The 461,373-nt window shown below is 70.8% G+C and carries 372 protein-coding genes, 4 tRNA genes, 3 rRNA genes, 2 pseudogenes and 1 riboswitch (2 of these 382 only partly in view); of the genes and pseudogenes, 127 read left to right on the forward strand and 254 right to left on the reverse strand.

What is annotated here, in order from left to right:
* Both IAG44_RS15450 and IAG44_RS15455 read left to right on the forward strand, forming a co-directional pair.
* On the forward strand, nt 1–107 hold the 3' portion of the coding sequence (locus tag IAG44_RS15450; protein ID WP_187747697.1) for a PspC domain-containing protein. It extends 1,276 nt beyond the left edge of the window; only the last 107 of its 1,383 coding nucleotides appear in the window; its start codon lies off the left edge, out of view; it ends in the stop codon at nt 105–107.
* The gene (locus IAG44_RS15455; RefSeq protein ID WP_187747698.1) at nt 94–354 is read left to right on the forward strand and encodes a hypothetical protein; all 261 of its coding nucleotides are present in this window, start codon (nt 94–96) and stop codon (nt 352–354) included. Before IAG44_RS15450 ends, IAG44_RS15455 begins: the two co-directional genes overlap by 14 nt.
* Before the next feature lie 101 nt (nt 355–455).
* On the opposite strand, the gene IAG44_RS15460 is transcribed toward IAG44_RS15455, so the two are convergent.
* Both IAG44_RS15460 and IAG44_RS15465 read right to left on the reverse strand, forming a co-directional pair.
* Nucleotides 456–983, reverse strand: a complete 528-nt coding sequence (locus IAG44_RS15460) for a DoxX family protein (RefSeq protein ID WP_187747699.1) — start codon at nt 981–983, stop codon at nt 456–458.
* Nucleotides 984–1,152: 169 nt separating this feature from the next.
* A complete protein-coding gene (locus IAG44_RS15465; RefSeq protein ID WP_187747700.1) occupies nt 1,153–2,427 on the reverse strand; it encodes a hypothetical protein in 1,275 nt (424 codons plus the stop codon).
* Nucleotides 2,428–2,730: 303 nt separating this feature from the next.
* Between IAG44_RS15465 and IAG44_RS15470 the strand changes: the two genes are divergently transcribed.
* Entirely contained in the window at nt 2,731–3,600 is an 870-nt protein-coding gene (locus IAG44_RS15470; RefSeq protein ID WP_187747701.1) for a DUF4429 domain-containing protein, read from the forward strand.
* Nucleotides 3,601–3,642: 42 nt separating this feature from the next.
* On the opposite strand, the gene IAG44_RS15475 is transcribed toward IAG44_RS15470, so the two are convergent.
* On the reverse strand, nt 3,643–4,437 hold the full coding sequence (locus IAG44_RS15475; protein ID WP_187747702.1) for a class II aldolase/adducin family protein: 795 nt from the start codon (nt 4,435–4,437) through the stop codon (nt 3,643–3,645).
* A gap of 92 nt (nt 4,438–4,529) precedes the next feature.
* Between IAG44_RS15475 and IAG44_RS15480 the strand changes: the two genes are divergently transcribed.
* Nucleotides 4,530–5,003 (forward strand): pyridoxamine 5'-phosphate oxidase family protein, encoded by a 474-nt coding sequence (locus tag IAG44_RS15480; RefSeq protein ID WP_187747703.1) that lies wholly within the window; start codon nt 4,530–4,532, stop codon nt 5,001–5,003.
* A gap of 18 nt (nt 5,004–5,021) precedes the next feature.
* Here IAG44_RS15480 and guaA read toward each other — a convergent pair whose 3' ends face one another.
* Nucleotides 5,022–6,596 (reverse strand): glutamine-hydrolyzing GMP synthase, encoded by a 1,575-nt coding sequence (gene guaA, locus IAG44_RS15485; protein ID WP_187747704.1) that lies wholly within the window; start codon nt 6,594–6,596, stop codon nt 5,022–5,024.
* 279 nt (nt 6,597–6,875) lie between these two features.
* Between guaA and IAG44_RS15490 the strand changes: the two genes are divergently transcribed.
* Nucleotides 6,876–7,157: a chorismate mutase gene (locus IAG44_RS15490; RefSeq protein ID WP_187747705.1), complete on the forward strand. Its 282-nt coding sequence runs from the start codon at nt 6,876–6,878 to the stop codon at nt 7,155–7,157.
* Nucleotides 7,158–7,807: 650 nt separating this feature from the next.
* On the opposite strand, the gene IAG44_RS15495 is transcribed toward IAG44_RS15490, so the two are convergent.
* Entirely contained in the window at nt 7,808–8,935 is a 1,128-nt protein-coding gene (locus IAG44_RS15495) for a hypothetical protein (protein WP_187747706.1), read from the reverse strand.
* A 250-nt stretch (nt 8,936–9,185) separates the two neighbouring features.
* Between IAG44_RS15495 and IAG44_RS15500 the strand changes: the two genes are divergently transcribed.
* Nucleotides 9,186–10,193: an LPXTG cell wall anchor domain-containing protein gene (locus IAG44_RS15500; protein ID WP_187747707.1), complete on the forward strand. Its 1,008-nt coding sequence runs from the start codon at nt 9,186–9,188 to the stop codon at nt 10,191–10,193.
* Between the two features lie 62 nt (nt 10,194–10,255).
* Here the strand turns inward: IAG44_RS15500 and IAG44_RS15505 are convergent, their stop codons facing one another.
* From IAG44_RS15505 to IAG44_RS15530, 6 genes are all read right to left on the reverse strand, one after another.
* Nucleotides 10,256–12,058, reverse strand: a complete 1,803-nt coding sequence (locus IAG44_RS15505; protein WP_187747708.1) for a GMC family oxidoreductase — start codon at nt 12,056–12,058, stop codon at nt 10,256–10,258.
* 9 nt (nt 12,059–12,067) lie between these two features.
* Complete coding sequence (locus tag IAG44_RS15510; protein ID WP_187747709.1) at nt 12,068–13,705, reverse strand: succinic semialdehyde dehydrogenase; 1,638 nt, start codon at nt 13,703–13,705, stop codon at nt 12,068–12,070.
* Nucleotides 13,706–14,565: 860 nt separating this feature from the next.
* Complete coding sequence (locus tag IAG44_RS15515) at nt 14,566–15,522, reverse strand: serine/threonine-protein kinase (RefSeq protein WP_187747710.1); 957 nt, start codon at nt 15,520–15,522, stop codon at nt 14,566–14,568.
* 234 nt (nt 15,523–15,756) lie between these two features.
* Nucleotides 15,757–17,718, reverse strand: coding sequence for a serine/threonine-protein kinase (locus IAG44_RS15520; protein ID WP_187747711.1), 1,962 nt, complete (start codon nt 17,716–17,718; stop codon nt 15,757–15,759).
* A gap of 153 nt (nt 17,719–17,871) precedes the next feature.
* Nucleotides 17,872–20,406, reverse strand: coding sequence for a protein kinase (locus tag IAG44_RS15525; RefSeq protein WP_187747712.1), 2,535 nt, complete (start codon nt 20,404–20,406; stop codon nt 17,872–17,874).
* A 178-nt stretch (nt 20,407–20,584) separates the two neighbouring features.
* Nucleotides 20,585–22,423, reverse strand: a complete 1,839-nt coding sequence (locus IAG44_RS15530; RefSeq protein ID WP_187752708.1) for a serine/threonine-protein kinase — start codon at nt 22,421–22,423, stop codon at nt 20,585–20,587.
* Nucleotides 22,424–22,814: 391 nt separating this feature from the next.
* Between IAG44_RS15530 and IAG44_RS15535 the strand changes: the two genes are divergently transcribed.
* Nucleotides 22,815–23,858, forward strand: coding sequence for a serine hydrolase domain-containing protein (locus IAG44_RS15535; RefSeq protein ID WP_187747713.1), 1,044 nt, complete (start codon nt 22,815–22,817; stop codon nt 23,856–23,858).
* A 101-nt stretch (nt 23,859–23,959) separates the two neighbouring features.
* Here the strand turns inward: IAG44_RS15535 and IAG44_RS15540 are convergent, their stop codons facing one another.
* Nucleotides 23,960–25,666 carry a glycerol-3-phosphate dehydrogenase/oxidase gene (locus IAG44_RS15540; protein WP_187747714.1) on the reverse strand — a complete coding sequence of 569 codons (1,707 nt, stop codon included), beginning with the start codon at nt 25,664–25,666 and terminating at the stop codon, nt 23,960–23,962.
* Nucleotides 25,667–25,908: 242 nt separating this feature from the next.
* Here IAG44_RS15540 and IAG44_RS15545 point away from each other — a divergent pair, with 242 nt between their 5' ends.
* Complete coding sequence (locus IAG44_RS15545) at nt 25,909–27,108, forward strand: nucleotide sugar dehydrogenase (protein WP_187747715.1); 1,200 nt, start codon at nt 25,909–25,911, stop codon at nt 27,106–27,108.
* 665 nt (nt 27,109–27,773) lie between these two features.
* On the opposite strand, the gene IAG44_RS15550 is transcribed toward IAG44_RS15545, so the two are convergent.
* The 4 genes from IAG44_RS15550 to IAG44_RS15565 all read right to left on the reverse strand — a co-directional run bounded on the left by IAG44_RS15550 (nt 27,774) and on the right by IAG44_RS15565 (nt 32,201).
* Nucleotides 27,774–28,898: a GuaB3 family IMP dehydrogenase-related protein gene (locus tag IAG44_RS15550; RefSeq protein WP_010351759.1), complete on the reverse strand. Its 1,125-nt coding sequence runs from the start codon at nt 28,896–28,898 to the stop codon at nt 27,774–27,776.
* Nucleotides 28,899–29,015: 117 nt separating this feature from the next.
* Nucleotides 29,016–30,518: an IMP dehydrogenase gene (gene guaB, locus IAG44_RS15555; protein WP_187747716.1), complete on the reverse strand. Its 1,503-nt coding sequence runs from the start codon at nt 30,516–30,518 to the stop codon at nt 29,016–29,018.
* 148 nt (nt 30,519–30,666) lie between these two features.
* On the reverse strand, nt 30,667–31,254 hold the full coding sequence (locus IAG44_RS15560; protein ID WP_187747717.1) for a sigma-70 family RNA polymerase sigma factor: 588 nt from the start codon (nt 31,252–31,254) through the stop codon (nt 30,667–30,669).
* Between the two features lie 335 nt (nt 31,255–31,589).
* Nucleotides 31,590–32,201: a response regulator transcription factor gene (locus IAG44_RS15565; RefSeq protein WP_003948568.1), complete on the reverse strand. Its 612-nt coding sequence runs from the start codon at nt 32,199–32,201 to the stop codon at nt 31,590–31,592.
* Nucleotides 32,202–32,578: 377 nt separating this feature from the next.
* Here IAG44_RS15565 and IAG44_RS15570 point away from each other — a divergent pair, with 377 nt between their 5' ends.
* Nucleotides 32,579–32,905: a WhiB family transcriptional regulator gene (locus IAG44_RS15570; protein WP_187747718.1), complete on the forward strand. Its 327-nt coding sequence runs from the start codon at nt 32,579–32,581 to the stop codon at nt 32,903–32,905.
* 59 nt (nt 32,906–32,964) lie between these two features.
* Here the strand turns inward: IAG44_RS15570 and IAG44_RS15575 are convergent, their stop codons facing one another.
* Complete coding sequence (locus IAG44_RS15575) at nt 32,965–33,867, reverse strand: LysR family transcriptional regulator (RefSeq protein ID WP_187747719.1); 903 nt, start codon at nt 33,865–33,867, stop codon at nt 32,965–32,967.
* Nucleotides 33,868–33,959: 92 nt separating this feature from the next.
* Here IAG44_RS15575 and IAG44_RS15580 point away from each other — a divergent pair, with 92 nt between their 5' ends.
* Together IAG44_RS15580 and IAG44_RS15585 are read left to right on the forward strand one after the other, a co-directional pair.
* Nucleotides 33,960–34,628 (forward strand): MOSC domain-containing protein, encoded by a 669-nt coding sequence (locus IAG44_RS15580; RefSeq protein WP_187747720.1) that lies wholly within the window; start codon nt 33,960–33,962, stop codon nt 34,626–34,628.
* A 131-nt stretch (nt 34,629–34,759) separates the two neighbouring features.
* Nucleotides 34,760–35,533, forward strand: coding sequence for an SDR family NAD(P)-dependent oxidoreductase (locus IAG44_RS15585; protein ID WP_187747721.1), 774 nt, complete (start codon nt 34,760–34,762; stop codon nt 35,531–35,533).
* A 784-nt stretch (nt 35,534–36,317) separates the two neighbouring features.
* Here the strand turns inward: IAG44_RS15585 and groL are convergent.
* The 4 genes from groL to IAG44_RS15605 form a co-directional block, all read right to left on the reverse strand.
* The gene (gene groL / locus IAG44_RS15590) at nt 36,318–37,943 is read right to left on the reverse strand and encodes a chaperonin GroEL (RefSeq protein ID WP_187747722.1); all 1,626 of its coding nucleotides are present in this window, start codon (nt 37,941–37,943) and stop codon (nt 36,318–36,320) included.
* A 112-nt stretch (nt 37,944–38,055) separates the two neighbouring features.
* Nucleotides 38,056–38,364, reverse strand: a complete 309-nt coding sequence (gene groES / locus IAG44_RS15595) for a co-chaperone GroES (protein WP_004955293.1) — start codon at nt 38,362–38,364, stop codon at nt 38,056–38,058.
* Nucleotides 38,365–38,579: 215 nt separating this feature from the next.
* Entirely contained in the window at nt 38,580–39,380 is an 801-nt protein-coding gene (locus IAG44_RS15600; RefSeq protein ID WP_187747723.1) for a polysaccharide deacetylase family protein, read from the reverse strand.
* The gene (locus IAG44_RS15605) at nt 39,377–40,336 is read right to left on the reverse strand and encodes a polysaccharide deacetylase family protein (protein ID WP_187747724.1); all 960 of its coding nucleotides are present in this window, start codon (nt 40,334–40,336) and stop codon (nt 39,377–39,379) included. Before IAG44_RS15605 ends, IAG44_RS15600 begins: the two co-directional genes overlap by 4 nt.
* A 114-nt stretch (nt 40,337–40,450) precedes the next feature.
* On the opposite strand from IAG44_RS15605, the gene IAG44_RS15610 reads away from it, so the two are divergent.
* The gene (locus IAG44_RS15610; protein WP_187747725.1) at nt 40,451–41,611 is read left to right on the forward strand and encodes a THUMP-like domain-containing protein; all 1,161 of its coding nucleotides are present in this window, start codon (nt 40,451–40,453) and stop codon (nt 41,609–41,611) included.
* Here IAG44_RS15610 and IAG44_RS15615 read toward each other — a convergent pair.
* From IAG44_RS15615 to IAG44_RS15640, 6 genes are all read right to left on the reverse strand, one after another.
* The gene (locus IAG44_RS15615) at nt 41,562–44,936 is read right to left on the reverse strand and encodes an NACHT domain-containing protein (RefSeq protein WP_187747726.1); all 3,375 of its coding nucleotides are present in this window, start codon (nt 44,934–44,936) and stop codon (nt 41,562–41,564) included. The two genes, IAG44_RS15610 and IAG44_RS15615, sit on opposite strands and share 50 nt — an antisense overlap.
* Before the next feature lie 100 nt (nt 44,937–45,036).
* Nucleotides 45,037–46,278, reverse strand: a complete 1,242-nt coding sequence (locus tag IAG44_RS15620; RefSeq protein WP_187752709.1) for an RNA polymerase sigma factor — start codon at nt 46,276–46,278, stop codon at nt 45,037–45,039.
* 67 nt (nt 46,279–46,345) lie between these two features.
* Nucleotides 46,346–46,702, reverse strand: a complete 357-nt coding sequence (locus tag IAG44_RS15625) for a YciI family protein (RefSeq protein ID WP_187747727.1) — start codon at nt 46,700–46,702, stop codon at nt 46,346–46,348.
* Between the two features lie 119 nt (nt 46,703–46,821).
* On the reverse strand, nt 46,822–47,865 hold the full coding sequence (locus IAG44_RS15630) for an LCP family protein (RefSeq protein ID WP_187747728.1): 1,044 nt from the start codon (nt 47,863–47,865) through the stop codon (nt 46,822–46,824).
* 112 nt (nt 47,866–47,977) lie between these two features.
* Entirely contained in the window at nt 47,978–49,330 is a 1,353-nt protein-coding gene (locus tag IAG44_RS15635) for a glycoside hydrolase family 10 protein (RefSeq protein ID WP_187747729.1), read from the reverse strand.
* 82 nt (nt 49,331–49,412) lie between these two features.
* Nucleotides 49,413–50,468: a LacI family DNA-binding transcriptional regulator gene (locus tag IAG44_RS15640; RefSeq protein ID WP_187747730.1), complete on the reverse strand. Its 1,056-nt coding sequence runs from the start codon at nt 50,466–50,468 to the stop codon at nt 49,413–49,415.
* 150 nt (nt 50,469–50,618) lie between these two features.
* Between IAG44_RS15640 and IAG44_RS15645 the strand changes: the two genes are divergently transcribed.
* A complete protein-coding gene (locus IAG44_RS15645; protein ID WP_187747731.1) occupies nt 50,619–52,949 on the forward strand; it encodes a beta-xylosidase/alpha-l-arabinosidase in 2,331 nt (776 codons plus the stop codon).
* 21 nt (nt 52,950–52,970) lie between these two features.
* Here the strand turns inward: IAG44_RS15645 and IAG44_RS15650 are convergent, their stop codons facing one another.
* Genes IAG44_RS15650 through tsaB form a run of 4 tightly spaced genes read right to left on the reverse strand, consistent with a single transcriptional unit; the run spans nt 52,971 to nt 55,462 of the window.
* On the reverse strand, nt 52,971–53,225 hold the full coding sequence (locus IAG44_RS15650) for a hypothetical protein (RefSeq protein ID WP_187747732.1): 255 nt from the start codon (nt 53,223–53,225) through the stop codon (nt 52,971–52,973).
* Complete coding sequence (gene tsaD / locus IAG44_RS15655; protein WP_187747733.1) at nt 53,222–54,307, reverse strand: tRNA (adenosine(37)-N6)-threonylcarbamoyltransferase complex transferase subunit TsaD; 1,086 nt, start codon at nt 54,305–54,307, stop codon at nt 53,222–53,224. The genes IAG44_RS15650 and tsaD overlap by 4 nt, the downstream gene beginning before the upstream one ends.
* Nucleotides 54,300–54,779: a ribosomal protein S18-alanine N-acetyltransferase gene (rimI, locus tag IAG44_RS15660; protein WP_187752710.1), complete on the reverse strand. Its 480-nt coding sequence runs from the start codon at nt 54,777–54,779 to the stop codon at nt 54,300–54,302. The genes tsaD and rimI overlap by 8 nt, the downstream gene beginning before the upstream one ends.
* A 38-nt stretch (nt 54,780–54,817) precedes the next feature.
* Nucleotides 54,818–55,462 carry a tRNA (adenosine(37)-N6)-threonylcarbamoyltransferase complex dimerization subunit type 1 TsaB gene (gene tsaB, locus IAG44_RS15665; RefSeq protein ID WP_187747734.1) on the reverse strand — a complete coding sequence of 215 codons (645 nt, stop codon included), beginning with the start codon at nt 55,460–55,462 and terminating at the stop codon, nt 54,818–54,820.
* Between the two features lie 92 nt (nt 55,463–55,554).
* Here tsaB and IAG44_RS15670 point away from each other — a divergent pair, with 92 nt between their 5' ends.
* Nucleotides 55,555–56,097: a hypothetical protein gene (locus IAG44_RS15670; RefSeq protein ID WP_187747735.1), complete on the forward strand. Its 543-nt coding sequence runs from the start codon at nt 55,555–55,557 to the stop codon at nt 56,095–56,097.
* Between the two features lie 114 nt (nt 56,098–56,211).
* On the opposite strand, the gene IAG44_RS44275 is transcribed toward IAG44_RS15670, so the two are convergent.
* The 6 genes from IAG44_RS44275 to IAG44_RS15695 all read right to left on the reverse strand — a co-directional run bounded on the left by IAG44_RS44275 (nt 56,212) and on the right by IAG44_RS15695 (nt 60,741).
* The gene (locus IAG44_RS44275; RefSeq protein ID WP_281404289.1) at nt 56,212–56,346 is read right to left on the reverse strand and encodes a hypothetical protein; all 135 of its coding nucleotides are present in this window, start codon (nt 56,344–56,346) and stop codon (nt 56,212–56,214) included.
* Nucleotides 56,347–56,472: 126 nt separating this feature from the next.
* Nucleotides 56,473–56,979: a tRNA (adenosine(37)-N6)-threonylcarbamoyltransferase complex ATPase subunit type 1 TsaE gene (tsaE, locus tag IAG44_RS15675; protein WP_187747736.1), complete on the reverse strand. Its 507-nt coding sequence runs from the start codon at nt 56,977–56,979 to the stop codon at nt 56,473–56,475.
* On the reverse strand, nt 56,948–58,186 hold the full coding sequence (locus IAG44_RS15680; RefSeq protein ID WP_187747737.1) for an alpha/beta fold hydrolase: 1,239 nt from the start codon (nt 58,184–58,186) through the stop codon (nt 56,948–56,950). The genes tsaE and IAG44_RS15680 overlap by 32 nt, the downstream gene beginning before the upstream one ends.
* Nucleotides 58,187–58,210: 24 nt before the next feature.
* Complete coding sequence (gene alr / locus IAG44_RS15685) at nt 58,211–59,425, reverse strand: alanine racemase (protein WP_187747738.1); 1,215 nt, start codon at nt 59,423–59,425, stop codon at nt 58,211–58,213.
* Nucleotides 59,426–59,438: 13 nt separating this feature from the next.
* Nucleotides 59,439–60,281, reverse strand: coding sequence for a L,D-transpeptidase family protein (locus IAG44_RS15690; RefSeq protein WP_246561751.1), 843 nt, complete (start codon nt 60,279–60,281; stop codon nt 59,439–59,441).
* An 88-nt stretch (nt 60,282–60,369) separates the two neighbouring features.
* Nucleotides 60,370–60,741 (reverse strand): holo-ACP synthase, encoded by a 372-nt coding sequence (locus tag IAG44_RS15695; RefSeq protein ID WP_187747739.1) that lies wholly within the window; start codon nt 60,739–60,741, stop codon nt 60,370–60,372.
* Between the two features lie 106 nt (nt 60,742–60,847).
* Here IAG44_RS15695 and IAG44_RS15700 point away from each other — a divergent pair, with 106 nt between their 5' ends.
* Together IAG44_RS15700 and IAG44_RS15705 are read left to right on the forward strand one after the other, a co-directional pair.
* Entirely contained in the window at nt 60,848–61,777 is a 930-nt protein-coding gene (locus IAG44_RS15700; protein WP_246561753.1) for a hypothetical protein, read from the forward strand.
* Nucleotides 61,774–63,447, forward strand: coding sequence for a M16 family metallopeptidase (locus IAG44_RS15705; RefSeq protein WP_187747741.1), 1,674 nt, complete (start codon nt 61,774–61,776; stop codon nt 63,445–63,447). Before IAG44_RS15700 ends, IAG44_RS15705 begins: the two co-directional genes overlap by 4 nt.
* 9 nt (nt 63,448–63,456) lie before the next feature.
* Here IAG44_RS15705 and IAG44_RS15710 read toward each other — a convergent pair whose 3' ends face one another.
* From IAG44_RS15710 to IAG44_RS15720, 3 genes are all read right to left on the reverse strand, one after another.
* Nucleotides 63,457–64,725 (reverse strand): vWA domain-containing protein, encoded by a 1,269-nt coding sequence (locus tag IAG44_RS15710; RefSeq protein WP_246561756.1) that lies wholly within the window; start codon nt 64,723–64,725, stop codon nt 63,457–63,459.
* Nucleotides 64,726–64,802: 77 nt separating this feature from the next.
* The gene (locus IAG44_RS15715; protein WP_187747743.1) at nt 64,803–66,014 is read right to left on the reverse strand and encodes an AAA family ATPase; all 1,212 of its coding nucleotides are present in this window, start codon (nt 66,012–66,014) and stop codon (nt 64,803–64,805) included.
* 66 nt (nt 66,015–66,080) lie between these two features.
* On the reverse strand, nt 66,081–67,430 hold the full coding sequence (locus IAG44_RS15720) for a hypothetical protein (RefSeq protein ID WP_246561758.1): 1,350 nt from the start codon (nt 67,428–67,430) through the stop codon (nt 66,081–66,083).
* Nucleotides 67,431–67,700: 270 nt separating this feature from the next.
* Here IAG44_RS15720 and IAG44_RS15725 point away from each other — a divergent pair, with 270 nt between their 5' ends.
* Nucleotides 67,701–69,128: an NAD(P)H-hydrate dehydratase gene (locus tag IAG44_RS15725; protein WP_187747745.1), complete on the forward strand. Its 1,428-nt coding sequence runs from the start codon at nt 67,701–67,703 to the stop codon at nt 69,126–69,128.
* Nucleotides 69,129–69,154: 26 nt separating this feature from the next.
* On the opposite strand, the gene glmS is transcribed toward IAG44_RS15725, so the two are convergent.
* The 4 genes from glmS to IAG44_RS15745 form a co-directional block, all read right to left on the reverse strand.
* Complete coding sequence (gene glmS, locus IAG44_RS15730; RefSeq protein ID WP_187747746.1) at nt 69,155–71,002, reverse strand: glutamine--fructose-6-phosphate transaminase (isomerizing); 1,848 nt, start codon at nt 71,000–71,002, stop codon at nt 69,155–69,157.
* A gap of 133 nt (nt 71,003–71,135) precedes the next feature.
* Complete coding sequence (locus IAG44_RS15735; protein ID WP_187747747.1) at nt 71,136–72,488, reverse strand: hypothetical protein; 1,353 nt, start codon at nt 72,486–72,488, stop codon at nt 71,136–71,138.
* Between the two features lie 16 nt (nt 72,489–72,504).
* Complete coding sequence (locus IAG44_RS15740) at nt 72,505–73,713, reverse strand: hypothetical protein (protein WP_187747748.1); 1,209 nt, start codon at nt 73,711–73,713, stop codon at nt 72,505–72,507.
* Nucleotides 73,710–74,873, reverse strand: a complete 1,164-nt coding sequence (locus IAG44_RS15745) for a hypothetical protein (RefSeq protein WP_187747749.1) — start codon at nt 74,871–74,873, stop codon at nt 73,710–73,712. Before IAG44_RS15745 ends, IAG44_RS15740 begins: the two co-directional genes overlap by 4 nt.
* A gap of 137 nt (nt 74,874–75,010) precedes the next feature.
* Here IAG44_RS15745 and coaA point away from each other — a divergent pair, with 137 nt between their 5' ends.
* Together coaA and IAG44_RS15755 are read left to right on the forward strand one after the other, a co-directional pair.
* Entirely contained in the window at nt 75,011–76,000 is a 990-nt protein-coding gene (gene coaA, locus IAG44_RS15750) for a type I pantothenate kinase (RefSeq protein ID WP_187747750.1), read from the forward strand.
* 9 nt (nt 76,001–76,009) lie between these two features.
* Nucleotides 76,010–76,930, forward strand: coding sequence for a DUF389 domain-containing protein (locus IAG44_RS15755; RefSeq protein ID WP_187747751.1), 921 nt, complete (start codon nt 76,010–76,012; stop codon nt 76,928–76,930).
* Between the two features lie 313 nt (nt 76,931–77,243).
* On the opposite strand, the gene glmM is transcribed toward IAG44_RS15755, so the two are convergent.
* From glmM to rplM, 3 genes are all read right to left on the reverse strand, one after another.
* Nucleotides 77,244–78,602 carry a phosphoglucosamine mutase gene (glmM, locus tag IAG44_RS15760; RefSeq protein WP_187747752.1) on the reverse strand — a complete coding sequence of 453 codons (1,359 nt, stop codon included), beginning with the start codon at nt 78,600–78,602 and terminating at the stop codon, nt 77,244–77,246.
* Between the two features lie 180 nt (nt 78,603–78,782).
* Nucleotides 78,783–79,310 carry a 30S ribosomal protein S9 gene (gene rpsI / locus IAG44_RS15765; RefSeq protein ID WP_187747753.1) on the reverse strand — a complete coding sequence of 176 codons (528 nt, stop codon included), beginning with the start codon at nt 79,308–79,310 and terminating at the stop codon, nt 78,783–78,785.
* Nucleotides 79,311–79,357: 47 nt separating this feature from the next.
* On the reverse strand, nt 79,358–79,801 hold the full coding sequence (gene rplM, locus IAG44_RS15770; RefSeq protein WP_187747754.1) for a 50S ribosomal protein L13: 444 nt from the start codon (nt 79,799–79,801) through the stop codon (nt 79,358–79,360).
* Between the two features lie 356 nt (nt 79,802–80,157).
* Between rplM and IAG44_RS15775 the strand changes: the two genes are divergently transcribed.
* On the forward strand, nt 80,158–81,042 hold the full coding sequence (locus IAG44_RS15775) for a hypothetical protein (RefSeq protein WP_187747755.1): 885 nt from the start codon (nt 80,158–80,160) through the stop codon (nt 81,040–81,042).
* Here the strand turns inward: IAG44_RS15775 and truA are convergent.
* The 32 genes from truA to rpsJ form a co-directional block, all read right to left on the reverse strand.
* Nucleotides 80,993–81,889 carry a tRNA pseudouridine(38-40) synthase TruA gene (gene truA / locus IAG44_RS15780; RefSeq protein ID WP_187747756.1) on the reverse strand — a complete coding sequence of 299 codons (897 nt, stop codon included), beginning with the start codon at nt 81,887–81,889 and terminating at the stop codon, nt 80,993–80,995. The two genes, IAG44_RS15775 and truA, sit on opposite strands and share 50 nt — an antisense overlap.
* Before the next feature lie 72 nt (nt 81,890–81,961).
* Complete coding sequence (gene rplQ, locus IAG44_RS15785) at nt 81,962–82,474, reverse strand: 50S ribosomal protein L17 (RefSeq protein WP_187747757.1); 513 nt, start codon at nt 82,472–82,474, stop codon at nt 81,962–81,964.
* 112 nt (nt 82,475–82,586) lie between these two features.
* Nucleotides 82,587–83,609: a DNA-directed RNA polymerase subunit alpha gene (locus tag IAG44_RS15790; protein WP_003966937.1), complete on the reverse strand. Its 1,023-nt coding sequence runs from the start codon at nt 83,607–83,609 to the stop codon at nt 82,587–82,589.
* A 132-nt stretch (nt 83,610–83,741) separates the two neighbouring features.
* Nucleotides 83,742–84,146, reverse strand: coding sequence for a 30S ribosomal protein S11 (rpsK, locus tag IAG44_RS15795; protein WP_055718826.1), 405 nt, complete (start codon nt 84,144–84,146; stop codon nt 83,742–83,744).
* A 70-nt stretch (nt 84,147–84,216) separates the two neighbouring features.
* Nucleotides 84,217–84,597: a 30S ribosomal protein S13 gene (rpsM, locus tag IAG44_RS15800; RefSeq protein ID WP_055718827.1), complete on the reverse strand. Its 381-nt coding sequence runs from the start codon at nt 84,595–84,597 to the stop codon at nt 84,217–84,219.
* A 197-nt stretch (nt 84,598–84,794) separates the two neighbouring features.
* Nucleotides 84,795–84,908 (reverse strand): 50S ribosomal protein L36, encoded by a 114-nt coding sequence (rpmJ, locus tag IAG44_RS15805; RefSeq protein WP_004984509.1) that lies wholly within the window; start codon nt 84,906–84,908, stop codon nt 84,795–84,797.
* Nucleotides 84,909–84,967: 59 nt separating this feature from the next.
* Nucleotides 84,968–85,189, reverse strand: coding sequence for a translation initiation factor IF-1 (infA, locus tag IAG44_RS15810; protein ID WP_003948620.1), 222 nt, complete (start codon nt 85,187–85,189; stop codon nt 84,968–84,970).
* Nucleotides 85,190–85,364: 175 nt separating this feature from the next.
* Nucleotides 85,365–86,201, reverse strand: coding sequence for a type I methionyl aminopeptidase (gene map / locus IAG44_RS15815; protein WP_187747758.1), 837 nt, complete (start codon nt 86,199–86,201; stop codon nt 85,365–85,367).
* 40 nt (nt 86,202–86,241) lie between these two features.
* Nucleotides 86,242–86,493 (reverse strand): hypothetical protein, encoded by a 252-nt coding sequence (locus tag IAG44_RS15820; RefSeq protein ID WP_187747759.1) that lies wholly within the window; start codon nt 86,491–86,493, stop codon nt 86,242–86,244.
* A 139-nt stretch (nt 86,494–86,632) separates the two neighbouring features.
* A complete protein-coding gene (locus IAG44_RS15825; RefSeq protein WP_187747760.1) occupies nt 86,633–87,295 on the reverse strand; it encodes an adenylate kinase in 663 nt (220 codons plus the stop codon).
* Nucleotides 87,295–88,608 (reverse strand): preprotein translocase subunit SecY, encoded by a 1,314-nt coding sequence (gene secY, locus IAG44_RS15830; protein ID WP_055718832.1) that lies wholly within the window; start codon nt 88,606–88,608, stop codon nt 87,295–87,297. The genes IAG44_RS15825 and secY overlap by 1 nt, the downstream gene beginning before the upstream one ends.
* Nucleotides 88,609–88,807: 199 nt before the next feature.
* Complete coding sequence (gene rplO, locus IAG44_RS15835) at nt 88,808–89,263, reverse strand: 50S ribosomal protein L15 (RefSeq protein ID WP_055718833.1); 456 nt, start codon at nt 89,261–89,263, stop codon at nt 88,808–88,810.
* A gap of 2 nt (nt 89,264–89,265) precedes the next feature.
* Nucleotides 89,266–89,448: a 50S ribosomal protein L30 gene (rpmD, locus tag IAG44_RS15840; RefSeq protein ID WP_005313525.1), complete on the reverse strand. Its 183-nt coding sequence runs from the start codon at nt 89,446–89,448 to the stop codon at nt 89,266–89,268.
* On the reverse strand, nt 89,448–90,053 hold the full coding sequence (gene rpsE / locus IAG44_RS15845) for a 30S ribosomal protein S5 (protein WP_004984517.1): 606 nt from the start codon (nt 90,051–90,053) through the stop codon (nt 89,448–89,450). Before rpsE ends, rpmD begins: the two co-directional genes overlap by 1 nt.
* Before the next feature lie 36 nt (nt 90,054–90,089).
* Nucleotides 90,090–90,473, reverse strand: coding sequence for a 50S ribosomal protein L18 (rplR, locus tag IAG44_RS15850; RefSeq protein ID WP_010354226.1), 384 nt, complete (start codon nt 90,471–90,473; stop codon nt 90,090–90,092).
* A gap of 3 nt (nt 90,474–90,476) precedes the next feature.
* A complete protein-coding gene (gene rplF, locus IAG44_RS15855; RefSeq protein WP_187747761.1) occupies nt 90,477–91,016 on the reverse strand; it encodes a 50S ribosomal protein L6 in 540 nt (179 codons plus the stop codon).
* A 24-nt stretch (nt 91,017–91,040) separates the two neighbouring features.
* Nucleotides 91,041–91,439, reverse strand: a complete 399-nt coding sequence (rpsH, locus tag IAG44_RS15860) for a 30S ribosomal protein S8 (RefSeq protein WP_030788259.1) — start codon at nt 91,437–91,439, stop codon at nt 91,041–91,043.
* Nucleotides 91,440–91,653: 214 nt separating this feature from the next.
* The gene (locus IAG44_RS15865) at nt 91,654–91,839 is read right to left on the reverse strand and encodes a type Z 30S ribosomal protein S14 (RefSeq protein WP_003956452.1); all 186 of its coding nucleotides are present in this window, start codon (nt 91,837–91,839) and stop codon (nt 91,654–91,656) included.
* A gap of 5 nt (nt 91,840–91,844) precedes the next feature.
* A complete protein-coding gene (rplE, locus tag IAG44_RS15870; RefSeq protein ID WP_055718835.1) occupies nt 91,845–92,402 on the reverse strand; it encodes a 50S ribosomal protein L5 in 558 nt (185 codons plus the stop codon).
* Nucleotides 92,402–92,725, reverse strand: a complete 324-nt coding sequence (rplX, locus tag IAG44_RS15875) for a 50S ribosomal protein L24 (RefSeq protein ID WP_093546083.1) — start codon at nt 92,723–92,725, stop codon at nt 92,402–92,404. The genes rplE and rplX overlap by 1 nt, the downstream gene beginning before the upstream one ends.
* A gap of 2 nt (nt 92,726–92,727) precedes the next feature.
* A complete protein-coding gene (gene rplN, locus IAG44_RS15880; RefSeq protein WP_055718836.1) occupies nt 92,728–93,096 on the reverse strand; it encodes a 50S ribosomal protein L14 in 369 nt (122 codons plus the stop codon).
* Between the two features lie 105 nt (nt 93,097–93,201).
* Nucleotides 93,202–93,489, reverse strand: coding sequence for a 30S ribosomal protein S17 (rpsQ, locus tag IAG44_RS15885; protein ID WP_003992363.1), 288 nt, complete (start codon nt 93,487–93,489; stop codon nt 93,202–93,204).
* On the reverse strand, nt 93,489–93,713 hold the full coding sequence (rpmC, locus tag IAG44_RS15890) for a 50S ribosomal protein L29 (RefSeq protein ID WP_003974259.1): 225 nt from the start codon (nt 93,711–93,713) through the stop codon (nt 93,489–93,491). Before rpmC ends, rpsQ begins: the two co-directional genes overlap by 1 nt.
* Nucleotides 93,713–94,132 carry a 50S ribosomal protein L16 gene (rplP, locus tag IAG44_RS15895; protein ID WP_010354233.1) on the reverse strand — a complete coding sequence of 140 codons (420 nt, stop codon included), beginning with the start codon at nt 94,130–94,132 and terminating at the stop codon, nt 93,713–93,715. The genes rpmC and rplP overlap by 1 nt, the downstream gene beginning before the upstream one ends.
* A 5-nt stretch (nt 94,133–94,137) precedes the next feature.
* Entirely contained in the window at nt 94,138–94,962 is an 825-nt protein-coding gene (gene rpsC / locus IAG44_RS15900; RefSeq protein ID WP_187747762.1) for a 30S ribosomal protein S3, read from the reverse strand.
* Nucleotides 94,962–95,309: a 50S ribosomal protein L22 gene (gene rplV / locus IAG44_RS15905; protein WP_187747763.1), complete on the reverse strand. Its 348-nt coding sequence runs from the start codon at nt 95,307–95,309 to the stop codon at nt 94,962–94,964. Before rplV ends, rpsC begins: the two co-directional genes overlap by 1 nt.
* Nucleotides 95,310–95,352: 43 nt before the next feature.
* Nucleotides 95,353–95,634, reverse strand: coding sequence for a 30S ribosomal protein S19 (gene rpsS / locus IAG44_RS15910; protein WP_187747764.1), 282 nt, complete (start codon nt 95,632–95,634; stop codon nt 95,353–95,355).
* 12 nt (nt 95,635–95,646) lie between these two features.
* Nucleotides 95,647–96,483, reverse strand: coding sequence for a 50S ribosomal protein L2 (gene rplB, locus IAG44_RS15915; protein ID WP_030788280.1), 837 nt, complete (start codon nt 96,481–96,483; stop codon nt 95,647–95,649).
* 40 nt (nt 96,484–96,523) lie between these two features.
* Nucleotides 96,524–96,943 (reverse strand): 50S ribosomal protein L23, encoded by a 420-nt coding sequence (gene rplW, locus IAG44_RS15920; RefSeq protein ID WP_187747765.1) that lies wholly within the window; start codon nt 96,941–96,943, stop codon nt 96,524–96,526.
* Nucleotides 96,943–97,599, reverse strand: a complete 657-nt coding sequence (rplD, locus tag IAG44_RS15925; protein WP_187747766.1) for a 50S ribosomal protein L4 — start codon at nt 97,597–97,599, stop codon at nt 96,943–96,945. Before rplD ends, rplW begins: the two co-directional genes overlap by 1 nt.
* A 7-nt stretch (nt 97,600–97,606) precedes the next feature.
* Nucleotides 97,607–98,251 (reverse strand): 50S ribosomal protein L3, encoded by a 645-nt coding sequence (gene rplC, locus IAG44_RS15930; protein ID WP_187747767.1) that lies wholly within the window; start codon nt 98,249–98,251, stop codon nt 97,607–97,609.
* A 17-nt stretch (nt 98,252–98,268) separates the two neighbouring features.
* A complete protein-coding gene (gene rpsJ, locus IAG44_RS15935) occupies nt 98,269–98,577 on the reverse strand; it encodes a 30S ribosomal protein S10 (protein ID WP_003948644.1) in 309 nt (102 codons plus the stop codon).
* Between the two features lie 453 nt (nt 98,578–99,030).
* Between rpsJ and IAG44_RS15940 the strand changes: the two genes are divergently transcribed.
* Nucleotides 99,031–99,918, forward strand: coding sequence for an aldo/keto reductase (locus IAG44_RS15940; RefSeq protein ID WP_187747768.1), 888 nt, complete (start codon nt 99,031–99,033; stop codon nt 99,916–99,918).
* A 60-nt stretch (nt 99,919–99,978) separates the two neighbouring features.
* On the opposite strand, the gene IAG44_RS15945 is transcribed toward IAG44_RS15940, so the two are convergent.
* The 20 genes from IAG44_RS15945 to IAG44_RS16040 form a co-directional block, all read right to left on the reverse strand.
* Nucleotides 99,979–102,435 carry a beta-glucosidase family protein gene (locus IAG44_RS15945; protein WP_246561761.1) on the reverse strand — a complete coding sequence of 819 codons (2,457 nt, stop codon included), beginning with the start codon at nt 102,433–102,435 and terminating at the stop codon, nt 99,979–99,981.
* A 62-nt stretch (nt 102,436–102,497) separates the two neighbouring features.
* Nucleotides 102,498–103,718 (reverse strand): cytochrome P450, encoded by a 1,221-nt coding sequence (locus tag IAG44_RS15950; RefSeq protein WP_246561763.1) that lies wholly within the window; start codon nt 103,716–103,718, stop codon nt 102,498–102,500.
* A 41-nt stretch (nt 103,719–103,759) separates the two neighbouring features.
* Nucleotides 103,760–104,974 carry a cytochrome P450 gene (locus tag IAG44_RS15955; protein WP_246561766.1) on the reverse strand — a complete coding sequence of 405 codons (1,215 nt, stop codon included), beginning with the start codon at nt 104,972–104,974 and terminating at the stop codon, nt 103,760–103,762.
* Between the two features lie 75 nt (nt 104,975–105,049).
* The gene (gene desII / locus IAG44_RS15960) at nt 105,050–106,513 is read right to left on the reverse strand and encodes a dTDP-4-amino-4,6-dideoxy-D-glucose ammonia-lyase (RefSeq protein WP_187747770.1); all 1,464 of its coding nucleotides are present in this window, start codon (nt 106,511–106,513) and stop codon (nt 105,050–105,052) included.
* A 39-nt stretch (nt 106,514–106,552) separates the two neighbouring features.
* A complete protein-coding gene (locus IAG44_RS15965) occupies nt 106,553–107,827 on the reverse strand; it encodes an activator-dependent family glycosyltransferase (RefSeq protein ID WP_187747771.1) in 1,275 nt (424 codons plus the stop codon).
* Between the two features lie 74 nt (nt 107,828–107,901).
* Nucleotides 107,902–109,050 (reverse strand): cytochrome P450 family protein, encoded by a 1,149-nt coding sequence (locus IAG44_RS15970; RefSeq protein ID WP_187747772.1) that lies wholly within the window; start codon nt 109,048–109,050, stop codon nt 107,902–107,904.
* Nucleotides 109,050–109,826, reverse strand: coding sequence for a thioesterase II family protein (locus tag IAG44_RS15975; RefSeq protein ID WP_187747773.1), 777 nt, complete (start codon nt 109,824–109,826; stop codon nt 109,050–109,052). Before IAG44_RS15975 ends, IAG44_RS15970 begins: the two co-directional genes overlap by 1 nt.
* Before the next feature lie 142 nt (nt 109,827–109,968).
* Nucleotides 109,969–119,928, reverse strand: coding sequence for a type I polyketide synthase (locus tag IAG44_RS15980; RefSeq protein ID WP_187747774.1), 9,960 nt, complete (start codon nt 119,926–119,928; stop codon nt 109,969–109,971).
* Nucleotides 119,929–119,969: 41 nt separating this feature from the next.
* On the reverse strand, nt 119,970–130,037 hold the full coding sequence (locus IAG44_RS15985; RefSeq protein WP_425508524.1) for a type I polyketide synthase: 10,068 nt from the start codon (nt 130,035–130,037) through the stop codon (nt 119,970–119,972).
* Nucleotides 130,038–130,060: 23 nt separating this feature from the next.
* Nucleotides 130,061–135,529 (reverse strand): type I polyketide synthase, encoded by a 5,469-nt coding sequence (locus IAG44_RS15990; protein WP_246561769.1) that lies wholly within the window; start codon nt 135,527–135,529, stop codon nt 130,061–130,063.
* A complete protein-coding gene (locus IAG44_RS15995) occupies nt 135,529–140,388 on the reverse strand; it encodes a type I polyketide synthase (protein ID WP_425508525.1) in 4,860 nt (1,619 codons plus the stop codon). The genes IAG44_RS15990 and IAG44_RS15995 overlap by 1 nt, the downstream gene beginning before the upstream one ends.
* On the reverse strand, nt 140,385–151,430 hold the full coding sequence (locus tag IAG44_RS16000) for a type I polyketide synthase (protein ID WP_187747778.1): 11,046 nt from the start codon (nt 151,428–151,430) through the stop codon (nt 140,385–140,387). Before IAG44_RS16000 ends, IAG44_RS15995 begins: the two co-directional genes overlap by 4 nt.
* A 46-nt stretch (nt 151,431–151,476) precedes the next feature.
* Entirely contained in the window at nt 151,477–156,891 is a 5,415-nt protein-coding gene (locus IAG44_RS16005; protein WP_187747779.1) for a type I polyketide synthase, read from the reverse strand.
* A 38-nt stretch (nt 156,892–156,929) separates the two neighbouring features.
* The gene (locus tag IAG44_RS16010) at nt 156,930–166,061 is read right to left on the reverse strand and encodes a type I polyketide synthase (protein WP_187747780.1); all 9,132 of its coding nucleotides are present in this window, start codon (nt 166,059–166,061) and stop codon (nt 156,930–156,932) included.
* A gap of 44 nt (nt 166,062–166,105) precedes the next feature.
* The gene (locus tag IAG44_RS16015; RefSeq protein ID WP_187747781.1) at nt 166,106–175,468 is read right to left on the reverse strand and encodes a type I polyketide synthase; all 9,363 of its coding nucleotides are present in this window, start codon (nt 175,466–175,468) and stop codon (nt 166,106–166,108) included.
* Nucleotides 175,469–176,695, reverse strand: a complete 1,227-nt coding sequence (locus IAG44_RS16020; RefSeq protein WP_187747782.1) for a dTDP-4-dehydro-6-deoxyglucose aminotransferase — start codon at nt 176,693–176,695, stop codon at nt 175,469–175,471.
* A 354-nt stretch (nt 176,696–177,049) separates the two neighbouring features.
* A complete protein-coding gene (locus tag IAG44_RS16025; RefSeq protein ID WP_343075737.1) occupies nt 177,050–177,910 on the reverse strand; it encodes a TylF/MycF family methyltransferase in 861 nt (286 codons plus the stop codon).
* A 521-nt stretch (nt 177,911–178,431) separates the two neighbouring features.
* Nucleotides 178,432–179,760 carry an extracellular solute-binding protein gene (locus IAG44_RS16030; RefSeq protein ID WP_246561773.1) on the reverse strand — a complete coding sequence of 443 codons (1,329 nt, stop codon included), beginning with the start codon at nt 179,758–179,760 and terminating at the stop codon, nt 178,432–178,434.
* A 47-nt stretch (nt 179,761–179,807) separates the two neighbouring features.
* Entirely contained in the window at nt 179,808–182,312 is a 2,505-nt protein-coding gene (locus IAG44_RS16035) for a caspase family protein (protein ID WP_187747784.1), read from the reverse strand.
* Nucleotides 182,313–182,315: 3 nt separating this feature from the next.
* Entirely contained in the window at nt 182,316–182,669 is a 354-nt protein-coding gene (locus IAG44_RS16040) for a hypothetical protein (RefSeq protein ID WP_187747785.1), read from the reverse strand.
* An 89-nt stretch (nt 182,670–182,758) separates the two neighbouring features.
* Here IAG44_RS16040 and IAG44_RS16045 point away from each other — a divergent pair, with 89 nt between their 5' ends.
* From IAG44_RS16045 to IAG44_RS16060, 4 genes are all read left to right on the forward strand, one after another.
* Entirely contained in the window at nt 182,759–182,953 is a 195-nt protein-coding gene (locus IAG44_RS16045; protein WP_187747786.1) for a hypothetical protein, read from the forward strand.
* Between the two features lie 212 nt (nt 182,954–183,165).
* Nucleotides 183,166–184,038, forward strand: coding sequence for a helix-turn-helix domain-containing protein (locus tag IAG44_RS16050; protein ID WP_246561775.1), 873 nt, complete (start codon nt 183,166–183,168; stop codon nt 184,036–184,038).
* 49 nt (nt 184,039–184,087) lie between these two features.
* Nucleotides 184,088–184,684, forward strand: a complete 597-nt coding sequence (locus tag IAG44_RS16055; protein ID WP_187747788.1) for a Uma2 family endonuclease — start codon at nt 184,088–184,090, stop codon at nt 184,682–184,684.
* Nucleotides 184,685–184,713: 29 nt separating this feature from the next.
* On the forward strand, nt 184,714–185,070 hold the full coding sequence (locus IAG44_RS16060; protein ID WP_187747789.1) for a hypothetical protein: 357 nt from the start codon (nt 184,714–184,716) through the stop codon (nt 185,068–185,070).
* A 51-nt stretch (nt 185,071–185,121) separates the two neighbouring features.
* Here the strand turns inward: IAG44_RS16060 and IAG44_RS16065 are convergent, their stop codons facing one another.
* The 6 genes from IAG44_RS16065 to IAG44_RS16090 all read right to left on the reverse strand — a co-directional run bounded on the left by IAG44_RS16065 (nt 185,122) and on the right by IAG44_RS16090 (nt 191,990).
* Nucleotides 185,122–186,246 (reverse strand): acyltransferase family protein, encoded by a 1,125-nt coding sequence (locus IAG44_RS16065; RefSeq protein ID WP_187747790.1) that lies wholly within the window; start codon nt 186,244–186,246, stop codon nt 185,122–185,124.
* A gap of 148 nt (nt 186,247–186,394) precedes the next feature.
* Nucleotides 186,395–187,588 carry an elongation factor Tu gene (gene tuf, locus IAG44_RS16070; protein ID WP_187747791.1) on the reverse strand — a complete coding sequence of 398 codons (1,194 nt, stop codon included), beginning with the start codon at nt 187,586–187,588 and terminating at the stop codon, nt 186,395–186,397.
* 155 nt (nt 187,589–187,743) lie between these two features.
* Nucleotides 187,744–189,870: an elongation factor G gene (fusA, locus tag IAG44_RS16075; RefSeq protein ID WP_187747792.1), complete on the reverse strand. Its 2,127-nt coding sequence runs from the start codon at nt 189,868–189,870 to the stop codon at nt 187,744–187,746.
* A 39-nt stretch (nt 189,871–189,909) separates the two neighbouring features.
* Entirely contained in the window at nt 189,910–190,380 is a 471-nt protein-coding gene (gene rpsG, locus IAG44_RS16080; RefSeq protein ID WP_003992340.1) for a 30S ribosomal protein S7, read from the reverse strand.
* A gap of 2 nt (nt 190,381–190,382) precedes the next feature.
* Entirely contained in the window at nt 190,383–190,754 is a 372-nt protein-coding gene (rpsL, locus tag IAG44_RS16085; protein ID WP_003948652.1) for a 30S ribosomal protein S12, read from the reverse strand.
* A gap of 255 nt (nt 190,755–191,009) precedes the next feature.
* A complete protein-coding gene (locus IAG44_RS16090; RefSeq protein WP_281404290.1) occupies nt 191,010–191,990 on the reverse strand; it encodes a glycosyltransferase family 2 protein in 981 nt (326 codons plus the stop codon).
* 84 nt (nt 191,991–192,074) lie between these two features.
* Between IAG44_RS16090 and IAG44_RS16095 the strand changes: the two genes are divergently transcribed.
* On the forward strand, nt 192,075–193,325 hold the full coding sequence (locus tag IAG44_RS16095) for a glycosyltransferase family 39 protein (RefSeq protein WP_187747793.1): 1,251 nt from the start codon (nt 192,075–192,077) through the stop codon (nt 193,323–193,325).
* A gap of 320 nt (nt 193,326–193,645) precedes the next feature.
* Here IAG44_RS16095 and IAG44_RS16100 read toward each other — a convergent pair whose 3' ends face one another.
* From IAG44_RS16100 to IAG44_RS16155, 12 genes are all read right to left on the reverse strand, one after another.
* Complete coding sequence (locus IAG44_RS16100) at nt 193,646–194,113, reverse strand: DUF1707 and DUF4190 domain-containing protein (protein WP_187747794.1); 468 nt, start codon at nt 194,111–194,113, stop codon at nt 193,646–193,648.
* A 246-nt stretch (nt 194,114–194,359) separates the two neighbouring features.
* The gene (locus IAG44_RS16105; RefSeq protein WP_187747795.1) at nt 194,360–198,259 is read right to left on the reverse strand and encodes a DNA-directed RNA polymerase subunit beta'; all 3,900 of its coding nucleotides are present in this window, start codon (nt 198,257–198,259) and stop codon (nt 194,360–194,362) included.
* A gap of 94 nt (nt 198,260–198,353) precedes the next feature.
* Nucleotides 198,354–201,839: a DNA-directed RNA polymerase subunit beta gene (gene rpoB / locus IAG44_RS16110; RefSeq protein ID WP_187747796.1), complete on the reverse strand. Its 3,486-nt coding sequence runs from the start codon at nt 201,837–201,839 to the stop codon at nt 198,354–198,356.
* Nucleotides 201,840–202,404: 565 nt separating this feature from the next.
* Nucleotides 202,405–202,788 (reverse strand): 50S ribosomal protein L7/L12, encoded by a 384-nt coding sequence (gene rplL / locus IAG44_RS16115; RefSeq protein ID WP_187747797.1) that lies wholly within the window; start codon nt 202,786–202,788, stop codon nt 202,405–202,407.
* Between the two features lie 124 nt (nt 202,789–202,912).
* A complete protein-coding gene (rplJ, locus tag IAG44_RS16120) occupies nt 202,913–203,443 on the reverse strand; it encodes a 50S ribosomal protein L10 (RefSeq protein ID WP_187747798.1) in 531 nt (176 codons plus the stop codon).
* Nucleotides 203,444–203,737: 294 nt separating this feature from the next.
* Nucleotides 203,738–204,733 (reverse strand): SCO4651 family lipoprotein, encoded by a 996-nt coding sequence (locus tag IAG44_RS16125; protein WP_484602833.1) that lies wholly within the window; start codon nt 204,731–204,733, stop codon nt 203,738–203,740.
* Between the two features lie 56 nt (nt 204,734–204,789).
* Nucleotides 204,790–205,572, reverse strand: coding sequence for an SCO4651 family lipoprotein (locus tag IAG44_RS16130; RefSeq protein WP_187747799.1), 783 nt, complete (start codon nt 205,570–205,572; stop codon nt 204,790–204,792).
* 141 nt (nt 205,573–205,713) lie between these two features.
* Entirely contained in the window at nt 205,714–206,439 is a 726-nt protein-coding gene (gene rplA, locus IAG44_RS16135; RefSeq protein ID WP_187747800.1) for a 50S ribosomal protein L1, read from the reverse strand.
* Between the two features lie 82 nt (nt 206,440–206,521).
* Nucleotides 206,522–206,956, reverse strand: a complete 435-nt coding sequence (gene rplK, locus IAG44_RS16140) for a 50S ribosomal protein L11 (protein WP_010354293.1) — start codon at nt 206,954–206,956, stop codon at nt 206,522–206,524.
* 168 nt (nt 206,957–207,124) lie between these two features.
* The gene (gene nusG / locus IAG44_RS16145) at nt 207,125–207,988 is read right to left on the reverse strand and encodes a transcription termination/antitermination protein NusG (protein ID WP_187747801.1); all 864 of its coding nucleotides are present in this window, start codon (nt 207,986–207,988) and stop codon (nt 207,125–207,127) included.
* A gap of 81 nt (nt 207,989–208,069) precedes the next feature.
* Complete coding sequence (secE, locus tag IAG44_RS16150; RefSeq protein ID WP_187747802.1) at nt 208,070–208,357, reverse strand: preprotein translocase subunit SecE; 288 nt, start codon at nt 208,355–208,357, stop codon at nt 208,070–208,072.
* A gap of 110 nt (nt 208,358–208,467) precedes the next feature.
* Nucleotides 208,468–208,540, reverse strand: a tRNA-Trp gene (locus tag IAG44_RS16155).
* Between the two features lie 227 nt (nt 208,541–208,767).
* Between IAG44_RS16155 and IAG44_RS16160 the strand changes: the two genes are divergently transcribed.
* The gene (locus IAG44_RS16160; RefSeq protein ID WP_187747803.1) at nt 208,768–209,991 is read left to right on the forward strand and encodes a pyridoxal phosphate-dependent aminotransferase; all 1,224 of its coding nucleotides are present in this window, start codon (nt 208,768–208,770) and stop codon (nt 209,989–209,991) included.
* Between the two features lie 122 nt (nt 209,992–210,113).
* Entirely contained in the window at nt 210,114–211,154 is a 1,041-nt protein-coding gene (locus tag IAG44_RS16165) for an adenosine deaminase (protein WP_187747804.1), read from the forward strand.
* 26 nt (nt 211,155–211,180) lie between these two features.
* Here IAG44_RS16165 and IAG44_RS16170 read toward each other — a convergent pair whose 3' ends face one another.
* Together IAG44_RS16170 and IAG44_RS16175 are read right to left on the reverse strand one after the other, a co-directional pair.
* Nucleotides 211,181–211,705, reverse strand: coding sequence for a hypothetical protein (locus IAG44_RS16170; protein ID WP_343075738.1), 525 nt, complete (start codon nt 211,703–211,705; stop codon nt 211,181–211,183).
* A gap of 82 nt (nt 211,706–211,787) precedes the next feature.
* Nucleotides 211,788–212,453 (reverse strand): TetR/AcrR family transcriptional regulator, encoded by a 666-nt coding sequence (locus tag IAG44_RS16175; protein WP_187747805.1) that lies wholly within the window; start codon nt 212,451–212,453, stop codon nt 211,788–211,790.
* A 114-nt stretch (nt 212,454–212,567) separates the two neighbouring features.
* Between IAG44_RS16175 and IAG44_RS16180 the strand changes: the two genes are divergently transcribed.
* Nucleotides 212,568–213,200 carry an NAD(P)-dependent oxidoreductase gene (locus IAG44_RS16180; RefSeq protein ID WP_187747806.1) on the forward strand — a complete coding sequence of 211 codons (633 nt, stop codon included), beginning with the start codon at nt 212,568–212,570 and terminating at the stop codon, nt 213,198–213,200.
* Between the two features lie 5 nt (nt 213,201–213,205).
* Here IAG44_RS16180 and IAG44_RS16185 read toward each other — a convergent pair whose 3' ends face one another.
* The 6 genes from IAG44_RS16185 to IAG44_RS16210 all read right to left on the reverse strand — a co-directional run bounded on the left by IAG44_RS16185 (nt 213,206) and on the right by IAG44_RS16210 (nt 215,801).
* Nucleotides 213,206–214,261, reverse strand: a complete 1,056-nt coding sequence (locus tag IAG44_RS16185) for a UDP-N-acetylmuramate dehydrogenase (protein ID WP_187747807.1) — start codon at nt 214,259–214,261, stop codon at nt 213,206–213,208.
* Nucleotides 214,262–214,361: 100 nt separating this feature from the next.
* Nucleotides 214,362–214,790: a MaoC family dehydratase gene (locus IAG44_RS16190; RefSeq protein WP_187747808.1), complete on the reverse strand. Its 429-nt coding sequence runs from the start codon at nt 214,788–214,790 to the stop codon at nt 214,362–214,364.
* A gap of 8 nt (nt 214,791–214,798) precedes the next feature.
* Nucleotides 214,799–215,254, reverse strand: coding sequence for a MaoC family dehydratase N-terminal domain-containing protein (locus IAG44_RS16195; protein ID WP_187747809.1), 456 nt, complete (start codon nt 215,252–215,254; stop codon nt 214,799–214,801).
* A 101-nt stretch (nt 215,255–215,355) separates the two neighbouring features.
* The gene (gene rpmG, locus IAG44_RS16200) at nt 215,356–215,520 is read right to left on the reverse strand and encodes a 50S ribosomal protein L33 (RefSeq protein WP_003948671.1); all 165 of its coding nucleotides are present in this window, start codon (nt 215,518–215,520) and stop codon (nt 215,356–215,358) included.
* Between the two features lie 89 nt (nt 215,521–215,609).
* Nucleotides 215,610–215,682, reverse strand: a tRNA-Met gene (locus IAG44_RS16205).
* 46 nt (nt 215,683–215,728) lie between these two features.
* Nucleotides 215,729–215,801 (reverse strand) — tRNA-Thr (locus tag IAG44_RS16210).
* A 226-nt stretch (nt 215,802–216,027) separates the two neighbouring features.
* On the opposite strand from IAG44_RS16210, the gene IAG44_RS16215 reads away from it, so the two are divergent.
* Nucleotides 216,028–217,269 carry an amidohydrolase family protein gene (locus IAG44_RS16215; protein ID WP_187747810.1) on the forward strand — a complete coding sequence of 414 codons (1,242 nt, stop codon included), beginning with the start codon at nt 216,028–216,030 and terminating at the stop codon, nt 217,267–217,269.
* Between the two features lie 119 nt (nt 217,270–217,388).
* Complete coding sequence (locus tag IAG44_RS16220; RefSeq protein ID WP_187747811.1) at nt 217,389–218,045, forward strand: NAD(P)H-binding protein; 657 nt, start codon at nt 217,389–217,391, stop codon at nt 218,043–218,045.
* A 78-nt stretch (nt 218,046–218,123) separates the two neighbouring features.
* Here the strand turns inward: IAG44_RS16220 and IAG44_RS16225 are convergent, their stop codons facing one another.
* Together IAG44_RS16225 and IAG44_RS16230 are read right to left on the reverse strand one after the other, a co-directional pair.
* The gene (locus IAG44_RS16225) at nt 218,124–218,336 is read right to left on the reverse strand and encodes a hypothetical protein (RefSeq protein ID WP_187747812.1); all 213 of its coding nucleotides are present in this window, start codon (nt 218,334–218,336) and stop codon (nt 218,124–218,126) included.
* A gap of 663 nt (nt 218,337–218,999) precedes the next feature.
* Nucleotides 219,000–219,179 (reverse strand): hypothetical protein, encoded by a 180-nt coding sequence (locus IAG44_RS16230; RefSeq protein WP_187747813.1) that lies wholly within the window; start codon nt 219,177–219,179, stop codon nt 219,000–219,002.
* A gap of 187 nt (nt 219,180–219,366) precedes the next feature.
* Here IAG44_RS16230 and IAG44_RS16235 point away from each other — a divergent pair, with 187 nt between their 5' ends.
* Nucleotides 219,367–220,155, forward strand: a complete 789-nt coding sequence (locus IAG44_RS16235; protein WP_187747814.1) for an NUDIX domain-containing protein — start codon at nt 219,367–219,369, stop codon at nt 220,153–220,155.
* Here the strand turns inward: IAG44_RS16235 and IAG44_RS16240 are convergent.
* Complete coding sequence (locus IAG44_RS16240; RefSeq protein WP_484604778.1) at nt 220,139–221,269, reverse strand: helix-turn-helix domain-containing protein; 1,131 nt, start codon at nt 221,267–221,269, stop codon at nt 220,139–220,141. The genes IAG44_RS16235 and IAG44_RS16240 overlap by 17 nt on opposite strands.
* Nucleotides 221,270–222,003: 734 nt before the next feature.
* Here IAG44_RS16240 and IAG44_RS16245 point away from each other — a divergent pair.
* The 15 genes from IAG44_RS16245 (at nt 222,004) to IAG44_RS16315 (ending at nt 234,667) form a co-directional block, all read left to right on the forward strand.
* The gene (locus IAG44_RS16245) at nt 222,004–222,288 is read left to right on the forward strand and encodes a hypothetical protein (RefSeq protein ID WP_187747815.1); all 285 of its coding nucleotides are present in this window, start codon (nt 222,004–222,006) and stop codon (nt 222,286–222,288) included.
* Nucleotides 222,285–222,608 (forward strand): hypothetical protein, encoded by a 324-nt coding sequence (locus IAG44_RS16250; protein WP_187747816.1) that lies wholly within the window; start codon nt 222,285–222,287, stop codon nt 222,606–222,608. Before IAG44_RS16245 ends, IAG44_RS16250 begins: the two co-directional genes overlap by 4 nt.
* Nucleotides 222,608–222,988 (forward strand): RRQRL motif-containing zinc-binding protein, encoded by a 381-nt coding sequence (locus IAG44_RS16255; protein ID WP_187747817.1) that lies wholly within the window; start codon nt 222,608–222,610, stop codon nt 222,986–222,988. Before IAG44_RS16250 ends, IAG44_RS16255 begins: the two co-directional genes overlap by 1 nt.
* Before the next feature lie 4 nt (nt 222,989–222,992).
* On the forward strand, nt 222,993–224,060 hold the full coding sequence (locus tag IAG44_RS16260) for a hypothetical protein (RefSeq protein ID WP_187747818.1): 1,068 nt from the start codon (nt 222,993–222,995) through the stop codon (nt 224,058–224,060).
* A gap of 300 nt (nt 224,061–224,360) precedes the next feature.
* Nucleotides 224,361–224,879, forward strand: a complete 519-nt coding sequence (locus IAG44_RS16265; protein WP_187747819.1) for a hypothetical protein — start codon at nt 224,361–224,363, stop codon at nt 224,877–224,879.
* The gene (traA, locus tag IAG44_RS16270) at nt 224,879–225,472 is read left to right on the forward strand and encodes a plasmid transfer protein TraA (RefSeq protein WP_187747820.1); all 594 of its coding nucleotides are present in this window, start codon (nt 224,879–224,881) and stop codon (nt 225,470–225,472) included. The genes IAG44_RS16265 and traA overlap by 1 nt, the downstream gene beginning before the upstream one ends.
* Before the next feature lie 12 nt (nt 225,473–225,484).
* Nucleotides 225,485–227,539: a plasmid transfer protein TraB gene (traB, locus tag IAG44_RS16275; protein ID WP_187747821.1), complete on the forward strand. Its 2,055-nt coding sequence runs from the start codon at nt 225,485–225,487 to the stop codon at nt 227,537–227,539.
* Between the two features lie 167 nt (nt 227,540–227,706).
* Nucleotides 227,707–228,171, forward strand: a complete 465-nt coding sequence (locus IAG44_RS16280; protein WP_187747822.1) for a hypothetical protein — start codon at nt 227,707–227,709, stop codon at nt 228,169–228,171.
* A 13-nt stretch (nt 228,172–228,184) separates the two neighbouring features.
* Nucleotides 228,185–228,442 (forward strand): hypothetical protein, encoded by a 258-nt coding sequence (locus tag IAG44_RS16285; RefSeq protein WP_187747823.1) that lies wholly within the window; start codon nt 228,185–228,187, stop codon nt 228,440–228,442.
* 22 nt (nt 228,443–228,464) lie between these two features.
* Complete coding sequence (ssb, locus tag IAG44_RS16290; RefSeq protein ID WP_187747824.1) at nt 228,465–228,923, forward strand: single-stranded DNA-binding protein; 459 nt, start codon at nt 228,465–228,467, stop codon at nt 228,921–228,923.
* Nucleotides 228,924–229,012: 89 nt separating this feature from the next.
* On the forward strand, nt 229,013–230,293 hold the full coding sequence (locus IAG44_RS16295) for a DNA cytosine methyltransferase (RefSeq protein ID WP_187747825.1): 1,281 nt from the start codon (nt 229,013–229,015) through the stop codon (nt 230,291–230,293).
* Between the two features lie 89 nt (nt 230,294–230,382).
* Entirely contained in the window at nt 230,383–231,300 is a 918-nt protein-coding gene (locus IAG44_RS16300; RefSeq protein WP_187747826.1) for a bifunctional DNA primase/polymerase, read from the forward strand.
* Nucleotides 231,301–231,383: 83 nt separating this feature from the next.
* A complete protein-coding gene (locus tag IAG44_RS16305; protein ID WP_246561779.1) occupies nt 231,384–231,653 on the forward strand; it encodes a hypothetical protein in 270 nt (89 codons plus the stop codon).
* Nucleotides 231,650–232,903: a DUF3631 domain-containing protein gene (locus IAG44_RS16310; protein WP_187747827.1), complete on the forward strand. Its 1,254-nt coding sequence runs from the start codon at nt 231,650–231,652 to the stop codon at nt 232,901–232,903. Before IAG44_RS16305 ends, IAG44_RS16310 begins: the two co-directional genes overlap by 4 nt.
* Nucleotides 232,904–233,302: 399 nt before the next feature.
* Nucleotides 233,303–234,667 (forward strand): tyrosine-type recombinase/integrase, encoded by a 1,365-nt coding sequence (locus IAG44_RS16315; RefSeq protein ID WP_187747828.1) that lies wholly within the window; start codon nt 233,303–233,305, stop codon nt 234,665–234,667.
* A gap of 155 nt (nt 234,668–234,822) precedes the next feature.
* On the opposite strand, the gene IAG44_RS16320 is transcribed toward IAG44_RS16315, so the two are convergent.
* A tRNA-Tyr gene (locus IAG44_RS16320) sits at nt 234,823–234,904 on the reverse strand.
* Nucleotides 234,905–235,130: 226 nt separating this feature from the next.
* Here IAG44_RS16320 and IAG44_RS16325 point away from each other — a divergent pair.
* Nucleotides 235,131–235,619 (forward strand): YajQ family cyclic di-GMP-binding protein, encoded by a 489-nt coding sequence (locus tag IAG44_RS16325; RefSeq protein ID WP_187747829.1) that lies wholly within the window; start codon nt 235,131–235,133, stop codon nt 235,617–235,619.
* Nucleotides 235,620–235,718: 99 nt separating this feature from the next.
* On the opposite strand, the gene IAG44_RS16330 is transcribed toward IAG44_RS16325, so the two are convergent.
* Nucleotides 235,719–235,985 carry a GlsB/YeaQ/YmgE family stress response membrane protein gene (locus tag IAG44_RS16330; protein ID WP_187747830.1) on the reverse strand — a complete coding sequence of 89 codons (267 nt, stop codon included), beginning with the start codon at nt 235,983–235,985 and terminating at the stop codon, nt 235,719–235,721.
* 332 nt (nt 235,986–236,317) lie between these two features.
* On the opposite strand from IAG44_RS16330, the gene IAG44_RS16335 reads away from it, so the two are divergent.
* Nucleotides 236,318–237,577 carry an APC family permease gene (locus IAG44_RS16335; RefSeq protein WP_187747831.1) on the forward strand — a complete coding sequence of 420 codons (1,260 nt, stop codon included), beginning with the start codon at nt 236,318–236,320 and terminating at the stop codon, nt 237,575–237,577.
* Between the two features lie 180 nt (nt 237,578–237,757).
* Here IAG44_RS16335 and IAG44_RS16340 read toward each other — a convergent pair whose 3' ends face one another.
* The 12 genes from IAG44_RS16340 to IAG44_RS16395 form a co-directional block, all read right to left on the reverse strand.
* Nucleotides 237,758–238,150, reverse strand: coding sequence for a YccF domain-containing protein (locus IAG44_RS16340; protein WP_187747832.1), 393 nt, complete (start codon nt 238,148–238,150; stop codon nt 237,758–237,760).
* A complete protein-coding gene (gene htpX / locus IAG44_RS16345; RefSeq protein ID WP_187747833.1) occupies nt 238,147–239,010 on the reverse strand; it encodes a zinc metalloprotease HtpX in 864 nt (287 codons plus the stop codon). The genes IAG44_RS16340 and htpX overlap by 4 nt, the downstream gene beginning before the upstream one ends.
* Before the next feature lie 173 nt (nt 239,011–239,183).
* On the reverse strand, nt 239,184–240,695 hold the full coding sequence (locus IAG44_RS16350; protein ID WP_187747834.1) for an NADH-quinone oxidoreductase subunit N: 1,512 nt from the start codon (nt 240,693–240,695) through the stop codon (nt 239,184–239,186).
* Nucleotides 240,692–242,266: an NADH-quinone oxidoreductase subunit M gene (locus IAG44_RS16355; RefSeq protein ID WP_187747835.1), complete on the reverse strand. Its 1,575-nt coding sequence runs from the start codon at nt 242,264–242,266 to the stop codon at nt 240,692–240,694. The genes IAG44_RS16350 and IAG44_RS16355 overlap by 4 nt, the downstream gene beginning before the upstream one ends.
* A 6-nt stretch (nt 242,267–242,272) precedes the next feature.
* Nucleotides 242,273–244,267: an NADH-quinone oxidoreductase subunit 5 family protein gene (locus IAG44_RS16360; protein ID WP_187747836.1), complete on the reverse strand. Its 1,995-nt coding sequence runs from the start codon at nt 244,265–244,267 to the stop codon at nt 242,273–242,275.
* Nucleotides 244,264–244,653 carry an NADH-quinone oxidoreductase subunit NuoK gene (nuoK, locus tag IAG44_RS16365; RefSeq protein WP_187747837.1) on the reverse strand — a complete coding sequence of 130 codons (390 nt, stop codon included), beginning with the start codon at nt 244,651–244,653 and terminating at the stop codon, nt 244,264–244,266. Before nuoK (IAG44_RS16365) ends, IAG44_RS16360 begins: the two co-directional genes overlap by 4 nt.
* Nucleotides 244,653–245,309, reverse strand: coding sequence for an NADH-quinone oxidoreductase subunit J family protein (locus IAG44_RS16370; RefSeq protein ID WP_187747838.1), 657 nt, complete (start codon nt 245,307–245,309; stop codon nt 244,653–244,655). The genes nuoK (IAG44_RS16365) and IAG44_RS16370 overlap by 1 nt, the downstream gene beginning before the upstream one ends.
* Entirely contained in the window at nt 245,306–245,935 is a 630-nt protein-coding gene (locus IAG44_RS16375; protein WP_187747839.1) for a NuoI/complex I 23 kDa subunit family protein, read from the reverse strand. The genes IAG44_RS16370 and IAG44_RS16375 overlap by 4 nt, the downstream gene beginning before the upstream one ends.
* Nucleotides 245,935–246,903 (reverse strand): complex I subunit 1/NuoH family protein, encoded by a 969-nt coding sequence (locus IAG44_RS16380; protein ID WP_187747840.1) that lies wholly within the window; start codon nt 246,901–246,903, stop codon nt 245,935–245,937. Before IAG44_RS16380 ends, IAG44_RS16375 begins: the two co-directional genes overlap by 1 nt.
* On the reverse strand, nt 246,900–248,291 hold the full coding sequence (locus IAG44_RS16385) for an NADH-quinone oxidoreductase subunit C (protein WP_187747841.1): 1,392 nt from the start codon (nt 248,289–248,291) through the stop codon (nt 246,900–246,902). Before IAG44_RS16385 ends, IAG44_RS16380 begins: the two co-directional genes overlap by 4 nt.
* Nucleotides 248,288–248,920: an NADH-quinone oxidoreductase subunit B gene (locus IAG44_RS16390; protein WP_246564058.1), complete on the reverse strand. Its 633-nt coding sequence runs from the start codon at nt 248,918–248,920 to the stop codon at nt 248,288–248,290. The genes IAG44_RS16385 and IAG44_RS16390 overlap by 4 nt, the downstream gene beginning before the upstream one ends.
* Nucleotides 248,921–249,057: 137 nt before the next feature.
* Nucleotides 249,058–249,465, reverse strand: coding sequence for an NADH-quinone oxidoreductase subunit A (locus IAG44_RS16395; protein ID WP_187747842.1), 408 nt, complete (start codon nt 249,463–249,465; stop codon nt 249,058–249,060).
* A gap of 209 nt (nt 249,466–249,674) precedes the next feature.
* On the opposite strand from IAG44_RS16395, the gene IAG44_RS16400 reads away from it, so the two are divergent.
* The 5 genes from IAG44_RS16400 to IAG44_RS16420 all read left to right on the forward strand — a co-directional run bounded on the left by IAG44_RS16400 (nt 249,675) and on the right by IAG44_RS16420 (nt 256,579).
* On the forward strand, nt 249,675–250,838 hold the full coding sequence (locus tag IAG44_RS16400) for a sensor histidine kinase (protein ID WP_187747843.1): 1,164 nt from the start codon (nt 249,675–249,677) through the stop codon (nt 250,836–250,838).
* 222 nt (nt 250,839–251,060) lie between these two features.
* The gene (locus tag IAG44_RS16405; RefSeq protein WP_187752720.1) at nt 251,061–252,413 is read left to right on the forward strand and encodes a sensor histidine kinase; all 1,353 of its coding nucleotides are present in this window, start codon (nt 251,061–251,063) and stop codon (nt 252,411–252,413) included.
* Between the two features lie 267 nt (nt 252,414–252,680).
* The gene (locus IAG44_RS16410; RefSeq protein WP_281404291.1) at nt 252,681–253,340 is read left to right on the forward strand and encodes a LuxR C-terminal-related transcriptional regulator; all 660 of its coding nucleotides are present in this window, start codon (nt 252,681–252,683) and stop codon (nt 253,338–253,340) included.
* Nucleotides 253,341–253,578: 238 nt separating this feature from the next.
* Complete coding sequence (locus tag IAG44_RS16415) at nt 253,579–255,510, forward strand: 2-oxoacid:acceptor oxidoreductase subunit alpha (protein ID WP_187747845.1); 1,932 nt, start codon at nt 253,579–253,581, stop codon at nt 255,508–255,510.
* Nucleotides 255,503–256,579: a 2-oxoacid:ferredoxin oxidoreductase subunit beta gene (locus IAG44_RS16420; RefSeq protein WP_246561782.1), complete on the forward strand. Its 1,077-nt coding sequence runs from the start codon at nt 255,503–255,505 to the stop codon at nt 256,577–256,579. Before IAG44_RS16415 ends, IAG44_RS16420 begins: the two co-directional genes overlap by 8 nt.
* Before the next feature lie 167 nt (nt 256,580–256,746).
* Here IAG44_RS16420 and IAG44_RS16425 read toward each other — a convergent pair whose 3' ends face one another.
* Nucleotides 256,747–257,097, reverse strand: a complete 351-nt coding sequence (locus IAG44_RS16425; RefSeq protein ID WP_425508526.1) for a winged helix-turn-helix transcriptional regulator — start codon at nt 257,095–257,097, stop codon at nt 256,747–256,749.
* A 163-nt stretch (nt 257,098–257,260) separates the two neighbouring features.
* Here IAG44_RS16425 and IAG44_RS16430 point away from each other — a divergent pair, with 163 nt between their 5' ends.
* The 3 genes from IAG44_RS16430 (at nt 257,261) to IAG44_RS16440 (ending at nt 260,561) form a co-directional block, all read left to right on the forward strand.
* The gene (locus IAG44_RS16430; protein WP_187747847.1) at nt 257,261–258,115 is read left to right on the forward strand and encodes an NAD(P)H-binding protein; all 855 of its coding nucleotides are present in this window, start codon (nt 257,261–257,263) and stop codon (nt 258,113–258,115) included.
* 223 nt (nt 258,116–258,338) lie between these two features.
* The gene (gene rarD / locus IAG44_RS16435; protein ID WP_187747848.1) at nt 258,339–259,373 is read left to right on the forward strand and encodes an EamA family transporter RarD; all 1,035 of its coding nucleotides are present in this window, start codon (nt 258,339–258,341) and stop codon (nt 259,371–259,373) included.
* Nucleotides 259,374–259,610: 237 nt separating this feature from the next.
* A complete protein-coding gene (locus tag IAG44_RS16440; RefSeq protein WP_187747849.1) occupies nt 259,611–260,561 on the forward strand; it encodes a M28 family metallopeptidase in 951 nt (316 codons plus the stop codon).
* Nucleotides 260,562–260,802: 241 nt separating this feature from the next.
* Here IAG44_RS16440 and IAG44_RS16445 read toward each other — a convergent pair whose 3' ends face one another.
* Entirely contained in the window at nt 260,803–262,362 is a 1,560-nt protein-coding gene (locus IAG44_RS16445; RefSeq protein ID WP_187747850.1) for a tetratricopeptide repeat protein, read from the reverse strand.
* Between the two features lie 223 nt (nt 262,363–262,585).
* Here IAG44_RS16445 and IAG44_RS16450 point away from each other — a divergent pair, with 223 nt between their 5' ends.
* The 3 genes from IAG44_RS16450 to IAG44_RS16460 are packed head-to-tail and all read left to right on the forward strand — an operon-like array spanning nt 262,586 to nt 264,902.
* Nucleotides 262,586–263,119, forward strand: coding sequence for an NUDIX hydrolase (locus tag IAG44_RS16450; protein ID WP_187747851.1), 534 nt, complete (start codon nt 262,586–262,588; stop codon nt 263,117–263,119).
* A 54-nt stretch (nt 263,120–263,173) separates the two neighbouring features.
* Nucleotides 263,174–264,289: an amidase family protein gene (locus IAG44_RS16455; RefSeq protein ID WP_187752722.1), complete on the forward strand. Its 1,116-nt coding sequence runs from the start codon at nt 263,174–263,176 to the stop codon at nt 264,287–264,289.
* 28 nt (nt 264,290–264,317) lie between these two features.
* Nucleotides 264,318–264,902 (forward strand): flavodoxin family protein, encoded by a 585-nt coding sequence (locus IAG44_RS16460; RefSeq protein WP_187747852.1) that lies wholly within the window; start codon nt 264,318–264,320, stop codon nt 264,900–264,902.
* A gap of 11 nt (nt 264,903–264,913) precedes the next feature.
* On the opposite strand, the gene IAG44_RS16465 is transcribed toward IAG44_RS16460, so the two are convergent.
* From IAG44_RS16465 to IAG44_RS16480, 4 genes are all read right to left on the reverse strand, one after another.
* Nucleotides 264,914–265,816, reverse strand: a complete 903-nt coding sequence (locus IAG44_RS16465; protein ID WP_187747853.1) for an ABC transporter permease — start codon at nt 265,814–265,816, stop codon at nt 264,914–264,916.
* Nucleotides 265,803–266,819: an ABC transporter ATP-binding protein gene (locus IAG44_RS16470; protein ID WP_187747854.1), complete on the reverse strand. Its 1,017-nt coding sequence runs from the start codon at nt 266,817–266,819 to the stop codon at nt 265,803–265,805. Before IAG44_RS16470 ends, IAG44_RS16465 begins: the two co-directional genes overlap by 14 nt.
* 48 nt (nt 266,820–266,867) lie before the next feature.
* Nucleotides 266,868–268,079, reverse strand: coding sequence for a LolA family protein (locus IAG44_RS16475; protein WP_187747855.1), 1,212 nt, complete (start codon nt 268,077–268,079; stop codon nt 266,868–266,870).
* A 255-nt stretch (nt 268,080–268,334) separates the two neighbouring features.
* On the reverse strand, nt 268,335–269,345 hold the full coding sequence (locus IAG44_RS16480; RefSeq protein ID WP_187747856.1) for a polyprenyl synthetase family protein: 1,011 nt from the start codon (nt 269,343–269,345) through the stop codon (nt 268,335–268,337).
* Between the two features lie 462 nt (nt 269,346–269,807).
* Nucleotides 269,808–269,985, forward strand: a riboswitch (cyclic di-AMP (ydaO/yuaA leader).
* Between the two features lie 3 nt (nt 269,986–269,988).
* On the opposite strand from IAG44_RS16480, the gene IAG44_RS16485 reads away from it, so the two are divergent.
* Nucleotides 269,989–270,453: a transglycosylase SLT domain-containing protein gene (locus tag IAG44_RS16485; protein ID WP_187747857.1), complete on the forward strand. Its 465-nt coding sequence runs from the start codon at nt 269,989–269,991 to the stop codon at nt 270,451–270,453.
* 100 nt (nt 270,454–270,553) lie between these two features.
* Here IAG44_RS16485 and IAG44_RS16490 read toward each other — a convergent pair whose 3' ends face one another.
* On the reverse strand, nt 270,554–271,381 hold the full coding sequence (locus IAG44_RS16490; RefSeq protein ID WP_187747858.1) for an HAD family hydrolase: 828 nt from the start codon (nt 271,379–271,381) through the stop codon (nt 270,554–270,556).
* A gap of 440 nt (nt 271,382–271,821) precedes the next feature.
* On the opposite strand from IAG44_RS16490, the gene IAG44_RS16495 reads away from it, so the two are divergent.
* The 3 genes from IAG44_RS16495 to IAG44_RS16510 all read left to right on the forward strand — a co-directional run bounded on the left by IAG44_RS16495 (nt 271,822) and on the right by IAG44_RS16510 (nt 275,650).
* Nucleotides 271,822–272,916, forward strand: coding sequence for a GNAT family N-acetyltransferase (locus IAG44_RS16495; RefSeq protein WP_187747859.1), 1,095 nt, complete (start codon nt 271,822–271,824; stop codon nt 272,914–272,916).
* A 288-nt stretch (nt 272,917–273,204) separates the two neighbouring features.
* Nucleotides 273,205–274,782 (forward strand): glycosyltransferase family 2 protein, encoded by a 1,578-nt coding sequence (locus tag IAG44_RS16500; RefSeq protein WP_246561785.1) that lies wholly within the window; start codon nt 273,205–273,207, stop codon nt 274,780–274,782.
* Between the two features lie 91 nt (nt 274,783–274,873).
* Complete coding sequence (locus IAG44_RS16510) at nt 274,874–275,650, forward strand: polysaccharide deacetylase family protein (RefSeq protein ID WP_187747860.1); 777 nt, start codon at nt 274,874–274,876, stop codon at nt 275,648–275,650.
* A gap of 182 nt (nt 275,651–275,832) precedes the next feature.
* Here the strand turns inward: IAG44_RS16510 and IAG44_RS16515 are convergent, their stop codons facing one another.
* The 5 genes from IAG44_RS16515 to IAG44_RS16535 all read right to left on the reverse strand — a co-directional run bounded on the left by IAG44_RS16515 (nt 275,833) and on the right by IAG44_RS16535 (nt 283,760).
* Nucleotides 275,833–276,993 carry a glycoside hydrolase family 26 protein gene (locus IAG44_RS16515; RefSeq protein ID WP_187747861.1) on the reverse strand — a complete coding sequence of 387 codons (1,161 nt, stop codon included), beginning with the start codon at nt 276,991–276,993 and terminating at the stop codon, nt 275,833–275,835.
* A gap of 137 nt (nt 276,994–277,130) precedes the next feature.
* A complete protein-coding gene (locus tag IAG44_RS16520; RefSeq protein ID WP_187747862.1) occupies nt 277,131–277,556 on the reverse strand; it encodes a hypothetical protein in 426 nt (141 codons plus the stop codon).
* On the reverse strand, nt 277,553–279,802 hold the full coding sequence (locus IAG44_RS16525) for a glycosyltransferase (RefSeq protein WP_246561787.1): 2,250 nt from the start codon (nt 279,800–279,802) through the stop codon (nt 277,553–277,555). The genes IAG44_RS16520 and IAG44_RS16525 overlap by 4 nt, the downstream gene beginning before the upstream one ends.
* A gap of 314 nt (nt 279,803–280,116) precedes the next feature.
* A complete protein-coding gene (locus tag IAG44_RS16530; protein WP_187747863.1) occupies nt 280,117–282,621 on the reverse strand; it encodes a lipopolysaccharide biosynthesis protein in 2,505 nt (834 codons plus the stop codon).
* A complete protein-coding gene (locus IAG44_RS16535; protein ID WP_187747864.1) occupies nt 282,618–283,760 on the reverse strand; it encodes a DegT/DnrJ/EryC1/StrS family aminotransferase in 1,143 nt (380 codons plus the stop codon). The genes IAG44_RS16530 and IAG44_RS16535 overlap by 4 nt, the downstream gene beginning before the upstream one ends.
* An 892-nt stretch (nt 283,761–284,652) precedes the next feature.
* On the opposite strand from IAG44_RS16535, the gene IAG44_RS16540 reads away from it, so the two are divergent.
* Nucleotides 284,653–285,591, forward strand: a complete 939-nt coding sequence (locus IAG44_RS16540; RefSeq protein ID WP_187747865.1) for a M56 family metallopeptidase — start codon at nt 284,653–284,655, stop codon at nt 285,589–285,591.
* Between the two features lie 468 nt (nt 285,592–286,059).
* Here the strand turns inward: IAG44_RS16540 and recQ are convergent, their stop codons facing one another.
* The 15 genes from recQ to IAG44_RS16615 all read right to left on the reverse strand — a co-directional run bounded on the left by recQ (nt 286,060) and on the right by IAG44_RS16615 (nt 304,441).
* Entirely contained in the window at nt 286,060–288,123 is a 2,064-nt protein-coding gene (gene recQ, locus IAG44_RS16545) for a DNA helicase RecQ (RefSeq protein ID WP_187747866.1), read from the reverse strand.
* A gap of 452 nt (nt 288,124–288,575) precedes the next feature.
* Nucleotides 288,576–290,225 (reverse strand): NADH-quinone oxidoreductase subunit NuoN, encoded by a 1,650-nt coding sequence (nuoN, locus tag IAG44_RS16550; RefSeq protein ID WP_187747867.1) that lies wholly within the window; start codon nt 290,223–290,225, stop codon nt 288,576–288,578.
* Nucleotides 290,222–291,793, reverse strand: a complete 1,572-nt coding sequence (locus IAG44_RS16555; RefSeq protein WP_187747868.1) for an NADH-quinone oxidoreductase subunit M — start codon at nt 291,791–291,793, stop codon at nt 290,222–290,224. Before IAG44_RS16555 ends, nuoN begins: the two co-directional genes overlap by 4 nt.
* A gap of 5 nt (nt 291,794–291,798) precedes the next feature.
* Nucleotides 291,799–293,712: an NADH-quinone oxidoreductase subunit L gene (gene nuoL, locus IAG44_RS16560; RefSeq protein ID WP_187747869.1), complete on the reverse strand. Its 1,914-nt coding sequence runs from the start codon at nt 293,710–293,712 to the stop codon at nt 291,799–291,801.
* A 15-nt stretch (nt 293,713–293,727) separates the two neighbouring features.
* A complete protein-coding gene (nuoK, locus tag IAG44_RS16565; RefSeq protein ID WP_037929353.1) occupies nt 293,728–294,027 on the reverse strand; it encodes an NADH-quinone oxidoreductase subunit NuoK in 300 nt (99 codons plus the stop codon).
* Nucleotides 294,024–294,866 (reverse strand): NADH-quinone oxidoreductase subunit J, encoded by an 843-nt coding sequence (locus IAG44_RS16570; RefSeq protein WP_187747870.1) that lies wholly within the window; start codon nt 294,864–294,866, stop codon nt 294,024–294,026. The genes nuoK (IAG44_RS16565) and IAG44_RS16570 overlap by 4 nt, the downstream gene beginning before the upstream one ends.
* Nucleotides 294,863–295,465 (reverse strand): NADH-quinone oxidoreductase subunit NuoI, encoded by a 603-nt coding sequence (gene nuoI / locus IAG44_RS16575; RefSeq protein ID WP_187747871.1) that lies wholly within the window; start codon nt 295,463–295,465, stop codon nt 294,863–294,865. Before nuoI ends, IAG44_RS16570 begins: the two co-directional genes overlap by 4 nt.
* On the reverse strand, nt 295,458–296,819 hold the full coding sequence (gene nuoH / locus IAG44_RS16580; protein WP_187747872.1) for an NADH-quinone oxidoreductase subunit NuoH: 1,362 nt from the start codon (nt 296,817–296,819) through the stop codon (nt 295,458–295,460). Before nuoH ends, nuoI begins: the two co-directional genes overlap by 8 nt.
* Complete coding sequence (locus tag IAG44_RS16585) at nt 296,816–299,317, reverse strand: NADH-quinone oxidoreductase subunit G (protein WP_187747873.1); 2,502 nt, start codon at nt 299,315–299,317, stop codon at nt 296,816–296,818. The genes nuoH and IAG44_RS16585 overlap by 4 nt, the downstream gene beginning before the upstream one ends.
* The gene (nuoF, locus tag IAG44_RS16590; RefSeq protein ID WP_187747874.1) at nt 299,314–300,663 is read right to left on the reverse strand and encodes an NADH-quinone oxidoreductase subunit NuoF; all 1,350 of its coding nucleotides are present in this window, start codon (nt 300,661–300,663) and stop codon (nt 299,314–299,316) included. The genes IAG44_RS16585 and nuoF overlap by 4 nt, the downstream gene beginning before the upstream one ends.
* Complete coding sequence (nuoE, locus tag IAG44_RS16595) at nt 300,660–301,430, reverse strand: NADH-quinone oxidoreductase subunit NuoE (RefSeq protein WP_187747875.1); 771 nt, start codon at nt 301,428–301,430, stop codon at nt 300,660–300,662. The genes nuoF and nuoE overlap by 4 nt, the downstream gene beginning before the upstream one ends.
* On the reverse strand, nt 301,427–302,749 hold the full coding sequence (locus tag IAG44_RS16600; protein WP_187747876.1) for an NADH-quinone oxidoreductase subunit D: 1,323 nt from the start codon (nt 302,747–302,749) through the stop codon (nt 301,427–301,429). Before IAG44_RS16600 ends, nuoE begins: the two co-directional genes overlap by 4 nt.
* Nucleotides 302,746–303,516 (reverse strand): NADH-quinone oxidoreductase subunit C, encoded by a 771-nt coding sequence (locus IAG44_RS16605; RefSeq protein ID WP_187747877.1) that lies wholly within the window; start codon nt 303,514–303,516, stop codon nt 302,746–302,748. Before IAG44_RS16605 ends, IAG44_RS16600 begins: the two co-directional genes overlap by 4 nt.
* On the reverse strand, nt 303,513–304,067 hold the full coding sequence (locus IAG44_RS16610) for a NuoB/complex I 20 kDa subunit family protein (protein WP_187747878.1): 555 nt from the start codon (nt 304,065–304,067) through the stop codon (nt 303,513–303,515). The genes IAG44_RS16605 and IAG44_RS16610 overlap by 4 nt, the downstream gene beginning before the upstream one ends.
* Nucleotides 304,068–304,081: 14 nt before the next feature.
* On the reverse strand, nt 304,082–304,441 hold the full coding sequence (locus IAG44_RS16615; protein WP_007383963.1) for an NADH-quinone oxidoreductase subunit A: 360 nt from the start codon (nt 304,439–304,441) through the stop codon (nt 304,082–304,084).
* A gap of 670 nt (nt 304,442–305,111) precedes the next feature.
* On the opposite strand from IAG44_RS16615, the gene IAG44_RS16620 reads away from it, so the two are divergent.
* Both IAG44_RS16620 and def read left to right on the forward strand, forming a co-directional pair.
* Nucleotides 305,112–305,948: a C40 family peptidase gene (locus IAG44_RS16620; protein ID WP_187747879.1), complete on the forward strand. Its 837-nt coding sequence runs from the start codon at nt 305,112–305,114 to the stop codon at nt 305,946–305,948.
* Between the two features lie 174 nt (nt 305,949–306,122).
* Nucleotides 306,123–306,764: pseudogene (def, locus tag IAG44_RS16625) on the forward strand (peptide deformylase).
* A 15-nt stretch (nt 306,765–306,779) separates the two neighbouring features.
* On the opposite strand, the gene IAG44_RS16630 reads toward def, so the two are convergent.
* Nucleotides 306,780–308,093 carry a geranylgeranyl reductase family protein gene (locus IAG44_RS16630; protein ID WP_187747880.1) on the reverse strand — a complete coding sequence of 438 codons (1,314 nt, stop codon included), beginning with the start codon at nt 308,091–308,093 and terminating at the stop codon, nt 306,780–306,782.
* 97 nt (nt 308,094–308,190) lie between these two features.
* Here IAG44_RS16630 and IAG44_RS16635 point away from each other — a divergent pair, with 97 nt between their 5' ends.
* Together IAG44_RS16635 and IAG44_RS16640 are read left to right on the forward strand one after the other, a co-directional pair.
* A complete protein-coding gene (locus IAG44_RS16635) occupies nt 308,191–308,715 on the forward strand; it encodes a GNAT family N-acetyltransferase (protein WP_187747881.1) in 525 nt (174 codons plus the stop codon).
* 84 nt (nt 308,716–308,799) lie between these two features.
* Entirely contained in the window at nt 308,800–309,171 is a 372-nt protein-coding gene (locus IAG44_RS16640; protein ID WP_187747882.1) for a PASTA domain-containing protein, read from the forward strand.
* Nucleotides 309,172–309,186: 15 nt separating this feature from the next.
* Here IAG44_RS16640 and IAG44_RS16645 read toward each other — a convergent pair whose 3' ends face one another.
* The 4 genes from IAG44_RS16645 to IAG44_RS16660 form a co-directional block, all read right to left on the reverse strand.
* The gene (locus IAG44_RS16645; RefSeq protein WP_187747883.1) at nt 309,187–309,879 is read right to left on the reverse strand and encodes a demethylmenaquinone methyltransferase; all 693 of its coding nucleotides are present in this window, start codon (nt 309,877–309,879) and stop codon (nt 309,187–309,189) included.
* Nucleotides 309,880–309,982: 103 nt separating this feature from the next.
* Nucleotides 309,983–310,639: an imidazolonepropionase-like domain-containing protein gene (locus IAG44_RS16650; protein WP_187747884.1), complete on the reverse strand. Its 657-nt coding sequence runs from the start codon at nt 310,637–310,639 to the stop codon at nt 309,983–309,985.
* A gap of 19 nt (nt 310,640–310,658) precedes the next feature.
* Nucleotides 310,659–311,858, reverse strand: a complete 1,200-nt coding sequence (mqnC, locus tag IAG44_RS16655; protein WP_187747885.1) for a cyclic dehypoxanthinyl futalosine synthase — start codon at nt 311,856–311,858, stop codon at nt 310,659–310,661.
* A 70-nt stretch (nt 311,859–311,928) separates the two neighbouring features.
* A complete protein-coding gene (locus tag IAG44_RS16660; protein ID WP_187747886.1) occupies nt 311,929–312,807 on the reverse strand; it encodes a prepilin peptidase in 879 nt (292 codons plus the stop codon).
* An 83-nt stretch (nt 312,808–312,890) separates the two neighbouring features.
* On the opposite strand from IAG44_RS16660, the gene IAG44_RS16665 reads away from it, so the two are divergent.
* Nucleotides 312,891–313,802, forward strand: coding sequence for a hypothetical protein (locus IAG44_RS16665; RefSeq protein ID WP_187747887.1), 912 nt, complete (start codon nt 312,891–312,893; stop codon nt 313,800–313,802).
* Nucleotides 313,803–313,804: 2 nt separating this feature from the next.
* Here IAG44_RS16665 and IAG44_RS16670 read toward each other — a convergent pair whose 3' ends face one another.
* A complete protein-coding gene (locus IAG44_RS16670; RefSeq protein WP_187747888.1) occupies nt 313,805–314,665 on the reverse strand; it encodes a menaquinone biosynthetic enzyme MqnA/MqnD family protein in 861 nt (286 codons plus the stop codon).
* A 348-nt stretch (nt 314,666–315,013) separates the two neighbouring features.
* Here IAG44_RS16670 and IAG44_RS16675 point away from each other — a divergent pair, with 348 nt between their 5' ends.
* Nucleotides 315,014–315,217 carry a cold-shock protein gene (locus tag IAG44_RS16675; protein WP_004984723.1) on the forward strand — a complete coding sequence of 68 codons (204 nt, stop codon included), beginning with the start codon at nt 315,014–315,016 and terminating at the stop codon, nt 315,215–315,217.
* 154 nt (nt 315,218–315,371) lie between these two features.
* On the opposite strand, the gene IAG44_RS16680 is transcribed toward IAG44_RS16675, so the two are convergent.
* Nucleotides 315,372–315,920, reverse strand: coding sequence for a helix-turn-helix domain-containing protein (locus IAG44_RS16680; RefSeq protein WP_187747889.1), 549 nt, complete (start codon nt 315,918–315,920; stop codon nt 315,372–315,374).
* 76 nt (nt 315,921–315,996) lie between these two features.
* Between IAG44_RS16680 and IAG44_RS16685 the strand changes: the two genes are divergently transcribed.
* The 5 genes from IAG44_RS16685 to IAG44_RS16705 all read left to right on the forward strand — a co-directional run bounded on the left by IAG44_RS16685 (nt 315,997) and on the right by IAG44_RS16705 (nt 319,887).
* Nucleotides 315,997–316,803, forward strand: coding sequence for an AzlC family ABC transporter permease (locus IAG44_RS16685; protein ID WP_187747890.1), 807 nt, complete (start codon nt 315,997–315,999; stop codon nt 316,801–316,803).
* Nucleotides 316,800–317,114 (forward strand): AzlD domain-containing protein, encoded by a 315-nt coding sequence (locus IAG44_RS16690; RefSeq protein ID WP_187747891.1) that lies wholly within the window; start codon nt 316,800–316,802, stop codon nt 317,112–317,114. Before IAG44_RS16685 ends, IAG44_RS16690 begins: the two co-directional genes overlap by 4 nt.
* Nucleotides 317,115–317,192: 78 nt before the next feature.
* Nucleotides 317,193–317,828, forward strand: coding sequence for a class I SAM-dependent DNA methyltransferase (locus IAG44_RS16695; RefSeq protein ID WP_187747892.1), 636 nt, complete (start codon nt 317,193–317,195; stop codon nt 317,826–317,828).
* Nucleotides 317,829–317,978: 150 nt separating this feature from the next.
* The gene (locus IAG44_RS16700; RefSeq protein ID WP_187747893.1) at nt 317,979–318,887 is read left to right on the forward strand and encodes a LysR family transcriptional regulator; all 909 of its coding nucleotides are present in this window, start codon (nt 317,979–317,981) and stop codon (nt 318,885–318,887) included.
* Between the two features lie 46 nt (nt 318,888–318,933).
* Nucleotides 318,934–319,887: an aminoglycoside phosphotransferase family protein gene (locus IAG44_RS16705; RefSeq protein WP_187747894.1), complete on the forward strand. Its 954-nt coding sequence runs from the start codon at nt 318,934–318,936 to the stop codon at nt 319,885–319,887.
* Nucleotides 319,888–319,912: 25 nt separating this feature from the next.
* Here IAG44_RS16705 and IAG44_RS16710 read toward each other — a convergent pair whose 3' ends face one another.
* Nucleotides 319,913–321,832: an AMP-dependent synthetase/ligase gene (locus IAG44_RS16710; RefSeq protein WP_187747895.1), complete on the reverse strand. Its 1,920-nt coding sequence runs from the start codon at nt 321,830–321,832 to the stop codon at nt 319,913–319,915.
* A 207-nt stretch (nt 321,833–322,039) separates the two neighbouring features.
* Nucleotides 322,040–323,362, reverse strand: a complete 1,323-nt coding sequence (locus IAG44_RS16715) for an acetyl-CoA C-acetyltransferase (protein ID WP_187747896.1) — start codon at nt 323,360–323,362, stop codon at nt 322,040–322,042.
* A gap of 98 nt (nt 323,363–323,460) precedes the next feature.
* Between IAG44_RS16715 and IAG44_RS16720 the strand changes: the two genes are divergently transcribed.
* Entirely contained in the window at nt 323,461–324,759 is a 1,299-nt protein-coding gene (locus IAG44_RS16720; RefSeq protein WP_187747897.1) for a 3-oxoacyl-ACP reductase, read from the forward strand.
* Nucleotides 324,759–325,670 (forward strand): MaoC/PaaZ C-terminal domain-containing protein, encoded by a 912-nt coding sequence (locus tag IAG44_RS16725; RefSeq protein ID WP_187747898.1) that lies wholly within the window; start codon nt 324,759–324,761, stop codon nt 325,668–325,670. Before IAG44_RS16720 ends, IAG44_RS16725 begins: the two co-directional genes overlap by 1 nt.
* Before the next feature lie 34 nt (nt 325,671–325,704).
* Here IAG44_RS16725 and IAG44_RS16730 read toward each other — a convergent pair whose 3' ends face one another.
* The 9 genes from IAG44_RS16730 to IAG44_RS16770 all read right to left on the reverse strand — a co-directional run bounded on the left by IAG44_RS16730 (nt 325,705) and on the right by IAG44_RS16770 (nt 333,042).
* Nucleotides 325,705–326,349, reverse strand: coding sequence for a TetR/AcrR family transcriptional regulator (locus IAG44_RS16730; RefSeq protein ID WP_187747899.1), 645 nt, complete (start codon nt 326,347–326,349; stop codon nt 325,705–325,707).
* A 61-nt stretch (nt 326,350–326,410) separates the two neighbouring features.
* The gene (locus IAG44_RS16735; protein ID WP_187747900.1) at nt 326,411–326,725 is read right to left on the reverse strand and encodes a DUF4229 domain-containing protein; all 315 of its coding nucleotides are present in this window, start codon (nt 326,723–326,725) and stop codon (nt 326,411–326,413) included.
* 111 nt (nt 326,726–326,836) lie between these two features.
* Nucleotides 326,837–327,361 carry a GNAT family N-acetyltransferase gene (locus IAG44_RS16740; RefSeq protein WP_187747901.1) on the reverse strand — a complete coding sequence of 175 codons (525 nt, stop codon included), beginning with the start codon at nt 327,359–327,361 and terminating at the stop codon, nt 326,837–326,839.
* 60 nt (nt 327,362–327,421) lie between these two features.
* The gene (mqnE, locus tag IAG44_RS16745) at nt 327,422–328,585 is read right to left on the reverse strand and encodes an aminofutalosine synthase MqnE (protein ID WP_187747902.1); all 1,164 of its coding nucleotides are present in this window, start codon (nt 328,583–328,585) and stop codon (nt 327,422–327,424) included.
* A 111-nt stretch (nt 328,586–328,696) separates the two neighbouring features.
* A complete protein-coding gene (locus IAG44_RS16750) occupies nt 328,697–329,152 on the reverse strand; it encodes an Lrp/AsnC family transcriptional regulator (protein WP_187747903.1) in 456 nt (151 codons plus the stop codon).
* A 191-nt stretch (nt 329,153–329,343) separates the two neighbouring features.
* Nucleotides 329,344–330,000, reverse strand: coding sequence for a UbiX family flavin prenyltransferase (locus tag IAG44_RS16755; protein WP_187752724.1), 657 nt, complete (start codon nt 329,998–330,000; stop codon nt 329,344–329,346).
* Between the two features lie 55 nt (nt 330,001–330,055).
* A complete protein-coding gene (locus IAG44_RS16760) occupies nt 330,056–330,613 on the reverse strand; it encodes a Uma2 family endonuclease (RefSeq protein ID WP_187747904.1) in 558 nt (185 codons plus the stop codon).
* Between the two features lie 16 nt (nt 330,614–330,629).
* Nucleotides 330,630–331,532 carry a menaquinone biosynthesis prenyltransferase MqnP gene (mqnP, locus tag IAG44_RS16765; protein WP_187747905.1) on the reverse strand — a complete coding sequence of 301 codons (903 nt, stop codon included), beginning with the start codon at nt 331,530–331,532 and terminating at the stop codon, nt 330,630–330,632.
* A gap of 58 nt (nt 331,533–331,590) precedes the next feature.
* Nucleotides 331,591–333,042: a menaquinone biosynthesis decarboxylase gene (locus IAG44_RS16770; protein WP_187747906.1), complete on the reverse strand. Its 1,452-nt coding sequence runs from the start codon at nt 333,040–333,042 to the stop codon at nt 331,591–331,593.
* A gap of 247 nt (nt 333,043–333,289) precedes the next feature.
* On the opposite strand from IAG44_RS16770, the gene IAG44_RS16775 reads away from it, so the two are divergent.
* The 3 genes from IAG44_RS16775 (at nt 333,290) to IAG44_RS16785 (ending at nt 336,893) form a co-directional block, all read left to right on the forward strand.
* Nucleotides 333,290–333,703, forward strand: a complete 414-nt coding sequence (locus IAG44_RS16775) for a PLD nuclease N-terminal domain-containing protein (RefSeq protein ID WP_187747907.1) — start codon at nt 333,290–333,292, stop codon at nt 333,701–333,703.
* Between the two features lie 77 nt (nt 333,704–333,780).
* Nucleotides 333,781–334,389, forward strand: coding sequence for a DinB family protein (locus IAG44_RS16780; protein WP_187747908.1), 609 nt, complete (start codon nt 333,781–333,783; stop codon nt 334,387–334,389).
* Between the two features lie 140 nt (nt 334,390–334,529).
* Nucleotides 334,530–336,893: a protein kinase domain-containing protein gene (locus tag IAG44_RS16785; RefSeq protein ID WP_187747909.1), complete on the forward strand. Its 2,364-nt coding sequence runs from the start codon at nt 334,530–334,532 to the stop codon at nt 336,891–336,893.
* A gap of 139 nt (nt 336,894–337,032) precedes the next feature.
* On the opposite strand, the gene IAG44_RS16790 is transcribed toward IAG44_RS16785, so the two are convergent.
* Nucleotides 337,033–337,947 (reverse strand): transglutaminase-like domain-containing protein, encoded by a 915-nt coding sequence (locus IAG44_RS16790; RefSeq protein ID WP_187747910.1) that lies wholly within the window; start codon nt 337,945–337,947, stop codon nt 337,033–337,035.
* A 224-nt stretch (nt 337,948–338,171) separates the two neighbouring features.
* Between IAG44_RS16790 and IAG44_RS16795 the strand changes: the two genes are divergently transcribed.
* From IAG44_RS16795 to IAG44_RS16815, 5 genes are all read left to right on the forward strand, one after another.
* Nucleotides 338,172–338,537: a hypothetical protein gene (locus IAG44_RS16795; RefSeq protein ID WP_187747911.1), complete on the forward strand. Its 366-nt coding sequence runs from the start codon at nt 338,172–338,174 to the stop codon at nt 338,535–338,537.
* 812 nt (nt 338,538–339,349) lie between these two features.
* The gene (locus IAG44_RS16800) at nt 339,350–339,787 is read left to right on the forward strand and encodes a Fur family transcriptional regulator (RefSeq protein ID WP_187747912.1); all 438 of its coding nucleotides are present in this window, start codon (nt 339,350–339,352) and stop codon (nt 339,785–339,787) included.
* Between the two features lie 36 nt (nt 339,788–339,823).
* Nucleotides 339,824–342,016, forward strand: coding sequence for a catalase/peroxidase HPI (gene katG, locus IAG44_RS16805; RefSeq protein ID WP_187747913.1), 2,193 nt, complete (start codon nt 339,824–339,826; stop codon nt 342,014–342,016).
* 152 nt (nt 342,017–342,168) lie between these two features.
* Nucleotides 342,169–344,205 (forward strand): ATP-binding protein, encoded by a 2,037-nt coding sequence (locus tag IAG44_RS16810; RefSeq protein WP_187747914.1) that lies wholly within the window; start codon nt 342,169–342,171, stop codon nt 344,203–344,205.
* Complete coding sequence (locus IAG44_RS16815) at nt 344,205–345,737, forward strand: ABC transporter substrate-binding protein (RefSeq protein WP_187747915.1); 1,533 nt, start codon at nt 344,205–344,207, stop codon at nt 345,735–345,737. Before IAG44_RS16810 ends, IAG44_RS16815 begins: the two co-directional genes overlap by 1 nt.
* A gap of 68 nt (nt 345,738–345,805) precedes the next feature.
* On the opposite strand, the gene ccsB is transcribed toward IAG44_RS16815, so the two are convergent.
* The 5 genes from ccsB to IAG44_RS16840 form a co-directional block, all read right to left on the reverse strand.
* Nucleotides 345,806–346,912: a c-type cytochrome biogenesis protein CcsB gene (gene ccsB, locus IAG44_RS16820; RefSeq protein ID WP_187747916.1), complete on the reverse strand. Its 1,107-nt coding sequence runs from the start codon at nt 346,910–346,912 to the stop codon at nt 345,806–345,808.
* A complete protein-coding gene (gene resB / locus IAG44_RS16825; protein WP_187747917.1) occupies nt 346,909–348,780 on the reverse strand; it encodes a cytochrome c biogenesis protein ResB in 1,872 nt (623 codons plus the stop codon). Before resB ends, ccsB begins: the two co-directional genes overlap by 4 nt.
* A 3-nt stretch (nt 348,781–348,783) precedes the next feature.
* Nucleotides 348,784–349,545, reverse strand: a complete 762-nt coding sequence (locus IAG44_RS16830) for a cytochrome c biogenesis CcdA family protein (protein WP_187747918.1) — start codon at nt 349,543–349,545, stop codon at nt 348,784–348,786.
* Nucleotides 349,542–350,189: a TlpA family protein disulfide reductase gene (locus tag IAG44_RS16835; RefSeq protein ID WP_187747919.1), complete on the reverse strand. Its 648-nt coding sequence runs from the start codon at nt 350,187–350,189 to the stop codon at nt 349,542–349,544. Before IAG44_RS16835 ends, IAG44_RS16830 begins: the two co-directional genes overlap by 4 nt.
* A 145-nt stretch (nt 350,190–350,334) precedes the next feature.
* On the reverse strand, nt 350,335–350,772 hold the full coding sequence (locus IAG44_RS16840) for a hypothetical protein (RefSeq protein ID WP_010353923.1): 438 nt from the start codon (nt 350,770–350,772) through the stop codon (nt 350,335–350,337).
* 559 nt (nt 350,773–351,331) lie between these two features.
* Here IAG44_RS16840 and hemL point away from each other — a divergent pair.
* The 3 genes from hemL (at nt 351,332) to IAG44_RS16855 (ending at nt 354,847) form a co-directional block, all read left to right on the forward strand.
* Nucleotides 351,332–352,651, forward strand: coding sequence for a glutamate-1-semialdehyde 2,1-aminomutase (hemL, locus tag IAG44_RS16845; protein WP_187747920.1), 1,320 nt, complete (start codon nt 351,332–351,334; stop codon nt 352,649–352,651).
* Nucleotides 352,648–353,331: a histidine phosphatase family protein gene (locus IAG44_RS16850; RefSeq protein ID WP_187747921.1), complete on the forward strand. Its 684-nt coding sequence runs from the start codon at nt 352,648–352,650 to the stop codon at nt 353,329–353,331. Before hemL ends, IAG44_RS16850 begins: the two co-directional genes overlap by 4 nt.
* Before the next feature lie 151 nt (nt 353,332–353,482).
* Nucleotides 353,483–354,847 carry a polysaccharide deacetylase family protein gene (locus IAG44_RS16855; RefSeq protein ID WP_187747922.1) on the forward strand — a complete coding sequence of 455 codons (1,365 nt, stop codon included), beginning with the start codon at nt 353,483–353,485 and terminating at the stop codon, nt 354,845–354,847.
* A 3-nt stretch (nt 354,848–354,850) separates the two neighbouring features.
* Here the strand turns inward: IAG44_RS16855 and IAG44_RS16860 are convergent.
* From IAG44_RS16860 to IAG44_RS16885, 6 genes and pseudogenes are all read right to left on the reverse strand, one after another.
* Nucleotides 354,851–355,249, reverse strand: a pseudogene (locus IAG44_RS16860) (peptidase M20); the annotation flags it as partial.
* Between the two features lie 213 nt (nt 355,250–355,462).
* Nucleotides 355,463–355,624, reverse strand: coding sequence for a hypothetical protein (locus IAG44_RS16865; protein WP_187747923.1), 162 nt, complete (start codon nt 355,622–355,624; stop codon nt 355,463–355,465).
* A gap of 222 nt (nt 355,625–355,846) precedes the next feature.
* A complete protein-coding gene (locus tag IAG44_RS16870; RefSeq protein WP_187747924.1) occupies nt 355,847–357,259 on the reverse strand; it encodes a sensor histidine kinase in 1,413 nt (470 codons plus the stop codon).
* Nucleotides 357,260–357,991: a response regulator transcription factor gene (locus IAG44_RS16875; protein WP_187747925.1), complete on the reverse strand. Its 732-nt coding sequence runs from the start codon at nt 357,989–357,991 to the stop codon at nt 357,260–357,262.
* Between the two features lie 170 nt (nt 357,992–358,161).
* On the reverse strand, nt 358,162–358,782 hold the full coding sequence (locus tag IAG44_RS16880; RefSeq protein WP_187747926.1) for an FMN reductase: 621 nt from the start codon (nt 358,780–358,782) through the stop codon (nt 358,162–358,164).
* Entirely contained in the window at nt 358,779–359,897 is a 1,119-nt protein-coding gene (locus tag IAG44_RS16885; RefSeq protein ID WP_187747927.1) for an LLM class flavin-dependent oxidoreductase, read from the reverse strand. Before IAG44_RS16885 ends, IAG44_RS16880 begins: the two co-directional genes overlap by 4 nt.
* Nucleotides 359,898–359,986: 89 nt before the next feature.
* Here IAG44_RS16885 and IAG44_RS16890 point away from each other — a divergent pair, with 89 nt between their 5' ends.
* Nucleotides 359,987–360,904 (forward strand): helix-turn-helix domain-containing protein, encoded by a 918-nt coding sequence (locus IAG44_RS16890; protein WP_187747928.1) that lies wholly within the window; start codon nt 359,987–359,989, stop codon nt 360,902–360,904.
* A gap of 9 nt (nt 360,905–360,913) precedes the next feature.
* Here the strand turns inward: IAG44_RS16890 and IAG44_RS16895 are convergent, their stop codons facing one another.
* Nucleotides 360,914–361,801, reverse strand: a complete 888-nt coding sequence (locus IAG44_RS16895; RefSeq protein ID WP_187747929.1) for an alcohol dehydrogenase catalytic domain-containing protein — start codon at nt 361,799–361,801, stop codon at nt 360,914–360,916.
* A 130-nt stretch (nt 361,802–361,931) separates the two neighbouring features.
* On the opposite strand from IAG44_RS16895, the gene IAG44_RS16900 reads away from it, so the two are divergent.
* Nucleotides 361,932–362,348 carry a winged helix-turn-helix transcriptional regulator gene (locus tag IAG44_RS16900; RefSeq protein ID WP_187747930.1) on the forward strand — a complete coding sequence of 139 codons (417 nt, stop codon included), beginning with the start codon at nt 361,932–361,934 and terminating at the stop codon, nt 362,346–362,348.
* Here IAG44_RS16900 and IAG44_RS16905 read toward each other — a convergent pair.
* Entirely contained in the window at nt 362,339–362,848 is a 510-nt protein-coding gene (locus IAG44_RS16905) for a hypothetical protein (protein WP_246561791.1), read from the reverse strand. The two genes, IAG44_RS16900 and IAG44_RS16905, sit on opposite strands and share 10 nt — an antisense overlap.
* 245 nt (nt 362,849–363,093) lie before the next feature.
* On the opposite strand from IAG44_RS16905, the gene IAG44_RS16910 reads away from it, so the two are divergent.
* Genes IAG44_RS16910 through IAG44_RS16920 form a run of 3 tightly spaced genes read left to right on the forward strand, consistent with a single transcriptional unit; the run spans nt 363,094 to nt 365,420 of the window.
* Nucleotides 363,094–363,858, forward strand: coding sequence for an SDR family NAD(P)-dependent oxidoreductase (locus IAG44_RS16910; RefSeq protein WP_187747931.1), 765 nt, complete (start codon nt 363,094–363,096; stop codon nt 363,856–363,858).
* Nucleotides 363,858–364,091 carry a hypothetical protein gene (locus tag IAG44_RS16915; RefSeq protein ID WP_187753145.1) on the forward strand — a complete coding sequence of 78 codons (234 nt, stop codon included), beginning with the start codon at nt 363,858–363,860 and terminating at the stop codon, nt 364,089–364,091. The genes IAG44_RS16910 and IAG44_RS16915 overlap by 1 nt, the downstream gene beginning before the upstream one ends.
* Nucleotides 364,092–364,130: 39 nt before the next feature.
* Nucleotides 364,131–365,420, forward strand: a complete 1,290-nt coding sequence (locus IAG44_RS16920; RefSeq protein WP_187752726.1) for a GNAT family N-acetyltransferase — start codon at nt 364,131–364,133, stop codon at nt 365,418–365,420.
* 85 nt (nt 365,421–365,505) lie between these two features.
* Here the strand turns inward: IAG44_RS16920 and IAG44_RS16925 are convergent, their stop codons facing one another.
* Nucleotides 365,506–366,699, reverse strand: a complete 1,194-nt coding sequence (locus IAG44_RS16925) for an RtcB family protein (protein WP_187752727.1) — start codon at nt 366,697–366,699, stop codon at nt 365,506–365,508.
* A 227-nt stretch (nt 366,700–366,926) separates the two neighbouring features.
* Here IAG44_RS16925 and IAG44_RS16930 point away from each other — a divergent pair, with 227 nt between their 5' ends.
* The 3 genes from IAG44_RS16930 to IAG44_RS16940 all read left to right on the forward strand — a co-directional run bounded on the left by IAG44_RS16930 (nt 366,927) and on the right by IAG44_RS16940 (nt 370,174).
* A complete protein-coding gene (locus IAG44_RS16930; protein WP_187747932.1) occupies nt 366,927–367,763 on the forward strand; it encodes a DUF3558 domain-containing protein in 837 nt (278 codons plus the stop codon).
* Nucleotides 367,764–367,917: 154 nt separating this feature from the next.
* On the forward strand, nt 367,918–368,781 hold the full coding sequence (locus IAG44_RS16935; RefSeq protein ID WP_187752728.1) for a DUF3558 domain-containing protein: 864 nt from the start codon (nt 367,918–367,920) through the stop codon (nt 368,779–368,781).
* A gap of 76 nt (nt 368,782–368,857) precedes the next feature.
* Nucleotides 368,858–370,174 (forward strand): DUF2637 domain-containing protein, encoded by a 1,317-nt coding sequence (locus IAG44_RS16940; protein ID WP_187747933.1) that lies wholly within the window; start codon nt 368,858–368,860, stop codon nt 370,172–370,174.
* Between the two features lie 70 nt (nt 370,175–370,244).
* On the opposite strand, the gene lysS is transcribed toward IAG44_RS16940, so the two are convergent.
* Together lysS and IAG44_RS16950 are read right to left on the reverse strand one after the other, a co-directional pair.
* Nucleotides 370,245–371,984, reverse strand: a complete 1,740-nt coding sequence (gene lysS / locus IAG44_RS16945; RefSeq protein ID WP_187747934.1) for a lysine--tRNA ligase — start codon at nt 371,982–371,984, stop codon at nt 370,245–370,247.
* A gap of 152 nt (nt 371,985–372,136) precedes the next feature.
* Nucleotides 372,137–372,721 carry a hypothetical protein gene (locus IAG44_RS16950; RefSeq protein ID WP_246561792.1) on the reverse strand — a complete coding sequence of 195 codons (585 nt, stop codon included), beginning with the start codon at nt 372,719–372,721 and terminating at the stop codon, nt 372,137–372,139.
* A gap of 191 nt (nt 372,722–372,912) precedes the next feature.
* Between IAG44_RS16950 and argS the strand changes: the two genes are divergently transcribed.
* Complete coding sequence (gene argS / locus IAG44_RS16955) at nt 372,913–374,694, forward strand: arginine--tRNA ligase (protein ID WP_187747936.1); 1,782 nt, start codon at nt 372,913–372,915, stop codon at nt 374,692–374,694.
* An 11-nt stretch (nt 374,695–374,705) separates the two neighbouring features.
* Entirely contained in the window at nt 374,706–375,143 is a 438-nt protein-coding gene (locus IAG44_RS16960) for a glutaredoxin domain-containing protein (protein WP_187747937.1), read from the forward strand.
* Here the strand turns inward: IAG44_RS16960 and IAG44_RS16965 are convergent.
* A complete protein-coding gene (locus IAG44_RS16965; RefSeq protein WP_187747938.1) occupies nt 375,088–375,537 on the reverse strand; it encodes an ATP-binding protein in 450 nt (149 codons plus the stop codon). The genes IAG44_RS16960 and IAG44_RS16965 overlap by 56 nt on opposite strands.
* 113 nt (nt 375,538–375,650) lie before the next feature.
* Here IAG44_RS16965 and IAG44_RS16970 point away from each other — a divergent pair, with 113 nt between their 5' ends.
* The 3 genes from IAG44_RS16970 to IAG44_RS16980 all read left to right on the forward strand — a co-directional run bounded on the left by IAG44_RS16970 (nt 375,651) and on the right by IAG44_RS16980 (nt 377,836).
* Nucleotides 375,651–376,478, forward strand: a complete 828-nt coding sequence (locus IAG44_RS16970; RefSeq protein ID WP_187747939.1) for a helix-turn-helix domain-containing protein — start codon at nt 375,651–375,653, stop codon at nt 376,476–376,478.
* Nucleotides 376,475–376,714 (forward strand): DUF397 domain-containing protein, encoded by a 240-nt coding sequence (locus IAG44_RS16975; RefSeq protein WP_187747940.1) that lies wholly within the window; start codon nt 376,475–376,477, stop codon nt 376,712–376,714. Before IAG44_RS16970 ends, IAG44_RS16975 begins: the two co-directional genes overlap by 4 nt.
* A gap of 309 nt (nt 376,715–377,023) precedes the next feature.
* Nucleotides 377,024–377,836, forward strand: coding sequence for a DUF4253 domain-containing protein (locus IAG44_RS16980; protein ID WP_187747941.1), 813 nt, complete (start codon nt 377,024–377,026; stop codon nt 377,834–377,836).
* 15 nt (nt 377,837–377,851) lie between these two features.
* On the opposite strand, the gene IAG44_RS16985 is transcribed toward IAG44_RS16980, so the two are convergent.
* Nucleotides 377,852–378,430, reverse strand: a complete 579-nt coding sequence (locus tag IAG44_RS16985; RefSeq protein WP_246561793.1) for a helix-turn-helix domain-containing protein — start codon at nt 378,428–378,430, stop codon at nt 377,852–377,854.
* Between the two features lie 115 nt (nt 378,431–378,545).
* Between IAG44_RS16985 and IAG44_RS16990 the strand changes: the two genes are divergently transcribed.
* On the forward strand, nt 378,546–379,085 hold the full coding sequence (locus IAG44_RS16990) for a type II toxin-antitoxin system RelE/ParE family toxin (RefSeq protein WP_187747943.1): 540 nt from the start codon (nt 378,546–378,548) through the stop codon (nt 379,083–379,085).
* 8 nt (nt 379,086–379,093) lie between these two features.
* Here IAG44_RS16990 and IAG44_RS16995 read toward each other — a convergent pair whose 3' ends face one another.
* The 7 genes from IAG44_RS16995 to IAG44_RS17025 all read right to left on the reverse strand — a co-directional run bounded on the left by IAG44_RS16995 (nt 379,094) and on the right by IAG44_RS17025 (nt 386,249).
* Nucleotides 379,094–379,405, reverse strand: coding sequence for a type II toxin-antitoxin system prevent-host-death family antitoxin (locus IAG44_RS16995; RefSeq protein WP_187747944.1), 312 nt, complete (start codon nt 379,403–379,405; stop codon nt 379,094–379,096).
* A 61-nt stretch (nt 379,406–379,466) separates the two neighbouring features.
* Entirely contained in the window at nt 379,467–380,468 is a 1,002-nt protein-coding gene (hemB, locus tag IAG44_RS17000) for a porphobilinogen synthase (protein ID WP_187747945.1), read from the reverse strand.
* 245 nt (nt 380,469–380,713) lie between these two features.
* The gene (locus IAG44_RS17005) at nt 380,714–382,399 is read right to left on the reverse strand and encodes a bifunctional uroporphyrinogen-III C-methyltransferase/uroporphyrinogen-III synthase (protein WP_187747946.1); all 1,686 of its coding nucleotides are present in this window, start codon (nt 382,397–382,399) and stop codon (nt 380,714–380,716) included.
* Nucleotides 382,396–383,355, reverse strand: a complete 960-nt coding sequence (gene hemC / locus IAG44_RS17010) for a hydroxymethylbilane synthase (protein ID WP_187747947.1) — start codon at nt 383,353–383,355, stop codon at nt 382,396–382,398. Before hemC ends, IAG44_RS17005 begins: the two co-directional genes overlap by 4 nt.
* Nucleotides 383,352–384,998 (reverse strand): glutamyl-tRNA reductase, encoded by a 1,647-nt coding sequence (locus tag IAG44_RS17015; RefSeq protein ID WP_187747948.1) that lies wholly within the window; start codon nt 384,996–384,998, stop codon nt 383,352–383,354. The genes hemC and IAG44_RS17015 overlap by 4 nt, the downstream gene beginning before the upstream one ends.
* A complete protein-coding gene (locus IAG44_RS17020; protein ID WP_187747949.1) occupies nt 384,995–385,744 on the reverse strand; it encodes a redox-sensing transcriptional repressor Rex in 750 nt (249 codons plus the stop codon). The genes IAG44_RS17015 and IAG44_RS17020 overlap by 4 nt, the downstream gene beginning before the upstream one ends.
* 235 nt (nt 385,745–385,979) lie before the next feature.
* Nucleotides 385,980–386,249 carry a glutaredoxin family protein gene (locus tag IAG44_RS17025; protein WP_187747950.1) on the reverse strand — a complete coding sequence of 90 codons (270 nt, stop codon included), beginning with the start codon at nt 386,247–386,249 and terminating at the stop codon, nt 385,980–385,982.
* Nucleotides 386,250–386,352: 103 nt separating this feature from the next.
* On the opposite strand from IAG44_RS17025, the gene IAG44_RS17030 reads away from it, so the two are divergent.
* The 3 genes from IAG44_RS17030 to IAG44_RS17040 all read left to right on the forward strand — a co-directional run bounded on the left by IAG44_RS17030 (nt 386,353) and on the right by IAG44_RS17040 (nt 389,825).
* Nucleotides 386,353–387,282: an HAD family hydrolase gene (locus IAG44_RS17030; RefSeq protein WP_187747951.1), complete on the forward strand. Its 930-nt coding sequence runs from the start codon at nt 386,353–386,355 to the stop codon at nt 387,280–387,282.
* 346 nt (nt 387,283–387,628) lie between these two features.
* Nucleotides 387,629–388,405 (forward strand): ECF subfamily RNA polymerase sigma factor, BldN family, encoded by a 777-nt coding sequence (locus IAG44_RS17035; protein WP_187747952.1) that lies wholly within the window; start codon nt 387,629–387,631, stop codon nt 388,403–388,405.
* A gap of 226 nt (nt 388,406–388,631) precedes the next feature.
* Nucleotides 388,632–389,825, forward strand: a complete 1,194-nt coding sequence (locus tag IAG44_RS17040) for a DUF5667 domain-containing protein (RefSeq protein WP_187747953.1) — start codon at nt 388,632–388,634, stop codon at nt 389,823–389,825.
* Nucleotides 389,826–389,884: 59 nt separating this feature from the next.
* On the opposite strand, the gene IAG44_RS17045 is transcribed toward IAG44_RS17040, so the two are convergent.
* From IAG44_RS17045 to IAG44_RS17095, 11 genes are all read right to left on the reverse strand, one after another.
* Nucleotides 389,885–390,895, reverse strand: a complete 1,011-nt coding sequence (locus IAG44_RS17045) for a lysophospholipid acyltransferase family protein (RefSeq protein WP_187747954.1) — start codon at nt 390,893–390,895, stop codon at nt 389,885–389,887.
* Between the two features lie 14 nt (nt 390,896–390,909).
* Nucleotides 390,910–391,962 carry an NAD-dependent epimerase/dehydratase family protein gene (locus IAG44_RS17050; protein ID WP_187747955.1) on the reverse strand — a complete coding sequence of 351 codons (1,053 nt, stop codon included), beginning with the start codon at nt 391,960–391,962 and terminating at the stop codon, nt 390,910–390,912.
* Between the two features lie 227 nt (nt 391,963–392,189).
* Complete coding sequence (locus IAG44_RS17055; RefSeq protein ID WP_003948845.1) at nt 392,190–392,288, reverse strand: 30S ribosomal protein bS22; 99 nt, start codon at nt 392,286–392,288, stop codon at nt 392,190–392,192.
* A 155-nt stretch (nt 392,289–392,443) separates the two neighbouring features.
* On the reverse strand, nt 392,444–392,650 hold the full coding sequence (locus tag IAG44_RS17060; protein ID WP_010351066.1) for a helix-turn-helix domain-containing protein: 207 nt from the start codon (nt 392,648–392,650) through the stop codon (nt 392,444–392,446).
* Nucleotides 392,651–392,780: 130 nt separating this feature from the next.
* Nucleotides 392,781–393,596: a phosphatase gene (locus tag IAG44_RS17065; protein ID WP_187747956.1), complete on the reverse strand. Its 816-nt coding sequence runs from the start codon at nt 393,594–393,596 to the stop codon at nt 392,781–392,783.
* A 412-nt stretch (nt 393,597–394,008) separates the two neighbouring features.
* Nucleotides 394,009–395,181, reverse strand: a complete 1,173-nt coding sequence (locus tag IAG44_RS17070; protein ID WP_187747957.1) for an acetoin utilization protein AcuC — start codon at nt 395,179–395,181, stop codon at nt 394,009–394,011.
* Nucleotides 395,132–396,370 (reverse strand): MFS transporter, encoded by a 1,239-nt coding sequence (locus IAG44_RS17075; protein ID WP_187747958.1) that lies wholly within the window; start codon nt 396,368–396,370, stop codon nt 395,132–395,134. Before IAG44_RS17075 ends, IAG44_RS17070 begins: the two co-directional genes overlap by 50 nt.
* Before the next feature lie 103 nt (nt 396,371–396,473).
* Nucleotides 396,474–397,121, reverse strand: coding sequence for an HAD family hydrolase (locus tag IAG44_RS17080; RefSeq protein ID WP_187747959.1), 648 nt, complete (start codon nt 397,119–397,121; stop codon nt 396,474–396,476).
* A 64-nt stretch (nt 397,122–397,185) separates the two neighbouring features.
* Nucleotides 397,186–397,302, reverse strand: a 5S ribosomal RNA gene (gene rrf, locus IAG44_RS17085).
* 85 nt (nt 397,303–397,387) lie between these two features.
* Nucleotides 397,388–400,509 (reverse strand): 23S ribosomal RNA (locus IAG44_RS17090).
* A 279-nt stretch (nt 400,510–400,788) separates the two neighbouring features.
* Nucleotides 400,789–402,314: ribosomal RNA gene (locus IAG44_RS17095) — 16S ribosomal RNA — on the reverse strand.
* Together the 16S, 23S and 5S rRNA genes form the textbook arrangement of a ribosomal RNA operon.
* A 17-nt stretch (nt 402,315–402,331) precedes the next feature.
* Here IAG44_RS17095 and IAG44_RS17100 point away from each other — a divergent pair.
* Both IAG44_RS17100 and trpS read left to right on the forward strand, forming a co-directional pair.
* A complete protein-coding gene (locus tag IAG44_RS17100) occupies nt 402,332–402,691 on the forward strand; it encodes a hypothetical protein (RefSeq protein WP_187747960.1) in 360 nt (119 codons plus the stop codon).
* Nucleotides 402,692–403,155: 464 nt separating this feature from the next.
* Entirely contained in the window at nt 403,156–404,181 is a 1,026-nt protein-coding gene (gene trpS, locus IAG44_RS17105; protein ID WP_187747961.1) for a tryptophan--tRNA ligase, read from the forward strand.
* 50 nt (nt 404,182–404,231) lie between these two features.
* On the opposite strand, the gene proC is transcribed toward trpS, so the two are convergent.
* The 3 genes from proC to IAG44_RS17120 form a co-directional block, all read right to left on the reverse strand.
* Nucleotides 404,232–405,044, reverse strand: a complete 813-nt coding sequence (gene proC / locus IAG44_RS17110; protein WP_187747962.1) for a pyrroline-5-carboxylate reductase — start codon at nt 405,042–405,044, stop codon at nt 404,232–404,234.
* 68 nt (nt 405,045–405,112) lie between these two features.
* Nucleotides 405,113–405,916, reverse strand: a complete 804-nt coding sequence (locus IAG44_RS17115; RefSeq protein WP_187747963.1) for an ABC transporter permease — start codon at nt 405,914–405,916, stop codon at nt 405,113–405,115.
* Nucleotides 405,913–406,755, reverse strand: coding sequence for an ABC transporter ATP-binding protein (locus IAG44_RS17120; protein WP_187747964.1), 843 nt, complete (start codon nt 406,753–406,755; stop codon nt 405,913–405,915). Before IAG44_RS17120 ends, IAG44_RS17115 begins: the two co-directional genes overlap by 4 nt.
* A gap of 305 nt (nt 406,756–407,060) precedes the next feature.
* On the opposite strand from IAG44_RS17120, the gene IAG44_RS17125 reads away from it, so the two are divergent.
* Entirely contained in the window at nt 407,061–408,491 is a 1,431-nt protein-coding gene (locus tag IAG44_RS17125; protein WP_187747965.1) for a SulP family inorganic anion transporter, read from the forward strand.
* Between the two features lie 43 nt (nt 408,492–408,534).
* Here the strand turns inward: IAG44_RS17125 and IAG44_RS17130 are convergent, their stop codons facing one another.
* From IAG44_RS17130 to IAG44_RS17140, 3 genes are all read right to left on the reverse strand, one after another.
* Nucleotides 408,535–409,305 (reverse strand): class I SAM-dependent methyltransferase, encoded by a 771-nt coding sequence (locus IAG44_RS17130; RefSeq protein WP_187747966.1) that lies wholly within the window; start codon nt 409,303–409,305, stop codon nt 408,535–408,537.
* Nucleotides 409,306–409,957: 652 nt separating this feature from the next.
* Entirely contained in the window at nt 409,958–410,470 is a 513-nt protein-coding gene (locus IAG44_RS17135; protein ID WP_187747967.1) for an EamA/RhaT family transporter, read from the reverse strand.
* Between the two features lie 84 nt (nt 410,471–410,554).
* Nucleotides 410,555–410,866, reverse strand: coding sequence for a peptidase (locus IAG44_RS17140; RefSeq protein ID WP_187747968.1), 312 nt, complete (start codon nt 410,864–410,866; stop codon nt 410,555–410,557).
* A 172-nt stretch (nt 410,867–411,038) separates the two neighbouring features.
* Between IAG44_RS17140 and IAG44_RS17145 the strand changes: the two genes are divergently transcribed.
* Entirely contained in the window at nt 411,039–413,144 is a 2,106-nt protein-coding gene (locus tag IAG44_RS17145; RefSeq protein WP_187747969.1) for a serine/threonine-protein kinase, read from the forward strand.
* Nucleotides 413,145–413,222: 78 nt separating this feature from the next.
* On the opposite strand, the gene ilvD is transcribed toward IAG44_RS17145, so the two are convergent.
* The 4 genes from ilvD to IAG44_RS17165 all read right to left on the reverse strand — a co-directional run bounded on the left by ilvD (nt 413,223) and on the right by IAG44_RS17165 (nt 418,021).
* Nucleotides 413,223–415,076 carry a dihydroxy-acid dehydratase gene (gene ilvD / locus IAG44_RS17150; RefSeq protein WP_187747970.1) on the reverse strand — a complete coding sequence of 618 codons (1,854 nt, stop codon included), beginning with the start codon at nt 415,074–415,076 and terminating at the stop codon, nt 413,223–413,225.
* Between the two features lie 150 nt (nt 415,077–415,226).
* Complete coding sequence (locus tag IAG44_RS17155; protein WP_246564078.1) at nt 415,227–415,763, reverse strand: TetR/AcrR family transcriptional regulator; 537 nt, start codon at nt 415,761–415,763, stop codon at nt 415,227–415,229.
* Nucleotides 415,764–415,981: 218 nt separating this feature from the next.
* Nucleotides 415,982–416,806, reverse strand: a complete 825-nt coding sequence (locus IAG44_RS17160; protein ID WP_187747972.1) for a sugar phosphate isomerase/epimerase family protein — start codon at nt 416,804–416,806, stop codon at nt 415,982–415,984.
* Nucleotides 416,807–417,088: 282 nt separating this feature from the next.
* The gene (locus IAG44_RS17165; protein ID WP_187747973.1) at nt 417,089–418,021 is read right to left on the reverse strand and encodes a Ppx/GppA family phosphatase; all 933 of its coding nucleotides are present in this window, start codon (nt 418,019–418,021) and stop codon (nt 417,089–417,091) included.
* Nucleotides 418,022–418,104: 83 nt separating this feature from the next.
* On the opposite strand from IAG44_RS17165, the gene IAG44_RS17170 reads away from it, so the two are divergent.
* Nucleotides 418,105–418,980, forward strand: a complete 876-nt coding sequence (locus IAG44_RS17170) for a DUF3109 family protein (protein ID WP_187747974.1) — start codon at nt 418,105–418,107, stop codon at nt 418,978–418,980.
* 801 nt (nt 418,981–419,781) lie between these two features.
* On the opposite strand, the gene IAG44_RS17175 is transcribed toward IAG44_RS17170, so the two are convergent.
* Complete coding sequence (locus IAG44_RS17175; protein WP_223006793.1) at nt 419,782–421,464, reverse strand: BACON domain-containing protein; 1,683 nt, start codon at nt 421,462–421,464, stop codon at nt 419,782–419,784.
* A 220-nt stretch (nt 421,465–421,684) separates the two neighbouring features.
* Here IAG44_RS17175 and radA point away from each other — a divergent pair, with 220 nt between their 5' ends.
* Nucleotides 421,685–423,097, forward strand: a complete 1,413-nt coding sequence (gene radA / locus IAG44_RS17180) for a DNA repair protein RadA (protein ID WP_187747976.1) — start codon at nt 421,685–421,687, stop codon at nt 423,095–423,097.
* An 80-nt stretch (nt 423,098–423,177) separates the two neighbouring features.
* On the forward strand, nt 423,178–424,302 hold the full coding sequence (gene disA / locus IAG44_RS17185; protein WP_187747977.1) for a DNA integrity scanning diadenylate cyclase DisA: 1,125 nt from the start codon (nt 423,178–423,180) through the stop codon (nt 424,300–424,302).
* A gap of 183 nt (nt 424,303–424,485) precedes the next feature.
* Here the strand turns inward: disA and IAG44_RS17190 are convergent, their stop codons facing one another.
* Complete coding sequence (locus IAG44_RS17190; protein WP_187747978.1) at nt 424,486–425,313, reverse strand: hypothetical protein; 828 nt, start codon at nt 425,311–425,313, stop codon at nt 424,486–424,488.
* Between the two features lie 248 nt (nt 425,314–425,561).
* Here IAG44_RS17190 and IAG44_RS17195 point away from each other — a divergent pair, with 248 nt between their 5' ends.
* The 5 genes from IAG44_RS17195 (at nt 425,562) to cseC (ending at nt 430,378) form a co-directional block, all read left to right on the forward strand.
* Entirely contained in the window at nt 425,562–426,536 is a 975-nt protein-coding gene (locus IAG44_RS17195) for an A/G-specific adenine glycosylase (protein ID WP_187747979.1), read from the forward strand.
* Between the two features lie 312 nt (nt 426,537–426,848).
* On the forward strand, nt 426,849–427,391 hold the full coding sequence (locus IAG44_RS17200; protein WP_187747980.1) for a SigE family RNA polymerase sigma factor: 543 nt from the start codon (nt 426,849–426,851) through the stop codon (nt 427,389–427,391).
* On the forward strand, nt 427,376–428,035 hold the full coding sequence (locus tag IAG44_RS17205; protein WP_187747981.1) for a hypothetical protein: 660 nt from the start codon (nt 427,376–427,378) through the stop codon (nt 428,033–428,035). The genes IAG44_RS17200 and IAG44_RS17205 overlap by 16 nt, the downstream gene beginning before the upstream one ends.
* A gap of 271 nt (nt 428,036–428,306) precedes the next feature.
* Nucleotides 428,307–429,008, forward strand: coding sequence for a two-component system response regulator CseB (gene cseB, locus IAG44_RS17210; RefSeq protein WP_187747982.1), 702 nt, complete (start codon nt 428,307–428,309; stop codon nt 429,006–429,008).
* 35 nt (nt 429,009–429,043) lie between these two features.
* Entirely contained in the window at nt 429,044–430,378 is a 1,335-nt protein-coding gene (gene cseC, locus IAG44_RS17215) for a two-component system sensor histidine kinase CseC (RefSeq protein WP_187747983.1), read from the forward strand.
* 68 nt (nt 430,379–430,446) lie between these two features.
* On the opposite strand, the gene IAG44_RS17220 is transcribed toward cseC, so the two are convergent.
* The gene (locus IAG44_RS17220) at nt 430,447–432,096 is read right to left on the reverse strand and encodes an MDR family MFS transporter (protein ID WP_246561795.1); all 1,650 of its coding nucleotides are present in this window, start codon (nt 432,094–432,096) and stop codon (nt 430,447–430,449) included.
* Between the two features lie 155 nt (nt 432,097–432,251).
* Between IAG44_RS17220 and IAG44_RS17225 the strand changes: the two genes are divergently transcribed.
* Entirely contained in the window at nt 432,252–432,845 is a 594-nt protein-coding gene (locus tag IAG44_RS17225; protein WP_187747984.1) for a TetR/AcrR family transcriptional regulator, read from the forward strand.
* 62 nt (nt 432,846–432,907) lie between these two features.
* Here the strand turns inward: IAG44_RS17225 and IAG44_RS17230 are convergent, their stop codons facing one another.
* A complete protein-coding gene (locus IAG44_RS17230; protein WP_187747985.1) occupies nt 432,908–433,453 on the reverse strand; it encodes a M23 family metallopeptidase in 546 nt (181 codons plus the stop codon).
* A gap of 406 nt (nt 433,454–433,859) precedes the next feature.
* Between IAG44_RS17230 and IAG44_RS17235 the strand changes: the two genes are divergently transcribed.
* A complete protein-coding gene (locus tag IAG44_RS17235) occupies nt 433,860–434,489 on the forward strand; it encodes an HAD family acid phosphatase (RefSeq protein ID WP_187747986.1) in 630 nt (209 codons plus the stop codon).
* A gap of 442 nt (nt 434,490–434,931) precedes the next feature.
* Here IAG44_RS17235 and IAG44_RS17240 read toward each other — a convergent pair whose 3' ends face one another.
* Nucleotides 434,932–437,460 carry an ATP-dependent Clp protease ATP-binding subunit gene (locus tag IAG44_RS17240; protein WP_187747987.1) on the reverse strand — a complete coding sequence of 843 codons (2,529 nt, stop codon included), beginning with the start codon at nt 437,458–437,460 and terminating at the stop codon, nt 434,932–434,934.
* 459 nt (nt 437,461–437,919) lie between these two features.
* Here IAG44_RS17240 and IAG44_RS17245 point away from each other — a divergent pair, with 459 nt between their 5' ends.
* Entirely contained in the window at nt 437,920–438,558 is a 639-nt protein-coding gene (locus IAG44_RS17245; protein ID WP_223006794.1) for an SCO3374 family protein, read from the forward strand.
* Here IAG44_RS17245 and IAG44_RS17250 read toward each other — a convergent pair.
* The 10 genes from IAG44_RS17250 to IAG44_RS17295 all read right to left on the reverse strand — a co-directional run bounded on the left by IAG44_RS17250 (nt 438,537) and on the right by IAG44_RS17295 (nt 448,103).
* A complete protein-coding gene (locus tag IAG44_RS17250; protein WP_187747988.1) occupies nt 438,537–438,872 on the reverse strand; it encodes a histone-like nucleoid-structuring protein Lsr2 in 336 nt (111 codons plus the stop codon). The genes IAG44_RS17245 and IAG44_RS17250 overlap by 22 nt on opposite strands.
* A gap of 200 nt (nt 438,873–439,072) precedes the next feature.
* Nucleotides 439,073–439,624: an amino-acid N-acetyltransferase gene (locus IAG44_RS17255; protein WP_187747989.1), complete on the reverse strand. Its 552-nt coding sequence runs from the start codon at nt 439,622–439,624 to the stop codon at nt 439,073–439,075.
* A 9-nt stretch (nt 439,625–439,633) separates the two neighbouring features.
* Nucleotides 439,634–440,020, reverse strand: coding sequence for a BlaI/MecI/CopY family transcriptional regulator (locus IAG44_RS17260; RefSeq protein WP_246561797.1), 387 nt, complete (start codon nt 440,018–440,020; stop codon nt 439,634–439,636).
* Nucleotides 440,021–440,187: 167 nt separating this feature from the next.
* A complete protein-coding gene (locus tag IAG44_RS17265) occupies nt 440,188–440,370 on the reverse strand; it encodes a hypothetical protein (protein WP_187747991.1) in 183 nt (60 codons plus the stop codon).
* A gap of 1,488 nt (nt 440,371–441,858) precedes the next feature.
* Complete coding sequence (locus IAG44_RS17270) at nt 441,859–442,524, reverse strand: hypothetical protein (protein ID WP_187752731.1); 666 nt, start codon at nt 442,522–442,524, stop codon at nt 441,859–441,861.
* Between the two features lie 118 nt (nt 442,525–442,642).
* A complete protein-coding gene (locus IAG44_RS17275; RefSeq protein ID WP_187747992.1) occupies nt 442,643–443,440 on the reverse strand; it encodes a type III pantothenate kinase in 798 nt (265 codons plus the stop codon).
* Between the two features lie 4 nt (nt 443,441–443,444).
* Nucleotides 443,445–444,437: a carboxylating nicotinate-nucleotide diphosphorylase gene (gene nadC / locus IAG44_RS17280; protein WP_187747993.1), complete on the reverse strand. Its 993-nt coding sequence runs from the start codon at nt 444,435–444,437 to the stop codon at nt 443,445–443,447.
* Complete coding sequence (locus IAG44_RS17285; RefSeq protein ID WP_187747994.1) at nt 444,434–446,146, reverse strand: L-aspartate oxidase; 1,713 nt, start codon at nt 446,144–446,146, stop codon at nt 444,434–444,436. Before IAG44_RS17285 ends, nadC begins: the two co-directional genes overlap by 4 nt.
* Nucleotides 446,143–447,150: a pantoate--beta-alanine ligase gene (gene panC, locus IAG44_RS17290; RefSeq protein WP_187747995.1), complete on the reverse strand. Its 1,008-nt coding sequence runs from the start codon at nt 447,148–447,150 to the stop codon at nt 446,143–446,145. Before panC ends, IAG44_RS17285 begins: the two co-directional genes overlap by 4 nt.
* Nucleotides 447,147–448,103 (reverse strand): Rossmann-like and DUF2520 domain-containing protein, encoded by a 957-nt coding sequence (locus IAG44_RS17295; RefSeq protein WP_187747996.1) that lies wholly within the window; start codon nt 448,101–448,103, stop codon nt 447,147–447,149. The genes panC and IAG44_RS17295 overlap by 4 nt, the downstream gene beginning before the upstream one ends.
* A 173-nt stretch (nt 448,104–448,276) precedes the next feature.
* On the opposite strand from IAG44_RS17295, the gene IAG44_RS17300 reads away from it, so the two are divergent.
* Nucleotides 448,277–449,452, forward strand: a complete 1,176-nt coding sequence (locus IAG44_RS17300) for a threonine aldolase family protein (protein ID WP_187747997.1) — start codon at nt 448,277–448,279, stop codon at nt 449,450–449,452.
* A 54-nt stretch (nt 449,453–449,506) separates the two neighbouring features.
* Nucleotides 449,507–450,604: a DUF5937 family protein gene (locus IAG44_RS17305; protein WP_187747998.1), complete on the forward strand. Its 1,098-nt coding sequence runs from the start codon at nt 449,507–449,509 to the stop codon at nt 450,602–450,604.
* Between the two features lie 16 nt (nt 450,605–450,620).
* Here the strand turns inward: IAG44_RS17305 and IAG44_RS17310 are convergent, their stop codons facing one another.
* Complete coding sequence (locus tag IAG44_RS17310; protein ID WP_187747999.1) at nt 450,621–451,307, reverse strand: response regulator; 687 nt, start codon at nt 451,305–451,307, stop codon at nt 450,621–450,623.
* 65 nt (nt 451,308–451,372) lie between these two features.
* The gene (locus IAG44_RS17315; protein WP_187748000.1) at nt 451,373–452,575 is read right to left on the reverse strand and encodes a sensor histidine kinase; all 1,203 of its coding nucleotides are present in this window, start codon (nt 452,573–452,575) and stop codon (nt 451,373–451,375) included.
* A gap of 149 nt (nt 452,576–452,724) precedes the next feature.
* Here IAG44_RS17315 and IAG44_RS17320 point away from each other — a divergent pair, with 149 nt between their 5' ends.
* Nucleotides 452,725–453,738 (forward strand): SAM-dependent methyltransferase, encoded by a 1,014-nt coding sequence (locus tag IAG44_RS17320; protein ID WP_246561799.1) that lies wholly within the window; start codon nt 452,725–452,727, stop codon nt 453,736–453,738.
* A 30-nt stretch (nt 453,739–453,768) separates the two neighbouring features.
* On the opposite strand, the gene IAG44_RS17325 is transcribed toward IAG44_RS17320, so the two are convergent.
* Nucleotides 453,769–454,920, reverse strand: coding sequence for an NADH-quinone oxidoreductase subunit D (locus tag IAG44_RS17325; RefSeq protein WP_187748001.1), 1,152 nt, complete (start codon nt 454,918–454,920; stop codon nt 453,769–453,771).
* A gap of 31 nt (nt 454,921–454,951) precedes the next feature.
* Here IAG44_RS17325 and IAG44_RS17330 point away from each other — a divergent pair, with 31 nt between their 5' ends.
* Both IAG44_RS17330 and IAG44_RS17335 read left to right on the forward strand, forming a co-directional pair.
* Entirely contained in the window at nt 454,952–455,455 is a 504-nt protein-coding gene (locus IAG44_RS17330) for a PH domain-containing protein (RefSeq protein ID WP_187748002.1), read from the forward strand.
* The gene (locus IAG44_RS17335) at nt 455,452–456,855 is read left to right on the forward strand and encodes a PH domain-containing protein (RefSeq protein ID WP_425508454.1); all 1,404 of its coding nucleotides are present in this window, start codon (nt 455,452–455,454) and stop codon (nt 456,853–456,855) included. Before IAG44_RS17330 ends, IAG44_RS17335 begins: the two co-directional genes overlap by 4 nt.
* Nucleotides 456,856–456,941: 86 nt before the next feature.
* Here the strand turns inward: IAG44_RS17335 and IAG44_RS17340 are convergent, their stop codons facing one another.
* Together IAG44_RS17340 and IAG44_RS17345 are read right to left on the reverse strand one after the other, a co-directional pair.
* Nucleotides 456,942–458,333 carry a hypothetical protein gene (locus IAG44_RS17340; RefSeq protein WP_246561800.1) on the reverse strand — a complete coding sequence of 464 codons (1,392 nt, stop codon included), beginning with the start codon at nt 458,331–458,333 and terminating at the stop codon, nt 456,942–456,944.
* A 242-nt stretch (nt 458,334–458,575) separates the two neighbouring features.
* The gene (locus IAG44_RS17345; RefSeq protein WP_187748004.1) at nt 458,576–459,691 is read right to left on the reverse strand and encodes an alpha/beta hydrolase; all 1,116 of its coding nucleotides are present in this window, start codon (nt 459,689–459,691) and stop codon (nt 458,576–458,578) included.
* Between the two features lie 239 nt (nt 459,692–459,930).
* On the opposite strand from IAG44_RS17345, the gene IAG44_RS17350 reads away from it, so the two are divergent.
* Nucleotides 459,931–461,373 carry the 5' portion of a phosphatidylglycerol lysyltransferase domain-containing protein gene (locus IAG44_RS17350; protein WP_187748005.1) on the forward strand. Its footprint extends 369 nt past the window's final position, so 1,443 of the gene's 1,812 nt are visible here — the first part of the coding sequence; the start codon lies at nt 459,931–459,933; the stop codon falls past the right edge of the window.

Consider the following 461,373-nt stretch of genomic DNA (forward strand, 5'->3'; position numbering starts at 1 on the left):
AGGAACTCACCCTCGCGCCGCCTGCCGGCGCCACCCCGGCCGGCACCCTCGTCCTCAGTCTCGACGTCGGCCTCGGCCAGGCGGAGGTGACCCGTGCCGCGTCATGAGTTCCGCCCCGGCCGCCTCCTGGCCGGCCTGTTCTTCGCCCTCACCGGCACGATCTACGCCGGCGACGCGGGCGGCCTCTGGGAGACACCCTGGTTCGCCGTCATCCCCCTCGTCCTGTTCGGCCTCGTCCTCGCCGGCGTGGCGGGCGCGACTGCCCGCACGGTACGCAGACGCCGGGCGGCATCACCCCACCCGGCCGCGGCGCCGGCCCCCGAGAACCCGGTCCGGGACAGAAAGTCCCCCTGACCGAGCCTCTTAGAAGCACCGGAACGCCCTGGACCCCAACGGCCCAGGGCGCCCCGCGCAACCTGATCTCAGCTCACCCCAGTCTCAACCGGGCCCCACCACTACCCCAACCCGCCCTGCCCCCGCCGTCCCCTCAGCACCGCGTCCACCGACCACACCGAGGCCCCCGCCAGCACCAGCGGCGACCAGGCCATCATGTAGGGCAGGTCGTTGCCGTAGTAGTACGGATCCGAGGCCCAGCTCACCGTCAGCCACAGGCTCAGGGAGATCAGCAGCCCGCCCAGCGCGGCGATCCGCGTGAACAGCCCCACCAACACCCCGATCCCCACGGCCAGTTCACCCAGCGCGATCGCGTACCCGAACCCCACGGGGCTCTTCAGCGCGAGGTCCACCAGCGCCGGGATCGCCGAGGAGTCGCGGACGGCCCGCATGGTGTCCCCCAGGGACCCGGCCCCGGAGTCCTTCATGAACGCGCTGTCCGTGAGCTTGTCCAGCCCGGCGTAGATGAACGTCACGCCGAGGAACACCCTGAGCGGCACGAGCGCGTACCGCGTGGCCGTCGCACGCCAGTCCCGCGCTCCTCCTCCGACGGAGGAAAGGTACGTATCCGTACGCGTCCCGTGAGTCATAGCCGACCGCCGCCTCTCGCCCACCGCACTGTGAACCCCTCACCAGACGATACGGATCCGCCCGGTATCCCGCTCACCCCGCGACCTCACTGACAGCAAAGCGACAGCCACCACCCCGGACCACCCGACCGAACCCCGCCCACTCCCCCGCGCGGCCCTGCCTCCCCCTCTACTCCCCCACCTCGATCACATACCGATTGCTCTCCGCCCCCGCAGCCGTCACCACCTGCACCCCCACCTCCCCCGGCTCCACCTCCGCCGGCACCGGCACCCTCAGCACCGCGTCCGTCGGATTGCTGAACCCCCCGACGACCGGCACCAACGGCACGTGCACATGCACGGCCCCCACCCGGACGACCATCCGCGCGAGCCGGTCGGCCCCCTCCGCGCCGCACGGCACGAACCCGCTCCCCCGGATCTCGATGTCGTCCCCGGCCCGGATCGGCCCGTCGAGATCACCGGCCTCACGGGCGCGCACGACGGAGAGGATCACCACCCGCCCGCCCTCGGCGTACTTCGCGGCGAGATAGGTCCCGGCGGAGACGAGCACCGCGACGGCCAACCCCCAGGGCAGATCGGGCAGTTGCTCGGGCCGCCGGGCCAGCCGCACGACGGCGAAGACGAGCGCGACCGAGCAGATGACGACGTACTGGATATCGGCGAAGGACCCGCGCCCGGAGTCGTCGGTCAGCAGATCGGCGGCGCGCGGCCGCCGCGCCCGCACCTTCTGCAGCCGCTGCGCCAGCACCCGCACGCCCACAACTCGCCGCACCAGCACGGCGATTCCGCAGACGACGGCGAGCACGGTCACCACCCCGGCCGCACGGCCGAGTTCGAGCCCGTCGAGCAGGGCGTCACGCTCGGCGTGCGAGGAGGCGGCGGCGAGCTGACCGACGAGGACGAGCACGGAGTACGCGACGAGCAGCACCCAACTCCCCGCGACGACACGGGAGGTGGAGAGCCGGTTGTCCTCCCCGACGACCGGCGCGAGCGCGCCCCCACGGGCCCGGTGCAGCCAGGACGCGGCACTCAGCGCGCCCGCCACGACCAGCGCGGCGAGCAGCCCGGCCGTCCGGGCGGTGCTCCACCCGGCGCCGACGGCGGTCAGCGCCTGCCCGAGCAGCAGCGCGACGACGGCCGCCCAGACGGCGACGAGGGTCCACCGCCACAGCCCGGCGAGCCAGGCGTCCCCCTCGGCGCGCCCCCGCTCCGCGATGTCCCCGGCGGACTGGGTCAGCTCCTCGGAGACCCACTGCCGGGAGGCGAAGGCGGAGTGCGCGACGGCGGCCGGCACGCCCTCCCCGGCGGCGAAGGCGTCCCGTCTGGCGAGGAACGCGGAGACGGCCCGCCGGTGTCCCTCGCGGGCGCCGTGCGGACAGTCCCCGCACGTGCATCCGCCCGTGTGCGCGCTCCCGGCACCCTGCTCAGCCTCCCGCACCGCCACGCCCGACGACCGCCTTCCCGCGACCAAGAAGCGGGGCCGGACAAACGCTCCGAACCCCGCCGACTCCCGTAACAACTCCCGTGCGACGAGAGCGAATTGTGCCCTACGCGAGCCCTTGCGCGCAGACCGTCCCGATGACCGGAACACCCCGGTCACACCGACTCGCCGCCCTCACCGAGAACCCCGCCCACCGAACACCCGCCCGCCGATTCCCCGCTCACCGAACACCCCGCCCACCAAAACCCCGTCCGCCTCAACCCGCTTCCCCCGCCCACCTGTTGACCCCCCTGCGACAATTCCCCTATGGCCGAGATCATCCAGCGCGACGGGACCTGGGCCTTCGACGGTACGACGGTCAGGATCACCCCGGGCCTGCACCGCAGCGTCCCCCTGTTCCGGCAGACGTACGGGGAGGTCGCGGTCCCCCTGGAGGCCGTCGCCGGCGTCGTGTACGAACCGGAGCGCAGGCGGGGCCGGTTGCGTCTGAGGCTGCGCGAGGGCGCGGACCCCCTGCTCCAGGCGACCGGCGGCCGGCTGCCCGAACCGGCCGACCCCTACCGCCTGTTGGTGGAACCGGACCGCGCGGGGACGGCGGAGTTCATCGCGGAGGAGATCCGCAACGCGCTTCTCCTCGACCAGGTCCCCAAGAGCCCGACGGGCACCTACCTCCTGCCCGGCCCACCGGTCCCCGTCTCGGTCCGCTCCTCGGACGGCACGATCTCCTTCGACGGCGGCCGGGTCCGGATCGACTGGGCGGACACCTCGGACCGGGTGAAGCGGGCGACGGGACCGCGTGTCATCGGCGTCGGGGACGTCGTCCGGGTCGAGTGGATGCCCAACTCCGGTTACGACGACGGGTTCTTACGGTTCGTCACCCGAGACACGGTGTTCTCGAAGCTGCCGCCGGAGAAGGACCCCTACGCGCTCGACCTGTGGGGCAACACCCGCCGGGACCTGCTCACCGCCCTCGTCGCGACGGCCGTCACCGCGCGCCTCCCGCACCCCTCGACCCGCCCCGAACGCGAACAACTCCCCGCGCCGCCCCCGCTGTCGGCCGACCATCACGACGTACTCCTGCGCCGTCTACGGGAGTTGGGGGAGCTGCACCGCACGGGGGTGCTCACGGACGAGGAGTTCGCACGGACGAAGGCGGTGATCCTGCGAGGCTTCTGAACCACGCCCCTTGGAACCCCCATCACCCTCGCCCCCCAACTCTCAGTCCAGCAAGTCCGGTTGACTCCTGCTGATCTCCTGCCACAACGGCTGATAGTTGATCCACGCCACCAGATCCCCACCCAACTGCTCCCGCGTGGCCACCGCCTGCCGCCGCTCGATCAGCACCGGCCGCCCGGCCGCCCGCGCCGTCAACTGCACCTGGCTCGACCGCTCCATGGACACGAACCACCACGCGGCGGCGTCGACCGAGTCCCCCACGGTCAACAGCCCGTGGTTACGCAGCACAAGGGCCTTCCGCGACCCCAACGCCGAAGCGATCCGCCGCCCTTCCTCCGCGTCGACGGTCACCCCGGTATACGTGTCGTACAGCGCGTGATCCTCGAAGAACGCACAGCTCTCCTGAGTGATCGGATCGAGCAGTTCCCCCAACGCGGCGAGCGCCCGCCCGTGCACGGAGTGGCAGTGCGCGACGGCGACGACGTCCGGCCGCGCCGCGTGCACCTGCGCGTGCACGGTGAACGCGGCCTGGTTGACGTGGTACTCCCCCTCCACCACCTGCCCCTCGGAGTTCGCCAGCACCAGATCGCTCACCGTCACGTGCCGGAACGGCATCCCGAACGGGTTCACCCAGAAACAGTCGCTGAACTCCGGGTCGCGCGCGGTGATGTGCCCCGACACCCCGTCCTCGAACCCCATCCGCCCGAAGATCCGGACGGCGCCGGCGAGCCGTTCCTTGCGGTGGCGCCGTTCGTCCTCCAGGGACTCGTGCATCGGCGGCATGGCGAACCGGAGCCGGTCGGTGGGCAGCGGTGCAGGCGGCGTGGGCCCGGACATCGGTCCTCCAGCGATGGTGTCCTCTACAGAGCCGGAAGCTACCGCCGACCAGTACAGAAAGGCAGACCCGTTGTCCAAAGATAATCGACCTCATGCCGACGAACTGGGCCGCATTCCACACGGCCGAACCAGCCCTCGCGACAACCGTCGAGGAACGCTTCTCCCAGCACACCCACCATGTCCTCGCCACCCTCCGCCGCGACGGCTCCCCACGCACCAGCGGCATCGAAGTCCGCTTCCACGACGGCGAGTTGTGGCTCGGCATGATGCCGCACTCGGTCAAGGCCCTCGACCTGAAACGGGATCCGCGTTTCGCTCTCCAGGCCAACCCCGGTGAGGGCACCGGCATGGGTGGCGGCGACGTCCGAATCTCCGGCAGGGCCACGGAGGTTCACGACGGCCCCCTGAAGGCGGCGTACATGAAAGAGGTGGAACCGCCGGAGCAGTTCCACCTCTTCCGCGCCGAACTGACCGACGTCACAAGGACGTTCGTCGAGGACGAGACCTATCTCGTCGTCGAGGTCTGGCAGCCCGGCAAACCGGTGCGCGTGATCAAGCGCACCTGAGCCCCGTCAAAAGGAGCCCTACTCCCACTCGATCGTGCCCGGGGGCTTCGACGTCACGTCCAGCACAACCCTGTTGACGTCCCGCACCTCGTTCGTGATCCGCGTCGAGATGCGCGCGAGCACGTCGTAGGGGAGCCGCGACCAGTCGGCCGTCATGGCGTCCTCGGAGGACACGGGCCGCAGGACGATGGGGTGGCCGTAGGTGCGGCCGTCGCCCTGGACGCCGACGGAGCGGACGTCCGCGAGGAGGACCACGGGGCACTGCCAGATGTCGCGGTCGAGGCCGGCGGCGGTCAGCTCCTCGCGGGCGATCGCGTCGGCTTCGCGCAGGAGGTCGAGACGTTCCTTGGTGACCTCGCCGACGATGCGGATGCCGAGGCCGGGCCCGGGGAACGGCTGGCGCTGGACGATCTCCTCGGGCAGCCCCAACTCCTGGCCGACCATGCGGACTTCGTCCTTGAACAGCTTGCGCAGCGGTTCGATCAGCTGGAACTCCAGGTCCTCCGGGAGCCCGCCGACGTTGTGGTGGGACTTGATGTTCGCGGTCCCGGTGCCGCCGCCGGACTCGACGACGTCCGGGTAGAGCGTCCCCTGCACCAGGAACTCCACCGCCGGGCCCTCGTCCGCGATGATCTCGGCCTGCGCCTGCTCGAAGACGCGGATGAACTCCCGTCCGATGATCTTCCGCTTCTCCTCGGGGTCGGAGACCCCGGCAAGGGCGGACAGGAACCGCTCCTCCGCGTCGACGACGACCAGCTTGACCCCGGTCGCGGCCACGAAGTCCTTCTCGACCTGCTCGGTCTCACCCTTGCGCATGAGCCCGTGGTCGACGTACACGCAGGTCAGCTGGGACCCGATGGCCCGCGCGACGAGCGCCGCGGCGACCGCCGAGTCGACCCCGCCGGAGAGCCCGCAGATCGCCCGCTTGTCCCCGACGAGCGCGCGGATCGCCTCGACCTGCTCCTCGATGACGTTGCCAGTGGTCCAGTCCGGCTTGAGCCCCGCGCCCCGGTACAGGAAGTGCTCCAGCACCTGCTGCCCGTGCGTGGAGTGCATGACCTCGGGGTGGTACTGGACGCCGTAGAGTTTCTTCTCGTCGTTCTCGAAGGCCGCGACCGGCACGACGTCGGTGGAGGCGGTGACCGCGAACCCCTCCGGCGCCGCCGAGCACGCGTCGCCGTGCGACATCCACACGGCCTGCTCGGCCGGCGTGCCCTCGAAGAGCGTGGACGACGACTTGGAGACGTGCAGGTCGGTGCGGCCGTACTCGCGCGCGCCCGTGTTGTCGACCGTGCCGCCGAGGGCCTGGGCCATCAGCTGGAAGCCGTAGCACATGCCGAAGACGGGGACGCCGGCCTCGAAGAGCGCGGCGTCGATGCGCGGCGCGCCCTCCTCGTACACGGACGAGGGGCCGCCGGAGAGGATGATCGCCGCCGGGTTCTTCGCGAGGATCTCGGCGGCCGGCATGGTGCTCGGCACGATCTCGCTGTAGACCCTGGCCTCGCGGACCCTACGGGCGATGAGCTGGGCGTACTGCGCGCCGAAGTCGACGACCAGAACGGTGTCGGGGGCGGCTGGGGTCGCTGATGACACGGGGGCCTTCCGGCGGTGGGGCAGGGGCTGTGTGCGGCCGATTCTACCGGGGCGCCCGGAGGGGGCCGGGGGCAGCGGGGGCCGTGGCATACTGGCCGCATGCTCACGCCCACGACCTTCCTCTTTACCTATGGCATCCGGCCCGCCGGCTGCCATGGTCGTGCTCGCGCGTAGAGCCGAGCGACTTCCCAGGCGCCCCGGGCCGACAAGGCCCGGGGCGCCTGTCGTTTCTCCGGGGCTTGCCGTTCCAGGGCGCACGACATCTCAAGGAGCCCCACCATGACCGCCCTCGACATCACCGGCGCGAAGACCGCCGAGGCCGCCGACGTCATCACCGGCGCGCGCGAGCGCATCGACGCCCTCGACGACCGCATCATCGGCCTGATCCAGGAACGCGTCGCCGTCTCCGCCGTCGTCCAGGACGCCCGTATCGCCTCCGGCGGCCGGCGCGTGAACCTCTCCCGCGAGATGGAGATCCTGGCCCACTACAGCGAGGCGCTGGGCAAGCCGGGGACGGCGCTGGCGATGACGTTGCTCGAACTGTGCCGGGGCCGGATCTGAGGGCGCCATCTCCCGTCCCTCGCAGATGAGTTCGGGCCCTCCCTCACCCGTACGGCGCGTGACCGGCCCCCGGCGCCGTCGTTGGTACCGGTGTCCGTGCCAGCCAGGCGCGGGCCCGGAAGAACCACGCGTGGCTCGTTGGAGCGATGAGACGTACGGATCGTGCCGTGCGTCGTGGGACCTCGCTCCAGGGTGATGACCGGACGGCAGGGGACAGCAGCCCGGTCATCCAAGAGAAGCGGTCGGCCTCGGGGACGCCCGGGGCCGGCCGGCGGAAAGTGCAAAAATCTACAAGGGCTGGGCCAAACGGTTGCGGCGGCAGCGTTCATCCAGCACGATGCGTACAAGCTTCACGTCCCCCCACGAAACCCCGCATCGCTGTGCACGGCGACGCGGACAGACCGGAACGTCCACTGCCACAGGTCCAGACCAGTGCGGTGCGGCGGCGGACGGGCCGGCCCACGCACCACCCATAGCGGCGCACCCCCCGGCGCCGCTCCCCGGGAAGCACCGGCGCTGCCCTGACGCCGGTGCTGACGAAAGAAGGGCCCCGCGGCTCCGTCCCGCGGGGCCCTTCGCTCTTGCCCGGCGCACGGGCCGAACTCGCAGCCCCGTCCGCGCGGGCCACATCGCACCCCCGTCCGCGCGGATCAGACCCGCGACACCGTCCCGCACGGCTCCTCGCCAGTCCCCCCGAGCTCCCTGCTCCGGTCGTACGGGTCCTCCTCGGGCCCCGAGGGCGTCGGCCCCGTCGGCTCGTCGGACCGGAACGAGGGGTGGAACCAGCCGTCGTACCGGTCGCACTCGGAGTTGCCGCTCGTCATGTCGTTGCGCGCGATGAACACCGTCCCCGGGGTCACCCGGTAACGCGCCGGGTCCGACAGCTCGACGTCCAGGACGCGGCGGACGATGGTCCGGGTGGCCTCGGCGTCCCCGTCGGCGGTGGGCGTGGAGGCGCGGACGACGGGATAGACGAAGGTGTAGTCGGCGTGGACGACGGCCGAGCCGTCCTTCCCGGCGCCGACGGTCATCCGGCCGCGCGTCTTGACGACCGTCCCGGCGATCCGGATCTCGGCGGGGTCGAACCGGCTGACCAGCATCAGCGGGTCGTCCTTCTTGTCGGCCTTGCGCAGCGCCGGGCCCAGGAGCTTGTGCACGTCCTTCTGGAGCGGGTCGATCACCTTCGCCGCGGTCTCCGGACGCTCGCCGCGCAGGGTCGCCGGATCGAGGTTGGTGTCGATCAGCAGGGTCCGTGTCTTCGTCAGCAGGTCCTGTACCTGCGCCTTCGTGAACCCCTTCACCGCCGTCGCCGGCGGCGTCACGATCCCGGCCGCCCCGTCGGCCCACCGGAGCGCGGGCGATCCGGCGAAGGGCCGGGCCTGCGTCGGCGCCTCGGGGTCGACCGCGCCGGGCGCGCCGCTGGGGGCGGCGGTCTCCAACGGGAGCGGAGCGGCGTCCCCCGTAGTACCCGTACTACCCGTCCCGAACGGGTCCCCCGGGATCACGGACGGCTTCATCGCGACGAAGGCGAGCGCGGCGGCGACGGGTATCCCGACGAACGTCCACAGCCGGCGCCGTCTGCGCGCCCGCGCCTCTGTGTCGCGCCAGGACGGACCGGTGCGCCAGCCCTCGGGCAGCTCGCCGCGCGCCTCCTGCTCGCGCAGCCGCGCGGTGACCATCCGGGCCCGCGCGGACGGCTCCTTCGGCGCCGAGGCGGCCGTTCCCGCCTCGCTCTCGCGCAGGAACTTCTCCCAGTCGTCGTCGGAAATCTCAGGCACGGCGGCCCTCCCCCTCGTTTCTCACGCCGTCGGTCTGCGCGGCAGCAGAGCCTAAAACGTGATCCGCCACACACGGAAAACACGTGATGCGGAACACATAAAAACTGTGTGAGGAGGCGTGCAACCTTTCCCGTCCTTCACGGATCAAACATGCGAATCACGGGCCACACCCGCGCCCCCAACGCGGAAGGTCTCCGCCGACACGTCACGCCAACCGGGCGCGACGTGCCTGACATCCCGAGGTCTTCTCATGAAGCTCCGCCGCGCCATAGCCGTGGCCGCCGCGACGGCCGCCCTGTCCCCGCTCGCCCTCCTGTCGGCGCCCGCCGCGTTCGCCGAGGACAGCGCGTCCCCGTCGGCTTCGCCGAGCGAGTCGGCGTCCGAGGCCGCGCCGTCGTCGCCGGCCGCGTCCCCGTCGGACACCCCGAGCGGCACGCCGTCGAGCGCGGCCCCCTCGAACACGCCGTCCGGCACCCCGAGCGGCACGCCCAGCGGCACCCCGTCCGGCACGCCGTCGACCGCCCCCTCGGGCACCCCGAGCGCGTCGCCGTCCGCCCCCGCCGACGTCGACTACTGCGCGACGGACGACGACGAGGACGCCCCCGGTGGCATCGACGAGAACCTGACCAGCGGTCTGAGCGGCGTGCCCTCGAAGGTCGTCGCGGGCAGCGGCTGGAAGAACATCACGTTCAAGGTCTCCAACATCGGCGACAAGACGATCAAGAACGTCAAGCCGATCCTCGGCATCGCCGCGTTCGACGACGAGGCGGACTACTCCAGCAAGGTCACCCTCCAGGTCCTCCAGAAGTCCACGGGCACCTGGAAGACCCTGGCGGACGCCTCCGGCGACGGCGCGACACTCTCCGCGATCAACCTCGACGGCGGCCAGTCGGTCTCCTACAAGCTGCGCTTCAGCGTCAGCGGCAGCGTGCCCGCGGCCCTCGGCATCACCGGCGGCATCGCGATGTACTCGGACTCCGAGGGCTGCTGGGCGTCGGACGACCCGAACCTCTGGGTCTACGAGTTCGAGGTCCTGGCCGCCGGCTCCGACGCCGGTAAGCCCAGCGAGGCCAAGCCCCAGACCGGCGGCGCCAAGCCCGTCAAGCTCAGCGACGTCGAGGCCACCGGCACGCTCGCCGAGACCGGCGCCGGCTCCGCGCTCCCGCTGATCGGCCTGGTCGGCGGCGCGGCCGTCGTCGCCGGCGCGGGCGCGATCTTCGTCGTCCGCCGCCGCAGGACGGCCGGCAGCCACGCGTAACGCGTACGGAAACCAGCGGAGGGACCTGCGCTCGGAGGGGGGCGCAGGTCCTTCCGTGCTGTTCAGCCCTGTTCGGCCGTGCGTTTGGGCGGCACCGTCGGCATTCCGAGGAACGGCAGTCGCAGTGCCCCGAACGCCTCCTCCGGCACGGCCGGTGACTTGGGCTCGACGGCCGCGATCCGCTCGTACGCCGTCCCCTGCGCCGGCCGCGCGTCGGGCTCGCCCTTGTTCGGCCAGAAGGCCATCGCCCGCTCGGCCTGCGCGGTGATCGTCAGCGAGGGGTTGACCCCGAGGTTCGCGGAGACGGCGGCCCCGTCGACGACGGAGATCCCGGGGTACCCGTACAACCGGTGGTAGGGGTCGATGACGCCGGTCTCCCGCGAGTCCCCGATCGGGCACCCGCCGAGGAAGTGCGCGGTGAGCGGAGTCCCCATCAACTCCCCGACGTTGGACCCGGCGAACCCGTTGATGTCGGCGGCGAGCGCGGACGCGGCCTGTGAAGCGGCCTTGATCTGCTGGGGGTTGGGCGCCCCGTGCCCCTGACGGGCCGTCAACAGGCCCCGCCCGACGCCCGACGGCTTCAGGTACGTCGTCAGCGAGTTGTCCAGCGACTGCATGACGAGCCCGATGATGGTCCGCTCCGACCACTTCCGGTTGGACAGCGACCGCAGCAGCAGCAACGGGTGCCTGGCGACGTGCGCGAGCCAGCCCGCGACCCTCGACGACCCTTCCGCGTACGGGACTTGGACGATGGACAGGCCGCCCATCGCGTTGGATCCCCGGCCGTAGCGCACCGGCTCGATGTGCGTGTTCGCGTCCGGGTGCACGGACGACGTGATGGCCACCCCGCGCGTGAAGTCGGGGGTGCGTCCGGTCGCCTTCCGGTAGCGCCGGTCGTCGGTCTGCGCCCCGACCAGCGCCTCGGAGTTGGTCCGGGTCAGCTCGCCCAACCGCTCGGAGAGGCGCGGGAGTTGGCCGCCCGCCTTCATCCGGTGCAGGAGGGTCTGCGTGCCGTACGTGCCGGCCGCGAGGACGACCTCGCGGGCGGTGAGGATCCGTCCCCGGCCCTTGCGCCGGTTGTCGGTGGGCAGCGTCGCGACCGCGTAGCCGCCGCGCGAGTCCTCGGTGACGGAGACGACGGTGGTCATCGCGTGCACCGTCGCCCCGGCCTTCTCGGCGAGGTACAGGTAGTTCTCGTTGAGGGTGTTCTTCGCGCCGTGCCGGCAGCCGGTCATGCACTCCCCGCACTCGGTGCAGGCCCGCCGCTTGGGGCCGGCCCCGCCGAAGTAGGGGTCGTCGACCTCGGCTCCGGGCTCGGCCTTCGGCGCGGCGCCGTCGGCGTCGTCGCCGTCCCCGAAGAAGACGCCGACCGGCGCCATGTGGAAGGTGTCGCCGACGCCCATGCTCTGCGCGGCGGCCTTGAGGTGGACGTCCGAGGGGGTGACGGTCGGGTTGAGCCGCACGCCCAGCATGCGCCGGGCCTGGTCGTAGTAGGGGCTCAACTCCTGTTCCCAGTCGGTGATCTCCTTCCACTGGGGGTCCTCGAAGAACGCCTTGGGCGGTACGTAGAGGGTGTTGGCGTAGTTGAGGGAGCCGCCGCCGACGCCCGCGCCGGCCAACACCATGACGTTGCCCAGGAGATGGATGCGCTGGATGCCGTACAGGCCGAGGCGCGGCGCCCAGAGGTAGTTCCTGAGGTCCCAGGAGTTCTTGGGCAGCAGCTCGCGGCCGAACCGGCGCCCGGCCTCCAACACGCCTACGCGGTACCCCTTTTCGGTGAGGCGCAGCGCGGTGACGGAACCGCCGAAGCCGGAGCCGACGACCAACACGTCGTAGTCGTACGGGTCTTGGGGGTTGTCTGACACGCTGGCCTCCTAGCGGAACCGGAACGCTTTCATCACCCGCAGGCTCCGGCTCATGAAGCGCGCGTACTTCTCGTCGTCCATGCCGAGCGAGGGCGCCATCGGCAACAGCCGCTGCTGGGCGACGGTTTGGGCCTCGGTGTACTTGAGGATGCCCTCGGAGCCGTGCCGCCGGCCGAGCCCGGAGTCCTTCATGCCGCCCATCGGGGACTGGACGCTGCCGTAGGCGGGCGCGTATCCCTCGTTGACGTTGACCGTGCCGGTCCGCAGCCGCGCGGCGACGGCCCTGCCGCGCCGGCCGTCCTTGGTCCAGACGGACGAATTCAGGCCGTACGCCGTGGAGTTGGCGAGGTCGATCGCCTCGTCCTCGTCCGTGAACCGGTAGACGGAGACGACCGGGCCGAAGGTCTCCTCGCCGCACACGGCCATCGGCGCCTCGACGCCGTCGAGGATGGTCGGCTCGTAGAAGTACGGGCCGATGTCGGGCCGGGCGACGCCGCCCGCGACGACCCTGGCGCCCTTCGCGACGGCCTCCTCGACGTGCCGCGTCACGGTGTCGAGCTGCCGCTCGCCGACGAGCGAGCCCATGTCGGCGCCGTACGCGAGGGAGTTGCCGAGCCGCATCGCCCGGGTACGGGCCGCGAACCGGTCGAGGAAGACGTCCGCGATCGACTCGTGGACGTACAACCGCTCGATGGAGATGCAGAGTTGACCGGCGGAGGAGAAACAGGCGCGGACGGCGCCGGCGGCGGCCTTCTCGACGTCCGCGTCTTCGAGCACCAACATCGCGTTCTTGCCGCCGAGTTCGAGGGAGACGCCGACCAGGCGGGCGGCGGCGCCCTGCGCGACCTCGCGGCCGGTGCGGGTGGAGCCGGTGAAGGAGACGTAGTCGGCGTGCCGGACGACCTCGGGGCCGACGACCGGGCCGTCGCCGAGGACGACCTGGAACACCTCGGCGGGCAGGCCGGCCTCGATCAGCAGGTCGCGCGCCCACAGCGCGGTGAGGCACGTCTCGGTGTCCGGTTTCATCACGACCGCGTTGCCCGCGACGAACGCGGGGAGCGCGTCGCCGACGGACAGCTCCAGGGGGTAGTTCCAGGGAGCTATCTGCCCGACCACCCCTCGGGGGTGACGCAGCTCGGTGACCTTGGTCAAGGTGGGGATGGCCCCCGTATGCCCCTTGGCCCTCAGGTACGACGGACCCTTACGACCGTAGTGCCGGGCGGCGACGGCGACGGCCTGCACCTCCTCGTGCGCGTGCAGGCGAGCCTTGCCGGTCTCCAGCTGGATCAGGTCCAGGACCTCGGCCTGCCGCTCCAGGATCAGGTCGTGGAACCGCAGCAGCACCGCCGCCCGCTCCCTGACCGGCGTCCGCTCCCACACGCCCTGCGCGGCGCGGGCCCGCTCGAAGGCGAGCGCCACGTCCTGCGGCGTCGACTCCGGCAGCTCCGCCAGCTTCTCCCCGGTGAACGGCGTGTGATTCGCCGTCCGCCCGGACCCCACGACCCCCTTCGTCAGCTGCGCCACCAGCTCGGGAGTCACCACATCCACCGCGGTCCGCACCCCGACCGGCGCCGGGGCGACCGGGTTCGTACCACTCGTACCACTCCGGGCACCGCTCACAGCCTGCGAGTCCGTCAAGTCCGTCATGACGCGCAGAGTATTCCGCCGCCCCACCTCCTGGGTACCCGTCGGTAACGCCCATTCACCGCACCCCCACACCCCGCCAGCACCCACTGGCAACAAAGCCACTGATCAGGGCGGGGAGGGGTGGGGGGGTGGGGGGGCTGAGAGCCGAGGCCGGGTCGAGGTCGAGACTGCGGCTGGGGCTGAGAGCCGAGGCTACGGCTGAGAGCCGGGGGTCGAGGCCGAGGCCGAGGCCGGGGCTGAGGCCAGGGCCGGGGCCGGGGCCGGGGCCGAGGCTGAGGCTGAGGCCAGGGCCGGGACCGGGGCTGAGGCCAGGGCCGGGACCGGGACCGGGGCCGAGGCCAAGGCCGGGACCGGGACCGGGGCCGAGGCTGAGGCCAGGGCCGGGACCGGGGCTGAGGCCGGGACCGGGGCTGAGGCCAAGGCCGGGACCGGGGCTGAGGCCAAGGCCGGGACCGGGGCCGGGGCTGAGGCCAAGGCCGGGACCGGGGCTGAGGCCAAGGCCGGGACCGGGGCCGGGGCTGAGGCCAAGGCCGGGACCGGGGCTGAGGCCAAGGCCGGGACCGGGGCTGAGGCCAGGGCCGGGACCGGGGCTGAGGCCGGGACCGGGACCGGGACCGGGACCGGGGCCGGGGCCGGGGCTGAGGCCCGGGCCGGGACCGGGGCTGAGGCCAGGGCCGGGGCCGGGGCCGGAGCTGAGACCGAGGCCAGGGCTGGGTTGAGGGTCGAGGCGGGGCATCGACGGTGACCGGCTCGCACGCCCTCGCGTCCCAACCGCCACCGCCACCGCCCCCACCCCCGACTCCGGTCCCTGGCCCCCGGCCCGCCTCACGCCCCCTCGCCTCTCCCCACCCCCCGTCACCTCACCCGAAGAACAAGCTCAACGGAAACGGCCGGCGCCGGGCCGGCGTCTCCATCTCCACCCTGGTCTCCTGCGTCTCCTCCCGCGCCACGACCCTCCGCGCCCCCGTCCGCTCGGCCGTCCCCTCGGGCCGGCTCCCGGACAGCGCGTGCAGCACCTTCTCGACCTCGTCCGCGTCCAGCCGCGCGCCGGGGTCGGTCACCAGCAACCCCTGGAGGAGCGGGGCCAGTTCGCCCGCGTGGCGCGGCTCGGCCGTCTCCCCCGCGAGGACGGCCGCGCGCGTCTCCTCGGCGGTGGGCCGCAGGAACGGGGACGCCCCCTCGACGGCCGCATACAGCAGCACACCGAGCGACCACAGGTCGGACTCCGGCCCGGCGTGCTCGCCCGCCAGCCACTCCGGCGCGGCGAACTCCAGCTCGCCGGCGGGGGTTTCGTCGCCGTACCCGTGGGCGATGCCGAAGTCGGTGAGCACGACCCGTCCGTCCGCGCCGAGCAGCACGTTGGCCGGCCGGACGTCCCGGTGCACGATCCCGACCGCGTGCGCGGCCCGCAGCGCCCCGAGCAGGACACCCCCGACCCGCGCGGCCTCGGCGACTCCCAGCGCCCCGCGGCCGATCACCTCCGCCAGGGACTCCCCCTCCACCAACTCCATGACGATCCAGGGAAGTTCGTCCTCCCCCTCGGCGACGACGTCATGGATGACCACCGCCCCCGGATGCTCGACCCGGGCCGCCGCACGCGCCTCGCGGTAGAGCCGGTGCGCCGCCCGCCGGTACACCTCGTCCCCCGGCTCCCCCGGCAACCGGGGCTCCTTGACGGCGACTTCCCGCTCCGCGACCTCGTCCCACCCCCGCCAGACCCTCCCGGCGTCGCCGCCCCCGATCCGCCCGAGAAGGCGGTAGCGCCCTCCCACTATCGAGCCGCCGTCGTCGTCCCCGGCACCCAGGTCGTTGCTCATGCCCCATGAGTACCGTGCGAGACGGGTGGTTGTCGACGCGGGAGTGCCGAACGTGAAGCCGTGTGACGCGGACGGCACGGCGAGCGCGCCCCGGCCGCCGCCACAGCGCCCCGAAGCACCCCGCCACACGCCCCGCCGCGCCCCCACCACAACGCCCCCGCCGCATCCGCCACACGCCCTGCCCTACCCCGCCGCCCCCCGTGACGCCGCTCCAGCCCCCGTCCCGCCACCCGCTCAGGACGACGTCCCCGCCTCCCGCCAGCTCCGCAGCACCGACGTGAACTTCTTCGCCGTGGTGGCCCAGTCGTCGGCCGGGGCCGACATGTAGATCGCGTACTCCGTCCCGTCGTGCGCGACGTACGTCTCCTCGATCGCGCGCCGCGCCCCCGGGTGGGGCGTGTCCTTGGCGAGCGCGGTCCAGGTGTACTCCCACTCGGACCCCTTGCGGTCCCGGTACAGGTTCTCCTCCAGCCTGACACGCCGGTAGTCGACGAGCCGCCGGAGCTGCTTCTCCAGGTCGAGCTGATGGGCGTGCGGATCGGCGTAGTCAGGCGAGGTGTCCATGGCGATCCGGACGAAGTGCCTGCCCTTGTCCGGCGTGTAGTCGATCTGCTTCAGGTCCCCGTCGTCCTGGAAGACCTCCCGCTTCCAGCCCTTGGGCAGCGAGAGCCCGAACCCGAGCGGGTCGTCGATCTCGACCCAGTCATCGGGCACGCTCCCCTCGACCGCCGACGGGCTCGGCGAGGGCCCCGGGGACGCCTGCTCGGTCTGCCGCCCCTCATCCCACTTCTGGTACGCGACGGCCGTCCCGCCACCGACCAGCGCCGCCAGCACGACGACCAGCGCCAGCGTCCGCAGCCGCCTGCGCTTAGGCGCCGGACCGGCACCGCCGCCGACGGCGGTGGACCCGGTGCCACCGGCCCCGTACGCCGGCCCCCCCGTCGCACTTTCCAACGCCCCGCCCCCGTACGGAGTTCCCGCCCCCGTCACGAAATGCGAACCACTCCCCGAACCCCCCGCACCGGGGAACCCGTCCCTGGGCAGCACCCCACTCCCGGACCCGAACCCACCCTGCGCAGCGCCCCCGGTCCCATACCCGGCCCCAGGAGCCACACCCCCGGGCCCACCCGAGGTCCCGTACGCAACGCCCCCGTTCCCGCCGGAAGTCCCGTACGCACCACCCCCAGCCCCGCCCGAAGTCCCGTACCCGGCCACCCCCTCCGGCCCACCTGCGGTCCCGAACCCACCCCCGTTCGTCGCCCCGCCCGAAACCCCGCCCGTCGTCCCCCCGAGCCCGGCCCGCGACCCGGAGTCGAACCCCTGCGCCCCCGGATACCCGCCCCCGTACTGCGTCGCCACATACGCCTGCGCCCCGTTCGGCCGCCGCCCCTCCGCCGCCTCCGCGAGAAGCTGCTCGGCCTCGGCCGTGTCGGGCCGGGTCGCGGGGTCCTTGCGCAGGAGCGCCGAGATGACGGGCCCGAGGACGCCCGCGTGCCGGGGCTCGACGGCCTCCTCCTGGACGACCGCCTGCATGGTGGTCAACGGCGAGGTCCGCCGGAAGGGCGAGCGCCCCTCGACGGCGGTGTAGAGCGTCGCGCCGAGCGCCCAGAGGTCGGAGGAGGGCCCGGGGTCGTTGCCCCGTACCCGCTCGGGCGCGAGGTAGTCCACCGATCCGACGACCTCGCCCGTACGGGTGATCGTCGTGTCCCCCTCGATCTGCGCGATCCCGAAGTCGGTGAGGAGAACCCGCCCGTCACCGGAGAGGAGAACGTTGCCGGGCTTGACGTCCCGGTGCAGCACCCCCGCGGAGTGCGCCGCGCGCAGCGCCCGCAGCACCCACAGCCCGATCCGCGCGGCCTCGGCGGGCTCGACCCGCCCGTCCTCCTTGACCGCGTCCGCGAGCGACCGCCCCTCGACCAGCTCCATCACGATCCAGGGCCGGCCGTCGTGTTCGAGGACGTCGTGGACGGTGACGACGGCGGAGTGGTTGATCCGCGCCGCCGCCCGCGCCTCCGCGCGCGTACGGGCCAGCAGGACGGCCTGATCGGCCTCGGCGACGTAGAGGGCGGCGGTCAGCTCCTTGATGGCGACGGCCCGGTGCAGCAGCTCATCGTGCGCACGCCACACACGGCCCATGCCGCCGCTCCCGATGGAGTCGACGAGCCGGTAGCGGCCCGCGAGGAGCAGGCCCTGCATCTGATTCACGTTGCCCCGCAATGCTCTTGACAGGCTCAGCGTAAAGACCGGCCGACGTCCGGGGAACCAAAGGGGGCCCATGGAGACACCACTGTGACGGTTGTCGCTTCGCGCACGGAAAGGGAACCGGCCCGCACCTCCGCCGTCCCGCGCTCAGCCGGTGTACCGGTAGCTCTCCGCCGCCTGCTCGTACAGCCGCGTCACCTCGTCACGCTCCGCCTCGGGCCCGCGCACCTGGACGACGTGGTAGCGCCCGGCGATGAGGATCGCCCGGTTGCGGACGAACAGTTCCCGCCCGTCGTCGCTCGTCCAGGTGAACTGCCCCTCGGCCATCCGCTGCTGCCCGACCTGGATGTTCCTGAGCCCGGACGCGGTGGCCCAACTGGAATCCCGGTACGGCTGCAGCTCGCTCTCCCGGTCCCGCTGGTAGGCCATCGGGTCACTCCCGTTGGCCGCCGCGCTGTCGCGGCCCGGCACCACGATCAGCTCGAAGTTCCCGTGCGCGTAGACGATCTGCCCGCGCCCGTTCTTCGGCGAGCGCTCCCACCCGTTCGCGACGGCGATCCGGAACCCGGCGTCGTCCGCGCGCAGCGTGAACCCGTCGGCGACGTCGGGCCCCGATCCGGCCTGCGTGGACGTGCCGGCCGTCGTCTCGTCCGTCCCCGGCGTGGACTGGTCGGGTCGGGGTTCGCTGCTGGCGGGCGGCGGCGAGACACCGGTGCCCGCGGGCTCGCCGGCGCCGGTGGAGCTGCCGGTGCGCTGCGTGGCCCCGTCCTCGCCGGCCTTGGGCATGAAGAGCACCGCGTACGCGATCGCCCCGGCCAGCAGGAGCAGGACGAGCACGAGCAGCGTCCGCCCGAGGCTGCGCGGCGACCGCTCCACCTCGGTACGCCCCCGCCGCTCCGGCTCGACGCGCCCCCGCTTGTGCCGGCCGTGCGCCCCGCCCGCCGCGGCCCGTGCCCGGCGTCTGCGCACCAGTTCGCCCTTGCGGCGGATGATCGGCAGCCGGCGCGGGTCGGCGGGCGGCGCGGTGACGACGTACGCGCCCGCCTCCGCCTCCGGTGCCGAGCGCACCAGGGACCGCAGCCAGCCGCGCAGTTCCTCGAAGTCCGGCCGCTCGGTCGGGTCCTGGCGCAGCAGCGACTCCACAACCGGCCTGAGCGGTCCGCACTCCTCGGCGAACGCGGGCGGCTCGCCGCACACCATCTGCACCAGCTCGGCCGTCGAGTCCTCCGGGTAGGGCGCGTGCCCCTGGACGGCCCGGAAGAGCAGCGCGCCGAGGGCCCAGAGGTCGGTGGCGGGGCCGATGGGCGCGGCCAGTTGCCAGTTCTCGTGGACCGGGCCGGCCTGTTCGGGGGCCCAGCGCTCGGTCACGGGCCCCACGACCGCCATCCGTGCCTGGCGGGCACGCTCGGCGGCGAGGGCGGTGGTCGGGGCCGGCCTGCCGGTGACGTTCTGCGCGGGACGAGCGGTGTCTGCCTGCTCAACGGCCGGTGCCCCGGCCGGGGTTCCCGCCGCGAGGTCACTCCATCGGGTGGGAGTGACGGAGTCCGGGGACGCCCCGGCCTCGGGCAGGGCACGCGCCTCACGTGCGCCGTACGGGCCGACGCCGCCCGTCTCCCGCACACCGTAGGGGTCCGCGATCTGACCGGGCGGCGTCTCCGCGCGGGCCCCGGGCAGCGCGGCGCGCCCGTTCTGCTGGGCCTCCTGGACCCTGGCCGCAGCGCGCGCGCCCGCGCGGTAGGCGGCGATCGCCCCGGCGCGCGCCGCGCGGATGTCCTCGCCGGTGCTCTCCGCCGGGGCGGGGCTCCCGGAGGGCACACCCGCGGGGAACCCGCCACCGGGGGTGCCGCCTCGCGAGAACGTGCCCGTCGGGGAGGGCACCCCGGTCGGCGGTGCCACCGTCGGGGACGTGCCCGCGAAGGGCCCGCCGTTGCCCGTGGCGCCCCCGGGCAGCCTCCCGGCGGCCCGCGCCTCTATGGCGGCCCTGCGCGCGGCCTCGGGGTCAGTGGCCGCCGCGCCGCCCCCGGGGAACGCTCCGGCGCCGGGGATCGTCCCGCTCGCGCCCCTGGGCAGCGGCCCGTCCTCGGCGGGCACCGGGTCGTTGCCGCACAGCGCTTCCTCGGCCGCCCCGACCGCGAGGCCGGTGAGCACGATCCGCCCGTCGTCGCAGACGAGGACGGTCCGCGCGGTGATGTTGCGGTGCACCCAGCCGTGCGCGTGCAGCACCCGCAGCGCCATCAGCACGTCGGAGGCGACCTCGGCCGCCCGGTACGGCGTCAGCGGCTTCTCGGCGAGCAGGTCGGCCAGCGTGCGCGCGCCCACCAGTTCGCTCACTATCCACAGCGAGCCGCCCTCGGCGAACACGTCGAAGACCTGGTCGAGCCGGGGATGGTCGGGGATCCGCGCGGCGGCCTGCGCGGCCTCCAGGGCGCGCCGTACGACGGGGTCGGCGGGCCTCCTGGTGCTCGCGCCGTACGCGCGCTCACGCGCGGTGAACCCCTCGGGCAGCCCCTCCGCGTCCAGCACCTCCGCCTCGACGACCTCGGGCAGGGGCACCTGCCTGACGAGGACTTCCTGACCGCTGTAGGTGTCGAAGGCCCGCGTCTCGCTGAGTTCGTACGCCTCGGAGGGCGGCAGGGGCAGCCGGTAGCGGTCGGCGAGCACCCGGCCCGCGTAGTCGTCCATCGTGCCTCCCCCGGCCGTCCGGTCTGTCAATTCCGTTCGCGTCGCGCTCCGTTGTGCACCTCTACCCGGATGCGTACGGTCCGCAAGCACTCACGATACGTGCCGGAGGCAACCCGCAAAGAGCGGTTGCCATATATCCCGGTCCATCCCCCGTCCGAGCGGCCCGGAAGCCTCCGTCTCACTTCTTGGGCCGGAAGCTCTCCGTGAGCGCCGTCCACGTGGCCCCGCGCAGCTCACCGGACCAGTCGGCGGCCTTCGCCGTGTACATGAGCGCGTACCCCTGGGTGTCGCTGACGACGAAGCCCCGGTCGATCGTCCGGTACGAGGTCCCGCTCTCGCTGTAGGTGAACTCCCAGTCGGCGGTGTTCCAGCCGCGGTAGTCCACCGCCTCTATTCGGATCTTCTGGTACTGCGCGCGCCGCATGGACTTCTCCTGGCTGCGCCAGTCCGCCACCGGGTCGTCCTTGGGCGTGCTGGTCCAGGCGACGAGCAGCTTCTGCCCGTCCGGCCCGGTGAACCGGTCACCCGCCGAGCTGGCGGTCTGGAACTTCCATCCGGCGGGCAGCCCGATCGTGTACCCCTGGCCGCCCTGGTACGACGAGACGGCCGCGCCCGCCGACGGCGTCACCTGCGCCCCGGTGCCCCCGGTCGGCGCCGCCGCGCTCGCGCCGGACGCGTCGGGCTGCGCGGACCGGCCGACGGACCCGTCCGTGCGGGTGCCGTCCGCCTCGTCCTCCTTGGTGCCGACGCTCTCGCTCGCGACGGTCCGCCCGGCGCCCTCGCCGCGCGAGCTGTCACTGCCGCTGTCCCCGCTGAGGCTGACCGCGATGACCGTGCCGATCACGGCGAGCACCACGACCACCGCGATGATCACCAGCGTCCGCTTCGGCACGACGTCCGTCAGCGGCGCCCGCTGCACCGGCCGCGCGGGCAGGTCCGGGGGCTCCATGACGGGCCAGCCGGAACTGCGCCCGGCCGTGGGGGCGTTCACGGGCGCGGGGACGCCTGCGGGGGCCTGCGCGGTACGGCCGACGGCCGGGGCGCCGGCCGTCACGGTCGCCTTCGCCGCGGGCCGCGTCTTGCGTTCCGGCTTCGCGGGCGCGTCGGGCCGCGCCATCATCGGCACGACCTGCGTCGCGTCCATCGGCTGGGTCGTCTCGGGCTCGGGCGCGTAGACGATCTTCTCCAGCAGCGCCCGAGCGCCCGCGTCGTCGAGCCGCCGCACCGGGTCCTTGGTGAGCAGCCCGTAGATGACGTCCCTGAGGGGGCCCGCGTTCTTCGGCTCCTCCAGGGGTTCGGTCATCACCGCCGTGAGCGTCGCGATCGCCGAGCCCTTGTCGTAGGGCGGGGCTCCCTCGACCGCCGCGTACAGCAGGCCGCCGAGCGACCAGAGGTCCGCCGCCGGTCCCGGCTTGTGGCCGCGGGCGCGCTCGGGGGCGATGTAGGAGGGCGCGCCGACGAGCATGCCGGTCGAGGTGATCGACGGGTCGCCCTCGACCTGCGCGATCCCGAAGTCCGTGAGGACGACCCGGCCGTCCTCGGCGATCAGCACGTTCGACGGCTTCACGTCCCGGTGCAGGATGCCCGCGCGGTGCGCCGCCCGCAGCACGTCGAGGATCGCGAGCCCGACCTCGGCCGCGCGCCGGGGCTTCAGCAGGCCGTCCTCACGGATGACCTCGGCGAGCGAGCGGCCCTCGACCAGCTCCATGACGATCCAGGGCCGGTCGTCCTCGTCGACCACGTCGAAGACGGTCACCGCGCTGTTGTTGCGGATCTTCGCGATGGCCTTCGCCTCGCGCAGCGTCCGCGTGATCAGCCGGCGCTTCTCCTCCTCGTCGATGCTCGACGGGAACCGCAGCTCCTTGACGGCGACGGTCCGCCCAAGGGTCTCGTCCTCCGCGCGCCACACCGTCCCCATGCCGCCGCGGCCGAGTACGCCTCCCAGCCGGTACCGCCCGGCGAGGAGACGTGCGCTCTTGTCCTGACGGGATGTCCCCGCCCGCTCCGCCTCCGACATGCGTCCCCTCATGCAACCCGCCCTGACAGAGCCTCCATTGTCCCCTACCCGCCAAGTGCCCGACGCCCAGACCCCCCTCTCCTCGCACCCCCTGTCTTCACATTCCGGCCAATAGGTACACCCTGGTTGAGCCATCCTCACCTCCTGTCCCTGACACCGCCTCACGTCACCCCGCCACGCCCGCCCGGACATTCGCCGCACCGGCTCCCACGACGGCCGAACCGCCCGCCCCCGCACGCCGGTTGCCGCCGACCGTCACGTCAACCCCACGCCTCCCCCATCTCCGCCTCACCTCACCCCCATCCACGGCCTGCATCATGACCCCCACCACCCATCTCCCCCACCGCTCAAGGCCGCCGTCCGAGGCCCCGTCCCCCGAGGGAGGACCGCGATGCCACCGCTGCGCAGCGTGCTGGTCGTCGCCGTCGCGCTGGTGCTGCTGGAGCTGGCGGCGGTCGTCTCCCAGGCGACGGCGGACCCGACCGCCCAGGCGCTGCTGCCCCAACTGGTCTCCCGGGGAAAGGCACCGGCCGCCGCCCTGCTGGTACGGGACGAGGACGGCAGCCGGTACGCGTCCGCGGGGACCGGCATCTCCAGGGACGACCACTTCCGGGCCGGCAGCGTCACGAAGACCTTCGTGGCCACCGTGGTGCTCCAACTGGCGGCGGAACACCGGCTGTCACTGTCCGACACGGTGGAGCGGCACCTGCCCGGCCTGGTGCGGGGAGCCGGCAACGACGGCCGCGCGCTGACCCTGCGCTCCCTGCTCACCCACACCAGCGGCCTGTACGACTTCACCCGGGACACCCATGGGACCGTCCCCGTCACCGCTGTCCAAGCCGTTCGTCTCGCGCTCACCCACCCTCCGGCCGACCGAGGCCGCTACTCCTACTCCAACACCAACTACGTCCTGCTCGGCCTGGTCGTCGCACAGGTCACCGGCCGCTCCTACGCCGCCGAGGCCGAACGCCGCGTCATCGCTCCTCTCCGCCTGACAGGCACCTCCTTCCCTGGTTCCCGGACCTCTCTTCCCGCACCGCACGGCCGCGCCTACGCGAGCGACGGTTCCGACGTCACCGATCTCGACCCCCGCGTCGCCGGCGCCGCCGGCGAGCTGGTGACCACGCTCGCCGATCTCGACCGCTTCTACGCGGCGCTGCTCGGCGGTGAACTCCTGTCCCCGCACTGGCTGCGCGAGATGCTGGACACCCGTACCGCACACGGCTCGTACGGCATGGGCCTGTTCCCTGCGAAGCTGCCCTGCGGTGTCACGGTGTGGGGACACAACGGCCGGATCTCCGGCAGCTACGTGCGCACCGCGGCCACCGTCGACGGCCGCCATGTCCTCACCTTCCGCGTGAACACCACCTCGCCGGCCGACCCCGACCTCGAACCGGACTTGCTCTCCGCCGAGTTCTGCCCGCGATACCAGTAGAACGGCGGGGTTCCGGGCAAAGATCCCGACGACGGGTCACTCGTCCGGGTGATCTCACGAGAAGCGTCCCGAGCAGCCCGACTCAGCCCCGGAAAGCCCCGTCACAGAGGCACGATGTCCGGCGCCCCCAACCGCGCCGCGTCCGCCGTCAGATCGTCCGGCTGCCGCTGGGACTCCCGCTCCGCCTCCACCCGCTTCTCGTAGTGCTGGACCTCACGCTCGACCTGTCCCTCGTCCCACCCCAGCACCGGCGCCATCAGCTCGGCGGCCTCGCGGGCGCAGCGGGTCCCCCGGTCGAAGGTCTCGATGGAGATCCGGGTCCGCCGGGTCAGCACGTCGTCGAGGTGCCGGGCCCCTTCGTGCGAGGCGGCGTAGACGACCTCGGCCCGCAGATAGTCGTCCGCGCCCTGCAACGGCACCCCCAGCGAGGGGTCTTCGGCGATCAGCTCAAGCACCTCCTCCGCCAGCGCGCCGAACCGATTCAGCAGGTGCTCGATCCGCACGGCGTGCAGCCCGGCCCGCGCGGCGATCCGCGCCCGCGCGTTCCACAGCGCCCGGTACCCCTCGGCCCCCAGCAGCGGCACGTCCTCGGTGACACAGGCGGCGACCCGCTGGTCGAGCCCGTGGACGGCCTCGTCGACCGCGTCCTTGGCCATCACCCGGTACGTCGTGTACTTGCCGCCCGCGACGACGACCAGCCCCGGCACCGGATGCGCGACGGTGTGCTCGCGCGACAGCTTGCTGGTCGCGTCCGACTCGCCCGCGAGCAGGGGCCGCAGCCCGGCGTACACCCCCTCGACGTCGTCGCGCGTGAGCGGCGTCGCGAGCACCGAGTTGACGTGCTCCAGGAGGTAGTCGATGTCGGCGCTGGACGCGGCCGGGTGCGCCTTGTCGAGGTCCCAGTCGGTGTCGGTCGTCCCGACGATCCAGTGCCGCCCCCAGGGGATGACGAACAGGACGGACTTCTCGGTGCGCAGGATCAGCCCCGTCGAGGAGTTGATCCGGTCGCGCGGGACGACGAGGTGGATCCCCTTGGACGCCCGGACGTGGAACTGCCCGCGCGAGCCGACCATCGCCTGCGTGTCGTCGGTCCACACCCCGGTCGCGTTGACGATCTGCCGGGCCCGGATCTCGTACTCCCCGCCCGCCTCGACGTCCTGCACGCGCGCGCCGACGACCCGCTCCCCCTCGCGCAGGAACCCGGTCACCCGCGCGCGGTTGGCGGCCTTCGCCCCGTACGAGGCCGCCGTGCGCACCAGGGTCGCGACGAAGCGGGCGTCGTCCATCTGGGCGTCGTAGTACTGGAGCGCCCCGACGAGCGCGTCCCCGCGCAGCGCCGGGGCGACGCGCAGGGCGTGACGGCGGCTCAGGTGGCGGTGCAGGGGCAGGCCCCGGCCGTGCCCGCGCGCCATGGACATCGCGTCGTAGAGGGCGACGCCCGAGCCCGCGTACAGCCGCTCCCAGCCCTTGTGCCGCAGCGGGTAGAGGAACGGCACCGGCTTGACCAGGTGCGGCGCGAGGCGTTCCAGCAGCAGCCCGCGCTCCTTCAGCGCCTCGCGGACGAGGGCGAAGTCCAGCATCTCCAGGTAGCGCAGGCCGCCGTGGACGAGCTTGCTGGACCTGCTGGAGGTGCCCGACGCCCAGTCACGGGCCTCGACCAGGCCGGTCGACAGGCCCCGGGTGACGGCGTCGAGGGCCGTGCCCGCGCCGACCACTCCGGCGCCGATGACCAGGACGTCGAGTTCGTGTTCGGCCATGCCCGCCAGTGACTCGGCGCGCTGCGCCGGACCGAGTGCCGCTGTCCTCACCGTCGTCTCCCGCCGTCGCCCGCCCTGCCCTGCCCTGTCCTGGCTCAATCCTGACCGTCTTGCCCGGGTTCGGCCACCACCCGTCCTCAGCCTGTGGACAACACGCCCGACCAATCCAACATAACGGTCATATTTACTCCTAGTCTGACATTGCGCTCGCCCGTCCAGTCCACAGGGCTTGCGTACCCGCCACGCTTCGGTTAACCCACCGTTCTCGGTGACTGGGAAGGACGGTCCACGCCATGCCCGCAGATCTCGCCGTCATCGGACTCGGCCCGCTCGGCCTGCCCCTGGCCCAGGCCGCGGTCGCGGCCGGCATCCCCACCATCGGCTACCGCACCGGCCCGGAGCCCGGCTCCCTCACCCCCGCCGAACTGCGCCGGATGCTCGCCGGAGGCTTCCGGATCGTCACGAACCCCGCCGAACTCGGCCGCGTCCGCACGGCGGTGATCTGCGCGCCCACCCCGCGCGACGCGGACGGCGGACTCGACCTCGGCCAGGTGGAGGCCGCCGCGCGCACCCTCGCCGGGCACCTGCGCCCGCACACCACCGTCATCCTCGAATCGCCCGTCCACCCCGGGACGACCGAGGACTTCCTGCGGCCCCTCCTGGAGGAGACCTCGGGCCTGCGCGCGGGACGCGACTTCCACCTCGCGCACTCCCCCAGCCGCGTCGACCCCGGCAACCGCGCCTTCACGCCGGCCAACACCCCGAAGGTCATCGGCGGTCTCACGCCCGCGTGCACGGAGTCCGCCGCCGCGTTCTACGGACGGCTCACCGACAAGGTCGTCCGCGCGCGGGGGCTGCGGGAAGCGGAGACCGTGCAGCTGCTGGAGACCAACTTCCGGCACGTCAACATCGCGCTCGTCAACGAGATGGCGATCCTCTGCCACCGTCTGGGTGTCGACCTCTGGGACGTCATCCGGTGCGCCGAGACCAAGCCGTTCGGCTTCCAGGCGTTCCGCCCGGGCCCCGGCGTCGGCGGCCACTCCGTCCCCCTCGACCACCCCGGCGGCCCTCTGCGCATGGTCGAACTCGCCCAGCAGGTCAACACCCGCATGCCCCGGTACGTCGTCCAGCGCGCCGCCGCCCTCCTCAACGAGCACGGCAAGTCGGCGCGCGGCGCCCGCGTCCTCCTCCTGGGCGTCACCTACAAACAGGACCTCGCCGACCAGCAGAACACCCCCGCGCGCGAGATCGCTGTCCGCCTCATGGAACTCGGCGCCTCGGTCAGCTACCACGACCCCCACGTCCCCTCCTGGAACGTCCTCGACCGCCCCGTCCCCCGCGCCGACTCCCTCTACGAGGCCGCCGCCGACGCCGACCTCACGATCCTCCTCCAGCAGCACCGGACGTACGACCTTCAGGGGTTGTCGGTGAAGGCGCAGCTTCTGCTGGACACGCGGGGGGCGACGCCTACGGGGGCGGCGCATCGGTTGTGAAAGGGGGCGCGTGGGAGGAGCGCACTTCTGGGGTTGGTGGCGCGGGGCGGGTGGGGGCCAGTACCTTGGAGACAGGTGGAGTCAGCCAGCAGGCCACTGTGCTGGCTCGTGGATGGACCGAGGAGTGTCCGCCCCTGGTTCCTACAGGGACGGCCATTCACCATCACGCCTAAAGGGTGGGAGCCCACCGCAGTGGGCACTGCGGCAGGCTCCCGGATGGTTCATGGGTGTTCCGCCCCTAGGTGACTTGGGGGCGGCCACTCACCATCCAAACAGCCGCAAGATCCACCTCCTCTTGAACTGAACCATCCGAAGACGGATCCGGTCCCAGCGGGTGGGCTTGCGATGGCGTCCCATGGGCGCCCCCTTCCACGGCACCGCCCAGTAGCCCGGTGGACGGCTTCGTCGGGAGTCGGGCCGGGCCCCGAGGGGACGGGGTCCGGATCAAATCCCTGGAAGGGGGCGCTGCCAGAAACCTGGAGCGCCACAAGAAGGACGCTATCGCCCGACGATCAGCAGAAACCTTCCCTCAAACCCCGTTCACCACCGCACGCCCCCCACTTCACCTCGCGCGCCCCCATCAGAAGCCTCAAGAAAAACGAAAAGGGGCCGATCACCGCACCCGCGGCGACCGGCCCCTCCAGACGTCGTACGACCCGGCCCGACTACCGCCGGTCCTGCGAATCCGCGACAGCGACCTCGACCCGCTGGAACTCCTTGAGCTCGCTGTACCCGGTCGTCGCCATGGCCCGCCGCAGCGCGCCGAAGAAGTTCATGGACCCGTCGGGCGTGTGGGACGGCCCGGTGAGGACCTCCTCGACGGTGCCGACGGTCCCGAGGTCGACCTTCTTGCCGCGCGGCAGCTCCTCGTTGACGGCCTCCATGCCCCAGTGGTGCCCCTTGCCGGGCGCGTCGGTGGCACGGGCCAGCGGGGAGCCCATCATGACCGCGTCGGCGCCGCAGGCGATCGCCTTGGGCAGGTCGCCGGACGAGCCGACACCGCCGTCGGCGATGACGTGGACGTACCGCCCGCCGGACTCGTCCATGTAGTCGCGGCGCGCGGCGGCGACGTCCGCGACGGCCGTCGCCATCGGGACGCGGATGCCCAGGACGTTGCGCGTGGTGTGCGCGGCGCCGCCGCCGAAGCCGACGAGGACGCCCGCCGCGCCCGTGCGCATGAGGTGCAGGGCGGCCGTGTAGGTGGCGCAGCCGCCGACGATCACCGGGACGTCGAGTTCGTAGATGAACTGCTTGAGGTTGAGCGGTTCGTGCGACCCGGAGACGTGCTCCGCGGAGACCGTCGTCCCCCGGATGACGAAGATGTCCACGCCCGCGTCGACGACGGCCTTGGAGAACTGGGCCGTGCGCTGTGGGGAGAGCGCGGCGGCGGTGACCACGCCCGCGTCGCGCACCTCCTTGATGCGGCGGCCGATCAGCTCTTCCTTGATCGGGGCGGCGTAGATCTCCTGGAGGCGGCGCGTCGCCTGCTCGGAGGGCAGCTCGGCGATCTCGTCGAGCAGCGGCTGCGGGTCGTCGTAGCGCGTCCAGAGCCCTTCGAGGTTGAGGACGCCGAGGCCGCCCAGCTCGCCGATGCGGATGGCGGTGGCCGGGGAGACGACCGAGTCCATGGGGGCGGCCAGGAAGGGCAGCTCGAAGCGGTAGGCGTCGATCTGCCAGGCGATCGAGACCTCCTTCGGGTCCCGCGTACGGCGGCTGGGGACGACGGCGATGTCGTCGAAGGCGTACGCCCTACGGCCGCGCTTGCCGCGCCCGATCTCGATCTCAGTCACGTCTGTGGCCTTTCCCTGTTGCGTTGCAGCGCCTTCCAGTATCGCCGACGGGTATGACAAAGGCGGCCCCGGATGCCTCCGGGGCCGCCTCGGTCGGGCCTCACGCGCGCGTGGAGATCACTTGCGGCTGTAGTTCGGCGCCTCGACGGTCATCTGGATGTCGTGCGGGTGCGACTCCTTCAGACCGGCGGAGGTGATGCGCACGAAGCGGCCCTTGGACTCCATCTCCTCGATGGTCGCGGCGCCCACGTAGCCCATGGTCTGGCGCAGGCCGCCGACGAGCTGGTGCAGCACGTTGGACAGCGGGCCCCGGTAGGGCACCTGGCCCTCGACGCCCTCGGGGACGAGCTTGTCGTCCGAGGAGACCTCGGCCTGGAAGTAGCGGTCCTTGGAGTACGACTTGCCCTGCCCGCGCGACTGCATGGCGCCCAGGGAGCCCATGCCGCGGTACGACTTGAACTGCTTGCCGTTGATGAACATCAGCTCGCCCGGGGACTCCTCGCAGCCCGCGAGGAGCGAGCCCAGCATGACGGTGTCGGCGCCCGCGGCGAGCGCCTTGCCGATGTCGCCGGAGTACTGCAGGCCGCCGTCGCCGATGAGCGGGATGCCCGCCGCGCGGGCGGCGAGGGACGCCTCGTAGATGGCGGTGACCTGGGGGACGCCGATTCCGGCGACCACGCGCGTGGTGCAGATCGAGCCGGGGCCGACGCCGACCTTGATGCCGTCGACACCGGCGTCGATGAGCGCCTGGGCGCCGTCGCGGGTGGCGACGTTGCCACCGATGACGTCGACGTTCACGCTGGACTTGATCTTCGCCATCCAGCTGAGGGCGTTGCTGTTGTGGCCGTGGGAGGTGTCGACGACCAGGAAGTCGACGCCGGCCTCGGCGAGCGCCTGGGCGCGCTCCAGGGCCTCGGGGGAGGCGCCCACGGCGGCACCGACGATGAGGCGGCCGTCGGCGTCCTTGGCGGCGTTGGGGTACTTCTCCGCCTTGACGAAGTCCTTGACGGTGATGAGGCCCTTGAGGATGCCCGCGTCGTCGACGAGGGGCAGCTTCTCGATCTTGTGGCGGCGCAGGAGTTCCATCGCGTCGGAGCCGGAGATGCCGACGTGGCCGGTGACCAGCGGCATCGGGGTCATGACCTCGCGGACCTGGCGGGCGCGGTCGCTCTCGAAGGCCATGTCGCGGTTGGTGACGATGCCCAGGAGCTTGCCGGAGGGGTCGGTGACCGGGACGCCGCTGATGCGGAACTTCGCGCACAGGGCGTCGGCCTCGGCGAGCGTCGCCTCGGGGTGGACGGTGATCGGGTCGGTGACCATGCCGGACTCGGAACGCTTCACGAGGTCGACCTGGTTGACCTGGTCCTCGACGGACAGGTTGCGGTGCAGGACGCCGGCGCCGCCGAGGCGGGCCATGGCGATCGCCATGCGGGACTCGGTGACCTTGTCCATGGCCGCCGACAGCAGCGGGATGTTCACCCGGACGTTACGGGAGACGCGGGACGAGGTGTCGACCGCGTTCGGAAGCACCTCGGAGGCTCCCGGCAGCAGCAGCACGTCGTCGTAGGTCAGCCCGAGTGTCGCGAATTTGTCGGGTACTCCGTCGACGTTGGCAGTCATGACACCTTCCCCAAATGGCCTTGATCGGTGCGGATGTCCATGCTAACGGGAAGCGGGACGCCCAAATTCCACGGTACGGGGTGACCTCGGGCTTCGTATGTTCGTACGGAACACAGGGGCGCCCTGTTCAACCAAGGCGCCTTCCGTGTCACTGCTCGGCCAGCGCCCGCAGTCGGCTCAGCGCGCGGTGCTGGGCGACGCGGACCGCGCCGGGCGACATGCCCAGCATCTGTCCGGTCTCCTCGGCCGTCAGCCCCACGGCGATCCGCAGCAGCAGCAGCTCCCGCTGGTTCTCCGGGAGGTTGGCGAGCAGCTTCTTGGCCCAGGCGGCGTCGCTGCTGAGCAGGGCGCGCTCCTCGGGGCCGAGGGAGTCGTCGGGCCGCTCCGGCATCTCGTCGGAGGGGACGGCCGTCGAGCCCGGGTGGCGCATGGCGGCGCGCTGGAGGTCGGCGACCTTGTGGGCGGCGATGGCGAACACGAACGCCTCGAAGGGGCGCCCGGTGTCCCGGTAGCGCGGCAGGGCGAGGAGGACGGCCACACAGACCTCCTGCGCCAGGTCCTCCACGAAGTGGCGCGCGTCCCCGGGGAGGCGCGACAGGCGCGTACGGCAGTAGCGCAGGGCCAGCGGGTGGACGTGGGCGAGCAGGTCGTGGGTCGCCTGCTCGTCGCCGTCCACCGCGCGATGGACGAGGGCGCCGATCGTCCCCTGGGCTCGGACCGCCTCGTCATCGCGCATCGGTCCATGGTGCACTCCGGCCGTCCCGTCCGTGGCGCCGTGTCCTTCGTTGTGCACCGAAGCGTTATGAGCAGGTGCGCCGGAACTCATCCCCTGCGCCCTCCCCTCCCGCTCGGCCGACTCGTCCCCGAGGAACTCCACACCTCAAGCATGCGGCATCCCCGCCGAAACGAGCAGCGCGCCTACGCGGGAGCCGTGCGCGCGGCCGGCGTCCACCGGCTCCCACCACCCCACCCACCAGCGGAGAGTGAGGAGGCGACAGCCATCGGAAGCGCTTGCGGAATGTGTCCAAGATGACTCTCGGAACGCGTCCGTCCCGCGAGCGCCGGGCCCTGTCAGCGAACGAGTCCCCACCGGAACCCGAGGGCCACCGCGTGTGCCCGGTCCGACGCGCCCAGCTTCTTGAACAGCCGGCGCGCGTGCGTCTTGACGGTGTCCTCGGAGAGGAACAGTTCGCGCCCGATCTCCGCGTTGGACCGCCCGTGGCTCATCCCTTCGAGCACCTGGATCTCGCGCGCGGTGAGCGTGGGCGCGGCGCCCATCTCGGCCGAACGGAGCCTGCGGGGGGCGAGGCGCCACGTCGGGTCGGCGAGCGCCTGGGTGACGGTCGCGCGCAGTTCCGCGCGGGAGGCGTCCTTGTGCAGGTAGCCGCGGGCGCCTGCGGCTACCGCGAGGGCCACGCCGTCCAGGTCCTCGGCGACGGTGAGCATGATGATGCGCGCACCGGGGTCGGCGGACAGCAGCCGCCGTACGGTCTCGACGCCGCCCAGGCCGGGCATGCGTACGTCCATCAGGATCAGGTCCGAGCGGTCCGCGCCCCAGCGGCGGAGGACTTCCTCGCCGTTGGCCGCGGTCGTCACGCGCTCGACGCCGGGCACGGTCGCGACCGCGCGGCGCAGCGCCTCTCGGGCAAGCGGGGAGTCGTCGCAGACGAGGACGGATGTCATGGCCGCCCTCCGCAGCTGATGCGCGTCACCTTGTGCCTCCAGGCTGGTACGTATTCACCTGTGCGGTCGACCGGCTCGGACATCCGCCCGAGCTTTTGTGTTTTCAACCGCCTCCGCACTCTCAACGACGGTCACTCGAAAGAGTTACGGGGCTGCGTAGCCTCTTCGGCACTCTACGTGAGGGCGCCCGGACGGTGGAGACGGCGCAACGGACCCTCGCCGTTTCATCACAACCGGTGCCCCATTTAGACCCATTTCTTCCCTTGAGGTGGTGTCTAGAGCTAGATTCCCAATGAGTCATATTTTCATCTCCTTAGATCGTAGTTGTACGGTCGTGGGCACCGTATCCGCTCAGCACGGCTACAAGGGGTCACGCAATGGCAGATTTCTCCCGCCTTCCCGGACCGAACGCGGACTTGTGGGACTGGCAGCTTCTGGCTGCCTGCCGCGGGGTCGACAGCTCGCTCTTCTTCCACCCGGAGGGCGAGCGCGGGGCAGCCAGGAGCGCTCGTGAGAACTCGGCCAAGGAGGTCTGCATGAGGTGTCCGGTCCGCGCGCAGTGCGCGGCGCACGCACTGGCGGTGCGTGAGCCCTACGGCGTGTGGGGCGGACTGACCGAGGACGAGCGCGAGGAACTGATGGGGCGGGCACGCGGCCGTCTCGTCACGGCGTCGGCCGAGACGGCCGTCGTTTCGAACACATGAAGGAACGTTTCTCCTGAGAGACGGCGAGGGGCCGGGGTACGCGCGCGTACCCCGGCCCCTCACTGCCGCACGGCAGCCCGCTCCAACTCGCCGAGCGTCGCCGCCACCGCGGGCACCCGCGCCAGGTCGGGCAGCGTGAGGGCGACGACCTCGCGCCGGACGGCCGGCTCCAGCGCGAGCATGCGCACCCCGCGCGGGCGCACGGACGCGAGCGCCAGCTGCGGCAGGACGGCGACACCGAGCCCGGCGGCGACCAGGCCGACGACGGCGGGGTGGTCGTCGGTCGCGAAGTCGATCCTCGGGGTGAACCCGGCGCTCTCGCACACCTGGACCAGCTGGCGGCTGCAGCGCGGACAGCCCGCGATCCACGGCTCGCGCGCGAGGTCGGCGATGTCGACGGCGGCCACGCGCGCGAGGGGGTGGCGTTCGGGGACGAGCGCGACGAGGCGGTCGCTCAGCAGGGGCCGTACGACGAGGTCGGCCCACTCCTCGGCGTCGGCCGGGGCGTTCTCGTACCGGAAGGCGAGGGCGACGTCGCAGTCGCCGTCGCGCAGGAGGGCGACCGAGCGCGGGGGTTCGGCCTCCTCCAGGAAGACCCGGGTGCCGGGGTGGGCGGCGCGCAGGGCGGCCAGGGCGGTGGGGACGAGGGTGGAGCTGGCGCTGGGGAACGAGACCAGGCGGACCCTTCCCGCGCGCAGGCCCGCGATCGCGGCGATCTCCTCCTCGGCGGCCGTCAGCCCGGCGAGGATGCCGGAGGCGTGCCGCACCAGGGCCTCGCCCGCCTCGGTGAGGCGCATCCCGCGTCCGCCGCGCACCAGCAGCGGGGTGCCGACGGAGGTCTCCAGCGCCTTCATCTGCTGGCTGACGGCCGGCTGGGTGCAGCCGAGTTCGCGGCCGGCGGCGGAGAAGGAACCGGTGGTGGCGACGGCGCGCAGAACGCGCAGATGGCGGGCCTCGATCACGTGGTGAGCATAGCTCTGGCCATAAGTGGCTCTTGGGTATGACAGCCAAAAGTATGTCGACTCTTTGAGGCCGGCTCGCTTACGGTGCGTACATGAAGATTCTGTCCGTGAACCTGGGGCGGCTGACGGCCGTGCCCTACACCGAACAGCCGCAGGGGCTGACCGGCATCGACAAGCGTCCGGTGGCGGGGCCGGTGCGGGTGTCGGCGCCGGGTCCGAAGGGGACCGGCGGGAGCGGGCTCGCCGGGGACGAGATCGCCCACCTGCGGCATCACGGCGGGGACGACCAGGCGGTGTACGCGGTCGCGCGCGAAGATCTCGACACCTGGGAGCGCGAGCTGGGCCGTCCGCTGAACGCCGGGGCGTTCGGGGAGAACCTGACGACCGAGGGGCTGGAGGTGTCCGGGGCGCTGATCGGGGAGCGGTGGCGGATCGGGGCGGAGGTGGTCCTTGAGGTGACGAGCGGGCGGGTCCCGTGTCTCACCTTCCAGGGCCATCTGGGCGAGCAGCAGTGGGTCAAGCGGTTCACGCGTGCGGCGGCGCCGGGGGCGTATCTGCGGGTGATCGAGCCGGGTGAAATCCGCGCGGGCGACGCGGTGGAGATCGTGCACCGGCCGGACCACGAGGTGACGGTCGCGATGGCGTTCCGCGCGGTCACCACCGAGCGGGAACTGCTGCCGCGCCTGCTCACGGTGGGCGAGGCGCTGCATCCGGAGTGGAGGGAGAGGACCCTGGAGTACGTGGAGAAGTACGGCGGCTGACATCGCGTCAGGGGCGCTTTGTCCAGGGCGGACCGAGGAGTGTCACCAAGCCGTTGCGGGCGGCCTCCCCAGCGCAGGGAGAGGCCATGGGGCATACGGACGCGCGTTCCCCGGCCGCCTACTCTTCAGCCATGACAACGGCTCTGATTACGGGATCGACCGCGGGAATCGGCGCCGCGTTCGCGCGGCGGCTGGCGGCTGACGGGCACGACCTGGTGCTGGTCGCACGCGACACGAAGCGGCTGCGCGAGCAGGCGACGGAGGTGCACGACCGGCACGGCGTCGAGGCGGAAGTCCTCGCCGCCGACCTCTCCACGGACGAGGGCATCGAGTCGGTCGCCGCGCGGCTCGGTGACCGCAAAAACCCCGTCGACCTGCTGGTCAACAACGCCGGTTTCGGCAACAAGGGCCGTTATCTCGACGTCTCCATGGCGGACGAGCTGAAGATGCTCAAGGTGCACTGCGAGGCCGTGCTGCGGCTGACGTCCGCCGCCACCGAGGCGATGCGCGAGCGCAGACGCGGGGGCGTGGTGAACGTCGCCTCGGTCGCCGCGTTCCTGCCGCGCGGCACCTACGGCGCGTCCAAGGCGTGGGTCGTCCAGTTCACCCAGGGCGCCGCCAAGGACCTCGACGGCAGCGGCGTCCGCCTCATGGCGCTGTGCCCCGGCTTCGTGCGCACGGAGTTCCACGAGCGCGCCGGTATGGGCACCGACAACATCCCCGGCTGGATGTGGCTCGACGCCGACAAACTGGTCGCCGAGGCGTTGCAGGACCTCGCCCGCGGCAAGACCGTCTCCATCCCGGATCCCCGCTACAAGGCCCTCATGGGCGTCGTCAAAGTCACCCCCCGCGGCCTCCTCAGCGGCCTCTCCTCGAAGACGGGCCGCAAGTACGGGCCGCAGTGAGGCACTGGCGCAGGTGCCGGAGGGGCGAGCCGGCGTCCGGGCCATCCTCCGTGTGGCCGTGGTGCGCGACTAACCCGCCGGGCTCCGCCCAGGCCGGTATTGGTCTCGCCGGGGATGCGGAGCGCTGGTTCCGGGCCTTGCTCGGCGGACACGCCCTCGGATCGTCGGGGCCGAATCAGGGCTGACGCGCTCTCGGCGGGGCCGCCCCGGGTGAAGGCGGACGTCGCCGGCCCGGCCGGGGCGGGGCGTGTTCTGGGGGCGAGACGCCAGCCGGCCCGCGCGCTCGCGCCCGCCGGTGCGGGGTGCCCGCGGGCACGGGCCGCCCTGCCGATGCGCACGCCCGTCGCCGTGAACACCGGTGCCGGGTGCCCGCGGGCACGGGGCTTGCTCCGGTGCGATGCAGCGCGCCGTCCGCCTCTGGCTGCGGGTACCGGGCGCGGTCCGGTGAGGTGGGCTCGCGCCCTCACCTGGCAGCAGACCCCACTCGGCGGTGGACCTCATCTCGCGGCGGCCCTCACCCAGCACCGGCCCCCACCCGGCAGCGGCCCTTCACTCGGCGTCGGCCCTCACCCAGCGCCAGCCCCACCCAGCGTCGGCCCCCACCCGGCGGTGGCCCCACCCGGCCTCGGCCCCCACCCAGCGCCAGCCCCACCCAGCCTCGGCCCCCACCCAGCGGTGGCCCCACTCGGCCTCGGTCCTCACCCAGCGGCGGCATCGCCGGGCAGAAAGAAACCCGGCACCCCCGAAAAGGGTGCCGGGTCTCAGGCGCGGGGCGCGTCAGCGGTCAGTGCGCGTGGCCGTGGGAGTGGCCCGCGGCGGCCGGCTCTTCCTCTTCCTTCTTCTCGACGACCAGGGTCTCGGTCGTGAGGAGGAGGGAGGCGATGGAGGCGGCGTTCTCCAGGGCGGAGCGGGTGACCTTGACCGGGTCGATGACGCCGGCCTTGACCAGGTCGCCGTACTCGCCGGTCGCGGCGTTGAAGCCCTGGCCCTTGTCGAGCTCGGCAACCTTGGAGGTGATGACGTAGCCCTCCAGGCCCGCGTTCTCGGCGATCCAGCGCAGCGGCTCGACGACGGCCTTGCGGACGACGGCGACACCGGTCGCCTCGTCGCCGGTCTTGCCGAGGCCGCCTTCGAGGACCTTCGCGGCGTGGACGAGGGCGGAGCCACCGCCGGAGACGATGCCCTCCTCGACCGCGGCGCGGGTCGCGGAGATGGCGTCCTCAAGGCGGTGCTTCTTCTCCTTGAGCTCCACCTCGGTGGCGGCGCCGACCTTGATCACGCACACGCCGCCGGCCAGCTTCGCAAGGCGCTCCTGGAGCTTCTCGCGGTCCCAGTCGGAGTCCGTGTTCTCGATCTCGGCCTTGATCTGGGCGACGCGGCCCGTGACGTCGGCGGAGTCGCCGGCGCCGTCGACGACCGTGGTGTCGTCCTTGGTGACGGTGACGCGGCGGGCGGTGCCGAGCACGTCGAGGTCGGCCTGCTCCAGCTTGAGCCCGACCTCCTCGGAGATGACGGTCGCGCCGGTCAGGATCGCGAGGTCCTGCAGCATCGCCTTGCGGCGGTCACCGAAGCCGGGCGCCTTGACGGCGACGGCGTTGAACGTGCCGCGGATCTTGTTGACAACCAGGGTCGACAGGGCCTCGCCCTCGACGTCCTCGGCGATGATCAGCAGCGGCTTGGAGCCACCGGACTGGATGACCTTCTCCAGCAGCGGCAGCAGCTCCTGGATGGAGGAGATCTTGCCCTGGTTGATGAGGATGTAGGGGTCCTCCAGGACGGCCTCCATGCGCTCCTGGTCCGTCACGAAGTACGGCGACAGGTAGCCCTTGTCGAAGGCCATGCCCTCGGTGAAGTCCAGCTCCAGACCGAAGGTGTTGGACTCCTCGACGGTGATGACACCGTCCTTGCCGACCTTGTCCATCGCCTCGGCGATCAGCTCGCCGACCTGCGTGTCCTGCGCGGACAGCGCGGCGACGGCGGCGATGTCCGCCTTGTCCTCGATCGGGCGGGCGGTGGCGAGAAGGTCCTCGGAGACGGCGGCGACGGCCGCGTCGATGCCCTTCTTCAGCAGCGCCGGGGAGGCACCCGCGGCGACGTTCTTCAGGCCCTCGCGCACCAGCGCCTGGGCGAGCACGGTGGCGGTGGTGGTGCCGTCACCCGCGATGTCGTTGGTCTTGGTCGCCACCTCCTTCACGAGCTGGGCGCCAAGGTTCTCGTACGGGTCGTCGATCTCGACCTCACGGGCGATGGTCACGCCGTCGTTGGTGATGGTCGGGGCGCCGAACTTCTTGTCGATGACGACGTTGCGGCCCTTGGGGCCGATCGTCACCTTGACCGTGTCGGCCAGCTTGTTGACGCCGCGCTCAAGGGCGCGACGGGCGTCCTCGTCGAACTTCAGGATCTTCGCCATGACAGCGGGTGCCCTCTCGGAAAATCTGTGGATAAAAAGACTGCGCCCCGGGCTCCCGGCTCCTTCAGAAGGTCGCGGGGCCAGGGGCGCAGCTCAAAAACCTGAGGTGGTACTACTTCTCGATGATCGCGAGCACGTCGCGAGCCGAGAGGACGAGGTACTCGTCGCCGTTGTACTTGACCTCGGTGCCGCCGTACTTGCTGTACAGGACAACGTCGCCGACCTTGACGTCGAGCGGCAGGCGCTCGCCGTTCTCGAACCGGCCCGGGCCCACGGCGAGGACGGCGCCCTCCTGGGGCTTCTCCTTCGCGGTGTCCGGGATGACCAGGCCGGAGGCCGTGGTCTGCTCGGCGTCGAGCGGCTGGACCACGATGCGGTCCTCAAGCGGCTTGATGGCAACCTTGGAGCTGGCGGTCGTCACGATCCGACCTCCCCCTTCGGAGATCTCACGGGGTTAACTGTCTGAGGTGGCGACCAGGTGGATCCGTCGTCGCGGGTGCCGGACCTGCCCGTCGCTTCGTTGGCACTCTCCAGTGGGGAGTGCCAGAGCCGAGACTATGACCGCGATTAGCACTCGGTCAAGCGGACTGCTAATTCTGGCGGCGACGGGCGGAGATTTCCCCTACGGGCGACCCCTTACGGGCGGCCTCTGGAGGTAGCCCTCTGGAGGTAGTCCTCGAGTCTCCCCACCGTGAGGCCCCTCTCCTGCGCTTCCCGTAGTACCCGCACGGTCCGCTCACGCAGGGCCGGTCCGGCCGTCTCGTCGGAGTCCATCGCAACGATGTCGCCGGGCAGGAGGCGGTGCGAGCCGTGGGTGTAGGCGAGACCGGCGGGGGTCATGACGGCACGCCACAGGACGACGGCGGCGACACCGCAATCCGCCGCCGCGCGCAGGGTCGTGCGGTCGTACGTCCCGTAGGGCGGGCGGAACAGGCGCGGGCGGTGGCCGAAGCGGGCCTTGAGCTTGTCCTGCTGGCCGCAGATCTCCGCGCGCTGGCCCGCGTAGGGCAGGCCGCGCAGGGCCGCGTGGTGGAGGGTGTGGTTCTGGATGTCGGCGCCGACGGAACGCAGGCGCGCGAAGTGGCCGTAGCCGGGGCCGACGACGCTGTCCGTGAGGAACATGCTGACCGGGAGCCGGAGTTCGCGGACCATGTCGATGAAACGGGGGTCGCGTTCGGCACCGTCGTCGTAGGTGAGGAAGACGACGGGGTCGGTGGTGGGGACGCGGTCGAGGACAGGGGGGAGGGGGATACCCGTAGTACCCCCGGGGGACCCCGCACGTCCCGTAGTACCCCCGGGGGACCCCGGATAGGACCCGTGGACCCGTTCCGCCGCCTTCTTGCCGAGCCGTTCGATCGGGTCGACGGACTGCGCGCAGCCACTGACGAGCGTCAGGGTTGCGAGCAGGACGCCCGCCACCAGCCCCCGCTTTCTCACAGGTAGTCCTCCAGGCGTCCCACGGCGTACCCCTTCTCGGTGACCATGTTCAGGAACCGGCGGACCATGTCGGGCATCGTGCCCTTCCAGTCGTCCCGCCCCCGGAAGTGGCTCAGGACGATGTCGCCGGGGTGGAGGTCGCGGTCCCACTCGCGGTACTCCCAGTGGTCGACGAAGACCTCCTCGTCCCAGAGTGGGGCGTACTTCACCCCGCACGCCTTCGCGGCACGCAGGGTGTCGCGGTTGTAGTTGCCGAACGGCGGGCGGAAGAGGAGGGGCCGCTTGCCGTACCGCTTCTCGATGACGTCCTGCATGCCGCAGATCTCGCGCTTCTGCCGCTGGTACGACAGACCCGGGAGGTAGGGGTGGTGGAGGGTGTGGTTGTTCAGGACGACCCCAGCGTCCTGCATCCGCTTGAAGTACCCGTAGTCCTCCTTGACCAGGTAGTCCGAGAGGAACGCGGTGTACGGGACCTTCAGCTCGGTCATCATCCGCAGGAACGCGGGGTCCTTCTCGGCGCCGTCGTCGATGGTGAGGAAGACGACCTTCTGTTTGGTCGGGATGGTCGTGAACACCGGCGGCAGGCCCAGCTCCTCGTGGTCGTCGACCTCGAAGCCGTCCCGGGTCGTGATCACCGGCTTCTTCGCGGGGGCCGGCGGCGCGGCCAGCGGCACCCTCCTCAGCCCCCACTTCCGTGCCGCCGCGACCCGCGCGGACTGCTCGGCGCGGAGGCGTTCGGCGGACGAGAGGGGCGGGCGGGCCTGCGCGGAGCGCCCGGCGGCGCCTTCCTGACCAGCGGCGCCTTCCTGACCTGCGGCGGGCCGCGCCCGCTCCGGCCCCCGGTCGCCCTGGGCGCATCCCGAGGCGATCGCGGCGGCGGCGAGTACGGCGACTCCGGCGCGGAGGCGAGTCAGCCGAAGCGCCCCGTTCTTGTAATTTTGTCGGACTAGTCCCATGCTGAGGGATCCTCGCAACCGACACGGACGAGCGAGGTCCGACACCTCGGCCAGACCCCGGCGATCCTCCGGCTGGCGTACACCCCGAGAGCCACCCCCAGACACAATGACCCCGTGAACGACCTCGCCCCCCTCCTCACCCCCCAAGGCCGCGCCCTCCTCGAAGAGGTGCGCGGGACGCAGCCAGGCGACGAGCTGGCCGTCGCCACCAGGCTCCGCAGGACGCACCCCGCGGAGCTGGTCTCGGCGGCGCTGGGGCAGGCGCGCCTGCGGGCGAGGGCGGTGGCCAAGTTCGGCGCCGAGGACGCCGGGCGGATGTTCTTCACCCCGAACGGCGTCGAGCAGTCGACACGGGCGAGCGTCGCGACGTACCGCGCCCGGCGCTTCAGGGAGCTGGGCATCACCAGCCTCGCCGACCTGTGCTGCGGCATCGGCGGCGACGCCATCGCGCTGGCGCGCGCCGGGATCAGGGTGCTGGCGGTGGACCGGGACCCGGCGACCGTCGCCGTCGCGCGGGCCAACGCCGAGGCGCTGGGCCTCGCCGACCTCATCGACGTCCAAGAGGCGGACGTCGCGGACGTCGACACGGCCTCGTACGACGCGGTGTTCGTGGACCCCGCCCGGCGTGGCGGGCGCGGGCGGATCTTCGATCCCGAGGCGTACTCGCCGCCGCTGTCCTGGGCGATCGGCGCCGCGCGCAAGGCCCCCTTGGCCGCCCTGAAGATCGCCCCCGGCGTCCCGCACGAGGCGATCCCCGAGGACGCCGAGGCGGAGTGGATCTCCGACGGCGGGGACGTCAAGGAGGCGGTCGTCTGGTTCGGGACGACGCCGGGGGCCGTGCGGGCGACGCTGCTGCCGGGCGGGCACACCCTGCTGGGCACGGGGCTCCCGAACCCTCAAGTCCGGCCGCTGGGACGGTACTTGTACGAGCCCGACGGCGCCGTCATCCGCTCCCACCTCGTCGCCGAGGTCGCCCGGCACGTACAGGGCGGGCTCATCGACGAGACCATCGCGTACGTCACCGCCGACGCACTCCACCCCACCCCCTACGCCACCGCCTACGAGATCACCGACCAACTCCCCTTCAACGTCAAGAAGTTGCGGGCCCTGCTGCGGGAGCGCGAGGTCGGGATCCTCACCGTGAAGAAGCGCGGCTCGGCGGTCGAGCCGGAGGAGTTGCGCAAGAAGGTGAAGCTCCAGGGGCCCAACTCGGCGACGGTCTTCCTCACCCGGGCGGCGGGGGCGCCGGTGATGCTGGTGGGGCGGCCCGCGTGAGGGTGAGCGGCCGCGTCGTACGGTCGCGCAGCACCCGGACGCGGGCCCGGCGGGCGGCCTCGTAGGCGTAGTGGTGGGCCTGCGGGAAGTGGTCGCCCGCGAGGTCGCCGCCGGGGAGGAAACGGACGAGCCAGGCGACGGCGGCCGCGCCCTCGGCGGCGATGGCGGCGCGAGTGAGCAGGAACTCGTAGTCGCGGCGGTGGCCGGTGATCGCGGCGCTCGGGGTGTCCTCGAAGTACCGGAAGACGGCCTCGGCCCGCGAGGGCGGGACCTGGTCAGGAATCCGCACCAGCCGCTGGGACCGTCCCCGGCGCAACTGGTGCAGGTAGTCGTCCACTTCGGCCTCCGGGGACAGCGCGTACAGCCAGGCGCGCGAGGCGTCCGCCGCGTAACCGGGTGCCCCGGGATCGACACGGGCGCGCAGTTCGGTGACGACGGCGTCGAGGCCGTACGGCGTCAGCGCGGCGACGACGCGGTCCGTGTCCCACATGAAGCCGTCGCCCGTCTCGCCGGGCACGATCCGGCTGCCGAGGATCGCCGTCCGGATGATGTCGAGGCCCACCGGCGCGCCCCACGCGGCGAGCGTCGCGGCGGCGGCCACCTGGATGCGCGCGTCCAAGTGGCCCAGGAGCGCGTGGAGTTCGCCGGGGTCACCGGGGCAGTGGTCAAGGCTCTCCAGAGCCAGGACGCGGGCCTGGGTGCTGACGGTGTCGTCGTGGGCGAGGGCGAGCAGCGCGTCCCGGTGGATGTGGCCGTGGCCCTCGGCGACGTGGTCGCGCACCGCCCGCATGTACGGGCCCCGGCCTCGCATGCCCGCCGCACGGGACCGCTCGATCAGGTCCAGCACCCCGGCGTCACCGGCCGCGTCCAGGTACACCTCGGCGAGATCGCCCCCGTGGGGCCCGTCAAGGTGGTCCCGTAGCCGCTCGGCCAGCCGGGGCTCCGCCCTGTTCTTGAGGATCTCGCGCACCACGGGCGCCACGGGGTTCCCGTACTCGCCCTGGCACCGGACCAGCGCGTCCAGCAGAAGGTCGGCCGAGACGTCCTCCGGACCGAGCGCCTTGAGGATCAAAGGGACCCGCGCGCCGTGCGAGTAGTCGTACTCCGTGTCGCCGATGTCGTCCAACTCCCGTTCCAGCTCCGCCCGTAGCACCGGCACCGCCCCCTCCACCCGCAGTGTCCCCAGCGCCGAGACCAGCGCGTCCCGCAGCGCGCCCCGGCACAACGCGTAGGCGCCCAGCAGCCGTTCACCCACCCGGCGGCCACCGTGCGCCTCCAGCGCCTCGATCAGCGCGAGGCGCGCGGCCTCGGGCCGCCGGACGTCGCAGATGTAGGCGATGACGTCGTCGAGCTGTTCGTCGGAGCGCAGGACGCCGACCAGCGCCTCGGCGGCCCGGCGTTTCTCGTCCGGGTGCGGGGAGCGGTCCAGCAACTCCCGGACGGCGGCGACGATGTGGCGCCGGAGGGCGACGTCGGCCACGCGCGGGCTGCCGGTCAGGCAGCGGGCCGCGAGGAGGAGGTCGGTGTGGAAGAAGTCGTCGCCCGGCAGGTCGAGGAGGTCGACGGCGTGGTCGTCCCCGAGTCGCAGGACGCCCGTCAGGAGCGGGGTCGCGTCCGGGAGGGCGCCCGCGAGCAGGAGGATCACCTCCTCCCACCACGGGTCGTAGCGGGCGTCGACGGCCTGGCGGACGCCCTCGGCGCCGCGTTCCAGGAGGGCGGCGGCGGTGAAGTGCTCCTGGAGGGTGAGGTGGAGGAAGCCGTACCAGCCGTGCGCCTGCGGCTTCAACAGGCCGTACTGGGTGCTGATCTCGTCGAGGATCGTGCGGCTGTCGGCGGGGTCGAGGTCGATGGTGGGCAGGAAGCGGGCGATCTGTTCGAGGAGGTCGTCCTCGGGGAAGTAGCGCAGGCCGCGCTGGTGGTAGTGGCGGGCGAGTTCCTTCAGGAGGTCCTGTTTGCGGTCGGTGGTGAAGCGGCTGTAGCGGGTGATCTCGCGGTGCGCGTCCCATTCGCGCAGCAGGACTTCGACGCACCGCTGGTACAACGCGGCCCGCCGCTCGGGGAGTTCGAGGTCGCGCTCGTAGACGATCGCGATGAGGCTGAGCAACAGCGGGTTGGCGGCGAGGGTTTGGAGCCGCCCGTTCGCCGAGAGGGCGCGGACGAGCCCGGCGCGGCGGCGGTCGGCCGCGCCGAACCAGTTCGCGACGAACGTCTCGATCTGCGGCCACTCGAAGTCCAGCGCCTCCAGGACCTGGAACTGCTGGAGGCCGCCGCGCCAGCCCTGACGGCGGCAGGTCGCGGCGATGGGGGCGCGCGGGAACCTCGTCGCCAGGCGGGTGATCTCGGCGGTGACCTTGCGGTAGGCGCTCTCCGCCTCCTGCGCGTTCTCGCCGCCGAGGACTTCGTCGAGGCCGTCGAGGAGGAGGACCGCGCTGCCGTCGGCGAGGCGTTCCACGAGGTAGTCGCGGGCGTCGTCGAACCCGTAGTGGTCGGCCCAGTGCTCCGCGAGGTGGTCCAGCAGGGAGGTGTGGCCGCTCTCGACGAACCTGAACAGTTCGACGTAGGCCGGGAGTAGGGGTGGCTCCTGAGTCGTACGGGTCGCCAGGCGCAGGGCCAGGTGGCGGAGCATGGTCGTCTTGCCGGCGCCGGGGTCGCCGACGACGACGATGCGGCGGTAGCGCTGGAGGGCGTCGGCGGGGGTGTGGGTCTGGACGGCGGTGGCGCGGGCCTCGGCGGCGGCTGCTCTGGCGCGGGCGCGTTCGGTCTGGGCGCGTTCGGCCTGGGCGCGTTCGCGCTCCTGTGCGTCCCCGGGCCGGCCGCCCGCGAGGCGGTAGGGGTCGTCAGGGTCGGCGGCCGGGTCCGTGAACAGGCGGGGCTCGTCGCCGTCCAGCTCCTCGGCGGACAGGAACCGCAACGGCTGCTGCTCCTGCACGCCGACCTGCACGTACAGCCGCTCCAGCCGCAGCGGGCGGGACATGTCGAGGATCTTGAGGGTCGACAGCTCCTGCACCAGGCGGGCGCAGTACGCCGCCGCGCCGTCCTCCAGCGTCGAGCGGTGCTCGGCGACACGCTGCGCGGCGCGCTCGGTCTCCTGGCGCTCCTCGCGCTCGGCCCGGCGCCGCTCGCGTTCCGTCAACTGGCGTTCGTGGTCCCACTCCTGTTCCTTCAGACGGAGCTGGGAGGCGAGTTCGAGCTGGATCTTCTCCCGCTCCAGGCTCTGCGCGCGCTGTACCTGCCACAGGGCGACGCCCGCCGCGATCAGGGCGACCAGCAGACCGCCCAGGGCGGTGACGACGGACGCGCTGTCCAGCGCGAGATTCCCCCTCATTCCGCCGATTGTGACAGCGGGGGTGGGCGATGAAACCCCTTTTGCGCAGGGTCGGTTGGGGGGCGTACGCAGAGGTCCGCCGAAGGCCCGGCACCGAGGACTACACCCCCTCCGCCCGCCTCCTCAGCAGCTCCCTCTCCCGCCCGTTCCCCGCCAACCCCGCTGCTCTCACGAACTCCGCGCGCGCCTCCTCCGTCCGGCCGAGGCGTTCCAGCAGGTCGCCCCGGACGCTGGGCAGCAAGTGGTAAGCCTCCAGGGCGGGTTCGGCGGCGAGGGCGTCGACCAGGGTCAGCGCAGCCGCCGGCCCCTGCGTCATCGAGACGGCCACCGCGCGGTTCAACTCGACGACGGGGGACGGGAATCGGGTGGCGAGGAGGCCGTACAGGACGGCGATCGAGGGCCAGTCGGTGTCCTCGTACCGGTGGGCGTGGGCGTGGCAGGCGGCGATCGTGGCCTGGAGGGTGTAGCGGCCGGGGGCGCCGGAGGTGGTGGCCTCGGCGCGGGCGAGGGCGTGGATGCCCCGGGCGATGAGGGGGCGGTTCCAGCGGCGGCGGTCCTGGTCGCGCAGGAGGACGGGGCCGCCGTCGGGGTCCGTGCGGGCGGGGGTGCGGGACGCCTGGAACTCCAACAGGGCGGCCAGGGCGTGGACTTCGGGCTCCTGCGGCATGAGGGCGGCGAGTTGGCGGGCCAGCCGCAGGGCGTCCTCGCAGAGGGCGGGGCGCAGCCAGTCGTCGCCGGCCGTCGCGGCGTAACCCTCGTTGAAGATCAGGTAGATGACGTCCAGGACGGAGCCGAGGCGGGCCTCGCGGTCGGGGCCGTGGGGGACTTCGAAGGCGACGTTCTTCTCGGCGAGGGTGCGTTTGGCTCGGACGATCCTCTGCGCGACCGTCGCTTCGGGGGCGAGGTAGGCCCGCGCGATCTCGGCCGTCGTGAGGCCGCCCAGCAGGCGCAGGATGAGCGCTGTGCGGGCGGCCGGGGTCAGTACCGGATGGCACGCCATGAAGACGAGCCTGAGGACGTCGTCACCAAAGTCGTCGGCGTCGGTGTCGCCCTCGGGCGGTGGCGTCGTTTCCGTCAAGTCCCGGCCGATCTCGGCGAGTTTGCGGGCGTAGGTCTCGCGGCGGCGGATCAGGTCGACGGCGCGGCGCCTGGCCGTGGCGGTCAGCCAGGCGCCGGGGTTGTCGGGGACGCCGTCCCTCGGCCACTGCTCCAAGGCCGCGACGAGGGCGTCCTGGGCCAGTTCCTCGGCGATTCCCACGTCCCGGACGAGGCGGGTGACGGTCGCGATGATCCGTGGGGACTCGATCCGGAAGACGGTCTCGACGGCCTCGCGGGGGTCCATGGTGCGCTGTCGTTCCACAACTCACCATGGAACACCCCGGCACTGACATCAGCCCGGCGACAAAGGCTCAGCCTTCCGCGATCTCCCGCACCTCGCAGGTCAGCGTCCAGAACTCCTCGTGGACGCGCAGGAACCGCTCGGCCCAGTACAGCGCCTCCGCGCGGTCCTTGCACTGGGTGATCGCGTATCCGCCCACGACCTCCTTGGACTCGGTGAACGGCCCGTCCGTGACGGTGATCCTGCCGCCCTCCCAGCGCACGCTCATCCCCTCGGCGCTCGGCAGCAGTCCGGCCGTGTCGAGCATGACGCCCGCCTTGGTGATCTCCTCGATCAACTCCCCCATCCGGCGGCCCAGTTCCTCGCTGTGGCCCTCGGCCGGGACACGTGCCTCGTCGATCTTCACGAGCGACAGGTAGCGGGGCATGGTGACTCCTCGGTGTTCATGGGCCGTCGGGGCCCGGTGAGCGGGGCCGTTCCCCGCCTCTCACCCGTACGTCGAACGAGACCGCGCCACATCGACAGACTCACCGGAAAAATCCCGGGCTATCTCAACGACTCCCACAGCTCCCGCGCCTCAGGCTCCTTCGCGATCACCCGGTTCGAGTCCGACGGCGCCGGCACGACCGGCATCATCACGGTCGTGAGGTTGGCGACCGACAACCCCCGTACGCTCTGCCCGAGTTGCATCAGGTCGGAGAGGGAGCTGAGCCCGGTGTCGGTGGTCAGGCTGCCGGTGACGGCGTCGGCGACCTGGTAGAGCTTGGTGGGGCTGCTGAGCAGGTCGAGCCGGGAGATCTGGGTCAACAGGGCTTTCACCAGCGTCTGTTGGAGCCCTATGCGGCCGAGGTCGCTGCCGTCGCCGATGCCGTGGCGGGTGCGCGCGAGGGCGAGGGCGGTCTTGCCGTCCAAGTGGTGGGTGCCCGCGTCGAGTCGGAGGTGGCTGTCGACGTCGTCGATGTCCTGGGTGGTCGTGACGGTGACGCCGCCGAGCGCGTCGACGAGCTTCGCGAAGCCCGCGAAGTCGACCTCGATGTAGTGGTCCATGCGGACGCCGGTCATCGTCTCGACGGTCTTGACGGCGCAGGCGGGCCCGCCGCGTTCGTAAGCGGTGTTGAACATGACGCCGTGGGCGACCCGGCTGGTGCCGCCCGAGGGGAGCGGGCAGGAGGGGCGGGTGACGAGGGTGTCGCGGGGGATGCTGACGACCGTCGCGGCGGTACGGCCGGCGTCGAGGTGGACGACCATGGCCGTGTCGGAGCGCGCACCGCCCTCGGGGCCGCCGCCGAGTTCCTTGTTCTCCTTGCCTGTTCGGGAGTCGGAGCCGAGGACGAGGATGTTGAGGGAGCCGGTGGGGAGCGGGGAGGCCGAGGGGGACGGGGTGATCATCGGACGGGTGGGGCGGTCGTCGCCGAGCGCCTGGTCGATGTCGACGCTCTTGATGTTGGCGTTGAGGTGCCAGTAGACCCAGCCGCCGGCGGCGACCCCCAGCACGAGTACGCCCGCGAGGGTGAGGCCGACGATCTTCAGGACCCTCGACCGCCGGCTCACCTGTCTGCCTTCGTCGCCTTGCTCCTCGTTTCGCGTCACACGACGAACATAAGTCCGGAATGTCAACGCACTGTAAGGAGAGGGGCCTCAGGGCTGATTTCTTCGGAAAATCTCACATCCGGAGGCAAGCCCCGCGCCCGGCACCGAGCCCCTACGTCACCGTCACCACCGGCACCGGATTGCCCCCGCTCCAGGACCCGTTGAACCCGAACGACACCGAACCCCCGTCCGGCACGGTCCCGTTGTACGACGCGTTCGCGCACGACACCGCCGCCCCCGACTGCGTACACACCGCGTTCCACGCCTGCGTCACAGCCTGCCCGGCGCCGAAGGTCCAGGTCGCCCGCCAGGACGACAGCGCGGCCCCGGAGCAGGAGATCACCACGTTCCCGGTGAACCCGGTGTTCCACTGACTGGTGACGGTGTACGTCGCCCGGCACGCCCCGGTCGGCGGGTTCGACGTCCCGCCGAGCGCTTCGGAGATGCCGTAATAGGCCGGTTTCGGCTGGAAGTTGGCGTCGTACGGCGTCGCCGCCCCCTCCCCGGGGAACGTCGACTCGACCCAGGAGTCGGAGTCGGTGAACCCCCACACCGTGAGGTTCACGCACCGCGCGACGGCGACACAAGCGGCCGTCACCGCCTTGTAGTCGGCCTTCTGTTGGGCCAACTTGCCCGCGTCGGAAGGGAGGTTCATGCGAATGTCCAGCTCGGTGATCGCGACGTCGAGCCCGAGGTCGGCGAACCGCTGGATGTTCTGCTGGAACGAGGACGGGACCTGACCGAGGATCAGATGTGCCTGGAGGCCGACGCCGTCGATCGGCACGCCCCGCTGCTTGAGCGAACTGACCAGGTTGTAGAGGGCGTTGGACTTCGCGTTGACGCCCTCGACGTTGTAGTCGTTGATGTAGAGCTTGGCGTCGGGGTCGGCGGCCCGCGCCCACCGCAGCGCGTTCGCGATGTAGTCGACACCGAGGCCGTTGTACCAGAGGGTCGGGCGGTAGGTGCCGTCCTCGTTGAAGGGCTCGTTGACGACGTCCCAGGCGGCGATGCGGCCCTTGTAGCGGCCGACCTCGGTGTCGATGTGGTTCTGCAGCAGGGTGCTCAACTGGGCGGGCGTCCAGGTGCCGTTGGTGAGCCAGTTCGGGTTCTGGTTGTGCCAGACGAGGGTGTGGCCGCGCACCTGCTGGTTGTGGGCCTCGGCGAAGTCGACGATCTGGTCGGCCTCGGTCCAGTTGAAGGTGCCCCGCGTCGGTTCGACCGAGCCCCACTTCATGGCGTTGCCGGGGGTCAGGGAGGAGAACTGGGTGCCGGCGAGGTCGCCGTAGGTGCCGGTGAGCTTGGAGCCGGTCACCGCCGTGCCGATGACCTTGCCCTTGGCCGTGCCGAGGTCGCGCAGGGGGGTGTCGGCGGCCTGGGCGGGGGTGGCCGTCGCGGTGAGCAGGGCGCCTACGGTCACCGCCCCGGCGAGCAGAGCGGACAGGCGTGATCGGGGGGAGGATCTCATTGCGGGTGCCTCCGAAAGTTTCGGTTGTGCAACCGATTGACTTCGGAGGAGTGTGGGGGCGCCCGCCACACCCGTCAATACATCAGCTTCCGGCCAACGGCGGCACCCCCGTGCTGGAGCGCACCACGAGGCTCGTCGCCAGCTCCACCCGGGTCGCCGCCGGGCCCTCCGCGCTCCCGTTGTCGGACCGCCCGAGTTCGAGGACGAGCCGCGCCGCCGCCTCGGCCATCTCGGTCAGCGGCTGGCGGACGGTCGTCAGCGGCGGCCCGACCCAGCGGGCGACCGGCAGGTCGTCGAAGCCGACGACGCTGAGGTCTTCGGGGATGCGCAGCCCCAGCTCGCGCGCCGCCTCGTACAGGCCGAGCGCCTGGAGGTCGTTGCCGGCGAAGACGGCGGTGGGCCGGTCGGGGCGGGCCAGCAGTTCACGGCCGACGCGGTAGCCGGTGTCGTGGTGGAAGTCGCCCGTACGGATGAGGTCGGACTCGACCGGCAGCCCGGCGGTCTCCAGCGCCGCGCGGTAGCCGTCGACGCGGGCGCGGCTGCACATCATCTGCGGCGGGCCGCTGATCGCGCCGATCCTGCGGTGGCCGAGTTCGACCAGGTGCCGGGTGGCGGCGAGGCCGCCCTGCCAGTTGGTGGCGCCGATCGAGGGGACGTCCGCACCGGGGTCGCCCGCCGGGTCCATGACGACGAACGGCACGGAACGGCTGGTCAGCAGGGCGCGCTGGGACTCGTCGAGGCCGGACAGGACGAGGATGACGCCGTGCGGGCGGCGGGCGGCGACCTGGTCGGCCCAGGTCCGGCCGGGGGTGAGCCGGCCCGCGCTCTCGCTGAGCACGACGCTGAGGCCGGCGTCGCGCGCGACGTTCTCGACGCCCCGGATGACTTCGAGGGCCCAGGCGCTCTCCAGCTCGTGGAAGACCAGGTCGATGAGGGGTGAACGGGTCGCCTCGGCCCGTCGGCGCCGGTAGCCGTGGGCGCGCAGCAGGTTCTCGACACGGGTCCGGGTGCCGGGCGCGACGTCGGCCCGTCCGTTGAGGACCTTCGAAACAGTCGGCGCGGAGACGCCGGCCTCGCGGGCGATCTCCGCGAGCGTCGCGGTCTGTGGCCGCGTTTCAGCGGGGTCCGAGGGTGTCATGGCGGCGATCGTATCGCCGCATGCCCTCTTGACGAACCCCGTGAGACGCCATAGGTTCCCGGAACATTCGAAGTATCGTCCGAAACATTCGAAAACGGTACGAGGATTCACGGTCCTTCTGGTGGCTCACCGACCTCTGACAGGAGCTTCATGACCACCACCCCCGAGCGCGACGTCGCTCCCGAACGCGCCCCCTGGCGCGATCCCGCACTGCCCGCCGCCGCCCGCGTCGACGACCTGATCTCCCGGATGACGCTCCAGGAGAAGACCGCCCAGCTGTACGGCGTCTGGGTGGGCGCCGACACCGAGGACGGCGGAGTCGCCCCGCACCAGAGCGACATGAGCACGGACTACGACTGGGACGAGCTGGTCTCCCACGGACTCGGCCAGCTCACCCGCCCCTTCGGTACCGCCCCCGTCGACCCGACGGCCGGCGCCCGTGCCCTCGCCGAGGCCCAGCGCCGCCTGGTCGCCGCGAACCGCTTCGGCATCCCCGCGCTCGCCCACGAGGAGTGTCTGGCCGGGTTCACCGCCTGGCAGGCCACCGCCTACCCCGTCCCGCTCTCCTGGGGCGCCTCCTTCGACCCTGACCTCGTCGAGAAGATGGCCGCCCGTATCGGCCACGACCTGCGCTCGGTCGGCGTCCACCAGGGCCTCGCGCCCGTCCTGGACGTCGTGCGCGACGCCCGCTGGGGGCGGGTCGAGGAGACGATCGGCGAGGACCCGTACCTCGTCGGCACGGTCGCCACCGCCTATGTGCGCGGCCTCCAGTCGGCCGGTGTGGTCGCCACGCTCAAGCACTTCGCCGGGTACGCCTCCTCGGCGGGCGCCCGCAACCTGGCGCCCGTGCGCGCGGGCACCCGCGAGTTCGCGGACGTCACCCTGCCCCCGTTCGAGATGGCGATCCGCGAGGGCGGCGCCCGCTCGGTCATGCCGTCCTACACCGAGCGCGACGGCGTGCCGGCCTCCGCCGACCCCGAACTGCTCACCCAACTCCTGCGCGACACCTGGGGGTTCACCGGCACGGTCGTCTCCGACTACTTCGCCGTCGGCTTCCTGGAGACCCTGCACCGGGTCGCCGGCACGCCCGCCCAGGCGGCCCACGCGGCGCTCGCCGCCGGCATCGACGTCGAGCTGCCGACCCTCAAGTGCTACGGCAAGCCTCTCCTGACGGCCGTTCAGGAAGGCGCCGTGCCCGAGGAGTTGGTGGACACCGCCGTCCGCCGCGTCCTGCTCCAGAAGTGCGAACTCGGGCTGCTTGACGAGGACTGGACGCCGGTCCACGCCGACCCCGTCGACCTGGACTCGGCGGCGAACCGGGCCGTGGCGCGTGAACTCGCCGAGGAATCCGTCGTGTTGCTCGACAACCCGGACGGCATCCTGCCGCTCGCGCCCGACACGAGGATCGCGGTCGTCGGCCCGCGCGCGGCGGACGCGCTGGCGATGCTCGGCTGCTACTCCTTCCCCTCGCACGTCCTGCCCCACCACCCCGGCGTCGCCGACGGCGTCGAGATCCCGACGGTCCTGGACGCCCTGCGCGCCGAACTCCCGGACGCCAAGGTCACGTTCGCCGAGGGCTGCGGCGTCGACACCCCCGACACCGGCGGCTTCGACGAGGCCGTGGCACGCACCGCCGAGGCGGACGTCTGCGTCGCCGTGCTCGGCGACCGCGCCGGGCTCTTCGGGCGCGGCACCTCCGGCGAGGGCTGCGACGCCGAGGACCTTCGACTGCCCGGCGTCCAGGCCGAGTTGCTGGACGCGCTGGTCGCGACCGGCGTCCCCGTCGTGCTCGTCATGCTCACCGGGCGCCCCTACGCGCTCGGGCGCTGGCACGGGCGGCTCGGGGCGGTCGTCCAGGCGTTCTTCCCCGGCGAGGAGGGCGGACCGGCGGTCGCGGGGGTCTTGTCGGGCCGCGTCAACCCGTCGGGACGGCTCCCGGTGAGCGTGCCGCGCGTCACGGGGGGCCAGCCCTGGACGTACCTCCAGCCGCCGCTGGGGCTCAAGGGCGAGGTCAGCAACCTCGACCCGACGCCGCTGTACCCGTTCGGGCACGGGCGGTCGTACACCGAGTTCGTGTGGGAGAGCGGCGCGGCGGAAGCGGCCGCGTCGATCTCCACCGACGGCGCGTACGACGTGAGCGTGACCGTCCGCAACGCCGGGGAGCGGCCCGGGGCCGAGGTCGTGCAGTTGTACCTGCACGACCCGGTGGCCTCGGTGACGCGGCCCGACGTCCGGCTGATCGGTTACCAGCGGCTGGAGTTGGCGCCGGGACAGGAGCGCCGGGTCACGTTCACCTTCCACGCCGACCTGTCCGCGTTCACGGACCGCGCCGGGCGCCGGATCGTCGAACCGGGCGCGCTGGAGCTGCGGCTGGGGGCGTCCAGCACGGACACCCGGTTCACGACGAGTCTCGAACTCACCGGGGAGGTGCGGGAGTTGGGGGTCGACCGGCGGTTGTTCTGCGAGACCGAGGTCGGCTAGCCGACGCGAGACCGGAGTCGGTCAGCCGACGCTCTCGAACCGCCAGCGGTGCACCGCTCGCGTGACCAACTCTCCCTCCGGCTCAGGGAGTTCGGGCAGCGGTGCGTCCAGCTCCGCCTCCCACCAGGTGATGACCAGCACCCGGTCCCCGGCCGCGCGGAACGTCTCCCGACGGAGGGGAGGCGTCGCGAGGGTCTGGCGGCGGGCCCAGGCGAGCAGTTCCTCGCCCCGGCCCGCCGCCGCCTTGGCCTCCCACATCAACGCGACGGTCGTCATGAGTACAGGTTGTCCTTGCTGACCTCGTGCACGTGATCGTGACCGGGCACGTGCGGGTCGGTCACCGGCAACGACGAGTCCGCCGACAGGTCCCAGTCCGACGGCGTCCGGTTGCGCGCCACCATCTCCGCGCCCAGCGCCGCGACCATCGCCCCGTTGTCCGTGCACAACTTCGGCCGGGGCACCCGCAGCCGGATCCCGGCGGCCTCGCACCGCTCCTGGGCGAGCGCCCGCAGCCGGGAGTTGGCGGCGACCCCGCCGCCGATCATCAGGTGGTCGACGCCCTCGTCCTTGCACGCCCGCACGGCCTTGCGCGTCAGCACGTCGACGACCGCCTCCTGGAAGGACGCGGCCACGTCACGCACCGGCACCTCCTCCCCCGCCGCCCGCTTCGCCTCGATCCAGCGGGCCACGGCCGTCTTCAGCCCGGAGAAGGAGAAGTCGTAGGCGGGGTCACGCGAACCGGTCAACCCCCGTGGAAAAGCGATGGCGTTGGGGTCACCTTCGCGGGCGTACCGGTCGATGACAGGCCCGCCGGGGAAGCCCAGGTTCAGCACGCGCGCGATCTTGTCGAACGCCTCGCCGGCCGCGTCGTCGATCGTCGCGCCCATCGGCCGGACGTCCGAGGTGATGTCGCTGGACAGCAGCAGCGAGGAGTGCCCGCCGGAGACCAGCAGGGCCATCGTCGGCTCGGGCAGCGGGCCGTGCTCCAGCTGGTCGACGCAGATGTGCGAGGCGAGGTGGTTGACGCCGTACAGCGGCTTGCCCAGCGCGTACGCGTACGCCTTGGCGGCCGAGACGCCGACCAGCAGCGCGCCCGCGAGCCCCGGACCCGCGGTGACGGCGATGCCGTCCAGGTCCCTCGCCGAGATCCCGGCGTCCTTCAGGGCCCGCTCGATCGTCGGGACCATCGCCTCCAGGTGGGCGCGCGAGGCGACCTCCGGGACGACGCCGCCGAACCGGGCGTGCTCGTCGACGGACGACGCGACCGCGTCCGCGAGCAGGGTGGTACCCCGGACGATCCCGACACCGGTCTCGTCGCAGGAGGTCTCGATCCCCAGGACCAGGGGTTCGTCAGTCATTCTCGGTTCCTCGTACGGGAGTCGCTGCGGGGTCGGTGCGGCGCATCACCAGCGCGTCCACGTTGCCCGGCTGGTAGTAGCCGCGCCGGAAGCCGATCGGCTCGAAGCCGTAACGCTCGTACAGCTTCTGGGCGCGGATGTTGTCGACGCGGCACTCCAGCATGACCTCGGGACACTCGAACTCGGTCGCCGCGCGCAGGAGTTCGGTCAGGAGCCGGCCGCCGAGGCCGGTGCCCCAGTGGTCGCGGGCCACCGCGATGGTCTGGACGTCGGCGAGGTCGCCGGAGGCGGCGAGTCCGGCGTAGCCGACGATCCGGCCGTCCCCCTCACTCACCGCCACCACGTACCGCCGGTTGGCCTCGGGCCCCCGCGCGTGCGCCAGCTCCGACCAGAACATCCCCCGCGACCACGCGTCCTCGGGAAACAGCCCGCGCTCCAGCTCCAGCACGGGATCGATGTCCCACCAGCGCATCTCACGCAGCACGGGCAGCGCGCTCACCACGGTTCCGGTCACTTCGGCGTGACCACCTTGTAGTTCTTCGGCACCTGCGCGTCCGGCCGTCGCAGGTACAGCGGCCGGGGCTCGTCCAGCTCGACGCCCGCGGCCAGCCGCTCGGCCGCCAGCGCGGCGAGCGAGGCCGCCGAGACGTGTTCGGGGCCCGGGACGACGTCGAAGGCGTCCGGGTACAGCAGCGCGCCGGCGCCGAACGTGGGGACGTCCTGCGCGACCTCGGCGGGGCGGTCCACCGCGGGCCCGCTCACCCTCGTCAGCCGGTCGTCGTAGCGCGCCCAGTAGACCTCCTTGCGCCGGGCGTCCGTGGCGACCACGAACGGGCCCTCCACCTCCGCCGCGTACGCGAGCCCGTCCAGCGTGCAGACGCCGTACACCGGGACGCCCAGCGCGAGGCCGAACGTGTCCGCCGTCATCAGCCCGACCCGAAGGCCCGTGTACGGCCCCGGTCCGGTGCCGACGACGATCCCCGTCACGGCGTCCAGTCTCACCCCCGCCTCGGCGAGCACACGGTCGACGGCCGGCAGCAGCAGTTCGCCGTGCCGGCGGGCGTCCACCTGACTCGACGCGGCGACGGTTCGGGCGCCGTCGTGCAGGGCGACCGTGACGGCGGGGGTGGCGGTATCCAGAGCGAGCAAGAGCACGCGAACAGCCTACGGCGCGCGGGAGTGAACCACGTCCCGTACTGCTACCGTCCACGGCGAAACCGGACGTTACGACACAGAGGTGGGCGCAGGTGGCAAGTGGGAACGCGGGGGTCGTGACGGGGCTCACGGCGGCGGCGCTCGTCACGGTGGGGGTGCTGGGGTGGCAGGCGTCCGCGACCGCCGATCTCGGGCGCGGGGAGCGGACGGTGGCGGTCTCCTCCAAGGTGCCGCGCGATGTGAAGCACCCCGAGGCGCTGCCGGTGAACTCCGGGGGCGGGCAGCGGGTCGTCTACTCGGTCGACGACGACCGGGTGTGGCTCGTCGGTGAGGACGGGCGGGTGGTGCGGACGTTCCGGGTCTACCCCGGGGGGATCGATCCCGCGCCGGGCTCGTACGTCGTGTCGTCCCGCGCGAACGCGGTCACCGCGACGGACGGGACTCAGGTCGAGCATGTCGTCCGCTTCGCGGCGACGCCGGACGGGATGGCGATCGGGTTCAGTGCGGCGGTGAACGGGGCACTGCCGGACGCGGACACGATGGTGCGGACCGGGGGGATCAGGGAGACGCGGGCGGACGGGGACGCGATGTGGGACTTCGCGACGGTGGGGCGACGGGTGGTGGTGATTCGGTGAGGGCCTAAGGGGGTGCCGCTCCATGTGGTCTGGCGGCTGCGGGTTGTCTGTGGTTGTTCGCGCCCACGCGGCGGTAGCCGCATATCGACACAGCCCCGCGCCCCTAAAAGGCGGCTACGCCGCCTTCCGCCGGTCCTCCGCCGCGTTCTCGTCCTCCGTCGGCTCTGGTGCCCTCGGCGGCAAGGACACCGCCTTCGCCGCCGCGCACGACGCCAACAGGTCGCTCATCGAAACTACCGGCATGGACATGGGCGCCTCCAGCGGGTCGGGGGCGGTCGTGGGGGCTACTTAGGTAGACCTAACCACGGGCTGGATACCATATGACCACGCCCGATCCCGTGGACGCAACATTTTGCCGACGTCGTGTCGGAACGTTCACACGCGCAGCAGGCCCGGTAGATCGACCCCGTCCCACCGCGCCCCGAGCCCGCGTACGGACACGTGCCGCACCTCGTCGGTCGTGTCGCCGACGGCCCGCTCGATGCCGATCCAGAGCCGGTCCTCGGTCAGCTCCTCGACCTTGCCCTCGCCCCACTCCACGACGACGACGGACTCGGGCAGGGAGACGTCGAGGTCGAGGTCTTCCATCTCGTCCAGCCCGCCGCCCAGGCGGTACGCGTCGACGTGGACCAGCGGGGGCCCGTCGACGAGGGACGGGTGGACGCGGGCGATGACGAACGTCGGCGAGGTGACGGCCCCCCGGACGCCGAGCCCTTCGCCGAGCCCCCGGGTCAGCGTGGTCTTCCCGGCGCCCAGCTCGCCGTTGAGCATGACGAGGTCCCCGGCGCGCAGGAGCGAGGCGAGTCTCAGGCCCAGCTCACGCATCTGCTCGGGGGAGGTGACGGTCAACTCAGCCAGGCTGTGCGGTGCTGCTGCTTCCATAACCGCCAACGGTAGCCCCCGCCGGGAACGCCCCCACCCGCGTGAGCAGGTCGGCGAGCCGGTCCGTCACCACCTCGGGGTGCTCCAGCATCACCAGGTGCCCGGCGTCCGGCACGAGCACCAGCTCGGCCCCCGGCAGCAGATCGGCGATGGCCTCGCTGTGCTCGCTGGGCGTCACCAGGTCCCCCACGCCCGCGAGCACCAGCACCGGCATCTCGCTGAACCGGGCCAGCGCCTCGGTCTTGTCGTGCTCGGTGAACGCCGGGTAGAACTCGGCGACGACGTCGATGGTCGTCCCCTCGATCATCCGCTCGGCGAACCGCGCGACCGCCGGATCGACGTCCCGCGAGGAGAACGAGTACCGCTTGATGACGCCGGCGAACAGGTCGGCCGTCGCCCGCCGCCCCCTCTCCACCAGCGCCGCCTGCTGCCCGAGCACCTTGAGGACCCCGGGCAGCACCCGCCGCACGGCGTTGACCCCGGCCGCGGGCAGCCCGTAGTTGACCTCCCCGAGCCGCCCGGACGACGTCCCGACGAACGCGGTCGCCACGACCCGCTCGGCGACGAACTCGGGGTACTGCGCGGCGAGCGCCATCACCGTCATCCCGCCCATGGAGTGTCCCACGAGTACTACGGGTCCCTCGGGGGCGGCCGCGTCGACGACGGCCTTCAGGTCCCGGCCGAGCTGGTCGATGGTGACCGGCACGCCGTCCTGGAGCTGCGCGACCCCGTGCTCCGACCGGCCGTGGCCGCGCTGGTCCCAGTGCACGGTCCGCACGACGCCCCGCAGCGCCGCCCGCTGGAAGTGCCAGGAGTCCTGGGTGAGGCAGTAGCCGTGGCTGAAGACGACGGTGACGGGGGCCGGCGCCTTGCGGCCGAACAGCCGCCGGCGCCGGGGCGCGGTCCCGCCCTCGGGCTCGACGTCGTCCACCTCGTAGTACAGCTCGGTGCCGTCGTCCGCGTACGCCTTGCCGGGGGTGCCGCGCAGGGCGCCGTAGGGGCCGGCCGAGTCCAGGGCGAGGCGGGCCTTCTTGCGCATGCCCCGGCCGACGGTCATCCGCTCCAGGGCGACGCCGGCGGCGGCCCCGGCGGCGATCACCCCTATCGCGGCGCCGGCGATGCCGGTCACCCGGCGCCAGTTGCCCGCAGCGTCCCCCGTGGCGGAGGCGACGGCGTCAGCCACCGCCTCCACACCGCTCTCGCTCACGTACCGCTCCTCTCCACCCTGGACCTACCCACCGACGTAGACGCGGGGAACGCGCGCGGAGATGCGGGTGACGATCTCGTACCCGATGGTCCCGGCGGCCTGCGCCCAGTCCTCGGCGGTCGGTTCCCCCCGGTCGCCGGGGCCGAACAGGACGGCCTCGGCGCCGGCCTCGACGTCGTCGCCGCCGAGGTCCACGACGAACTGGTCCATCGCGATCCGGCCGGCCGTCGTCCGCCACTTCCCGCCGATCAGCACGGGTCCGGCGCCGGAGGCGTGCCTCGGGACGCCGTCGCCGTAACCGAGGGGGACGAGCGCGAGGGTCGTCTCGCCGGGGGTGACGTAGTGGTGGCCGTAGCTGACGCCGTGTCCGCCGGGGACGTGCTTGACGAGGGCGACCGGGGCCGTGAGCGTCATCACCGGGCGCAGGCCCAGGTCGGCGGGGGCGCCGAGGTCGGGGCTCGGCGAGAGGCCGTACATCGCGACGCCGGGGCGGACGAGGTCGTAGTGCGCCTCGGGCAACGTCAGCGTCGCGGGCGAGTTGGCGATGTGCCGGACCTCGGGGCGGACGCCCTGGGCCTCGGCGTACGTCACCATCTCCCGGAACCTGTCCAGCTGTTGCCTCGTCGAGGGGTGCCCCGGTTCGTCGGCGCACGCGAGGTGCGACCAGAGGCCGGTGATCCGTACGTGCCCGGCGCGCTCGGCTTCCAGGGCGCGGCGTACGAGGCCGGCCCAGTCGGCGGGCTGACTGCCGCCGCGGCCGAGTCCGGTGTCGGCCTTGAGTTGGACGCGGGCCACGGTCTGGACGGGGGCTGCTGTTTGGACGGCCTCGGCGGCCTCTTTCTGGACGGCCTCGGCGGCCTCTTTCTGGACGGCCTCGGCGGCCCCGACGACCTCCTCCAGCGCCCACTCGGCGCTCACGGACACGTCGATCCCGGCCTCGACGGCCTCCCGCCAGGGCCCGCCCGGCGTCCACAGCCAGCACATCACGCGGACGTCGTCCGGCAGCCCGGCGTGCGCCTTCAGCGCCAGCGCCTCCTGCGGCGTCGCCGTCCCCACCCACGTCGCGCCGGCCTCGACCGCCGCGCGGGCACACGGAATCGCGCCGTGGCCGTACCCGTCGGCCTTGACCACGGCCATGAAGGCCGCGCCGGGTGCCTTCCCCCGCAGCGCGCGCACGTTCGCCTTCAGCGCCGCCAGGTCGATCACCGCCCTGGCCCGCGCTCGTTCCGTCTCTCTCATCTCCCCCAGTCTCTCAGAGCCGCCTCTTCCCCCAGACGTACACCCGGTCGCCCTTCTTCAGCACACCCCACAGCTTCCGCGCGTCCGGCACGGTCAGATTCACGCAGCCCATCGATCCGACCCTCGTGTGAATACTCCCGTACACCGCGTGAAAAGCCTGCCCGCCGCTGAAGAACTGCGAATACGGCATCGGCGTCCGATACAACGTCGAGAAATGGTTCTTGTGCCGCCAATAAACCTTGAACCACCCCGTCCGCGTAGGATGCGCCGCCCTCCCGCTCCGCATGGAAACCGGCCCGAACACCACCTTCTTCCCCTTCTGCACCCACGTGATCTGCCGTGTGAGATCCACACACGCGACCCGATAACTCCGCACAGGACACTTCTTCCCGGCATTAGGCTTCTTCTTAGCGGCCAAAAACTGCATCCGCTTCCAAGTAACCGGCCCCGCGAACCCAATAGCCGGCTTGATCCTCTGCTTCCGCTGAAACGCCCTGATCGCCTTGCAGTCCTTCGCCGACTGCTTCCCGTCCACCCTCACCTTCAGCCACCGCTCCACCTGCCTCTGATAAGGCCCCGTCTTCTTCGTACACCCCACCCTCGCGACGGCTTCCCCGAGCGGCACATACTCAACAAGCTCGTAGCTACCCGGCACCGCGTCCTTCGGCTCGACGGCATCCTCTTCAGCACTCGGCGTATACGTCTTCGGCGCCAACACCTGATCCGGCGTATCAACCACCCCGACCTGCTTCACCCCGGGCACCAACTCCTCCCCAGGCACCGCAACCGCCGCCGCCCCCGGCACCATCACAGCCACCGCCAGAGCCAGCGCGACCCCGTTACGTCTGATCGTCATGCGATCAGACGTAACGCCTACGGATCCCCGGACCCCGGAGGGCACGCGACGAGGTCACCCGGAACGCGCAGTGGCTGGAGTCCACCCCCTACCCCTCCGCGATCACCACCGCCGAAGCCACCCCCGCGTCATGGCTCAGGGACACATGCCACCCCGTCACCCCCAGCGCCTCCGCCCGCGCGGCAACGCTCCCCCGGACCCGCAGCCGGGGCTGCCCGCTGGGCTCGACGTAGACCTCCGCGTCGGTCCAGAGGAGCCCTCCGGGGGCGCCGAGGGCCTTCGCCAGGGCCTCCTTCGCGGCGAAGCGGGCCGCGAGGGAGGCGGGACCGCGGCGTCGGCCGTCGGGGAGGAGGAGTTCGCTGTCGAGGAACAGGCGGGCGGCGAGTCCGGGGGTCCGTTCCAGGGACGCCGCGAACCGCTCGATCTCGGCCACGTCGATGCCGACGCCGATGATGCTCATGCCGAGCACCTTAGGGGGCGGCAGATGGTAGCCCCCTGTTACCCTGCGGCGTCTTGAAACAAACGTACGAATCCAGCCAGGGGTGGGGACAGAAGTGAGCGGCGGGTTGCCGAGTTTCGACACGTACGACAACACACCGGAGCTGATCCCGCTGAGGGACGCGACACGGGCCGGGGACTGGGCGGCCGTCCGGGGGTTCCTGGGGCGGCTGGGGTCCGTGGACGATCTGATCGCCGGGATGAACGCGGTCGCGGAGACGGAGGGGGCCGAGGGGTTCCTGGAGCGCGCGGTGGCCGATTTCCCCGCGGACCCGCTGCCGAGGACGATCCTCGCGAAGCGGTACGTGATCATCGGCTGGGACATCCGCGGCGCCGCGTTCGCGAAGGACGTCTCACGGGAGCAGTTCGACCGGTTCCACGCCTGGCTGCGCCGGGCGGAGCAACTGCTCATCCAGGTCTGCGCCGAGCAGCCCGCGTACGCCCCCGCGTGGTACGTCCGCATCACCCTGGCCCGGGGCCTGGAACTCGGCCAGGCGGAGGCCCGCCGCCGCTACGACCGCCTGCGCGCGCACCAGCCGCACGTGTACGGCGCCCAGGCGGCGCTCCTCCAGCAGCTGTGCCCGAAGTGGGGCGGAAGCTGGGAGGCCGCGCACGGCTTCGCCGCGGAGGCGACCCGCGAGGCACCGGACGGCGCACCGACCGGCGTCCTCGTCGCGGACGCGCACATCGAGCACTGGCTGGCGCTGGACGACGGACAGGGCATCGCCTACCTGCGGGGCACCGGCGTCCTCCAGGACCTGCGCAACGCCGCCGCCATCTCGGTCCTGCACCCGGCGTACCGCCCCGACCTGTCGGCGGTCGCCGCGCACAGCACCTTCGCGATGGCCTTCTCCCTCGGCGGCCACCACGCCGACGCCGCCCCCCACTTCGCCGCGCTCGGCGACCGCGCCTCCGAGTACCCGTGGTCGTACGTCGCCGACCCGAAGGCGTTCTTCCTCCGGCACCGCAAGTCCGCGCGAGAGGCGGTCACCCGATGAACACCACCGTCGTCCAGGGGATACCCACGCTGTACGCCCCGAGTACTACGGGCCCGAGTACTACGGGTGAGCTGACCGCCGGTCTGATGTTCCGCGTCGGCCGCGCCGACGAGACGCTGGCCACCGCGGGCATCACGCACCTCGTCGAACACCTCGCGCTGCACCGCCTGGGCCTGTCCGACCTGCACTACAACGGCGCGACGGCCACCACGTACACCCTTTTCCACGTCACCGGCACCGAAGCCGAGGTCGTCACCTACCTCAACAGCGTCTGCGCGGCCCTGCGCGAACTCCCGCTGGAGCGGCTGGAGACGGAGAAGGAGATCCTGCGGACCGAGGCGGCGGGGCGAGGGGGATCCTCGCAGCTCCCCCTGTGGAGGTACGGGGCGCAGGGGTACGGCCTCACGAGTTACTCCGAACTGGGGACGTGGAGCCTCACGCCTGACGCCGTCCGCTACTGGGCCCAGACCCGGTTCACCCGCGACAACGCGGCCCTGTGGATCACCGGCGACCACGTCCCCGCCGGCCTCGACCTCACCCTCCCGCCGGGCACCCGCATCCCGGCCCCGGCCGCGACCAGCGCGCTCCCGGTGACCCCGGCGTACGTCTGCGGCGACGACGGGCAGGTGGTCCTCTCGTCCGTCGTGCGCCGGTCGGCCGCCGCCATGCTCTTCGCCGACCTCTTCGGCCGCGCCCTCTTCCACGACCTGCGCCAGGAGGGCGGCTACTCCTACCAGGCCGACGCCGACTACTCCCCGCGCGACGCCGAGTACGCGACGATCACCGCGTACGCCGACGCGCTGCCCCAGAAGCAGGACGCCGTGATCGGCGGCTTCGTCGACACGCTGGCCCGCCTGCGCGCGGGCACGTTCACCCAGCAGGAGCTGGACTCCTCCCGCGCCCGTCTCCTCAAGCAGTACGACGACCCCGGCGCCGGCCTCCTGCCCGGCAACGCCCTCAGCCTCCTTCTCGGACGCCCGGTGCGGTCGGCGGAGGAACGCCGCGCCGAACTCACCGCCGTCACCCTCGCGGACGTCCACGAAGTCGCCCAGGAGACATGGGCGGGCGCCCTGCTCCAGGTACCCGGGCGCGGCGTCGACTGGGCCGGTTTCACCCTGGCTCCCCAGTATTCGACGACGTCCCTCTCAGGTACGAGCCACCGCCATCTCTCCGAGGACGGCGTCACCCTGACGATCGCCCCGGACGGCGTCACTCTCACGACCCCCGGCGGCCCGGTCACCGTCCCCTACGGGTCCTGCGCCGCCATGACCGCCCGCCCCGACGGCTCCCGCACCCTCACGGGTCACGACGGCTTCTCGGTCACGGTCGAACCGACCCTCTACAAGGGCGTCACCCCCGACCGCATCGCCGCCATCGACGCGGCCGTCCCACCCCACTCGGTCGTCCACCTCCCACCCCGCGACCCCTCCCGCATCCCCACCCCCGAACGCCGCCCCTCCACCTCCCCGGCCCCCGCCCGCTCCACCCCCGCCTGGACCCTCGGCCTCTGGACCCTCGGCCTCCTCACCGCCTTCTGGGCCCTCCTCTCCACCCTCATCACCACCGACAGCACCTCCACCGCCGACGTCATCGTCACCGTCTGGATCATGTGGCTGCCACTGGTCGCGGGAACGGTGGCCCTGTACCGGGCGAGGAGACGCCGCCGCTGAGACACGGGCTCACCCGATCTCCACCACCTTCGCCCACCCCGGCGGCGCCTCCGGCACGTACGTCGGGTCGGTCTCGCGCCAACGCCCCCGCCCGGTGCGGGGGAAGAGGCCGACGACCGTGCGGCAGGGCGGCTGTGGGGGCCAGGGGGTCTGGCCGTCGGTGAGGGCGACGACGACGTCGGGGCGGGTGCGGAGGGCGGTGGTGAAGCCGGCGCGGAGGTCGGTGCCGCCGCCCCCGATGAGCGGGATGTCCTCGGCGCGGCAGAGGGGGTGGGCGACCCGGGCCGCCGCGTCGCAGGAGACGACGGTGACGAGGTCACGGCGTCCGCCGACCGCGCGGGTGATCGCGGCGACTTCGAGGAGCGCGCTGCCGAGTTCCGCGTCGCTGACCGAGCCGGACGTGTCGATGACGACGGCGACCCGGGGCGGACGCCGGCGCAGGCTCGGCAGGACGACGCCCGGCAGCGAGGACGCGCGGCGCGCGGGACGGCCGTAGCTGTAGTCCTGGCCCGCGCCCGCGCCGGACACCGCCGACCGCAGCGCCGCGCCGAGGAGTTCGAGCCACGGCTGCGGCGGATGGAACGCCGTCTCCGCCCACCGCTTCCACCCCTCCGGCGCGTCCCCCGGCGCCCCCTTGACCGCCTCGGCGACCCTGAACCGCACGGCGTCCCGCTGCTGCTCGGTGAGCCCGTCGGCGCCGTCGGGACCGAGGTCCCAGCCCCGGGCCCGCCCGTCGGCCCCGCTCCCGCAGTCCAGCCAGACGAACTCCGCTGTGCTCGGGCCCAGTTGGAACTCCCTCAGGTACTCCTCCATGAGCAGCCCCTCACGCAGCCGCAACCCCGCCGGCGTCACCGCGCCCGACGGCCGCACGAGGCCGTCCCCGTAGATGTCGTCGTTGATCTCCAGGTCCGCCGCGATGTTCATCCGCAGCCGCTCCCCCGCGCCCTCCAACCCCCGCGCCCTCGCCACCCGGTCCCCGCGCCCGTGATGGTCCCTGAGCAGGTGCGACACCTCGTGCACCCACACCCCGGCCAGCTCCTCCACCGGCGTCCGCTCCACGAACCCCGGCGACACGTAACACCGCCAGTACCCGTCCACGGCCATCGTCGGCACGCTCTCCGACTCGACGACGTGCAGCGCGAAGAGCGCGGAGGCGAGGTAGGGGCGAGCGCGGACGGCCTGGAGGCGGGCGGTGTAGAGCTTGTCGGTGTCGAGGGGACGGGAGGAGAGGGGTGGACGAGAGGGGGTTGGCCGGGGTCGAGAGGAAGGGGTTCGCAAGGAGGGGGTTCGCAAGGAGGGGGTTCGCGAAGAAGAGGTTTGCGAAGAAGGGGTTCGCGGGGAACCCTCCGCGCCCCTCAACTCCCCGCCCCCGCCCGCACCTTCGCCGCCGCCCGATCCGCCCCCCGCGACAACGCCACCACCCCCGCCAGCCGCTCGATCTCCACCGGCACGTCCCACTCCTCCCGCCGCAGCGACGCCAGCGTCGAGGCCGGGACGACGACGAGGTCCGGCGCGCCGGTCTCCAACGCGTGGACGAGAACCGCCCAGGCGGAGTCCCAGCGCGCCCGGGTCGGCCGGGAACGGACGGCCTCGACGACACCGTCCAGCACCGCCTGCCGGAGATCACCGCGCGTGGGCAGCTCGGCGTTCGCCGGGTCCGCGAGGACGCTCTCGGGGTCGGGAAGGTCCAACCGGTCGACGCAGGCGAGGAGTTCGAGACCGGGCCCGTCCCCGACGGTCCCCCGCACCAGCATCGACAGCACCTCCCGGGACGCCCCCGCCGCCGTCGCGAACGCGACCAGCCGCAACGCCATGTCCCAACTCCTCGGCGACGCCCACGCCCCACCCCGCCGCGTCTCCGCGCTCGGCATCTGATGCACCAGCTTCGGACGGACGGCGAGCAGCCCGCACACCGCCCGCCGCGCATACTCCACCGACCCCGCCAGCTTCCCGGGATCCAGCACCGGCAGACTCGCCCGGGGCCACGTCCCGCCCAGTCCCCGGACGACGACGTCGTGGTCGTGCACCCACTGGAGGTGGACGAAACGGTTGGCGAGCGGCGCGCTCAACTCCCAGCCGTCCGCCGCCGAGGAACGCGGGTTCGCGGCGGCCACGATCCGCACGCCCGGCGGCAGCCGCAGCGCCCCGATCCGCCGCTCCAGCACCAGCCGCAGCAACGCGGCCTGCACAGCGGGCGGCGCCGTCGACAGCTCGTCCAGGAACAGCAGCCCCCGCCCGGCGCGCACCAGCCGCACGGCCCAGTCGGGCGGGGCCATCGGCACGCCCTGCACGGCGGGGTCGTCGCCCACGACAGGCAACCCCGCGAAGTCGGACGGCTCGTGGACACTCGCGATGACCGTCGTCAACGGCAGCTCCAACGACTCCGCGAGCTGATTCAACGCCGCCGTCTTCCCGATCCCCGGCTCACCCCACAACAACACGGGCAGATCAGCGGCGACCGCCAGCGTCAACGCCTCCAGCTGCTGATCGGGGCGGGGTTCGGTGGTGGTGTCGGAGAGGAGGGCCAAGAGATCGTCGGCGAGGGAGAGTTGGGTGTTTTCAGGCATGGGTGATCACCAATCGGGGTGCGAGGGGAAAAGGAGTGCTAAAACTCGAGAACTAATTCCTGGGCCTTACAACTTGGGTACCGGTCGCCGCGCATACCGCCGCGCCCGTTTCCGCCGCCCCGTCCAGTCACCGAGGCTCCGTTCGGGCGCGCCCGCGCTCAACCCCGCCCGGTACACCCCGTACGCGACCTTCCGCTCGGCCGCCTCCGCCAGCGCGTCCCGCAACGGCCCGTCCCGCAACACCGCCTCGGGCCCGAGCAGTTCCTCGACGACGGCGAGCGCGCCGGCCATGTCTCCGTGCTCCAGCCGCTCCCGCACACCGGACAGACACTCCGGCCGCCGGTGCGCCTCGTCGATCACCCGCAGACACGGCAACGGCGTCCCGGTCAACGCCATCAGCAGCTCTTCCCTGCGCAGCTCCTCCGGCGCGTGATCGAGCGGCGAGAGCACCCCGCCGACGAGCCCGATCCGATGCCGGGACCCCCGGCAGTCGACGTACCGATGCCCGTCATCACCGGCCACGGCAGCCGCCCGCACATACCCCGGCACCAACGCCCCGGCGACCAGCGGATGCAGACCGTCGGCTTCGATGGCGCCGGCCCGAAGCAACACGAGGTCGGGAAGGGGCCAGGTAGCGGCGTCGGGGAGGAGAGGGAGCGCGGCGGGACGGGTGAACTCCCGCACGGGGAGCGGAAGTTCGGGACAGCGAGCGAACTCGCGCGCAGGGAAGCCCAGTTCGCCGCCCGCCGGATCCCCCCGCGTATCCACCACCACCCGACGCCCCCCACCCACCCGAACCTCGACCTCCCCCGCCGGCCACCCCTCCGCCGCGAGGAGAAGCGCAGCCTCGACAGGCCAACGCCGCGTCGCGTGCTGGTCGTCCCCGGCGGCCCGTTCCGCCAACTCACCGACCCTGCGGGCGTCCCACAGATGCCGGTGCAGGTCGAGCCGGAACCGTCGGCTGGGGTGAGGATGTGGATGCAGGCGCGCGACAGGATCCCCGGCGAGATCACCGTCCCACAGCGCGAGACTGACCCGCTGACCGGCGTCCGCCCAGGCAGGCGGCGTCCGCACGACCAGATGCACGAAGCGCCCGTCACCGACGTCATACCGGCTCAACGGAATCGTCAGCCCCGGCCTCAACAGACCGTCCGGCGCGACCCGGGGAAGATGCCAGCGCAGCAGATCAGGCGCGAGATGCCGAAGATCGTCCCGAACCAGACCCACCAGCCCCGCCCCGTACGCCCGTTTCGCGGCCCCGACATCGAGGTCCACATCCACACGCGCCGCGGCACAGGCCCCGGCCCAGTCACCGACCACCCGGCGAGCCGTAGCGATTTCGACCATCAAAGGCGGCACGGCATAACGCCGCACACGCGACCAGAAGGGGATGCCGTCCAAAAGATGAGCTGCCATCAGCACTCACCAAAAGCGGACGGGGCCCCCAATCTCACAAGAGAAGGAGTAGTCATCGCCCCGATGGTAACGGCAAGTTGGGGAGGAGGCGCAAGGGATTTCCGCAACAACCCGCACCCAAAAACCGATCCGCACCCAGTCTTTCAGGGGCGCGGGGCTGTATCAATGTGCGGCTACCGCCGCGTGGGCGCGAACAACCACAACGCACCCGCACCCGCCGAAGCACCCCAGCCTCCCTCCCCGAACCGCGCCCCGATGCAAACTGGACCCATGCGCACAGCCCACCGCGTGGAAACCGTCCGCCAAGCCGAGCAAACCCTCATCTCCCGCCTCCCCGACGGCACCCTCATGCACCGCGCAGCCGCCGGCCTGGCCACCGCCTGCGCAAACCTGCTGGGCAAGGTCTACGCCCGCAAAGTGGTCCTCCTCGTAGGCAGCGGAGACAACGGCGGCGACACCCTGTACGCAGGCGCCCGCCTGTCCCGAAGGGGCGCGGCGGTGACGGCGATCCTCCTCACCCCGGACCGCACCCACCAGCAGGCCCTGACCGCGTTCACAAGAGCAGGCGGCCGGACAACAACCCCCGACAACGCACAACACACCCTGAAACAGGCCGACTTGCTGATCGACGGAGTCGTGGGCATCGGCGGCAGAGGCGGCCTACGACCCCCCGCCACAGACCTGATCCGCGCGGCCGAACACCACCACGTCCCCATCGTCGCCGTGGACCTCCCGAGCGGCGTGGACGCGGACACCGGCGAGGTCCACGGCGAGGCCGTCCACGCCACCCTGACGGTCACCTTCGGCACCCACAAACCGGCCCTCCTGATCGACCCCGCGAGGGAGCACGCCGGCGTGGTGCACCTGGTCGACATCGGCCTGACCCTCCCGCCCCCCGAGGCGGAAGCCCTCCAGCACCCCGACGTGTCCGCCCTCCTCCCCCACCCCGGCGCTACAAGCGACAAGTACAGAAGGGGAGTTGTAGGCATCGCGGCAGGCTCGAACCGCTACCCCGGCGCAGCCGTCCTCGCCGTGGCCGGCGCGCTACGGGGCGGCGCGGGCGCAGTCCGCTACACGGGCCCCGCCACAGCCGAAGTGCTCGCCCGCTTCCCGGAGACCCTGATCTCGGACAAGGGCCCGAAACACGCGGGCCGCGTCCAGGCATGGGTGGTGGGACCGGGCGCCGGCGACGAGCAGGCCCCGGTGTCGGAAGTCCTCGCCCTGGACGACGTCCCCGTCCTGATCGACGCCGACGGCCTGCGCCTGGCCGACCCCGGCGCCGTCCGCCGCCGCACCGCCCCCACCCTCCTCACCCCGCACGCGGGCGAGGCCGCCGCGCTCCTGGGTGTCACCCGCGAGGAGGTGGAGTCCCAACGCCTGTGGGCGGTACGCGAGTTGGCGTCCCGCTACCGGGCGACCGTCCTCCTGAAGGGCGCGACGACCTTGATCGCCGACGCCGAGGGCCCCGTCCGCGTCAACCCGACCGGCACCCCCTGGCTGGCGACGGCCGGCAGCGGCGACGTCCTCTCGGGCCTGACCGGCTCCCTCCTGGCCGCCGGCCTCCCGGCGAGGGACGCCGGCAGCGTGGGCGCCTACCTCCACGGCCTGGCGGGCCGCTACGCGGCGGACGGCGCCCCGACGACGGCGTACGAGGTCGCGGAAGCCCTCCCGACGGCGTGGCGGGACGTCACCGGGTAGGCGGCCCGCCCCCGTCGACGCACCCCCTACTCCACCGTCACCGACTTCGCCAGGTTCCGAGGCTGGTCCACCTCGTTCCCCCGAGCCGTCGCCAGCTCACACGCGAACACCTGCAACGGCACGGTGGCGACGAGGGGTTGGAGGAGCGTCGGCGTGGCCGGGATCCGGATCAGATGGTCGGCGTAGGGGACGACCGCCTCGTCCCCCTCCTCCGCGATGACGATCGTCCGCGCCCCCCGCGCCCGGATCTCCTGGATGTTGGAGACGATCTTGTCGTGGAGGACGGACCGCCCCCGGGGCGAGGGCACCACGACGACGACCGGCAGATCGGCCTCGATGAGCGCGATGGGCCCGTGCTTCAACTCCCCCGCCGCGAACCCCTCGGCGTGCATGTACGCCAACTCCTTGAGTTTCAGGGCCCCTTCCAGCGCGACCGGATACCCGACGTGCCGCCCGAGGAACAGCACCGTGTTCTTCCCGGCCAGCGACCGCGCCAACTCCCGTACGGGCTCCATGGTTTCGAGCACCCGCTCGACCTCCCCGGAGATCTCCGCGAGATCCCGGACGACGGCCTGGATCTCGTCCCCCCACTTCGTCCCCCGCACCTGCCCGAGGTACAGCGCGACGAGGTAGCAGGCGACGAGCTGCGTGAGGAACGCCTTGGTGGAGGCGACGGCGACCTCGGGCCCGGCGTGCGTGTAGAGCACGGCGTCGGACTCGCGCGGGATCGTCGACCCGTTGGTGTTGCAGATGGCCAGCACCTTCGACCCCTGCTCGCGCGCGTGCCGCAGCGCCATCAGCGTGTCCATGGTCTCCCCGGACTGCGAGATCGCGATCACCAGCGACCGCCCGTCGAGGATCGGATCCCGGTACCGGAACTCGCTCGCCAGCTCCACCTCGCACGGGATCCGCGTCCAGTGCTCGATCGCGTACTTCGCGATGAGCCCGGCGTGGAAGGCGGTCCCGCAGGCGACGATGACGACCTTGTCGACCTCCCTCAACTCCGAGGCGGAGATGCGCACTTCGTCGAGCGTGAGCGACCCGGACGCGTCGATCCGCCCGAGCAGCGTGTCCGCGACGGCCTTCGGCTGCTCGGCGATCTCCTTGAGCATGAAGTAGTCGTAGCCGCCCTTCTCGGCGGCGGACGCGTCCCAGTCGACGTGGTACGAGCGGACGTCGGCCGGCGCCCCGTCGAACCCGGTGACGCGCACCCCGTCCCGGCGCAGCTCGACGACCTGGTCCTGCCCGAGTTCGATCGCGGACCGGGTGTGCGCGATGAACGCGGCGACGTCCGACGCGAGGAACGCCTCGCCCTCGCCGACCCCGACGACCAGCGGCGAGTTGCGCCGGGCCCCGACGACGACGTCCGGCTCGTCCGCGTGCACCGCGACCAGCGTGAACGCGCCCTCCAGACGCCGGCACACCAGCCGCATCGCCTCCGCGAGGTCCGCGCAGGCCGAGAACTCCTCGGCGAGCAGGTGCGCGACCACCTCGGTATCGGTCTCCGACCCCAACTCGTGCCCGCGCCCGGCGAGTTCGGCGCGCAGCAGGGCGAAGTTCTCGATGATGCCGTTGTGGACGACGGCGACGCGGCCCGCGTTGTCGAGGTGCGGGTGGGCGTTCGCGTCGGTGGGCCCGCCGTGTGTCGCCCACCGCGTGTGCCCGATCCCCGTCCCGCCGGCCGGCAGCGGCCGGTGCACGAGTTCCTTCTCCAGGTTGACGAGCTTCCCGGCCCGCTTGGCGGCGGCGAGCCCCCCGTCCGCCAGCACGGCGACCCCGGCCGAGTCGTATCCCCGGTACTCCAGCCGCTTCAGCCCGGCCATCACGACGTCGAGCGCCGACTGAGACCCCACGTATCCCACGATTCCGCACATGCGCGGCAGCCTAAGCCTGTTCGGGCGTCGAAACAGGGTTCAGCGTGCCCGAATTCGGAAATTCCCGCCGGGATTCGACACGCGAAGCGCACCCCGACGGGAACTCCGTTCAGCTCAGAAAGACCCGCTCACCTCACGACGAGCGCCGCCGTCGCGCCACCACCAGCGCGCCGCCGGTCAGGACGAGCGCCCCGGCCCCGGCCGTCAGCCCGGCCACCGGCATCCCGGCCCCGGTCGCCGCGAGCTGCCCACTGCCGCCGGCCGGTGAGGGCGCGGACGAAGGGGAGGGAGTCGGCGTCGGCGTGGGGCTGCCGCTGGGCTTCGGGCTGGGGCTCGGCTTCGGCGTCCCCGCCTTCACGATCTTGAAGACCAGCTCGTCCTTGTCGTTCGCCCGGTTCGGGTCCAGCGGGTTGGCCGAGTAGAGGCTGGCCGGCACCCGGTACTCCGTGCCCGCGGCCGTCTTCGGGAACTTCCAGGTGAAGGCGTACTTCAGCGTCTCGCCGGGGGCCAGCTCGCGGAAGACGTCGCAGATCATGGTGCCCGGGTCGGCCCAGCACGGCGGGTATCCGGGCGACTTGACGGGCCAGTGGTCGAAGCCCATCCAGAAGCTGACCGCGTCCAGCGGCGCCGCGCCGGGGCCGTGGTTGGTGACGGTCACCTCGGTCAGCACCTCCTGACCAACCTTCACCGGCCCCTTGGGCTTCGTCGTCCACTTGACGCCCAGGTCGGCGGGCGTCCGGACGGTGACCTTCTCGGTCCTGACGTTGTTCTCCGGCTTGCTGTCGACGGCGTCCCCGATGTCGACGGTGTTGGTGAACGTCAGCACGGTGCCGGGCGCCACGTCCGCGCCGACCTTCAGCTCGACGTACGCGGACACCTCCCCGACCCCGCCGTTCGGCGTGCAGCTGAGGCTCCGGCCGTCGGCCGACGGCTTGCAGGATCCGCTGGTCGCGTCGTCGATGTCCTTGACGTACGTGACACCGGGCGGCAGCGACAGCGTGAGGCCGGCCCTCTGCACGGTCCCCGTGTTGACGCCGGCGATCGCCCGGACGCCCAGCGAACGGCCGGGCGCGACGAAGTCCGAGTCGGGGTACAGCCGCGCCTCGACGTCCAGCGGCTCGGGCGCGGGCTTGGTACCCGGGTCGGGCGCGGGCTTGGTGCCGGGCTCGGGCGCGGGCTTCGTCCCCGGTTCCGGCGCGGGCTTGGTCCCCGGCTCAGGTGCGGGCTTGGTACCCGGACCGGGCTCGGTCCCCGGCGCCGGCGCAGAACCGGCGTCCGGCGCGGGCGCGGGCACAGGCGCGGGCGCGGACCCGGCGTCCGGCGCGGGCACCGTCCCCGAAACCTCCCCCGCCCCGGACCCAGCCCCGGCCTCCGTCCCGGCCCCCGCCCCCAACTCCCCCTGCGCCGCCCAAGCCCCCGGCCCCGCGAGCAGCGTCAACGCCGCCGCCCCGGCCGCGACAGCGACGCGTCCCCCACGTGCGTACATCAGATGTCTCCCCTGACTATCTCTCGTCCAGAGCACGTCGTCGCGCCCTGGTCCATCCCGCTCCGAAGAGCGCACCGCCGACCCCCACGAGCCCCACCGCTCCCCAGCCGACCGCCCCCAGGCCCCCGCTCCCGGTGACCGCGAGACTCCCGCCGCCCCCGGCGACCGAAGGCGCGGGCGCGGGCGGCGCGGAGGAGGAACCCGATGGCGTGGGCCCGCTGGACGGCGTCGGCTTCGGTGTCGGCTTCGGCTTCACGATCCGGAACACCGCCTCGGCCTGGTCATTGGCCGAGACCGGGTCGTGCCGGCTGGCCGAGTACAGCTCCCCCCGCACCCGGTACGTCGTCCCCGCGGCCTTCTTCGGGAACTTCCACGTGAACGAGTAGGAGAAGGTCTCCCCCGGCGCCAGATCGCCCATGCGGTCACAGATGATCACACCGGGGTCCACCCAGCAAGGGGGATACGACGGCATCGAGGTCGGCCAGTGGTCGAACCCGGGATAGAACTTCACGGTCCCGCTGCCCGACACCCCGGGCCCGTGGTTGGTGACGGTGAACACGGTCCGCACCTCCGTGCCGGCCGCGACCGGCCCCGCCGGCGACATGCTCCACGTGACGCCCACGTCGGCCGGTTCCATCACCCTGATCGTCCAGTCGTCCACGTCGTTCGCCGGGTTGCCGTCCACGGCGTCCCCGATGTCCGCGGCGGCCCGGAAGTCCAGCTTCGTCATCGGCGGCAGCCCGTCCGCGACCTTCACCCGCACCTTCGCCATGACCTGCTTCGTGTTCCCGTCGTCCGCGACACACGTCAGCGTCCGGCCCCCCGACGGCGCACACGTCCCGTTCGTCTGCCCCGCCATGTTCCCCAGATACGTCACCCCCTCGGGCAACGTCAGCCGCAACACCAGCGACGGCGTCGTCTCGAACAGGTTCTCCGCGATCGCCCAGATCCCGAACGTCTCCCCGGCCCACACGGACCCGAGATCCGGCCACATCCGCGCGGTCGCGTCGATACCGGCCTTGCCCTTGGGCGCGGGAGACGAGGAGTCAGCGGACGGCGACGGCGATCCCGACACGGACGGCGACGGCACCCCGGACACCGACGGCGACACCGACGGGGACGGCGACGGCGACGGCACCCCGGACTCCTCGGCCCAAGCCCCCGGCCCCGAACCCAACGCCAGCACCGCCGCCCCCGCCACAAGCCCGGCCCACCGACGCCTCACCGCCCCCACCCCCGCCTCCACCCGAGCACGAGCCCGAACAGCCCACCCCCGACGACAACCAGCCCGACGGCCCACCCCAGCATCCCCGGCCCGACCCCGGCCCCGGTCTCCGCGAGGTTCCCCCCGCCCCCGGCGACGGAAGGCGCGGACGCGGACGCGGAGGCGGAGGCGGACGAAGAGACCTCCGGCGACGGAGTCGGAGTCGGAGTCGGCGAAGGCGACGGCTTGGCCCCACCGGGCAGCTTGGCGACCTTGAAGACCAACTCGTCCTCGTCATTGCCGGGAACCGGATCCTCGGGGTCGTCGAACAGCGTCTCGGCCGACGCCCGCACGGTTCTCCCCGCGCTCTCCTTCGGGAACCGCCACTTCATGACGTACGTGCGGCTCTCCCCCGGCGCGAACGCCTTCTCCCACTCGCAGATCAGGTGGTAGCTGTCGGCCCAGCACGGCGGCGGGGGCTGCTCGTAGGGCCAGAGCCGGTAGTCGTTGGCGAGCGTCGACATCTCCACGCCGCCGGGCCCCCAGGTCGTCCGGTCGGAGTGGTTGGTGACGACCAGCTTCGTCGTGACCGACTCCCCCGGCTTCACGGACGTCTTCGGCGAGACCCACTCGACCCCGAAGTCGGCGCCCCTGCGCACCTGGAGCGTCGTCGAGGCCGTGTTGTCGGCGGGGTGGGTGTCGGGCTCGTCCCCGGTCGCGGCGGTGACGGTGACCGGCAGATCGGTGCCCGGCTTGAGGTGACTCCCGACGATCACCTGCAACCGGTACGCCAGCGGCCGGGCCGGCGAGGACTGCGACGTACAGGTCACACTCCGCTTGTCCGGCGCGTTCACGCACTCCTTGGTCTCGGCCGGATCCTCCAGGCTGGACACGTACTCCAGCCCGGCCGGCAACCGGACCACCAGCGACAGCTTCTCCGGCGCCCCGCTGACGACGTCCGCCCCGACCGCCAGGAAAACCCGCTGCGCCGGCGCGACGTCCCCCGGCGGCGCACTCAACGACGCCCGCACATCGACGGGCCCGACGACCCGCCCCTCAGGAGACGCGGACGGCGACGGCGAAGCCGTCTCGGCACCCGCCCCCGTCACCCCCACACCCCCCACCAGCACCGCCACAACCCCCACCGCCAGCCCCCGCACCACTCCCAGCCCACGACGCATGACGCGCCCCCTCTTCTCCCATGTGGCCCGAAGTGACCTGTTGGACAGCCGACACACAGGAACGGTTGTACGCGATACGGACCCCGGAGTGACGGACCCCACCAACCGACGCGTTCAAACTCCGTTAACAATGGACTGTGATCTCTCCGGTCTCCTCGATCCCCCGGAGCGCCCACCGGCACAGGCCGGAGGCGACTCCCTACGTCGACCTCACCCGCACCGAGTGGAGTGCCCTGCGGGACAAGACGCCGTTGCCGCTGACGGCCGAGGAGGTCGAGAAGCTGCGCGGCCTGGGCGACGTCATCGACCTGGACGAGGTGCGGGACATCTACCTCCCGCTCTCCCGCCTGCTCAACCTCTACGTCGGCGCGACGGACGGCCTGCGCGGCGCCCTCAACACCTTCCTCGGCGAACAGGGCTCCCAGTCGGGGACGCCGTTCGTCATAGGGGTCGCCGGTTCGGTGGCCGTCGGCAAGTCGACGGTCGCCCGCCTCCTCCAGGCCCTCCTGTCCCGCTGGCCGGAACACCCCCGCGTCGAGTTGGTGACGACGGACGGCTTCCTCCTGCCCACCCGCGACCTCGAGGCCCGCGGCCTCATGTCCCGCAAGGGCTTCCCCGAGTCCTACGACCGCCGCGCGCTGACCCGTTTCGTCGCCGACATCAAGGCGGGCAAGGACGAGGTGACGGCCCCCGTCTACTCCCACCTCATCTACGACATCGTCCCCGGCGAGAAGCTGACCGTCCGCCGCCCCGACATCCTCATCGTCGAAGGGCTCAACGTCCTCCAGCCCGCCCTGCCGGGCACGGACGGCCGCACCCGCGTCGGTCTCGCCGACTACTTCGACTTCAGCGTGTACGTCGACGCCGCGGCGGACGACATCGAGCGCTGGTACCTCAACCGGTTCCGTAAACTCCGGGCGACGGCCTTCCAGGACCCGGACTCCTACTTCCGCAAGTACACGCAGGTCTCCGAGGACGAGGCCATCGACTACGCGCGCGGCCTCTGGCGCACCATCAACAAACCCAACCTGCTGGAAAACATCGCCCCCACCCGCGGCCGTGCGACCCTGATCATCCGCAAGGGCCCCGACCACAAGGTCCAACGCCTGCACCTGCGCAAACTCTGAAAGCCGGCCATGCTGCACCTGCGCCTGATCACCCCGCCCGAGACGACGAACGACGCGGTCCGCCTGATCGAGAAGACCGTGGGCACCACCCACCTCGTCGTCCTGCCCGGCGCCGCCCGCAACCCCTCGGGCGACGTGGTCATGTGCGACGTCGCCCGCGAGGCCGGCGACCAGCTCCTCGCGTCCCTCCGGTCCCTGGGCCTGGACCGCACGGGCTCGATCGCCGTGGAGAACATCGACCTCTCCCTGTCCCTGCGCGCGGACAAGGCCGAGGCGGAGGCGCCCGGCGAAGGCGCGGACGCGGTGCTGTGGGAGCACCTCACCGACGCCACCCACGAGGAGTCGACCCTCTCCCTGACCTACGTCGCCTTCCTCACCCTCGCCACGATGATCGCCGCGTGCGGTGTGGTCCTCGACAACGCGATCCTGATCGTCGGCGCGATGGCGGTGGGCCCGGAGTTCGGCCCCCTGGCGGCCCTGTCGACGTCCATCGTCCGCAAGGCCCCCAAACTGGCGGCCCGAGCCCTCACGGCCCTCCTGGTCGGCTTCGCCGTGGCCATGGTCCTCACCGTCGGTTTCAGCTGGCTCATGAACGCGGCCAACCTCTTCCACGAGTCCGACCTGGAGGGCGCCCGCCCCAACACCGACTTCGTCTACGCCCCCGACGCCTTCAGCTTCGTCGTAGCCCTCCTCGCCGGCGCCGCCGGCACCCTCTCCCTCACCTCCGCCAAATCCGGCGCCCTCGTAGGCGTGGCCATCTCCGTCACCACAGTCCCCGCAGCCGCCAACGCCGCAGTAGCCCTCACCTACGGCGACCCCCGCCAGACCTGGGGCTCAACAATCCAGCTCCTGCTGAACTTGCTGGGCATTGTCCTGGCAGGAGTAGCAACACTGCTGGCGCAAAAATGGCTCTGGAAAAAACAACGCTGAGCGCGAAAACGACCAGCAACCACGCAGTTCAGAAGCGCCGGCCTGCACCAATCTGCGGCCACCACCACACGGACGCGACAAGCCACAACACACCCGCACCCCCAAACCCGGCGAGCAACCACGTCCTTCAGGGGCGCGGGGCTGTATCAATCTGCGGCTACCGCCGCGCGGGCGCGACAAGCCACAACACACCCGCGCCTTCAAAACCGGCGAGCAACCACGTCCTTTAGGGGCGCGGGGAACTGCGCGACAAGCCACGACGAACCCGCGGCCCGACCACCACAGAACCCCCCACCCCGAACCGCCCCGGCCCTTACCCCAGCGCCGACTTCACCGCATCGGCCAACCGAGACGCCACAGACTGCGCCTGCCCCTGATCAGCCGCCTCCACCATCACCCGAACCAACGGCTCGGTCCCGGACGGCCGCAGCAGAACCCGCCCGGTGGCCCCCAACTCCCGCTCGGCCTCGGCAACAGCGGCCGCCAGCTCCGCGGACGTGGACACCCGAGCCCGATCGACATCAGGCACATTGATCAGCACCTGCGGCAACCGGGACATCACCCCGGCCAGCTCCCGCAGAGACTTCCCGGTCTCGGCAACCCGCGCCGCCAGCATCAGCCCCGTGAGCGTCCCGTCCCCCGTGGTCGCGTGATCGAGGATGATGACGTGCCCGGACTGCTCCCCCCCGAGCGCGTACCCGTGCTCCTTCATCGCCTCCAGCACATACCGGTCCCCCACCCCCGTCTGCACGAGCGACAGCCCCTCCCGCTCAAGCGCGAGCTTGAACCCGAGGTTGGACATGACGGTCGCGACAACGGTGTCGCTGCGCAGCACCCCCCGCTCCCGCATGGCCAGCGCGAGCACCGCGAGAATCTGGTCCCCGTCGATCTCCTCACCGGTGTGGTCGACGGCAAGACACCGGTCCGCGTCCCCGTCGTGCGCGATCCCGAAGTCGGCCCCGTGCGCCAGCACCGCCGCCTTGATCTTGTCGAGGTGGGTAGACCCGTACCCGTCGTTGATGTTGAGCCCGTCCGGCTCGGCCCCGATGGTGACGACGGACGCCCCGGCCCGCGAGAACGCCTCCGGCGAGACCCGAGCGGCAGCCCCGTGCGCCTCGTCGAGGACGATCTTCAGCCCGTCGAGCCGGTTGGGCAGGACGCCGATGAGGTGGGCGACGTACCGGTCGAACCCCTCGTCGTAGGACCGCACGCGCCCGACCCCGTCCCCGGTCGGCCGCTCCCACGGCTCCCCGTGCCGGTGCGCCTCGTACACCGCCTCGATCCGGTCCTCCAGCTCGTCCGCGAGCTTGTGCCCGCCCCGCGCGAAGAACTTGACCCCGTTGTCGGGCATCGCGTTGTGGCTCGCGGAGAGCATGACCCCGAGGTCGGCCCCGAGTACGCCCGTGAGATAGGCCACGGCCGGCGTCGGCAGCACGCCCACCTTCAGGACGTCGACCCCGGCACTCGCGAGCCCCGCGACGACGGCCGCCTCAAGGAACTCCCCGGACGCCCGCGGATCCCGTCCGACGACAGCCGTGGCCCGGTGTCCCTCGAACGTTCCCGCCTCGGCGAGCACATGCGCCGCCGCGACGGACAGCCCGAGCGCCATCTCGGCCGTCAGATCCGCGTTGGCCACCCCGCGCACGCCGTCGGTACCGAAGAGTCGTCCCACTTGTCCTCCTGAGGAAGCGTCACTTGCCGGAGATCATCCGATCGGATAAGCCTTTGAGCGTCTTGTGCCGTTATACGCCCAAGGCCGCGATAAACGAATGCCCCGACGGCACAGGCGTGCCGCCGGGGCATTCGGAGTACGTCTCGCTGACGCAGTACGTACGTGCAGGGCAGCGAGCGATTAACGCTTGCTGTACTGCGGGGCCTTGCGGGCCTTCTTCAGACCGGCCTTCTTACGCTCGACGGCGCGGTCGTCACGGCGGAGGAAGCCCGCCTTCTTGAGGGCGCCGCGGTTGTTGTCGACGTCGGCCTCGTTCAGCGCACGGGCGACACCGAGGCGCAGCGCACCGGCCTGGCCGGAGACGCCGCCACCGGCGATACGCGCGATGACGTCGTAACGGCCTTCGAGCTCGAGCACCTTGAAGGGCTCGTTGACTTCCTGCTGGTGCACCTTGTTGGGGAAGTAGTCCTCAAGGGTGCGCCCGTTGATCTTCCACTTGCCGGTGCCCGGAACGATCCGGACACGGGCGATGGCGTTCTTGCGACGGCCCAGGCCGGCGGCCGGCTGGGGGTCGCCGAAGCGGGAGGCGAGGGACTCGGAGGTGTACTCACCCTCCAGCGGAACCTCGGACTCGGTGGTGTAGCTGTCGATGTCGAGCTCGGCGAGCTCGGTCTCCTCGATCGGCTGTTCGGCAGTGGTCTCGGCCACGGTGATTCCTCAGACTCTCTTTGGCTTGATGTGGGTCTAGGCCGGTGTTACTGCGCGACCTGGGTGATCTCGAACGGCTGCGGCTGCTGCGCGCCGTGCGGGTGCTGGTCACCCTTGTAGACCTTCAGCTTCGAGAGCATCTGACGGCCCAGCGTGTTCTTCGGGAGCATGCCCTTGACGGCCTTCTCGATGGCCTTCTCCGGGTTCTTGTCCAGCAGCTCGTCGTAACGGACGGAGCGCAGACCACCCGGGTACCCGGAGTGGCGGTAGGCCATCTTCTGGGTCCGCTTGTTGCCGGAGAGGTGCACCTTGTCGGCGTTGATGATGATGACGAAGTCACCGGTGTCGACGTGGGGCGCGTAGATCGCCTTGTGCTTGCCGCGCAGGAGGGAAGCGGCGGTGCTGGCGAGACGGCCCAGGACGATGTCCTGAGCGTCGATGACGTGCCACTGGCGAGTCACATCGCCGGGCTTGGGGCTGTACGTACGCACTTCGCAGCCTTCTTCTTCAGGGATGGGTGCTGACACATGGCATCACTGAAGCGATCGTGCAGCTGGGGACGACAAATATGCCGGGACACCGCCCGTATGCCGCCCACTGGTAACTGCTCCAGGGAACCTAGGTAAGGGCGTCCCGTATGAGAACGAGCATGCCGATACACAACGACTAGGCAGAATACCCGGCGTCCCACGGACGGGTCAAAACGAGCCCCCAGGAGCCCGCCCGGAGCCCGCCCGGACCCCGCTGGGAACTGCCTCACACCCAAACGCGACATCTTCGGGTGAGTGGGTTTCAAAGCTTCCCGAGGCCGCCCCACCGGTGTGTCGCCCCGTCTAGGATGCGGCGCATGAGCTATGGGCAGGGGGGACCTCAGTCCCAGTGGGATCCGTGGAAACCGAACTCCCAGCAGCCGTGGAACAGCGAGAGCGGCGGCGGCACGGCGAGCCCCGACTGGGCCGCCCTGGCGGAGGCGTCGGAGTCCCGGAACAAGCGCAAGCGGATCTTCCTGATCGGCGGCGGCGCGGTCGCGACGCTGGCCATCGGCACGGCCGTCGCGATGGCCGTCGTCTCCGCGAACGACACCGGCACGGCCAACAACCCGACGTCGTCCCTGCCGGCCGCCGGTGACCTGCCGAGCGCGTCGAGCACCCCGTCCTTCGCGCCGACGACGGCCCCGCCGCCCCTGAACCCCAAGGAGTTCATCTCCGACAAGGCGAAGGACACCGCCCCCAACGGCCCCCACCTGCTCTTCCCCGGCACCCAGGTCACCCTCGGCTCCGGCCTCTACCGCAAGGGCCCGTCCTCGGACACCACGAACTGCGCCTCCGTCGCCCAGGGCTCCCTCCCGAAGGTCCTCACGGCCGACGGCTGCACCCGCCTGATCCGCGTCACCTACGTCAAGGACAAGATCGCCACGACCGTCGGCGTCGCCGTCTTCGACACCGAGGCCAAGGCCCTCAAGGCGAAGCAGGACGCCGACGACAAGAGCTTCGTGAAGCCCCTCAGCGGCAACGGCATAGGCGCCTTCTGCAACGGCGCCGTCTGCCGCTCCACCACCAACTCCTACGGCCGCTACGCCTACTTCACGGTCTCCGGCTTCACCGACGGCAAGAACGTCACCAAGACCGACACGGCCGTCTTCAAGGCCGGCGACGACCTCGCCGAACTCGCCTTCCAGCAGATCAACCGCCGGGGCGAGACCCAGGCGTCAGCGGCTGCCGAGGCGCCCTGACCCCGTGCACGACCCCCCGCACCCGGCGGGCCTGCGACTGCCGCTCGGCCAGCAGCCCGTCCGCCGGGTAGGCGACCTCCTCCAAGGTCAGCCCCAGCGCCCGCACGACATGGACGGCGCTGTCGCGCACCCCGGCGTCCAGCACCTTCCGCGGCCACTCCACGCCCCGGTGCCCGTCCCCCACGAACAGCAGCGCCCCCACCATCGACCGCACCTGGTTGTGGCAGAACGCGTCGGCCCGCACCTCGACCTCCACGACCCCGTCCGCCCGCCGCCGCGCCCCGAAGTCGAAGATCTCCCGCACGGTCGAGGCGCCCTCCCGCTTCTTCGCGTACGCGGCGAAGTCGTGCTCCCCGACGAGAGTCTTCGCGGCGGCGTCCATCGCGGCCACGTCGAGCGGCCAGTCGTGCCACAGCACGTGGTTGCGCAGCAGCGGATCCACCCCGCCCGCCTGGTCCCCCACCCGGTACACGTACCGCCGCCACAGCGCCGCGAACCGCGCGTTGAACCCTGGCGCCGCCTCGGTGAGCGCCCACACCCGCACGTCCTTCGGCAGCCGCCCGGCGAGCCGCTTCAGCAGCTTCTCCCGGTGCTCCCCCCACACCTCTTCCGGCAGGTCCACGTGCGCCACCTGCCCCCGCGCGTGCACCCCGGCGTCCGTCCGCCCCGCCACGGTCAGCTCGTGGACGGCGTCCCCGGACCGCGTGACCGTCCGCAGCGCGTCCTCGATCTCCCCCTGGACCGTCCGCTTCCCCCCGGCCTGCTTGGCCCACCCGTGGAAGCCGGTCCCGTCGTAGGACAGGTCGAGCCGCACCCGGACGAACCCGGGCCGCACCTCGTCACTCACGCAAAGCTCCTCTCAGCAACGGAAAAGCGGGCCCGCTCCCGAAGGAACAGGCCCGCTCCACACCGCGAACGCTTACGCGTCCTTGGCGTCGTCCTTGGCCTCGGCGGGAGCCTCGGCGGCCTCGGTCTCCTCGACCTTGGTCTCCTCGGCGGCCTTCGCCTCCTCGGCCTCCTTGACCGCGCGCTTCGTCGCGGCCTCGGCCTCGCCAGTCGCCTGCTGCGCGACCGTCAGCGCCTCGACCAGCTCGATGACGGCCATGGGCGCGTTGTCGCCACGGCGGTTACCGATCTTGGTGATGCGGGTGTAGCCACCGGGACGGTTCTCGTACCGCGGGCCGATCTCGGTGAAGAGCGTGTGGACGACGCTCTTGTCCGTGATGACCTGCAGCACCTGACGACGGTTGTGAAGGTCACCCTTCTTCGCCTTCGTCACCAGCCGCTCGGCGTACGGCCGCAGCCGACGCGCCTTGGCCTCCGTGGTCGTGATCCGACCGTGCTCGAAAAGGCTCTTCGCGAGGTTCGCGAGCAGCAGCTTCTCGTGCGCGGCGCTACCACCGAGACGAGCACCCTTGGCGGGCTTGGGCATGTTTCTCTCCTGTGTTCTGCCCCGGCCGTATCAGGTACCGGGGTCAGTATCCGAGCGGGCGGTCGCCCGTCGGAGATCCGAGCGAAGCTCGGAGTCAGTACTGGTACCAGTACTAGTACTGCTCGGTCTCGACGAAGCCCGCGTCCGCGTCGTCGTCGGCGCCGAAGGCGTCAGCGGCGGCGGTCGGGTCGAATCCGGGCGGCGAGTCCTTGAGCGCGAGGCCCATACCCGCCAGCTTCGCCTTGACCTCGTCGATCGACTTCGCACCGAAGTTGCGGATGTCGAGCAGGTCGGCCTCGGAACGAGCGACGAGCTCACCCACGGAGTGGATGCCCTCACGCTTGAGGCAGTTGTACGACCGAACGGTGAGCTCAAGCTCCTCGATCGGCAGCGCCAGGTCAGCGGCGAGGGCGGCGTCCGTCGGGGACGGACCCATGTCGATGCCCTCGGCGTCGATGTTCAGCTCACGGGCGAGCCCGAACAGCTCGACCAGCGTCTTACCGGCGGAGGCCATGGCGTCACGGGGACGCATCGCCTGCTTGGTCTCGACGTCGACGATCAGCTTGTCGAAGTCGGTGCGCTGCTCGACACGGGTCGCCTCGACCTTGTACGTGACCTTCAGCACCGGCGAGTAGATCGAGTCGACCGGGATGCGCCCGATCTCCTGACCCACCTGCTTGTTCTGGACGGCGGAGACGTAACCACGGCCGCGCTCGACCGTCAGCTCCATCTCCAGCTTGCCCTTGCCGTTGAGCGTGGCGAGGACGAGGTCGGGGTTGTGCACCTCGACACCGGCCGGCGGCGCGATGTCGGCGGCGGTGACCAGACCCGGGCCCTGCTTGCGCAGGTACATCACGACCGGCTCGTCGTGCTCCGAGGAGACGACCAGCTGCTTGATGTTGAGGATCAGGTCGGTGACGTCCTCCTTGACACCCGGCACGGTGGTGAACTCGTGCAGGACGCCGTCGATCCGGATGGACGTCACAGCGGCGCCCGGGATCGAGGAGAGGAGCGTACGGCGCAGGGAGTTGCCGAGGGTGTAGCCGAAGCCCGGCTCCAGCGGCTCGATGACGAACCGGGAGCGGAACTCGTCGACGACCTCTTCGGTCAACGAGGGACGCTGAGCGATCAGCATGTGGTGATTCCTTCAGTCATGGGCGCCCGCTATTTGACGCCCGACTCAGTACTACAAGGGTACGGGCGATACGACTGAAAAGCCGTACCGCCCGAAAACCTCAGACCAAGCAGCCTGCGTCGGATCAGAAGATCAGACGCGGCGACGCTTGGGCGGACGGCAGCCGTTGTGCGGGGTGGGCGTGACGTCCTGGATGGAGCCGACCTCGAGACCCGTGGCCTGGAGGGAACGGATCGCGGTCTCACGACCGGCGCCGGGGCCCTTGACGAAGACGTCGACCTTGCGCATGCCGTGCTCCTGCGCGCGACGGGCGGCCGACTCGGCGGCCATCTGCGCGGCGAACGGCGTGGACTTGCGGGAGCCCTTGAAGCCGACGTGGCCGGCGGAGGCCCAGGAGATCACGTTGCCGCTCGGGTCCGTGATGGACACGATCGTGTTGTTGAACGTGCTCTTGATGTGCGCCTGGCCGTGCGCGACGTTCTTCTTTTCCTTGCGGCGCACCTTCTTGGCAGCGCCCTGACGACCCTTGGGGGGCATCTAGTTACTCCTACGGGGAGGTGGTCGGTCCTACAGCGAAGACCGCTGATGAAGCGAAGTCCGCTGTGGACTACTTCTTGCCCGGCTTCTTCTTGCCGGCGATGGCGCGACGCGGGCCCTTGCGGGTGCGGGCGTTGGTGCTGGTGCGCTGGCCGCGGACGGGCAGGCCACGGCGGTGACGCAGACCCTGGTAGCAGCCGATCTCGACCTTGCGGCGGATGTCGGCCTGGATCTCGCGACGGAGGTCACCCTCGGTCTTGATGTTCGCGTCCACGTACTCACGGATCGCGACGAGCTGCTCTTCGCTCAGGTCGCGGACGCGGGTGTCGGGGTTGATGCCGGTCGCAGCGAGAGTCTCCTGCGACAGGGTCCGGCCGATGCCGAACACGTAGGTGAGGGCGACCTCCACGCGCTTGTCGCGCGGGATGTCAACACCGGAAACGCGTGCCATTAAATGGCTCCTGGTGATCATCGGAGGTCTTCCGCAGGACCGGATCCCCGCTCGCCGTATGAGGTACGAACCGGGTCCCCGGCCTCCGAACCGGGGGTGTCAGACACACACATGTGTCTGGGTCCTGCGTATGAACAAATTCAGCTCGCGTCGCGCGAAGATTTCTGCGGATGCAGAGGGTGTGGATCGGGTTGCGATCAGCCCTGGCGCTGCTTGTGGCGCGGGTTCTCGCAAATGATCATGACCCGACCGTGACGGCGGATCACCCTGCACTTGTCGCAGATCTTCTTGACGCTCGGCTTGACCTTCATGGGATTGAGGTTCTCCGGGTCAGTGCCACCACCCCGCCGAAGCGGGATGCGGGCAAGATCTACTTGTATCGGTAGACGATCCGGCCACGCGTCAGGTCGTACGGAGACAGCTCCACCACGACCCGGTCGTCAGGGAGGATACGGATGTAGTGCATCCGCATCTTTCCGCTGATGTGTGCCAGGACCTGGTGGCCGTTCTGGAGCTCGACCTTGAACATCGCGTTCGGCAGAGACTCGACGACAGTGCCCTCGATCTCGATGGCACCTTGCTTCTTGGCCACGCTTCGCCCTTCGAATCGACTACCTTGATCGACTCCCGCTGGCGCATCCAGACACACGAATGCACGAAAGCCGACGCGTCAGTCTACGTCACCCCACCCAGAAAGACGAATCGAGGAGGATGCCCCACCGCTGAGATCCTTAACCCCTCCGCCGTCAAAGACCCCCCGCACGCCCCTACGCCAACGGGTCGGGCGCCGCGGTCACCCCGTACTCGGCCAGCTTCGCCCTACCCCCGTCGGGGGCCGTCAGGACGAGGGGCCCGGCTTCCGTGAGGGCGACGGAGTGCTCCCAGTGGGAGGACCAGGTGCCGTCGGTGGTGATGACGGTCCAGTCGTCGGCCAGGACCTCGGTCTTGGGGGTGCCGAGGGACACCATCGGCTCGATGGCGAGGCAGAAGCCGGGGACGAGCTTGGGCCCCTTGCCGCGCTTGCGGTCGACGTAGTTCAGGAGGTGCGGGTCCATGTGCATCTCCGTGCCGATGCCGTGGCCGCCGTAGTCCTCGATGATCCCGTACCGTCCGCCCCCGGCCTTGGGCTGCCGGCGGATGTACGTCTCGATGGCCCGGGACACGTCCACCAGCCGGTTGCCGAGCCGCATCGCGGCGATCCCGGCCCACATCGACTCCTCGGTCACCCGGGACAGCTCGACCAGCTCGGGCGCGTGCCCCGACCCCACGAACGCCGTGTACGCCGCGTCCCCGTGCCACCCGTCGACGATGGCCCCGCAGTCGATGGAGATGATGTCCCCGGACTTGAGGACGACCTCGTCGGACGGGATCCCGTGCACGACGACCTCGTTCACGGACGTGCAGATGGTCGCCGGAAACCCGCCGTACCCGAGGAAGTTGGACTTGGCCCCGTGCTCCGCGAGCACCTTGCGGGCGACCTCGTCGAGGTCCCGCGTGGAGGCTCCTGGCACCGCCGCTTCCCGCGTGGCCGCATGGATCGCCGCGACGACCAGCCCCGCAGCCCGCATCTTGGCAATCTGCTCGGGACTCTTGATCTGCACCATGCTGGGTTGCGCCTCCTGGGCCACGGTCGTTTTCGGCACCTCAGAATACGCCCACGCACGCACGTACGCCGAAGCGAGCGGAGTAGACGGCGCCCCCACCGTTCCAGCACAGCTTCATCTCGTGCGGCTTGTTGAGGTAGATGTCGTACTCCTTGGTGTCACACCCCTCGCCGCCGCCGTCGTCGATGAACTTCATCGTGCCACGGCCGTTCGGCAGGCTGAGGTTGACGTCGGTGGCGAACGCGGGCGCGGACGCGGCGACGATGCCGCCGCGCTTGGGCAGAGTCTTCATGTGTTCTCCCCGTTAGGGGCCCCGAGAACGGCCCAACTCCACGGGGGCATACGGACCAAGAGCCCACACGCAGCTCGCGCACGCGGAAGCCCCCGTCGTCCCTGAGGGACGACGGGGGCTTCCGAAGGAGCAGTGGGGCCTACTGAGCGGCCTCGTCACGCTGCAGGGCCTCCATCGCGCGCGCGGTGACCTCGTCCACCTTGCCGAGGGCGGAGATCGTGACGACCAGGCCCTGGGTCTTGTAGTAGTCGATGATCGGCTCGGTCTGCGTGTGGTAGACCTCGAGGCGCTTGCGGACGGTCTCCTCGGAGTCGTCGTCGCGCTGGTACAGCTCACCGCCGCAGACGTCGCAGACGCCGTCCTGCTTCGGCGGGCTGTACGTCACGTGGAAGACGTGACTGGAGTCCTCGCGGCAGATCCGCCGCCCGGCGATCCGCTTGACGACCTCTTCCTCGGGGACCTCCAGGTCCAGCACCGCGTCCAGCTTCATGGACTCGGTGCGGAGCATCTCGTCCAGCGCCTCGGCCTGCGAGACGTTGCGCGGGAAGCCGTCCAGCAGGAAGCCGTTCTCGGCGTCCGGCTGTTCCATGCGGTCCTTGGCCATTCCGATGGTGACCTCGTCCGGCACCAGGTTGCCCGCGTCCATGTAGGACTTCGCGAGTTTCCCGAGGTCGGTCCGCTGGCTGATGTTGGCGCGGAACAGGTCGCCCGTGGAGATGTGCGGGATCGACAGATTCCTGGCCAGGAACGCGGCCTGCGTTCCCTTCCCGGCGCCCGGCGGCCCGACGAGGACGATTCGCATCAGCGGAGGAACCCTTCGTAATTGCGCTGCTGGAGCTGGCTCTCGATCTGCTTCACGGTCTCCAGACCGACACCCACGATGATCAGGATGCTGGTACCGCCGAACGGGAAGTTCTGGTCTGCCCCGAAACCAGCCAACGCCATCGTCGGGACGAGAGCAATCAGACCCAAGTACAGCGAGCCCGGCCAGGTGATCCGGTTGAGCACGTAGGAAAGGTACTCAGCGGTCGGTCGGCCAGCCCGGATGCCCGGGATGAAGCCACCATACTTCTTCATGTTGTCGGCAACTTCCTCGGGGTTGAAGGAAATCGCCACGTAGAAGAAGGCGAAGAACACGATCAACAGGAAGTACAGCGCGATGTGCACCCCGGCCCGGGTGTTGGCCAGGTTCTGGGTCACCCAGGTCGCCCACCCGGCCTGCGAGTTGGAGAACTGGACGATCAGCGCCGGGATGTAGAGCAGCGACGAGGCGAAGATGACGGGGATGACGCCCGCCTGGTTCACCTTGAGCGGGATGTACGTCGAGGTGCCGCCGTAGGACCGGCGCCCGATCATGCGCTTCGCGTACTGGACCGGGATACGGCGCTGGGCCTGCTCGACCAGGACGACGAGGCCGACCATGACGAGGCCGACGGCGATGACGGTGCCGAACTCGATCCAGCCGCCGGCCAGGGTGCCCTGCTTCTTGATGGCCCACAGCGCGGACGGGAAGGTCGCGGCGATCGAGATGAACATGAGGATGGACATGCCGTTGCCGATACCGCGGTCGGTGATCAGCTCACCGAGCCACATGACGAGGGCGGTACCGGCGGTCATGCAGATGACCATCACGATGGTGGTGAAGATGTCGCGGTCCGGCACGATGCTGCTGGCGACGCTGCAGCCGGAGAAGAGCGAGCCGCTGCGGGCGGTGGCGACGAGGCCGGTGCCCTGGAGGATGGCGAGCGCCACGGTCAGGTAGCGGGTGTACTGCGTGATCTTCGCGGTACCCGCCTGCCCCTCCTTCTTGAGGGCTTCCAGGCGCGGGATCACGACGGTCAGCAGCTGGAGGATGATGCTCGCCGTGATGTACGGCATGATCCCCAGCGCGAAGATCGTGATCTGCAGCAGCGCGCCGCCGCTGAACATGTTGATCAGCCCGAAGAGGCTCTGGTTGCCGGACGCCTCGTCCACGCACTGCTGGACGGACTTGTAGTCGACGCCCGGGATCGGAACGTGGGTACCGACCCGGTAGACCACGACGATACCGAGCGTGAAGAGCAGCTTCTTGCGCAGGTCGGGCGTTTTGAACGCTCGGGCGAACGCGGTGAGCACGGTGCCTCCTGCGACCCCCGCGCATCTGCGTCAAGGGTGACGGTCTGAGGTTCGACGATTGGGAAGGACGGTGGTGAAAACAACAGCGCAGGCCACCTTACCGGCGACACTGCCCCCTCTGGAACGACCGACCGGGGATACCCCTTTTGTGGGGTATCCCCGGTCGGGATCGCTCATGTCATCGAGACGCCTGACGTACTCAGACGAGCTCGGTGACCGTGCCGCCGGCGGCGGTGATCTTCTCCTTGGCGGAGCCGGAGACGGCGTCGACCGTCACCTGCAGCGCCACGGAGATCTCACCCTGGCCGAGGACCTTGACGAGGCTGTTCTTACGAACGGCACCCTTGGCCACCAGACCCTCGACGGTGACCTCGCCACCCTCGGGGTAGAGCGCGGCCAGCTTGTCGAGGTTCACGACCTGGAACTCGGTCTTGAACGGGTTCTTGAAGCCCTTGAGCTTCGGGAGACGCATGTGGAGGGGCATCTGGCCACCCTCGAAGCGCTCCGGAACCTGGTAACGGGCCTTGGTGCCCTTGGTGCCACGACCGGCCGTCTTACCCTTCGACGCCTCACCACGACCGACACGGGTCTTCGCGGTCTTGGCGCCGGGGGCCGGACGGAGGTTGTGGATCTTGAGCGGGCTGTTCTCCGCCATGATCAGTCGACCTCCTCGACCGTCACGAGGTGGCGGACGGTGTGCACCATTCCGCGGAACTCGGGGCGGTCCTCCTTGACGACCACGTCGTTCAGGCGCTTGAGCCCGAGCGAACGCAGGGTGTCACGGTGGTTCTGCTTGCTGCCGATGTAGGACTTCGTCTGCGTGATCTTGAGGCGGGCCATCAGACACCCGCTCCCGCACGCGCCCGCAGCAGAGCCGCGGGGGCGACGTCCTCCAGGGGGAGGCCACGGCGAGCCGCGATCTCCTCCGGGCGCTGGAGACCCTTCAGGGCCTCCACCGTCGCGTGGACGATGTTGATCGCGTTGTCGGAGCCGAGCGACTTCGACAGCACGTCGTGGATACCGGCGCACTCCAGGACGGCGCGCACCGGGCCACCGGCGATAACACCGGTACCGGGGGAAGCCGGCTTCAGGAGAACGACGCCGGCCGCCTTCTCACCCTGGATCGGGTGCGGGATGGTGCCCTGGATACGGGGGACCTTGAAGAAGTGCTTCTTGGCCTCCTCAACACCCTTGGCGATGGCGGCCGGCACCTCCTTGGCCTTGCCGTAACCGACACCCACGGTGCCGTCACCGTCGCCCACCACGACCAGCGCGGTGAAGCTGAAGCGACGACCACCCTTGACAACCTTGGCGACACGGTTGATCGCGACGACGCGCTCTACGTACGCGGTCTTCTCGGCGGCAGCAGCGCCGCCGTCACGGCCCTTCCGGTCCCGCCGCTCGCCGCCACCGGCACCGCCACCGCGGCGCTGGGGTCCAGCCATTGGATTACCTCTCTCTTTCCGCTAGCTACGAGCGGCTCAGAACTTGAGCCCGGCTTCGCGGGCGGCGTCCGCCAGGGCGGCGATGCGCCCGGCGTACTGGTTGCCACCACGGTCGAACACCACGGCCTCGACACCGGCGGCCTTGGCACGCTCGGCGACCAGGGCCCCGACCTGCTTGGCCTGCGCGGACTTGTCGCCCTCGCCACCGCGGATCGAGGTGTCCAGGGTGGACGCCGACGCAAGGGTGTGACCCTTGAGGTCGTCGATCACCTGGGCCACGATGTGGCGGTTGGAGCGGGTAACGACCAGACGGGGACGCTCTTCCGTACCGTTGATCCGCTTGCGGATGCGCAGGTGACGGCGCTTGATCGCGGCGCGCTTGTAGGCGTCGCCCTTCAGGATCTTCTGTCCGTATGCCATGGCTTACTTACCCGCCTTTCCGACCTTGCGGCGGATGACTTCGCCCTCGTACTTGACGCCCTTGGCCTTGTACGGGTCGGGCTTGCGCAGCTTGCGGATGTTGGCCGCAACCTCGCCGACCTTCTGCTTGTCGATGCCCTCGACCTGGAACCGGGTCGGGTTCTCCACCTTGAAGGTGATGCCCTCGGGGGCCTCGACCACGATCGGGTGGCTGTAACCGAGAGCGAACTCCAGGTTGGCGCCCTTGGCGGCGACACGGTAACCGACACCGCTGATTTCGAGCTTCTTCACGTAACCCTGGGTCACGCCGGTGATCATGTTCGCCACCAGCGTGCGGGACAGGCCGTGCAGGGCCTTGCTCTGACGCTCGTCGTTGGGGCGGGTGACGTTGAGAACGCCGTCCTCACCCTTGGCGATGTCGATCGGAGCAGCGACGGTGTGGGTCAGCTCGCCCTTGGGGCCCTTGACCTTCACCGTGCGGCCGTCGATGGTGACGTCCACGCCGGCGGGAACCGCGATGGGGAGCTTGCCGATTCGCGACATAGCTGTTTCCTCCGTTCCCTTCTGCTACCAGACGTAGGCGAGGACTTCCCCACCCACGCCCTTCTTGCCGGCCTGCTTGTCGGTGAGGAGCCCGTGCGACGTGGAGATGATCGCCACGCCGAGGCCGCCCAGCACCTTCGGCAGGGAGGTGGACTTCGCGTACACCCGGAGACCGGGCTTGGAGATCCGCTTGATGCCCGCGATGGAGCGCTCACGGTTCGGGCCGAACTTCAGCTCGAGGGTGAGGTTCTTGCCGACCTCGGCGTCCTCGACCTTCCAGCCCGTGATGAAGCCCTCCTGCTGGAGGATCTCCGCGATGTGCGACTTGATCTTGGACGCCGGCATCGTCACGGAATCGTGGTACGCCGAGTTCGCGTTCCGCAGACGCGTCAGCATGTCTGCGATCGGATCAGTCATGGTCATGAATTGGCCTTCGGCCTCTCTCGCCGTGGTTTCCGGTTGCGCCATCCCTCTCCCCGATCCGAGACGGGGCGGGTGCGGCGCGGTGGACCTACGGCGTAGTAAGTCGTACGGGCGACCGTCAGGCGCCCAACCCTCCCAGCCTACGCCATGAAGGGGAGGGCGCCTGACACGCCCAGTGCTTACCGAGAGCTTCGGGAATCCCTAAAAGGCGGGATTACCAGGAGCTCTTGGTCACGCCCGGCAGCTCGCCACGGTGAGCCATCTCACGAAGGCACACGCGGCACAGGCCGAACTTGCGGTAGACGGAGTGCGGACGGCCGCAGCGCTGGCAGCGGGTGTACGCGCGCACACCGAACTTGGGCTTGCGAGCAGCCTTAGCGATCAGAGCCTTCTTCGCCATCTCGCTCACGCCTCCTTGAACGGGAAGCCGAGGTGACGAAGGAGCGCGCGGCCCTCAGCGTCGTTGGTCGCCGTGGTGACCACGGTGATGTCCATACCCCGGACGCGGTCGATCTTGTCCTGGTCGATCTCGTGGAACATGACCTGCTCCGTGAGACCGAAGGTGTAGTTGCCACGGCCGTCGAACTGCTTGGGGGACAGACCACGGAAGTCGCGGATGCGCGGGAGCGCGAGCGACAGGGTGCGGTCCAGGAACTCCCACATGCGGTCGCCACGGAGCGTGACGTGGGCACCGATCGGCTGGCCCTCACGCAGCTTGAACTGCGCGATGGACTTACGGGCCTTGGTGACCTGCGGCTTCTGGCCGGTGATCGTGGAGAGGTCGCGGATGGCGCCCTCGATCAGCTTGGAGTCGCGGGCGGCGTCGCCCACACCCATGTTGACCACGATCTTGACGAGGCCGGGGATCTGCATGACGTTCTCGTACTTGAACTCGTCCTGCAGCTTGCCCGCGATCTCCTCGCGGTACTTCGTCTTGAGACGCGGAGTCGTGGTGGTAGCCATCAGATGTCCTCACCCGTCCGCTTGGCAACGCGGATCTTGTTGCCCTCGTCGTCGAAGCGGTAACCGACACGCGTGACGACCTTCTTGCCGTCCTTCTCCACGACCAGCTGGACGTTGGAGACGTGGATCGGGGCCTCGGTCGTGACGATGCCGCCGGCCTGGGAACCGCTGGCGGTCGGGCCGGCCTTGGTGTGCTTCTTGACCCGGTTGACACCCTCGACCAGGACACGGTCCTCGCGGGGGAAGGCCGCGATGACCTTGCCCTGCTTGCCCTTGTCCTTACCGGTGATGACCTGGACCAGGTCGCCCTTCTTGATCTTCATGCTTACAGCACCTCCGGCGCGAGCGAGATGATCTTCATGAACTTCTTCTCGCGCAGCTCACGGCCGACGGGGCCGAAGATACGGGTGCCGCGAGGGTCGCCGTCGTTCTTCAGAATGACGGCGGCGTTCTCGTCGAAGCGGATGTACGAGCCGTCCGGACGACGACGCTCCTTGACGGTGCGCACGACGACCGCCTTGACGACGTCGCCCTTCTTCACGTTGCCGCCCGGGATCGCGTCCTTGACGGTGGCAACGATGACGTCACCGATGCCCGCGTAGCGGCGACCGGAGCCACCGAGCACACGGATGCAAAGAATTTCCTTCGCACCCGTGTTGTCGGCGACGCGCAGTCGCGACTCCTGCTGGATCACGTCTATCTCCTGTGTGTCTGCCGGTTCCCGGCAGGGGTCCCAGGAAGGGAACCCCTGCCGAGCCTGGCGGAACTGTCCTGCGAGGGATGCCCCGCAGGAGGGTGCTTACTTGGCCTTTTCGAGGATCTCGACGACGCGCCAGCGCTTCGTCGCGGACAGCGGCCGGGTCTCCATGAGGAGGACACGGTCGCCGACGCCAGCGGCGTTCTGCTCGTCGTGGGCCTTGAGCTTGTTGGTACGGCGGATGACCTTGCCGTACAGCGCGTGCTTGACGCGGTCCTCGACGGCGACGACGACGGTCTTGTCCATCTTGTCGCTGACGACGAGACCCTCACGGGTCTTGCGGAAGCCGCGGGCCTCTGCAGTCTGCTCAGTCACGTTGCTCTCACTCATCAGGCGCTCTCCACCGTCTCGATGCCCAGCTCGCGCTCACGCATCAGGGTGTAGATCCGCGCGATGTCCTTACGGACGGCCTTGAGCCGACCGTGGTTTTCGAGCTGACCCGTGGCCGCCTGGAAGCGGAGGTTGAACAGCTCTTCCTTGGCCTCGCGGAGCTTCGCGAGAAGCTCCTCGTTGCCCAGCTCGCGCAGCTCGGACGCCTTGGTACCGGCCGACATCACGCTTCACCTGCCTCGCGCTTGACGATCCGGCACTTCATCGGCAGCTTGTGGGCTGCGCGAGTCAGGGCCTCACGGGCGATCTTCTCGTTGGGGTACGACAGCTCGAACATCACGCGTCCGGGCTTGACGTTGGCGATCCACCACTCCGGGGAACCCTTACCGGAACCCATGCGGGTCTCGGCGGGCTTCTTGGTGAGGGGACGGTCCGGGTAGATGTTGATCCAGACCTTGCCGCCACGCTTGATGTGACGCGTCATGGCGATACGAGCGGCCTCGATCTGACGGTTCGTCACGTACGCCGGGGTGAGGGCCTGGATGCCGTACTCGCCGAACGACACCTGCGTGCCGCCCTTGGCAGCGCCGTCCCGCTTGGGGTGGTGCTGCTTGCGGTGCTTGACCCTACGGGGGATCAGCATGTCGGTCAGGCCTCCGTTCCGGTGCTCTCGGCCGGAGCGGCGGCGGGCGCCTCGGCCACGGGGGCCTCGGAACCGGCAGCCTGCTGCGGCTTGCGACCGCGCCGCTCGCCACCGCGGCCACCACGGGCCGGGCGGTCGTTCGCGCCACCGCGAGCCGGGCGGTTGCCCGCGCGGGCGGCGGCGTTCTCGGCACGGACCTCGGCGATGTTCTTGACGTCGCCCTTGTAGATCCAGACCTTCACGCCGATGCGGCCGAAGGTCGTCTTGGCCTCGAAGAAGCCGTAGTCCACGTTCGCGCGGAGCGTGTGCAGGGGCACACGGCCCTCGCGGTAGAACTCCGAGCGGGACATCTCGGCGCCGCCGAGACGGCCGCCGCACTGGATCTTGATGCCCTTGGCGCCGGCCTTCATCGCGGACTGCATGCTCTTGCGCATGGCGCGACGGAAGGAGACGCGGGAGGACAGCTGCTCGGCGACGGCCTGGGCCACCAGCTGAGCGTCCGTCTCCGGGTTCTTGACCTCGAGGATGTTCAGCTGGACCTGCTTGCCGGTCAGCTTCTCCAGGTCACCGCGGATACGGTCGGCCTCGGCGCCGCGGCGGCCGATGACGATACCGGGACGGGCGGTGTGGATGTCCACGCGGACGCGGTCACGGGTGCGCTCGATCTCGACCTTGGAGATGCCGGCGCGCTCCATGCCGGACGTCATCATCCGACGGATGGCGACGTCTTCCTTGACGTAGTCCTTGTAGAGCTTGTCGGCGTACCAGCGGGACTTGAAGTCCGTGGTGACACCGAGCCGGAACCCGTGCGGGTTAACCTTCTGGCCCATTACCGGGTTCCTTCCTTGCTGCTGACGACCACGGTGATGTGGCTGGTCCGCTTGCGGATCCGGTGGGCACGACCCTGACCGCACGGCCTGAACCGCTTCAGCGTCGGGCCCTCGTCGACGTACGCCTCGCTGATGAACAGCAGGGAGGCGTCCGTGTGGTCGTAGTTGTGAGCGGCGTTGGCGATGGCGCTGTCCAGCACCTTGCCGACGGGCTCGGAAGCGGCCTGCGGGGCGAATCGCAGGACCGCCTGAGCCTCCGTGGCGTCCATGCCACGGATAAGGTCCACCACGCGGCGGGCCTTCATGGGCGTGACGCGGATGTACCGCGCCTGGGCCCTGGCTTCCATGGTTGTCCCTCTCAGTTACTTACGTGTCTGATGCGATCCGCGCTTAGCGGCGCTTCGACTTCCGGTCGTCCTTGACGTGACCCCGGAAGGTGCGCGTCGGCGAGAACTCGCCGAGCTTGTGGCCGACCATCGACTCGGTGACGAACACCGGGATGTGGGTCTTGCCGTTGTGCACCGCGATCGTGTGGCCCAGCATGCTGGGGACGATCATCGAGCGACGGGACCAGGTCTTGATGACGTTCTTGGAACCGGCTTCGTTCTGGGCGTCCACCTTCTTGATCAGGTGGTCGTCGACGAAGGGCCCCTTCTTGAGACTGCGCGGCATCTAAACCCGCTCCTAGCGCTTCTTGTTCGTCTTGCGGCGGCGGACGATGTACTTGTTCGACGCCTTCTTGGGCGAACGAGTACGACCTTCCTTCTGACCCCACGGGCTGACCGGGTGGCGACCACCGGAGGTCTTGCCCTCACCACCACCGTGCGGGTGGTCGACCGGGTTCATCGCCACACCACGCACGGTCGGGCGGACGCCCAACCAGCGCTTACGGCCGGCCTTGCCCCAGTTGATGTTCGACTGCTCGGCGTTGCCGACCTCGCCGACCGTGGCGCGGCAGCGCTGGTCGACCAGGCGGATCTCCCCGGACGGCATGCGCAGGTGGGCCATCGAGCCCTCCTTCGCGAGCAGCTGCACGGAGGCACCGGCGGAGCGGGCGAACTTGGCGCCGCCACCGGGACGGAGCTCGATCGCGTGGATCGTGGTACCGACCGGGATGTTGCGCAGCGCCAGGTTGTTGCCCGGCTTGATGTCGGCCCCGGGACCGTTCTCGACGCGGTCACCCTGCTGCAGGTTGCGCGGGGCGAGGATGTAGCGCTTCTCGCCGTCCGCGTAGTGCAGCAGCGCGATGCGCGCGGTGCGGTTGGGGTCGTACTCGATGTGCGCGACCTTCGCCGGCACGCCGTCCTTGTCGTGGCGACGGAAGTCGATCACGCGGTAGGCGCGCTTGTGGCCGCCACCCTGGTGACGGACGGTCACACGCCCGGAGTTGTTACGACCGCCCTTGCTGTGCAGGGGGCGGACCAGCGACTTCTCCGGCGTGGACCGCGTGACCTCGACGAAGTCGGCGACGCTCGAGCCACGACGGCCCGGCGTAGTCGGCTTGTACTTGCGGATTCCCATTTCTCAGTCCTCGTCCGATATCGGACGATCCGGACCGCCGTCAGGCGGTCGGACCGCCGAAGATGTCGATACGGTCGCCCTCGGCAAGAGTCACGATCGCGCGCTTGCTGTCGGCACGCTTGCCGAAGCCCGTGCGGGTCCGCTTGCGCTTGCCCTGACGGTTGATCGTGTTGACGCCGGTGACCTTGACCGAGAAGACCGCCTGGACGGCCTGCTTGATCTGGGTCTTGTTGGCGCCCGGGTCCACGACGAACGTGTACTTGTTCTCGTCGAGGAGCGCGTAGCTCTTCTCCGACACGACCGGCTTCAGCAGGATGTCACGGGGGTCCGTGTACGACTTGCTGAGCGGGGTGACGACGGTGTTCTTGCCCTCGGTGGCGTGGCGCTTCGCCTTGGCGACGCGCGCGGCCTTGGCGGCCTTGGCAGCCTTCGCGGCGATGGAGGGGTGACGGATGGCCATCAGACCTCAGTCCCTTCGATGTCGTTGGCCTTCGGGCCGGCGACGAAGGACTCCAGCGCGGCCTGGGTGAAGACCACGTCGTCAGAGACGATCACGTCGTACGTGTTCAGCTGGCCCGGCTCCAGGATGTGGACCTGGGGCAGGTTGCGGGCGGACAGCCACGCGGCCTCGTCGGCGCGCTCGACGACCAGGAGCAGGTTCTTGCGCTCCGAGATCTTGCCGAACAGGCTCTTGGCGGCCTTCGTGGACGGGGTCTCGCCCGCGATCACGCCGGTGACGACGTGGATGCGGTTGTGGCGGGCCCGGTCGGTGAGGGCGTGGCGCAGGGCCGCGGCCTTCATCTTCTTGGGCGTGCGCTGCGAGTAGTCGCGCGGCTGGGGGCCGTGCACGACGCCACCGCCGGCGAACTGGGGCGCGCGGGTCGAGCCCTGACGGGCGCGGCCGGTGCCCTTCTGGCGGTAGGGCTTCTTGCCACCACCGCGGACTTCGCCACGGGTCTTGGTCTTGTGCGTGCCCTGGCGGGCAGCGGCGTTCTGCGCGACGACGACCTGGTGGATCAGCGGGATGCTGACCTTCTCCACGCCGAAGATCTCCGCGGGGAGCTCGACGCTACCGGTCTTCTCGCCGGCAGGCGAAAGGATGTCAACAGTGCTCATCGGTACCTCAGGCCCCCTTGGCCGCGGTGCGGACCAGGACGAGGCCGCCGTTCGGACCGGGGACAGCGCCCTTGATGAGCAGCAGACCCTTCTCCGCGTCAACGGCGTGGACGGTCAGGTTCTGGGTGGTGACACGCTCGTTGCCCATGCGACCCGCCATGCGGAGGCCCTTGAACACACGGCCCGGGGTGGCGCAGCCACCGATGGAACCGGGCGAGCGGTGCTTACGGTTCGTACCGTGCGAGCTGCCGAGGCCCTTGAAGTTGTGACGCTTCATGACACCGGCGAAGCCCTTGCCCTTGCTCTTGCCGGTGACGTCGACCTTCACGCCCGCCTCGAAGACCTCAGCGGAGATCTCCTGGCCCAGCGTGTACTCGGAGGCGTCCGCGGTGCGGATCTCGACGAGGTGGCGTCGGGGCGTGACGTCGGCCTTGGCGAAGTGGCCCTTGAGGGGCTTGTTCACCTTGCGCGGGTCGATCTCGCCGAAGGCGATCTGGACCGACTCGTAGCCGTCGACGTCGTTGGTGCGGACCTGGGTGACGACGTTGGGGCCGGCCTTGACGACGGTGACCGGAACAACACGGTTGTTCTCGTCCCACACCTGCGTCATGCCGAGCTTCTCGCCCAGGATGCCCTTGATCTGCTTAGCCATTCTCAGATCACCGTTCCCTAGAGCTTGATCTCGATGTCGACACCGGCCGGGAGGTCGAGTCGCATCAGAGAGTCAACGGTCTTGGGCGTGGGGTCGAGGATGTCGATCAGGCGCTTGTGCGTGCGCATCTCGAAGTGCTCGCGCGAGTCCTTGTACTTGTGCGGCGACTTGATGACGCAGTACACGTTCTTCTCAGTGGGCAGCGGCACCGGGCCCGCGACCGACGCACCAGTGCGGGTCACCGTCTCGACGATCTTCTTCGCCGAGGAGTCGATGACCTCGTGGTCGTAGGCCTTGAGCCGGATGCGGATCTTCTGTCCCGCCATGGCTACTCAGTAGTCCTGTTCTCTGCTTACGCTCCGGGCCCGACGTCTTTCCTGTGCCCCACTCTCCGACCCACGCGGTCGGGCGTGTCACACCCTCGCCGACAAAAAGGTTCCCTAGAGGAACCATCCTGTTCACGAGGATTTCCGCCGAGCCCTGGCCGGTACCGCGCCGCGCTTCCCGAAAGATTCCCGTACGTCCGCCCCAGCGCTGCCCCCAGGGGCAGTTAAGGCGACGAGTACTGTGGGACTCGCTTCCGGTCCTCCCGGCGGGAGGCGCACAGCATCAACACTCGACCGAGCAACCCCGCTAGTCTGCCATACGAGGTAGGCGCTCCGCCAATCGAGCCGGAGAGGATACCCCGAGGGTGACGCAGGTCAAACGCGACCGTAAGCACACACGACGAGACCCGTGATCGTTGGACTGCCGTAACCTCCGGCTCCGATAATTCCCGGATGGGAATCACGCGGGACGACCGAACGACGCACCGGAATCGGACCACCTTCGCGCTCGGTGGCGACCTTCCCGTCCACCGGCTGGGGTTCGGCGCCCTGCGGCTGACCGGCCCGGACTACTGGGGCCCGCCGCACGACCGGGACAAGGCCCTCGAGATAGCCAGGCTGGCCGTGGACCTCGGGGTGTCCTTCATCGACACGGCCGACTCCTACGGCCTGGGAAGCAGCGAGGAAGTGCTCGCCGAGGCGCTGCGCCCCTACCCGGACGACCTGGTGATCGCGACCAAGGCGGGCCAGTGCCGGCCGCGCCCCGACCAGTGGGTGCCGCTGGGCCGTCCCGAGTACCTGCGCCAGCAGGCCGAGCTGAGCCTGCGCCGGCTCGGGCTCGACCGGATCGACCTCTTCCAGTTGCACCGGATCGACCCGAAGGTGCCGGCGGCCGAGCAGTTCGGCGCGCTCGCCGAGTTGCAGAGCGAGGGCAAGATCCGGCACATCGGGCTGTCCAAGGTGACCGTCGAGGAGCTGGAGGAGGCCCGCGAGCAGATCACCGTGGCCAGCGTGCAGAACCTCTACAACCTGACCGACCGGCACACCGACGACGTCCTGGACCACTGCACGGAGCACGGGATCGCGTTCGTCGCGTGGCTGCCGATCGCCCGCGGTGAGCTGTCGGCCGAGGGGAGTCCGGTGGCCGCCATCGCCACCGAGCTGGGCGCCACCCCGTCCCAGGTGGCGCTGGCGTGGCTGCTGCACCGTTCCCCGGTGGTGATCCCCATTCCGGGCACCAGCTCGGCGACGCACCTGAAGGAGAACATGGCGGCGTCGGAGATCGTGTTCAGCGAGGACCAGTTGGCGCGGCTCGACGCGCTCGGACGGCCGCTCGGATGACGAAGAGCCCCGGGGAGGCGCCGTCGCGCTTCCCCGGGGCTCCCAGGTTCGGGCCGCCGGTCAGGAGGCGGGCACCACGACCCGCGTCTCCAGCGGGAGGTTCACCGACGACGAGCCGATGTGGACCGACCTGGCGCCGGAGCCGGTGGACCAGCCGTGGGTGGTGCTGTTCCAGTACTTCAGCTGCTGTCCGTCGATGTGGACCGTCACCCGGCGGCTCTGGCCCGGGGCCAGTTCGACCTTGGTGTACCCGGCGAGCGCCTTGTCCGCCTGCGGGGCCCGCACGTCGGGGCTGGCGCCCAGGTACACCTGCGCGACCTCCTTGCCGGCGCGCTGACCGGTGTTGGTCAGGGTGAAGGCGACGTCGTAGCCGTCACCGGCCGGGGTCACCGACGGGTCCCGGTAGGCGAAGGACGTGTAGGACAGGCCGTAGCCGAACGGGAACAGCGGGCGCACCTTGTTCTTGTCGTACCAGCGGTAGCCGACGTAGATGCCCTCGGAGTAGGTCTGTTCGCCGTTCACCCCCGGGTAGCGCTGAGGGTCGCCCGCGACCGGGGTGCTGTCGATGGAGGCCGGGAACGTCTGGGTGAGCCTGCCGCTGGGGTTGGCGTCACCGAAGAGCAGCGACGTCGTCGCCTCCGCGCCGGACTGGCCCGGGTACCACATGTCGAGGACCGCGGCGGTGGAGTCGAGCCAGGGCATCGTCAGCGACGATCCGGTGTTGAGGACGACCACCGTGTTCGGGTTGGCCTGCGCGACCCGGGAGATCAGCTGCTCCTGGCGGCCGGGCAGGGCCAGCGAGGTGCGGTCGGCGCCCTCGGCCCCGTCGTCGTAGGCGAACACGACGGCGGTGCGGGCCGCCTTGGCGGCGGTGACCGCCTGGTCGATGGCGGCCTCGGCGGCCTGCGGCGTCACCCAGCTCAGGTCGAGGGTGAGCGGCTTGGTGCCGGTGGTCTGGCCGGTGATGGACAGCTTGTGCTGCCCGGCCGTGAGGCGCAGCGGCACGCTGCTGACCTTGCCGTACGCGACCCCGGCCGGGATCGCGGGCGCCCCGTCGAGCTGCACGGACGCGGCGCCGCCGGTCACGCGGACGGCGAGCCGGTAGTCGCCGTCCTCGGGCACGGTGAGGACGCCGTTGTAGATGCTGCCGATCGTGCCGGGCTCCAGTACCTCGCCGCCCGCGAAGGCGGGGGTGAGGGCGTCGGCCGGGAGGGGGCTGCCGACCAGTTCCTCGCCGGTGGAGTAGGTCACCGTGCTGTCGGCGCCGGCGCGGGCGCGGATGGTGTCGAGCGGGGCGGCGGCCGAGTCGGGCACCACGTGGGCGCTGCCGAGGCCGGCGACCTTCGGTTCCTTGGCCGTGGGGCCGATCACCGCGATGCTCTTCGCGGCGGCACCGGTCAGCGGCAGTGCCTGGTCCTGGTTGCGCAGCAGGACCGCGCCCTGCTCGGCGACCCGCTGGGCGACCTGCGCCGCGCCCGCGATGTCGCGTGCGGGGCGTGCGGGCGGGTTGGCGCCCACCAGGCCGAACCGCTGGAGCTGGGTGACGATCCGGCTCACCGCGGTGTCCAGGGCGGCCACCGGGATGCGGCCCTCCTGGACCGCCGCCTTCAGCGGCTCGCCGAAGTACTTGCCGCCGGGGATCGAGCCGTTGACGCTGTCGGCCCAGTCGATCCCGAGTTCCTGGTCCAGGCCCTTGGTGAGCGAGTCGGTGCTGTGGGTCGCCATCCAGTCCGACATCACCCAGCCGCCGAAGTCCCACTGGGTCCGCAGGACGTCGTTGAGGAGTTCCGCGTTGCCGCAGGACGGGGTGCCGTTGACCTTGTTGTAGGCGCACATGAAGGAGCTGACGCCGGCCTTGGCCGCGCTGCGGAACGCCGGCAGCTCGATCTCGTGGAGCGTCTGCTCGTCGACGTTGACGTCGATGTTCTCCCGGTTGTTCTCCTGGTTGTTCTCCGCGAAGTGCTTGGCGGTGGCCATCAGGCCCTGGCCCTGGATGCCCTGGATCTCGGCGGCGGCGGTGCGGGCGGAGACCAGCGGGTCCTCGCTGAACGTCTCGTAGTTCCGGCCGGCCTGCGGGACCCGGATGATGTTCATCATGGGGCCCATGACCAGGTCCTGGCCCAGTGCACGGCCGTCGCGGCCCATGGTCGCGCCGTAGGACTTCGCCAGCTCGTCGTCGAAGCTGGAGGCCAGCGCGACGGGGGCGGGCAGGGCCGCGGCCGTGCCCTCGTTGAGGCGGATGCCGGCCGGGCCGTCGGCGGCCCTGATCTCGGGGATGCCGAGCCGGGGGACGCCCGGCAGGTAGCCGACGCTGAACGGGCCGGAGAGGGTCACCGTCCAGTGCACGAAGGACAGCTTCTCGTCCAGGGTCATCTGGGCGACCAGCGGGTTCAGCGCCTGGTCGGTCCCGGCTCGTTCGTCCGCGGCGGCCACCCCGCCGGTCAACAGCGTGGTGGCCGCGAGGAGGCCCAGCAGCCGGGTCGCCACCGACCGGCTTCCGGCGACTTGTAGGGGCACGGCGTGCTCTTCCGTTCTGTAGGTCTGTGGAGGCTCTGTATCGGTGGGGGCGGTGGACGCGGTCAGGGGCGGGTGAAGGTGACCGGCAGCCCGTAGAGGCCGAAGAGCGTCGCGTCGTGCTTGAAGGGCAGGTCGTCCAGTTCGGCGGCGGGGACGACGTCGGGGATCCGGTCGAACAGCGTGCGGAACGCGATCTCCAGCTCCGCCTTGGCCAGGTGCTGGCCGATGCACTGGTGCGGGCCGTAGCCGAAGGCGAGGTGGTGGCGTTCCGTGCGGTGGATGTCGAACTCGTCCGGGTTCTCGAAGTGCTCGTCCCGGTTGGCCGAGGCGGCGAGGCCGATCACGCTGTCGCCCGCCTTGATGAGGGTGCCGTCGATCTCGATGTCCTCCTTGGCGGCCCGGCGCAGCCAGTCCGCGCTGGAGTGGTAGCGCAGGAGTTCGTCGACGGCGGCGGACCACAGCTCGGGGTCGGCCTTCAGCTCGGCCACCACGTCCGGGCGGCGCATCAGCGTCAGGGCGCCGAGGCCGATCATGTTGGCGCTCGTCTCGTGCCCGACGATGAGCAGCAGCACGGAGGTGTTGACCAGTTCCTCGTGGGTCAGCGCGCCGGAGCGCAGCTGGTCGACGACCAGGCGGCTGATGATGCCCTCGTCGGGCTCTGCCTCCTTCGCCCGGACCAGCTTGTCCAGGTACTGGTAGAGGTCCATGAACGCGGCCATGGTCTCCTCGGCGGTGCTGCTCTGGATCGCCACCGCGGACCGGCTGTGGAAGAACTCCCGGTCGTCGTAGGGGACGCCGAGCAGTTCGCAGATCACCGCGGTCGCCAGCGGCATCGCCAGCGCCTCGACCAGGTCGACGGGGCCTTCGGTGGCCGCGATCCGGTCCAGCAGCTCGTCGGCGGTCCGCTGGATCGCCGGGCGCATCGACTGCACGCGCTTGACGGTGAAGTACGAGGTCAGCATCCGGCGGTACACGCCGTGCTCCGGCGGGTCCATCCCGACGAACGTGCGGAAGTTCGTGCTCTGGCCGTCCTCGCTCGCGGCGAGCGTGGCCAGCCGGGGCGGCTCGGAGCTGATCCTCGGGTCCTGGAGGAGCTTGCGCACCGTGTCGTAGCGGGTGACCAGCCAGGTCTCCTTGCCGTTCCACAAGGTGGCCTTGACCAGCGGTCCCTGGGCGCGCAGCTCGGTGTACCGCTCCGGCGGGGAGAACGGGCACGTGCGTGCCATCGGGAAGGCGGGCAACTCCTGCGCCTGCACAGGCGGGGAGTCGGGTGTCTGCGTCACGATTCCTGCTCCTTACTCACTGCTCATCGACTGCTCATGTGCTACTCACCGGCTGCTCCGGCGGGCACCGGCTGCTTCGACCAGGACACGGGCAGCGCGTACACGCCGTACATGACCCGGTCGTCGAGGGTTTTGACGGACTCCGGCGACACCGCGAGGCGGAGGTCCGGGAAGCGCCGGAACAGCTCCCGGTAGCCGACCCGCAGCACGAGCCTGGCCAGTTGCTGGCCGAGGCAGAGGTGCGGTCCGTGGCCGAACGCCAGGTGCGAGGGGCGCTCGCGGGTGACGTCCAGCCGGTCGGGGTCGGTGTAGTAGCGCGGGTCCCGGTTGGCGGCGGCGAGCGCGCCCACCACGATCTCGCCCTTGCGGACCAGCTTGCCGCCGAGTTCGAGGTCTTCCTTGGCGCCCCGGATCGTGCCGAGGTGCACCGTGGTCAGGTAGCGCAGCAGCTCTTCCACCAGGTTGTCCTGGGCCGCCTGGTCGTCGCCGCGCAGGGGCTCCAGCTGGTCGGGGTTCAGCAGCAGCGCCAGGGTGCCGAGGCCGAGCATGTTGGCGGTGGCGTCGTAGCCGGCGAGCAGCAACAGCACCGCCATCCCGACGACTTCCTCGTCGGTGAGCCCGTTGTCCCCGGTGACCAGGCCGCTGATGATGTCGTCGGCGGGCTGGGCGCTCTTGGCCCGCACCACGTCCAGCAGGTAGCTGTAGAGGCCGCCGGCCACGACGGCGATCTCCGTGGTGGGCAGCTCGGCGCTCATGATGACCTCGGAGACCTCTTGGAGGTATTCCCGGTCGTCGTAGGAGACGCCGAGGAGTTCGCAGATGACCAGGGCGGCGACCGGGTGCGCGAACTCCTTGACGAGGTCGACGTTCTCGCCGGCCTGTTCCATCGCGTCGAGGCGGCCCTTGGTGATCTCCTCGATGCGCGGCGTCAGTTGGCGCATGCGGCGGACGGTGAACAGTCCCGTGAGCATCCGCCGGTAGTGGGCGTGCTCGGGGCCGTCCAGGGAGGTGAAGGTGCCGGGCGGGAGTTCGCCGCGCTCCTCCGGCGGGGTCGCCCGGACCGGCGAGGAGTGCCGGGCGAGGTAGGTGCTGAACCGGGGGTCGGACAGCACCGCCCGGACGTCCTCCTGCCGGGTCGCCAGCCAGCCCAGCGTGCCGTCGGGGAAGCTGAGCCGGGTCATCGGGTCCGTCTCCCGCAGCCGCTTGTACTCCGCCGGCGGGTCGAAGAGGTGGGTCCGTTCCGTCGGCAGAGTCATGGGGCATCGGTTGTCGGCCATGATCTGAACCTTTGTGTGAGGGGATGGTGTGGGGGGGATGTGGGGGTGTGGGGGTCAGCGCAGGAAGCCGCGGACGTCCGCCCAGCCGGCGGCCACGTCCGCCGTCATCTGGTTGAGGCGGGCGTTGATCACCTGGTCGTAGCCGTCCAGGAAGTACTCGTCGCCGGGCATCGGCTCGACCGCGCGGCGTTCGGTGACGAACCGTTCGACGACCTCGGCCAGGCTGGTGTCGGGGGTGACCCGGCCGGCGATGTAGCGGTCGGCGCCCTTCAGGTCGGGGAAGCCGGCCTCGCGGTAGAGGTAGACGTCGCCCAGCAGGTCGACCTGGACGGCGACCTGCGGGTGCGCGGTGGGGCGCATGGTCTCCGGGCGGATCCGCAGCAGCTCCGCGTCGACGCCCATCCGCTGGCTCTCCAGCGCGTAGCCGTAGTCGACGTACAGCGTCGGGGTGAGGGCGCGGACCTTCTCGTCGAAGGCGGCCAGCGCCTCCTGCATCTGGGCGCGTTCCGCCGCCGGGAGTTTGCCGTCGGGGCGTCCGCTGTAGTCCTCGCGCAGTGTCAGGAACTCCAGCGGCCGGTCGGGGGCGGCGGCGTTCAGCTCGGCGATGTGGTCGACGAGGTCGAGGAGCCGGTGGGCGCGGCCGGGCAGGATGATGTAGCTGAAGCCGAGGCGGGGCGCGTCCGGTCGTTCCTGGCGCAGTTCCTGGAACCGCAGCAGGTTCTTCTTGACCCGGCTGAAGGCGGCCCGCTTGGTCGTGGTCGCCTGGTACTCCTCGTCGTTGAGGCCGTACAGCGAGGTGCGGATCGCGTGGACGTCCCAGATGCCGGGCTGGCGGGCCAGGGTCTGCTCGGTGAGCGCGAACGAGTTGGTGTAGAGGGTGAGTTTCAGTCCGCGCCGGGCCGCGCGGGTGATCAGTTCGCCGAGGCCCGGGTTGGTCAGCGGTTCGAGGCCGCCGGACAGGTACATCAGCTGGGGGTTGTCGAGGGGGACCTCGTCGATGATCGAGGCGAACATCTCGTTGCCGCCGGCCACCGAGGACGCCTCGTACTTCGCGCCGGTCACCCGGACGCAGAAGTGGCAGCGGAACATGCAGGTCGGCCCGGGGTAGAGGCCCACGCTGTTGGGGAACGCCGGTTTTCCGTTCAGCGCGGCGTCGAGCGCACCGGTGCGCTCGACGGGCAGGACGGTGTTGGTCCAGTACTTGCCGGCCGGGCCCCGCTCCACCGCCGTGCGCAGTTGCGGGATGCGCCCGAACGCGTCGAGGAGCCTGCGGAACTCCGGGCGCTCGACGCCGAGCCCGTGCCGGGCCGCTTCCAGGGGGGTGAAGGGTTCGGTGCTGTAGGTGCGGGCCAGCGAGACCAGGTGTGCCGCGAGCCGTTCGGCGTCGGCTTCGCCGGCCCCGGCCGCTTCGCCGACCAGGGGCCGCAGCGCCGCGATCGCCGCCGCGGGGTCGGCGCCCGGCAGGGTGCACAGCTCGATGACGTTCGGCTCGGATTGCAGTTCCACCGCGCTGCTCATGGCTTCAGATGCCTCTCGTCGGTGCTTGGTGTGGTGTGCTCAGCCAACGGGCACCTCCCGGCGGGTGCGGTGCTCGGCGGTCAGCTGTTCCAGCGCGGTCACGAGTTCGCCGGGGGACGGCTCCGCGAGTACTTCCTGGCGGAGGCGTTCGGCGGCGGCCTTGAAGGAGGGTTCCTCCAGGACCCGCGTGAGCGCGTCGCGCAGTCCTTGCGGGGTCAGCGTGTTGGGGCGGATGAAGACTCCGGCGCCCAGTTCCTCGATCCGCTCGGCCTTCAGCACGGTGTCGTACTGCTCGGCGAGCATGATGTGCGGGACGCCGGCGAGCATCGCGGTCGACCAGGTGCCCGCGCCGCCGTGGTAGATGATCGCGGAGCAGGTCGGCAGCAGGACGTGCATCGGGACGAAGTCGACGATGCGGGTGTTGTCCGGTACCGGTCCCAGTTCCTCGCGCTGCGAGGCGTCGAGGGTGGCCACGAGTTCGATGTCCAGGTCGGCGGTGGCCTCGATCAGATCGCCGATGGAGACGGCGTCACCGCCGAGCACTTCGCGGGCGCTCACGCCGAGCGTCAGGCACACGCGGGGGCGCATGGGCGGCTCGCGCAGCCAGTCCGGGACGACGGAGGTGCCGTTGTAGGGGACGTAGCGCATCGGGACGACGTGCTGGTCGAGCTGGAGCCGGGTGCTCGCCGGGGTGGAGTCGATGGTCCACTGGCCGGTGATCACCTCTTCGTCGAAGGGGACGCCGTAGCGGTCCAGCGTCCAGGTCAGCCACTCGGCGAGCGGGTCGTCGCGGTGCTCGGGCGGCTGCTCGGCCTGGCGCTGGAGGAACAGTCGCCTGGCCCGGAGCTGTACGTCCGGTCCCCACAGCAGGCGGGCGTGGGCCGCGCCGGTCACCCGGGCGGCGACGGCTCCCGCGTAGGTGAAGGGCTCCCAGACCACCAGGTCGGGCTGCCACTGGCGGGCGAACTCCACGAGGTCGTCGACCATGGTGTCGTTGACCTTGGCGTACATCAGCGGGGTCATCATCGACTGCAGGCCGAGCGCGTAGTCCCAGGTCACGATCTCCGGCCGGTCCTCGGCGAAGTTGATCTCCGGGTGTTCGCTGTTGCGGTTGCTCTGGCGCTGCTCGAAGTCCTGGACGGCGTGGTCCACGCCGACCGGCACCGCGGGCAGTCCGGCCTGCGTGATCGTGTCGGTCAGCGAGGGCTGGCTGGCGACCCGGACTTCGTGGCCGGCGGCGCGGAACGCCCAGGCCAGCGGGGCCAGCGTGTAGAAGTGCGTGTTGTGTGCGAACGAGGTGAACAGCACGCGCACCGGTTGTCTCCTTAGGCGTTCGGACGGGTGGGGGCCGCGAGGGGCGGTGTCCCCCGGGGTCGCTCGGGCGGCGGTCAGGCGGTCACCGGGAACCGCGCGATGGCGCGGCTGACCGGTGCCCTCCTGCGTCGCACGATCGGCCCGTCCTGCCGGAGCCGGGGCAGCCGGTCGAGGAGCAGGCGAAGCGCGGCTTCGGCCTGCGCCTTGGCCGGCGGGGCGACGAGTTCGTGGTGCGCGGTGCCCCGCAGGGCGGCGGGGCCGACGCGGTGCGGGTCGAAGCGGTCGGGGTCGGCGAAGACCTTGGGGTCCCGGTTGGCGGCGGCCAGCAGGACGACGACCTGGCTGTCCGCCGTGATGAGGTGCCCGTCGATCTCGACGTCCTCGCGGGCGACCAGGGGGCACAGGTGGACCGGCGGGTCGTGGCGCAGGGTCTCGTCGATCGCCTGGGGCAGCAGGCCGGGGTCGGCGCGGACCTCGTCGAGGAGCGCGGGGTCGGCCAGCAGGGCGAGGACCGCGTTGCTCACCAGGCTCGACGTGGCCTGGACGCCGATGACGGCTGCCAGCATCGCGGCGGTGAGCGCGTCCTCGTCCCGCGTCAGGGCGGCGAGTTGTTCGCGCAGCCGGCCTGCCGCGGTGATCAGGGCGCGGGCCGGGGCGAGTTGTTGCGGGCAGACCTCGGCGTCGAGCGCGTTGCCGAGGGCGGCGCAGTGGGCGGCGAAGTCCGGCCGGTCGGCGGGCGGGACGGCGAGGAGGTCGGCGAGGACGCCGGTGGCGAACGGGGTCGCGAAGTCGGCGGCGAGGTCGAAGCGGGTGCCGAGGGTGTCGAGGAGGTCGGCGCCCACGCGTTCGGCGATCTCCCGGTGGCGTTCGGCCGCCTCGGGCGCCTCGCGGATCCTGTCGTGCGCAGCGCGGTCCAGGCCGAGGAAGGTGTCGTCCAGGGCCAGCACGTGCTGCGGCGGGGTGCCGCCGTCGGCTGTGCGGGTGTCGAAGCGGGGGTCGGCCAGGATGCGGGCGGCCGGTTCGTAGCCGGCGCAGACCCAGCTGCCCAGCGGGTTCTGGTGGAGCGCCCCCTGTTCGCGGGCGAGTTCGTAGTGCGGGTGCGGGTCGTCCGTCTGGGCGCGCAGCAGCAGCGCGTAGGGGTCGCCGAACATGCCGACGTACCACTGGGTCCCGCGGACCAGCTGCATCATGCCGCCGAGTTCGCTGTCCGTCAGATCTTTCATTACGCCCCCGGTCGCCGGGAATCCGCGGTGAGCAGCTTCCCGGAAATCTGGTCACATATCGCTTCGCGGTGTGTGTTCAAGTAGAAATGACCGCCGGTGAAAATCTTCATATCGAATTCACCGGAGGTGTGCTCGTGCCAGGCGCGGGCGTCCTCGACCGTCACTCTGGGATCCGCGTCCCCGATGAACGAGGTGATCGGGCAGGACAGCGGTGGACCCGGCCGGTACTCGTAGGTCTCGATCGCCCGGTAATCGCCGCGGATAGCGGGCAGCGCCATGCGCAGGATCTCCTCGTCGGCCAGGACCTGACTGTCCGTGCCGGAAAGGTGCCGCATTTCCTCGATGAGTCCGGCGTCGTCGCGCAGGTGCACCGTCTCCTGTCGCTGGATCGACGGCGCGCGCCGGCCGGAGACGAAGAGGTGGGCGGGTGTGACACCGGCCTCCCGCTCCAGCAGCCGGGCGACCTCGAAGGCGACGACCGCTCCCATGCTGTGCCCGAACAGGGCGGGGCGGGCGCCCGCGACGGGGCGCAGCACCTCGAAGACCTGGCGCGCGAGCGTCAACAGGTCGGTCGCGCAAGGCTCCTTGCGCCGGTCCTGCCGCCCCGGGTACTGCACCGCCCGCACCGCGAGATCCGGCGTCAGCCGCTGGGAGAAGGAGAAGTAGGAGCTCGCCGAACCGCCCGCGTGCGGGAAGCAGGAGAGCGTGACAGCACCGGGCGACGCGGGATGGAACTCCCGCACCCAGAGATCTGTGAGCTCGTCGAAATTCGCCATCACCGCTCCCCCGTTTCACTGTGGACCAGCCGCCCCAGCGGCTTGGGCGGGCCGGTCCCGGACATGCTCGCAAAGGACTCGGCGAGGCTGTCCGCAGAAATTTCGAATGATGCTGAACAAATGGTCAGAAAGGGACGGGGCATCACAGAACCCCCGTCAACCAATGGTTTATCGACTCGGCAGTCACGCTAGCGTATTCCGCCATCATGGTGAAGTGGTTTCCGGGCACATCTACTGTCGTGTGAGCGAAATCCCAGGTCGACCGCCAGTCGCGCTCCCCGGACCATTCGGCCATCGGTTCGGTGGCTCGGACAAGCAGCGTCGGCGCCTTTGCCGGGAGCCGCTTCCCGGTGGCGAGGAATTGGTCGTAGGCGCCCATCGCGGTGAGCCGGAAGTCGTCCATCGGCACGTACATCGACTCCCGCTCGAACGTCCACCTCGCCAGGTCCTGCTGCCACTCCGTGAGGAGTTCCAGGTCGTCCGTCGAGTAGATGTCCGCCAGGACGACGGCGGCCGGGGCGGTGCCGGTCTCCTCCAGGTGGCAGGCGAGCGCGTTCGCCATGGTCGCCCCGCCGGAGTGCCCGAACAGCACGAACGGACGTCCCGCCGTGTGCGCGCGCACGGCCTCGGCCTGCACGCGCAGCGCGTCCTCCAGTTCGGCGGGCAGCGGCTCGTCCCTGAGGTAGCCGGGCAGCGGGAGCGCCGAGACGTCCCGCACCCCGCGCATCGCCGAGGCGAGGCGGGCGAACTCGTGCGGCCCGGCGATGGCGGCGGTGCCGCTGCAGCAGATCAGCTCCGGCGCGGCGGGCCCCTCGGCCAGCCGCACCAGCGCCGGGGGACGGAGCTCCGTCGTCGCGTCGAACCTCGGCCGGAACCGGGCCGCGTCGGCGAGCAGCGTGACGAAGTCGGAGAGCGTGCCCTGCCGCACCGCCTGCCGGTACAGCGACCCCAGGAACCCGGACCCGGCGGCTTCCGGCGCCGGAGCCCCGGCGCCGGAGCCGGCCAGCTCGGCGTCCAGGAAACCGGCCAGCGCGCCGATGGTGGGATGGTCGAAGGTGAGGGTCGCGGGGAGGGTCAGGCCGGTGGCGGCGCCGATCCGGTTGCGGAGTTCGACCGCGGTGAGCGAGTCGAAGCCCAGCTCCAGGAACGCCTGCTCCGGCTGGACCCGGTCGGCCGACGGATAGCCGAGCACCGAGGCCACCTCGCCCCGCACCAACTCCGTGAGGAACGCGCCCCGTTCGGCCTCGGGCAGCCGCGCCAGACGCTCGGCCGCCGACACCCCGTCCGCGACCGGCCCGGCGTCGGCCACCGGCCGGACCGGCAGCACGGCGTCGAGCAGCGGGCTCGGCCGCAGCGCGGTGAACGCCGGACCGAACGCGGCCCAGTCGACGTCCGCGACGACGACCGCCGCAGCGCTCCGGCCCGCCGCCTCCCGCAGCGCGGCCAGCGCCAGGTGCGGAGCCATCGGAGGAAGACCGCCCCGGCGCAACCGCTCCTCGTGCGCGCCGTCCGCCGCCATGCCCGCCTCGGCCCAGGGCCCCCAGGCGATGGACGTGGCCGCCAGCCCGTCGGCCCGGCGCTGCTCGGCCAGGGCGTCCAAGTAGGCGTTCGCGGCGGCGTAGTTGCCCTGCCCGGCCGCGCCGATCGCGCCGGCGAACGACGAGAACAGCACGAACGCGGACAGCCCGAGGTCACGGGTCCGCTCGTGCAGGTTGCGGGTCGCGTCCACCTTGGGCCGCAGCACCCGGGCCGTCTGCTCGGCGGTGAGCGTGTCCAGCAGCCCCGGCTCCAGCACCCCCGCCGCGTGCACGACCGCGGTCAACGGCGGACCGGCCAGCCCGGCGAGGAGCGCGTCCAGCGCCGCCGGATCCGCCACGTCACAGGCCGCGACGGTGACCTCGACACCGAGCCCGGTCAACTCCTCGACCAGACCGGCCGCACCGGGCGCCTCCCGGCCCTGACGGCTGGTCAGCACCAGGTGCTCGGCCCCGTTCCCGGCCAGCCAGTGCGCGACCTGCGCCCCCAGCGCACCGGTCCCACCGGTGACCAGCACAGTCCCGCTCGGCCGCCACTCCCCCGCCGACCCCGAGACGGCACGCCGCAACCGGCGCGCGAACACCCCGGACGGCCGGATCGCCAACTGATCCTCACCGGTCCCGGCCAGCACGGCGACCAGCCGGTCCACCGCCCGCCCGTCCAGAGCCCCGGGCAGATCCACCAGACCACCCCAACGCTGCGGATGCTCCAACGCGGCCACCCGGCCGAGCCCCCACACCTGCGCCTGCTCCGGCGCTTCCGGCCGCTCCGAGGCACCGACCGCGACGGCACCCCGGGTCAGGCACCACAGCGGCGCCTCCCACTCGTTGTCACCGAGCGCCTGGACCAGCGTCAGGCTGGGCCGCACCGTCCCGGTCGCCGCCAGCAGCGACAGCACCCCGGCCGGAACGCCGTCCCCCACCGCCGCCCGCAACCGCTCCGCGAGCCGCGCCCGGTCGCCGTCGACCCCGGTGAGCTCCACACGGACGGCGTCGACGCCACGCGCGGTGAGCGCGTCGGCGACCTCCTCCGCCCAGGCGGCGCCGGTCGGGAGCACCACCAGCCAGCGACCGGCGAGCGGCGCGGACGCCGCCGCGTCCACCGGCTGCCAGGTGACCTCGTACCGCCAGGAGTCCACGGTCGACTTCTCCCGCCGGCTCCTGCGCCACGCGGACATCGCGGGCAACGCCTCGCTGAGCGGAGTCTCCGGATCGACGGCCAGCGCCTCGGCCAGGCTCTCCTGCTCCACGGCGGCCCAGAACCCGTCGTCCGCCGAGTCGACACGCACCTCGTCGGGCATCGCCGGGACCTCGGGCCAGTAGCGCTCGCGCTGGAAGGCGTAGGTGGGGAGGTCCACGCGACGGGCGCGGCCTTCGAAGAGCGCGGTCCAGTCGACGGACGCGCCTCGCGTGTGGGCGGTGGCCAGGGCGGTCAGCAGGGACTGAGCCTCGTCACGGTCCTTACGCAACACCGGCACAGCCGCCAGACCCTCGCCGGTCCAGCACTCCTGGGCCAACGCGCTCAGTGCGCCATCGGGGCCGAGTTCGACGAACGTCGTGACGCCCTTCGCCTCCAGTGCCCGGACGCCGTCCAGGAACCGGACGGCCTCGCGGACGTGGCGGACCCAGTACTCGGCGTCCGGTGTCACTTCGGTGCCGGTGAGGGTGGACACGATCGGGATGCGGGGGGCCTCGTAGGTGAGCCCGGCCGCGACCTCGCGGAAGGCGTCGAGCATGCCGTCCATGTGCGAGGAGTGGAAGGCGTGGCTGACGGTGAGCCGCTTGGTCTTACGCCCCTCGAAGCTGGCTACCAGCTCCAGCACTTGGGCCTCGTCGCCCGCGACCACCACCGACGACGGCCCGTTGACCGCCGCGATACTCACGCCGTCGACCAGCAGCGGCGCCACCTCGTCCTCGGACGCCTGGACCGCCACCATCGCCCCGCCGCCCGGCAGTTCCTGCATCAGGCGGCCACGGGCAGCCACCAGCGCACACGCATCCGCCAGGGACAACACCCCCGCCACGTGCGCAGCCGCCAGCTCGCCGATCGAATGCCCGGCCACGAAGTCAGGCGTGAGCCCCCACGACTCCACCAGCCGGAACAACGCCACCTCGACCGCGAACAACGCCGGCTGGGTGTAGGCGGTCTGCCCCAGAAGCTCACCCTCCCCGAACACCACGTCCTTCAGCGGACGCCCGAGTTCGGAGTCGAAGCGGGCGCACACCGCGTCGAACGCGTCCGCGAAGACGGGGTGGGAGCCGTACAGCTCACGCCCCATCCCCACCCGCTGCGACCCCTGGCCGCTGAAGAGGAACGCCAACCGCCCCTCGGAGACGGTGTCCCGCACCACGCCGGACGCCGACGTGCCCGAGGCCAGCGCTCCAAGGCCCTCGCGGAATCCCGCCGCGTCACCGGCCAGCACCACGGCGCGGTGGCCCAGTGCGGCGCGGCCGGCGGCCAGGGAGAACGCGACGTCGACGGGGTTCAGCTCGGGCGTGGAGTCGACGAACGACGAGAGCCGGGCGGCCTGCGCGCGCAGCGCCGCCTCGGACTTGCCCGACAGGACCCACGGCACCACGCCCACCGGCTCGGCGGAAGGGACCGGCTCCTCAACCGGTGCCTGCTCGATGATGACGTGCGCGTTGGTACCGCTGATGCCGAACGACGAGACCCCGGCCCGGCGGGGTTCCTCGGTGACCGGCCAGGGGGTCGCCTCGGTGACGAGGGAGACCCCGCCCGACGACCAGTCGACTTCAGGCGTGGGCCGGTCCACGTGCAGGGTCTGGGGAACCAGGCCGTGGCGCATCGCCTGGACCATCTTGATGACGCCCGCGACACCGGCGGCGGCCTGGGTGTGGCCGATGTTGGACTTCAACGCCCCGAGCAGCAGGGGCCGTTCGGCGGGCCGGTCCTGGCCGTAGGTGGCGAGCAGGGCCTGGGCCTCGATGGGGTCGCCGAGGACCGTGCCGGTGCCGTGGGCCTCGACGACGTCGACCTGGTCGGCGGAGAGGCGGGCGCTGCTCAGGGCCTGGCGGATGACCCGCTGCTGGGAGGGGCCGTTGGGGGCGGTGAGACCGTTGGAGGCGCCGTCCTGGTTGACCGCGCTGCCGCGCACCACCGCGAGCACGGGGTGGCCGTTGCGGCGGGCGTCGGAGAGGCGTTCCACCACGAGGACGCCGACGCCCTCGGCCCAGCTGGTGCCGTCGGCGGCGGCGGAGAAGGACTTGCAGCGGCCGTCGGCGGCGAGGCCGCGCTGGCGGCTGAACTCGACGAACATGCTGGGCGTCGACATGACCGTCACGCCGCCGGCCAGCGCGAGCGTGGACTCGCCCTGTCGCAGCGACTGCGCCGCGAGGTGCAGCGCGACCAGCGACGAGGAGCACGCGGTGTCGACGGTCACGGCGGGGCCTTCGAGGCCGAAGGTGTAGGAGATGCGGCCGGAGACGACACTGCCCGCGTTGCCGGTGAGGAGGTAGCCGTCGGCGGCGTCGGGGGTGGACATGAGCAGGGCCGCGTAGTCCTGGCCGTTGGCGCCGGCGAAGACGCCGGTGCGGCTGCCGCGCAGGGTGGACGGGTCGATGCCCGCGCGCTCGAACGCCTCCCAGGAGGCTTCGAGGAGGAGCCGGTGCTGCGGGTCCATGGACAGCGCCTCGCGCGGCGAGATCCCGAAGAACGTCGGGTCGAACTCGGCCACGTCGTAGAGGAACCCGCCCTCGCGGGTGTAGGAGGTGCCCGCCTCGCCGTCGTCGCCGAAGAGGCCGTCGATGTCCCAGCCCCGGTCGGTCGGCACCGGGGAGATCGCGTCGCCGCCGTCGGCGACGAGCCGCCACAGGTCCTCCGGGGAGGAGACACCGCCGGGGAAGCGGCAGGCCATGCCGACGATGACGATGGGTTCGTCGTCGACGGATGTGGTGGCGGGCAGCGCGGCCGACGGCGTGGCGGCGGTCTCGGAGACCTCGGCGAGCAGGAAGTCGGCGAGGACCGACGGGCTCGGGTAGTCGAAGACGAGCGTCGTCGGGAGCTTGAGTCCGGTCGCGGACGCGAGCCGGTTGCGCAGGTCGACCGCGGTGAGCGAGTCGAAGCCCAGCTCGCGGAAGGCGCGGTCGGCCTCGACCTGTTCGTCGGGTCCGTGCCCGAGCACGGCGGCGACATGGCCGCGCACCAGCGACAGCACGGCGCGGCGCCGTTCGGCCTCGGACATGCCGGACAGCCGGGCGTGCAGGGCCGAATCACCGGTGCCGGTCTCCGCCGGCGCCTCGCGCAGGGCGCGGACCTCGGGAAGGTCACCGATGAGCGGGCTGGTGCGGGCGGCGGTGAAGCCGGGCGCGAACTTCGCCCAGTCGACGTCGGCGACGGCGAGCAGCGTCTCGTCGTGGTCCAGGGCCTGGCGCAGGGCGGCGATCGCCATGGCGGGCTTGAGCACCGGAAGCCCGCCACGCCGCAGACGGGCGCCGACGGCGGCGTCGTCGGCCATGCCGCCGTCCGCCCAGGGCCCCCAGGCGATCGCGGTGGCCGGCAGTCCGGCGGCGCGGCGACGCTGGGCGAGCGCTTCGAGGACCGCGTTGGCGGCGGCGTAGTTGCCCTGCCCCGCCGCACCGAGCGTGGCGGCGAAGGAGGAGAAGAGCACGAAGGCGTCGAGTTCGCGGTCGGCGGTCAGCTCGTCGAGGTGGAGCGCGGCCTGGGCCTTGGGCCGCAGGACGGCGTCCAGCCGCTCGGGGGTGAGCGCTTCGAGAAGCCCCGCGTCCAGCACACCGGCCGCGTGCACCACGGCACGCACCGGCGCGACCTCGTCGGCGACCCGCAGCACTTCGGCGAGCGCCGCCTTGTCGGTGACGTCACAGCTCTCGACGGTGACCCGGGCGCCGAGCCCGATCAGCTCGGCCTCCAGCTCCGCCGCGCCCTCGGCGTCACGGCCACGGCGGCTCAGCAGCACCAGGTGCTCGGCACCGGCACCGGCCAGCCAGCGCGCGACGTGCCCGCCCAACGCCCCGGTGCCACCGGTGACGACGGTCGTACCGCGCGGCTTCCAGGTCCCGCCGCCCCCGGCCGCCTCGGCACGCGCGCGCACCAGACGGCGCACGAACACGCCGGACCCACGGACGGCGAGCTGATCCTCGTCCCCGGCACCGGCCAGCACCCCGGCCAGCCGACCGAGCGCGCGCTCGTCGAGCACGTCGGGCAGATCGACCAGACCACCCCAACGCCCGGGGTGTTCGAGGGCGGCCACCCGGCCGAGCCCCCATATCGCGGCCTGCTCGGGGCTGGTCAGCCGGTCGGCGGCACCGGTGGAGACCGCGCCCCGGGTGGCACACCACAGGGGCGCCTCGATGTCGGCGTCGCCGAGCGCCTGAACCAGGGCGAGGACCTGGTCCGGGCGCTCGGGGGACAGCGCCAGCACTCCGGCGAGCGCTGCGGTCGGCGTTCCCGCCTGGCCCGCTTGGCCCGCTTGAGTGATCGTCCGCAGCCGCTCGGCCAGCGCCGTGCGGTCGGCCCCCTCGTCCAGCGTCAGCGGCACGACCGTCGCGCCGTGCCCGGTCAGGGCGTCCGCCACGGCGGCCACGAGTTCGTCCACGGCGGTCACGAGTTCGCCCATGGCCGGTACGACCAGCAGCCAGGTGCCGTCCAGCCGCTGCTTCAGCGGGTCGGTCAGCGGCTGCCAACTCGGGTGGTAGCGCCAGGAGTCCACGGTGGACTGGTCCCGACGGCTCCGACGCCACGCCGACATGGCGGGCAGCACCTCGCTCAGCGGGGCATCACCGTCCACGTCGAGCGCGTCGGCCAGCGCCTCCAGGTTCTCCCGCTCGACGGCGTCCCAGAACTGCGCGTCCACCGGGTCCACTGAGGCCCCGGCCTCCGGAGCAGCCGCCTCCAGCCAGTAGCGCTGGCGTTGGAAGGGGTAGGTGGGGAGGTCGGTGAGACGGCCGCCGGGGAAGACGGCCGACCAGTCGACGTCGGCGCCGTGGACGTGGGCCTCGGCGAGGGACAACAGGAAGCGGTCGAGGCCGCCCTCGTCACGACGGAGGGAACCGATCGCGGTGATCTCCTCGGAGGTCTCCTGAACGGCCATGGCCAGGACCGGGTGGGCGCTGGACTCGACGAAGAGACGGTGTCCCTGGTCGGCCAGGAGGCGGACGGTCTCCTCGAAGCGGACGGTCTGGCGGAGGTTGCGGTACCAGTAGTCGGCGTCCATCACGCTGGTGTCGATCTGCTCGACGGTGACGGTGGAGTAGAAGGGGACCTGCGAGGGACGGGGGGTGATGCCGGACAGGACCTTCGCCAACTCGCCCTCGATCTCCTCGACATGGGCGGAGTGCGAGGCGTAGTCCACCGGGATACGCCGCGCACGGAACCCGTCCGCCTCGGCCTGGGCCAGCAGTTCGTCGAGCGCGTCGACGTCACCGGAGACGACGATCGAACCCGGGCCGTTCACGGCGGCGATCGAGACACGACCGCCCCAACGCGCCAGCCGTTCCTCCACGGCATCCACCGGCAGCGAAACGGACACCATCCCGCCCCGCCCGGACAGAGCCAGCAACGCCTTGCTCCGCAACGCCACCACCCGCGCCGCATCTTCCAGCGAGAGCGCACCCGCCACGGCCGCAGCCGCGATCTCACCCTGCGAGTGCCCGATGACCGCAGCAGGCTCGACACCGTACGAGCGCCACAGCGCGGCCAGCGACACCATCACGGAGAACAACACGGGCTGCACGACGTCGACCCGCTCCAACGCGGCGGCGTCACCCAGCACATCCAGCAGAGACCACTCCACATGCGGCTCAAGCGCCTCCGCACAAGCCCGCATCGACTCGGCGAACACCGGCGACGAACCCAGCAGCTCCACCGCCATCCCCACCCACTGCGCCCCCTGCCCAGGGAACACGAAGACGACCTTGCGACCGCCCACAACCCCCTGCACCAGACCAGGAGCCGACGTCCCCTCCGCAAGCGCCACCAAACCCGCACGACGGCTAACCACATCACCCCCCACCACCGCCGCCCGATGCTCAAAAACACCACGACCGGCCGTCAGCGAAAACCCCACATCAACCGCACTCACACCAGGCGTCGCGTCGAGGAACGCCACCAACCTCTCCGCCTGAGCCCGCAACGCAACCTCAGTCTTGGCCGACAACACCCACGGCACGGCCCCCACCGGCTCAACCGCGGGAACCTCCTCAACCGGCGGCGCCTGCTCAAGAATCGCGTGCGCGTTGGTCCCACTCACCCCGAACGACGAGACTCCCGCCCGCCGAGGCTCACCGGTCTCCGGCCATTCCGTGGCCTCCGTCAGCAAGGACACCGCCCCCGCCGCCCAGTCAACCTGCCGCGACGGCTGATCCACATGCAGCGTCTTCGGCACCACCCCATGCCGCATCGCATGCACCATCTTGATGACACCCGCCACACCGGCAGCAGCCTGCGTATGCCCGATGTTGGACTTGACCGCCCCGAGCAGCAACGGCCGATCAGCAGGCCGATCCTGCCCGTAGGTCGCAAGAATCGCCTGCGCCTCGATCGGATCCCCGAGCCGAGTACCCGTCCCGTGCGCCTCGACGACGTCAACCTGATCAGCGGTGAGCTGCGCGTTCAGCAACGCCTGACGGATGACCCGCTGCTGGGCGGGCCCATTGGGCGCGGTGAGCCCACTACTCGCCCCGTCCTGGTTGACGGCAGTACCCCGCACCACGGCCAACACCCGATGCCCATTGCGCAGCGCATCGGACAGCCGCTCGACGAGCAGCATCCCCACCCCCTCCCCCCACCCGGTCCCGTCCGCCGCGTCCGCGAACGCCTTGCACCGCCCGTCCGCCGCAAGTCCCCGCTGACGGCTGAACTCCACGAAGATCGCCGGCGTGGCCATGATGGTCGCGCCACCGGCCAACGCGAGGGTGCACTCGCCCTTCCGGAGCGATTCACAGGCCAGATGAAGAGCTACCAGCGAGGAGGAGCAGGCGGTGTCGATGGTGACGGCAGGCCCTTCGAGGCCAAGGGTGTAGGCGATGCGACCGGAGGCGACGCTGCCGGAGTTACCGGTGCCGATGTACCCCTCGACGCCTTCCGGAAGGTCGACCAGGCGAGTCGCGTAGTCGTGGTAGATGACCCCGGCGAAGACACCGGTACGGCTACCGCGCACGGCGGCGGGGTCGATGCCCGCGCGCTCGAAGGTCTCCCAGCTCGCTTCGAGAAGAAGCCGCTGCTGGGGATCCATGGCGAGCGCTTCACGCGGGGAGATCTCGAAGAACGCGGGATCGAACCGGCTGGCGTCCTGGAGGAACCCGCCCTTGCTGGTGTAGGACTTGCCGGCGCTGTCGGGGTCGGCGTCGTAGAGGTCGTCGACGTCCCAGCCACGATCGGGCGGGAACGAGGAGATGGCGTCGCCGCCCTCGGCCACCAACTGCCACAGATCCTCGGGGGAGTTGACCCCGCCGGGGTACCGGCAGCTCATGCCGATGATCGCGATCGGCTCGGCGGCCGCGTCCTCGACCTCTTGGAGACGCTGCTTGGTCTGCCGGAGTTCGGCGGTCATCTGCTTGAGGTAGTGACGGAGTTTGTCCTCATTGGACATGGGTGTTTCCTTTCTGGTGGCAGTTCCGGATTCGTAGGTGCTCAAGAAATCCCGAACTCCTTGCCAATGAGGTCGAACATCTCGTCGTCGGTGGCCGTGTCCAAGTCGGCCTCGGCTTCGGACTCGTCAGTGCCGGCCCAACCGGCCGTCAGCGACTTGAGGCGGACGGTGATCTGGCCCCGGGTCTCGTCGTCGGCGGCGGTGAACGCGGCCAACTCCTTCTGCAGCCGGGCGAGTTCCGCGAGGAGCGGCGCGGCCGAGTTCGCGGTGTCCGGCACGATCTCCGAGGCCAGGTAGCCGGTGAGGGCGACCGGGGTCGGGTAGTCGAAGATCAGCGTCGCGGGCAGCCGCAGTCCGGTCGCCGTGTTCAGCCGGTTGCGCAGCTCGACGGCGGTCAGCGAGTCCAGACCGAGTTCGAGGAAGCCGCGTCCGGTGTCGATGGCGTCCGGTGAGGCGTGGCCCAGCACGGCGGCCAGTTGGCCGCGCACGAGGTCGGTCAGCACGCGGTCGCGTTCGGCTTCCGCGAGACCGCCGAGCCGCTGCCGCAGCGAGGTCGCGTCCGGCACGGAACCGGCGTCGACGGTCCGGCGGGCCGGGGTCCGGACAAGGCCGCGCAGCAGCGCGGGCACGACGTCGGTGGCGCGCAGGGCCGCCGGGGTCAGCCGCACCGGCACGAGGACGGCGTCGTCCAGGCCGATGGCGGCGTCGAAGAGGGCCAGGCCCTCGGCGGTGGGCAGGGCGGCCATGCCGCCGCGTTCGAGGCGGCCGAGTTGGTCGTCGCCGAGGTGGGCGGTCATCCCGCTGCGGTGCGCCCACAGGCCCCAGGCGAGCGAGCTGGCGGCCAGTCCGCCGGCCCGGCGGCGCTGGGCGAGCGCGTCGAGGAAGGCGTTGGCCGCCGCGTAGTTGCCCTGTCCGGGGCCGCCGAAGGTGGAGGCCGCCGAGGAGAACACGACGAACGCGGCGAGGTCCGCGTCCTGGGTCAGCTCGTGCAGGTGCAGCGCCGCGTCCACCTTCGGCCGGAGCACGGCGTCGACGCGCTCCGGGGTCAGGGACTCGATGACACCGTCGTCCAGCACACCGGCGGCATGCACAACAGCGGTCAGCGGATGCTCCGCCGGAATACCGGCGAGGAGCGCGGCGACCTGCTCCCGGTCGGCCACGTCGCAGGCGGCCATGATGACCGTCGCGCCCAACTCGGTGAGTTCGGCGTGCAGTTCGGGCGCGCCGGGCGCGTCCATGCCCCGACGTCCGGCCAGCACCAGACGCCGGACGCCGTGCTCGGTGACGAGATGCCGGGCGACGAGCCCGCCGAGCGCACCGGTGGCGCCGGTGACGAGGGCGGTGCCGGACGGGTCCAGCGCGCGCGGTGTCCCCTCCGCCGCGACGGCCCTGGCCAGCCGGGGGGCGAGCAGGGTGCCCTCGCGCACCGCGAGCCGGGGCTCGTCGGCGCCGAGTGCGGCCGGGAGCGCCTGGTAGGAGGCGTCGTGCTCGTCCAGGTCCAGCAGCGTCAGCCGGTCGGGGTGCTCGGCCTGCGCGGACCGGACCAGGCCCCAGACGGCGGCGTGCGCGAGGTCGGACACGTCCTCACCGAGCCGCGTGGCCACGGCGCCACGGGTGACCAGCACCAGGCGGGACGCCGTGAACCGCTCGTCGGCGAGCCACCCCTGGACCAGCTCCAGCACCCGGTGCGTGGCCAGGCGCACGGCGGACGCCAGGTCGGCGGCGTCCGCGACGGAGTCGACGGTGCACGGCGCGAGCACCACGGACGGCACCGACGCCGCGTCGAGCGCGGACAGCTCGGCACACCCGTCGACGGGAAGCCCGGCGGCCCGCAGAGCGGCGGCGAACTTCTCCTGATCCGCACCCAGAACGAACCAGCGTTCCGGGCCGGCCGAGGGCAACGCCGGAACCGAAGCCCAGTCGACCCGGAACAGCGAGTCGTGCCGAACCTCCCGCGCGGCACGCAGTTGCTCGGCGGTCACCGGCCGCAGCACCAGCGAGTCCACCTCCGCCACGGCCCGCCCGTGCGCGTCCATGACGGCGAGCGACACCGAGTCCTGGCCGTGAGGCGAGATCCGCACCCGCAGCGCGCTCGCACCGACGGCCCGCAACGTCACCCCGCCCCACAGGAACGGCAACCTGCTCTGCCCGGAGTCACCGAGGAACCCCCCAAGACCGACCGCCTGCACGGCGGCGTCCAGCAGAGCCGGATGCACCCCGAACCTGGCGGCGTCGGAGCGACGCTCCCCGGACAGGGCGACATCGGCGAAGACCTCGTCACCGTGCCGCCAAGCCGCACGCAGCCCCTGGAACGACGGACCGTAGTGGTACCCGGTGGCGGCCAACCGCTCGTACAACTCACCCAGTTCGATCGCCACGGCACCGGCGGGCGGCCAGACACCCCCGAAGTCGGCGGGGGCGTCCGGCACCTCCGGGGCCAGCACACCACTGGCATGCCGCACCCACGCGCCACCGTCCTCGGACCGCGAGTGAATCCCCAACGTCCGCCGCCCGGACCCGTCCGCTTCACCGACGGTCAGCCGCAGCTGACGACCACCGCGCTCGGGCAGCACCAGGGGCGCTTCCAGGGTGAGTTCTTCGAGATGCCCGCAGTCGACCTGGTCCCCGGCACGGATCGCCAACTCCACGAAGGCGGTACCCGGCAACAACGTCGACCCCATCACCGCGTGATCGGCCAACCACGGCTGCGCCCCCAGGGACAACCTCCCCGTGAACACCAGCCCATCGGAGTCCGGCAACTCCACCGCCGCCCCCAACAACGGGTGATCCGCAGCACCGAGCCCCGCCGAGGCCACGTCACTCGCCGTCGCGGGGGCGTCGAGCCAGTAGCGCTCGCGCTGGAAGGCGTAGGTGGGGAGGTCGGTTCGGCGGGCGCCGGGGAAGACGGCCGACCAGTCGATGGTGGCGCCGTGGACGTGGGCCTCGGAGAGGGAGAGGAGGAAGCGGTCGAGGCCGCCCTCGTCACGACGGAGGGAACCGATCGCGGTGATCTGCTCGGAGGTCTCCTGGACGGCCATGGCGAGCACGGGGTGGGCGCTGGACTCGACGAAGAGACGGTGTCCCTGGTCGGCCAGGAGGCGGACGGTCTCCTCGAAGCGGACGGTCTGGCGGAGGTTGCGGTACCAGTAGTCGGCGTCCATCACGCTGGTGTCGATCTGCTCGACGGTGACGGTGGAGTAGAAGGGGACCTGCGAGGGGCGGGGGGTGATGCCGGCGAGGACCTTCGCCAACTCGGCCTGGATCTCCTCGACATGGGCGGAGTGGGAGGCGTAGTCGACGGGGACACGGCGGGCACGGAAGCCGTCCGTCTCGGCCTGAGCAAGCAACTCGTCGAGCGCATCGACGTCGCCGGAGACGACGATCGAACCCGGGCCGTTCACGGCGGCGACCGAGACACGACCGTCCCAGCGAGCCAACCGCTCTGTGACCTCGTCCACCGGCAACGAGACAGACACCATCCCGCCCCGGCCCGACAGAGCCAGCAGCGCCTTACTCCGCAACGCCACTACGCGCGCGGCATCTTCGAGCGAGAGCGCACCCGCCACGGCCGCAGCCGCGATCTCGCCCTGCGAGTGCCCGATGACCGCAGCAGGCTCCACGCCATAGGAGCGCCACAACGCGGCCAGCGACACCATCACGGAGAACAGCACCGGCTGAACAACGTCAACCCGCTCCAACTCGGCCGCGTCACCCAGCACATCCAGCAGAGACCACTCCACATGCGGCTCAAGCGCCTCCGCACAAGCCCGCATCGACTCCGCGAACACCGGCGACGAACCCAGAAGCTCCACCGCCATCCCCACCCACTGCGACCCCTGCCCCGGGAACACAAACACCACCCGGTCATCGGACCCGGCAACCCCCTGCACCAGCCCAGCAGCCGACCCCCCATCCGCAAGCGCCGCGAGACCCGCACGACGGCTGGCCAGCTCAGCCCCCACCACCGCCGCCCGATGCTCAAAACCAGCCCGACCAGCCGCCAGCGAAAACCCCACATCAACCGGACTCAACCCAGACGCGGACCCGACGAACGACAACAGGTTCGCCGCCTGCGCCCGCAACCCGGCCTCGGTCTTGGCGGACAGCACCCACGGCACCGCACCCACAGGCTCAGCCGAGCTCTCGGGAGCCTCCTCAACCGCCGGCGCCTCCTCAAGGATCACGTGTGCGTTGGTCCCACTGATCCCGAACGACGACACAGCGGCCCGCCGAGGCGCATCTCCCCGAGCCCACTCAGCCGCCTCGGTGAGCAACGACACCGCCCCCGCAGACCAATCGATCTGCGGCGAAGGCTCATCCACGTGCAGCGTCTTCGGCATGACCCCGTGCCGCATGGCCAGCACCATCTTCATCACGCCGGCCACACCGGCAGCAGCCTGCGTATGCCCGATGTTCGACTTCAACGACCCCAGCCACAACGGCCGTTCAGCGGGCCGACCCTGCCCATAAGTCGCAAGCAGCGCCTGAGCCTCGATCGGGTCACCAAGCGTCGTCCCGGTCCCGTGCGCCTCCACCACATCAACGTCCGACGTACCGAGCCCGGCGTTAGCGAGCGCCTGCCGAATCACCCGCTGCTGCGAGGGACCGTTGGGCGCGGTCAACCCATTCGAGGCACCGTCCTGATTCACCGCGCTGCCCCGCACCACCGCGAGCACGGGATGCCCATTCCTGCGCGCATCCGACAACCGCTCGACCAGCAGCATCCCCACACCCTCAGCCAGCGCGAACCCATCCGCAGCCGCCGCGAACGCCTTGGACCGCCCATCAGCGGCCAACCCGCTCTGACGACTGAACTCAAGGAACATGTCCGGCGTCGACATGATGGTGACCCCACCGGCGAGCGCCAGCTCACACTCCCCCTGCCGCAGAGCCTGCGCAGCAAGATGCAGCGCGACCAGTGACGACGAACACGCCGTGTCCACCGTCACCGCAGGCCCCTCAAGCCCGAACGTGTACGAAACGCGCCCGGACAGCACACTCGCCCCGTTACCGGTGGCGAGATACCCGTCCAGGTTCTCCGGAGCCCCCTGGAGCAACGGCGCGTAGTGCTGCCCGTTGGTCCCCGCGAACACCCCGACCGGCCGCCCCCGCAGGGACCCGGGATCGATCCCGGCCCGCTCGAACGCCTCCCAGGTGGTTTCGAGGAGGAGCCGGTGCTGCGGATCCATCGCCAGCGCCTCGCGCGGGGAGATCCCGAAGAACGTCGGGTCGAACTCCGCCGCGTCGTGGAGGAACCCGCCGTGGCCGACGTAGGAGGTCCGGGAGCGTTCGCCGTCCTCGTCCACCAGTGCGTCGAGGTTCCAGCCCCGGTCGGTGGGGAACGCGGTGATGGCGTCCGTGCCTTCGGAGATCAGCTGCCACAGCTGCTCCTCGGAGGTGACCCCGCCGGGGAAGCGACAGCCCATGCCGACGATGGCGATGGGTTCGTCGTCGACCGGCGCCACGGTGGCAACGGCGGCGACGGCGGCCGGTGCGCCAAGGACCTCGGTCTTGAGGTACTGGGCGAGGGCAGTGGCCGTCGGGTAATCGAAGATCAGAGTGGCGGGCAGCTTGAGCCCGGTGGCCGCGTTGAGACGGTTGCGCAGATCGACCGCGGTCAGCGAGTCGAAGCCCAGCTCCAGGAAGGCGCGCCCGGCCTCGATGGCCTCGGGGGTGGCGTGCCCCAGCACAGCGGCGACTTGCCCGCGCACCAGCTCCAGCACGATCCGGTCGCTCTCGGCACCGGTCTTGCCGGCGAGCCGCTGGGCCAGTGCCGAGCCCCCGGCACCGGCCGTGTCGCCTTCCTCCTCCTGGAGGCGACGCACTTCGGGCAGCCCGGCGATCAGCGGGCTGGGCCGTACCGAGGTGAACCCGGCGACGAACCGGTCCCAGTCGACGTCGGCGAGCGCCACGAACGTCTCGTCGTGGTCGAGGACCTGCTGGAGGGCGGTCATCGCCAGCTCGGGGTCGATGGCCCGCAGGCCACGGCGGCGCAGGAAGTCGAGGAAGTCGTCCTGGGTGTCGGCGCCACCGCCCCAGGGGCTCCAGGCCACGGAGGTGGCGGACAGCCCACGGGCGCGCCGGCGCTGGGCCAGCGCGTCGAGGTAGGCGTTACCGGCCGCGTAGGCGCCCTGCCGTCCGCTGCCCCAGACACCGGCGACGGCGGAGAAGTGGACGACGGTGGCGTCGGGGGCGTACTGGTCGAGCAGTTCGTCGAGGTGGGCCGCCATGGCCGCCTTGGCGGCGACCACCGTGGCGAACTCGGCGGGCGTGGTGTCGGCGAGCGGAGCCTGGTCGAGGACGGTCGGCGCGTGCACGACCACGGTGGGCGGCGTCGCCAGCAGCTCTTCCAGCGCCGCACGGTCGTCGTGCGCGCAGGCCACGACGGTCACCCGGACGCCCGCACCGGTCAGCTCGGCCTCCAGTTCGGCCGCGCCTTCCTCGACCGGCCCCGCGAGGACGACGTGCTCAGCGCCGTTCCCCGCCAGCCACCGTGCGGCCTGGGCGGCCAGCGGCCCGGTGCCGCCGGTGACGAGGACGGTCCCGGACGGCCGCCACTGCCGAGCCGGGGCGCGGTCGGCCACGGGGGCGTGCTCCAGCCTGCGCCCGTACACCCCGGAGGACCGGACGGCGAGCTGATCCTCGTCCCCGTGCCCGGCCAGCACGCCGACCAGCCGACGCCGCGCCGCTTCGTCCGCGTCCACCGGCAGATCGACCAGACCACCCCAGCGCTGCGGGTGTTCGAGAGCGGCCACCCGCCCGAGCCCCCACACCTGGGCCTGCACCGGACTGTCCGGCCCCTCGGACGCGACACCCACCGCGCCCCGGGTCGCACACCACAACGGCGCCTCGATCCCGGCGTCGCCGAGCGCCTGGAGCAGCGAGACGGTGTGCACCGCCCCCTCCGGGGCCCCGGTCAGCGCCAGCAACGAGAGCACACCGTCCGGGACGACCCCGTCGAGCAGTTCGGCAACGGCGTCGCGAGCGCACCCATCGGCGACCTCGACCGTGGTGACCTCGGCGCCCGCGGCTTCCAGCGCCGCCACCGCAGCCGTACCCCACGGCCCGGCGTCACCCGCCGGGAGCGCCACCAGCCAGGTCCCGGACAACGTGCCGGACGCAGGTTCGGACAGCCGCTGCCAGCCGATCCGGTACCGCCAGGAATCCACCGTGCTCTTGTCACGCCGGGTACGACGCCACGCCGCCAGCACCGGGAGCACCGCTTCGAGCGCGGCCTCGTCATCCCCGCGCACATCGAGCGCGTCCGCCAGCCCCCGCAGGTCCTCGCCCTCGACGGCTTCCCAGAACCGCGCGTCGGCGGGGTCCATGGACACCTCGCCCGCCGGGGCGTCGGCGTCGAGCCAGTAGCGCTGGCGTTGGAAGGCGTAGGTGGGGAGGTCGGTTCGGCGGGCGCCGGGGAAGACGGTCGTCCAGTCGACGTCGGCGCCGTGGACGTGGGCCTCGGCGAGGGACAACAGGAAGCGGTCGAGGCCGCCCTCGTCACGACGGAGGGAACCGATCGCGGTGATGTGCTCGGAGGTCTCCTGGAGGCCCATGGCGAGGACCGGGTGGGCACTGGACTCCACGAACAGCTTGTGTCCCTGGTCCACCAACAGGCGGACGGTCTCCTCGAAGCGGACGGTCTGGCGGAGGTTGCGGTACCAGTAGTCGGCGTCCAGGACGCTGGTGTCGATCCGCTCGACGGTCACGGTCGAGTAGAAGGGGACCTGCGAGGGACGGGGGGTGATACCGGCGAGGACCTTCGCCAACTCGCCCTCGATCTCCTCGACATGGGCGGAGTGGGAGGCGTAGTCCACCGGGATACGCCGAGCCCGGAAGCCATCCGCCTCCGCTTCAGCAAGCAACTCGTCGAGAGCGTCGACGTCGCCGGAAACGACGATCGAACCCGGGCCGTTCACGGCCGCGACCGAGACACGACCGTCCCAACGCGCCAGACGCTCTGTGACCTCGTCGACCGGGAGGGACACGGAGACCATCCCGCCCCGACCGGACAACGCCAGCAGGGCCTTGCTCCGCAACGCCACTACGCGCGCGGCATCTTCCAGCGAGAGCGCACCCGCCACAGCCGCAGCCGCGATCTCGCCCTGCGAGTGCCCGATGACCGCAGCAGGCTCCACACCGTACGAGCGCCACAGAGCCGCCAGCGACACCATCACGGAGAACAACACGGGCTGCACGACGTCAACCCGCTCCAACTCAGCGGCGTCACCCAGCGCATCCAGCAGAGACCACTCCACATGCGGCGCCAAAGCCTCCGCACATGCCCGCATCGACTCCGCGAACACCGGCGACGACCCCAACAGCTCGACCGCCATCCCCACCCACTGCGACCCCTGCCCCGGGAACACGAAGACGACCTTGCGACCGCCCACAACCCCCTGCACCACCCCAGGAGCCGAACCCCCCTCCGCAAGCGCCACCAAACCCGCACGACGGCTGGCGACATCACCCCCCACCACCGCCGCCCGATGCTCAAAACCAGCCCGACCAGCAGCCAGCGAAAACCCCACATCAACCGAACTCAACCCAGACGCCGAGTCGAGGAACGCCAACAGATTCGCCGCCTGCGCCCGCAACGCCCCCTCGGTCTTCCCAGACAACACCCACGGCACGGCCCCCACCGGCTCAACCGCGGGAACCTCCTCAACCGGCGGCGCCTGCTCAAGGATCGTGTGCGCGTTGGTCCCACTCACCCCGAACGACGACACAGCGGCCCGCCGAGGCTCCCCGGTCTCCGGCCACTCAACCTGCTCGGTCAGCAGGGACACAGCCCCCGCCGCCCAGTCGACCTCGGTCGTCGGCTCACTCACATGCAGCGTCTTAGGCATCACCCCATGCCGCAACGCCATCACCATCTTGATCACACCACCGACACCCGCAGCAGCCTGCGTATGCCCGATGTTGGACTTCAACGACCCGAGCCACAACGGCCGTTCAGCAGGCCGATCCTGCCCGTACGTCGCGAGAATCGCCTGCGCCTCGATCGGATCCCCGAGACTGGTCCCGGTCCCATGCGCCTCGACGACGTCAACCTGCTCCGCAGACAGCCGAGCACTCTCCAGCGCCGCACGGATGACCCGCTGCTGCGAAGGCCCGTTGGGCGCGGTCAACCCATTCGACGCCCCGTCCTGATTCACGGCGGACCCGCGCACGAGGGCCAGCACGGGATGCCCATTCCGCTGAGCGTCGGACAGCCGCTCGACCAGCAGCATCCCGACGCCTTCACCCCACCCGGTGCCGTCCGCGTCGGTGGAGAACGCCTTGCAACGCCCGTCCGGGGAAAGCCCACGCTGACGGCTGAACTCGATGAACGAGCCGGGGCTGGACATGACGGTGACACCGCCGGCCAGCGCCAGCTCGCACTCGCCCTTGCGCAGCGACTGCACGGCCAGATGCAGGGTGACCAGGGAGGAGGAGCAGGCGGTGTCGACCGTCACCGCGGGCCCTTCAAGACCGAGCGTGTAGGAGACGCGGCCGGAGGCGATGCTGCCCGCGCTGCCGTTGCCGAGGTAGCCCTCAAGCCCCTGGGGCACGACGTTCAGCCGGGCAGCGTAGTCGTGGTACATCATCCCGGCGAACACGCCGGTACGGCTGCCGCGCACCGAGGCCGGATCGATGCCCGCCCGCTCGAACGCCTCCCAGGAGGTCTCCAGGAGCAGCCGGTGCTGCGGATCCATCGCCATGGCCTCGCGCGGGGAGATCCCGAAGAAGGCAGGGTCGAACTCGGCGGCGTCGTAGAGGAATCCGCTCTCCCGGACGTACGTGGTGCCGGGGTGGTCCGGGTCGGGGTGGTACATGCCGTCCACGTCCCAGCCCCGGTTGTCGGGGAACGCCGAGATCGCGTCGGTGCCCGACGTCACGAGCCGCCACAGGTCCTCGGGCGAGCTGACGCCGCCGGGGTAGCGGCAGGCCATGCCGACGATCGCGATCGGCTCCTGTTCGCCCGCCTCGACCTCGGCCAGCCGGTCGCGGGTCTGCTGGAGATCGGCGATGGCGCGCTTGAGGTAGGCGCGGAGCTTGTCCTCGTTGGTCGGTGCCATGTCGCGGTTAGTCGGTGACATTTCGTTCCCCCTGGTGCGTACTGAAATCCACGGTGGTTTGGAGGGCTTGCTCAGGACGCACCGAGATCACCGTCCAGCAGGGCATAGAGCTCGTCGTCCGTGGCTTCGTCGAGGTCGACGGCCGCGGGGTGGTCCTCCGTGGGGGTGTCCACCTTCGCCAGCAGTTTCCGCAGCCGTGCCGCGAGCCGGGTGCGGGTGTCCTCGGCGGTGATCGCGGACAACGCGGCCTCCAGCCGGTCGAGTTCGGCGAACACCGCCGGCTGCGCCTGCTCCACGGGCAGTTCGGCGAGCAGGTGGCCGGCGAGTGCGGCCGGGGTCGGGTAGTCGAAGATGAGCGTGGCCGGCAGCCGGAGTCCGGTGGCGGCGCTGAGCCCGTTGCGGAGTTCGACCGCGGTCAGCGAGTCGAACCCGAGGTCGCCGAAGGCTTTGTCCTCCTCGACGGCCTGTGCGCTCGCGTGGCCGAGCACGGTGGCGGCGTGGGTGCTGACCAGGTCGAGCAGGAGCGCCGCGCGCTCAGCCTCGGTGAGTCCGGCCAGCCTCTCCCGCAGGGAGCCGCCGTCGGCCGGGCCGGCCGGCTGCCGGGCCGGGGTGCGGACCAGGCCGCGCAGCAGCGGGGGCACCGGGGCGCGGACCGCGTCGAGATCCAGGCGGATCGGTACCGCGACCGGCTCGGCCAGGGCGTGGGCCGCGTCGAACAGGGTCAGCCCCAGCTCGGGGGTGAGCCCGGCGACGCCGGACCGCTGCATCCTGGTCAGGTCGGTGTCGCCGAGGTCACCCGCCATACCGCCGTCCTGCGCCCACAGCCCCCAGGCCAGCGAGAGCCCGGGGAGCCCCTGCTGACGGCGGTGGTGCGCGAGCGCGTCGAGGAAGGCGTTGGCGGCGGCGTAGTTGGCCTGCCCGGCGCTGCCCATGGTGGCCGCGGCCGACGAGAACAGCGTGAACATCGCCAGGTCCGCGCCACCGGTCAGCTCGTGCAGGTTGAGCGCGGCGTCCACCTTGGGCCGCAGCACGGTGTCCATCCGCTGCGGCGTCAGCCCTTCGAGCACGCCGTCGTCGAGCACGCCGGCGGTGTGCACCACGGCGGTGAGCGGGTGGCCCTCGGGTATCCCGCCCAGCAGGGCGGCGAGCGCGTCACGGTCGGCCGCATCACAGGCGACCACCCGAGCATCAGCACCCAACTCGCCGAGTTCCTTGACGAGTTCGGCGGCACCCGGCGCAGCTTCACCCCGCCGGCTGGTGAGCAACAGATGCCGGACGCCGTGCGCGGTCACCAGATGCCGGGCCACCAGCCGCCCGAGAGTACCGGTGGCCCCGGTCACCAGCGCCGTACCGGACGGGTCGAGCACCGGCGCCGCGCCCCCCTCCGGCTGCCCGGCCCTGGCCAGCCGGGCCGCGAGCACGGTTCCCTTGCGGACGGCGAGCTGCGGTTCGCCGGTGGCGACGGCGGCGGCGAGGGCCTGACGGGAGACGGCGTGATCGTCGGTGTCGACGAGCACGAACCGGCCGGGATGCTCGGACTGCGCGGAGCGGACGAGACCTTGCACGGCGGCACCGGCGAGGTCGGACAACTCGTCGTCGGCGCCGGTGGCGACGGCGCCACGGGTCACCAGGACCAGCCGGGACGAGGCGAACTTCTCCTCGGCGAGCCACTGCTGGACCAGGTCGAGTGCCCGGTGCGTCGCGGCGCGAACGGCGTCACTGTGCGCGGACCCCGCCGTCCCGCCGACGCGGACCAGCACGAGATCCGGGACATCGGTCGCGGCGAGCGCGGCCAGGTCCTGGCACACCTCGACGGAGCAACCGCCGTCCCGCAGCCCGGTGACAAGTTCGTCGGCGGCGAGGTCGTCGGCCGCTCCCAGCAGCGCCACCCGCCCGCTCGCCGGTCCGGCCGCGACCTCGGCCCAGTCCACCCGGAACAGGGCATCGTGGTGCGCGGCCTTGGCGTTGTTCAGCTGCTCCACGGACAGCGGACGCAGGACCAGCGACGCGATGGACGCGACCGGCGCACCGGTGCCGTCGGCCACCAGCACCGACACCGCGTCCTGCCCGGCGGACGAGATCCGCACCCGCAACGCGCCCGCGCCCTGCCTGTGCAGAGCCACACCACGCCAGGCGAACGGCAGCCGGGCCGGACCCGAGTCGGCGAAGAAGTCCCCCTTGCCGACCGCGTGCAACGCGGCATCGAGCAACGCCGGATGCAGCCCGAACTGACGGGCCTCACCCTGGAGTTCACGAGGCAGGGCGACCTCGGCGAAGACGTCGTCCCCCTGCCGCCACACCGCACGCAGCCCCTGGAACGCCGGCCCGTAGCCGTACCCGGAATCGACCAGACGCCGGTAGTAGCCGTCGACGTCCACCGCCTCCGCGTCAGCGGGCGGCCACGTCCCACCGAGCCCGCCGGGCTCACCGGGCACCGCCGCGTCCGGGGTCAGCAGGCCGTCGGCGTGCCGGGTCCAGGGCTGTTCGTCGCCGCGTACGGGCCGGGAGTACACGCGCACCGATCGCGCACCGGCGGCGTCGGGTTCGGCGACGGTGACGCGCAGTTGGACACCGCCGCGCTCGGGGAGAACCAACGGGGCCTCAAGCGTCAGCTCTTCCAACACGCCGCATCCCACACGCGTCCCGGCGTGGACCGCCAGCTCGACGAAGGCCGTGCCTGGCAGCAGCACCGATCCCATCACGGCGTGATCGGCCAGCCAACCGTGGGAGGCGACCGACAGGCGGCCCGAGAACACCAGCCCTTCGGGCAGTTCCACCGCAGCGCCGAGCAGTGGGTGACCGGCCGAGACCAGACCCGCCGACTCCACCTCCGCCACATCCGCAGCGGAGTCCAGCCAGTACCGCTCACGCTGGAAGGCGTAGGTGGGCAGATCCACCCGACGGGCGCCGCTGAAGAACGCGGTCCAGTCGATCGTCACGCCCCGCGTGTGGGCGGTGGCCAGGGCTGTCACCAGGGACTGCGCTTCGTCGCGGTCCTTACGCAACACCGGCACAGCCGCCAGACCCTCGCCGGTCCAGCACTCCTGCGCGAGGGCGCTCAACGCACCATCCGGGCCCAGCTCGACGAACGTCGTGACGCCCTTCGCCTCCAACGCCCGGACGCCGTCCAGGAACCGGACCGCCTCACGGACATGACGCACCCAGTACTCCGCATCCGGGACCACCTCGGCCCCGGTGAGCGTGGACACGATCGGGATGCGCGGAGCCTCATAGCTCAGACCCGCAGCCACCTCACGAAAAGCATTGAGCATTCCATCCATGTGCGAGGAATGGAACGCATGACTGACCGCGAGCCGCTTGGTCTTACGCCCCTCCTGAGCGAACCCGGCCACCAGCTCCAGGACCTTGTCCTCGTCACCAGCCACCACCACCGACGACGGCCCGTTCACGGCGGCGATGCTCACGCCCTCCACCAGCAGCGGCGTCACCTCGTCCTCGGACGCCTGCACCGCCACCATCGCTCCACCGCCCGGCAGTTCCTGCATCAAGCGGCCACGGGCAGCCACCAGCACACACGCATCAGCCAGCGACAACACCCCCGCCACATGCGCAGCCGCCAACTCACCAATGGAATGCCCCGCCACGAAATCAGGCGTGAGGCCCCACGACTCCACCAGCCGGAACAACGCCACCTCAACCGCGAACAACGCGGGCTGGGTATAGGCCGTTTGATCCAGAAGCTCACCGTCGCCGAACACCACGTCCTTCAACGGCAGTTCAAAGTGCCCACACACCTCATCGAAAGCCGCAGCGAACACGGGATAGACGCCATACAACTCACGCCCCATCCCCACCCGCTGCGCCCCCTGCCCACTGAACAGAAACGCCACCCGCCCCTCACCAACAACCCGCCCACTCACCACATGCGCAACCGACCGCCCCTCCGCAAGCGCCACCAAACCCGCACGACGGCTGACGGCATCACCCCCCACCACCGCCGCCCGATGCTCAAAACCAGCCCGACCAGCCGCCAGCGAAAACCCCACATCAACCGCACTCAACCCAGAATCCACAACCCCCAACAACCGCTCAGCCTGCGCCCGCAAAGCGGCCTCGCTCTTGGCCGACAACACCCACGGCACAACACCCACCGGCTCAACCGAACCCTCAGACGCCTCCTCCGGAGGAACCGGCGCCTGCTCAACGATCACGTGCGCATTAGTCCCACTCACCCCGAACGACGACACAGCCGCCCGCCGAGGCCGCCCGTCCAACTCGGGCCATTCAACCCGCTCCGTGAGCAGCGACACCGCCCCAACAGCCCAGTCCACATGCGACGACGGCTCGTCCACGTGCAACGTCTTCGGCACCACCCCATGCCGCAACGCCTGAACCATCTTGATCACACCCGCCACACCGGACGCGGCCTGCGTATGCCCGATGTTCGACTTCAACGACCCGAGCAACAAGGGCTGTTCAGCGGGCCGCTCCTGCCCGTACGTCGCCAACAACGCCTGCGCCTCGATCGGATCCCCGAGCACCGTCCCGGTCCCGTGCGCCTCGACGACGTCCACATCGGCCGGCGTAAGCCGAGCATTGGCGAGCGCCGCCCGAATCACCCGCTGCTGAGCCGGCCCACTGGGCGCGGACAGCCCATTGGAGGCCCCGTCCTGATTGATGGCCGACCCACGAACGACCGCCAGCACCCGATGCCCGTTCCGCTGAGCGTCGGACAGCCGCTCCAACAGCAGCACCCCAACACCCTCACCCCACCCAGTACCGTCCGCCGCGTCCGCGAAGGACTTGCACCGCCCATCCGGCGCCAGCCCCCGCTGACGGCTGAACTCGATGAACGCACCGGGATTGGCCATCACCGCAGCCCCGCCAACGAGCGCCAGCGTGCACTCCTGCTGACGCAACACCTGACAGGCAAGATGCAGCGCGACCAGGGACGACGAGCACGCGGTATCGAGCGTGACGGCGGGCCCCTCAAGCCCGAGCGTGTAGGCCACCCGCCCGGAGAGAACGGCGGAGGCGTTACCGGTGAGCACATACCCTTCGGTACCTTCCGGCGCCTGCCGAGTACCGGGCCCGTACCCCTGGTAGGAGGCCCCGACGAACACACCGGTCCGACTACCGCGCACAGAGCCCGGATCGATCCCGGCCCGCTCGAAGACCTCCCAGGACGCCTCCAGCAGCAACCGCTGCTGCGGATCCATCGCCAGAGCCTCCCGCGGCGAGATCCCGAAGAACTCGGCGTCGAACTCGGCGGCATCGGTGACGAAGCCGCCTTCACGCGCGTAGGACGTGCCGGGATGGTCGGGGTCGGGGTGATACAGACCCTCGATGTCCCAGCCACGATCTTCGGGCAGCCCGACGATCGCGTCCCGACCTTCGTCGACCAGCCGCCACAGATCCTCGGGCGACTCCACGCCACCGGGGTAGCGGCAGCTCATCGCGACGATGGCGATGGGTTCCCGCGCGGCGGCGGTGAGTTGCCGGTGCTGTTGGCGGAGCCGTTCGGTCTCCTTCAGTGAGGCTCGCAGCGCCTCGAACACCTTGTCATCGGAGGCAGCCATCATGAGCTCCACAGTTCGGCGGAATCGGCTTCACCCAGCGCCATCCGCAGCAAGTCGTCGTGGTCCATCGAGTCGATCGAGTCGATCCGGTCCCGGCTGTCCGGGCCCGGCGGGGCCTGGGTGGCGTCGGCCGCCCCGGCGAGGTCAAGGAGTGCGTCGAGAAGGCCGGCCGAGCGCAGTTCGGCCAGCGGGAGGGAGGCGAGCGCCTGCCGGACGCGGGCCTCTTCCGGATCGTGGGGTTGCGCCAAGTCACCGTCGTCGGGGACAAGTTCGGCGCGCAGACGGTCCGCGAGCGCGGTGGCCGTCGGATGGTCGAACACGAGCGTGGCGGGCAGCTTCAACCCGGTGGCCGCGTTCAGCCGGTTCCGCAGCTCGACGGCGGTCAGCGAGTCGAACCCCATCTCGCGGAACGCCCTGCTGACCTCGACGGCGTCCGTCGAGGAGTGCCCGAGGACGGCGGCGACCTGGCCGCGCACCAACTCAAGCAGGTGCCGGACCTGTTCGCCGGACGGCAGCCCGGCCAGCCGCTCGCGCAGCGCCGCGCCGGCGTCGGTCCCCTCGGCCTCAGCCGAGACCGCGTCGCGCACCTCGGGCAGATCCTCGATCAGCGGACGGGAACGCGCAGCGGTGAACCCGGGCACGAACCGAGCCCAGTCCACATCGGCCACGGCAACGAACGGCTCACTCTCACCGACCGCCTGACGCAGCGCCGTGACAGCCAACTCGGGCGCCATAGCCCGCAGTCCACGGCGACGCAGGAACTCCTCGTTGGACCCCTCGGCCATCCCGGCCCCGGCCCACAGCCCCCAGGCGACGGAGGTGGCGGGCACTCCACGGTCACGACGCTGCTGGGCGAGCCCGTCGAGGAAGGCGTTGGCCGCCGCGTAGGCAGCGAGCCCGCCACTGCCCCAGACACCGGCGTTCGACGAGAACAGCACGAAGGCGTCCAGAGCGTCATCGTCCAGCAGGGCATCCAGATGCGCCGCCCCGCCCGCCTTGGCGGCGAGCACGTCGGCGAACTCGGCGGCCGTGGTGCCGGCCAGCGGCGCGCCGTCGCCCACCCCCGCCGCGTGCACCACCGCCCGAACCGGCTCACCGTGCTCGGTCAGCCGTCGCAGCAGCGCCTCCGCAGACGACCGGTCGGCGACGTCACACGCCTCGACCAGCACCTCGGCCCCCAACGCGGCCAGCTCATCGCGCAGTTCAACCGCACCGGGCGCGTCCAGACCACGGCGACTGGTCAACACCAGCCGCTCCGCACCAGCCCCGGCGAGCCACCGGGCGACATGCGCACCGAGCGCCCCGGTACCGCCGGTGACCAGCACCGTGCCGCGCGGCTGCCACTCGGGAGCGGCGCCGGCGCCGAGCGGCGCGTGCACCAGCCGGCGCGCGAGGACGCCCGAGGGACGAACGGCCACCTGATCCTCGTCCCCGATCCCGGCGAGCACCCCGGCCAGCCCGGCAGCCGTCCGCGCGTCACCCGCCTCCGGCAGATCGACCAGCCCGCCCCAACGCTCCGGATGCTCCAGCCCGAAGACCCGCCCGAGCCCCCAGACCTGCGCCTGCACCGGATCAACCCGCTCCCCGGCACGGGTGGCAACGGCCCCCCGAGTCCCGATCCACAGCGGCGCCTCGACCCCGACGTCACCGAGCGCCTGAATCAGAGCCACGGTGACGGCAACCTGGGCAGGCAGCACCGGATACACCGGATGCGAAACATCACTCGGCCCGGGAAGCAGGAAAACCCCGCCGACCTCGACACCGTCCACCACCTCACGCACCCGCGCGGCAAGCCCCTCCCGCTCCACCCCGACCGGATCGACCTCCAGCCGGACGACGTCAGCCCCGGCCCCCGAGAGCGCGTCAAGAATCTCGACGTCCCCGGCACCCCCGACCACCAGCCAGGTGCCGGAGAGCTTCGGCGACGAGGCCCCGCTGACCGGCTTCCAACCGACCCGGTAACGCCACGAGTCCACGGCACCCTTCTCCCGACGCGCCTTGCGCCAGGAGGACATGGCAGGCAACACCTCACTGAGCGGGGCATCCGCCCCCACCCTCAACTCAGCGGCCAACTCCGCCACATCCGCCCGCTCGACGACCGCCCAGAACTCGTCATCGTCCGAGTCCTCGGTGCCTGCGGACGCGCCCGCTTCGAGCCAGTAGCGCTGGCGTTGGAAGGCGTAGGTGGGGAGGTCGGTGAGACGGCCACCGGGGAAGACCGTCGGCCAGTCGACGTCGGCGCCGTGGACGTGAGCCTCGGCGAGGGACAACAGGAAGCGGTCGAGGCCGCCTTCGTCCCGACGCAGGGAACCGATCGCGGCCAGTTCCTCGGACGTCTCCTGAACGGCCATGGCCAGCACCGGGTGGGCGCTGGACTCGACGAAGAGACGGTGCCCCTGCTCGACCAGGAGACGGACGGTCTCCTCGAAGCGGACGGTCTGGCGCAGGTTGCGGTACCAGTACCCGGCGTCCAGCGCGCTGGTGTCGATCGCCTCGACGGTAACGGTCGAGTAGAAGGGGACCTGCGACGGACGCGGGGTGATGCTGGCCAGAACCTTCAGCAACTCGCCCTCGATCTCCTCCACATGCGCGGAGTGCGAGGCGTAGTCCACCGGAATGCGACGCGCGCGGAAGCCATCCGTCTCGGCCTGAGCCAGCAACTCGTCAAGCGCGTCGACGTCACCGGAAACAACGATCGAGCCGGGCCCGTTCACGGCGGCGATCGAGACACGACCGTCCCAGCGAGCCAGCCGCTCCGTGACCTCGTCGACCGGAAGCGAGACGGAGACCATCCCGCCCCGACCGGACAACGCCAGCAACGCCTTGCTCCGCAACGCCACCACCCGCGCCGCGTCTTCCAGCGAGAGCGCCCCAGCAACAGCCGCAGCCGCGATCTCACCCTGCGAATGCCCGATAACCGCAGCAGGCTCCACGCCATACGAGCGCCACAACGCAGCCAGCGACACCATCACCGAGAACAACACCGGCTGAACGACATCAACCCGCTCCAACGCAGCGGCATCGTCCAGCACATCCAGCAACGACCAGTCCACGTGCGGCTTTAGCGCCTCCGCACAAGCCTGCATCGACTCCGTGAACACCGGCGACGAGCCCAGAAGCTCGACCGCCATCCCCACCCACTGCGACCCCTGCCCCGGGAACACGAACACCACCCGGTCATCGGAACCAGCAACCCCCTGCACCACCCCAGCAGCCGACGCCCCCTCCGCCAGCGCCACCAAACCCGCACGACGGCTGACGGCATCACCCCCCACCACCGCCGCCCGATGCTCAAAACCAGCCCGACCAGCCGCCAGCGAAAACCCAACATCAACCGAACTCACCCCAGAATCCACAACCCCCAACAACCGCTCAGCCTGCGCCCGCAACGCAACCTCACTCTTGGCCGACAACACCCACGGCACAACACCCACCGGCTCAACCGAGCCCCCAGAAACCGCCTCCTCCGGAGGAACCGGCGCCTCTTCAAGAATCACATGCGCATTGGTCCCACTCATCCCGAACGACGACACAGCCGCCCGCCGAGGAGCCTCCCCCCGAGCCCACTCCACCTGCTCGGTCAACAACGACACAGCCCCCGCCGACCAGTCCACCTTGGACGTCGGCTCCCCCACATGCAGCGTCTTCGGCAACACCCCATGCCGCATAGCCAGCACCATCTTCATCACACCAGCCACACCAGCAGCAGCCTGCGTATGCCCGATGTTCGACTTCAACGACCCCAACCACAACGGCCGTTCATCGGCCCGCTCCTGCCCGTACGTCGCGAGCAACGCCTGCGCCTCGATCGGATCCCCAAGACTGGTCCCGGTCCCATGCGCCTCGACAACATCAACCTGCCGAGCAGACAACCGCGCATTGGCCAACGCCGCCCGAATCACCCGCATCTGCGAGGGCCCGTTAGGCGCCGTCAACCCGTTGGACGCCCCATCGGAGTTCACCGCCGAGCCCCGCACCACCGCGAGCACGGGATGCCCGTTACGCCGAGCATCCGACAACCGCTCCAGCACCAGCACCCCCGCCCCCTCGGCGGGCCCGAACCCATCGGCGTCGGCGGAGAACGCCTTGCACCGCCCGTCCCCGGCAACCCCACCCTGCCGGCTGAACTCGACGAACGTGTCCGGCCCGGACATCACGGTGACCCCACCGCTCAGCGCAAGCGCACACTCCCCCTTGCGCAACGCCTGGGCGGCCAGATGAAGCGCGACCAGCGACGAGGAGCAGGCGGTGTCAACCGTGAAGGTGGGCCCTTCAAGACCGAGCACATACGCGATCCGCCCGGACACGAAGCTGCTGGCACCACCGGTGAGGAGAAACCCGTCGAGATCCTGTTCGGCTCGCCGAATGCCCTCGACATAGCCGGAGTACCAGGCACCGGCGAACACACCGACCTGGCTGCCGCGCAGGGAGGCGGGGTCGATCCCGGCCCGCTCGAACGCCTCCCACGAGGTCTCCAGCAGCAACCGCTGCTGCGGATCCATCGCCAACGCCTCCCGCGGCGAGATCCCGAAGAACGCCGCGTCGAACTCACCGGCGTCGTAGAGGAACCCACCCTCCCGGGTGAAGGAGGTGCCGCGGTCGGCGTCGTCCGCGTGCAGGGCGGCGAGGTCCCACCCCCGGTCGGTGGGGAAGGCCGAGATCGCGTCACCGCCGGAGGCGACCAGCTGCCAGAGGTCTTCCGGCGAGGTGACGCCGCCGGGGAACCGGCATGCCATGCCGACCACGGCGATCGGCTCGTGCTCCTTCTCCTTGGCTTCGCGGAGCCGTTCGGTGGCGTCGTCGAGGTCGGTCACCACACGCTTGAGGTACGCCCGGAGCTTGTCTTCGGTCGCCATCAGAGCTCACGTCCCCACTTGCTGTCGATCAGGTCAAAGATCTCGTCGTCGGACGCGGACTCGATCTGTTCCGCGACTCCGCCGCCGGTCAGGTCGCCCCGCACGTCGTCCCACTGGGACAGCAGGGACTTCAGGCGCGCGGTGATCTCGGCGCGGGCCTGCTCGTCCGGCGCGATGGCGGACACGTCGTCCGGGACGATCGCGGCGAGCGTCGCCTCCAGCCGGTCCAGCTCGGTCAGCAGCGAACTGCCGCCGGCGGTGGCCTCGTCCCCCAGAAGCTCGGCACGCAGATGCTCGGCGAGCGCGGCCGGGGTGGGGTGGTCGAAGACGAGGGTCGGTGGCAGCCGCAGCCCGGTAGCCGCGTTGAGCCGGTTGCGCAGCTCGACCGCGGTGAGCGAGTCGAAGCCGACCTCCTGGAAGGCCCGAGCCGGCTCGATCGCCGACGCGGACGTATGCCCGAGCACGGTAGCGACATGGGTACGCACCAGGTCGAGAAGAACCCGCCCCCGATCCGCCTCAGGCGTCTCGGCAAGCCGCTGCGCGAGCGACGGCCCCTGCGCGACGGCGGCACGAGCCTCGACCACACGCCGGACCGGCCCTCGGGCGAGCCCACGCAAGGCGGGCGGCACATCGGCGGCACGCAGGTTCCGGGTGTCCAGGCTCATCGGAACGACCGTCGCCTCGGCCCGACCGATCGCCGCGTCGAACAGCGCCAGCCCTTCCCCGACCGACAACGCCCCCACACCCGCACGCGACATCCGGCGCACATCGACACCGTCCAGATGCCCGGTCATCCCACTCGCCTCGGCCCAGAGCCCCCAGGCCAACGACACCCCCGGCAGCCCCAACGACCGCCGATGCGCGGCAAGTCCGTCCAGGAACACGTTCGCCGCCGCGTAGTTCGCCTGCCCAGCACCACCCAAGGTCCCGGACACCGACGAGAACAGCACGAACAGCGCCAGATCAAGCCCTGCCGTCAACTCATGCAGGTGCCAGGCCGCATCCACCTTCGGACGCAACACCGCACCCAGCCGCTCCGGGGTCAACGACCCCACCACACCGTCATCCAGCACACCGGCGGCATGCACCACCGCAGTCAACGGATGCTCCGCCGGAATACCGTCGATGAGCGCCGCCAGTTCGTCCCGGTCGGCCACGTCACAAGCAGCCACCGTGACCGTCGCGCCCAACTCGCTTAGCTCGTCGCGCAGTTCAGCCGCACCGGGCGCGTCCAAGCCCCGACGGCCGGCCAGCACCAGATGCCGCACACCATGCTCGACGACCAGATGCCGGGCCACCACCCCACCCAGCACACCGGTAGCACCCGTCACCAGCGCCGTCCCGACCGGATCCAGCGCACGCGGCACCGTCAGCACCAGCTTCCCCACATGCCGCGCCTGACTCAGGAACCGCAACGCCTCCGGAGCCCGCCGCACATCCCACCCCCGCACCGGCAACGGCCGCAACACACCAGACCCGAACAGCTCGACCAACTCACCCAGGATCTCGGCGATGCGGTCGGCCCCCGCGTCCATGAGGTCGAAGGCGCGGTAGGTGACGCCGGGATGCTGGGCGGCGACCTGCCCGGCATCGCGGACGTCGGTCTTGCCCATCTCCACGAACCGCCCGCCGCGCGGGAGGAGCCGCAGGGAGGCGTCCACGAACTCGCGGGCGAGCGAGTCGAGGACGACGTCGACGCCACGGCCGTCCGTCACATCACGGAAGTTCTCCTCGAAGTCGAGGGTGCGGGACGAGGCGATGTGGTCGTCGTCGAAGCCGAGGGAGCGCAGCACGTCCCACTTGCCGGCACTCGCGGTGCCGAACACCTCGGCACCCCAGTGCCGCGCCAACTGCACGGCGGCCATCCCCACACCACCGGCGGCGGCGTGGATCAGCACGGACTCCCCCGCACGCAGCCCGGCGAGGTCCTTGAGCGCGTAGTAGGCGGTGAGGAACACGACCGGCACGGAAGCGGCCTGGGTGAAGGACCAGCCCTGCGGCATCTTGGTGACCAGCCGGTGGTCGGTCACGCTGACCCGCCCGAGCGCGCCGGAGAGCAGACCCATCACGGCGTCGCCGGGGGCAAGCCCGGTGACGCCCGGCCCGACCTCCAGCACGACGCCCGCGCCTTCGCTGCCCATCAACGCGTCGTCCGGATACATGCCGAGGGCGATGAGCACATCGCGGAAGTTCAGCCCGGCGGCCCGCACCTCGATCCGTACCTCGCCCTCGGCCAGGGGCGCGCTGTCGGCCGCGCAGGCGGTGAGGGCCAGGTTCTCCAGGGTGCCCTTCTCCGCGATGTCGAGCCGCCAGGCCGCGCTGTCCGGCGGCACGAGCGCGCCGTCGGAGGTGAGCCGGGCCAGGCGGGGCACGGACACCACACCGTCACGGACGGCGAGTTGAGGTTCGCCGGTCGCAAGGGCCGCCGGGACCGCCCGGTACGAGTCGTCGTGCCGGTCGAGGTCGAGCGCGACCAGCCGCTCGGGATTCTCCAGTTGCGCGGACCGAACGAGCCCCCACAGGGGAGCGTGCACGAGGTCAGCCACGTCCCGCTCGTCCCCGGCGGCAACGGCACCACGGGTGACCAGCACGAGCCGCGCCTCGCCGAACCGCTCGTCGGCCAGCCACGTCTGGACGGTGTCCAGCGCACGACGGGTGGCATCGTGCACGGCGTCGGGCGTAACCCCGGTGACGTCGGCCGGGAAGGTCACGAACACCAACTCCGGCACGGACCCCGCCGCACCGAGAGCGGCCAGATCCTCATGCCCGTCAAGCACAACACCCGACGAGGCCAACGCCGCCTGAAGCCCCAGCTCATCCGCACCGACCAGAGCCCAGCGGACGTCGGACGGACTCTCCGGCACCGGAAGTTCCTCCCAGTCCAGCCGGAACAACGAGTCCGCCACCGCGGCCCCGCCCGCTTCCACCTGCCCCTCACTCACCGGCCGCAGCACCAACGACGCCACCGACGCCACGGGCTCCCCGTCGACGTCGGCAACCTCAAGGGCCACCGCGTCCGCCCCGGCCGGGGCCACCCTGACCCGCAACGCGGCAGCACCGGCCGCATGCAGGTGCACACCACTCCAGGCGAACGGCAGATAACCGCGCGCGGTGTCCGGCAGGAAGTCACCGAGACCAACCGCCTGCACGGCCGCGTCCAGCAACGCCGGATGCAACCCGAACCGGGCCGCCCCCTCCTGCTGCTCCTCCGCCAGGGCAACCTCGGCGAAGACCTCGTCACCACGCCGCCACACCGCACGCAGCCCCTGGAACGCCGGCCCGTAGTCGTACCCCTGCGCGGCAAGCTGCTCGTAACGCCCGGACAACTCGACGGCGACGGCCCCGGCGGGCGGCCAGACACCCCCGAAGTCGGCGGGGCCCACACTCCCCTTGTCGGCGGACAACGTGCCGATCGCATGCCGCGTCCACGCCCCGTCGTCCCCCTGCCGAGAGTGCAGGTGCAACGCCCGCCGCCCGGAGTCGTCCGCAGCGTCGACCACCAACTGCACGTAGACACCACCACGCTCGGGCAGCACCAGGGGCGCTTCCAGCGTCAGTTCCTCAAGGTGCCCACAGTCGACCTGGTCCCCGGCACGGATCGCCAACTCCACGAAGGCGGTACCCGGCAGCAACGTCGACCCCATCACCGCGTGATCGGCCAACCACGGATGAGTGGCCAGCGACAACCGCCCCGCGAACAGGAACCCATCCGCCCCGGCGAGCGGAACCGCAGCACCCAGCAGCGGGTGATCCGCGTTGTCCAGCCCGACAGCCGCGACATCCCCCACCCGACCCGCGACAACTTCCGGCCAGTAGCGCTGGCGTTGGAAGGGGTAGGTGGGGAGGTCGGTGAGACGGCCGCCGGGGAAGACGGCGGTCCAGTCGACGTCGGCGCCGTGGACGTGGGCTTCGGCGAGGGACAACAAGAACCGGTCGAGGCCGCCTTCGTCGCGACGGAGGGAACCGATCGCGGTGATCTGCTCGGAGGTCTCCTGGACGGCCATGGCGAGCACGGGGTGGGCGCTGGACTCGACGAAGAGGCGGTGCCCCTGCTCGACCAGCAGCCGCACGGTCTCCTCGAAGCGGACCGTCTGGCGGAGGTTGCGGTACCAGTACCCGGCGTCCATCACGCTCGTGTCGATCCGCTCGACGGTGACGGTCGAGTAGAAGGGGACCTGCGACGGACGGGGGGTGATACCGGCGAGGACCTTCGCCAACTCGCCCTCGATCTCCTCCACATGGGCGGAGTGCGAGGCGTAGTCCACCGGGATACGCCGAGCCCGGAAACCCTCTTCCTCGGCCCCGGCCAGCAGCTCGTCGAGAGCGTCGACGTCGCCGGAGACGACGATCGAGCCGGGCCCGTTCACGGCGGCGATCGAGACACGACCGTCCCAGCGAGCCAGCCGCTCCGTGACCTCATCCACCGGCAACGCGACGGAGACCATCCCGCCCCGCCCGGACAGAGCCAGCAGCGCCTTACTCCGCAACGCCACCACCCGCGCGGCGTCTTCGAGCGAGAGCCCGCCCGCCACGGCCGCAGCCGCGATCTCACCCTGCGAGTGCCCGATGACCGCAGCAGGCTCCACACCGTACGAGCGCCACAGCGCGGCCAGCGACACCATCACGGAGAACAACACGGGCTGCACGACGTCGACCCGCTCCAACGCGGCGGCGTCACCCAGCACATCCAGCAGCGACCAGTCCACGTGCGGCTCAAGCGCCTCCGCACAAGCCCGCATCGACTCCGCGAACACCGGCGACGAACCCAGCAACTCGACCGCCATCCCGACCCACTGCGACCCCTGCCCGGGGAACACGAAGACGACCTTGCGACCGCCCGCGACCCCCTGCACCAACCCAGGGGCCGACGTCCCCTCCGCAAGCGCCACCAAACCCGCACGACGGGCAACCACATCACCCCCCACCACCGCCGCCCGATGCTCAAAAACACCACGCCCGGCCGTCAGCGAAAACCCAACATCAACCGCACTCAACCCAGAATCCACAACCTCCAACAACCGCTCAGCCTGCGCCCGCAACGCAACCTCACTCTTGGCGGACAGCACCCACGGCACAGCACCCACAGGCTCAGCGGCGGGAACCTCCTCAACCGCCGGCGCCTCCTCAAGGATCACGTGTGCGTTGGTCCCACTGATCCCGAACGACGACACAGCGGCCCGCCGAGGCACATCCCCCTGCGGCCACTCCGCCGCCTCCGTCAGCAACGACACCGCCCCCGCAGACCAGTCGATCTCCGGCGAAGGCTCATCCACATGCAGCGTCTTCGGCATGACCCCATGCCGCATGGCCAGCACCATCTTCATCACACCAGCCACACCGGCCGCAGCCTGCGTATGCCCGATGTTCGACTTCAACGACCCAAGCAGCAACGGCCGTTCAGCAGCCCGCCCCTGCCCATAAGTCGCGAGCAACGCCTGAGCCTCGATCGGATCCCCAAGCGTCGTCCCGGTCCCATGCGCCTCGACAACATCAACATCCGCAGCCCCCAGCCCGGCGTTCGCCAGCGCCTGCCGAATAACCCGCTGCTGCGAAGGCCCGTTAGGCGCGGTCAACCCATTCGACGCCCCGTCCTGATTCACCGCGCTGCCCCGCACCACCGCGAGCACGGGATGCCCATTCCTGCGCGCATCCGACAACCGCTCGACCAGCAGCATCCCCACACCCTCGGCCAGCGCGAACCCATCCGCCGTAGCCGCGAACGCCTTGGACCGCCCATCCTCCGAAAGCCCGTTCTGACGACTGAACTCAAAGAACATGTCCGGCGTGGACATGATGGTGACCCCACCGGCGAGCGCCAGCTCACACTCCCCCTGCCGCAGAGCCTGCGCAGCAAGATGCAGCGCCACCAGCGACGACGAACACGCCGTGTCCACCGTCACCGCAGGCCCTTCAAGCCCGAACGTGTACGAAACCCGCCCCGAGAGCACACTCGCCCCATTACCGGTAGCGAGATACCCGTCAAAGGTCCCCTGGTCATCCCCCTGCAACAGGGGCATGTAGTGCTGCCCATTGGTCCCCGCGAACACCCCGACCGGCTTGCCACGCATAGCCGCAGGATCAATCCCGGCCCGCTCGAACGCCTCCCACGAGGTCTCCAGCAGCAGCCGGTGCTGCGGATCCATCGCCAACGCCTCCCGCGGCGACAGCCCGAAGAACGCCGGATCGAACTCATCGGCGTCATGCAGGAACCCACCGTGACGAACGTAGGAGGTCCCGGGCCGCTGACGAGTGGGGTCATAGAACGCGTCGACGTCCCACCCCCGGTTCTCCGGCAACGCGGACACCGCATCGCCCCCGCTCTCCACGAGACGCCACAACTCCTCGGGCGTCCGCACGTCACCGGGGAACCGGCAGCCCATACCAACAATGGCGATGGGCTCATCGTCCACAGGAGCCACAGTCGCGACGGCGGCAACCGCCTGCCCGACCCCGACGAGTTCACCGCGCAGGAACTCGGCGAGCGCGACCGGCGTCGGGTAGTCGAAGATCAGAGTCGCAGGCAGCTTGAGCCCGGTAGCGGTGTTGAGGCGATTACGCAGATCCACCGCGGTCAACGAGTCGAAGCCCAGCTCCCGGAAGGCGCGCTCAACCGCGACGGCGTCCGGGCTGGAGTGGTCAAGAACGGCCGCGAGATGACCACGCACCAGATCGAGAACGACCCGCTGCTGCTCGGCCTCGGCCAGCCCGGTCAGGCTGCGCACAAGTTCGGAAGCGGTGGTAGACCGCTCCTCGCCACCCTGCTCAGCGGCAGCCGCGAGCCGCTTGACCTCGGGCAGCTCGCCGAAGAACGGGCTGGGCCGCAGCGCGGTGAACCCCGGAAGGAACCGATCCCAGTCCACGTCCGCGACGGCGACGAACGGCTCGTCATGGTCGAGAACCTGTCGCAGCACGGTCAGCGCCAGCTCGGGCGCCAACGCCCGCACCCCGCGCTTGCGCAGAAACTCCGCGCCATCCTCGTCGAGAGCGGTAGCCGAGTTCTGCCACGGACTCCAGGCCACCGAGACGGCCCGGCCGCCGACCGCCCGACGCCGCGCGGCCAGGGCGTCGAGGAACGCGTTACCTGCCGCGTAGGCACCCTGCCGTCCGCTGCCCCAGACCCCGGCGACGGAGGAGAAGAAGACGACGGCGCGCAGCGACTCGTGGTCGAGGAGTTCGTCGAGGTGCGCGGCGCCGGCGACCCGGGCGGCCAGCACCGCGGCGAAGTCGCCCAGCTCGGTCTCGGCGAGCGCGGACATCTCCGCCGTCGGCGAGGAGTGGGCCACCGCGGTGAGCGGATACTCGGCGGGAACCGACGCCAGCAGCCGCGCCACCGCGTCCCGGTCGGTCACATCGCAGACGGCGACGGTGACCTTGGCACCGACCTCGGCCAGCTCGGCCTCAAGAGCGGCGGTGTCACGGGCCTCGGAACTGGTCAGCAGCAGATGTTCCGCCCCCTGCTCGGCCATCCACCGAGCGACCTGCGCACCCAGCGGCTCGGTACCGCCGGTGACGAGGACGGTGCCGGACGCCCGCCACTTGGCCGCACCGCGCTCGGGAGCCGGAGCGGCCTGGAGCCGCCGCACGAACACCCCGGCGGACCGCACCGCGACCTGGTCCTCCCCACCGGCCGAGGCGAGCACCCCGGCCAACCGGGTCAACGCCCGATCGTCGACCACCTCGGGCAGATCCACGAGACCACCCCAACGCTCCGGGTGTTCGAGGGCGGCAACCCGGCCGAGCCCCCAGATCTGCGCCTGCACGGGACTGTGCACCTGATCCGACCCACCCACGGCCACCGCACCCCGGGTGACACACCACAACGGCGCCTCGACCCCGGCATCCCCCAGCGCCTGCACCAGCCCGACCGTCCCGGCCACACCAACAGACAGCACAGGGTGCAACGGATGCGGCGCGTCGACCGGCCCGAGCAGAGACAGCACACCGGCCAACTCGCCCCCGGACGGCAGCACGGACGCCAGGCTCGCCCTGTCGACGTCCGTGACCTCGACCTGAACAACCCGCGCACCATGCTCGGCGAGCGCCGCGACGACGGCGTCCGTCCACTCGTCCACCTGCCCGGCCCGCCGCACCACGAGCCAGTCCCCGGACAGCCGCCCGGCGGGCACCTCGGTCATCGCGTGCCAAGCAACCCCGTACCGCCAGGAGTTCACCGTGGACAGCTCGGTACGAGCACGTCTCCAGGCGGACATCGCCGGCAGCACCTTGTTCAGCGGATCGGTGCCCTCGACGTTCAGCGTGTCCGCCACCCGCTCCAGGTCATGCGACTCCACCGCACGCCAGAACTCGACGTCGGCCGGATCCTCCCCGCCCGCCGGAGTCCCCGCGTCGAGCCAGTACCGCTCGTGCTGGAAGGCGTAGGTGGGCAGGTCGGTGAGCCGGGCCCCGGGGAAGACGGCCGCCCAGTCGACGACGGCACCGTGCACATGAGCCTCGGCCAGCGACAACAGGAACCGCTCCAGGCCGCCCTCGTCGCGACGCAGGGAACCGATCGCGGTGATCTGCTCGGACGTCTCCTGGACGGCCATGGCCAGCACCGGGTGAGCGCTGGACTCGACGAAGAGACGGTGCCCCTGCTCGACCAGGAGACGGACGGTCTCCTCGAAGCGGACGGTCTGGCGCAGGTTCCGGTACCAGTACCCGGCGTCCATGACGCTCGTGTCGATCCGCTCGACGGTGACGGTCGAGTAGAAGGGGACCTGCGACGGACGGGGGGTGATACCGGCGAGGACCTTCGCCAACTCGCCCTCGATCTCCTCCACATGCGCGGAGTGCGAGGCGTAGTCCACCGGGATACGCCGAGCCCGGAAACCCTCTTCCTCGGCCCCGGCCAGCAGCTCGTCGAGAGCGTCGACGTCGCCGGAGACGACGATCGAGCCGGGCCCGTTCACGGCGGCGATCGAGACACGACCGTCCCAGCGAGCCAGCCGCTCCGTGACCTCATCCACCGGCAACGCGACGGAGACCATCCCGCCCCGCCCGGACAGAGCCAGCAACGCCTTGCTCCGCAACGCCACCACCCGCGCCGCGTCTTCCAGCGAGAGCGCACCCGCCACAGCCGCAGCCGCGATCTCACCCTGCGAATGCCCAATGACCGCAGCAGGCTCGACACCGTACGAGCGCCACAACGCAGCCAGCGACACCATCACCGAGAACAGCACCGGCTGAACCACATCAACCCGCTCCAACGCGGCCTGATCGTCCAACACATCCAGCAACGACCAGTCCACGTGCGGCTTTAGCGCCTCCGCACAAGCCCGCATCGACTCAGCGAACACCGGCGACGAGCCCAGCAACTCCACCGCCATCCCCACCCACTGCGACCCCTGCCCCGGAAACACGAACACCACCCGGTCATCGGAACCAGCAACCCCCTGCACCAGCCCAGCAGCCGACGCCCCCTCCGCCAGCGCCACCAAACCCGCACGACGGCTGACGGCATCACCCCCCACCACCACCGCCGCCCGATGCTCAAAACCAGCCCGCCCAGCCGCCAGCGAAAACCCAACATCAACCGAACTCACACCAGGCGTCGCGTCGAGAAACGCCACCAACCGCTCAGCCTGAGCCCGCAACGCCCCCTCGGTCGCCCCGGACAACACCCACGGCACAACAACATCCGCATCCGCCTCACCCCGCACCTCACCCACCGGCGCCTGCTCCAACACAACATGCGCGTTGGTCCCACTCACCCCGAACGACGACACCCCCGCCCGCCGAGGCTCCCCGCTCGCAGGCCACTCCTCCGCCTCAGTCAGCAAGGACACCGCCCCCGCCGCCCAGTCCACCTTGGGCGTCGGCTCATCCACATGCAGCGTCTTCGGCATCACCCCATGCCGCATGGCCATGACCATCTTGATCACGCCACCGACACCGGCAGCAGCCTGCGAATGCCCGATGTTGGACTTCAACGACCCGAGCCGCAAAGGCCGTTCACGATCCTGCCCATACGTGGCAAGAATCGCCTGAGCCTCGATCGGATCCCCAAGAGTCGTCCCGGTCCCATGCGCCTCGACGACATCAACCTGTCGAGGCGACAGCCCGGCACTCTCCAGCGCCGCCCGGATGACCCGCTGCTGAGCAGGCCCGTTGGGCGCGGTAAGCCCACTGCTCGCCCCGTCCTGATTGACCGCGGTCCCCCGCACGACGGCCAGCACCCGATGCCCGTTCCGCTCAGCATCCGACAGCCGCTCCACGAGCAGCATCCCGGCACCCTCGGACCAAGCGGTCCCGTCCGCCGCCCCGGCGAAGGACTTGCACCGGCCATCAGCCGCAAGCCCCCGCTGACGGCTGAACTCCACGAACGCGGCCGGGGTGGACATGACGGTGACACCGCCGGCCAGCGCGAGCGTGCACTCACCCTTGCGCAGCGACTGCACGGCCAGATGCAGGGCGACCAGCGACGAGGAGCAGGCCGTGTCGATGGTGACGGCGGGCCCTTCGAGCCCGAAGGTGTAGGCCACCCGCCCGGAGACGACACTGCCGGAGTTACCGGTCCCGAGGTACCCCTCGAAGCCGTCGGGCACTTCGTGCAGCCGGGTCGCGTAATCGTGGTACATCAGCCCGGCGAACACCCCGGTGCGGCTGCCGGCCAGCGCGGTCGGCGCGATCCCGGCCCGCTCGAACGCCTCCCAGGAGGTTTCGAGCAGCAGCCGTTGCTGCGGATCCATCGCCGCGGCCTCGCGCGGCGAGATCCCGAACAGCCCCGGGTCGAACTCCGCCGCGTCGTGGAGGAATCCGCTCTCGCGGACGTAGCTGGTGCCGGTGTGGTCGGGGTCCGGGTCGTAGAGCGAGGCGAGATCCCAGCCGCGGTCGGTCGGGAACGGCGAGATCGCGTCGCCGCCGTCGGCCACCAACTGCCACAGGTCGTCCGGGGAGTTGACCCCGCCCGGGTACCGGCAGCTCATGCCGATGATCGCGATGGGCTCCTGCTCCCCGGCCTCGAGCTCCTGTACCCGGCGACGGGCCTCTCCGAGGTCGACGGTGGCACGCCGGAGGTAGTCGAGCAGCTTCTCCTCGTTCGACATCTGGCGTCAGCTCCTTGCGGCGGTGGGGCGGGGTGCGGTGATCACGTCAGGACCTGCCGAACTGTCGGTCGAGTACGTCGAAGAGTTCTTCGGCGCTGGCGGACAGGAGGTCGTCGCTCGTCTGTTCCGGCTGCTCGCCGGGGTCGTTCCAGGTGGACAGCAGGCGCTGGAGCCGCGTGGTGATCGCGGTGCGCGCGTCGTCGTCCCCGGGAACGGCCGCGAGGAGATCTTCCAGCCGGTCGATCTCGGCGAGCGCGGGTGCGGCGGGGGACTGTTCCGCCGGCGCCAGCTCCGCGCGCAGGTGGTCGCGGAGGGCGGTCGGCGTCGGGTAGTCGAAGAGCAGGGTGGCCGGCAGGCGCAGTCCGGTGACGGCGCTGAGGCCGTTGCGGAGTTCGACGGCGGTGAGCGAGTCGAAGCCGAGTTCCAGGAACCCGCGCCCGGCGTCGACGGCGTCGGCCGTGCTGTGGCCGAGGGCGGTGGCGGCGTGACCGCGCACCAGGTCGAGGAGGTGCCGGTCGCGTTCCGCCTCGGTGAGCCCGGCCAGCCGCTCCTGGAGGGAGGGCCCTTCGGAGGGACCGGCGGCCGGACGGACGGGACCTCGGATCAGCCCGCGCAGCAGGGCCGGTGGTGTGCCGGTCCGGTTGCGCAGGGCGGCCATGTCGAGCCGGATCGGCACCAGCACCGCGTCGTCGGCGGCCTGGGCCGCGTCCAGCAGGGCCAGCCCCTGGGGCACGGAGAGCGGCAGCATGCCGAGCCGTGTCATCCGGGCCCGGTCGGTCTCGTCCAGCCCGTCGGCCATCCCGCCGTCGGCCCAGGGCCCCCAGGCCAGCGCGACGGCGGGCAGGCCGAGCGCCCTGCGGTGGACGGCCAGCGCGTCGAGGAACGCGTTGGCGGCGGCGTAGTTGCCCTGCCCGGCGCTGCCGAAGGTGGCCGACGCCGAGGAGAACAGCACGAACGCGGCGAGGTCGAGATGACGGGTCAACTCGTGCAGGTTGAGCGCCGCGTCCGCCTTCGGCCGCAACACGGCGTCGACCCGCTCCGGCGTCAGCGACTCCGCGACCCCGTCGTCCAGAAGCCCCGCCGCGTGCACGACGCCGGTCAGCGGATGCGCTGCGGGCACCTCGGCGAGCAGGACGGCCAGCGCGTCACGATCGGCCACATCACAGGCGACCACCCGAGCATCAGCACCCAACTCGCCGAGTTCCTTGACGAGTTCGGCGGCACCCGGCGCAGCTTCACCCCGCCGGCTGGTGAGCAACAGATGCCGGACACCGTGCACGGCCACCAGATGCCGGGCGACATGCCCACCGAGCGCACCGGTGGCCCCGGTGATCAGCACGGTCCCCGAGGGATCCAGCGGCGCCCGGACGCCGTCCACGGACGGCACGGTCCTGGCCAACCGCGGGGCGTACAGGGCGCCTTCGCGGACGGCGAGCTGCGGTTCGCCGGTGGCGACGGCGGCGGCGAGGGCCTGACGGGAGACGGCGTGATCGTCGGTGTCGACGAGCACGAACCGGCCGGGATGCTCGGACTGCGCGGAACGAACCAGCCCCCACACGGCGGCACCGGCGAGGTCGGACAACTCGTCGTCGACGCCGGTGGCGACGGCGCCACGGGTCACCAGGACCAGCCGGGACGAGGCGAACTTCTCCTCGGCGAGCCACTGCTGGACCAGGTCGAGTGCCCGGTGCGTCGCGGAGTGCACGTCCTCGCCGGGTGCACCGGAGACGAACACCAGGTCAGGCACGGTGTCGCCGGACGCCAGAGCAGCGAGGTCCGGATAGGGGGTCGCGTCGAGCCCGAGGCCATCGGCCCCGACGACGGCGAGACTGCCCGCCGTACCGTCCGGCGCCGGGACGGCCGTCCAGTCGACGCGGAACAACGCGTCGCGCGTCACCGCGTCGGCCGCGCGCACCTGCTCCACCGAGACCGGCCGCAACGCCAGCGACTCGACGAAGGCGACCGCCCGCCCCAGTTGATCCGCGACGGTCAGCGACACGGCGTCCCGCCCTGCGGGCGCGATCCGCACCCGCAGGGCACCGGCACCCTCGGTGTAGAGGCTCACGTCACGCCAGGAGAAGGGCAGCCGCGCCCCGTCGGAACCGTCGAAGAAGTCACCCAGCCGCACGGCGTGCAGCGCGGCGTCGAGCAACGCCGGGTGCAGCCCGAACCGCCCGGCGTCGGCCTGGTTCCGCTGCGGCAGGGCGACCTCGGCGAAGACGTCGTCCCCACGCCGCCACGCCGCCCGCAGCCCACGGAACGCGGGCCCGTAACCCAGCCCGGCCGAGGCGAGGTCGTCGTAGAGACCGTCCAGGTCGACGGCTTCCGCATCGACGGGCGGCCACGCGCCCAACTCGCCGGGCGCCGAGTGCGCCGACTGCGCCGCCTCGCCGAGCACGCCGGTCGCGTGCCGGGTCCAGGTGGTGGCGTCGCCTTCGAGACGGGAGTGGATGGCGAGCGAGCGCCTACCGGACTCGTCGGGTTCGGCGACGGTGACACGCAGTTGGACACCGCCGCGCTCGGGGAGAACCAACGGGGCCTCAAGCGTCAGCTCTTCCAAGGCACCGCATCCCACACGCGTCCCGGCGTGCACCGCCAGCTCGACGAAGGCCGTGCCGGGCAAGAGCACCGATCCCATCACGGCGTGATCGGCCAACCAGCCGTGGGAGGCGACCGACAGGCGGCCCGAGAACACCAGGCCCTCGGGCAGTTCCACCGCAGCGCCGAGCAGTGGGTGACCGGCCGAGACCAGACCCGCCGACTCCACCTCCGCCACATCCGCAGCGGAGTCCAGCCAGTACCGCTCACGCTGGAAGGCGTAGGTGGGCAGATCCACCCGACGGGCGCCGCTGAAGAACGCGGTCCAGTCGATCGTCACGCCCCGCGTGTGGGCGGTGGCCAGGGCTGTCACCAGGGACTGCGCTTCGTCGCGGTCCTTACGCAACACCGGCACAGCCGCCAGACCCTCGCCGGTCCAGCACTCCTGCGCGAGGGCGCTCAACGCACCATCCGGGCCCAGCTCGACGAACGTCGTGACGCCCTTCGCCTCCAGTGCCCGGACGCCGTCCAGGAACCGGACGGCCTCGCGGACGTGGCGGACCCAGTAGTCGGCATCCGGCGTCACCTCGGCCCCGGTGAGAGTAGACACGATCGGGATGCGCGGAGCCTCATAGCTCAGACCCGCAGCCACCTCACGAAAAGCACTGAGCATTCCATCCATGTGCGAGGAGTGGAACGCATGACTGACGGCGAGCCGCTTGGTCTTACGCCCCTGCTGGGCAAAGCCGTCCGCGATCCCCAGGACCTTGTCCTCATCACCCGCCACCACCACCGACGACGGCCCGTTGACCGCAGCGATGCTCACACCGTCCACCAGCAGCGGCGCCACTTCCTCCTCGGACGCCTGCACCGCCACCATCGCCCCACCCCCCGGCAGCTCCTGCATCAACCGCCCCCGGGCAGCCACCAGCGCACACGCATCCCCCAGCGACAACACCCCCGCCACATGCGCAGCCGCCAACTCACCGATCGAATGCCCCGCCACGAAATCAGGAGCAAGCCCCCACGACTCCACCAGCCGGAACAACGCCACCTCAACCGCGAACAACGCCGGCTGGGTATAAGCGGTCTGATCCAGCAACTCCCCGCCGCCGAACACCACGTCCCTCAGCGGCAGTTCAAAGTGCCCACACACCTCATCAAACGCCGCAGCGAACACGGGATAGACGCCATACAACTCACGCCCCATCCCCACCCGCTGCGCCCCCTGCCCACTAAACAGAAACGCCACCCGCCCCTCAGACACGACACCCCGCACCACCCCAGGAGCCGAAGCCCCCTCCACCAGCCCCACCAAACCCGCACGACGGCTGGCGACATCACCCCCCACCACCACCGCCCGATGCTCAAAACCAGCCCGACCAACAGCCAGCGAAAACCCAACATCAACCGCACTCACCCCAGAATCCACAACCCCCAACAACCGCTCAGCCTGCGCCCGCAAAGCGGCCTCGCTCTTGGCCGACAACACCCACGGCACAACACCCACCGCCTCAGCAGCGGGAGCCTCCTCAACCGCCGGCGCCTCTTCAAGAATCACGTGCGCATTAGTCCCGCTCACCCCAAACGCAGAAACCGCCCCCCGACGCGGCGCACCAGTCTCCGGCCAGGCAATCCGCTCAGTAAGCAGCGACACCGCCCCCGCAGCCCAGTCCACATGCGACGACGGCTCATCCACATGCAGCGTCTTAGGCAACACCCCATGCCGCAACGCCTGAACCATCTTGATCACACCGGAAACCCCGGCCGCAGCCTGCGTATGCCCGATGTTCGACTTGACGGACCCAAGCCACAACGGCCGTTCAGCAGCCCGATCCTGCCCATACGTCGCCAACAACGCCTGCGCCTCGATCGGATCCCCAAGCCTGGTCCCGGTCCCATGCGCCTCAACGGCATCCACATCAGCCGGACCAAGCCCCGCATTGGCAAGCGCAGCCCGAATCACCCGCTGCTGAGCCGGCCCACTGGGCGCGGTCAGCCCATTGGAAGCCCCGTCCTGATTGATGGCCGTCCCCCGAACCACGGCGAGCACGGGATGCCCATTCCGCTGAGCATCGGAAAGCCGCTCGACGAGCAGCATGCCGACCCCCTCACCCCACCCAGTCCCATCCGCCGCCTCCGCAAAGGACTTGCACCGCCCATCCCGAGCAAGCCCGCCCTGACGACTGAACTCGGTGAAGACGGTGGGCGTGGGCATCACGGTGACCCCACCGACGAGCGCCAGCCCGCACTCTCCCTGCCGCAACACCTGAGCGGCCTGATGCAGTGCGACGAGCGAGGACGAACACGCGGTGTCGAGCGTCACGGCGGGCCCTTCGAACCCGAAGGTGTAGGCGATCCGCCCGGACGCGACACTCGTCACGTTCCCGGCAAGCAGATGCCCCTCGGTGCCACCCGGCGCCCGATGCATGCTCGCCCCGTACCCGGAGAAGGAAACCCCGAGAAAAACCCCGGTCCGACTACCGCGCACCGACGCCGGATCGATCCCGGCCCGCTCAAGCACCTGCCAGGCCGCTTCGAGAAGGAGCCGCTGCTGCGGGTCCATCGCCAACGCCTCACGCGGCGAGATCCCGAAGAACTCGGCGTCGAAGTCCGCGACACCGGTGACGAAGCCACCCTCACGCGCATACGTAGTGCGGGGCCGCTGATTGTCAGGGTCGTAGAGGGCATCAACGTCCCACCCACGATCGTCCGGGAACCCGGTGATCGCGTCCCGGCCCTCGTCGACGAGTCGCCACAGATCCTCCGGCGACTCGACGTCGCCGGGGTACCGGCAGCTCATGGCGACGATCGCCAGAGGCTCCTGTTCCTTCGACTCCAGCTCGCGCAGACGCTGGCGGGTCGAGTGCAGTTCGGTGGTGACTTCCTTGAGGAAGTGCCGCAGCTTGTCTTCGTTCGCCATTTACGCCAGCCCTCTGAAGAATTCGTTTCGCTGTCCGGTCACGAGATGCCGAACTCCTCACCGAGGAAGTCGAAGATCTCCTCGTCGCTCGCCGACTTGATCCGCTGCCCGACCTCGTCCGTCTCGACGGGGACGTCCCACTTGGCGAGCAGCGTGCGCAGCCGGTCGGTGATCTCCGCCCGCGCGGTGTCGTCGTCGGCCACGGTGTTCAGTGCCGCCTCAAGCCGATCGAGTTCGGCGAGCCCGGGAGCACCGGCGTCATCGACGGCCCCCAGTTCGGCCCGCAGATGCTCGGCCAGCGCGACCGGCGTCGCGTGGTCGAAGACCAACGTGGCCGGCAGCTTCAGCCCGGTAGCCGCGAAGAGGCGGTTGCGCAGCTCCACGGCGGTGAGCGAGTCGAAGCCGAGCTCCTTGAACGCGCGATCGGCCTCCACGGCCCCGGACCGAGCATGGCCAAGAACGTTCGCGGCCTCCTCCCGCACCAGCTCAAGCAGCAGACGCGGATGCTCGCTCGCCGGCAACTCCCGAAGCCGCCGCACCACTTCCGGCTCCCCGGAATCCAACTCCGCCACCACCGGCGCCGCCTCGGGCAACTCGGCGAACAGCGAACTCGCCCTGGCAACGGTGAACCCGGGCAGGAACAGCTCCCAGTCGACGTCCGCAACGGCAACAACCTCGTCCCGCCGCCGCAGCGCCTCGCCCAACGCGGTGATCGCGACGTCCGGCGCCATGGCGGGCAACCCGCGCCGACGAAGCTGCGCCTCGATGTCACCCGCCGCAGCCATCCCGCCCCCGGCCCACGGCCCCCACGCCACCGAGGTGGCGACGAGACCGTCCGCCCGACGCTGCTGGGCCAGGGCGTCCAGGTAGGCGTTGGCCGCCGCATAGGCGGCCTGCCCGCCACTGCCCCAGACGGCCGCGATGGACGAGAACAGCACGAAGGCGTCGAGGGGTTCGCCGCCCAACAGGGCATGCAGATTCGCCGCACCGCCGACCTTGGCCGAGACGACCGCGTCCAGCTCGTCCGAGGTCAGCTCGGTCAACGGAACACCGGAATGCGGCACCCCTGCGGTATGCACCACCGCCCGAACCGGCGCGCCCTCATCGGCCAGTTGCCGCAGCAGCTCCGCCAGAGCATCACGGTCGGCCACATCACAGGCGGCAACGGTCACCTTGGCGCCGCCCGCGAGCAGTTCGGCCTCCAACTCCGCCGCACCGTCCGCGTCACGCCCCTGACGACTGGTGAGCACCAGATGCTCGGCCCCATTCCCGGCGAGCCACCGGGCGACATGCGCCCCGAGCGCCCCGGTCCCCCCGGTGACCAGCACAGTGCCACGCGGACGCCACTCCGGGAACGACGTCCCGTCGACCGCCCCACGCTCCACCCGGCGCAGATACACACCGGAGCCCCGCACCGCCACCTGGTCCTCACCGGTGCCCTGAAGCACACCCACCAGCAGCTCGCCCACCCGCGCGTCCACCACATCCGGCAGATCGACCAGACCACCCCACCGATCGGCATGCTCCAGCGCGGCCACCCGCCCGAGCCCCCACACCTGCGCCTGCGCCGGACTACCCAGCCGATCCCCGGCCCCGGTGGACACCGCCCCCCGAGTCAGACACCACAACGGCGCGACCACCCCGGCATCACCAAGCGCCTGCACCAGCGACACCACCGGCAGAGGAGCCCCGTCCGCCCCCACCAACGACACCACCCCGACGACCGGCTCCCCCTCACCGGCGGCCGCGCCCCTCAACCGCTCCACGAGCACCGCACGGTCCCCCGCACCCAGCTCGACAACGACGGTCTTGGCACCCCGCTCGCCCAAGGCACGCACCACCGAAGCCCCGAACTCCCCTTCCCCCTCCGGCAACACCACCAGCCAGCGCCCGGACAACGTCGCGCCCGTCACCCCGGCAGTGGCCTTCCACGTGACCTGGTACCGCCAGGACTCCGCAGTGGCCCTCCGAGCCGCGTCAGCACTCACCCGAACCTCGGGCCAGTACCGCTCACGCTGGAAGGCGTAGGTGGGCAGATCCACGCGACGGGCACCGGCGAAGAACGCGGACCAGTCGACCGTCACGCCCCGCGTATGAACCGAACCAAGGGCGGTCACCAGGGACTGCACCTCGTCACGGTCCTTACGCAACACCGGCACAGCCGCCAGGCCGTTGCCGGTCCAGCACTCCTGCGCGAGGGCGCTCAACGCACCATCCGGCCCCAGCTCGACGAACGTCGTGACGCCCTTCGCCTCCAGTGCCCGGACGCCGTCCAGGAACCGGACGGCCTCGCGGACGTGGCGGACCCAGTAGTCGGCATCCGGCGTCACCTCGGCCCCGGTGAGCGTGGACACGATCGGGATGCGCGGAGGCTCGTAGGTCAGCCCCGCAGCCACCTCACGAAAAGCATTGAGCATTCCATCCATGTGCGAGGAATGGAACGCATGACTGACCGCGAGCCGCTTGGTCTTACGCCCCACCTGAGCGAACCCGGCCACCAGCTCCAGGACCTTGTCCTCGTCACCAGCCACCACCACCGACGACGGCCCGTTCACGGCGGCGATGCTCACGCCCTCCACCAGCAGCGGCGCCACCTCGTCCTCGGACGCCTGCACCGCCACCATCACCCCGCCACCCGGCAGCTCCTGCATCAACCGCCCCCGGGCAGCCACCAGCACACACGCATCCCCCAGCGACAACACCCCCGCCACATGCGCAGCCGCCAACTCACCGATCGAATGCCCCGCCACAAAATCAGGCGCGAGCCCCCACGACTCCACCAGCCGGAACAACGCCACCTCAACCGCGAACAACGCCGGCTGGGTATAAGCGGTCTGCCCCAGAAGCTCACCTTCCCCGAACACCACGTCCTTCAGCGGACGCCCAAGCTCGGAGTCGAAGCGCCCACACACCTCATCAAAGGCCGCCGCGAACACGGGATAGACGCCATACAACTCCCGCCCCATCCCCACCCGCTGCGCCCCCTGCCCACTGAACAGAAACGCCACCCGCCCCTCACCAACAACCCGCCCACTCACCACATGCGCAACCGACCGCCCCTCCGCCAGCGCCACCAAACCCGCACGACGGCTGACGGCATCACCCCCCACCACCGCCGCCCGATGCTCAAAACCAGCCCGACCAGCAGCCAGCGAAAACCCCACATCAACCGAGTTCACACCAGGCGTCGCATCAACGAACGCCAACAGACGAGCGGCCTGCGCCCGCAACGCCCCCTCGGTCTTCCCGGACAACACCCACGGCACAACACCCCCCACCTCAGCAGCGGGAGCCTCCTCAACCACCGGCGCCTGCTCCAAAATCACATGCGCGTTGGTCCCACTCACCCCGAACGACGACACAGCCGCCCGCCGAGCCCGCCCCACCTCCGGCCACTCAACCCGCTCGGTAAGCAGCGACACCGCCCCAGCAGCCCAATCCACATGCGACGACGGCTCATCCACATGCAGCGTCTTCGGCAACACCCCTCGCCGCAGAGCCTCAACCATCTTGATCACACCGGAAACCCCGGCCGCAGCCTGCGTATGCCCGATGTTGGACTTCAACGACCCAAGCAGCAAAGGCCGTTCAGCAGCCCGATCCTGCCCATACGTCGCCAACAATGCCTGCGCCTCGATCGGATCCCCAAGCCTGGTCCCGGTCCCATGCGCCTCAACGGCATCCACATCAGCCGGACCAAGCCCCGCATTCCCCAACGCCGCCCGAATCACCCGCTGCTGAGCCGGCCCACTGGGCGCGGACAGCCCATTGGAAGCCCCGTCCTGATTGACAGCAGACCCCCGAACCACGGCCAGTACCGGATGCCCATTCCGCCGAGCATCGGAAAGCCGCTCAACGAGCAGCATCCCCACCCCTTCACCCCACCCGGTCCCATCCGCCGCATCGGAGAACGCCTTGCACCGCCCATCAACAGCAAGCCCCCGCTGCCGACTGAACTTGAGAAACGCCCCCGGGGTGGACATGACGGTCACCCCGCCGGCGAGCGCCAGCTCACACTCCCCCTGCCGCAGAGCCTGCGCAGCAAGGTGCAACGCGACCAGCGACGAGGAACACGCGGTGTCCACCGTCATAGCGGGCCCTTCGAGCCCGAGAACGTAAGAGATCCGCCCAGACATGACGCTGCCCGCGTTACCGGTCAGCAGATACCCGTCAGCGCCTTCCGGCGTATCGGCCAGCAGATCGGGATAGTCCTGCCCGTTGGTCCCGGCAAACACCCCGACCTGACGCCCCCGCACCGACCCCGGATCGATCCCGGCCCGCTCGAACGCCTCCCAAGCGGTCTCCAGCAGCAACCGCTGCTGCGGATCCATCGCCAGAGCCTCCCGCGGCGAGATCCCGAAGAACTCCGGATCGAACAGCTCAGCACCGTCGAGAAAGGCACCCTCACGGGTGTAGGTGGTCCCGGGATGCTCGGGATCGGGGTGATACAGCCCGCCCAGATCCCACCCCCGATCAGCGGGAAACGTACTCACCGTGTCCGTCTCCTCGGACACCAGCCGCCACAGATCCTCCGGCGAGGAAACCCCACCGGGGAACCGACAGGCCATCCCGACGATGGCAATGGGATCGTCGGTGACGCCCCGGGCGACGACGGCGTCCTCCGCCCCCTGAACGAGCCCAAGCGTCTCCCCCCGCAGGAACTCCACGAGTTCCCGAGGCGTGGGGTGGTCGAACACCAGCGTGGCAGGCAACGTGAGCCCCGTAGCCGCCCCGAGCCGATTACGGAAGTCGACCCCGGTCAACGAGTCGAAGCCCAACTCCCGGAAGGCCCGCGACGCATCGATCCCCTGAGCCGGATCCCGCCCCAGCACAGCCGCCACCTGCGACCGCACAAGATCCAGCAACAACCGCCGCTGCTCAGCCTCCGACAGCCCACCGAGCCAGTCCCGCAGCTCCACCTTCTCCACGGTCGGCAGAGTCCGCGCCTCCGGCAGCTCCTCGACGAGGGCCAACGGCCGAACCGCCCCCATCGCCGGCACGAAGGTCGCCCAGTCGACATCGGCGAGCAGCAGCGCCGCCTCATCGCGCCGCACCGCCCGCGCCATCGCGGACACGACCGCGTCCGGCGCCATCGGACGCAGCCCGAGACGGCGTTGATGCTGCTCGCCGGTGCCCTGCGCGAGCCCGCCACCGGCGAGCAGACCGAGGGCGATCGACGTGGCGGGCAACCCCGCCGCACGGCGCTGCTGGGCCAGCGCGTCCAGGTACGCGTTGGCGGCTCCGTAGGCCGCCTGGCCACCGTTGCCCCACACGCCGGTGACCGAGGAGCACAGCACGAAGGCGTCGAGTTCGAGGCCCGCGGTCAGCTCATGCAGGGCGCGCGCGGCGGCCACCTTGGGGCGCAGCACGGCGTCGACCCGCTCGGGGGTGAGCGAGGTGAGCAGCCCATCGTCCAGCACACCGGCGGCGTGGACCACCGCGGTCAGCGGGCGCTCAGCGGGGACGGCGTCGATGAGCGCCGCGAGCGCGTCGCGGTCGGCGACGTCGCAGGCGGTGATGGTCACCTTGTCGCCCAGTTCGGCGGCGAGTTCGGCGGCTCCGGGCGCGTCGGGCCCCCGACGGCCGACCAGCAGCAGGTGATCGGCGCCGTTGGCGACCAGCCAGCGCGCGGCCTCCGCACCGAGCGCACCGGTGCCACCGGTGACCAGCACGGTGCCGCGCGGCTGCCAGGACCGGACGCCGGGGGATCCGGCGGCGTGTTCCAGCCGGCGGACGAACACCCCGCTCTCGCGCACCGCGAACTGGTCCTCGCCGCCACGCCGGGCAAGGACACCGGCGAGCCGGTCCAGCGCCCGGCCGTCAACAGCCCCCGGCAGGTCGATCAGACCGCCCCAGCGCTGCGGGTGCTCCAGGCCGAAGACGCGGCCGAGCCCCCAGACCTGAGCCTGGTCCGCGTTGGTCAGCAGGTCGGACCGCCCGGTGGCGACCGCGTCCTGCGTGACGCACCACAGCGGCGCGTCGATCTGGGCCTCGCCCAGGGCCTGGGCGGTCAGCACGTGCGGCCACAGCCGGTCGTCGCCGGACAGCAGGGAGAGCACACCGGCCGGTGCCCCGTCCGCCAGCACGCCACGAAGGCGCTCGGCGAGGTCGTCGCCCACGGGCAGCAACACGACGTCGGCACCGTGACCGGTCAGCGCCGCGCTGAGGGCGGTGGTCAGTTCGTCGTCGGCGAGAGCGGCCGGGACGAGCAGCAGCCAGGTCCCGGTCAACGCCGCCCCGGCGGGCTCGGCGGCCGGGCGCCACACCACCCGGTACCACCAGGACGCCTCGGCGGCCGACTGGTGGCGGCTGCGGCGCCAGTCCGACAGCGCCGGTACGACCTCGGTCATCGGCGCCGTGTCCGCGACACCGAGAGTGGCGGTCAGCTCCGCCACGTCCGCGCGCTCCACGGCGTCCCAGAACCGGGCGTCCAACGGGTCCTGCGCGGCCGTCGACCGCGCGCTCTCCAGCCAGTAGCGACGCCGCTGGAAGGCATACGTCGGCAACTCCACCGGCCGCCCGCCGGGGAACATCGACGCCCACTCGACGCCGATCCCCCGCACATACGCCTCGGCCAGCGACTCCAGGAACCGTCCGAGACTCCCCTCACCCCGGCGCAGCGACCCGACGGCCGCGACCCGCTCAGCGGTCTCCTGCACGGCCAGAGCGAGCACGGGATGCGGACTGACCTCGACGAACACCCCGATGCCCTGCTCGGCCAGCAGCCGCACGGTCTCCTCGAAGCGGACGGTCTGGCGCAGGTTGCGGTACCAGTACCCGGCGTCCATGACGCTCGTGTCGATCCGCTCGACGGTGACGGTCGAGTAGAACGGCACCTCCGAGGGACGGGGGGTGATGCCCTCAAGGACGGACAGCAACTCGCCCTCGATCTCCTCCACATGCGCGGAGTGCGAGGCGTAGTCCACCGGAATGCGACGCGCGCGGAAGCCATCCGTCTCGGCCTGAGCCAGCAACTCGTCAAGCGCGTCGACGTCACCGGAGACGACGATCGAGCCGGGCCCGTTCACGGCGGCGATCGAGACACGACCGTCCCAGCGGGCCAGCCGCTCCTCCACCGCATCCACCGGAAGCGAGACGGAGACCATCCCGCCCCGACCGGACAGAGCCAGCAGGGCCTTGCTCCGCAACGCCACCACCCGCGCGGCATCTTCCAGCGAGAGCGCACCAGCCACCGCAGCCGCCGCGATCTCACCCTGCGAATGCCCGATGACCGCAGCAGGCTCCACACCGTACGAGCGCCACAACGCCGCCAGCGACACCATCACCGAGAACAGCACCGGCTGAACCACATCAACCCGCTCCAACGCGGCCTGATCGTCCAACACATCCAGCAACGACCAGTCCACGTGCGGCTTTAGCGCCTCCGCACAAGCCCGCATCGACTCAGCGAACACCGGCGACGAAGCCAACAGCTCCACCGCCATCCCCACCCACTGCGACCCCTGCCCCGGAAACACGAACACCACCCGGTCGTCAGACCCCGCGACGCCCTGCACCACACCGGTCTCCGTCGCGCACCGGACAAGCCCGGCCAGCCCCTTCCGGAAGCCGGCCGTGTCGGCGGCCATCAACACCGCGCGGTGTTCGAAGGCGGCCCTACCGGTGGCGAGGGAGAAACCGACGTCGACCGGGTTCAGCCCGGGTTCGTCGTCCAGGCGGGACAGCAGACGGGCGGCCTGGTCACGCAGTGCCGCCTCACCGCGCGCGGACAGCACCCAGGGCAGAACACCGGAGGACACACCGGGCTCAGGCGCCGCCTCGACCTCGGGCGCCTGCTCCAGAACGACGTGCGCGTTGGTCCCGCTGATCCCGAACGAGGAGACACCGGCCCGCCGGGGCTCCCCGGTCTGCGGCCAGTCGAGCTGTTCGGTCAGCAGGGAGACGGTGCCGGCCGACCAGTCGACGTGGGTCGAGGGCTCGGTGACGTGCAGCGTCCTGGGCAGCACACCGTGCTGGAGCGCCAGCACCATCTTGATCACGCCACCGACACCGGCGGCGGCCTGGGCGTGCCCGATGTTCGACTTCAACGACCCGAGCAGCAACGGCCGTTCGGCGGGCCGGTCCTGCCCGTAGGTGTCCATGACGGCCTGCGCCTCGATCGGGTCACCGAGGGTGGTGCCGGTGCCGTGCGCCTCGACGACGTCGACCTGTCGGGCGGAGAGCCGCGCGTTGGCGAGCGCCGCGCGGATGACCCGCACCTGCGAGGGCCCGTTGGGCGCGGTCAGCCCGTTGGAGGCGCCGTCCTGATTCACGGCGGAGCCGCGTATCACGGCCAGCACGGGGTGGCCGTTGCGCCGAGCGTCCGACAGCCGCTCCAGCACCAGCATGCCCACGCCCTCGGCGGGCCCGAAGCCGTCGGCGTCGGCGGAGAACGCCTTGCAGCGGCCGTCGGGGGCGAGCCCGCGCTGGCGGCTGAACGAGAGGAACATGCCGGGCGTGGACACCACGGTGACGCCGCCGGCGAGCGCCAGCGTGGACTCGCCGCGCTGGATCGACTGGACGGCCATGTGCAGGGCGACCAGGGAGGAGGAGCAGGCGGTGTCGACGGTGACGGCGGGCCCTTCCAGGCCCAGCGTGTAGGCGACGCGCCCGGACACCACGCTCATGGTCGTGCCGGTGAAGAGGTGGGCTTCGGCGCCGTCCTGGGCCTCGTGGAGCCGGGGACCGTACTCCTGGGCGATCGCGCCGGCGAACACACCGGTGCGGCTGCCGCGCAGGGAGGCGGGGTCGATCCCAGCCCGCTCCAGCGCCTCCCAGGAGGTCTCCAGCAGGAGCCGCTGCTGCGGGTCCATGGCCAGCGCCTCGCGCGGGGAGATCCCGAAGAAGTCCGCGTCGAACCCGCCGACGTCGTGGAGGAAGCCGCCGTGGCGCGTGTAGGTCTTCCCGGCGAGTTCCGGGTCGGCGTCGTAGAGCGCTTCGACGTCCCAGCCCCGGTCGGCGGGGAACTCGGAGATCGCGTCGCCGTCGGACGTCACGAACCGCCACAGGTCGTCGGGGGTGGCGATACCGCCGGGGAAGCGGCAGGCCATGCCGACGACGGCGACGGGTTCGTGCTGCGCCTGCTCGACGTCCTGGAGCTTCTGCCGGGTCTGGTGGAGCTCGGTGGTGACCCGCTTGAGGTACGCGACGAGCTTCTCTTCGTCGGCCATCTACCCGAACACCTCGCGATTCCGATCGGTCCGGCGGTAGCCGGTCATGACATCCCCAGTTCGCTGTCGATGAAGTCGAAGAGTTCGTCGGTGGTCGCCGACTCCAGCCGGGTCTCGACGCCCGCGTCCCCGGTGCCGTCCGTGGTGCCGTCCGCCAGCAGCCCCTGGAGCCGGGCCCGTACTTCGGCGCGGAGGCCGTCGTCCGGGGCCAGCGCGGCGAAGCTGCGTTCGAGCTGGTCCAGCTCCGTCAGCACGGAGGTGGCCGCCGGCGCCTCGTCGGGGAGCAGTTCGGCGCGCAGGTGGGCGGCGAGTTCGGCCGGGGTGGGGTGGTCGAACACCAGGGTGGCGCGCAGCCGCAGTCCGGTAGCCGTGTTGAGCCGGTTGCGCAGCTCGACGGCGGTGAGCGAGTCGAAGCCCAGTTTCTTGAACGTCTGCCCGGCCTCCACCGAGGAGGCGGCGCCGTGCCCGAGCACGGTGGCGGTGTGCTCACGCACCACGTCCAGAACCAACTGGTTCCGGTCCGCTTCGGAAAGCCCGGCCAGCCGCCCGGCCAGCGAGGGAGCGTCCACCGACTGCGCCGCGACGGCGGCGGCACGCCGGGTGGTGGTGCCACGGACGAGCCCGCTCAGCAGCGCGGGAACCCGCTCCTGCGCCCGCAGGGCCCGCGTGTCCAGCCGCATCGGAACGACCGTCGCCTCGGGCCGGTAGACCGCCGCGTCGAACAGGGCAAGCCCCTCGTCCACGGACAGCGCACCCACGCCCATGCGCGACATCCGGCGCACGTCGACGCCGTCCATGTGCCCGGTCATCCCACTCGCCTCGGCCCAGAGCCCCCAGGCAAGCGACACCCCCGGCAGCCCCAACGACCGCCGGTGCGCGGCAAGTCCGTCCAGGAACACGTTCGCCGCCGCGTAGTTCGCCTGCCCAGCACCACCCAAGGTCCCCGACACCGACGAGAACAACACGAACAGCGCCAGATCAAGCCCCGCCGTCAACTCATGCAGGTGCCAGGCCGCATCCACCTTCGGACGCAACACCGCGCCCAGCCGCTCCGGGGTCAACGACCCCACGACACCGTCGTCGAGAACACCGGCGGCGTGGACCACCGCAGTCAGCGGGTGCTCCGCCGGAATCTCGGCGAGCAGCGCGGCAAGCTGATCCCGGTCGGCCGCGTCACACGCGGCAACCGTGACCGTCGCGCCCAACTCGGTCAGTTCATCGCGCAGTTCAGCCGCACCGGGCGCGTCCAAGCCCCGACGGCCGGCCAGCACCAGATGCCGCACACCATGCTCGACGACCAGATGCCGGGCCACCACCCCACCCAGCACACCAGTCGCACCAGTGACCAACGCGGTCCCCGCCGAATCCAGCGCACGCGGCACCGTCAGCACCAGCTTCCCCACATGCCGCGCCTGACTCAGGAACCGCAACGCCTCCGGAGCCCGCCGCACATCCCACCCACGCACCGGCAACGGCCGCAACACACCAGACCCGAACAGCTCGACCAACTCACCCAGCATCTCGGCGACGAGGTCGGGATCGGTGGTGAGCAGGTCGTAGACGCGGTAGGTGACGCCGGGATACTCGGCGGCGACCTGCCCGGCGTCACGGATGTCGGTCTTGCCGATCTCGACGAACCGTCCGCCGTCCCGCAGCAGCCGCAGCGAGGTGTCCACGAACTCCCGGACCAGCGAGTTCAGCACAACATCCAGGCCCGAGGAGAAGGCGTCGGCGAAGTCGAGGGTGCGGGACGAGGCGATGTGATCGTCGTCCAGGCCGAGCGAGCGCAACACGTCCCACTTACCGGGACTGGCGGTACCGAACACCTCGGCACCCCAGTGCCGCGCCAACTGCACCGCGGCCATCCCCACACCACCGGCGGCGGCATGGATCAGCACGGACTCCCCCGCACGCAACCGGGCGTCGTGCCGCAGGGCGTGGTAGGCGGTGAGGAAGACGACGGGCACCGAGGCGGCCTCGGTGAAGGACCAGCCCTGCGGCATCCTGACCAGGAGCCGCCGGTCGGTGATCGCGACGGGCCCGAACGCACCGGTGAACAGACCCATCACGGTGTCGCCGGGAGCGAACCCGGTGACCCCCGGCCCGACCTCCAGCACAACACCCGCGCCCTCACTGCCCAGCACTTCCTGATCGGGCACCATGCCGAGGGCGAGCACCACGTCACGGAAGTTCACACCGGCCGCGCGAATACCGACCCGCACTTCGCCGGCCGCGAGGGGCCGCGCCGCCTCGGGCAGGTCGACCAGGGCCAGGTTCTCCAGGGTGCCCTTCTCGGTGACGTCCAGTCGCCAGGTGGCCGAACCCTGCGGCGGGGTCAGCGTCTCGTGCGCGGCGGGCCGGACCAGCCGTGGCACGTAGACGACGCCTTCCCGCACCGCGAGCTGGGGTTCGTCACCGGCGAGCACGGCGGGCAGAACGGCCGACGCGTCATGGTCGTCGACGTCGACGAGCACGAACCGCCCGGGATTCTCCGCCTGCGCCGACCGAACCAGCCCCCACACCGGGGCATCGGCCAGATCGACCACACCCTTGCCGGGCTCGGCGGCCACCGCGCCCCGGGTGACGAGAACCAGCCGGGACGAGCCGAACCGCTCATCGGCCAGCCACCCTTGGACGAGTTCGAGCGCACGCGCCGTAGCCCGATGGGCCGCTTCAGCGACGGGCAGCCCGACCTCATCGGCGCAGGCCACGAGCACCACGTCAGGAGCCGGATCCCGGGGAAGAGAGTCGAGGTCACCGAAGGTGTCCAGCCCACCCAGCGCCACGCCGAGCTTGAACTCGTCGCCCCCGACCAACGCCCAGACCCCACGCGGTTCCACGGTGTCGGACGGCAGCGTCACCTCACTCCAGTCCACCCGGAACAGAGCCTGCGGCACCCCCGCCCGCACCTGTTCGCCCGCCATGGGCCGCAACGCCAGGGACTCCACCGACGCCACCGGACGCCCGGTCACATCGGCCAGCCGCAACGAGACCGCGTCCGGCCCGGCGGGCGACAGCATGACGCGCGCCTTCGTGGCCCCGGTCGCCTGCAAGGTGACCCCACCCCAGACGAACGGCAGCCGGCACTCCGGCCCTTCACCCACCACAGCGTGCAGAGCGGCATCCAACAGCGCGGGATGCACCCCGAACCGCTCGGCATCCGGCACGAGTTCCGGAGCCAGCTCGACCTCGGCGAACACGTCCTCGCCGGACCGCCACCAGGACTTCAGCCCCTGGAACGCGGGCCCGTAGCGATACCCGAGCTCCGTCCACCGGTCGTAACCACCGTCCCAGTCCACCTCGACGGCACCCGCAGGCGGCCAGACGCTCAGATCGAAGGCGTCACCCGAGCCACTGCCCAGCACACCGGTGGCATGCCGAACCCACTCGGCATCCTCCGAGTCCCCCCGAGCATGCACGGCCAGCGAACGAACACCGGCCCCGTCCTCGGCCCCCACCGACACCCGCAGCACAACCCCACCACGCTCCGGCAGCACCAACGGCGCCTCAAGCGTCAACTCCACCACCCGATCGCACCCCACCTGGTCCCCGGCGCGAACGGCCATCTCCAGGAACGCCGTCCCCGGCAACAACACCGACTCCCGCACCCCGTGATCGGCCAACCACGGATGCGTCGCCAGCGACAACAGCCCGGTCAACACCACACCCCCGGACTCCGGCAACTCCACCGCCGCCCCCAACAACGGATGCCCCGCCTCCCGCACCCCGACCGCCGCGACGTCCCCGACCTGCGAACGCCGGGACTCCAGCCAGTAGCGCTGACGTTGGAAGGGGTAGGTGGGGAGGTCGGTGAGACGGGCCCCGGGGAAGACGGCCGCCCAGTCGACGACGGCGCCGTGCACATGAGCCTCGGCCAGCGACAACAGGAACCGCTCCAGGCCGCCCTCGTCTCGACGCAGCGAGCCGATCGCCGTCACCTGCTCGGACGTCTCCTGAACAGCCATGGCCAGCACCGGGTGGGCGCTGGACTCGACGAAGAGACGGTGCCCCTGCTCGACCAGCAGCCGCACGGTCTCCTCGAAACGAACCGTCTGCCGCAGGTTCCGATACCAGTACCCGGCGTCCAGGACACTCGTGTCAATCGCCTCGACGGTGACGGTCGAGTAGAAGGGGACCTGCGACGGACGCGGGGTGATACCGGCGAGAACCTTCGCCAACTCGCCCTCGATCTCCTCGACATGCGCGGAGTGGGAGGCGTAGTCCACCGGGATCCGCCGAGCCCGGAACCCGTCCGCCTCGGCCTGGGCCAGCAGTTCGTCGAGAGCGTCGACGTCACCGGAGACGACGATCGACCCCGGGCCGTTCACAGCGGCGACCGAGACACGACCGCCCCAACGGACCAGCCGCTCCTCCACGGCATCCACCGGCAGCGAAACGGACACCATCCCGCCCCGGCCCGACAGAGCCAACAGCGCCTTGCTCCGCAACGCCACCACCCGCGCCGCATCTTCCAGCGAGAGCCCGCCCGCCACGGCCGCAGCCGCGATCTCACCCTGCGAGTGCCCGATGACCGCAGCAGGCTCCACACCGTACGAGCGCCACAGCGCAGCCAGCGACACCATCACGGAGAACAACACGGGCTGCACGACGTCGACCCGCTCCAACGCGGCGGCGTCACCCAGCACATCCAGCAGCGACCACTCCACATGCGGCTCAAGCGCCTCCGCACAAGCCCGCATCGACTCCGCGAACACCGGCGACGAACCCAGCAGCTCCACCGCCATCCCCACCCACTGCGACCCCTGCCCCGGGAACACGAAGACGACCTTGCGACCGCCCACAACCCCCTGCACCAGACCAGGAGCCGACGTCCCCTCCGCAAGCGCCACCAAACCCGCACGACGGGCAACCACATCACCCCCCACCACCGCCGCCCGATGCTCAAAAACAGCCCGACCAGCAGCCAGCGAAAACCCCACATCAACCGCACTCAACCCAGACGCCGCATCGACGAACGACAACAGGTTCGCCGCCTGCGCCCGCAGCCCGGCCTCGCTCTTGGCCGACAACACCCACGGCACGGCCCCCACCGGCTCAGCCGGCCCCTCAGAAGCCGCCTCCTCCTCAACCGCCGGCGCCTCCTCAAGGATCACGTGCGCATTGGTCCCACTGATCCCGAACGACGACACAGCCGCCCGCCGAGGCCCCTGCCCCTCCCCCCGCTCCCACTCCACCTGCTCCGTCAACAACGACACCGCACCAGCCGCCCAATCCACCTTGGACGACGGCTCATCCACATGCAGCGTCTTCGGCATGACCCCATACCGCATAGCCATAGCCATCTTGATCACGCCACCAACACCCGCAGCAGCCTGCGCATGCCCGATGTTGGACTTCAACGACCCAAGCCACAACGGCCGTTCAGCAGCCCGCCCCTGCCCATACGTCGCAAGAATCGCCTGCGCCTCGATCGGATCCCCAAGACTGGTCCCGGTCCCGTGCGCCTCAACAACATCAACATCCGCAGCCCCGAGCCCGGCGTTAGCGAGCGCCTGCCGAATCACCCGCTGCTGCGAAGGCCCGTTGGGCGCCGTCAACCCATTGGACGCCCCGTCCTGATTGACCGCAGACCCCCGCACCACCGCCAACACGGGATGCCCATGACGCCGCGCATCCGACAACCGCTCCAACGCCAACATCCCCACACCCTCGGCCCAGGCCGTCCCATCAGCCGAGTCCGAGAACGCCTTGCACCGCCCATCGACAGCAAGCCCCCGCTGCCGGCTGAACTCCACGAACATCCCGGGCCCGGACATGACCGCCGCCCCACCGGCGAGCGCGAACGTGCACTCCCCCTGCCGCAACGACTGCACCGCAAGATGCAGGGCGACCAGCGACGAAGAACACGCCGTATCCACGGTCACCGCAGGCCCCTCAAGCCCGAGCGTGTAGGCAACCCGCCCAGAGGCAACGCTCGCGGTGTTCCCGGTGAGGAGGTACCCGTCATACCCGTCGGCGCCTTCGTACAGCCGAGGCCCGTACTCCTGAGACATGGCACCGACGAACACCCCGGCCCGCCCACCCCGCACCGACCCCGGATCAACCCCGGCCCGCTCCAACGCCTCCCACGAGGTCTCAAGAAGCAGCCGCTGCTGCGGATCCATCGCCGCGGCCTCCCGCGGCGAGATCCCGAAGAACGCCGGATCGAACTCACCGGCATCGTGCAGAAACCCGCCGAACCGGGTGTAACTGGTCCCCGGCCGCTCAGGATCCGGGTCGTACAGCGCCTCGATGTCCCACCCACGATCGGTAGGGAACTCGGTGATCCCGTCCCCACCGGAGACAACAAGCCGCCACAGATCCTCAGGCGAGCTGACGCCCCCGGGAAAACGACAGGCCATCCCCACGATCGCCACCGGCTCATCAACGGCGACCGCCGCGACCTCGTCGCCACCGCTCTCGACACCGGACAGCTCAGCCACCAGCCGCTCGGCGACAGCAAGCGGAGTGGGGTAGTCGAACAGCAGGGTAGGACTGAGCGCCAGCCCAGTAGCCGCACTGAGCTGATCACACAGCTCGACGGACGTCAGCGAGGTGAACCCAAGATCCCGGAACTGCCGATCGACCTCGACCTCGTCGCCACCACCGTGCCCGAGAACAACGGCGATCCGACTGCGCACCAACTCCAGCACCGCCCGGGGCCGCTCATGCGCCGGCAGCCGATCGACACCCCAACGCGAAGGCGCGCTCTCCTGCTCCTCCGCAAGCAGGTGGTCCCCCGGCGTCGAAGAGCCGGCCGAAGCGCCCCCCGCCGTCAGCTCCGCCCAGTACCGACGCCGCTGAAACGCATAGGTAGGCACCGACGCCCGCCGAGCCCCCACCCCCGCGAACACAGCCCCCCAGTCCGGCGACCGCCCGCTGACATGCAGCGCCCCAACCGCAGCGGCAACCGCAACAGCCTCGCCCCGATCAGCACGAAGCGCGGCCACACAGACGGCCCCAGGCGCACACTCCCTGGCCATCCCCGCGAGCACCCCGTCCGGCCCCAGCTCGACCAGGAGCGCACCGTCCCGCTCCGCGAGATGACGAACCCCATCAAGGAACCGAACGGTCTCCCGGACATGCCGAACCCAGTACTCGGGAGAGGTCAGCTCCCCCTCCCGAGCAGGCCGTCCGGTGACATTGGAGATCACCGAAAGCCGCGGTTCATGGAAGGCAAGCGTCTCGGCCACCCGCCGAAACTCCGCCAACATGCCATCCATCAACGCCGAGTGGAACGCATGGCTGACCCGCAGCCGCTTGGTCCGACGCCCCTGTGCGGCCAGTCGCGCGGCGACCTCCAGAACGGCATCGGTGTCACCGGAAAGCACAGTGGAGGTGGGCCCGTTGACAGCGGCGATGTCCACCCCGTCCGTCAGCAGCCCCCGAACCTCCCCCTCGGACGCCTCGACAGCGACCATCGCCCCGTCGGCGGGCAGCGCCTGCATCAACCGAGCCCGAGCGGCGACAAGAGCAGCGGCATCCGCCAGATCCAGCACTCCGGCGACATGCGCGGCGGCCAGTTCCCCGATGGAGTGCCCGGCAACAGCGTCAGGCCGCACACCCCACCGCTCGAACACCCGAAACAGCGCCACCTCGATGGCGAACAGCGCGGGCTGCGCGTAACCGGTCTGATCAAGAAGTTCCGCGTCCCCCTCGAACACAAGCTGCTTCAGAGGACGATCCAGGTGAACGTCGAGCGCGGCGCAGACCTCATCGAAGGCTTCGGCGAACTCCGGCAGTTCGGCATGAAGCTCACGCCCCATGCCCGCCCGCTGGGACCCCTGCCCACTGAACAGAAAGGCGACGGGAACGTCGGCGGCCTTGCCCTGAAGCACCCCGCCGGCCGGCCGCCCCTCGGCCAGCGCGGCAAGCCCGGCGCGCAGGTCCGCGAGATCCGTACCGACCAGAACGGCGCGATGCTCGAAGGCGGTCCGCGCGGTCGCCAGCGTGTGGGCGATATCGACCGGCTGAGCCCCGGGAACGGCGTCGAGGTGAGCGAGCAGCCGCTGCGCCTGCCCCCGCAGCGCGGGTTCGGTTCGCGCCGACAACACCCACGGCACCACGGAACGAGCGGACTCGACGGGCTCACCGACCTGAACAGCCCCAGACTCCCACTCCGCAAGCAGGACGTGGCAGTTGGTCCCGCCCATCCCGAAGGAGCTGACCCCAGCGACCAACCGCCGATCCGGCACCGGCCAGGCCCCCGCCTCGGTCCGCACCGCGAGGTTCAACTCCCCCAGCGGAATACGCGGATTGGCCTGCCGGAAGTTGAGACTGGGCGGCAGCTCCCGCCGCGCCACACTGAGGACGGCCTTGATGAGGCCGACAATGCCCGCGGCCCCCTCCAGATGCCCGACGTTGGTCTTGGCGGACCCCACGAACAGCGGTTGCCCGGCGTCCCGCCCGGCCCCGAACACCGCCCCCAGCGCCTCCGCCTCGATGGGATCGCCGACCCGCGTCCCGGTCCCGTGCAGCTCCACGTACTGCACGTCCGCCGGGTTGACCGCAGCACGACGGCACGCCTCACGCAGCACCGCCTCCTGGGCGGCGGGGCTGGGCACGGTCAGGCTCTCGGTCCCACCGTCGTTGTTGATGGCGCTGCCACGGATGACGCAGTACACCGGGTCACCGTCGGCGACGGCCGCGGCGAGCGGCTTGAGCAGCACCGCCCCGCCACCCTCACCACGCACGTACCCGTTGGCGCGCTCGTCGAAGGTGAAGCTGCGCCCGTCGGGTGACAGGCCGCCGAACCGGGCGGCGCCGAGGGCGGTTTCGGGGGCCAGGTTGAGGTTGACGCCGGCGGCGAGCGCCAGGGTGGACTCGCCTCGGCGCAGGCTCTCGCAGGCGAGGTGGACGGCGACCAGCGCGGAGGACTGGGCGGTGTCCACGACCATGCTCGGGCCGTGCACGCCGAGGAAGTAGGAGAGCCGGTTGGCGATGGCGCTGCGGTGCGAGCCGGTCAGGGTGTGCTGGTCGATGTGTCCGGCGCCGCCGCCGTGCAGGAGTTTGGCGTAGTCGTCGGAGGCCGCGCCGACGAAGACGCCGAGCCGGGTGCCCCGGAGGGTGGCCGGTACGACTCCGGCGTCTTCGAGGACTTCCCAGCCGAGTTCCAGCATGAGCCGCTGCTGGGGGTCCATGGCTTCGGTTTCACGTGGAGAGATACCGAAGAAGGCGGCGTCGAAGGTGTCGACCCGGTCGAGGAACGCGCCGAACCGGACGGCGGGTTCCGCCGTCGCGGCGGCCGTGTCCCAGCGGTCGGCCGACGTGGTGACGGCGTTCTGGCCGCTGGTGAGCAGCCGCCAGAACGCCTCCGGGTCGGCCGCGCCCGGCAGTCGGCAGGACAGCCCGATGACGGCGATGTCATCGGCGTCCGGGGTGGTCGCTGGCACGCTGCCGGTGGTCATCTACTTCCCCTTGCCTTGGGCGCCGGCCATGGTCTTCGCCCGGTCGTCCGCCCTGCGGGTCACTTCGTGGCCGCGCTGCACGCTGAGCCGCACGACGTCGCAGACCCGCCGGATGTCCTCGCGGGAGACGGTGGGGCCGGTGGGCAGGGCGAGCACCTTCTGCGCGAGCCGTTCGGTGTGCGGCAGGGTGACCGGCCGTTCCGAGCGGTAGGGCTCCATCTCGTGGACGCCGGGGGAGAAGTACCGCTGGCACACCACGTTCTCCGCCCGGAGGACGTCGCCCAGGAGGTCGCGGTGCAGGCCGGTGACGGCGGCGTCGACCTCGACGATCAGGTAGTGGAAGTTGTTGCGCTCGGCCCGGTCGAACTCGACGACCTTCAGCCCGGCGACCCCGGCCAGCTCGGACCGGTAGATCTCATAGTTGGCCTCGTTGTGCCGAACCGTTTCGTCGAAGGCGTCGAGCGAGGTCAGGCCCATCGCGGCGGCGGCTTCGGTCATCTTCCCGTTGGTGCCCGCCTCCGTGGAGACCCGCCCCTGGTTGAAGCCGAAGTTGTGCATGGAGCGGATCCGCTTGGCCAGTTCCTCGTCGTCGGTGACGACCGCGCCGCCCTCGAACGCGTTGACGACCTTGGTGGCGTGGAAGCTGAACACCTCGGCCTGCCCGAACCCGCCGATCGGCCGCCCGTCCGACGTGCAGCCCAGCCCGTGCGAGGCGTCGTACAGGAGCTTGACGCCGTGTTCGGCCGCGACCTTGGCGAGCTGGTCGACCGCGCTCGGCCGGCCCCACAGGTGGACGGGGACGATCGCGCTGGTCTGCGGGGTGATCGCCGCTTCGACCAGGGCGGGGTCCAGGCAGCCGGTGACCGGGTCGATGTCGCAGAAGACCGGGGTCAGGCCCAGCCAGCGGAACGCGTGCGCGGTCGCGGCGAAGGTCAGCGACGGCATGATGATCTCGCCGGTCAAGTCCGTTGCGCGGGCGAGGAGTTGCAGAGCGACGGTCGCGTTGCAGGTGGACACGCAGTACCGCACACCGGCGAGTTCCGCCACCCGGCCCTCGAACTCGCGTGCCAGCGGACCGCCGTTGGTCAGCCACTGATGATCGAGCGCCCAATTCACGCGATCGAAGAATCGAGTTCGGTCACCTATGTTGGGTCGCCCCACATAAAGTGGCTGCAGGAACGCCGAAGAGCCGCCGAACACAGCGAGATCGCCAATATTGCGTTTCATTGCACACCTCCCCCGAAGCACGCGTAAAGAATCACGGTATTAATGGCGGACAGCACGCCTAGCGGCACCCTCGTAAAACCCGGAATACGTCCGGGAACGGGGCGAACATCCGCGTACTCGCGGTTCCACTAGGCTTTGGAAGCGCCGACTCGACTCTGAGCACGGCGACAGGACATTCCCTGCCGTCTGAATCACCGAGGGCAGGAACGGAAGATGTTGTGTTCAACAAGAAACGTACGCTGTGCGGGCAGCGGGGTGCCGCGCACACGGGCCCCACGCGGTCGACGCGGGTCGGGGCGATTCCGGGCAGATCGATGCGGACAGGCGCAGATCTGCCCCGTCAGGGTCGTGCGGTCAGTGCTTGCGGCGCCAGTAGACGCCGGTGACGTCCACGGTCTCGATCGGCTCCTCGATACCGTGCTTGTCGCGGTAGTCGTGGACGGCCTGCTTGCATGCCGGGATCGCGTAGTCGTCGATGATCGCGAAACCGCCGACGGAGAGCTTGGGGTAGAGGTTGACCAGCGCGTCCATGGTCGACTCGTACAGGTCGCCGTCCATCCGCAGGATGGCGAGCTTGTCGATGGGCGCGGTCGGCAGGGTGTCGGCGAACATGCCGGGCAGGAACTTGACCAGGTCGTCGAGGAGGCCGTAGCGGGTGAAGTTCTCCCGCACCTGCTCCTCGGAGCAGCCCAGCACCCAGTTCAGGTTGTGGAACTGCATGTCCTGGTCGAGCGGGTGGCTCTCCTCGGAGGTCACCGGGACGCCGGTGAACGAGTCGGCGAGCCAGACGTTGCGGTCCTCGACGCCGTGGGCCTTGAGCAGCGCGCGCATCAGGATGCAGGCGCCACCGCGCCACACACCGGTCTCGATGAAGTCGCCGGGCACGCTGTCGCGCAGGACCTGCTCCACGCACTCCTGAATATTGTCCAGGCGGCGTCGGCCGATCATCGTGTGCGCGACCGACGGAACGTCAAGGCCGGCTTCACGATGGTCGACGTCGAAAGTCCCACGCTTTTCGGCGGAGCCTTCCGCATCCGGCCGCATCGTATCCGCTTGGGTCTTGTCGAGAACGTTCATCCCGTACGGGAAAGTCGGACGGTCCTCATAGATCGTGTTGGAGAGGACCTTCTTTATCAGGTCGACGTAAAGCGAATACGTGTCAATCGACAAAACAACCCCCGGATTCAAATCTGCCCTGCCGCTTTGCACACACACCCTAACAGCGGCCTCTGGGAGGGGTCAACGAACAACTTTCACTGCTCACGCAATCAAACTCACCGCCGCGATTACTGAGCACATACGGGCCGGCGCCACCGGACACACCCTAAAGAGATCGGCTGGATAAAGGCGTTTGGGCTGGAAGTAGCCGGTCCACCGATGCGCACCTGCAACCCCGCAACCAGCGCTCCTGGGGATCCACCGCCCCCGACCCGCCCAACCCCTTGCCAGACCACCCACACGATGAGAAGTATCAATCCAGCCAACTGGGAAACCCGCCGAAATCACCCCATCGCCCCATGCGCGCCCCAGCCACCCGCACGCCCCGGACGACACCGGAGTTAACAATGCGTATGCGTCGCGTAATGAGATCCGCCGAACCTCCGGCGATCCCTACGGAAAGTAACCGCCCAACCGACAGGATCCACCCACCCCTTAAACGGGACACAAGCATCCAGTGCCCCGCAAACTCGCGCCACCCCTACTGCTGCTTCTCGCACCCCTGACCTCACCCCAGCTCAGGGCAGCTCCTCCCCCAGCGCCTCGTGCAACGCCTCCGCCACCCCGGACGGATCGGCGCGCGGGTCGAAAAGAGGGGAGAGTTTGTCAATAAGGGTCTGGGTGACCGCGCCGTAGAGCGGAGTGCGGGGCCGCTGGACGGCGGTGCGGAGAGCGGGCAGGAGGATGTCCCGGCTGAAGCGAACCTGATCGGCGGTCCACGGGACGGCACTCTCCGCGGTGTGCCGCCCGGCGGACGGAGCGACGTGAGTACAGCGGGCCGCCTCCCCGTAGGCGGATTCCCGGGTCGCGGCGAATCCCGCCTGGAGCAGACAGCGTTCACTGTCGGCGTCGGTGAGGAAACGGATCAACTCGACGGTCTTGTCGGCCTTCTCCTCGGACACGGAACGCGTCATCGCGAGGTTCTGCCCACCCAGCACCGCCTTGCCGGGCAACGGCGCCACCCCGAGGTCGTCCTTGAACGCCGAGCGCAACGAGGGATACGCGTAAGGCCAGTTGCGCAGGAACGAGGTCCGCCCCTGCGTGAAGTCACTGAGCGAGTCGTCCTCGTTGGAGGTGTACGCGTCCCCGAGGACATACGCGGACGTCGTCCGCCTGCGCAACTCCGCGACACCGGACGCCAGTTGCTCCTCCGTGGCCTGATACCTCCCCCGTTCGTCGGTGATCCGCAACCCCTCGACGGCGGAGGCGAACGCCTCGACCGCGTTGACGGTCCGCCCTTCGTACGGCGCGAGTTGAGTCGTCCACCCGGCCTTCCACCCCGGCGGACTCTTCCGACTCAGCCCATCGATCACGGCGGCCAACTCGTCCCAGCCCCACCCGGCCCCGGCCTTGAGCTCCCCCACCTGGTCCCGCCGGTAATACAGCAGCCCGACATCACTGTTGAACGGCACCGCATACCGCTCCCCACCCCAGAACGACGTCCCGTCGACGGTCCCGATCAGATCACCGGCCTCACTCACGGCCTCCTCCGGCAACCGCCGCACAAGCCCGGCAGCGGCGAACTCCGGCACCCAGGTGACATCGAGATTGACGACGTCGTAATGAGCGCTCCCCGACTGCAACGCCCCCAACAACTGGCTACGTTGCTGATCCGCCGACCCCGGCAGCTCGACGAGCCGCGCCTTGACCCCACCCGCCCCCTGCCGCGCGTTCCACGCGTCGATCAGCCGCTGCCGGATCCCATCGGTGACGTCCCGCCCACTGGCGACGACGATCGTGTCGGGCTCCGGATCGACGGGCCCGGCAGGAGGAGCCGATTCGGTACAGGCGGCGAGAGCGGCGAACGCGAGGAAGCCGGCGAGAAGGGGCCGGACAGAACGAGGCACGCGAGGTGGGACGCGCCACCGCCCCTCACCACGACCACGACCCCCCATCACTCCTCCCCTGTTCCCGTACGCCCGACCTCGTCCCGCAGCGCCGCCGCGAGATCGTCCCCCGGATCCAGACAACGCCCCTCGGAGGCAACGGAGATGAGAGCGTCGGCCCGTCCCGCCTCACACCCCCCGGTCGCCAACGACACCATCGTCACCGGCACCCCGGACTCACGGGCGATCCCGAGAAGATCGTCCAAGTCCCGCCCGGAAAGCCGACTGTTGTCCTCGTCGTCGGTCAAGTACACGATGAGCTGGGGAAGTTGAGTGTCGGTCCCCTGCCGACGCATGAACGCGAGCGCATCCCGCAACGCCCCGCGCGGATCCGCCTCCGCGTCCCGAACTCCCGCCCGCTGCAAGGCACTCAACGCCTTCTCGGCATCACCGCGCTTGTGCCGCTTGAAGGGCAATACCTCGGCGTGGTTGGCCCCGGAGGTCCCGGCAACAGCCCACACCCCATACGTGTCCTTCTCCCCGAGCCCACCCAACGACTGCTGCACAAGACCGGGCCCGCCACTCGCCCCCTGCCAGAGGTTGTCCATCGACCCGGAACTGTCGAGCAGGAACAACACCTGCCCAGGCCCACGCGCATTGCGGTACCGATCGAGCGCGGACCCCATCGCGGACGCCTCCGCGAGCCGCCCCAGATCACCGGGCTCAGGCAGCACCCCCGGCGGCGCGGCACCAAGAAGCCGATGCCCGGGCTCGGGCGACCGGAACCCATGCGCCCCGAGCACCGCCCGCCCGTCCGCACCGCCCAACCAACTCCGGAACCGGCTGACGGCGGCAGCCCGCGCCGCCGCGTCCCGATCCCCGTCGTCCCACGTCACCCGCACGAAGGTGGGCGCGAGCCCGGGAACGTCGTTCGGATAGAGAGCCGTACGCGGCACCCAAACCCCCTGAGGACACGCACCCTGCAAGGCGAACTCCGGTACGAGGACGGCGCTCTCGGTGTCGGCACACAGCGACTCGGCGGCGGTACGCGGGAGTTGACCGGAGTCCGCGACGAGCCGTTCCCCGGCGCGAGCGTCACCGGAATCGGCGTACAGCCCCTGCGTCGCGAGCAACGCGGAGTCGGTGAACTCCGGGTCCGGACGCCGGACTTCGGCACCCCGGCTCTCGGACTCGCCGATCATCCGGACAAGCGAGCTGCTGGTACGGGCGTCGAATCCGGTAGCGGGCGTGGCGAGCACGACGGGCGAGTACGCCAACGGCCCATCGGCGGGGTCGAGATGGGCGAACGTCCGGTCGTCCTGCTCCAGTGTGACGCGGTCGATGTCGGCACGGGTGGCAGGAACCCAGACGTCCGGCTGAGGGCCGATGTCACGCTGAGGATCCTCGTTGCCTTTCGGCCGCTGCCAGGGGTCGGTGCTGCGCCGCAGGGCGGTGACGACATCGGCGGCGCGGGCGCTGTAGACCCCGATGCCGGTACTCCTGCACCCCGCCTCGGAGTTGGCGCCCGACGCGGTGTACGCGTGCGCGGCGGCGGTCAGGGCGGGTTCGAGGTCGGGATCGGTGAGGACACGCAGGTGCAGGGGCGGGGCGCAGGCGGGGTCGTCACCGACGAGCACGAAGAGAGCGAAGGCACCGGCCGCGGTGGCGGCGAGGGTGAGAAGGAGGGTGAGGGAGAGCCGGGTAACGCGACGGACCAACTGACGTACGGAGAAGGCCCGTTTCCCCGGCTCCCGGTACACCGGCCTCTCCAGACCCCCCGGCTCCTCCTGAGGCATGGGCCCCGGCACCCCGGCCGCCCCCAACAACACGTCCTCCCCCTGCTCCCACTCCGCCTGCGGCGCCTGTACGTCCTTACCGACGGGCAGGGGGACGTTCGCGACCCGCATCCGCCGCTTCAGTTCCTCGTACAAGCCCGACAGCCATAACTCACCGTTCACGCCCAGCACTTGGACCAGCTCATGGGTGAACGGCGTCGGCCCGCCGGGGTTGATGGGGCGGTCGGTCTGGAGGCGGTTGGGCTGGACGCTCATCAGGAGCAGGATCTCGCGGCGTCGCCGGTGATCGTCGAGGCGAGACCAGATGCTGGCCGCGTTGCCCGCGTAACAGCAGTCGAGGATCACCAGCACGCGTTTGGCACGGCTCGCGGCGAGTTCGGCGAGGACGTCACTGAAGCGAACGGCACCGGGGAACGCGTCGCCGGGGAGAACACGGGCGTTGCGCATCTGGAGGAAGAGTTCGTTCTCGTACACCGGCACGACGCCGTGCCCGGCGAAGTAGAAGAGCAGCAGCCCTTCCGTGTCCTGGGTGACCTTGCGCAGCGCCTCCGAGAACTCGTCCTGCGAGGGGGAGTCCTTGACGCGGACGCAGTCGCCGTCCGGCGGGAACACCCCGCTGCGGCGCAGGACGTCTTCGAGCTGTTCGCGGTTGTCCTTCACGGCCGGCAGAGACCCGGCCACCCCGTTCTCGTCGCCGCCCGTGCGGATGTGGTCGTACGTGTCGACCCCGACGATCAGCGCCCGATTCCCCCTGTCGCGGGGGTCGAAGCCGCTCACCGGCTAGTCCTGGTCGGGATCCAACGGCTCGACGAGCGGATCAGGAAAGGTGGTTCCGCGCTCGACCTGTCGCCGGTTCTCCTTCCAGGAGTCCACGGACCGCTTGGTCCACCCCAGCAACGTCCCGGTGGTCACGGCCCCTTCGAGGATCCGGATCACCAACTCGACGTCGACCCCCATGTGTTCGCGCCCGGCACTGTCCCGGGAACGCTCCTCGATCTTCAACCCCCCCTCCAGCACCAGTCGCCTCAGCGGCTCCTCTCTCTCCAACCACGCCTTAAGCGCCCCGACGTCACGCCGGTTCCCGTCCACCCGAACCCGCACACCCGATCCGGCAACAGCATCCCCGTCAGACATGCACCCCATGATGGCACCGGGAACGCGACGGGGGGAGCGTTTGAACACACCCCCCGCAGACGAACGCGTTCAGCTCACCGAGAGGCAGCGTGCGCAAGAAAAACCGACCAGGTCAGGGGGTCGACCTGGAAGGTAGGGCTGTCCGCGAGTTCGGCCCGACCCCGAGGAAGACGGTGTGGGCGGAGATCACCCTCGCCCCCCACCGGAACGCGGAAACCGACGCGTCGGCGAACGACCCCCTCACGACCGGGAGTTCGGCCGCGCCCAAGGTCAACCACCTGTAAGTACCGGGGGAGAAAGTACCTCTCCAAACCCCCTCCGTCCCCCAAACGCGAATTCTGTGAACTTCCCGTGAAGGCATGGATTCCGCACCCAAGAGCTGCTTTACGCTCAGCGCACACACGTAAACGGCCCCCGCCGGGACTACCGATCCCGAGCGAGGGCCTAGCCACCAAGAAAGACAGCACCTTCCCCGATGGTTGAAGAGAACATTAGCGTGCCCACGCACGCCCACCTCCCCCTCCCCGCCGATTTCGCGCCGCGCGGCGTCACCCACGTCACCGTCCGCCACCGCGACTGCTTCACGATCATCGGCAACCACCTCGCGCAGCACACCCACCTCAGCCTCACGGCCATCGGCCTCGCGACCTACATCCAGTCCATCCCCACCGGCACCCGCGTCGACATCAAGACCCTCGCCGACCGCTTCCCCGAGGGCGAAGTCCGCATCGCCACCGCCCTCCGCGAACTGGAAACCCACGGCTACCTCCGCCGCATCCGCACCCGCCTCCCCTCAGGCAACGTGGTCACCCGAACGGTCTCCTACAACAACCCAGGCACACCCCACCCCCCACCACCCCCGGCGTCACCCCCACCGCCACCGCCCCCCACCGAAGAACCCCCCACGCCCCCAACTACCCCCACCGAAGGCCCCTCCACGCCCCCACCCACCCCCACCCCTCTCCCCCTCCCCACGCCCAAACCCCCACTCCCCACCCCCACCCACGACAACCCCGAACACCGCGAGTTGGCAGAAGCCCTCCTCACCACCCTCCACCTGACCGACGCCCGCCTCCTCCTCCGCCGCAAAGACATCGCCACCCTCACGCCGGCAGTAGCCACCTGGCTCGAACGCGGCATCCCCCTCCAATCAATCCGCGCCGCCCTGACCACCACCCTCCCCACCCCCCTCCACCACGCCCCCGCCCTCCTCTCCCACCGCCTCACCGAACACCTCCCCCCACCCCTCCCCGAACTCCCACCCCGCCCCCACCCCCTAACCCCCTGCGAATCCTGCGACCGAGCGATCAGAGCCCCCCAGGGTTCCCACTGCCGCGACTGCCGTCCCGAACATCTGGAGGCCGCCTAGCATGAAAGCGACGATCCTTGCCCCCGGGCACAGACGAGGAGCGAGCGCCATGACCATCGCACCGGACGACGCGCGACAGCAGGACACCTCACGCCACTACCAAGCCATGAGGGACCTCCTGGACTCCATCGACGACACCCTCCCCGGCAAATTCGAGATCACCAAGGAAGGGATCGTCCACAGCATGATGGCGCCCGTCGGCCCACACGAGTTGACCCTCCTGCACCTGCGAAAGCGCCTGGAAAAGGTGATGCCGGAGGAGAACGTCGCCCACACGGGCGAGCCGGACCTGGAGGACGAGTCCGAGGGCATCCTGCGCCGCCCCGACCTCATGGTGATCGCCTTGGCCGACATGGAAGTCCCAGGAACCTTCGACCCTCGCACCCTCATCGCCGCTGTCGAAGTCGTCTCCCGCTCCAACCCCGACAACGACTGGGTCGGCAAGACACGCGACTACCCCTTGATGGGCATCCCCACCTACGCCATCTTCGACCCCCGCACCGCCACCGGCGCCGTCTTCACCGACATCCACCCCACCCCCACGGGCCCCCGCTACGCCACCCGCAAGGACTTCGTCTACGGCGAAGACGTCACCATCGCCGACTGGACCATCTCCACCAAGGACCTGCCCCGCTACGACCAGTAACCCCCACCCGACCACCACCAGGCACCCCCATGCCCACCTCCCCACACCCCACCCTCCCTCACCCGAGCCGGATCCCCCGCCCCGCCCACACCCCGGACGCCCTCCGCGCCGCGCTGGCCCGCCTCGCCCCCGCCCGCCTCGACGAGATGCAGGCGACCAAGGACGACGCCTTCGCGGAGGCCGTCGAGTGGCGATCCCTCACCCCCGTGCAGAGCTGGATCCTCACCTGGGCCAGAGAAATCGAGATCGCCCGCCGCCCCGCCCTCTCCGCCCGCTACGCACAGGCCAAGGCCCACTTGGAAGACCCGGACCCGCTGATGGCCAAGGAAGCCCTGGAGGAACTGAGCGCGGTCCTGAACGAGGCGACGAGGGACGCACGAACGTGAGCTGGAAGTAGGCCCCGCAGCCTCCCGTCCAACCCCTCCCCCCCTCTCCCCCTACCCCCCAACCCTCCCCTGCCGAGCGAACGCCGACTCCAACCCCCGCTTCACCACCCCCGCCAACGGCCGCTCCACCCACCGATGAACGCCATAGCTCAACACCAGGAACCCGGCGAGGACGACCAGGATCAGCACGCGCGCATCCATCTCACTCCGCAGCCGGTTGATGACGGTCGTCCCGGCGGCGTAATGCATCAGGTAGAGCGGATACGTCAGCGCCCCCGCAGTCACCAGCCACTTCCCCCGCACCCAGTCCAACTTCCCCGACGCGATGGCGACCATCACGAGCAGGAACACGGTGAAGATGAGGACGGCCCCCCGCCACCCGGACACCCCCTCGACCGTGTCGATCCGCGTCCCGATCTCCTTCTGCCCCATGAGCCAGGAGAGCCCGAGGATCCCCCAGAGCAGCAGATCCTGCCCGAACCGGTACATGAGATAGAGCGCGAGCCCGGCGATGAAGTACCAGGCCCCGTCGGGATTGGCGATCAGCCGCAGCGGCGGAAACCCGACGACCGGCGTGAGCATGGCCACCGCGCCCCAGACGCAGCAGAAGAGCACGACCCGGCGATAGGTGAGCCCGAAGGCGACGACCACCAGGAAGAGGAGATAGAACCGCAGCTCGGCCCAGAGGGTCCAGTACACCCCGTCGACATTGCCCACCCCGGACCCGGACTGGAGCATGGTGAGGTTGAGCAGCACGTCCCGAGCCGCCAGCCGCTCCCAGACCCCGGGAAACGCGGCAAGCACCCCGGTGGTGAACAGCACCCCGAACCAGTAGGCGGGATACAGCCGGATCACCCGGGAGACGAAGAACTCCCGGGGCGAACGCCCCCAGCAGGACATGCAGATCACGAACCCGCTGATGACGAAGAAGATCTCGACGCCGATCCAGCCGTACGAGGCGACCCGGAACACGCTCGGCATGATCTCGGAGACGGGCCGCCCCCAGATGGGATTCCCGGGACGGTCCGCACGGGCCGTCCCGGCGAAGTGATGCAGCGCGACGAAGAGCGCGGCGAACAACCGAAGCCCGTCGAGAACGTACAGCCGGGGCCGCCGCCCGACCGCGGCCGGCACCGCCAGCGGCTGTGAACGAGGAGTGAAGGTCAGGCCAGTCATTGACCGTCACCTTACGGAGCCCACAACTACCGCACAGGGCGCAGAACCCCCATACACCCCGTAACTCCAGATGAACAGATGGACAAATGAAGAAGACCCGCACGACCAAAGTCGTGCGGGTCTCCCCAGATGCCTCAGGGCAGCAAGGTCACTTCGTGATCTTGGTGACCTGGCCGGCGCCCACGGTCCGACCACCCTCACGGATGGCGAACTTCAGGCCCTCCTCCATGGCGACGGGCTGGATCAGCTCGACCGTCATGTCGGTGTTGTCGCCCGGCATGACCATCTCGGTGCCCTCGGGGAGGGTCACGACGCCGGTCACGTCCGTCGTACGGAAGTAGAACTGCGGGCGGTAGTTGTTGAAGAACGGGGTGTGACGACCACCCTCGTCCTTCGACAGGATGTACGCCGTGGCCTCGAAGGAGGTGTGCGGCGTGACCGAGCCCGGCTTGATGATGACCTGGCCGCGCTCGACGTCCTCGCGCTTGATGCCACGGAGGAGCAGACCGACGTTCTCACCGGCCTGGCCCTCGTCGAGCAGCTTGCGGAACATCTCGATACCGGTGACCGTGGTGGTGGTCTTCTCGGTCTTGATGCCGATGATGTCGACGGTCTCGTTGACCTTGAGGACACCACGCTCGATACGACCGGTGACGACGGTGCCACGACCGGTGATCGTGAAGACGTCCTCGATCGGCATCAGGAACGGCTTGTCGACGTCACGCTCGGGCTGCGGGATGTTCTCGTCGACGGCCTTCATCAGGTCGAGGACGGTGTTGGCCCACTTCTCGTCGCCCTCAAGGGCCTTGAGCGCGGAAACCTGGACGACCGGCAGGTCGTCGCCCGGGAACTCGTACTCGGAGAGGAGCTCACGGACCTCGAGCTCGACGAGCTCCAGGATCTCCTCGTCGTCCACCATGTCGGCCTTGTTCAGGGCGACGACGATGTACGGAACGCCGACCTGGCGGGCCAGGAGCACGTGCTCCTTGGTCTGCGGCATCGGGCCGTCGGTGGCGGCGACCACGAGGATCGCGCCGTCCATCTGCGCGGCACCGGTGATCATGTTCTTGATGTAGTCCGCGTGACCCGGGCAGTCGACGTGGGCGTAGTGACGGGCATCCGTCTGGTACTCGACGTGCGCGATGGAGATGGTGATACCGCGCTGACGCTCCTCGGGCGCCTTGTCGATGTTGTCGAACGCGGTGGCCTCGTTCAGGTCCGGGTACGCGTCGTGCAGCACCTTGGTAATGGCGGCCGTGAGGGTCGTCTTACCGTGGTCGATGTGACCGATGGTGCCGATGTTGACGTGCGGCTTAGTCCGCTCGAACTTCGCCTTCGCCACTGGGGTCCTCCTGAAGTGGTTCTGTACGCCTTGGATTCATCGGCGCCAGGTGATCTTTGCTGTTGGGTCCCGGGCCCCGGGCCGTTCCGCCACGAATGCGGAGGAACGACCCGTGAGACACCGGGGTCAAGCCTACGGCGTGCGAACGCGGTGCGTTACTCGCCCTTGGCCTTCGCGATGATCTCCTCGGCGACGTTCCGCGGAACCTCGGCGTAGGAGTCGAACTGCATGGAGTAGCTGGCCCGGCCGGACGTCTTGCTGCGCAGGTCGCCGACGTAACCGAACATCTCCGAGAGGGGCACGAGGCCCTTCACGACGCGGGCACCGGCCCGCTCCTCCATGGCCTGGATCTGGCCACGGCGGGAGTTGATGTCGCCGATGACCTCACCCATGTAGTCCTCGGGAGTGGTCACCTCCACCGACATCATCGGCTCCAGGAGGACGGGACCGGCCTTGCGGGCGGCCTCCTTGAACGCCTGGGAACCGGCGATCTTGAACGCCAGCTCGGAGGAGTCGACCTCGTGGTAGCCACCGTCGAGCAGCGTGACGCGGACACCCGTCATCTCGTAGCCCGCGAGGATGCCGAACTGCATGGCCTCCTGAGCACCGGCGTCCACCGAAGGGATGTACTCCTTCGGGATACGGCCACCGGTGACCTTGTTCACGAACTCGTACGACGTGTCGCCGCCCTCGATCGGCTCGATCGAGATCTGCACCTTGGCGAACTGACCGGTACCACCGGTCTGCTTCTTGTGCGTGTAGTCGACCCGGTCGACGACCTTGCGGATCGTCTCACGGTAGGCGACCTGCGGCTTGCCGACGTTGGCCTCGACCTTGAACTCACGGCGCATACGGTCGACCAGCACCTCGAGGTGCAGCTCGCCCATGCCGCCGATGATGGTCTGGCCGGTCTCCTCGTCCGAGTGGACCTGGAAGGAGGGGTCCTCCTCCGCGAGACGCTGGATCGCGATGCCCAGCTTCTCCTGGTCGCCCTTGGACTTGGGCTCGATCGCGACCTGGATGACCGGCGCCGGGAAGTCCATGGACTCCAGGATCACCGGGCTCTTGTCGTCGCACAGCGTCTCACCGGTGGTGGTCTGCTTCAGGCCCATGACGGCGACGATGTCGCCGGCGCCCACCGCCTCGATCTCCTCACGCTTGTTCGCGTGCATGCGGTAGATCTTGCCGATGCGCTCCTTCTTGCCCTTGACGGAGTTCAGCACGGCGGTGCCGGACTCCAGGCGGCCCGAGTAGACCCGGACGAAGGTGAGCTTGCCGAGGTGCGGGTCGCTCATGATCTTGAACGCGAGCGCGGAAAGCGGCTCCTCGTCCGACGGCTTGCGCTTGACGACCTCGTCCGGGTTGTTGACGGCGTGGCCCTCGATGGCCTCGACGTCGAGCGGAGTCGGCAGGTAGCGCACGACCGCGTCGAGCAGGGGCTGGACGCCCTTGTTCTTGAACGCGGTGCCGCAGAACACGGGGGTGACCGTCACGCCGTCGGACTTGCCGGAGGCGATCGTGATCTTGCGGATCGCGGCGTAGAGCTGCTCCTCGGAGGGCTCCTCGCCCTCCAGGAAGAGCTCCATGATCTCGTCGTCGTAGTCGGCGACGGCCTCGATCAGCTTGTTGCGGTACTCGTCCGCGGCCTCGGTGTGCGTGGCGGGGATGTCGACGACGTCGTACATCTCGCCCTTCGCGGCCTCCGCCGACCACACGAGCGCCTTCATGCGGACGAGGTCCACGACGCCCTGGAAGTCGGCCTCGGCGCCGATCGGGAGCTGCATGACGAGCGGGACGGCGCCCAGGCGGTCCGAGATCATGTCCACGCAGCGGTGGAACTCGGCGCCGGTGCGGTCCAGCTTGTTCACGAAGCAGATGCGCGGCACGCCGTAACGGTCGGCCTGACGCCACACCGTCTCGGACTGCGGCTCGACACCCGCGACACCGTCGAACACCGTGACAGCGCCGTCGAGGACGCGGAGCGAACGCTCCACCTCGACGGTGAAGTCGACGTGCCCGGGGGTGTCGATGATGTTGATCGTGTAGTCGTTGTCCTCAAGCGGCCAGTGACAGGTGGTGGCAGCAGAGGTGATCGTGATGCCACGCTCCTGCTCCTGCTCCATCCAGTCCATGGTGGCAGCGCCGTCGTGGACCTCACCGATCTTGTACGAGACGCCGGTGTAGAAGAGGATCCGCTCGGTGGTGGTCGTCTTGCCCGCGTCGATGTGGGCCATGATCCCGATGTTGCGGACCTTGGCCAGGTCAAGTGAAGTGGTAGCCATGAGGCTTCGGTCTTCTCTCGGTCTCGATGGGGTCTGCGACTACCAGCGGTAGTGCGCGAAGGCCTTGTTGGACTCGGCCATCTTGTGGGTGTCCTCGCGCTTCTTGACGGCCGCACCGAGGCCGTTCGAAGCGTCGAGAAGCTCGTTGAGCAGGCGCTCGGTCATGGTCTTCTCGCGGCGGGCGCGGGAGTAACCGACGAGCCAGCGCAGCGCGAGCGTGTTGGCGCGACCGGGCTTGACCTCGATCGGGACCTGGTACGTCGCACCACCGACACGGCGGGACTTGACTTCGAGCGTCGGCTTGATGTTCTCCAGCGCGCGCTTCAGCGTGATGATCGGGTCGTTGCCCGTCTTCTCACGCAGACCCTCCATGGCGCCGTAGACGATGCGCTCGGCGGTGGAGCGCTTGCCGTTGAGCAGCACCTTGTTGATGAGGGAGGTCACCAGGGGGGAGCCGTAAACCGGGTCGATGATGACCGGGCGCTTCGGGGCGGGGCCCTTACGAGGCATTCTTACTTCTCCTTCTTGGCGCCGTAGCGGCTGCGGGCCTGCTTGCGGTTCTTGACACCCTGGGTGTCGAGAGAACCACGGATGATCTTGTAGCGAACACCGGGCAGGTCCTTCACACGGCCACCACGCACGAGCACGATGGAGTGCTCCTGCAGGTTGTGTCCCTCACCCGGAATGTAAGCGGTGACCTCGATCCCGCTGGTCAGACGCACACGCGCGACCTTACGCAGGGCCGAGTTCGGCTTCTTCGGGGTGGTCGTGAACACACGCGTGCAGACGCCGCGACGCTGAGGGGAACCCTCGAGTGCGGGCGTCTTGTTCTTCTCGACCTTGTCCTGCCGGCCCTTCCGGACCAGCTGCTGGATCGTAGGCACTACTTCTCCGGTTTCTGTGTGCCGATGGTGAAGCTAACCTGGAACGTCGCCGACCCACGCGGTCGGGTGTGTCGGATCCACCAGACCTCCGCCGTGAAGCGGAAACGAAGCGCGGATCGCGGTGGCCGTATACGGCTCGTGTGCGGTTGAAGGCACGCACAGGAGCCAGGGCACACCCCAGGCACAAGGTCTGAGCGTACCCAGTGGGGTGACTCCGGTCAAAATAAAAGCCCACGGCGACGGCACGCCGGGCTTTCAGAGGCGCCGCTCAGCCCGCTCCCGCGAGGTGTCACGCGCGACGAAATAGGTGGGCCGGTTCTGCACGGCCGTATAGATCCTGCCCACATACTCGCCGAGCAGTCCTACGCAGACGAGCTGCACGGCCCCGATGAACAGCACCCCGATGAACAGCGACGTCCACCCCGGCACCGTCTCCTCGGACGCGTGCGCCCACAGCGTGTACCCGATGAGACCCAGGCAGACGAGGAAGGCGAACCCCCCGAGCCAGGTCGCGATCCGCAGCGGGGCCGCCGAGAACCCGGTCACGCTGTCCACCGCGAGCCGGATCATCCGCCCCAGCGGGTACTTGCTGTGCCCGGCGGTCCGCGGCTCCCTCTCGTACGTCACCTCGCCGCTCGGGAACCCCAGCCACGGCACGAGCAGCCGGTACACCCGCTGCTGGTCGGGAAGCGCCTTCAGGGCGTCGACGGCGGCCCGGCTGAGCAGCCGGAAGTCACCGGCCTGCGCGGGCACGGACGGGCCCGCCAGGCGCCGTACGAGGCGGTAGTACAGGGCCGCCGTCCACCGCTTGAACCCCGTGTCGCTGGCCCGGTCCGCCCGGATCCCGTACACGATGTCCAGCTCCCGCCCCCGGGCCAGCGCCAGCATCTCCGGGATCTTCTCCGGCGGGTCCTGGAGGTCGGCGTCGATACTCGCGACGTACGCGCCGCGCGCCCGGTCCAGGCCCGCCGTCAGCGCCGCCTGGTGCCCCGAGTTCCGGCGCAGCCCGATGATCCGCAGCTCCGGCCAGCCGAGCCGGAAGGCGTCCAGGAGGACGGCCGTCCGGTCGCCGCTGCCGTCGTCCACGGCCACGACCTCGTACGGTTCGCCCAGGGCGTCGAGCACGGGACGCAGCCGGCTCACCAGAGCGGGCAGCGCCTCCTCCTCGTTGAACATGGGAATGACGACCGAGAGCGCGACCGGCTGCTCCCGTATGCCATCGTCCTGCTTGTCCACGCGCCCCTCCCGAACCTGTGGAGCGGATGTGCGACTCTGATGCGATCTTATGCCTAGGTTTATGTGCCGAGGGGGAACCTGTCGATGAGTACCACCGCGACCGATCCCGTGGTGACGGCGCCGGAACCACCACGCCGCTTCGCGGTGCCCGACCGGGTACGACCGTACCTCCCCGCGCTCGCCCTGTACGGCGTCTGCAAGCTCACCGGGCTCGGCGTCTTCGCGTACCTGCTGGAGTGGACCGGCGACTACGCGAAGAAGGATCCCCGCTTCGGGGGCGGCGCCCACTGGTGGGACGTCCTCGCGACGTGGGACGGCTGGTGGTACCTCCAGGTCGCCGAAAAGGGGTACGACCCCAAACCCCTCCAGCACCTCGCGCCGGGCGGCCTCTTCACCGTCCAGCAGGACTCCGTCGCCTTCTTCCCGCTCTTCCCCGGCCTGATCCGGGGCGTCTCCGAGATCACCGGGCTCGGCCTGTACGGCTCCGCGATGCTGGTCTCGATCGTCAGCTCCTTCGTCGCCGCGGCCGGCATCTACGCGGTCGTCTCCCTGCTCGCCGGCCCCCGCGCCGGGACCATCGCCGCCGGCCTGTGGGCCATCGTCCCCGGCGCCGGCGTCGAGTGGGCCGTCTACTCCGAATCCCTCTTCGTCGCCATCGCCGCGTGGACCTGCTGGTGCGTGATGAAGCGCCGCTGGATGGCCGCCGGCCTCCTCGCCTTCCTCGCCGGCCTCAACCGCCCCACGTCCGCCGCTCTCATCGGCGCCGTCGGCCTGGCCGCCCTCGTCACCCTCGCCCGCAAGGACTCCCGCCGCGAACACGGCATCGCCGGCCCCGTCTACGCGATCGTCGCCGCCCCCCTCGGCCTCCTCACCTACATCACCTGGGTCGGCCTCAGCATGGGCGACCTCACCGCCTACTTCACCCTCCAACGCGAGGGCTGGGCCCACTACTTCGACTTCGGCGCCTACACCCTCGACGTCCTGCGCAACACCGCCGTAGGCCGCACCGACTACCTCTTCGCCTTCCCCACGGCCGACCTGATCGCCGTCCTCCTGGTCCTCACCCTCCCCTTCCTCCTCACCCTCCTCCTCCGCACCAAGCCCCCCCTGGTCCTGACTGCCTACACCCTCGCCTCAATCCTCACAGTCCTGGGCACCCAACAAATGTTCGCCAACACCCCCCGCTACCTCCTCCCCGCCTTCCCCCTACTCCTGGCCCCAGCCATGGCCCTGTCCCGCCTGAAGTGGACGGCCTTGCTCCCCTTGTACGCAACCTTCGCAGTGGCCTCGGGCTGGTACGCCCACTACTTGATGTTCGAACTGGGCATCCCGTAAAAACGGCAGAGCCGCGCGAACGCAACAAACCACACCACGTCCTTCAGAGACGCGGGGCTGTACCGATATGCGGCCACCACCGCGCGAGCACGAACAACGCACACCACACCCGCACCCACCCACCGAGCAGAACCCAGTCCTCCAGGCGCGAGGCCGCATCGATACCCGGCCACCGCCGCACAGACGCGACAACCCACAACGGCGCCGCACCCGCCCACCCTCCCGCACCCAGTCTTTTAGGGGCGCGGGGAACTGCGCGAACAACCACGACGCACCCGCACCCGCCGAAGCCCCCCAGCCCCCTCCTCGAACCGCGCTCCTCACACAGCCAGCAGCATCATCAACAGCATGAACGCGGCCCACCCTGCGATGGAGAGCCACCCGAGGATGATCCCGGCCATGGCGAACCCCTCACCCCCCTCACCGGTCCGCTGGATCTCCGTCCGCGCGGAGTGCCCGAGAATCACCGCCGGAATCCCCGTGAGCCCGAACGTCATGGTCGTCAGCACCCCACACACGAGCGCCCCCACGGCCTTCCCATTGGTCGGCGGCGCGGGCAACGGCCGAAACGTCCGCGGCACATACCCCTGCGGCGGCGGAGCGAACTGCTGCACAGGCGCAGGCCCCTGAGGCAGATCGGCGACGATCAACCCCAGCTCCCCCACGGTCCGAGCCTGATACGCCCGAGCCACCCGCCGCTCCAGCTCATCCGCCTGCAACCGCCCCTCACTGAACCCCGCCCGCAACACATCCACAGCCCGCTCCCGATCAGCAGTGGACGCCAGCATCCCACCCCCCTGCTGCACAGCCGGAGGCTGCTGCTGCCCACCCTGCCCCTGAGCCGGCTGCCACGGCTGCCACGGCGTCGGATACGACACGGGACCTCCCCCGGACGGCACCACTTCTTTTCTTACCCCTATCATCCCCCAACGCCCGACCCGCCCCCACGGTTCCACAAACCCGGAAAACACGAGGGCGGCCACCCCACAAGGAGTGACCGCCCTCGAACGCCTACAGCGCTACCGCACTACCGCCTACTGGTTGTACGGCCCGTAGTCGTAGTCCTCCAGCGGAACCGCCTGACCCGACCCCGTCCCGAAGGGCGAGTAGTCGATGTCGTCGTAGCCGACCGCCGAGTACATCGCGGCCTTGGCCTCCTCGGTCGGCTCCACCCGGATGTTGCGGTAACGGGACAGCCCCGTACCGGCCGGGATGAGCTTACCGATGATGACGTTCTCCTTGAGCCCGATGAGCGAGTCGGACTTGGCGTTGATCGCCGCGTCGGTGAGGACTCGCGTCGTCTCCTGGAAGGACGCCGCCGACAGCCAGGACTCGGTCGCCAGCGAGGCCTTGGTGATACCCATGAGCTGCGGACGACCGGAGGCCGGGTGACCGCCCTCCTGGACCACACGCCGGTTCTCGGTCTCGAACTTCGACCGCTCGACCAGCTCACCCGGCAGGAGTTCCGCGTCGCCGGACTCGATGATCGTCACCCGGCGCAGCATCTGCCGGATGATGATCTCGATGTGCTTGTCGTGGATCGACACGCCCTGCGAGTTGTAGACCTTCTGGACCTCGCCGACCAGGTGGACCTGGACCGCGCGCTGACCGAGGATGCGCAGCACGTCGTGGGGGTTGGTCGCACCGACCGTGAGCTTCTGGCCCACCTCGACGTGCTCACCCTCACTGACCAGCAGACGCGCACGCTTCGAGATCGGGAACGCCGTCTCGTCGCTGCCGTCGTCCGGCGTGATGACGATCTTCTTGGTCTTCTCGGTCTCCTCGATCCGTACGCGGCCCTGGGCCTCGGAGATCGGGGCGACACCCTTCGGGGTACGCGCCTCGAAGAGCTCGACGACACGCGGCAGACCCTGGGTGATGTCGTCACCGGCCACACCACCGGTGTGGAAGGTACGCATCGTCAGCTGGGTACCGGGCTCACCGATGGACTGCGCGGCGATGATGCCGACCGCCTCACCGATGTCGACCAGCTTGCCGGTGGCCAGCGAACGGCCGTAGCACATGGCACAGGTGCCGACGTGCGACTCACAGGTCAGGATCGAGCGGGTCTTGACCTCCTCGATGCCGTGCCGGACCAGCTCGTCGATGAGGACGTCACCGAGGTCGGTGTTGGCCGGGGCCAGCACACGGCCGTCGACCGTGATGTCCTCGGCGAGCATGCGGGCGTAGACGGACGTCTCGACGTTCTCCGTCTTGCGCAGCACGCCGTCCTCGCCGCGCTCGGCGATCGCCAGCTTGAGGCCGCGGTCGGTGCCGCAGTCCTCCTCGCGGATGATGACGTCCTGCGAGACGTCCACCAGACGACGGGTGAGGTAACCCGAGTCGGCGGTACGCAGGGCGGTGTCGGCGAGACCCTTACGGGCACCGTGCGTGGAGATGAAGTACTCCAGCACGGACAGGCCCTCACGGAAGGACGCCTTGATCGGACGCGGGATGGTCTCGTTCTTCGCGTTCGACACCAGACCACGCATACCGGCGATCTGCCGCATCTGCATCATGTTTCCTCGGGCACCCGAGTCAACCATCATGAAGATGGGGTTCGTCTTGGGGAAGTTCTCGTTCATCGCCTCGGCGACCTCGTTGGTCGCCTGCGTCCAGATCTGGATGAGCTCCTGCGTGCGCTCTTCCTTGGTGATCAGACCGCGCTCGTACTGCTTCTGGACCTTCTCGTCCTTGGCCTCGTACCCGGCGACGATCTCCTTCTTCGCCTCGGGGACGACGACGTCGGAGATGGCGACGGTGACACCGGAACGGGTCGCCCAGTGGAAGCCGGCCGCCTTCAGGTTGTCCAGCGTCGCGGCGACGATCACCTTGGGGTAGCGCTCGGCGAGGTCGTTGACGATCTCGGAGAGCTGCTTCTTGCCCACCGAGTAGTCGACGAACGGGTAGTCCTCGGGCAGCAGCTCGTTGAAGAGCGCGCGGCCCAGCGTGGTGCGCAGCCGGAAGCTGTCACCCTGCTGCCACTCCGGCTCGTCCTCCTCGCGCACCGGCGGCGTCCAGCCACGCGGCGGGATGGTGCCCACCGGGAAGCGGATGTCGACCGGCGACTGGAGGGCCAGCTCCCCGGCGTCGAACGCCATGATCGCCTCGGGCACCGAGGAGAAGGAGCGGTCCTCGCCCTTGGTGTCGCGCAGCTCGCCGTCGGTGGTGAGGAAGAACAGACCGAGGACCATGTCCTGGGTCGGCATCGTCACCGGACGGCCGTCGGCGGGCTTGAGGATGTTGTTCGAGGACAGCATCAGGATGCGGGCCTCGGCCTGCGCCTCCGCGGAGAGCGGCAGGTGGACGGCCATCTGGTCACCGTCGAAGTCCGCGTTGAACGCGGTGCAGACGAGCGGGTGGATCTGGATGGCCTTGCCCTCGACGAGCTGCGGCTCGAACGCCTGGATGCCGAGGCGGTGCAGGGTGGGCGCACGGTTCAGCAGCACCGGGTGCTCGGCGATGACCTCTTCGAGGACGTCGTACACGACGGTGCGGCCGCGCTCCACCATGCGCTTGGCCGACTTGATGTTCTGCGCGTGGTTCAGGTCGACCAGGCGCTTCATCACGAACGGCTTGAACAGCTCCAGCGCCATCGCCTTCGGCAGACCGCACTGGTGCAGCTTGAGCTGCGGACCGACGACGATCACGGAACGCGCGGAGTAGTCCACACGCTTGCCGAGCAGGTTCTGACGGAAACGGCCCTGCTTGCCCTTCAGCATGTCGCTGAGGGACTTCAGCGGGCGGTTACCGGGACCGGTGACCGGACGGCCACGACGACCGTTGTCGAAGAGGGCGTCAACAGCCTCCTGAAGCATGCGCTTCTCGTTGTTGACGATGATCTCGGGCGCGCCGAGGTCGAGGAGCCGCTTCAGACGGTTGTTGCGGTTGATCACACGGCGGTACAGGTCGTTCAGGTCGGAGGTCGCGAAGCGGCCACCGTCCAGCTGCACCATCGGACGCAGGTCCGGCGGGATGACCGGCACGCAGTCCAGGACCATGCCCTTGGGGCTGTTGGACGTCTGCAGGAACGCGGAGACGACCTTGAGGCGCTTGAGCGCGCGGGTCTTCTTCTGGCCCTTGCCGGTGCGGATGATCTCGCGAAGCTTCTCGGCCTCTTCGTCGAGGTCGAAGGACTCCAGGCGCTTCTGCAGCGCGGCGGCGCCCATCGAACCGTCGAAGTACGTGCCGAAGCGGTCACGCAGCTCGCGGTACAGGAGCTCGTCGCCCTCCAGGTCCTGGACCTTGAGGTTCTTGAAGCGGGTCCAGACCTCGTCGAGGCGGTCGATCTCGCGCTGCGTACGGTCGCGCAGCTGCTTCATCTCGCGCTCGGCGCCTTCGCGGACCTTGCGGCGGACGTCGGACTTGGCGCCCTCCGCCTCCAGCTCGGCCAGGTCGCCTTCCAGCTTCTTGGCGCGGGCCTCCAGGTCGGCGTCCCGGCGGTTCTCGATCTGCTGGCGCTCGACCGAGACGTGCGCCTCCAGGGAGGGCAGGTCACGGGTACGGCGCTCGTCGTCGACGTACGTGATCATGTACGCCGCGAAGTAGATGACCTTCTCCAGGTCCTTCGGGGCGAGGTCGAGCAGGTAGCCCAGGCGCGACGGGACGCCCTTGAAGTACCAGATGTGGGTGACGGGAGCGGCCAGCTCGATGTGGCCCATCCGCTCACGACGCACCTTGGCGCGGGTGACCTCGACGCCACAGCGCTCACAGATGATGCCCTTGAAGCGAACGCGCTTGTACTTGCCGCAGTAGCACTCCCAGTCCCGGGTGGGGCCGAAGATCTTCTCGCAGAAGAGCCCGTCCTTTTCCGGCTTCAGGGTGCGGTAGTTGATCGTCTCGGGCTTCTTGACCTCGCCGTGGCTCCACTGGCGGATGTCGTCCGCGGTGGCCAGGCCGATCCGAAGCTCGTCGAAGAAGTTGACGTCGAGCACTATGCGTCAATCCCTCTCAGGGTTGTAAGTCATGGGGTCTGAAACGGGGGTCCTGGGGCCGGCCGGGCCATGGTGTGGCCCGGCCGGACTCCCGTCAGACCTCTTCGACGCTGCTCGGCTCGCGCCGGGACAGGTCGATGCCGAGCTCTTCCGCCGCGCGGAAGACGTCCTCGTCGGTGTCGCGCATCTCGATGGACATGCCGTCCGAGGACAGCACCTCCACGTTGAGGCACAGGGACTGCATCTCCTTGATGAGCACCTTGAAGGACTCGGGGATGCCGGGCTCGGGGATGTTCTCGCCCTTGACGATGGCCTCGTAGACCTTCACGCGGCCGGTGACGTCGTCGGACTTGATGGTCAGCAGCTCCTGGAGGGCGTACGCGGCGCCGTAAGCCTCCAGCGCCCACACCTCCATCTCGCCGAATCGCTGGCCACCGAACTGGGCCTTACCACCCAGCGGCTGCTGGGTGATCATCGAGTACGGACCGGTCGACCGGGCGTGCAGCTTGTCGTCGACCAGGTGGTGGAGCTTGAGGATGTACATGTAGCCGACGGAGATCGGGTCCGGGAACGGCTCACCGCTACGGCCGTCGAACAGCCGCGCCTTGCCGGACGGGAGCACCATGCGCTCGCCGTCGCGGTTGGGGATGGTGTGGTTCAGCAGACCCGCCAGCTCGTCCTCACGGGCACCGTCGAAGACCGGGGTGGCGACGTTGGTGCCGGGGGCGACCTGGTCGGCGCCGATGACCTGGAGGCGCTGCGCCCACTCGTCGGCGAGCCCGGAGACGTCCCAGCCACGGCTGGCGAGCCAGCCGAGGTGGATCTCCAGGACCTGTCCCGGGTTCATTCGGGACGGCACACCGAGCGGGTTGAGGATGATGTCGACCGGGGTGCCGTCCTCCAGGAACGGCATGTCCTCGATCGGCAGGATCTTGGAAATAACACCCTTGTTGCCGTGGCGGCCGGCGAGCTTGTCACCGTCGGTGATCTTGCGCTTCTGCGCCACGTACACGCGCACCAGCTGGTTGACGCCCGGGGGAAGCTCGTCCCCCTCCTCGCGGTCGAAGACGCGGACGCCGATGATCTTGCCGATCTCGCCGTGCGGCACCTTCAGCGAGGTGTCACGGACCTCGCGGGCCTTCTCACCGAAGATCGCGCGCAGCAGCCGCTCCTCGGGCGTCAGCTCGGTCTCACCCTTGGGCGTGACCTTGCCGACGAGGATGTCACCGGCGACGACCTCGGCACCGATGCGGATGATGCCGCGCTCGTCGAGGTCGGCCAGGACCTCTTCGGAGACGTTCGGGATGTCCCGGGTGATCTCCTCGGGGCCGAGCTTGGTGTCACGGGCGTCGACCTCGTGCTCCTCGATGTGGATCGAGGAGAGGACGTCGTCCTGGACGAGGCGCTGCGACAGGATGATCGCGTCTTCGTAGTTGTGGCCCTCCCACGGCATGAACGCGACGAGCAGGTTCTTGCCGAGCGCCATCTCGCCGTTCTCGGTGGCCGGACCGTCGGCCAGGACCTGGCCGGTGATGATCCGGTCGCCCTCGTCGACGATGACCTTCTGGTTGACCGAGGTGCCCTGGTTGGAGCGCGAGAACTTGTGCAGGCGGTACGTGATGTACGTGCCGTCGTCGTTCGCGGTGGTGATGTAGTCCGCGGAGACCTCCTGGACCACACCGGGCTTCTCGGCCTTGACGACGTCACCGGCGTCGACGGCGGAGCGGTACTCCATGCCGGTGCCGACGAGCGGGGCCTCGCTCTTGATGAGCGGCACGGCCTGGCGCATCATGTTCGCGCCCATGAGGGCACGGTTGGCGTCGTCGTGCTCGAGGAACGGGATCATGGCGGTCGCGACCGACACCATCTGGCGCGGCGAGACGTCCATGTAGTCGACCTCGTCACCGGGGACGTAGTCGACCTCGCCACCACGACGGCGGACCAGGACGCGGTTCTCGGTGAAGCGCAGTTCGTCGTTGAGCGTGGCGTTGGCCTGCGCGATGACGAAGCGGTCCTCCTCGTCGGCGGTCAGGTAGTCGACCTCGTCGGTGACCTGGCCGTCGACGACCTTGCGGTACGGGGTCTCGACGAAACCGAACGCGTTGACGCGGCCGTAGGAGGCGAGCGAGCCGATCAGACCGATGTTCGGGCCTTCGGGCGTCTCGATCGGGCACATGCGGCCGTAGTGCGAGGGGTGCACGTCACGGACCTCGAAGCCGGCCCGCTCACGGGAGAGACCACCGGGACCAAGGGCCGACAGACGGCGCTTGTGGGTGAGCCCCGACAGCGGGTTGTTCTGGTCCATGAACTGCGACAGCTGGCTGGTGCCGAAGAACTCCTTGATGGAGGCGACGACCGGCCGGATGTTGATCAGGGTCTGCGGCGTGATCGCCTCGACGTCCTGGGTGGTCATGCGCTCGCGCACGACACGCTCCATACGGGCGAGACCCGTACGGACCTGGTTCTGGATCAGCTCGCCGACGCTGCGCAGACGGCGGTTGCCGAAGTGGTCGATGTCGTCGGTCTCGACGACGATCGTCTGACCGCTGTCGCCGACCGTCTCGGTCTCGCCCGCGTGCAGCTTGACCAGGTACTTGATCGTCGCGATGACGTCCTCGACGGTCAGCACACCGGCGTCGAGCGGGGCGTCCGCGGCGAGCTTCTTGTTGACCTTGTAGCGGCCGACCTTCGCGAGGTCGTAGCGCTTCGGGTTGAAGTACAGGTTCTCGAGGAGCGTCTGCGCGGCCTCACGGGTCGGCGGCTCGCCCGGACGCAGCTTGCGGTAGATGTCGAGCAGCGCGTCGTCCTGGCCCTGGGTGTGGTCCTTCTCCAGGGTGGCGCGCATGGACTCGTACTCGCCGAACTCCTCCAGGATCTGCTCGGTGGTGTAGCCGAGGGCCTTGAGGAGGACGGTCACGGACTGCTTGCGCTTGCGGTCGATGCGGACGCCGACCATGTCGCGCTTGTCGATCTCCATCTCCAGCCAGGCACCCCGGGACGGGATGATCTTGGCGGAGAAGATGTCCTTGTCGGACGTCTTGTCGATGGAGGAGTCGAAGTAGACACCGGGCGAGCGCACGAGCTGCGACACGACGACACGCTCGGTGCCGTTGATGACGAAGGTGCCCTTGTTCGTCATGAGCGGGAAGTCGCCCATGAAGACCGTCTGGGACTTGATCTCGCCGGTCTCGTTGTTGGTGAACTCGGCGGTGACGAAGAGCGGCGCGGCGTACGTGAAGTCGCGCTCCTTGCACTCGTCGATGCTGTTCTTCGGCGGCTCGAAGCGGTGGTCGCGGAAGGTCAGCGACATCGACCCGGAGAAGTCCTCGATCGGGGAGATCTCCTCGAAGATCTCCTCCAGACCGGACTTGGTGGGGACGTCCTGACCGCTCTCCAGAGCCTCCTCGACCCGACTCTGCCAGGCGGTGTTGCCGAGCAGCCAGTCGAAGCTCTCGGTCTGGAGCGCGAGCAGGTTCGGAACCTCGAGAGGCTCCTTGATCTTTGCAAAGGAGATGCGCAGCGGGGCAGTGCTGGCGGCGTTGTTCGTATTCGCGGTCGAGGCGGTGCGCGAGGCGGCCAAGAGGGGGTCCTTCCGAGGGCTCGGACTCACTACGCGCTTCCCGGCCCCTCCCCGGTGCACAAACGACGAAAGTCCCAGGTCAGGGCCGTTTCAGTCGCTGATGCTCAAGTGAGGGCATGCCCCTGGTGACGGGCAGGGGATAGCTAACAGGCAGCGCAAAGGGACAGTGTAGCCACTTGGCACACTGATGTCCAGCCCCGATTTTCAACAGCCCTCGTCGTCACTCAACGCCCTCGGCATGCTCGCCCTCAACGCACGTTGATACTGCCCTCTTCGCCGTCGATCCATGCCTCGGATTCGGATCCTTGTGACGACGCGTCCTGAGAATTGCGCGCTGCGTGCTGTTCGTCAAGGCCCCCCTGCCCGAACAGGGGGTGTCCGCAGACACGACGAAGATCACCATACCCCTCGTGAACAGGGGTTCAAGGCAACCGTGGCCACGCTTCCAGGAACGCCGAAGAGCGACCACCCGGATGGATGATCGCTCTTCGCGGTGCTCGCGTTACAGCCCTGGCGGGCCGCTTTCGAGACTGTTTCCGAGGCTCGCTACGAGACTCGGAAGGTGTTACTTGACCTCGACCGAGGCGCCGGCGCCCTCAAGGGCTTCCTTCGCCTTGTCAGCGGCTTCCTTGTTGACCTTCTCGACGACCGGCTTCGGCGCACCGTCGACCAGGTCCTTGGCCTCCTTGAGGCCCAGGGAGGTCAGCTCACGCACGACCTTGATGACCTGGATCTTCTTGTCGCCGGCACCGGTGAGGATGACGTCGAACTCGTCCTTCTCCTCGACGGCCTCGGCACCACCGGAGGCGGCGCCACCGGCGACGACGACCGGCGCGGCAGCGGCGGCGGTGACCTCGAACTTGTCCTCGAACGCCTTCACGAACTCGGCGAGCTGGATCAGGGTCATGTTCTCGAACTCGGCAAGCAGTTCGTCCTGGGTGAGCGCCATGGTGGCTGCTCCTTCCACTTCTAGATCGGCAGGTGCCGGATGTATGTGTCTGGCGGGCGTTCGGCCCGCTACGACCGTCGCGCTACGGCTGCTGCCTCACGCGGCGGTCATGATGCGAGCCGAGTTACTCGGCACCGCCCTGCTCGTCCTGCTTGGCGCGAAGAGCGTCCACGGTGCGGACGAGCTTCGTCGGCAGCGCCTGGAAGAGGGAGGCAGCCTGGGACTGCTTGCCCTTCATGGCACCGGCCAGCTTGGAGAGCAGAACCTCGCGGGACTCGAGGTCCGCAAGCTTCTTGATCTCGTCGGCGGACAGCGCCTTGCCGTCAAGGACACCGCCCTTGATGACGAGGTTCGGGTTGTCCTTGGCGAAGTCACGAAGACCCTTCGCCGACGTCACCGGGTCACCGGTGATGAAGGCGACCGCCGTCGGACCGTTGAACAGGTCGTCGAGCGTCGAGATCCCGGCCTCGTTGGCCGCAATCTTGGTCAGCGTGTTCTTCACCACGGCGTACTGGGCGTCTTCACCGAGCGAACGACGCAGCGTCTTCAGCTGCGCCACGGTGAGACCCCGGTACTCGGTCAGCACGGCGGCGTTCGAGCTGCGGAACTGCTCCGTCAGCTCGGCCACCGCGGCAGCCTTGTCGGGCCTTGCCATGAGCGTCGGCCTCCTTCCGGGTGATGAGACCGCTCGGAAGGGGCTGGGGAAAACGAAACGCCCCGGCGCAGGCGCACGGGGCGTAGCTCGACCGGGACTCGCACGCCGCTCGGGCAGCGAACTCCGGGAGCTCTTCCACGATCACCTGCGCGGGTCGTCCGCTTCAGCGGATCCTTCGGCCGCCGCACGTCCTTACGGACACACGGCAACGACCAGCGGTCTTTGGCTTCTCAAGGAGAGTACGCGACCGGATCCGCGCGGGGCAAATCCGGTCGTACGACGGTCGCCCGCGGCTCAGGCGGACGGCGTCGGCACCGGCTCCAGGCCCTGGAGGTCGAGGTCGCCCCCGTCCAGGTTCTCCAGCTCCTTCAGCGAGTCGCCGAGGTTCTTGAGCATGTCCATCAGGTCGAAGGTGTCGGTGGCGGCCGGCGGCGTGACCTTGGCCTGCGCGCCGTAGTCGGAGAGCTTCATGCTCATCTTGACGGCGCCCTTGGGGTGGTCCATCACGACGTCCATCCGGACCGGCAGGTCGTCCTTGTTGACCCAGACGTCCGTGTCGTAGCCCGTGAAGCCGGACTTCTCGATGTTCTTCAGGAGCTTGTCGCGGTCGGCGGAGTCCAGGACGTCCAGCGACTTGTTGGACGCCATCATCTCCTTGACGGTGAGCAGGCCCTTGTAGTGGTCCGCCTCGACGCCGTCGATCTTCTCGCTGCCGATGTGCTTGATGTTCGGCGATTCGAGGAGCAGGGCGAGCTGGTCCACCGGGCTCTGGTTCATGTCCTCCAGGCCGGAGGTCATCTGCTTCTGGAGCGCCTGGTCGCCGGTGGCCTTGGCCGCGGCGGCCAGGTCCAGCTTGATCCAGTGCTTGCCCTTCATCATCTCGCCGAGGCCCGGGGACGAGCCCATGTTCATGTACATGACGTTGTTCGCCATGATCATGCGGACGCTCTCGGGGGCGCCCGGCTCGCCGGTGAGCCCGTCACCCTTCATCGTGACGTCCATCACGGTCGGGTCCCAGCCCATGACACCGGTCATCGTCGTGTTGCCGTCGCCCCCCAGGCCCTTCGGCATCGACATGGTCATGTTGACCTTGGCGGACTTCGCCTCCGCCGTCTTCTTGAACGAGGCGGCCATCACCTGGGCCGCCGTGCGCTCCACGGTGTCCGCGCCGTTTCCGCAGGCCACGGCGCCGGTCAGGACCAGCGCGGTCACCCCGGTCATGACAGTCGTCTTCCGGACGTTCACAAGTCCCCCCACGATCCTCAGGAGCCTCCCCCGACTCCCCTTCATTTGATGTACCTGTGAAGAACCTTAGCCCGAGACTTCCTTTACCGTCCCTGACGTTTTCAGCCCCCCGACAGTTCCCGCACCAGCTCCGAGAAGTCCGCGGTGTCCTTCGCCGGGGGCCGCTCGGCGGCGACCTTCGTGCCGTAGTCGCTGTAGTACGCGGTCTGGCTGTACGCCCCGTCCGCCGTGACGCCCTTCTCCACCTTCTTGACCAGCAGGTGCCGCTCGTCCACCCAGACGTCCACCCGCTCGGTCGTCACGTGCGAGGCGTCCGAGTCGACGCTGCCCGAGTAGTGCGTCGTCCGCCGCCCCCGCACGGTCTCCCGGCCGACCTCGCGGACGTCCCGCGAGGCCAGCAGGAGCTTCACGGAGCGGTTCGGGGCGGTGTGCCGGAGCTGGTCCTGGATGTACTCCCCCGAGCGGCCGGCCAGCCGCTCCAGGTCGGCGTAGTCGTAGCGCACCCAGTGCCGCCCGCCGGCCGACTTCGCGAGCGCGGCGCCCATCCGCGCGTAGTACGCCTCCGGCAGGTACCGGGCCTCCGTGGACGACGTCCCGGCCTCCCGCATCGTCCGGGCGACGCTCCCGCCGGTGTAGGTCAGCACCAGCGTCCCGGTGAGCCCGCCGGACCAGGAGACGGCGCCCTCGGCCGTGAGGGACATCAGCCTGCCCATGACGGTGCTCGTCTCGACCTTCGCCGAGGCCGCCTCGCGCGTGGCCCGCTCGGCGCTGCGCAGCGCCGCCGGCGGCCGGACCGCGGCCACCTCGGGCTCGTCCGGCGTCGTGCAGGCCACGCTCCCCGCCAGCACCAACGCCAGCGCCGCCCACAGCCCCGCCCGCTTCATCCGCCCCACCACCCCTGTGCGATCTCCGTGACCGCACGGTAACCCAGCCCCCGCACACCGGGACAGAGACCCCGGAAAAGGGAACGGGCCCCACACCCGAAGGTGTGGGGCCCGGCCCGACTACGAGGTGAGCGGTGAGGCTCAGACCGCGGCCGGGTCCTCCTCGACGAGGAGGTTGCGGGTGCGGTTCGGGTCGACCTGGATGCCGGGGCCGATCGTGGTGCTGATCGCGGCCTTCTTGATGTAACGACCCTTCGCGGCGGACGGCTTGAGACGCGTGATCTCTTCCAGCGCCGCGGCGTAGTTCTCCACCAGCTTCTCGTCGTCGAACGACGTCTTGCCGATGATGAAGTGCAGGTTCGAGTGCTTGTCGACGCGGAACTCGATCTTGCCGCCCTTGATGTCCGTGACGGCCTTGGCCACGTCCGGGGTGACGGTGCCGGTCTTCGGGTTCGGCATCAGACCACGCGGACCGAGCACGCGGCCGAGGCGGCCGACCTTGCCCATGAGGTCCGGGGTGGCGACGACGGCGTCGAAGTCCAGGCGGCCCTTGGCGACCTCGTCGATCAGTTCGTCGGAGCCGACGATGTCGGCGCCAGCGGCTTCCGCGGCGGCAGCACGGTCACCGGTCGCGAAGACCAGGACCCGGGCGGTCTTGCCGGTGCCGTGCGGCAGGTTCACGGTGCCACGGACCATCTGGTCGGCCTTGCGCGGGTCGACACCCAGGCGGAAGGCGACCTCGACGGTGCCGTCGAACTTCGAGGTGGAGGTCTCCTTGGCGAGACGGACGGCCTCGAGCGGGGCGTACAGCTTCTCCCGGTCGACCTTGGCGTCCGCAGCGCGAAGAGCCTTGCTGCGCTTGCTCATGTACTGCTCCTGTGTGTTCTGGAGTCGTGGTCAGGGCCGAGCAGGCCCTCCCACTGAACTGCTTGCGGGAAGGGGGTGGGACTCAGCCCTCGACGACGACGCCCATGGAACGCGCGGTACCGGCGATGATCTTCGCGGCGGCGTCCAGGTCGTTGGCGTTGAGGTCGGGGAGCTTGGTCGTGGCGATCTCGCGGACCTGCGCCTCGGTGATCTTGGCGACCTTGGTCTTGTGCGGCTCGCCGGAGCCCTTCTCGACACCCGCGGCCTTGAGGATCATCTTCGCGGCCGGCGGCGTCTTGGTCACGAAGGTGAAGGAACGGTCCTCGTAGACCGTGATCTCCACCGGGATGACCCAGCCACGCTGCGACTCGGTCGCGGCGTTGTACGCCTTGCAGAACTCCATGATGTTGACACCGTGCTGACCGAGCGCGGGGCCGACCGGCGGGGCGGGGTTCGCCGCACCGGCGTTGATCTGGAGCTTGATGAGCCCCGTGACCTTCTTCTTCTTGGGAGGCATAGCTCTCCGGGTCCTTTCGATTCGGGTCCTGCCCGCCTCCGGGAATCACCCGGACGCAGGCATACCGCACAACGATAGCGGGTATAGGTGTGCGGCTGAAAACCGAGCAGGTCAGACAAGCCGTGAAGGCCCGCCTGACCTGGTCGGAAGCGTTTCTTCCAGAAGGAGCTAGTTCTTCTGGATCTGGTCGAAGGACAGCTCGACCGGCGTCTCGCGGCCGAAGATCTCCACCAGGCCCTTGACCTTCTTGGAGTCGGCGTTGATCTCGTTGATCGTGGCCTGCAGCGTGGCGAACGGACCGTCGGTCACCGTCACCGAGTCGCCCACCTCGAAGTCCAGCACCTGGACCTCGACCTTGCGCGCGGGCGCCGGCTTGCCCTCGGCCTCGGCCGCCTCACGGGCCGCCTTCTCCTCCGCCTCGGGCGCGAGCATCTTGACGATCTCGTCCAGCGTCAGCGGGTAGGGGTCGTACGCGTTGCCCACGAACCCGGTGACACCGGGGGTGTTGCGGACGACGCCCCAGGACTCGTTGGTGAGGTCCATCCGGACGAGGACGTACCCGGGCAGCTTGTTCTGCCGGATCGTCTTGCGCTCGCCGTTCTTGATCTGGGCGACCTCTTCCTGCGGCACCTCGGCCTGGAAGATGAAGTCCTCGACGTTCAGCGAGACGGCGCGCTGCTCCAGGTTGGTCTTCACGCGGTTCTCGTAACCGGCGTACGTGTGGATGACGTACCACTCGCCGGGGAGCGTGCGCAGCTCCTCGCGCAGGGCCTCGACGGGGTCGACGGGCTCGGTCTCGACGTCACCGCCGGACTCGTCGTCCTCGTCGCCCTCGCCCTCGCCGCCGTCCTCTTCGAGGGCTTCCTCGTCGAGGTGGACGGCGTCCTCTTCAGCGGCCTCGCCGGCCTCGGCGTCGGCAGCCTCGACCTCGTCCAGGTCCTCGTCCGCGCCCTCGACGATGTCGAGCTCGTCGTCGACGGACTCGACGGTCTCGACAGCTTCGCGGTCGTCGTTCAGGTTCTGGTCAGACACGTGGCTGCTTCTTCCTGGGTTGCATAGGGGTGGAACATGCGAAAGGGGCGCCGGTTTCCTCGGCGCCCTTCGCTGGTCGGCTCAGCCGAAGACGTACTTGGCGGCGTGGCTGAGGCCATAGTCGATCACCGTGACCAGACCGATCATGATCACCACGAAGACGATCACCACGGTGGTGTAGGTGCTGAGCTGGTTGCGCGTCGGCCAGACTACCTTGCGCAGCTCCGCGACGATCTGGCGGTAGAAGAGGGCCAGACGCTTCAGCGGGCCTCTCTTGGCGCGCTTGCCGCCCTTACGCGCCTTCTTCTTGCTCTCAGGCGCTTCGTCCTGGGCATCAGGCGTGTCGATGGAGCCCACGGCATCCGCCATTCGTCCTCACCTGTTCCCGGGTCGTGGCCGTGCCGCGCCCGGTCTGAGCCGCACGGCGGTGCAAAGCTGTATGTACCTGCGCACACATCTCTCGGCTGAGGAGTGTGTAGCAGGGCCGGAGGGACTTGAACCCCCAACCGCTGGTTTTGGAGACCAGTGCTCTACCAATTGAGCTACGACCCTTTGTGTGCCCCCCAACCTACCGTATCCAGGCGGGTGCTTGGTGTGCACCGCTTGTGGCACGGCTGTCAAAGGCCAACGACGGATGAGTGTACGTGCTCAGGGGCCGTGCGTCGAACGTGAAGCGCTCGCGGTCGGATTCAGTCTGATGTTCCGTCTGTTCCCTCTGGGGTGCCCAGTCCGTGAAACCGGCGTGCCGCGCGGGTTTCGGGTCTGAAAACATGGCCGGTATGAGCGCTCCCTCCTCTCCCACCGAACGCCGGGTCTCCGCCCGCGTCGGCTCGATCTCCGAGTCCGCGACCCTCGCCGTGGACGCCAAGGCGAAGGCCCTGAAGGCCGCCGGGCGTCCGGTGATCGGGTTCGGCGCGGGTGAGCCCGACTTCCCGACCCCCGACTACATCGTCGAAGCGGCCGTCGAGGCGTGCAAGAACCCGAAGTACCACCGCTACACGCCGGCCGGGGGTCTGCCCGAGCTGAAGGCCGCGATCGCCTCGAAGACGCTGCGCGACTCCGGCTACCAGGTCGACGCCGCCCAGGTCCTCGTCACCAACGGCGGCAAGCAGGCCATCTACGAGGCGTTCGCCGCGATCCTCGACCCGGGCGACGAGGTCATCGTCCCGGCGCCGTACTGGACGACGTACCCGGAGTCGATCCGGCTGGCCGGCGGTGTCCCGGTGGAGGTCGTCGCCGACGAGACGACCGGCTACCGCGTCTCCGTCGAGCAGCTGGAGGCGGCGCGGACCGCGCACACCAAGGTCCTACTCTTCGTCTCGCCGTCCAACCCGACCGGCGCGGTCTACACGCGCGCGCAGGTCGAGGAGATCGGGCGCTGGGCCGCCGAGCACGGGCTGTGGGTGCTGACGGACGAGATCTACGAGCACCTGGTGTACGGGGACGCCGAGTTCCACTCGCTGCCGGTGGTCGTGCCGGAGCTGGCCGACAAGACGATCGTCGTCAACGGGGTCGCGAAGACGTACGCGATGACCGGCTGGCGCGTGGGCTGGGTCATCGGCCCCAAGGACGTCGTCAAGGCCGCGACGAACCTCCAGTCGCACGCGACGTCCAACGTCTCCAACGTCGCCCAGGTCGCCGCGCTCGCCGCGGTCTCCGGGGACCTCGCGGCCGTCGAGGAGATGAAGGTCGCGTTCGACCGGCGGCGCAAGAAGATCGTGTCGATGCTCAACGAGATCGACGGTGTGCTGTGCCCGGAGCCGGAGGGCGCGTTCTACGCGTACCCGTCCGTGAAGGCGCTGCTCGGCAAGGAGATCCGGGGGCGGCGTCCGGCCACCTCGGTGGAGCTGGCCGAGCTGATCCTGGAGGAGGCCGAGGTCGCGGTCGTCCCCGGTGAGGCGTTCGGGACGCCGGGGTATCTGCGGCTGTCGTACGCGCTGGGGGACGAGGACCTGGTCGAGGGTGTCTCGCGGCTGCAGAAGCTGCTGGGCGAGGCGAAGTAGGGCGTTGTCTGTGCGGGTCAGCTCACTCAGTTTGAGTGGGCTGACCCGTTTTTCTGTGCGAGCAAGACCACGTTCAGGGAACCGACTACCCGCCTCTCACCCGAGTACGGCAGTATCGGCGAATGGAGCGTGTACGTGATCTCTCTCAACTCCCCAAAGCCCATCTGCACCTGCACTTCACCGGTTCGATGCGGCCCGCGACCGTGCTGGAGCTGGCAGACAAGTACGGGGTGCGGCTGCCGGAGGCGCTGTCCGAGGCGCTGACCAGCGGGGAGCCGCCGCAGCTCAGGGCGACGGACGAGCGGGGCTGGTTCCGCTTCCAGCGGCTGTACGACGCCGCGCGCTCGTGCCTCAGGGAGCCCGACGACATCCGGCGGCTGGTGCGGGAGGCCGCCGAGGAGGACGTCAGGGACGGCTCCGGCTGGCTGGAGATCCAGGTCGACCCGACGTCGTACGCGCCCCGTCTCGGCGGGCTCATCCCGGCGCTGGAGATCATCCTCGACGCGGTGGAGACGACCTCCCGCGAGACGGGGCTCGGGATGCGGGTCCTGGTCGCCGCGAACCGTATGAAGCACCCGCTGGACGCCCGGACGCTGGCCCGGCTCGCCGTCCGGTACGCCGACCGGGGCGTCGTCGGCTTCGGGCTCTCCAACGACGAACGCCGGGGGATGGCCCGGGACTTCGACCGCGCGTTCGCGATCGCGCGCGAGGGCGGGCTGTTGTCGGCGCCGCACGGCGGTGAGCTGACCGGTCCCTCGTCCGTCCGCGACTGTCTGGACGACCTCCACGCGACCCGGATCGGCCACGGGGTCCGCGCGGCGGAGGATCCCCGCCTCCTGAAGCGCCTCGCCGAGCGGGGGATCACCTGCGAGGTCTGCCCCGCCTCCAACGTCGCCCTCGGCGTCTACGAAAAACCGGAGGACGTCCCCCTGCGGGTCCTCTACGACGCCGGCGTCCCCATGGCCCTCGGCGCCGACGACCCCCTCCTCTTCGGCTCCCGCCTCGCCGCGCAGTACGAGATCGCGCGCCGGCACCACGACTTCACCGACGAGGAACTGGCCGACCTCGCCCGCCAGTCGATCCGCGGCTCCGCCGCACCGGAGGAGACCCGGACGAAGCTGCTGGCGGGGGTGGACGACTGGATCTCGGGGCCGGGGGTGTGAGGTGGGGTCAAGGGCGTGAGGCGGGGTCAAGGGCGTCTGAAGTGGGTGTAGGGCGGATACGCCTGGAAGCAGACGCCGATCTCGGGTTCGTGGTGGTCGCCCGAACCGAGGATGTGCGTCATGCAGACCGGCTTGCCCTCGGCGACGCCCTTCTGCCGGGGGCCGAAGCCGGCGTACGCGAACTCCGCCGCGAGCCCCGCGAAGGCCTCCCTGCCGCCGGTCAGGATGCACGTGCGCGCGTGACTGACCTGTCTCAGCCGCGGCTCCTGCCCCGTCCGGTACGACCGTCCCCGTTCCGCGTCGCGCGCGGTGCGCTGCTCGTCGGTGCGAACAGTCAGCGGGATGCCCTGGCGGAGCCTTCGCCGCAGGTCGGGCCAGCTGGAAGCGCGCAGGCCGTAGGAGTCGGGAACCAAGAGGAGATCGACCAGCTCTCCCACTCCCCAGTTCGGCGGGACGCCCGCTCTCAGGGGGATGTGGACGAGGGTGTGGCGGGAGTACGCGGCGCAGGGGGGTGCGGGGACGGACGACCCGGTGGGAGTGCGGGCCGACACGGGGGCGGAACCCGGTGAGCCTCAGGCGCATGCGGGGTGCCTCATGGGAGCAGGGTCGCGGCTCAAGTGGGGGCACGGGGAATTACACGGTGCTGGTCGTTCCGGGGATTTCGGCTGATCCGGCGATTTCGGTGGTTCCGGTGTCCCCGGCAGCCTCGTCCCCGGTGATGCCCGCGAGCAGCGTGCGCGTGAGGCTTGCTGCGAAGGCGGAGGGGTCGGGGCGGGCGTCGGCGGCGTCGTAGGCGAAGGCGCGGTGGACGCAGGCGCCGAGGAGGAGGGACGCGGCGGCGTGGACGTCGGCGTCGGGGCGGACGCGGCCCAGGGCCTGTTCCGCGCGGAGGTACGTCGCCAGGAGGTCGATGGGGATGTGCGCGCCGGTGCCCTTCTCCCGCATCGCCTCGTCGTGCCGCCGCTTGAGCCGGTTCTCGGCGTAGAGGGAGGCGGCGATCGGGAAGCTCTCGTCGTAGAAGAGGGCCGCTTCGAAGGCGATCCCGGTCAGGTTCTCCTCCAGGGTCCCCCGGCCGGGCTCGGCGGCGAGGCTGGACAGGAGGGGGGTGAGCCGGGGCAGGCGTTCCTTGAGGACCTGCACGAACAGCTCCTCCTTGCTGTCGAAGTGCTTGTAGAGGGCCGCCTCGGAGCAGCCGGCGACCCGCGCGATCTCCTTGGTCGTGGCCCGCGCGAGCCCCGCTGTACGCATGAGGTCGTGGGCGGCGTCGAGGATGCGTGCTCGGGTGGGCCTGGGCTCCATGGGGACCATCCGTTCGGGGAAGGGACTTGACAGGTGAGTGAATGCTTACCCACTCTAGCGGGAGACAGGGTGAGTGAATACTCACTCACCTCAACTCCGTCTTGGGGGTCCCTCATGAAACTCACCGTTCTCGGCGCTACCGGAGGCATCGGCAAGGAGATCGTCCGCCAGGCCCTCGACGCGGGCCACGAAGTCACCGCCGTCGTCCGCGACCCCGCCCGCCTCCCCGTGACCGGCGCCCGCCTGGACGTCGTCCGCGCCGACCTCACCGACCCCGAGGCCCTGCGCCCCGCCCTGGCCGGCCGCGACGCCGTCCTCTCCGGCCTCGGCCCGCGCGGACGCGGCGACGCCGGCATCGCCGCCCGCCTGACCCGCACCGCCCTCGCGGCCATGGAGTCCACCGACGTCCGCCGCTTCCTCCTGGTCAGCGCCTCCCCCGTGGGCCCCGCCCCGGCCGACGACGGCCCGCTGGACCGCTTCATGCGCAGCGCCGTCTCGGCGGTCCTGCGTCCCGTCTATGACGACCTGCGCGAGATGGAGGCGGACGTGGCCCGCAGCGCCGTCGACTGGACGTCCGTCCGCCCGCCCCGCCTCCAGGACAAGCCCGTCACCGGGGTCTACCGCAAGGTGATCGGGGGCTTCCCGCGCGCGGGGAGGTTCATCGGCCGGGCGGACGTGGCCCACGCGATGCTGGCGATGATCGAGGAGGCGGGGACGGTGAAGCAGGGGGTGGGGGTGGCGTACTGAGCCCCCTACAGGCTGACGCCCACCATCACCGGCTCGTTCACCAGCGTCACTCCGAACGCCGCCTCGACGCCCGTGACGATCTCGCGGGCCAGCGTGAGAAGGTCCTCGGTGGTCGCGGTGCCCCGGTTGGTGAGGGCGAGGGTGTGCTTGGTGGACAGGCGCGCGGGACCGGTGCCGTACCCCTTCGTGAAGCCGGCCTTGTCGATGAGCCAGGCGGCGGAGGTCTTGGTGCGGCCCTCCCCCGCCGGATAGGCGGGCGGCTCGGTGCCGACGCCCAGCCGCTCCCCCACGCGCGCGTGGAACGCCGCGAACTCGGCGTCCGTGAGGATCGGGTTGGTGAAGAAGGAACCGGCGGACCAGGTGTCGTGGTCCTCCGCGTCGAGAACCATCCCCTTGCCCGCGCGGAGCTTCAGCACCGTCTCGCGCGCGGCGGCGAGCCCGACCCGCTCCCCCACCTCGACGCCGAGCGCCCGCGCGGTCTCGGCGTACTTCACGGGCGCCGACAGCCCGCCCGCGTCCTCCAGCTCGAACCGGACGCGCAGGACGACGTACCGCTCGGGCTCGGCCTTGAAGCGGCTGTGCCGGTACGAGAAGGCGCACTCGGCGTTCGTCAGCGTGACCGTCTCGCCCGCGCGCCGGTCGTAGGCGACGACCTCGGTGACGGTCGAGGCGACCTCCTGGCCGTACGCCCCGACGTTCTGGATCGGCGTCGCGCCGGCGGACCCGGGGATCCCGGCCAGGCACTCGATCCCGGCGAGCCCGGCGTCCACCACGCGCGCGACGGCGTCGGTCCACACCTCGCCGGCGGCCAGCTCCAGCGTCGTCCCCCGCAGTTCGAACCCGCGCGTGGCGATCCGCAGTGCCGTCCCGGCGAAGCCCTTGTCCCCGATGACGAGGTTGGAGCCGCCGCCGACGACCAGCAGCGGCGCCCCGGCGGCGTCGGCCTCGCGCACGGCCTCGATCACCTCGGCGTCGGTGGTCGCGGTCACCAGCCGGGCGGCGGGGCCCCCGAGCCGGAACGTGGTCAGCGGGGCGAGCGGAGCGTCCAGAAGTTCGAGCACGCGGCCAAGCCTACGAGACGGCACTGACAACGCCGGGCACACGTAAGGGGCGTCTCGCCCTGGAGAACGCCCCTTACCTCGCCGTACGCGCGCGTGCCCGTCAGGCCAGGCGGACGACCGCCCGGGGCATCCCGAGGACCTTCTGTCCGGCGCTGGTGACGACCAGGTCGACGCGGACGGTGTTGTCGTCGAGCTTGGCGCCGACCTTGCCGGTGACCTCGATGACCGCGCCCTCGTCGTCGTTGGGGACGACGACCGGCTTGGTGAAGCGCACGCCGTAGTCGACGACCGCGCCCGGGTCGCCGGCCCAGTCGGTGACGACACGGACCGCCTCGGCCATGGTGAACATGCCGTGCGCGATGACGTCCGGGAGGCCCACCTCCTTGGCGAACTTCTCGTTCCAGTGGATGGGGTTGAAGTCCCCGGAGGCGCCCGCGTACCGCACGAGCGTGGCGCGCGTCACGGGAAAGGACCGCGCGGGCAGTTCGGTGCCGACCTCGACGTCGTCGTAAGCGATCTTCGCCGTCATGGGATTCCTCACGCCTCCTCGGCGACCGCGCGGGCCACGAGCTTCGTCCAGGCGGTCACGACGTGCTCGCCGGCCTCGTCGTGGACCTCGCCGCGGATGTCCAGGATGTCGTTGCCGGCCATCGACTTGATCGCCTCGATGGTGGTGGTCACGCTCAGCCTGTCGCCCGCGCGCACGGGACGGACGTAGGCGAACTTCTGGTCACCGTGCACGACACGGCTGTAGTCCAGGCCCAGCTGGGGATCCTCGACGACCTGCCCCGCGGCCTTGAACGTGATGGAGAACACGAAGGTCGGCGGAGCGATCACATCGGGGTGGCCGAGCGCCTTCGCGGCCTCGGGGTCCGTGTACGCGGGATGGTCGTCACCGACCGCCACCGCGAACTCGCGGATCTTCTCCCGGCCCACCTCGTAGGGCTCGGTGGGCGGGTAGGTCCGCCCCACGAAGGACTGGTCGAGCGCCATGGCCCGGCACCTCTCTGATCGCTCTACTGACCGGTACTGCCTGGTGAACGACGTGAGGCCGCCCCCGATCTCTCGGGGACGGCCTCACGTACGAGCCTGATTTATCGCGTTTCGCGGTGCGCGGTGTGCGCGTTGCAACGCGGGCAGTGCTTCTTCATCTCCAGTCGGTCCGGGTTGTTACGCCGGTTCTTCTTGGTGATGTAGTTCCGCTCCTTGCACTCCACGCAGGCCAGCGTGATCTTCGGGCGGACGTCGGTGGCAGCCACGTGAGTGCTCCTTGACGAACGGATGGGATGATTTAACGCAAGAAAGAGTAGCCGACTGAAGGACCGACCCCGCAATCGGCTACTGTTCGTAGCGGTGACCGGACTTGAACCGGTGACACAGCGATTATGAGCCGCTTGCTCTACCGACTGAGCTACACCGCTGTGATGAGGTCCGTTCCCGCCTTGCGACGGGAACCTCCCTCACCAGAGCCCCAATACGGAATCGAACCGTAGACCTTCTCCTTACCATGGAGACGCTCTACCGACTGAGCTATTGGGGCGAGCGAGGAAGACATTACACGCTCCCCGGGCGTTCACCCAAATCCGTTGTCCAGCCCTGTGCGGGCCCGGATTCCGGCCTGTCACAAGGGCCTCGGAGCCCTCCCCCGCACGGCGGACCACACCGGTATGACTATTTCGTCCCTCCCTGACACGGTCGTACGACCGCCCTAGGCTCGACTCACTCTGCGTGATCTTCCTCTGTCACCCCGGAGCCCCTGGAGCGCGATGCCCGACAGTCAGCCGCAGCCGTCCCCTTCGTCACCCTCCGGCGGGCAGCAGGACCCGTCGGCCCTCCTGCTGTGCGGCGCCCGGCTCACCGACGGCCGGACCGTGGACGTCCGGCTGGGCGGCGGGCGGATCGAGGCGGTCGGCACGGCGGGCAGTCTGACCGTCGCCCCCGCGCGCGGGTCGCGCGTGGACCTCTCCGGCTACCTCCTGCTGCCCGCCCCCGCCGAACCGCACGCCCACGCGGACACCGCCCTGTCCGCCGACACGGACGGCCCCGTGTCGTACGCCCCCGAGGACGTCCAGCGGCGTGCCACCGAAGCGGCCCTCCTGCAACTCGGCCACGGATCGACGGCCATGCGCGCGCACGTACGCGTGGGCGACGTCCAGGGGCTCGGCGCGCTGGGCGCCGTCCTCCAGGCGCGCCGTTCGCTGCGCGGGCTCGCCGAGTTGACGACGGTCGCGGTGCCCCGGCTGCTGACCGGGGTGGCCGGCGCGGACGGGCTCGCGATGCTGCGGGACGCGCTCAAGATGGGCGCCTCGGTGGTGGGCGGCTGTCCCGACCTCGACCCGGATCCGACGGGGTACGTCGAGGCCGTCCTGGAGGTCGCCGCCGAGCACGGCTGCCCGGTCGACCTGCACACCGACGCGGCCGACCCCGGCCGGCTCGCCCGCCTCGCCGCGCAGTGCGGGGGTCTGCGGCCCGGCGTCACGCTCGGTCCGTGCGGCGCGCTGCCCGCCGAGCACGCCTCCCGTACGGCCGATCAGCTCGCCGCCGCGGGCGTCACCGTCGTCTGTCTCCCCCAGGGCTCCTGTGGGGCCGTGACGGGCCGTGGGGCGGCTCCTGTGCGGTTCCTGCGGGCGGCGGGGGTGCGGGTCGCCGCGGGGAGCGGCGCGCTGCGGGACGTCTCCAACCCGGTGGGGCGGGGGGATCCGCTGGAGGCCGCGTATCTGCTGGCCTCCCGTGAAGGGCTGCGTCCCGAGGACGCGTACGACGCCGTCAGCGCGTCCGCGCGTGCGGTGCTCGGGTTGCCCGAGGTGCGGGTGGAGGCAGGGTTTCCGGCCGAGTTGCTGGCGGTTCGGGGGGAGCGGCTGGCGGGGGCGCTGTCGCTCGCGTACAGCCGGATCGTGATTCACCGGGGGCGGGTGGTGGCTCGGACGAGTGCGGTGCGGGAGTACTGCAATTCGGCTGCGGCGGCGGAGTTGGGGCTGCCTCGGCAGGGGCGGGGGGAGGTGTCGTGAGGGCCGGCGCGACAGGTGGCGTGAAGGTTGGCGTGACGCCTGGTGTGCATATTTTCTGACCGTCACACTTGTTGGGAGCTGTGCGGCGGGCGGGACTCGCCGGGCGTACGGTCGAAGACATGCGCATTGTCATCGCCGGAGGTCATGGTCAGATCGCGTTGCGGCTGGAGCGGTTGCTCGCCGCGCGCGGGGACGAGGTCGCGGGGATCATCCGCAAGGCCGAGCAGGGGGACGCACTGCGGGCGGCCGGTGCCGAACCGGTCGTCCTGGACCTGGAGTCGGCGTCCGTCGAGGAGGTCGCCGAGGTCCTGCGGGACGCCGACGCCGCCGTGTTCGCGGCGGGCGCGGGTCCGGGCAGCGGGGCGGCCCGCAAGGACACCGTCGACAAGGGCGCGGCGGTCCTGTTCGCCGACGCTGCCGTACGCGCGGGCGTGCGCCGGTTCCTCGTCGTCTCCTCGCTGGGCGCGGACCCCGACCACGCCGGGGACGACGTGTTCGACGTCTACCAGCGCGCCAAGGGCGCCGCGGACGCGTACGTGCGCGGGCTGGACGCGCTCGACTGGACCGTCCTGAGGCCCGGCGGCCTCACCGACGACGCCGGGACCGGGCTGGTCCGCCTGGAGGCGCGTACGGGGCGCGGCATGATCCCTCGCGACGATGTGGCCGCCGTGCTCGCGGAGTTGCTGGAGACGCCGGCGACGGCCGGACTGACGCTGGAGCTGGTGGGGGGTTCCACGCCGGTCTCGGTGGCGGTGAAGTCGGTCGCGGGGAACTGACGGGGCCTCAGGGGCGTTGTACGGCTGAGGGTGCGGGTCGGAGGCGGGTCCGAACGGGGCGGGCCGGCGCAGGGCGGGTCAGAACAGCGGGAGCTGGCCCGGGAAGTCGGGGAGCGTGAAGCCGTCCAACGACGGTTGGGCGGCGCCGAGTTGGGCGGGCCTGCGGGAGCCGGGGCACGAGACGAGTTCGCCCGCCTCGCGAGCGCCGGGCGGGTCGTGCCGGGCGAACCGTCCGGCGACGACGGCGATCTCTCGACGGCACTCGGGGCAGGTTCTGCGGCGGCTGGACATGAGGTCAGTGTGCCTCAGGGAACAGCATGTGATCTTCTTCATGAGCCGTCACGGCGCACCCTCATGACGAAGGGCCCGTGACCCACTGCTTGAGTGGGTCACGGGCCCTTACGTTCCCGTGTGGCGGCGCCAGGATTCGAACCTGGGAAGGCTGAGCCGGCAGATTTACAGTCCACCGGAGTTCGCGTTGAAAAATCCCGCGTGACCTGCATGGACGCACATGAGGGAGCGGTCCATTGCTCTCGCCGTCCACATGTCGTCCAACGGTCAGTCCGGAGGGTGCTGTTCCAGATGGGCTTTCTGCCTTTCGGAGACTCCTGCACCCTAAGCAGGGGAAGACCACAGCCCATGGACCCCACCATTACAGCCGCTCTCATATCCACCCCCGTTACCCTCCTCGCCGCCGCAGCCGCGTACGGCGCTGGTCGCACCCAAGGGCGAGGCGCCTATCAGGGCCCCGTGGAGGCAGTGCGACGCCAACACCAACGGGACGCCTACGCTGCCCTTCTCGGGGCAGCCAACAGCTACGTTCGTCAAACCAACTGGGGAGAGTGCTCGCTACGAGCCTGTGACCGATTGGGTATCTCCTACCCGCCGAGGGAAAGACGAGAAGCGGCTGACCGTCAGGCATGCCGCATCCGAGCTGAGGTGCCGATCGAGCCGTTACGAATGGCCGCAGCCGTTGCCGAACTCGAAGGTCCAGAGCACATCGCAGAGATCGTCTACCGCATCGGGAACGCTGCCCACAACGTGCACGTAGGCGCCCTCAGGGGCGAAGTTCCTCACACCCTCTTCGACCTGCTCGATGGCATCCCTGCTCCCGATGAAAACCACCACGACCATCTGGACCTAGTGAACGCGGTGCAGGCATTCACCGAAGCCGCCCGGGCCCACCTCAACAACGGTAGGACGCCAGGACGGCGTAGAAGTCGTGCGTGGTTCGCGTCTCACCGGGGAGGCTGATCACCTAGGAACGTTCCTAGGTGACTACTCTGGTACGCACCACCGCAGAACGGGGAGTGCTCCGCGCATGGGACCCAAGACGACCAAGGTCTACGAGACGCTTCGCGAGCGGCTTGCCTCGGGGCAGTACGCCGCCGGTGACAAGTTCCCATCGGAGCGCACGCTGTCGGAGGAACTCGGTATCGGCCGGACGGCGCTTCGGCAGGTGCTCGCGCGTCTCGTCTCCGAAGGGGCGTTGGAGGTTCGCGGCCGGAGTTCGTACCTGGTGCCCGGCGCGGTGACCGTGAAGACCCCCGAGGGGCTCGAACCATGGCAGATCCATGGTGAGCGGGACCTCTATGACAACCAGTGGGTGAAGCTCCAACTCTGGGACGTCGAACCTCCCGGAGTTGAGCGGTTCGAGCACCACGTGGTGAAGCTGCAACACGTCGCCATCACAGCCGTGGTCGACGATCAAGACCGAGTCCTCATGATGTGGCGATACCGGTTCGTCCCTCAGCGGTTCGGGTGGGAACTCCCCGGCGGCATCGTGGACGCTGGCGAGGAAGCGGCGGAAACCGCGATGCGGGAGGTCGTCGAGGAAACAGGGTGGCGACCAAATTCTGTTGAGCACGTCGTGACCTATCAACCGATGGTCGGCATGGTGGATTCGCCGCACGAAATCTTCGTTGCCTACGGTGCGAAAAAGGTCGGCGAACCGACGGATCTCGAAGAAGCCGGCCACATCGAATGGGTTCCGTTGGCCGATATTCCGGGGCTCATGGCGCGCGGCGAATTGCTGGGGTCCGGCACGCTCGTTGCGCTGCTGCACATCCTCGCTACTAGAGGAAAGCAGGGCGTCACAGCCGCTCGCTGAGCAAGTCGACGCGTCGGCGCTGCCGCACCGAACCGGTGCGGCTCGCCAGCAACTTCGCTTGCCTCAAGTGGTTGTGCGCGTCGTCGTATTCGGCGCGTGCGAGGTGGGCTTGGGCCAAGTCTGTGTGCAGCCCAGCGCGCGCCCGCACAAAGGTAGGGTCCATCGACTTCACCGCGTCGTAGAGGCTGGCCAAAGCATCCACGTCCCCGAGGAAGGCGAGGATGTTTCCTCGCCATCGAGTGAGGTGTGATTCGTTGAGGAAGATACTCAACATGTCAGGGTCGCGATCCTCGGGCCCGCCGGGAATCAGAGCTGCCGCCCTGTCCAAGGCCCTACGGCTTTCATCTTCCATTCCGGAATGCGCGCACAATTCCGCCTCGGTCGCATGGAGCCATGCGCGAAGTCTGGGAGATCCATTCCCCCCGAGAGTGCTTTGCGCCTCACGCGCCAACTCCACTCCGAGCGCCGGCCGTCCCGCTTCACTGAGGACGAATGCCTGTTCCCCCATGGCGTGCGCGAGATACATCGGGGCCTCAGCGTCCCGCGCGGCTCGCTTCGCGAGTTCGTAGTGGCGCCATGCCCGTTCGACCGCCCCGGAGTCGACCGCTTGCCATGCGGCGAGGGTCGACGCCCCGGCGAGTGCCAGCGCGACCGGTCGGCGCGCGCTGGGCAGTACGGCGAAGTTCAGCGCGTCCTCAAGGGCCGTGAGGTGCCCCGTCATCTGGTCGATGAGACCGGCCGCGCCCCGCTGCCGGTCCATCGTGCGCAGTAGTTCCGTCTGGGCGTTGAAGGCGCTCACCATGGAGTCACCCAGGCTCTCCGCCGCATCGATCATGCTGAGCAAGTCGTCATAGCCGTCCGCCATCGGCGTCGCCGCGACGGCCGTGGCGCCCCTCAACTCCGTGTCCGTGGCGCCCAGGACGTTACGCAGGATCTCCGCGTACCGGTCGGAGATGGCGCGCTTGCCGTTCTCCCACTCCGACACGTACACGCGCAGGCTCGCGGTCGATGCGACGTCGACAAGGTGGCGACGCGCCCACTGCTCGATCTCGCGAATCAGTCGCTCCTGAGACCAGCCACGCGCCGCGCGCGCTTCCCGAAGTCCTGAACTCACAGGCCACCGTCCGGCGTTGGTTCCGTTCACTTCCCCTCCCATGGTGCCTCACGTCGCCGCAGGTCAACAGGGGTTAACAGGACTGGGGTTAAGGGCTGTTGGCTGCCGAAACCCCTGTCTCGAACTGTCTCCTGAGAGTGCGCCAGGAAGGGCGTTCGCGGATCGGATCGGCGAACCACCTTGACTCTGGTGCGCACCAGATGCCAACCTACTGGTGCGCACCAGAAAGCGGGATCGCATCCCGCTCGTAGTGCGCATTCAGAACGGTCCCGCCGGGTTCGCTTACACGCGGTCCGAGCGGCAGGGGAGACGTGAAAAGTCCGCCGTCTTCACGGATCGATCGGTGTCATCGGCTAAGCCGCTGGTCTGACCCTCGGGCGTAGGACCCAGGGACCGGATCGCGGGGACCCCGGTGGTTGGGCCGCACCCAGCCCATGGCATCCAGGGAGCAACCACTCAGCGAGTGACGACTGAGTGGCGCGGTGACCGCGCGCCGGCCAAGAGGAGGCGGAGCGAGGCGCATACGGGAACCGCGAGACGACAGTGGCGGGCTTTCCCGTCACTCGTCATGCGGCCAGGAAGCCGGCGTTCGTGTCGGTGGCCTGGCCGTTTGATGAGGACTCTTCGCAGGTCCCGCCCGTGCCGGTCCCGGTGCGGGTTCTTCACGGCGCGCGCCCCGTTGAGGTGTCTCCGGGTGCGTTCGGGCCGTTTCCGGTCGAAGGAGAAACCGACCCATGAAGTGCATCGTTGCCGGGCAACAGGCGCTCAGCGTCTCGGAGTTCGCGGAGCTGGCGTTGGGTACGCCGCTGGAGTTGTGGCTGGGGGTGGAGGGCGAGAGCGAGGTGGAGCGGGCGGCGCGGTTGGACGCGGCGCGTGACATTCTGTCCGACCCCGACTTCGCCACCCTGCCGGACGACTTGGTCCGTCTGGCCGCGCGGGTGATCGAGGAGCACCCGGAGCTGTTCGACGTGGTCCCCCTCTCCCGGCGCCGTGCGGCGCGGCGGGGGGTTGCGGCATGAACGGCGTGGTGACGCTGGACGGCCTTGCCGCTCCGCTGCGGGCGGTGCGGATGCTGGCCCTGGACTACGCGCATCTTCCCGCCCCGACGATCGGCGTCTCGGCCATCTACCCGGAGCGGCTGGAGCTGAGCCTGCACCGCAGTCCCGCCGACTTCGAGGCGTGGCGGGAGGTCCTCGGGATCGCCCCGGACGGTGTGACGTACCGCGAGTTCGACGGCTACGTGTCGATGAGCGTGTTCACCGAGTACGCGGGCGCGGAACTGGAACTGGTCGGTTACGCCGACCTTCCCCACACCGAGCAGGCCCGGGCGTCGGTCTGATGGCGGCGCCGGCCAAGTGCTTCGACCCCGACGGCGCCCGCTTCGGGGTCCCGACGTACCCGTGGCGGTACGCGCCCGATGGGTTCGCCACCCGCCGGCAGTTACGGGCCCGTGGGCTTCGCCCGGGTGGTCAGCCGGTCGCCGCGCAGGTCCTGCGTCCGCGTTACCGGCGGGGCCCGCTGGTGGCCTACCTCTACCGGCTCGATCTCGCGCTGCCGGTGCGGCCGATGACCGAGGGCAGGTGGCGTGCGCTGGCCTGCGCGATGCGGGCGCGGCGCACCTGCCCGCAGTGCCGCGCCGACGCCGGTTACGTCATCCCCCGCTCCCTCGGGCTGTGCGTGCCGTGCGCATACCCCGAGGACTTCCGAGAATCGGAGTGAACTCATGGACTGGAAGACGCACGCCCGGCGTGCGGCCCACTGGGGTCTGCCCGCCGCCCTGACCGGATTGTCGCTGGGCTGGACCGTGTACGCGGTCGGGGAGATCCTCTCCCGCCAGGCCCCCGCCCCGCTCGCCTACACCGTGGCGGGGATCTATGACGCGGTGTGGCTGTACGCGCTGGCCATGGAGACCGCGCACCGTCGGCAGGGCTCGAGCGGCACCCTGCCCTCGGTGCTGGGGTGGCTGTTCCTGGTCACCTCGGTCTGCGTGCTGGTCACCCACGGCCTGATGGACGCCACGACGGTCGTCGCTGTCATCGGTGCGATCGTCCCCGCCGCCGCCAAAGCCACCCTGATCATGGCGGTTGAGCGGGACGCCACCCGCATCTCGCCCGCCGCGCAGAGCCAGATCGACGCGGTCCGCAGCGCGACCCGCGACCAGGTGGCCGTGGGCCGGGCGGTCACCCGTGCCAAGGCCGACCGGCAGACCACCGCCGCCGCCCTCGACCGCGAGGAGCGCAAGGCACGCGGCAAGGCGCAGAAGACGCGCCACAAGGCGGCGGCAGCTCTGGCGAGGGTTGCCGACAAGAGCCCCGTGGACGGCGCGGACGCCGTTGCGGAGATCCCGGCGCTGTTCTCGGACGACGACCTGGCCCGCGTGCTGGGCGAGTGGTCCGGCGGGGACACACCCGCCGTGTCCCCCGGCGTGTCCCCGGCCGTGTCCCCAGGTGTGTCCCTGCCCGTGTCCCCTGTGTCCCCGCAGGTCGGCCCCGTGTCCCCGCCCGATGAGATTCCCCCGCCTCACGACAGCGAGGACGCGGCCGGTCCGGCGGATCTGTCGGGGCTGGCTGAGGCGGCGGCCGTGGCCGGGGTCGGCACCCCGCAGCCCGGTGAGTCGCTGAGTGAGGCTCAGCTCACTGTCGTCCTGCGCTGGCTGCGGCACTCGGAGAACCCCCCGCTCAGCTACCGGCGTGCGCTGGCCGCGTACCGCGCGGCCGGTTTCTCCGCGAAGGAGGAGCGGGTGCGCAAGGCGTACGCGGCGCTGGTCGATTCCGAGGGCGCCGACGCGTAAGCCCTGCCCCCGGCACACACCAATGAGGGCCAGCCCAGGGTAAGTGGGCTGGCCCTCGTTGCGACTGCCGGAAGCAGTCGACACCAGTGAAGCAGACCCGGAGAGCCGACCGCGAGCGGAACCCTCGCAGACCGGCCGCGCAGACCCGGGGAGTTGATCACTCGTCATCGGCAGGAGATAGCTGCCGTGCATCCCCGTCACCGCGTCTGAACAGCGCTTTCCACCGCGCAGGCCCCGGACACATCCGCTTGGCCGTGGGTGTCCGGGGCCTGCTTCCTGCGAGCAAGGGGAGCCTTGCCCATGTCCAGCCGTACCCGTGCCCGGACCGTGAAAACGGCCGCCGGCGTCCACACCCTCCACATCCCCCGCCAGCGCGGCCGGCGAGGGGAACAGGTCGTCATCGTCGTCCCCGAACGACCCACCCTCACCCGCCTGCTGGCCGGCGCTGCCGGACGCGCCCTGTGGCGGGCCCGCCGCACCCTCGCCCCCACCGCCCTCGCCCTTACGGCGCTGCCCCTCGCGGGCGCGCTTCACCTGCTGGCGTGGTGGTCGTCCCTCCTGCTCACCCCGCTGGCGCTCGCCCCGCTGGTGTGGCTGTGGGTCGTGCAGCGGCGTCGTCCCGCGAAGGGCTCGGTCGTCCTGTGGCGTGCCGGTCTGGCGGCGCTGGCCACCCTCGCGGCGGTGTGGCTGTGCCTCGCGGCCGGCTTCGGGCCGCTCGCCGGGCCCCTGCCTCTGCTGTGGCTGCTGACGCTGATCGCCGTGCAGACCGTGTGGTTCTTCGCTGGTCCCCGTCCGGCCCGTTCTGAGGAGAGCATCTGATGGCTCAGTCCACCAACGGCCAGCGCAGGCAGGCGCCGACGAACGACCAGCGTCGGCAGGCGTCGGCCAACGGCCGCTCCGGCGCGACCCCGCAGGACAAGGGCGCCAAGTTCGCCAACGCGGGCGCCGCCGTGGGCGGGTTCGTCGGTGCGATGGGCGGCTCGTTCGTCCCGCCGATCAGCGTCACCGTCAACAACAACAAGACCACGGCGCGCGGCGGCGGTGGCCACGCGCACGCCGGTTCCCTGCTGCCCTCCCCGGAGTTCGGGTCCCCGGCGCAGGTGCGCAACTACTGCAACACCCTGCGGGCGGCGGGCGTGACGCTGTCCATCGAGGTGGCCATGGCCGCCGAGATCCTCGACAGTGTGCTGTCCGCCGTTCCGGACCCGGAGGGCCGTGCGTTCGGCTCGCGCATCCGGGCCCGGAAGGTGTCCCGCAAGATGCGCAAGTCCGCCGACGCCCTGCGGGACGCGGCGAAGAACGCCGCCGCCTGCTACTCGGCCTTCCAGCAGGAGTTCGAGGAAGAGATCAACCGCGTCCGTCACCGTGCCCGCAAGCCTCAGCAGCCGGTCATGAACTGGGCTCAGCAGTAAGGAGGTTGAGCCATGGCTCACCAGTGGACTGACCAGGAAGGCCGGGCCTACCCCCTCAGTGTCCCCGCCTTCACGAACGAGGGTGCGGGCGGCGGCGTCGGCGCCTACCTGCTGAACCGGGCCAAGCCGTATCTGCCGCCGTGGCTGGGCTGGGTCGCCACCGGCCTGGCCGGAGTCGTCGGACACCAGCGGTGGCCCGACAGCGCGGCGGGCGGCGTCGGCCTCACCCTCACCTCGGTCGCTCTGACCGGCGTGGCGTGGGCGGCAGGCAAAGGGATCAGCAAGCAGCGCCGTCTGCACTCGGCCGTCACCGTGGCCGCCGGATCGGCCTGGGTGACCGCCGCCTGCCTGGCCGGACCGACGGCCGGACCGGTCGACGACCTGTTCCTGATGGGCGGACCGGCCATGGCGCTGTCGTGGAACGTGCGCATGATCATGCGCCACAACTCCGAAGGCACCGCCGGGAGTTCGGACGGGGGCCTGCTGGAGAAGGTCGGGCTCGCGCGGGCGAAGATCGGCGCGGCGAAGGTGGAGCCCAACCGGGTCACCGCACCGCTCGCGTTGCAGCCGGGAGAGCAGACCAACGACGACGTCGCCAAGGCGCTGGCGCGGATCGCGTCCGCGCTCGATCTGCCGAAGGCTGCCGTGCGCTACACCCCGGACCCGGACTCCGTGCGGCGCGGGGAGCTGGTCATCGTCCCCGAGGACATGCTGTCGGAGGTCGTCGAGTGGGAAGGCCCCTCCAACCTCGGGGGGTCGATCGCCGATCCGCTGGTCATCGGCCGTTACGACGACGGTGCGCCGCTGGTCATGTGGCTTCCCGGTGACCCGGACGCGGGACGCAACTCCACCCACGTCCTGATCGCGGGCGGCACGGGTTCCGGCAAGGGGGATGCCGCGCTGAACCTTCTGACGGAGATCCTTTCCCGCCGGGACGTGATCGTGTGGTTCTCCGATCCCAAGGCGTTCCAGGACTTCGCCCCGCTCCGCGCGGGACTGGACTGGGGTGTCGAGGGCGGCAGCCCGACAGAGGTCATGGTGGCCGCCGTCGAAGCCGTCATTCCGGCCCGGACCCGCTGGCTCGGTGCCCACGGCTACCGCCAGTGGGTCCCCGAGGCGGCGCAGGCACAGCACGACCCCGGGCATTCCTGCCGCCCGGACGGCACGGCGTGCGGGTGCGCGGGGATGCCGTTCCTGATCGGCTGGTTCGAGGAATCCGCCAACACCCTGCGCAACCTCGGGGACGACGTGTTCACGGGGATGACGCAGGAAGCCCGTTCGGCCGGTGCGGCCATCTTCGTGTCGCTTCAGCGGCCGTCCTACGACCAGATGTCCACCTCCACCCGCGCCTCCCTCCCGTCCGTGATCGCCCTGGGCTGCGACCCTCGCGACGAAGGGTTCGCGCTGCCGGAGACCGTCATCGACGCCGGCGCGCACCCCGGAGCATGGGGCAACCGGCGTCCTGGCTACTGCTACGTGGTCTCCCCGGGCATCCCCGAGGACCGGTACGCCTCCCCGGGACGCACCTTCCGCTTCACCCCGCGCACCGTGCCCGTCATGGAGCAACTGGCCGCGTGGGCACAGCACCACGGTGCCACCGCCGACCCCGTCACCGCTGGCGCCGCCGCCTCGGTCGCGGGCCGCGCCTACACCGGCCGCACCACCGACAGCGGCACCGGCCCGCAGCCGGCCGCGCCACGCGCCACCGAGGAGGACGCCATGGAGCCGGCCGGTCTGCTCGTCGACCCGGAAGACGCCGGTATCGACCCCGAGACCGAACTCCCCGGCGACGAACCCGGCGACGACACCCCGATCTTCGGGCAGGAAGCCGGGCACAAGCCCTCCCCCGAAGAGGCCCGGCGGCTGTTCGCCCAGGCTCTGACGGAGTTCGAGGACGAAGGCCGCATGGTCGTCGGCCCGAAGGACTTCACCGACTGGTGCGACCGGCACAGCCTCTCCCGCTCCTGGGTGTCCCTGCGCCTCAAGGAGGCCGCCCAAGAGGGACGGCTGGACGCCACCAACACCACCGGCCGGTGGCGGATCGTCCCCGCCCTCACACCCGCCTGACACCCGTAACGCGTTACGCCCGCCTAACACCCAAACCCCTAGGCAGGCGCACGTGTTACCCGCCCTAACAGCGGCCGATCACACCCCTCACACCCACACGTCACACCCACCCACGGGCCCGCGTCACACCCACGACGCGGGCCCCTTCTGCCCGGAGGGAACCACACGTGTCCCGTACCGAACGGCCCACGGCCGTCGAAGTCCACCACCCCATCCCGATCACCACCCACCCGCCTGCCGTGCTCCCGGTGCCCGTGCAGCCGGACACGGTCCCGGGGGTGGCGAGCGTCGTCCTCCCGGACGGCCGCGTCGTCACCGGCTACGCCATCCACCCCATGCAGCCGCCCCCGGTCGCCCCGAAGCCGGCCGTGTCCCGCGCGGCCGTGAACATCGCCCTCGGGGGCGTCGGGTTCGCCGCCTTCTGCGGGGGCCTGTTCTTCCTCACCACGTTCATCACCGCCCTCACCGGGCTGATCATCCAGCTCACCATCCTCGCCGCCGTCATCTTCGGCGGGTTCGTCGCCGTGCAGGTCTTCAGCGCCCCCAGCACCAAGGGCCACGGCGACAAGACCGGCGGGAACACGTTCAACATCCGCAAGGCCGTCATCAAGCGCAGCCACTTCCACGGCTAGGAGGCCGAACCCCGTGATCCGACTGCGTATCCGCATCGTCGGCGGGCCACGCCGCGCGCTGGCCCTCACCGACACACCCCGCCGCGACTGCCCCGACTGCCACGGCACCGGAAGCATCGAGGACGCCTTCGTCGACGAATTCGGCGAGTACGCCGGGAGCAACTGGTGGTTCTGCGACTGCCAGAGCGACTGGACCCTCCCCCTCCTGCCCCTGCCCCGGTGGCCGCGACGCCGCCCGCGCGGCGGCTACAGCGACGAACCCCCCTTCTGAATCCTGCGAGTTGAGGAGAACCATGTCGTTCGGAGAGACCCCGGTCACGATCGTCGGCAACCTGACCGGTGACCCGGAACTGAAGTACACCAACAACGGCCAGGCGCTGGCCCGGTTCACGGTCGCGTCGACCCCGCGCACCTTCGACCGCGAGGCGAACCAGTGGAAGGACGGCACGTCGACGTTCTTCCGGTGCGCCGCGTGGCGCCAGCTCGCGGAACACGTCGCGGAGTCCCTGGGCAAGGGCTCACGGGTGGTGCTGTCCGGCCGGATCCGCCAGCACGACTGGCAGACCCCGGAGGGCGAGAACCGCTCGATGCTCGCGGTGGAGGTCGACGAGATCGGCGCCTCCCTTCGCTTCACCACCGTCCGCATCGACGCCAAGCGCACCGGCGGCCAAAGCGGCAGCGCCCCGACGGGCAACGACCCGTGGAACACCGGCAGCAACCGCCCCGAGCCGGGCAACGAACCCCCGTTCTAGCAACGCCCGGGGCGACCGCCCCATCTCGCCAAAGACACGCGGTCGCCCCGGTTTCCAGACCCGTTTCAGTGAACTGGAGACCACCCAGCATGCCCCATCCCTCCGTGCCGCCGGAGGGCGGCAACATCAGTCTGTGCACCGGGTCCGGTGCGCTGGACCAGGCAGTGGAAGCCGTCACCGGCCTGCCCACGGTCCTGGTCGGCGAGAAGGACCCGGCCGCCTCCCGGCTGCTCGCCGCCCGCCTGCCCCACGCCCGCAACCTCGGGGACATCACCGCCGTCGACTGGGCGGCGCTCGCCGCCGAGATCGCGCGTCCGGCGGCGCTGACCGCCGGGTTTCCCTGCCAGGACATCTCCAACGCCGGACCTCGGGGAGGGATCGCCGGTGACCGTTCCGGACTCTGGAAAACCATCGCCCACGGAGCCATTCGCCGTCTTCGACCCCGTCTCGTCTTCCTGGAGAACGTCGCCGCCCTCCGGTCCCGGGGACTCGACGTCGTCGCCGCCGACCTGGCCGCGCTCGGGTATGACGCGCGGTGGATGTGCCTACGCGCTGGAGATCCCGAAGTCGGCGCCTGTCACCGCCGCGACCGCTGGTTCGCCGTTGCGTATCCCGCTGCTGAAGACCCCCACCTCGCAGTTGGGACGCAACGGCGGACCGCAGCACCCGGACAAACGCAAGGCGGGCGGGCACGGGCCGACGCTGGAGGACGAAGTGGTCTTCTTGCTGCCCCCGACGGACGAAGCCTGAGGCTGCTGCCCACCCCGGCCGCCGCCGACGGAACCGGCGGCCCCGGCGTCTCCCCGAAACGGCGCGGCGGAATGAACCTGCGGACCGCCGTCACCCTGCTGCCCACCCCCGCCGCGCGTGACTGGAAGTCCGGCGCCTCCAACCTCGTAGGCACCAACTCCCGCCCGCTGAACGAAGTCGTCGTCAACCTCCTGCCCACCCCCAAGGCGTCGGACGGACCGCACGGCGGACCCAGTCAGCGCGACACGTCAGGCCGCTACTACCTCCCCGGTCAGGCCGTCCGCCTTGACGGACAGTGGGTGGCGACCAACGGCACCGACTACGGCCCCGCGATCCGCCGATGGGAACAGGTGCTGGGACGGCCCGCGCCGGAACCGACCGAGCCCGGGACCAAGGGCAACCGCCGGCTGTCCCCGGAGTTCGTGGAATGGATGATGGGCGCCGACCTGGGCTGGGTTACCGGCGCGGACCTGGGCCTGTCCCGCTCCGACCAGCTCAAGATCCTCGGCAACGGCGTCGTCATCCGCCAAGCCGCCCTCGCCTACCACGCGTTGCTCGCCACGCTCGCCGCCGAGACCGCAGCACCCGCACCGACCCAACTCGCCCTGGACATCGCCTAGCAACGCCCGGGACGACCGCCCCATCTCGCCAAAGACACGCGGTCGCCCCGGTTTCCAGACCCGTTTCAGAGAACTGGAGACCACCCAGCATGACGCATGACGCACGATCCGCGCTGCTGTCCGCAGCGCTCCAAGCCGCCGCCTGCGGCTGGCACGTCCACCCCCTGCGTCCCGGCGGCAAGGGCTCAGCCCTGCACGGCGAACGCGCCTGCCCCCGCACCGGCGTATGCGCCGACGGCCACGTGAAGTGGGAACAGCGCGCCACCACCGACCCCGGCCGCATCCGCGCGGCCTGGTCGGCGGGCGCGTTCAACGTCGGCATCGCCACCGGCCCCTCCCACCTGGTCGTCGTCGACCTCGACATCCCCAAACCACAGGAGGGCAAGGGCAGTTCGGACGCGCCTTGCGGCGCGGCGTCCTTCGCGGCGCTCTGCGAGCGCGCCGGACACCCGTGGCCCGCCACTCACACGGTGCGGACTCCGAGCGGCGGCACGCACCTGTACTTCACCGCCCCGCTTGGTGTCCGACTGCCCTGCACGGCCCGTACCGTCGCGGCGAACGTCGACACCCGCGCCTGGGGCGGGAACATCGTCGCCGCAGGCAGCACCACCCCCCACGGCACCTACGACACGGTCGACGACACCCCGGCCGTCCCCCTGCCCGGATGGCTGCTGCACCACCTCCACACCCCGCCCAAGCCCGCCGTCACGGCGCCCGCGCCGCTGATCGTCCCCGGCGGAACCACCCGCCGCGCCGCCGTCGCCCTCGAACGCGAGACAGCCGACGTGAGCCGGACCGGCGAAGGGGGCCGCAACAGCCGGCTGCTGGCGGGCGCCCGCTCCCTGGGACGCTTCGTCGCGTGGGGCGAGATCCCCCGGCACATGGTGGAGCAGGCTTTTCAGGCCGCCGGGGAAGCGAGCGGACTGCCCCCGGCGGAATGCCGGACCACCATCCGAAGCGCCCTCGACTGGTCGATCCGCACCGCCCGCCCCCGGGACGCCGCGTGAACCCCCGGCGGCCTGAAAAGCCCACCCGCCCCGTCCCGGCGGGACCGCGCCCGATCCCGCCCGACACCGGCAACAGCCGTGGCATGAAGGGCGACGCCGAAGGCGTCCTTCCATCCCTTCCCCCCGCCGACCGCGCGAGCGGCCCGACACGGGGCGACGGGCGCTTCCCCGTGGCCTGGCTCCACATCAGCGCGCCGCGCCACGGCACCCCCACCGCCACCTCGACGTGCCTGTGCGGGTGGGACCGCAGCGCCACCGGCCACGGCAAGGTGCATGCCCTGATCGCCGCCCACACCGCCCACCGCGACACCTGCCCCCTCCGCACCAACCAGGAAGGGAGGGCCGCAGCATGAGCGACCCCACCCCCAACCCCACCACCCCGCCCATCGACGGCGCCGCCCTGCTGAACGAGGTCGAAGCCTTCCACCGCCGCTTCAACGTCTTCCCCACCGAAGCCGCCTACGTGGCCGTCGCCCTGTGGGACGCCCACGCCCACCTGATCGATTGCTTCGACTCCACCCCGCGCCTCGCGTTCCTCTCCCCGGAACCCGGATCGGGCAAGTCCCGCGCCCTGGAGATCGTGGAAACGCTTACACCGCACTCCCACACCCTGGTCAGCAGCTCCGCCAACGCTCTGTACCGGCTGGTCGAAGCGACCGAGGGCCTGCCCACACTGCTCTTCGACGAGATCGACACCGTGTTCGGCCCCAAGGCGGGTGACAACGAGCCGGTACGCGGGTTCATCAACACCGGCCACCGCCGACGGGGGAAGGCCCTGCGCTGCGTCGGAGAGAACCAGACCCCTTCGTGGTTCGCGTCGTTCTGCGCGGTCGCCATGGCCGGTCTGGGCTCGCTGCCGGAAACCATCCTGGACCGCTGCGTCATCGTCCGCATGCGCAAGCGGGCCCCCAACGAGACAGTGGAGCCCTACCGCGAGCGCATCCACGAGAAGGAGGGTCACGCGCTGCGTGACCGGCTCGCCAAGTGGGCCGACACCGTCCGCGACGACGTCTCGGGCGCCTGGCCCACGCTCCCCGAAGGGCTCAGCGACCGGCCAGCCGACGTGTGGGAACCGCTCCTTGCCGTTGCCGAAGCCGTCGGCGGGGACTGGCCTGAACGAGCCCGCGCCGCGTGCCTGGAGATGCTGAAAGCGGCCGACGACACCGACGAATTCTCGCTCGGTATCCGGCTGCTGACAGACCTGCGCGACAAGCTCTTCAGCGCCGGCGCCGAACGGATCGCCACCTCCGTCATCATCGAGTGCCTGCTTGGCATGGATGACGCGCCATGGGTCGACCTAGACGACAAGCCCCTCAACCCGCGCACGCTCGCCCGGATGCTGAGCCAGTACGTCACCCCGGCCAACCGGCCGATCAAACCGCGTACCTTCCGCACCCCGTCCGGCACGGTCAAGGGGTACTTCGCGGCCGACCTTGCCGACGCCTGGATGCGCTACTGCCCGCCCCCCTCCGGGGAATCCGGAACAGCCGGAACAGCCGGAACAGCGCAGGTCAACGCCGGTGAATCTGTTTCGGATACTCCGGCCGACAGCCGGAACACCACGGCAGAAGCCGGAACACTGCCCCTGCCTCAGGTCGGCTGACACCCCCGGAAACCGAGCCCTGTCACACGTGCTGCGTGACAGGGCCATCCGAAACAGAAACTCGATCCGGAACAAATCCAGGGCTCTGACCTGCACTGTTTCGCTGTTTCGGCTGTTTCGGATCTGTCAGGGGGTGGGCGTCTCACCGCCCACCCCCTGGTTCGCCTCTCCGACGTTTCCCCAAGGAGACGAAATGGCTACGTCCTCCCGCCGACGCCGCACGCCGAAAGACGAACTCCTCCCCCTCAGTGACGTCTTGGACGAACTCAGCATCAGCCGCGCCACCTGGTACCGGTGGCAGAACCGTGGCTACGCGCCGGAAGCCCGCCGCACCCCGTCCGGTCGCATTTGCGTGCGCCGAAGTGTCCTTGACGCATTCAAAGATGAAATGGAAGCCGCGTGACCGAGTGGAGCTACACCGTCAAGATCTGGGCGATCCGGAAGCGTGATTACCGGAAGCCCTACCAACTCCGATGGAAGGTCGGACTCCGGCCGCATTCGGAGTCGTTCCTCACCCAGGGTCTGGCGGACAGCCGCCGGGCCCAACTCATCACGGCCGCGCGCGAGGGCGAACCCTTCGACGTCGAGACCGGGTTGCCGAAGTCCATGGTCGCCAAGAAGCTGGACATTTCTTGGTACGAGCACGCCCGGAACTACATCGCGATGAAGTGGGGCGACTCCCCCGGCAACACTCGCCGGACGTTGGCCGAGGCCATGGCCACGGTGACGCCCGCGTTCGTCAAGGACACCAAGGGAATGCCTGACAACAGGACCGTCCGACGCGCGCTCTACAGCTGGGCGTTCAACAAAAACCGGTGGGACGAAGAACTACCCGCCGACGTGGCCAAGACGCTGGACTGGTTCAAGCGGAAGTCGCTCCCCATGTCCGCGCTCTCTGACCGTCTGGTCGTAAGGTCCGCTTTGAGCGCCTTGTCGAAGAAGCTGGACGGCGAGACGGCGGCAGGAAGCACGATCCGCCGGAAGCGCGCCATTTTCTACAACGCCCTTGAATTCGCGATCGACGCCGAACTCCTCGCGGACAACCCCTTGGACCGCATCAAGTGGACGGCGCCCGAACAGGTCGTTGAGGAAGTCGACCCGGAATGCGTTCCGAATCCCGCTCAAGGGGCCAAGCTTCTGGCTGCCGTACGCGACCAGGGAAAGCGCGGTCGTCGACTCGTGGCGTTCTTCGGCTGCATGTACTACGCCGCCGCGCGGCCGGAAGAAGTCATCGGTCTGCGCGCCAAGGACTGTGACCTGCCGCGTCGCGGCTGGGGCCTGCTCCGGCTGCATGAGACCCGCCCCCGCTCCGGCAAGGCTTGGACCGACTCCGGGGAGTCGCACGAGAAGAAGGGACTGAAGCACCGCCCGCGCAAGGCCGTCCGCCGGGTACCGATCCCGCCCGAGCTGGTCGCCCTGCTCCGGTGGCACCTCAGCGCGTACGGCACAGCGCCGGACGGCCGCGTGTTCCAGACGCTCCGGGGTGGCCTCGTGCAGGACACCGGTTATGGCGAGGTCTGGGCTGAGGCTCGCTCACGGGCCCTCTCCCCCGCCGAATTCGAGTCGGTGTTGGCCAAGCGCCCTTATGATCTTCGTCACGCTGCCGTGTCCACCTGGCTCAGCTCTGGGGTGGAGCCTCAGCTTGTAGCTGAACGCGCCGGCCACAGTGTCGCGGTGCTCTTCCGGGAGTACGCCAAGTTCCTGAAGGACGGCGACGACGCCGCCAACGCGAAGATCTCCGCCCGCCTAGAGAAGGGCGCCTGACAGGCCCAGGAAGCCCGTCCACGCCCCGTCCACGCACTTCGAGATGGGGCGTTCGAACGCGAGACAGAGTGAGACACGCGCCTGATCCACGGCGCACATGACGAAGGGCCCGTGACCTGCCGTTCTGGCAGGTCACGGGCCCTTCGTTCTCAGCGTGGCGGCGCCAGGATTCGAACCTGGGAAGGCTGAGCCGGCAGATTTACAGTCTGCTCCCTTTGGCCGCTCGGGCACACCGCCGGGGTTTTGTCACCTGTTCGAACCGCTTTTCGGCGGTGTTCCCTGGCAACGACGTAAACAATACCCGATGGGGAGGGGTGCTTCGCCACCCGATTGAGCTGCGCCCGGAGGCGATCGGGTGGCTAGGCTTGTCCGGACGTGGCCGGGCCGGGGCCGAGGCAGGCACGGGCCCCCGAGGACGCCGCCACGCACTCGACACGCCCCCCGATACAAGGAGCCACAGGACATGGCCGACTCCAGTTTCGACATCGTCTCGAAGGTCGAGCGGCAGGAGGTCGACAACGCCCTCAACCAGGCCGCCAAGGAGATCTCCCAGCGCTACGACTTCAAGGGCGTCGGTGCCTCCATCTCGTGGTCCGGCGAGAAGATCCTGATGGAGGCGAACTCCGAGGACCGGGTGAACGCCGTTCTCGACGTCTTCCAGTCGAAGCTGATCAAGCGCGGGATCTCGCTGAAGGCGCTGGAGGCGGGCGAGCCCCAGCTCTCCGGCAAGGAGTACAAGCTCTTCGCCGAGATCAAGGAAGGCATCTCGCAGGAGAACGCGAAGAAGGTCGCCAAGCTGATCCGCGACGAGGGCCCCAAGGGCATCAAGGCCCAGGTCCAGGGCGACGAACTGCGCGTCAGCTCCAAGAGCCGCGACGACCTCCAGACCGTCATCGCCCTCCTGAAGGGCCAGGACTTCGACTTCGCGCTCCAGTTCGTGAACTACCGGTAGTTCACGGGCCGGTGGGTGAGAAGGGCGGGTGCCTCACGGGCGCCCGCCCTTCCCGCGTGTGCGGATGCCGGTGTACGGGTGTGCCGGTGTGCGTGCGGCTCAGTCCCGTGAGTTGCCGAACAGGATCCGGTACGCGATGAGCAGCACCAGCGAGCCGCCGATCGCCGCCGCCCAGGTGGCGCCGTCGTAGAAGTCCTTCGTCACGGGGTGGTCCAGCCAGCGCGCCGAGATCCAGCCGCCGACGAACGCCCCGGCGATCCCGATCAGTGTGGTGCCGATCAGGCCGCCCGGGTCCCGCCCCGGCAGCAGCACCTTGGCGATGACTCCGGCCAACAGTCCCAGGATGATCCAACTGACGATGCCCATGCCCTGAACCTGCCCTTCCGCGCCGTGCGTCCACTGCCCCGGCCGTGTGGATCCGGTGAGAACAGCAGCTCCGGGGGCCGGTGGGGGTCACTCGCCCCGCGCCCGCCGCACACGCGTTCGCCCTGTGTTGGCCCGGACGACGTCGTGCCGATACGCACCGGTTCCCCCGGTCACTAAGGTGCGGCCCATGCCACACTCCCGGACCGGCCCCGCCGCCCCGCCCCGGCCCGGCCCCCGGTCCGGCGGCCTCGCCCCGCGTCCGGGGAGCCGTGGCGCGTGACCGGCGCCGCCCCGCAACCGCCGCCCCGCCCCCGCTCCGGAAGGTGCCGCCCATGACCCTCCCCACAGGTCCCTCCGCCGAACTGCGCCGCACCCTGGGCGTCGGGGACGCCGTCGTCATCGGGCTCGGGGCGATGATCGGGGCGGGTGTCTTCGTCGCCCTCGGCCCGGCCGCGCGGGCGGCCGGCACCGGGGTGCTGCCTGCGCTCGCGCTCGCCGCTGTGATCGCCTACTGCAATGCCACCTCCTCTGCTCGGCTGGCCGCCCGCTATCCGGCCTCGGGCGGTACGTACGTCTACGGTCGTGAACGGCTGGGCGACTTCTGGGGGTACCTCGCCGGGTGGGCCTTCGTCGTCGGGAAGACGGCGTCGTGCGCGGCGATGGCGCTGACGGTGGGGCTGTACGTCTGGCCGGCCCACGCGCACGCGGTGGCGGTCGCGGCGGTCCTGGTGCTGACGGCGGTGAACTACGGCGGCGTCCAGAAGTCGGCCTGGGTGACGCGGGTGATCGTGGCCGTGGTGCTGGCGGTCCTGGTGGGGGTCGTCGCGGTGTGCCTGGGGGCGGAGGGGGCCGAGAGGTCCGGCGCCGGGCCGGCGGACATCGGGTTCTCCGGTGGGGCGGGCGGGCTGCTGCAGGCCGCCGGGCTGCTGTTCTTCGCCTTCGCGGGGTACGCGCGGATCGCGACCCTGGGCGAGGAGGTGCGGGATCCGTCGCGCACGATCCCCCGGGCGATCCCGCTCGCCCTGGGCGTCACGCTGGTGGTGTACGGGTGTGTGGCGGTCGCCGTCCTTTCCGTGCTGGGGGTCGATGGGCTGGCCGGGGCGGGTGCGCCGCTGGTGGACGCGGTAGGGGCCGCGGGCGTGTCCGGTCTGGCGCCGGTGGTGCGGACCGGTGCGGCCGTCGCCGCGCTGGGCTCGTTGCTCGCCCTGATCCTCGGGGTCTCCCGGACGACCCTCGCGATGGCCCGTGACCGGCATCTCCCCGGCGTCCTGGCCGCTGTGCACCCGCGCTTCCAGGTGCCTCACCGCGCCGAGCTCGCCGTCGGCACGGTCGTCGCCGTCCTCGCCGCCACACTCGACGTCCGAGGCGCGATCGGGTTCTCCTCCTTCGGTGTCCTCATGTACTACGCGGTGGCCAACGCCTCGGCGTGGACCCTGTCCCCGGCACCGCTCGCGCGTACAGCGCCGGCCGTCGGTCTCCTGGGGTGTGTGCTGCTGGCGTTCTCCCTTCCCGGGGTGTCGGTGGTCACGGGAGCGGGAGTGCTGGCGGTGGGCGCGGCGGCGTACGGAGTGCGGCGGAGGCTCGCGAAGTAGAAGGGCCGGGGGTTGGTGCCTCGGCCGTCGGGCCGGTCGGAGACTGCTCGTGCTGGGTCATGCACTCATCGTGCACCTCGCCACTGACAGCGGCCCCGGCCTGTGGACAACTCTCCGCCTGTGGACAACTCCGTCACCCGGCAGAGGACGAGGGAATGCCCCGCCCTCACCCGGAGGGGGTCAGCGTGCCCCGAACGGCTCGTCCGTCGGCACGATCTCGCGGCCGAGCGGCATGAGGGAGACCGGGATCAGTTTGAAGTTGGCGATGCCGAACGGGATCCCGATGATCGTGACGCACAGGAGGAGTCCGGTCACGATGTGGCCGATGGCCAGCCACCAGCCGGCCAGCACGAGCCACAGGACGTTGCCGACGCAGGACGGCGCGCCCGCGTCGCGGCGTTCGACGGTGGTGCGGCCGAAGGGCCACAGGGCGTAGACGCCGATTCTGAAGGCGGCGACGCCGAAGGGGATGCCGATGATCGTGATGCAGAGCAGGAGGCCCGCGCCGAGGTAGGCGAGGAAGAGCCAGAACCCGCTGAGAACGAGCCAGACGACGTTGAGGATGGTCTTCACGACTGGCGACCTGCCATCTTCTCCAGGCGGGCGATACGGTCCGCCATCGGTGGGTGCGTCGAGAACATCTTGGAGAATCCCTGGCCCGGCCGGAAGGGGTTCGCGATCATCATGTGGCTCGCGGTCTCGATCCGGGGCTCGGGAGGCAGCGGAAGCTGCTTGGTGCCGAGTTCGAGCTTGCGCAGGGCGCTCGCGAGGGCGAGGGGGTCGCCGGTGAGCTGGGCCCCCGACGCGTCGGCCTCGTACTCGCGCGAGCGGCTGACGGCGAGCTGGATGAGGCTGGCGGCGAGGGGGCCGAGGAGCGACAGCAGGAGGACGCCGAAGATGCCGGGGCCGTCGTCGTCATCGGAGCGGCCGAGGGGGATCAGCCAGGCGAAGTTCGCCAGGAAGACGATCACGGAGGCGAGGGCGCCGGCGATCGAGGAGATGAGGATGTCGCGGTTGTAGACGTGGCTCAGCTCATGGCCGATGACGCCGCGCAGTTCGCGTTCGTCCAGGAGGCGCATGATGCCGTCCGTGCAGCACACGGCCGCGTTGCGCGGGTTGCGGCCGGTCGCGAAGGCGTTGGGCGCCTCCGTCGGGGAGATGTAGAGCCGGGGCATCGGCTGGCGGGCCTGCGTGGAGAGTTCGCGGACCATCCGGTACAGGGCTGGGGCCTCGAACTCGCTCACCGGGCGGGCGCGCATCGCGCGTAGAGCCAGCTTGTCGCTGTTCCAGTACGCGTACGCGTTGGTACCGACGGCGACCAGGACGGCGATGATCAGTCCGGTCCGGCCGAAGAAGCCGCCGATGACGACGATGAGTGCGGACAGCCCTCCGAGGAGTACTGCGGTCCTGAGCCCGTTGTGCCGGCGGTGCACGGTACGCCCTCCAAGTCGTGCGGCAGGGGAACCCTTTGCTCGCTGATCTGCGGTCCTTCTGGTGTCACGTCCAGTGGACCCTCCTGTCTACGTCAACGCCAGACGAGCACCACGAGTTCCCTTGCGCGCGCGGGGGCGCCTGTCCGCCGTCCGGGTGAGCACCCGGATCCGGCTCAGAACAGGGTGGTGTCGGCGAACCGCAGGATCAGCTGGGGGGCTCCGGAGAGGGCGATGCCGACGGCCGCCGTGAGGGCGAGCGCCGCCGTGAGGGGGGCCGGGACGCGGTGACGGACGGGCTCCCCTTCGGGCGTCCGGAACAGCAGGGCCGTCCACCTGAGGTAGTAGAAGAGGGCGATCACGACGTTGACGGCCATGACGACGGCGAGCCAGCCGAGGCCCGCGTCGACGGCCGCCGAGAAGACGGTGACCTTCGCGAAGAGGCCGATGACGCCGGGCGGGAGCCCCGCGAGGCAGAGCAGGAAGAAGGCCAGGAGGAGCGCGGAGAGCGGGCCGCGGGCGTAGAGGCCCTGATAGTCCGTGAGGCGGTTGTGGGGGCTCCTGCGGCCCACGACGGCGGCCACGGCGAACGCGCCGAGGTTCACGGCGGCGTACATGAGCGCGTACGCGAGCGTGGAGCCGATCGCGTGCTCGGTGTCGTCCGTGTAGGCGGCCGAGGCGATCGGTACGAGGAGGTAACCGGCCTGGCCGACGGAGGACCAGGCGAGCAGGCGTACCGCGCTGTACGCGCGCGTGGCGTGCTGGCGCAGGGCGCCGACGTTGCCGACGGTCATGGTGAGGGCGGCGAGCCCCGCCAGCGCGGGCCCCCAGACGTCGTCGTACGACGGGAAGGCGACGGCGGTGACGAGGATCAGCCCGGAGAAGCCGACGGCCTTGCCGACGACCGACAGGTAGGCGGCGATCGGCAGGGGCGCGCCCGCGTAGGTGTCGGGGACCCAGAAGTGGAACGGGACGGCGGCCGTCTTGAAGGCGAAGCCGACGAGGGTGAGGACGACGCCCGTCTGCGCGAGGGTGTGGAACTGCCCGTCGACGTCCTGGACGCGTTCGGCCACCTGGGTGAGGTACAGGGTGCCTGTCGTGGCGTAGACGAAGCTGATGCCCAGGAGGCTGACGGCGGTGGCCGTGACGGACGACAGGAAGAACTTCAGGGCCGCCTCGGAGGACCGCTTGTCGCCGTGCCGGAGGCCGACCAGCGCGAAGGCGGGCAGGGAGGCGACTTCCAGGGCGACGATCAGGGTGGCGAGGTCCCGGGAGGCGGGCAGCAGGGCGGCGCCCGCGGCGGAGCTGAGCAGCAGGAACCAGTACTCCCCTTCGGGGAGTTCCTTGCGCGCGTCCCTGAGGGCGGTGACGGACAGGAGGGCGGTCAGGAGGGCCCCGCCGAGCACCAGGGACTGGACGACCAGGGTGAAGCGGTCGGCCGTGTAGCTGCACACGCCGGGGTCGCCGGTGAGGCAGAACGTGGCGTGGTCGCCGTCCAGGAGCGGCAGCAGGAGGGCCGCGCCGGCGGCCAGGCCCGCCACAGAGAGCCAGCCGAGGAGGGGTTTCCGCGCGTCCGGGAGGAACAGGTCGGCGACCAGGACGGCGAGTCCGACGACGGCCACGACGGTGGGCGGGGCGATCGTCAGCCAGTCGACCGACTGGACGACGGACTGGGCGAGGGCGCTCATCGGGGGCCTCCTGCGAGGAGCTGCTGCACGGCCGGGTCGGTGAGGCCGAGGAGGGCCTTGGGCCACAGCCCGCCGACGACGGTGAGGGCGACGAGCGGGGTCCAGGCGGCGAATTCGTAGGGGCGCACGTCGGCGAGTTGCGGGGTGTCCTCGGAAACGGCGCCCATGCACACGCGCCGGACGACGAGCAGGAGGTACGCGGCCGTCAGGAGGGTGCCGAAGGCGGCGATCGCCGTGAACGTCAGGAAGGCGGGGCGATTGAGGTCGTCGGCCGGGTCGAACGCGCCGAACAGGGCCAGCATCTCGCCCCAGAACCCGGCGAGTCCGGGCAGGCCGAGGGAGGCCACGGCGGCGAACGCGAGCAGTCCGCCGAGGCGTGGCGCGCGCCCGTACAGCGCCGCGCCGGTCCGTTCGGCGAGGGCGTCGAGGTCGGTGCTGCCGGTGCGGTCCTTCAGAGCGCCGACCAGGAAGAACAGCAGGCCGGTGATGAGGCCGTGGGCGATGTTGGCGAACAGGGCGCCGTTGACGCCGGTCGGTGTCATGGACGCGATGCCCAGGAGGACGAAGCCCATGTGGCCGACGGACGAGTAGGCGATGAGCCGCTTCAGGTCGCCCTTCGCGCCGGGGCGCACCAGGGCGAGGCAGGCGAGGGACCCGTAGACGATCCCGACGACGGCGAAGGCGGCGAGGTAGGGCGCGAGGGCGCGCATGCCCTCCGGGGCGACCGGCAGCAGGATGCGGACGAACCCGTAGGTGCCCATCTTCAGCAGGACGCCGGCGAGCAGGACCGAGCCGGTGGTCGGGGCGGCGGTGTGGGCGTCGGGCAGCCAGCTGTGCAGCGGCCACATCGGCGTCTTCACGGCGAGCCCGAGAGCGATCGCCAAAGCGGCGGTGACCTGCACGGATGTGGTCAGGGACCGGCCGTTGTCAGTGGCGAGTGCGACCATGTCGAACGTGCCCGCTTCAACGCCGATCAGGAGCAGGCCGAGGAGCATGACGACGGAGCCGAGCAGCGTGTAGAGGATGAATTTCCAGGCCGCGCGGGTCCGGTCCTCGCCGCCCCAGCGGGCGATGAGGAAGTACATCGGGATGAGGACCGTCTCGAAGGCGAGGAAGAACAGGAGGAGGTCGAGGACGGCGAAGGTGGCGAGAGTGCCGCCTTCCAGGAGGAGCAGCAGGGCGACGAACGCCTTCGGGGACGGGCCCGCGGGCGGCTTGAAGTAGGAGTACAGCGCGCACAGGAAGGTCAGCAGCGCGGTCAGGACCAGCAGCGGGAGGGAGATGCCGTCGATGCCGAGGTGGAGGCGTACGTCGAGTGCGGGGATCCAGCTGATGTCGGTACTGGCCTGCATCCTCGACGGGTGGTCGTGGTCGAAGCCCAGCGCGAGGGCGACGGCGGCGGCCAGGACGGCGCCGGTGACGGTCACACCGTGGCGCAGCACGGCCTGGTCGGGCGACTTCCCCTTCAGCCCCGGCGGGGCGGGCAGGAGGGCGGCGACGGCGCCGAGGAGCGGGCCGGCGACGGTGAACGCCAGAAGGAACTGCATCACGGACTCGTTGATACCGATCACGCCCGCTCACCCTCCCGAGGCGACGAGAAGGACGGTCACCGCGAGGACGACGGTGCCGGCGAGCAGCGCGCTCACATAGGTCTGGACGTTGCCGCTCTGGGCCCGCCGTACAGCGGTGCCGAGCAGACGGGGCAGGGCGGCGGCGCCCTGGACGTAGGTGTCGACGACCTCGCGGTCGAGGAAGCGTACGAGGCGCGCGGCGGACTGGACCGGGCGGACGAACAGGGCGCCGTACAGGGCGTCCAGGTGGAAGCCGACGGCCGCGTGGCGGTGCAGGGGGCCGAGCAGCAGGCGGCCGGGGTCTGCGGGGTCCGGGGCGGCGGCGACGCTGCCGTACGCGGGCGCGTGGCTCGCGATGGCCTCGGCCTCGACGGTGGCCGCGTCGCCGTCCGGGTGGGCGGCGACCGCGCCCAGGGGGACGCGGGCGGCGACGGCGGTGAGGTGGCGCCAGGCGCCGTAGGTGACCAAAGCGCCGACCAGGGCGAAGCCCGTGCCGACGACGGAGGTGGTGAGGGTCGGGGCGAGCGAGACCCCGTCGAACCAGTCGGGGAGCGTGCCGTAGGCGAGGCCGCCGAGCGCCAGGGACGGGACGGCGAGGACCCACAGGACGGCGGTCATCGACCGGGGCCGGCGGCCGTGGTCCGGGGCCGGGGCGCCGCGCCCGTTGAAGGCCAGCAGCCACAGGCGGGCCGCGTAGGCGGCGGTGAGGAGGGCGGTGAGCAGACCGGCGACGATGACGGTCCAGCCCGCGGCGGCGGGCGCGTGCTCGGTGTGGCCGGTGACGACGTGTTCGGCGGCGCCGAGGACCGACTCCTTGGAGAAGAAGCCGCTGAACGGCGGGATCGCGGCGAGCGCGAGGAGCGCCACGGTCATCGTCCAGAACGCGTCCGGCACGCGGGCGCGCAAGGAGCCCATCCGGGACATCGCGGCGAGCGAGTTGGTGCCGGCGGCGTGGATGACCGCGCCGGCCGCGAGGAACAGCAGCGCCTTGAAGGCGCCGTGCGCCAGGAGGTGGAAGACGGCGGCGCCCCGGTCGCCGACGGCGAGCGCGCCGGTCATGTAGCCGAGCTGGCCGATCGTCGAGTAGGCGAGGACGCGCTTGATGTCGTCCTGCGCGAGCGCGGCGAGCCCCGAGCCGAGCATCGTCACGGCGGCCATCACCGCGAGGACGGCCATCGCGGCGTGCGACGCCTCGAAGACCGGCAGGAGGCGGGCGACGAAGTAGACGCCGGCGGCGACCATCGTCGCGGCGTGGATCAGCGCGGAGACGGGCGTGGGGCCCGCCATCGCGTCGGGGAGCCAGGTGTGCAGCGGGAACTGCGCCGACTTGCCCGCCACGCCCGCGAGGAGCAGCAGCGCGGTCAGGGTCGGGTGGTCGAGGCCGCCGTGCGCGACGGTGTCGAGGATCGTCGTGATCCGGAAGGAGCCCGCGTCCGTGGCCAGCGCGAACAGGCCGATCAGGAACGGGACGTCGCCCAGCTTGGTGACCAGGAACGCCTTGATCGAGGCGGCGCGGGCCTCGGGGGTCTCCCAGTAGTGGCCGACCAGGAAGTACGAGCAGATGCCCATGACCTCCCAGCCGACGAGCAGCACGATCAGGTCGCCCGAGTAGACGACCAGGAGCATCGCGGCGGTGAAGAGCGAGACGAGCGCCGCGTACGAGGGGTAGCGGGGGTCGTCGCGGAGGTAGCCGGTCGAGTAGATCTGCACGCAGGTCGCGACCAGGGCGACCAGGACGGCGACGAGGGCGGCGAAACCGTCGATGTGCAGGGCGAGTTCGACGGGGATCGAGCCGGTGGGGGTGAGCTCCGTCACGGCGTCGACCGCCGCGTCGCCGCTCTGGCGCACGGCGACCAGGACGGCCAGCGCGAGGGCGGCGAGCGGGGGCAGGACGGCCAGGGGGCGGACATAGCCGGGGGCGGTGCGGCCCAGGAGCAGGCCGGCGACGGCGCCGAGGAACGGCAGGAGGGGGACGAGGGCGGCGAGGGTGGTCGTGGTCACGCGGCGGCCTCGGCCTTCTCGTCCTTCTGGTCCAGGGGGGCGGTGCTTCCCGGCGGCTCTGTCTCCGGGGTTTCCGCCGTGTCGCGGAGTCTGTCGATGTCCGAGGTGCCGCGGTTGCGGTACACGGCGAGGACGATCGCGAGGCCGATGCCGATCTCGGCGGCGGCGATCGCGATGGTGAACAGGGTCAGGGCCTGGCCGGAGTGGAGGGTGTCCTCGGCGGCCTTGCTGAGCCAGACGTCGAAGGCGACGAGGTTGAGGTTGACCGCGTTGAGCATCAGCTCGACGGACATCAGGACCAGGATCGCGTTGCGGCGGGCGAGGACTCCGTAGACGCCGGTGCAGAAGAGGAGGGCGGAGAGGACGGCGGGGTAGGCGAGGTGCATCAGGGGGCGCCTTCCTGCTCGGCCGGGGTTTCCTGGGGTCGAGAAATTTTTTCGGAATCTGTGACGGGTCGGGAACTCTGCGTGATGGTCCGGGCGTTCTCGGGGGGAGAGCTCGGATCCGCTTTCGCTTTGCGGGACAGGACGATCGCGCCGACCAGTGCCGCGAGGAGAAGGACGGACAGGGCCTCGAAGGGCAGGACCCAGTTCTGGAACAGGCTCTCGCCGGTGACCTTCGTGGTACCGGCGGCCGGGCCGTCGAGGTCGATCCACGTGGTGCGGAAGGCGTCGACGACCACCCAGACCAGCGCTGCCGCGGCGGCGACCGCGACCGCGAGAGCGGCCCACCGGTTCCCGGAATCGGCGTCCGGGGAGCGGCCGATGGGAGCGCGGGTGAGCATCAGACCGAAGAGAAGGAGGACGACCACGGAACCGACATAGATGAGGACCTGCACCCAGGCGATGAACTCCGCCGTCAGCAGCAGGTACTCCACGGCGAGCCCGCCGAGGGCCACGACCAGCCAGAGGGCCGCGTGCACCAGCTGTCTGGTGGTGACGGTGACGACCGCGGCGCCGAGGGTGACCAGGCCGACCAGGAGGAACGCGATCTCGACGCCGGTGGGCGAGAGGAAGCCGTGGGGAGCTTGGGCGAGGCTCACGGGCGGCCTCCCTGGGGGCCGGGGCCAGGGGTGCCAGGGCCAGGAGCGTCGGGACCAGGAGTGGCGGGGCCAGGGGTGCCGGGGCCGGCGGGTGTGGGCTGTTGGGCGAGGGCCAATTTCTCCGCCGTCTTGCGGGCCGCCGTGAGTTCCTTGGGTTCTTCGGCGCCGGGGTCGAGTGGGGGTGGGGCCGGAACGGTCCACATCCACTCGCGGAGCTTGTCCCGCTCGTGGGTGAGGTCGCGGATGTCGGTCTCGGCGTACTCGAACTCGGGAGACCAGAAGAGGGCGTCGAAGGGGCAGACCTCGATGCAGATGCCGCAGTACATGCAGAGGGAGAAGTCGATGGCGAACCGGTCGAGGACGTTGCGGCTGCGTTCACGGCCGCCGGGAGTGGCCGCGGGGGTCGTCTCCTTGTGGGAGTCGATGTAGATGCACCAGTCGGGGCACTCGCGGGCGCAGAGCATGCAGACCGTGCAGTTCTCCTCGAACAGGCCGATGACGCCGCGGGTGCGGGGCGGGAGTTCGGGCTGGGCGTCGGGGTACTGCTCGGTGACGGACCTGCGGGTCATCGTGCGGAGGGTGACGGCCAGGCCCTTGGCCAGGCCGGAGCCGGGAATCGGAGGCACTAGGAGATCACCACCTTGACGACGCCGGTGAGGGCGATCTGGGCGAGGGAGAGGGGGACGAGGAGGGTCCAGGAGAGCTTCTGGAGCTGGTCCTCGCGCAAGCGGGGATAGGTGACGCGGAGCCAGATCACGACGAAGGCGAGGAGGGCGGTTTTCAGGAGGGTCCAGACCCAGCCGAGGCCGTCGGCGCCCCAGGGGCCGTGCCAGCCGCCCAGGAAGAGGACGGTGGTGAGGCCGCACAGGACGACGATCCCGGCGTACTCGGCGAGCAGGAAGAGGGCGAAGCGCAGGCCGGTGTACTCGGTGTAGGCGCCGAAGATGATCTCCGAGTCGGCGACGGGCATGTCGAAGGGCGGGCGCTGGAGTTCGGCGAGGCCAGCGACGAAGAAGACGACGGCGCCGACGATCTGCCAGGGCAGCCACCACCACTCGAAGGCGTCGAGGATGCCGGGGAGGGAGACCGTGCCGGCCGCCATGGCGACGGAGGCGGCGGCGAGGAGCATCGGGAGTTCGTAGGCGAGGAGCTGTGCGGCGGTGCGCAGGCCGCCGAGGAGGGAGAACTTGTTGGCGCTGGCCCAGCCCGCCATGAGGGAGCCGAGGACGCTGACTCCCATCACGGCCAGGACGAAGAAGATCCCCGCGTCCAGGACCTGGCCGACGGCGCCCTCCTCCGGACCGATCGGGATCGCCAGCAGCACGAGGAGGTACGGCAGCAGCGCCACGGCCGGGGCGAGCTGGAACACCCGCCGGTCCGCGCCCGCCGGGACGACGTCCTCCTTCTGCGCGAACTTGACGCCGTCCGCGACGAGTTGGGCCCAGCCGTGGAAGCCGCCCGCGTACATCGGGCCCAGGCGGCCCTGCATGTGGGCCATGACCTTGTGTTCGGTCTGGCCGACGAGCAGGGGGAAGGTGAGGAAGACGACGAACACGATCAGGAGGCGCAGGGTGACGTCGAGCGCGTCGTTCACCGCGAGCCTCCTGGGGGGTTGTCTTCGGCGGGGGGTGGCGGGGATTTCGGGGTGGCGTCGGCAGGGGGTGCCGACTGGTCGGCCTCGGGGGACGAGGGCTCAGGGGCCGGGGGCTCGGGGGGTGTGTCGTCGTCGAAGGCCGGGCGGGCGTGGTGCCAGGGGGCGTCGGCGCTTCGCGGCGCGGGGCGGCGCGGGGCGGCCGGGGGTTGGGTGCGCTGGCTGGCCGAGCCCTGGGAGGCGCTGCGGTTGCGGCGCGGGCCGGAGGGGGGCGGGGACGCCGGGGGCTCGGCGTCCGGGGCCAGGGAAGCGTCCGGGGCTGGGGACGCGTCCGGCGGTGACGGCCGTGGGGTCTGTTCGGCCTGCGGTCGCTGGGAGGCCGAGCCCTCGCTCGCGCTTCGGGAGCGGCGGGGTCCGGCCGGCGGGCGGTGCGGTGGGGCCGGGCGCTCCTGAGGAGCGGGGCTCGGTTGTGGCGCCTGGGGTTCGTCGCCGGTCGTCGGCTGTCCGGCGTCCCGCTGGCTGGCCGAGCCCTGGGACGCCGAGCGGGTGCGGCGGGCCGGGGTAGGGGTGCCCGGCGTCGAGGGGGTGGTCGGTTCCTGTTGGCCGGCCGAGCCCTCGGACGCCGAGCGGGTGCGGCGGGCGGGTGCGGCAGGGGTGGCCGGGGTGGGGGCGTCCGGCGTCGGGGTGGACGGTGTCGGCTGGCTCGCCGAGCCCTGGGAGGCGCTGCGGTTGCGGCGGATGGGGCGGTCTGCCGGGGTGGTGGGGGTCGCGGCCGAGGGGGTGGCCGGGCGCGGGGTTCGGGCCGGGCGGGGTGGAGCTGTGGGGAGTTGGCCCTTCAGGGGGCCCCACTCGTTGGGGTCGGGGACGCCCGGGGGGAGGATCTGGCGGCGCTTGGGGGCGCCGTGGTCGGACTCGCCCGGTTCCTTGGCGCCGGGCCAGGGCTTGGCGGCGCGGGCGACGAGGACGAAGTCCTTGCGGAGGGGGTGACCTTCGAAGGTGTCCGGAAGGAGGAGGTGCGTGAGGGAGGGGTGGTCGGCGAAGCGCACGCCGAACATCTCGTGGGTCTCGCGCTCGTGCCAGGCCGCGCCCGCGTAGACGCCGACCGCCGTGGGGAGGACGGGGGACGCGTGCGGGACCGTCGTCCTCAGCAGCAGGCGGCGGACCGGGGCGAGCGCGACCACATGGGCGCAGACGCGGAAGCCGGTGCCGGGTTCGTCGACGGCGCTGAGCCAGTCGAAGTAGGTGCAGCCGAGGGCCGTGCGGGCCGTTTCGAGGGCGGTGAGCCAGGCGGTCGGGGGGACGTCGACGGTGAGGACGTCGTACGACTCGTCCGCCGCGGCGTCGTCCCCGAAGAGGTCCTGGACGGGGGCGGGGAGCCAGCCGGCGGTCATCGTGGGGTGTCCTTCGCCTCGGGGGCCCGGACCAGGTCGCTCTGGAGGGCGGACGGGGACGGGCGGGAGGCGTAGCGGTCGGCCAGGGACTCGCGGGCGATCTTCTCCTGGAGCTTCAGGATGCCCTGGAGAAGCGCCTCGGGGCGGGGCGGGCAGCCGGGGACGTAGACGTCGACGGGGATGATCTGGTCGACGCCCTTGGTCACCGAGTACGAGTCCCAGTACGGGCCGCCGCAGTTGGAGCAGGCGCCGAAGGAGATGACGTACTTCGGTTCGGGCATCTGCTCGTACAGCCGCTTCACGGCGGGCGCCATCTTGTCGGTGACCGTGCCGGAGACGACCATCAGGTCGGCCTGGCGGGGGCCCGGCGCGAAAGGGATCACACCGAGCCGGATGAAGTCGTGGCGGGCCATGGACGCGGCGATGAACTCGATCGCGCAGCAGGCGAGGCCGAAGTTGAAGACCCACAGGGAGTACCGGCGGCCCCAGTTGAGGACGACCTTCATCGGCTCGGGCGCCAGCCGCGCGAGCGCACCGAGCCGCTTGGGCTCGGGGAGGAACACGGGCGCGGCGCCGTCGGCGTCCGTGCCGGTGCTGCTGCCGGTGTCGGTGCCGGTCGCCCCCGTCATACCCGTAGTACCCGTAGTACCAGCACCCGGCGCCACCGGCTCCGTACCCGCCGACCCCATACCCGTAGTACCTCCCGGTCCCGTAGTACCCGTACCCCCCGCCGCGTCCGCCGCCCCCGCCGGCTCCCGCCCCGGTCTCACGCCCATTCCAGGACGCCCTTCTTGTACGCGTAGAGCAGGCCCACAGCCAGGAACCCCAGGAAGATGAACATCTCGACGAGCGTGGTCGCCCCGTACCCGTCGGCGGCGAAGACCGTGGCCCACGGGAACAGGAAGACGGAGTCGACGGCGAAGACGACGTAGAGGAAGGCGTACACGTAGTACCGGACCTGGGTGTGAGCCCAGCCCTCCCCCACGGGGTCGACCCCGCACTCGTACGTCATGAGTTTCTCGGGCGTCGGTACGACGGGCCGCAGCAGCCGCCCCGCGCCGAACGCCACGGCCACGAACAGCACGCCCACCACGGCGAGCAGGCCCACGGCCGAGTACGACTGGAAGTAGTCCGCCGCGAGCGCGGTCTCAGGGGCGCCGGTCGATTCCCGCACGTCCGTCCCTTCGCTGCCGAACTGTCCGCTGCCTGTCCGATGTCCGTCCGTTGTCCGACCGACGTCGTGTACTCACGGGAGTCTAGGCCCTGCTAAAGGGACCGTAAGCGGGTCGTCACGCCACTTGGCGCGCGGGTGGGGTTTTCCCCCGGACCCGAAGGCGGGGAACGTCATGGCGCCGCCGCGCGGCACACGGCAGGCTGACGGGTATGACCGCGAAGCCCACGGCTCCCGACGAGCCCCTTCCTCCTCTGCGCCCCGCCTATGACGCGGCGACGTGGAAGGAGATCACCCATCTGCTGCTCAACCTGCCGGTCGCGCTGACCGGTTTCACGTACGCCATGACGATGCTGATGGTCGGCGCGGGGCTGACGATCACCGTCGTCGGGGTGCCGCTGCTGGCGCTCGGGCTGATGGGCGCGCGGGTGATGGGGCGGTTCGAGCGGGCGCGGGCGCGGGTGCTGCTCGGGGTGCGGGTGGAGGAGCCGAGCAAGGTGCCGTGGCGCCGGGGGCGCGGGTTCCTGCCGGTGCTGTGGACGGCGTTGAAGGACCCGGTGGGCTGGCGGACGGTGCTGTACGACGTGGTCCGGCTGCCGTGGGGGATCCTCACGTTCACGGTGACGTTCGCCTCGTTGTTCGTGGCGTGGCCCGTACTGCCGTATCTGGCACGGGGGTTCGCGAACGTGGACCGGGCGATGGTGCGGGGCCTGCTGTCGCCGTCGGACGAACTGGAGCGCCGGATCGCGGAGTTGGAGTCGGACCGGGGTGTCGTCGTGGATACGGCGGCGGCGGACCTGCGCCGGATCGAGCGCGACCTGCACGACGGCGCGCAGGCGCGGCTCGTCAACCTCGCGATGGGACTCGGCCTCGCCAAGGAGAAGTTGCTGGAGGATCCGGACGCGGCGGCGGCGATGGTCGCCGAGGCGCACGGTGAAGTGAAGCTGGCGTTGCAGGAGTTGCGTGACCTGGCGCGCGGCATCCATCCGGCGGTCCTCACGGACCGGGGCCTCGACGCCGCGCTCTCCTCGGTCGCCTCCCGCTGCACGGTCCCGGTGAAGGTCACCGCCGACCTGCCGACCAGACCGGCGCCGGCCATCGAGGGCATCGCCTACTTCACCGTCTCCGAACTGCTCCAGAACGTCAGCAAGCACAGCGGCGCGCGGACGGCGTCCGTCGACGTGTGGCGTTCCGACGAGCGGCTGCTCGTCCAGGTCTCGGACGACGGCCGGGGCGGCGCGAGCCTCGACAAGGGGACGGGGATGAAGGGGCTCGCGGAGCGGCTGGACGCCGTCGACGGCCTGTTCGTCGTCGACTCGCCGCCGGGCGCGGGGACGACGGTGACGGTGGAACTCCCTTGGCGGGACCGGGGGTAGGCCCACAGGGGTACCCCGGCGGGGGGAGCCCTCCAGGGGTACCTCGGCAGCGGTAGCTCCGAGGAGTTGGCTCGCAGGAGCCACCCCGAAGGTAGGGATAACCCCCCACCCGAGACGCCGACGGACTCCATGGTTCCTACGGGCCCCACCCCCGAGGCTGGTGGTACGGCGGAACAGCGGTATCGCCGAAGCGGTGTCGACGAGCAGAACGGGACGGAGCCGATGGCCATGCAGGGCATGGGGTACGGGGGTTACGGGGAGTACGAGGGGTACGGGGACGAGCGGCGCCACCGCGTCCCCGCGGCGCTGCGGACCCCGTTCGAGGGGCGCAGTTGGCGGGAGTTCGTCTATGTGCTGCTGAGCCTGCCGATCGCCGTCGTGTTCTTCACGTACACGGTGACGATGATGTCGGTCGGCGCCGGTCTGCTCATCACGTTCCTCGGGGTGCCCCTGATGGCCGCCGCGCTGGCCGGCTGCCGGGGCTTCGGGGCGCTGGAGCGGGCACGCGCGCGTGGGCTGCTCGGCATGGAGATCGCCGACCCTGCGCCGCTGCGGCCCCGCAAGCGCGGCCTGATGGGCTGGGTGGGCGCGGTCCTGAAGGACGGCGCGTCGTGGCGGCACGCCCTGTACTCACTGCTGCAACTGCCCTGGTCGGTGTTCACGTTCGGCGTCGCGCTGACCGTGTGGTGGACCGGCCTGACCATGCTGACGTACCCGCTGTGGTTCTGGGTGTTCCCGATGTACGCGGGGCAGGACGGCATCCAGCTCTACGGCGACGGGCGGCACGGGATCTACCTGGACAACCCTTTCGAGATCACCGTCACGGCGCTGATCGGGATGCTGGTCACGATGACGGCGCCGTGGATCGTGCGGGCGCTGACGATGGTGGACCGGCTGCTGGTGCACGGGCTGCTGGGCCCCTCGCGGCTGGCGTCGCGTGTGGTGGAGCTGGAGTCGGACCGGGGCGTCGTCGTGGACACGGCGGCGGCCGACCTGCGCCGCATCGAGCGCGACCTGCACGACGGCGCGCAGGCACGCCTCGTCAACCTCGCGATGGGACTCGGCCTCGCCAAGGAGAAGCTGCTCGAAGACCCGGACGCGGCGGCCGAGATGGTGTCGGAGGCGCACGGCGAGGTGAAGATGGCGCTCCAGGAGCTGCGTGACCTGGCGCGCGGCATCCACCCGGCGGTCCTCACGGACCGGGGCCTCGACGCCGCGCTCTCCTCCGTCGCCTCCCGCTGCACGGTCCCCGTCGAGGTGGACGTGGACCTCCTGGAGCGGCCCGCGCCGGCCATCGAGGGCATCGCCTACTTCACGGTCTCCGAACTGCTCCAGAACATCAGCAAGCACTCCCGGGCGACGATGGCGTCCGTGGACGTGTGGCGGGTGGACAACCGGCTGATGCTCCAGGTCGTCGACAACGGCGTGGGCGGCGCCGACGTCTCCGGGGGCTCGGGGCTCGCGGGGCTGGCGGGGCGGCTGGACGCGGTGGACGGAATCCTGGTGGTGGACTCGCCGGCCGGGGGGCCGACGCGGGTGACGGCGGAGCTGCCGTGGCGGGCGGAGCGGATCTGATCGTCGTCCATAGGGGCGTCGTTTCGATCAGGAACGGTCATGTCGGACTGTTCGTGAGCGAAACGTCGTCCTAGGGGGCGTCATCACGCCAATTTTCGTCGTCGATCGGTCCTCAAGGGGCGCGTGGAAGCCTGTACTGCGGCTTCCGGCGCCCCTTGAGGGCTTCCGATCGTCCAAGTGGCCGATCCGCCGGGCGTCGGGCCTGGGATGCTTGGTGCGCACGCACGCGTACAGCCGACGGGGGGCCAGAACATCGTGGAGGACAGGGTGCGAGTCGTCATCGCGGAGGACTCGGTTTTGCTGCGGGAGGGGCTGACCAGACTGCTCACCGACCGGGGCCACGACGTGGTCGCCGGGGTGGGCGACGGGGACGCGCTCGTCAAGACGATCACGGAACTGGCCGCCGACGGGGCGCTGCCGGACGTGGTCGTGGCGGACGTCCGGATGCCGCCGACACACACGGACGAAGGGGTGCGGGCCGCCGTCCGCCTGCGCAAGTCCCATCCGGGACTCGGAGTGCTGGTGCTGTCGCAGTACGTGGAGGAGCGTTACGCCACCGAACTTTTGGCCGGTTCCAGCCGTGGGGTGGGGTACCTGCTGAAGGACCGGGTGGCCGAGGTGCGGGAGTTCGTGGACGCCGTGGTGCGGGTCGCGCAGGGCGGGACGGCGCTCGATCCGGAGGTCGTCGCGCAGTTGCTCGGGCGCAGCCGCAAGCAGGACGTGCTGGCGGGCCTGACGCCGCGTGAGCGGGAAGTACTAGGTCTTATGGCCGAGGGGCGGACGAACTCGGCGATCGCGAGACAGCTCGTGGTCAGCGACGGGGCCGTCGAGAAGCACGTCAGCAACATCTTCCTGAAGCTCGGGCTGTCGCCCAGTGATGGGGATCACCGGCGGGTTCTAGCAGTTCTGACCTACCTGAACTCGTAGCGGGGTAGCACTGTCCTTGCTTGACATCGGCAAGGACCGTGTGTTGACGAACGCGGAACGGAGCGAGCGGTAAATCATGACAAGCCGGGTCGCCCGGCGGTCGTCGTACTGCGGTGATACGCGCACGATGATCGGCCGAATGGCCGAGGGCGGGCGACCCTCACAGACGTAGGCTTGATCTGGGAGGGCCTGCGGGAAGGCAGCTCCCGGACAGCCGCCTCGAAGGAGGTCCAGTTCAGTGACCAGTCAGGTCAGCAGCCCGGCGGAGCAGGCCGACGAAGCCGTCGTGGGAGAGCAGCGCAAACCGGGCAGAACGGCGAAGGACGTACGCCGTGTCGACCGGGTGATCATCAGGTTCGCGGGGGACTCGGGCGACGGCATGCAGCTCACGGGTGACCGGTTCACCTCGGAGACGGCGTCGTTCGGGAACGATCTGTCCACGCTGCCGAACTTCCCGGCCGAGATCAGGGCCCCCGCGGGGACGCTGCCCGGAGTGTCGAGTTTCCAGCTCCACTTCGCGGACCACGACATCCTGACGCCGGGTGATGCGCCCAATGTGCTGGTGGCGATGAACCCGGCGGCGCTGAAAGCGAACGTGGGGGACCTGCCACGCGGCGCGGAGATCATCGTCAATACGGATGAATTCACCAAACGGGCGATGCAGAAAGTGGGGTACGACGAGAGCCCCTTGGAGGACGGCTCGCTGGACGGCTACCACCTCCATCCGGTGCCGCTGACGACGTTGACCGTCGAGGCACTGAAGGATTTCGACCTCACCCGCAAAGAGGCCGAGCGCAGCAAGAACATGTTCGCGCTCGGCCTCTTGTCATGGATGTACCACCGGCCCACGGAGGGCACGGAACGCTTCCTGAAGGCGAAGTTCGCGAAGAAGCCGGAGATCGCCGAGGCGAACCTGACGGCCTTCCGCGCGGGCTGGAACTTCGGCGAGACGACGGAGGACTTCGCGGTCTCCTACGAGATCGCGCCGGCGACCACCGCGTTCCCGCCGGGCGTCTACCGCAACATCTCCGGCAACCTCGCGCTCGCGTACGGGCTGATCGCGGCCTCGCGCCAGGCGGACCTGCCGCTGTTCCTGGGCTCCTACCCGATCACCCCGGCGTCGGACATCCTGCACGAGCTGTCCCGGCACAAGAACTTCGGTGTGCGCTCGTTCCAGGCGGAGGACGAGATCGCCGGTATCGGCGCGGCCCTGGGGGCGGCCTTCGGGGGCTCCCTCGCGGTGACGACCACGTCAGGGCCAGGGGTAGCTCTCAAGAGTGAGACGATCGGCCTCGCGGTGTCGCTCGAACTGCCGCTGCTGATCGTCGACATCCAGCGCGGCGGGCCCTCCACCGGCCTGCCGACCAAGACCGAGCAGGCCGACCTGCTCCAGGCGATGTACGGGCGCAACGGCGAGGCGCCGGTCCCGATCGTCGCCCCGCGCACGCCCGCCGACTGCTTCGACGCGGCCCTTGAGGCGGCCCGCATCGCGCTCACGTACCGCACGCCGGTGATGCTCCTGTCGGACGGCTACCTGGCCAACGGCAGCGAGCCGTGGCGCATCCCCGAGGTCGACGAACTGCCGGACCTGGGCGTCCAGTTCGCCCAGGGGCCCAACCACACGCTGGCGGACGGCACGGAGGTGTTCTGGCCCTACAAGCGCGACCCGCACACGCTGGCGCGCCCCTGGGCCGTCCCCGGCACGCCCGGTCTCGAACACCGCATCGGCGGCATCGAGAAGCAGGACGGCACGGGCAACATCTCCTACGACCCCGCCAACCACGACTTCATGGTCCGCACCCGGCAGGCCAAGATCGACGGCATCGCCGTCCCGGACATCGAGGTCGACGACCCGGACGGCGCGCGCACGCTGGTGCTCGGCTGGGGCTCGACGTACGGCCCGATCACGGCCGCCGTGCGCCGGCTCAGGTCGGCCGGGGAGGCCATCGCGCAGGCGCACCTGCGCCACCTGAACCCCTTCCCGAAGAACCTCGGCGTCGTACTCAAGGGGTACGACAAGGTGGTGATCCCCGAGATGAACCTCGGTCAGCTCGCCACGCTCGTACGGGCGAAGTACCTGGTCGACGCCCACTCCTACAACCAGGTCAACGGCATGCCGTTCAAGGCGGAGCAGCTCGCCACGGCGCTCAAGGAGGCCATCGATGGCTGAGCTGACAGAGGTGTCCGAGGCGAACCCGCTCCTCCAGCTGGTCCCCAAGGCCGAGGCGAAACAGGCCATGAAGGACTTCAAGTCGGACCAGGAGGTGCGCTGGTGCCCCGGCTGCGGGGACTACGCGATCCTGGCGGCCGTGCAGGGCTTCATGCCCGAGCTGGGGCTGGCGAAGGAGAACATCGTCTTCGTGTCGGGGATCGGCTGCTCGTCGCGGTTCCCGTACTACATGAACACCTACGGGCTGCACTCCATCCACGGGCGCGCGCCCGCGATCGCGACGGGGCTCGCGTCGTCCCGGCGGGACCTGAGCGTGTGGGTGGTGACCGGGGACGGGGACGCGCTGTCGATCGGCGGCAACCACCTCATCCACGCCCTGCGGCGCAACGTCAACCTGAAGATCCTGCTGTTCAACAACCGGATCTACGGGCTGACGAAGGGGCAGTACTCCCCTACCTCGGAGGTAGGGAAGATCACCAAGTCGACGCCGATGGGGTCGCTGGACGCGCCCTTCAACCCGGTGTCGCTGGCGCTCGGCGCGGAGGCGTCGTTCGTCGCGCGGACGATCGACTCCGACCGCAAGCACCTGACGGAGGTGCTGCGGCAGGCCGCCGCGCATCCCGGGACCGCGCTGATCGAGATCTACCAGAACTGCAACATCTTCAACGACGGGGCGTTCGAGTCGTTCAAGGACCGGGAGCTGGCCCAGGAGGCGGTCATCCGCCTCGAACACGGGCAGCCGGTCCGCTTCGGCGCGGACAACGCGCGCGGGGTCGTACGGGACAGGGCTACCGGAGACCTACGGGTCGTGGACGTCACCCCGGAGAACGAGGCGGACGTCCTCGTGCACGACGCTCACGCCGCCTCACCCACGACGGCCTTCGCGCTCTCCCGGCTCGCCGACCCGCAGACCCTGCACCACACGCCGATCGGCGTCCTGCGGTCCGTGGAGCGGCCCGTGTACGACAGCCTGATGACCGACCAGTTGGACACGGCCGTGGAGCAGCGGGGCAAGGGGGACCTCGCGGCGCTGCTGGCGGGCGGGGACACGTGGACGGTGGTGGGGTGAGGCGGACAAAAGGCTGACGAGGGTCACCGGCGGGCCGACGCTGTGAGGTGAGGCCGGCTCGCCGGTGGTCCGCGGGGCGTGTTGGCGGGCGGCCGGGCGTGCTCGCGGGCCCGGCCGTGTGGAGGACGAGGTGGGGTCGGACGGCCGGTGGGCAGTCATCGCCTGGCTCACCCCGCGGCGGAGTCCTCGCGTCGCGCGTCGTAGCGCTCGCGGGCCTCGAAGACCTCGCCCAAGCTGCGGTAGGTCCACTCGGCGAGGTCGCGGACGCGGTCGGCGGCCTCGCGGCCCAGCGGGGTGAGGGAGTAGTCGACGCGGGGCGGTATGACCGGGTGGGCGTCGCGGTGGACGAAGCCGTCGCGCTCCAGGGTCTGCAGGGTCTGGGCGAGCATCTTCTCGCTCACGCGGCCCATCGCCCGGCGCAGTTCGCTGAACCGGCGGGCGCCGTCCAGGAGTTCGATCAGGACGAGGACGCCCCAGCGGCTGGTGACGTGTTCCAGGACCAGGCGGTGGGGGCACATCGCGCCGTCGGCCGTCTGGTACACGCGCGCCCGTTCCGTGAAGTTCTCCGTGCTCTCTGTGGTTACCGACATGCCAGTACCTTACTTCAAAGTGGGTACTTTCCATTGGTTAGCGCAGCTCCTAGGGTTAGTGCGTAGGTCACCCCACAAGGAGTCATGAACCATGAGCATCGTCGTCACCGGAGCCACCGGACACCTCGGCCGCCACGTCGTGGAGCAGCTGCTGGAGAAGGTCCCCGCCGGACAGATCACGGCCGTCGTGCGCGACGAGGCCAAGGCCGCCGACCTCGCGGCGCGCGGCGTGAAGCTCGCTGTCGCCGACTACAACGCCCCCGAGACCTTCGGCAGCGTCTTCGCCGCCGGCGACAAGGTCCTGCTCATCTCGGGCAGCGAGGTCGGCAACGACCGTCCCGGCCAGCACCAGGTCGTCATCGACGCGGCCAAGGCGGCGGGCGCGGCGCTCCTCGCGTACACCAGCGCCCCCGGCTCCCTGACGGCCGCGCTCGCGGACGACCACCGCGCCACCGAGAAGGCGCTGCTCGCCTCCGGGCTGCCGTACGTGCTGCTGCGCAACGGCTGGTACCACGAGAACTACACCGAGAACCTGGCGCCGGTCCTTGAGCACAACGCCGTCGTCGCGGCGGCCGGCGAGGGGCGCGTCTCCTCCGCCTCGCGCGCGGACTACGCCGCCGCGGCCGTCGCCGTGCTGACCGGTGAGGGGCACGAGAACCAGACGTACGAGCTGGGCGGCGACGTCGCCTGGAGCTTCGCCGAGTACGCGGGCGAGCTGAGCGCGCAGACCGGCAAGGAGATCGGCTACAACGCCGTGCCGGCCGAGGTGCTGGTCGGGATCCTCACCGGCGCCGGGGCGCCCGAGCCGTTCGCCCAGATCCTCGCGGGGGTCGACGAGTCCATCGCCAAGGGTGAGCTGGAGGTCACCTCCGGGGACCTGTCGCGGCTCATCGGGCGGCCGACGACGCCGCTCTCCGAGGCGGTCGCCGGGGCGCTGAAGGGCTGAGCGGCGGCGGGAATCCCGTAGGGGTATTACGGGGTGTACGGGTGGCGCGGATGGGCGTCGGCCGTGCACCCCGTAATACGTGAGGGGTACGGGCGCTCGGGATACCGGAGAGGTACCGGAAGGCTTCCGATGGTGCCGTCATGACCGTATCGCGATACACGCATGACATCTCCGTCTCCGCACCGCTACCTTCGTCCCGCAGGTATGGCGAGCGGGAGGTGTCGTGGCCGGGAAGTCCAGGGGCGAGCAGCGGATAGGTATGGCGAACGGGTTCGCGGCCTACGGGATGTGGGGGCTCGTACCGCTGTACTGGCCACTCCTGAAGCCCGCCGGGGCGACCGAGATCCTGGCCCACCGGATGGTGTGGTCGCTCGTCGTGGTCGCGGGCGCGCTGCTGTTCGTGCGGCGCTGGGCGTGGGCGAAGGAGCTGGTCCGCCGGCCCCGGCAGCTCGCGCTGATCGTGGTCGCCGCGGCGGTCATCACCGTCAACTGGGGCGTCTACATCTGGGCGGTCAACGCCGGGCACGTCGTCGAGGCGTCCCTCGGGTACTTCATCAATCCGCTCGTCACCATCGCCATGGGCGTGCTGCTGCTGAAGGAGCGGATGCGGCCCGTGCAGTGGGTGGCGGTGGGGGTCGGCTTCCTCGCCGTCGTCGTCCTGACGGTCGGCTACGGGCGGCTGCCCTGGATCTCCCTCGTCCTCGCCTTCTCCTTCGCGACGTACGGGCTGGTCAAGAAGAAGGTCGGGCTCGGCGGCGTCGAATCGCTCGCCGCCGAGACGGCCGTGCAGTTCCTGCCCGCGCTCAGTTACCTGGTCTGGCTGAGCGCGCAGGGCTCGGCGACGTTCGCGTCCGAGGGCGCCGGGCACGCCGCGCTGCTCGCCTCGACCGGCATCGTCACCGCCGTCCCGCTCGTCTGCTTCGGCGCGGCGGCGATCCGGGTGCCGCTGTCCACGCTGGGGCTGCTGCAGTACCTCGCGCCGGTCTTCCAGTTCCTCCTCGGGGTCGTCTACTTCAGCGAGGACATGCCGCCCGAGCGCTGGGCGGGCTTCGCGCTGGTATGGCTCGCACTCGTCCTCCTCACGGGGGACGCGTGGCGGACGGCGCGGAGGGGGCGGCGGCTCGGGGTGGAGGGGGTGGCCGTGGTGGACGGTGCCGCGCGGAAGGTTGAGGGGGTTTCCTCGGGGGCGGTCCCTAGCTCTGCGGGGGTAGTACCCGAGGGTGATCCCGAGACGATGCCGCCCGCGGCCAAGGCGTAGGGCGGGTCGGGGTCGGGGTCGGGGTCGGGGTCGGGGTCGGGGTCGGGGTCGGGGTCGGGGTCGGGGTCGGCGGAGTGTCCCTTTGCTGGTGGTACGCGCCAACTCCCCTTCCCTGGGGCCCTCTTGACTGAGCGTTGACCCCGGCTTCACCATCCAGTCACCTCATCAACTGTGGACTCCCCGTGCGGAAACCCCGGCCGGGAGTGCCACCAGGACTGGATTCCGGAGCCCCCCACCATGAAGCTCTCTGTCTCCACGCGGGCGTCGGCGGCAGCCGTCGTCGCGGGCCTCACCCTGTTCGCGACCGGCGTCACCGGGTCCGCGGGCGCGGCGCCCACCGGGACGCTCGCCGCCGCGCCCGACATCCCGCTGGCCAACGTGAAGGCGCACCTCACGCAGTTGCAGTCCATCGCGACCGCCAACGGCGGCAACCGCGCGCACGGCCGCGCCGGGTACCTCGCCTCGGTCAACTACGTGAAGGGCAAGCTGGACGCGGCCGGGTTCACCACCACCGTCCAGCAGTTCACGTCCTCCGGGCGCACCGGCTACAACCTGATAGCCGACTGGCCCGGCGGAGACCCGGATCAGGTTGTCATGGCCGGGTCACATTTGGACAGCGTCTCCTCCGGTGCCGGCATCAACGACAACGGCTCCGGCTCCTCCGCCGTCCTGGAAGTCGCCCTCGCCGTCGCCCGCGCGAACCACCAGCCCACCAAGCACCTCAGATTCGCCTGGTGGGGCGCCGAAGAACTCGGTCTCGTCGGCTCCCGGTACTACGTCAACAACCTCTCCACCGCCAACCGCGCCAAGATCGACGGCTACCTCAACTTCGACATGATCGGCTCCCCCAACCCCGGCTACTTCGTCTACGACGACGACCCCGTCATCGAGCAGACCTTCAAGACCTACTTCTCCGGTATCGGGGTACCCACCGAGATCGAGACCGAGGGCGACGGCCGCTCCGACCACGCCCCCTTCAAGAGCGCCGGCGTCCCCGTCGGCGGCCTCTTCACCGGGGCGAGCCGCGCCAAGACCGCCGCGCAGGCCACCAAGTGGGGCGGCACCTCGGGGCAGGCGTTCGACCGCTGCTACCACTCGTCCTGCGACACGACGGCCAACATCAACGACACGGCGCTCGACCGGAACTCGGATGCGGCGGCGTATGCGGTGTGGACGTTGTCGTCGTAGGACGTCGGGACGGGCACGGAGCGGGGTGACGGGGGCGTTGGGACGGTCCGGTTGCGTCGTGACGGTGGCGTCGGGACGAGCCTGTGCCGTCGCGGCGTCCGCGAGGGGACGAGACCGCTTCGTCGCTACGGCAGCGCCGGGACGGGGCTGACCCGTCGTGACGTCCACGACGGGACGGTTTCGTCGCGACGTCCGCGTCAGGACGAGGCCGTCCCGTCCCGACGTACCCGCACTCCCCCGCTCAGCTCCCCTGCCGTGCCGCTGCCCGTTCGGCCAGGCGCAGCATGCGGGAGCGGGCGGATTCGAGGGGCCCGGGGTCTTCGGCCGCGGGCCCTCCTTCGGCGGCCAGCGCCGCCCAGAGGCCGAGCAGTTCGTTGCCGAGGTTCAGGCCCTGGACGGGTTCGCGGACGGCGCGCCAGGCTGTGGCGGCGCTCTGGACGTTGTCGTAGGCGGACTCCGGGTCGCCGGTGCGGCGGTGGGTCCAGGCGACGTCGAGGGAGACGTGGAACGCGCGCACCGGGTCGCCGGCGAGGTAGGCGATGTAGGCGGCGAGTTCGCGCAGGCGCAGCACCTCGGGGTGGTCCGCGCCGAGGGTCGTGGACGCCTCCTGCACGGTCTGCTCGGCCAGGGCCACCGCCACGTCGATCTGTCCGGCCCGTACGGCCTCGTTGATGCGTGCCACCGGTGCGGCGAACGGCCCCGGCTCCGCGCCGTCGGTCTCGCGCGGGTCGTCCCCGAGGACGGCCTCCGCGACGGCGTCGAACCCGCGCGCGGGCGTGTGCTTCGGCGCGGGCTCCCGGGCCGCGACCACGGTTTCGGGGTCGACCAGGGGGACGGGACGGGGCGGAGTGTCGAGGGAGGCCGGCGGCGCGAGGGGCTGAGGGGCGCCGGGGGGAGCGGGCGGTACGGAGGGCCGGCGAGCCTCTGGGGCGAATGCGTCGCGGGAGGGCGACGGCGACGACGGCTCGGCGTCCAGGAGGGCTCCGTCGGCCTGCCCGGCCGTTTCGTCACCCGGCCACGACGCTGCTTCACGCCGTCCCGGAGGCATCTCGTCGAACCCCGGCGCGCTCGCGCCCGGCCCCGCCGAACCCCCGTCGAACCCCGGCGTCCCTTCAACCCGTCCCGGCACTCCCTCGCCCGGCCCCGCCGCCGTGTCGTCGATCCTCGGCGTTCCCTCGCTGAGTCCCGCCGCCGCTGCATCGATCACCGGCGCGCCCACGCTGAGTCCCGCCGCATCGTCGAACCCCGGCGTCACTTGACCCCGCCCTGGCGCCTCCTCACCCCGGTCCGGCGGCACCTCGTCAAGCCCCGCCCGTTCCTCCGCCGCCTCCATCACCGGCGGTGGCCCGAACACCCCGGTCGGAGGGGCGACGGTGCCCGGTGCGGCGGTGGGTGTCTCGTCGGCGTACGCGTCTGTGCGCGTGCCCGCGCCGGTCTGCTGCGGGGGCGCCGCGTGGGTGCCCGGGGTCGGTGCGCCCGCGCGTGGGGTCGCCGTGTCGGCCGACGTCCCCGTGATCGGGACCGGTTCCGCCGTCAGGGTGCTCGACCCGTCGGGGTGGACCTGGATCGGGACGATGTAGCCGCTGCGTTCGTCGTGGACGGTGGCGAGGACGGCGTGGCCGGTGGCGAGGGCGGTGCGGCGGAGGTGGGCGAGGACGGCGTGCTGGATCTCCTGGCCGTCGGGGACGGTGACGGGGACCCCGCCGATGGTGGCGCCGGTGTGTGCCGTGACCCGGACGTCGATCGGCGCCGGGGCCGTCACGGCGGGCGCGCGCTGGGGCTCTCGGCTGGGTCGGGGCATGTGTTCCTCACTCGGTTCTGCCGGGGAACCGGCGTTCCGCGTGTCACGATCCGATAAACACGCTTACTGGCGAGTATGGCCGCTCGTCCCCGGTGCTCGCGTCACCGGGACGTCACAGCCTCGTTCCAGATACCTGGCCGGTATCCGCCGTCGTACACAACTTCGTTGATCCACAAGGCGGGTTCCCCGAGGATGGGACCGTACGACGCACCTCGGGGGCCTCATGCGCTGGACCGTCCACGGAGAACGACCGCTGTACGACACGCCGTGGGTGCGCCTGCGCGCGCTGGACGTCGAACAGCCCGACGGCACCCGTACGGAGTACCACGCGGTGCGCCTGCGCGATCTCGCGGTGCTCGCGGCCGTCGACGGGCAGCGGCGGGTGCTGATGATGTGGCGGCACCGGTTCCTCACGGACACGTGGGCGTGGGAGCTGCCGATGGGGCTCGTGGAGGACGGCGAGACGCCCGCGCGGGCGGCGGCCCGGGAGCTGGAGGAGGAGACGGGCTGGCGGCCCGGTTCCGTGCGCGAGCTGATCTACGCCGAGCCCGCGGCCGGCATCACGGACACCCGTCACCACGTCTTCCGCACGGACGACGCGCGCCTGATCGGCCCGCCGACCGAGCGCAACGAGTCCGACCGTGTCGAGTGGATCCCGCTCGACGGCCTCGCCGGTCTCATCGCGCGCCGGGAGATCGTCAGCGGGGCCACGCTGGTGGGGGTCATGGCGCTGCTGCTCGACCTCGGAACGGCCTGAGCGGTGACGTCCGGCACCGCCGCCGCGATCTCCGCCGCCGTCCGCTCGGGCACCATGACCGCCGTGGAGGTCCTGGAAGGGGCCCTGGAGCGCCTGGAGGACCTTGATCGGACCCTCGGCGCATTCCGGGAGGTCTGGGCGGCTCAGGCGGGCTTGTGGGCCCGCGAGGTGGATGTGCGGGTCGCGGCCGGGGAGGACCTGCCGTTGGCGGGGGTACCGATCGGGGTGAAGGGGCGGGCCGCGGGGCTGGAGGCGCTGGTCGGGGCCGGGTGCGTGCCCGTGGGGGCCACGGCCGTGCCGGGGCCGGGGACGGCCTGGCAGACCTGGGGGGTCGGGCGGCACGGCCGCACCGTCAATCCGTGGCGCCGCGACCGTACGCCCGGCGGTTCGTCGGCGGGGTCCGCTGTCGCGGTGGCCGCGGGGCTGGTGCCGCTGGCGACCGGGAGCGACGGGGCCGGGTCGGTGCGGATCCCGGCGGCCTGGTGCGGGGTGACCGGGCTGAAGACCACCAACGGACGGCTGCCGAGCCCGGACCGCACGGGGCTCGCCGCGCCCGGTTTCTTCGCCCGTGACCCGGCGGACGCCGCGGCCTGCTGGCGCGCCCTGTCCGGCGAACCGCTGCCCGTACTGGACCGCCCGCTGGACGCCGTCTGGTCCCCCGGCCTCGGTTTCGCGGCCCCCGACCCCGAACCGGCCGCCCTCGCGCGCGCGGCGGCGCTGCGCCTCGCCGACAGCGGAGCCGTGCGCCTCACCGAGCCGCCGCTCTCGCTGACGGACCCGGCGGACGCCTGGCTCGCCCTGCGCTCCCCCTCCCCCGAACCCCCTGAGTCCTCCCCCGCGCCGCGCCGGGCCGCCAGGGACGTCAACGACCGGCGGCTGGCCGAGCTGTTCCGCTCCGCCGATCTGCTGCTGACGCCGACGACTCCGAACGCCGCGCACGGGCACGACGGGCCGGGCGACCGCTACTCGACCGCGCTGACCTGGGCGTTCAACCTCAGCGGGCATCCGGCGGTCAGTGTGCCGGCCGGGGTCGGGTCGGACGGCTGTCCGGTCGGGCTCCAGATCGTGGCGCCGCACGGGCGGGAGGGGCTGTTGCTGGCCGTGGCGGCGCTGCTGCCCTGGACGTCCGCGCCGCCCTCGATCCAGGGCGATGATTGCGCGTGCATATGATCACTCCTCACCGTTCTCTGGGGGCTCCATGACGAACCGTCGCTTCCTGTTCCTGCTCGGCAGCAGCCGGCACGGCGGCAACACCGAACTCCTCGCCCGCCGCGCCGCCGAGCAACTGCCCGCGGACGTCGAGCAGGAGTGGATCAGCCTCGTCGACCACCCGCTCCCCGACTTCCCCGACCTGCGCCACGACGGGGGCTACAGCGCCCCGGACGACCCCCACGCGCGGCGCCTGCTGGACGCCACCCTCGCCGCCACCGACCTCGTCATCGCCTCGCCGCTGTACTGGTACTCCGTCTCCGGACTCACCAAGCGCTACCTCGACCACTGGTCCGGCTGGCTGCGACTGCCCGAGGCCGACTTCCGGGGCACGATGGCCGGGCGCACCCTCTGGGGCGTCGCCGCGTACGCCAGTCACGCGTCCCTCGCGGAGCCGCTGGCCGGGACCCTGCATCACACGGCCGCGTTCATGAAGATGCGGTTCGGCGGCGTGCTGCTCGGCAACGGGACCGACCGCGGGGACGTCCTCAAGGACGGCGAGGCTCTGACCCGGGCGAAGACGTTCTTCGCGGAGGAGGCACCGCCCGCCGTGTTCCCGCACCAGGCCGGCTGAGAGCCGGTGGCTCAGGCGGTGATGTCCTTCGCGGAGAAGCGGGCCCAGGCCGCCGAGCCGAACACCGCCGCGTACAGGGCCTGCAGGCCCAGGTTCTTCTGGATGTCGTCCCAGTAGACCGGCTCGCGCATGAGGTCCGCGAAGGACAGCCAGTAGTGGGGGAAGAGGTAGGGCTGCACCGCGTGCAGCTGGGGTATCTGGTCGACGATCTGGACGGTGATCAGCAGGCCGACGGTCGTGGCCATCGCGGCGATGCCGCTGTTGGTCAGCGTCGACACGAACAGGCCGAGGGCCGCCACCCCTGTCAGTGACGCGGCCACCACCAGGGCGATCAGCAGCGCCCGCCACAGCCCCTCGGCGAAGGTGATGCGGGTGCCGGAGATCGTCGTCAGGTCGCCCAGCGGGAACAGCAGCGCGCCCACCGCGAGCGCCGACAGCGCCACCACCAGGGTCGCGATCAGGCAGAACGTCATCGTCGTGACGTACTTGGTCAGCAGCAGCCTGGTGCGGCCGGCCGGGGCGACCAGGAGGTAGCGCAGCGTTCCGGAGTTCGCCTCGCCCGCGACGGCGTCACCGGCGATCACGCCGACCGCCATGGGCAGGAAGAACGGCAGGGTCGCCGCGAGCGCGGTGAACACCAGGAACAGGCCGTTGTTGGTGACCTGCGAGATGAACGCCGGGCCCTCTCCGCCACCGCCCCCGCCGGGACCGCCGCCGGCCGGCGAGCCGTCGCCCGTCTCGATCTTCACCGCGATGCCGACCAGCACCGGGACCGCCGCGAGCACGCCGAGCAGAGCCAGAGTGCGCCAGCGGCGCAGCGTGATCAGCAGCTCGCTGCGCAGCAGGCCCAGCGTCCACAGCGGGCTCGGGGCCCGCGCCGGTGCGGTCGGCGCCGCCGTCTCAGCCCGCGACATCGAATCCCTCTCCGGTCAGCTCCACGAACGCGTCCTCCAGCGAGGCGCCGCGCACGGTGAATCCCCGGACCCTGACGCCCGCCGTCACCAGGGCCGCGTTCACCTCCGCGAGGTCGCGCTCCGGCGGCTCGGCGGTGACGCGCTCCTCCTCCACCGTCACGTCGGCCGTCCCCTGCTCCTTCAGCACCCGCGCCGCCTCCGCCGGGTCCGGGGTCTCCACCACCAGGCGCCCGCGCGCCCGCGCCGCCAGCTCGCCCACGCCGCCCTGCGCGATCAGCCGGCCGCGCGCCATCACCGCCGCGTGCGTGCACACCTGCTCGATCTCGTCCAGGAGGTGGGAGGAGAGGAACACCGTCGTCCCGTCCGCCGCCAGCTCCCTGATCAGCGCACGGATCTCCCGCATGCCCTGGGGGTCCAGGCCGTTGGTCGGCTCGTCCAGCACCAGCAGGCGCCTGGGCTGCAGCAGGGCCGCCGCGAGGCCCAGGCGCTGCTTCATGCCCAGCGAGTACGCCTTCGCCTTCTTGCCGGCCGCCGCCGACAGCCCGACCCGCTCCAGCGCCGCTTCCACTCTCCGGCGCCGGGTGCGCGGGTCCGCCGCCGGGTCCGCCGCGTCGTAGCGCACGAGGTTGTCCCGCCCCGACAGGAACCCGTACAGCGCGGGCCCCTCGATCAGGGCGCCCACCTCGGGCAGCACCTTCCGCACCGCCCCCGGCATCGGCCTGCCCAGCACCCGTGCCGTCCCCGACGTCGGCTCGATCAGGCCCATCAGCATCCTGATCGTCGTCGTCTTGCCCGAGCCGTTGGGCCCGAGGAACCCGAAGACGCTGCCGCCGGGGACGGTCAGGTCCAGGGAGTCGACGGCGAGCTGCCCGCCTCGGTAGCGCTTGGTGAGGCCGTGGGTCTGGATCACGGGGGCGTCGGAGCGGTGGACCGGCGCCGGGTTCGAGGGCTCCGAGGACCCGGCGGGCGGCGGGGCCGGGTCCCTGGCGGGCGGGTGTGGCATGGGGTCCCCCGATCCGTGACGACGCGGTGGGCGTTCGTACAACCGTACTTACTTCGCCTCGGCCGCCTTCACCAGGGCATCCTTGGTGACCGCGCCCACGTAGACCTTGCCGTCGTCGGTGACCAGGGCGTTGACGAGGCGGGTGGAGAAGACGGTGCCCTTGCCGAAGTCGCCGGAGACCTTGTCGCCGAAGGAGTCGAGGAAGCCGCCGAAAGCGCCCGCCTCGGGGGCGCCCGTGGCGGGCATGCCCTCGGTGCCCGTGTCGTACGTGGCGATGGACGTCCAGCCCTTGCCGAGGACATTGAGGCCGGTGAGGTCCTTGCCGATCTCGTCCGCGCCGGGAGCCTCGTGGCCGGGCGCCTCCTCGCCCCGGACGGTCTCGCCCTGGGTGACCTTCGCGCCCTTGGGCGGGGTGAAGTCGAAGGTGGACGCGGCCGGCTTGGCGAACGTGACCTGGGTGAAGCCGGCGTCGACCACGGCCGCGCCGCCGCTCCTCGGGGTGAGCGTGAACTTCAGCGGGAGGCCGGTCTTCGCGTCGACGGCGATGCTGATCGCGCCGACCGTCGTACCGGACTGCTTGGGCTTGACCAGGAGCTTGTACGCGTCGCGGCCCGCGACGTGGACCGTGCCGTCCACCGTCACCGACGTCGTCGGGTCGACCGCCTTCAGGGCCTCTTCGGTGAGGTCCTTCGGGGTCGCCGGGGCCTGCGACTCCTTGCGGGCCCGCTCGGAGAGCGTCGAGTGGTAGACCTCGTTCGACCCGCTGTCGTAGCCCCAGACGTCCTTGCCGTTGTGGATGAGGCTGTACTCCGCCGCGTTCTCCAGCAGGGAGATCTTCTGCTTCTCGGGGCCGTCGGTCGCGACGCGGACCGTGTGCGTGCCCGAGACGAGTTCCGTCATCTTGGCCGTGGGGTCGGCGGCGGAGGCGTCCGAGCCGCCGGCCGCGTCGGAGAGGAAGCCGTCGGCCAGGCCGCCGAGGTCGGGCAGGCCGAGGTCGGTGGTGATCTTCACCGTGCCGGAGAGCTGTTCGACGTCCGAGGCGGCGACCTTGTCCAGGAGCTGCTGGGCGGTGATCTCCGGGAGGTCCGGGTCGCCGGAGTCGGCGATGGCGGGAACCAGACCTATGGTGGCGGCGGCCACGCCCACGACCGCTGCCGGAACGACGTACCGCGCGGCCGTCCTGCGGCGGCGGGCCCTCGCCTCGTCCGCGTCGGCCTCGGTGATCAAAGCCTGGTTGTCGTCGGATGCGTTCGGTGCCATGTGTGCCTTACCTCCGTCGTCGGCGGCGGCCGGTGGGCAGCGTCCTCGCCCCACCCCTGACCGCCATTCTCACCCGGATCGGTGAGTCCTGGTTCTGGGTCCGTGCATCCATCAGACCAAACCGGACCCGTCAGCGGCGTCACCCCGCAGAGTCAACTCCGTGTACTCCTGCGGTATGACACTCCACGCCGCCGTCCCGTAGTCCTCTCAGGGGTGGCGGCGTCATACCTGAGGCCGAGGAGGGGGAGATCGCGGCTACCCCGCCCGGTGCACCACCGCGTCGCACATCTCCACCAGTGCCAGCTTCGCGTCGCAGTCGGGGAGGGGCGCCAGGGCGGAGCGGGCCTCCTCGGCGTAGCGGACCGTGTCGCGGCGGGCCTGTTCGAGGGCGGGGTGGGCGCGCAGGGCGGCCAGGGCCTCGGCGTGGCGGGCGTCGTCGGTGAGGTCGGAGTCGAGGAGTTCGCACAGGGCGATGTCCTCGGCGAGGCCGAGGCGGGCGGCGCGCTCGCGCAGGCGCAGGACGGGGAGGGTCGAGATGCCCTCGCGCAGGTCCGTGCCGGGGGTCTTGCCGGACTCGTGGGAGTCGGAGGCGATGTCCAGGACGTCGTCGGCGAGCTGGAAGGCGACGCCCAGGCGCTCGCCGTACTGCGTGAGGACGTCGACCACCGTCTCGTCGGCGCCCGAGGTCATCGCGCCGAAGCGGCAGGAGACGGCGACGAGGGAGCCGGTCTTGCCGCCCAGGACGTCGAGGTAGTGGTCGACCGGGTCGCGGCCGTCGGTCGGCCCCGCGGTCTCCAGGATCTGCCCGGTGACGAGCCGTTCGAACGCCTCGGCCTGGATGCGGACGACCTCGGGGCCGAGGTCGGCGAGGATCTGGGACGCGCGCGCGAAGAGGAAGTCGCCCGTGAGGACGGCGACGGAGTTGCCCCAGCGGACGTTGGCGCTCTCCACGCCGCGCCGCACCTCCGCCTCGTCCATGACGTCGTCGTGGTACAGCGTGGCGAGGTGGGTCAGCTCGACGCCGACGGCCGACGGCACGACACCGGGCGCGTAGGGGTCGCCGAACTGTGCGGCGAGCATCACCAGAAGTGGCCGGAAACGTTTGCCCCCCGCGCGCACGAGGTGCTGCGCGGCCTCCGTGATGAAGGGGACCTCGCTCTTGGTGGCTTCGAGCAGGCCCTCCTCGACGGCCGTCAATCCGGCCTGGACATCGGCTTCCAGTGCCTGGTCCCGCACGCTCAGCCCGAACGGCCCGACGACGGTCACGAGGGATCTCCTGTCTGCTGTTGCCCACGGGCGACTGTTGGCGATTACACGGTTTGTCGATAGGTCGCTGACATCACTCAAGTCAGCGTATCCGGTCACGTTTCGATCACCGATAGCCCCCACGGTTACAGCACGGGCGCTATCGGATCACGCCTGGTATGTAGCTGATCAGCCGATACTGCATGGCATTTTCCGACATGAATAACTTGTGCCCATTTGTCGCTATTGCCATTTCGTGAGTTGAGTCACGGGCGCCTCTCTCGCCCGACTCCGTCGAGTACCCCGTTTCCCCGTGTCCACGTTGACCAGTTGACACTTGACGATCGCAAAGGATCAAGCGGCCCATAGCGCTCAGAGCAAGGTCAATGGGGACGAGATGTGAATCCGACACTTGTTCCGGACATGTGCTCTCGCATACGTTCCGCCGGGTCGGGCGGACGCCCAATCCTGCCGCCGCCCGTCATCTCCCCATCGACGACCCACTCGCGCACGGCAGGAGCGGGGGACCCAGGTAGTACGCCGTCCGGACACGTCTCCGGACGGCTAGGGGTGAAGCCGTACCGCCGTCCCCGGCGGTCCGGCCGGGCACCTCCCCGCCCGAACCCGACAGCTCACCTCGCAGGCGCCGGAGAGGAACATCGCCATGCCTGCAATCCGCAAGAAGCGTCTCGTCCGGGCCCTCGCCGTCGCCGCCACCGGCACGGCCCTGCTGGCCCTCCCTGTCGTCGGCGCGACCAGCGCCTCCGCGGCCACCGGAAGCCCCTCGTCGTCCACGGTCGCCGGGTACCCGGACAACCTGGACGGCTGGATCCGCGAATCCCTCGCGATCATGGCCCAGAAGGGCATCCCGGGCAGCTACGACGGCATCTACCGCAACATCATCCGCGAGTCGTCCGGCAACCCCTACGCCATCAACAACTGGGACTCCAACGCCGCCGCAGGCACGCCCTCCAAGGGCCTGCTCCAGGTGATCGACCCGACCTTCCAGGCGTACCACGTCGCCGGGACGGCGTACGACCCGTACGACCCGGTCGCGAACATCACCGCCGCGTGCAACTACGCGGCGGCGGTGTACGGGTCGATCGACAACGTGTACGGCGCGTACTGAGCGAACCTCCCTCCAGGAGCCCCGGTTTCGGATCGGGGCTCCTACCGGACACGTGTCTCTAGGGAGCACGTTTCGAAAGCGCGCTCCCCAGGGGCGTGCGTCACGGAAACATCCGTTCAAGGACGATCGCCACTCCGTCGTCCTCGTTCGACGACGTGACCTCGTCCGCCACGGCCTTCAGCTCGGGGTGGGCGTTGGCCATCGCGACGCCGTGGGCGGACCACTCGAACATCGGGATGTCGTTCGGCATGTCACCGAAGGCGACCGTGTCCTGCGGGTCGATCCCGAGGCGTTCGGCGGCGAGGGCGAGGCCGGTGGCCTTGGTGACGCCGCTGGGCTGGAGCTCGACCGTGCCGGGCCCCGACATCGTGACGGTGGCGAGCGAACCGACCGCCGCGCGCGCGGTGGCCGCCAACTCGTCGTCCGAGAGCGCGGGGTGACGCAGCAGCACCTTGCTGATCGGCTCGCACCACAGGTCCTCGCGGCGTCCCACGCGCAGCGCCGGGAGCGTCGGGTGCGGCATCAGGTAGCCCGGCTCGATCAGCGTCAGCCCGTCGACGCCGTCCTGGTCGACGGCGGCGTACACCTGGCCGACCTCCGCCTCGATCTTGCCGAGCGCGGTCTCGGCGAGTTCACGGTCCAGCGTGACGGACCACAGGAGGCGGTCGGCGCCGGCGTCGTACACCTGGGCGCCCTGGCCGCACACCGCGAGCCCTCTGCCCCGCAGGATCTCCAGCAGGGGCCGCACCCGGGGGGCCGGGCGGCCGGTCACCACCAGGTGCCGCGCGCCGGCCTCCACGACCCGCTGGAGGGCGTTCAGCGAGCGGTCGGAGAAGGTGTCGTCGGCGCGGAGCAGCGTGCCGTCCAGGTCGGTGGCGACGAGGGCGTACGCGCGCGTGCCGGAAGCGGGGGTGGTGGGTGCGGCCATGATCAGAGAATACGGACCGCACCGGCCCCGGGAGGCTCAACGGACCGGCTCGCCCCGGCACGCGCTGATGTCCCGCCCGTGGCCTCGTCGGCCGTCCGGGGCGGGACTCGTCGGCGCCCGCGCGCGAGGAGGCCGGAAACCGGTCGCCCGGCAGGGACGGAGGGGGTGCGCGGGGCGGCGGGGAAGTGGGGTCGGCGCACACGCGCGGTGGAGGGGTGATCGGGTGCCCGCGCGTGGGAGCGAGGGGCGGATCGTGGCGCCCGCGCGTAGGCGGTCGGTCGCTGCCTGAAACCTGGGGTTCGTCATCGAATCGCCGTCGAAATCCCCACAGTTCCGCGAAGACTGCACCGGTTGGCAACAGCATGCGGTGCTATCTACCGCTGGGGCGGTCTGGAGAGGTACCGTCCAAATGTCCAGGGGGGACTTGATCGGGGGGTCAGGTGAACAGTGGGCGCATTCGTGTGCTGCGCGCGCAGGAGTTGGGCGAGGGGGACCGGGAGCGGTGGCGGGCGCTGCGCGCCGCGTCGCGGGCGCCTCGCAATCCGTTCATGGAACCGGAGTTCGCCGACGCGGTGGGGCGCGTGAGGGCGCGTACCCGGGTCGCGGTGGTGTACGAGGGGCGTGAACCCGTCGGGTTCCTCCCCCACGAGCGCGGTCCGCTCGGCATGGGCCAGGCCCTCGCGTACGGCGTGTCGGACGCCCAGGGCGCGGTCCTGGCGCCCGGACTCGGCCTGGACGCCGCCGAGTTGGCGCGCGCGTGCGGCCTGTCGAGCTTCGCCTTCGACAACCTGGAGGCGGACCAGGGCCTGTTCGTCCCGCACGCCGCCGCCGAGTACGCGGCGTACGTCATCGACGTCGAGAAGGGCTACGACACCTACGAGGCCGTGCTGCGCGGCCAGTCGCCGAAGTTCCTGCGCACGACGCTCGCCAAGGAGCGCCGACTCGGCCGCCAGGCGGGCGAGTTGAGGTTCGTGTTCGACGAGCGGGACCCGGCGGCGCTGCGCACGCTCATGGCGTGGAAGTCCGCGCAGTACCGCCGCACCGGCCGCCGCGACCGGTTCGCCCAGGAGTGGATCACCCGCCTGGTCGGGCTCCTCGCGCGCACGCGCGCCCCGGAGTGCGCCGGCACGCTCTCCGTCCTGTACGCCGGTGAGCGGCCCGTCGCCGCGCACTTCGGGCTGCGTTCGTCGACCGTCCTGGCCTGCTGGTTCCCCTCGTACGACACGGAGTTCGCGAAGTTCTCGCCGGGGCTCGTGCTGCACCTGCGGATGGCCGAGGCAGCGGCGGCCGAGGGGATCGGCACGCTCGACCTGGGGCGCGGGGCCGCCGAGTACAAGGACGCGCTGCGGACGGGCGAGATCCCCGTGTACGAGGGTGCGTGGACGCGTGCGGGCGCGGGGGCGGCGCTCTACTGGCTGAGCCGGGAGCCCGCGCGCCGGGCGCACCACTTCGTGCGCGGGCGCCCCCGGCTCGCGAACGCCGCCGCGCGCGCGCTGAGGAGCGCCGGGCGGCTGCGGGGGACGTCGGGGGCGTGAACGTCGGGGGCGCGAAGGGGGTTGCCGGGGAGCCCGGGAGCGGGGGCCGGGGGCTGGCGGCTGGCGGCTGGCGGCTGGCGGCTGGCGGCTGGCGGCTGGCCACGGGAGCCGACCGGGACATCCGGCGCGAGGGCTCGACACGTGGGCTCGGCGCGCGGGCTCGGCGTGGGTGTCCCGCGTGGGCATCCGCCAATGCCGTCCGGCACGGGAGTCCGGCACGGGAGTCCGGCAGGCGCAGGCGGCGTCGCGAGCGTGGCGCCGGAGGGGTTCATGGCATCAGGGGGGTTCATGTCCCGTACGACCCGTACAACCCGCGTGGAGGCCGAGATACGGCGGTTCCTCGCCGTCCGGCCGGTGCAGGTAGCCGAGTTGGACCTGACCGGCGGGGGCGCGACCCTGAGGCCCGGTCCGGGTAGCCCGCCCGTGACCTCGGGGCCGGTGTTCGTCCTGGTTCGCAGGGACGGACGGCCGGTCGGCACCGTCGTCGGGGACGTCCCGGAGGGGGCGGACCCGAAGGCGACGCTCACCGCACTGGCCGAGCAGGTGAACGGCCCACCGCCGGAGGCGACTTCGCCCGGCCCGCCCCCGTACGCCACCGTCGTCATCGCCACCCGCGAGCGTGCCGGGAAGCTGGTGCACGCCCTCGACTCGATGCTCGCGCAGGACCATCCGGGGTTCGAGATCGTGGTGGTCGACAACGCGCCCGCGACGGAGACGACCCAGGACCTCATACGGGAGAAGTACGCCGAGCGGGTGAGGTACCTGTGCGAGCCGATGCCGGGGCTCGCGCTCGCGCACAACACGGGGCTGGCCGCCGCGCGCGGGGAGGTCGTCGCGTTCACGGACGACGACGTCGTCGCCGATCCGCGCTGGCTCACCGAGCTGACCTCGCCGTTCACCTCCGACCCGCGTCTCGGGTGCGCGACGGGGCTGATCCTGCCCGCGCGGCTGCGCACCCCGGCGCAGGTCCTCCTTGAGAGCCACGGCGGCTTCTCGAAGGGGTTCGCGCCGAGGACGTACGACCCCGCCGCGCCGCCCTCCGACGAGCCCCTGTTCCCCTTCACCGCCGGGCGGTTCGGGTCGGGGGCCGGCATGGCGTTCCGTACCTCGGTACTACGGGACGTAGGGGGCTTCGACCCGGCGACCGGCGCCGGGACCCTCGCGCGCGGGGGCGACGACCTGTACGGGTTCGTCCGCGTCCTCGCCCACGGGTACCGGCTGCGCTACACGCCGTCCGCCCTCGTCTGGCACCACCACCGGGAGACGTGGCGGGACCTGGAGACGCAGGCGTACGGGTACGGGGCGGGACTCGGGGCGTACTTGACGGCGGTGCTCGTCAACAGCCCCGGGCTGTTGCCCGCGTTCCTCGCCAGGGTGCCCAAGGGGGTGCTGTACGCACGGGCGTTGACAGCCAGCCGGGCGGCGGAGGGGGGCCGGGGTGGTTCGGGAGGGCTGGGGGGCTCGGGGGGCGCGAACGGTTCTGGAGGCACGGACGGTTCTGGGGTCGCGGACGATTCCGGGGCTCGCGGCGAGGAGAAGTCGGAGGCGCGTCAGGGTGGTGTCTCGGGGGCGCGTTGGGGTAGTGAACCGGGAGCGGACGTCGGCTCCGGAACTCGTCAGGGCGCCGGCGCTGGACCTCGCCGAGACACCGGCTCCGGCTCCGGCTCCGGGACAAGTCAGGGTGACAGCTCAGGGGCGCTCTCAGGGGCGCGTCCAACTCCCGTCGTCCCCGGTGCGCACGGTGACCGGGATCATCCCTGGCCCCGTCGGCTCTCGCGGCTCCAGCGGCGCGGGATGCTCTACGGCCCGATCGGGTATCTGCGGGCGCGGTGGGCGCTGCGCCGGGCGAGAGGAGGGGCGCGGTGAGCGGGAGTGAGGGCGTCAGAGGGCGTGCGACGGGCAGGGCCGGGGCGTCGTCGGGAGGGGGGCGGTGAGCGGGGGCGAGGGTGTCATACCCGTGCTCCTCTACCACGCCGTGATGGCCGAACCCCCGGACTGGATCGCCGAGTTCACGGTGTCGCCGGGGCTGTTCGGCGAGCATCTGGACGCGGTCGTCGACAGCGGCCGGACGCCGGTCACGATCAGCGCGCTCGCCGACTTCCTGGCCGGGCGGGCGGAGTTGCCGCCGAGGCCGGTGCTGCTGACGTTCGACGACGGGTTCGCGGACCTGCCGGGGCCGACCGCGCAGGCGGTGTTCTCGCGCGGGCTCACCGCGACCGCGTACCTCACGACCGGGGCCATCACCCCCGGCGAGCGCAGCCTGTTGCCGCCCGCGCCGATGATGACGCTGGGCGGGGCCGTGGAGTTGGAGCGGGCCGGGATGGAGATCGGCAGCCACACCGTCACCCACGCGCAGCTCGACACCCTCGCGCCCCGCACCCTCGCGCACGAACTGCGCCATTCCCGCGCGGTGTTGGAGGACACCCTCGGCCATCCGGTCCGCCATCTGGCGTACCCCCACGGTTACAACGACCGCCGAGTGCGCCGGATGGCCGTCGCCGCCGGGTACGAGACCGCGACCGCCGTACGGCACGCGCTCAGTTCGGAGCGGGACGAGGCGCACCGCATCGCGCGGTTGATCGTGCGTCGGAGTCATACCGCCGGGGACGTCACCGACTGGCTCTCCGGTAGGGGGGCGCGTATCGCGCCGTACCGGGACGCGCCCCGGACGGTGGCGTGGCGGTGGTACCGGAAGGGGCGGGCGGTGGCGCGGGGGCCGGTGTTCGCGGGGTGAGGACGAGGTCCCGTAGGCCGTGAGAGCCAGGGGCGAGGCCGGTCCGGAGGCAGGTCCGGAGGGGTACGGGCGATCCCGTACCCCTCCGGTACTACGGCAGCTTCGTACCCCCAGTACTACGGGAGCTTCGCCGCCAGTACCGCGGCAGCCCCGTGCCCCTCGGTACTACGGGCGGCCCCGTACTACTTCAGGGGCTGGTTGAGGTACGGGTCGGAGACCGCCTTGCGCAGGCTCGCCCACGCCCGGGAGCCGGCTACGGCGAGGTCGCAGTGGGGGCCGGGGTCGCGGTAGTTCCACTGGAGGGCCGCCTTGACGCCGGTCAGCTTCTTGAGGACCGAGGGGACCTGGGCGTACCAGTCGGCCTGGCGGGCGGGGCGGCTCGGGTCGTTCGCCGTGCCGAACTCGGAGAGCATCAGCGGTTTGTCGTCGGAGATGTTCTTGCGGATCCAGTCGTGGGTGGCCTGCTGGGTCTGGGCGAAGGAGAGCCAGTCCGCCTTGTGGCACCGGTAGTAGTTGTACTGGTTGTAGGCCACCCAGTCGACGTAACCGTCGCCCGGGTACATGCGCTTGATGAGGCCGGCGTGGCCCAGGTACCCGGTGGAGATCCAGGTCCACACGACGTTGGTGACGCCGAGTTCCCTGAACCGGTCGTGGATGTGCCGGTAGGCCCGTACGTAGTCCTCGGGAGTTCCGCTGGACGGGGTACGGGTGTCCATCTCCAGGTCGAAGGAGAGGAAGACCTTCTTCCCGTACGACTTGAGGCGCCTGGCCTGGACGTCGATGACGGACGCGTCGAAGTCGCCGGCCGTGATCTGCTTCCACGTCGGCTGCTGGGCCGCCGTGCCGCCCCAGACCTTGCTCTCCCAGGAGAGCAGCAGCAGCCGGTCCTCGCCGACCTCGCGCTCCTCGTCGGTGAGCAACTGCCCTTCCCTGCGCACCCCTTGGACCGGGGACATGTCGTGGTAGGTGTAGACGATGTCGAGCGGGCGCCCCACCTGCTTCTCGTACGCCCTCACCTTCTCGGGCAGGTCGCCCTTGCTGTGCGGCACGAACGCCCCGAACCACGCGCCGCAGGGCGGTTCGAGGAGCGCGGTGGGGGCGCACCGGCCGCCCTGTGCGGAGGGCCGGGAGCCGACCTGCCCCTGGTCGCCGGTGGAGTCGTCCCGGAGGAGTAGTACCGCGGCGAGGGTGACGCAGGCGGTCAGGGCGGCGGTGATCAGCAGGTGCCGGGGGCGACGGTTCGGGCCGGAGCCGGGGCGGCCACGGCGTCGTCCGCGGTGTCGTCCTTGAGGGGTACGGGTCGTAGGGGGTGTACGGGTCGTACGGGTTCCGTTCGCCCACACCGGACCGGCACCGGCGCTGGTTCCGGCTCCGGCTCCGGCTCCCTCTCCGGTCGTACGGGTATCAGAGGGGCGCTGCCCCGTGATACCCGGGCGGTACACAGGGCGTCGGCGGGCGTCTCGCAAACGGTGGAGCCACCTCACAGGGCAGTACCTTTCGCAGTCCTCGGTGGGGAGGCGCGCAGGCGCGGGCAGAACGCCGCGACGGTGGTCAGCAGCGTGAGGGTGAGCAGGACGCGCTGCGCGCTGAAGGCGTGCGTGGCAATGAACACCGTCCCGGTGATCAGGACGGCGGCCACGCTCACGAAGACGGTCAGCATCAGCCGCTCCAGCAGGTCGGAGTGGCGTTCGAAGGCCGGGTCCCGGCGCTCGACGGGCCCTTCGGCGGGCCGCGCCGCGAGCGCGGGCCCGCAGATTCTGACCAGGGCCGCGCCCGGCCCCGCCGCCAGGAACAGCACGACGGCGGCGCCTCTGAGCGGGGACCCGCCGGGCAGCGCGAGGGAGCTGACGGCGAGCCAGCCGGCGAACGGCGCCGCCGTCCGGACGGCGAGTTCCTGCGGGGTCATCGGGCCGTCTCCTTCAGCACGTACGCCACGCCCGCGTCGTTGGCCGCCACCCGTTCGAACAGGGGCGACGCGGCGACGGCGGCGCGGATGTGGTCCAACTGGGCTTTCGTGAGCAGGCCGTTCATCTCCGAGTCGGCGTACTGGCCCTGGGAGAGGACCAGATAGGCGCGGGCCGGAGGGTCGACGGCGGACATGTCGGAGGCGAGCGTGGCGGCGGGGCTCGCGAGGATCCGCTCGACGTGCTCGCGGGCGTCGTCGAGGAACCAGTAGTGGTCGACGCGCCAGTAATCCGCGTACGCCAGTGGATAGTTGCGGTCGGCGGCGACGACGAGGGAGCCGTCCGGCGCGCGGTCGAAGACCTCCTGGACGAGGCGGACCTCGGCCGGCGGGAAGTAGCTGATGCGGTCCTTGCCGGAGTAGCTGGGCACGAACGCGAGGGTGCCGGCGAGCAGCGCGGCGAGCGGCAGCCAGACGTAACGGCGCCCCCGCGTACGGGGGTTGAGTTCGTTCGCGGTGAGCGTCCGGACCTGCGGCAGGAGCGCCGCGGCGGCGAAGAACGCGGCGCCGGGCAGCATGAACATCAGGACGCGGAAGATCATCTCGCTGCCGTAGCTGCTCGCCGCGAACATCGGCAGCGGGGCGAGAGCGAGGAGCAGCAGCGGGAACGCGCGGTGGCGCAGCACCGGTTGGCGCCACACGCCGAGCGCCGCGAGCAGGATGACCGACGCCGACAGGAGGCGGGCGACCCAGGAGGTCACGATCGCGCCCGTGCCGGTCGGGGTGGCGCCGTAGCCCGTCTCGACGTTGCCGCCGATGTCGCCGACCGAGCGGAGCATGTCGGGCATCGTCGCCGAGAGGAACGGCAGCGCGGCGGTCAGGCACCAGGCGAGGAAGAGGGCGACCGTGGTGACGACCGGGACCTTGTCGCGGTAGCGGCGCGCGAGGAAGAGGGCCGCGAGGGAGATCACCAGCATGCCCGGGGTGAGCTGGTGGGTGATGACGATCGCGGTGACGAACAGGGTGAGGACGACGGTCCACACAGCCGCGCGGGGACGGTCGTCGGGGGCACGGGGGTCGGAGGTACGGGGGGCGGCGTACCTCCTGAGTACTACGGCGAGGACCCCCAGGTGCAGGGCGAAGGCGACGGACTGGGGGGAGAAGTAGTCCTGGCCCACCCAGTTGCCTACGCAGAACAGCCATACCGCCGTCCAGACCAGGCGCCGGTCCTCCGTGAACGTGCGGTAGATCAGCAGCAGCGGGAGCAGCAGCATCAGGCTGGAGACCAGGGGCCACCAGGCCATGAAGTGGGCCGCCGAGTCGACGCCCAGGAGGCGGACGAGGGCCGCCTGCGCGGCGAAGAAGCCCGGCCACTGGTCGTAGACGGCCATGTCGCCCAGGACATCCGCGCTCTGGAGGCGGCCCGAGGTCAGCAGGTGGTCGATCACCGCGTCGTGCTTCCACGCCCACGCGTACAGGGGCGTCGGGTACAGCACCGCCTGCGTCGCGCGTTCCACCACCAGCAGGCCGACGACGTACGCGGGCGCCCACGCGGGGTGCCTGCGGCGGGGGCCGGCCAGCGTGGACCAGAAGCCGGCCGTCAGGACGACCAGGGCGATCCAGAACGTCGGGTGCAGCGCCGTGACCAGCCCGAAGTCGTCCAGCTTCCCGACGTCCGTGTGCCGCACGGCGTACGCCCACAGGGCCAGCGCCCCGGCCAGGCCCAGCGCGGGCCACAGCGCGGAGTGGTACCAGGGGTGGGCGGGGGGTAGGTCGGCCAGGTCGGTCGGGGGGTCTTCGGGGTGGGGGGTGGCGGGGGGTTCGGGTACTAGGGGGCGTACGGGGTGGGGCGTGGACGGTGCTGTGGCCCCCGGGGTGCTTACGGAGGTCGCTGCGGACGTGGCCCTCAGGGGGGTTACGGGACCGGCTGCGGGCGTTCCCTGGTCCCCCAGGGGAGTTACGGGGCCCCCCGGAGCGAGAGCCGCGTCCCCCGAGGGAGCTACGGAGAGGGACGGTGCGACGAAGGAGGTTCCGGGGCCGCCGGGCTCCCGTGCCCCGAAGGCGACGTCGGATCCGCCCGCGGCCCACCGCCCCACGCTCCCGGGCATCCGCGCGCCGAAGACGTCCCGCTGCGTCTCCCCGCCGCTTCCCTCCGCCTCCCCGCCGGACCCGGGCCACTCCCCCGCCCGCGCCTGCCCAGCCGCGTCGGGCCACCGCACCACAGACGCGCGCGCCGCATCGCCGGGCAACCCGCCAGCACCCTCCGGCCCTCCGGCGCCCTCCGATACGACCCCCTCCGGCACCCCAGCCCCGTCCACCCCCGCACCCGCGCCCACACCCACCGCCCCGGCACCACCCCGCACCGCACCCAACCACCGCGCCCTGTCCCCCCGTTCACCCCTCGGCACCCCGCTCCCGCGCCCGTCCACCCCCGCCTCCGGCGGGCACGACGACTCGCTCCTCGGGGAGGACGTCTCGGCGCTCTGGGAGCCCCGGGCGGGGTCCGGTTCGGTTCTCTCGGTCGGCGGACGCACGACGGTTCCCCCCTGGCGTTCGGCGTTGGTCAAGTGGTGGACGGGGCCGGACCGGCGGGTGCGGAGTCCGCCGGTGGGGCGCGGTGGAGCGAAAGGAGCACGGCGAGGACGAAGAGCGCGGCGAGCGACGGCGGCGCGAGGGGCGCGAGGACGTCCCGCCACGCCCAGCCCCCCAGGGCGGCGAGATAGACGATCCCCCAGCGCGCCGTCCAAGGCAGTCGCAGCCGCTCCCCCAGCCGGGCGAGCACCTGCCACAGGGCGACGAGACACAGCAGTTGGCAGACCGGCGGCGCCCACCTGAGCAGCGGCTCGGGCCCCTCCAGCCCCATCGCCTCCGCGAGGAAACGCGCCGTTTCCGTATAGAACGTCCCACCCACCGCGTCCGGTTCCCGCCCCAGCGAGACCGGTACGGCGTACAGCGCGAGCGCCACCGCGCCGAGCGCCGTCCCCGGCAGCCACGGGTCGCGCCGCAGACAGAGCGTCACCGCTCCGGCGTACACCACGAGGAGTACGAGCCCGGCGACGACGGCGACCGTCGGGAGCGCGTCGAACATGGCGCGCCCGGTGACGGACCCGGACGGCAGGCCCGTACCCGTAATACCCGTAGCCCCCGCCCCAGCCCCCGTCATACCCGTAGCCCCCGTAGCCCCCGTAGCACTTGAGGACCGCAGCCACGGCAGCTCCCACACCCCCACCGCGAACGCGACGACAGCACCCCCGAGCGCCGCCCAGAGCCCACCCCGCAGCCACCGCTGCCCCACCCCGGACCACAACCCCCGCGCCGCATACGCCGGTTCGACCGCCCGCACCCCGGAAACCCCTCCGGACGGCGGCCCCGAGGACGACTCCGACGACACCCCCGAGGACAACTCGGAGTACGACCCCTGAGGCACCCCGGAGAACACCCCCGACCCCACCCCGGAGCGCGCGCCACCCCCGCCGAGCGCCCCCGAAGCCACCCCCTCGGACGCCCCCGGCCTCGCCCCCCTCGGCCACACGATCACCGCCAGCGTGTCCGCCTCCAACGCCTCCCGCTCGTACCCCGGCCGCCCGATGAACAGCGGCACGGTGTCCTCGTCGGCGGCGGCCGCGCGCCGGGCCCAGTTCGTGCCGTAGCCGCCGGCCGTGCCGTACCCGGCGGTCGAACCGAGGCGATGGTGCCCGCTCTCGGCAAGGGACCCGGCGCCGGGACGGCCGGAGGGCGCGGCGAAGGACGCGGCCGAGGACCCGCCGGACGGCCGCAGCGCCGCACGCAGCCCGACGACCGACACGGCCGCGATCAGCGTCATCCCGAGCAGCACCGCCCACCCCGCGCCCGCGATCCCGGCGGTCCCGAAGAGGACGGCGGCACCGCCGAGCACCAGCGTGCACATGGCCCCCTGGAGCGCGGCCAGCAACCCCGTGCGCCCCTGGACCCGTAGTACCCCGATGTACAGCTCGACCACGACCCGGGGCAGGGCCCCCAGCGCGAGCAGCCGCAGCACCGTCGTCCCGTGCGCGGCGTAGTCCTCGTCGAACGGCGTGAGGATCTGCGGCGCGAACGCCACCAGCACGAGCACCACCGGCACGAGGAGCAGCGTCATCCGGCGCAGCGCGCCCCGGACGCCGTCGGCGAGGTGGCGGGGGTCGTGGGAGGCGTGGGCGGTGAGGGAGGAGGCCATGTTGATGGCCATGAACTCCATCGTGCCGCCGACGGTGTACGCGACGTAGAAGTAGCCGTTCTCCGCCGCGCTGAAGCGCACCGCGACCATCACCGGCAGCAGGTTGATCATCGCGAGGCTGAACAGCGCGCCCAGCGAGTCGCCCGCGAGGAAGCGGCCCATCTCGCGCAGCCGGGGCGGCTCCACGTGCCGGTCGGCGGCCTCCTGGCGCGGGATCAGCCGGCGGAAGATCAGCCAGCCGAGCGGGAGCGTCGACAGGGCGATGGCGGCGGCCCAGGAGACGAAGATGCCGAGCACCGGCAGGACGGCCGCGAACACGGCGAGCAGGATCAGCTTGCCGAGGGAGAACACCGCGTTGCCGACGGGCACCCACAGGGCCTTGCGCAGGCCCGTCAGGACGCCGTCCTGGAGGGTCAGCAGCGCCCACGCCACGCACGCGACGACGAACGCGGCGCCCGCCGCCGGCGTCCCCAGGGGCGCGTACGAGGCGCCCCACAGGTCGAGGGTGAGCAGGAACACGAACGCGGCGATCGCCACGACGACCGAGCTGGCCGCGTACGCGCGCCACACCAGCGAGCCCGTCGCCCGTCCCGCGCGCGGGACGAACCGGACGACGGCGCCGATCATCGTCGTCGCGGTGATGCTGGCGAGCAGGCGCATCGCGGCGATGGCGGCGGAGCCCTGGCCGACGGCCTCCTCGGAGTAGTAGCGGGCGGCGACGAGCCAGAAGCCGAGCCCCAGGACGGCGGAGACGCCGGTGCTGAGCATCAGGAAGTAGGCGTTCCTGAAGAGGGAGTCGGGGCCCCCGCGCGCGGGCGCGCCGTCCGGCTCCTCCCGCGCGGGGACCGTCGTCCGCTCCTGCGTCTCCGTCACGGCCGGCCGCCTCCAGGGGGGTCGCCCGCCGGTCGTACGCCCGCGTCCTTGAGGACGTCGATCACCGCACGCGCGCGTAGCGGGTCGACCGGCAGAGCGTGCCGGGCGAACCAGCGCGCGCCGGACGGGTCCGGGGAGACGTCGGTGAACTCGGCGCCCGCGTAGTCGTCCAGCGGCGGGTCGTACAGGTAGCCGACGACGATCCCCCGGCGCGCCAGCGCCTCCCGGGCGGCGTCCCGGTCCCCGACGAACAGGGGGACCCGGAAGAGGGGCTGCGGCGGGCCGTCACAGGCGCGTGCCCAGGGCGTCGCGAGCAGGAGTTCGGTGCCCGCGCGGCAGGCCGTCAGGACGTCGTCCAGGCGGTCCAGCCTGCGGGCCACGCGCGCGAGGCGGCGGGTTCCGGCGCGCAGGCGGTAGTCGTGCATGTCGACGCGGACCCAGGGGTCGTGGGCGGTGAGGCCGAGGGGGGCGCGTGCGAGGTCGGCCGGGCGCAGCGGCATCCGGATGCCCTCGCGCTCCATGCGCCCGAGCAGCCGCAACGTCGCCCAGGCGGCCCGGCGCAGGCCCAGCGCGCGGACGGCGGCCTCCGCGTACGGCCGTACGGTGTACGCCAGTTCGGCCGTGAGCCGCACGGGAAGCAGCAGGTCCTCGCGGGCCTTCTCCAGGGCGTCGCGCAGTCCCGGGTCGGCGCACGCCAGGAAGCCGCCCGCCTTCGCGCCGACGTGCTTGGACAGGCTGAACACGGACGCGTCCCCCCACGCGCCGACCGGCCTGCCGCCGGCCTCGCTGCCGATCGCGTGCGCGCCGTCCTCGAACAGCGGGACGCCCAGCGCGTCGCACTTCGCGCGCAGGCGCGCGGTGTCCTCCGGGTTGCCGTACAGGTTCGTCGTCAGGACGGCGGACAGGGTGCGCCAGGTGGCCTCCGGGACGGCGTCCACGTCGATCGACGCGTCCAGCGGGCGCAGGGGGGCCTGGACGGGCCTCAGGCCCGCCGCGAGCAGCACGAAGAAGATCACGTCGTCGTTGACCGGCGACATCAGGACCCGTCCGCCGGGCGGGCACCAGTGGCGCAGCGCCACGTACAGCCCGAACCGGCACGACGGGACGTACACGCATTCCCTGCCGAGTCTGCCGCGCATCGTCGCTTCCAGCTCCGCGAGCCGGTCCCGTGCTCCGGGCCCGCCCAGCCGTACGCCACTTCGCGCCGCCCCCCGGCCCTCCCCCTCGACCATCCGCCCCCCCCAGTCGCGCCGACCGAGAGCCCCCTCCCCGAGGCCCTCCAGCACCCGCCCAGAGTCTCCCCGTTCGCACCGCTCCGTCAAGATTGCCTCCCCACCTGTGGATAACTTCCCGTATCCCACCGAAAGCACCGTGGTGCACCGAGTGGGGGTGTGTGGGCTGTACGGGTGCGGGGTGCGGGTCGGGGGCGTCGGGGAGCGGGGCCGGCGGGCGTCCGCGAGGGCGGCGGGCGTCCGCGCAGAGGAGCGGCGGTATACGGGCGAGCCGTGCGCTCTGTCGACGAGGTCCCGCGCGAGACCAGTTCCCGCGCGGGCGCGCCACAAGAAACCGGCGCCGGGCCTTCGCGACGTCCCACGCGCGGGCCTGCGGCACCGAGCGCACCACATCACGGCACCCCACCACGCGGTGCACGCACCGGCCTCCCTGACGGCGCTTCAGCCTCCCGCGCGGGTGCCCGCGCCGATCTGTACACGGCCCTACGCCGTCCTGCTGCCACCTACCGCAACAGCGGGCCGACACCCCTCCGCCCCGTACTCCGCACCCCAGCACCCGCGCAGAGTCCCCTCCCGCCGCGCTCCGGCACCCTCACCGCCCCACCCTCCGGCCCACCCCAAGTGGCAAGGCCCCCAAAGGGCTGACGGCCCCCGCCCGCGCCGCCATACTTGCGGGCGAGGAGTGTGACGCCGGCCGGACGGCCCGTCGCACCGGAGGTTCAGCGCATCGCAGGTCGGAACGTCGGCCGGTCGTACTCGTACTCGTCCTGTCGCCCGAGCGGAATCCGGAAATCGTGGGATGACCATCTGTCTGCTTCTGCTGAGTGCCGTCGGGCTGACGGCCGCTGTGCCGGTGCCGCGCGCGCTGACGCGGGCGCGGTGGCCGGAGCGGGAGCCGGTGGTGGGGCTGTGGGTGTGGCAGTGCCTGGTGGCGACGGTGCTGCTGTGCTGCGTCACGGCGTTGACGCTGGGCGTGGCGGCCGTCTTCCACACCGTCCGTACGCAGTTGTTCGCGCCCGCGCCCCGGGAGGTGACGGAGGCGTACGACCTGTCGGCCGCGCCCGTGTGGGCGGTCGTCCTGACGCTGCTGCTGGCGTGCGGGGCCGCCTGGACGACGGCGATGCTCGGGCGCGAGCTGGTCGAGGCGCGCCGCCGCCGGTTCCGTGACCGCGCACTGCTGCGGGAGCGCGCCCCGGACCTGCCGGCCGGCCTCCCCGAGGCGCGCGGCCCGCTGCTGGTCCTGGAGGACGAGTACCCGGACGCCTGGTGGCTCCCCGGCAGCCCGCCGCAGCTCATCGTCACCACCGGCGCGCTGAACCGGCTGACGGCCCACCAGCTCGACGCCGTCCTCACCCACGAGCGCGGCCACGCGCGCGCCCACCACGACTGGCTGCTGCACCTCTCGACGGCCCTGGCGACCGGCTTCCCGCGCGTCCCCCTGTTCGCCCACTTCTGCGACCAGACCCACCGCCTGGTCGAACTCGCCGCCGACGACACGGCCTCCCGGCGCTGCGGCCACCTCACCACGGCCCTCGCGCTGATCGAGCTGAACCAGCACCGGGGCGTCCTGTCCTGCGCCTCCAGCCACCGCCTCCTCGGCGAGCGCGTAGACCGCCTCCTCCAGCCGCCCCCGCGCCTCCTGCGCAGACACCGCGCCCTGACGACGACAGTGGCGGCGTTGATCCCCCTGCTACCGCTCCTGATCACGTTCGCACCGGGACTGTCGGCACTGGCGTAGCCGACGGGCCGCCGGCGAAGCCCACACGTCCGACGGAGCACCGGCACTACCGGCGAGACGCCGACGAAGCTGCCAGCGATCTCCGGCGAGCTGCGGAAGCGCCCCTGAACGCCGCCACCCACACTCCCCGCCCCGGCGACACCCCGGCCTCACCCCCGAAGCCCACCGCCAACGGCCCGCCCCTCCCCAGACCGCCCCCCCCCGCTCAGCGTGCGCCCATTGCCCCGAACCGCCCGCACCCAGCGGCACCGAGAGCGGCGCTGGAGCGACCGGCACGCGGCACCCCCGCAAGACCCGGCCCCAGCCCCGCCCGGCGCCCAGGGCCAGCCCCCCCTCGCCGAGCTCGACCCCGACCCCGACCCCGAGCCGGATCCACATCCGAATCCGAGCCCAAACCCGAGCCGCGCCCCACGCGGGGACCCCGCCGCCACCCCGACCAGTCCCCGCCGCCCCTACCCCTCACATCCCTCACGTCCAGTCCGGCTCCTCCTCCACCTCGCCCCAGAAATCGTCGTCCCCCACCGAACCGGCCCGTCCCACCGAACCAGCACCCCCGGCAGACCCAGACCCAGAACCACCCCGCCCCGAAGCCCCGGCACCGGCACCGGCACCGGCCCCCGACGCCCCTCCACCCCCGCCGGCAGAAGCCGCACCCCCCGGCGCCCCACCCAACTCCGCGAGCGCCGCCACCACACCCTCCCCGTACGTCACCAGCTTCTTCTCGCCCACCCCGGTGATCCCCGCCAACTCCCGCACGGACGACGGCCACACGGAGACGATCTCCCGCAGCGTCGCGTCGTGGAAGATCACGTACGCCGGAACCCCCTGCTCCCGTGCCTGCTCGGCACGCCACGCGCGCAGCGCCTCGAACGCGGGCTGGAGGTGGGCCGGCAGTTCGACGGCGGCGGCCTTGGCCTTGCCGCTCCTCCCGGCGGAGCCGGACGCCTTCGCGGGAGCCGCCCGCTTCGGCTCCTTGCGCAACGGCACCTCGCGCTCGCGCCGCAGCACGGTCCCGCTGCCCTCCGTCAGCACCAGCGTCCCGTACTCCCCCTCGACCGCGAGGAGCCCCTGCGCGAGCAACTGCCGGATGACGCCCCGCCATTCGCCCTCGGCGAGGTCCTGGCCGATGCCGAACACGGAGAGCTGGTCGTGGTCGAACTGGATGACCTTGCCGGTGCGCTTGCCGAGCAGGATGTCGATGATCTGGACGGCGCCGAACTTCTGCCCGCGCTCGCGCTGGAGCCGGACGACGGTGGAGAGCACCTTCTGCGCGGCGACCGTGCCGTCCCACGTCTCCGGCGGGGTCAGGCACGTGTCGCAGTTGCCGCAGCCCGTCGGCTCGGGGTCCTGGCCGAAGTAGTCGAGGAGCTGGCCACGCCGGCAGCGCGCGGTCTCGCAGAGCGCGAGCATCGCGTCGAGGTGGGACTGCGCGCGGCGCCGGAACGCCTCGTCGCCCTCGCCGGACTGGATCAGCTTGCGCTGCTGGATGACGTCGTTGAGGCCGTACGCCATCCAGGCCGTCGACGGCAGTCCGTCGCGCCCCGCGCGGCCGGTCTCCTGGTAGTACCCCTCGACGGACTTCGGCAGGTCGAGGTGGGCGACGAAGCGGACGTCCGGCTTGTCGATGCCCATGCCGAAGGCGATGGTCGCGACGACGACCAGGCCCTCCTCGCGCAGGAACCTCGCCTGGTTCTTCGCGCGGACGCCCGCGTCGAGGCCCGCGTGGTACGGCACGGCCGTGATGCCGTTGGCGGTCAGGAACTCGGCGGTCTTCTCGACGGAGTTGCGCGAGAGGCAGTACACGATGCCGGCGTCGCCCGCGTGTTCCTCGCGCAGGAAGGCCAGGAGCTGCTTCTTGGGGTCGGCCTTGGGGACGATCCGGTACTGGATGTTGGGCCGGTCGAAACTGGCGACGAAGTGCCGGGCGGCCGGCATGCCGAGGCGCTGGACGATCTCCTGGTGCGTCGCCTTCGTGGCCGTCGCGGTCAGGGCGATGCGCGGGACGTCGGGCCAGCGCTCGCCGAGCACGGACAGGGCGAGGTAGTCGGGCCGGAAGTCGTGGCCCCACTGGGAGACGCAGTGGGCCTCGTCGATCGCGAAGACGGCGATCTTGCCCCGGGAGAGCAGGTCCTGCGTGCTGTCCAGGCGCAGCCGCTCGGGCGCGAGGTAGAGCAGGTCCAGCTCACCGGCGGTGAACTCGGCCTCCACCAGGCGCCGTTCGTCGAAGTCCTGGGTGGAGTTGATGAACCCGGCGCGCACGCCGACCGCGCGCAGGGCGTCGACCTGGTCCTGCATCAGCGCGATCAGCGGCGAGACGACGATCCCGGTGCCCGGTCTGACCAGCGCGGGGATCTGGTAGCACAGCGACTTGCCACCGCCGGTCGGCATGAGCACGACCGCGTCCCCACCGCCGACGACGTGCTCGACGACCGCTTCCTGCTCGCCCCGGAAACTCTCGTACCCGAACACCCTGCGCAGCGTGGCCAACGCCTCGCTCTCCACCTGCCCCGCCACCTCTACCGCCTCCGCCATCACGCCGATCCCACCCGTCGTCCCTCGAACCACTTGCCTCCACGTGCCCTCCACGATAGGCCCCCGCACCGACACCCACAGAGTTATCCACAGCCCACCCGAAGAACCCCCCGCCCTCCTCCCCGAACCAGCCCGAACGACAGCGGCACGCGCCCCGCGACTCGGCAGGTCAGCCGACCGCTGTGCCGAGCCACCGGCTCCCCCGCCAGTAGGCCCCCACCCACCACACCCGCGCGCCCGCGTATGGCATCCCGCCCAGCGGTGCGGCCCTGCACTCCCACACCCGCGTCAGTGAACCCCCTCCACAAAAACCCGCGACCCCATACCGACCCCCTCAGCCCACCCCACTCCCCTTCGCGCGACCACGCACCCACCCCCGCCCTCACCCCCAACGCCAACGGCCCGGCGCCCCCGAAAGGGCCGCCAGGCCGTCGTCCACACGCGCCCGGACCTCAGCGCACGAACACCCCCGCCTGCCCCGCGAGATCGAGGAAGTACTGCGGCGCGACACCGAGGACCAGCGTCACAGCCACCCCCACCCCGATCGCGGCCATGGTCAGCGGAGAGGGAACGGCGACCGTCGGCCCCTCGGGCCGGGGCTCGCTGAAGAACATCAGGACGATGACCCGGATGTAGAAGAACGCGGCGATGGCGGAGGAGATGACACCGACCACGACGAGCGGCGCCGCACCCCCTTCCGCGGCGGCCTTGAAGACGGCGAACTTGCCCGCGAACCCGGAGGTCAGCGGGATACCGGCGAAGGCGAGGAGGAACACCGCGAAGACGGCGGCGACGAGCGGGGAGCGCCGCCCGAGGCCGGCCCACTTGGAGAGGTGCGTGGCCTCACCGCCCGCGTCGCGCACCAGCGTGACGACGGCGAAGGCGCCGATCGTCACGAAGGAGTACGCGGCGAGGTAGAAGAGGACCGAGGAGACCCCGTCCGGCGTGGCCGCGATGACGCCCGCGAGGATGAACCCGGCGTGCGCGATGGACGAGTACGCGAGGAGCCGCTTGATGTCGGTCTGGGTGATCGCGACGATCGCCCCGCCCAGCATGGTGACGATGACGACGCCCCACATGACGGGCCGCCAGTCCCAGCGCAGCCCCGGCAGGACGACGTACAGGACACGCAGCAGCGCCCCGAACGCGGCGACCTTGGTCGCGGCGGCCATGAACCCGGTGACCGGCGTGGGCGCGCCCTGGTAGACGTCCGGCGTCCACATGTGGAACGGCACGGCGCCGACCTTGAACAGCAGGCCCATCACGAGGAGCGCGGCGCCGATGAGGAGCAGCGCGTCGTTGCCCATGGTGTCGGCGAGCGCGGGGTCGACGGACGTGACGGTGCCGTCGACGACCCGGGCGATCGTCCCGTAGGACACCGAACCGGCGTACCCGTACAGCAGCGCGATGCCGAACAGGGTGAACGCGGAGGCGAACGCGCCGAGCAGGAAGTACTTGACGGCGGCCTCCTGCGACATGAGCCGCTTGCGGCGGGCCAGCGCGCACAGCAGGTACAGCGGGAGGGAGAAGACCTCCAGGGCGATGAAGAGCGTCAGGAGGTCGTTGGCGGCCGGGAAGACCAGCATCCCGGCGACCGCGAAGAGCAGCAGCGGGAAGACCTCGGTGGTGGTGAACCCGGCCTTGACGGCGGCCTGTTCGCCCTCGCTGCCGGGTACGGCGGAGCCCTGCGCGGCGAAGGAGTCGACCCGGTTGCCGTGCGCCTCGGGGTCGAGGCGCCGTTCGGCGAAGGTGAACAGGCCGACCAGCGCGGCGAGCAGGATGACGCCCTGGAGGAAGAGGGCCGGTCCGTCGACGGCGATCGCGCCCATGGCGACGATCCCCGCGCGCGTGGTGCCGTACCCCTTCGCCGCGAGGGCGACGACGGCCGCGAACGCGGCGCACAGGGCGACGACGGAGACGAACACCTGGGCGTGGTAGCGGGACTTCCGAGGCACGAACGCCTCGACGAGGATCCCGACGATCGCCGCGCCCACGACGATCAGGGTGGGCGACAATTGCCCGTATTCGATCTTCGGCGTGTCGATCTTCGAGATCGGATCGGCCGCCGTTGTCCACAGGCTGTGGACGACAGTTGCGCTCACCTGGCCGCCTCCACCTCGGGCTGGGGGTCCTTCTTGTCCACGTCGGACAGGGTCTGCTTGACCGCCGGGTTCACGACGTCCGTGATCGGCTTGGGATAGACGCCCAGGACGACCAGCAGGACGATCAGCGGCGTCACCACCGCGATCTCCCGGATCCTCAGGTCGGGCATCGACGCGACCTCGGGCTTCACCGGGCCGGTCATCGTCCGCTGGTAGAGGACGAGGGTGTAGAGCGCGGCGAGCACGATGCCGAAGGTGGCGATGATCCCGACGACCGGGTAGCGCGCGAACGCGCCGACCAGGACGAGGAATTCACTCACGAAGGGCGCGAGGCCCGGCAGCGACAGGGTGGCGAGGCCGCCGATCAGGAACGTCCCGGCGAGCACCGGGGCGACCTTCTGGACGCCGCCGTAGTCGGCGATGAGCCGCGAGCCGCGCCGGGAGATCAGGAAGCCGGCGACGAGCATCAGGGCGGCCGTCGAGATGCCGTGGTTGACCATGTAGAGCGTCGCGCCGGACTGGCCCTGGCTGGTCATCGCGAAGATGCCGAGCACGATGAACCCGAAGTGCGAGATCGACGCGTAGGCGACCAGCCGCTTGATGTCGCGCTGCCCGACGGCGAGCAGGGCGCCGTAGATGATGCTGATCAGGGCGAGCACGAGAATGACCGGAGTCGCCCACTTCGACGCCTCCGGGAAGAGTTGCAGACAAAAACGGAGCATCGCGAACGTGCCGACCTTGTCGACGACGGCCGTGATGAGCACCGCGACCGGGGCCGTGGCCTCGCCCATCGCGTTCGGCAGCCAGGTGTGCAGCGGCCACAGCGGGGCCTTCACCGCGAACGCGAAGAAGAACCCGAGGAACAGCCACCGCTCGGTGTTGGTCGCCATGTCGAGCGAGCCGTCCGCGCGCGCCTGCGCGATCTCCTGGAGGCTGAAGTTGCCCGCGACCACGTACAGGCCGATCACGGCGGCCAGCATGATCAGGCCGCCGACCAGGTTGTAGAGCAGGAACTTGACGGCGGCGTACGACCGTTGGGTGGACGCCGCCTCCTCGCCGTGCTCGTGCGCGCGGTCCCCGAAGCCCCCGATGAGGAAGTACATCGGGATGAGCATGGCCTCGAAGAAGATGTAGAACAGGAAGACGTCGGTGGCCTCGAACGAGATGATCACCATCGCCTCGACGGCCAGGATCAGCGCGAAGAAGCCCTGGGTGGGCCGCCAGCGCCGGCTGCCGGTCTCCAGCGGGTCGGCGTCGTTCCAGCCGGCCAGGATGATGAACGGGATGAGCAGCGCGGTCAGCGCGATGAGCGCCACCGCGATGCCGTCGACGCCCAGTTCGTACCGGACCCCGAACTCCTTGATCCAGGAGTGGGACTCGGTGAGCTGGTAGCGGTCGCCGTCGGGGTCGAAGCGGACCAGGATCGCGATCGCGAGGGCGAGCGTGCCGAGCGAGACCAGGAGCGCGAGCGACTTCGCCGCGTTCCGTCGCGCGGCCGGTACGGCGGCCGTGGCGATCGCCCCGGCGGCCGGGAGCACCGCCGTCGCTGTCAGCAGGGGAAAGGACATCGGTATCAGACCGCCCTCATCAGCAGGGTCGCGGCGACGATGACCGCGGCGCCGCCGAACATCGAGACCGCGTAGGAGCGCGCGAAGCCGTTCTGCAGGCGGCGCAGCCGTCCGGACAGGCCCCCGAAGCCGGCCGCCGTGCCGTTGACGACGCCGTCGACCAGGGTGTGGTCGACGTACACCAGGGAGCGCGTGAGGTGTTCGCCGCCGCGCACCAGGACGACGTGGTTGAAGTCGTCCTGGAGGAGGTCGCGGCGGGCGGCCCGGGTGAGCAGCGAGCCGCGCGGGGCGACGGCGGGCACCGGGCGGCGTCCGTACTGGAGCCAGGCGGTCGTGACGCCGACGACCATGACGGCGACGGTGGCCGTGGTGACCGTCGCGGCGCTGATCGGGGCGTGGCCGTGGTCGTGGCCGGTGATCGGCTCCAGCCAGTGCAGGAAGCGGTCGCCGACGCTGAACAGGCCGCCCGCGAAGACCGACCCGAAGGCCAGCACGATCATGGGGATCGTCATGGACTTCGGCGACTCGTGCGGGTGCGGTTCGTCGCCGTTCTCGTCGGCCTGCCAGCGCTTCTCGCCGAAGAACGTCATCAGCATCACGCGCGTCATGTAGTACGCGGTGAGCGCGGCGCCCAGCAGGGCCGCGCCGCCGAGGATCCAGCCCTCGGTGCCGCCCTTGGCGAACGCCGCCTCGATGATCTTGTCCTTGGAGAAGAAGCCGGACAGGCCCGGGAACCCGATGATCGCGAGGTAGCCGAGGCCGAACGTGATGAACGTGACCGGCATGTACTTCCTGAGGCCGCCGTACCTGCGCATGTCGACCTCGTCGTTCATGCCGTGCATGACGGAGCCCGCGCCGAGGAAGAGCCCGGCCTTGAAGAAGCCGTGCGTCACCAGGTGCATGATCGCGAAGACGTAGCCGATGGGGCCGAGGCCGGCCGCGAGGATCATGTAGCCGATCTGCGACATCGTCGAGCCCGCGAGGGCCTTCTTGATGTCGTCCTTCGCGCAACCGACGATCGCACCGAACAGCAGCGTGACCGCGCCGACGATGGTGACGACGAGTTGGGCGTCCGGCGCCGCGTTGAAGATCGCGCCGGAGCGGACGATGAGGTAGACGCCGGCGGTGACCATGGTCGCCGCGTGGATGAGCGCCGACACGGGCGTCGGGCCCTCCATGGCGTCCCCGAGCCAGGACTGCAGCGGCACCTGCGCGGACTTGCCGCAGGCCGCGAGGAGCAGCATCAGGGCGATCGCGGTGAGCTTGCCCTCGCTCGCGTCGGCGGCGACGCCGGGCTCGGTGTGCGTGCCGAGCAGCGGGCCGAAGGCGAACGTGCCGAACGTCGTGAACATCAGCATGATCGCGATCGACAGGCCCATGTCGCCGACCCGGTTGACCAGGAACGCCTTCTTCGCGGCCGTCGCGGCGCTGGGCTTGTGCTGCCAGAACCCGATGAGCAGGAAGGAGGCGAGGCCCACGCCCTCCCAGCCGACGTACAGCAGGAGGTAGTTGTCGGCGAGGACCAGGATCAGCATCGCCGCGAGGAACAGGTTCAGGTAGCCGAAGAAGCGGCGGCGCCGCTCGTCGTGCTCCATGTACCCGATCGAGTAGAGGTGGATCAGCGACCCGACGCCCGTGATGAGCAGGACGAACGTCATGGACAGCTGGTCGAGGCGGAACGCGACGTCCGCCTGGAAGCCCTCGACGGGGATCCAGCTGAACAGGTGCTGGTGGAGCGTGCGGTGCTCGGCGTCCTTGCCGAGCAGGTCCGCGAAGAGGATCAGGCCGAACACGAAGGAGACGGCCGACAGGAGCGTGCCGATCCAGTGGCCGACGGCGTCGAGCCGGCGGCCTCCGGTGAGCAGCACGGCCGCTCCGAGCAGGGGCGCCGCGATCAGCGGCGCGATGAGGTTCTCCACGTTTCTTCCGACCCCTTACAGCTTCATCAGGCTGGCGTCGTCGACCGAGGCCGAGTGGCGGGAGCGGAACAGCGACACGATGATCGCGAGTCCGACCACGACCTCCGCCGCCGCGACGACCATCGTGAAGAAGGCGATGACCTGTCCGTCGAGGTTGCCGTGCATGCGGGAGAAGGCGACGAACGCGAGGTTGCAGGCGTTCAGCATCAGCTCGACGCACATGAAGACGACGATGGCGTTGCGCCGGATGAGTACTCCGGTCGCGCCGATCGTGAACAACAGGGCGGCGAGGTACAGGTAGTTGACCGGGTTCACTGCGACGCCTCCTCAGCCTCGCGCCCAAATCGCGGCGGCTCGATCCCCTCGCGCTCCAGGCGCTCCTCGGAGCGCTGCTGGAGGGCCTTCAGGTCGGCAATCGCCTCGGTGGAGACGTCCCGGATCTGGCCACGGTCGCGCAGGGTCTTGCTGACGGTCAGCTCGGACGGCGTCCCGTCGGGCAGCAGGCCCGCGATGTCGACGGCGTTGTGGCGCGCGTACACGCCGGGCGCGGGCAGCGGCGGGACGTGCTTGCCGTCGCGCACGCGCTGCTCGGCCAGTTCGCGCTGGGTCTTCGCGCGCTCGGTGCGCTCGCGGTGGGTGAGGACCATGGCGCCGACGGCGGCCGTGATGAGCAGCGCGCCGGTGATCTCGAAGGCGAAGACGTACGTGGTGAAGATCTTGGTGGCCAGGCCCTCCACGTTGCCGCTCGCGTTCGCCTGCGCGAGGCCGTTGAACTCGCTCAGGGAGGCGTTGCCGATGCCGCCGACCAGCAGGATGCCGAAGCCGAGCCCGCTGAGCAGGGCGAGCCAGCGCTGGCCCTTGATGGTCTCCTTCAGCGAGTCGGCGGCGGTGACGCCGACCAGCATGACGACGAACAGGAACAGCATCATGATCGCGCCCGTGTAGACGACGATCTGGACGATGCCGAGGAAGTAGGCGCCGTTGGCGAGGTAGAACACCGCCAGGATGATCATGGTCCCGGCGAGGCAGAGGGCGCTGTGGACGGCCCGCTTCATGAAGACGGTGCACAGGGCGCCGATCACCGCGACCGTGCCGAGCGTCCAGAACTGGAACGCCTCGCCGGTGGACGTCGAGTAGGCAGCCAGCGCGCTCACGCGTCCACCCCCTCTTCGGTGGGCTTCTCGCCCTTGGAGACGGCGACCTGGCGCTCGGTGCCGGGGGCGGCCTCGGTGACCAGGCCCCGGTAGTAGTCCTGTTCGTCGGTCCCGGGGTAGATCGCGTGGGGCGTGTCGACCATGGTGTCGTCGAGGCCCGCCAGGAGCTGTTCCTTGGTGTAGATGAGGTTCGCGCGGCTGGAGTCGGCGAGTTCGAACTCGTTGGTCATCGTCAGCGCGCGCGTGGGGCACGCCTCGATGCACAGGCCGCACAGGATGCAGCGGGCGTAGTTGATCTGGTAGACGCGCCCGTAGCGCTCGCCCGGCGAGTAGCGCTCCTCGTCGGTGTTGTCGGCGCCCTCGACGTAGATGGCGTCGGCGGGGCAGGCCCAGGCGCACAGCTCGCAGCCGACGCACTTCTCCAGGCCGTCCGGATGGCGGTTGAGCTGGTGCCGTCCGTGGAAGCGCGGGGCGGTGGTCTTCTGCTGCTCCGGGTACTGCTCGGTGAGCCGCTTCTTGAACATGGCCTTGAAGGTCACGCCGAAGCCGGCCACGGGGTTCTGGAAACCCGGTGTGGTCTCCTTGGGCTCCTCAGCCATCGGACGCCTCCTTTCCGTCACGAGGTCCGTCACTCTGAGTATCGACCCCACCACTGACAATCAGCTCCCGCTCCCGGTGGGAACGGCGCCTCGGCACCGGCGGAAGCTCCTGTCCGGGCAGCGGCGGCACCGGGAATCCGCCCGCCATCGGGTCGAATCCGGCGGGCTCGGCCGGGACTTCGGCCTTCTTCGCCTTGTCGCGGAAGACGTCGACGACGAACGAGATCAGCAGGACGGCGATCAGCCCGCCGGCGACGTACAGGGCGATGTCGGTGAAGCCGTAGTTCTCGTTGCGCAGGGTCCGCATGGTGGCGACGAGCATCAGCCACACCATCGACACCGGCAGCAGCACCTTCCAGCCGAGCTTCATCAGCTGGTCGTAGCGCACGCGCGGCAGCGTGCCGCGCAGCCAGATGAAGAAGAACAACAGCAGCTGCACCTTGACGACGAACCAGAGCATCGGCCACCAGCCGTGGTTCGCGCCCTCCCAGAAGCCGCTGATCGGCCAGGGAGCCCGCCAGCCGCCCAGGAAGAGCGTGGTGGCGACGGCCGAGACGGTCACCATGTTGACGTACTCGGCGAGCATGAACAGCGCGAACTTGATCGACGAGTACTCGGTGTTGAAGCCGCCGACCAGGTCGCCCTCGGACTCCGGCATGTCGAAGGGGGCGCGGTTGGTCTCGCCGACCATCGTGACGATGTACAGGATGAACGAGACCGGCAGCAGCAGGATGTACCAGCGGTCGCTCTGCTGCTCGACGATCGTCGACGTCGACATGGAGCCCGAGTACAGGAACACCGACGCGAACGCGGCGCCCATCGCGATCTCGTAGGAGATCATCTGCGCGGCCGAGCGCAGGCCGCCCAGCAGCGGGTACGTCGAACCGGAGCTCCAGCCCGCGAGCACGATGCCGTAGATGCCGACCGAGGCGACCGCCAGGATGTAGAGCATCGCGATCGGCAGGTCGGTGAGCTGCATCGTCGTGCGGTGCCCGAAGATCGACACCTCGTTGCCGGCCGGGCCGAAGGGGATCACCGCGATGGCCATGAACGCGGGGATGGCGGCGACGACCGGCGCGAGGATGTAGACGACCTTGTCCGCGCGCTTGACGACGACGTCCTCCTTGAGCATCAGCTTGATGCCGTCGGCGAGCGACTGGAGCATGCCCCAGGGGCCGTGCCGGTTGGGTCCGACGCGCAGCTGCATCCAGGCGACGACCTTGCGCTCCCAGACGATGGAGAACAGCACGGTCACCATCAGGAACGCGAAGCAGAACACCGCCTTGACGACGACCAGCCACCAGGGGTCACGGCCGAACATCGAGAGGTCTTCCGCCGCGAGGAACGGGCTCATGCCTCCACCTCCTCGGGAGCGTCGGCGGGCGTCGCCGGGCCGATACGGACGAGCGTTCCGGGCCGGGCCCCGGTGTCGGAGGCGACGCCCCCGCCCGTCGAGTTCAGCGGGAGCCACACCACCCGGTCGGGCATCTCGGTGACCTCCAGGGGCAGTTCGACCGTCCCGGTGGCGCCGGTGACGGCCAGGACCTCGCCGTCCCGCACGCCCGCCTCGGCGGCCGTCGCGGCCGACACGCGCGCGCGTGAGGCGTGCCGCGTCGCGGCGAGCGCCGGGTCGCCGTCCTGGAGTCGGCCCTGGTCGAGGAGCAGCCGGTGCCCCGCGAACACGGCCTCGCCCGCGGCGGGCCGCGGGAGCGCTCCCTGCGTCTCGTTCGGCTCCCCGGCCCGCTGCCCGTCCCAGGCGCCGAGCCGGTCGATCTCCGCGCGCGTGGTGCGCAGGTCGGGCAGGCCCAGGTGGACGTCCATGGCGTCGGCCAGCATCTGGAGCACGCGCGCGTCGCCCGGGGGCAGCGGGCGCGTCATCTGGTCCGGCTTGAGGGCGGCCTCGAAGAAGCGCACCCGGCCCTCCCAGTTGAGGAAGGCGCCCGCCTTCTCGGCGACCGCCGCGACCGGCAGGACGACGTCGGCGCGCTCGGTGACCTCGCTGGGCCGCTGCTCCAGCGAGACCAGGAAGCCCACCTCGTCGAGCGCCGTACGCGCCCGCGCGGGGTCGGGCAGGTCGGCGACGTCGACCCCGGCCACCAGCAGCGCCTGGAGCTCACCGGCGACGGCGGCCTCGACGATCTGCCCGGTGTCGCGCCCGTACCCGTGCGGGAGTTCGGCGAGCCCCCAGACGGCGGCGACCTCCTCACGCGCGCGCGGGTCGGTCGCCGGACGCCCGCCGGGCAGCAGCGCGGGCAGCGCCCCGGCCTCCAGGGCGCCCCGCTCGCCGGCCCGGCGCGGGATCCACACGAGCCGCGCCCCGGTCGCCGAGGCGAGCCTCACGGCGGCCGTGAGCCCTCCGGCGACGCCCGCCAGGCGCTCGCCGACGACGATGACGGCGCCCTCGGCCCGCAGCGCCTCGGCGGCCACCTCACCGGGCGACTCCAGGCCGCTGCCGGCCGCGAGGGCGTCCAGCCACTGCGTCTCGGTGCCCGGAGCGGCCGGCAGCAGCGTGCCGCCCGCCTTGTGCAGACCGCGCGTCGCGTGCGTGGCCAGCGAGAACACCTTGAGCCCGCTCCTGCGCCACGCCTTGCGCAGCCGCAGGAAGACGCCGGGCGCCTCCTCCTCGGACTCGAAGCCCGCCAGGAGGACGGCCGGGGCCTGCTCCAGGGCCGTGTACGTGACGCCCGTGCCGTCGAGGTCCCGGCCGCGCCCGGCGACCTGGGAGGCCAGGAAGTCGGCCTCCTCGCCGCTGTGCACGCGCGCGCGGAAGTCGATGTCGTGCGTGTCGAGCGCCACGCGCGCGAACTTGCTGTACGCGTACGCGTCCTCGACGGTGAGCCGGCCGCCGGTCAGCACGCCCGTGCGCCCGCGCGAGGCGAGCAGGCCCTGCGCCGCGAGCTGAAGGGCCTCCGGCCAGGAGGCGGGTTCGAGGTCGCCCTCGGCGTTGCGCACGAGGGGCGTCTCCAGGCGGTCGCGCGTCTGCGCGTACCGGAATCCGAAGCGCCCCTTGTCGCAGATCCACTCCTCGTTGACCTCGGGGTCGTTCGCGGCGAGCCGCCGCATGACCTTGCCGCGTCGGTGGTCCGTGCGGGTCGCGCAGCCGCCCGCGCAGTGCTCGCACACGGACGGCGACGACACGAGGTCGAAGGGGCGCGAGCGGAACCGGTAGGCGGCCGAGGTGAGCGCCCCTACGGGGCAGATCTGGATCGTGTTCCCGGAGAAGTACGACTCGAACTGATCGCCTTCGCCCGTTCCGACCTGCTGAAGGGCGCCCCGTTCGATCAGCTCGATCATCGGGTCGCCCGCGACCTGGTTGGAGAAGCGGGTGCAACGCGCGCACAGCACGCACCGCTCGCGGTCCAGGAGCACCTGCGCGGAGATCGGCACCGGCTTCTCGTAGGTCCGCTTGCGGCCCTCGAAGCGGGACTCGGCCTGGCCGTGCGACATCGCCTGGTTCTGCAGGGGGCACTCGCCGCCCTTGTCGCAGACGGGGCAGTCCAGCGGGTGGTTGATGAGCAGCAGCTCCATCACGCCGTGCTGGGCCTTCTCGGCGACCGGCGAGGTCAGGTGCGTCTTCACGACCATGCCGTCGGTGCAGGTGATCGTGCAGGACGCCATGGGCTTGCGCTGGCCCTCGACCTCGACGATGCACTGCCGGCAGGCGCCGGCCGGGTCGAGGAGGGGGTGGTCGCAGAAGCGGGGGATCTCGATGCCGAGCTGTTCGGCGGCCCGGATGACCAGGGTGCCCTTGGGCACGCTGATCTCGGCGCCGTCGATCGTCAGCGTCACGAGATCTTCCCGCGGCGCCGCCGCCTCCCCGCCTCCGGAGGGAGCGCTGGTCGTCACTGTCATGCGTTCACCTCCGTGTGCTTGTCGGCCCAGGCCGTGGACTTCGCCGGGTCGAAGGGGCAGCCGCGGCCCGTGATGTGCTGCTCGTACTCCTCGCGGAAGTACTTCAGCGAGGAGAAGATCGGCGAGGCGGCGCCGTCGCCGAGGGCGCAGAACGACTTGCCGTTGATGTTGTCGGCGATGTCGTTCAGCTTGTCGAGGTCGCTCATGACGCCCTTGCCGGCCTCGATGTCGCGCAGCAACTGCACGAGCCAGTAGGTGCCTTCGCGGCAGGGCGTGCACTTGCCGCAGGACTCGTGGGCGTAGAACTCGGTCCAGCGGGTGACCGCGCGCACGACGCAGGTCGTCTCGTCGAAGCACTGGAGCGCCTTGGTGCCGAGCATCGAGCCGGCCGCGCCGACGCCCTCGTAGTCGAGGGGGACGTCGAGGTGTTCGTCGGTGAACATCGGCGTCGAGGAGCCGCCCGGCGTCCAGAACTTCAGCCGGTGGCCGGGGCGCATCCCGCCGCTCATCTCCAGGAGCTGGCGCAGCGTGATGCCGAGCGGCGCCTCGTACTGGCCGGGGCTCGCGACGTGGCCCGAGAGGGAGTACAGCGTGAAGCCCGGGGACTTCTCGCTGCCCATCGAGCGGAACCATTCTTTTCCGCGGTTCAGGATCGCGGGAACCGACGCGATGGACTCGACGTTGTTCACTACAGTCGGGCACGCGTAGAGGCCCGCGACGGCAGGGAAAGGGGGACGCAGCCGCGGTTGACCCCGGCGGCCTTCGAGCGAGTCGAGCAGCGCGGTCTCCTCACCGCAGATGTACGCGCCGGCCCCGGCGTGCACGGTGAGCTGGAGATCGAGCCCGCTGCCGAGGATGTTCTCGCCGAGATAGCCCGCCGCGTACGCCTCGCGTACGGCCTCGTGCAACCGCCGCAGAACGGGGACGACTTCACCCCGCAGGTAGATGAAGGCATGCGACGACCTGATGGCGTAACACGCGATGACGATGCCCTCGATGAGGCTGTGCGGGTTCGCGAAGAGGAGCGGGATGTCCTTGCAGGTCCCCGGCTCCGATTCGTCGGCGTTGACAACTAGATAGTGCGGTTTTCCGTCTCCCTGGGGAATGAACTGCCACTTCATCCCCGTCGGGAAGCCGGCGCCGCCGCGCCCCCTCAGCCCGGAGTCCTTGACGTAGGCGATCAGGTCGTCCGGTGACATGGCGAGGGCCTTGCGCAACCCCTCGTACCCCTCGTGCCTCCGGTACACGTCGAGCGACCAGGACCGCTCCTCGTCCCAGAAGGCCGACAGCACGGGCGCGAGCAGCTTCTCGGGGCTGCCGCCCTTCAGTTCGGGTGCCAAGGTCATCCCTCCCCCTCCTCGGTGGCCGGCGCGTCCGCGGTCTCCACGCGCGGGTGGACCACACGCGCGGGTGCGGCCTCTCCCCTGGCCAGGCGGAGACCCACCAGCGAAGCCGGTCCGGCCCCGCCGCTCGCCTCGACGGCGCCCTCGCGCTCGTCGGGGAAGCCCGCCAGGATGCGGGCGGTGTCCTTGAAGGTGCACAGCGGCGCCCCGCGCGTGGGGGACACCGTCCGGCCGGCGCGCAGGTCGTCGACGAGCTGCTTGGCGCTCTCGACGGTCTGGTTGTCGAAGAACTCCCAGTTGACCATCACGACGGGCGCGAAGTCGCAGGCCGCGTTGCACTCGATGTGCTCCAGCGTGACCTTCCCGTCGTCCGTGGTCCCGCCGTTGCCGACGCCCAGGTACTCCTGGAGCGAGTCGAAGATCGCGTCGCCGCCCATCACCGCGCAGAGCGTGTTGGTGCAGACGCCGACCTGGTAGTCGCCGGAGGGCCGGCGCCGGTACATGGTGTAGAAGGTCGCGACGGCGGTGACCTCGGCGGTGGTGAGGCCGAGGACGTCCGCGCAGAACCGCATCCCGGTGCGCGTGACGTGGCCCTCCTCCGCCTGCACGAGGTGCAGCAGCGGCAGGAGCGCCGAGCGGGAGTCGGGGTAGCGGGCGATGACCTCGCGCGCGTCCGCCTCCAGGCGGGCCTGTACGTCGTCCGGGTACGCGGGCGCGGGCAGTTCGGGCATGCCCAGGCCGACGCCCCGCTGGGGGGAAGAGGTGGTCACCGGTCGACGCCTCCCATCACGGGGTCGATGGACGCGACGGCGACGATCACGTCGGCGACCTGGCCGCCCTCGCACATCGCCGCCATGGCTTGCAGGTTGGTGAAGGACGGGTCGCGGAAGTGGACCCGGAAGGGGCGGGTGCCGCCGTCGGAGACGGCGTGGACGCCGAGTTCGCCCTTGGGTGACTCGACGGCCGCGTACGCCTGGCCGGGCGGGACCCGGAAGCCCTCGGTGACCAGCTTGAAGTGGTGGATCAGGGCCTCCATGGAGGTGCCCATGATCTTCTTGATGTGGTCGAGGGAGTTGCCGAGCCCGTCGGGCCCGAGGGCCAGTTGGGCGGGCCAGGCGATCTTCTTGTCGGCGACCATGACCGGGCCCGGCTGGAGCCGGTCCAGGCACTGCTCGACGATGCGCAGCGACTGGCGCATCTCCTCCAGGCGGATCAGGAAGCGCCCGTAGGAGTCGCAGGTGTCGGCGGTCGGGACGTCGAAGTCGTAGGTCTCGTAGCCGCAGTAGGGCTGGGACTTGCGCAGGTCGTGCGGGAGGCCGGTGGAGCGCAGGATCGGGCCGGTGGCGCCGAGGGCCATGCAGCCGGCCAGGTCGAGGTAGCCGACGTCCTGCATGCGGGCCTTGAAGATGGGGTTCCCGGTGGCGAGCTTGTCGTACTCGGGGAGGTTCTTCTTCATCTTCTTGACGAAGGCCCGGATCTGGTCCACCGCGCCGGGCGGCAGGTCCTGGGCGAGCCCGCCGGGCCGGATGTACGCGTGGTTCATGCGCAGGCCGGTGACCAGCTCGTAGATGTCGAGAATCATTTCACGATCACGGAATCCGTAGATCATGATCGTGGTGGCGCCCAGCTCCATGCCGCCGGTGGCGATGCACACCAGGTGCGAGGAGAGCCGGTTCAGCTCCATCAGGAGCACCCGGATGATCTTGGCGCGCTCGGTGATCTGGTCCTCGATGCCGAGCAGCTTCTCGACGGCGAGACAGTAGGCGGTCTCGTTGAAGAAGGACGTCAGGTAGTCCATGCGCGTGACGAAGGTCGTCCCCTGCGTCCACGTCCGGAATTCGAGGTTCTTCTCGATGCCGGTGTGCAGGTATCCGATGCCGCAGCGGGCCTCGGTGACCGTCTCGCCGTCGATCTCCAGGATCAGCCGGAGCACCCCGTGCGTGGAGGGGTGCTGGGGGCCCATGTTGACGACGATGCGCTCGTCGTCGGCGCGGGCCGCGGACTGGACAATCTCGTCCCAGTCGCCTCCGGTGACCGTGTAGACCGAGCCTTCCGTGGTCTCGCGGGGAGTTGCGTGCGACGTGCTCACGAGTACGACCTCCGCTGGTCCGGAGCCGGGATCTGGGCGCCCTTGTACTCGACGGCGATGCCGCCGAGGGGGTAGTCCTTGCGCTGCGGGTGGCCCTGCCAGTCGTCCGGCATCATGATCCGCGTCAGGGCCGGATGGCCGTCGAAGACGATCCCGAAGAAGTCGTACGCCTCGCGCTCGTGCCAGTCGTTCGTCGGGTAGACGGCGACCAGGGACGGGATGCGCGGATCGGCGTCCGGGGCGCTGACTTCGAGGCGGATCAGCCGGTTGTGGGTGATCGAGCGCAGGTGGTAGACGGCGTGCAGCTCGCGGCCCTTGTCGTGCGGGTAGTGCACACCGCTGACGCCGGTGCACAGCTCGAAGCGCAGCGCCGGGTCGTCGCGCAGGGTGCGGGCGACGCGGACGAGGTGTTCGCGCTCGACGTGGAAGGTGAGTTCGTCCCGGTCGACGACGGTCTTCTCGATCGCGTTGTCCGGGAGGAGCCCCTGTTCCTCCAGGGCGCCTTCGAGTTCGTCGGCGACCTCGTCGAACCACCCCCCGTACGGGCGCGTGGCGGCGCCCGGCAGCCGGACCGAGCGGACCAGGCCGCCGTAACCGGAGGTGTCGCCGCCGTTGTTGGCGCCGAACATGCCGCGCTGGACGCGGATCTCCTCGCCGCCCTCGCCGCGCTGGCCGGGGAGGTTGGAGGCCCTGAGGTCCTTCTCGGGGTTCGCGCCCTCGGGGGTGGCGCCCGCGCCGGCGCCTGAGGTGCCGTTCGCATCGCTCATCGCAGCAGCCCCTTCATCTCGATGGTGGGGAGCGCCTTGAGCGCCGCCTCCTCCGCCTCGCGGGCCGCCTCCTCGGCGTTCACGCCGAGCTTGGAGTGCTGGATCTTGTGGTGGAGCTTGAGGATCGCGTCCATCAGCATCTCGGGGCGCGGCGGGCAGCCGGGCAGGTAGATGTCCACGGGGACGATGTGGTCGACGCCCTGGACGATCGCGTAGTTGTTGAACATGCCGCCCGAGGACGCGCACACGCCCATGGAGATGACCCACTTGGGGTTCGGCATCTGGTCGTAGACCTGCCGCAGCACGGGCGCCATCTTCTGGCTGACCCGGCCGGCGACGATCATCAGGTCGGCCTGGCGGGGCGAGCCCCGGAAGACCTCCATGCCGAAGCGGGCGAGGTCGTAGCGGCCCGCCCCGGTGGTCATCATCTCGATCGCGCAGCAGGCGAGGCCGAAGGTGGCGGGGAAGACGGACGCCTTGCGCACCCAGCCCGCGGCCTGTTCGACGGTGGTCAGCAGGAAGCCGCTCGGCAGCTTTTCTTCGAGTCCCATGGTCTAAAGGCCCCTCAGTCCCATTCCAGGCCGCCGCGCCGCCAGACGTACGCGTAGGCGACGAAGACGGTGAGCACGAAGAGCAGCATCTCCACGAGCCCGAAGACACCCAGGGCGTCGAAGGTGACGGCCCAGGGGTAGAGGAAGACGATCTCGATGTCGAAGACGATGAAGAGCATCGCCGTCAGGTAGTACTTGATGGGGAAACGCCCGCCGCCGGCCGGCGTGGGGGTCGGCTCGATTCCGCACTCGTAGGCTTCGAGCTTCGCGCGGTTGTAGCGCTTCGGCCCGATGAGCGTGGCCATGACCACGGAGAAGATCGCAAAGCCTGCCCCGAGGGCTCCCAGTACGAGGATGGGCGCATAGGCGTTCACCGCTCCTCGCTCCTCTCAGTCGGCACTGACTGTTGGCGGGTTGCATTGAAAAAACGTTGGGTCCAGTCGCCAAGATCGCGAACATGTGAAGCAGGTCACAAGCCCAACTGCCCCGCATCCTATGCCCGTCGCTCTGTGATCTGCGACACGGGGTATTGCACAAGCTTTGTGATCTCCACCACCTGACGAAGGATCATGAAGTCATATGGGCGCCGATCTTGGCACGCGAGGCTGCCAAGTGATCACAAGAAGTGACATTTTCGCTCGTCAGTGACGGTCACGAGGGGGCGTCTCTATATCAAGAGAGTTCCCGTGCATCCAAATTGGCCCTGGACGAAGAGGGTTGATAGTGGACCCCGTTCACACGTCAGGGGGACGCGACAGTGGAGTGTGGACGCGTGCACACATTCACGAGCGCCGGACGCAGGGGTTCCGGTAACCGTTCCGTGACCTGCGCCACACCGGAAGAGGGCACTCCGAAGCCAGGCTTGGCCAACGACCTCAACGGATGGTAAGCAGCGGGCAATTCGGGCGTAACAGCGAAAGGCAATGATCACAGCCCTGATCACCCAGGTCCGCAATGTCCGTTACGGCATCAATAAAGAAACTGGGACACAGAAGTTGGGGCGCCGATTGAACAAGTGTGGCGCAGGACACGTTCCTTGAAGGTATGGAGGAGCTACTGGTACCGCTTGTACCCATGTCCCACACCGCTCACATACGTAGCCACCGGAAACCCCGCCGCAACGCGTCCTCGATCGCGATGCGGGCCGGAGTCGCCAGTGGTGTCCTCGGCACGCTGGCCGTCGCCACCGCGGCGGGTTCGGCCAACGCAGCCGACGCGTCGGTGACGCAGACGCTGGAACTGCCCACGCTCACCGCCGACCTGTCCGCCCAGGTCGAGCAGGCGGCCCAGTTCACGCAGCAGGCCGCGGCCAACTACCAGCTGCAGGCCGAGCGCGACTCCGCCGCCGCTGCCGCCGCCAAGGAGGCCGCGAAGGACCTGGAGGCCGCCAAGCAGGCCGAGGCCAAGAAGAAGGCCGCCGAGGAGGCCCGCAAGGCCGCCGCCGAGGCCGCCGTCTCCCGCTCCGAGGCCCGCGCGAGCCTCAGCGGCTCCAGCTCGGCCTCCGACACCGTCTCCACGCCGTCCAGCGGCAGCGTCGCGACCGTCATCGACTTCCTCAAGGCGCAGGTCGGCGACTCGTACGTGCTCGGCGGCACCGGCCCCAACTCCTGGGACTGCTCCGGGCTCGTCCAGGCCGCGTTCAAGCAGGTCAACATCGACCTGCCGCGCGTCTCCGAGGACCAGTCGACGGTCGGCACCGATGTCCCCCTCTCCGACCTCCGGGTCGGCGACATCCTGTACTGGGGCGCCAAGGGGTCGGCGTACCACGTCGGCGTCTACATCGGCGGGGGCAAGTACCTCGACGCGGCGAACCCCTCGAAGGGCGTTGTCATCCAGGACCTGTCGGGGTACCCGGCGAGCGGCGCGGTGCGGGTGCTCTGACCCGTACGTCCCGTAATACCTGAGGCGCAGGGCCGCAGCCGCTCGGGGGCAGCGGCCCTTCCTCGCGTGGAACTTCCGCGGGGCACCGTGCGATTCTCCCTTCGTGCCGATCAACAGATGATCGGCGACGACCGGTCGGCGACAGCCGGCCGACGCCAGAGGGAGACAACAGACATGCCCAGCGTTTTCGTCTAGGGCCGCCCCGTCGGCTCGTACCCGCGTTTCGCGCCCGAGGCCCGGCAGGGTCACGTGCGCCGGATCACCGAGGTCGGCGAAGAGGTCCTGCACAAGCCGTGCCGTGACGTCACCGAGTTCGGCCCCGACCTCGCCGCGCTCATCGACGACATGTTCCTGACGATGTACGTCGCGAGCGGCGCGGGCCTCGCCGCGAACCAAGTCGGCGTCGATCTGCGCCTGTTCGTGTACGACTGCCCCGACGACGACGGCGTCCGCCACGTCGGCCACATCGTCAACCCCGTCCTCGATCCCCTCCCGACGACCGCCCGTCGGCTCCTCGACGACGACGAGGGCTGCCTCTCGGTGCCGGGCGCCGTCATGGACGTCCCCCGCCCGGACGTCGCCGTCGTCCGCGGCCTCGACAAGACCGGCACCCCCGTCACCATCGAGGGCACCGGCTACTTCGCCCGCTGTCTGGCCCACGAGACGGACCACCTGAACGGGCAGGTGTACCTGGACCGGCTGTCGAAGCGGGACCGCAAGGCGGCCCTGCGGCAGATGGCGGACCGCAGGGAGGCGGTGTTCGCGCAGCGGGCGGCGAACGAGGAGGCGTTGGGGAGGGCTCGGTCGGAAGGGTGACGTACGCCCCGGGAGTTACGCCTTCGGGGCCACCTTGCTCAGCCCGTTGATGATCCGGTCCATCGCGTCACCCCCGGTGGGATCCGTCAGGTTCGCCAGCATCTTCAGCGTGAACTTCATCAGCAGCGGATGAGTGAGCCCGCGCTGGGTCGCGATCTTCATGACCTTCGGATTCCCGATGAGCTTCACGAAGGCGCGGCCCAGCGTGTAATACCCCCCGTACGTGTCCTTGAGCACCTGCGGGTACCGCTGGAGCGCGATCTCCCGCTGCGCCGGCGTCGCCCGCGCGTGCGCCTGGACGATGACGTCCGCGGCGATCTGCCCGGACTCCATGGCGTACGCGATCCCCTCCCCGTTGAAGGGGTTGACCAGCCCGCCCGCGTCCCCGACGAGCAACAGCCCCTTGGTGTAGTGGGGTTGACGGTTGAACGCCATCGGCAGCGCGGCCCCGCGGATGGGCCCGGTCATGTTCTCCGGCGTGTACCCCCACTCCTCGGGCATCGACGCGCACCACGCCTTCAGCACCTCGCGCCAGTCCAACTCCTTGAAGGAGTCGGAGGTGTTGAGGACGCCGAGCCCGACGTTGGACGTCCCGTCGCCCATCCCGAAGATCCAGCCGTACCCCGGAAGCAGCCGGTCCTCGGGGCCGCGCCGGTCCCACAACTCCAGCCAGGACTCCAGGTAGTCGTCCTCGTGCCGGGGGCTCTCGAAGTACGTCCGGACGGCGACCCCCATCGGCCGGTCCTCCCGCCGGTGCAGCCCCATCGCGAGCGAGAGCCGCGTGGAGTTGCCGTCGGCGGCGACCACGAGGGGCGCGTGGAAGGTGACTTCGCGCTTCTCCTCGCCCAACTTCGCGTGCACACCGGTGATTCGGCCGGTCCGGTCGTCGACGATCGGCGCCCCGACGTTGCACCGCTCGTACAGCCGCGCCCCCGCCTTCTGCGCCTGCCGGGCGAGCTGTTCGTCGAAGTCGTCGCGTTTGCGGACGAGTCCGTAGTCCGGGTACGAGGCCAGCTCCGGCCAGTCGAGCTGGAGCCGTACGCCGCCGCCGATGATCCTGAGGCCCTTGTTGCGCAGCCAGCCGGCCTCCTCGGAGATGTCGATCCCCATGGCGACGAGCTGTTTCGTGGCGCGCGGCGTGAGCCCGTCGCCGCAGACCTTCTCGCGCGGGAACTCGGTCTTCTCCAGCAGGAGGACGTCGAGCCCGGCCTTGGCGAGGTAGTACGCGGTCGTCGAGCCCGCCGGACCCGCGCCGACGACGATCACATCGGCGGTGTTCCCGGAGAGAGGCGCGGTGTTTTCGGAGTGAGGATCAGTCACGACGGTCACGACGGGTCTCCCCAAGTTCGGAATCTGCGTGCCGACCGGCACTGGACATGGGCAGTCTATTCAGCAGAATTGATCACCCGGCTGAAGGGTTGTCCCCGTGAACCTGGCTCTTCCCGTAGTACGGCTGCGCGTCCCCACCGACGAGGACGCGCTCGCCTGGCACCGGATCTTCGCCCATCCGGAGGTCATGGAGTTCCACGGGGGCGTGGCGGCCGAGCTGTCGGTGTACGAGGAACTGACGGCCCGGCAGCGGCGGCACGACGCCGAGTTGGGGTTCTGCCTGTGGACGATGCTCGACCGCGAGGGCCGGGTGCTCGGCTTCACCGGGGCGCAGCCGTGGCCGCACGCGTGGGGGCCGAAGGGCGAGATCGAGATCGGCTGGCGGCTCGGGCGCGAGCACTGGGGCAAGGGGTACGTCACGGCGGCGGCGCTGATGACGCTGGAGCGGGTGCGGTCGGCGGGCGTGCCGGGTGTCGTCGCGATGGTCGACGCGATGAACGCGCGCTCGATCGCCGTGACCAAGCGGCTCGGGATGCGGCTCGCGGAGGTCTTCACCACGCCCACCGCTGAGCGCGAGGGCCACTGCTATCGCCTCGATCTCGAAAGCGGTAACTCTCAGTAGCTGTTCACCGCGAATTTGTCGCACAGCGCTTCCGGACGGCACCCCCTGGCGGCTACCCTTCCAGTACCGCTGGGGGTGACATCTGTGCTCATACCACCCAAACCGCCCGAAGTCCGTGTACCGCGTCTGGTCGGCCTGATGGCCATGGACGCACGCGAGACGGCCCACGCGCACGGCGTCCTGCTCGCCGCACCCGACCGCCCGGACTTCCTCCGCACGGTCGTCGACTACGTAGTACGCCAGTACCCCCCACCCGGCACCGAGGTCCCCCGCGGCGCCGTCGTCTCCATCTGGTTCGACTTCGGCGAGGGGGAGGGCGGAGGCGGAGCGGGGGTCCACGAGCCGCGCATACCCCGTCCGGGGAGCGGCGGCTTCCAACGGGAGCTGGACGAGCCGGGGGAGCCGTACGCGGCGGTGGGGTACGGCGGACAGGGGGTACCGATGGCTCTGGGGTAGTACCCCGGTGGAGCGCTACTCCTTGAACCCTCGATGCAACGTCACCACTCCCCCGGTCAGGTTCCGCCACGCCACCTTCGCCCAGCCGGCCTCGCGAAGGCGGGAGGCCAGCGCCGGCTGGTCGGGCCACGCGCGGATCGACTCCGCGAGGTACACGTACGCCTCGGGGTTGGACGACACCGCCCGCGCCACCGGCGGCAACGCCCGCATCAGATACTCGGTGTAGACGGTCCGGAACGGCGCCCACGTCGGATGCGAGAACTCGCAGATCACGACCCGCCCGCCGGGCCGCGTCACCCGGTACATCTCACGTAGCCCCGCGTCGAAGTCCTGCACATTCCGCAGCCCGAACGAAATGGTCACCGCGTCGAACGTGTCGTCCTTGAACGGCAGCCGCGTCGCGTCGCCCGCGGTGAACGGCAGCCAGGAGTTGCGCCGCTTGCCGACCTGAAGCATCCCGAGAGAGAAGTCGCACGGCACGACATACGCCCCGGCCTGCACGAACGGCAACGAGGACGTCGCCGTACCGGCCGCGAGGTCGAGGATCTTCTGCGCCGGACGGGCGTCCACGGCCCGCGCGACCTCCTTGCGCCAGCGCCGGTCCTGCCCGAGGGACAGCACGTCGTTGGTCAGGTCGTACCGTTCCGCCACGTTGTCGAACATCGAGGCGACTTCGTGCGGCTGCTTGTCCAGGGATGCGCGGGTCACCGTTTCATTCTTGCAGTCCCGCCCCCAGGCCGGCAGCCGGGGCTTCCCGCGGCGCGACGCCGAGAACTAGGACGGCCCGGTCGGCCCGGTCGGCCCGGTCTGTTCACCGGCTCCGGTACAGCAGACGCCCGTTGACGACCGTCGCGACACAGGTGCCGGCGCCCTTGCCGGTCAGGGCGGCCTCATCGGGGACGTCGAACACCGCGAGGTCGGCCCGGCCGCCGACGCTCAGCGGAGCGTGCGCGGTCCCGGCGAGGTCGTACCCCTCGGCGAACGGGTCGAGATCGGGCCGCTCGCCGAGCAGCGGCCCCGGCGCCCCGGTGACGGGGACGACGGTCAGGCCGGACCGGGCGACCGCCTGGGCGACCGTCGGATCGGTGAAGCGCGCGCCGGGCGCGGCGACCGCCGTCGTGCCGTGGGCCAGCATCCGCTGGATGCCGCGCCGCACGCTGCCCGCCCAGCGGGACTCGGACAGGTCGAGCGCGGCCAACTCGTCGCCCCAGATCGGGAGTTCGCCCAGTTCGCCGGCCTCGCGCGGGTCGGGGTGGTAGCAGCGGCGCAGCAGCCACAGGGGGTGCCACTGGCGCAGGCCGGGGGTGAGGACGCCCGGCCAGCGGCGCACGCGCGCGCCCGCAGCGGCGGCGACCTCGTCGTACGGCCCGAAGGCCGTGATCCGGTCGCCGTCGACCGCGACCGCGCCGTCCGTGACGGGGGCCGCGCCCACCGGCAGCAGCAGGGGTGCGGTGTGGATCGTCAGCACAACAGGCCCGTGTCCGGCGCTAGTTGGAGGCCAGCAGCTTCAACTCGGGGTGGGCGGTGCCGCCTTCGATCGCGGTGGAGGAGATGTGCGACATCACCCGCTTGTCGACGGGGTCGTTCGCCGGGTCGTCGTGGACGACCAAGTGCTCGTACGTGGTGGCGCGTTGGGCGGGGACGCGGCCCGCCGTGCGGATCATGTCGATCATTTCCTGGAGATTGGAGCGGTGCTTGGCGCCGGCCGCCGAGACCACGTTCTCCTCCAGCATGACCGAGCCGAGGTCGTCCGCGCCGTAGTGCAGGGTCAGTTGGCCTGCGTCCTGGCCGGTGGTGAGCCAAGACCCCTGGATGTGGGCGATGTTGTCCATGAAGAGCCGGGAGACCGCGATCATCCGCAGGTACTCGAAGATCGTGGCCTGGGTGCGGCCCTTCAGGTGGTTGTTCATCGGCTGGTAGAGGTACGGGATGAACGCCCGGAAGCCGCCCGTGCGGTCCTGGACGTCACGGATCATCCGCAGGTGCTCGATGCGTTCGGCGTTGGTCTCGCCGGTGCCCATCAGCATGGTCGAGGTGGACTCGACGCCCAGCTTGTGCGCCGTCTCCATGATCTCCAGCCAGCGTTCCCCGGACTCCTTCAGGGGCGCGATGGCCTTGCGGGGGCGCGCGGGCAGCAGCTCCGCGCCGGCGCCCGCGAACGAGTCGAGCCCCGCCTCGTGGATCCGGGTGATGGCCTCCTCGACCGGCACCCCGGAGATCCGCGCCATGTGCTCGACCTCGGAGGCGCCGAGCGAGTGGATCACGAGCTGTGGGAACGCGTCCTTGATCGCCTTGAAGTGGCGCTCGTAGTACTCCACCCCGTAGTCCGGGTGGTGGCCGCCCTGGAACATGATCTGCGTGCCGCCGAGTTCGACGGTCTCCGCGCACCGGCGCAGGATGTCGTCGAGGTCACGCGTCCACCCCTTGTCCTTGTCCTTCGGCGCGGCGTAGAAGGCGCAGAACTTGCACGCCGTGACGCACACGTTCGTGTAGTTGATGTTCCGCTCGATGATGTACGTCGCGATGTGCTCGGTCCCGGCGTACCTCTTGCGGCGTACGGCGTCGGCGGCGGCGCCGAGCGCGTGCAGCGGGGCGTCCCGGTAGAGGTCGAGGGCTTCCTCGGGGGTGATCCGCCCACCGGCTGCGGCACGGTCGAGGACGGGCTGGAGGTCGGCCTTCTCAGTCACCGGGCGTCCCTTTCGTAAGGGTTGTGGACGGACCGCTCCAGCGTACGTCAGAGGTATTACGGGGCTCCCCTCAGGCCGTCCACGCCCCGAGCAGTACCCCTAGTACCGCCCCGCCGATCAGGAACGGCCCGAACGCGATCGTCGTCCCCCGCCCCGACCTCCGGACGACGGCCAGTACTCCCCCGTACACCGCGCCGAACGCGAACCCGGCGAACGTGCCGAGCAGGACCGTGTCCCACCCGTACCACCCCAGTACGGCCCCGAGTCCGACCGCGAGCTTCGCGTCGCCGTACCCCATCCCGGCCGGGTTCAGCAGATGCAGCACCAGGATCCCGGCCCCGAGGACGACGGCCCCGAGCAGCGCTCCCGTCCACTCCCCCGCGTGCTCCGGAACCGACGCGGCCACCCCCAGCAGCGCGGGCGCGGCGACGGCCGATCCCAGCGTCAGCGGATCCGGCAACCGCCGTACCCGTACGTCCACCGCCGCCAGCAGCACCCACAGGGGGGCGAGCAGCAGCCAGACCACGAGTTCGGGACGGGGGCCGGTGGCGAGGGCGAGGAGGGCGGCGAGGGAGGCGGTGAGAGCTACCAAAGGGGTACGGGGTGGACCGTAGGGGGTGGGGTTCGCGGGCGAGGGGTGCGGCGGGGACGGGGGTACGGTGGGCGTGGGAGCACCGGGTGTCGGGGCGACGCGGCATGCCTCGCAGCTCGCCGGGCCGAGCCAGCCCCGTAGGGGATGCCCCGCAGGACACTCCCGCCGCCAGCCCTCGCCCTCGCCCTCGCCCTCGCCCTCGCCCTCGCGGCCAGGATCAGGGACGGCGTCGGCTTCGGCTTCGGCGTAGTCCTCCAGAGGTACGGCGAACCGGTACACCGCCCGGGGCAGCAGTGCCCCCGCCGCGGCCCCCCACGCCACCGCCCCGACGGCGGTCGCCCACAACTCGGTCGTCACGGACCGATCCTGCCCCACACCAGGCCATGACTCCCCACGCTTCCCCCACGGGGGCCGGCCAACTGCCGTGTCATGATCCCGAAGTGGACCTTCTTCCGATCAGCGGGGCGACCCTGGCCTCCGAGCCGACCGTGCTGGCGTCGGTACGGACCATCGGCGCGCAGTACGGCGTCGACTACACGGACGACCGGGCCGTGGCCGAGATGTTCGGGGAGCGGCGCGAGGCCCTGCGGTGGAGTCAGCGGGGCCGGCGCGCGTGGTTCGGGGGTCTCGCGCTGGCGGTCGGCGCGGTGTGGCCGTTCATCGGTCCGGAGGTCCCCGCGTTCACCGGCAGCCCGGCCCTCGCGTACGGGCCCGCTGTCCCGTTCCTCGCCGTCGGGATCGGCCTCCTGATATCCGTGCGCGCCCGCTGGAAGCGGGAGTTGGAGCATCCGGCGCTGGTCGGCTACCGGCACGTCCTCGGGGTCGCCCGGTCGCGCGGGCTGCCGGTGACCCATGTCCCGGCGTGGCTGGAGGGACGTTCGGAGTACGGGGGTACTAAGCCTGCGGTTCCGGTGCCGACGTACCGGCCGGTGGCCCCTGACACCCCTGACACCACTAGTACCCCTAGTACTCCGGCGGGCCCTTACGGGGATCGGCCTCAGGATGTACCCCCGATGCCCCCGGCGGTCGCCGAGTACGAGGAGATCGCCGACCAGGGCGGCTGGCACGACGAGGCCGGCTGTCTCTTCGTCATCGCGGCCCTGATCGGCGCCGCCTACGGCTGGTGGCAGGGCGTGGCCCTCGGCTACCTGGCGCTGCTCCTCGTCCCCCTCGCGGTCCGGGTGTGGCTGGCCGGGAGCCGTCAGGGCAAGGAGAAGGAACGGCTGCGCACGGAGGCACTGGATTACGTCGAGGCGATCGCCAGGGCGCAGGCGTCCGGCGCCGCCGTGCCCGAACTCTCGCCCCGGCTGCGGAAGTTGCTGGACGAGGAGCAGTGGCTGGGACGCCGCTGACCTCAGCCGGCCGGGTCGGGCCGCAGCAGTTCCACGTTGACGTCCGCCGGGAACCCGGTCGTCGGCCCGACCCTGCGGGCGAACTCCGCGACGGCCTCCAACTGCGGTGCGCCGAAGCTGAAGTCGAGGGTCGTGAAGTACCGCTCCAGGATCTTCTCGTCGTACTCCTCCCAGCGGGCGGCCTGTTCGGCGACCTTGCCGACCTCGTCGAGGGAGAGGTTGCGGGAGTCGAGGAAGGCACGGTGGACGTCGCGGGTGACGTCGGGCTCGCGGTCGAGGTAGTCGCGGCGGGCGGCCCAGACGGCGAAGACGAAGGGGAGCCCGGTCCACTCCTTCCACAGGGTGCCGAGGTCGTGGACCTCAAGCCCGTAGCGGGGCCCGTCGAGGAGGTTGGCGCGCAGGGCGGCGTCGCCGATGAGGACGGCGGCCTCGGCCTCCTGCATCATCAGACTCAGGTCGGGGGGGCAGGTGTAGTACTCGGGGTTGACCCCGAAGCGGTCGGCGAGCAGGAGCTGCGCGAGCCGGACGGAGGTGCGGGAGGTCGAGCCGAGGGCGACGCGGGCGCCGTCCAGCCGGTCGAGGGGGACCTGCGAGACGATCACGCAAGACATGACGGGGCCGTCGCAGCCGACCGCGATGTCGGGGAAGGCCACCAGGTCGTCGGCGTTGCGCAGGAACTCGACGAGGGTGATGGGCGCGATGTCGAGGTCTCCCCGCACCAGCTGTTCGCTGAGCTTCTCCGGGGTGTCCTTGGTCAGTTCAAGATCGAGCAGCGTGCCCGTTCTCGCGAGCCCCCAGTACAGGGGCAGGCAGTTCAGGAACTGGATGTGGCCGACGCGCGGCCGGGTGCGAGAATTGTCCACATCGCGAGGCTAGACCCCAGTCGGGTAGGGTGCGGAGTCACCCCCCACCATCCCCTCAGGGGCTTACGGGTATCAGGGGACCCGCAGATCCGTCCACGCCTCACCCCGGCGTCAACCCTTACTCCGGTGTTTCAAACATCCGAGTGACGTGATCTTGACCTCTATCGCTTTCGGCTGCCTGCGTGCTAGGCTCGCCGCAAGTTGCAGTTTGGTTTCCCTTGCAGTACAGAGCCTGCGGAGCATGTGACCGCGGGCTCTCGACGTTTTCGGAAGTTTGCAGTTGTGCAGCACTGTTTTCACACTTGCAGGTTCTGGAGCAGGGCGACCCTTTGAGCCCAAGGAGGGCTTATGGCTACCGGAACCGTGAAGTGGTTCAACGCCGAAAAGGGCTTTGGTTTCATCGCCCAGGAAGGCGGCGGCCCCGACGTCTTCGTCCACTACTCCGCGATCAACGCCACGGGTTTCCGTTCCCTGGAGGAGAACCAGCAGGTCTCCTTCGACGTGACCCAGGGCCCGAAGGGTCCGCAGGCGGAGAACGTCACCCCGGTCTGATCCCCGGGCGACTGCCGGAACCGGCAGCGTGATCGCAGTCTGAGAGCACCACCCAAGGAGCCCCGCGCCGTCCCGGCGACGGGGCTCCTGCCTTTCCTCTTCCGACGGCTTCCGGCAGTGCGATCGACAGCCCGCCGGTGAATTCATTTCCCGTTCACGCGTGCTGCATGACGAGCACGAACTTCGTTCCGGCCACCGTCGCCTCGTACGTGTGCGCCACATCTCCGCGATACGACAGATAATCCCCCGGACCGACCTCAACTCCCTCCCCGCGCGGCCCCGCTTTCACTCTTCCCTCGGTCACCACGATGTGTTCGACGGTCCCCGGAATATGCGGTTCGGATTCCCGGACGGTGCCCGGTTCCAGCCATACGTAGTAAATGTCCCGGCGGACGCCCGGCGGACTCGCGGACAACAAGGTCGCGAGATAACTGGACTGCTCGGAATGCACCTTTGGTCCCTCGCCCGCGCGGATGACCTGCACCGGCGACGTCGGCGGTTCCACGAGTCGGCTGAACGGAACCCCGAGGGCCACCGCCAGCGCCCAGATCGTCTCCATCCCCGGATTGCCGGCGGCCGACTCCAACTGCGACAGCGTGGACTTCGCGATCCCCGCGCGTTTGGCCAGCTCGGACAGGGACAGCCCGGTTCGGGCCCGCTCCCGCTTCAGCGAGGCCGCGAGCCATTCGAGGGGTTCACTCACGCTTCCACTCCGTTCGGTACACGAGTACGAACGTTCGCCTTGACGAACGGCGGCACTCCCGTTCATTTTAGAGAACATGCGTTTGCCACGCCGAACACCCCTAAGGGTGCCGCTCCGGGACCGTCTACGGGTATCACCTGACCCCGCCCTGCTCCGTGACGTCCTCCTGGTCTGTCTCGCCAGCGGGGTCGTAGGGGTCTCCTTCGGGGCGATCGCGGTGACGGGCGGGCTGCCGGTCTGGGTGCCGGTGGTGATGTCCCTCGTGGTCTACGCCGGGTCGGCCCAGTTCAGCGCCGTCGGGGTGCTGCTCGCCGGGGGCGGTCCGGTGGCCGCCGCCGCGACCGGGCTGGTCCTCAACACGCGGACGGCCGCCTACAGCCTCGCCGTCGCCGGGGACATCGGGCGCCACCGGCTCACCCGGCTGCTCGGCGCCCACCTGGTCACGGACGAGACGGTCGCCTTCACCCTCGCCCAGTCCGACCCCGCCCGGCGGCGCGCCGCGTTCTGGACGTCCGGCCTCGCGCTGTTCGCCGTGTGGAACACGGCCGTCGTCGTCGGCGCGCTCGCGGGGCAGGCCCTCGGGGACACCTCCCGGTACGGGCTGGACGCCGCCTTCCCCGCGATCCTCGCGGCCCTCGTCGTCCCCACGCTCCGCAAGGACGCGGGGGTCCGCCGACCCGCCGCACTCGGCGCGCTCCTCGCCCTCGCGGCCACCCCGTTCCTCCCCACGGGGGTCCCCGTCCTCATCGCCCTCCTGGGGCTCTTCCTGTACGAGCCGGGCGAGCCCGGTGACCCGAGCGGCCCCAGTGCCCCAAGCGACTCCAGTGACCCGTGCGCCCCTTACAACCCCTACGACCCCTACGACCCTGAGGTGACCCGATGAGTCCGACCGTCGCCGTCGTCCTGGCCCTGGCTCTCGGGACGTACGCCTTCCGGCTGACGGGGCCCGTGCTGCACGGCCGGGTGACGCTGCCGGCGCGGGTCCAGGGGCTGCTGTCCGCCGGGGCGGTCGTCCTGCTGGTCGCGCTGCTCGCGACGGGCGCGCTGACGGAGGGCGGCGGGTTCTCGGGGTGGGCCCGTCCCGTGGGGGTACTGGTCGGCGTCGGGCTGGCGTGGCGGCGGGCGCCGTTCGTCGTGGTGGTGCTGGGGGCGGCGGGGGCCACCGCGGTACTACGGGGGCTAGGGGTGGGGTGAGGACTCGCACCCAGGGGAGCCGGTGGAGGTCGCGCGTGGTGGCGGCGTTGTCAGTGCCCCCGGTTAGGGTCCGCACCCATGACCGACTTCCTCACCACCACCCGTACCTTCTACGACGCCGTCGCCGAGGACTACTCGGAGCAGTTCCAGGACGAGTTGGCCACCCGGCCGCTGGAGCGGGCCGTGCTCGGGCTGTACGCCGAACTCGTCGGCTCCGGCGGGAAGGTGGCCGATCTCGGGTGCGGCCCGGGACGTTCCACGGGGCACCTCGGCCGGCTCGGGCTGGACATCACCGGGCTCGACCTCTCGGAGTCGATGCTCGCGGTGGCCCGCCGCGAGAACCCCGGCATCCCCTTCCACCACGGCTCGATGTTCGACCTGCCCTTCGCGGACGGCTCGCTCGACGGCGTCATGTGCTGGTACTCCTCCATCCACACGCCCGAGCCCGAACTCCCGCGCCTCTTCGCCGGTTTCCACGACGCCCTCACCCCCGGCGGCCACCTCCTCCTCGCCTTCCAGGTCGGCGACGAACCCCGCCACTACGACCAGCCCTGGGGCCACCCGGTCGCCATCGACTTCCTGCGCCGCCGCCCGGAGTTCATGGAAGCCCTCCTCGAACAGACCGGTTTCACCATGCTCTCCCGCACGGTCCGCGAGCCGATGAACGAGGAACGGACCCCGCACGCCTTCCTCATCGCCCGACGCCCGGAGTGATCACACGAAAGATGTAGGGGGTCGGCACCCGCTCCCTTCCCGGGTGGGGAGCGGGTTGCCGCCGTTGGGCCCGGGAAAATCGTCGTACGGGTACTAAGGGTGAGTCAATCCTTGGGATTTGTCGCCAGGGGCAAGCGATAGCTTGGGGGTATGACGCTGGAGGATCTGCGGGTGTTCGTGGCCGTGTGCCGGGCCGGGAGTCTGAGCGCGGTGGCGCGGGAGCTGGGGTGTACGCAGTCGGCCGTCAGCCAGCATGTGAAGCGGCTGGAGCGGGAGACGGGCGTGGCGTTGCTGGAGCGGCGGCCCCGCGGGGTGGTGGCGACGCAGGCGGGGCGGATCCTGGAGGCGGCGGCGCGGGAGGGGATCTCCGGACTCGACCTGGCCGTACGGGAGTTGAGGGATCTCGTCGCGGGGAACCGGGGTTACGTGCGGCTCGCCACCGGTGCCACCACCGTGCGGCACTTCATGTCGGACGCGGTCGTCGCCTTCCGCCGTCGCCATCCGGACGTCAACCTCGAATTCCGCACGGTGAGTTCGGGGCGCGGCAGCTTCGACGCGCTCGCGGACGGCACCTTGGACCTCGCGTGGATCACCCTAGGCCCCGCCGTGCGCGGCATCGAGCAGCGCCCGGTGGTGGAGCTGCCGTGGGTGCTGGCGGTGCGTGAGGACGACGAGTTCGCGCGGCGAACGTCGCTGACGGCCGGGGAGTTGCACGGCGCGCGTCTCATCCGGCTGCCGCCGAACTCCACCTCGGCCGCTCAACTCGACGCCGCGTGCGCGGAGTTGGGTGTGCGGTTCGCGTACGACACGAGCGTCGCCGACTGGGACACCGCGCTGCTGCTCGCCGAGGTGGGTGTGGGCCGGGCGGTCGTGCCGGCGCTGCCGGGGCTGACGGTGCCGGGCGCGGGGGCGTTGCGGCTCGTCCCGCTGACCGATCTGCGCCCGCTGCCCGTCGGCTGGGCGGTGCGCCGCTGGGACGCGCTGAGTCCGCCCGCGCGGGCGTTCGCGGACCTCGTGGTGGAGCTGCGCCGGAGCCGGGCGGCGGACACCCGGGGGTGAGCAGGGGGTACGTCCGCCCGCGTGGACGCGGGGCTAGAGTGCCCGGATGATCGAGGTGCCCGATGTCTTCGCCCGGACCACCGTCGCCCGCGAGGGGGAGCCCGGCGAGCGCTGGCTCTCCGAACTGCCCGTGATCGTCGCCGAGTTGCTGGAGCGGTGGGCCTGCGTCCAGGACGGCGGCCTGACGCACGGCGGTGTGGGCCTCGTCGTACCCGTAGTACGCCGGGACCAGCGCCCCGCGGTCCTCAAGGTGTCCTTCCCCCACCCCGGCAACGTCCACGAGCCCGATGCCTTCGCTGCCTGGGCCGGGAACGGCGCGGTCCTGCTGTACGAGCGGGACGACGCCCGGTACGCGATGCTGCTGGAGCGGGCCGACCCGTCGTCCTTGGGCGAGACCGAGACCGATGAGGACGTCATCGCCTCGGTCGCCGGAGAGCTGAGCCGGCGTCTCGCCGTCCCCGCACCCGCACACCTGCCCCGGCTGGCGGAGCGGGCCGGTGAGTGGCGGGACGAACTCGACAGGGACGCGCGGGAGTTGGCGCACGGCATGCCGGACCGCGTGCTGGACTTCGCCCGTGCGACCGTCCGTGACCTCGGGCGCGACCAGCCCGACACCCTCGTCCACGGGGATCTGCACGCCCGTAACATCCTGCGCGCCGAGCGGGAGCCGTGGCTGGCCGTGGACCCCAAGGGGTATGCGGGGGACCAGGGTTACGACGGCGCCAACTTCCTGAAGACGCGCGCGTTCTCGCTGCTCGCCGCGCCCGATCTGCGGGCGGCGGCCTTCCGGATCCTGGACGTCTTCGCCGAGTCCGCCGGCCTCGACCGGGACCGGCTCCGCCACTGGGCCCAACTCCACGCGGTGCAGGCCGCGTTCTGGGCACGTCGGCACGGTTTCCGAGTGGCGCGGGGCGGTCCTGAGCTGGACCGGCTGACCGCGTTCGCGGAGGAGCTGGCGGAGATCCTGGCACGGCGGCCGTCGTCAACTCGGGCCCGGTGACCGCGAGTTCGCGAGAAAGCGCGGCTCAGTACTGCGCGTACAGTCCCTCGACGGCGTCCGCGAAGTCCCGCATGATCGTCGCGCGTCTCAGTTTCATCGACGGCGTCAAGTGGCCTGCCGTCTCGGTGAAGTCGGTCGGCAGGACGGTGAACTTCCGGATGGATTCGGGGCGGGAGACGAGTTTGTTGGCCTCGTCGACGGCGCGTTGCAGGACGGACTCCAACTCGGCGTCCCCGATGAGGAGTTCGACGGGGACGGGGTGTTTGCCGTTCATCTGCCGCCAGTGGGTGATGCCTTCGGGGTCGAGGGTGATGAGGGCGGAGACGTAGGGGCGGCCGTCGCCGAGGACCATGCACTGGGAGATCAGGGGGTGGGAGCGGAGCCAGTCCTCAAGTGGGGCCGGGGCAACGCTCTTTCCGCCCGCCGTGATGATCATCTCCTTCTTGCGGCCGGTGATGGTGAGGTAGCCCTCGTCGTCCAGTTCCCCGATGTCGCCGGTGGAGAGCCAGCCGTCGGGCGCGGCGGGGACGACGCCTCCGGCGGAGGGGTCCCAGTAGCCGCGCAGGACGTGGTCGCCGGCGATCAGGATCTCGCCGTCGGCGGCGATCCGGATGCGGGTGCCGGGCATGGGCCAACCGACCGTGCCCAGCCGGGGTTTGAGCGGTGGCGTCACCGTCGTCGCGCCCGTCGTCTCGGTGAGGCCGTAGCCCTCGTAGATCTCGATGCCCGCGCCGAGGTAGAAGGACGACAGGCGGCGGCCGAGCGGGGAGCCGCCGCAGATGGCGTGCCGGACCCGGCCGCCCATCGCGTTGCGGATGCGGCGGTAGACGAGGGGGTCGTAGAAGGTGCGGGCGGTGCGCAGGGCCGCACCGGGGCCCGGTCCCGTGCCCGTCTTCTGCGCCTCGACGGCCTCGCCGTAGCGGCGGGCGACCGAGACGGCTCGGTCGAAGGAGGTGACCCGGCCGCCTGCTTCGGCGCGGGCCCGCGCGACGTTGAAGACCTTCTCCAGCATGTAGGGGATGGCGAGCAGGCAGGTCGGCTTGAACGCGGCGAGATCCGCGAGGAGTTGGTCGGACTTGAGGCTCGGCGCGTGGCCGAGGCGGACCCGGGCGCGGACGCAGGCGATGGCGACCATGCGGCCGAAGACGTGGGACATGGGCAGGAAGAGGAGGACGGAGACCTCGATGCCCTGTGCCTTGAAGACGGGGTGGAGGAGTTCGATCGCGTTGTCGACCTCGGCGAAGAAGTTGCCGTGGGTGAGGGCGCAGCCCTTGGGGCGTCCCGTAGTACCCGAGGTGTAGATCAAAGTGGCCAGGGTGTCGGGGATCAGCATCCCTCTGCGGATCTCCACCTCGGCGTCGGGGACGTGCGCGCCCGCCTCCGCCAGCCGCTCGACGTGCCCCTTCTCCATCACCCAGATGTGCCGCAGGTCGGGGAGCCGGTCGCGTTCGGGGCCGATCGCGGCGGCCTGGCCGACGGTCTCGGTGATCAGGGCGACGGCGCCGGAGTCCTGGAGGATCCAGCGGACCTGGAAGACGGAGGAGGTCGGGTAGACCGGGACTGTCACGAGCCCGGCGGCCCAGGCGGCGAAGTCCAGCAGCGTCCACTCGTACGTCGTCCGGGCCATGATGGCGACCCGGTCCCCCGGCACCAGCCCCTCGGCGATCAACCCCTTGGCGACGGCGTGGACTTGGGCGACGAACTGCGCCGCCGTCACGTCGCTCCAGTTCCCCTCGGCGTCGCGCCGGCTGAGGACCGTCCGGTCGGGCGCCACCGCCGCGTTGTCGTAAGGGAGTTCGGCGAGGGAGCCGTGGGTGACGGGCGGTGCCAGCGCGGGTACGGCCGCCTCGCGGACCACGCCGTCGAGCCGCCGGACCTCCGGCTCGACGAGGACGGGGGACGTGCCGTCAGCGTAGTCGGCGGAGGAGGGGTACGAGGTGGACACAGGCGGCTCCCTGGGCGTGCAGCGCGGGTACTGCTTGCTGCGAGACGTACGTGCCTCGTGCACCGAGGCGTTCAGCCTTGGGGCCTCGGGGAATTGGTTACCAGCGGTTAGGCCAGCGATCGTACGGGGCTGACGTGGGGGGCCTGTGAGGGTCGGGAGATGGTCCGGGGGCGGGGATGTGCAGTGTCGAGGATATATGAGGACGTGTCACGTTCGCTCCAGGATCGCGGTCACCCCCTGCCCGCCCGCCGCGCAGATCGAGATCAACCCCCGGCCGGGCGTGCCCCGTTCGGCGAGCAGCTTGGCCAGCGTCGCCACGATCCGGGCGCCCGTCGCCGCGAAGGGGTGACCGGTCGCCAGGGACGACCCGGCGACGTTCAGGCGCTCGGGGTCGACGGGGGCCAGCCCCTGCTTCTCCCAGGCCGCCAGCGTCGCGAGCACCTGGGAGGCGAACGCCTCGTGGATCTCGACGAAGTCGAAGTCCCCCATCTCCAGGCCGGTTCGCTCCAGCATGCGCGGCACGGCGTACGCGGGCGCCATCAGCAGCCCGTCCTGCCCGCCGGCCACATCACCGCGCACGAAGTCGACGGCCGCCGTCTCGTACGCGGTCAGGTACGCCAGCGGCTCCGACCCCCGTGTCTCCGCCCACTCTTCGGAGGCGAGCAGCACGACCGCGGCGCCGTCGGTGAGCGGTGTCGAATTGCCCGCCGTCATCGTCGGGTTGGGGCCGTCGGTGCCGAACACCGGCTTGAGCGCGGCCAGTTTCTCCGCCGTCGAGTCGGGGCGCAGGTTCTGGTCGCGCTTCAGGCCGCGGAAGGGGACGACGAGGTCGTCGAAGAAGCCGTTCTCGTAGGCGGTAGCGAGGCGTTGGTGGCTGCGTGCCGCCAACTCGTCCTGCGCCGCACGGGAGATGTCCCAGGCGCGGGCGGTCACGGCGGCGTGCTCGCCCATCGAAAGACCCGTGCGGGGCTCGGAGTTGCGGGGGATGTCGGGGACGAGGTGACCGGGGCGGATCTTCGCGAGAGCCTTCAGACGGGCGCCGGTCGACTTCGCGCGGCGCGCCTCCAGCAGGATGCGGCGCAGGGCGTCGTTGACGCCGAGCGGGGCGTCGCTCGCGGTGTCGACACCGCCCGCGACCGCCGAGTCCGTCTGACCGAGGGCGATCTTGTTGGCGGCGGCGATGATCGCCTGGAGTCCGGTGCCGCACGCCTGCTGGACGTCGTACGCGGGGGTGCGGTGGTCCAGCTTGGAGCCGAGGAGCGTTTCGCGGGCGAGGTTGAAGTCGCGGCTGTGCTTGAGGACCGCGCCGGCGACGAACTCGCCCACCACGCCCGGGACATCGAGCCCGTGGCGCAGCGCGAGGCCGTTCAGGGCGGCCGTCAGCATCTCCTGGTTGGAGGCGGCGGCGTAGGGGCCGTCGGAGCGGGCGAAGGGGGTGCGGGCGCCGCCGATCACCGCGACGCGGCGGGCGCGCGGGGGCTCGACCGGGGGCTTGGGCTCACCGTCGCGCACCAGCTCCAGGGGACTCATCTCGACCTGCTCCTCGCCTTTGACCTAGACTTACCCCAGGTAACCTTACTCTGGAGTAAGTAATTCCGCCGGGCCCGTGGGAGACTTGGGAGACGTACATGGCCGACCGCTATCTGAGCTTCACCGCCACCGCACCCGGCCGCTTCCTCACCCGCCGGCTCGGCCTGCCGCAGCCCGCGTCGCTCGTCCGCTGGTCACCCGAACGCCCGTCCCTCACCGGCACGTTGCTTCACCTTACGGCCGGCACCTCGGCGCTGGACCTCTCACCCGTCCTCGCCCGTACGGGACTTGGCCCCGGCACCGCCGCACCGGCCGCCGTCGTCCTCGACGCGACCGGGGTGCGGGACGTCGAGACGCTCGCCGAGGTACACGCCGCGCTGCACCCCGTCGTCCGGTCCGTCGCCGCGAGCGGGCGAATCGTCCTGCTGGGCACGCCACTTGACGCCGGTGACCACCAACAGGCCGCCGTGCAGCAGGCGTTGGAGGGGTTCACCCGGTCGCTGGGCAAGGAGATCGGGCGGGGGCGGACGGTGAACCTGGTGCGCGTGCGCGACGCCGGGGGCGCCGAGTCGACGCTGCGGTTCCTGCTCTCGCCCAGGTCGGCGTACGTCAGCGGACAGGTCGTCGAGGTGGGCGGCGGCCCGGCGTACACCGGGGACTGGGAGCGGCCCCTCGCGGGCCGGACCGCGCTGGTCACCGGGGGTGCGCGCGGTATCGGCGCGGCCGTCGCCGAGACGCTGGCCAGGGACGGCGCGGACGTCGTCGTCCTCGACGTGCCGCAGGCCGAGGCGGACGCGCGGCTGCTCGCGGAGCGGATCGGCGGGCGGGCACTGGCGCTGGACATCACGGCGGCCGACGCCGGGGAGCGCATCGCCGCCGAACTCCCGGACGGTCTGGACGTGTTGATCCACAACGCCGGGATCACCCGTGACCGGCGGCTGGTCAACATGCCTGCTGAGCGGTGGAGTTCGGTGCTGGACGTCAACCTCGCGAGCGTGCTGCGGACCACCGACGCGCTGTTCGCCAAGGGGACGCTGCGGCCGGGCGGGCGGATCGTCGCGACCGCGTCCATCGCCGGGCTCGCGGGGAACGCCGGACAGACCAACTACGGTGCGAGCAAGGCCGGGATCGCCGGCTGGGTACGGGCGCTCGCGCCGCGCGCGGCCGACGAACACGGGGTGACGGTGAACGCCGTCGCGCCCGGGTTCATCGAGACGAAGATGACCGCCGCCGTGCCGCTGTTCATCCGCGAGGCCGGGCGGCGGATGAACTCCCTTGCGCAGGGCGGGATTCCGGCCGACGTCGCCGAGACGACCGCGTGGCTCGCGCACCCGGCGTCCGGGGCGGTCAACGGGCAGGTCGTGCGGGTGTGCGGTCAGAGTCTGCTGGGGGCCTGATGGCCACGACGACGCTGGGGGCCGTGCCGTCGCTCGTCCCGCTGTTCGTCCGGGGCGCGCTCCTCTCGCCGCTCAAACGGCCGCGCCCCGACGCCGAGTTCACGCGGGAGCGGGTCGTCGTCCCCGGGCTGCGGATCGATCTCGCGCGGCTGTCGGCGTACGAACGCGTCTGCGGGTTCGCCACCGGGGACGACTCGTTGCCGGTGACCTATCCGCACGTCCTCGGATTCCCGCTGGCCATGCGGCTGTTGAGCGCGCGGAGTTTTCCGCTGCCGCTGCTCGGGCTGGTCCACACGTCCATCGAGGTCAGCCGGTACGGGACGCTCGCGGCGACCGGGGTGTACGAACTCGCCGTGCACGTCGAGGGGTTGGCGCCGCACCGGCGGGGGACGGAAGCGACGGTCGTCACCGAGCTGCGCGATGCGGGGGAGGTCGTGTGGGAGTCGCGGAGCACGTATCTCGCGCGGCACCGGGTGACGGGCGCTACGGACTCTACGGGCGCTGCGGGCTCTATAGGCGCTGCGGGCAAGGGAGTTGAGGAGACTCCGGACGGGCTTCCGCTGCCCGTGCTCGACGAGTGGCGGCTCGCCGGGGACGTCGGGCGGCGGTACGCGGCGGCCTCAGGGGACCGCAACCCCATTCACCTCTACGCCCTCACCGCGCGGCTGTTCGGGTTTCCGCGGGCCATCGCACACGGCATGTGGACCGTGGCCCGCTGCCTCGCCGCGCACGGCACACCGCCGGCCGTGCGGGTGCGCGCGGAGTTCCGGACGCCGGTGCTGCTGCCGTCCGCCGTGGCGTTCGCCTCGGACGGGGCCAGGTTCGAGCTGCGGGAGCGGGCGCGGGGCGACGGGGAGGCGGGGCGGGTGCATGTGGGCGGGCGGGTGGACGCGCTGACCGGACGTCCGTGAGGCGAAACCCGCCGCGACAGCGGGCGCCCGGCGTCTACTCCGGCGCCGACCAAGTGCGGTTGCCCGCCATCAAGTTGGACAGGCCCGACCAGGCGAAGTTCATCAGGGTCGTCACCGCTTCGCGGGCCGTGACGCCCTCGGTGGCGTTGGCCCAGTCGGCAAGGGACTCGGCGGCGCCGACCAACGCCTCGGCCAGACCGGCGACTTCACGCTCGGGAAGGTCGGGGTCGCGGTGCGCGGCGCGGGCGGCGGCGACGATGAGGCCGGTGACGAAGGCGACGATCTCCTCGCGCATCGCGGCGACTTCACGGGCGAACCGCTCGCCGTGGGTGCGGGCCTGGAGGTGGAGAACCGACCAGGCGTCCGGGTGTTCGGCGGTGTGGACGAAGAACGCCCGCAGCCCGTCCCAGAGTTGGCGGTCGGCGGGGAGGTCGGTGGAGATCGCGGAGCGGATCGCGGCGACGAGGGCGGCGGCCTCGCGCCGGATGCACGCGGTGAAGAGGTCGTCCTTCGAGTTGAGGTACAGGTACACCAACGGCTTGGAGACGCCCGCGAGTTCGGCTATCTCGTCCATCGACGCGGCCATGTAGCCCCGGCGTCCGAAGGTCCGCACGGCGGCGTCCAGCATCTGCTGCTCACGGACCGCGCGCGGCATCCGCTTGGTCTTCACGGCACCCATGAGCCAAGGTTAGGGCCTGTCCGGCGGTTCAACTCCCCCGCAGGCCCCACTGCTCGGCCGGTCAGGACGCCTGGCCCTGCACGCGGGACGCCGACCCGTCGCCCCCGGTGCCCTCGGCGTCCTCCTGGGAGCGGCTGGCCTCCAGGTTGGCCTTCATCCGGTCCACCCGGGCGACGACGTTCTCGGAGGCGCGGTCGCGCTCGCCGCGCAGCACCACGAAGCTGATCGGCGCCGAGACCACCAGCGCGAGCAGCACGATCCACATGCCGTTGGAGTCGCCGAAGCCGCGCGGGACGATCCCGGAATAGACGAGACCCCAGACGACCACGAGGCAGCCCACGAAGATCCCGAGGCGCATCAGCGTGTAGCGGAGCATCTCAATCCACACTTCCGTGTCGAACGGTCGGACACCCCAAAAGGGGCACCCTCCAGTGAAGCACGCCGGGCAGGCGATCTTCGACGGGGGTCGCAGGAGCCGCGGACGGGGTCACAGGAGCGGCAGCAGCATGACGATGTCGTCCCTGTCGTCCCCGGGAGCTACCCGGATCGCGTCGGGTATGCGGCCGACCTCCTTGTACCCGTACGACCCGTAGAACCGTTCCAGGCCGAGCCCGCCCCGGCAGGTCAGGCGGATGGCCTCGATGCCGTCGAGGGAGCGGGCGGCGGACTCGGCGGCGGCGAGCAGGTCGTGGCCGTAGCCCTTGCCCTGGTGGCCGGGGTGGACCATCACCGTGTAGAGCCACAGCCAGTGCGTCATCAGCCGGTGGGTGTTCAGGGCCAGGAAGGCGGTCGCGGCGACCTTGCCCGCCTCGTCGTGCCCGACCAGCAGCCGCACCCGGCCCTCGGCCATGTCCGCGAGGTGCTTCAGCAGGGCGGGGCGGACGGTCTCCCGGTCGACCGGGGCGACGAAGCCGACGGCACCGCCCGCGTTGGAGACGTCCGTCCAGAGGTCGAGGATGCCGTCGTGGAGGTCGGGGGTGACATCGGGGTCGAACGTAAAAGTAAGGGCCACGGAGGGATCGTAGCCCTTACTCCGTAGCCCTTGCTCCGCAGCCCTTGGGTAGCAGGCGGGTCACACCCGCATCGGCTGCGGGGACTCCCGGCGCAGCGGGTCCGGGCCGTCGTGCTCGCGGATGATCTCGTAGCGCGTGTTGCGCTCGACCGGGCGGAAACCGGCGTCGCGGATCAGGTCGAGGAGGTCGTCGCGGGTCAGCTTGTTCGGGGTGCCGTAGTTGTCGGCGTCGTGGGTGATCTTGTACTCGACGACCGAGCCGTCCATGTCGTCCGCGCCGTGCTGGAGGGCGAGTTGGGCGGTCTGGACGCCGTGCATCACCCAGAAGACCTTGACGTGGGGGACGTTGTCGAACAGGAGGCGGGAGACCGCGAACGTCTTCAGGGACTCGGCGCCGGTCGCCATCCGGGTGCGCTCCTGGAGGCGGTTGCGGACCTTGCCGTCCTTCATGTCGACGAAGTCGTGCTGGTAGCGCAGCGGGATGAAGACCTGGAACCCGCCGGTCTCGTCCTGGAGTTCACGCAGCCGCAGCACGTGGTCGACGCGGTGGCGGGGCTCCTCGATGTGCCCGTACAGCATGGTGCACGGGGTCTTGAGGCCCTTCTCGTGCGCCAGCCGGTGGATGCGCGACCAGTCCTCCCAGTGGGTGCGGTGGTCGACGATGTGCTGCCTGACCTCCCAGTCGAAGATCTCCGCGCCGCCGCCGGTCAGCGACTCCAGGCCGGCGTCGATGAGTTCGTCCAGGATCTCGGAGGCGGACAGGCCGGAGATCGTCTCGAAGTGGTGGATCTCCGTCGCCGTGAACGCCTTCAGGGAGACGCCGGGCAGGGCGGCCTTCAGCTCGCGCAGCGAGCGGGGGTAGTACCTCCAGGGGAGGTTGGGGTGCAGGCCGTTGACGATGTGGAGCTCGGTCAGGTTCTCCGACTCCATCTCCTTCGCCAGCCGGACGGCCTCCTCGATGCGCATCGTGTACGCGTCCTTCTCGCCCGGCTTGCGCTGGAACGAGCAGTACGCGCACGACGCCGTGCACACGTTGGTCATGTTGAGGTGGCGGTTGACGTTGAAGTGGACGACGTCACCGTTCTTGCGGGTACGCACCTCGTGCGCGAGGCCGCCGAGCCAGGCCAAGTCGTCCGACGCGTACAGCGCGACGCCGTCCTCGCGGGTCAGCCGCTCGCCGGAGCGGACCTTCTCCTCCAGCTCGCGCTTGAGCCCGACGTCCATGCCTACACCTTTCGTACGACAGCTTCCCCAAAGGTACTCCCCCGCACGTCAGGGGAGCGGCGGGCCCGTAGGACCCGTAATACCCCCGGCCCTCCCCCGGGCCCGGTCGGCCTAGACCTCCTCGGGGAGGCCCCCCACCCGGTTCTCCCACTTCGTCGACAGGACGATGGTCGTACGGGTACGGGAGACGCCCTTCGTGCCGGAGAGGCGGCGGATGATGCGCTCCAGGCCGTCGACGTCGCTCGCGCGGACCTTGAGCATGAACGAGTCGTCGCCGGCGATGAACCAGCAGTCCTCGATCTCGCCGAAGTCCTTCAGGCGCCGGGCGACGTCCTCGTGGTCGGCGGCGTCCGAGAGGGAGATGCCGATGAGGGCGGTGACGCCGAGGCCGAGGGAGGCGGCGTTGACCGTCGCCCGGTAGCCGGTGATGACGCCGGCCGCCTCCAGCCGGTTGATGCGGTCGGTGACGCTGGGTCCCGACAGGCCGACGAGGCGTCCCAGCTCCGCGTAGGAGGCCCGGCCGTTCTCCCTCAGGGCCTGGATGAGCTGCCTGTCCACCGCGTCCATGCGATTCGCGCCTTCCGATGAGAGATCCGTTCGCGCTCGACGGATCTGCGAGGTTCCTGAAAAGTGCCGGTCGGGGTGCGGAGGCTCCCCCAAGAAGCTCCGCTGCCCCCTTGTGCCGGGGCCGGCATCCCGTACATCCCGTAGTACTCGGGTAGCCCCTAGGGGGCGTACGTGCTGCGCGCGGGCGGCGCTCAGTCGGCGCGGGTGCCTCCGCCTCCGCCGAGTTCGCCCTTCCAGCGGCGGTAGAGGCCGTGGGGCACGCCGGCCGAGTCCAGCACCCGGCCGGCCACGAAGTCGACCAGGTCCTGGATGTGGGTGGCGCCGGCGTAGAAGGCGGGCGAGGTGGGGACCACGCTCGCGCCGGCGTCGTCCAGAGTGACCAGGTGGCGCAGGGTCTGGCCGTTCAGCGGGGTCTCCCTGACGGCGACGACCAGCGGGCGGCGCTCCTTGAGGACGACGCTCGCGGCACGCTGGAGGAGGTCCTTGGACAGGCCGAGGGCGACGCCCGCGACGCACGCCGTGGAGGCCGGCACGATGATCATCCCCCGGCTGGGGTACGACCCCGAGGACGGGCCCGCGGCCAGGTCGCCGGCGGGCCAGTGCCGTACGCCGCTCAGGTCGACGTCGTAACTCCCCGGTTTGCCGTCGGCACCCCTCGCGAGCCATTCCGTCAGGTCCTCGCGCCAGTGCGCGTCCCGGAACGAGATCCCCGTCTCGTCCAGCAGGGTGAGCCGCGAGGCCCGGCTGACCACGAGGTCCACGCTCTCGCCCGCTGCCAGCAGCGCGCGCAGGACAGCGCCGGCATACGGCGTCCCCGACGCCCCCGACACCCCCACGATCCAAGGCACGCGCTGCGTTTCTCCTGCGTTCACACCTTGAGCGTACCGGCGGGCACGACGAGGCTCAGGACCGGCCGGGCGCCTCGCGGTCGACGGGGAGGGCGCCGGTCGGAATCGTCAACTTGCCCAGCGGGGTGTCCACGACCAGCTCAGGACCGTACGGGACGGTGTCCCGGCCCCGGTATCCGTCCGGACCGGGGTTCCACATCGTCACCACGTGCCCCTGGAGGGGGTCGAAGAGGAGGTAGTTGGCGATGCCCCGGGAGGCGTACTTCCTGGGTTTGGTGTCGTAGTCCCGGCGGACGCTGCCCTTGGCGACGACCTCGACGGCCAGGGCGATCAGCTCGGGCGGGTAGGCGAGGTGGTTCCCGGCGATCTCGGCCGTGGGGATGGCCGCCAGGTCGGGGCAGAACTCGTTGTCGTCGTCGAAGGGGAAGGCGACGCGGCTGACGAGGCCCCACCCGGTCGTGAGCTGGGGCTCCAGTGCGACCCATACCTTCCGGGTAGTACTCCTGTGGTACGGGGTGACCGGTGTGGCCGTCACCGTGCCCTCGACGATCTCTGTCAGACACCCGGGGAACGCGTCCTCGAAGCGGGCGAGTCGGGGGTGCGGGTGGCTCATGGCAACCGCATCCTGCTCAGACCGTCAGTCCCCGGACCGCCAGGTCCAGCAGGGCGCAGGCGAACAGGGCGATGCCGATGAAGCCGTTGACCGAGAAGAAGGCGCGGTTGAGGCGGGAGAGGTCGTGGGGGCGGACGATGGTGTGTTCGTAGCCGAAGGCGGCGGCGACGACGAGGAGGCCGAGCCAGAAGAACGCGCCCGCGTCGGTGGCCAGGGCGTACCAGGCGAGGAGGGCCGTGGTGAGGACGTGGCAGACGCGGGCGGCCCAGATCGCGGCGGGGACGCCGAACCGGGCGGGGACGGAGAGGACGCCGGTCTCGCGGTCGGTGTCGATGTCCTGGCAGGCGTAGATCAGGTCGAACCCGCCGATCCAGATCCCGACGGCCAGCCCCAGGATCACCGCGTCCCACGACCACTCGCCGGTGATCGCGAGCCACCCGCCGACGGGCCCCATCGCCTGGGCGAGCCCGAGGATGGCCTGCGGGTAGTTCGTAAACCTTTTGCCGTACGGGTACACCACCATCGGGATGACGGCGACGGGCGCGAGCGCCAGGCACAGCGGGTTGAGCAGCGCCGCCGAACCGAGGAAGATCACGACGGCGATGAGGGCGCCGGTCCACGCGTGCCGCACCGACACCGCGCCCGTCACCAGCTCACGCTGGGCCGTACGGGGATTACGCGCGTCGATCTCACGGTCGATGATCCGGTTGACGGCCATCGCGAACGTCCGCAGACCGACCATGCACACGGTGACGAGCAGGAGCCGGCCCCAGTGCATGTTCCGGTCGAGCTGGAACATCGCGGTGAGGGCGGCGATGTACGCGAAGGGCAGCGCGAAGATCGAGTGCTCGATCATGACGAGGCGCAGGAAGGCCCGGGTACGCCCTGGCTGGGGCACCGCGGCGGCGGAAGCGCTCACAGCCCGTACCCCGCATCCCCCTGGGGAGCTACCACCCCGTAGTACTCCGGCGAGACCCTCACAGCCCGTACTCCTTCCAGCGCCGGTCGACCTTCGCCGCCGTCTCCGGGTCCGACAGGACCATCTCCGGCCAGCCGCCGTCGCGGGTGTACCCCTCCTCGGGCAGCTTCTTCGTGGCGTCGATCCCGGCCTTGCCGCCCCAGAACTGCTGGTAGGAGGCGTGGTCGAGGTGATCGACCGGCCCCTCGACGACGGTGAGGTCGCGCGCGTAGTCCGTGTTGCCGAGGGCGCGCCAGGCGACTTCGTGCAGGTCATGGACGTCGCAGTCGGAGTCGACGACCACGATCAGCTTCGTCAGGGACATCATGTGGGCGCCCCAGATCGCGTGCATCACCTTCTGCGCGTGCTTGGGATACTTCTTGTCGATGGAGATGATCGCGCAGTTGTGGAAACCGCCCGCCTCGGGCAGGTGGTAGTCCACGATGTCCGGGACGATGATCTTCAGCAGCGGCAGGAAGAACCGCTCCGTCGCCCGCCCGAGCGGCCCGTCCTCCGTGGGGGGCCGGCCGACGACGATGGACTGGAGCAGCGGCCGCTTGCGCATCGTCACGCAGTCGATCGTCAGCGCGGGGAACGGCTCCTGCGGGGTGTAGAACCCGGTGTGGTCCCCGAAGGGTCCCTCGGGAAGCATCTCGCCGGGCTCCAGCCAGCCCTCGAGTACTACCTCCGCGTTGGCGGGCACCTGGAGGGGGACGGTCTTGCAGTCGACCATCTCGATCCGCCTGCCCGCGATGAACCCGGCGAACAGGTACTCGTCGATGTCACCCGGCAGGGGGGCGGTGGAGGCGTACGTCACGGCGGGCGGGCAGCCGAAGGCGATGGCGACCGGCAGCCGCTCACCCTTACGGGCGGCGACCTGGTAGTGGTTGCGGCTGTCCTTGTGGATCTGCCAGTGCATGCCGATGGTGCGCTTGTCGTGGCGCTGGAGGCGGTAGAGACCGAGGTTGCGGATCCCGGTCTCCGGGTCCTTCGTGTGGGTCAGGCCCAGGTTGAAGAAGGAGCCGCCGTCCTGCGGCCAGGTGAAGAGCGCGGGAAGCTGCTCCAGGTCCACCTCTTCACCCTGGAGTACTACCTCCTGGACGGGGGCCTCCTTGACCTTCTTGGGCGGTACGTGGGTCATCGCGCCGAGCTTGCCGAAGGCTTCGCGGACGCCGATGAAGCCGTGCGGCAGCTCGGGGCGGAGCAGGCCGCCGATCTTCCCGGAGATCTCCCCGTACGACTTGAGGCCGAGGGCCTTGAGGAGGCGGCGGTCGGTGCCGAAGACGTTCATGGCCAGCGGCATCGCCGAGCCCTTCACGTTCTCGAAGAGGAGCGCGGGGCCGCCGGCCTTCTGGACGCGGTCGACGATCTCCCCGACCTCCAGATAGGGGTCGACCTCGGCTTTCACGCGCTTGAGGTCGCCCTCGCGTTCCAGGGCCCTGAGCAGGGAGCGAAGATCGTCGTAAGCCATGCGTCCCAGTATCGCCGAGGCACGTTCGGGACCCGCGCACGGGCCCGGGTCGTACCCGTAGTACCGGGCGGGGTGTGGCCGCGGTGACGGCGGTGTCGTACCCGTAGTACCGGGCGGGCCCAGCTCGTAGGCCCCGTAATACCTTTGGGTGTGCCCGCCCCCTGCGCCGGATTTTCACCAACCGTTACCCTGGCCCCGTCACCGGGGTCACCGGGCCCCGACGCCGCTTCCTGGGGGAACCCGCCCGATGCTCAGACTGCTGTTGTTCCTGGTTCCGCTGGCGCTGATGATCTTCGCGTTCATCGACTGCCTGAACACGCCCGAGGACGAGGTGCGGCATCTACCCAAGGTCGCCTGGGTCTTCATCATCCTGCTGTTCCCGCTGGCCGGCTCGATCGCGTGGCTCGTGACGGGCAAGGTGCGCACACCGCCGACGGGCGGCCGCACCCCCTCCGAGTGGCACCGCGATCACCGCACCACCTGGGTCGCACCCGACGACAACCCCGAGTTCCTGAACTCCCTCAAGGAGGAGAACAAGAAGGACGAGGCGCTGCTGAAGGAGTGGGAGGCCGATCTGCGGCGCCGCGAACAGGAGTTGAAGGGCAAGGAGAGCAAGGAGCGCAAGGAGACGGACGAGGAGCCGAAGAAGGACGGCGACTGAGCGGACCCGGACCCTGACGCGGACGCCGGCGGCGCGCGGCCGGGGCGTTGTCGGTGGTCGGTGGGAGGCTCGGGCGCATGGCACACACGACCGCTCCCGACCCGAAGGCCGACCTCCTGCGGTACTTGCAGGAGGCCCGCGACTCCCTGCTCTGGAAGCTCGAAGGGCTCTCCGAGTACGACGCCCGCCGCCCCCTCACCCCGACCGGCACCAACCTGCTCGGTCTGGTCAAGCACTGCGCCGGCATCGAACTCGGCTATTTCGGCGACACGTTCGGCCGCCCGTACTACCCGCAGGACCCGCCGCCCTGGTGGTACACCCGCGACCCCGAGATGAACGCCGACATGTGGGCCACGGCCGACGAGTCCCGCGCCGACATCGTCACCCTCTACCGCCGGGCCTGGGCCCACACCGGCGAGACCGTCGCCGCGCTCCCCCTCGACGCCGTCGGCCACGTCCCCTGGTGGCCCGAGGAACGCCGCGCCACCACCCTCCACCACCTCCTCACCCGCGTCTGCGCCGACACCAGCCGCCACGCGGGCCACGCCGACATCGTCCGCGAACTCCTCGACGGAACCACCGGCGAACTGCCGGACAAGTCCAACGTCCCGGAGGGCGAGCCGAGTTGGTGGGAGGAGTACCGGGAACGACTGGAGCGGACGGCGCGGGAGGCCGACCGGGGCTGAGCACCCGCCGCGCGGGGCCACCGACTTGGAGGCCCCACCGGGAAACGCTCCCCTCACCCCGTCCACAACCCCCCACCCCCTAGGCTGATGCCTCGGCAATACCCAAGGGGCACGGGGAACTTCGGGAAGGGCGTCCGTACATGCCGCCGAGCAGTGGGGAAACGGGGTCGGGGGTGTCCATCGGCGGGTACGCGCTCGTCGACCGGCTCGGCAGTGGGGGGATGGGGGTCGTGCACCTGGCGCGCTCGGCGTCGGGGCGGCAGGTGGCGGTGAAGGTCGTGCACGCGCAGTACGCGATGGACGACGAGTTCAGGGCGAGGTTCCGGCAGGAGGTCGCGGCGGCGCGGCGGGTGAGCGGGGCGTTCACGGCGCCGGTGGTGGACGCGGATCCGGACGCCGAGGTGCCGTGGATGGCGACGCTGTACGTGCCGGGGCGCACGCTCTCCGAGGTAGTCGCCGAGCAAGGTCCGCTCGCCGGGCGGGAGTTGAGGGTGCTGGCGCTCGGGCTGACCGAGGCGCTGCGGGACATCCACCGGGCCGGGGTGGTACACCGGGACCTGAAGCCGAGCAACGTCCTGCTGGCCGAGGACGGGCCGCGCGTCATCGACTTCGGCATCTCGCGCGCCGCCGACAACCAGACGCTCACCATCACGGGCCGCCTGATGGGCACCCCGCCCTTCATGTCCCCGGAGCAGTTCACCTCGCCGCGCGAGGTCACCGCAGCCTCGGACGTGTTCTCGCTGGGCTCGCTGCTGGTGTACGCGGCGACGGGGACACGCCCCTTCGACGGCGAGAGCCCGTACTTGACGGTGTATCAAGTGATGCACGAGGAACCGACGTTGGACGGCGTCGCCGAGCCGTTGCGCGGGATCGTCGAGCAGTGCCTGAACAAGGAGCCGGAGCTGCGGCCCCGACTCGACGAGCTCCAGCGGCTGTTCACGACGCTGCCGGACGAGCCCGCCGTCGCGCCGGCTCCGCCGCCGGGGGACGCGACCGAGCCCGTGGGGGTCGCGTACGACGCGGAAACGCAAGCGGTCGGGGCGGACCGGCGCACGGGAAGAAAGCTCAAGTGGCCTGGCGGACGCGGGCAGTTGGACCGACTCAAGGGGCTGGCACCGGCCGTACTCCGGCTGAGACCGGGCCTGCCCGTCGGCCGTCTCCCGCGCCGGATCCCGCGTCGCCTCGCGTTCACCGTGGCCGTCGGGGTCGTGAGCCTGTCGGCCGTCGTGTGGGGCGTGAGCGTGAACGACAACGCGCCCTCGGACACGTCCGATGTGTCCAAGGCTCCCCAACTGTCGCTGCCCGATGGCTGGTCGCCCTGGCGGACGAACCTCACGCAGACCGTGCCCGCCGCCGCCCAGGACCGGATGTCCTCGCTCGACACCCACGGCTGCGTCCCCGACGAGACCGCCGTGTACTGCACGGGCAGCGGTTTCACGGTGGCCCGGCTGGACGGCGGGACCGGGCGCGTGACCTGGCGGTTCGGCCCGAGCCCGCAGGCCGCCCGGCCGCTCGGCGTACGGGACGGGCTCGTGTACGTGTACGAGAACCCGGACGTCGGGGACACGGCCGACAAGAGCGCCGCCGACGGAGTCTCCGGGTCCGACGCCCCGCAGTGGCAGTTGACCGCGCTCGACACGAAGACCGGTGAGCGGCGCTGGAGCCGTTCCGCCGACGCGACCGAGCCCGCCGCCCTGTTCGACGGCGGGCTGCTCGCGCTCTCGCCCGACCACGGCGAGCTGATCGGGATCGACGCGAGGACGGGCAAGGACCTGTGGCGGGCCGGCACGAAGTCGACGTCCGGGTCGCGGTGTACCCCGCTGGGGCTACGGGGTGTCCCCTACGGGCTGTGCCGGGACCAGGACGACCCCGCCAAGGGGAGGTGGAGCCTGCTGCGGGTCGGCGAGGACGGTTCGCGTGAGCTGGCCACCCTGCCCGCGGGGGTCGTCCCCCTGGGGGTGCTCGAAGGGCAGCCCCTGTTCGCGGAGCCGAAGGACGCGGAGCCGCAGTCGCTCGGCGGGCTCGACGAGGCGTACACGGCGCTGCTCCGGATGGACCCGGCGAGCGGGGTCGTCGTGCGGACGCCGCTCATCGAGGTCGTGCGCGGGGCGGCCACGCTCATCGGCTCGACCGTGTATTTCATCCGGCCGGACGGAACCGCGACGGCCGTCACCGCGAGCGACGGGGCGTTGCAGTGGCAGGCCGACACGCAGGTAGAGAACCTGTCGAAGCCGGTGTGGTCGGAGACGGCCGGCACGCTCCTGCTCGCCAACCGGTACGGGCGGCTGCTCTCGCTCGACGCCATCGACGGGTCCGCGATGTGGACGACGGACAAGGTGCAGGATCCGGCCGGGGAGCCGGAGAACGTCGTGCCGAGTCTGGTGCTGGTCGGCGACGCGATCGTGGCGGTGACGGGGGACACGGCGTTCTCCCTCAACCCGCTGACCCCTGAGCTGGGGGCCGACCCCGAGCTGGCCCAGGGGGACTCGGGGGTTAGCTCTTAGGTAGCCCGGTACCTCGTGGGTAGCTCCGAGGTCGCCCGGCACTTCGGGGGTAGCTCTTAGGTAGCCCGGTACCTCGCGGCTAACCCTGAGGTCGCCCGGCACTTCGGGGCTACCCCTGAGGTCGCCCGGTACCTCGGGCCTAGCTCCTGAGAGTGACGTACCCCGGCCCGTTGTAGGGCGCCAGGCTCAGCACCCGCTCCGGCGTGCGCAGCACGTCGTCCCCCGCGAAGAGTGCCCGTACCTCGGCGAACGGGACCTCGTCGCCCGCGAGGAGTGCCGCCGCGCGGTCGTACACCGCCCGCGCGGCGTCGTCGAGGGTCTGCTCCTGGTCGTACTCCGTGTGGTCCGCGCCCCAGACGTCCCACAGCAGGGTCTCGGTCCGGTTGAGGGCGGCGAGGTCGAGGCGGACGTTGCCGGCGACGAAGCGTTCGCCCCAGAGGGGGCCCTCGTGGGGTGGGTGGAGGCCGAACGTCCTTGGATCGGCGGCCTGTTCGCGGATCATGCGCCAGGCTCTGCCGGCCGTGAGGAAGCGGGTGCGGGGGACGTCCATCGGGTCGAAGCCGGCGTTCCAGTGGCGGGTGACGGCGGGGTCGGCGAGCTGGGGATCCGCGAGGAGCCAGCGTTCGGTGCGGGCGTCCCAGTACTCGGTGACGACGTGGTCGCAGTGGAAGCCGTCCGTGCCGAAGTAGTCGGCGAAGCCGGAGCGGATGCGGGCGGGGGTGCCGGTGTGGCGGAGGAAGGAACAGTGCAGGAGGGCGAAGTCGCGGCAGACGCCGACGAAGCGGTCCGCCGGGGCGCGGGGTTTATCGAGGGGGGCGGTGGAACGGGCGGCGAGAATTTCCAGGATGCCGTCCACATAGCGGGTTTCGGCGTCGTCGTGGAGGCGGGGCGAGGGGATTTCGTAGGCGAAGAGGGGGCCTTCGCAGCGGTGGATGAGCAGGTCCCGCACCATACGGGCCAGGCGGGCGGGGTCAGCGGGAAGGTCCGCGTAGAGGTGGGCCCGGTCTCCCGGGCTGCTGTAAGGGCTCTGGGCGAGGTAGTGGGCCAGGGACATCGGGATTCTCCTCCCGTACGGGCGCGCCGGAATTCCGCCGCGCGGCGAAATAGGCCACCTATTCGAATCGCGGGGCGACGCGTCACACCGTGTCAAAATTCGCCGCCAAATGTCCAGAGCGGGAACGTCTCCTTCTTTCGCGGGCAATTTCCGAGACTTCCTTCGCGCGGAAAGGTGCGGGGCGTACGGTCCGAGTCGACGTCAGGACGAGCGGGAGGGCGGCCGTGGGCCTCGATCTGAGCAGCGCGTGGGACGACGAGAGCTGGAGCGCCGAGGAGGAGTCGGACTCCGTCCGGCTCATGGGGATCCTCCCGGACATCTCCCGGATCACCCTCGAACTCTTCCGCCACACGGTCGGCCTCTTCCCCGAGGAACGCGTCGCCGCCCGCGCGGCACGTGTCACCGACCTGGTCCTCAAGGAGTACGGGTCCGACGGCCTACGCCTCCTCTCCGTCAACCTTGCGACCCTTGCGACCGTCCACATCGAACACAACGCCGTCCTCACCCGCCGCCCCCTCCACTCCCTCCTCGACGAACTCGCCCAGACCCAACAGGAGATCCCGGAGTTCCGCCGCGACACGGACGACTGACCCACGCCGTCCGACGACGCCGGCACCCGGGCCAGGGCGGGCGAGGCGGCGGTGAGCAACACGCACCGGCGCCGCGCGAGCGGGCAGACGCGCAGGCGGGGGGGACGTCCCACCGCGCCCCGACCCCACCGCGCCCCCGATCCCACCGCACCCCGACCCCACCGAGACCGCACCCCACCGCGCGGGATCGCCGCCCCTAACGGCCGATGCGGTCCGCCGGACGGTGTGACCATGCAGGGTCGACGCCCCCACCCCGAGCCCACCCCGAGCCGAAGCCGCGCCTACCGACGGCCTGCCACCCCGGCCACGGCGTGGGCTGCCCACCGGCACCGGCACCGGCCCCCGACGCGATGCACCCGCGCCGGGCGCCGGGCGCCGCCCCAGCGGGCCGACCTGCCGAGCCACTGGCTCCACGCCGGCACACCCCCACCGGAACGTGACCTCGCGCCCCCCGCTGCCCGGCCGCCCCGCCACCCCGGCGCGATGACGCCGGCGTGAGGCCGAGCAGGCGCGCCGGCAAACAGGGGCAGGGACAACCCGGCCCGCCCGCTCACACACCGGGCACCACTCGAACAACCGGCTCGCCATCCCCGTCCCCGAACCCGTCCCCGAACCCGTCCCCGTCCCCGAACCCATCCCCGTCTACATCTCGCCCCTCCGCGCGCCCCACCCCTGGACACCCGCCACCCCCTACCCCTAGTACTCAAGATGAACACCCCGTAACCCCACCCCCACTCCCCGTACCCCCGGCGACAAAACTTGTACGGGTCCTTTTCTTGAATCGTTCGCCTTTATGGGGTTAGGTTGGGGGCATGACCGGAACCGGAACCCCCACCCCTGCCGAGGAGCTGCGTGGTGTCGGCCTGCGGGTGACGGCCGCGAGGGTCGCGCTGCTCGATACGGTCCGTACCGGAGATCACCTGGGTGTGGACGCGATCGCCGCAGGCGTGCGCGAGCGCGTGGGACACGTTTCGGTCCAGGCCGTGTACGAGGCGCTGCACGCGCTCACCGCGGCCGGCCTCATCCGACGTATCGAGCCGGCCGGCAGCCCCGCCCGGTTCGAGGGCCGCGTCGGCGACAACCACCACCACCTCATATGCAGGACGTGTGGAACTGTCGTCGACGTGGACTGCGCAGTGGGCCACGCCCCCTGCCTGACCGCCGCCGACGACCACGGCTTCACGATCGACGAGGCCGAGGTCGTCTACTGGGGCCTGTGCCCCGCCTGTTCCACCCCCCGCGCTGCCTGAGCGCAGACCGTTCGCTCAGTCCTCGAAAGGAACCCCATGTCCGAGAACGCCGAAGAAGCAAAGTGCCCGGTGGCGCACGGCGGCCGAGCCCCGCACCCCACGCAGGGCGGCGGCAACCGCCAGTGGTGGCCGGACCGGCTGAACCTGAAGATCCTGGCCAAGAACCCGGCCGTGGCGAACCCGCTCGGTGAGGAGTTCGACTACGCCGAGGCGTTCAAGGCCCTGGACCTGCCGGCCGTGAAGCGGGACATCGAGGAGGTGCTGACCACCTCGCAGGACTGGTGGCCCGCCGACTTCGGCCACTACGGCCCGTTCATGGTCCGCATGGCGTGGCACTCCGCCGGCACCTACCGCATCAGCGACGGCCGTGGCGGCGCCGGCGCCGGCCAGCAGCGTTTCGCGCCGCTGAACAGCTGGCCGGACAACGCCAACCTGGACAAGGCCCGCCGGCTGCTGTGGCCGGTGAAGAAGAAGTACGGCCAGAGCCTGTCGTGGGCCGACCTGATGATCCTCGCGGGCAACGTGGCGCTGGAGTCGATGGGCTTCACCACGTTCGGCTTCTCCGGCGGGCGAGTTGACGTCTGGGAGTCCGAGGAGGACGTCTACTGGGGCCCCGAGACCACCTGGCTCGACGACCAGCGCTACACCGGCGACCGCCAGCTCGAAGAGCCCCTGGGCGCCGTCCAGATGGGCCTCATCTACGTCAACCCCGAGGGCCCGAACGGCAATCCGGACCCGATCGCGGCGGCCCGCGACATCCGTGAGACGTTCCGCCGCATGGCGATGGACGACGAGGAGACGGTCGCCCTCATCGCCGGCGGTCACACCTTCGGCAAGACCCACGGCGCGGCCTCCGACAGCCACGTCGGCGCCGACCCCGAGGGCGCGTCGATGGAGGAGCAGGGCCTGGGCTGGCGCAACAGCTACGGCACCGGCAAGGGCGCGGACACCATCACGTCGGGCCTGGAGGTCACCTGGACCTCGACGCCTACCAAGTGGTCGAACAATTTCTTCTGGAACCTCTTCAGCTTCGAGTGGGAGCTGACGGAGTCCCCAGCGGGCGCGAAGCAGTGGAAGCCGAAGGGCGGCGCGGGCGAGGGCACGGTCCCCTCGGCCCACGACCCGAACAAGAAGATCGCGCCGAACATGCTCACCACCGACCTGGCGCTGCGCTTCGACCCGGTCTACGAGCAGATCTCCCGCCGTTTCCTGGAGAACCCGGACCAGTTCGCGGACGCGTTCGCCCGCGCCTGGTACAAGCTGACGCACCGTGACATGGGCCCGAAGGTCCTGCACGTCGGCCCCGAGGTCCCCGCCGAGACGCTGATCTGGCAGGACCCGCTGCCCGAGGCCGAGGGCGAGGCCATCGACGCGGCCGACGTCACCGCGCTCAAGGCGAAGATCCTCGCCTCCGACTTGACGGTCACTCAACTCGCCTCCGTGGCCTGGGCGTCGGCGTCCACGTTCCGCGGCAGCGACAAGCGCGGCGGTGCCAACGGCGCCCGTATCCGCCTGGAGCCGCAGCGCAGCTGGGAGGTGAACGAGCCCGACCAGCTCGCGCAGGTCCTGCGTGTCCTGGAGGGCGTGAAGGCCGACTTCGACGCGCAGGGCGCGAAGAAGGTCTCGCTCGCCGACCTGATCGTCCTCGGCGGCGTCGCCGCGGTCGAGAAGGCCGCCAAGGACGGCGGTTACGACCTCGAAGTGCCGTTCACGCCGGGCCGCGTGGACGCGGGCGACGAACACACGGACGCCGAGTCGTTCGCGGCGCTCGAGCCGGTCGCCGACGGTTTCCGCAACTACTACGGCAAGGGCAACCGCCTCCCGGCCGAGTACCTGCTGCTGGACCGCGCGAACCTGCTCACCCTGAGCGCCCCCGAACTGACCGTCCTGGTCGGCGGGTTGCGCGCGCTGGGCGTCTCGCACGGCGACAGCAAGGCCGGTGTCCTCACGGACCGTCCGGGCGTCCTGTCGAACGACTTCTTCGTCAACCTGCTCGACCTGGGCACGGCGTGGAAGGGCACCGACGCCTCGCAGACCGCGTTCGAGGGCCGGGTCGACGGCGAGGTGAAGTGGACGGGGACCCGCGCCGACCTGGTCTTCGGCTCCAACTCCGAGCTGCGCGCGCTGGCCGAGGTGTACGCGAGCGACGACGCGAAGGAGAAGTTCGTCAAGGACTTCGTCGCCGCGTGGGTGAAGGTCGCCGAGCTGGACCGCTTCGACCTGGCGTGAGCCGTTGAGGCCGATCGAGGCCGACTGAGCCCGGGGTCCGTCCACTTGGACGGGCCCCGGGTTTCGTTTGTACGTCAATGTCGCCGACGTCTGTTCCGCACCTCCCTCCCGTCCTTACCCTTGCGTCCAGGACCATCGCTCTGGGGGGAGGCGTGGTGCACGGACAACTGCACGGCCGGGGCGCCCTGTTCGAGGTGGAGCCACCCGGACTGCTGCCCCGGCTGACCGGGCTGCGGCCGTACGAGCACCTGGCCGTCAAGTCCGAACACCCCGGCGTACAGCCGGTGTTGGTGCTGACCGGCGGGCGCGGACTCGGCAAGACGGCGGTGCTGGACGAGATCGAGGCGGCCTACACCGAACGCACCCGCAGGGGCGAGTCACGCAAACGCACCCCGCTGGCCCGGATCGACTGCGAGGACGACCAGTTCGCCGCGCCCCCGCACGACGAGAGCACCGACTCCTGGTCCCCGCTGTGGCAGGCCCTGCTGGTGCTCGCCGAGCAGTTGACCGAACCGGTCCGCGCGGCGGGCCAGTTGACGTTCCCCCGGCTCACGGCGGGGCTGGTCGCGGTGCGGGCCGGCGAGTGGAGCGGCGGCACCGACTCCGAGCGCATCCGGCGCGAGCTGACCCGGCTGCTGCTGCTCAACGAGCACCGCTCCCGCTTCTCGATGGCCGGCCGCTGGGCCGCCCGCGTCGCCGCGAAGGTGATCGCCGCCGCCACCGGCCAGGGCCCGTACGTCGCGGCGGCCGTCGAGGCGACGCTGGAGGCCCTGTCGGACGGCGTGTCCTCGCGCAAGGAACAGCGCCCGTCGGCCTGGTACCGGGCCTATCCGAACGCGGGCGGCAACGCCAAGCGCGGTCTGCTGCTCCTGTCGGGCAACTTCCGCGCCGGCGGCACCTCCCGCGAGCACGCCGAACGCTGGCTGGTGCGCGCCCTGTTGGCCGACCTCGCCGAGGGGTACACCGGCATCGGCTCGCATCTGACGCGGCTGGGCAGACCCGTCGTCCTCCTCGACAACGCGGGCACCGTCCCCGGCCCCGGCCTGCTGGACGCGGTGCTGCGGGACCGCGCGGAGGGCACCGTCGATCCGGCGGTGATCGTGGCGACCGTGCGTGGGAGCGGGGTGCCGCAGGGCGCGCAGCGGCGCGAGCTGTCCGAAGTCGCCCGGGAGCTGCGGCCGTTGCAGGGCTCCCTGCTGGTGGAGCTGCCGCCGCTCTCCCCGGACGACACCCTCCACATCGTCGGCGCGGTCTGCGAGGACTTCGCCTACCCGCCCCAACTCCCGCACGCGATCTACCGGTTGACCGGCGGCAACCCGCTCGGCATCGTCCTCACCGCGACGGCGGCCCGCCAACATCCCTCGCACGCGGGGACGTTGGCCCGGCTGCTGACCCGGCGCCTCCAGCTCGACGAGGAGGACCGGCGCCCGGCGTACGGCGAACTCCTGCGCCGACTGGTCCCGGCGGACCGGCTGGACGAGCTGACGGTTCTCGCGGCGGCCCACGACCACGAGTCGGCCGTCGCGCTCGCCGCCTCCCAACTCCCGGAGGACTTCGGTTCTTCGGGGGTGCGGACCCTGCGGGCGCGGCTCGTCGCGGAGGGGGTCGCGCAGGCGCCGGGGCACTTCGTCGGCGACCGGTTCGTGCGCACCCTGCTGCTCCTGCGGCTGCACCACCACAGCCCCGACCGGGCCAAGTGGCGTGACGTGCACGAGGAGTTGATCCGGCACTACGCGGACGGCCCCGCCGTCTACCGGCTCCACCACGAACTCGCCCTCGGTGACACGGCCGGCGCGGTCGCCGAACTCCGGGACGGCTTCCCCGAGTTGCCGGTCCGTGACTGGCTGGACCGGCTGCGGTTCGTCGCCTCGGCGCCCTGCTTCGGGCCCGAGGACCGGCGGGCGGCGATCGCGCTGGGGCACCGGGACGCCGTCGGCGGGCCGCCGCCGGAGAACGCCGCGTTGCACCTGCGGGTACGGCGGCTGCTGCACGCCGTCTGGCAGGTGAGCGATCCGCTGGTGCTGCCGGATCCACGGGTGTGCGACCGGCTCAGGTTCGAACTGGAACAGCTCTCCGATCTGCGCCCGGACGGGGGCGCGCTGCTGTTCGCGGCGTCCCGGTCGTGGCCCGCGGACGCGCTGGCCGGGCGGCCGCTCGGTCTGCCGAACGACGACGAGGGGGACGTCTGATGCCGAGAAGGCTGCGCGAGTTCTGGTCGATCCGGCTCTACCGGTACGTCACGATCGTGGTCTCGGCCGCGCTGGTCGTCGGGGTGGTGATCGGCGTCCGGGTGCTGCTCGCCGAGGACCGGTCCTGCGCGGACGGCGTCGAACGGCCTCCGGGCAGCTCCGAGTGCGTCGGGGTGACGGCGTCGGCGTACGACTTCGGCCGGCCCCAACTCCGGGACCCCGTACGGGCGATCGCTAGGGAGAACGCGAGCCTGAAGAAGGGGTCGTACGTCACCGTCGCGCTGATGCTGCCGTACACCGCGACCGCGCCGTCCACGCTGCGGGACGTCCAACACGAGCTACAGGGCGCCTACTTGGCGCAGTGGCAGGCCAACCACGCGGCCAACGGTCAGACTCCGGCGATCCGGCTCGTGCTCGCCAACCCCGGTGCGACCAGCGCGCACTGGGACCTGATGGTGGACCGGCTCGACGAGATGACCCGCTCCGAGGACCGGCTGCGGGCCGTCGCCGGGGTCGGGAACAGCACCGAGGCCAACAAGGCGGCCGTGGCCGAGCTGACCGCGCGGGGCATTCCCGTCGTCGGCGCGTCCATCACCGCCGACGACCTCGCCAACGGGCAGCGCGGGCGGGACCCCTTCCCCGGGCTCGCGCGGGTCGCGCCGACCAACACCGACGAGGCGCGGGCACTCGCGTCCTTCGCGAAAGTGGGGGCCGGCAAGGCGATCCTCGTCTACGACAAGCCCGGTGACCCCTACACGCGTACGCTCCAGGACTCCTTCGCCGCGCTGATCAAGGGCTCCCCCTACGAGCCCCAGCCGTTCACGCCGCCCGCCGACCGCAGTCAGGAGGGGACCACCGCGAACACCTTCCGGCAGATCACCCACCTCGTCTGCGACACGACGCCGGGGACGGACACGATCCTCTTCGCCGGGCGCCACATCCAACTGCGGCAGTTCATCAACGCGTTGGGGGGACGAGGCTGCCAGGACCGCAAGTTCACGGTCCTCACCGGCGACGAAGGGTCCTACCTGGAGGGCGACAAGGGGCTCGACCGCACCGCCCTCAGCCGCAACCTCACCGTCCGCTACTCCGCCCTCGCCCACCCCGACGCCTGGACCTCGACTCCCGCCGGAACACCGGGTGGTTCGGCCGCCGACATGAACAACCTCATCGACCTCATCACCCGCGCCGCCCGCGAGCCGATCGGCCCGATCGGTGAAATCGGCCTCGACGACGGCCAGTTGATCATCGGCTACGACGCGATGACCCTCGCCGTCAAAGGCATCCGCGAAGCCACCCCCGAGGGCGGCACCCTCCCTCCCCTCGCCGACGTCGGCCTCCAATGGCCCCAGGTCAAAGGCTCCTTGCGCGTCAGCGGCGCCAGCGGCTGGATCTGCCTCGACGCCCACGGCAACCCCTACGACAAAGCCGTCCCGATCGTCGAACTCACCACCGACGGCGGCAACCGCTTCGTCCGCATCGCCTGGCCGGAAGGGAAACCTCCGGCCAGGGAGTGCCTGCCGCCCTCCTGAGGGGCAGTCCGTACGACAAAGGCCGGTTCCCGTGACCTGGGTCACAGGAACCGGCCTCAGCCGTGAGGTCACACCCCGGCGTACGAGTGCTTGCCGCTCACGAAGATGTTGACGCCGTAGTAGTTGAACAGCCAGCACCCGAAGGCGAGGAGCGCGAGGTACGCGGCCTTGCGCCCCTTCCAGCCGGCGGTCGCGCGGGCGTGCAGGTAGCAGGCGTATCCGACCCAGGTGATGAAGGACCAGGTCTCCTTCGGGTCCCACCCCCAGTACCGCCCCCACGCGTCGCCCGCCCAGATCGCCCCCGCGATGATCGTGAACGTCCACAGCGGGAAGACGGCCGCGTTGACGCGGTACGCGAACTTGTCGAGGGACGCGGACGCCGGCAGCCGGTCGAGCACCGAGTTCGCGAACTTCCCCGGCGTCCCCCCGCCCGCGAGCTTGTTCTCGTAGCTGTCCTTGAAGAGGTACAGGATCGTCGCGACCGCGCCGACGTAGAAGACCGCGCCGCAGAGGATGGCCGTCGAGACGTGGATGTACAGCCAGTACGAGTGCAGCGCGGGGACGAGCTGGTCGCTCGCGGTGTAGAGGACGGTGACGGCGAGACCGAGGTCCAGCAGCACCGTCGTGATGAGGAACAGCCCGAGCCAGCGGACGTTCTTCCGCAGCGCCAGCAGCGTCAGGTACACGCCGACCGCGACCGTCGAGAACGTGATGTTGAACTCGTACATGTTGCCCCACGGCGCCCGCTCGACCGAGGCCGCGCGGGTGATGACGCCGCTCAGCTCGACGAGGAAGGCGAGGACCGTGAGCGAGATCGCGATCCGGCCGTACATGTCGCCCTGCTCGTCACCGCCGTGCGCGCCGGGCCCGTCCGGCACGTCGCGCGCGCCGGAGGCGGAGCGGACGACGACCTGGGGGCGCTCCAGGACGGCGGTCCCGCCGGCCTTGTTGACCGTCACGGCCGGCGCCTTCTTCTTGGCGGCGGCACCGGCGGCCGGGGTGAGCGCGGCGGCCGTGCGGCCGACCTTGCTGCGGCTGCCGAACAGCCACTCGGCGATGTACGCGAAGAAGGCCAGCGTGTAGACGGCCATCGAGGAGTAGATCAGCGTGTTGCTGATGTTGGCGAGGTGTTCGTTGGTCGCGGCGGCGAGTTCCGTCGTGGCGGCGAGAGTCACTTCTCAGACCCTTCGGAAGGGACAGCTTGGGGGTTGGGGGTTTCGTCGGGGTCGGGATCGCTCCCGGATTCAGGGACGACTTCAGAGCTAGGGGATGCCTCAGGGGATACCTCGGAGCCAGGGGATACCTCGGAGCCAGGGGACGCCTCAGGGTCGCCCCCGGCCTCACCCTCGTCCCCGTCCTCCTCCGCCCCCGGATGCCGGTCGTACAGCCGGTCCGCCAGCGCCCCCAGCTCCTCCGGCACCTTCGCCGACTCGCTGCGCCCGAGCCCGCCCATCTCGACGAGCGTCACCCCGTCGGGACCGGTCGAGGTCCGCACCCAGACCCGTCGGCGCTGCACGAAGAGCGACGCGGCGAGACCGAAGATCGCGGCGACGGCCCCGGCCAACGCCCAGCCCCCGCCCGGATCCTGGACGACCTGGAAGTTCGCCCACTCCTTGGTCCCCTCGTAGGTGATCGACCCGGCGCCGTTCGGCAGCGTCATCGACTCACCCGGCGTGAGGTTCTTGCGGAGCTGGTCGCCCTTGGCGTCCTTGAACTCCTTCATGTGGGACTTGTCGAGCTGGTAGACACTCTGCGGGATACCGGAGTTGACGCCGAGGTCACCGTGGTAGCCGACGACGTTCATGATCGGGTTGATCAGCGCGGGGAACGTCGACGCCAGCTCGTTGCCCGGGGTGTACGTCGGCAGGAAGAAGAGCTGGAACCCGAGCTGTTCGGAGGTGCCCTTGGCGTCCCGGTAGCCGTCCATGACCTTGACGACGCCCGAGGAGGTGACGTTGTTGTCGAGCGGCAGCAGCGGGACCGCGTCGCGGTAGACGACCTTGCCCTTGCCGTCGCGGACGGTGATGACGGGCGCGTACCCGTGGGCCGTCAGGTAGACCTTGGCGTCGCCGACCTCCAGCGGGTGGTTGACCTTGACGACGGTCTGCTTGTCCTTGCCGTACGCGCCCTCGCTGTAGGTGAGGGCGGCCTCGTACGTGCGCGGGGTGCCGCGGTTGGGGCCGGTCAGCTCGTACGTGCCCGTGAACTTCTGCAGCCGGAAACTGAACGGGACCAGGTCCTCGCCGGTGTCGAAGAGGTTGCCCGACTTGAAGTCGTCGTACTGCGGGAGGACGTTGGAGAAGCCGTCGCCCTCGACGATCAGCTTGTTGCCCTCGGACTTGAACAGCTGGCCCCAGGCGAACGCGACGAGCAGGACGATCAGCGCGATGTGGAAGGCGAGGTTGCCGACCTCGCGCAGGTACCCCTTCTCGGCGGCGACGGCGTCCCCGTCGAGGTGCGCCCGGAAGCGGCGCTTCTTCAGCAGGGCGAGTGCGGTCTCCCGTACCTCTTCGGGACTGCTGCCCGTACGCCACGAGGTGTAGGCCGGAAGTCTTGTCAGCCTCTTGGGGGCGCCCGGCGGGCGGGAGCGGAGCTGGCCGACGAACTGCCAGGTGCGCGGGACGATGCAGCCGATCAGGGAGACGAACAGCAGGATGTAGATCGCCGAGAACCACACCGAGCTGTAGACGTGGAAGAGGCCGAGCCGGTCGTAGATCGGCGCGAGCGTGTCGTGCGTCTTGCGGAAGTCGGCGACCTTCGTGGCGTCGCTGCCGGTCTGCGGGATCAGCGAGCCGGGGATCGCGGCGAGCGCGAGGAGCAGGAGCAGGAGCAGCGCGACCCGCATCGAGGTGAGCTGGCGCCAGAACCAGCGGGCCCAGCCGATGACGCCGAGCGCGGGGACGTTGATGGCCTCGTCCGGCGCGGTGGAGAGCTGGGAGCCGGCGGCGCCGAGGCCGTCGGCCTCGTCGGAAGCGCCGTTGGACGCACCGTCGGGAGCCCCTGAGGTACTACGGGTCGTAGGGGTCGGGCTGGTCTTGCTCATGGATCAGATCCCCACAGTGAAGCCGTTGGACCAGGACTGCATGTCCTGCACCATGCCGTCCCAGACGCCGGTCAGCAGCAGCAGACCGGTCACGATCATCATCGTGCCGCCGATCCGCATCACCCAGACGTAGTGCCGCTTGACCCAGGAGAAGGCCCCCAGCGCCTTGCGGAACGCGACCGCCGCGAGCACGAACGGTACGCCCAGCCCCAGACAGTAGGCGACGGTCAGGATGGCCCCGCGTCCGGCACTGGACTGCTGCGAGGACAGGGCCAGCACCGAGGCGAGCGTCGGCCCGATGCACGGCGTCCACCCGATGCCGAACAGGGCGCCCAGCAGCGGGGCGCCGACCAGCCCGGTGACCGGCCGCTTGTGGAGGCGGAACTCGCGCTGCGTCATCCACGGCATGAGCCCCATGAAGAACACGCCCATGAGGATCATGAGCACGCCGAGGGTCTTGGACAGGACGTCCTTGTTCTCCTGGAGGGTGTCCCCGAAGTACCCGAACAGGGCACCGCTGGAGACGAAGACGGCCGTGAAGCCGAGGACGAAGAGCGAGGCCCCGGCGACCATCCGCCCCCGGCGGGCCTCCGCGAGGTCGGTGCCGCTGATCCCCGTGACGTACGACAGATACCCAGGTACTAGGGGGAGGACGCAGGGCGAGAAGAAGGAGACGAGCCCGCCGAGCAGCGCGATCGGCAGGGCCAGTATCAGGGCGCCGTTGAGGACCGTCCCGTTCAGCTCACCCACGGCGATCGTGTTCACGCCTTCTCCGCGAGCACCGGTTCGATCATCTCCCGCAGCCGTTCCTCGCTCAGCGGCGACAGCGAGCGCGCGGCGATCTTCCCCTCACGGTCGATCACCAGCGTGGAGGGGATCGTCTGGAGGTTGAGCGTGCCCTTCTTGAACCGCAGCAGCAGCTTGCCGGTCGGGTCCGACAGGCTCGGGTACGTCACCCCCATCTCCTTCTCGAAGGCGAGCGCGTTGTCGTTGTTCGTGTCCCGGGTGTTGATCCCGACGAACTGGACGCCCTTGCTCCGCAAACTCTGCGACACCTTCTGGAACCCCGGCGCCTCGGCCCGGCAGGGCGAGCACCAGGACCCCCACACGTTGAGGACGACGACCTTGCCCTTGAACGAGGCGACGTCGAGGTCCGGTCCCGTGACCGTCTTCCCCGACAGGTCGGGCGCGGCGTCCCGCTCCCCCGCCTTGACCCGGGCGATCCCGTCGGTCCCCATCACGAAGTGCGTGTCCCCGCCCCCGCCGGAGGTCCCGCCCGACGAGCAGGCGGACAGCACCAGCCCGCCCACAGCGGCACCGGCCGCCATCATCAGGACGGTCCGGCGCGACCGTGGCCGGTACTCAAAGACGCTGTTCGAACGCCGGGATGCGCGGCTGACGGCACTCATGTGAAAAGTTTCGCATGCCCGTTCTGAGGATCTTGCGCACCCCCCTCACACCAGAAAAACCGCATTTCAGAGCCCGGAAGAAGCACCCGCGCAAGCCCCCCGCCCGACCTCCGCCGGAACCCGGCTCACGGCCGCGCCAACCGGCTCACGGCCACACCAAGCAGTACGGCTGATGCCCCGCCTCATGCAGCCGATGGCTGAAGTCCTGCCACTCATGCAGCAGTTGGTACACATTGAACGCGTCCCGAGGCCCCCCGCGATCGGGCACGGTCGACCAGATGAAGGCCGCCGCGCCGACCGCCTCCTCGCCTATGTCCCGCAGGGGATCGACGACGGTCATGGGCAGCTTGACGACCGCGTAGTCGGGGTGGAGGACGACGAGTTCGAGCGGGGGGACCTTGTGGAGAGGGACGCCCTCGATGCCGGTGAGGACCATCGCGGCCATCGTCTCCGGCTTGATCTTGGTGAACATGCCGTTCATCCCGAGCTCGTCGCCGCCCAGTTCCTCGGGCCGCATGGAGATGGGGACGCGGGCCGCCGTAGCGCCGTCGGGGGCACCGAAGTATTTGTACGTCACGCCCACCCGACCACCGTTCCCGCTCCCCGCCGACAGGCGGTCGACCCTCGGGTCGATCAGCCGACCGACCGTCTCGGGTTCGCCCTGCGCACTCTGTGCCGGATGCTGCGCACTCTGTGCCTGATGTGTCTGCTGTGCCTCGTCAGTTTCCTCCGCGTCGCGCCGGTGCCTTCCCCGCCGGGCACGACGAGGACCCAGGTCATCGGTCCCCTCGCCCAGTCCGCCACCGCGATGCATATCTCCACCCGACTGCTTTTCTAGGACGCGCGGTACCGCCCGCGCAACCCGATCATCGTGTCAGTGACCTCCCCCACGGCCGCCCGCCGAAACGTGCGGTGAAACATCCTGTCCGCGGGATGGTCCCGGTCCCCGTTCAGTACGGCCCGTGTGAGCTGTATGTATCAGATCCCAGTTTCTCAGATTCCGACGACTGCCCGGGGCTGACTCCATGAGCCCTGCCCCCCGGCTCCACGAGCCCTGCCCCCCGGTACCCGTAGTACCCCTGGCCTACCCTGAGGAGGTCCCACCCCCGTCTCCCCTCAGCAAGCCGGAGAAGCCGCAGGTCATGAGCGAACAGCCCTATACATACGACGCGCCCGCCTCCCAGGCCCTGTTCGACCGCGCCGCAGCCGTCACGCCGGGCGGCGTGAACTCGCCGGTGCGGGCGTTCCGTGCGGTCGGCGGCACCCCCCGTTTCATGGTCTCGGGCACCGGCCCCTACCTGACGGACGCGGACGGCCGTGAGTACGTCGACCTCGTCTGCTCGTGGGGCCCGATGATCCTCGGCCACTCCCACCCCGAGGTCATCGCGGCCGTCCAGGACGCCGTTTCACGTGGAACATCCTTCGGCACCCCCGGCGAGGGCGAGGTCGCGCTCGCCGAGGAGATGGTCGCCCGCATCGCCCCCCTGGAGCAGGTCCGCCTCGTCTCCAGCGGCACCGAGGCGACGATGTCCGCGATCCGCCTGGCCCGGGGGTTCACCCGGCGCGCCAAGGTCGTGAAGTTCGCGGGCTGTTACCACGGTCACGTGGACGCCCTCCTGGCCGCCGCCGGTTCCGGCGTCGCCACCTTCGCCCTCCCGGACACCCCGGGCGTCACGGGCGCGCAGGCCGGCGACACCATCGTCCTGCCGTACAACGACCTCGACGCGGTGCGCGAGGCGTTCCGGCTGCACCCCGGTGAGATCGCGTGCGTGATCACCGAGGCGTCGCCGGGCAACATGGGCGTCGTCCCGCCGCTGCCCGGCTTCAACCAGGGGCTGAAGGACCTGTGCGCGGCCAACGGTGCGCTGTACGTGTCCGACGAGGTCATGACGGGTTTCCGGACGAGCCGCGCGGGGTGGTTCGGCGTCGACGGCGTCGTCCCGGACCTGATGACGTTCGGGAAGGTCATGGGCGGGGGCTTCCCCGCCGCCGCGTTCGGGGGGCGCGCCGATGTGATGGCGCACCTCGCGCCCGCCGGGCCCGTCTACCAGGCCGGCACCCTCTCCGGGAACCCGGTCGCGACGGCCGCTGGCCTCGCGCAGCTGAGGCTGCTGGACGACGCCGCGTACGTCAGGCTCGCGGCCGTCTCCGAGCAGATCCAGGCGCTCGTGTCGCAGGCGCTCACCAAGGAGGGCGTCGCGCACACCGTGCAGAGCGCGTCCAACATGTTCTCCGTCTTCTTCACCGACCGTCCGGTGCGCAATTACGACGACGCCAAGGCGCAGGAGTCGTTCCGCTTCACGGCGTTCTTCCACTCCCTCCTGGCGAACGGCGTCTACCTGCCGCCGTCGTCGTTCGAGTCGTGGTTCGTGTCGACCGCCCACGACGAGCGTGCCGTCCAGAGAATCGCCGACGCCCTCCCGGCGGCGGCCACAGCAGCCGCGGAGGCAACGGCAGCATGAGCAGCAGCAAGGAACTCACCGTCGTCCACCTGATGCGCCACGGCGAGGTGCACAACCCGGACGGCATCCTGTACGGCCGCCTGCCCGGCTACCACCTGTCGGAGCTGGGCCGGCAGATGGCCGACCGGGTCGCCGAGCACCTGTCCGCGCGGGACGTCACGTACGTCGTCGCGTCCCCGCTGGAGCGGGCGCAGGAGACGGCGACGCCGATCGCGAAGGCGCACGGGCTCGACCTCGCCTCCGACGCGCGGCTGATCGAGGCGGGGAACTTCTTCCAGGGCAAGACGTTCGGCGTCGGCGACGGCGCGCTACGCAAACCGGGCAACTGGCCGCACCTCGTCAACCCGTTCAAGCCGTCCTGGGGCGAGCCGTACGTCGACCAGGTCGTGCGGATGAAGAGCGCGCTGGACGCCGCGCGGGATCAGGCGCGCGGTCACGAGGCGGTGCTGGTCAGTCACCAGCTGCCGATCTGGATCGTCCGTTCGTACGTCGAGCGGCGTCGGCTGTGGCACGACCCGCGCAAGCGTCAGTGCACGCTGGCCTCGCTGACGACGTTCACGTACGAGGGCGACCGGATCGTCTCCGTCGGCTACTCGGAGCCCGCGATCGACCTGGTGCCGGCGCATCTGCGGGCCGGGGCGAAGCCGGTGAAGGGTAAGGACAAGGCGTTCGGGGCGTAAGGGACGTCCCGTAGTACTTGAGTCTCTTGCGGCGGCGGCCGGAATCGGTTGCTTCTGTTACCAAACCCGGAACTGCTGAGGGAACCTCTTCGTTCTGCACCTCCTCTGAATGGGTGAACCATCCAGAGAAAACGTGACGAACGGAAGGTCCATGCGCACTGTCACCCGAAGGGGAGCCATAGGACTCGGGGCGGGCGCTGCCGCCGCCGCGGGACTGACCGCCTGCGGCTCGTCCTCCGGAGGTTCCGGTTCCGGCGACGACAGCAGCCCGTCCGCAAGCGGCTCCCCGAAGGGCGGCGACAAACCCAGCGCTCCGGCGAAGCCCATCGGGGACGGCTCGACCGCGTTCACCGGCAAGCAGCCCCACCAGCCGGCCAAGCCGGAGCCGCTGGAGCCCGGACAGGAGCCGCCGCAGTTCGTGATCTTCTCCTGGGACGGCGCGGGCGAGGTCGGCAACGGCCTCTTCCCCCGCTTCCTCGACCTCGCCAAGGAGCACGGCGCGTCGATGACGTTCTTCCTCTCCGGGCTGTACCTGCTCCCGGAGAGCAAGAAACGGCTGTACGAGCCGCCGAACAACCGGCGCGGCGCCTCCGACATCGGCTACCTCACCGACGACCACGTCAAGGCGACCCTGACCAACGTGCGGCGGGCCTGGCTGGAGGGGCACGAGATCGGGACGCACTTCAACGGGCACTTCTGCGGGGAGTCCCACGGGTCCGTGAAGTGGTGGACGGCCAAGCAGTGGCGCAGCGAGATCGACCAGGCCAAGGCGTTCGTCAAGCAGTGGCGGACCAACACGGGCTGGACGGACCTGCCGTCGCTCCCCTTCGACTACGAGAAGGAGCTGGTCGGCGGGCGCACGCCGTGCCTCCTCGGCCAGGACAACCTGCTGCCCACCGCCCGTGAGCTGGGCTGGCGCTACGACGCGTCGTCGCCGGGCGGGCGGCAGGTGTGGCCCAAGAAGCGGAACGGGATCTGGGACTTCCCGCTCCAGGCGATACCTTTCCCCGGCCGTAAGTTCGAGGTCCTGTCGATGGACTACAACATGATGGCCAACCAGTCGCTCAACTCGACGAAGGCGCCCGCGCACAACTATCCGGGCTGGCGCAAGCAGTCCGCGGGCGCCTACATCCAGGGCTTCCAGCGCGCGTACACCACCAACCGCGCCCCCTTCTTCATCGGCAACCACTTCGAGCAGTGGAACGGCGGGATCTACATGGACTCCGTCGAGGAGGCGTTCAAGCACATCGCCGCGGAGAAGGAGAAGGGGGCCGATGTCCGGCTCGTCTCCTTCCGGCAGTTCACGGACTGGCTGGACGTCCAGAAGCCGGAGGTGCTGGAGAAGCTGCGCCGGCTGGACGTGGGGCAGGCGCCCGCGGGCGGGTGGAAGAACTTCATGACGGAGACGCCGGCGGGGACGGGCGGGGCTGCGACGGGCGGTACGGGCGGGACGTCCGCCGGTACTCAGGGTGGGTCCTCCGTAGGTACTACGGGGGGCAGCGCGGCGACGTCCTGAGCTTCAGGCGGTACCCAGCTCCCGTACGACCATCAGCGCCAGGGCCCTCGCCACTCCCACGGACTCCCTGACCGACACGACCTCGCGCGCTGTGGGCGGCCCCGATGTCACCGGGGCCGTACTGGAGCGCGGGGATCCCGGCGCCGGTGTACAACGCAGGTCACTGCCGTAGGTCGCCCCGCGTTCCCGGGGCGCGGGGGCGTCGGTCGCGTCCGCGTGGGCGGTCTGGACGAGGCTCAGTAGCCGGTGCCCGGCGGGCAGCCGTCCGCTGGCGAACTGGCCGCCGGGCCAGGTCACTCGGACGGGATGATCCGTCAACCACGCGTCCCGCGCGCAGACTTCGGCGACGCACGCCTCGAACGCGGCCCGCGCCACCACCGGGTCCTCCCCCAGCCCCCGCCCGCGCGCGTCGGGACGCGTGACGACACCGGCGAGGAAACCGCACTCCTCGGCGGACCAGGCATCTGCGGCAACGGCGAGCAGCCGCGCCCCGCGCCCCGGCGCCCCTGACCCGCACCTCACCCCGCCAACTCCCCCTCGCCCGGCGCCGGTTACCCCGTCACCCCTCACCCCGGCCCACCGCCGCACCCCTTCCCGTCCGGGCTACGCGTACGGTTACGGCAACCACTCCCGGAACAACTCCCCCGCCGCGCACTCCCCTTGGGCGTCGAGCCGCCCCACCCCGTCCGGGACGCCGGGCCCCACCGAGGTCTCCATCCAGAAGAACTCCGGCCCGCCGGACACGAGTTCGGGCACCCCCGCCACCAGCCGCCGCACCAACTCCGCCTCGCCGAACGGCCGGTACGCGGACCCGACCTCGCGGACCCGACCTCGCGGAGCCGCCCGCGCACGAGTACGACGGCGTCGTCCGCGTCCCCCGCCACCGCGATCCGGTCGCGCCCCGACAGTCCGGGCGCGACGACGGCGCGGGCGCCCCGGAACCGGTGCTCGCCGCCCTCGCCCCGTGCGCCCAACTCCCGCGCGGCCAACCGCGGATGCTCAGCCACCGCCCACGGTGAAGCCAATCACCGACCCGCCGCCCGCGCGGCGGTGCGCGTAGGGCGTCCCGCCGTGGGAGAGGGCGACCTCGCGGACGATGGACAGGCCGAGACCGGAGCCGGGGAGCGAACGGGCGTCGGCGGCACGGTAGAAGCGGTCGAAGACCCGCGTGAGGTCGTCCTCGGAGATCCCCGGCCCCCGGTCGAGCACTTCGACGCGGACGGTCCCGGGCCGCGCGGGCCCGGTCACGCTGATCTCGATCGGCCCCTTCCCGTCCCGGTCGAACTTGGTCGCGTTCTCGACGAGGTTGGAGACCGCGCGCTGGAGCATCCCCGGCCGCCCGTCGGTCGTCGTGTCCCCGCTGACGCGCACGACGACCTCCCGCCCGCTGCGCCGCCGGGCCGCGCCCGCGGCCTCCTCGGCGATGTCGGCGAGGTCGACGCGCTGCGGCGGCTCGGTGTCGGACTGCCCGGCCGCGAGGTCGACGAGTTCGTTGACGAGGTCGGTCAGCTCGCGGGCCTCCTGCCCGAGGTCGGCGACGAGCTCTTCCCTTGTGGAGAGCGGGAGTTCGTCTATCCGGCGCAGCAGGGAGATGTTGGTGCGCAGCGAGGTGAGCGGCGTGCGCAGCTCGTGCCCGGCGTCCTGGACGAGGCGCCGCTGGTCCTCCTCGGACTGCGCGAGCCGCCCGAGCATCCGGTCGAAGGCCCGCCCGAGCCGGCCGACCTCGTCGTACCCGGTGACCGGAACCTGGATGCCCAGACGGCGAGTTCGGGCGACGTCCTCGGCGGCGGTCGTCAGCAGGACGAGCCTGCGCGTGATGCGCCGGGCCAGCCACCAGCCGAACAGCCCGGCGGCGATGACGACAACTGCCATGAGGACGAAGGTGCGTTGCTGGAGGTTGCGCAGCAAGTCCTCGGTACCGCTGAACTCTTGGGCGACCTGGACGGCACCCCAGCCGCGCCCGAGGGAGACGGTGGCGACGCGGTAGACGTCGTCGCCGACGTCGACTCCCTTGTGCTGGACGAGAGTTCCGGGGACCGTGGCCGTCGCGATCCTGCGGTCGGCGCCGGTGACGGGCAGCTTGGGCTGGCCGGGGTCGACGACGCTCCCGTCCGGCCCGAGGACCTGGACGTTGGTGCGGGCGGGCCGGACGAGGTCGTGGCCGGGCGCGGAGGACGAGAAGTCCTCCGGCGTCATCCGCTGCGCCCGGACCTCCTCGCGCAGGTCCTGGACGACCTCGCTGAACACCGACTGCTGGTCGACGCGGACGAGTCGGGCGGCGGCGTTGTAGGAGACGATCCCGACGAACATCGCCACGACGGCGGTGACCACTGCGAAGGACACCGCGAACGTCGTGCCGAGCGAGGCGAGTTCGGGGCGCCGCCGGGCGAACAGCCGCCGCAGCCGGCCCACTCAGTCCTCCCTGAGGACGTACCCCACACCCCGGACGGTGTGAATCAGCTGAGGTGCGCCGGGCTCGTCGAGTTTCCGCCGCAGATAGCCGACGTAGACGGCGAGGTTCTTCGAACCGGGGCCGAAGTCGTAGCCCCAGATGCGGTCGTAGATGGTGGAGTGGTCGAGGACGATCCCCGAGTTGCGGACGAGGAGTTCGAGGAGTTCGAACTCGGTCCGGGTCAGTTCGAGTTCACGCGCGCCGCGCCAGGCCCGCCGCGCCTGGGGGTCCATGCGCAGGCCGGCGGCCTCGATGTGCCGGTCGGACACGGGCGGTTCCTTGGGAGCGGGCGCGCTGGCGAGCGGGGCGGGGGCGCCGGGTGCGGTGCTGGTGCGCCGCAGGAGGGCCCGCAGCCGCGCGAAGACCTCCTCGACGTCGAAGGGCTTCACGACGTAGTCGTCGGCGCCCGCGTCGAGTCCGGCGATGCGGTCGGCGGTCTCGACGAGCGCGGTCAGCATCAGGATCGGCGTCCGGTCGCCCTCGGCCCGTAGTACCCGGCATACCTGGAGCCCGTCGATGCCGGGCATCATCACGTCGAGGACGAGGACGTCGGGGGGCGACTTGTGCGCGTGCGCCAGCGCTTCCACGCCGTCCGCCACGGCCGTGACCTGATACCCCTCCAGCGTCAGCGCCCGCTCCAGGGCATGGCGGATGGCGCGGTCGTCTTCGGCAAGCAGCACGGTCTGAGGCACTGGTCCAGTCTGCCAAGCGCAAGGCCCCCACGGCCTCGGCCACCACCATGACGATCACCCTTTTTACCTGCCTCTCACCGTGCCGGAGGCAACCGGGAGAGGGCGCGGAGCGAGGGTGATCATGCGGAATTCCCCCTACTACCGCGGTACTAGGGGGAATTCCGCAGGGGTCAGCCCGTAGTACCTCCGTCGGCACCCCCGCCGAGCGCCGCGAGGCGCTGTTCGAACGGGACGGAGATCTCGAACTCGTCCCTCACCTCGGGCGCCCTCGCCCCGGAGAGGCCGCGCATCAGCCCGCCGAGTTCACCGGCGGCGCGCTCGACCCGCTCGGGCAGCCCCTCCGCGCCCCAGTCCTCGGAGGCCGCGTAGACGCCGGTCGGGACGACGACGGCACGCAGGTAGGAGAAGAGGGGCCGCAGCGCGTGGTCGAGGACGAGGGAGTGCCGGGCCGTTCCGCCGGTCGCCGCGATCAGCACGGGCTTCCCGGCCAGCGAGTCCTTCTCCAGCAGATCGAAGAACGACTTGAAGAGCCCGCTGTAGGAGGCGGAGAAAACAGGCGTGACGACGATCAGCCCGTCGGCCTGCGCGACCGCGTCGAAAGCACTCCGCAGCCCGGCCCCGGGAAATCCGCTCACGAATTGGTGCGCGATCTCCACGGCGAGTTCCCGCAGCTCGACGAATTCCACCTCGACGCCGGTGACCTCCCGCGCGACGGCGGCGGAGAGCCGTTCCCCGAGCAACCGCGTGGACGACGGGACACTCAGCCCGGCGGAAACGACGACGAGTTTCACGACGTGACCTCCTCGGATTTCGCTTCGGCGTTCTTCCGCGCGAGGTTCTTCCGCGCGAGCAGGGACGCGTGCGTGGGCGCGTCCGGCACATTCGCCCCGCGTCCGTTCGCGAATTCCTTCCGCAGCACCGGCACGACCTCCTCGCCCAGCATGTCGAGCTGTTCGAGGACGGTCTTCAGCGGCAGCCCGGCGTGGTCGACGAGGAACAGCTGACGCTGGTAGTCCCCGGCGTACTCCCGGAACCGCAGCGTCTTCTCGATGACCTGTTCCGGCGTGCCGACGGTCAGCGGGGTCTGCGCGGAGAACTCCTCCAGCGAGGGCCCGTGCCCGTACACCGGCGCCACGTCGAAATACGGCCGGAATTCCCGGACGGCGTCCTGCGAATTGCGTCGCATGAACACGTGTCCGCCGAGTCCGACGATCGCCTGCTCGGCCGTCCCGTGCCCGTAATGGGCGAACCGCGTCCGGTACAGGTCGATCATCCGCTTGGTGTGGTCGGACGGCCAGAAGATGTTGTTGTGGAAGAACCCGTCGCCGTAATAGGCGGCCTGTTCCGCGATTTCCGGCGAGCGGATGGAACCGTGCCACACGAACGGCGGGACGTCGTCCAGCGGCCGGGGCGTCGAGGTGAACCCCTGGAGCGCGGTGCGGAACTTGCCCTCCCAGTTCACGACGTCCTCGCGCCACAGCCGGCGCAGCAGGGCGTAGTTCTCGATCGCCAGGTTGATGCCCTCGCGGATGTCCTGCCCGAACCACGGGTAGACCGGGCCGGTGTTGCCGCGCCCCATCATCAGGTCGACGCGCCCGTCCGCGAGGTGCTGGAGCATCGCGAAGTCCTCGGCGATCTTCACCGGGTCGTTCGTGGTGATCAACGTGGTGGAGGTGGAGAGGATCAGCTTCTCGGTCCGCGCGGCGACGTAGCCGAGCATGGTGGTGGGCGACGACGGCACGAACGGCGGGTTGTGGTGCTCGCCGGTCGCGAAGACGTCGAGCCCGACCTCCTCGGCCTTGAGCGCGATGGCGACCATCGCCTTGATCCGCTCCGCCTCGGTCGGCGTCCGCCCGGTCGTGGGGTCGGGCGTGACGTCCCCGACGGTGAAGATCCCGAACTGCATGCCCGCTCACCCTCCATGTTGTTGACGGTTAAACTATACCGCCGGAACGCGTACCCCGCAGGAGCTATTCCCCGACGTACGATCCCCCCATGGCGGTACCCGACGACACCCGAGGCATCGTCGACCCGGCAGCCCTCCTCACCCGCGTCCGCTTCCGCCGCCGGCTCCCCGCACCGGCCCTGCGGCCGTACATCGAGCGGTACTGGCTGATCGACTGGGACCTCCCCATCCCCTACACCTCACGAGTGATCCCCCACCCCTCGATCAACCTCACCTTCCAGTGGGACGAGGAAACCGGCCCGCCCTACACCGAACTGACCGGCATCCCCCACGGGTCCTACGTGAGAACCCTTACGGGCCGGGGGAGGGTGTGCGGGGTGAAATTCCGCCCCGGGGCATTCAGCGCGTTCACACCGGGGGTGGCGGCGACGGGGTGGACGGGGAGAGTGGTGAGGCTCGGGGAGGACAGCCGCGAGGGTTCGGCTGCCGCGAGGCCGGTCCGCAAGACGGTCCGCGAGGCGATCGGCGACGAGGCGCGCGGCGAGGCCCACCAGCACCCCTCCCCCTTCCCCCTCCCCCACCTCGACCTCACCACCCCCGCCTCCGACGACGCCCGCGCCGCCGCCCTGGACGCCCACTTCCTCGCCCTCCCCCTGGCCCTCACCCCTCAGATCCACCTGGCGACCCGCCTGGTCGACCTGACCCGCGAGACCCGCGACCTCCGCAAGGTCTCGGACGTCGCCCGAGCCGCGAACCTCTCCTCCCGCTCCCTGCAACGCCTCTTCGCGGCCCACGTCGGCGTCACCCCGAAGTGGGTCATCCTCAGGTACCGCCTCCACGAGGCCCTGGACCACGCCGCCACCGACCCCGCCCCCGACTGGCCCGCCCTGGCGGCCGACCTCGGCTACGCCGACCAGGCCCACCTGACCCGGGCGTTCACCAAGACCCTGGGACTACCCCCCCCAAGGCGTACGCCCAGGGCATCACCTGACAGGCCCCCTGCCTGAGAGGTACCCCTAGGGGACCAGCACCAGCCGTCCCCCGACCCCGCCCCGCCCGAACCGCGCGTGCGCCTCCCCCGCCTCCTCCAGCCCGTACGTCCCGGCCACCCGGGTCGTCAGCACCCCCTCCTCCATCAGCTTCACCAGCCCGGCCAGCTGAGCCCCGTCCGCCGCGACCTCCACCGCGGACGTCCGGATCCCGCGCACCCCGGCGGGCTGCCCCTGCGGCATCACGCCCATGTAGACGCCCCCGTCCCGCACCCACCCCAGGGCCGCCTCCCCCAGCACCGCCGCGTCGAAGACGCCGTCGAACTCCCCCTCCACATCCCCGGCGCCGGCGAACTCCGCCCCCAGCCCCCGGACGTACTCCGCGTCCCCCTCCCGGGCCAACCCCGTCACCGACACCCCCCGCTGGACGGCGAGTTGGACGACGAACGCGCCCACTCCCCCCGCGGCCCCGGTCACCAGCAGCGTCTGCCCGGCCCCCAACTCCATGGCGTCCAGGCCCTGGAGAGCCGTCAGCCCGTTCAACGGCAGCGTGGACGCGTGCACTTCGTCGACCCCGCGCGGCGCGACGGCGACGGCGTCGACGGGCACGACGACGAACTCCGCCTGCGCCCCGAGCGCCCCGGAGATCCCGTGGTCGAGCGCCACCACCCGGTCCCCCACCGCCCACGCGCCCGCGACCCCGACCGCGTCCACCACCCCGGCGACGTCCCACCCGAGCCCCACCTGCTTCCCGGCGCCCCCGAACGCCCCGGCACGCAGCCCCACGTCGACGGGGTTGAGCGGGGCGGCGGCCACCTTGATCCGCACCTCCCGCGCCCCCGGCTCGGGCACCTCGGCCTCGACGACCTCCACGGCCTCCGGCCCACCGAACTCCCGGACCACGACAGCACGCATGACAGACAACTCCCTGGAATCGAGAAGGGGTTGAGAAACGCTCTCCGCCCCGCTGCCACGACCCTAGGAAGAGCTACTATCCAGCGGGAAGTAGTTACCCAGGAGTGCGTACCTACCCGGAAGGTGAGCCATGGCGACGACGACAGCGGCCCAGCGCCGCGCCCAGGCCCGCGTCGAGTACGACGCGTTCATCAAGGGCTGCCCCACCAACCAACTGCTCGACCGGCTCAGCGACAAGTGGGTCAGCCTGGTCGTCTGCGCCCTCGCCCCCGGCTCCCTGCGCTACAGCGACCTCGCCCGCAAGCTGGCCGGGGTCAGCCCGAAGATGCTCACCCAGACGCTGCGCGCCCTCGAACGCGACGGCATCCTCACCCGCGAGATCACCCCGTCCGTCCCCGTCCGGGTCGACTACGAACTGACCCCCCTGGGCCACAGCCTCGCCTTCCTCCTCACCGCCGTGAAGGACTGGGCGGAGACCCACATGGACGAGGTCCACACGGCGCGCGAGCAGTACGACACGGAGTCCCGCGGCGTACCTCAGAAGTAGTACGCGTCCCCCGTCTCCAGCACCAGCACCCGCTGCCGGTCGTTCCCCCGGTTCCGGTCGACCGTCCCTCCACTCCACGCGGTCTCCACCTCGAGGACGACCTCCTGGGGCCGCCCCCGCAGCCGTACCCCCACCTCGATCCGCTCCCCGGACGCGTCCGCCGCCAGCGCACCCGTCCGGCACACCACCTCCGCGACCCCCACCCGCACGCACCCGCTCGGCAGCCCCTGCGCCCCCGCCGCGAGCGGCACGGACCAGCGCAGCCGGACGGCCGAGTCCGCGACCCGGGAGGGCCCGTGGTTGCGCGGCGCGACCCGCACCTCCATCCGCCCGTCCGCCATCACGGCGGCCCCGTGGTACGAGAGGTCGGCCTCCGGCACCAGCCCCCAGACGTCGGGCACCACCGGCCCCGCGACCGCGCGTTCACTCCCCGCCGCCACGCCCCCGCTCCCCAGCGCCACCAGCGCCGAAGCCACCACAGCCGTCAGAACCCTGCGCATACCGTCACTCCTCGGTCCACCGAAGGTCGTACGGGATGTATCCCACGGCCCTCGCCGGACAGGCACCGCCCAACAGGTGAAGCACCACCGCCCCGCCCCCTGGTACCTCAGAGCCACCCGCCCCGCCCCTACCCCAGAGCCACCGACCTCGGAAACCCTGGTCCGGCCCCCAGGACCCCTACGGAAGATCCCCATCCCCCACCTACCCTTGGAGAGCCACGTCCGTCCGACACCAGGAGCAGCACATGCCCTCCCCCGCGTCCCGCATCGCAGTAGTCACCGGCGCGAGCAGCGGCATCGGCGCCGCGACCGCCCGCAAACTCGCGCAGGCCGGCTACCGAGTGGTCCTCACCGCCCGCCGCGAGGACCGCATAGAGGCGCTGGCCAAGGAGATCACCGAGGCGGGCGGCGCCGCGACGGCGTACACCCTGGACGTCACCGACCGCGCGGCCGTGAACGAGTTCGCGACGGCGTTCGACACGATCGGCGTCCTGGTCAACAACGCGGGCGGCGCCCTCGGCGGCGACCCGGTCGCGACCGGCGACCCCGACCACTGGCGCGCGATGTACGAGACGAACGTCATCGGCACCCTCCACCTCACCCAGGCCCTCCTGCCCAAGCTGGTCGCGAGCGGCGACGGCACGGTGGTGGTCGTCTCCTCGACCGCCGGCCACGGCACGTACGAGGGCGGCGCCGGCTACGTCGCCGCGAAGCACGGCGCCCACGTCCTCGCCGAGACCCTGCGCCTGGAGATCGTCGGCCAGCCGGTCCGCGTGATCGAGATCGCCCCCGGCATGGTCAAGACCGAGGAGTTCGCCCTGACCCGCTTCGGCGGCGACAAGGAGCGCGCCGCGAAGGTGTACGAGGGCGTCGCCGAGCCCCTGACCGCCGACGACGTCGCCGACACGATCGCCTGGACGGTCACCCGCCCCAGCCACGTCAACGTCGACCTCCTCGTCCTGCGCCCGCGCGCCCAGGCGTCCAACACGAAGGTCCACCGGGAACTGTGATGCCGGACGGCGAGAACCAGGCGGCCCCGGACCCGAGCCCCGGCCCGAACCCTGAGACCCCGGACCCCGGAGCCACCCCCGACGCCCTCACCCCCGAGCGCGCCGCCGAACTCCGCCGTCTGGCCTACGAGACGAAGAACGAACGCCAGGTCTGGATCTTCCTCGGCTACTTCCTCTTCGTCATCCACATCATCGCCTTCGTCATGATCTACGCGGTCCGCCACGCGAAGTAACCCGCAAGTAGGGTCACCCCCGTGGACAGAGCAGCCAGACTGGACAGTCACCCCCCGTTCGAGACCCTGCACAACTTCCGCGACCTCGGCGGCTATCCCACCCGGGACGGCCGCCGGGTCCGCCCCGGACTGCTGTACCGCTCGGACTCGCTCGGCAAGCTCACCGAGGGCACCCCGGACTGGCACCGCTTCCGCGCCCTGGGCATCGGCACGGTCATCGACCTGCGTGACCCCGAGGAGGCCACCCACCGGGGCCGCGTCCCACAGGACGGCTCCTTCGCGTACCACCACCTCAACATGGAGCCCCACTCACCCGACCGCTCCGCCCAGCCCGCCCGAAGCGAAGCCCTCGCCCCCAACCCCGCCCCCGACCTCGGCCCCCACCTGGCCCAGCGCTACCTGAAGACCGCCGAGGAGGGCCGCAAGGAAATCGCGACAGCCCTACGACTGATCGCGGACGCACACACCCCCGTCGCCTTCCACTGCGTCTCCGGCAAGGACCGCACGGGCCTGCTGGCAGCCCTGCTCCTCACCCTGCTGGACGTGCCCGACGAGGTAGTCATCGAGGACTACTCCCGGACAGAACTGGCGACCGCCGCCCTCCTCGCCGACTGGCACGCCACCGAGACCACCCCGCCCTGGCCCTCCTTCGGCCGCGCCCCCGCGACGGCGATGCGCCTGTTCCTGCGGGAGTTCACCGCCCGCCACGGCTCGGTGGACCGGTACGTCGAGAAGTCCCTGGCCCTGGACCCCGTCCCCCTGAGGAACGCCCTCCGCACCCGCTACCTCACCGACCCCCACCACCCCACGCCCGCCCCTCACTCACCCCTGACATACCGCAGAGCCACCCCCGAGGACGCCCCCCTCCTCGTCCGCCTCCGCGACACCGCCGCCCTCTGGCAGCTCGCCCGGGGCATCGTCCAGTGGCAGCCCGGCGAGAAGACGGAGGCCCACTTCCGCACCCGCATGGCCGAGGGCGAGGTCTGGCTGGCCGAGTCGGACGGCGTCACGGCCGGCGCCTACGAACTCTGGTGGACCGACAAGCCCGCCTGGGGCCCCCGCCCCGACGACGCCGGCTACATCCACCGCCTCATGACCGTCCCCCACACCGCCCCGCCCGGCACCGGCCGCCACCTCCTCACCCACGCCGAGTCCCGCATCGCCGCCGCCGGCCGCCCCTGGGCCCGCCTGGACTGCCTCTCCACCAACCCCCGCCTACGCGAGTACTACGAGTCCGCCGGCTACCAGGTCGTAGGGGAACAGCGCGCGAAGGCCGACGGCCCCGGCAGCCCGTACGCGGTAACCCTCATGGAAAAACGCCTCCCCTGATACCCCGGGCAAGCCAAAGGGGCCCCGGGAAACCCCGGGACCCCTAAGGTCACCCCCGTAGTACTCGCGGCGAGCGAACCCGCACTCACCCCTTCACACACACCACCTGCTTGAGCTTCGCCACGACCTCCACCAGATCTCGCTGCTGGTCGATGACCTGCTCGATCGGCTTGTACGCCCCCGGAATCTCATCCACGACCCCGGAATCCTTCCGGCACTCCACCCCCCGCGTCTGCTCCTCCAGGTCGGAGACGGAGAACCTCCGCTTCGCGGCGTTCCGGCTCATCCGCCGACCGGCCCCGTGGGACGCCGAGTTGAAGGCGAGCGGGTTCCCGAGCCCCTTCACGATGTACGACCCGGTCCCCATGGACCCGGGGATGATCCCGTACTCCCCGGACCCCGCCCGGATCGCACCCTTACGGGTCACCAGCAGGTCCATCCCGTCGTACCGCTCCTCCGCCACGTAGTTGTGGTGGCAGGAGATCTCCTGCTCGAAGACCGGCTTCGCCTTCTTGAACTCCTTGCGGACGACGTCCTTCAGCAGCGCCATCATCAGGGCGCGGTTATGCTTCGCGTACTCCTGCGCCCAGAACAGGTCGTTGCGGTAGGCCGCCATCTGCGGGGTGTCGGAGACGAAGACCGCGAGGTCACGGTCGACGAGCCCCTGGTTGTGCGGCAGCTTCTGCGCGATCCCGATGTGGTGCTCGGCGAGTTCCTTGCCGATGTTGCGCGACCCGGAGTGCAGCATCAGCCACACCGTGCCGGACGTGTCCACGCAGACCTCGACGAAGTGGTTCCCGCCCCCGAGCGTCGCCATCTGCTTGACGGCCCGCTCCTCACGGAACTTCACCGCGTCGGCGACGCCCCCGAACCGCGCCCAGAAGTCGTCCCACCCGGAGGTCGCCACCCCGTGCAGCCGCCCCGGGTCGACGGGGTCGTCGTGCATCCCCCGCCCCACCGGGATGGCCTCCTCGATCTTCGACCGCAGCCGCGACAGATCCCCCGGCAGATCGTTCTCCGTGAGCGACGTCCTGACGGCGGACATCCCACACCCGATGTCCACCCCCACCGCGGCGGGACACACAGCCCCCCGCATCGCGATGACGGACCCGACGGTCGCCCCCTTCCCGTAGTGGACGTCGGGCATCACGGCGAGGCCCTTGATCCACGGCAGGGTCGCGACGTTGCGCAACTGCCGCAGCGCGACGTCCTCGACGCCGGCGGGATCGGTCCACATCCGGATCGGCACCATGGCCCCCGGCAGCTCCACGTACGACATGACGTCCCCCAACTCCCCCAGGAATAACAGAAAACACAACAAACGACTGGATACGCAAAACCGGCACCAAGGTCCACGAAATGGATGCCGGACCGGCGTCAGCGGTGTCGCGTGCGATACACATTGTCGTCAGGTGCCCCCCGCGCCCGGCAAACGAAATTCCTGGCGAGGGACACTGGAACCCCCACACCCTGACAGGGTCACCCCTAGTCCTTAAGGAGCCCCCCGTGCAGCGCAAGGCGTACGTCCCCGGCGCGGCAGCCCTCCTCGCGGTGCTGCTGACCGGCTGCACAGGCGGCTCGGACGGCGGCGGCTCGACGGACGACTCGAACCCCGGGAACAGCGGCACCACGAGCGCGGCGGCGCAGCCGGGCCGGTACGCGACACTCCCGGAGGCGTGCGGCGCGGTCGGCCGGGGCACGCTGGACGCCCTGCTGCCGGGCATCAAGCAGCTCGCGGACGTCACCCAGCAGCAGAAGGCGTACGCGGGCACCCCCACCCTCACGTACGACACGGACCGCCGCGTCGGCTGTCGCTGGAAGGTCGAGTCGACGGCCGCGACGGACCACCTCTCGGTGGACTTCGAGCGCGTCGTCAGCTACGCGAACGCGGTGAGCGACGACGCGCAGGCGCAGATCCTCTTCGCCCGCAAGCAGCTCGCGGCGGACCTCCCGGCCCCGGCGTCCCCGTCCCCCAGTACCCCTAGTACCCCCGCCGCCACCCCCGCCACAGCCCAGAGCGGCACCCCCGCCCCCTCCTCCAGCACCTCCCCTACACCCCCTACGACCTCGGTATCCCCCTCCGCCTCCCCGAGCCCCACCGCCGACATCCAGCCCCGCGTCCTCGACGACCTCGGCGACGAGGCGTTCCTCGACGACGCCCTCACCAACTCCGGCTCGACGGCGAAGCAGCGCACGGTGACTGTGGCGTTCCGCACGTCCAACGTGATCGTGACCGTCCAGTACGACGAGCAGCCGACGACGCTCGGCACGGTCCCGGACAGCAAGGAAATGCAGGACAAGGCCCGGAAACTCGCGGCCCAACTGGCCGACCGGCTCGGCTGACCGCCCGCCGCGCCACCCCCCGTCCCCCCGTCGGCCAAGACACCGAAACAAGAACGCACATCTTCTTCACCGCGTACGGTGGCCCCTCGGACCCGTTCCGACCCGCAGGAACCACGAGCCCGCAGGAACCACGAGCGTCATGAGTGAAGGAACCATGCAGCGACGAGCCCAGCGAGACGACCAGCCCGAGAAGCGGACGAAGCGTGCCCGGAGCGTGAACCGCGCGATGGTTGCGGCGGCACTCCCGGTGCTGCTCTTCGCGGCGGCCTGCTCCTCGGACTCGGACGACGGCGGCGCCGCCGCGGCGAACAAGGACACCCAGCAGTCGTCGGGCAGCGGCGCGGCGTCGCCCGGCGAGGAGGTCTCGGCGTCCCCCACGCTCCGGGCGGCGGTCTACCAGTCGCTGCCGGACGCCTGCGAGGTCGTCTCGGAGGACACCCTCGACGACACGGTCCCGAAGGCCAAGTCGGGCAAGAAGTCGGCGTCGGGCGAGGCCGGGACCCGGTCGGGCTGCACCTGGGACAGCCTCACGGACAACGGCGTGAAGGGCTCCCAGTACCGCTGGCTCAGCGTCTCGTTGCTCCGCTTCGACTCCAACTCCGTCGCGGGCGACGCCGATCAGCAGGCGCAGGACTACTACGGCCGCCAGTTGAACGACGCCAAGTCGGTGCAGGGCGCGACGAACGTCAAGTCGGCCGCCGCCACCGGGATCGGCGACGCGGCGACCGCGATCCGCTACGACCAGAAGAAGAAGGAAGGATCCTTCAAGCAGCAGACGGTGGTGACGCGCACGGAGAACATCGTCATCACGGTCGACTACAACGGCGCCGGTTTCGCGGGCGACAAGGCGCCGGACCCGGACGATCTGATGAAGCTCGCCCAGCAGGTCGCGAAGGAGACGGTCGCCGCGGTCAAGAAGGCCAACGGCGCTGCCACACAGCCGAGTTCACCCGCGGCGACCCCGTCGGCGAACGCCTCCACAGCCCCGTCCGCCACCCCCTCCCCCAGTAAGAGCTGACGGTCCGACAACGCGTTCGCCGCACACATGTGCCACCCTGTTGCGCGCAACGACAGGAAAGCGAAGGGGAGTACGGGTGGCCGCGCCAATCCAGTTGACCCGGATGCACCGCGTTCTCATCGGCGTGGTCGTGGCCGGCGCCGTGATCATCGCCGGTATCGGCTTCGCCGGTTCGTACGCGGCGGTCCGTGAGCTGGCGATCAAGAAGGGCTTCGGGAACTTCAGTTACGTGTTCCCGATCGGCATCGACGCGGGCATCTGCGTCCTGCTCGCCCTGGACCTCCTCCTCACCTGGATCCGCATCCCCTTCCCGCTGCTGCGGCAGACGGCGTGGCTCCTGACGATGGCGACGATCGCCTTCAACGGCGCGGCGGCCTGGCCCGACCCGCTGGGGGTCGGGATGCACGCGGTGATCCCGGTCCTGTTCGTCGTCGCCGTCGAGGCGGCCCGGCACGCGGTCGGCCGGATCGCGGACATCACGGCGGACCGGCACATGGAGGGCGTCCGCATCACGCGCTGGCTGCTCTCGCCGGTCCCGACGTTCCTGCTGTGGCGCCGGATGAAGCTGTGGGAGCTGCGCTCCTACGACCAGGTCATCAAGCTGGAGCAGGACCGCCTCGTCTACCAGGCCCGCCTCCAGTCCCGCTTCGGCCGCTCCTGGCGCCGCAAGGCCCCGGTCGAGTCGGTCATGCCGCTGCGCCTCGCGCGCTACGGCATCCCCCTCTCGGAGACGGCCCCCGCGGGCCTCGCGGCGGCCGGCATCGAACCGGTCCTGATCCCACCGCCCCCGCCGATACCCCAGCAACAGGAACTGCCCCCGGCCCCCGCCCCGGTGGAGCAGCAGCAGCCCGAACTCCCGGCCCAGCAGCCGCCGTTGCTCCAGAAGCAGCACCAACAGCCGCAGCCCCAACCGGAACCCGAGCCGGAACCCGAGCCGGCGCCCGAGGAAAGTCCCTGGTTCCACCAGAAGGCGCCCTCCGAGACCCAGTACCAGGGCGGCTACGACCCGAACTACAACCCCGAGGCCGCGTACGCCGACTGGTACGCCCAGGAAATGCAGGCGGAGCAGTACGAGGCCCAGTACCAGCAGGAGCCCCCGCTGGAGGAGCCCTCCCCCGAGGAGACCGGCACCTTCCCGATCCCGGCAGGGCCGGGCCGCACAAGGGAGTTGGGCGAGGGCGGCGGCGCCCCGGAGCCCCCCGCCCCGGACGAGGACTCGTACTACGGCATCTTCAAGCAGTCGATAGACGGCAGTTACCCGACGCCGCGCGAGTTCAGCGACAACGTCGAAGCCACGCACGGTATTTCGCTCTCCGACGCCGAGGCCAAGCGCATGGTCCTGCGCTTCCAGAACCGCCACAACGCCGAGGTCATGGACGACCACATCGCCTGACCGGCACAGCAGCAAGCACAGCAGGCACGGAAAAGGGGCCCCACGAGAGGGCCCCTTCTCACGTCAACCCCTACTCCCCGAGGAGTACCCGTACCCGCTCCTGCCCCACCGCGAGAAGCAGCGTGGGCAGCCGGGGCCCGGTGTCCCGCCCGACCAGCAGGTGGTACAGCAGCGCGAAGAACGTCCGCTGGGCCGTCTTGATCTCGGCCGGCAGCTCCTTGGGCGTCGCGTCGGCGGAGAACCCGGCCTGGACCTTGGGCACCCCGTAGACCAGATGGGTGAGCCCGTCGAGGGACCAGTGCGAGGCGAGCCCGTCCAGCAGGAGCCGCACGCTCTCCCGGGACGCCTCGTCGAGGGACTTCAGCAGCTCCAGGTCCGGCTCGGACCGCACGATGGTCCGCTGGTCGGCGGGCACGTGCGTGTTGATCCACGCCTCCGCCTTGTCATACCGGGGACGGACCTCGTCGAGTCCCCCCAGCGGCGTAGTCGGGTCCAGCTCGGAGAGGATCCGCAGCGCCTGGTCCTGGTGCCCGGCGGTGATGTCGGCGACGGACGCGAGCGTCCGGTACGGCAACGCCCGCGCGGTGGACGGCAGTTCACCGGCGGCCGTCCCGACGGCACGCGCGTACGCGGCAACATCCCCCGGCAGCGCGGAACCGTCGGCCACCTTGGCCGCCAGCTTGTCCCACTCGTCGTACAGCCGCTGGATCTCCTGGTCGAAGGCGATCTTGAACGACTGGTTGGGCCGCCGCCGCGCGTACAGCCAGCGCAGCAGCTGCGGCTCCATGATCCGCAGCGCGTCCCCCGGCGTCGGCACCCCGCCCTTGGACGACGACATCTTCGCCATCCCGGAGATCCCGACGAACGCGTACATCGGCCCGATCGGCTGCTCGCCGCCGAAGATCCCGACGATCTGCCCGCCGACCTGGAACGACGACCCCGGCGACGAGTGGTCGACCCCGGACGGCTCGAAGACGACGCCCTCGTACGCCCACCGCATCGGCCAGTCGACCTTCCAGACCAGCTTGCCCCGGTTGAACTCGCTGAGCCGCACGGTCTCGGCGAACCCGCACGCGGTGCAGGTGTACGTCAGCTCGGTGCTGTCGTCGTCGTACGCGGTGACGGTCGTGAGGTCCTTCTCGCAGTTGCCGCAGTACGGCTTGTACGGGAAGTACCCGGCGGATCCGGCGGACCCGTCGTCCTCACCGGCCGCGCCGGACCCCTCGGCGGCCTCCAACTCGGCCTCGTCCAGGGGCTTCTGCGACTTCGGGGCGGCCTTCGGCTTCGTCCGGTACTGCGCGAGGACGGCGTCGATGTCGGCGCGGTGGCGCATCGCGTGCAGGATCTGCTCGCGGTACACGCCGGAGGTGTACTGGGCCGTCTGGCTGATCCCGTCGAACTCCACGCCCAGCTCGCCGAGCGCCGCGACCATGGCCGCCTTGAAGTGCTCGGCCCAGTTCGGGTACGCGGACCCTGCGGGCGCGGGGACGGAGGTGAGCGGCTTGCCGATGTGCTCGGCCCAGCTCTCGTCGACGCCGGGGACGCCAGCGGGCACCTTGCGGTAGCGGTCGTAGTCGTCCCAGGAGATGAGGTGGCGCACCTCGCGCCCCCGGCGGCGGATCTCGTCCGCGACCAGGTGCGGGGTCATGACCTCACGGAGGTTGCCCAGGTGGATCGGGCCCGAGGGGGAGAGCCCGGAGGCGACGACCACAGGTTTGCCCGGGGCCCGACGCTCCGACTCCTCGATGACCTCGTCCGCGAAACGGGAGACCCAGTCGGTGGTCTCGGTGCTCTGAGCCACGATCGGCACGTCCTCTGTGTTCTGGGATTCCTCTGGGAATCACGGCTGACCGTCCCATTCTCCCAGGAGGCACCCGAACCACGAAAACGGGTATCGGCGCCCCCGTAGTACTTCTGAGGGACGCCGATGTAGATGCGAACGGGTCAGCCGGAGTTCACCAGCTACTGGTCAAAGCTCACCGGGATGTACTGGTCGTACGACCGGTCGGCCGTCGCGGTGAAGTCGGCGCGGGTCACGATCGCGCACTGCACCCCGTTCACCCCGCAGGTGACCCCGTCGGCGATCTGCGGCTTGATCTTGAGGTTCGTCAGGAAGGACCCGCCCTCCTGGTAGGGGAGGGTTACCCCGGGAGTACCCGTACCCGTATCGGTGATCCGCCGAGCGGACCCGTCGGTCGACTCCCGCCCACCGAGGCAGGGCGTAGGCAGCGTGGTGTACGTCTCAGGGTGCCCGATCACCACACCCTTGGGGACGACGCAGAAGGCCAGGAAGATGCCCTGCGCCCGGTTGTAGCCGAACCCGGCGACGTCGACGGTCCCGCCCGACGCGGGCAGCAGGGTGTTGAACGCGCCGAGCCTCAGGTCGTACTTCTGACCGTCGGCGCCGGTGGTCACGCGGTGAGCGGAGCCAAAAGAGGGGCCGGTGTACGTGGGGGTGGCGGAGGCACTGGAAGCGGTGGCGAACGCGAGCCCGGCGGCAGCGGCAGCAACCAGCGCGGCCCGGAGTTTCATGGTGGGGGGCTTCATGGTCAACATGACAGTCCGCGACTGATCAGTAGGCAATGGGACCCGAATTCGTACACCAGACCCTCACACCACCCCTGACATACTCCGGAGCCACCCCCTGGCCCGGCCCCCTGAGCCCCGAAAAGCGCTTTACCACCCATGGGATACTGGAGAGGTATATCCATCCCCACGAGGAGAACGGCACCCACTCCATGGCCTCGGTCACGTCCCTGAGCGACTCCGTCCAGCAGCACCTCGCGTCCGCCCTCTCGGCCACCCTGCCGGAGGCCGCCGGAGCGGACCCGCTGCTGCGACGCAGCGACAGGGCCGACTACCAGGCCAACGGCATCCTCGCGCTGGCGAAGAAGGCGAAGGCCAACCCCCGCGAGCTGGCCACCCAGGTCGTCGCGAACCTCACGGCCCCCCAGTCCGCGTCCGCCGTGATCAAGGACGTCGAGGTCTCCGGCCCCGGCTTCCTCAACATCACCATCGCGGACGGCGCGATCACCGAGAACCTGGCCGCGCGCTACGCGGACGACACCGGCCGCCTCGGTGTCCCGTACGCGGCCGCGCCGGGCACGACGGTCATCGACTACGCGCAGCCGAACGTGGCGAAGGAGATGCACGTCGGCCACCTCCGCTCGGCGGTGATCGGCGACGCGGTCGTCCAACTCCTCGAATTCACCGGCGAGTCGGTGATCCGCAGGCACCACATCGGCGACTGGGGAACGCAGTTCGGGATGCTGATCCAGTATCTCGACGAGCATCCGCACGAACTGGACCACAAGGACAGCGAGATCACGGGCGAGGAGGCGATGTCCAACCTCGACCGCCTCTACAAGACCGCCCGTAAACTCTTCGACTCCGACGAGGAGTTCAAGACGCGCGCCCGGCGCAGGGTCGTCGACCTCCAGGCGGGCGACCCGGCGACCCTCGCGTCCTGGCAGAAGTTCGTCGACGAGTCGAAGATCTACTTCTTCTCCGTCTTCGAGAAGCTGGACATGGAGATCCGCGACCCCGACATCGTCGGCGAGAGCGGCTACAACGACATGCTCCACGAGACGTGCCGCCTCCTGGAGGAGTCGGGCGTCGCGGTCCGCTCCGAGGGCGCGCTGTGCGTGTTCTTCGACGACATCAAGGGCCCCGACGGCAACCCCGTCCCGCTGATCGTCCAGAAGTCCGACGGCGGCTTCGGCTACGCGGCCACCGACCTCTCGGCGATCCGCGACCGCGTCTTCAACCTGAAGGCGGACACGCTCCTGTACGTCGTCGACGCGCGCCAGTCCCTGCACTTCAAGATGGTCTTCGAGACGGCCCGCCGCGCCGGCTGGCTGAACGACGACGTCACGGCGATGCAGCTCGCCTTCGGCACGGTCCTCGGCAAGGACGGCAAGCCGTTCAAGACGCGTGAGGGCGAGACGGTCAAGCTGGTCGACCTGCTCGACGAGGCGGTCGACCGCGCGACGGCCGTCGTCCGCGACAAGGCCGAGAAGGTGGGCCTGACCGAGCAGGAGATCACCGAGAACGGCCGTTACGTGGGCATCGGCGCGGTCAAGTACGCCGACCTGTCGACGTCCGCCGTGCGCGACTACAAGTTCGACCTCGACCAGATGGTCTCCCTCAACGGCGACACCTCGGTCTACCTCCAGTACGCCTACGCCCGTATCCAGTCGATCCTCCGCAAGGCGGACGGCACAGCGCCCACCCCGCACCCGGACCTCGAACTGGCCCCGGCGGAGCGGGCGTTGGGCCTGCACCTGGACCAGTTCGCGGAAACCGTCCTGGACGTGGCCGCCTCCTACGAGCCGCACAAACTCGCCGCGTACCTCTACCAGTTGGCCAGCCACCTCACCACCTTCTACGACCAGTGCCCGGTCCTGAAGGCCGAGACCCCCGCCCAGATCGAGAACCGCCTCTTCCTGGTCGACCTCACCGCCCGCACCCTCCACCAGGGCATGACCCTCCTGGGCATCAGGACCCCCGAAAAACTCTGACACCCCGTCATATGCCCAGAGCCTGGCTCCTGCCGACGCTGCTCGCCCTGTGCGGCGCCACCGCCACGACCACCCTCCTCGCGAGGTCTCAGACGGTCGCGGCGGTGGCCACCGCCCTCCTCTTCACCACCCTCACGGCCCTCAACTCCCCGCTGATCTTCCCCACTTCACTCACGGAAGCAGAGGCCGAGGCCGCCCCCGGCAACCGCCCGATCGTCTACTGGCGCCCCGGCTGCAAGTACTGCGCCCGCCTCCGCCTACGCCTCGGCCGCGAGGCCCGCCACCTCCACTGGGTCAACATCTGGACCGACCCCGAGGCAGCCGCCACAGTCCGCGCGGCCAACAACGGCAACGAAACCGTCCCGACGGTGTTCATCGCGGGCCAGCCTTACATCAACCCCGAACCGGCGTGGCTGAAAGGGCAGTTGGCGGACCGGCGCGCAGGGTGAACTCGCACCACACCACCTTCCCGACCCCCCTCTCCCGCACCCCCCACTTCGCGCTGAGCGCGGCGACCAGCACGAGCCCCCGCCCGTCCTCGTCCCCGTCCCGCGCCTGAGCGATGTGCGGCATCCCGTCCCCGCTGTCGTGCACCTCGACGAGGACGACGTCCCCGTCGAGCCGCAGCGACACCATGAACTGGCGCCCGACAGGCACCCCGTGCAGCAGCGCGTTGGTCGTCAACTCGCTGACGCACAACAGGAGATCGGCGGCCCGCTCGCACGAGTCGAGCCCCCAACCGGCAAGCGTTTCCCTGGCGAACCGCCGGGCAGCGGGCACGGACCGCCGATCACGGCGGAAGCACCTCTCGCGCAGCGACGGCCGATGAGTTGTTCCGTTCACGGGACGAGAGTTGCGGATGGTCACTAGCGTTGAACACCCTGCGAACCCGTACAGCGTTTCCGTACGGGTGTGTACGGGTGAACCGCGCCCAACTCCGGGGGATACACGCCAACATGAGTCCCAGGAAGCCGTCAAGGCCGAAGAACAAGACCTCGATGAAGATGCTGGGCAGGCAGATCGCCGCCGCCCGCCGCGCGAGCGGTCTGACTCAGGTCGAACTCGCCGCGATCGTCAACATCGACGACGAGACCATGGCCTCCATCGAACAGGGCCGACGGCCCCTGAAGCCGGACATCGGCAGGAAGATCGACGAAGCCCTCGGCACGAAGGGGGTGTTCGAGGAGGGCGCGGAGAACCTGCCGGAGATCGATCAGTATCCGTTGTTCGCCGAGGAGTACATCGAACACGAGCGCACGGCGAAGAAACTCGACTGGTTCGACAATGCGGTCATCCCCGGCCTTCTCCAGACCGAGGAGTACGCGGAAGCCGTGCTGCGAGAGCGGGTCCCGGCGTACTCGGAGGAGGAGATCCAGACGAAGCTGGCGGGCCGCATCGAGCGAATGGCAATACTGCGCCGGGAGAACGGGCCGACGATGAGCTTCGTCATCTGGGAGCCGGTCCTGCACATGATGGTCGGCGGCCCGGAAGTCCAGCAGCGACAGCTCCGTCACCTGCGAGAACTCGCCGACCTACCGAACGTGACCATCCAGATCCTCCCGCTGGACAGCCTCCACCATGCGGGCCTCAACGGCCCGTTCACGCTCCTCGAAACCGAGGACCACCAGCACCTCGCATACACCGAGAGCCAGCGCGGCAGTCACTGGGTTTCGGACCCCGAGGAAATGTCCATCCTGGAGAGCAAGTATGCGATGCTGCGGACACAAGCGTTGGACGTGGAGAAGTCCAAACGCAAGCTTGACTGCCTGCTAGGAGAGCAATGAGCACCGAGGCACTTCAGTGGTTCAAGTCGACATACAGCGGCAGCGAGGGCGGCGCGTGCCTCGAAGTCGCCCTCTCCTGGCGGAAATCGAGCTACAGCGGCGACGAAGGCGGCCAGTGCGTCGAAGTGGCCCAGTGCCCCAGCACCATCCACATCCGCGACTCCAAGAACCCGGACACCGCCCCCAACCTCCGCCTCTCCCCCACCACTTGGGCTTCATTCACCGCCGCCCTGTGACAAAGAAGATCGTTACCTAACCCCCCTCTTCCGCCACCGCCCCGACGCCACGACCGAGGAGCGGTGGCGGCTGGCGTACGACCGGCTCCGCCACATCAACGCCGAACTCCCGTTCCCGGCGGAGCACTTGGCGAATACAACCTCTTCCTCGGCAGCGTCCTGGACGACCCACCTCCGCGAGAACACCAGCGCGGGCATCCCCCTCTCCCCCGAGGACGTGACCACCCTGAACACCATCGCCCCCTGAACACCCCCGCCCTCCCCCAGAACGCCACCCCATTGTCAGACCCACCCCCTACAGTCACCGCCATGGCAACTCTCCCGAACCCCCTCCCCCACCTGACCACCGACCCGAGCGGCCGCTCGCTGGGTCTCCGACTCCCGCCCGGCAAGCTGGTGGACCGCGACTGGCCCGAGCCCCTGCTGTGGTACGCGGACCAGCCGTCGTCGTCGGGGAACTGGACGGCGCTGGGCGCCCGGGCGGGGCAGGCGGGCTTGTTGCCGGTGCTGGTGGACGTGGACAAGTACTGGGTGGACCGGGAGGGTTGGGAGCTGGACCCGGACGCGATGTCGTACCCCGGGGACCACGACGCGGAGGAAGTCCTCGCGGAGTCCTGGGAGATGGACGAGGAGGACTACGACGACGACACCGCGGACATGCTCGCTCCCTTCACCCTCGCCTGGCCCGGCCTCGCCCCCTCCGCCACCCCGACCGTCGACCCCGACGCCCGTGCCGCCCAACTGGCCGACGAGATCTCGGAGTCGGACGACACCACCTGGTTCACCGAACCCCACCTCGCCCTCGTCCCCGCCCGCCGCTCCGCCGACATCCCCGCCGCCATCGGCTGGACCGGCCCCCTCAACCACGAGAACGACGTGGCCCGCCTCTGCGCCGTCCTGCGCTCCTGGGAGGACCGCTTCGGCGCCCGAGTCGTCGCCCTCGGCTTCGCCACCCTCGCCGTCTCGGTCGCCGCCCCGCCCACGACCCAGTCCGAGGCAGAGGCCATCGCCGCCGAGCACTACGCCTTCTGCCCCGACAACATCGCCCAGGGCCCCGGCACGATCGAGGCGTACGCGAAGGAGTTGATCGACGCCCACGCATGGCACTTCTGGTGGGACTGACACCCCGTCCCGACATCAGCCGCCGGCACTCCGCCGCTGCACGTACGCGACCGGCCCGCCGGACTCGGACTCCAGCCGCCGTCCGAGGATCCTGCGGGCCAACGGGGCCTCACGGCGCACGACTTGGACAGGCGTGACCAGGTCGGTCACGTATCCCGCGAGTTCACCGGTGAAGCGGTACCGTCCGCCACGCGATTCGACGTACCGAAAGTCGTCCAACACGGCGACCGCGTAAGGCCCGAGCGTGACAGCAAGCACCCCCGCCCGCAGGATCCGCTCCGGATCACAACGCCACCACCCGCGCAGCGCCTGATACATCTGCTCCGGCGTCAGCCGCGCCGCGTACCCGATCAACGCCGACTGCCGTGAACCCTCCGCCAGTTCGGCAGGCCCCACCCGCAGTACGGGCAGCTCTCCCAGTTCCAGAGCGTCCGGATCGACGCCCTCACGCCGAGCCAGGGCACGCACATCACCTGCGGGGAGCAGGGTGCGGTTGCCGCGTTCGCGGACCTCGGGAAGAAGACCGGCGGCGATCAGCTTCTTGAGGGTGTTGACGGAGCAGCGAAGTTCGGCGGCGGCAGCCGACGTGGTCATATCCATCAAGGCACCCACCCACCCACCCACCTAGTCGTGCGAGAAGTAATACAGCACGACCGATCTTCCGTCAACGCAGTTGCGACGCCCCTTCGTTGACCACTACATTCCCCCCATGCCGGACACCCCCCGCCACCCCGTGCGCTTCACCGAGGCCGCCGCAGCCGACCTCGACGCACTGCACCGCCGGGACCCGCAGACCGCACGCGCAGCCCTGCACAAGATCCTGATGCTGGAGCGCGACCCCTACGCGGGCAGACCCCTCGTCGGGGATCTCGTGGGCTTCCGCAAGCTGGACGTGGGCGACAGGCACTGGCGGATCGTGTGGCGGGTACTGAAGAGCGCGGACGGCACGACGACCGTCGAGGTCTCGGAGATCTGGGCCGTCGGCGCCCGCAAGGACGCGGCGGTGTACGAGGAGGTCCGACGGAGGCTGGACACGCTCCCCGACACCCCGGCCACCCGTGAACTACAGGGCCTGCTCGAACGGTTCGGCCTGCGCACGACCACCACGCCCCCACCGGAACCGGCCCCCGGCTGGCTCGTCGACCGCCTGATCCACAAGACGGGCCTCAGCGAGGAGGAAGCGAAGGCACTCCCCTTGGACCAGGCGATCGCCCACTGGGAGGAATGGATGAGCCGGCCGCACGACTGAGCAGCGACTCAGTGCCCACCGAACTCCTTCTCCAACCCCTCCCGGTCAACACCGAACCGGCGCAGCACTTCGTCCAGCGACGACCGCTCCCCCGTGTCCGTAGCTGCCCGCGTCAGCACCAGCAGCGCATCGACGAGATCTTCCTCCAGCTCCTCCAGCTGCCGAAGCCTCTCGATCCCGATCACCGCGGCGACCGGCTTGTGATGGCGCTCGACCATCACGTCCTCTCCGGCCTCGGCGGCCTTGACCAGCCCGGCGACGCCCTTGCCGGCCGCCTCGGTCACGGAGAGCACAGTGGGATTCTCCCGGAGAATGGACATACAAAAAATGTACAGCCTCCCGGAGAATCTGCACAGATTTCCGAGCCGACGGCTACATCGTCTACTGCCACCCCTCCAACTTCCGAGCCGCCTCCACAGCCCAGTACGTGAGGATGTTCCGCGCCCCCGCCCGCCGGATCCCCGTCAACGTCTCGAAGATCGCCCGATCCCGGTCCACCCACCCCTTCTCGGCGGCGGCCTCGACCATGGAGTACTCCCCGGAGATCTGATACGCGACGACCGGCAGGTCCACCGCGTCGGAGACGCGCGCGAGGATGTCGAGGTAGGGCCCGGCCGGCTTGACCATCACGAGGTCGGCGCCCTCCTCCACGTCCAGCGCCAACTCCCGCAGGGACTCACGCCAGTTGGCCGGGTCCTGCTGATACGTCTTGCGATCCCCCCGCAAGGAGGACCCGACGGCCTCCCGGAACGGCCCGTAGAACGCGGAGGAATACTTCGCGGTGTACGCGAGGACCGCGACGTCCTCCCGCCCGATCTGATCGAGCGCGTCCCGGACGACGCCGATCTGCCCGTCCATCATCCCGCTGGGCCCGACGACATGGGCGCCGGCGTCGGCCTGCACCTGGGCCATCTCGGCGTACCGCTCAAGCGTCGCGTCGTTGTCGACGCGCCCCTGCTCGTCGAGGACCCCGCAGTGCCCGTGATCCGTCGTCTCGTCGAGACAGAGGTCGGACATGACCAGCAACTCGTCACCGACCTCGGCCCGCACGTCCCGGATCGCGACCTGGAGGATCCCGTCCGGGTCGGTGCCCGGCGTCCCGTTGCCGTCCTTCTTCGACTCCTCCGGCACCCCGAACAGCATGATCCCGGAGACCCCGGCCTCGACGGCTTCGACGGCCGCCTTCTTGAGGCTGTCCCGCGTGTGCTGCACGACCCCCGGCATCGCCTGGATCGGCACCGGCTCGGCCACCCCCTCCCGCACGAACGCGGGCAGGATGAAGTCCGCCGGGTGCAGCCGCGTCTCCGCGACCATCCTCCGCATCACGGGCGACGTACGCAGCCGCCGGGGCCGGGAACCGGGAAAGGAACCGTACTTAGACATATCCCTAAGCTACGCCCGCCCGGACACCCCCTTTGCCGACGCCCTGTCGACCCCCGACCTCACCGCAGCCCCCTCCCCAACCCCACCTCGGTGGACGCTGAGCCAACCACCCGAGGACACCTCGCCAACGACAACACCCCCACCACCCCCGACCCTGTAAGCACGGCCGCTCAAAAACCGACGGCGGAGCGTCCCCCTCGCAGCCCCCCGCGAGGAAACACGCTCCGCCGTCTTCGTTCAGACCCTCAGGTGGCCCGCCGCCGCCGTCCCCCCGGCCTCCGCTCACTCGGCCGAGTAACCGCGTCCCCCGCCTCCAGCGCGGCAGCCCTCCGCCGCATCCCGAACTCGGCCAACGCCTCGGCCAACTTCTGCGCGGACGGCTCAGGAGCCATCACATCCACCCGAAGCCCATGCTCCTCGGCGGTCTTGGCGGTAGCCGGCCCGATACAGGCGATGACGGTCACGTTGTGCGGCTTCCCGGCGATCCCGACAAGGTTCCGCACGGTGGACGACGACGTGAACAGCACGGCATCGAACCCACCCCCCTTGATCGCCTCCCGAGTATCGGCAGGCGGCGGCGACGCCCGAACCGTCCGGTACGCGGTGACATCGTCCACCTCCCACCCGAGATCGATGAGCCCGGCGACCAGCGTCTCCGTGGCGATATCGGCCCGAGGCAGGAACACCCGGTCGATCGGATCGAAGACGGGGTCGTAGGGAGGCCAGTCCTCCAGCAGCCCGGCGGCGGACTGCTCCCCGCTGGGCACGAGATCCGGCTTCACGCCGAAGGCGATCAGCGCCTTGGCGGTCTGCTCCCCCACCGCCGCGACCTTGATCCCGGCGAAGGCGCGCGCGTCGAGCCCGTACTCCTCGAACTTCTCCCGCACCGCCTTGACCGCGTTGACCGAGGTGAAGGCGATCCACTCGTACCGCCCGGTGACGAGCCCCTTGACGGCCCGCTCCATCTGCTGCGGCGTACGAGGGGGCTCGACGGCGATGGTGGGCACCTCGTGCGGCACGGCCCCGTAGGACCGCAGCTGCTCGGACAGCGAAGCGGCCTGCTCCTTCGTCCGGGGCACCAGCACCTTCCACCCGAAGAGCGGCTTCGACTCGAACCAGGCCAGCTGATCCCGCTGCGCCGGCGCCGACCGCTCACCGACGACGGCTATCACCGGCCGCCCGCCGTCCGGCGAGGGCAGCACCTTGGCCTGCTTCAGCATCTGCGCGATGGTCCCGAGGGTCGCGCACCAGGTCCGCTGCCGGGTCGTCGTCCCGGCGACGGTCACGGTCAGCGGGGTGTCCGGCTTGCGCCCGGCGGACACCAGCTCCCCGGCGGCCGCGGCGACGGCGTCGAGGGTCGTCGACACGACCACGGTCCCGTCGGACGCCCCCACCTCCGTCCAGCACCGGTCGGAGGCGGTACGGGCGTCCACGAACCGGACGTCCGCCCCCTGCGCGTCGCGCAGGGGCACCCCGGCGTAGGCCGGGACGCCGACGGCGGCGGCGACACCGGGCACGACCTCGAAGGGCACCCCGGCGGAGGCGCAGGCGAGCATTTCGGCGGCGGCGTACGTATCAAGTCCCGGATCACCGGAGACCGCACGCACGACCCGCCTGCCGCCCCGCGCGGCCTCCATGACAAGATGTGCCGCATCCCGCATCACGGGAAGCGCGACGGTCGTTGACGCACTGTCAACTACCGTGGGCTGTGGTGCGATCGTGCCCGGGGCGGGGTCCGTGGGCACGACGGAGACGCCGGTCCGCGCGTGCGTCCGGACGACGTCGAGCACCTCGTGCTCGGCGACGAGGACGTCCGCGTTCGCCAGCGCCTCCACGGCGCGCAGAGTCAGCAGTCCCGGATCCCCGGGTCCGGCACCCAGAAAGGTGACGTGCCCGTGGTCCAGGCCGGAGGGAAGGGTGGTGGGGCTCAATGTGCTCGCTCCCCCATCAGACCGGCCGCGCCCTGGGCAAGCATCTCGGCGGCGAGCTCGCGACCGAGCGTCATTGCCTGGTCATGCGTCTCGGGCACGGGACCGGTGGTGGACAGCTGCACCGTACGGGAGCCGTCGGTCGTGCCGACAACCCCTCGCAGGCGCATTTCCTTGACAATCTGCCCGTCGGCCAGAAGGTCGGCCAGCGCCCCCACGGGTGCGCTGCAACCGGCCTCCAGGGCGGCGAGCAGTGACCGCTCGGCCGTTACGGCGGCCCGCGTGAACGGGTCGTCGAGTTCGCCGAGCGCGGCGACGAGGTCTGCGTTGCCCGCAGCACACTCGATCGCCAGTGCCCCCTGGCCGGGGGCGGGCAAAACCGTGTCTATCGACAGGAAGTCGGTGACCTCGTCGGCGCGCCCGATCCGGTTGAGCCCGGCGGCGGCCAGCACGACCGCGTCCAGCTCCCCGTCGTGCACGTACCGGATCCGGGTGTCGACGTTGCCCCGGATCGCCACGGTCTCGATCTCCAGCCCGTGGCTGCGCGCGTACGCGTTCAGCTGCGCCATCCGGCGCGGCGAACCCGTCCCGACGCGGGCCCCGCGCGGCAGGTCCGTGAACTTCAGCGCGTCGCGGGCGACGAGGACGTCACGCGGGTCCTCGCGCAGGGGGACGGCGGCCAGCGTCAGCCCCTCGGGCTGCGCCGTCGGGAGGTCCTTCAGCGAGTGAACGGCGAAGTCGACGTCCCCGGCGAGCAGCGCGTCCCGCAGCGCGGTGACGAACACGCCCGTCCCGCCGATCTGCGCGAGGTGTTCGCGGGAGGTGTCGCCGTACGTCGTGATCTCGACGAGTTCGACGGCCCGGCCGGTCACCTGCCGTACCGCCTCGGCGACCTGACCGGACTGGGCCATGGCGAGCTTGCTGCGCCTGGTCCCGAGTCTCAGTGCTCTTGCTGTCATGCCCGTGGGCCCTTCTCGTCCGTTGCCCGGGACACGGCGGCGACCGTCTCCTGGTCGAGGTCGAACAGGGTCCGCAGCGCGTCCGCGTACCCGGCGCCGCCGGGCTCCGCCGCGAGCTGCTTGACCCGTACGGTCGGGGCGTGCAGCAGTTTGTCGACGACGCGCCGCACGGTCTGGGTGATCTCGGCCCGGTGCTTGTCGTCGAGCCCCGGCAGCCGCCCCTCCAGCCGCGCGATCTCGCCGGCCACCACGTCGGCGGCCATCGTCCGCAGCGCGACGACGGTCGGCGTGATGTGCGCGGCCCGCTGCGCGGCACCGAAAGCGTTCACTTCGTCCGACACGATCCGCCGGACCTGGTCCACGTCGGACGCCATCGGCGCGTCCGCGCTCGCCTCGGCCAGCGACTCGATGTCCACCAGCCGCACCCCGCCCACCCGGTGGGCGGCGGCGTCGATGTCCCTCGGCATCGCGAGGTCGAGCAGACACAGCACCGGCTCGGCGCGGACGACGTCCGAGGGCCCCTCGGGCCTGCGCCGCTCCGGGATCCGGCCGACCGTGGCGGCGGTCTGCGCGAGCGCCGAGATCAGCTCGGCCTCCTTGCTGACCCGCCGGTCGACACTCCCGTTGTCCACCCACGCCGCGTGCTGCTCCAGCGTCGCCGCGTCCATCCCGGCGACGGCGGCCTCGCCGGCGACGGAGAAGCCCTGCTGGACGGCGCCGAGGTCGAGGGGGCAGGCGTCCTCGCCGGCGGCGGGCTGCGGGAGCTTCACGGGCCTGGCCTGCGGGAGGACGGTCGTCTCCGGCGTCCGCCCCTCCACCGCGCGCGCGATGTCCGCGCCGGTCAGTACGAGCCCCGTCGCCCCGGTGCAGGACACGGCCAGATCGGCACGTGCCAGCTCGCCCGGCACCGATTCCATCGGGACCGCGCGGGCCGTCACGTCCGTGTCGCCGTCGTTCAGTATCTGGGCCAGCCGCTCGGCCCGGTCGAAGGTCCGGTTGGCGACGACGATCTCGGCGGCCCCGGCGCGCGCGAGCGTCGCGGCGGCCAGCGAGGACATCGATCCGGCGCCGATGACCAGCGTCTTCTTGCCCCGCACCCATTCGTCGACCGGCGTCTCGCGGGCCAGCTGCTCCAGGCCGAACGTCACCAGCGACTGCCCCGCCCGGTCGATCCCGGTCTCGGAGTGCGCCCGCTTGCCGACCCGCAGGGCCTGCTGGAACAGGTCGTTCATCAGCCGCCCGGCGCTGTGCAGCTCCTGCGCCTTCGCGAGGGAGTCCTTCAGCTGCCCGAGGATCTGCCCCTCGCCGACGACCATCGAGTCGAGCCCGCACGCCACGGAGAACATGTGGTGGACGGCCCGGTCCTCGTAGTGCACGTACAGGTACGGCGTCAGCTCGTCGAGGCCGACCCCGCTGTGCTGGGCGAGCAGCGTCGACAGCTCGGCGACACCGGCGTGGAACTTGTCGACGTCCGCGTACAGCTCGATGCGGTTGCAGGTGGCCAGCACGGCGGCCTCGGTGGCCGGTTCGGCGGCGACCGTGTCCTGCAACAGCTTGACCTGCGCGTCCTGGCCCAGCGAGGCCCGCTCCAGGAGGCTGACGGGCGCGCTGCGGTGGCTCAGCCCGACGACGAGGAGGCTCATGCCGGCATCACGGCGGGGACGTCCCCGTCGGGCCCCTGCTCGGAGGCGTCGCCGCGCGCCGCGGCGGGCGCGTTCGCGGCTTCCTCGCCGGCCTTGCGCTGCTCGTGGAAGGCGAGGATCTGCAGCTCGATCGAGAGGTCGACCTTGCGGACGTCGACACCGTCCGGGACGGTCAGGACGGTCGGCGCGAAGTTCAGGATGGACGTCACCCCGGCGGCCACGAGCCGGTCGCAGACCTGCTGCGCGACGCTGGGCGGGGTGGTGATGACGCCGATGGAGACGCCGTTGTCCTGGATGATCCGCTCCAGGTCGTCGCTGTGCCGCACGGCGATCCCGGCGACCTGCCGGCCCTCCATCGCCGGATCGGCGTCGATCAGCGCGGCGACCCTGAAGCCCCGGGAGGCGAACCCGCCGTAGTTGGCGAGGGCGGCGCCGAGGTTACCGATACCGACGATGACGACGGGCCAGTCCTGGGTCAGGCCCAGCTCGCGGGAGATCTGGTAGACGAGGTATTCGACGTCGTAGCCGACACCGCGCGTTCCGTACGAACCCAGGTAGGAGAAGTCCTTGCGCAGCTTGGCGGAGTTGACCCCCGCCGCGGCCGCCAGCTCCTCCGAGGAGACCGTGGGCACCGAGCGCTCCGACAACGCGGTCAGGGCACGGAGGTACAGCGGAAGCCGGGCGACGGTGGCCTCGGGGATCCCTCGGCTACGGGTCGCCGGTCGGTGAGTTCGGCCAGTTGCCACGGTGCTCCTGCGGGTAGCGCGGGGCTGTGGGCGGTCGTACGTCCCCGGACCGCCCCGTCGAAAGCAGGCTATGTCTTTGTGAACGCGTGCACAAAGATGGTGTCCGATTTGCCCGGCCAACGTGACCGGGGTCACGCGTTTCACTCCTGGGGGCAAAACCGCTCACGCTCCTCACGAATCTCGCCCCCAAGACCACTCGACCATCGATCCTAAGCGACATTCGTACGTCTTTGGACTACCTGGTCAACGCCTTCCGCAGCCTCCCCTCGTCCACCCGCCAGAACGTGTGCTGCTCGCCGTCCACGAGAACGACCGGAATCTGCTCCCAGTAGGCGTCGTGCAGCGCGCTGTCCTGCTGGATGTCCTTCTTCTCCCACTCCACCCCGAGTTCCCCGCACACCCGCGCGACCACCGCCTCCGCGTCCTCGCAGAGATGACAGTCAGGCTTGCCGATCAAGGTGACGTGCCGGGGAACGGAGGGCTTACGCCGGAAGAGCGGAGTCATGCACCCCATTCTGGCCCGGCGATATCGAGTTGTAGTGGAGAGTTCACACCCCCCGAACCTCTCCGATCCGGAACGCACCCAACACACTGGCTATGCTCACGACATGGCCGCTCTCGGATGGCTCACTCCCCGTAGGCGCTCAGCCACGGCACGGAGCGTGTTGGCAGGCGAAGCGTCGGCTGAGGCCGCGCGGAAGTCCTCGAAAGAGGACGAGCAGAAGATCAAGCCGCAGGACGCGGAGCCTGAGTTCCCCGTCCAGGGCGACGACAAGGCCGCCGCGTTCTTCGACCTCGACAACACGGTGATGCAGGGCGCCGCCCTGTTCCACTTCGGCCGGGGCCTCTACAAACGGAAGTTCTTCGAGACCCGGGACCTCGCGCGGTTCGCCTGGCAGCAGGCGTACTTCCGGCTGGCCGGCATCGAGGACCCCGAGCACATGCAGGACGCCCGGGACTCCGCCCTCTCCATCGTCAAGGGCCACCGCGTCGCCGAACTCCAGTCGATCGGCGAGGAGATCTACGACGAGTACCTGGCCGACCGCATCTGGCCCGGCACCCGAGCCCTCGCCCAGGCCCACCTGGACGCGGGCCAGAAAGTGTGGTTGGTCACAGCGGCCCCCATCGAGATCGCCCGCGTGATCGCCCGCCGCCTCGGCCTCACCGGCGCCCTGGGAACGGTCGCGGAGTCCGTCGACGGCGTCTACACCGGCAAGTTGGTGGGCGAACTGTTGCACGGCCCGGCAAAGGCGGAGGCGGTCCGAGCCCTGGCGGCAGCGGAATCCCTCGACCTGACCCGCTGCGCCGCCTACAGCGACAGCCACAACGACATCCCGATGCTGTCCCTCGTCGGCCACCCCTACGCGATCAACCCCGACGCCAAACTCCGCAAACACGCCCGCAAGTTGGACTGGCGTCTTCGCGATTATCGGACGGGACGAAAAGCGGCGCGGGTGGGAATCCCGGCGGCGGCAGGGGTAGGAGCGGTTGCAGGCGGAACGGCGGCGGCGATCGCGCTCAGCCGCCGCAAACGCTGACTTCCAGGCTTCGTCGGCGAGTTGCCGGGTTTAGGGGCGCGGGGCTGTGACGTTTGCGGCTCCGCCGCGGGGCGCGACCAGCCACAACGGACCCGCACCCGGCCACAACACGCCACACACCCCTCTCATAGCCGATCTTTTTCGATCAACCCCCGCTCAGAACAACAAACTTGATCCGCCTCCATTCGATCACAAACCCCATGTAATCGAAGTTTTGAGCAACTCGGCGTAGCAGCACCTTCACGAAGCGTTATTCTCCTCAAACGCAATCCGGAGCCCGTCCACCCCTACACCAGGTGATCGGTCCCGCACTGCACGTGATGGAAGCTCTGCCTCTGGGAGTCCCGTGTACCCACACGTCGGGGTTGACGCCTCGGGCCTGGCTACGCTGCGCGAATCGATCGCAACGCTCAAGGAAACGCTGCGCGGCTGTGTCCCCCCCGCGTTCGGCGTCCCCGCCTTCGCCACCGCCACCCCCGTCGGCGCGTGCTACGCGCTCGCCGACGGGGGCACCACCGTCGGCAGACGGGGCCGTACGACCGCGCCCGCGGCCCGCCGTCCCGCCGCGGACAGCGACAGCGCCCGGATGATGGACCTCGTCGAGCGGGCCCAGGCCGGCGAGGCCGAGGCGTTCGGCTGTCTGTACGACCAGTACAGCGACACCGTCTACCGGTACATCTACTACCGCGTGGGCGGCAAGGCCACCGCCGAGGACCTGACGAGCGAGACGTTCCTGCGCGCGCTCAGGAGGATCGGCACCTTCACCTGGCAGGGCCGCGACTTCGGCGCCTGGCTGGTGACGATCGCCCGCAACCTCGTCGCCGACCACTTCAAGTCGAGCCGCTTCCGCCTGGAGGTGACGACCGGCGAGATGCTGGACGCCAACGAGGTCGAGCGCTCCCCGGAGGACTCCGTCCTGGAGTCCCTGTCGAACGCCGCGCTCCTGGACGCCGTCCGCCGGCTCAACCCCCAGCAGCAGGAGTGCGTGACACTGCGGTTCCTCCAGGGCCTGTCGGTCGCGGAGACCGCGCGGGTGATGGGGAAGAACGAGGGCGCGATCAAGACGCTCCAGTACCGCGCCGTCCGCACGCTGGCCCGGCTCCTGCCGGAAGACGCGCGGTAACCGAGGGCCCTCACCAACTCACTTTCAGTGAAAGTCCGTTGACTTCCCGATCCGATCATCCTCAGTCCGTAACCCAAGTGCCGCGCCATTCGTTGAGCGGGATACAGGCTCCCTGTGGTCACGTTCCGGCCGCCCCCGATCACCCGATCGTGTGGAAGCGGTCGAGGACGTGCAACCCCCAAGCCCCCAGGGGAGTCGACCGTGAAGACGAGAGGAGGTGCCGCCAGTGATCGCGAACGTATCGGCACACCGGCGGGCGAACGCCTTCGCCCAGGCCCTGGAGGATTCCGACCGGGGCGCGGCGGCCGAGCAGTCCGAGGGATCACCGCCGGCACCGGCCGCCGCGGAGCGGACCGAGCAGGACAGGCTGCTGTCCCTGACGTCAGGCCTCGCGGAGCTGCCCAAACCGGAGCTGGACCCCGAGGTCAAGGTCGTCCAGCGGGCGCAGTTGGTCGCCGCGATGGAAGCGATGCTGCAAGGGGGCGAGGCCCCCTCGGTCCCTGAACAGCGCGGCCACCGCGCCGCGAAACACCGGGCGCTCGGCCGGCTGCGCCCGACCAGCCGGCTCGCCAAGGGCCTCACCGCGGGCGGCCTGAGCGTCGGCGTCGCGGCGGGCGCCTTCGGCGGGGTCGCCGCCGCGAGCTCGGACGCCCTGCCGGGCGACTCGCTGTACGGCCTCAAGCGCGGCATCGAGGACTTCAAGCTCACCTACCTGACGGACGACGACACCGAGCGCGGCCAGGCCTACCTCGACCAGGCGTCGACGCGCCTGAGCGAAGCCCGCCGCCTGATGGACCGAGGCCGCGGCGGCCACCTGGACCACGAGTCGCTGGGCGAGATCCGCCGCACTCTCTCGGGCATGACCCACGACGCGACGGAAGGCCACCGCCTCCTGCACGAGGCGTACGAGCGCGACCCGGACTCCCTGGGCCCGATGCGCGCCCTGTCCGCCTTCGCCCGCGCCCACCGCGACGCCTGGGGCGCCCTGCGCGACAGCCTCCCCGTCCAACTGGGCGACGTGCGCGACCAGGTCACCATGGTCTTCGACGCGATGGACGAAGAGGTGGCCCCCCTCCAGTCGCTCCTCCCCCCGCCCCCCGCCCAGGGCACGGACCCCGCCCGCTCGCCGGGCTCGTCCTCCGCCCGCACCACCCCGTCGGCCGACGACCCGGCCGCCCCCGCCCCCGGCCGCTCCACCCCGGACCACACCGCCCCGGGCCGCTCCTCCACCCCGGCCGCCCCCTCGACCCCGTCCGACGACGGTCTCCTGGGCGGCAACACCGGCGGCCTCCTCGACCCCCCGAAGAACCTCCCCACCACCCCGTCCCTGCCGTCCACCACCCCGCCCGACGTGACGATCCCCCCGCTGCTCCCCGGCCTCCTCCCCGGCCTGGGCATCGACAGCGAAGACGCCGACTGACGCCGACTGAAGAAGAGGGCGCCCCACACACCATGGGGCGCCCTCTCATCGTCGTCCCCCTAAAAGAACACCGACCTCCGCTGCACCAGCAGCTTGTAGAGCGTGTGCTGAATCTGCTCCCGCACCTGATCCGTGAGATTGAACATCAACATCGGATCCTCAGCAGCCTCGGCCGGATACCCCTCCGTAGGAATCGGCTCCCCGAACTGAATCGTCCACTTCGTCGGGAGCGGAACCATCCCCAACGGCCCCAGCCACGGAAACGTCGGCGTGACCGGGAAGTACGGGAACCCCAACACCCTCGCGAGCGTCTTCGCGTTGCCGATCATCGGGTAGATCTCCTCCGCGCCGACGATCGAGCACGGAATGATCGGGGCGCCCCGGCGCAGCGCGGTCGACACGAAGCCGCCCCGGCCGAAACGCTGGAGCTTGTACCGCTCACCGAACGGCTTGCCGAGCCCCTTGAACCCCTCGGGCATGACGCCGACCAGCTCCCCCTGGCCGAGCAGCCGGTCGGCGTCCTCCGCGCAGGCGAGCGTGTGCCCGAGCTTGCGGGCCAGCTCGTTGACGACGGGCAGCACGAAGACCAGGTCGGCGGCGAGCAGCCGCAGATGCCGGTCGGCGGGGTGGTGGTCGTGGACGGCGACCTGCATCATCAGCCCGTCCAGCGGCAGCGTCCCGGAGTGGTTGGCGACGATCAGCGCACCCCCCTCGGCGGGGATGTTCTCGATGCCCTTCACCTCGACCCGGAAGTACTTCTCGTACACCGGCCGCAGCAGCGACATCAGCACCTGGTCGGTGAGTTCCTCGTCGAACCCGAAGTCGTCGACCTCGTAGTCCCCCGTCAGCCGCCGCCGCAGGAACGACAGCCCGCCCGCGATACGCCGCTCGACGGACCGCGGCTCCTGTGGTGTCACCGGAACATCATCGCGCTCGGGGGCCCGGGTGGGCAGGGGCTGGACCTCACCGTTTCCGCGTTTCACCGGCCCGCCCCGGCGTCGCACCGGCCGCGGCACACTCCCCGCCCGCGCCCTGTCGTCGTCGAAGGGAATGACCTTGGCGTCGGCCATCGTCGGCACGCTCCTCAGTTGGCGCTCGGCGTCGGAAGGTGGAGCGGGGGCAGCGCCGCGACCCGGTCGACGGCGCCGGCGATCCGCTCCGGGGGCAGCAGCCCGGGGCCCTGGCTGCGCGCGAAGTCCGCGAAGGTCTCCGCCGTGGTGTACGCCGGTGTGAAGCCCAGCGTCTCGCGCATGAGGGACGTCGACACGACCCGGCCGTGGGTCAGCAGCCGGATCTGCTCGGGCGAGAAGTCCGTCATCCCGAGCGTCCGCACCAGCGACCCCGCCCAGGTGACGGCGGGCAGCAGCAGCGGCACGGTCGGCCGCCCCAGCCGCCGCGAGCACTGCGAGAGCAGCAGCACCCCGTCGCCGGCGACGTTGAACGTCCCGCAGTTCTGCGTCCCGCGCGCCGGTTCCCGCGACGCGATCCGCAGGACCTCGATCACGTCGTCCTCGTGCACGAACTGCAGCCGGGGGTCGTAGCCGAACACCGTCGGCAGCACGGGCAGTTCGAAGTACGAGGCGAGCGGCGTCTCGGCGCCGGGCCCGAGGATGTTGGCGAACCGCAGCACGCAGACGGCCACGTCCGGCCGCCGCCGCGCGAACCCCCGCACATACCCCTCGACCTCGACGGCGTCCTTCGCGAACCCGCCGCTCGGCAGCGACTTCGCGGCCGTCGACTCCGTGAACACGGCCGGATCCCTGGACGCCGACCCGTACACGTTCGTACTCGACTTCACCACCAGCCGCTTCACCCCGGGCGACTTCTGACACGCCCCCAGCAACTGCATCGTCCCGATGACGTTGTTCTCCTTGACCGACGTCCGACTCCCACTCCCCAGCGGCGTGCCGGTCACATCCATGTGGACGACGGTGTCGGCGCCGCTCTCGGCCAGCACCCGCGCGATGGTCGGCTGGCGGATGTCCGCGAGGACGAAGCCGGCGTCCCCGAGATCGTGCTCGGGCCGCACCGCGTCCACCCCGATCACCCGGTCCACATCCGGTTCCCGCTGGATCCGCCGCACGAACCGGCCCCCCAGCCGGCGGGCGACTCCGGTGACGAGCACGACCTTTCCCAAGATCCGCGCCTTCCTTCCAGGGCCTGGTGTTCCCGACCTGAGTGACAACTTAGCGGGTCGGTGTTGCGCTGTGATGACTGCCCGTCGCGCCTGTGGCCCGAAATACGTGCCACACCCGGTTGCCGGGAATGCGGGCCGGAAATGCGTGTGGCCCCTCACCGGATTTCCGGGAGGGGCCACACCACGCGTACGCGACGCGCGCCATATCAAGTCGTAAGCGACAAGGCTTACTTCTTGTTACGACGCTGGACACGCGTCCGCTTCAGCAGCTTGCGGTGCTTCTTCTTCGCCATCCGCTTACGCCGCTTCTTGATTACAGAGCCCACGACAACCCTCGCTCACTTCTCATCACTCGGTGCTGGGCGCCGGGGCCCACACGACCTACGAGGGGCCAGCCTACCCGCCCGAGAGCTGAGGGCGTAATTCGAGGGGGTCGGGGGAGATCGGAGGTGCCCTGTACTGATCCCCCCCAGGTCAGTCGTCAGGCGGTTTCCACCCCCACATAGCTCTCGCGGAGGTACTCGTGCACCGCTTGTTCGGGGACGCGGAAGGACCGCCCCACCCTGATCGCGGGCAGATGACCGCTGTGCACCAGGCGGTACACGGTCATCTTGGAGACGCGCATCACCGCGGCGACTTCCGCCACGGTAAGGAACACAACCTCGTTGAGAGGCCGATCAGCTGCCATGACAACACCTGAACCTTCCGCACTCGACGGCCACCGGCTTCCCCTTCCGGTGACTCTTCGTCGTTGCGTGCTCACTCCCCAATGTAGGGGCGGGTGATGCGAGTGGGGAAGAGGTGCACCCAAGGCAGCCCTACTGTGACAGACACGCTCGATTGAGTACGTAGCGGGTCAGCGGCAAGTAGTAATCGGACCGCGCGCCGTCATCAACCGGAACGGCGACGGACACCACCCCCTCGGCCTCCCCCACGAACACCGCGGGGTCATCGGTATCGGCAGGACCAATGGCCTCAAACCCCAGCTGACCTGCTCCGCAGACCCAGCCGTGATCTCCGATCACCAGATCCGGAAGCCGTCCGCCGCCCGCCGCGGCGGCCTCCAGGGCCAGTCGAACCGGGAGGGGTGAGTGGGTGTGCGCGCCGGTCGTACAACCGGCGCGTTCGACGCCCGGTTCGAGGAGCCGGCCGACTCCTCGTACGTACTCAAGGATGTACGTGCGTAGGCCGAACCGGGTCACTATGTCGACAGGGAGACCCTTCGCCGGGGTGAGTACTTCACATCCCGCCGTCGACAAAGCGTCCACAAGCCCCCGGTAAAACCCCCCTAACCGCCCCGGATGCCCCGTCCCCACCAACACCGAACCGTTACGCAGCGCGACGTCCCTGAGCCGGTCGGCGAACGCGTCGAGCCGCGCGACCGTCTTGCGCGGATCGATCCAGTCCGCCCCCGTGACAACCCCCAGATCCCCCGAAACGCCGCACTTCTCCACCATCACCCCGACGACCTCTCCTACTCCCCACTCCCTCTCCGGCACCACCCCCAACCGCACCCTCGGATCCCCCGCGGCGAACAAACGGTAATTCCGCAGACTCCGCTCCCGACAACTCGACACCGTCCCCGCGATCCCGACATCGACGAGATAACCCCGCAACACCTCGGCACTGAACACCCCCCGATCCTCCCGCCCTTGGGGACCGGCCCGCCCTCAACTCGACCAACTCACCCCCGACCGGCGTAACAGCCCCGAACCTCAAGGACGCGGGGCTGCTTCACAATGGGCGGCTCGGGCTCGGGGCTGCATCGATCGGCGGCTGGGCCAAGGGGGCGGGGCGCTTCGATCGACGGCTCGGCCGAGGGAGCGGGGCGCTTCGATCGACGGCTCGGCCGAGAGAGCGGGCTGCTCCGATCGACGGCTCGGCCGAGAGAGCGGGCTGCTCCGATCGACGGCTCGGCCGAGAGAGCGGGCTGCTCCGATCGACGGCTCGACCGAGAGAGCGGGCTGCTCCGATCGACGGCTCGACCGAGAGAGCGGGCTGCTCCGATCGACGGCTCGGCCGCAAAGCGCGGCGCCCCCAACTCCCCTACGCCAACAACCCCCTCAGCGGAAACGCCGCCCGCCGGGCCGCCAGGATCGCCTGGTCCACCCGGTCCCCGGGGTCGTACCCGCTCTCCCAGGAGGCCCAACTCACCGGCCACCGCCCGTCGGACATCCGCGCGGGTGCCAACTGCCGGGTGCGCGCGAACACTTGCTCACGCCAGCTCTCGGGAATCACGGTCTCCGGCGAGACTTCCTTACCGGAGGCGACGCCCACGAGATGCGCCCAGGACCGAGGCACCACGTCGACCACGGAATACCCGCCCCCGCCGAGCGCGACCCACTTCCCCCCGGCGTACTCGTGCGCCAGCTCGTGACAGGCGACCTGAACAGCCCGCTGCGCGTCGAGAGAAACCGCCAGGTGCGCGAGCGGATCCTCGAAATGCGTATCGGCCCCGTGCTGGGTCACCAGGACGTCCGGCCGGAACTCCGCCACCAACTCCGGCACCACGGAATGAAACGCCCGCACCCACCCCGCGTCCCCCGTCCCCGCCGGCAACGCCACGTTCACGGCACCCCCCTCCGCTCCCGGCGCCCCCGTCTCCTCGGGCCACCCGGTCTGCGGGAACAACGTCCGGGGATGCTCGTGCAACGAGATCGTCAGCACCCGGGGATCCTCCCAGAACGCCGCCTGCACCCCGTCCCCGTGATGCACGTCGACGTCCACGTACACGACCCGCTCCGCCCCCAGCTCCAGCAACCGCGCGATGGCGAGAGCGGCGTCGTTGTAGATGCAGAATCCCGCCGCCCCACCGGGCATCGCGTGATGCAGCCCCCCGGCGAAGTTCACCGCGTGCGCGACGTCCCCCCGCCACACGGCCTCGGCCGCCCCCACGGACAGCCCGGCGATGAGCGAACTGACCTCGTGCATACGGAAGAACGCCGGATCGTCGACCGTCCCGAGCCCGTACGACTGATCGGCGGACGAGGGATCGGCCGAGGCCGCCTTCACGGCCTCGATGTAGTCCTCCCGGTGCACCAGCCGCAGCGTCGACTCCCCCGCCGCCTTCGCCGAGACGACGTCCACCTCACGGTCGAGCCCGAGTGCCGCCACCAGACCCCGGGTCAGCTCAAGCCGCACCGGATCCATCGGATGCTCGGCCCCGAAGTCATAGCCCGTTACCGCCTCGTCCCACATCAGCTGCGCGCGCCCGCTCATGCCCGCCACCGTATCGGTCCTCCCCCGCCTCGAACGACCGGGCATACACCACGGTGACCAGCACGAGCCCCATCGGCACGAGCATGGCCCCCCGATAACTCCAGGCGTCCCCGACCACCCCCACCAACGGCGAACCCACCAGAAAACCCACGTAGTTGAAGATGTTCAGCCGGGCGACGGCCGCATCGGACGCCCCCGGGAACAAGCGCCCCGCCGCCGCGAACGTCTGCGGCACGATCACGCACAACCCCACCCCCACGAGCGTGAACCCCACCATCCCCACCCAGGCCCCCGGCGCCCCCGCCACGACCGCGAACCCCCCGGCCGCCACCAACGCCCCCGACCGCACCACCACAGCCGCCCCGAACCGCCGCACCCCATAGTCCCCGACGGCCCGCCCGACCAACATGGTCACCATGTAGACGTTGTACGGCACAGTCGCCAACTGCTCCGAACTCCCCAGCACGTCCTGGAGGTACTTGGCACTCCAGTTGGAGACGGTCGAGTCCCCGATGTACGCAAAGGCCATCACCAGACACAACGGCACCAGCAACCGGAACGCGAGCCTGTCCGTGTCGTCGGGGGTGGGGACGGGGGCGGGGACGGCGACCGCCGGGCCCTCAACTACCTTGCCCCCGTCGACATACCACCGGCTCCCCACCAGCGCGGCCGGCAACAACACGGCCACGACCGGCAGATACAGCACCCACAACGCCAACTCCCAGTGCGCACCGGCCCACGCGAGCGAGGACCCCACGATCCCGCCCAGACTGAACGCCGCGTGGAAACTGAGCATGATGCTGCGCCCGTACGCCCGCTGGAGGCTCACCCCCAGCATGTTCATCGTCGCGTCCAACGCCCCCAGCGCCAGCCCGAACACCGCGAGCGCCGCCGCCAGTTGAACCGTCCCGTCCCCCGCCCCGACCCCCACCAACGCCAGCAGGACGACGGGCTGGGCCCACCGCAGCACGAGGCTCGGCGCCACCCTCCGCACCACACGCTCGGCCGCCACGCTCCCGGCCCCCGCGAGCACCGGCACCGCCGCCAGATACAGCGGCAACAGCCCGTCGGAGACCCCGTACCGATCCTGGATCGCCGGAATCCGGGTCACCAGCAGAGCGAACGCGGCCCCCTGGGCGAAGAAGCTCAACGCCAACGAGGCTCTACCGCGCCGCAGCACTTCTGTCATGGCGGCGAGCGTAGGGCCCCGGCGTACTCATGGGTAGATCAAGCCAAAGGTGAATTTCCCTCAGCTCTGACCCCAGCGCACCCCGGGTCGGCCGGCGCCGCACTCACCCGAGCAGCAGCTCCGCCAGCTCCCCGGCCTCCGAGTACACCCGCGAGGCCCCCACCAGCCGCTCGGCGGGCGTCATGGCCGTGAACCCGAGGACGTCCATCCCGGCCGCCACCCCCGCCCGCACCCCGAGCGGCGAGTCCTCGACGACCACACACCGCTCCGGCGCGACCCCCATCCGCTCGGCGGCGAACAGGAACAGATCCGGCGCCGGCTTCCCCCGCCCCACATCCTGCGCGCTGAAGACCCGCCCCTCCCCGAAGAACCGGTCCAGCCCAGCCACCCGATGCCCCACCCGGATCCGCTCATGGCTCCCGGACGACGCCACGCAGTACGGCACCCCCTCCGCCACCAGCCTCTCCAGCACCCCCACGATCCCCGCCACCGGCTTCAGCTCCCGCTCGAACGCGGCGAACACCCGGGCGTGAAAGGTGTCGTCGAACCCCTCCGGCAACCGCTCCCCGGTCCGCTCCAGCACCAGGTCATGAATCCGGTGCATCGCCGACCCCATGTAGTCCCGGATCGAGTCCTCGTACGACGTCGGGTGCCCGACCTCGGTGAGATATTCGGCGAGCAGCCGATTCGAAATGGGTTCACTGTCGACGAGGACACCGTCATTGTCGAAGATCACGAGGTCGTAGCGCATACACCAACCCTAAACGCAGAAAACCCCCGCACCATTAACGGTGCGGGGGTTCCCCACAATGATTGTTCGGCGGCGTCCTACTCTCCCACAGGGTCCCCCCTGCAGTACCATCGGCGCTGTGAGGCTTAGCTTCCGGGTTCGGAATGTAACCGGGCGTTTCCCTCACGCTATAACCACCGAAACACTATGAAACAGTCAACCGCACCGCATGTGGCCATACGGGGTTGTTCATGGTTTCAGAACCAACACAGTGGACGCGAGCAACTGAGGACAAGCCCTCGGCCTATTAGTACCAGTCACCTCCACCCCTTACAGGGCTTCCAGATCTGGCCTATCAACCCAGTCGTCTACTGGGAGCCTTACCCTCTCAAGGAGGTGGGAACACTCATCTCGAAGCAGGCTTCCCGCTTAGATGCTTTCAGCGGTTATCCCTCCCGAACGTAGCCAACCAGCCATGCCCTTGGCAGAACAACTGGCACACCAGAGGTTCGTCCGTCCCGGTCCTCTCGTACTAGGGACAGCCCTTCTCAATATTCCTACGCGCACAGCGGATAGGGACCGAACTGTCTCACGACGTTCTAAACCCAGCTCGCGTACCGCTTTAATGGGCGAACAGCCCAACCCTTGGGACCGACTCCAGCCCCAGGATGCGACGAGCCGACATCGAGGTGCCAAACCATCCCGTCGATATGGACTCTTGGGGAAGATCAGCCTGTTATCCCCGGGGTACCTTTTATCCGTTGAGCGACGGCGCTTCCACAAGCCACCGCCGGATCACTAGTCCCGACTTTCGTCCCTGCTCGACCCGTCGGTCTCACAGTCAAGCTCCCTTGTGCACTTACACTCAACACCTGATTACCAACCAGGCTGAGGGAACCTTTGGGCGCCTCCGTTACCCTTTAGGAGGCAACCGCCCCAGTTAAACTACCCATCAGACACTGTCCCTGATCCGGATCACGGACCCAGGTTAGACATCCAGCACGACCAGACTGGTATTTCAACGACGACTCCACAAGTACTGGCGTACCTGCTTCACAGTCTCCCAGCTATCCTACACAAGCCGAACCGAACACCAATATCAAACTGTAGTAAAGGTCCCGGGGTCTTTCCGTCCTGCTGCGCGAAACGAGCATCTTTACTCGTAGTGCAATTTCACCGGGCCTATGGTTGAGACAGTCGAGAAGTCGTTACGCCATTCGTGCAGGTCGGAACTTACCCGACAAGGAATTTCGCTACCTTAGGATGGTTATAGTTACCACCGCCGTTTACTGGCGCTTAAGTTCTCAGCTTCGCCAAGACGAATCTTGACTAACCGGTCCCCTTAACGTTCCAGCACCGGGCAGGCGTCAGTCCGTATACATCGCCTTACGGCTTCGCACGGACCTGTGTTTTTAGTAAACAGTCGCTTCTCGCTGGTCTCTGCGGCCACCCCCAGCTCACCGAGTAAATCGGATCACCAGGAATGGCCCCCCTTCTCCCGAAGTTACGGGGGCATTTTGCCGAGTTCCTTAACCATAGTTCACCCGAACGCCTCGGTATTCTCTACCTGACCACCTGAGTCGGTTTAGGGTACGGGCCGCCATGAAACTCGCTAGAGGCTTTTCTCGACAGCATAGGATCATCCACTTCACCACAATCGGCTCGGCATCAGGTCTCAGACTACGTGCAGGGCGGATTTGCCTACCCTGCGTCCTACACCCTTACCCCGGGACAACCACCGCCCGGGCTGGACTACCTTCCTGCGTCACCCCATCACTCACCTACTGCAAGTCTGGTCCGTCGGCTCCACCACTCCCCTTTGCCCGAAGGCTCCGGGGCGGCTTCACGGACTTAGCATCGCCTGGTTCGATGTTTGACGCTTCACAGCGGGTACCGGAATATCAACCGGTTATCCATCGACTACGCCTGTCGGCCTCGCCTTAGGTCCCGACTTACCCTGGGCAGATCAGCTTGACCCAGGAACCCTTAGTCAATCGGCGCAAACGTTTCTCACGTTTGTATCGCTACTCATGCCTGCATTCTCACTCGTGAACCGTCCACCACTGCCTTCCGGCGCGGCTTCACCCGGCACACGACGCTCCCCTACCCATCACAGCAGGCGTTGGCCCTCATGCTGCAATGACACGACTTCGGCGGTACGCTTGAGCCCCGCTACATTGTCGGCGCGGAATCACTAGACCAGTGAGCTATTACGCACTCTTTCAAGGGTGGCTGCTTCTAAGCCAACCTCCTGGTTGTCTCTGCGACTCCACATCCTTTCCCACTTAGCGTACGCTTAGGGGCCTTAGTCGATGCTCTGGGCTGTTTCCCTCTCGACCATGGAGCTTATCCCCCACAGTCTCACTGCCGCGCTCTCACTTACCGGCATTCGGAGTTTGGCTAAGGTCAGTAACCCGGTAGGGCCCATCGCCTATCCAGTGCTCTACCTCCGGCAAGAAACACACGACGCTGCACCTAAATGCATTTCGGGGAGAACCAGCTATCACGGAGTTTGATTGGCCTTTCACCCCTAACCACAGGTCATCCCCCAGGTTTTCAACCCTGGTGGGTTCGGTCCTCCACGAAGTCTTACCTCCGCTTCAACCTGCCCATGGCTAGATCACTCCGCTTCGGGTCTTGAGCGTGCTACTAGAAACGCCCTATTCGGACTCGCTTTCGCTACGGCTACCCCACCCGGGTTAACCTCGCAACACACCGCAAACTCGCAGGCTCATTCTTCAAAAGGCACGCAGTCACGAGACAAGGACAAGTCCTCGTCCGACGCTCCCACGGCTTGTAGGCACACGGTTTCAGGTACTATTTCACTCCCCTCCCGGGGTACTTTTCACCATTCCCTCACGGTACTATCCGCTATCGGTCACCAGGGAATATTTAGGCTTAGCGGGTGGTCCCGCCAGATTCACACGGGATTTCTCGGGCCCCGTGCTACTTGGGTGTCTCTCAAACGAGCCGCTGACGTTTCGACTACGGGGGTCTTACCCTCTACGCCGGACCTTTCGCATGTCCTTCGCCTACATCAACGGTTTCTGACTCGTCTCACAGCCGGCAGACTGTGAAAGAGAGATCCCACAACCCCCACGACGCAACCCCTGCCGGGTCTCACACGTCGTAGGTTTGGCCTCATCCGGTTTCGCTCGCCACTACTCCCGGAATCACGGTTGTTTTCTCTTCCTGAGGGTACTGAGATGTTTCACTTCCCCTCGTTCCCTCCACATGCCCTATGTGTTCAGGCATGGGTGACAGCCCATGACGACTGCCGGGTTTCCCCATTCGGAAACCCCCGGATCAAAGCCTGGTTGACGACTCCCCGGGGACTATCGCGGCCTCCCACGTCCTTCATCGGTTCCTGGTGCCAAGGCATCCACCGTGCGCCCTTAAAAACTTGGCCACAGATGCTCGCGTCCACTGTGCAGTTCTCAAACAACGACCAACCACCCATCACCCCGGACCAGAGCCCGAGTGCACTGGGGTCGGCATCACGAGGGAGTTCATTCCCTCAGACACCCAACAGCGTGCCCAACCTCATCCCGCCCGGAGATCATGCGTTCCACGCTCCGAAGAGCAGTACTTGCAAGCCCCCGACCCAGAACCAGGCCGAATAATCAACGTTCCACCCATGAGCTGACCGTGCAGAACATTTGCCTGCAATCGGTACTGTGCTCCTTAGAAAGGAGGTGATCCAGCCGCACCTTCCGGTACGGCTACCTTGTTACGACTTCGTCCCAATCGCCAGTCCCACCTTCGACAGCTCCCTCCCACAAGGGGTTGGGCCACCGGCTTCGGGTGTTACCGACTTTCGTGACGTGACGGGCGGTGTGTACAAGGCCCGGGAACGTATTCACCGCAGCAATGCTGATCTGCGATTACTAGCAACTCCGACTTCATGGGGTCGAGTTGCAGACCCCAATCCGAACTGAGACAGGCTTTTTGAGATTCGCTCCACCTCACGGTTTCGCAGCTCTTTGTACCTGCCATTGTAGCACGTGTGCAGCCCAAGACATAAGGGGCATGATGACTTGACGTCGTCCCCACCTTCCTCCGAGTTGACCCCGGCGGTCTCCTGTGAGTCCCCAACCTCCCGAAAGAGTTGCTGGCAACACAGGACAAGGGTTGCGCTCGTTGCGGGACTTAACCCAACATCTCACGACACGAGCTGACGACAGCCATGCACCACCTGTATACCGACCACAAGGGGGCGACCATCTCTGGCCGTTTCCGGTATATGTCAAGCCTTGGTAAGGTTCTTCGCGTTGCGTCGAATTAAGCCACATGCTCCGCTGCTTGTGCGGGCCCCCGTCAATTCCTTTGAGTTTTAGCCTTGCGGCCGTACTCCCCAGGCGGGGAACTTAATGCGTTAGCTGCGGCACCGACGACGTGGAATGTCGCCAACACCTAGTTCCCACCGTTTACGGCGTGGACTACCAGGGTATCTAATCCTGTTCGCTCCCCACGCTTTCGCTCCTCAGCGTCAGTATCGGCCCAGAGATCCGCCTTCGCCACCGGTGTTCCTCCTGATATCTGCGCATTTCACCGCTACACCAGGAATTCCGATCTCCCCTACCGAACTCTAGCCTGCCCGTATCGAATGCAGACCCGGGGTTAAGCCCCGGGCTTTCACATCCGACGCGACAAGCCGCCTACGAGCTCTTTACGCCCAATAATTCCGGACAACGCTTGCGCCCTACGTATTACCGCGGCTGCTGGCACGTAGTTAGCCGGCGCTTCTTCTGCAGGTACCGTCACTCTCGCTTCTTCCCTGCTGAAAGAGGTTTACAACCCGAAGGCCGTCATCCCTCACGCGGCGTCGCTGCATCAGGCTTCCGCCCATTGTGCAATATTCCCCACTGCTGCCTCCCGTAGGAGTCTGGGCCGTGTCTCAGTCCCAGTGTGGCCGGTCGCCCTCTCAGGCCGGCTACCCGTCGTCGCCTTGGTGAGCCGTTACCTCACCAACAAGCTGATAGGCCGCGGGCTCATCCTTCACCGCCGGAGCTTTCAACCCCCACCCATGCAGGCAGGAGTGCTATCCGGTATTAGACCCCGTTTCCAGGGCTTGTCCCAGAGTGAAGGGCAGATTGCCCACGTGTTACTCACCCGTTCGCCACTAATCCACCCCGAAGGGCTTCATCGTTCGACTTGCATGTGTTAAGCACGCCGCCAGCGTTCGTCCTGAGCCAGGATCAAACTCTCCGTGAATGTTTACCGGTAATCCGGTGCACAACACAGAAGAGCGGAACAGTCGGAGGAATGATCCGACCGTTCACAGCGTCCTCGCTGTTGTTTTCCAAAGGAACCTCATCCATCCGGCGTTCACAACCGGGCTGGACGGGGTATCAACTAATCTGGCGTTGATTTTTGGCACGCTGTTGAGTTCTCAAGGAACGGACGCTTCCTTTGTACTCACCCTCTCGGGCTTTCCTCCGGGCAGTTTCCCTTCGATCTTGCGTTTCCGACTCTATCAGATCTTTTTCCGATCCGATTTCCTCGGTGCTTTCCGGTTCCCGCTCTCCGCTTTCGCTTCGGGCGTTTCCCTTTCGGCGTTTCCGACTCTATCAGATCCTTTCGGCGTCTGATCCCCAGTCAGTGGGGGTTGTCTTTGCGGCTGTTGGGCCGTTCCGACGAGTGAGACTTTAGCGGATTCCCGGCCCCCGAAGCCAATCGGGGGTCGCGCTCTTTCGAACGTGGATTCCTCATTTCGCGAATACGCACGCCAAAGCACACGACTGCTCGTCGAGTGTTGGTTTGGTACTTGCGGAATGGCTGTCCGGGGACCGACCGGAGTCGACGCTCACGTCGGACAACTCGGAGAACAGTACGGACCGCCCCCAGGTGTGTCAACTCACGGCCGAGGAGCACCCCGGAGGCGTACGCTGCCCGGCATGACGACGCGTACGTACACCCAGCAGTGGTGGGCCGCCTGACGGCGGCCGGTACTCACGTACGCGATCAACGGCCGCCGCCTCGGCGGCCGTTCTCGTTTCCTCTCCAGGACCTCGGGGGCCCGCCGGGACGGCGGCCCTGACCAGGAGGAGTAGGGATGACGAGGGTCTTCAGCGGGATCAAGCCGACCGGGCATCTGACGCTGGGGAACTACCTGGGGGCCATGCGGCGGTGGGCCGAGGTAGACCAGCACCGGTCCGACGCGTTGTTCTGCGTCGTCGACCTGCACGCCCTGACCGTGGACCACGACCCCGCGCGCGTGCGCCGGCTCAGTCGGCAGGCGGCGACCCTGCTGTTGGCTGCGGGGCTGGACCCGCGGCTGTGCACCCTGTTCGTGCAGAGCCACGTCGATGAGCACGCACGGCTGTCGTACGTCCTGGAGTGCGTCGCGAGCGACGGCGAGATGCGGCGGATGATCCAGTACAAGGAGAAGGCGCGGCGGGAACAGGCACGCGGCGGAAGCGTCCGGCTGTCGTTGCTGACGTATCCGGTGCTGATGGCGGCGGACATCCTGGCGTACGGGACGGACGACGTGCCGGTGGGCGACGACCAGACGCAGCACGTCGAGCTGGCGCGGGATCTGGCGGTGCGGTTCAACCAGCGTTACGGCCACACGTTCGTGGTGCCGAGGGCGACGCACCCGGCGGTGGGCGCGCGGGTGATGAACCTCCAGGACCCACTGTCGAAGATGGGGAAGTCGGACGACTCCGGGCCGGGCATCGTCTATCTCCTCGACGAGCCCGACGTCATCCGCAAGAAGGTGATGAGAGCTGTCACCGACAGCGGGCGGGAGGTCGTGTACGACCGTGCCGCGGCGCCCGGCCTGGCGAATCTGCTGGAGATCCTGGCCGCGTGCACGGGCGGGAACCCTGAGGATCTGTCAGGCGTTCACAATTCGTACGGCGCTCTCAAAGCGGACACCGCCGAGGCTGTGATCGAGATTTTGAGGCCCGTGCAGGCCAGGCACAGGGAGCTGTGCGCGGATCCGGGTCAGGTGGAGGGAGTGTTGCGGGAGGGTGCCGAGCGGGCGCGGGCGATGGCGCGGCCGACGGTGGACGCCGCTTACCGGGCGATCGGGCTGCTGGAGCCGGTGCCGGGGGCGGAGGTGAACGCGGCCCGGTAGTGCCGGAGCGGGTGTCCGGGCCGGTGTCCTCGTCGTCGTGCCGCCGGTCGTCAGTCCTTCTTGCCGGAGGCGAGCTGGCGGCTTCGGTCGCGGGCGGCTTCGAGGGCGGCGATGAGGGCGGCCCGGACGCCGTGGTTCTCCAGTTCGCGGATGGCGCTGATGGTGGTGCCGGCGGGAGAGGTGACGTTCTCACGGAGCTTGACGGGGTGCTCGCCGCTGTCGCGGAGCATCACGGCGGCACCGATCGCGGACTGGACGATGAGGTCGTGGGCCTTGTCGCGCGGCAGGCCGAGCAGGATGCCGGCGTCGGTCATGGCTTCGACGAGGTAGAAGAAGTACGCCGGTCCGGAGCCGGAGAGGGCGGTGCAGGCGTCCTGCTGGGACTCGGGGACGCGCAGGGTCTTGCCGACGGCGCCGAAGATCTCCTCGGCGTGGGCGAGGTGGTCGTCGGTGGCGTGGGAGCCGCCGGAGATGACGGACATGGCCTCGTCGACGAGCGCGGGCGTGTTGGTCATGACGCGGACGACGGGGGTGCCCGGAGTGAGGCGCTCCTCGAAAAAGGAGGTGGGAATGCCCGCGGCGCCGCTGATGACGAGGCGGCCGTCGGGGACGTGCGGGGCGAGTTCGTCGAGCAGGGCGCCCATGTCCTGCGGCTTGACGGTGAGGATCAGGGTGTCGGCGGTCTTGGCGGCTTCCGCGTTGGTGACCGGGGTGACGCCGTAGCGGGCGCGGAGTTCTTCCGCGCGCTCGGGACGGCGTGCGGTGACCAGGAGGTCGGCCGGGTTCCAGCCGCCCCGGATCATCCCGCTGAGCAGGGCTTCGCCGATCTTTCCGGTGCCGAGGACTGCGACTTTCTGGCTCATGCCGTCATCCTCGCACCGGGAGCGGGGGCCGGGGGCGGCTGTCCGGTTGGCGGAACAGGGGCAGGGCGTCATCGTGTGCGGCGGCGCAGGGTGGCGGCGCCGAGGGCGAGGACCAGCAGGGCGCAGCCGGCGACGACGAGGACGTCCCGGACAAAGGCGGTGGTCGTGTCGGTGTGGCGCAGGATCTCGTTCATGCCGTCGACGGCGTACGACATGGGCAGCACGTCGGAGGCCGCTTCGAGGACGGGGTGCATCGCGTCCCTCGGGGTGAACAGGCCGCACAGGAGGAGCTGGGGGAAGATCACCGCCGGCATGAACTGGACGGCCTGGAACTCGGAGGCCGCGAAGGCGGAGACGAACAGGCCGAGCGCGGTGCCGAGGAGGGCGTCCAGGAGGGCGACGAGGAGCAGGAGCCAGGGGCTTCCGGTGACGTCGAGGCCGAGGAACCAGACGGCGAGTCCGGTGGCCAGGGCCGACTGGACGATGGCGAGGGCGCCGAACGCGAGGGCGTACCCGGTGATCAGGTCGGCCTTGCCGAGCGGCATCGCCAGGAGGCGTTCGAGGGTGCCCGAGGTGCGCTCGCGCAGGGTGGCGATGGAGGTGACCAGGAACATCGTGATCAGCGGGAAGATCCCGAGGAGGGAGGCGCCGATGTTGTCGAAGGTGCGGGGGCTGCCGTCGAAGACGTAGCGCAGCAGGACGAGCAGGAGGCAGGGGAGGAGGACCAGCAGGGCGATCGTGCGCGGGTCGTGGCGGAGCTGGCGCAGGACGCGGGCGGCGGTGGCGGTGGTGCGGGCGGCGTTCAGGGCGCGGGCGGGCGGCGTCGGTGTGCTCGTCGTCGTCCGCGTGGTGGTCCGCTGGGCGGTGTTCATCGGTGGGGCTCCTTGTCGCGGGTGGCTTCGGTCGCCTGGTCGACGAGGTGGAGGAAGGCGGCTTCGACGGTGTCGGTGGCGGTGCGGGTGCGCAGGGCTTCGGGGGTGTCGTCGGCGAGGAGTCGGCCGGCGCGCATGAGGAGGAGGCGGTGGCAGCGTTCGGCCTCGTCCATGACGTGGGAGGAGACGAGGAGGGTGGTGCCGCGGGCGGCGAGGCGGTCGAAGAGGGCCCACAGGTCGCGGCGCAGGACGGGGTCGAGGCCGACGGTCGGTTCGTCGAGGACGAGGAGGTCGGGGGTGCCGAGGAGCGCGACGGCGAGGGAGACGCGGCCTCGCTGTCCGCCGGAGAGGTGGCCGGCGAGGGCGTCGGCGTGGGAGGTGAGGTCGACGTCCGTGAGAGCGCGGTCGACGTCGGCGCGGCGGGCGGCGTGGGGGCGGGAGGGGTCGAGGACCGCCGCGAAGTAGTCCAGGTTCTGCCGGATCGTCAGGTCGTCGTACACGGACGGGGCTTGGGTGACGTAGCCGATGCGGCTGCGGAGGGAGGGGTGGCCGGCGGGGTGGCCGAGGACGTTCAGGGTGCCGGTGACTTTGGCCTGGGTGCCGACGATCGACCGCATGAGGGTCGTCTTGCCGCAGCCGGAGGGGCCGAGGAGGCCGGTGATCTGGCCTTTCGGGACGGTGAAGTCGAGATCGCGGAGGACTTGGCGGGGGCCTCGGGTGACAGTGAGGGAGGTGGCTCGGACGGCGGGGACGGGGTCAGGGGTGGAGTCACGGGCGGAGTCAGGGGCGGGGGTCGGGCGGTGGGGGGTGTCGGGGGGCTTCGGGGTTTTATTCATCATGTGATGAATAGTGCTCGCAGCAGGCTGCGGCGTCAAGGGCCACGGGGGTGTCGAGGGACGCGGAGGTGTCGAGGGGAGCGCGCGCGTGCTCGTTTCGCGCCTCACTACCCCCCCGCGCGCCACCCGGGCGCCGGTGTGCGGGCGGGCGGCATTGCCGACAATGGAATTCATGCGCGGAACGGCGGGGTTCCGGGTCGCGCGTGGCGTCTGTCAGGTCGTACGAAAAGCCTTCTTGGACGGCCGCGTCCCTCCCCCGGGCGTGGCGCCCACGCGTCTCCCGCTTGCCGACCGGAGGTGCTGTCGAGATGCGCCGTGGCGTACGCAAGGCCGATCTGTCCGCTTCGCTTGTCGTGTTCCTGGTCGCGTTGCCCCTGTGCGTGGGGGTCGCGATGGCCTCGGGGGTGCCGCCCGAGCTGGGGCTGGTCACCGGAATCGTGGGCGGTCTCGTCGCGGGGGCGCTGCCGGGCAGCAGTCTCCAGGTCAGCGGGCCCGCCGCCGGGCTGACGGTGCTCGTGTACGAGGCCGTCCAGGCGTACGGGCTGCACGCGCTCGGCGTCCTGGTGTGCGCCGCCGGGCTGCTGCAGATCGGGCTCGGGGCGCTGCGGCTGGGGCGGTGGTTCCGGGCCGTGTCCGTCGCCGTCGTCCACGGGATGCTCGCCGGGATCGGGCTCGTCCTGGTCGCCGGGCAGGTGTACGCGCTCGGGGACGCGAGCGCGCCGGCGGGTGGGCTCGGCAAGCTCGCGGGGCTGGTGCGGCTGCCCGGCGAGGCGGATCCCGTGGCGTTGTCAGTGGGGGGTGCCACCATGGCCGTACTGCTGCTGTGGGGGCGGTGGCGGCGTGGGGCGCGGCTCGTGCCCGCGCCGCTCGTGGCGGTCGCGCTCGCGGCGGTGGTGACCGGGGTGTTCGACCTCGGGGTGCGGCGGGTCGAGGTGCGGGGGCTGTGGGAGGCGGTCCGGGTGCCGGGCCTCGCCGACGTCGGGCGGCTCGCGGAGGTGGGGGTCGTCGGGACCGTCGTCGCGTTCGCGCTCATCGCGTCGGCGGAGTCGCTGTTCAGCGCGGCGGCCGTGGACCGGCTGCATGACGGGAGGAGGACCGACTACGACAAGGAACTGATGGCCCAGGGCACCGGGAACACCGTGTGCGGGCTGCTGGGGGCGCTGCCCATGACCGCGGTCATCGTCCGCAGCGCGGCCAACGTCCACGCGGGCGCGCGGACCAAGGCGTCCCGCGTGCTGCACGGGGGCTGGCTGCTGCTCTTCGCCGCCGTCATACCCGGGGTGCTCGGGCTGATACCCGTCGCCGCGCTCGCCGCGCTGCTCGTCCACGCCGGGTGCAAGCTCGTTCCGCTGCGGGAGGTGCGGGCGCTGTGGGGTTCGGACCGGGGGGAGGTCGTCGTCCTCGGCGTCACCTGCGTCGCGATCGTCCTCGGGAACCTTTTCGAGGGGGTGCTGGTCGGGCTCGCCCTCGCGGTCGCCAAGACCGCCTGGGAGATCAGCCATGTGCAGGTCGAGATCGAGGACCGGGGGGATGGGCTGGTCGTGCGGGTGGTGGGGCACGCGACGTTCTTGCGGCTGCCGAAGCTGCTCGATGTGCTGGAGGGGTTGCCGGTCGATCGGGAGGTGCGGTTGGAGTTGGGGGAGCTGCGGCATGTGGATCTGGCTTGCGCTGCCGCGTTGGAGGGATGGGTTTCGGAGCGGGGGGAGCGGGGGCGGGTGGGGGTTGTGTCGGGGGGTTAGGGGGGCGGGTTCGGGGGGCCCGGCGCCTGGCCGTCGGCTCTCGTCAGGGGGTTCGGGCCAGGAGGAGGGAGACGTCGTAGGTCTCCTCGATGATGCCGTCGGGGAAGGTGGTCAGGAGGTGGGCGCGTTCGGCGGTGAGGAAGGCGGTCGTTCGTTCCTCCGTGTCGACCAGGAACATCGAGTGGCTGCCGATGTTCGCGAGGTGGGTGTCGACGGGGACCCGGCGGCTCCAGCGGACCGTGCGGTGGGTGAAGGCGAGGGTGCCGGTGGGGTCGGCGAGGTCCGTGCGGGACACGTGGTTCTTCTCCTGGGCGACATCGATGCCGAAGTGCCGCCCCATGCGCAGCGCCTGCGCCTTCAGCCACGGCACGTCGTAGGGCGTCGTGTTCCACCACAGCGCCAGCGCCCCGCCCGGCCGCAGGACGCGGACGGCTTCGGGGACCGCGCGGGCGGGGTCGGTCCAGTGCCAGGACTGGGCGTACGTGAGGAGGTCGAGGCAGGCGTCCTGGAACGGGAGCCGGTTGCCGTCGCCCCGGACGACCGGCACCTCCGGCAACGCCCGCCGGAACTCCGTCGCCATCCCCTCCCCCGGCTCCACCCCCACGACCCGCGCCCCTCGCGCGGCCAGCACCCTCGCGGAGATCCCCGTCCCCGCCCCGACGTCCGCCACTCTCGCCCCGGCGAGCGGGCGCCCGGTCAACTCCTCGACCACGTCCATGAGTTCGGCCGGGTAGGAGGGGCGGTTGGCCGCGTACTGGGCGGCCGCGGCGTTGAAGGAATGGGCTCGGGCCGCGGTGTGAGGGGTAGTGGTCATGGGGCCATGGTGGCGGGGTGTGGGGGTGGGGGGGAATGGAGTTTTGGTGTGAGGGGGTGGGGGGGTGGGGGCCTGTCGGGGCGCGGGGGGGGCGGCCTGCGGGCTGACTTTGGCAGGGGTTGGGGATTTGAGCATGCCGCGGCGGTGCCGGGGGGCTTGGGGTGTCTATCGGGCTGCGGCTAAGCGGGGGTGCAGGAGGGGGCGGGACGGCCGTCTGGCTGGCTACGCGCGCGTGGCCGGGTGCGGGTGCGGGTGCCCTGTCCGACTCGCTCGGCACGCGTGCGTGCGTGCGGAGTACGACGTGCGAGGAGGGGGACGAGCTGGAAATCGCCGTCGGGATGGCACGCGCGCGTGAGGAAGACGGACGCTGGTTCGCCGCCGCAACGGCACTCACGCGAGGAAACCGGCCCCCGGCCGCTTACGCCACCGCACCGAACCCCACCCACACCAGCCCCGAAACCCCTTCAGGCACCAAGCAGCAGCCACACCCCCTACAGCCACCCCCTACCAGCCCTCCCGTCCTCCACCCCCTCCCACCCGCAGCCCGATAGACACCTCAAACCCCCCCCGGCCCCGCCCGGGCATGCTCAAACCCCCAACGCCCGCCAAAGTCAGCCCGCAGGCCGAACAACCACCCAAGCCCAGCTAAGTCCTACCCCCGCCCCTTCCTCCGCGCCGGATTCCCCGTCCTCCGCCGACTACGCCGAGCATCCCGCTCACACGCCGCCTCGTACTCCTCCCGGCAAAGCCCCTCCCCAGGCGCCTCACGGAACGACCGAAACGTGTACGCGAGCAGCGCCCCGAGAAACCCGATGGCGAGAAGCCCCCGAAGCGACGCCTGCCGGGCGGGATCGGGCCGCTTGCGGAAGCTGTCCCAGGTGTGCCCGAAGGCAAGCGCCGTGCACCCGGCGAACATCACGACGAGCAGAACCATGACGAAGCGCCCGACCTCGGCGATCGCAAGCCCTTCGTAGGCGAACCGAAGGACGAGACACGCGCCGACGGTGACGACCAGCGAGCCCGCGGCGACACCGACACGGCGGAGCGTGTAGCCGTCGTCGTGGTTCACCCAGGTCGTCCCGAAGAAGCGCAGGGACTCGGGCTGCGGCCCCGCGCCCCCGGCCGGGAGGCCCTTCCTGTCCGGACTGCCGTTTTCGTCGCTCACGGAACGATTATGGCGCCGCCCGAAGACACCTCTCCGGCCGGGTACAGGACCGGCGGGACCGGCCCTTTCAGTGCCCCGAACCGATCAGAAGTTGCACCGGGGCGCGATGTAACCGTCGCTCCCGGTCTTCACGTACGCGTCCGAGACGAACTCCCCGTTGCCGATGTTGTCCCAGATGTTCGTCGTCCCGTAGTACCCCGCCACCGTCGTCCCCTGCATCTGGCAGTTGATCGGCACGCGCGTGTTGAGCGGCAGCACCTTGACGAGCGAGTAGCCGGTCCCCGGACCGCTGCGGACGTTGAGCTGGGTGCCCGGCGCGACCGGGTAGTAGACCTGCGCGATACCGAGCTCCTGCTCCTCGGCCCCCGCGTCCTGCGCGGTCTCTTCGACAGACATGAGAAACCCTCCCCCCGTGAACCCCATGACGACCATGGGACCCCGTTGATACCCACGGATCAGCGTTCGAAACATACGTACGTGACTCGCACATGATGGCCAACCGGCCGCCTCTGGCCCGTACGCGTCATCGACTAGGCTCCAGGCGCCGAGACAGCACGGGGGTGGTTCCATGGCGCCACGGAGGGACAGCGGAGCGGGCGCGGAAGCGGAACTTCCCGAGTACGCCGGCCACTACCTCCTGGAGTCACGCCTCGGCTCGGGTGGGATGGGTGTCGTGCACTTGGCCCGCAGCACCTCGGGGCTGAAGCTCGCGGTGAAGGTCGTGCACGCGGAGTTCGCGAAGAACCCCGAGTTCAGGAGCCGTTTTCAGCAGGAGGTCAGCGCCGCGCGGCGGGTCAGCGGCGCGTTCACCGCGCCGGTCGTGGACGCCGACCACGACGCGGAACGGCCGTGGATGGCGACGCTGTTCATCCCCGGGCCGACCCTGTCCGAAGAGGTGAAGCGGAACGGCCCGCTGCCGCCGGAGAAGCTGCGCAGGCTGATGGCGGGGCTCGCCGAGGCGCTGCGGGACATCCACCGCGTGGGCGTGGTGCACCGCGATCTGAAGCCGAGCAACGTCCTGCTGGCCGAGGACGGGCCCAAGGTCATCGACTTCGGGATCTCGCGCCCGAAGGACAGCGAACTGCGCACCGAGACCGGCAAGTTGATCGGGACGCCGCCCTTCATGGCACCAGAGCAGTTCCGGCGCCCGCGCGAGGTGGGCCCGGCCGCGGACATCTTCGCGCTGGGCTCGGTCCTGGTCCACGCGGCCACGGGGCGCGGCCCGTTCGACTCGGACAGCCCTTACATCGTCGCCTACCAGGTCGTCCACGACGAGCCGGAGCTGACCGGCGTACCGGACAACCTCGCGCCCCTGGTGCGGCGTTGCCTCGCGAAGGAGCCCGAGGAGCGGCCCACTCCGGACGAGCTGATGCGCGAACTGCGGTCGGTGGCGGCGTCGTACGACACGCAGGCGTTTGTGCCGGGCACGCGTGTCCCGGACGGCGACACGGAGCCGTCCGTCGTGCCCGAGGTGCCCGTCGAGGAGCCGGCGAGGCCCGTCCGGCGCGTGCGCGGGAAGGCGCTCCTCGCGGGTGCCGTCGTCGCCGTCCTGGCGGGCGGTGGTCTCGCCGGGTTGCAGTTGATCGACGGCGGCGGCACCGCCGGTCCTCGCCCGACGGCCTCCACAACGGCCTCATTCGCCCCCTGGGCGACAAAACCGGCGGCCGACGGCTCCGAGTCCATCCCGCGCTGCACACACGCCTCAGGGCGCCTCCTGTGCGCTCAGCGGGGGCTCGTCTCTGCGCTCGACGCGAACGACGGGCGGGTGCTGTGGCGGCACACCCTCGCCGCCGGCGAGTCGCCGGGCCGCGCGCCGGTCGTCGAGGGCGGCCTGGTCCACGTCGTCACCGGCTCCGGCGGCCGCGCCGTGGCCCTCGACCCGGCGACGGGCGCGACGCGCTGGCAGCGCGACGTCTCGGCGTACTCGGGTGTCTTCTTCGCGCCCGGCACGCTGCTGCTGACCTCGTCCGACGGCAAGGTGACGGCCGTGGACGGCGCGTCGGGCCGGGACCTGTGGAGCAAGCGGATCCCTGGCCAGCGGCTGCCGGTCTTCGCGGCGTTCGACGGGGACGGCCTGGCGTACGCGACGAGCGTGTCGTCGGACGGCGCGCGCACGCGGGTCACCGCGATCGACCCGGCGTCGGGCGCCGTCCGCTGGGAGGCCCGGCTGACCGGCGGGCTCACTCCGGTGGGGCGCGCGGGCGCGGACCTCGTGTTCCTCAAGGGCGGCTCCGACTACGGCGAGACCGGCGCGGTGGTCCGGTACTCGCCGGGGACACAGCAGTCCCTCAAGGTGCCGCTGGACGTCGCCCTCTCGCAGGCGCGCGCGACAGTGACCGGGGAGAGGGTCTACCTCCTGGGCTACGACGGTTCCCTGGCCGCCGTCGACCTCTCCGCGGGCAAGCAGGTGTGGTCGCTCCAGACGTCCGTGAGCCGTGGCTCCGACCTCGCGGCGGACGGTACGCGCGTGTACTTCAGCGCCGCAGACGGCCGTCTGCTGTCCGTCGACGCGCGCGCGGGCAAGCTCGTCGGCCAGACGACCCTGCGCATCGGCGCTCGTTCCGACGAGGTCGCCGCCGCGCTGCCGTCGCCCCAGGTGGTCGACGGGCGCGTGTACGCGGGGGCGCCGGACGGGACGGTGTTCTCGGTGGCGTCCGGGTCCCCGGGGGACTGAGAGCGCCTGCGGGACGTGACGACGGGCTGGGGCCCCCTTCTTGCCGAAGGGGGCCCCAGCCCGTCGTGCGCGCGGGCGTCAGCCGAGCTTGGAGACGTCGCGGACGGCGCCCTTGTCGGCGCTGGTGGCCATCGCCGCATACGCGCGCAGGGCGGCGGAGACCTTGCGTTCGCGGTTCTTGGGGGCGTAGACGCCGTTCAGGGCGGCCTCGCGGCGGGCGAGTTCGGCGTCGTCGACCAGGAGCTCGATGGAGCGGCCCGGGATGTCGATGCGGATGCGGTCGCCGTCCTCGACCAGGGCGATGGTGCCGCCGCCGGCCGCCTCCGGGGAGGCGTGGCCGATCGACAGGCCCGAGGTGCCGCCGGAGAAGCGGCCGTCGGTGATCAGCGCGCACGCCTTGCCGAGGCCGCGGCCCTTGAGGTACGAGGTCGGGTAGAGCATCTCCTGCATGCCGGGGCCGCCCTTGGGGCCCTCGTAGCGGATGACGACGACGTCGCCCTCCTTGATCTCCTTGAGGAGGATCTTCTGCACGGCCTCCTCCTGCGACTCGCAGACGACCGCGGGGCCCTCGAAGGTCCAGATGGACTCGTCGACGCCCGCGGTCTTCACCACGGCCCCGTCGACGGCCAGATTGCCCTTCAGGACGGCCAGGCCGCCGTCCTTGGAGTACGCGTGCTCGGCGGAGCGGATGCAGCCGCCCTCGGCGTCGTCGTCGAGCGTGTCCCAGCGCTCGGACTGGGAGAACGCCTCGGCGGAGCGCACGCAGCCCGGGGCGGCGTGCCACAGCTCGATCGCCTCGGGGGACGGGGAGCCGGCGCGCACGTCCCAGGTCTTCAGCCAGTCGGCCAGGGAGGGGCTGTGGACGGCGTGCACGTCCTCGTTGAGCAGCCCCGCGCGGTGCAGCTCGCCCAGGAGGGCCGGGATGCCGCCCGCGCGGTGGACGTCCTCCATGTAGTACGTGCGGTTCTTGGCGACGTTGGGGGCGACCTTGGCGAGGCACGGGACGCGCCGGGAGACCGCGTCGATCTGCTCCAGGCCGAAGGGGACCTCGGCTTCCTGGGCGGCGGCCAGGAGGTGCAGGATCGTGTTGGTCGAGCCGCCCATGGCGATGTCGAGCGCCATGGCGTTCTCGAACGCCGCGAAGGAAGCGACGGAACGGGGCAGTACCGTCGCGTCGTCCTGCTCGTAGTAGCGGCGGGTGATGTCCATGACCGTGCGCGCGGCGTCCTCGTAGAGGCGCTTGCGCGCGGTGTGGGTGGCCAGCACGGAGCCGTTGCCCGGGAGCGAGAGGCCGATCGCCTCGGTCAGGCAGTTCATCGAGTTGGCGGTGAACATGCCGGAACACGAGCCGCAGGTCGGGCAGGCGTTCTCCTCGATGCGCTGGATGTCCGCGTCGGAGATCTTGTCGTTCACGGCGTCCGAGATCGCGTCGACCAGGTCGAGCGTGCGGACCGTGCCGTCGACCAGGGTCGCGCGGCCGGACTCCATGGGGCCGCCGGAGACGAACACCGTCGGGATGTTCAGCCGCAGGGCCGCGTTCAGCATGCCCGGGGTGATCTTGTCGCAGTTGGAGATGCAGATCAGCGCGTCCGCGCAGTGCGCCTCGACCATGTACTCGACGCTGTCCGCGATCAGGTCGCGCGAGGGCAGGCTGTAGAGCATGCCGCCGTGGCCCATCGCGATGCCGTCGTCGACGGCGATGGTGTTGAACTCGCGCGGGATGCCGCCGGCCTCGACGATCGCCTCGCTGACGATCCGGCCCACCGGCTGGAGGTGGGTGTGGCCCGGCACGAACTCCGTGAAGCTGTTGGCGACCGCGATGATCGGCTTACGGCCGATGTCCGCGCCGGGTACACCGGAGGCGCGCATAAGGGCGCGGGCGCCCGCCATGTTGCGGCCGTGGGTGACTGTGCGGGACCTCAGCTCGGGCATCGTCGCTCGCTCCTTCAGACAGGTAGGGCTGCTGCCGAGCGTACGCCGGTCATCCAGGGGGCGGGACGGGGCGTCCGGAATGCGGGATGTGCGTCTCGGGGACGAGGGTGGCGCTGATGCGGTGACAGCGGGTGGCTTGTCAGGTTCGGATCACGGTGCGGTCAGGTGCCCCTGCACGACCGGCGCCACGCGCGCGATGAGCTGTTCGATGTCCGCCGAGGCCAGCGGTTCGACCTTGACGACGTACCGGAGCAGCGCGCAGCCGACGAGCTGGGCGGCCGCCAGTTCGGCGCGGAGCTCGGCGTCCGGGAGGTCCACGCGCGCGGCGACGCGGAACAGGAGCTGGGAGGCGATCAGGCTGCGGAAGACGGCGGCGGCGGTCTCGTTGGTCACGGCGGAGCGCAGGATCGCGAGCAGCGGTGTGCGGGTGGTCGGGTTCTCCCAGACGCCGAAGACGAACCGCGCGAACCGCTCGCCGGTCTCCTCGAAGGGGCCGTCGGCAAGCACGTCGGGCGCGTTCAGCGCGGGCGCGACGGCGTCCTCGACGGCCGCCGCGAACACCTGCTCCTTGGTGCCGAAGTAGTGGTGCACCAGCGCCGAGTCGACGCCGGCGGCCTTCGCGATCCCGCGCACGGACGTCTTCTCGTATCCCCGCTCGGAGAACTCCTCGCGGGCCACGGCGAGGATCTTCGCCCGTGTCTCCCCGCTCGCGGACTCGCTGAGCCGGGGGCGACCGCGTCGACGGGGTGCCGAGGGGGCCTCTGTGGCGCTGTGAGCCGTTTTGGGGGCGTCCGGGGTGCCAGGAGGCGCGGCGGGGGCTGACGGGGCGTCCGAGGCGGCCTGGAGGGGCTTGGCGGGGGTGCCGGGGGCGGGCCCTCGGTCCTCGTGCCGCGGTGGGCGGGGCGTCACCTGCGGGGGACCTTCAGGGCCGAGGCGAGGTGGAGGCGGGTGAAGGCGAGGGCTTCGGCGAGGTCGGCCTCGCGTTCGGCCGCCGACATCGCGCGGCGCGTGTTGACCTCGATGACGACATGCCCGTCGAAGCCGGTCAGCGCGAGGCGTTCGAGGAGTTCGGCGCAGGGCTGCGTGCCGCGCCCGGGGACCAGGTGCTCGTCCTTGTTGGAGCCGAGGCCGTCGGCAAGGTGGACGTGGCCGAGGCGGTCGCCCATCCGGTCGACCATCTCCATCGCCTCGGTGCGCGAGGTCGCCGCGTGGCTGAGGTCGATCGTGAAGTGCCGGTAGTCGTCCTTGGTGACGTCCCAGTCCGGCGCGTACGCGAGCATTTCGCGGTCGCGGTAGCGCCAGGGGTACATGTTCTCGACGGCGAACCGGACGTCCGTCTCGTCGGCCATCCGCCAGATCCCCTGCACGAAGTCGCGCGCGTACTGCCGCTGCCAGCGGAACGGCGGATGGACGACGACGGTGCTCGCCCCGAGCTTCTCGGCGGCCGTGCGCGCACGCTGGAGCTTGACCCAGGGGTCCGTCGACCAGACCCGCTGCGTGATCAGCAGGCAGGGCGCGTGAACGGCGAGGATCGGCATCCGGTGGTAGTCACTGAGCCGTCTCAGCGCCTCGATGTCCTGGCTGACGGGGTCGTTCCACACCATCACCTCGACCCCGTCGTACCCGAGGCGCGCGGCGATCTCGAAGGCCGTCGCCGTCGACTCCGGATAGACCGAGGCCGTGGACAGAGCGACCTTCGCATCCGGGATGCGCACCACTGGTTCTGCCACGAGGGACAGCGTACGGGGCCGCGCCGGGCGCCGTGGCCGGGTCCCCCGCGGCCTCCCGCGAGGCGGTTCCGGTCGGCCACGCGTGCGCACGGCTGCCGAATCCGGGCATAGGGACGACCCTCGCAGGACAGACGGGGGCCAGCCGGGCACGCGGCGGAGATCCCGGGGGCGGGAAGTGCCGGGTCCTCAAGGTGGCGCACTTCACGCGCGCGGGGCGTGCGGCGCCTCCGTGGGCGTCCTCGCCCGCCGGCGCACGCCCTCGCGCGCGCCGACGGGCCGCGTTCACGCCGTCGGCATGTGGTCCAGCCGCCGCAGGATGACGCCCTCGCGCAGGGCCCAGGGGCAGATCTCCAGCGTCTCGACGCCGAAGAGGTCCATGACGCCCTCGGCGACCAGTGCGCCGGCCAGGAGCTGGCCCGCGCGCCCCTCGGAGACGCCCGGGAGTTCGGCGCGCTGGGCGACGGTCATGCCCGCCAGGCGGGGCACCCAGGCTTCCAGGGACTCGCGCTTGAGCTCGCGCTGGACGTAGAGACCTTCGGTGGAGCGCGCGGCGCCGGCGATCCTGGCGAGCTGCTTGAAGGTCTTGGACGTCGCGACGACGTGATCGGGCGCGCCGAAGCGGCTGAACTCACCGACCGTGCGGGCGATCTGCGCGCGGGCGTGCCGGCGCAGCGCTCTTATCCGCTCCGCCTCCGGCGGGTCGCCCGGCAGCCAGCCGGCGGTGAGGCGGCCCGCGCCGAGCGGGAGGGAGACGGCCGCGTCGGGCTGCTCGTCGATGCCGTAGGCGATCTCCAGGGAGCCCCCGCCGATGTCCAGGACGAGCAGCTTGCCCGCGGACCAGCCGAACCAGCGGCGGGCCGCGAGGAAGGTCAGCCGGGCCTCCTCCGCGCCGGAGAGCACCTGGAGTTCGACACCGGTCTCGGCGTGCACGCGCGCGAGGACGTCGTCCGCGTTGCTGGCCTCCCGGACGGCCGACGTCGCGAACGGCAGAAGGTCCTCGACGCCCTTGTCCTCGGCCGCCTGAAGCGCCTCCTGGACGACGCCGACGAGCCTGTCGACCCCCTCGGGGCCGATCGCCCCGTCCTCGTCGAGGAGTTGGGCCAGGCGCAGCTCCGCCTTGTGCGAGTGCGCGGGCAGCGGGCGCGCGCCCGGGTGTGCGTCCACCACCAGCAGATGCACCGTGTTCGATCCCACGTCGAGGACACCGAGTCTCATGTAAGGAACGCTACTGCCAGTGGCTCCGTCCTCCGTCCCTCCGTCTGTGCCGTGAGACGGCCGCGGCGGCATACCCTGGTCCCGTGCCAAAGACGAAAAAGGCGAAGACCGAGAACCGGGAAAAGCCGGAGAAGTCACCCAAGGCCGACAAGGCGGGCGCGCCGTCCGGGAGTTCTTCGCACGCGAGGTCATCGAAGAGGCAGGCTCTGGAGGGCGACGAGAAGGGCCTCGACTTCCCGCGCGCGTGGGTCGAGTTCCCGGACCCCGCGAACGACGAGCAACTGTTCCGCTGCGACCTGACCTGGCTGACCTCCCGCTGGACCTGCGTCTTCGGCAGCGGCTGCCAGGGCATCCAGGCTGGCCGCGCGGACGACGGCTGCTGCACCCTGGGCGCGCACTTCTCCGACGAGGAGGACGAGAAACGCGTCGCCGAGCATGTGGCGCGGCTCACGCCCGAGATCTGGCAGCACCACGCCGAGGGCCGGCGCGGCGGCTGGGTCTCCAAGGACGACGAGGGCTCCCGGCAGACCCGGCCCTTCAACGGCTCCTGCATCTTCCAGAACCGTCCCGGCTTCGCCGGCGGCGCGGGCTGCTCGCTGCACATCCTCGCCCTCCAGGAGGGCCGCGAGCCCCTGGAGACCAAGCCGGACGTCTGCTGGCAGCTCCCGGTGCGCCGCACGTACGACTGGATCGACCGCCCCGACGACACCCGGATCCTCCAGGTCTCCATCGGCGAGTACGACCGCCGCGGCTGGGGTCCCGGCGGTCACGACCTCCACTGGTGGTGCACCTCCGCGACGTCCGCGCACGGCGCCGGAGAGCCCGTCTACGTCACCTACCGGGCCGAACTGACCGAGCTGATGGGCAAGGCCGGCTACGACCGTCTCGTCGAGCTCTGCGAGGCCCGTCTGGCGTCCCAGCTCCCGCTCCTCGCCCCCCACCCCGCCGACCCGGCCTGACCGCCCCTCCACACGTCCCCCTCTCCCCCACGCGCGTACGCCTCCATCCGAATTCCCGCCCCTCCGCCCTCCACACCCGCCCCCACCCCCGACCGGCATCAAGCCGGGCGCAGGGGGCGCGGAGCGGGTCGGTCGCGGTGGCGTGGGTGGGGCTGGGCGAGTGGGGGTTGCTACGCGCGCGGGGGCGTCGCGCGGGTGTGGGACGCGGGTGTGGGACGACGTCGCCGCGTACGCCCCGGTTGCTACGCGCGCGTGGGGCGGGCGGGCCGGTGGCGCTTCCTGCGCGTGGGCGGGCGCCTTCGCCACGGGGCGTAGTTAGTGCGCGGCCCCCGCGTGTGGAGGGCCGATTCGCGAAGCCTCGGACGCCACAGAGGGCCACGCCCCACTGGGTGGTGTACCGGCGCGGAGCCGGCGACTCCGCGGGCCGGCCCGCCGGGCTGGCGCCCGCGCATCGCGTCGAGGGCCGGCGCCGGTGAGCAGCCCGCCCTGGCCGGGCGGCCCGGTGGGCGCGGTTCCGGCTCCGGGCGGAGACCGACGGCCCGCATCGCCACACCACCCGGCGGAACACCGACCCGCGGAGCTTCGGGCGGCAGTTGCCGCGCGCGCCGACCGTCCCGCTCAGCCGTGCCCGGCGGCCCTCACAGCGCCCCACCGCGCGTGAACCACGGTGGAAGCGACCCTGCCCAGCCCCGCACACGCCGGGAGCCCCAGCCCGGAGCCCATCGGGGCCCAGCCCAAAGCCAGGCCCTCAGCCCGCCCTCCCTCGCGCGCACCCCCGCCCAGCGCCCCCGCGCGATGCCCTCAAGACGCCGCCGGAGTGGGTTCGCTGCCCCCTTCCGACGGTGACGGGCTGCCCGGGTCGCTGGACGACTCGCTGGGGGACGGTTCGGGCGAGTTGGACGGAGGGTCACTCGGAGTGGGGTCCGGGGGGGACGGTGATGTGCTCGGGGTGGGGGAAGGGCCCGTCGACGGGGGCGGCGTGCCGGGTGTGCCGGGTTCGGTCGGGACGGGCCCGTACCCGGTGATGGAGACGACCACGCCGGCCGGGGCGATCGCCACGCGCGCGTGCCAGGCCCCGGCGGGCTCGCGCAGGGCGTCGACGTACACCTTGACGGTGATCGACTCGCCGGGGTCGAGCGTGCCGGAGGACGTGCTCAGGTAGAGCCAGGCGGCGCCCGTGGTGGCGGACCAGCGGACGGGACCGCCGTCCTTCGCGGCGGTGAGGGTGACGAGGGTGGTGTCACCGCTGCTCGCGGCGGTCACGGTGAGACGCGCGGCCCCCTTCGCGCCCACGCCCGCGACGCTGATGACCTCCACCGACACGTCGGCCCGGCTGCCGTCCGCGTGCCCTTCTCCGGCGCGGGCGCCCGCGTTGCCGGCGTTCTGGTAGCCACCGCTCGCCCCGCCGCCCAGCGTGCCGGGCCGCTGCGCCTCGCTCGCGCGCGGGACGTTCCCGTCGACGCCCTCGCCCACCGGCTCGCCCCGGTAGGCGGCCCACAGGGCGAGCACGGGCGCGGCGACGACGGTGGCGACGACGGTCGTCGTCACCGCACGCGCGCGCAGACGGTCGCGCCGGGCCGCCCGGTCCTTGGGGTCCATCGGGAAGCCACGCCGGTCGTAGCGGGGCGCGGCGGCGCCACGCGCGCGCGGGACGTGCGTCATCGCGACGTACAGCGCGGCACGGGGCGCCTCCAGGACGGGCAGTTCCGCCGGGGTCATCTGCGCGCCGGGCCAGCGGCCGGGGACGGCGCGCTCGGCGGCCCGGCGGCAGCGCGGGCAGTCGTCGACGTGCCGGACGAGTTCGCGCCGCAGGGCCGCGCTGAGCACCAGGTGGTGACCGTCCGCGAGGCGGGCGACGCCGGGGCAGCCGCCGGTCTCCACGACCGCGAGGGCCGCGCGCGTGCGTTCGACCTCGCAGGCCGCGGAGGAGAGCAGTTCGCGGGTGGCCGCGGGGTCCATCCCGAGCACCGCGGCGACCTCGGCGGCGGCGAGCCGGTGCCGCACGGCGAGTTCGAGCGCTTCGCGCTGCTCCGGGGTGGTGCCGGCGGCCTCCGGCCAGGCCAGCAGGGCGAGTTCGCGGCGCCGCTGCTCCTGGACGGCCTCGTCCGCGTCGGCCTGCTCGGCCCGGCGCTCGCCCGAGCCCGGAGACGAGGGCGAGGCATGACGTTTCTGCTTCGCCTCCGTCAGCCTGCGCAGACACGCCCAGCGCGCGAGCGCGTAGAGCCACGCCCGCTGCTCGCCGTGCCCGTCCGGCATCCGGTGCCCGCGCCGCTCGGCGAACGCCAGGGCGTCGCCCAGGGTCGCCACGGCCGCGTCATGGTCGCAGAGGACGGCCAGACAGTACGTGAACAGGCCGTCGAGATACGGTTCGTACCGCGCGGGCGGTCGCTGCGCCAACGTGCGCGCCGCCTCACGATCACGCGCCTCCCGTCGCTCCCGGTGCGCGCCGGTCGTACGGGGAGGGGTCTCCGGACTCGTGCTCATCACCCGTGCGACCGTAGGCGCCCCGGAACGCCCCGCTCCCAAACCTTGAGCCCTTTTAATCCATACGGGTGAAACGATCCCTCAATAGGGGACACGAACCGCCCCGGAGTGGCCGGTTCCCGGGGTGACCGAGGCGGATTCCCGCCGCTCACGCACCGTGACCCGCGCCGGTTGTCCACAGCCCCGCCGCGCTGTCGGTGGCGCCCGCTACGGTTTGCCCATGGCTGCCCGCACGAAGACCACCAAGGACCGTCCCTCCTACCGCTGCACGGAATGCGGCTGGCAGACGGCGAAGTGGCTCGGCCGGTGCCCGGAGTGCCAGGCGTGGGGGACGATCGAGGAGTACGGCGCCGCCCCGGCGGTGCGTACGACGGCCCCGGGCCGGGTGACGACGTCCGCGCTCCCGATCGGCCAGGTGGACGGCAGGCAGGCGACCGCGCGCACGACCGGCGTCCCGGAGCTGGACCGCGTCCTGGGCGGCGGCCTGGTCCCCGGCGCGGTGGTACTGCTGGCGGGCGAGCCCGGCGTGGGCAAGTCGACGCTCCTGCTGGACGTCGCGGCGAAGTCGGCGAGCGACGAGCACCGCACGCTGTACGTGACGGGCGAGGAGTCGGCGAGCCAGGTCCGCCTGCGCGCGGACCGCATCGGCGCCCTGGCGGACCACCTGTACCTCGCGGCGGAGACGGACCTGTCGGCCGTCCTGGGCCACTTGGACGCGGTGAAGCCGTCGCTGCTGATCCTGGACTCGGTGCAGACGGTCGCCTCCCCGGAGATCGACGGCGCCCCCGGCGGCATGGCGCAGGTGCGCGAGGTGGCCGGCGCCCTGATCCGCGCCTCGAAGGACCGCGGCATGTCGACGCTCCTGGTGGGCCACGTCACGAAGGACGGCGCGATCGCGGGCCCGCGCCTGCTGGAGCACCTGGTGGACGTGGTCCTGCACTTCGAGGGCGACCGGCACGCGCGCCTGCGCCTCGTGCGGGGCGTCAAGAACCGCTACGGCGCGACGGACGAGGTCGGCTGCTTCGAGCTGCACGACGAGGGCATCACGGGCCTCGCGGACCCCAGCGGCCTGTTCCTGACCCGCCGTGACGAGCCGGTGCCCGGCACGTGCCTGACGGTCACCTTGGAGGGCCGGCGCCCGCTGGTCGCGGAGGTGCAGGCACTGACCGTGGACACGCAGATCCCGTCGCCGCGCCGGACGACGTCGGGCCTGGAGACGTCCCGGGTGTCGATGATGCTGGCGGTCCTGGAGCAGCGCGGCCGGATCAGCGCGCTGGGCAAGCGGGACATCTACTCGGCGACGGTCGGGGGCGTGCGGCTCTCGGAGCCCGCCGCCGACCTGGCGATCGCGCTGGCGCTGGCGTCGGCCGCGAGCGACACCCCGCTGCCGAAGAACCTGGTGGCGATCGGCGAGGTCGGCCTGGCGGGCGAGGTCCGCCGGGTGACGGGCGTGCAGCGCAGGCTCGCGGAGGCGCACCGCCTGGGCTTCACGCACGCGCTCGTGCCGGGCGACCCGGGCAAGATCCCGGCCGGGATGAAGGTCCTGGAAGTCGCCGACATAGGGGACGCCCTGCGCGTGCTCCCGCGCTCGCGTCGCCGACAGGCCCCCCAGGACGAGGGGGACCGCCGGTAGACTTTGCCCTGGTCTCGCCCGTCCGTACGAACCGAGTGCGCAGGCGGGAGCCCCCCAGAACCTGTGACCGGAGGAGTGCAGTGGCAGCCAACGACCGGGCAGCGGCTCCCGGCAAGTCCGGTGGGAGTGCCGGTTCCGATGGCCTGATGCGCGCCTCCCTGAGCGCCGTCGCTCCGGGCACGGCCCTGCGGGACGGCCTGGAGCGGGTCCTGCGGGGCAACACGGGCGGTCTGATCGTGCTGGGCTCCGACAAGACCGTCGAGGCGATGTGCACGGGCGGGTTCGTCCTGGACGTCGAGTTCTCCGCGACGCGCCTGCGTGAACTGTGCAAGCTGGACGGCGGGATCGTCGTCTCATCGGACCTGTCGAAGATCCTGCGCGCGGGCGTACAGCTGGTCCCGGACCCGACGATCCCCACCGAGGAGACGGGCACGCGTCACCGCACCGCCGACCGCGTCTCCAAGCAGGTCGGTTTCCCGGTCGTGTCGGTCTCCCAGTCGATGCGCCTGATCGCCCTGTACGTCGACGGGCAGCGGCGTGTCCTGGAGGACTCGGCGGCGATCCTGTCGCGCGCGAACCAGGCGCTCGCGACCCTGGAGCGCTACAAGCTGCGCCTGGACGAGGTCGCGGGGACGCTGTCGGCGCTGGAGATCGAGGACCTGGTGACCGTCCGGGACGTCTCGGCGGTCGCACAGCGCCTGGAGATGGTCCGCCGGATCGCCACCGAGATCGCCGAGTACGTCGTCGAGCTGGGCACGGACGGCCGTCTGCTGGCCCTCCAGCTCGACGAGTTGATCGCGGGCGTGGAGCCGGAGCGCGAGCTGGTCGTGCGGGACTACGTCCCCGAGCCGACCGCGAAACGTTCCCGTACGGTCGACGAGGCACTGTCCGAGCTGGACGCGCTGACGCACGCGGAACTGCTCGAAATGTCCACGGTCGCCCGCGCGCTGGGCTACACGGCGTCTCCCGAGGCACTCGACTCGGCGGTCTCGCCGCGCGGTTTCCGGCTCCTCGCGAAGGTGCCCCGGCTGCCCGGCGCGATCATCGACCGCCTGGTGGAGCACTTCGGCGGCCTCCAGAAGCTGCTGGCCGCGAGCGTGGACGACCTCCAGACCGTCGACGGCGTCGGCGAGGCCCGCGCACGCAGTGTCCGCGAGGGACTGTCCCGGCTGGCGGAGTCGTCGATCCTGGAGCGGTACGTCTGACGGCGTCGCGCCTGACGCGGGATCAGCAGTACGTACGGGAAAGGGCCGTCACGGCGTTCGAGACGCTGCGACGGCCCTTCGCGCGAGCGCCGGGCACAAGATCCCCGAGAGGGGGTCACGCGCCCCGGAAACGGCCCCTGAGCGGCCGTACGTCCGGCTCCGGCGCGCGGCGGCGACGGACGGTCAGTCCGCCTCCAGGACGAACGAGATCTGTGCCTTCGCGAATCCCGGGGTCTTGGCCTCGACGAGGTAGGTGCCGGCGCTCGCGGTGCCCGCGGGCGGGGTGGCGCACTCGGGGGCGCTCGGCTTGCGGTCCCACTTCAGGGTGTAGGTGAAGGCGCTGCCGGCGGGGACGCGGTAGAGGGCGGCGGCGGCGTTCTTCGGGCAGTCGTCGGAGGCCCAGTAGGTGTCGTCGCTGCCGGTCTGAGTGATCGTCAGGACCGTGTTCCTCGGCCCGAGGTCGACCTTGCAGTCGCTCGCGGAGCTGTTGCGCGCGGTGAGCCGGAAGGTCGGCGTCTGGTCGGGCGAGTAGGTGTTGGTGACGCTGCTGAGGGTCCAGGTGACCACGCTGGCCGTGCAGTTGGGGAGCGCGGTGCCGGCCGGGAGGGCGGTGCCCGCGCTGCCGCTGCCGTTGGAGCCGTCGTCGCCGCCGGTGCCGGTGCCGCCCGAGGTGTCGCCGCCCGCGTCACCCGAGCCGGTGTCCGATCCGGAGCCGCCGTCGTCCGAACCGCCGCCGGAGGACGAGCCGTTGGAGTCGCCGGGCGTCGACTCGTCGCGTCCGCCCGGGTGTTGGCTGATCGCCGGGCCCGAGCCGGACGGCCCGGGGGTGATCGAGGAGACGGGATTCTTGCCGTTGGAGCCGTCGGCGCCGTTCTTCTTGCCGCCGTCGCCGGAGACGACGATCCAGGCGATCAGAAGCGCCAACAGGGCCAGCACGGACAGCAGTACGGCCCTCCGTCGCCAGTAGATGGTGGAGGGAAGCGGCCCGACCGGATTGCGCAGAGATCCCACGGCGCAAACTGTACGAGAGATCCCGGCGTTCGCCGTCCCCACCCGCCGCCTGAACCACAACTTTTCCGGATCATCATCCCGGTCGCGTCCGCCACAACGCCCCTCGGCGCCCTACTCGTTCACAATCGCACCCCTTGCACCTTTGGCCACGACAGGGAAACCGGCGCTCCGGGGCTCGCGCGCGGCACCCCCCTCACGGGTGACGGCACGCACGCGTGCACCCCTTCCCATGGCAGGATCGAAGGGCCATGACTGCGCCCACGAAGCCCCCGCACACCACCCCCGCCGACGCCGTCCCCGGCCTGTCCCGCCGAGCACGCGCGCGCGACGAAGAGCCCGGCGAGACCGTCGGCGCCCATCTGCACGCCCCGGTCATCGACTGGTTCGACGAACACGCGCGAGACCTGCCCTGGCGGCGCCCCGAGGCGGGCGCGTGGGGCGTGATGGTCAGCGAGTTCATGCTCCAGCAGACGCCCGTGAACCGCGTCCTGCCGATCTACGAGCAGTGGCTCGCCCGCTGGCCGCGCCCCGCCGACCTGGCCGCCGAGGCGCCCGGCGAGGCCGTGCGCGCGTGGGGCCGGCTCGGCTACCCGCGCCGCGCCCTGCGCCTGCACGGCGCCGCGGTCGCCATAACGGAGCGGCACGGCGGCGACGTCCCCTCGGACCACGCCCAGCTCCTCGCGCTGCCCGGCATCGGCGAGTACACGGCCGCGGCCGTCGCCTCCTTCGCGTACGGGCGCCGGCACGCCGTCCTGGACACGAACGTCCGCCGGGTCTTCGCGCGCGCGGTGTCGGGCACCCAGTACCCGCCGAACGCCACCACGGCCGCCGAGCGCAAACTGGCGCGCGCGCTGCTGCCGGACGACGAGTCGACGGCCGCGCGCTGGGCCGCCGCCTCCATGGAACTGGGCGCCCTGGTGTGCACCGCCAAGAACGAGAGCTGCCACCGCTGCCCGATCGCCGCGAGCTGCGCCTGGCGTCTCGCGGGCAAGCCCGAGCACGAGGGGCCGCCGCGCCGGGGCCAGACGTACGCCGGGACGGACCGCCAGGTGCGCGGCAAGCTGCTCGCCGTCCTGCGCGAGGCGCACGCGCCCGTGCCGCAGTCCGCGCTCGACCGGGTGTGGCACGAGCCGGTGCAGCGCGCGCGGGCGCTCGACGGCCTCGTCTCCGACGGCCTGGTGGAACCTCTCGCGGGCGGCCTGTACCGCCTGCCGCAGGGGTGAACCACTCGATCTGATTCACGGTCACCTCACAGCCGAAGGTCCTCTGTCACAGCGGATCCTTCGGCTGTGTCACATCCACCCACAGCTCAAATCGCCCCATAGGCACACCAAAACCCCCGTCTCTCGTATCCGATCCGTCGTTCGTTACACAACCGACGGACAGCCGCGCGCTCGCCGCAGGCTGCTCCGCACAGTGCCGTGACAACAGCTCCGTAGCTTTTTTCCCGTGCCCGGCAGCCACGCGGGGCCACAGACCACAAGCGGTAAACCGGCACGGAAGTCGGCCGGAACGGGGATCGGAGGCGGTTGGACATGGCGCACAGCGAGGTGCTCGGTTTCGAGGAGTACGTCCGCACGCGACAGGACGCGCTGCTGCGCAGCGCCCGCCGGCTGGTCCCTGACCCGGTCGACGCCCAGGACCTCCTCCAGACGGCGCTGGCACGCACCTACGGGCGCTGGGAGGGCATCGCGGACAAGCGGCTCGCGGACGCCTACCTGCGCCGGGTGATGATCAACACCCGTACGGAGTGGTGGCGGGCCCGCAAGCTGGAGGAAGTGCCCACCGAGCAGCTCCCGGACGCCTCGGTGGAGGACGCCACCGAGCAGCACGCGGATCGCGCCCTCCTGATGGACGCCATGAAAGTCCTCGCTCCGAAGCAGCGCAGTGTCGTCGTGCTGCGACACTGGGAGCAGATGTCCACGGAGGAGACGGCCGCCGCCCTCGGCATGTCGGCCGGAACGGTCAAGAGCACGCTGCACCGGGCGCTCGCCCGGCTCCGCGAGGAGCTGGAGGCCCGCGATCTGGACGCACGCGCGCTGGAGCGTGAGGAGCGGGAGCGTTGCGCGGCGGCCTGACCGAGCCGGAACCAACTGCGGCCCAGGGAACCTTCCAGGCGGCGATCACGGGAGTGTCCGTGCTCGCCGTCCTCGCCCTGTGTGCGTCCGCCTGCGGGACCGGTGGCACCGGCGCGCGCGACGAGGGGCCGGCCCACGTGGAGGCCGTCGCCGGCGCGACCCCTTCGCAGAACGAGTTCTCCGACCCCCGGCAGATCGACGCGGTCAGCCTCATCAAGGACGACCCCGAGGTCGCCACCGAGGTCAAGCGCGAGCTGAAGCCGTGCGTCGCCGACCAGTACCCGGTCGACGTGGAGTACGGCAATCTGACCGGCGGCGCCGCGACCGACATCGTGGTCAACGTACTGACGTGCAGCGACGCGGTCGGCGTCGGCTCGTACGTCTACCACGAGAAGAACGGGCGCTACCAGAACGTCTTCAAAGCGGAGGAGCCGCCGGTCTACGCCGAGATCGACCGCGGCTATCTCGTCGTGACCAAGCAGGTCTACGCCAAGGACGACACCGTCTCCGACCCGTCCGGGGAGACCGTGATCACGTACTTGTGGAACTCGGGCGCTTTCACGAAGAAGTTCAGCACTCACACGGAGTACGGGAACACGGGGACGGAAGCCACTCCGGTCCCCTCCCCGGCTCCCACGGGGTAGACCGGTCCATCGGCCGATCGGCTGCGGCACAACCGCCGACCGGCCATGCTTCACGGACTTTCGGCGTCTTGACTGTGCCTCGCTGACCTGCGGAAATCGAGACCGGCAAAAAAATCCCCGGCGGTGTGAACCGATCGGACGGTCCGGACCGATGTACGAGTGAAAGCGACGGCGAACGGGCCGGGCATCCGGAGCGTCCCCTTGGTGGGAGGCCCCGCGCCGAGCACGGTACGACCGACAAGAGACCCCCACGAAGACTGAGAGCACCCGGATGGCAGACCAGACACACGTCCTGTTCGTCGAGGACGACGACGTCATCCGCGAGGCCACCCAGCTCGCCCTGGAGCGGGACGGCTTCGCGGTCACCGCCATGCCCGACGGCCTGTCGGGCCTCGAAGCGTTCCGGGCGAACCGCCCCGACATCGCGCTGCTCGACGTGATGGTGCCCGGCCTGGACGGCGTGAGCCTGTGCCGGCGCATCCGTGACGAGTCGACCGTGCCGGTGATCATGCTCTCCGCGCGAGCCGACTCGATCGACGTCGTCCTGGGCCTGGAGGCCGGCGCGGACGACTACGTGACCAAGCCCTTCGACGGCGCCGTCCTGGTCGCCCGCATCCGCGCGGTCCTGCGCCGCTTCGGGCACGCGGGCGGGGGCGACCGCGCCGAGCCCGCCGCTTCCGCCGCCGGCGGCGTGCTGACCTTCGGCGACCTGGAGATCGACACCGAGGGCATGGAGGTCACGAAGGCGGGCAGCCCGGTCGCGCTCACGCCGACGGAGATGCGTCTGCTCCTGGAGTTCTCCTCCGCGCCGGGGACGGTCCTCTCGCGCGACAAACTCCTGGAGCGCGTCTGGGACTACGGCTGGGGCGGGGACACCCGCGTCGTCGACGTCCATGTGCAGCGACTGCGAACCAAGATCGGCCAGGACCGCATCGAGACGGTCCGCGGCTTCGGCTACAAGCTGAAGGCATGAGCGGGGCAGGCATGAGCGGGGCAGGGGTACGGGGGATGATCCGGAAGCAGATGGAGGCGCTCTGGGAGCGTGCGGACGTCCGTACGGGCCTCAAGTGGAAGCTGAGCGCGGCGATCGCACTGGTCGGTGCGCTGATCGCGATCGTGCTGAGCCTGGTCGTGCACAACGCCGCACGGGTGTCGATGCTGGACAACGCCCGTGACCTGGCCGACGAGCGGGTCCAGATCGCCCAGCGCAACTACGAGCTGTCCGGCCGTCCGAACTTCCCCGGCATCAAGATCGACGACACCACGCTGCCCCCGGAGCTGCGCTACAAGGTCGAGGAGGGCCGCAGGGCGACGTTCGTCGCGGACCGCAGGGGCGGGGTCCCGGACATCTGGGCGGCCGTGCCGGTGAAGGACGGCCGGGTGCTCTCGCTGCACACGGGCTTCACCGACCGCAGCACCGACATCCTCAACGACCTCGACCAGGCCCTGATCATCGGCTCCATAGCGGTCGTCCTCGGCGGCAGCGCGCTCGGCGTGCTGATCGGCGGCCAGCTGTCCCGCCGGCTGCGCAAGGCGGCGGCAGCGGCGAACCAGGTGGCCAAGGGCGAGGCGGACGTCCGCGTGCAGGACGCGATCGGCGGGGTCGTCCGGGACGAGACCGACGACCTAGCGAGCGCGGTGGACGCCATGGCGGACGCGCTGCGGCAGCGGCTGGAGGCGGAGCGCCGGGTGACGGCCGACATCGCGCACGAGCTGCGGACACCGGTGACAGGGCTGCTGACCGCGGCGGAACTCCTGCCGCCGGGCCGCCCCACCGAACTCGTCCTGGACCGCGCGCAGGCGATGCGCACACTCGTCGAGGACGTCCTGGAGGTGGCCCGCCTGGACGGCGCCTCCGAGCGGGCGGAGCTTCAGGACATCATGCTCGGCGAATTCGTCACCCGCCGCGTGGCCGCGAAGGACCCGGCGGTGCGGGTCCGGGTGGTGCACGAGTCGGAGGTCACCACCGACCCGCGTCGCCTGGAGCGCGTCCTGTTCAACCTCCTGGCCAACGCCGCGCGGCACGGCAAGCCGCCCATCGAGGTCACCGTCGAGGGCCGCGTCATCCGGGTCCGCGACCACGGCCCCGGTTTCCCGGAGGCCCTGCTCGCCGACGGCCCCAGCCGCTTCCGCACCGGCAGCTCCGACCGCTCCGGCCACGGCCACGGCCTCGGCCTCACCATCGCCGCCGGCCAGGCCCGCGTCCTCGGCGCCCGCCTCACCTTCCGCAACGTCCGCCCCCCGGCCGCCCCCGAACACGTCCCCTCCGAGGGCGCGGTGGCGGTCCTCTGGCTCCCGGAACACGCCCCGACGAACACGGGGAGCTACCCGATGATGCCGTGAACCGGACACCCCGAAGGGCCTCCCAGCGGCGGACACCGACCGGAAGGCCCTCGTTCAGAACTGGAGGATCACACCTCGCCCGGCCCCTGCGGTCCCGCCCCCTTCAGCGGCACCTCCTTCACGAAGAACGCGGCGACCAGGGACACGACAGCGACCACAGCACCGAGGAGGAAGGCGGAGTGACTACCGGAGGACACGGCGTACTGGTACGCCTCCCGGGCCGCGGCCGGCAGCTTCGCCAGGCTCGCCGCGTCGAGCTGGGCGGACGCCTCGGTCACCTTGGACCCGAGAGCCCCGGCGCGCTCGCTCATGACGTCCTGGACGCGGTTGTTGAACAGCGCGCCCATGATGGCGACACCGAAGGAGGACCCGAGCGTCCGGAAGAGGGTCGCGGAGGAGGAGGCGACGCCCATGTCCTTCATCTCGACGCTGTTCTGGGCGACGAGCATGGTGATCTGCATGAGGCAGCCCATACCGAGCCCGACGACGGCCATGAAGACCCCGGAAGTGAGCCGCGAGGTCCCGGTGTCCATCGTGGACAGCAGGTACAGCCCGCCGATCATGAGGACGCTGCCGACGACCGGGAACACCTTGTAGCGCCCGGTGCTGGTGGTGATCCGCCCGGCGATCATGGAGGTGACGAGCATCGCGCCCAGCATCGGCAGGAGCAGCAGCCCGGAGTTGGTCGCGGACGCGCCCTGCACGGACTGCTGGTAGAGCGGCAGGAAGAGCGTCGCCCCGAACATCACGAACCCGGTGACGAACCCGATGACGGACATCAGCGTGAAGTTGAGGCTGCGGAAGATGTGCAGCGGCAGGATCGGCTCGGCGGCCTTCGTCTGCCAGAACACGAACCCGACGAGCGCGGCGACGCCGATCCCGATCAGCTCCATGATCCGGGCGGACGTCCAGGCGTACTCCGTCCCACCCCAGGTGGTGACGAGGACGATCGCGGTGATGCCGACGGTCAGCAGCGCGGCGCCGAGGTAGTCGATGCGCGCCTGCGAGCGCTTCTTCGGCAGGTGCAGGACGACGCTGATCAGGGCGAAGGCGACGACGCCGAGCGGCAGGTTGATGTAGAAGGCCCAGCGCCAGCCCCAGTGGTCGGTGATCGTGCCGCCGACGAGCGGTCCGCCGATCATCGCGAGCGCCATGACGCCCGCCATCATGCCCTGGTACTTGCCGCGCTCGCGGGGCGGCACGAGGTCGCCGATGATCGCCATCACGCCGACCATCAGACCGCCGGCGCCGAGCCCCTGAACAGCCCGGAAGGCGATGAGCTGGCCCATGTCCTGCGCCATGCCGCTGAGCGCGGAGCCGACCAGGAAGATGACGATCGACGTCATGAAGGTGGCCTTGCGGCCGTACATGTCACCGAGCTTGCCCCAGATGGGGGTCGCCGCGGCCGTCGCGAGGGTGTACGCCGTCACCACCCACGAGAGGTGTTCGAGGCCGCCCAGGTCGCCCACGATCGTCGGCATGGCCGTGCCGACGATCATGTTGTCGAGCATGGCCAGCATCATCGTGATCATCAGCGCGAGCAGGACGACCCGTACGCTCCGGGGCTGCTTGCCCTCCGGCGCGGTGCCGGCCGCTCCCGCCGGTGCCTCCGTCTTGGACGCCACCGCCCCCGGGGGCGCCGAGGCTCCGGCGACCGATCCCGCCGCCCGTTGCACCCCGTCCCCGTTCACCGATTCAACGCTTCGTGTGTCCGCCATGGTTCCCACTCCCCCAGGCCGGCTACTTACTTGCCGACCGGCTAGTTCGATACACTGGGGAACGTAGACCCGTAACTAGCCGGTCGTCAAGTAAGTTTTTTCCCAAGGCAACCACCCGGCGGGCGGGTTTCCGAAGTGGCGCGAGGAGTTGGAAGATGGGCCCCACCATGGACGGCACCAAGCAGCAGCGGCGCGGCAACACCCGCCAGCGCATCCAGGACGTCGCGCTCGAACTCTTCGCCGAGCAGGGCTACGAGAAGACATCGCTCCGCGAGATCGCCGAGCGGCTGGACGTGACCAAAGCGGCCCTGTACTACCACTTCAAGACGAAGGAAGAGATCATCGTCAGCATCTTCGAGGATCTGACGAAACCGATCCAGGAGCTGATCGACTGGGGCGCCGAGCAGCCCCACACCCTGGAGACCAAGCAGGAGATCGTGCGGCGCTACAGCCGCCACCTCGCCGACGCCGCCCCCCTCTTCCGCTTCATGCAGGAGAACCAGGCGACGGTCCGCGAACTCCAGATCGGCGACTCCTTCAAGGGCCGCATGCAGGGCCTGCGCGACATCATCATCGACCGCGAGGCCCCCCTCACCGAGCAGGTCCGCTGCGTCAGCGCGATCTTCACTCTGCACGCCGGCATGTTCCTCCTCCAGGACTTCGACGGCGCCCCGGAGGCCAAGCGCGAGGCGGTCCTGGAGGTCGCGATCGACCTGGTCACCCAGGCCCACGAGAACGCGAAGCGCTGAAACGCCGTCCCGCAGGATCAAGCCCCCAGGACAAGCGCCCCCCCCTCACGAACCGCCTGCCCTCAGACGGTCACGCCCTTGCCCCGCAGAAACGCCACCGGATCCACGGCCGAGCCGTAGTTCGCCGTCGTCCGGATCTCGAAGTGCAGGTGCGGCCCCGTCGAGTTCCCGGTGCTGCCGGCGAGCCCGATCCGCTGCCCCGTGGCGACGACCTGCCCGACCTTGACGTCGATCCGCGAGAGGTGGGCGTACTGCGAGTACACCCCGTTCGCGTGCTTGATGACGACGGCGTTGCCGTACGCGGCCCCGTCCCCGGCACCGCCGGGCCCCGCCTTGACGACGGTCCCCCCGTGGGCGGCGACGACGACCGTCCCGGTCGGCACCGCGAAGTCCTGCCCGCTGTGCTTGGCGGACCACAGGTTCCCCGCCTGCGCGAAGCTCGCGGAGAGGGTGTACGACTTCACCGGGTCGACCCAGGAGGGAGCCGCGGCGGACGCCGTCCCCGCACCGCCCAGCACGACCGCGGCGCCGGCGGCGGTGGCGCCGACGGCCACGCGGGTGCGGAGCGAGGACGTACGGAGGGAGCGGAGGAAAGCGCGCGGGGACATCAAGTACCTCGGAAGGTCGGGGACAGAAAAGCCACCCGGCACACGAACCCGCCAGGTGGACCACCCCTTGGTAACCCGCGCCCCCTCGGACCCCCAAACGGGTGACCTACGACAGAAGCTAGTACGTCACCACAAAAACCCCTGATCAGGACAGACGACCCAAGCCACCCCTCCCCTATTCCGCCTAGTACGTGACGCACCCCCTGTGCGCCACATCACCGGCCACCCACCCCAAGAACCCTTCCTTCAGGGCGAGTTGTGATGCTGGTCACGATGTACGCACGGGTCTGTGACGTGGCTCTCAGCACCATCTACCGTCCAGTAACCCGCTGGTTCCCCTCAGGCCACCCCCACCGATCAGCATGCTCACGACATGGCAGCGCAAGGACGCGAGAGGACCCCACCCATGACCAGAGGCACCTGGACGCGCCGTATCGGCCTGACCGTCGTCGCGGCGACCGCCGTGACGGCCCTCGCGGTCCCGGCCGGCGCCCAGGCCGCTACGGCCACCAGCACCTCCACCGCCACCGCAGCCGCCGCGGACGTCGACTACGCGACCTGGCAGCAGGACTGCCAGGCCCTGATGGACCAGGCCCTGCCCTACCTGCAGAACCGTATCGCCGCCGCGAAGCCGGGCGAGAAGCAGGCGCTCGTCCTGGACATCGACAACACCGCGCTGGAGACCGACTTCGGCTTCAGCTACCCGCAGCCGGCCAACAAGCCCGTCCTGAACGTCGCCAAGTACGCGCAGGAGCACGGCGTCGCCCTGTTCTTCGTCACCGCCCGGCCGGGCATCATCAAGTCGGCGACCGACTTCAACCTCAAGACGGTCGGCTACCAGGTCTCCGGCCTGTACGTCCGCGGCTTCATCGACCTCTTCAAGGACGTCGCCGCCTACAAGACCGCCCAGCGCGTCGACATCGAGAACAAGGGCTACACGATCATCGCGAACATCGGCAACAGCGCCACCGACCTCTCGGGCGGCCACGCCGAGAAGACGTACAAGCTGCCGGACTACGACGGCCAGCTCTCGTAACCCTCACAGCCCCACTACACGACAGGGCCGGTTCCGACGCCTCCAAAAGCGCCGGACCCGGCCCTGCCGCATTCCCGAAACCCCCGGCCCGCCGAAGAACCGCGGGCGGCCGGAAGCCGGGCGCGCAGGCCACCAGCGGCCCCTTCTCCAGCGCGACCGCGCACGCCCCCCCCGACACCCGACACCCGACACCCGCTCGCCTGCCGCCTGCCGCCTGCCGCCTGCCGCCTGCCGCCTGCCGCCTGCCGCCTGCCGAAGTGACGCACCCCGCGGCTCCCTCCGCGACAACCGACGCCGACCCGCTGCCGACCCGCTGCGGACCCGCTGCGGACCCGGCGTCCAACCGCTCTCCTGCACGCCCCGCCCCGCCAGGCAGCCGGAAGGGGCCGGTGCTCGAAAGCACCGGCCCCTTCCGTACGGCTGATCCGCCGGAGGCTGAGGCTTACGCCTCCTTGCTCAGGTTCGGCCCGCCACCGCCGGCCGCCTGCTCGATCGGCGGGACGTCGGGCAGCGCCGACTTCTCCTCGCCGCGGAAGGTGAAGGTCGCGTTGTCGCCCTCGCCCTCCGTGTCGACGACCACGATGTGACCGGGGCGCAGCTCGCCGAAGAGGATCTTCTCCGAGAGCGTGTCCTCGATCTCCCGCTGGATGGTCCGGCGCAGCGGCCGGGCACCCAGAACGGGGTCGTAGCCCTTCTTGGACAGCAGCTCCTTGGACGACTGCGACAGCTCGATGCCCATGTCGCGGTCCTTCAGGCGCTCGTCCACCTTGCCGATCATCAGGTCGACGATGGCGAGGATGTCCTCCTGCGTGAGCTGCGGGAAGACGACGACGTCGTCGACGCGGTTCAAGAACTCGGGGCGGAAGTGCTGCTTGAGCTCGTCCGACACCTTGTTCTTCATGCGCTCGTAGTTGGTCTTCGTGTCGCCGGAGGCGGCGAAGCCCAGGTTGAAGCCCTTGGAGATGTCCCGGGTGCCGAGGTTGGTCGTCATGATGATGACCGTGTTCTTGAAGTCCACGACCCGGCCCTGGGAGTCGGTCAGGCGACCGTCCTCCAGGATCTGCAGCAGCGAGTTGAAGATGTCCGGGTGGGCCTTCTCGACCTCGTCGAAGAGGACGACGGAGAACGGCTTGCGGCGCACCTTCTCGGTGAGCTGGCCGCCCTCCTCGTACCCGACGTAGCCGGGGGGCGAGCCGAAGAGCCGCGAGACGGTGTGCTTCTCGCTGAACTCCGACATGTCGAGGGAGATCAGCGCGTCCTCGTCGCCGAACAGGAACTCGGCGAGCGCCTTGGACAGCTCGGTCTTACCGACACCGGACGGGCCGGCGAAGATGAACGAACCACCCGGGCGCTTCGGGTCCTTGAGCCCGGCGCGCGTACGGCGGATCGCCTTCGAGAGCGCCTTGACGGCGTCCTTCTGGCCGATGACCCGCTTGTGGAGCTCGTCCTCCATGCGCAGCAGGCGGGACGACTCCTCCTCGGTGAGCTTGAAGACCGGGATGCCGGTGGCGGTGGCCAGGACCTCGGCGATCAGCTCGCCGTCGACCTCGGCGACGACGTCCATGTCGCCGGCCTTCCACTCCTTCTCCCGCTTGGCCTTGGCGGCGAGGAGCTGCTTCTCCTTGTCGCGCAGGGACGCGGCCTTCTCGAAGTCCTGCGAGTCGATCGCGGACTCCTTGTCGCGGCGGACGCCGGCGATCTTCTCGTCGAACTCGCGCAGGTCTGGCGGCGCGGTCATCCGGCGGATGCGCATCCGGGAGCCGGCCTCGTCGATCAGGTCGATCGCCTTGTCCGGCAGGAAGCGGTCCGAGATGTACCGGTCGGCCAGGGTGGCGGCCTGGACCAGCGCCTCGTCCGTGATGGAGACCCGGTGGTGGGCCTCGTAGCGGTCGCGCAGACCCTTCAGGATCTCGATGGTGTGCGGCAGCGAGGGCTCGGCGACCTGGATGGGCTGGAAGCGGCGCTCAAGGGCCGCGTCCTTCTCCAGGTGCTTGCGGTACTCGTCGAGCGTGGTGGCGCCGATGGTCTGGAGCTCACCGCGCGCCAGCATCGGCTTGAGGATCGAGGCGGCGTCGATCGCGCCCTCGGCGGCACCCGCGCCGACGAGCGTGTGCAGCTCGTCGATGAACAGGATGATGTCGCCGCGGGTGCGGATCTCCTTGAGGACCTTCTTCAGCCGCTCCTCGAAGTCACCGCGGTAGCGGGACCCGGCGACCAGGGCACCGAGGTCGAGGGTGTAGAGGTGCTTGTCCTTGAGGGTCTCGGGCACCTCGCCCTTGACGATGGCCTGGGCAAGGCCCTCGACGACGGCGGTCTTGCCGACGCCGGGCTCACCGATGAGGACCGGGTTGTTCTTGGTCCGGCGGGACAGCACCTGCATGACCCGCTCGATCTCCTTCTCGCGCCCGATGACCGGGTCGAGCTTGGACTCACGAGCGGCCTGGGTGAGGTTGCGGCCGAACTGGTCGAGGACGAGCGAGGTCGAGGGCGTGCCCTCGGCGGGGCCGCCGGCGGTGGCGGTCTCCTTGCTCTGCTGGTAGCCGGAGAGCAACTGGATGACCTGCTGCCGCACCCGGTTGAGGTCTGCGCCCAGCTTGACGAGGACCTGGGCGGCGACGCCCTCGCCCTCGCGGATCAGGCCGAGCAGGATGTGCTCCGTGCCGATGTAGTTGTGGCCCAGCTGAAGGGCCTCGCGGAGCGACAGCTCCAGGACCTTCTTGGCACGGGGGGTGAAGGGGATGTGCCCGGACGGGGCCTGCTGGCCCTGACCGATGATCTCCTCCACCTGCTGACGGACCGCCTCAAGCGAAATGCCGAGGCTCTCCAGGGCCTTTGCGGCGACACCCTCACCCTCGTGGATCAGGCCCAGGAGGATGTGCTCGGTGCCGATGTAGTTGTGGTTGAGCATCCGGGCTTCTTCCTGAGCCAGGACGACAACCCGCCGCGCGCGGTCGGTGAACCTCTCGAACATCGTTAATCGCTCCTCAGAGCGGTCAGGCAATGAGGGGACGCTCCCCTCGCTGTCCTTCCGCAGCTTAGTCCCGCAAGCGGGGACCGCTCATTCCAACTGCCGACACCGTCCGGATCACCTCCGCAGGCCCGAGGACCTGGCGCGGTCTCCCGACCCCGAACGCCGACATCTGCTCCAACCTGATGGTGCGAGACGATGTTCCCGCAGGCCAGGCAGTTACCCCGGTCGCCAGTACGCCGACGGCGAACGCGGTACGGCCTCTCCTGCGTGTCGACCCCTCTCACTAGGGATGTCTTACCCGCCAGGACCGACAGTCCATGCCGTACGCACCGGTTCCCTCCGCTACGGGCGAACAACCTTGCGTCTGCCTTCACGACTCGACACCCCCCTTTCCGCACTCTGCGCGGTCAGTACCACACTCAGCGTAACTCTCCGGCCCTTCGCGCGGTTGCGCTTGGCATGGTTGGCTCCGCCCCCGGGCCCACGCCCGAGCCCGGCCTCACGCCCGGTCCGCCGGACGGCCGCACGCTCGCCTCCGTCACCACGGTCCCCTCCCCCCGTCGTCCACGCGATCCCCGGCCGGGAATCCGCGGTTGGTACGAGAACGAGCTGGGCTGGCCGACAGTGCCCGGATCGCCGGTACGACTTTTCACGGGCCGGATCTTCGACGTCCTCGATGTCCCCGCGGAGGCGGGCCGCGCCGCGCTCGGGCTGCTCGCCCCGGGCACCCCGGTCGCGGTGCGCGGCGACCGGATGGGGCTGTGGATCGCGGCGGGCGGCGCGGAGGAGCTGCCGGGGATCCTCCAGTGGCTGGAGTGGGGCACGCTGCCCCTGGACCTGACGGCGACCGGCGAGGGCGGGAGCGTCACCGCCCCGCTGCCGCCCGGGACGGCCCGCCGGAGAACTGCACAGGGGGCCGCCATGTGGCTGCGGCCCCCCGTTCCGGGTCGCGAGGCTCTGACCTCGCTGCCGGCGATGCCGACACCTGGGGGCGACAAGGGCGCCCCCGATCTCGTACGGCTGGTGGACACGCTGGCGACTCAAGGGCACCGTGTCCGCCTGCGGCGCGCGTGCGCTCAGCCGTTGGCCTTCTCGTAGGCCTCGCGGATGGTCGCGGGAACACGGCCACGGTCGTTGACGTCGTAACCGTTCTCCTTCGCCCAGGCGCGGATCTGTGCGGTGTCCTGGTTGCCGCCGGCCGCGGCACGGGCCTTTCCGCGACCGCCGGAGGCACGGCCACCGGTGCGCCGGCCGCCCTTCACGTACGGGTCGAGGAGGCCGCGCAGCTTGTCCGCGTTGGCCGTCGTGAGGTCGATCTCGTAGGTCTTGCCGTCCAGCGCGAACGTCACGGTCTCGTCCGCCTCGCCGCCGTCGAGGTCGTCGACAAGAAGGACCTGAACCTTCTGTGCCACCGGTATTCCTTTCATCGATAACGAGAGGGCTGGGGGTCTGCGGCGTCCGCCGTTTCACCGCCCCTAGTTATATGCACTACGCAGTACGTCGGAAAGCAAACCGCTTTTGCTGGGAAAACACAAACCCCTGGGAGAGACCGGCCGCCCGCCCAGACCGGAAACGTGCGCGTTTCGGACATAGGACCCTTGGGCAAGGTCGATCACAGATGCAGAAGCATCCGGCTGTTGCCCAAGGTGTTCGGTTTCACTCGTTCGAGTCCCAGGAACTCGGCGACGCCCTCGTCATAGGAACGGAGCAGCTCCGCGTAGACATCGGTGTCCACCGGCGTCTCACCGATCTCCACGAAGCCGTGCTTGCCGAAGAAGTCCACTTCGAAGGTCAGACAGAAAACCCGGCGAACACCGAGCCAACGCGCCGTGTGCAGCAACTTCTCCAGCAACTGATGCCCGACACCGGAGCCCTTCAGGCCGGGCTTGACGGCGAGAGTGCGGACTTCCGCGAGGTCTTCCCACATGACGTGCAGCGCGCCGCAGCCGACGACCTCGGCGTTGTCGTCCCGTTCCGCGACCCAGAACTCCTGGATGTCCTCGTAAAGCGTCACCGTCGCTTTGTCGAGCAGGATGCGTTCGCGCGCGTAGTCGTCGAGGAGTCGGCGTACGGCGGGGACATCGCCGGTCCGGGCGCGCCGGACGGTGATGGCTTTGGCGGGGACCGCGGAGTTCTCGCGCGCCGCGGGATTGTGCGCTGACATGAGCGGACGCTATCGCCCGGCACCCTCCGCCGCCGCGCCGGGGCTCTCCCCGGGGGCCGGCTCGGGCGTCTCGGGGCCCTGGACCATCCGTACGGCGTCCCGCAGGGCGTGGCGCTGTTCGTCGCTCATCATCCCGAAGAACGCGACCAGGGCGGCGGCCGGGTTGTCGCTCTGGCTCCAGGCGTCGTTCATCAGGGCGGCGGAGTACGCCGCGCGCGTGGAGACCGCCTCATATCGATAGGCCCGGCCTTCCGACTCCCGGCGCACCCAGCCCTTCTGATGGAGATTGTCCAAAACGGTCATCACCGTGGTGTACGCGAGTGGCCGTTCCCGCTGAAGGTCTTCCAGGACTTCCCGAACGGTGACCGGACGGTTCCACTTCCACACCCGCGTCATGACCGCGTCTTCGAGTTCTCCCAATGGGCGAGGCACAGCTCAGCACAATACTGGGAGATCTAGCCATTTACCCGTCGAACGTTCACTTTTCGCTACGAATGCGAACAAATGGGGCGGACGACGGTGAGGTGCCGTCATCGGCCACGCGCGCGTGGGTGACGGCCCCGTCAGCCCTCGGACCGGCCGGAACCGCCCTGCCGGGCCGCCTCCGCGCGGGCGAGCGCCGCGTCGACGGCGGCGTCCTCCTTGGCCTTGTTGGCGCCGCCCTGGGTCTTCACGATCACTCGGATCAGGCCGATGAAGAACACCGCCATGACGATGGGGGGCACGAGCGCGGAGACGTAGTCCATGGATCCAGGGTAGCCACGGAGGAAGCGGACATCCGGGCGGGGTCGGGAAGGGGCGGGGACGCCTGGTGGAGGGTGGTCGGGGGCTGGTCGGGGCGTGACGGAGGTCTGGCGCGAGCCTGGCGGGAGGGCCCGCGCGGGACCGGCCGGCGCGTCTCCCGGAAGCCTCTCGGGAAACCTGTCGGGGTCCTTCGGGATCCTGTGGGGAGCCGTTCCTGCACCCGGCGGGCGTTCCGCCCGGCGGATCGTCGGATCCCGGGGTGCTATTCCGGAGCTTTTGAAAACTCCGGCCCTCACCCGCCCGCGCCGGGTATCCTCACGGCCCCGCACCTTCCCGGCGATCACCTTCGCGGGTCGGCCACCAGGGAATCGGCACGTCCGGCGCCCCGGAAATGCAGGCGCCAGGGGACCGGAACCCGTAAATCCGAGGTCCGAAAATCCCGGGATCCGACGATTCCGAGCCACGAAGAACCCCGGCGGGGGAAACCGGCGGGCCCGAAACCTGCCCGGCTTCCGAACAGGCCGCGCACAGAGAGCCACCGCGTCGCCGCCCGGCCCAAATTCCCCCTCGAACCCCGAACACCACGATCAGTGAGCGTTCGATGACAACCCCGGCCCGCCCTTCTCCCCGATTCCGCCGGCCCCTCCCAATGCGGACCGACTTCACGAGCCCCTATAGAGCCCGCCTCGAACACCACTGGGGCCCACCCCGAAACACGCGCATAGCAGCCGCGCGGAACGAAACACGTTCCGTAGGACGCCCCGAGCCCGCCCCTCGAATGACACGTGCCACGGCACGTACGCGGGCAGCTCTTGAGGGCCGGTTTGCGGACACCCCTTCCGCCACCCGCACGCCCTGGCCTCGCGCGGAACTCGTACGAAGCTCGGGCACCTGACCGGAATTCCCGACCACAGCCACGGACGCCGCCCGACTGGGCACACGGGTTTACGCGGGCGCGCGCGGCAGATGGCGAGGTTCTTCCGCCGGACGACCAGGGTTTCGGCTCTCGCGGGAGGGCGGAAGGCAAGGCACCTGTCACAGCCGACCAGGATTCTTCCGACCCTGGACGGCGCCCTGCCGCGCGTAGTGCCCGCAGGCGCCGGCTCGCGCTGCGGTCCGGCAGCGACGGTGTAGCCGACCGCCCCGCCGAGGCGCCGGTTTCGAGGGCTGCGCCATTCGACGAGGCGCCGCCCGGCCTCCGGCTCACGCGCGGAGCCGGTGGGACAGCGAGCTGGTTTTCACGGGCCGGCACCACCGGCCTTCGCGCGCGGGAGGACAGGCCGTTCAGAAACTCGCCGGTCCGTTGCTCCGGCTCGCGCGCGAAGGGCGTCACGGCGAGGCAGCTCAGCAGTCCGCCCTCCGGCGTCCACGGGCGCGGGAGGGCGGGGAGGCGAGCGACGGGGAGGCGGGGGCGCTATGGGGCGGCCGAGGGCTCGGGGGTTCCTCGGAGCCGTCGACTCCTTGAGCGCGGCCCCCTCGACCGGTTTCCGTCAGCCCGCCGCGCGTTCCTCGGGGTCGGCCGGGGGCTGGGCCGGCTTGCGGCGGGGGAAGACCTCGCCGGGGGTCGGGATGGGGCGGCGGGCCGGGTCGGGGGACGGGGACGGCGCGGGCTCGCCGGCCGGGCGGGGCTTCGGGCGTTCGGCGGGGGCCGCCGGTTCCTGCGGCGCGGCCCCCTCGAAGCCGCTGTCGGGCGACAGGCCGCCCGGGAGGGCCAGGAGGCGGGTGCGGGAGGCCGGGACCGCCGGAGTGGGCGTGAGAGGCGCGGGGACGGCATGGCGGGTGGTCCGGCGGGCGAGCCGGCTGCGGACGTCCTGCTCGGCCAGCACCTGGCACCGGCTCAGGAGGGTCGCCGCCAGCGGATTGCCGCGCAGGGCGCGCAGGGCGGCGAGGTCGTCCGGCTCGGGCCGGTACCCGGTGCCGAGCACTTCCTCCAGGAGGGTCAGGTACCCGGCGGCGGTGCCGGGCAGCGCCGCCCGGTAGCGGACGAGGTCGGCCACCAGGAACGTCCGCAACCGCGCGGCCTCGCGCAGCGCCTCGTCGAGAGACGTCGCCAGCCGATGACAGTCCTGGATGTCCTCTGCCGAGGCGGGACCGGGGTGAAGGGCGAGGGCGAGAGCGCGACGGAGCACACGCAGCTCCTCCGCACCGAACGCCATGCCGCCGCGGGATCCGTATGGCGTGGGCATGCTGCGACGATACGCGCTAATCAGACAAATTCGACATATCACTCGCGCGTGGCGCCCCGGTTTCCCTCCCGGGGCGCCACGCGCGGGGTCACATCCGGGACACGTTCCGCTCGTACACCAGCCGCAGGCCGATGAGGGTCAGCCACGGCTCGTGCTCGTCGATCACGGACGCCTCCCCCAGGACCATCGGGGCGAGCCCGCCGGTCGCGATGACCGTGACGTCCTCGGGGTCGGCGGCCAGCTCCCGCGTCATCCGCTGGACGACGCCGTCGACCTGCCCGGCGAACCCGTAGACGATCCCGGACTGCATGGCCTCGACGGTGTTCTTGCCGATGACGCTGCGCGGCCTGGCCACCTCGATCTTGCGCAGCTGCGCGCCCTTCACGCCCAGCGCCTCGACGGAGATCTCGATCCCGGGCGCGATGACCCCGCCGACGTACTCCCCGCGCGCGGAGACCGCGTCGAAGGTGGTCGCGGTCCCGAAGTCGACGACGACCGCGGGGCCCCCGTACAGCTCGACGGCGGCGACGGCGTTGATGATCCGGTCGGCGCCGACCTCCTTGGGGTTGTCCGTGAGGATCGGGACGCCCGTCTTGACGCCGGGTTCGACCAGGACGGCCGGGACGTCGCCGTAGTAGCGCCGGGTGACCTCACGCAGCTCGTGCAGCACCGAGGGGACGGTCGCGCAGATGGCGATCCCGTCGATGCCGTCGCCGAGTTCGTCCCCCAGGAGCGGGTGCATGCCCATCAGGCCCTGGAGGAGCACCGCGAGTTCGTCGGCCGTCCGGCGCGCGTCCGTGGAGATCCGCCAGTGCTCGACGATGTCCTCCCCGTCGAACAGGCCGAGCGTCGTGTGGGTGTTGCCGACGTCGATCGTCAGAAGCATCGGTTCACTCCGCCTCGCGCAGGTCCAGGCCGATGTCCAGGATCGGCGAGGAGTGGGTGAGAGCGCCGACGGCGAGGAAGTCGACCCCGGTGTCGGCGTACGCGCGAGCGTTGTCGAGCGTGAGCCGGCCGGACGCCTCCAGGAGCGCGCGCCCGTCGACGATCCCGACGGCCTCCGCGCACTCACCGGGCGTGAAGTTGTCCAGGAGGATCAGATCGGCGCCCGCGTCGACGACCTCGCGGAGCTGGTGCAGGGTGTCGACCTCGACCTCGACCGGCACGTCCGGGAACGCCGCGCGGACGGCCTTGAAGGCCGCCTCGACGCCCCCGGCGGCGACCACGTGGTTGTCCTTGACGAGCGCCGCGTCGGACAGCGACATGCGGTGGTTGACGCCCCCGCCGCAGCGCACGGCGAACTTCTCCAGCGCGCGCAGCCCCGGCGTCGTCTTGCGGGTGTCGCGCACGTGCGCCTTGGTGCCCTCCAGCGCGTCCGCCCACGCGCGCGTGGCGGTCGCGATGCCGGACAGGCGGCACAGGATGTTCAGGGCGCTGCGCTCGGCGGTCAGCAGGTCGCGGGTGCGCGAGGTGATCGACAGCAGGGTCTGCCCGGCCGCCACCCGGTCGCCGTCCTCGACGTGCCGCTCGACCTCGAACTCGTCCGCGCAGACGATGGAGACGACCGCCTCGGCGACCCGCAGGCCCGCGACGACGCCCGCCTCGCGCGCGACGAAGTCGGCGGTGGCGACGGCCTCCTCGGGGATGGTCGCGACGGTCGTCACGTCCACGCCGTGCGCCAGGTCCTCCTGGATGGCGACGTTGGCGATGTCCTCGACCTCCACGGGGTCGAGCCCCGCTTCGGCCAGGAGCGCGGCGAGCGCCGGGTCGAGCCCGCACTCCAGGTACTCGGCGTACTCGGCGTCGTCCTCGGCTCCGCAGGCGCATCCGTCGCCGCAGCCGCCGCTCTGGACGAGGGGAAGGTCGTTGCTCACTTCGGTCACTGCTCCTGGGGACGCTGGGTCGGGGGGAAGTCTGCGGTGTCCGTCGGCCGCACGGCGAGCGAGCGGTCCGGGTTCAGCGTCACGACGATGTGCCGGCGCCAGGCCGTGTCGTCACGCTCGGCGTGGTCCTCGCGCCAGTGGCAGCCCCGCGTCTCCTCGCGCAGGCGGGCGGCGGCGACCAGGACGCGGGCCACGCACAGGAGGTTGGTGGCCTCCCAGGTGTCGACGCCGGGCTCGGCGGTCTTGCCGTTCTCGTCGAGGGCGTCGCGCGCGTGCGCGTGGAGAGCGTCCAGCCTCGCGGCGGCCTCCTCCAGGGAGGCGGCGGAGCGCAGGACGCCCGCGCCGTCGGTCATGATCCGCTGGATCGCGAACCGCTCCTCGGGGGCGAGGAGCGGGTGCGCGGGGGTCTGCGGGACCTCGACCGGCGCGGGCACGCGCGCGTGAACGCCGGCCCGCGCGATGTCGACGGCGATCCGCTCGGCGTAGACCAGGCCCTCCAGGAGGGAGTTCGAGGCGAGCCGGTTGGCGCCGTGGACGCCCGTGCAGGCGACCTCCCCGCACGCGTAGAGGCCCGGCACGGTCGTGCGGCCCCGCGAGTCGGTGCGCACGCCCCCGGAGGCGTAGTGGGCCGCCGGGGCGACCGGGACGGGCTCGTGGACGGGGTCGATGCCGTGCGCGCGGCAGGCGGCCAGGATCGTCGGGAAGCGCTGCTCCCACATCTCGGCGCCGAAGTGCCGGGCGTCGAGGTACATGTGCTCGGCGCCCTGCTCCTGCATGCGGCGCGTGATGCCCTTGGCGACGATGTCCCGGGGCGCCAGCTCGCCCAGTTCGTGCTGGCCCACCATGAAGCGCACGCCGTCCGCGTCGACCAGGTGGGCGCCCTCGCCTCGCACCGCCTCGGAGACGAGCGGCTGCTGGCCCTCCGCGTCGGCGCCGAGGAACAGCACGGTCGGGTGGAACTGCACGAACTCCAGGTCGCTGACCTCCGCGCCCGCGCGCAGGGCGAGCGCGACGCCGTCGCCGGTCGACACGGACGGGTTGGTCGTCGCGGAGAACACCTGGCCCATGCCGCCGGTCGCGAGGACCACGGCGGGCGCGTGGACGGCGCCCACGCCGTCGTGCTGGCCCTCGCCCATCACGTGCAGGGTCACGCCGGCCGTGCGGCCGTCGGCGTCCGTCAGGAGGTCCAGGACGAGCGCGTTCTCGACCGTGCGCACGCCTCGCGCGCGGACCGCCTCGACGAGGGCCCGGGAGATCTCCGCGCCGGTCGCGTCGCCGCCCGCGTGCGCGATGCGGCGGCGGTGGTGGCCGCCCTCGCGGGTGAGTTCCAGGTCGCCCTCGGCGGACTCGTCGAAGTGGGCGCCGGTCGCGATGAGGCGGCGTACCGCGTCGGGGCCCTCGGTGACGAGGATCCGGACGGCCTCCTCGTCGCACAGGCCCACGCCGGCGACCAGGGTGTCGTCCAGGTGCTGCTCGGGGGTGTCGCCCTCGCCCAGGGCCGCCGCTATGCCGCCCTGGGCCCAGCGGGTGGAGCCGTCGTCCAGGCGGGCCTTGGTGACGACGACGGTGTTCAGCCCCGCAGCCTCGCAGCGCAGGGCGGCGGTCAGGCCGGCCACGCCGGAGCCGACGACCACGACGTCGGCGGTGATCGACCAGCCCGGCGCGGGCGCGTGCAGTCGTATGCCTGTGCTGGTGCCTGTGCTGGTCACGAGGCGGCTCCGAAGGTCAGGGGGAGGTTGTCGATCAGCCTGGTCGTCCCGACCCGGGCGGCGACGGCGAGGACGGCCTCGCCGGTGAAGTCGTCCCCGATCTCCGTGAAGTCGGCGGGGTCGACGAGCGCGAGGTAGTCCAGGGCGAGCGGCGGGTCCAGACGGGCGGCCTCGTCGAGCACCACGCGCGCGGCGGCGCGGATGCCTGCCGTGCCCGCAGCGGCCTGGGCGACGGCGTGCGTGTCGGCTGCCGCGCGGGACTCGCCGATCGCGCTCAGCGCCTGCGCGCGCGCCTGCGTCACGGGCACCTCACGCGCGCGTGCGCGCAGCGCCTCCTGCGCGGCGTGCCGGTCGCGGCCCGCGAACAGCGCGCGCGAGAGGGCGAGCGCGGTGCGGCGCTCCTGGGGCGAGAGGTAGCGGTTGCGGCTGGACAGCGCCAGGCCGTCGTCCTCGCGGACCGTCGGGACGGCGACGATCTCCACACCGAAGTTCAGGTCGCGCACCATTCGGCGGATCAGGGCGAGCTGCTGGGCGTCCTTCTGGCCGAACAGCGCGACGTCGGGGCGGGTGAGGTGCAGGAGCTTCGCGACGACCGTCAGCATGCCGTCGAAGTGCCCCGGGCGTACGGCGCCCTCCAGGCGTTCGCCCATGGGGCCCGCGCTGATGCGGACCTGGGGCTCGCCGCCCGGGTAGACCTCGTCGGCGGACGGGGCGAACACGGCGTCCGCGCCGGCCTCCTCGGCGATCTTCAGGTCGGCGTCGAGAGTGCGCGGGTAGCGGTCGAGGTCTTCGCCCTTGCCGAACTGGAGGGGGTTGACGAAGACGGTGACGACGACGAAGCCCTTGGGTCCGACGCGGTCCCTGGCCGCCCGGATCAGGGCGGCGTGCCCCTCGTGGAGGGCGCCCATGGTCATGACGACCGCGTTGTGCCCCGGCAGCGCGAGATGGTCCCGCGCGTCCTCCAGGGCCTCGCGGTCGCGCAGCACTCCGAACCAGCGGCTCATCGGGCGTCTCCTTCGGTGCCGGGCGTACCTGGCGTGCCGGGCGTGCCTGAGGTCCCGCCGGCCAGGACGCCGAGCAGGTCCTCCGCCAGCTCCGGCTTCAGCAGGCCGTGCGCGAGCGCGCGGTCGGCGGTCGCGCGGGCCATCGCGAGGTACCCGGCGACGGTCTGCGGGGCGTGCTTGCGCAGTTCGCCCACGTGCGCGGCGACCGTGCCCGCGTCCCCGCGCGCGACGGGGCCGGTCAGGGCGGCGTCGCCGGAGCGCAGCGCGTTGTCCAGGGCGGCGCCCAGGAGCGGGCCGAGCATCCGGTCGGGTGCGGCGACGCCCGCCTCGCGCAGCAGCTCCATGGACTGGGCGACCAGGGTGACGAGGTGGTTGGCGCCCAGCGCGAGGGCCGCGTGGTACAGCGGGCGACTCTCCTCGGCGACCCACTCCGGCTCACCGCCCATCTCGATCACCAGTGCCTCGGCGGCCAGCCGCAGCTCCTCGGGAGCGGTGACGCCGAAGGAGCAGCCGGCGAGGCGCTGGACGTCGACCGGGGTGCCGGTGAACGTCATCGCCGGGTGCAGCGCGAGGGGCAGCGCGCCCGCGCGCAGGGCGGGGTCGAGGACCTTCGCGCCGTAGCGCCCGGAGGTGTGCACGAGGAGCTGGCCGGGGCGGACGGCGCCGGTGTCGGCAAGGCCCTGGACGAGGGCGGGCAGCGCGTCGTCGGGGACGGTCAGCAGGACCAGATCGGCACGTTCCAGGACATCCGCGGGGGTCGTCAGGGGCACGTCGGGCAGCAGCAGGGCCGCGCGCTTGCGGGACGCGTCGGAGACGCCGGAGACGGCCACCGGGCGGTGTCCGGCGAGTTGGAGGGACGCGGCCAGCGCGGGGCCCACCCGGCCGGCGCCGACGACGCCGACGGTGAGCCGCGCGGGGCGGTCCCGGGGATCTGGCTGGTGGACTGTACTCACGCGACGGTGGCCTTCCCGTTCCAGTCCGCATCTGGGTACCGGACGATTTCTCGTCATGTTAACGCGATCTGTTGAGGGGGTGGCGGGTTGTCCACAGGCTGTGGGTATCGGCGGGGCGTGCGCCGCCGATAACGCGGGTGCCCGTACGGCCCCGCGCGCGGCATGATCCAGGCATGACCTTCACCCCAGACCCGGACGACGCCGCCACCCTCGCCGAGCGGCTGCGCGAGCGGCGCATGACGGCCCAGCGGGAGGCCGCGCGGATCCTCTCCCGCCCGCCGTACCGCGCGTCCCTTCGGGAGCGCATGGCACACCTCCAGGAGGCCGCCGAGGTGTACGACCTCGACGAGCGCACCGACGTGTACGGCAACGGCGTCGTGGCGGCCCTGGAGGAGCGGGTCGCCGGGCTGCTGGGCACGGAGGCCGCCGCGTTCTTCCCGACCGGCACGATGGCCCAGCAGATCGCCCTGCGCTGCTGGGCGGGGCGCACCGGCAACCCGGCGGTGGCCGTGCATCCGCTGGCCCACCTGGAGGTGCACGAGCGCGACGCGTTCAGCCAGCTCTCCGGGCTGCGGCCGGTGCACCTCACGGACGAGCACCGGCTGCCGACGCCCCAGGAGGTGCGCGAGGCCCCGGAGCCCTTCGGAACGCTCGCGCTGGAACTGCCGCTGCGGGACGCCGGTTTCCTGCTGCCCTCCTGGGACGAGCTGACGGCGACCGTGGCCGCCGCGCGGGAGCGCGACGCCGTGGTGCACTTCGACGGCGCGCGCCTGTGGGAGTCGACCACCCACTTCGGCCGTCCGCTGGAGGAGATCGCGGGCCTCGCGGACAGCGTCTACGTGTCGCTCTACAAGTCCCTCGACGGGCTCAGCGGCGCCGTCCTGGCGGGCCCCGAGTCGCTGATCGCGGAGGCCGGGGTCTGGCGCCACCGCTACGGCGGCATGCTCTTCCACCAGTTCCCCGCCGCCCTCACCGCGCTGGCCGGCCTGGACCGCGAGCTGCCCCGGCTGCCGGAGTACGTCGCCCACGCGCGCGTGGTGGCCGACGCGCTCCAGGAGGGGTTCGCCGAGGCGGGCGTCCCGTGGTTCCGTGTGCACCCGCGCGTGCCGCACACCCACGAGTTCCAGTTCTGGCTGCCGTACGACCCGGACACCCTCGCCGAGGCGGCCGTGCGCCAGGCCGAGGAGACCGGCACGTTCCTGTTCGCCTCGCCGTGGGACCGGCGCGGCCCCGGGGTGTCGTACACGGAGGTCTCGGTGCGCGCGGCGGGCCTCGACTGGGACGCGGCGGACGTGAAGGCGGCGGTCGCGGATTTCGTGGCGCGGCTGCCGCACGGGGCCGCCGATTGACGGTGGCCGTCAATCGGCGGGGGCGTTGTCGGTGGCGGGGTGCACCATGGGCCCATGAGCGTGAGCATCGACATCGCCGGGGTCCGGCCCGAGCAGGTGGCCTTCGTCCCGTCGCCGCTGGCCGAGCTGGGGATGGCGCTGCACGCGCTGTCGGAGCCGGGGCACCATCCGGGCATCCAGGGCTGGACCGGGAGCGTCCTGCCGGGGCTCGACCCGCACCTGGCCGACCGGATGTGCGAGGCGGAGTTCCTGTGGCGGTCGGTGTTCTCGGACCTGTTCCTGGCGTGCGCGGGCGTGCCGGGCGCGCTGCCCGGGGAGACGCTGGCCGACGATCTGGCGCTGCTGGACAAGCTGCCGGACGACCAGTTCGTGGACGCGGCCCTGGAGTTCGCGTGCCCGGCGTGCGACCGCCCGGCGCCGGGCGTCCTCGGTGACCCGGCGCTGCAGGGCCGGGTGCTGGACCTCGCCGCCTCGCGCGGACCCCGGCAGCTGGCGTTCGCGCGGCGGGTGCTGGACGATCCGCCGGGCGTGCGCGCGTGGCTGCGGCGTTTCCTGGAGGACTGCGACGAGGCGTTCTTCGCCGAGACCTGGTCGCGGCTGAGCCACCAGCTCGCGGCCGACGCCCGGCACAAGACGCAGGTGCTGCACCGGCGCGGGCCCGCCGAGGCGTTCGCGGCGGTCTCCCCCGCCGTCCGGCTCGACGAGGCGAACGGCCGTCTGGTCGTCGACAAGCTCGTCGAGAGCCGCACGTCCGCGCGCGACGACGGTCTGCTGCTGGTCCCGACCAGCCTGGGCCGCCCGCACCTGAACGTCCTGCACCGTGCGGGGTGGCGCCCCCTGCTGCACTACCCGGCGCACTCCCCGTCCCCGGTCACGGCGCCCTCGGTGGAGCAGCTGACCCTGCGGATGAACGCGCTCTCCCACCCCGTCCGCATGCAGCTCTGCCGCAACCTGGCCCGCAGCGCGTACACGACGACCGAACTCGCCCAGATCCACGCCATGTCCGCCCCGGAGATATCCCGGCACCTCGCGGCCCTGAAGAAGGCGGGCCTCATCACGACCCGCAGGCGCGGGCGCTATGTCCTGCACCAGCTCGATGTCGCCCTGGTGGCCCGCCTGGGCAGCGACTTCCTGGAGGGCATCCTCCGGTAGGAGCCGGCCGCGCGCCTCAGGCGTGTCCCCCGGCCGCTCCGCCGCCCGCGCGCACGAGGCCCGTCTCGTACGCCAGGACGACGACCTGGACGCGGTCGCGCAGGCCGAGCTTGGTGAGGATGCGGCCCACGTGGGTCTTCACGGTCGCCTCGGAGAGGACCAGGCGGGCGGCGATCTCGCCGTTGGACAGGCCCTGGGCGACGAGGATCATCACCTCGCGCTCGCGCTCCGTCAGGCGCTCCAGCTCCTTGTGCTCCGGCGCGCGCCCGGAACTCGGGAGCATCGGCGCGAAGCGGTCCAGGAGGCGGCGGGTGGTGGAGGGGGCGACGACGGCGTCGCCGCTGTGGACGGAGCGGATCGCGGCGAGCAGCTCGCCGGGCGGCACGTCCTTGAGCATGAACCCGGAGGCGCCCGCCTTCAGCCCGGAGAACGCGTACTCGTCCAGGTCGAAGGTCGTCAGGATGAGCACCTTCGGCGGGTCCGGCTCCTCGCAGATTCGCCGGGTGGCCTCCACGCCGTCCAGCTTCGGCATGCGGACGTCCATGAGGACGACGTCGACGTCCGTGGAGCGCACCACCTGCAGCGCCTCGACCCCGTCGCCCGCCTCCGCGACGACCTCCATGTCCGGCTGGGCGGCGAGCACCATCCGGAACCCGGTGCGCAGCAGCACCTGGTCGTCGACGAGCATCACGCGGATCGTCATCGGGGCCTCTTCCATGGGTTCGTGAACCGGTGTTCGTGACAGGTGTCAGCAGGCGCGCGTGGGTGTCAGTGCGCCGGTTTGAGCGGCAGGAGGACGCTGATGCGGAAGCCTCCCCCGGGGCGCGGACCGGCGTCCAGGGTTCCGCCGACCATACCGACGCGCTCGCGCATGCCGATCAGGCCGTGGCCCCGGCCGTCCGCGCCGCCTTCCTCGTACAGCTCGTGCGGGGCGCCCTTGCCGTCGTCCTCGACGAGCAGGCCGAGGCCGTCGTCGAAGTAGACCAGGCGCACGCTCGCGCCCGCGTTGGGGCCTCCGTGCTTGCGCGTGTTGGTCAGCGCTTCCTGGACGATGCGGTAGGCGGTCAGCTCGACGCCGCTGGGCAGCGGGCGCGGGGTGCCCTCGACCTTGAAGTCGACGGGCAGTCCGGAGCCCCGGCACTGCTGCACCAGGTCCTCGATCTGCTCGACGTCCGGCTGCGGGACGTACTCGCCGCCCTCCTGGTGCTCGCCGGTGCGCAGGACGCCCAGCAGGCGGCGCATCTCGGCGAGCGCCTGGCGGCCGGTCGACGAGATCGTCTCCAGGGCCTTCTTCGCCTGGTCCGGGGCGGCGTCCAGGACGTAGGCGGCGCCATCGGCCTGGACGACCATCACGGACACGTTGTGCGCCACGACGTCGTGCAGTTCACGCGCGATGCGCGCGCGTTCGGCGGCGACCGCGACCTTCGCCTGCGCCTCGCGCTCGCGCTCCAGGCGGTCCGCGCGCTCCTCCAGTTGCGCGAAGTACGCGCGCCGGGTGCGCATCGAGTCGCCGAGCACCCACGCGAGCGCGAACGGGACGGTCTGGAAGGCGACGATGACGACGGTGCCCGCCGCGCTCGTGTGCCCGGTCGGCCAGCGCAGCTCCGCCGCGGCCGCCGCGCACAGGCCCATGCCGAGCGCGAGGCGCGAGGCCCAGCGGTCCCCGACGGCGGCGACCGTGTAGACGATCATCAGCAGCGCGAAGTCCGCCGGGTTGACGCCCACGTCCAGCACCAGTTGCGCGCAGCCGGTGACCGCCGCGAGCACGAGCATCGCCTCGGGCATGCGTCTGCGCAGCGTCATCACCACGGACAGCGCGATCACCACGGGGATCACCGCCGCAGGCGCGTCTCTCCACTCGGCCTCCTGGCGAGACGTCTCCATGGCGAAGGCGGCCCCGAACAGGATCACGGCCCAGAAGCCGTCGACCCCGGTCGGGTGCCTGCGGAGGAAGTCGTAGAGGCGCTGCACGTAACCCAGCGTAGGGATGCGTGAAGCCTCTGGGGGTCAACCGGAGGACCGATCCGTATCCCGCGCGCGTACTCCGCAAGGTGGAGGAGGTGATCAGCTGTGCGCATAGCCTGGGCGGGTGGACGCGGGGCTTCGGCGAGGTGGTGGGTGTGACGGCTGACGACGACGCGTCCGCGTGGCACGGGTGGCGGGCGGCGGCGCAGCGGGCCCTGTACGGCCCTGAGGGCTTCTACCGGCGCCCCGAGGGCCCCGCGGGGCACTTCCGGACGTCCGTGCACGCCTCGGGGCTCTACGCGGCCGCTGTGGCCGCGCTGCTGTGCCGGGTGGACGAAAGGCTCGGACGGCCCGGGGTGCTGGACTTCGTGGACGTGGGAGCGGGGCGGGGAGAGCTGCTGACGGGCGTGCTCGCGGCGCTGCCCGAGGGCGTGGCCGCACGCACGCGCGCGTGGGGCGTCGACATCGCCGCCCGGCCGGACGGGCTGGACGAGCGGATCACCTGGACCGGCGAGCCGCCGTCCGGCGTCAGCGGGCTGCTGTTCGCCAACGAGTGGCTGGACAACGTGCCCCTCGACGTCGTCGAGACGGACGCGGACGCGGTCGCGCGCGTCGTCCTCGTCCGCGCCGACGGCACCGAACGCCTCGGGCCGCCGGTCGGCGGTGAGGACGCCGCGTGGCTGGACCGGTGGTGGCCGGCGGACGCCGAGGAGGGCGGGCGCGCGGAGATCGGCCTTCCCCGGGACCGCGCGTGGGCGCACGCGGTCTCCTGTCTCGACCGGGGGCTCGCGGTGGCGGTCGACTACGGGCACACGGCCGACGCCCGCCCGCTCTTCGGGACGCTCACCGGGTTCCGCGCGGGGCGCGAGGTCGTGCCGGTGCCGGACGGGACGTGCGACATCACCGCGCACGTCGCGCTGGACGCGTGCGCGCGGGCGGGAGAGCGGCCCGGGGAACCGGCGGCTCTGTACTCGCAGCGCACCGCCCTGCGCGCGCTGGGCGTCACCGGCGCGCGGCCGCCCCTCGCGCTCGCGTCGTCCGACCCCGCCGCGTACGTGCGCGCGCTCGCGGCCGGAGGGGAGGCCGCCGAGCTCACCGCGCCCGGGGGGCTCGGCGACTTCGGCTGGCTGGTGCAGCCGGTCGGGATCCCGGACCCGCTCGCCCCGTAGTGAGGGTCGGTCCGGTTTTCCAACGCACTCCTACTTGTCGATGTCCCCCACCACGAAGAACATCGACCCCAGGATCGCCACCATGTCCGCGACCAGCGTCCCCGGCAGCAGTTCGGTGAGCGCCTGGATGTTGTTGTACGACGCGGAGCGCAGCTTGAGGCGGTACGGGGTCTTCTCGCCCTTGCTGACGAGGTAGTAGCCGTTGATCCCGAGGGGGTTCTCGGTCCAGGCGTAGGTGTGGCCCTCGGGCGCCTTGAGGACCTTGGGAAGGCGCTGGTTGACCGGTCCTGGCGGCAGGTCCGCGACGCGGTCGAGGCAGGCGTCGGCGAGGTCCAGGGCGTTGTGCGTCTGCTCCAGCAGGGACTCGAAGCGGGCGAGACAGTCGCCCTCGCGCCGGGTGACGACCTTGAGGACGTCGTGGAGCTCCCCGTACGCGAGGTAGGGCTCGTCGCGGCGCAGGTCGAAGTCGACGCCGGAGGCGCGCGCGATGGGCCCGCTCACGCCGTACGCGTGGACGGCGTCGGCGGACAGGACGCCCACCCCGCGCGTGCGGCCCCGGAAGATCTCGTTGCCCAGGACGAGGTCGTCGAAGACGTCCATGCGCGAGCGCACGGCGGAGACGGCCGCACGCGCGCGGGAGGTCCAGCCGGCCGGCAGGTCCTCCTTGAGGCCGCCGACCCGGTTGAACATGTAGTGCATGCGCCCGCCGGAGACCTCCTCCATGACGTTCTGCAGGACCTCGCGCTCGCGGAACGCGTAGAACACCGGCGTGATCCCGCCGAGTTCCAGCGGATACGAGCCAAGGAACATCAGGTGGTTGAGGACCCGGTTCAGCTCCGCGAGGAGTGTGCGCGTCCACACCGCGCGCGCGGGCACCTCCATGCCGAGCATGCGCTCCACGGCAAGGACGACACCCAGCTCGTTGGAGAACGCCGACAGCCAGTCGTGCCGGTTCGCCAGCATGATGATCTGCCGGTAGTCACGGGCCTCGAACAGCTTCTCGGCACCCCGGTGCATGTACCCGATGACGGGCTCCGCGTGGACGATCCGCTCGCCGTCCAGCACGAGCCGCAGCCGCAGCACGCCGTGCGTGGAGGGGTGCTGCGGACCGATGTTGAGCACCATGTCGGTGCTCTCCGCGGCCCCGCCGATCCCGACCGTGGTCTCCGTCGTAGGAGTCATGCTTCCAGTCTCCCCTACGTACGCTGGCGGTATGGAGACGGGGAGCGCGCGGGGCGCGGGGAGCGAGGCGGTACAGCCGGTGTGGACCGGACTGCCGCCGGGACTGCTGCGCATGCGGCGGCTGTTGCTGGTGGTGTGGCTCGGGCTCGCGGCCGTCGCCCTGGGCGTGTGCCTGTGGCTGTTCGCCGCCCCCGCGTGGGCGGCGTTCGCGCTGCTGCCCGTGGGGATCGCGGGGTGGGGCTGGGTGCTGCTCGGGCGCAACTGGCGGTCCTGGCGGTACGCCGAGCGCGCGGACGACCTGCTGATCAGCCGGGGCGTCCTGTGGCGCGAGGAGACCGTCGTGCCGTACGGGCGGATGCAGCTCGTGGAGGTCACCTCGGGGCCCGTCGAGCGGTACTTCGGGCTGGCCAGCGTGCAGTTGCACACGGCCGCCGCCGCGACCGACGCGACCATCCCGGGGCTCGACCCGGCGGAGGCGGAACGGCTGCGCGACCGGCTCACCGAGCTGGGCGAGGCCCGATCGGCGGGCCTGTGACGACGCCGGGCGCGGGGGACTCCATACGCGCCGGGGACTCCGTACGCGCCGAGGACGCCGTCGCACTGGAGAAGCCGGCCGCGGAGCGGACGCCGTCCGACGGGGCGGCGCCGGTCGTGGAGCACCGGCTGCATCCCGTGACGCCGCTGCGGCGCGCGTGGGCGCCGGTGGCGGTGCTCGCCGGGTGGGCGGTGCACGACCCGAACCAGGCGCAGGAACAGCTCACCCGGCTGACGTCGACGACCCTGCTGATCGCGATCGCCGTGGTGGTCCCGGCGTCCGCCCTGTACGGCTTCCTCAGCTGGTGGTTCACGCACTTCGCGGTGACCGACACCGAACTGCGCATCCGTACGGGCCTGTTGTTCCGACGTACCGCGCACATCCGTCTGGAGCGCGTCCAGGCGATCGACGTGACGCAGCCCCTGCTCGCGCGCGTGGCGGGCGTCGCGAAGCTGCGGCTGGACGTCATAGGCACCGACGACAAGGACGAGCTGGCGTTCCTGGGCGAGCGGCAGGCGCGCGCCCTGCGGGCCGAACTCCTCGCGCGGGCGGCCGGGTTCGCGCCCGAGACCGCGCACGAGGTCGGCGAGGCCCCCACCCGCGAACTGCTGCGGGTGCCGCCGCGCAGCCTCGCCCTCGCGCGCCTGCTGTCGGGCGGCACCTGGGCCGCGCTGCTCGGCGTGCTCGTCCTGGTGCCGCTGCTGTGGACGGCCACGAACTGGTGGACCGCCCTCGTCGCCGGGCTGCCGATCCTGGGCGCGGCGGGCGCGGGGACGGTGGGCAAGTTCGTCGCCGAGTACGACTGGACGGTCGGGGAGTCGCCGGACGGGCTGCGGCTCGACCACGGGCTGCTGGACCGCTCGCACGAGACGGTGCCGCCGGGACGCGTGCAGACCGTACGGATCGTGGAGCCGCTGCTGTGGCGGCGCCTGGGGTGGGTGCGGGTCGAGCTGGACGTCGCCGGGTCGGCGAACTCCCTGCTGGTGCCGGTCGCGCCGCGCGCCGCCGCCGAGGCCGTCATCGCGCGGGTGCTGCCCGGGGTGAGCGTCCCGGACGCCGCCGCGCTGTCGCGTCCGCCGAAGCGGGCCGGGCGGATCGCGCCGGGCTGGTGGCGCGGCTACGGCATCGCCGTGACCGACGCGGTGTTCGTCTCCCGGCACGGCCTGCTGCGTCGCCACCTCGCCCTCGTCCCCCACGCCAAGGTCCAGAGCGTACGGCTCACTCAGGGGCCCTGGGGGCGGCTGTGGCGGCTCGCGAGCGTCCACGTGGACACCGGGGCCGACAAGACCGTCTCCGCCCGTCTGAGGGACGCTCAGGAGGCCGCGGCCCTCCTCCAGGGCCAGGCGGACCGGTCCCGCACGGGCCGCCGCGACGCGCTGCCGGACCGGTGGATGGCGTGAGGCTCCGGGGTCGTCCGGGAACGCCGCGAGGGCCGTACGGCCGTCTCGCGGACGGTCGTACGGCCCTCGCGTACGTCGGGCGGGCGTCAGTAGGACACGCTGCGCAGCCCCTGGAGGTCGAGCTGTTCGGTCTCGTCGTGCGCCGTGAGGTCGACGACCTGGCCGATGCCGCGCGACGCCTCGTCGGCGGGCTTGAACTCGGCCTCGGACTCGGCCTTGTGGAGCGCGAGCGCTTCCTGCCCGACGACGTCGGCCAGGTCCTCGTTCTGCACGGCCTCCAGGGCGGCCGGCTCCTGCTTCGTGCCGAAGAAGTCGAAACCGCCCTCGGCGGAGGGGCGCCGCGCGGGCTGCGCGGCCGGTACGACGGCGACGGCGGTCGGCACCGCGAAGTGCCCGGCGGGCCGCTGCGCGATCTCGCCGGAGCCGGAGCCGGAGCTGGAGCTGGAGCTGGAGTCGTCGCCGGAGCCGGCGGGCTGCTGCGGGATGCCCGCCGCACGCACGGGCTCAAGCGCGTGCGCGGGCCGCTGGACGATCTCGGCGGCGACCGCGTGCGTCTGCGCGTCGGCCGCCCCGGGCTTCCCCTCGGCCTCGCCCTCCGTCACGGGCGCGCCGTCCTTGCGGGAACCGCCCTCGGGGGAACCGTTCTTGCGGGCACCGGACTCGGGAGAAGCCTCCTTGCCGGAACCCTCCTTGTCGAAGCCGTCCTCGGCCGCGCCGCCCTTGGGCGAGCCACCGTCCGACGGAGTACCGCCACCCGACGGAACACCGCCCTTCGCCTGGCCGCTCTTCCCGAGGGTCGCCTTCTCCAGGAAGCTCATCTCGCGAGCACCCTCCTCCGGCGAACTCGCCTTCGCGGCGCCCCCCTCGACCGTCTCCTGCCCCTCAAGGCGGCCCAGCGCCCGCGCCGCGCGCAGGAACAGCTCGGACCCCTCGGGCGAGAACAGCGCCGCGGCCGGCGCCTCGACAGCGGGCGTCCCAGATTCGGCGGGCGTCCCGGACTCGGCGGGCGTCTCGCGCTCGGCGGGAGCCACCGCGGGCCCGGCCGGCGCGGCCGTGGACGCCGACAGCTCCAGCCTGCGGCGCTTCTCCAGCGCGCTGGCCCGCTCCGTCTCGGCGGTCGCGTACCGCCGCAGCAGGGCGGCGTGTTCGTTGCGCAGGCCGGCCAGCTCGGCACGCTTGGCGCGCAGCCGCTGCTCCAGCTTGCCGCGCAGCTCGCGCGACTCCTCCAGGTCGGTCTCCAGCTCGGCGACCCGCTCCTCGTAGCGCCACTCGTCGCTCACCCGCGCGCGCGAGAGGTCCGCGACCGTCTTGCCGGCCTGCGCGTCCCAGCGGCGCAGGACGGCCGCCCCGACGACCGCGACCGCGGCGGCGAACGCGGCGATCATCCGGAGCACGCCCGCGTCGGAGAACACCCAGGGGCCGAAGGCGCAGACGAGGGAGACGCCTGCGATCGCCGACGGGGGCAGCAGCCTGTGCAAAGGCGGGGAATGACGGTGACGTCCACGTGGCATGGCCAGAAACTTACCGCGCGTAGGGGAGCGTTGGCGCCCTGCCCCGTAAAAACACAGCCATCCCGAAACCTTCGCACGGCGCCGGAAAAGAATTCCGGCCAACGCGGGGAGCGTGACGAGCGAAAACCAAGATCATTTCCGGCCGGAGTGCGTCACCGGGGCTTCTGTGGCAGGCCCGCGCGGGGCCGCCGCCCTCGCGCGCGGGCGCCTCACTGCGGTGCGAGGCGTTCACTGACCCACTGAAGGGTGGCCGGAATCTCGCGTCGCCATGTGTTGAAGTTGTGTCCGCCGCTGTCCAGGATGATCGACGAGATACGCGTCCGGTTCGTCGCCTTCACCAGATCGATGAACTTCAGCGTCGCCTTGTAGTTGGATTCGCCGACCTTGCTGCTGGTGACGAGGAGCGAAGTGTCGGGCGCGGGCCGGTGTTTGAGGAACCACTTCAGGTCGGCCTCGTTCTTCAGCGTCTCGTTCCCCTGGAACAGATCGCCCGTGGTGGGGTCGATCGGCGCCTTGTAGTACGGCGACAGGCCCGCGCCCGCGGCGAACACCCCGGGGTGGTGCATGGCGAGCTTCAGGGCGCAGTAGCCGCCCGTGGAGTCCCCGATGACGCCCCACTTCGGGGTCACCCGGTAGTGCGAGGCGATGGCGGCCGGCAGGTCCTTCGCGAAGAACGACTCCGTCTGGGGCCCGCGCGGGATGTCGACGCACTCGGTGTCGCGCGGGGGCGCCACCGTGGGGCGCAGCATCACCAGGATCATCGGCTGCGCCTTGCCGTCGGCGGCGAGGTCGCGCGCGGTGCGCGGGAAGTCCAGTTTGTCGACGAGCGCCTGCGCCGTGCCCGGGTACCCCGTCAGGACGATCGAGGCGGGGAACGCGCGCGTGCGGTACTGCGGCTGGAAGTACTCCGGCGGCAGGTACACGTACGCGGGCGACGCGATGTGCGTCGTCGAGCCGATGATGGAGACCTTCTCTATTCGCCCGCCGGTCTGCGGGGTGCGCTTCGGACCCTCCACGCGCTGCTGGTCGAGGACCTTCAGCGGGCCCGCCGGACCGCCGCCCGTGGCGTGGTCGACGACCACCCCCTGGCCGTTCTCCTTGCCGAAGAGGTCGGCCCAGCTGGCGTAGAACCCGAACGCCTGGTTCGCCGCGAGGCCCACGGACGCGAAGAGCGTCACCTGGGTCGCGAGCAGCAGCCCGACGCGCCCGGCGACCGGGACGACGCCGCGTCTGGCCAGGCGTGGCCACAGCCAGACCGTGCCGATGAACAGCAGTGCGGCGCACACGATCGCCAGCACCAGCACCTTGTTGCTCGTGAGACCCATAAGGACGTTTCCTGCCTGCCGCTTTCCTTCCGGGCTCCCGCGCGGCCCCCGCATTCCTTCGCGAGGGCTTGTCCCGGTCTTTCCCTGACCTTTGGAGCCACTTTGGGGAGCTGAGTGAACCTCTCTCCCCGAGACACCGTCCTAGAGGACGCAATGTCGCCGGTACGGCCGTTCTGGCCCCGGGATCAAGGTCACTCGCGGAACTACGGGATGCGATGTCTGTCAAGGAAGATGGGGAAATGTCGGGCGGGGTTCCGAACCGATCAGGTCGCGTACGGCGCGCGCTGCGAGGTCCACGCCCCGAGTCCGTGCCGGTCCTCGTCGGCAGAGCCTGTGCCCTCGTCGGACTGCTGGACGTCGCCGCGGGCGTGTTCCCGCGGTTCCGCCACAGCCGGATGCACACGATCGCCGAGGTACTGCCGGGCTCCTTCGGCCCGTTCGCCGCGGCCCTCTCGCTCAGCGCGGGCATCCTGCTCCTGCTGCTCGCGCACGGTCTGAAGCGCGGCAAGCGGCGCGCGTGGCGCGCGGCGGTGGCCCTGCTGCCGGCCGGCGCCGCGGCCCAGTTCACGTACCGGCACTCCCCGGTGGGTGTCCTCATCTCGGTCGCGCTCCTGGTGGCGCTGATCGTCTACCGCGACCAGTTCAACGCGCTGCCCGACCCACGCAGCCGCTGGCGCGCGCTGGCCAACTTCATCTTCATGAGTGCGGGCTCCCTCGCTCTCGGCCTGCTCATCGTCAGCGTCCACTCCGAGCGGATGGTCGGCGACCCGAGCGTGGCCGACCGGCTGACGCACGTCGTGTACGGCCTGTTCGGCTTCGAGGGTCCCGTGGACTACTCGGGGAACACCTCCTGGACGGTCGCCTTCTCCCTGGGCGCCCTGGGCTGGGTCACCGCGCTCACGACGATCTACCTCGCCTTCCGCCCCGAGCACCCGGCGGCGCAGCTGACCGAGGAGGACGAGGCGCGCCTGCGCGCGCTCCTGGAGAAGCACGGCCGCCGCGACTCCCTGGGCCACTTCGCGCTGCGCCGCGACAAGGCCGTCGTCTTCTCGCCCAGCGGCAAGGCCGCCGTCACCTACCGCGTCGTCTCCGGCGTGATGCTCGCCAGCGGCGACCCCATCGGCGACGTCGAGGCGTGGCCCGGCGCCATCGAGCGGTTCATGGACGAGGCCAAGGCGCACTCCTGGACGCCCGCCGTCATGGGCTGCTCGGAGACCGGCGGTGAGGTGTGGACCCGCGAGACCGGCCTCGACGCCCTGGAGCTCGGCGACGAGGCGGTGGTCGACGTCGCGGATTTCTCGCTGGCCGGCCGCGCGATGCGCAACGTGCGGCAGATGGTCAAGCGCATCGAGCGCGCCGGGTACGAGACCCGCGTCCGTCGCATCCGTGACCTCGGCGACGCCGAGCTGGAGCGCATCCGCCGGGCCGCCGACGACTGGCGCGGCACCAACACCGAGCGCGGCTTCTCGATGGCGCTGGGGCGCATCGGCGACCCCTCCGACGGCGACTGCCTGATCGCCACCGCGCACAAGGCCGACGACATCACCGACGCCTACGGCGACCTCAAGGCGATCCTGCACTTCGTCCCCTGGGGCCCGGACGGCGCCTCCCTGGACCTCATGCGCCGCGACCGCTCCGCCGACCCCGGCATGAACGAGCTGCTGATCGTCGCCGCCCTCCAG

It is taken from the genome of Streptomyces roseirectus, assembly GCF_014489635.1.
GTDB lineage: Bacteria > Actinomycetota > Actinomycetes > Streptomycetales > Streptomycetaceae > Streptomyces > Streptomyces roseirectus.

Bases quoted from the DNA above. Each gene is read 5' to 3' on its own strand.
- IAG44_RS15460 (WP_187747699.1), bottom strand. From the start codon at position 983: ATGACTCACGGGACGCGTACGGATACGTACCTTTCCTCCGTCGGAGGA.
- IAG44_RS15470 (WP_187747701.1), top strand. From the start codon at position 2,731: ATGGCCGAGATCATCCAGCGCGACGGGACCTGGGCCTTCGACGGTACG.
- IAG44_RS15475 (WP_187747702.1), bottom strand. From the start codon at position 4,437: ATGTCCGGGCCCACGCCGCCTGCACCGCTGCCCACCGACCGGCTCCGG.
- IAG44_RS15480 (WP_187747703.1), top strand. From the start codon at position 4,530: ATGCCGACGAACTGGGCCGCATTCCACACGGCCGAACCAGCCCTCGCG.
- IAG44_RS15490 (WP_187747705.1), top strand. From the start codon at position 6,876: ATGACCGCCCTCGACATCACCGGCGCGAAGACCGCCGAGGCCGCCGAC.
- IAG44_RS15500 (WP_187747707.1), top strand. From the start codon at position 9,186: ATGAAGCTCCGCCGCGCCATAGCCGTGGCCGCCGCGACGGCCGCCCTG.
- IAG44_RS15510 (WP_187747709.1), bottom strand. From the start codon at position 13,705: ATGACGGACTTGACGGACTCGCAGGCTGTGAGCGGTGCCCGGAGTGGT.
- IAG44_RS15515 (WP_187747710.1), bottom strand. From the start codon at position 15,522: ATGAGCAACGACCTGGGTGCCGGGGACGACGACGGCGGCTCGATAGTG.
- IAG44_RS15520 (WP_187747711.1), bottom strand. From the start codon at position 17,718: ATGCAGGGCCTGCTCCTCGCGGGCCGCTACCGGCTCGTCGACTCCATC.
- IAG44_RS15525 (WP_187747712.1), bottom strand. From the start codon at position 20,406: ATGGACGACTACGCGGGCCGGGTGCTCGCCGACCGCTACCGGCTGCCC.
- IAG44_RS15530 (WP_187752708.1), bottom strand. From the start codon at position 22,423: ATGTCGGAGGCGGAGCGGGCGGGGACATCCCGTCAGGACAAGAGCGCA.
- IAG44_RS15535 (WP_187747713.1), top strand. From the start codon at position 22,815: ATGCCACCGCTGCGCAGCGTGCTGGTCGTCGCCGTCGCGCTGGTGCTG.
- IAG44_RS15545 (WP_187747715.1), top strand. From the start codon at position 25,909: ATGCCCGCAGATCTCGCCGTCATCGGACTCGGCCCGCTCGGCCTGCCC.
- guaB (WP_187747716.1), bottom strand. From the start codon at position 30,518: ATGACTGCCAACGTCGACGGAGTACCCGACAAATTCGCGACACTCGGG.
- IAG44_RS15560 (WP_187747717.1), bottom strand. From the start codon at position 31,254: ATGCGCGATGACGAGGCGGTCCGAGCCCAGGGGACGATCGGCGCCCTC.
- IAG44_RS15565 (WP_003948568.1), bottom strand. From the start codon at position 32,201: ATGACATCCGTCCTCGTCTGCGACGACTCCCCGCTTGCCCGAGAGGCG.
- IAG44_RS15570 (WP_187747718.1), top strand. From the start codon at position 32,579: ATGGCAGATTTCTCCCGCCTTCCCGGACCGAACGCGGACTTGTGGGAC.
- IAG44_RS15580 (WP_187747720.1), top strand. From the start codon at position 33,960: ATGAAGATTCTGTCCGTGAACCTGGGGCGGCTGACGGCCGTGCCCTAC.
- IAG44_RS15585 (WP_187747721.1), top strand. From the start codon at position 34,760: ATGACAACGGCTCTGATTACGGGATCGACCGCGGGAATCGGCGCCGCG.
- groL (WP_187747722.1), bottom strand. From the start codon at position 37,943: ATGGCGAAGATCCTGAAGTTCGACGAGGACGCCCGTCGCGCCCTTGAG.
- IAG44_RS15605 (WP_187747724.1), bottom strand. From the start codon at position 40,336: ATGGGACTAGTCCGACAAAATTACAAGAACGGGGCGCTTCGGCTGACT.
- IAG44_RS15615 (WP_187747726.1), bottom strand. From the start codon at position 44,936: ATGAGGGGGAATCTCGCGCTGGACAGCGCGTCCGTCGTCACCGCCCTG.
- IAG44_RS15620 (WP_187752709.1), bottom strand. From the start codon at position 46,278: ATGGACCCCCGCGAGGCCGTCGAGACCGTCTTCCGGATCGAGTCCCCA.
- IAG44_RS15625 (WP_187747727.1), bottom strand. From the start codon at position 46,702: ATGCCCCGCTACCTGTCGCTCGTGAAGATCGACGAGGCACGTGTCCCG.
- IAG44_RS15635 (WP_187747729.1), bottom strand. From the start codon at position 49,330: ATGAGATCCTCCCCCCGATCACGCCTGTCCGCTCTGCTCGCCGGGGCG.
- IAG44_RS15640 (WP_187747730.1), bottom strand. From the start codon at position 50,468: ATGACACCCTCGGACCCCGCTGAAACGCGGCCACAGACCGCGACGCTC.
- IAG44_RS15645 (WP_187747731.1), top strand. From the start codon at position 50,619: ATGACCACCACCCCCGAGCGCGACGTCGCTCCCGAACGCGCCCCCTGG.
- IAG44_RS15650 (WP_187747732.1), bottom strand. From the start codon at position 53,225: ATGACGACCGTCGCGTTGATGTGGGAGGCCAAGGCGGCGGCGGGCCGG.
- tsaD (WP_187747733.1), bottom strand. From the start codon at position 54,307: ATGACTGACGAACCCCTGGTCCTGGGGATCGAGACCTCCTGCGACGAG.
- rimI (WP_187752710.1), bottom strand. From the start codon at position 54,779: ATGCGCTGGTGGGACATCGATCCCGTGCTGGAGCTGGAGCGCGGGCTG.
- IAG44_RS44275 (WP_281404289.1), bottom strand. From the start codon at position 56,346: ATGTCCATGCCGGTAGTTTCGATGAGCGACCTGTTGGCGTCGTGCGCG.
- tsaE (WP_187747736.1), bottom strand. From the start codon at position 56,979: ATGGAAGCAGCAGCACCGCACAGCCTGGCTGAGTTGACCGTCACCTCC.
- alr (WP_187747738.1), bottom strand. From the start codon at position 59,425: ATGAGAGAGACGGAACGAGCGCGGGCCAGGGCGGTGATCGACCTGGCG.
- IAG44_RS15690 (WP_246561751.1), bottom strand. From the start codon at position 60,281: ATGACGATCAGACGTAACGGGGTCGCGCTGGCTCTGGCGGTGGCTGTG.
- IAG44_RS15695 (WP_187747739.1), bottom strand. From the start codon at position 60,741: ATGAGCATCATCGGCGTCGGCATCGACGTGGCCGAGATCGAGCGGTTC.
- IAG44_RS15705 (WP_187747741.1), top strand. From the start codon at position 61,774: ATGAACACCACCGTCGTCCAGGGGATACCCACGCTGTACGCCCCGAGT.
- IAG44_RS15715 (WP_187747743.1), bottom strand. From the start codon at position 66,014: ATGCCTGAAAACACCCAACTCTCCCTCGCCGACGATCTCTTGGCCCTC.
- IAG44_RS15720 (WP_246561758.1), bottom strand. From the start codon at position 67,430: ATGGCAGCTCATCTTTTGGACGGCATCCCCTTCTGGTCGCGTGTGCGG.
- IAG44_RS15725 (WP_187747745.1), top strand. From the start codon at position 67,701: ATGCGCACAGCCCACCGCGTGGAAACCGTCCGCCAAGCCGAGCAAACC.
- glmS (WP_187747746.1), bottom strand. From the start codon at position 71,002: ATGTGCGGAATCGTGGGATACGTGGGGTCTCAGTCGGCGCTCGACGTC.
- IAG44_RS15735 (WP_187747747.1), bottom strand. From the start codon at position 72,488: ATGTACGCACGTGGGGGACGCGTCGCTGTCGCGGCCGGGGCGGCGGCG.
- IAG44_RS15745 (WP_187747749.1), bottom strand. From the start codon at position 74,873: ATGCGTCGTGGGCTGGGAGTGGTGCGGGGGCTGGCGGTGGGGGTTGTG.
- IAG44_RS15755 (WP_187747751.1), top strand. From the start codon at position 76,010: ATGCTGCACCTGCGCCTGATCACCCCGCCCGAGACGACGAACGACGCG.
- IAG44_RS15775 (WP_187747755.1), top strand. From the start codon at position 80,158: ATGAGCTATGGGCAGGGGGGACCTCAGTCCCAGTGGGATCCGTGGAAA.
- rplQ (WP_187747757.1), bottom strand. From the start codon at position 82,474: ATGCCCAAGCCCGCCAAGGGTGCTCGTCTCGGTGGTAGCGCCGCGCAC.
- IAG44_RS15790 (WP_003966937.1), bottom strand. From the start codon at position 83,609: ATGCTGATCGCTCAGCGTCCCTCGTTGACCGAAGAGGTCGTCGACGAG.
- rpsK (WP_055718826.1), bottom strand. From the start codon at position 84,146: ATGCCCCCCAAGGGTCGTCAGGGCGCTGCCAAGAAGGTGCGCCGCAAG.
- rpsM (WP_055718827.1), bottom strand. From the start codon at position 84,597: ATGGCACGCGTTTCCGGTGTTGACATCCCGCGCGACAAGCGCGTGGAG.
- rpmJ (WP_004984509.1), bottom strand. From the start codon at position 84,908: ATGAAGGTCAAGCCGAGCGTCAAGAAGATCTGCGACAAGTGCAGGGTG.
- map (WP_187747758.1), bottom strand. From the start codon at position 86,201: ATGGTGCAGATCAAGAGTCCCGAGCAGATTGCCAAGATGCGGGCTGCG.
- IAG44_RS15820 (WP_187747759.1), bottom strand. From the start codon at position 86,493: ATGAAGACTCTGCCCAAGCGCGGCGGCATCGTCGCCGCGTCCGCGCCC.
- IAG44_RS15825 (WP_187747760.1), bottom strand. From the start codon at position 87,295: ATGCGAATCGTCCTCGTCGGGCCGCCGGGCGCCGGGAAGGGAACGCAG.
- rplO (WP_055718833.1), bottom strand. From the start codon at position 89,263: ATGGCGGAGAACAGCCCGCTCAAGATCCACAACCTCCGTCCGGCCCCC.
- rpmD (WP_005313525.1), bottom strand. From the start codon at position 89,448: ATGGCCCGCCTCAAGATCACGCAGACGAAGTCCTACATCGGCAGCAAG.
- rpsE (WP_004984517.1), bottom strand. From the start codon at position 90,053: ATGGCTGGACCCCAGCGCCGCGGTGGCGGTGCCGGTGGCGGCGAGCGG.
- rplR (WP_010354226.1), bottom strand. From the start codon at position 90,473: ATGGCATACGGACAGAAGATCCTGAAGGGCGACGCCTACAAGCGCGCC.
- rplF (WP_187747761.1), bottom strand. From the start codon at position 91,016: ATGTCGCGAATCGGCAAGCTCCCCATCGCGGTTCCCGCCGGCGTGGAC.
- rpsH (WP_030788259.1), bottom strand. From the start codon at position 91,439: ATGACCATGACTGATCCGATCGCAGACATGCTGACGCGTCTGCGGAAC.
- IAG44_RS15865 (WP_003956452.1), bottom strand. From the start codon at position 91,839: ATGGCGAAGAAGGCTCTGATCGCTAAGGCTGCTCGCAAGCCCAAGTTC.
- rplE (WP_055718835.1), bottom strand. From the start codon at position 92,402: ATGGCTACCACCACGACTCCGCGTCTCAAGACGAAGTACCGCGAGGAG.
- rplX (WP_093546083.1), bottom strand. From the start codon at position 92,725: ATGAAGATCAAGAAGGGCGACCTGGTCCAGGTCATCACCGGTAAGGAC.
- rpsQ (WP_003992363.1), bottom strand. From the start codon at position 93,489: ATGAGTGAGAGCAACGTGACTGAGCAGACTGCAGAGGCCCGCGGCTTC.
- rpmC (WP_003974259.1), bottom strand. From the start codon at position 93,713: ATGTCGGCCGGTACCAAGGCGTCCGAGCTGCGCGAGCTGGGCAACGAG.
- rplP (WP_010354233.1), bottom strand. From the start codon at position 94,132: ATGCTGATCCCCCGTAGGGTCAAGCACCGCAAGCAGCACCACCCCAAG.
- rpsC (WP_187747762.1), bottom strand. From the start codon at position 94,962: ATGGGCCAGAAGGTTAACCCGCACGGGTTCCGGCTCGGTGTCACCACG.
- rplV (WP_187747763.1), bottom strand. From the start codon at position 95,309: ATGGAAGCCAGGGCCCAGGCGCGGTACATCCGCGTCACGCCCATGAAG.
- rpsS (WP_187747764.1), bottom strand. From the start codon at position 95,634: ATGCCGCGCAGTCTCAAGAAGGGGCCCTTCGTCGACGACCACCTGATC.
- rplB (WP_030788280.1), bottom strand. From the start codon at position 96,483: ATGGGAATCCGCAAGTACAAGCCGACTACGCCGGGCCGTCGTGGCTCG.
- rplW (WP_187747765.1), bottom strand. From the start codon at position 96,943: ATGGCCATCCGTCACCCCTCCATCGCCGCGAAGGCTGCCAAGGCCGCC.
- rplD (WP_187747766.1), bottom strand. From the start codon at position 97,599: ATGAGCACTGTTGACATCCTTTCGCCTGCCGGCGAGAAGACCGGTAGC.
- rplC (WP_187747767.1), bottom strand. From the start codon at position 98,251: ATGGCTAAGCAGATCAAGGGCATCCTGGGCGAGAAGCTCGGCATGACG.
- rpsJ (WP_003948644.1), bottom strand. From the start codon at position 98,577: ATGGCGGGACAGAAGATCCGCATCCGGCTCAAGGCCTACGACCACGAG.
- IAG44_RS15940 (WP_187747768.1), top strand. From the start codon at position 99,031: ATGGGAATCACGCGGGACGACCGAACGACGCACCGGAATCGGACCACC.
- IAG44_RS15955 (WP_246561766.1), bottom strand. From the start codon at position 104,974: ATGACTCTGCCGACGGAACGGACCCACCTCTTCGACCCGCCGGCGGAG.
- desII (WP_187747770.1), bottom strand. From the start codon at position 106,513: ATGAGCAGCGCGGTGGAACTGCAATCCGAGCCGAACGTCATCGAGCTG.
- IAG44_RS15970 (WP_187747772.1), bottom strand. From the start codon at position 109,050: ATGAAAGATCTGACGGACAGCGAACTCGGCGGCATGATGCAGCTGGTC.
- IAG44_RS15975 (WP_187747773.1), bottom strand. From the start codon at position 109,826: ATGGCGAATTTCGACGAGCTCACAGATCTCTGGGTGCGGGAGTTCCAT.
- IAG44_RS15980 (WP_187747774.1), bottom strand. From the start codon at position 119,928: ATGTCCAATGAGGACAAACTCCGTCACTACCTCAAGCAGATGACCGCC.
- IAG44_RS15990 (WP_246561769.1), bottom strand. From the start codon at position 135,529: ATGGCTGCCTCCGATGACAAGGTGTTCGAGGCGCTGCGAGCCTCACTG.
- IAG44_RS16000 (WP_187747778.1), bottom strand. From the start codon at position 151,430: ATGTCGAACGAGGAGAAGCTGCTCGACTACCTCCGGCGTGCCACCGTC.
- IAG44_RS16005 (WP_187747779.1), bottom strand. From the start codon at position 156,891: ATGGCGAACGAAGACAAGCTGCGGCACTTCCTCAAGGAAGTCACCACC.
- IAG44_RS16010 (WP_187747780.1), bottom strand. From the start codon at position 166,061: ATGGCCGACGAAGAGAAGCTCGTCGCGTACCTCAAGCGGGTCACCACC.
- IAG44_RS16015 (WP_187747781.1), bottom strand. From the start codon at position 175,468: ATGACCACCGGCAGCGTGCCAGCGACCACCCCGGACGCCGATGACATC.
- IAG44_RS16020 (WP_187747782.1), bottom strand. From the start codon at position 176,695: ATGAAACGCAATATTGGCGATCTCGCTGTGTTCGGCGGCTCTTCGGCG.
- IAG44_RS16040 (WP_187747785.1), bottom strand. From the start codon at position 182,669: ATGTCTGACGGGGATGCTGTTGCCGGATCGGGTGTGCGGGTTCGGGTG.
- IAG44_RS16055 (WP_187747788.1), top strand. From the start codon at position 184,088: ATGACCATCGCACCGGACGACGCGCGACAGCAGGACACCTCACGCCAC.
- IAG44_RS16060 (WP_187747789.1), top strand. From the start codon at position 184,714: ATGCCCACCTCCCCACACCCCACCCTCCCTCACCCGAGCCGGATCCCC.
- IAG44_RS16065 (WP_187747790.1), bottom strand. From the start codon at position 186,246: ATGACTGGCCTGACCTTCACTCCTCGTTCACAGCCGCTGGCGGTGCCG.
- fusA (WP_187747792.1), bottom strand. From the start codon at position 189,870: ATGGCTACCACTTCACTTGACCTGGCCAAGGTCCGCAACATCGGGATC.
- rpsG (WP_003992340.1), bottom strand. From the start codon at position 190,380: ATGCCTCGTAAGGGCCCCGCCCCGAAGCGCCCGGTCATCATCGACCCG.
- IAG44_RS16095 (WP_187747793.1), top strand. From the start codon at position 192,075: ATGAGTACCACCGCGACCGATCCCGTGGTGACGGCGCCGGAACCACCA.
- IAG44_RS16100 (WP_187747794.1), bottom strand. From the start codon at position 194,113: ATGCTGGCGTCCACTGCTGATCGGGAGCGGGCTGTGGATGTGTTGCGG.
- rplL (WP_187747797.1), bottom strand. From the start codon at position 202,788: ATGGCGCTCACCCAGGACGAACTGCTTGCCGAGTTCGAGAACATGACC.
- rplJ (WP_187747798.1), bottom strand. From the start codon at position 203,443: ATGGCAAGGCCCGACAAGGCTGCCGCGGTGGCCGAGCTGACGGAGCAG.
- IAG44_RS16125 (WP_484602833.1), bottom strand. From the start codon at position 204,733: ATGAAGGGGAGTCGGGGGAGGCTCCTGAGGATCGTGGGGGGACTTGTG.
- IAG44_RS16130 (WP_187747799.1), bottom strand. From the start codon at position 205,572: ATGAAGCGGGCGGGGCTGTGGGCGGCGCTGGCGTTGGTGCTGGCGGGG.
- rplA (WP_187747800.1), bottom strand. From the start codon at position 206,439: ATGAGCAAGCGCAGCAAGGCTCTTCGCGCTGCGGACGCCAAGGTCGAC.
- rplK (WP_010354293.1), bottom strand. From the start codon at position 206,956: ATGCCTCCCAAGAAGAAGAAGGTCACGGGGCTCATCAAGCTCCAGATC.
- secE (WP_187747802.1), bottom strand. From the start codon at position 208,357: ATGGCGGATGCCGTGGGCTCCATCGACACGCCTGATGCCCAGGACGAA.
- IAG44_RS16160 (WP_187747803.1), top strand. From the start codon at position 208,768: ATGAGCGCTCCCTCCTCTCCCACCGAACGCCGGGTCTCCGCCCGCGTC.
- IAG44_RS16165 (WP_187747804.1), top strand. From the start codon at position 210,114: ATGGAGCGTGTACGTGATCTCTCTCAACTCCCCAAAGCCCATCTGCAC.
- IAG44_RS16175 (WP_187747805.1), bottom strand. From the start codon at position 212,453: ATGGAGCCCAGGCCCACCCGAGCACGCATCCTCGACGCCGCCCACGAC.
- IAG44_RS16180 (WP_187747806.1), top strand. From the start codon at position 212,568: ATGAAACTCACCGTTCTCGGCGCTACCGGAGGCATCGGCAAGGAGATC.
- IAG44_RS16190 (WP_187747808.1), bottom strand. From the start codon at position 214,790: ATGACGGCGAAGATCGCTTACGACGACGTCGAGGTCGGCACCGAACTG.
- IAG44_RS16195 (WP_187747809.1), bottom strand. From the start codon at position 215,254: ATGGCGCTCGACCAGTCCTTCGTGGGGCGGACCTACCCGCCCACCGAG.
- IAG44_RS16215 (WP_187747810.1), top strand. From the start codon at position 216,028: ATGCCCGACAGTCAGCCGCAGCCGTCCCCTTCGTCACCCTCCGGCGGG.
- IAG44_RS16220 (WP_187747811.1), top strand. From the start codon at position 217,389: ATGCGCATTGTCATCGCCGGAGGTCATGGTCAGATCGCGTTGCGGCTG.
- IAG44_RS16225 (WP_187747812.1), bottom strand. From the start codon at position 218,336: ATGTCCAGCCGCCGCAGAACCTGCCCCGAGTGCCGTCGAGAGATCGCC.
- IAG44_RS16230 (WP_187747813.1), bottom strand. From the start codon at position 219,179: ATGGTCGTGGTGGTTTTCATCGGGAGCAGGGATGCCATCGAGCAGGTC.
- IAG44_RS16235 (WP_187747814.1), top strand. From the start codon at position 219,367: ATGGGACCCAAGACGACCAAGGTCTACGAGACGCTTCGCGAGCGGCTT.
- IAG44_RS16245 (WP_187747815.1), top strand. From the start codon at position 222,004: ATGAAGTGCATCGTTGCCGGGCAACAGGCGCTCAGCGTCTCGGAGTTC.
- IAG44_RS16250 (WP_187747816.1), top strand. From the start codon at position 222,285: ATGAACGGCGTGGTGACGCTGGACGGCCTTGCCGCTCCGCTGCGGGCG.
- IAG44_RS16255 (WP_187747817.1), top strand. From the start codon at position 222,608: ATGGCGGCGCCGGCCAAGTGCTTCGACCCCGACGGCGCCCGCTTCGGG.
- IAG44_RS16260 (WP_187747818.1), top strand. From the start codon at position 222,993: ATGGACTGGAAGACGCACGCCCGGCGTGCGGCCCACTGGGGTCTGCCC.
- IAG44_RS16265 (WP_187747819.1), top strand. From the start codon at position 224,361: ATGTCCAGCCGTACCCGTGCCCGGACCGTGAAAACGGCCGCCGGCGTC.
- traA (WP_187747820.1), top strand. From the start codon at position 224,879: ATGGCTCAGTCCACCAACGGCCAGCGCAGGCAGGCGCCGACGAACGAC.
- traB (WP_187747821.1), top strand. From the start codon at position 225,485: ATGGCTCACCAGTGGACTGACCAGGAAGGCCGGGCCTACCCCCTCAGT.
- ssb (WP_187747824.1), top strand. From the start codon at position 228,465: ATGTCGTTCGGAGAGACCCCGGTCACGATCGTCGGCAACCTGACCGGT.
- IAG44_RS16295 (WP_187747825.1), top strand. From the start codon at position 229,013: ATGCCCCATCCCTCCGTGCCGCCGGAGGGCGGCAACATCAGTCTGTGC.
- IAG44_RS16300 (WP_187747826.1), top strand. From the start codon at position 230,383: ATGACGCATGACGCACGATCCGCGCTGCTGTCCGCAGCGCTCCAAGCC.
- IAG44_RS16305 (WP_246561779.1), top strand. From the start codon at position 231,384: ATGAAGGGCGACGCCGAAGGCGTCCTTCCATCCCTTCCCCCCGCCGAC.
- IAG44_RS16310 (WP_187747827.1), top strand. From the start codon at position 231,650: ATGAGCGACCCCACCCCCAACCCCACCACCCCGCCCATCGACGGCGCC.
- IAG44_RS16325 (WP_187747829.1), top strand. From the start codon at position 235,131: ATGGCCGACTCCAGTTTCGACATCGTCTCGAAGGTCGAGCGGCAGGAG.
- IAG44_RS16330 (WP_187747830.1), bottom strand. From the start codon at position 235,985: ATGGGCATCGTCAGTTGGATCATCCTGGGACTGTTGGCCGGAGTCATC.
- IAG44_RS16335 (WP_187747831.1), top strand. From the start codon at position 236,318: ATGACCCTCCCCACAGGTCCCTCCGCCGAACTGCGCCGCACCCTGGGC.
- IAG44_RS16350 (WP_187747834.1), bottom strand. From the start codon at position 240,695: ATGAGCGCCCTCGCCCAGTCCGTCGTCCAGTCGGTCGACTGGCTGACG.
- nuoK (WP_187747837.1), bottom strand. From the start codon at position 244,653: ATGCACCTCGCCTACCCCGCCGTCCTCTCCGCCCTCCTCTTCTGCACC.
- IAG44_RS16385 (WP_187747841.1), bottom strand. From the start codon at position 248,291: ATGACCGCCGGCTGGCTCCCCGCCCCCGTCCAGGACCTCTTCGGGGAC.
- IAG44_RS16390 (WP_246564058.1), bottom strand. From the start codon at position 248,920: ATGACGGGGGCGACCGGCACCGACACCGGCAGCAGCACCGGCACGGAC.
- IAG44_RS16400 (WP_187747843.1), top strand. From the start codon at position 249,675: ATGACCGCGAAGCCCACGGCTCCCGACGAGCCCCTTCCTCCTCTGCGC.
- IAG44_RS16405 (WP_187752720.1), top strand. From the start codon at position 251,061: ATGGCCATGCAGGGCATGGGGTACGGGGGTTACGGGGAGTACGAGGGG.
- IAG44_RS16420 (WP_246561782.1), top strand. From the start codon at position 255,503: ATGGCTGAGCTGACAGAGGTGTCCGAGGCGAACCCGCTCCTCCAGCTG.
- IAG44_RS16425 (WP_425508526.1), bottom strand. From the start codon at position 257,097: ATGTGCCCCCACCGCCTGGTCCTGGAACACGTCACCAGCCGCTGGGGC.
- IAG44_RS16430 (WP_187747847.1), top strand. From the start codon at position 257,261: ATGAGCATCGTCGTCACCGGAGCCACCGGACACCTCGGCCGCCACGTC.
- IAG44_RS16440 (WP_187747849.1), top strand. From the start codon at position 259,611: ATGAAGCTCTCTGTCTCCACGCGGGCGTCGGCGGCAGCCGTCGTCGCG.
- IAG44_RS16445 (WP_187747850.1), bottom strand. From the start codon at position 262,362: ATGCCCCGACCCAGCCGAGAGCCCCAGCGCGCGCCCGCCGTGACGGCC.
- IAG44_RS16450 (WP_187747851.1), top strand. From the start codon at position 262,586: ATGCGCTGGACCGTCCACGGAGAACGACCGCTGTACGACACGCCGTGG.
- IAG44_RS16455 (WP_187752722.1), top strand. From the start codon at position 263,174: ATGACCGCCGTGGAGGTCCTGGAAGGGGCCCTGGAGCGCCTGGAGGAC.
- IAG44_RS16460 (WP_187747852.1), top strand. From the start codon at position 264,318: ATGACGAACCGTCGCTTCCTGTTCCTGCTCGGCAGCAGCCGGCACGGC.
- IAG44_RS16465 (WP_187747853.1), bottom strand. From the start codon at position 265,816: ATGTCGCGGGCTGAGACGGCGGCGCCGACCGCACCGGCGCGGGCCCCG.
- IAG44_RS16470 (WP_187747854.1), bottom strand. From the start codon at position 266,819: ATGCCACACCCGCCCGCCAGGGACCCGGCCCCGCCGCCCGCCGGGTCC.
- IAG44_RS16475 (WP_187747855.1), bottom strand. From the start codon at position 268,079: ATGGCACCGAACGCATCCGACGACAACCAGGCTTTGATCACCGAGGCC.
- IAG44_RS16485 (WP_187747857.1), top strand. From the start codon at position 269,989: ATGCCTGCAATCCGCAAGAAGCGTCTCGTCCGGGCCCTCGCCGTCGCC.
- IAG44_RS16490 (WP_187747858.1), bottom strand. From the start codon at position 271,381: ATGGCCGCACCCACCACCCCCGCTTCCGGCACGCGCGCGTACGCCCTC.
- IAG44_RS16500 (WP_246561785.1), top strand. From the start codon at position 273,205: ATGTCCCGTACGACCCGTACAACCCGCGTGGAGGCCGAGATACGGCGG.
- IAG44_RS16520 (WP_187747862.1), bottom strand. From the start codon at position 277,556: ATGACCCCGCAGGAACTCGCCGTCCGGACGGCGGCGCCGTTCGCCGGC.
- IAG44_RS16535 (WP_187747864.1), bottom strand. From the start codon at position 283,760: ATGCGCGGCAGACTCGGCAGGGAATGCGTGTACGTCCCGTCGTGCCGG.
- IAG44_RS16540 (WP_187747865.1), top strand. From the start codon at position 284,653: ATGACCATCTGTCTGCTTCTGCTGAGTGCCGTCGGGCTGACGGCCGCT.
- recQ (WP_187747866.1), bottom strand. From the start codon at position 288,123: ATGGCGGAGGCGGTAGAGGTGGCGGGGCAGGTGGAGAGCGAGGCGTTG.
- IAG44_RS16555 (WP_187747868.1), bottom strand. From the start codon at position 291,793: ATGTCCTTTCCCCTGCTGACAGCGACGGCGGTGCTCCCGGCCGCCGGG.
- nuoI (WP_187747871.1), bottom strand. From the start codon at position 295,465: ATGGCTGAGGAGCCCAAGGAGACCACACCGGGTTTCCAGAACCCCGTG.
- nuoH (WP_187747872.1), bottom strand. From the start codon at position 296,819: ATGAGCCCGTTCCTCGCGGCGGAAGACCTCTCGATGTTCGGCCGTGAC.
- IAG44_RS16585 (WP_187747873.1), bottom strand. From the start codon at position 299,317: ATGACAGTGACGACCAGCGCTCCCTCCGGAGGCGGGGAGGCGGCGGCG.
- nuoF (WP_187747874.1), bottom strand. From the start codon at position 300,663: ATGACCTTGGCACCCGAACTGAAGGGCGGCAGCCCCGAGAAGCTGCTC.
- IAG44_RS16605 (WP_187747877.1), bottom strand. From the start codon at position 303,516: ATGAGCGATGCGAACGGCACCTCAGGCGCCGGCGCGGGCGCCACCCCC.
- IAG44_RS16610 (WP_187747878.1), bottom strand. From the start codon at position 304,067: ATGGGACTCGAAGAAAAGCTGCCGAGCGGCTTCCTGCTGACCACCGTC.
- IAG44_RS16620 (WP_187747879.1), top strand. From the start codon at position 305,112: ATGGAGGAGCTACTGGTACCGCTTGTACCCATGTCCCACACCGCTCAC.
- IAG44_RS16675 (WP_004984723.1), top strand. From the start codon at position 315,014: ATGGCTACCGGAACCGTGAAGTGGTTCAACGCCGAAAAGGGCTTTGGT.
- IAG44_RS16685 (WP_187747890.1), top strand. From the start codon at position 315,997: ATGCGTTTGCCACGCCGAACACCCCTAAGGGTGCCGCTCCGGGACCGT.
- IAG44_RS16690 (WP_187747891.1), top strand. From the start codon at position 316,800: ATGAGTCCGACCGTCGCCGTCGTCCTGGCCCTGGCTCTCGGGACGTAC.
- IAG44_RS16695 (WP_187747892.1), top strand. From the start codon at position 317,193: ATGACCGACTTCCTCACCACCACCCGTACCTTCTACGACGCCGTCGCC.
- IAG44_RS16700 (WP_187747893.1), top strand. From the start codon at position 317,979: ATGACGCTGGAGGATCTGCGGGTGTTCGTGGCCGTGTGCCGGGCCGGG.
- IAG44_RS16705 (WP_187747894.1), top strand. From the start codon at position 318,934: ATGATCGAGGTGCCCGATGTCTTCGCCCGGACCACCGTCGCCCGCGAG.
- IAG44_RS16715 (WP_187747896.1), bottom strand. From the start codon at position 323,362: ATGAGTCCCCTGGAGCTGGTGCGCGACGGTGAGCCCAAGCCCCCGGTC.
- IAG44_RS16720 (WP_187747897.1), top strand. From the start codon at position 323,461: ATGGCCGACCGCTATCTGAGCTTCACCGCCACCGCACCCGGCCGCTTC.
- IAG44_RS16725 (WP_187747898.1), top strand. From the start codon at position 324,759: ATGGCCACGACGACGCTGGGGGCCGTGCCGTCGCTCGTCCCGCTGTTC.
- IAG44_RS16730 (WP_187747899.1), bottom strand. From the start codon at position 326,349: ATGGGTGCCGTGAAGACCAAGCGGATGCCGCGCGCGGTCCGTGAGCAG.
- IAG44_RS16735 (WP_187747900.1), bottom strand. From the start codon at position 326,725: ATGCTCCGCTACACGCTGATGCGCCTCGGGATCTTCGTGGGCTGCCTC.
- mqnE (WP_187747902.1), bottom strand. From the start codon at position 328,585: ATGGACGTCGGGCTCAAGCGCGAGCTGGAGGAGAAGGTCCGCTCCGGC.
- IAG44_RS16750 (WP_187747903.1), bottom strand. From the start codon at position 329,152: ATGGACGCGGTGGACAGGCAGCTCATCCAGGCCCTGAGGGAGAACGGC.
- IAG44_RS16760 (WP_187747904.1), bottom strand. From the start codon at position 330,613: ATGAGCCACCCGCACCCCCGACTCGCCCGCTTCGAGGACGCGTTCCCC.
- IAG44_RS16770 (WP_187747906.1), bottom strand. From the start codon at position 333,042: ATGGCTTACGACGATCTTCGCTCCCTGCTCAGGGCCCTGGAACGCGAG.
- IAG44_RS16775 (WP_187747907.1), top strand. From the start codon at position 333,290: ATGCTCAGACTGCTGTTGTTCCTGGTTCCGCTGGCGCTGATGATCTTC.
- IAG44_RS16780 (WP_187747908.1), top strand. From the start codon at position 333,781: ATGGCACACACGACCGCTCCCGACCCGAAGGCCGACCTCCTGCGGTAC.
- IAG44_RS16785 (WP_187747909.1), top strand. From the start codon at position 334,530: ATGCCGCCGAGCAGTGGGGAAACGGGGTCGGGGGTGTCCATCGGCGGG.
- IAG44_RS16790 (WP_187747910.1), bottom strand. From the start codon at position 337,947: ATGTCCCTGGCCCACTACCTCGCCCAGAGCCCTTACAGCAGCCCGGGA.
- IAG44_RS16800 (WP_187747912.1), top strand. From the start codon at position 339,350: ATGACCGGAACCGGAACCCCCACCCCTGCCGAGGAGCTGCGTGGTGTC.
- katG (WP_187747913.1), top strand. From the start codon at position 339,824: ATGTCCGAGAACGCCGAAGAAGCAAAGTGCCCGGTGGCGCACGGCGGC.
- IAG44_RS16815 (WP_187747915.1), top strand. From the start codon at position 344,205: ATGCCGAGAAGGCTGCGCGAGTTCTGGTCGATCCGGCTCTACCGGTAC.
- resB (WP_187747917.1), bottom strand. From the start codon at position 348,780: ATGAGCAAGACCAGCCCGACCCCTACGACCCGTAGTACCTCAGGGGCT.
- IAG44_RS16835 (WP_187747919.1), bottom strand. From the start codon at position 350,189: ATGAGTGCCGTCAGCCGCGCATCCCGGCGTTCGAACAGCGTCTTTGAG.
- hemL (WP_187747920.1), top strand. From the start codon at position 351,332: ATGAGCGAACAGCCCTATACATACGACGCGCCCGCCTCCCAGGCCCTG.
- IAG44_RS16850 (WP_187747921.1), top strand. From the start codon at position 352,648: ATGAGCAGCAGCAAGGAACTCACCGTCGTCCACCTGATGCGCCACGGC.
- IAG44_RS16855 (WP_187747922.1), top strand. From the start codon at position 353,483: ATGCGCACTGTCACCCGAAGGGGAGCCATAGGACTCGGGGCGGGCGCT.
- IAG44_RS16885 (WP_187747927.1), bottom strand. From the start codon at position 359,897: ATGCAGTTCGGGATCTTCACCGTCGGGGACGTCACGCCCGACCCCACG.
- IAG44_RS16890 (WP_187747928.1), top strand. From the start codon at position 359,987: ATGGCGGTACCCGACGACACCCGAGGCATCGTCGACCCGGCAGCCCTC.
- IAG44_RS16895 (WP_187747929.1), bottom strand. From the start codon at position 361,801: ATGCGTGCTGTCGTGGTCCGGGAGTTCGGTGGGCCGGAGGCCGTGGAG.
- IAG44_RS16900 (WP_187747930.1), top strand. From the start codon at position 361,932: ATGGCGACGACGACAGCGGCCCAGCGCCGCGCCCAGGCCCGCGTCGAG.
- IAG44_RS16905 (WP_246561791.1), bottom strand. From the start codon at position 362,848: ATGCGCAGGGTTCTGACGGCTGTGGTGGCTTCGGCGCTGGTGGCGCTG.
- IAG44_RS16910 (WP_187747931.1), top strand. From the start codon at position 363,094: ATGCCCTCCCCCGCGTCCCGCATCGCAGTAGTCACCGGCGCGAGCAGC.
- IAG44_RS16915 (WP_187753145.1), top strand. From the start codon at position 363,858: ATGCCGGACGGCGAGAACCAGGCGGCCCCGGACCCGAGCCCCGGCCCG.
- IAG44_RS16925 (WP_187752727.1), bottom strand. From the start codon at position 366,699: ATGTCGTACGTGGAGCTGCCGGGGGCCATGGTGCCGATCCGGATGTGG.
- IAG44_RS16935 (WP_187752728.1), top strand. From the start codon at position 367,918: ATGCAGCGACGAGCCCAGCGAGACGACCAGCCCGAGAAGCGGACGAAG.
- IAG44_RS16950 (WP_246561792.1), bottom strand. From the start codon at position 372,721: ATGAAGCCCCCCACCATGAAACTCCGGGCCGCGCTGGTTGCTGCCGCT.
- argS (WP_187747936.1), top strand. From the start codon at position 372,913: ATGGCCTCGGTCACGTCCCTGAGCGACTCCGTCCAGCAGCACCTCGCG.
- IAG44_RS16960 (WP_187747937.1), top strand. From the start codon at position 374,706: ATGCCCAGAGCCTGGCTCCTGCCGACGCTGCTCGCCCTGTGCGGCGCC.
- IAG44_RS16970 (WP_187747939.1), top strand. From the start codon at position 375,651: ATGAGTCCCAGGAAGCCGTCAAGGCCGAAGAACAAGACCTCGATGAAG.
- IAG44_RS16975 (WP_187747940.1), top strand. From the start codon at position 376,475: ATGAGCACCGAGGCACTTCAGTGGTTCAAGTCGACATACAGCGGCAGC.
- IAG44_RS16980 (WP_187747941.1), top strand. From the start codon at position 377,024: ATGGCAACTCTCCCGAACCCCCTCCCCCACCTGACCACCGACCCGAGC.
- IAG44_RS16985 (WP_246561793.1), bottom strand. From the start codon at position 378,430: ATGACCACGTCGGCTGCCGCCGCCGAACTTCGCTGCTCCGTCAACACC.
- IAG44_RS16990 (WP_187747943.1), top strand. From the start codon at position 378,546: ATGCCGGACACCCCCCGCCACCCCGTGCGCTTCACCGAGGCCGCCGCA.
- IAG44_RS16995 (WP_187747944.1), bottom strand. From the start codon at position 379,405: ATGTCCATTCTCCGGGAGAATCCCACTGTGCTCTCCGTGACCGAGGCG.
- hemB (WP_187747945.1), bottom strand. From the start codon at position 380,468: ATGTCTAAGTACGGTTCCTTTCCCGGTTCCCGGCCCCGGCGGCTGCGT.
- hemC (WP_187747947.1), bottom strand. From the start codon at position 383,355: ATGACAGCAAGAGCACTGAGACTCGGGACCAGGCGCAGCAAGCTCGCC.
- IAG44_RS17015 (WP_187747948.1), bottom strand. From the start codon at position 384,998: ATGAGCCTCCTCGTCGTCGGGCTGAGCCACCGCAGCGCGCCCGTCAGC.
- IAG44_RS17025 (WP_187747950.1), bottom strand. From the start codon at position 386,249: ATGACTCCGCTCTTCCGGCGTAAGCCCTCCGTTCCCCGGCACGTCACC.
- IAG44_RS17030 (WP_187747951.1), top strand. From the start codon at position 386,353: ATGGCCGCTCTCGGATGGCTCACTCCCCGTAGGCGCTCAGCCACGGCA.
- IAG44_RS17045 (WP_187747954.1), bottom strand. From the start codon at position 390,895: ATGGCCGACGCCAAGGTCATTCCCTTCGACGACGACAGGGCGCGGGCG.
- IAG44_RS17060 (WP_010351066.1), bottom strand. From the start codon at position 392,650: ATGGCAGCTGATCGGCCTCTCAACGAGGTTGTGTTCCTTACCGTGGCG.
- IAG44_RS17070 (WP_187747957.1), bottom strand. From the start codon at position 395,181: ATGAGCGGGCGCGCGCAGCTGATGTGGGACGAGGCGGTAACGGGCTAT.
- IAG44_RS17075 (WP_187747958.1), bottom strand. From the start codon at position 396,370: ATGACAGAAGTGCTGCGGCGCGGTAGAGCCTCGTTGGCGTTGAGCTTC.
- IAG44_RS17080 (WP_187747959.1), bottom strand. From the start codon at position 397,121: ATGCGCTACGACCTCGTGATCTTCGACAATGACGGTGTCCTCGTCGAC.
- trpS (WP_187747961.1), top strand. From the start codon at position 403,156: ATGACGAGGGTCTTCAGCGGGATCAAGCCGACCGGGCATCTGACGCTG.
- proC (WP_187747962.1), bottom strand. From the start codon at position 405,044: ATGAGCCAGAAAGTCGCAGTCCTCGGCACCGGAAAGATCGGCGAAGCC.
- IAG44_RS17115 (WP_187747963.1), bottom strand. From the start codon at position 405,916: ATGAACACCGCCCAGCGGACCACCACGCGGACGACGACGAGCACACCG.
- IAG44_RS17120 (WP_187747964.1), bottom strand. From the start codon at position 406,755: ATGATGAATAAAACCCCGAAGCCCCCCGACACCCCCCACCGCCCGACC.
- IAG44_RS17125 (WP_187747965.1), top strand. From the start codon at position 407,061: ATGCGCCGTGGCGTACGCAAGGCCGATCTGTCCGCTTCGCTTGTCGTG.
- IAG44_RS17130 (WP_187747966.1), bottom strand. From the start codon at position 409,305: ATGACCACTACCCCTCACACCGCGGCCCGAGCCCATTCCTTCAACGCC.
- IAG44_RS17140 (WP_187747968.1), bottom strand. From the start codon at position 410,866: ATGTCTGTCGAAGAGACCGCGCAGGACGCGGGGGCCGAGGAGCAGGAG.
- IAG44_RS17145 (WP_187747969.1), top strand. From the start codon at position 411,039: ATGGCGCCACGGAGGGACAGCGGAGCGGGCGCGGAAGCGGAACTTCCC.
- ilvD (WP_187747970.1), bottom strand. From the start codon at position 415,076: ATGCCCGAGCTGAGGTCCCGCACAGTCACCCACGGCCGCAACATGGCG.
- IAG44_RS17165 (WP_187747973.1), bottom strand. From the start codon at position 418,021: ATGAGACTCGGTGTCCTCGACGTGGGATCGAACACGGTGCATCTGCTG.
- IAG44_RS17175 (WP_223006793.1), bottom strand. From the start codon at position 421,464: ATGAGCACGAGTCCGGAGACCCCTCCCCGTACGACCGGCGCGCACCGG.
- radA (WP_187747976.1), top strand. From the start codon at position 421,685: ATGGCTGCCCGCACGAAGACCACCAAGGACCGTCCCTCCTACCGCTGC.
- IAG44_RS17195 (WP_187747979.1), top strand. From the start codon at position 425,562: ATGACTGCGCCCACGAAGCCCCCGCACACCACCCCCGCCGACGCCGTC.
- IAG44_RS17200 (WP_187747980.1), top strand. From the start codon at position 426,849: ATGGCGCACAGCGAGGTGCTCGGTTTCGAGGAGTACGTCCGCACGCGA.
- cseB (WP_187747982.1), top strand. From the start codon at position 428,307: ATGGCAGACCAGACACACGTCCTGTTCGTCGAGGACGACGACGTCATC.
- cseC (WP_187747983.1), top strand. From the start codon at position 429,044: ATGATCCGGAAGCAGATGGAGGCGCTCTGGGAGCGTGCGGACGTCCGT.
- IAG44_RS17220 (WP_246561795.1), bottom strand. From the start codon at position 432,096: ATGGCGGACACACGAAGCGTTGAATCGGTGAACGGGGACGGGGTGCAA.
- IAG44_RS17225 (WP_187747984.1), top strand. From the start codon at position 432,252: ATGGGCCCCACCATGGACGGCACCAAGCAGCAGCGGCGCGGCAACACC.
- IAG44_RS17230 (WP_187747985.1), bottom strand. From the start codon at position 433,453: ATGTCCCCGCGCGCTTTCCTCCGCTCCCTCCGTACGTCCTCGCTCCGC.
- IAG44_RS17235 (WP_187747986.1), top strand. From the start codon at position 433,860: ATGACCAGAGGCACCTGGACGCGCCGTATCGGCCTGACCGTCGTCGCG.
- IAG44_RS17240 (WP_187747987.1), bottom strand. From the start codon at position 437,460: ATGTTCGAGAGGTTCACCGACCGCGCGCGGCGGGTTGTCGTCCTGGCT.
- IAG44_RS17245 (WP_223006794.1), top strand. From the start codon at position 437,920: ATGGTTGGCTCCGCCCCCGGGCCCACGCCCGAGCCCGGCCTCACGCCC.
- IAG44_RS17255 (WP_187747989.1), bottom strand. From the start codon at position 439,624: ATGTCAGCGCACAATCCCGCGGCGCGCGAGAACTCCGCGGTCCCCGCC.
- IAG44_RS17260 (WP_246561797.1), bottom strand. From the start codon at position 440,020: ATGACGCGGGTGTGGAAGTGGAACCGTCCGGTCACCGTTCGGGAAGTC.
- IAG44_RS17265 (WP_187747991.1), bottom strand. From the start codon at position 440,370: ATGGACTACGTCTCCGCGCTCGTGCCCCCCATCGTCATGGCGGTGTTC.
- IAG44_RS17270 (WP_187752731.1), bottom strand. From the start codon at position 442,524: ATGGCGTTCGGTGCGGAGGAGCTGCGTGTGCTCCGTCGCGCTCTCGCC.
- IAG44_RS17275 (WP_187747992.1), bottom strand. From the start codon at position 443,440: ATGCTTCTGACGATCGACGTCGGCAACACCCACACGACGCTCGGCCTG.
- panC (WP_187747995.1), bottom strand. From the start codon at position 447,150: ATGAGCCGCTGGTTCGGAGTGCTGCGCGACCGCGAGGCCCTGGAGGAC.
- IAG44_RS17300 (WP_187747997.1), top strand. From the start codon at position 448,277: ATGACCTTCACCCCAGACCCGGACGACGCCGCCACCCTCGCCGAGCGG.
- IAG44_RS17305 (WP_187747998.1), top strand. From the start codon at position 449,507: ATGAGCGTGAGCATCGACATCGCCGGGGTCCGGCCCGAGCAGGTGGCC.
- IAG44_RS17310 (WP_187747999.1), bottom strand. From the start codon at position 451,307: ATGACGATCCGCGTGATGCTCGTCGACGACCAGGTGCTGCTGCGCACC.
- IAG44_RS17325 (WP_187748001.1), bottom strand. From the start codon at position 454,920: ATGACTCCTACGACGGAGACCACGGTCGGGATCGGCGGGGCCGCGGAG.
- IAG44_RS17330 (WP_187748002.1), top strand. From the start codon at position 454,952: ATGGAGACGGGGAGCGCGCGGGGCGCGGGGAGCGAGGCGGTACAGCCG.
- IAG44_RS17345 (WP_187748004.1), bottom strand. From the start codon at position 459,691: ATGGGTCTCACGAGCAACAAGGTGCTGGTGCTGGCGATCGTGTGCGCC.